At 46.3% G+C, this 461,373-nt stretch carries 398 protein-coding genes, 2 tRNA genes, 5 pseudogenes, 1 riboswitch and 1 other annotated feature (2 of these 407 only partly in view); of the genes and pseudogenes, 295 read left to right on the forward strand and 110 right to left on the reverse strand.

Going from position 1 to position 461,373, the window contains the following annotated elements; all coding sequences use genetic code 11:
* The 41 genes from RQP50_RS02050 to RQP50_RS02250 all read left to right on the forward strand — a co-directional run.
* On the forward strand, nucleotides 1–1,470 hold the final stretch of the coding sequence (locus RQP50_RS02050) for a phage tail tape measure protein (protein ID WP_315742842.1). 4,446 nt of this gene lie to the left of the window's left edge; the window shows 1,470 of its 5,916 coding nt (coding positions 4,447–5,916); its start codon lies beyond the left edge, outside the window; it ends in the stop codon at nucleotides 1,468–1,470.
* Nucleotides 1,470–2,060: a phage tail domain-containing protein gene (locus RQP50_RS02055; protein WP_315742844.1), complete on the forward strand. Its 591-nt coding sequence runs from the start codon at nucleotides 1,470–1,472 to the stop codon at nucleotides 2,058–2,060. Before RQP50_RS02050 ends, RQP50_RS02055 begins: the two co-directional genes overlap by 1 nt.
* Nucleotides 2,057–3,061, forward strand: a complete 1,005-nt coding sequence (locus RQP50_RS02060) for a hypothetical protein (protein WP_315742846.1) — start codon at nucleotides 2,057–2,059, stop codon at nucleotides 3,059–3,061. The genes RQP50_RS02055 and RQP50_RS02060 overlap by 4 nt, the downstream gene beginning before the upstream one ends.
* 50 nt (nucleotides 3,062–3,111) lie before the next feature.
* Nucleotides 3,112–3,756 (forward strand): phage distal tail protein, encoded by a 645-nt coding sequence (locus RQP50_RS02065; protein WP_315742848.1) that lies wholly within the window; start codon nucleotides 3,112–3,114, stop codon nucleotides 3,754–3,756.
* A gap of 19 nt (nucleotides 3,757–3,775) precedes the next feature.
* Nucleotides 3,776–8,596 (forward strand): phage tail spike protein, encoded by a 4,821-nt coding sequence (locus tag RQP50_RS02070; protein WP_315742850.1) that lies wholly within the window; start codon nucleotides 3,776–3,778, stop codon nucleotides 8,594–8,596.
* Between the two features lie 48 nt (nucleotides 8,597–8,644).
* Nucleotides 8,645–9,088, forward strand: coding sequence for a PAAR domain-containing protein (locus tag RQP50_RS02075; protein ID WP_315742852.1), 444 nt, complete (start codon nucleotides 8,645–8,647; stop codon nucleotides 9,086–9,088).
* Between the two features lie 32 nt (nucleotides 9,089–9,120).
* Nucleotides 9,121–10,272 carry a hypothetical protein gene (locus tag RQP50_RS02080; protein WP_315742854.1) on the forward strand — a complete coding sequence of 384 codons (1,152 nt, stop codon included), beginning with the start codon at nucleotides 9,121–9,123 and terminating at the stop codon, nucleotides 10,270–10,272.
* A 15-nt stretch (nucleotides 10,273–10,287) separates the two neighbouring features.
* Nucleotides 10,288–10,830 (forward strand): hypothetical protein, encoded by a 543-nt coding sequence (locus RQP50_RS02085; RefSeq protein ID WP_072727316.1) that lies wholly within the window; start codon nucleotides 10,288–10,290, stop codon nucleotides 10,828–10,830.
* Nucleotides 10,831–10,908: 78 nt separating this feature from the next.
* Nucleotides 10,909–11,529, forward strand: a complete 621-nt coding sequence (locus RQP50_RS02090; protein WP_315742856.1) for a hypothetical protein — start codon at nucleotides 10,909–10,911, stop codon at nucleotides 11,527–11,529.
* 13 nt (nucleotides 11,530–11,542) lie between these two features.
* A complete protein-coding gene (locus RQP50_RS02095; RefSeq protein WP_315742858.1) occupies nucleotides 11,543–11,872 on the forward strand; it encodes a hypothetical protein in 330 nt (109 codons plus the stop codon).
* Between the two features lie 15 nt (nucleotides 11,873–11,887).
* Nucleotides 11,888–14,002 (forward strand): LamG domain-containing protein, encoded by a 2,115-nt coding sequence (locus tag RQP50_RS02100; protein WP_315742860.1) that lies wholly within the window; start codon nucleotides 11,888–11,890, stop codon nucleotides 14,000–14,002.
* Nucleotides 14,003–14,036: 34 nt separating this feature from the next.
* Entirely contained in the window at nucleotides 14,037–14,747 is a 711-nt protein-coding gene (locus tag RQP50_RS02105) for a hypothetical protein (RefSeq protein ID WP_315742862.1), read from the forward strand.
* A gap of 1 nt (nucleotide 14,748) precedes the next feature.
* The gene (locus tag RQP50_RS02110) at nucleotides 14,749–16,740 is read left to right on the forward strand and encodes a hypothetical protein (RefSeq protein ID WP_315742864.1); all 1,992 of its coding nucleotides are present in this window, start codon (nucleotides 14,749–14,751) and stop codon (nucleotides 16,738–16,740) included.
* A gap of 15 nt (nucleotides 16,741–16,755) precedes the next feature.
* A complete protein-coding gene (locus RQP50_RS02115) occupies nucleotides 16,756–17,946 on the forward strand; it encodes a hypothetical protein (RefSeq protein WP_315742866.1) in 1,191 nt (396 codons plus the stop codon).
* Between the two features lie 28 nt (nucleotides 17,947–17,974).
* Nucleotides 17,975–19,342 (forward strand): hypothetical protein, encoded by a 1,368-nt coding sequence (locus RQP50_RS02120; protein ID WP_315742868.1) that lies wholly within the window; start codon nucleotides 17,975–17,977, stop codon nucleotides 19,340–19,342.
* A gap of 3 nt (nucleotides 19,343–19,345) precedes the next feature.
* Nucleotides 19,346–20,968 carry a discoidin domain-containing protein gene (locus RQP50_RS02125; RefSeq protein ID WP_315742870.1) on the forward strand — a complete coding sequence of 541 codons (1,623 nt, stop codon included), beginning with the start codon at nucleotides 19,346–19,348 and terminating at the stop codon, nucleotides 20,966–20,968.
* 20 nt (nucleotides 20,969–20,988) lie between these two features.
* Nucleotides 20,989–23,520 carry a discoidin domain-containing protein gene (locus RQP50_RS02130; protein ID WP_315742872.1) on the forward strand — a complete coding sequence of 844 codons (2,532 nt, stop codon included), beginning with the start codon at nucleotides 20,989–20,991 and terminating at the stop codon, nucleotides 23,518–23,520.
* 24 nt (nucleotides 23,521–23,544) lie between these two features.
* Complete coding sequence (locus tag RQP50_RS02135) at nucleotides 23,545–25,479, forward strand: CBM96 family carbohydrate-binding protein (protein WP_315742874.1); 1,935 nt, start codon at nucleotides 23,545–23,547, stop codon at nucleotides 25,477–25,479.
* 142 nt (nucleotides 25,480–25,621) lie between these two features.
* Complete coding sequence (locus RQP50_RS02140; protein WP_021257609.1) at nucleotides 25,622–25,969, forward strand: hypothetical protein; 348 nt, start codon at nucleotides 25,622–25,624, stop codon at nucleotides 25,967–25,969.
* On the forward strand, nucleotides 25,956–26,213 hold the full coding sequence (locus RQP50_RS02145; protein ID WP_021257608.1) for a hypothetical protein: 258 nt from the start codon (nucleotides 25,956–25,958) through the stop codon (nucleotides 26,211–26,213). The genes RQP50_RS02140 and RQP50_RS02145 overlap by 14 nt, the downstream gene beginning before the upstream one ends.
* 25 nt (nucleotides 26,214–26,238) lie before the next feature.
* Entirely contained in the window at nucleotides 26,239–27,003 is a 765-nt protein-coding gene (locus RQP50_RS02150) for a peptidoglycan recognition protein family protein (protein WP_315742878.1), read from the forward strand.
* Nucleotides 27,004–27,504: 501 nt separating this feature from the next.
* Nucleotides 27,505–28,683 carry a DUF262 domain-containing protein gene (locus tag RQP50_RS02155; RefSeq protein ID WP_315742880.1) on the forward strand — a complete coding sequence of 393 codons (1,179 nt, stop codon included), beginning with the start codon at nucleotides 27,505–27,507 and terminating at the stop codon, nucleotides 28,681–28,683.
* Nucleotides 28,684–28,884: 201 nt separating this feature from the next.
* Nucleotides 28,885–29,877 carry a phage lytic cycle repressor MrpR family protein gene (locus RQP50_RS02160; protein WP_315742882.1) on the forward strand — a complete coding sequence of 331 codons (993 nt, stop codon included), beginning with the start codon at nucleotides 28,885–28,887 and terminating at the stop codon, nucleotides 29,875–29,877.
* Between the two features lie 184 nt (nucleotides 29,878–30,061).
* Nucleotides 30,062–30,544: a hypothetical protein gene (locus tag RQP50_RS02165; RefSeq protein ID WP_315742884.1), complete on the forward strand. Its 483-nt coding sequence runs from the start codon at nucleotides 30,062–30,064 to the stop codon at nucleotides 30,542–30,544.
* Between the two features lie 187 nt (nucleotides 30,545–30,731).
* Nucleotides 30,732–30,896: a hypothetical protein gene (locus RQP50_RS02170; protein ID WP_227774260.1), complete on the forward strand. Its 165-nt coding sequence runs from the start codon at nucleotides 30,732–30,734 to the stop codon at nucleotides 30,894–30,896.
* A 30-nt stretch (nucleotides 30,897–30,926) separates the two neighbouring features.
* Entirely contained in the window at nucleotides 30,927–31,229 is a 303-nt protein-coding gene (locus tag RQP50_RS02175; protein ID WP_315742887.1) for a DUF1653 domain-containing protein, read from the forward strand.
* 36 nt (nucleotides 31,230–31,265) lie between these two features.
* Nucleotides 31,266–31,991, forward strand: a complete 726-nt coding sequence (locus RQP50_RS02180; RefSeq protein ID WP_021257601.1) for a dCTP deaminase/dUTPase family protein — start codon at nucleotides 31,266–31,268, stop codon at nucleotides 31,989–31,991.
* A 35-nt stretch (nucleotides 31,992–32,026) separates the two neighbouring features.
* Nucleotides 32,027–32,248: a hypothetical protein gene (locus RQP50_RS02185; RefSeq protein ID WP_139170625.1), complete on the forward strand. Its 222-nt coding sequence runs from the start codon at nucleotides 32,027–32,029 to the stop codon at nucleotides 32,246–32,248.
* Nucleotides 32,249–32,435: 187 nt separating this feature from the next.
* Nucleotides 32,436–33,392, forward strand: coding sequence for a helix-turn-helix domain-containing protein (locus RQP50_RS02190; protein ID WP_315742891.1), 957 nt, complete (start codon nucleotides 32,436–32,438; stop codon nucleotides 33,390–33,392).
* A 554-nt stretch (nucleotides 33,393–33,946) separates the two neighbouring features.
* Nucleotides 33,947–36,058, forward strand: coding sequence for an endonuclease MutS2 (locus tag RQP50_RS02195; protein WP_315742893.1), 2,112 nt, complete (start codon nucleotides 33,947–33,949; stop codon nucleotides 36,056–36,058).
* A 374-nt stretch (nucleotides 36,059–36,432) separates the two neighbouring features.
* Nucleotides 36,433–37,296, forward strand: a complete 864-nt coding sequence (locus RQP50_RS02200) for a sugar phosphate isomerase/epimerase family protein (protein ID WP_044355069.1) — start codon at nucleotides 36,433–36,435, stop codon at nucleotides 37,294–37,296.
* A gap of 54 nt (nucleotides 37,297–37,350) precedes the next feature.
* Nucleotides 37,351–38,421, forward strand: coding sequence for a Gfo/Idh/MocA family protein (locus RQP50_RS02205; RefSeq protein WP_021257596.1), 1,071 nt, complete (start codon nucleotides 37,351–37,353; stop codon nucleotides 38,419–38,421).
* A 181-nt stretch (nucleotides 38,422–38,602) separates the two neighbouring features.
* A complete protein-coding gene (locus tag RQP50_RS02210) occupies nucleotides 38,603–39,475 on the forward strand; it encodes a sugar phosphate isomerase/epimerase family protein (protein ID WP_142543890.1) in 873 nt (290 codons plus the stop codon).
* A 220-nt stretch (nucleotides 39,476–39,695) separates the two neighbouring features.
* Nucleotides 39,696–39,959, forward strand: coding sequence for an acyl carrier protein (locus RQP50_RS02215; protein WP_142543891.1), 264 nt, complete (start codon nucleotides 39,696–39,698; stop codon nucleotides 39,957–39,959).
* The gene (locus tag RQP50_RS02220) at nucleotides 39,952–41,412 is read left to right on the forward strand and encodes an ATP-grasp domain-containing protein (RefSeq protein ID WP_315742901.1); all 1,461 of its coding nucleotides are present in this window, start codon (nucleotides 39,952–39,954) and stop codon (nucleotides 41,410–41,412) included. Before RQP50_RS02215 ends, RQP50_RS02220 begins: the two co-directional genes overlap by 8 nt.
* Nucleotides 41,413–41,443: 31 nt before the next feature.
* The gene (locus tag RQP50_RS02225; protein WP_315742903.1) at nucleotides 41,444–42,619 is read left to right on the forward strand and encodes a hypothetical protein; all 1,176 of its coding nucleotides are present in this window, start codon (nucleotides 41,444–41,446) and stop codon (nucleotides 42,617–42,619) included.
* Nucleotides 42,616–43,791 carry a radical SAM protein gene (locus RQP50_RS02230; protein WP_142543893.1) on the forward strand — a complete coding sequence of 392 codons (1,176 nt, stop codon included), beginning with the start codon at nucleotides 42,616–42,618 and terminating at the stop codon, nucleotides 43,789–43,791. The genes RQP50_RS02225 and RQP50_RS02230 overlap by 4 nt, the downstream gene beginning before the upstream one ends.
* Before the next feature lie 27 nt (nucleotides 43,792–43,818).
* Nucleotides 43,819–44,874 (forward strand): ABC transporter ATP-binding protein, encoded by a 1,056-nt coding sequence (locus RQP50_RS02235; protein WP_174810942.1) that lies wholly within the window; start codon nucleotides 43,819–43,821, stop codon nucleotides 44,872–44,874.
* Nucleotides 44,831–45,772, forward strand: a complete 942-nt coding sequence (locus RQP50_RS02240; protein ID WP_315742908.1) for an ABC transporter permease — start codon at nucleotides 44,831–44,833, stop codon at nucleotides 45,770–45,772. Before RQP50_RS02235 ends, RQP50_RS02240 begins: the two co-directional genes overlap by 44 nt.
* 7 nt (nucleotides 45,773–45,779) lie before the next feature.
* On the forward strand, nucleotides 45,780–46,619 hold the full coding sequence (locus RQP50_RS02245) for an ABC transporter permease (RefSeq protein ID WP_315742910.1): 840 nt from the start codon (nucleotides 45,780–45,782) through the stop codon (nucleotides 46,617–46,619).
* A 71-nt stretch (nucleotides 46,620–46,690) separates the two neighbouring features.
* Nucleotides 46,691–47,743: a hypothetical protein gene (locus RQP50_RS02250; RefSeq protein ID WP_315742912.1), complete on the forward strand. Its 1,053-nt coding sequence runs from the start codon at nucleotides 46,691–46,693 to the stop codon at nucleotides 47,741–47,743.
* 171 nt (nucleotides 47,744–47,914) lie between these two features.
* Here the strand turns inward: RQP50_RS02250 and RQP50_RS02255 are convergent, their stop codons facing one another.
* Nucleotides 47,915–49,540 carry a gluzincin family metallopeptidase gene (locus tag RQP50_RS02255; RefSeq protein ID WP_315742914.1) on the reverse strand — a complete coding sequence of 542 codons (1,626 nt, stop codon included), beginning with the start codon at nucleotides 49,538–49,540 and terminating at the stop codon, nucleotides 47,915–47,917.
* Between the two features lie 235 nt (nucleotides 49,541–49,775).
* Between RQP50_RS02255 and RQP50_RS02260 the strand changes: the two genes are divergently transcribed.
* The gene (locus tag RQP50_RS02260) at nucleotides 49,776–51,497 is read left to right on the forward strand and encodes a protoglobin domain-containing protein (RefSeq protein WP_315744537.1); all 1,722 of its coding nucleotides are present in this window, start codon (nucleotides 49,776–49,778) and stop codon (nucleotides 51,495–51,497) included.
* Between the two features lie 382 nt (nucleotides 51,498–51,879).
* On the opposite strand, the gene RQP50_RS02265 is transcribed toward RQP50_RS02260, so the two are convergent.
* The 3 genes from RQP50_RS02265 to RQP50_RS02275 form a co-directional block, all read right to left on the reverse strand.
* Complete coding sequence (locus RQP50_RS02265; protein WP_315742915.1) at nucleotides 51,880–52,734, reverse strand: hypothetical protein; 855 nt, start codon at nucleotides 52,732–52,734, stop codon at nucleotides 51,880–51,882.
* A gap of 219 nt (nucleotides 52,735–52,953) precedes the next feature.
* A complete protein-coding gene (locus RQP50_RS02270) occupies nucleotides 52,954–53,364 on the reverse strand; it encodes a YjdF family protein (RefSeq protein ID WP_065293955.1) in 411 nt (136 codons plus the stop codon).
* 489 nt (nucleotides 53,365–53,853) lie between these two features.
* On the reverse strand, nucleotides 53,854–54,447 hold the full coding sequence (locus RQP50_RS02275; RefSeq protein ID WP_044355891.1) for an LOG family protein: 594 nt from the start codon (nucleotides 54,445–54,447) through the stop codon (nucleotides 53,854–53,856).
* A 73-nt stretch (nucleotides 54,448–54,520) separates the two neighbouring features.
* On the opposite strand from RQP50_RS02275, the gene RQP50_RS02280 reads away from it, so the two are divergent.
* A complete protein-coding gene (locus RQP50_RS02280; RefSeq protein ID WP_315742921.1) occupies nucleotides 54,521–54,838 on the forward strand; it encodes a MazG-like family protein in 318 nt (105 codons plus the stop codon).
* A gap of 120 nt (nucleotides 54,839–54,958) precedes the next feature.
* Here the strand turns inward: RQP50_RS02280 and RQP50_RS02285 are convergent, their stop codons facing one another.
* Nucleotides 54,959–56,245 carry an MFS transporter gene (locus tag RQP50_RS02285; protein WP_315742923.1) on the reverse strand — a complete coding sequence of 429 codons (1,287 nt, stop codon included), beginning with the start codon at nucleotides 56,243–56,245 and terminating at the stop codon, nucleotides 54,959–54,961.
* A 22-nt stretch (nucleotides 56,246–56,267) separates the two neighbouring features.
* Complete coding sequence (locus tag RQP50_RS02290; protein ID WP_315742925.1) at nucleotides 56,268–57,182, reverse strand: polysaccharide deacetylase family protein; 915 nt, start codon at nucleotides 57,180–57,182, stop codon at nucleotides 56,268–56,270.
* Nucleotides 57,183–57,467: 285 nt separating this feature from the next.
* On the opposite strand from RQP50_RS02290, the gene RQP50_RS02295 reads away from it, so the two are divergent.
* The 3 genes from RQP50_RS02295 to RQP50_RS02305 all read left to right on the forward strand — a co-directional run bounded on the left by RQP50_RS02295 (nucleotide 57,468) and on the right by RQP50_RS02305 (nucleotide 61,007).
* Complete coding sequence (locus RQP50_RS02295) at nucleotides 57,468–58,013, forward strand: hypothetical protein (RefSeq protein WP_072727284.1); 546 nt, start codon at nucleotides 57,468–57,470, stop codon at nucleotides 58,011–58,013.
* A gap of 264 nt (nucleotides 58,014–58,277) precedes the next feature.
* The gene (locus tag RQP50_RS02300) at nucleotides 58,278–59,876 is read left to right on the forward strand and encodes a hypothetical protein (protein ID WP_315742928.1); all 1,599 of its coding nucleotides are present in this window, start codon (nucleotides 58,278–58,280) and stop codon (nucleotides 59,874–59,876) included.
* Between the two features lie 150 nt (nucleotides 59,877–60,026).
* Entirely contained in the window at nucleotides 60,027–61,007 is a 981-nt protein-coding gene (locus RQP50_RS02305; RefSeq protein WP_315744539.1) for an FG-GAP repeat domain-containing protein, read from the forward strand.
* A gap of 60 nt (nucleotides 61,008–61,067) precedes the next feature.
* On the opposite strand, the gene RQP50_RS02310 is transcribed toward RQP50_RS02305, so the two are convergent.
* Nucleotides 61,068–62,726, reverse strand: a complete 1,659-nt coding sequence (locus RQP50_RS02310; protein WP_315742930.1) for a hypothetical protein — start codon at nucleotides 62,724–62,726, stop codon at nucleotides 61,068–61,070.
* A 204-nt stretch (nucleotides 62,727–62,930) separates the two neighbouring features.
* Here RQP50_RS02310 and RQP50_RS02315 point away from each other — a divergent pair, with 204 nt between their 5' ends.
* The 7 genes from RQP50_RS02315 to RQP50_RS02345 all read left to right on the forward strand — a co-directional run bounded on the left by RQP50_RS02315 (nucleotide 62,931) and on the right by RQP50_RS02345 (nucleotide 76,938).
* Complete coding sequence (locus tag RQP50_RS02315; RefSeq protein ID WP_315742933.1) at nucleotides 62,931–64,361, forward strand: GBS Bsp-like repeat-containing protein; 1,431 nt, start codon at nucleotides 62,931–62,933, stop codon at nucleotides 64,359–64,361.
* Between the two features lie 92 nt (nucleotides 64,362–64,453).
* Nucleotides 64,454–65,128 carry a LamG domain-containing protein gene (locus tag RQP50_RS02320; RefSeq protein WP_315742935.1) on the forward strand — a complete coding sequence of 225 codons (675 nt, stop codon included), beginning with the start codon at nucleotides 64,454–64,456 and terminating at the stop codon, nucleotides 65,126–65,128.
* 198 nt (nucleotides 65,129–65,326) lie between these two features.
* Complete coding sequence (locus RQP50_RS02325) at nucleotides 65,327–70,315, forward strand: RHS repeat-associated core domain-containing protein (RefSeq protein WP_315742936.1); 4,989 nt, start codon at nucleotides 65,327–65,329, stop codon at nucleotides 70,313–70,315.
* A gap of 84 nt (nucleotides 70,316–70,399) precedes the next feature.
* Nucleotides 70,400–70,762, forward strand: a complete 363-nt coding sequence (locus tag RQP50_RS02330) for a hypothetical protein (protein WP_315742938.1) — start codon at nucleotides 70,400–70,402, stop codon at nucleotides 70,760–70,762.
* Between the two features lie 647 nt (nucleotides 70,763–71,409).
* Nucleotides 71,410–72,414 carry a LamG domain-containing protein gene (locus tag RQP50_RS02335; RefSeq protein WP_315742940.1) on the forward strand — a complete coding sequence of 335 codons (1,005 nt, stop codon included), beginning with the start codon at nucleotides 71,410–71,412 and terminating at the stop codon, nucleotides 72,412–72,414.
* 533 nt (nucleotides 72,415–72,947) lie between these two features.
* Complete coding sequence (locus tag RQP50_RS02340; RefSeq protein WP_315742942.1) at nucleotides 72,948–74,879, forward strand: RHS repeat domain-containing protein; 1,932 nt, start codon at nucleotides 72,948–72,950, stop codon at nucleotides 74,877–74,879.
* 373 nt (nucleotides 74,880–75,252) lie between these two features.
* Nucleotides 75,253–76,938 carry a hypothetical protein gene (locus RQP50_RS02345; protein WP_315742944.1) on the forward strand — a complete coding sequence of 562 codons (1,686 nt, stop codon included), beginning with the start codon at nucleotides 75,253–75,255 and terminating at the stop codon, nucleotides 76,936–76,938.
* Between the two features lie 104 nt (nucleotides 76,939–77,042).
* Here the strand turns inward: RQP50_RS02345 and RQP50_RS02350 are convergent, their stop codons facing one another.
* Nucleotides 77,043–78,593 carry an NBR1-Ig-like domain-containing protein gene (locus RQP50_RS02350; protein ID WP_315742946.1) on the reverse strand — a complete coding sequence of 517 codons (1,551 nt, stop codon included), beginning with the start codon at nucleotides 78,591–78,593 and terminating at the stop codon, nucleotides 77,043–77,045.
* 182 nt (nucleotides 78,594–78,775) lie between these two features.
* On the opposite strand from RQP50_RS02350, the gene RQP50_RS02355 reads away from it, so the two are divergent.
* The 7 genes from RQP50_RS02355 (at nucleotide 78,776) to RQP50_RS02385 (ending at nucleotide 89,438) form a co-directional block, all read left to right on the forward strand.
* A complete protein-coding gene (locus RQP50_RS02355; protein ID WP_315742948.1) occupies nucleotides 78,776–79,441 on the forward strand; it encodes a hypothetical protein in 666 nt (221 codons plus the stop codon).
* Nucleotides 79,422–80,084 (forward strand): hypothetical protein, encoded by a 663-nt coding sequence (locus RQP50_RS02360; RefSeq protein ID WP_315742950.1) that lies wholly within the window; start codon nucleotides 79,422–79,424, stop codon nucleotides 80,082–80,084. The genes RQP50_RS02355 and RQP50_RS02360 overlap by 20 nt, the downstream gene beginning before the upstream one ends.
* 226 nt (nucleotides 80,085–80,310) lie before the next feature.
* Nucleotides 80,311–81,948, forward strand: coding sequence for a hypothetical protein (locus tag RQP50_RS02365; RefSeq protein WP_315742952.1), 1,638 nt, complete (start codon nucleotides 80,311–80,313; stop codon nucleotides 81,946–81,948).
* A gap of 80 nt (nucleotides 81,949–82,028) precedes the next feature.
* Complete coding sequence (locus RQP50_RS02370) at nucleotides 82,029–87,050, forward strand: RHS repeat-associated core domain-containing protein (protein ID WP_315742954.1); 5,022 nt, start codon at nucleotides 82,029–82,031, stop codon at nucleotides 87,048–87,050.
* Between the two features lies 1 nt (nucleotide 87,051).
* Nucleotides 87,052–87,699, forward strand: a complete 648-nt coding sequence (locus RQP50_RS02375) for a hypothetical protein (RefSeq protein ID WP_315742956.1) — start codon at nucleotides 87,052–87,054, stop codon at nucleotides 87,697–87,699.
* A gap of 137 nt (nucleotides 87,700–87,836) precedes the next feature.
* Nucleotides 87,837–88,457, forward strand: coding sequence for a helix-turn-helix domain-containing protein (locus RQP50_RS02380; RefSeq protein WP_315742958.1), 621 nt, complete (start codon nucleotides 87,837–87,839; stop codon nucleotides 88,455–88,457).
* Nucleotides 88,458–88,532: 75 nt separating this feature from the next.
* On the forward strand, nucleotides 88,533–89,438 hold the full coding sequence (locus RQP50_RS02385) for a hypothetical protein (RefSeq protein ID WP_315742960.1): 906 nt from the start codon (nucleotides 88,533–88,535) through the stop codon (nucleotides 89,436–89,438).
* Nucleotides 89,439–89,690: 252 nt separating this feature from the next.
* Here RQP50_RS02385 and RQP50_RS02390 read toward each other — a convergent pair whose 3' ends face one another.
* Nucleotides 89,691–89,900: a helix-turn-helix domain-containing protein gene (locus tag RQP50_RS02390; RefSeq protein ID WP_021259370.1), complete on the reverse strand. Its 210-nt coding sequence runs from the start codon at nucleotides 89,898–89,900 to the stop codon at nucleotides 89,691–89,693.
* 184 nt (nucleotides 89,901–90,084) lie between these two features.
* Here RQP50_RS02390 and RQP50_RS02395 point away from each other — a divergent pair, with 184 nt between their 5' ends.
* The 12 genes and pseudogenes from RQP50_RS02395 to RQP50_RS02445 all read left to right on the forward strand — a co-directional run bounded on the left by RQP50_RS02395 (nucleotide 90,085) and on the right by RQP50_RS02445 (nucleotide 99,421).
* The gene (locus RQP50_RS02395) at nucleotides 90,085–90,861 is read left to right on the forward strand and encodes a recombinase family protein (RefSeq protein ID WP_072731456.1); all 777 of its coding nucleotides are present in this window, start codon (nucleotides 90,085–90,087) and stop codon (nucleotides 90,859–90,861) included.
* A gap of 229 nt (nucleotides 90,862–91,090) precedes the next feature.
* Complete coding sequence (locus tag RQP50_RS02400; protein ID WP_315742965.1) at nucleotides 91,091–92,326, forward strand: IS110 family RNA-guided transposase; 1,236 nt, start codon at nucleotides 91,091–91,093, stop codon at nucleotides 92,324–92,326.
* Between the two features lie 72 nt (nucleotides 92,327–92,398).
* Nucleotides 92,399–93,175, forward strand: a pseudogene (locus tag RQP50_RS02405) (polymorphic toxin-type HINT domain-containing protein); the annotation flags it as partial.
* 359 nt (nucleotides 93,176–93,534) lie between these two features.
* Nucleotides 93,535–93,861, forward strand: a complete 327-nt coding sequence (locus tag RQP50_RS02410; RefSeq protein WP_315742969.1) for a hypothetical protein — start codon at nucleotides 93,535–93,537, stop codon at nucleotides 93,859–93,861.
* A gap of 137 nt (nucleotides 93,862–93,998) precedes the next feature.
* Nucleotides 93,999–95,118: pseudogene (locus tag RQP50_RS02415) on the forward strand (IS3 family transposase).
* A 76-nt stretch (nucleotides 95,119–95,194) separates the two neighbouring features.
* Nucleotides 95,195–95,536, forward strand: a complete 342-nt coding sequence (locus tag RQP50_RS02420) for a hypothetical protein (protein WP_315742970.1) — start codon at nucleotides 95,195–95,197, stop codon at nucleotides 95,534–95,536.
* Between the two features lie 329 nt (nucleotides 95,537–95,865).
* Nucleotides 95,866–96,069 carry a hypothetical protein gene (locus RQP50_RS02425; protein ID WP_315742972.1) on the forward strand — a complete coding sequence of 68 codons (204 nt, stop codon included), beginning with the start codon at nucleotides 95,866–95,868 and terminating at the stop codon, nucleotides 96,067–96,069.
* Complete coding sequence (locus tag RQP50_RS29240; protein ID WP_394358359.1) at nucleotides 96,053–96,271, forward strand: DUF3990 domain-containing protein; 219 nt, start codon at nucleotides 96,053–96,055, stop codon at nucleotides 96,269–96,271. Before RQP50_RS02425 ends, RQP50_RS29240 begins: the two co-directional genes overlap by 17 nt.
* 517 nt (nucleotides 96,272–96,788) lie before the next feature.
* Nucleotides 96,789–96,926 carry a hypothetical protein gene (locus RQP50_RS02430; protein WP_315742973.1) on the forward strand — a complete coding sequence of 46 codons (138 nt, stop codon included), beginning with the start codon at nucleotides 96,789–96,791 and terminating at the stop codon, nucleotides 96,924–96,926.
* Between the two features lie 252 nt (nucleotides 96,927–97,178).
* Nucleotides 97,179–97,532, forward strand: coding sequence for a hypothetical protein (locus RQP50_RS02435; RefSeq protein WP_315742975.1), 354 nt, complete (start codon nucleotides 97,179–97,181; stop codon nucleotides 97,530–97,532).
* A gap of 24 nt (nucleotides 97,533–97,556) precedes the next feature.
* Nucleotides 97,557–97,793 carry an RHS repeat domain-containing protein gene (locus RQP50_RS02440; protein ID WP_315742977.1) on the forward strand — a complete coding sequence of 79 codons (237 nt, stop codon included), beginning with the start codon at nucleotides 97,557–97,559 and terminating at the stop codon, nucleotides 97,791–97,793.
* A 5-nt stretch (nucleotides 97,794–97,798) separates the two neighbouring features.
* Nucleotides 97,799–99,421, forward strand: a complete 1,623-nt coding sequence (locus RQP50_RS02445) for a hypothetical protein (RefSeq protein ID WP_315742979.1) — start codon at nucleotides 97,799–97,801, stop codon at nucleotides 99,419–99,421.
* Nucleotides 99,422–99,564: 143 nt separating this feature from the next.
* On the opposite strand, the gene RQP50_RS02450 is transcribed toward RQP50_RS02445, so the two are convergent.
* Nucleotides 99,565–101,274, reverse strand: coding sequence for a hypothetical protein (locus tag RQP50_RS02450; RefSeq protein WP_315742981.1), 1,710 nt, complete (start codon nucleotides 101,272–101,274; stop codon nucleotides 99,565–99,567).
* A 296-nt stretch (nucleotides 101,275–101,570) separates the two neighbouring features.
* Between RQP50_RS02450 and RQP50_RS02455 the strand changes: the two genes are divergently transcribed.
* The 4 genes from RQP50_RS02455 to RQP50_RS02470 all read left to right on the forward strand — a co-directional run bounded on the left by RQP50_RS02455 (nucleotide 101,571) and on the right by RQP50_RS02470 (nucleotide 106,549).
* The gene (locus RQP50_RS02455) at nucleotides 101,571–102,194 is read left to right on the forward strand and encodes a hypothetical protein (protein WP_315742983.1); all 624 of its coding nucleotides are present in this window, start codon (nucleotides 101,571–101,573) and stop codon (nucleotides 102,192–102,194) included.
* A gap of 53 nt (nucleotides 102,195–102,247) precedes the next feature.
* Complete coding sequence (locus RQP50_RS02460) at nucleotides 102,248–102,835, forward strand: TetR/AcrR family transcriptional regulator (protein ID WP_315742984.1); 588 nt, start codon at nucleotides 102,248–102,250, stop codon at nucleotides 102,833–102,835.
* A 705-nt stretch (nucleotides 102,836–103,540) separates the two neighbouring features.
* Nucleotides 103,541–104,815, forward strand: a complete 1,275-nt coding sequence (gene hflX, locus RQP50_RS02465; protein ID WP_315742986.1) for a GTPase HflX — start codon at nucleotides 103,541–103,543, stop codon at nucleotides 104,813–104,815.
* A 252-nt stretch (nucleotides 104,816–105,067) separates the two neighbouring features.
* A complete protein-coding gene (locus RQP50_RS02470; RefSeq protein ID WP_315742988.1) occupies nucleotides 105,068–106,549 on the forward strand; it encodes an erythromycin esterase family protein in 1,482 nt (493 codons plus the stop codon).
* 92 nt (nucleotides 106,550–106,641) lie between these two features.
* Here RQP50_RS02470 and RQP50_RS02475 read toward each other — a convergent pair whose 3' ends face one another.
* The 5 genes from RQP50_RS02475 to RQP50_RS02495 form a co-directional block, all read right to left on the reverse strand.
* Complete coding sequence (locus RQP50_RS02475; RefSeq protein WP_315742990.1) at nucleotides 106,642–107,121, reverse strand: DinB family protein; 480 nt, start codon at nucleotides 107,119–107,121, stop codon at nucleotides 106,642–106,644.
* 132 nt (nucleotides 107,122–107,253) lie between these two features.
* Nucleotides 107,254–108,018: an effector binding domain-containing protein gene (locus RQP50_RS02480; RefSeq protein ID WP_315742992.1), complete on the reverse strand. Its 765-nt coding sequence runs from the start codon at nucleotides 108,016–108,018 to the stop codon at nucleotides 107,254–107,256.
* Nucleotides 108,019–108,093: 75 nt separating this feature from the next.
* Nucleotides 108,094–109,032: a helix-turn-helix transcriptional regulator gene (locus RQP50_RS02485; protein ID WP_315742994.1), complete on the reverse strand. Its 939-nt coding sequence runs from the start codon at nucleotides 109,030–109,032 to the stop codon at nucleotides 108,094–108,096.
* Complete coding sequence (locus tag RQP50_RS02490) at nucleotides 109,029–109,658, reverse strand: DJ-1/PfpI family protein (RefSeq protein ID WP_315742996.1); 630 nt, start codon at nucleotides 109,656–109,658, stop codon at nucleotides 109,029–109,031. The genes RQP50_RS02485 and RQP50_RS02490 overlap by 4 nt, the downstream gene beginning before the upstream one ends.
* A gap of 99 nt (nucleotides 109,659–109,757) precedes the next feature.
* Nucleotides 109,758–110,027 (reverse strand): YciI family protein, encoded by a 270-nt coding sequence (locus tag RQP50_RS02495; RefSeq protein ID WP_021257568.1) that lies wholly within the window; start codon nucleotides 110,025–110,027, stop codon nucleotides 109,758–109,760.
* A 345-nt stretch (nucleotides 110,028–110,372) separates the two neighbouring features.
* Between RQP50_RS02495 and RQP50_RS02500 the strand changes: the two genes are divergently transcribed.
* Nucleotides 110,373–112,664, forward strand: coding sequence for a hypothetical protein (locus RQP50_RS02500; RefSeq protein WP_315743000.1), 2,292 nt, complete (start codon nucleotides 110,373–110,375; stop codon nucleotides 112,662–112,664).
* Nucleotides 112,665–112,861: 197 nt separating this feature from the next.
* Nucleotides 112,862–114,109, forward strand: coding sequence for an MFS transporter (locus RQP50_RS02505; protein ID WP_315743001.1), 1,248 nt, complete (start codon nucleotides 112,862–112,864; stop codon nucleotides 114,107–114,109).
* Here the strand turns inward: RQP50_RS02505 and RQP50_RS02510 are convergent.
* Entirely contained in the window at nucleotides 114,050–114,871 is an 822-nt protein-coding gene (locus RQP50_RS02510; protein WP_315743003.1) for an AraC family transcriptional regulator, read from the reverse strand. The two genes, RQP50_RS02505 and RQP50_RS02510, sit on opposite strands and share 60 nt — an antisense overlap.
* A 292-nt stretch (nucleotides 114,872–115,163) precedes the next feature.
* On the opposite strand from RQP50_RS02510, the gene RQP50_RS02515 reads away from it, so the two are divergent.
* The 4 genes from RQP50_RS02515 to RQP50_RS02530 are packed head-to-tail and all read left to right on the forward strand — an operon-like array spanning nucleotide 115,164 to nucleotide 119,402.
* Complete coding sequence (locus tag RQP50_RS02515; protein WP_315743005.1) at nucleotides 115,164–115,748, forward strand: helix-turn-helix domain-containing protein; 585 nt, start codon at nucleotides 115,164–115,166, stop codon at nucleotides 115,746–115,748.
* Nucleotides 115,749–115,800: 52 nt separating this feature from the next.
* Nucleotides 115,801–116,541, forward strand: a complete 741-nt coding sequence (locus tag RQP50_RS02520; protein WP_315743007.1) for a hypothetical protein — start codon at nucleotides 115,801–115,803, stop codon at nucleotides 116,539–116,541.
* Nucleotides 116,542–116,553: 12 nt separating this feature from the next.
* Nucleotides 116,554–118,239 (forward strand): vWA domain-containing protein, encoded by a 1,686-nt coding sequence (locus RQP50_RS02525; protein WP_315743009.1) that lies wholly within the window; start codon nucleotides 116,554–116,556, stop codon nucleotides 118,237–118,239.
* Nucleotides 118,240–118,262: 23 nt separating this feature from the next.
* A complete protein-coding gene (locus tag RQP50_RS02530; protein ID WP_315743011.1) occupies nucleotides 118,263–119,402 on the forward strand; it encodes a toxic anion resistance protein in 1,140 nt (379 codons plus the stop codon).
* A 169-nt stretch (nucleotides 119,403–119,571) separates the two neighbouring features.
* Here RQP50_RS02530 and RQP50_RS02535 read toward each other — a convergent pair whose 3' ends face one another.
* Complete coding sequence (locus RQP50_RS02535) at nucleotides 119,572–120,750, reverse strand: MFS transporter (protein ID WP_315743013.1); 1,179 nt, start codon at nucleotides 120,748–120,750, stop codon at nucleotides 119,572–119,574.
* A 53-nt stretch (nucleotides 120,751–120,803) separates the two neighbouring features.
* Between RQP50_RS02535 and RQP50_RS02540 the strand changes: the two genes are divergently transcribed.
* Nucleotides 120,804–120,971 carry a hypothetical protein gene (locus RQP50_RS02540; protein WP_315743015.1) on the forward strand — a complete coding sequence of 56 codons (168 nt, stop codon included), beginning with the start codon at nucleotides 120,804–120,806 and terminating at the stop codon, nucleotides 120,969–120,971.
* Nucleotides 120,972–120,979: 8 nt separating this feature from the next.
* On the opposite strand, the gene RQP50_RS02545 is transcribed toward RQP50_RS02540, so the two are convergent.
* From RQP50_RS02545 to RQP50_RS02565, 5 genes are all read right to left on the reverse strand, one after another.
* Entirely contained in the window at nucleotides 120,980–122,212 is a 1,233-nt protein-coding gene (locus RQP50_RS02545) for an aminopeptidase (RefSeq protein WP_315743016.1), read from the reverse strand.
* Between the two features lie 178 nt (nucleotides 122,213–122,390).
* Nucleotides 122,391–122,603 carry a hypothetical protein gene (locus tag RQP50_RS02550; protein ID WP_021254431.1) on the reverse strand — a complete coding sequence of 71 codons (213 nt, stop codon included), beginning with the start codon at nucleotides 122,601–122,603 and terminating at the stop codon, nucleotides 122,391–122,393.
* A 130-nt stretch (nucleotides 122,604–122,733) separates the two neighbouring features.
* Complete coding sequence (locus RQP50_RS02555) at nucleotides 122,734–124,143, reverse strand: DUF4179 domain-containing protein (protein ID WP_315743019.1); 1,410 nt, start codon at nucleotides 124,141–124,143, stop codon at nucleotides 122,734–122,736.
* On the reverse strand, nucleotides 124,143–124,676 hold the full coding sequence (locus tag RQP50_RS02560; protein ID WP_315743021.1) for an RNA polymerase sigma factor: 534 nt from the start codon (nucleotides 124,674–124,676) through the stop codon (nucleotides 124,143–124,145). Before RQP50_RS02560 ends, RQP50_RS02555 begins: the two co-directional genes overlap by 1 nt.
* A 98-nt stretch (nucleotides 124,677–124,774) precedes the next feature.
* Nucleotides 124,775–125,824 (reverse strand): hypothetical protein, encoded by a 1,050-nt coding sequence (locus RQP50_RS02565; protein ID WP_315743023.1) that lies wholly within the window; start codon nucleotides 125,822–125,824, stop codon nucleotides 124,775–124,777.
* Between the two features lie 166 nt (nucleotides 125,825–125,990).
* Between RQP50_RS02565 and RQP50_RS02570 the strand changes: the two genes are divergently transcribed.
* On the forward strand, nucleotides 125,991–126,461 hold the full coding sequence (locus RQP50_RS02570; protein WP_315743025.1) for a GNAT family N-acetyltransferase: 471 nt from the start codon (nucleotides 125,991–125,993) through the stop codon (nucleotides 126,459–126,461).
* Nucleotides 126,462–126,715: 254 nt separating this feature from the next.
* Here the strand turns inward: RQP50_RS02570 and RQP50_RS02575 are convergent, their stop codons facing one another.
* Nucleotides 126,716–127,744 carry an RluA family pseudouridine synthase gene (locus RQP50_RS02575; RefSeq protein ID WP_315743027.1) on the reverse strand — a complete coding sequence of 343 codons (1,029 nt, stop codon included), beginning with the start codon at nucleotides 127,742–127,744 and terminating at the stop codon, nucleotides 126,716–126,718.
* 270 nt (nucleotides 127,745–128,014) lie between these two features.
* Between RQP50_RS02575 and recQ the strand changes: the two genes are divergently transcribed.
* The 5 genes from recQ to RQP50_RS02600 all read left to right on the forward strand — a co-directional run bounded on the left by recQ (nucleotide 128,015) and on the right by RQP50_RS02600 (nucleotide 134,129).
* Nucleotides 128,015–129,832 carry a DNA helicase RecQ gene (gene recQ / locus RQP50_RS02580; protein ID WP_315743029.1) on the forward strand — a complete coding sequence of 606 codons (1,818 nt, stop codon included), beginning with the start codon at nucleotides 128,015–128,017 and terminating at the stop codon, nucleotides 129,830–129,832.
* Between the two features lie 173 nt (nucleotides 129,833–130,005).
* Nucleotides 130,006–130,368, forward strand: coding sequence for a chaperone CsaA (csaA, locus tag RQP50_RS02585; protein WP_315744541.1), 363 nt, complete (start codon nucleotides 130,006–130,008; stop codon nucleotides 130,366–130,368).
* A 100-nt stretch (nucleotides 130,369–130,468) separates the two neighbouring features.
* Nucleotides 130,469–130,945 carry a DUF5680 domain-containing protein gene (locus RQP50_RS02590; protein WP_315743031.1) on the forward strand — a complete coding sequence of 159 codons (477 nt, stop codon included), beginning with the start codon at nucleotides 130,469–130,471 and terminating at the stop codon, nucleotides 130,943–130,945.
* A gap of 174 nt (nucleotides 130,946–131,119) precedes the next feature.
* Nucleotides 131,120–132,928, forward strand: coding sequence for a B12-binding domain-containing radical SAM protein (locus RQP50_RS02595; protein WP_315743033.1), 1,809 nt, complete (start codon nucleotides 131,120–131,122; stop codon nucleotides 132,926–132,928).
* A 256-nt stretch (nucleotides 132,929–133,184) separates the two neighbouring features.
* A complete protein-coding gene (locus tag RQP50_RS02600; protein ID WP_315744542.1) occupies nucleotides 133,185–134,129 on the forward strand; it encodes a DUF2167 domain-containing protein in 945 nt (314 codons plus the stop codon).
* A 110-nt stretch (nucleotides 134,130–134,239) separates the two neighbouring features.
* Here RQP50_RS02600 and RQP50_RS02605 read toward each other — a convergent pair whose 3' ends face one another.
* The 6 genes from RQP50_RS02605 to RQP50_RS02630 all read right to left on the reverse strand — a co-directional run bounded on the left by RQP50_RS02605 (nucleotide 134,240) and on the right by RQP50_RS02630 (nucleotide 140,291).
* Nucleotides 134,240–134,971 carry an ABC transporter permease gene (locus RQP50_RS02605; protein WP_185929432.1) on the reverse strand — a complete coding sequence of 244 codons (732 nt, stop codon included), beginning with the start codon at nucleotides 134,969–134,971 and terminating at the stop codon, nucleotides 134,240–134,242.
* Between the two features lies 1 nt (nucleotide 134,972).
* Nucleotides 134,973–135,686 (reverse strand): ABC transporter permease, encoded by a 714-nt coding sequence (locus RQP50_RS02610; RefSeq protein WP_072727254.1) that lies wholly within the window; start codon nucleotides 135,684–135,686, stop codon nucleotides 134,973–134,975.
* The gene (locus RQP50_RS02615; protein WP_315743039.1) at nucleotides 135,683–136,597 is read right to left on the reverse strand and encodes an ABC transporter ATP-binding protein; all 915 of its coding nucleotides are present in this window, start codon (nucleotides 136,595–136,597) and stop codon (nucleotides 135,683–135,685) included. Before RQP50_RS02615 ends, RQP50_RS02610 begins: the two co-directional genes overlap by 4 nt.
* Nucleotides 136,598–136,846: 249 nt before the next feature.
* The gene (locus RQP50_RS02620; RefSeq protein WP_315743041.1) at nucleotides 136,847–138,232 is read right to left on the reverse strand and encodes a sensor histidine kinase; all 1,386 of its coding nucleotides are present in this window, start codon (nucleotides 138,230–138,232) and stop codon (nucleotides 136,847–136,849) included.
* Nucleotides 138,229–138,903 (reverse strand): response regulator transcription factor, encoded by a 675-nt coding sequence (locus RQP50_RS02625; RefSeq protein WP_268623739.1) that lies wholly within the window; start codon nucleotides 138,901–138,903, stop codon nucleotides 138,229–138,231. The genes RQP50_RS02620 and RQP50_RS02625 overlap by 4 nt, the downstream gene beginning before the upstream one ends.
* Before the next feature lie 161 nt (nucleotides 138,904–139,064).
* Nucleotides 139,065–140,291, reverse strand: a complete 1,227-nt coding sequence (locus RQP50_RS02630) for an MFS transporter (RefSeq protein WP_315743042.1) — start codon at nucleotides 140,289–140,291, stop codon at nucleotides 139,065–139,067.
* 205 nt (nucleotides 140,292–140,496) lie between these two features.
* On the opposite strand from RQP50_RS02630, the gene RQP50_RS02635 reads away from it, so the two are divergent.
* Complete coding sequence (locus tag RQP50_RS02635) at nucleotides 140,497–140,811, forward strand: ArsR/SmtB family transcription factor (RefSeq protein ID WP_072727250.1); 315 nt, start codon at nucleotides 140,497–140,499, stop codon at nucleotides 140,809–140,811.
* 184 nt (nucleotides 140,812–140,995) lie between these two features.
* On the opposite strand, the gene RQP50_RS02640 is transcribed toward RQP50_RS02635, so the two are convergent.
* The gene (locus tag RQP50_RS02640; protein ID WP_315743043.1) at nucleotides 140,996–141,826 is read right to left on the reverse strand and encodes a type II CAAX endopeptidase family protein; all 831 of its coding nucleotides are present in this window, start codon (nucleotides 141,824–141,826) and stop codon (nucleotides 140,996–140,998) included.
* 184 nt (nucleotides 141,827–142,010) lie between these two features.
* Between RQP50_RS02640 and RQP50_RS02645 the strand changes: the two genes are divergently transcribed.
* On the forward strand, nucleotides 142,011–143,864 hold the full coding sequence (locus RQP50_RS02645; RefSeq protein ID WP_315743045.1) for a hybrid sensor histidine kinase/response regulator transcription factor: 1,854 nt from the start codon (nucleotides 142,011–142,013) through the stop codon (nucleotides 143,862–143,864).
* 55 nt (nucleotides 143,865–143,919) lie between these two features.
* On the opposite strand, the gene RQP50_RS02650 is transcribed toward RQP50_RS02645, so the two are convergent.
* From RQP50_RS02650 to RQP50_RS02670, 5 genes are all read right to left on the reverse strand, one after another.
* Nucleotides 143,920–144,432: an aminoacyl-tRNA deacylase gene (locus RQP50_RS02650; protein ID WP_083544751.1), complete on the reverse strand. Its 513-nt coding sequence runs from the start codon at nucleotides 144,430–144,432 to the stop codon at nucleotides 143,920–143,922.
* A 149-nt stretch (nucleotides 144,433–144,581) separates the two neighbouring features.
* A complete protein-coding gene (locus RQP50_RS02655; protein ID WP_072727247.1) occupies nucleotides 144,582–145,550 on the reverse strand; it encodes a type I phosphomannose isomerase catalytic subunit in 969 nt (322 codons plus the stop codon).
* Nucleotides 145,551–145,571: 21 nt separating this feature from the next.
* Entirely contained in the window at nucleotides 145,572–145,967 is a 396-nt protein-coding gene (locus RQP50_RS02660; protein WP_072727246.1) for a VOC family protein, read from the reverse strand.
* A 106-nt stretch (nucleotides 145,968–146,073) separates the two neighbouring features.
* Nucleotides 146,074–146,661, reverse strand: a complete 588-nt coding sequence (locus RQP50_RS02665) for a class I SAM-dependent methyltransferase (protein ID WP_315743049.1) — start codon at nucleotides 146,659–146,661, stop codon at nucleotides 146,074–146,076.
* A gap of 1 nt (nucleotide 146,662) precedes the next feature.
* Entirely contained in the window at nucleotides 146,663–147,631 is a 969-nt protein-coding gene (locus tag RQP50_RS02670) for a TIGR01212 family radical SAM protein (protein ID WP_315743051.1), read from the reverse strand.
* Between the two features lie 233 nt (nucleotides 147,632–147,864).
* Between RQP50_RS02670 and trmB the strand changes: the two genes are divergently transcribed.
* Nucleotides 147,865–148,587 (forward strand): tRNA (guanosine(46)-N7)-methyltransferase TrmB, encoded by a 723-nt coding sequence (gene trmB / locus RQP50_RS02675; RefSeq protein WP_021254456.1) that lies wholly within the window; start codon nucleotides 147,865–147,867, stop codon nucleotides 148,585–148,587.
* Nucleotides 148,588–148,690: 103 nt separating this feature from the next.
* Here trmB and RQP50_RS02680 read toward each other — a convergent pair whose 3' ends face one another.
* Nucleotides 148,691–149,884 carry an MGDG synthase family glycosyltransferase gene (locus RQP50_RS02680; protein ID WP_072727707.1) on the reverse strand — a complete coding sequence of 398 codons (1,194 nt, stop codon included), beginning with the start codon at nucleotides 149,882–149,884 and terminating at the stop codon, nucleotides 148,691–148,693.
* A 94-nt stretch (nucleotides 149,885–149,978) separates the two neighbouring features.
* Entirely contained in the window at nucleotides 149,979–150,512 is a 534-nt protein-coding gene (locus tag RQP50_RS02685) for a phosphatase PAP2 family protein (RefSeq protein WP_021254458.1), read from the reverse strand.
* A gap of 853 nt (nucleotides 150,513–151,365) precedes the next feature.
* Between RQP50_RS02685 and RQP50_RS02690 the strand changes: the two genes are divergently transcribed.
* The 4 genes from RQP50_RS02690 (at nucleotide 151,366) to rplT (ending at nucleotide 154,058) form a co-directional block, all read left to right on the forward strand.
* On the forward strand, nucleotides 151,366–152,604 hold the full coding sequence (locus tag RQP50_RS02690) for a glycosyltransferase family 2 protein (RefSeq protein WP_021254459.1): 1,239 nt from the start codon (nucleotides 151,366–151,368) through the stop codon (nucleotides 152,602–152,604).
* Nucleotides 152,605–152,890: 286 nt separating this feature from the next.
* The gene (infC, locus tag RQP50_RS02695) at nucleotides 152,891–153,391 is read left to right on the forward strand and encodes a translation initiation factor IF-3 (protein ID WP_065290379.1); all 501 of its coding nucleotides are present in this window, start codon (nucleotides 152,891–152,893) and stop codon (nucleotides 153,389–153,391) included.
* A 62-nt stretch (nucleotides 153,392–153,453) separates the two neighbouring features.
* Complete coding sequence (gene rpmI, locus RQP50_RS02700) at nucleotides 153,454–153,654, forward strand: 50S ribosomal protein L35 (protein WP_005548700.1); 201 nt, start codon at nucleotides 153,454–153,456, stop codon at nucleotides 153,652–153,654.
* A gap of 44 nt (nucleotides 153,655–153,698) precedes the next feature.
* A complete protein-coding gene (gene rplT, locus RQP50_RS02705; protein ID WP_021254461.1) occupies nucleotides 153,699–154,058 on the forward strand; it encodes a 50S ribosomal protein L20 in 360 nt (119 codons plus the stop codon).
* A gap of 140 nt (nucleotides 154,059–154,198) precedes the next feature.
* Here rplT and RQP50_RS02710 read toward each other — a convergent pair whose 3' ends face one another.
* The 3 genes from RQP50_RS02710 to RQP50_RS02720 form a co-directional block, all read right to left on the reverse strand.
* Complete coding sequence (locus RQP50_RS02710) at nucleotides 154,199–154,753, reverse strand: acyl-CoA thioesterase (RefSeq protein WP_021254462.1); 555 nt, start codon at nucleotides 154,751–154,753, stop codon at nucleotides 154,199–154,201.
* 246 nt (nucleotides 154,754–154,999) lie between these two features.
* A complete protein-coding gene (locus RQP50_RS02715) occupies nucleotides 155,000–156,160 on the reverse strand; it encodes a DUF3298 and DUF4163 domain-containing protein (protein WP_315743060.1) in 1,161 nt (386 codons plus the stop codon).
* A gap of 289 nt (nucleotides 156,161–156,449) precedes the next feature.
* On the reverse strand, nucleotides 156,450–156,605 hold the full coding sequence (locus RQP50_RS02720; RefSeq protein WP_005548696.1) for a DUF1540 domain-containing protein: 156 nt from the start codon (nucleotides 156,603–156,605) through the stop codon (nucleotides 156,450–156,452).
* Nucleotides 156,606–156,755: 150 nt separating this feature from the next.
* Between RQP50_RS02720 and RQP50_RS02725 the strand changes: the two genes are divergently transcribed.
* The 3 genes from RQP50_RS02725 (at nucleotide 156,756) to RQP50_RS02735 (ending at nucleotide 159,901) form a co-directional block, all read left to right on the forward strand.
* Complete coding sequence (locus RQP50_RS02725; protein WP_021254464.1) at nucleotides 156,756–157,820, forward strand: nucleoid-associated protein; 1,065 nt, start codon at nucleotides 156,756–156,758, stop codon at nucleotides 157,818–157,820.
* 280 nt (nucleotides 157,821–158,100) lie between these two features.
* On the forward strand, nucleotides 158,101–159,474 hold the full coding sequence (locus RQP50_RS02730) for an ABC transporter substrate-binding protein (RefSeq protein ID WP_315743064.1): 1,374 nt from the start codon (nucleotides 158,101–158,103) through the stop codon (nucleotides 159,472–159,474).
* 94 nt (nucleotides 159,475–159,568) lie between these two features.
* Nucleotides 159,569–159,901, forward strand: a complete 333-nt coding sequence (locus tag RQP50_RS02735; RefSeq protein ID WP_021254466.1) for a hypothetical protein — start codon at nucleotides 159,569–159,571, stop codon at nucleotides 159,899–159,901.
* Between the two features lie 101 nt (nucleotides 159,902–160,002).
* On the opposite strand, the gene RQP50_RS02740 is transcribed toward RQP50_RS02735, so the two are convergent.
* Complete coding sequence (locus RQP50_RS02740) at nucleotides 160,003–160,440, reverse strand: GNAT family N-acetyltransferase (RefSeq protein ID WP_315743067.1); 438 nt, start codon at nucleotides 160,438–160,440, stop codon at nucleotides 160,003–160,005.
* A gap of 306 nt (nucleotides 160,441–160,746) precedes the next feature.
* Between RQP50_RS02740 and RQP50_RS02745 the strand changes: the two genes are divergently transcribed.
* The 15 genes from RQP50_RS02745 to RQP50_RS02815 all read left to right on the forward strand — a co-directional run bounded on the left by RQP50_RS02745 (nucleotide 160,747) and on the right by RQP50_RS02815 (nucleotide 182,307).
* Entirely contained in the window at nucleotides 160,747–162,156 is a 1,410-nt protein-coding gene (locus tag RQP50_RS02745; protein ID WP_315743069.1) for an ABC transporter substrate-binding protein, read from the forward strand.
* Nucleotides 162,157–162,244: 88 nt separating this feature from the next.
* Complete coding sequence (locus tag RQP50_RS02750) at nucleotides 162,245–165,163, forward strand: extracellular solute-binding protein (RefSeq protein WP_315743071.1); 2,919 nt, start codon at nucleotides 162,245–162,247, stop codon at nucleotides 165,161–165,163.
* A gap of 66 nt (nucleotides 165,164–165,229) precedes the next feature.
* Complete coding sequence (locus RQP50_RS02755) at nucleotides 165,230–166,129, forward strand: carbohydrate ABC transporter permease (RefSeq protein WP_315744546.1); 900 nt, start codon at nucleotides 165,230–165,232, stop codon at nucleotides 166,127–166,129.
* 1 nt (nucleotide 166,130) lies between these two features.
* Nucleotides 166,131–167,021 carry a carbohydrate ABC transporter permease gene (locus RQP50_RS02760; protein WP_021254471.1) on the forward strand — a complete coding sequence of 297 codons (891 nt, stop codon included), beginning with the start codon at nucleotides 166,131–166,133 and terminating at the stop codon, nucleotides 167,019–167,021.
* Nucleotides 167,022–167,037: 16 nt separating this feature from the next.
* Nucleotides 167,038–169,149 (forward strand): YIP1 family protein, encoded by a 2,112-nt coding sequence (locus RQP50_RS02765; RefSeq protein ID WP_315743074.1) that lies wholly within the window; start codon nucleotides 167,038–167,040, stop codon nucleotides 169,147–169,149.
* Nucleotides 169,150–169,156: 7 nt separating this feature from the next.
* The gene (locus RQP50_RS02770; protein ID WP_315743076.1) at nucleotides 169,157–171,796 is read left to right on the forward strand and encodes a DUF5696 domain-containing protein; all 2,640 of its coding nucleotides are present in this window, start codon (nucleotides 169,157–169,159) and stop codon (nucleotides 171,794–171,796) included.
* On the forward strand, nucleotides 171,793–172,707 hold the full coding sequence (locus RQP50_RS02775) for a carbohydrate ABC transporter permease (RefSeq protein ID WP_315743078.1): 915 nt from the start codon (nucleotides 171,793–171,795) through the stop codon (nucleotides 172,705–172,707). The genes RQP50_RS02770 and RQP50_RS02775 overlap by 4 nt, the downstream gene beginning before the upstream one ends.
* Before the next feature lie 16 nt (nucleotides 172,708–172,723).
* Entirely contained in the window at nucleotides 172,724–173,704 is a 981-nt protein-coding gene (locus RQP50_RS02780) for a carbohydrate ABC transporter permease (protein ID WP_315743080.1), read from the forward strand.
* A gap of 110 nt (nucleotides 173,705–173,814) precedes the next feature.
* On the forward strand, nucleotides 173,815–175,311 hold the full coding sequence (locus RQP50_RS02785; RefSeq protein ID WP_315743082.1) for an ADP-ribosylglycohydrolase family protein: 1,497 nt from the start codon (nucleotides 173,815–173,817) through the stop codon (nucleotides 175,309–175,311).
* Nucleotides 175,312–175,987: 676 nt separating this feature from the next.
* Nucleotides 175,988–177,733 (forward strand): biosynthetic-type acetolactate synthase large subunit, encoded by a 1,746-nt coding sequence (gene ilvB, locus RQP50_RS02790; protein ID WP_021254477.1) that lies wholly within the window; start codon nucleotides 175,988–175,990, stop codon nucleotides 177,731–177,733.
* Complete coding sequence (gene ilvN / locus RQP50_RS02795) at nucleotides 177,730–178,230, forward strand: acetolactate synthase small subunit (RefSeq protein ID WP_021262092.1); 501 nt, start codon at nucleotides 177,730–177,732, stop codon at nucleotides 178,228–178,230. Before ilvB ends, ilvN begins: the two co-directional genes overlap by 4 nt.
* Before the next feature lie 185 nt (nucleotides 178,231–178,415).
* Nucleotides 178,416–179,408, forward strand: coding sequence for a ketol-acid reductoisomerase (gene ilvC, locus RQP50_RS02800; protein ID WP_072727236.1), 993 nt, complete (start codon nucleotides 178,416–178,418; stop codon nucleotides 179,406–179,408).
* Nucleotides 179,409–179,546: 138 nt separating this feature from the next.
* Complete coding sequence (locus RQP50_RS02805) at nucleotides 179,547–181,097, forward strand: 2-isopropylmalate synthase (RefSeq protein WP_021254480.1); 1,551 nt, start codon at nucleotides 179,547–179,549, stop codon at nucleotides 181,095–181,097.
* A gap of 272 nt (nucleotides 181,098–181,369) precedes the next feature.
* Nucleotides 181,370–182,062: a hypothetical protein gene (locus RQP50_RS02810; RefSeq protein WP_021254481.1), complete on the forward strand. Its 693-nt coding sequence runs from the start codon at nucleotides 181,370–181,372 to the stop codon at nucleotides 182,060–182,062.
* Nucleotides 182,063–182,172: 110 nt separating this feature from the next.
* A complete protein-coding gene (locus tag RQP50_RS02815; protein ID WP_021254482.1) occupies nucleotides 182,173–182,307 on the forward strand; it encodes a hypothetical protein in 135 nt (44 codons plus the stop codon).
* Between the two features lie 86 nt (nucleotides 182,308–182,393).
* On the opposite strand, the gene RQP50_RS02820 is transcribed toward RQP50_RS02815, so the two are convergent.
* A complete protein-coding gene (locus RQP50_RS02820; protein ID WP_072727235.1) occupies nucleotides 182,394–182,648 on the reverse strand; it encodes a helix-turn-helix domain-containing protein in 255 nt (84 codons plus the stop codon).
* A gap of 180 nt (nucleotides 182,649–182,828) precedes the next feature.
* On the opposite strand from RQP50_RS02820, the gene selD reads away from it, so the two are divergent.
* Nucleotides 182,829–183,899 carry a selenide, water dikinase SelD gene (gene selD, locus RQP50_RS02825; RefSeq protein ID WP_315743090.1) on the forward strand — a complete coding sequence of 357 codons (1,071 nt, stop codon included), beginning with the start codon at nucleotides 182,829–182,831 and terminating at the stop codon, nucleotides 183,897–183,899.
* A 136-nt stretch (nucleotides 183,900–184,035) separates the two neighbouring features.
* Here the strand turns inward: selD and ytxJ are convergent, their stop codons facing one another.
* Nucleotides 184,036–184,410 carry a bacillithiol system redox-active protein YtxJ gene (ytxJ, locus tag RQP50_RS02830; RefSeq protein WP_072727233.1) on the reverse strand — a complete coding sequence of 125 codons (375 nt, stop codon included), beginning with the start codon at nucleotides 184,408–184,410 and terminating at the stop codon, nucleotides 184,036–184,038.
* Between the two features lie 157 nt (nucleotides 184,411–184,567).
* On the opposite strand from ytxJ, the gene RQP50_RS02835 reads away from it, so the two are divergent.
* On the forward strand, nucleotides 184,568–184,915 hold the full coding sequence (locus tag RQP50_RS02835; protein ID WP_072727232.1) for a DUF1360 domain-containing protein: 348 nt from the start codon (nucleotides 184,568–184,570) through the stop codon (nucleotides 184,913–184,915).
* A gap of 161 nt (nucleotides 184,916–185,076) precedes the next feature.
* Here RQP50_RS02835 and RQP50_RS02840 read toward each other — a convergent pair whose 3' ends face one another.
* Nucleotides 185,077–186,060, reverse strand: coding sequence for a CgeB family protein (locus RQP50_RS02840; protein WP_315743091.1), 984 nt, complete (start codon nucleotides 186,058–186,060; stop codon nucleotides 185,077–185,079).
* An 81-nt stretch (nucleotides 186,061–186,141) separates the two neighbouring features.
* A complete protein-coding gene (locus RQP50_RS02845) occupies nucleotides 186,142–186,804 on the reverse strand; it encodes a BMQ_0737 family morphogenetic spore coat protein (RefSeq protein ID WP_072727230.1) in 663 nt (220 codons plus the stop codon).
* Nucleotides 186,805–186,911: 107 nt separating this feature from the next.
* On the opposite strand from RQP50_RS02845, the gene RQP50_RS02850 reads away from it, so the two are divergent.
* The 3 genes from RQP50_RS02850 to RQP50_RS02860 are packed head-to-tail and all read left to right on the forward strand — an operon-like array spanning nucleotide 186,912 to nucleotide 190,295.
* Nucleotides 186,912–188,207, forward strand: coding sequence for a hypothetical protein (locus RQP50_RS02850; protein WP_315743093.1), 1,296 nt, complete (start codon nucleotides 186,912–186,914; stop codon nucleotides 188,205–188,207).
* A gap of 35 nt (nucleotides 188,208–188,242) precedes the next feature.
* A complete protein-coding gene (locus RQP50_RS02855) occupies nucleotides 188,243–189,868 on the forward strand; it encodes a hypothetical protein (protein ID WP_315743094.1) in 1,626 nt (541 codons plus the stop codon).
* Nucleotides 189,840–190,295, forward strand: coding sequence for a M67 family metallopeptidase (locus RQP50_RS02860; RefSeq protein ID WP_315743096.1), 456 nt, complete (start codon nucleotides 189,840–189,842; stop codon nucleotides 190,293–190,295). Before RQP50_RS02855 ends, RQP50_RS02860 begins: the two co-directional genes overlap by 29 nt.
* Nucleotides 190,296–190,370: 75 nt before the next feature.
* Here the strand turns inward: RQP50_RS02860 and RQP50_RS02865 are convergent, their stop codons facing one another.
* The 3 genes from RQP50_RS02865 to RQP50_RS02875 form a co-directional block, all read right to left on the reverse strand.
* Nucleotides 190,371–191,006, reverse strand: coding sequence for a hypothetical protein (locus RQP50_RS02865; RefSeq protein ID WP_072727226.1), 636 nt, complete (start codon nucleotides 191,004–191,006; stop codon nucleotides 190,371–190,373).
* A gap of 166 nt (nucleotides 191,007–191,172) precedes the next feature.
* Complete coding sequence (locus RQP50_RS02870) at nucleotides 191,173–191,667, reverse strand: hypothetical protein (RefSeq protein WP_072727225.1); 495 nt, start codon at nucleotides 191,665–191,667, stop codon at nucleotides 191,173–191,175.
* A 13-nt stretch (nucleotides 191,668–191,680) separates the two neighbouring features.
* A complete protein-coding gene (locus RQP50_RS02875; RefSeq protein ID WP_315743098.1) occupies nucleotides 191,681–193,003 on the reverse strand; it encodes a hypothetical protein in 1,323 nt (440 codons plus the stop codon).
* A gap of 174 nt (nucleotides 193,004–193,177) precedes the next feature.
* On the opposite strand from RQP50_RS02875, the gene RQP50_RS02880 reads away from it, so the two are divergent.
* Nucleotides 193,178–193,876, forward strand: coding sequence for a class I SAM-dependent methyltransferase (locus RQP50_RS02880; RefSeq protein ID WP_021254493.1), 699 nt, complete (start codon nucleotides 193,178–193,180; stop codon nucleotides 193,874–193,876).
* Between the two features lie 69 nt (nucleotides 193,877–193,945).
* Here the strand turns inward: RQP50_RS02880 and RQP50_RS02885 are convergent, their stop codons facing one another.
* Genes RQP50_RS02885 through RQP50_RS02895 form a run of 3 tightly spaced genes read right to left on the reverse strand, consistent with a single transcriptional unit; the run spans nucleotide 193,946 to nucleotide 195,804 of the window.
* Nucleotides 193,946–194,644, reverse strand: coding sequence for a class I SAM-dependent methyltransferase (locus tag RQP50_RS02885; protein ID WP_174809177.1), 699 nt, complete (start codon nucleotides 194,642–194,644; stop codon nucleotides 193,946–193,948).
* Between the two features lie 18 nt (nucleotides 194,645–194,662).
* Nucleotides 194,663–195,211, reverse strand: coding sequence for a CatB-related O-acetyltransferase (locus RQP50_RS02890; protein WP_021254495.1), 549 nt, complete (start codon nucleotides 195,209–195,211; stop codon nucleotides 194,663–194,665).
* A 23-nt stretch (nucleotides 195,212–195,234) separates the two neighbouring features.
* Nucleotides 195,235–195,804 carry a class I SAM-dependent methyltransferase gene (locus tag RQP50_RS02895; RefSeq protein ID WP_315743105.1) on the reverse strand — a complete coding sequence of 190 codons (570 nt, stop codon included), beginning with the start codon at nucleotides 195,802–195,804 and terminating at the stop codon, nucleotides 195,235–195,237.
* Between the two features lie 197 nt (nucleotides 195,805–196,001).
* Here RQP50_RS02895 and RQP50_RS02900 point away from each other — a divergent pair, with 197 nt between their 5' ends.
* Genes RQP50_RS02900 through RQP50_RS02910 form a run of 3 tightly spaced genes read left to right on the forward strand, consistent with a single transcriptional unit; the run spans nucleotide 196,002 to nucleotide 199,728 of the window.
* Complete coding sequence (locus tag RQP50_RS02900) at nucleotides 196,002–198,377, forward strand: DUF4214 domain-containing protein (RefSeq protein WP_315743107.1); 2,376 nt, start codon at nucleotides 196,002–196,004, stop codon at nucleotides 198,375–198,377.
* A gap of 47 nt (nucleotides 198,378–198,424) precedes the next feature.
* Nucleotides 198,425–199,075, forward strand: a complete 651-nt coding sequence (locus tag RQP50_RS02905) for a glycosyltransferase family 2 protein (RefSeq protein WP_072727220.1) — start codon at nucleotides 198,425–198,427, stop codon at nucleotides 199,073–199,075.
* 14 nt (nucleotides 199,076–199,089) lie between these two features.
* Nucleotides 199,090–199,728 (forward strand): DUF1796 family putative cysteine peptidase, encoded by a 639-nt coding sequence (locus tag RQP50_RS02910; protein WP_315743109.1) that lies wholly within the window; start codon nucleotides 199,090–199,092, stop codon nucleotides 199,726–199,728.
* A 62-nt stretch (nucleotides 199,729–199,790) separates the two neighbouring features.
* Here the strand turns inward: RQP50_RS02910 and RQP50_RS02915 are convergent, their stop codons facing one another.
* Genes RQP50_RS02915 through RQP50_RS02930 form a run of 4 tightly spaced genes read right to left on the reverse strand, consistent with a single transcriptional unit; the run spans nucleotide 199,791 to nucleotide 203,861 of the window.
* A complete protein-coding gene (locus RQP50_RS02915; protein ID WP_072727218.1) occupies nucleotides 199,791–200,831 on the reverse strand; it encodes a glycosyltransferase family 4 protein in 1,041 nt (346 codons plus the stop codon).
* Entirely contained in the window at nucleotides 200,828–201,586 is a 759-nt protein-coding gene (locus tag RQP50_RS02920) for a glycosyltransferase family 2 protein (protein ID WP_072727217.1), read from the reverse strand. Before RQP50_RS02920 ends, RQP50_RS02915 begins: the two co-directional genes overlap by 4 nt.
* A 19-nt stretch (nucleotides 201,587–201,605) precedes the next feature.
* Entirely contained in the window at nucleotides 201,606–202,706 is a 1,101-nt protein-coding gene (locus RQP50_RS02925) for a glycosyltransferase (RefSeq protein WP_315743112.1), read from the reverse strand.
* A gap of 18 nt (nucleotides 202,707–202,724) precedes the next feature.
* Nucleotides 202,725–203,861: a mannose-1-phosphate guanylyltransferase gene (locus RQP50_RS02930; protein ID WP_315743114.1), complete on the reverse strand. Its 1,137-nt coding sequence runs from the start codon at nucleotides 203,859–203,861 to the stop codon at nucleotides 202,725–202,727.
* A gap of 148 nt (nucleotides 203,862–204,009) precedes the next feature.
* Here RQP50_RS02930 and mnmH point away from each other — a divergent pair, with 148 nt between their 5' ends.
* On the forward strand, nucleotides 204,010–205,041 hold the full coding sequence (mnmH, locus tag RQP50_RS02935) for a tRNA 2-selenouridine(34) synthase MnmH (RefSeq protein ID WP_072727215.1): 1,032 nt from the start codon (nucleotides 204,010–204,012) through the stop codon (nucleotides 205,039–205,041).
* Nucleotides 205,042–205,069: 28 nt separating this feature from the next.
* Here mnmH and RQP50_RS02940 read toward each other — a convergent pair whose 3' ends face one another.
* A complete protein-coding gene (locus RQP50_RS02940; RefSeq protein WP_315743117.1) occupies nucleotides 205,070–206,179 on the reverse strand; it encodes a glycosyltransferase family 4 protein in 1,110 nt (369 codons plus the stop codon).
* A gap of 153 nt (nucleotides 206,180–206,332) precedes the next feature.
* Between RQP50_RS02940 and RQP50_RS02945 the strand changes: the two genes are divergently transcribed.
* Nucleotides 206,333–207,508, forward strand: coding sequence for a glycosyltransferase (locus tag RQP50_RS02945; RefSeq protein ID WP_072727213.1), 1,176 nt, complete (start codon nucleotides 206,333–206,335; stop codon nucleotides 207,506–207,508).
* Here the strand turns inward: RQP50_RS02945 and RQP50_RS02950 are convergent.
* From RQP50_RS02950 to RQP50_RS02965, 4 genes are all read right to left on the reverse strand, one after another.
* Nucleotides 207,505–209,196: a DUF4214 domain-containing protein gene (locus RQP50_RS02950; RefSeq protein ID WP_315743121.1), complete on the reverse strand. Its 1,692-nt coding sequence runs from the start codon at nucleotides 209,194–209,196 to the stop codon at nucleotides 207,505–207,507. The genes RQP50_RS02945 and RQP50_RS02950 overlap by 4 nt on opposite strands.
* 31 nt (nucleotides 209,197–209,227) lie before the next feature.
* Complete coding sequence (locus RQP50_RS02955) at nucleotides 209,228–210,334, reverse strand: DegT/DnrJ/EryC1/StrS family aminotransferase (protein ID WP_142543971.1); 1,107 nt, start codon at nucleotides 210,332–210,334, stop codon at nucleotides 209,228–209,230.
* A 40-nt stretch (nucleotides 210,335–210,374) separates the two neighbouring features.
* Complete coding sequence (locus RQP50_RS02960) at nucleotides 210,375–211,016, reverse strand: acetyltransferase (RefSeq protein ID WP_072727211.1); 642 nt, start codon at nucleotides 211,014–211,016, stop codon at nucleotides 210,375–210,377.
* A 242-nt stretch (nucleotides 211,017–211,258) separates the two neighbouring features.
* Nucleotides 211,259–212,350, reverse strand: coding sequence for a glycosyltransferase family 61 protein (locus RQP50_RS02965; RefSeq protein ID WP_072727210.1), 1,092 nt, complete (start codon nucleotides 212,348–212,350; stop codon nucleotides 211,259–211,261).
* 274 nt (nucleotides 212,351–212,624) lie between these two features.
* On the opposite strand from RQP50_RS02965, the gene RQP50_RS02970 reads away from it, so the two are divergent.
* The 3 genes from RQP50_RS02970 (at nucleotide 212,625) to RQP50_RS02980 (ending at nucleotide 215,166) form a co-directional block, all read left to right on the forward strand.
* On the forward strand, nucleotides 212,625–213,188 hold the full coding sequence (locus tag RQP50_RS02970) for a CmcI family methyltransferase (protein ID WP_083544851.1): 564 nt from the start codon (nucleotides 212,625–212,627) through the stop codon (nucleotides 213,186–213,188).
* Nucleotides 213,189–213,316: 128 nt separating this feature from the next.
* Entirely contained in the window at nucleotides 213,317–214,396 is a 1,080-nt protein-coding gene (leuB, locus tag RQP50_RS02975) for a 3-isopropylmalate dehydrogenase (protein WP_315743127.1), read from the forward strand.
* Between the two features lie 224 nt (nucleotides 214,397–214,620).
* Nucleotides 214,621–215,166, forward strand: a complete 546-nt coding sequence (locus RQP50_RS02980) for a peroxiredoxin (RefSeq protein ID WP_021254513.1) — start codon at nucleotides 214,621–214,623, stop codon at nucleotides 215,164–215,166.
* Nucleotides 215,167–215,240: 74 nt separating this feature from the next.
* Here RQP50_RS02980 and RQP50_RS02985 read toward each other — a convergent pair whose 3' ends face one another.
* From RQP50_RS02985 to RQP50_RS03005, 5 genes are all read right to left on the reverse strand, one after another.
* Complete coding sequence (locus RQP50_RS02985; RefSeq protein ID WP_315743130.1) at nucleotides 215,241–217,229, reverse strand: glycoside hydrolase family 15 protein; 1,989 nt, start codon at nucleotides 217,227–217,229, stop codon at nucleotides 215,241–215,243.
* A gap of 4 nt (nucleotides 217,230–217,233) precedes the next feature.
* Nucleotides 217,234–219,663: a sugar phosphate nucleotidyltransferase gene (locus tag RQP50_RS02990; RefSeq protein ID WP_315743132.1), complete on the reverse strand. Its 2,430-nt coding sequence runs from the start codon at nucleotides 219,661–219,663 to the stop codon at nucleotides 217,234–217,236.
* Nucleotides 219,660–222,623, reverse strand: a complete 2,964-nt coding sequence (locus RQP50_RS02995; RefSeq protein WP_315743134.1) for a 1,4-alpha-glucan branching protein domain-containing protein — start codon at nucleotides 222,621–222,623, stop codon at nucleotides 219,660–219,662. Before RQP50_RS02995 ends, RQP50_RS02990 begins: the two co-directional genes overlap by 4 nt.
* Entirely contained in the window at nucleotides 222,620–223,165 is a 546-nt protein-coding gene (locus tag RQP50_RS03000; protein ID WP_315743136.1) for a DUF4912 domain-containing protein, read from the reverse strand. The genes RQP50_RS02995 and RQP50_RS03000 overlap by 4 nt, the downstream gene beginning before the upstream one ends.
* Nucleotides 223,166–223,301: 136 nt before the next feature.
* A complete protein-coding gene (locus RQP50_RS03005) occupies nucleotides 223,302–223,535 on the reverse strand; it encodes a KTSC domain-containing protein (RefSeq protein WP_021254518.1) in 234 nt (77 codons plus the stop codon).
* A gap of 180 nt (nucleotides 223,536–223,715) precedes the next feature.
* Between RQP50_RS03005 and RQP50_RS03010 the strand changes: the two genes are divergently transcribed.
* The 3 genes from RQP50_RS03010 to RQP50_RS03020 all read left to right on the forward strand — a co-directional run bounded on the left by RQP50_RS03010 (nucleotide 223,716) and on the right by RQP50_RS03020 (nucleotide 227,450).
* Entirely contained in the window at nucleotides 223,716–224,123 is a 408-nt protein-coding gene (locus RQP50_RS03010; protein WP_021254519.1) for a hypothetical protein, read from the forward strand.
* Between the two features lie 266 nt (nucleotides 224,124–224,389).
* A complete protein-coding gene (locus RQP50_RS03015) occupies nucleotides 224,390–225,811 on the forward strand; it encodes an ATP-binding protein (RefSeq protein WP_315743142.1) in 1,422 nt (473 codons plus the stop codon).
* Nucleotides 225,812–225,944: 133 nt separating this feature from the next.
* Entirely contained in the window at nucleotides 225,945–227,450 is a 1,506-nt protein-coding gene (locus RQP50_RS03020; RefSeq protein ID WP_072727203.1) for a leucyl aminopeptidase, read from the forward strand.
* A gap of 91 nt (nucleotides 227,451–227,541) precedes the next feature.
* Here RQP50_RS03020 and RQP50_RS03025 read toward each other — a convergent pair whose 3' ends face one another.
* The gene (locus tag RQP50_RS03025) at nucleotides 227,542–228,546 is read right to left on the reverse strand and encodes a DMT family transporter (RefSeq protein ID WP_315743144.1); all 1,005 of its coding nucleotides are present in this window, start codon (nucleotides 228,544–228,546) and stop codon (nucleotides 227,542–227,544) included.
* 203 nt (nucleotides 228,547–228,749) lie between these two features.
* On the opposite strand from RQP50_RS03025, the gene RQP50_RS03030 reads away from it, so the two are divergent.
* A complete protein-coding gene (locus RQP50_RS03030) occupies nucleotides 228,750–229,655 on the forward strand; it encodes a LysR family transcriptional regulator (RefSeq protein ID WP_142543980.1) in 906 nt (301 codons plus the stop codon).
* 492 nt (nucleotides 229,656–230,147) lie between these two features.
* On the opposite strand, the gene RQP50_RS03035 is transcribed toward RQP50_RS03030, so the two are convergent.
* The 3 genes from RQP50_RS03035 to RQP50_RS03045 form a co-directional block, all read right to left on the reverse strand.
* A complete protein-coding gene (locus tag RQP50_RS03035) occupies nucleotides 230,148–230,891 on the reverse strand; it encodes a YwaF family protein (protein WP_090509356.1) in 744 nt (247 codons plus the stop codon).
* Between the two features lie 122 nt (nucleotides 230,892–231,013).
* Nucleotides 231,014–232,807, reverse strand: coding sequence for an ABC transporter ATP-binding protein (locus tag RQP50_RS03040; protein WP_315743149.1), 1,794 nt, complete (start codon nucleotides 232,805–232,807; stop codon nucleotides 231,014–231,016).
* Nucleotides 232,804–234,549, reverse strand: a complete 1,746-nt coding sequence (locus tag RQP50_RS03045) for an ABC transporter ATP-binding protein (protein WP_315743151.1) — start codon at nucleotides 234,547–234,549, stop codon at nucleotides 232,804–232,806. Before RQP50_RS03045 ends, RQP50_RS03040 begins: the two co-directional genes overlap by 4 nt.
* Before the next feature lie 390 nt (nucleotides 234,550–234,939).
* On the opposite strand from RQP50_RS03045, the gene RQP50_RS03050 reads away from it, so the two are divergent.
* Both RQP50_RS03050 and pepF read left to right on the forward strand, forming a co-directional pair.
* Complete coding sequence (locus tag RQP50_RS03050) at nucleotides 234,940–239,598, forward strand: S-layer homology domain-containing protein (protein WP_315743153.1); 4,659 nt, start codon at nucleotides 234,940–234,942, stop codon at nucleotides 239,596–239,598.
* Between the two features lie 234 nt (nucleotides 239,599–239,832).
* Nucleotides 239,833–241,647, forward strand: a complete 1,815-nt coding sequence (gene pepF / locus RQP50_RS03055) for an oligoendopeptidase F (protein WP_315743155.1) — start codon at nucleotides 239,833–239,835, stop codon at nucleotides 241,645–241,647.
* A gap of 176 nt (nucleotides 241,648–241,823) precedes the next feature.
* Here the strand turns inward: pepF and RQP50_RS03060 are convergent, their stop codons facing one another.
* From RQP50_RS03060 to RQP50_RS03070, 3 genes are read right to left on the reverse strand one after another with little or no spacing between them, the layout of a single operon-like run.
* On the reverse strand, nucleotides 241,824–241,997 hold the full coding sequence (locus RQP50_RS03060) for a FeoB-associated Cys-rich membrane protein (protein ID WP_021254529.1): 174 nt from the start codon (nucleotides 241,995–241,997) through the stop codon (nucleotides 241,824–241,826).
* A 17-nt stretch (nucleotides 241,998–242,014) separates the two neighbouring features.
* A complete protein-coding gene (gene feoB / locus RQP50_RS03065; RefSeq protein WP_072727195.1) occupies nucleotides 242,015–244,051 on the reverse strand; it encodes a ferrous iron transport protein B in 2,037 nt (678 codons plus the stop codon).
* On the reverse strand, nucleotides 244,048–244,311 hold the full coding sequence (locus RQP50_RS03070; RefSeq protein WP_083544738.1) for a FeoA family protein: 264 nt from the start codon (nucleotides 244,309–244,311) through the stop codon (nucleotides 244,048–244,050). The genes feoB and RQP50_RS03070 overlap by 4 nt, the downstream gene beginning before the upstream one ends.
* Nucleotides 244,312–244,584: 273 nt before the next feature.
* Here RQP50_RS03070 and RQP50_RS03075 point away from each other — a divergent pair, with 273 nt between their 5' ends.
* The gene (locus tag RQP50_RS03075; protein ID WP_072727194.1) at nucleotides 244,585–245,550 is read left to right on the forward strand and encodes an aldolase catalytic domain-containing protein; all 966 of its coding nucleotides are present in this window, start codon (nucleotides 244,585–244,587) and stop codon (nucleotides 245,548–245,550) included.
* 99 nt (nucleotides 245,551–245,649) lie between these two features.
* On the opposite strand, the gene RQP50_RS03080 is transcribed toward RQP50_RS03075, so the two are convergent.
* A complete protein-coding gene (locus RQP50_RS03080; protein WP_072727193.1) occupies nucleotides 245,650–245,910 on the reverse strand; it encodes an HD family phosphohydrolase in 261 nt (86 codons plus the stop codon).
* Nucleotides 245,910–246,236 carry a YbjQ family protein gene (locus RQP50_RS03085; protein WP_021254534.1) on the reverse strand — a complete coding sequence of 109 codons (327 nt, stop codon included), beginning with the start codon at nucleotides 246,234–246,236 and terminating at the stop codon, nucleotides 245,910–245,912. Before RQP50_RS03085 ends, RQP50_RS03080 begins: the two co-directional genes overlap by 1 nt.
* A 274-nt stretch (nucleotides 246,237–246,510) precedes the next feature.
* On the opposite strand from RQP50_RS03085, the gene RQP50_RS03090 reads away from it, so the two are divergent.
* The 7 genes from RQP50_RS03090 to RQP50_RS03120 all read left to right on the forward strand — a co-directional run bounded on the left by RQP50_RS03090 (nucleotide 246,511) and on the right by RQP50_RS03120 (nucleotide 250,374).
* On the forward strand, nucleotides 246,511–247,518 hold the full coding sequence (locus tag RQP50_RS03090) for a LacI family DNA-binding transcriptional regulator (protein ID WP_315743164.1): 1,008 nt from the start codon (nucleotides 246,511–246,513) through the stop codon (nucleotides 247,516–247,518).
* A gap of 122 nt (nucleotides 247,519–247,640) precedes the next feature.
* Nucleotides 247,641–248,459 carry a sensor histidine kinase gene (locus RQP50_RS03095; protein WP_315743166.1) on the forward strand — a complete coding sequence of 273 codons (819 nt, stop codon included), beginning with the start codon at nucleotides 247,641–247,643 and terminating at the stop codon, nucleotides 248,457–248,459.
* A gap of 47 nt (nucleotides 248,460–248,506) precedes the next feature.
* The gene (locus RQP50_RS03100; RefSeq protein WP_315744549.1) at nucleotides 248,507–249,163 is read left to right on the forward strand and encodes a response regulator transcription factor; all 657 of its coding nucleotides are present in this window, start codon (nucleotides 248,507–248,509) and stop codon (nucleotides 249,161–249,163) included.
* Between the two features lie 124 nt (nucleotides 249,164–249,287).
* A tRNA-Pro gene (locus RQP50_RS03105) sits at nucleotides 249,288–249,364 on the forward strand.
* A 47-nt stretch (nucleotides 249,365–249,411) separates the two neighbouring features.
* A tRNA-Gly gene (locus RQP50_RS03110) sits at nucleotides 249,412–249,485 on the forward strand.
* A gap of 315 nt (nucleotides 249,486–249,800) precedes the next feature.
* Nucleotides 249,801–249,974: a hypothetical protein gene (locus tag RQP50_RS03115; protein ID WP_315743168.1), complete on the forward strand. Its 174-nt coding sequence runs from the start codon at nucleotides 249,801–249,803 to the stop codon at nucleotides 249,972–249,974.
* 292 nt (nucleotides 249,975–250,266) lie between these two features.
* Nucleotides 250,267–250,374: a putative holin-like toxin gene (locus tag RQP50_RS03120; protein ID WP_036666840.1), complete on the forward strand. Its 108-nt coding sequence runs from the start codon at nucleotides 250,267–250,269 to the stop codon at nucleotides 250,372–250,374.
* A 156-nt stretch (nucleotides 250,375–250,530) separates the two neighbouring features.
* Here RQP50_RS03120 and RQP50_RS03125 read toward each other — a convergent pair whose 3' ends face one another.
* Nucleotides 250,531–250,752 (reverse strand): helix-turn-helix domain-containing protein, encoded by a 222-nt coding sequence (locus RQP50_RS03125; protein ID WP_315743173.1) that lies wholly within the window; start codon nucleotides 250,750–250,752, stop codon nucleotides 250,531–250,533.
* Nucleotides 250,753–251,560: 808 nt separating this feature from the next.
* Between RQP50_RS03125 and RQP50_RS03130 the strand changes: the two genes are divergently transcribed.
* On the forward strand, nucleotides 251,561–251,893 hold the full coding sequence (locus RQP50_RS03130) for a hypothetical protein (protein WP_315743175.1): 333 nt from the start codon (nucleotides 251,561–251,563) through the stop codon (nucleotides 251,891–251,893).
* 200 nt (nucleotides 251,894–252,093) lie between these two features.
* Here RQP50_RS03130 and RQP50_RS29245 read toward each other — a convergent pair whose 3' ends face one another.
* The 5 genes from RQP50_RS29245 to RQP50_RS03150 all read right to left on the reverse strand — a co-directional run bounded on the left by RQP50_RS29245 (nucleotide 252,094) and on the right by RQP50_RS03150 (nucleotide 254,777).
* Nucleotides 252,094–252,177 (reverse strand): putative holin-like toxin, encoded by an 84-nt coding sequence (locus RQP50_RS29245; RefSeq protein ID WP_366151334.1) that lies wholly within the window; start codon nucleotides 252,175–252,177, stop codon nucleotides 252,094–252,096.
* 234 nt (nucleotides 252,178–252,411) lie between these two features.
* A complete protein-coding gene (locus RQP50_RS03135; RefSeq protein WP_315743177.1) occupies nucleotides 252,412–252,651 on the reverse strand; it encodes a DUF4318 domain-containing protein in 240 nt (79 codons plus the stop codon).
* A 164-nt stretch (nucleotides 252,652–252,815) separates the two neighbouring features.
* A complete protein-coding gene (locus tag RQP50_RS03140) occupies nucleotides 252,816–253,766 on the reverse strand; it encodes a GDP-mannose 4,6-dehydratase (RefSeq protein WP_315743179.1) in 951 nt (316 codons plus the stop codon).
* 102 nt (nucleotides 253,767–253,868) lie between these two features.
* Complete coding sequence (locus RQP50_RS03145; RefSeq protein WP_021254540.1) at nucleotides 253,869–254,303, reverse strand: ImmA/IrrE family metallo-endopeptidase; 435 nt, start codon at nucleotides 254,301–254,303, stop codon at nucleotides 253,869–253,871.
* A gap of 39 nt (nucleotides 254,304–254,342) precedes the next feature.
* Nucleotides 254,343–254,777 (reverse strand): helix-turn-helix domain-containing protein, encoded by a 435-nt coding sequence (locus RQP50_RS03150; protein WP_315743183.1) that lies wholly within the window; start codon nucleotides 254,775–254,777, stop codon nucleotides 254,343–254,345.
* Between the two features lie 272 nt (nucleotides 254,778–255,049).
* On the opposite strand from RQP50_RS03150, the gene RQP50_RS03155 reads away from it, so the two are divergent.
* From RQP50_RS03155 to RQP50_RS03180, 6 genes are all read left to right on the forward strand, one after another.
* Complete coding sequence (locus RQP50_RS03155; protein ID WP_021254542.1) at nucleotides 255,050–255,472, forward strand: ArpU family phage packaging/lysis transcriptional regulator; 423 nt, start codon at nucleotides 255,050–255,052, stop codon at nucleotides 255,470–255,472.
* A 314-nt stretch (nucleotides 255,473–255,786) separates the two neighbouring features.
* Nucleotides 255,787–256,209 (forward strand): phage tail terminator family protein, encoded by a 423-nt coding sequence (locus tag RQP50_RS03160; RefSeq protein ID WP_315743187.1) that lies wholly within the window; start codon nucleotides 255,787–255,789, stop codon nucleotides 256,207–256,209.
* The gene (locus RQP50_RS03165; RefSeq protein WP_315743188.1) at nucleotides 256,202–256,414 is read left to right on the forward strand and encodes a hypothetical protein; all 213 of its coding nucleotides are present in this window, start codon (nucleotides 256,202–256,204) and stop codon (nucleotides 256,412–256,414) included. Before RQP50_RS03160 ends, RQP50_RS03165 begins: the two co-directional genes overlap by 8 nt.
* Entirely contained in the window at nucleotides 256,414–257,730 is a 1,317-nt protein-coding gene (locus RQP50_RS03170; protein ID WP_315743190.1) for a phage tail sheath family protein, read from the forward strand. The genes RQP50_RS03165 and RQP50_RS03170 overlap by 1 nt, the downstream gene beginning before the upstream one ends.
* 1 nt (nucleotide 257,731) lies before the next feature.
* Nucleotides 257,732–258,193, forward strand: a complete 462-nt coding sequence (locus RQP50_RS03175; RefSeq protein ID WP_315743193.1) for a phage tail tube protein — start codon at nucleotides 257,732–257,734, stop codon at nucleotides 258,191–258,193.
* A gap of 46 nt (nucleotides 258,194–258,239) precedes the next feature.
* Nucleotides 258,240–258,662 carry a phage tail assembly chaperone gene (locus tag RQP50_RS03180; protein ID WP_021262028.1) on the forward strand — a complete coding sequence of 141 codons (423 nt, stop codon included), beginning with the start codon at nucleotides 258,240–258,242 and terminating at the stop codon, nucleotides 258,660–258,662.
* Here RQP50_RS03180 and RQP50_RS03185 read toward each other — a convergent pair.
* A complete protein-coding gene (locus RQP50_RS03185) occupies nucleotides 258,659–258,865 on the reverse strand; it encodes a hypothetical protein (protein ID WP_072727182.1) in 207 nt (68 codons plus the stop codon). The two genes, RQP50_RS03180 and RQP50_RS03185, sit on opposite strands and share 4 nt — an antisense overlap.
* A gap of 110 nt (nucleotides 258,866–258,975) precedes the next feature.
* Between RQP50_RS03185 and RQP50_RS03190 the strand changes: the two genes are divergently transcribed.
* The 11 genes from RQP50_RS03190 to RQP50_RS03240 are packed head-to-tail and all read left to right on the forward strand — an operon-like array spanning nucleotide 258,976 to nucleotide 268,970.
* Nucleotides 258,976–261,306 carry a hypothetical protein gene (locus RQP50_RS03190; RefSeq protein ID WP_315743196.1) on the forward strand — a complete coding sequence of 777 codons (2,331 nt, stop codon included), beginning with the start codon at nucleotides 258,976–258,978 and terminating at the stop codon, nucleotides 261,304–261,306.
* A complete protein-coding gene (locus tag RQP50_RS03195; protein ID WP_072727180.1) occupies nucleotides 261,303–261,986 on the forward strand; it encodes a peptidoglycan-binding protein in 684 nt (227 codons plus the stop codon). Before RQP50_RS03190 ends, RQP50_RS03195 begins: the two co-directional genes overlap by 4 nt.
* Nucleotides 261,987–262,017: 31 nt before the next feature.
* Nucleotides 262,018–262,995, forward strand: a complete 978-nt coding sequence (locus RQP50_RS03200) for an XkdQ/YqbQ family protein (RefSeq protein WP_072727179.1) — start codon at nucleotides 262,018–262,020, stop codon at nucleotides 262,993–262,995.
* Between the two features lie 2 nt (nucleotides 262,996–262,997).
* Nucleotides 262,998–263,300, forward strand: coding sequence for a DUF2577 domain-containing protein (locus tag RQP50_RS03205; RefSeq protein ID WP_175460694.1), 303 nt, complete (start codon nucleotides 262,998–263,000; stop codon nucleotides 263,298–263,300).
* Nucleotides 263,297–263,719, forward strand: coding sequence for a DUF2634 domain-containing protein (locus RQP50_RS03210; protein WP_315743201.1), 423 nt, complete (start codon nucleotides 263,297–263,299; stop codon nucleotides 263,717–263,719). The genes RQP50_RS03205 and RQP50_RS03210 overlap by 4 nt, the downstream gene beginning before the upstream one ends.
* Nucleotides 263,712–264,812 carry a baseplate J/gp47 family protein gene (locus RQP50_RS03215; protein ID WP_315743202.1) on the forward strand — a complete coding sequence of 367 codons (1,101 nt, stop codon included), beginning with the start codon at nucleotides 263,712–263,714 and terminating at the stop codon, nucleotides 264,810–264,812. Before RQP50_RS03210 ends, RQP50_RS03215 begins: the two co-directional genes overlap by 8 nt.
* Nucleotides 264,805–265,392, forward strand: a complete 588-nt coding sequence (locus tag RQP50_RS03220; RefSeq protein WP_315743204.1) for a putative phage tail protein — start codon at nucleotides 264,805–264,807, stop codon at nucleotides 265,390–265,392. The genes RQP50_RS03215 and RQP50_RS03220 overlap by 8 nt, the downstream gene beginning before the upstream one ends.
* Nucleotides 265,389–265,673, forward strand: a complete 285-nt coding sequence (locus RQP50_RS03225) for a ketopantoate hydroxymethyltransferase (RefSeq protein WP_315743206.1) — start codon at nucleotides 265,389–265,391, stop codon at nucleotides 265,671–265,673. Before RQP50_RS03220 ends, RQP50_RS03225 begins: the two co-directional genes overlap by 4 nt.
* The gene (locus RQP50_RS03230) at nucleotides 265,673–268,198 is read left to right on the forward strand and encodes a hypothetical protein (protein ID WP_315743208.1); all 2,526 of its coding nucleotides are present in this window, start codon (nucleotides 265,673–265,675) and stop codon (nucleotides 268,196–268,198) included. Before RQP50_RS03225 ends, RQP50_RS03230 begins: the two co-directional genes overlap by 1 nt.
* Nucleotides 268,199–268,210: 12 nt before the next feature.
* Nucleotides 268,211–268,816: a hypothetical protein gene (locus tag RQP50_RS03235; RefSeq protein ID WP_315743210.1), complete on the forward strand. Its 606-nt coding sequence runs from the start codon at nucleotides 268,211–268,213 to the stop codon at nucleotides 268,814–268,816.
* Nucleotide 268,817: 1 nt separating this feature from the next.
* Complete coding sequence (locus RQP50_RS03240; RefSeq protein WP_268599011.1) at nucleotides 268,818–268,970, forward strand: XkdX family protein; 153 nt, start codon at nucleotides 268,818–268,820, stop codon at nucleotides 268,968–268,970.
* 220 nt (nucleotides 268,971–269,190) lie between these two features.
* Here the strand turns inward: RQP50_RS03240 and RQP50_RS03245 are convergent, their stop codons facing one another.
* Nucleotides 269,191–270,519 (reverse strand): NCS2 family permease, encoded by a 1,329-nt coding sequence (locus RQP50_RS03245; protein ID WP_315743213.1) that lies wholly within the window; start codon nucleotides 270,517–270,519, stop codon nucleotides 269,191–269,193.
* Nucleotides 270,520–270,764: 245 nt separating this feature from the next.
* Nucleotides 270,765–271,043 (forward strand) — a binding site (T-box leader).
* 50 nt (nucleotides 271,044–271,093) lie between these two features.
* On the opposite strand from RQP50_RS03245, the gene pheS reads away from it, so the two are divergent.
* The 4 genes from pheS (at nucleotide 271,094) to RQP50_RS03265 (ending at nucleotide 279,484) form a co-directional block, all read left to right on the forward strand.
* The gene (pheS, locus tag RQP50_RS03250) at nucleotides 271,094–272,128 is read left to right on the forward strand and encodes a phenylalanine--tRNA ligase subunit alpha (RefSeq protein ID WP_315743215.1); all 1,035 of its coding nucleotides are present in this window, start codon (nucleotides 271,094–271,096) and stop codon (nucleotides 272,126–272,128) included.
* A gap of 287 nt (nucleotides 272,129–272,415) precedes the next feature.
* Nucleotides 272,416–274,860, forward strand: coding sequence for a phenylalanine--tRNA ligase subunit beta (gene pheT / locus RQP50_RS03255; protein ID WP_315743217.1), 2,445 nt, complete (start codon nucleotides 272,416–272,418; stop codon nucleotides 274,858–274,860).
* A 415-nt stretch (nucleotides 274,861–275,275) separates the two neighbouring features.
* Entirely contained in the window at nucleotides 275,276–278,833 is a 3,558-nt protein-coding gene (gene zapA, locus RQP50_RS03260; protein WP_315743219.1) for a cell division protein ZapA, read from the forward strand.
* Between the two features lie 36 nt (nucleotides 278,834–278,869).
* Nucleotides 278,870–279,484 carry a CvpA family protein gene (locus tag RQP50_RS03265; RefSeq protein WP_315743221.1) on the forward strand — a complete coding sequence of 205 codons (615 nt, stop codon included), beginning with the start codon at nucleotides 278,870–278,872 and terminating at the stop codon, nucleotides 279,482–279,484.
* A 99-nt stretch (nucleotides 279,485–279,583) separates the two neighbouring features.
* Here the strand turns inward: RQP50_RS03265 and RQP50_RS03270 are convergent, their stop codons facing one another.
* Entirely contained in the window at nucleotides 279,584–279,961 is a 378-nt protein-coding gene (locus RQP50_RS03270) for a cupredoxin domain-containing protein (RefSeq protein ID WP_072727167.1), read from the reverse strand.
* Nucleotides 279,962–280,105: 144 nt separating this feature from the next.
* A complete protein-coding gene (locus tag RQP50_RS03275; RefSeq protein WP_021254566.1) occupies nucleotides 280,106–280,462 on the reverse strand; it encodes a phage holin family protein in 357 nt (118 codons plus the stop codon).
* Between the two features lie 154 nt (nucleotides 280,463–280,616).
* Here RQP50_RS03275 and RQP50_RS03280 point away from each other — a divergent pair, with 154 nt between their 5' ends.
* The 4 genes from RQP50_RS03280 (at nucleotide 280,617) to RQP50_RS03295 (ending at nucleotide 285,496) form a co-directional block, all read left to right on the forward strand.
* Nucleotides 280,617–282,980, forward strand: coding sequence for an endonuclease MutS2 (locus RQP50_RS03280; RefSeq protein WP_315743225.1), 2,364 nt, complete (start codon nucleotides 280,617–280,619; stop codon nucleotides 282,978–282,980).
* 26 nt (nucleotides 282,981–283,006) lie between these two features.
* Nucleotides 283,007–283,426 carry a DUF350 domain-containing protein gene (locus RQP50_RS03285; protein WP_021254568.1) on the forward strand — a complete coding sequence of 140 codons (420 nt, stop codon included), beginning with the start codon at nucleotides 283,007–283,009 and terminating at the stop codon, nucleotides 283,424–283,426.
* 258 nt (nucleotides 283,427–283,684) lie between these two features.
* Nucleotides 283,685–284,203 carry a hypothetical protein gene (locus RQP50_RS03290; RefSeq protein ID WP_021254569.1) on the forward strand — a complete coding sequence of 173 codons (519 nt, stop codon included), beginning with the start codon at nucleotides 283,685–283,687 and terminating at the stop codon, nucleotides 284,201–284,203.
* 87 nt (nucleotides 284,204–284,290) lie between these two features.
* The gene (locus RQP50_RS03295; RefSeq protein ID WP_072727165.1) at nucleotides 284,291–285,496 is read left to right on the forward strand and encodes an MFS transporter; all 1,206 of its coding nucleotides are present in this window, start codon (nucleotides 284,291–284,293) and stop codon (nucleotides 285,494–285,496) included.
* Between the two features lie 98 nt (nucleotides 285,497–285,594).
* Here the strand turns inward: RQP50_RS03295 and RQP50_RS03300 are convergent, their stop codons facing one another.
* Nucleotides 285,595–286,809 (reverse strand): NAD(P)/FAD-dependent oxidoreductase, encoded by a 1,215-nt coding sequence (locus tag RQP50_RS03300; RefSeq protein ID WP_315743227.1) that lies wholly within the window; start codon nucleotides 286,807–286,809, stop codon nucleotides 285,595–285,597.
* Nucleotides 286,810–286,916: 107 nt separating this feature from the next.
* Between RQP50_RS03300 and RQP50_RS03305 the strand changes: the two genes are divergently transcribed.
* From RQP50_RS03305 to RQP50_RS03365, 13 genes are all read left to right on the forward strand, one after another.
* Nucleotides 286,917–287,186, forward strand: a complete 270-nt coding sequence (locus tag RQP50_RS03305) for a hypothetical protein (protein WP_021254572.1) — start codon at nucleotides 286,917–286,919, stop codon at nucleotides 287,184–287,186.
* Nucleotides 287,187–287,213: 27 nt separating this feature from the next.
* Complete coding sequence (locus tag RQP50_RS03310) at nucleotides 287,214–287,606, forward strand: spore coat protein (RefSeq protein ID WP_021254573.1); 393 nt, start codon at nucleotides 287,214–287,216, stop codon at nucleotides 287,604–287,606.
* A gap of 274 nt (nucleotides 287,607–287,880) precedes the next feature.
* Nucleotides 287,881–288,381, forward strand: a complete 501-nt coding sequence (locus RQP50_RS03315) for an Lrp/AsnC family transcriptional regulator (protein WP_021254574.1) — start codon at nucleotides 287,881–287,883, stop codon at nucleotides 288,379–288,381.
* Nucleotides 288,382–288,394: 13 nt separating this feature from the next.
* On the forward strand, nucleotides 288,395–289,603 hold the full coding sequence (locus RQP50_RS03320; protein ID WP_315743233.1) for an aminotransferase class I/II-fold pyridoxal phosphate-dependent enzyme: 1,209 nt from the start codon (nucleotides 288,395–288,397) through the stop codon (nucleotides 289,601–289,603).
* 147 nt (nucleotides 289,604–289,750) lie between these two features.
* Nucleotides 289,751–290,011 carry an aspartyl-phosphate phosphatase Spo0E family protein gene (locus RQP50_RS03325; RefSeq protein WP_021254576.1) on the forward strand — a complete coding sequence of 87 codons (261 nt, stop codon included), beginning with the start codon at nucleotides 289,751–289,753 and terminating at the stop codon, nucleotides 290,009–290,011.
* A 131-nt stretch (nucleotides 290,012–290,142) separates the two neighbouring features.
* Nucleotides 290,143–290,682, forward strand: coding sequence for a hypothetical protein (locus tag RQP50_RS03330; protein WP_021254577.1), 540 nt, complete (start codon nucleotides 290,143–290,145; stop codon nucleotides 290,680–290,682).
* Between the two features lie 89 nt (nucleotides 290,683–290,771).
* Nucleotides 290,772–291,338 (forward strand): P-loop NTPase family protein, encoded by a 567-nt coding sequence (locus tag RQP50_RS03335; protein WP_174810324.1) that lies wholly within the window; start codon nucleotides 290,772–290,774, stop codon nucleotides 291,336–291,338.
* A 66-nt stretch (nucleotides 291,339–291,404) separates the two neighbouring features.
* Nucleotides 291,405–291,989: a cob(I)yrinic acid a,c-diamide adenosyltransferase gene (locus RQP50_RS03340; RefSeq protein ID WP_072731422.1), complete on the forward strand. Its 585-nt coding sequence runs from the start codon at nucleotides 291,405–291,407 to the stop codon at nucleotides 291,987–291,989.
* On the forward strand, nucleotides 291,982–292,998 hold the full coding sequence (locus tag RQP50_RS03345; RefSeq protein WP_072731420.1) for an RluA family pseudouridine synthase: 1,017 nt from the start codon (nucleotides 291,982–291,984) through the stop codon (nucleotides 292,996–292,998). Before RQP50_RS03340 ends, RQP50_RS03345 begins: the two co-directional genes overlap by 8 nt.
* Before the next feature lie 25 nt (nucleotides 292,999–293,023).
* Nucleotides 293,024–293,395 (forward strand): arsenate reductase family protein, encoded by a 372-nt coding sequence (locus tag RQP50_RS03350; RefSeq protein ID WP_021254581.1) that lies wholly within the window; start codon nucleotides 293,024–293,026, stop codon nucleotides 293,393–293,395.
* Between the two features lie 451 nt (nucleotides 293,396–293,846).
* Nucleotides 293,847–294,551, forward strand: a complete 705-nt coding sequence (locus tag RQP50_RS03355) for an MgtC/SapB family protein (protein WP_021254582.1) — start codon at nucleotides 293,847–293,849, stop codon at nucleotides 294,549–294,551.
* Between the two features lie 53 nt (nucleotides 294,552–294,604).
* Complete coding sequence (locus RQP50_RS03360; protein WP_315743240.1) at nucleotides 294,605–295,378, forward strand: magnesium transporter; 774 nt, start codon at nucleotides 294,605–294,607, stop codon at nucleotides 295,376–295,378.
* Nucleotides 295,379–295,495: 117 nt separating this feature from the next.
* Complete coding sequence (locus RQP50_RS03365) at nucleotides 295,496–296,386, forward strand: 5'-3' exonuclease (RefSeq protein ID WP_315743242.1); 891 nt, start codon at nucleotides 295,496–295,498, stop codon at nucleotides 296,384–296,386.
* Between the two features lie 100 nt (nucleotides 296,387–296,486).
* Here the strand turns inward: RQP50_RS03365 and RQP50_RS03370 are convergent, their stop codons facing one another.
* The gene (locus tag RQP50_RS03370) at nucleotides 296,487–296,783 is read right to left on the reverse strand and encodes a DUF3055 domain-containing protein (protein ID WP_021254585.1); all 297 of its coding nucleotides are present in this window, start codon (nucleotides 296,781–296,783) and stop codon (nucleotides 296,487–296,489) included.
* Between the two features lie 275 nt (nucleotides 296,784–297,058).
* Between RQP50_RS03370 and RQP50_RS03375 the strand changes: the two genes are divergently transcribed.
* Nucleotides 297,059–298,120, forward strand: coding sequence for an HRDC domain-containing protein (locus tag RQP50_RS03375; RefSeq protein WP_315743245.1), 1,062 nt, complete (start codon nucleotides 297,059–297,061; stop codon nucleotides 298,118–298,120).
* Between the two features lie 253 nt (nucleotides 298,121–298,373).
* On the opposite strand, the gene corA is transcribed toward RQP50_RS03375, so the two are convergent.
* Nucleotides 298,374–299,309 carry a magnesium/cobalt transporter CorA gene (gene corA / locus RQP50_RS03380; protein WP_021254587.1) on the reverse strand — a complete coding sequence of 312 codons (936 nt, stop codon included), beginning with the start codon at nucleotides 299,307–299,309 and terminating at the stop codon, nucleotides 298,374–298,376.
* A 547-nt stretch (nucleotides 299,310–299,856) separates the two neighbouring features.
* A riboswitch (SAM riboswitch) is annotated at nucleotides 299,857–299,983 on the forward strand.
* Nucleotides 299,984–300,149: 166 nt separating this feature from the next.
* Between corA and metA the strand changes: the two genes are divergently transcribed.
* The 8 genes from metA to RQP50_RS03420 all read left to right on the forward strand — a co-directional run bounded on the left by metA (nucleotide 300,150) and on the right by RQP50_RS03420 (nucleotide 312,703).
* On the forward strand, nucleotides 300,150–301,094 hold the full coding sequence (gene metA, locus RQP50_RS03385; protein ID WP_315743248.1) for a homoserine O-acetyltransferase MetA: 945 nt from the start codon (nucleotides 300,150–300,152) through the stop codon (nucleotides 301,092–301,094).
* A complete protein-coding gene (locus RQP50_RS03390; RefSeq protein WP_315743250.1) occupies nucleotides 301,091–302,272 on the forward strand; it encodes an aminotransferase class I/II-fold pyridoxal phosphate-dependent enzyme in 1,182 nt (393 codons plus the stop codon). The genes metA and RQP50_RS03390 overlap by 4 nt, the downstream gene beginning before the upstream one ends.
* Nucleotides 302,273–302,277: 5 nt before the next feature.
* Complete coding sequence (locus RQP50_RS03395) at nucleotides 302,278–303,468, forward strand: trans-sulfuration enzyme family protein (RefSeq protein WP_315743251.1); 1,191 nt, start codon at nucleotides 302,278–302,280, stop codon at nucleotides 303,466–303,468.
* 224 nt (nucleotides 303,469–303,692) lie between these two features.
* Nucleotides 303,693–304,832 (forward strand): cyclic dehypoxanthinyl futalosine synthase, encoded by a 1,140-nt coding sequence (gene mqnC / locus RQP50_RS03400; RefSeq protein WP_028531863.1) that lies wholly within the window; start codon nucleotides 303,693–303,695, stop codon nucleotides 304,830–304,832.
* A gap of 183 nt (nucleotides 304,833–305,015) precedes the next feature.
* Complete coding sequence (gene ytxC, locus RQP50_RS03405) at nucleotides 305,016–305,972, forward strand: putative sporulation protein YtxC (RefSeq protein WP_021254019.1); 957 nt, start codon at nucleotides 305,016–305,018, stop codon at nucleotides 305,970–305,972.
* Nucleotides 305,973–306,516: 544 nt separating this feature from the next.
* Nucleotides 306,517–308,490, forward strand: coding sequence for a threonine--tRNA ligase (gene thrS / locus RQP50_RS03410; RefSeq protein WP_072731406.1), 1,974 nt, complete (start codon nucleotides 306,517–306,519; stop codon nucleotides 308,488–308,490).
* A gap of 232 nt (nucleotides 308,491–308,722) precedes the next feature.
* Nucleotides 308,723–310,948, forward strand: a complete 2,226-nt coding sequence (locus RQP50_RS03415) for a M1 family metallopeptidase (RefSeq protein ID WP_315743255.1) — start codon at nucleotides 308,723–308,725, stop codon at nucleotides 310,946–310,948.
* Nucleotides 310,949–311,230: 282 nt separating this feature from the next.
* Nucleotides 311,231–312,703, forward strand: a complete 1,473-nt coding sequence (locus RQP50_RS03420) for an ammonium transporter (protein ID WP_315743257.1) — start codon at nucleotides 311,231–311,233, stop codon at nucleotides 312,701–312,703.
* A gap of 173 nt (nucleotides 312,704–312,876) precedes the next feature.
* Here the strand turns inward: RQP50_RS03420 and RQP50_RS03425 are convergent, their stop codons facing one another.
* Nucleotides 312,877–313,551, reverse strand: a complete 675-nt coding sequence (locus tag RQP50_RS03425) for a helix-turn-helix transcriptional regulator (RefSeq protein ID WP_315743259.1) — start codon at nucleotides 313,549–313,551, stop codon at nucleotides 312,877–312,879.
* Nucleotides 313,552–314,165: 614 nt separating this feature from the next.
* Here RQP50_RS03425 and RQP50_RS03430 point away from each other — a divergent pair.
* The 50 genes and pseudogenes from RQP50_RS03430 (at nucleotide 314,166) to RQP50_RS03675 (ending at nucleotide 372,680) form a co-directional block, all read left to right on the forward strand.
* Nucleotides 314,166–315,227 carry a PTS sugar transporter subunit IIC gene (locus tag RQP50_RS03430; RefSeq protein ID WP_028531868.1) on the forward strand — a complete coding sequence of 354 codons (1,062 nt, stop codon included), beginning with the start codon at nucleotides 314,166–314,168 and terminating at the stop codon, nucleotides 315,225–315,227.
* Between the two features lie 69 nt (nucleotides 315,228–315,296).
* Nucleotides 315,297–316,004 carry an L-serine ammonia-lyase, iron-sulfur-dependent subunit beta gene (gene sdaAB, locus RQP50_RS03435; protein WP_315743261.1) on the forward strand — a complete coding sequence of 236 codons (708 nt, stop codon included), beginning with the start codon at nucleotides 315,297–315,299 and terminating at the stop codon, nucleotides 316,002–316,004.
* A complete protein-coding gene (locus tag RQP50_RS03440) occupies nucleotides 315,989–316,126 on the forward strand; it encodes a hypothetical protein (RefSeq protein ID WP_315743263.1) in 138 nt (45 codons plus the stop codon). Before sdaAB ends, RQP50_RS03440 begins: the two co-directional genes overlap by 16 nt.
* Nucleotides 316,069–316,599: pseudogene (sdaAA, locus tag RQP50_RS03445) on the forward strand (L-serine ammonia-lyase, iron-sulfur-dependent, subunit alpha); the annotation flags it as partial. The gene RQP50_RS03440 and the pseudogene sdaAA, both read left to right, overlap by 58 nt.
* Nucleotides 316,600–316,878: 279 nt before the next feature.
* Nucleotides 316,879–320,817, forward strand: coding sequence for an SdrD B-like domain-containing protein (locus RQP50_RS03450; protein ID WP_315743265.1), 3,939 nt, complete (start codon nucleotides 316,879–316,881; stop codon nucleotides 320,815–320,817).
* A gap of 172 nt (nucleotides 320,818–320,989) precedes the next feature.
* Nucleotides 320,990–322,522, forward strand: a complete 1,533-nt coding sequence (locus tag RQP50_RS03455) for an MDR family MFS transporter (RefSeq protein ID WP_315743267.1) — start codon at nucleotides 320,990–320,992, stop codon at nucleotides 322,520–322,522.
* Nucleotides 322,519–323,136 carry a PadR family transcriptional regulator gene (locus RQP50_RS03460; RefSeq protein ID WP_227775077.1) on the forward strand — a complete coding sequence of 206 codons (618 nt, stop codon included), beginning with the start codon at nucleotides 322,519–322,521 and terminating at the stop codon, nucleotides 323,134–323,136. Before RQP50_RS03455 ends, RQP50_RS03460 begins: the two co-directional genes overlap by 4 nt.
* Before the next feature lie 111 nt (nucleotides 323,137–323,247).
* Nucleotides 323,248–324,072, forward strand: a complete 825-nt coding sequence (locus tag RQP50_RS03465; protein WP_072731395.1) for a 3D domain-containing protein — start codon at nucleotides 323,248–323,250, stop codon at nucleotides 324,070–324,072.
* A gap of 139 nt (nucleotides 324,073–324,211) precedes the next feature.
* Nucleotides 324,212–324,400 carry a hypothetical protein gene (locus RQP50_RS03470; protein WP_021254005.1) on the forward strand — a complete coding sequence of 63 codons (189 nt, stop codon included), beginning with the start codon at nucleotides 324,212–324,214 and terminating at the stop codon, nucleotides 324,398–324,400.
* A gap of 242 nt (nucleotides 324,401–324,642) precedes the next feature.
* Entirely contained in the window at nucleotides 324,643–325,689 is a 1,047-nt protein-coding gene (gene liaF / locus RQP50_RS03475) for a cell wall-active antibiotics response protein LiaF (RefSeq protein ID WP_072731394.1), read from the forward strand.
* Nucleotides 325,690–325,696: 7 nt separating this feature from the next.
* A complete protein-coding gene (locus RQP50_RS03480; RefSeq protein ID WP_315743274.1) occupies nucleotides 325,697–326,782 on the forward strand; it encodes a HAMP domain-containing sensor histidine kinase in 1,086 nt (361 codons plus the stop codon).
* A 26-nt stretch (nucleotides 326,783–326,808) separates the two neighbouring features.
* Nucleotides 326,809–327,474 carry a response regulator transcription factor gene (locus RQP50_RS03485; protein ID WP_315743276.1) on the forward strand — a complete coding sequence of 222 codons (666 nt, stop codon included), beginning with the start codon at nucleotides 326,809–326,811 and terminating at the stop codon, nucleotides 327,472–327,474.
* A 290-nt stretch (nucleotides 327,475–327,764) separates the two neighbouring features.
* Complete coding sequence (locus RQP50_RS03490) at nucleotides 327,765–329,414, forward strand: S1C family serine protease (protein ID WP_315743278.1); 1,650 nt, start codon at nucleotides 327,765–327,767, stop codon at nucleotides 329,412–329,414.
* 175 nt (nucleotides 329,415–329,589) lie between these two features.
* Entirely contained in the window at nucleotides 329,590–330,276 is a 687-nt protein-coding gene (locus RQP50_RS03495) for a response regulator transcription factor (RefSeq protein ID WP_021261002.1), read from the forward strand.
* A gap of 4 nt (nucleotides 330,277–330,280) precedes the next feature.
* Complete coding sequence (locus tag RQP50_RS03500) at nucleotides 330,281–331,750, forward strand: sensor histidine kinase (protein ID WP_315743279.1); 1,470 nt, start codon at nucleotides 330,281–330,283, stop codon at nucleotides 331,748–331,750.
* Between the two features lie 81 nt (nucleotides 331,751–331,831).
* Nucleotides 331,832–332,782: a 4-hydroxy-3-methylbut-2-enyl diphosphate reductase gene (locus RQP50_RS03505; protein WP_315744554.1), complete on the forward strand. Its 951-nt coding sequence runs from the start codon at nucleotides 331,832–331,834 to the stop codon at nucleotides 332,780–332,782.
* A gap of 235 nt (nucleotides 332,783–333,017) precedes the next feature.
* Complete coding sequence (locus tag RQP50_RS03510; RefSeq protein ID WP_072731386.1) at nucleotides 333,018–333,761, forward strand: hypothetical protein; 744 nt, start codon at nucleotides 333,018–333,020, stop codon at nucleotides 333,759–333,761.
* Between the two features lie 206 nt (nucleotides 333,762–333,967).
* Complete coding sequence (locus tag RQP50_RS03515; RefSeq protein WP_072731384.1) at nucleotides 333,968–334,750, forward strand: hypothetical protein; 783 nt, start codon at nucleotides 333,968–333,970, stop codon at nucleotides 334,748–334,750.
* Nucleotides 334,751–334,941: 191 nt separating this feature from the next.
* The gene (locus RQP50_RS03520) at nucleotides 334,942–335,730 is read left to right on the forward strand and encodes a hypothetical protein (protein WP_315743284.1); all 789 of its coding nucleotides are present in this window, start codon (nucleotides 334,942–334,944) and stop codon (nucleotides 335,728–335,730) included.
* Nucleotides 335,731–335,922: 192 nt separating this feature from the next.
* Complete coding sequence (locus RQP50_RS03525) at nucleotides 335,923–336,687, forward strand: hypothetical protein (RefSeq protein WP_072731383.1); 765 nt, start codon at nucleotides 335,923–335,925, stop codon at nucleotides 336,685–336,687.
* 28 nt (nucleotides 336,688–336,715) lie between these two features.
* Nucleotides 336,716–337,561 carry a hypothetical protein gene (locus RQP50_RS03530; RefSeq protein WP_315743287.1) on the forward strand — a complete coding sequence of 282 codons (846 nt, stop codon included), beginning with the start codon at nucleotides 336,716–336,718 and terminating at the stop codon, nucleotides 337,559–337,561.
* A 213-nt stretch (nucleotides 337,562–337,774) separates the two neighbouring features.
* Nucleotides 337,775–338,185: a BlaI/MecI/CopY family transcriptional regulator gene (locus RQP50_RS03535; RefSeq protein WP_072731380.1), complete on the forward strand. Its 411-nt coding sequence runs from the start codon at nucleotides 337,775–337,777 to the stop codon at nucleotides 338,183–338,185.
* A complete protein-coding gene (locus RQP50_RS03540; protein ID WP_315743288.1) occupies nucleotides 338,182–340,053 on the forward strand; it encodes a M56 family metallopeptidase in 1,872 nt (623 codons plus the stop codon). The genes RQP50_RS03535 and RQP50_RS03540 overlap by 4 nt, the downstream gene beginning before the upstream one ends.
* A 240-nt stretch (nucleotides 340,054–340,293) precedes the next feature.
* On the forward strand, nucleotides 340,294–341,067 hold the full coding sequence (locus RQP50_RS03545) for a hypothetical protein (protein ID WP_315743289.1): 774 nt from the start codon (nucleotides 340,294–340,296) through the stop codon (nucleotides 341,065–341,067).
* 391 nt (nucleotides 341,068–341,458) lie between these two features.
* Nucleotides 341,459–341,869 (forward strand): BlaI/MecI/CopY family transcriptional regulator, encoded by a 411-nt coding sequence (locus tag RQP50_RS03550; protein WP_315743290.1) that lies wholly within the window; start codon nucleotides 341,459–341,461, stop codon nucleotides 341,867–341,869.
* Nucleotides 341,870–342,049: 180 nt separating this feature from the next.
* Nucleotides 342,050–342,808, forward strand: coding sequence for a hypothetical protein (locus tag RQP50_RS03555; RefSeq protein ID WP_315743291.1), 759 nt, complete (start codon nucleotides 342,050–342,052; stop codon nucleotides 342,806–342,808).
* A 70-nt stretch (nucleotides 342,809–342,878) separates the two neighbouring features.
* Nucleotides 342,879–343,847 carry a DUF5643 domain-containing protein gene (locus RQP50_RS03560; RefSeq protein WP_315743293.1) on the forward strand — a complete coding sequence of 323 codons (969 nt, stop codon included), beginning with the start codon at nucleotides 342,879–342,881 and terminating at the stop codon, nucleotides 343,845–343,847.
* A 203-nt stretch (nucleotides 343,848–344,050) separates the two neighbouring features.
* Nucleotides 344,051–346,648: a PEP/pyruvate-binding domain-containing protein gene (locus tag RQP50_RS03565; protein ID WP_315743294.1), complete on the forward strand. Its 2,598-nt coding sequence runs from the start codon at nucleotides 344,051–344,053 to the stop codon at nucleotides 346,646–346,648.
* Nucleotides 346,645–347,856 carry an MFS transporter gene (locus RQP50_RS03570; RefSeq protein WP_072731366.1) on the forward strand — a complete coding sequence of 404 codons (1,212 nt, stop codon included), beginning with the start codon at nucleotides 346,645–346,647 and terminating at the stop codon, nucleotides 347,854–347,856. The genes RQP50_RS03565 and RQP50_RS03570 overlap by 4 nt, the downstream gene beginning before the upstream one ends.
* Before the next feature lie 106 nt (nucleotides 347,857–347,962).
* Entirely contained in the window at nucleotides 347,963–348,559 is a 597-nt protein-coding gene (locus RQP50_RS03575; protein WP_315743296.1) for a TetR/AcrR family transcriptional regulator, read from the forward strand.
* A gap of 338 nt (nucleotides 348,560–348,897) precedes the next feature.
* Nucleotides 348,898–349,959, forward strand: a complete 1,062-nt coding sequence (gene aroF / locus RQP50_RS03580) for a 3-deoxy-7-phosphoheptulonate synthase (protein WP_065294100.1) — start codon at nucleotides 348,898–348,900, stop codon at nucleotides 349,957–349,959.
* Nucleotides 349,960–350,102: 143 nt separating this feature from the next.
* The gene (locus RQP50_RS03585) at nucleotides 350,103–351,164 is read left to right on the forward strand and encodes an oxidoreductase (RefSeq protein WP_315743299.1); all 1,062 of its coding nucleotides are present in this window, start codon (nucleotides 350,103–350,105) and stop codon (nucleotides 351,162–351,164) included.
* A gap of 42 nt (nucleotides 351,165–351,206) precedes the next feature.
* A complete protein-coding gene (locus RQP50_RS03590) occupies nucleotides 351,207–351,944 on the forward strand; it encodes a GntR family transcriptional regulator (RefSeq protein ID WP_315743301.1) in 738 nt (245 codons plus the stop codon).
* 566 nt (nucleotides 351,945–352,510) lie between these two features.
* Nucleotides 352,511–353,935 carry a type I glutamate--ammonia ligase gene (glnA, locus tag RQP50_RS03595; protein ID WP_028531881.1) on the forward strand — a complete coding sequence of 475 codons (1,425 nt, stop codon included), beginning with the start codon at nucleotides 352,511–352,513 and terminating at the stop codon, nucleotides 353,933–353,935.
* 257 nt (nucleotides 353,936–354,192) lie between these two features.
* A complete protein-coding gene (locus tag RQP50_RS03600) occupies nucleotides 354,193–355,488 on the forward strand; it encodes a sugar ABC transporter substrate-binding protein (RefSeq protein ID WP_315743304.1) in 1,296 nt (431 codons plus the stop codon).
* Between the two features lie 78 nt (nucleotides 355,489–355,566).
* Complete coding sequence (locus tag RQP50_RS03605) at nucleotides 355,567–356,883, forward strand: carbohydrate ABC transporter permease (protein WP_315743306.1); 1,317 nt, start codon at nucleotides 355,567–355,569, stop codon at nucleotides 356,881–356,883.
* On the forward strand, nucleotides 356,884–357,717 hold the full coding sequence (locus tag RQP50_RS03610; protein WP_021253980.1) for a sugar ABC transporter permease: 834 nt from the start codon (nucleotides 356,884–356,886) through the stop codon (nucleotides 357,715–357,717).
* A gap of 222 nt (nucleotides 357,718–357,939) precedes the next feature.
* The gene (locus RQP50_RS03615) at nucleotides 357,940–359,691 is read left to right on the forward strand and encodes a glycoside hydrolase family 13 protein (protein WP_315743308.1); all 1,752 of its coding nucleotides are present in this window, start codon (nucleotides 357,940–357,942) and stop codon (nucleotides 359,689–359,691) included.
* Nucleotides 359,692–359,816: 125 nt separating this feature from the next.
* Nucleotides 359,817–360,731 carry a LacI family DNA-binding transcriptional regulator gene (locus RQP50_RS03620; protein WP_315743310.1) on the forward strand — a complete coding sequence of 305 codons (915 nt, stop codon included), beginning with the start codon at nucleotides 359,817–359,819 and terminating at the stop codon, nucleotides 360,729–360,731.
* 205 nt (nucleotides 360,732–360,936) lie between these two features.
* Nucleotides 360,937–362,283, forward strand: coding sequence for an alpha/beta hydrolase (locus tag RQP50_RS03625; protein WP_315743312.1), 1,347 nt, complete (start codon nucleotides 360,937–360,939; stop codon nucleotides 362,281–362,283).
* Nucleotides 362,280–363,626, forward strand: a complete 1,347-nt coding sequence (locus RQP50_RS03630) for an alpha/beta hydrolase (protein WP_315743314.1) — start codon at nucleotides 362,280–362,282, stop codon at nucleotides 363,624–363,626. The genes RQP50_RS03625 and RQP50_RS03630 overlap by 4 nt, the downstream gene beginning before the upstream one ends.
* A gap of 99 nt (nucleotides 363,627–363,725) precedes the next feature.
* Nucleotides 363,726–364,436 (forward strand): hypothetical protein, encoded by a 711-nt coding sequence (locus RQP50_RS03635; protein WP_315743316.1) that lies wholly within the window; start codon nucleotides 363,726–363,728, stop codon nucleotides 364,434–364,436.
* 416 nt (nucleotides 364,437–364,852) lie between these two features.
* On the forward strand, nucleotides 364,853–365,428 hold the full coding sequence (locus tag RQP50_RS03640) for a sigma-70 family RNA polymerase sigma factor (protein WP_072731348.1): 576 nt from the start codon (nucleotides 364,853–364,855) through the stop codon (nucleotides 365,426–365,428).
* Nucleotides 365,418–366,248, forward strand: coding sequence for a hypothetical protein (locus tag RQP50_RS03645; RefSeq protein ID WP_072731347.1), 831 nt, complete (start codon nucleotides 365,418–365,420; stop codon nucleotides 366,246–366,248). Before RQP50_RS03640 ends, RQP50_RS03645 begins: the two co-directional genes overlap by 11 nt.
* Entirely contained in the window at nucleotides 366,245–367,117 is an 873-nt protein-coding gene (locus RQP50_RS03650) for a carbohydrate ABC transporter permease (RefSeq protein WP_315743319.1), read from the forward strand. Before RQP50_RS03645 ends, RQP50_RS03650 begins: the two co-directional genes overlap by 4 nt.
* Before the next feature lie 13 nt (nucleotides 367,118–367,130).
* Nucleotides 367,131–368,009 (forward strand): carbohydrate ABC transporter permease, encoded by an 879-nt coding sequence (locus RQP50_RS03655; protein WP_315743321.1) that lies wholly within the window; start codon nucleotides 367,131–367,133, stop codon nucleotides 368,007–368,009.
* A gap of 20 nt (nucleotides 368,010–368,029) precedes the next feature.
* Complete coding sequence (locus tag RQP50_RS03660; protein WP_315743323.1) at nucleotides 368,030–369,187, forward strand: efflux RND transporter periplasmic adaptor subunit; 1,158 nt, start codon at nucleotides 368,030–368,032, stop codon at nucleotides 369,185–369,187.
* A gap of 51 nt (nucleotides 369,188–369,238) precedes the next feature.
* Nucleotides 369,239–370,567, forward strand: coding sequence for an ABC transporter substrate-binding protein (locus RQP50_RS03665; protein ID WP_315743325.1), 1,329 nt, complete (start codon nucleotides 369,239–369,241; stop codon nucleotides 370,565–370,567).
* Between the two features lie 21 nt (nucleotides 370,568–370,588).
* Complete coding sequence (locus tag RQP50_RS03670) at nucleotides 370,589–371,245, forward strand: hypothetical protein (RefSeq protein WP_315743327.1); 657 nt, start codon at nucleotides 370,589–370,591, stop codon at nucleotides 371,243–371,245.
* 154 nt (nucleotides 371,246–371,399) lie between these two features.
* Nucleotides 371,400–372,680, forward strand: coding sequence for an MFS transporter (locus RQP50_RS03675; protein WP_315743329.1), 1,281 nt, complete (start codon nucleotides 371,400–371,402; stop codon nucleotides 372,678–372,680).
* A gap of 341 nt (nucleotides 372,681–373,021) precedes the next feature.
* On the opposite strand, the gene RQP50_RS03680 is transcribed toward RQP50_RS03675, so the two are convergent.
* A complete protein-coding gene (locus RQP50_RS03680; RefSeq protein WP_072731339.1) occupies nucleotides 373,022–373,852 on the reverse strand; it encodes a hypothetical protein in 831 nt (276 codons plus the stop codon).
* Between the two features lie 170 nt (nucleotides 373,853–374,022).
* On the opposite strand from RQP50_RS03680, the gene RQP50_RS03685 reads away from it, so the two are divergent.
* Nucleotides 374,023–374,352 (forward strand): hypothetical protein, encoded by a 330-nt coding sequence (locus RQP50_RS03685; protein WP_028531894.1) that lies wholly within the window; start codon nucleotides 374,023–374,025, stop codon nucleotides 374,350–374,352.
* A gap of 868 nt (nucleotides 374,353–375,220) precedes the next feature.
* Complete coding sequence (locus RQP50_RS03690; RefSeq protein WP_083545326.1) at nucleotides 375,221–376,090, forward strand: lipoate--protein ligase family protein; 870 nt, start codon at nucleotides 375,221–375,223, stop codon at nucleotides 376,088–376,090.
* A gap of 6 nt (nucleotides 376,091–376,096) precedes the next feature.
* Here RQP50_RS03690 and RQP50_RS03695 read toward each other — a convergent pair.
* From RQP50_RS03695 to RQP50_RS03705, 3 genes and pseudogenes are all read right to left on the reverse strand, one after another.
* Nucleotides 376,097–376,286, reverse strand: a pseudogene (locus RQP50_RS03695) (aldo/keto reductase); the annotation flags it as partial.
* Between the two features lie 96 nt (nucleotides 376,287–376,382).
* Complete coding sequence (gene cydB / locus RQP50_RS03700) at nucleotides 376,383–377,399, reverse strand: cytochrome d ubiquinol oxidase subunit II (protein ID WP_072731337.1); 1,017 nt, start codon at nucleotides 377,397–377,399, stop codon at nucleotides 376,383–376,385.
* Entirely contained in the window at nucleotides 377,383–378,792 is a 1,410-nt protein-coding gene (locus RQP50_RS03705; RefSeq protein WP_315743336.1) for a cytochrome ubiquinol oxidase subunit I, read from the reverse strand. Before RQP50_RS03705 ends, cydB begins: the two co-directional genes overlap by 17 nt.
* A 446-nt stretch (nucleotides 378,793–379,238) precedes the next feature.
* Here RQP50_RS03705 and pdxR point away from each other — a divergent pair, with 446 nt between their 5' ends.
* The 14 genes from pdxR (at nucleotide 379,239) to RQP50_RS03775 (ending at nucleotide 397,298) form a co-directional block, all read left to right on the forward strand.
* The gene (gene pdxR, locus RQP50_RS03710; RefSeq protein ID WP_315743338.1) at nucleotides 379,239–380,687 is read left to right on the forward strand and encodes a MocR-like pyridoxine biosynthesis transcription factor PdxR; all 1,449 of its coding nucleotides are present in this window, start codon (nucleotides 379,239–379,241) and stop codon (nucleotides 380,685–380,687) included.
* Nucleotides 380,688–380,877: 190 nt separating this feature from the next.
* Nucleotides 380,878–384,405, forward strand: coding sequence for a discoidin domain-containing protein (locus RQP50_RS03715; protein ID WP_315743340.1), 3,528 nt, complete (start codon nucleotides 380,878–380,880; stop codon nucleotides 384,403–384,405).
* Nucleotides 384,406–384,580: 175 nt separating this feature from the next.
* The gene (locus RQP50_RS03720) at nucleotides 384,581–386,584 is read left to right on the forward strand and encodes a polymorphic toxin-type HINT domain-containing protein (RefSeq protein ID WP_315743343.1); all 2,004 of its coding nucleotides are present in this window, start codon (nucleotides 384,581–384,583) and stop codon (nucleotides 386,582–386,584) included.
* 1 nt (nucleotide 386,585) lies between these two features.
* Nucleotides 386,586–387,104 (forward strand): hypothetical protein, encoded by a 519-nt coding sequence (locus RQP50_RS03725; protein ID WP_315743345.1) that lies wholly within the window; start codon nucleotides 386,586–386,588, stop codon nucleotides 387,102–387,104.
* Nucleotides 387,105–387,613: 509 nt separating this feature from the next.
* The gene (locus RQP50_RS03730) at nucleotides 387,614–387,802 is read left to right on the forward strand and encodes a hypothetical protein (protein WP_315743347.1); all 189 of its coding nucleotides are present in this window, start codon (nucleotides 387,614–387,616) and stop codon (nucleotides 387,800–387,802) included.
* 16 nt (nucleotides 387,803–387,818) lie between these two features.
* Nucleotides 387,819–388,229: a hypothetical protein gene (locus tag RQP50_RS03735; RefSeq protein ID WP_315743349.1), complete on the forward strand. Its 411-nt coding sequence runs from the start codon at nucleotides 387,819–387,821 to the stop codon at nucleotides 388,227–388,229.
* Between the two features lie 406 nt (nucleotides 388,230–388,635).
* Entirely contained in the window at nucleotides 388,636–389,163 is a 528-nt protein-coding gene (locus RQP50_RS03740; protein WP_315743351.1) for a polymorphic toxin-type HINT domain-containing protein, read from the forward strand.
* 38 nt (nucleotides 389,164–389,201) lie between these two features.
* Nucleotides 389,202–389,582: a hypothetical protein gene (locus tag RQP50_RS03745; protein ID WP_315743353.1), complete on the forward strand. Its 381-nt coding sequence runs from the start codon at nucleotides 389,202–389,204 to the stop codon at nucleotides 389,580–389,582.
* A 338-nt stretch (nucleotides 389,583–389,920) separates the two neighbouring features.
* Nucleotides 389,921–390,124, forward strand: coding sequence for a colicin E3/pyocin S6 family cytotoxin (locus RQP50_RS03750; protein WP_315743355.1), 204 nt, complete (start codon nucleotides 389,921–389,923; stop codon nucleotides 390,122–390,124).
* A gap of 12 nt (nucleotides 390,125–390,136) precedes the next feature.
* Nucleotides 390,137–390,694: a hypothetical protein gene (locus RQP50_RS03755; protein WP_315743357.1), complete on the forward strand. Its 558-nt coding sequence runs from the start codon at nucleotides 390,137–390,139 to the stop codon at nucleotides 390,692–390,694.
* A gap of 321 nt (nucleotides 390,695–391,015) precedes the next feature.
* The gene (locus RQP50_RS03760; protein WP_315743359.1) at nucleotides 391,016–391,543 is read left to right on the forward strand and encodes a hypothetical protein; all 528 of its coding nucleotides are present in this window, start codon (nucleotides 391,016–391,018) and stop codon (nucleotides 391,541–391,543) included.
* Nucleotides 391,544–391,953: 410 nt separating this feature from the next.
* Nucleotides 391,954–392,994, forward strand: coding sequence for an efflux RND transporter periplasmic adaptor subunit (locus RQP50_RS03765; protein ID WP_315743361.1), 1,041 nt, complete (start codon nucleotides 391,954–391,956; stop codon nucleotides 392,992–392,994).
* Nucleotide 392,995: 1 nt separating this feature from the next.
* Nucleotides 392,996–396,097 carry an efflux RND transporter permease subunit gene (locus tag RQP50_RS03770; protein ID WP_315743363.1) on the forward strand — a complete coding sequence of 1,034 codons (3,102 nt, stop codon included), beginning with the start codon at nucleotides 392,996–392,998 and terminating at the stop codon, nucleotides 396,095–396,097.
* Nucleotides 396,098–396,383: 286 nt separating this feature from the next.
* The gene (locus tag RQP50_RS03775) at nucleotides 396,384–397,298 is read left to right on the forward strand and encodes a type II CAAX endopeptidase family protein (protein ID WP_315743365.1); all 915 of its coding nucleotides are present in this window, start codon (nucleotides 396,384–396,386) and stop codon (nucleotides 397,296–397,298) included.
* Nucleotides 397,299–397,323: 25 nt separating this feature from the next.
* Here the strand turns inward: RQP50_RS03775 and RQP50_RS03780 are convergent, their stop codons facing one another.
* Nucleotides 397,324–398,241, reverse strand: a complete 918-nt coding sequence (locus tag RQP50_RS03780) for a serine hydrolase domain-containing protein (RefSeq protein ID WP_315743367.1) — start codon at nucleotides 398,239–398,241, stop codon at nucleotides 397,324–397,326.
* 580 nt (nucleotides 398,242–398,821) lie between these two features.
* Here RQP50_RS03780 and RQP50_RS03785 point away from each other — a divergent pair.
* From RQP50_RS03785 to serC, 9 genes are all read left to right on the forward strand, one after another.
* Nucleotides 398,822–399,586 carry an alpha/beta hydrolase gene (locus RQP50_RS03785; RefSeq protein ID WP_315743368.1) on the forward strand — a complete coding sequence of 255 codons (765 nt, stop codon included), beginning with the start codon at nucleotides 398,822–398,824 and terminating at the stop codon, nucleotides 399,584–399,586.
* A 23-nt stretch (nucleotides 399,587–399,609) separates the two neighbouring features.
* Nucleotides 399,610–400,572: an ABC transporter permease gene (locus tag RQP50_RS03790; RefSeq protein WP_315743370.1), complete on the forward strand. Its 963-nt coding sequence runs from the start codon at nucleotides 399,610–399,612 to the stop codon at nucleotides 400,570–400,572.
* 14 nt (nucleotides 400,573–400,586) lie between these two features.
* Entirely contained in the window at nucleotides 400,587–401,489 is a 903-nt protein-coding gene (locus RQP50_RS03795) for a carbohydrate ABC transporter permease (RefSeq protein WP_072731322.1), read from the forward strand.
* A 106-nt stretch (nucleotides 401,490–401,595) separates the two neighbouring features.
* Nucleotides 401,596–403,191, forward strand: coding sequence for an extracellular solute-binding protein (locus RQP50_RS03800; protein WP_315743372.1), 1,596 nt, complete (start codon nucleotides 401,596–401,598; stop codon nucleotides 403,189–403,191).
* 271 nt (nucleotides 403,192–403,462) lie between these two features.
* A complete protein-coding gene (locus tag RQP50_RS03805; RefSeq protein WP_315743374.1) occupies nucleotides 403,463–405,628 on the forward strand; it encodes a glycoside hydrolase family 3 N-terminal domain-containing protein in 2,166 nt (721 codons plus the stop codon).
* A 122-nt stretch (nucleotides 405,629–405,750) separates the two neighbouring features.
* The gene (locus tag RQP50_RS03810; RefSeq protein ID WP_315743376.1) at nucleotides 405,751–409,146 is read left to right on the forward strand and encodes a GH36-type glycosyl hydrolase domain-containing protein; all 3,396 of its coding nucleotides are present in this window, start codon (nucleotides 405,751–405,753) and stop codon (nucleotides 409,144–409,146) included.
* A 177-nt stretch (nucleotides 409,147–409,323) separates the two neighbouring features.
* Nucleotides 409,324–410,289, forward strand: coding sequence for a LacI family DNA-binding transcriptional regulator (locus RQP50_RS03815; protein ID WP_315743378.1), 966 nt, complete (start codon nucleotides 409,324–409,326; stop codon nucleotides 410,287–410,289).
* Nucleotides 410,290–410,377: 88 nt separating this feature from the next.
* Nucleotides 410,378–410,524 (forward strand): hypothetical protein, encoded by a 147-nt coding sequence (locus RQP50_RS03820; RefSeq protein ID WP_174810067.1) that lies wholly within the window; start codon nucleotides 410,378–410,380, stop codon nucleotides 410,522–410,524.
* Entirely contained in the window at nucleotides 410,496–411,587 is a 1,092-nt protein-coding gene (serC, locus tag RQP50_RS03825) for a 3-phosphoserine/phosphohydroxythreonine transaminase (protein ID WP_072731313.1), read from the forward strand. The genes RQP50_RS03820 and serC overlap by 29 nt, the downstream gene beginning before the upstream one ends.
* A gap of 104 nt (nucleotides 411,588–411,691) precedes the next feature.
* Here serC and RQP50_RS03830 read toward each other — a convergent pair whose 3' ends face one another.
* The 4 genes from RQP50_RS03830 to RQP50_RS03845 all read right to left on the reverse strand — a co-directional run bounded on the left by RQP50_RS03830 (nucleotide 411,692) and on the right by RQP50_RS03845 (nucleotide 416,989).
* Nucleotides 411,692–412,276: a DUF3238 domain-containing protein gene (locus tag RQP50_RS03830; protein WP_072731312.1), complete on the reverse strand. Its 585-nt coding sequence runs from the start codon at nucleotides 412,274–412,276 to the stop codon at nucleotides 411,692–411,694.
* Nucleotides 412,277–412,409: 133 nt separating this feature from the next.
* Complete coding sequence (locus RQP50_RS03835) at nucleotides 412,410–413,120, reverse strand: response regulator transcription factor (protein WP_021252585.1); 711 nt, start codon at nucleotides 413,118–413,120, stop codon at nucleotides 412,410–412,412.
* Between the two features lie 261 nt (nucleotides 413,121–413,381).
* The gene (locus tag RQP50_RS03840; RefSeq protein ID WP_315743384.1) at nucleotides 413,382–416,543 is read right to left on the reverse strand and encodes an MMPL/RND family transporter; all 3,162 of its coding nucleotides are present in this window, start codon (nucleotides 416,541–416,543) and stop codon (nucleotides 413,382–413,384) included.
* Nucleotides 416,540–416,989 (reverse strand): MarR family winged helix-turn-helix transcriptional regulator, encoded by a 450-nt coding sequence (locus tag RQP50_RS03845; RefSeq protein ID WP_072731309.1) that lies wholly within the window; start codon nucleotides 416,987–416,989, stop codon nucleotides 416,540–416,542. The genes RQP50_RS03840 and RQP50_RS03845 overlap by 4 nt, the downstream gene beginning before the upstream one ends.
* 219 nt (nucleotides 416,990–417,208) lie before the next feature.
* Here RQP50_RS03845 and trmL point away from each other — a divergent pair, with 219 nt between their 5' ends.
* Together trmL and RQP50_RS03855 are read left to right on the forward strand one after the other, a co-directional pair.
* A complete protein-coding gene (gene trmL / locus RQP50_RS03850) occupies nucleotides 417,209–417,673 on the forward strand; it encodes a tRNA (uridine(34)/cytosine(34)/5-carboxymethylaminomethyluridine(34)-2'-O)-methyltransferase TrmL (RefSeq protein WP_021261527.1) in 465 nt (154 codons plus the stop codon).
* A gap of 143 nt (nucleotides 417,674–417,816) precedes the next feature.
* Complete coding sequence (locus RQP50_RS03855; RefSeq protein WP_021261526.1) at nucleotides 417,817–418,065, forward strand: AbrB/MazE/SpoVT family DNA-binding domain-containing protein; 249 nt, start codon at nucleotides 417,817–417,819, stop codon at nucleotides 418,063–418,065.
* Nucleotides 418,066–418,212: 147 nt separating this feature from the next.
* Here RQP50_RS03855 and RQP50_RS03860 read toward each other — a convergent pair whose 3' ends face one another.
* The 4 genes from RQP50_RS03860 to RQP50_RS03875 all read right to left on the reverse strand — a co-directional run bounded on the left by RQP50_RS03860 (nucleotide 418,213) and on the right by RQP50_RS03875 (nucleotide 420,626).
* Entirely contained in the window at nucleotides 418,213–418,494 is a 282-nt protein-coding gene (locus RQP50_RS03860; protein ID WP_072731307.1) for a 50S ribosomal protein L25, read from the reverse strand.
* A 38-nt stretch (nucleotides 418,495–418,532) separates the two neighbouring features.
* Nucleotides 418,533–418,742, reverse strand: coding sequence for a sporulation protein Cse60 (locus RQP50_RS03865; protein ID WP_021252579.1), 210 nt, complete (start codon nucleotides 418,740–418,742; stop codon nucleotides 418,533–418,535).
* A gap of 388 nt (nucleotides 418,743–419,130) precedes the next feature.
* The gene (locus RQP50_RS03870; RefSeq protein WP_072731306.1) at nucleotides 419,131–420,198 is read right to left on the reverse strand and encodes a phosphodiester glycosidase family protein; all 1,068 of its coding nucleotides are present in this window, start codon (nucleotides 420,196–420,198) and stop codon (nucleotides 419,131–419,133) included.
* A 17-nt stretch (nucleotides 420,199–420,215) separates the two neighbouring features.
* Nucleotides 420,216–420,626 carry a hypothetical protein gene (locus RQP50_RS03875; RefSeq protein ID WP_021252577.1) on the reverse strand — a complete coding sequence of 137 codons (411 nt, stop codon included), beginning with the start codon at nucleotides 420,624–420,626 and terminating at the stop codon, nucleotides 420,216–420,218.
* A 200-nt stretch (nucleotides 420,627–420,826) separates the two neighbouring features.
* On the opposite strand from RQP50_RS03875, the gene RQP50_RS03880 reads away from it, so the two are divergent.
* Nucleotides 420,827–423,199 carry a sensor histidine kinase gene (locus RQP50_RS03880; protein ID WP_072731305.1) on the forward strand — a complete coding sequence of 791 codons (2,373 nt, stop codon included), beginning with the start codon at nucleotides 420,827–420,829 and terminating at the stop codon, nucleotides 423,197–423,199.
* Between the two features lie 353 nt (nucleotides 423,200–423,552).
* Nucleotides 423,553–424,764: an aminotransferase-like domain-containing protein gene (locus RQP50_RS03885; protein WP_072731303.1), complete on the forward strand. Its 1,212-nt coding sequence runs from the start codon at nucleotides 423,553–423,555 to the stop codon at nucleotides 424,762–424,764.
* Nucleotides 424,765–424,929: 165 nt separating this feature from the next.
* Here RQP50_RS03885 and RQP50_RS03890 read toward each other — a convergent pair whose 3' ends face one another.
* The gene (locus RQP50_RS03890; protein WP_083545325.1) at nucleotides 424,930–425,832 is read right to left on the reverse strand and encodes a DUF2161 family putative PD-(D/E)XK-type phosphodiesterase; all 903 of its coding nucleotides are present in this window, start codon (nucleotides 425,830–425,832) and stop codon (nucleotides 424,930–424,932) included.
* 266 nt (nucleotides 425,833–426,098) lie between these two features.
* On the opposite strand from RQP50_RS03890, the gene RQP50_RS03895 reads away from it, so the two are divergent.
* Both RQP50_RS03895 and RQP50_RS03900 read left to right on the forward strand, forming a co-directional pair.
* The gene (locus RQP50_RS03895; RefSeq protein WP_065293384.1) at nucleotides 426,099–427,994 is read left to right on the forward strand and encodes a PrkA family serine protein kinase; all 1,896 of its coding nucleotides are present in this window, start codon (nucleotides 426,099–426,101) and stop codon (nucleotides 427,992–427,994) included.
* Between the two features lie 323 nt (nucleotides 427,995–428,317).
* Nucleotides 428,318–428,860 carry a DUF2199 domain-containing protein gene (locus RQP50_RS03900; RefSeq protein ID WP_028531910.1) on the forward strand — a complete coding sequence of 181 codons (543 nt, stop codon included), beginning with the start codon at nucleotides 428,318–428,320 and terminating at the stop codon, nucleotides 428,858–428,860.
* Between the two features lie 145 nt (nucleotides 428,861–429,005).
* On the opposite strand, the gene RQP50_RS03905 is transcribed toward RQP50_RS03900, so the two are convergent.
* Nucleotides 429,006–429,866 (reverse strand): DUF368 domain-containing protein, encoded by an 861-nt coding sequence (locus RQP50_RS03905; protein ID WP_315743399.1) that lies wholly within the window; start codon nucleotides 429,864–429,866, stop codon nucleotides 429,006–429,008.
* 121 nt (nucleotides 429,867–429,987) lie between these two features.
* On the opposite strand from RQP50_RS03905, the gene RQP50_RS03910 reads away from it, so the two are divergent.
* From RQP50_RS03910 to RQP50_RS03955, 10 genes and pseudogenes are all read left to right on the forward strand, one after another.
* Complete coding sequence (locus RQP50_RS03910; protein ID WP_083545324.1) at nucleotides 429,988–430,626, forward strand: TetR/AcrR family transcriptional regulator; 639 nt, start codon at nucleotides 429,988–429,990, stop codon at nucleotides 430,624–430,626.
* Between the two features lie 12 nt (nucleotides 430,627–430,638).
* Nucleotides 430,639–431,115, forward strand: a complete 477-nt coding sequence (locus tag RQP50_RS03915) for a DUF4188 domain-containing protein (protein WP_174811188.1) — start codon at nucleotides 430,639–430,641, stop codon at nucleotides 431,113–431,115.
* A 136-nt stretch (nucleotides 431,116–431,251) separates the two neighbouring features.
* Nucleotides 431,252–432,556: a hypothetical protein gene (locus RQP50_RS03920; protein ID WP_315743403.1), complete on the forward strand. Its 1,305-nt coding sequence runs from the start codon at nucleotides 431,252–431,254 to the stop codon at nucleotides 432,554–432,556.
* A 179-nt stretch (nucleotides 432,557–432,735) separates the two neighbouring features.
* Nucleotides 432,736–433,215 (forward strand): MarR family winged helix-turn-helix transcriptional regulator, encoded by a 480-nt coding sequence (locus RQP50_RS03925; protein WP_072731542.1) that lies wholly within the window; start codon nucleotides 432,736–432,738, stop codon nucleotides 433,213–433,215.
* On the forward strand, nucleotides 433,212–434,477 hold the full coding sequence (locus RQP50_RS03930) for an MFS transporter (RefSeq protein WP_315743405.1): 1,266 nt from the start codon (nucleotides 433,212–433,214) through the stop codon (nucleotides 434,475–434,477). The genes RQP50_RS03925 and RQP50_RS03930 overlap by 4 nt, the downstream gene beginning before the upstream one ends.
* Before the next feature lie 260 nt (nucleotides 434,478–434,737).
* Nucleotides 434,738–435,376 (forward strand): FMN-dependent NADH-azoreductase, encoded by a 639-nt coding sequence (locus tag RQP50_RS03935; RefSeq protein WP_021254206.1) that lies wholly within the window; start codon nucleotides 434,738–434,740, stop codon nucleotides 435,374–435,376.
* Between the two features lie 147 nt (nucleotides 435,377–435,523).
* Nucleotides 435,524–435,745: pseudogene (locus tag RQP50_RS03940) on the forward strand (cell wall hydrolase); the annotation flags it as partial.
* Between the two features lie 143 nt (nucleotides 435,746–435,888).
* A complete protein-coding gene (locus tag RQP50_RS03945) occupies nucleotides 435,889–436,221 on the forward strand; it encodes a hypothetical protein (RefSeq protein ID WP_315743407.1) in 333 nt (110 codons plus the stop codon).
* Nucleotides 436,142–436,531 (forward strand): spore coat protein GerQ, encoded by a 390-nt coding sequence (gerQ, locus tag RQP50_RS03950; protein ID WP_227775103.1) that lies wholly within the window; start codon nucleotides 436,142–436,144, stop codon nucleotides 436,529–436,531. Before RQP50_RS03945 ends, gerQ begins: the two co-directional genes overlap by 80 nt.
* 173 nt (nucleotides 436,532–436,704) lie before the next feature.
* On the forward strand, nucleotides 436,705–437,976 hold the full coding sequence (locus RQP50_RS03955; protein WP_072731541.1) for an MGDG synthase family glycosyltransferase: 1,272 nt from the start codon (nucleotides 436,705–436,707) through the stop codon (nucleotides 437,974–437,976).
* Here RQP50_RS03955 and cysW read toward each other — a convergent pair.
* From cysW to RQP50_RS03975, 4 genes are all read right to left on the reverse strand, one after another.
* Nucleotides 437,880–438,725, reverse strand: coding sequence for a sulfate ABC transporter permease subunit CysW (cysW, locus tag RQP50_RS03960; protein WP_072731562.1), 846 nt, complete (start codon nucleotides 438,723–438,725; stop codon nucleotides 437,880–437,882). The genes RQP50_RS03955 and cysW overlap by 97 nt on opposite strands.
* Before the next feature lie 142 nt (nucleotides 438,726–438,867).
* Nucleotides 438,868–439,740 carry a sulfate ABC transporter permease subunit CysT gene (cysT, locus tag RQP50_RS03965; protein ID WP_072731539.1) on the reverse strand — a complete coding sequence of 291 codons (873 nt, stop codon included), beginning with the start codon at nucleotides 439,738–439,740 and terminating at the stop codon, nucleotides 438,868–438,870.
* Nucleotides 439,741–439,758: 18 nt separating this feature from the next.
* A complete protein-coding gene (locus RQP50_RS03970; protein ID WP_315743411.1) occupies nucleotides 439,759–440,838 on the reverse strand; it encodes a sulfate ABC transporter substrate-binding protein in 1,080 nt (359 codons plus the stop codon).
* Nucleotides 440,835–441,032 carry a YezD family protein gene (locus RQP50_RS03975; protein WP_021254199.1) on the reverse strand — a complete coding sequence of 66 codons (198 nt, stop codon included), beginning with the start codon at nucleotides 441,030–441,032 and terminating at the stop codon, nucleotides 440,835–440,837. Before RQP50_RS03975 ends, RQP50_RS03970 begins: the two co-directional genes overlap by 4 nt.
* Before the next feature lie 372 nt (nucleotides 441,033–441,404).
* Here RQP50_RS03975 and RQP50_RS03980 point away from each other — a divergent pair, with 372 nt between their 5' ends.
* Entirely contained in the window at nucleotides 441,405–442,229 is an 825-nt protein-coding gene (locus RQP50_RS03980) for an aldo/keto reductase (RefSeq protein WP_065293744.1), read from the forward strand.
* 86 nt (nucleotides 442,230–442,315) lie between these two features.
* Here the strand turns inward: RQP50_RS03980 and RQP50_RS03985 are convergent, their stop codons facing one another.
* Entirely contained in the window at nucleotides 442,316–442,987 is a 672-nt protein-coding gene (locus tag RQP50_RS03985; RefSeq protein WP_072731535.1) for a 3'-5' exonuclease, read from the reverse strand.
* Nucleotides 442,988–443,343: 356 nt separating this feature from the next.
* On the opposite strand from RQP50_RS03985, the gene RQP50_RS03990 reads away from it, so the two are divergent.
* The 3 genes from RQP50_RS03990 to RQP50_RS04000 all read left to right on the forward strand — a co-directional run bounded on the left by RQP50_RS03990 (nucleotide 443,344) and on the right by RQP50_RS04000 (nucleotide 445,207).
* Complete coding sequence (locus RQP50_RS03990) at nucleotides 443,344–444,258, forward strand: EamA family transporter (RefSeq protein ID WP_268623996.1); 915 nt, start codon at nucleotides 443,344–443,346, stop codon at nucleotides 444,256–444,258.
* Nucleotides 444,259–444,368: 110 nt separating this feature from the next.
* Complete coding sequence (locus RQP50_RS03995; RefSeq protein WP_315743419.1) at nucleotides 444,369–444,896, forward strand: hypothetical protein; 528 nt, start codon at nucleotides 444,369–444,371, stop codon at nucleotides 444,894–444,896.
* Nucleotides 444,897–445,018: 122 nt separating this feature from the next.
* Nucleotides 445,019–445,207: a hypothetical protein gene (locus RQP50_RS04000; RefSeq protein WP_315743420.1), complete on the forward strand. Its 189-nt coding sequence runs from the start codon at nucleotides 445,019–445,021 to the stop codon at nucleotides 445,205–445,207.
* A gap of 178 nt (nucleotides 445,208–445,385) precedes the next feature.
* Here RQP50_RS04000 and RQP50_RS04005 read toward each other — a convergent pair whose 3' ends face one another.
* Together RQP50_RS04005 and RQP50_RS04010 are read right to left on the reverse strand one after the other, a co-directional pair.
* A complete protein-coding gene (locus tag RQP50_RS04005) occupies nucleotides 445,386–446,474 on the reverse strand; it encodes a Gfo/Idh/MocA family protein (RefSeq protein WP_142544109.1) in 1,089 nt (362 codons plus the stop codon).
* A gap of 5 nt (nucleotides 446,475–446,479) precedes the next feature.
* On the reverse strand, nucleotides 446,480–447,724 hold the full coding sequence (locus RQP50_RS04010; RefSeq protein WP_315743423.1) for an MFS transporter: 1,245 nt from the start codon (nucleotides 447,722–447,724) through the stop codon (nucleotides 446,480–446,482).
* Between the two features lie 278 nt (nucleotides 447,725–448,002).
* Here RQP50_RS04010 and RQP50_RS04015 point away from each other — a divergent pair, with 278 nt between their 5' ends.
* The 10 genes from RQP50_RS04015 to RQP50_RS04060 all read left to right on the forward strand — a co-directional run.
* Nucleotides 448,003–449,034, forward strand: coding sequence for a V-type ATP synthase subunit I domain-containing protein (locus tag RQP50_RS04015; protein WP_072731527.1), 1,032 nt, complete (start codon nucleotides 448,003–448,005; stop codon nucleotides 449,032–449,034).
* Nucleotides 449,035–449,255: 221 nt separating this feature from the next.
* Nucleotides 449,256–450,434: an ROK family transcriptional regulator gene (locus RQP50_RS04020; protein WP_072731526.1), complete on the forward strand. Its 1,179-nt coding sequence runs from the start codon at nucleotides 449,256–449,258 to the stop codon at nucleotides 450,432–450,434.
* A 698-nt stretch (nucleotides 450,435–451,132) separates the two neighbouring features.
* Nucleotides 451,133–452,230 carry an extracellular solute-binding protein gene (locus RQP50_RS04025; RefSeq protein ID WP_315743427.1) on the forward strand — a complete coding sequence of 366 codons (1,098 nt, stop codon included), beginning with the start codon at nucleotides 451,133–451,135 and terminating at the stop codon, nucleotides 452,228–452,230.
* Between the two features lie 70 nt (nucleotides 452,231–452,300).
* On the forward strand, nucleotides 452,301–453,380 hold the full coding sequence (locus tag RQP50_RS04030; RefSeq protein ID WP_072731524.1) for an ABC transporter ATP-binding protein: 1,080 nt from the start codon (nucleotides 452,301–452,303) through the stop codon (nucleotides 453,378–453,380).
* Nucleotides 453,381–453,439: 59 nt separating this feature from the next.
* Nucleotides 453,440–455,140 carry an ABC transporter permease gene (locus RQP50_RS04035; protein WP_315744559.1) on the forward strand — a complete coding sequence of 567 codons (1,701 nt, stop codon included), beginning with the start codon at nucleotides 453,440–453,442 and terminating at the stop codon, nucleotides 455,138–455,140.
* Between the two features lie 115 nt (nucleotides 455,141–455,255).
* Nucleotides 455,256–457,796, forward strand: coding sequence for an NEW3 domain-containing protein (locus RQP50_RS04040; protein ID WP_315743429.1), 2,541 nt, complete (start codon nucleotides 455,256–455,258; stop codon nucleotides 457,794–457,796).
* A gap of 137 nt (nucleotides 457,797–457,933) precedes the next feature.
* Nucleotides 457,934–458,698, forward strand: a complete 765-nt coding sequence (locus tag RQP50_RS04045) for a creatininase family protein (RefSeq protein WP_315743431.1) — start codon at nucleotides 457,934–457,936, stop codon at nucleotides 458,696–458,698.
* A 3-nt stretch (nucleotides 458,699–458,701) separates the two neighbouring features.
* A complete protein-coding gene (gene argH / locus RQP50_RS04050) occupies nucleotides 458,702–460,210 on the forward strand; it encodes an argininosuccinate lyase (protein ID WP_315743433.1) in 1,509 nt (502 codons plus the stop codon).
* On the forward strand, nucleotides 460,210–461,202 hold the full coding sequence (locus RQP50_RS04055) for an N-acetylglucosamine kinase (RefSeq protein ID WP_315743435.1): 993 nt from the start codon (nucleotides 460,210–460,212) through the stop codon (nucleotides 461,200–461,202). The genes argH and RQP50_RS04055 overlap by 1 nt, the downstream gene beginning before the upstream one ends.
* A 31-nt stretch (nucleotides 461,203–461,233) precedes the next feature.
* Nucleotides 461,234–461,373, forward strand: partial view of a PIG-L deacetylase family protein gene (locus tag RQP50_RS04060; protein ID WP_315743437.1) — the start only. Its footprint extends 613 nt past the window's final position; only the first 140 of its 753 coding nucleotides appear in the window; its start codon is at nucleotides 461,234–461,236; its stop codon lies off the right edge, out of view.

Raw genomic sequence — 461,373 nt, forward strand, 5'->3', positions numbered from 1 at the left:
CTTAAGTCGCAGTTGGAGTTAAATAAAAACAACAAAGATATCGTGGAACGTTTGACCGATGAAATCGAGAAACAAGAGGATAAGCTGCAGGATACAGAACGGTCGGTTAAGGATCTGAATGTCAGCGTAAAAGAAATTTATGAAAAGGCAGCCGATCGATATGTCGAGCTGTACAAAGAAAAACTCGAACTCTTAAAAAAAGCGGACGAGGAACATTATCGGTTAAAGCTCGAACAAGAAAAACAAGTTCATGAGAATCGGATGAAGCAAATCGATAAAGAGCTCAAGGCTTTGCAGGATGCCTACGATCAACAAATGAAGATGCTTGATCGCACGGAATCCACGCGGACCTATGAAAATGATTTGTCCAAAAAACAAGACGAAATAACGGATCTCAAAAAACAAATCGACTTGTTATCCATGGATGATTCCTATGAAGCGAAAAGTCAAAAAGCCGACTTAATCAAGCAATTGACCGAGAAAGAACAGGAGTTGTCCGAATATCAGCATAATCGGGAAATCGAGCTCCGCAAGAATAACCTGGAGGACGAACTGGACTCGGAGCAAGAAAAGCTGGACAGCAAAAAAGAAAAGATGGAAGAGGAATACAACAACACGGTCAAATTGTTGGAACAGAAGGCGGAGGAACGGCAAAAGTTCTGGGAAAATGAACTGAACAACGAACAAAAATTTGCCGATATGCGCAAGCAAGTATATGAAGGCAACTTCAATGAAATGCTTGAAACCGTCAACACTTGGTCTGGAGAAGTCGATTCCAAATTCAATGAACTTGGACAAACGGTTACGGAGAATTTCACCGATAAAGTAAAGGAAGCAATTCGTGAACTCAACAAATTAAATGACTCAAAGCTTGGTTCCATGGGTTCAATCGTCAACGATGCGAATCCCCATAACCTCGACGGAAGTAATAAACCTACCGCAGGCCTCCCAGACAACAGCTTACTATCCACGAAAGACAAAATCACTGAAATGATATCCAACAGTAAGAAGTGGAAACTGACCACTGATGAAAAGGAAAGAAAAAGATTAGAGGAAGAGAACAGAAAGCTAGGAAAAGAAATAGGTGCAGTATACAAGTATGGGACATGGTATAAGGACGGAAAGCCTCTGCACCAATTCGATACAGGCGGCTATACGGGGGATTGGAACGGGAATTCAGGTAAATTAGCGCTGTTGGATAAAAAAGAACTCGTATTAAACGCCGAGCAGACAAAGCACATTTTGGACACGGCTCGCATCGTGGAACAAATTCGATCGGCTGTGCCTAGTTTCCCTGTTGCTAATTTCATGCAGGCATCAATTCCGACTGTCATTCCTGCTCCAGCCAATGAGCAGCATGAATATAACATTGAGGTCAATGTGAATGGAAATGCAGATCGAAATACGGCAGATATCGTGGCAACGGAAATCGTAAACAAACTGAAGCGAACTAGAGGGGGGAGATTTTAATGCTGGAAGGCGTTCATTTTTATTATGACAGCATATATTCCGTCGATATGGGATTATTGAATTGCAAACTAGACGGAGGCATGTTCGAGGAGAGCTTGTTGCCGTCAAGAAGCATTGTTGAGAAAAAAGTAAGCGGCAGACATAAACCGTATTTTCAGGCAATCGAATTAAGCCCGCTCGAATTTAATCTCACATTTGCCTTTGAATTTCATTATGACGAACGGCGTATCCGAGAAGTTGCCCGTTGGCTGTCACAGCCTTACTATAAACCTTTCTATACCGTCGATAATCCAAACCGGGTATTTTATTGCATGCCGGATGGAGACGTGAATCTCATTCATAATGGATTGAAGCAAGGCTACATTACCTTGAAGATGAGATGCGATGGTCCATACTCCTATACGCCCAAGACTTTGAAGGAAAAGATGATGTTCGACGGCACAAAACTGACAAAAACGATTCAGGAAAACACTTTTACTAATGGGATGGGTACACAGCAAAATATCGAAATCGTCAACGGAGCTTTGCAGGTAAAGAGCGGAAGCACGACATGGCTACAATATACAGGAATGAAATGGAGTGATCTATGATGATACAGACAAAGAAGATGGGGTTAAAAAAGCCGCAAGTATCGGATCAGGTCGATCAAACTATCGCATGGTTGGCCGATAATTTCCAAGTGATCGATAATCATTTTGAAGAGCTAATATCCGACGCAGCAACTCACCCCGAGATGGGTGAGTTTTTTCATGCAGGGAAGAAGTTTTGGAATAAGAATGCATCGCGCGGCGATTTCGCAGGTTGGGTAAATGTGCGGGAAGGCGTATTTGCGCCCTCATGGCAGAAGCAGTATTCCTATGCGGCAGGCAACAAGGTGAAAGCCTCTCCGGATAATGGCCATTATTATGAATGCATCATTGGCGGTACAAGCGGAATGAAGCAGCCAACATTCCCGACTACATCAGGAAGTCTGGTATATGATCTGTACGGACATACGGCATGGAAGCCATCTTACCATTATAAGCTAGATGAAATTGTCGTTGCTACGAATGGTGATATGAGCTATTACTATAAATGCATTATTGAAGGCGCTTCGGATTCCGTAGAACCTGCCTGGGGCAATATTAGCGGTTCGACCATTGTCGACGGCAGCGTGCACTGGTATGTGTATAAGACCGTTCAATGGAAAGAGATGGGCGCCAGCTGCGAATTCGTGCCGTTCGGTACGATTGGTAATTATAAGGGAGAAGCCACGATTGAGACAGTAGGCACCCTTAAAAAGGGGAAATGGGAAGCAGACACTGTCGAGCTGGCTCATGGAGGAACCGGAGCTACAGACGCTGACGGAGCAAGACGAAACCTCGGGGCAACCGGGAAATATTCCAAAACACTCGGAGATGGTCTTTCCACGACCTATACAATCAAGCATCAACTGAATACGCAAGATGTAGTTGTCATGGTACGGGAGGCGGAATCTCCGTTTGCGGCAGTAGATGGTGCCCAGATTAATATGATGGATGAGAACAACGTCATTCTGACATTCCCGTCCGTACCTGCCGTCAACCAATACCGAGTTACCGTCATTGGCTAAATAAGCTGCCTTCGGGCAGCTTATTTTTTTATATCAAAGGAGGTTAGAGCATGCCCAGCTGGCTTGATTTATATATACCGAAGGGGGTTTATGTTTCGCGAGTGTTCGATGTCGGCGCTCATTTCGAAACGTATATTCAAGATTTGAAGGTTCAATATGAACGTCATGACGGAACGGTCGATGTATTCATAAGGCTGTCCTATGATTCAACGAACTGGACAGAGTGGATCAAAGTGAACGAAGCCGCTTTCGATGCGAAGGATTTGTTCAGAGACAGTTACTATGATATGGAACAATGTTCCCTGCAATATAAAGTTGTGCTGCGGAACGAAGGTGTGAAGAGCCCCGAATTTCGCGGCATTTCGTTCTCCCTGCTTGGGTCATATCTGTTGAATAATACGGGAGACGTCTCCTGCAAACCGGAGTTGTGGATTACGAAGCGGAATGGCGCCGGCACGATTAAGCTTACGAACGAAACGAACGGCCAGACATTACTATTGGCGGATTTGAACGACAATGAGCAGGTGTACATCGATTGCGAGAATGAAGATATTGTGTCAGACTTGCCGCTCGTATACCGCTACGATAAGCATAATAACGTATTTCTCGAGCTGGAGGTCGGGGAAAATCTACTGACCGGCGAAGGCGGATTTGAACTGACGATCAGACATGAATATAAAACCATGCAAGGATAATTTGGGAGGTGAACGACGGATGTTACGTTTAGGAGATATCGATTTTGCCAAAAAGCCTGTTGCGCCCCAACTGTTTCTATGCAAGCCGAATAAAGAGACCATATCCAAATTGGCGGAAGCGCATAATATCGTGTTTAATTTGAAGCTCGGCGCGCTTAATGAGCTTACATTCGATTTCCCTGCTTATTTGGACAAGCACCATATCGTAGCGCGCAACAAGAACTTTGAGCTGATTAAAGGAAGATATCTGATAAAGCTCGTTCTGGGCTCCTACGAAGAATATTTTATTGTGAACCAGATCGGGAAGCGGGCCGGCGACGACGGAGAGAGCGTGTCGGTATCGACCTTATCATTGGGATATGAGTTGAACGATAAAATCATTCGGGATTATAAGGCCGTGTCGAAGACCGCCACGGAGCTGATGAAGGATGTGCTGATCGAATCCATATGGCAAGTTGGTTACGTCGATTCCGAATTCGAGCTGAAGCGAAGAGGGCTTGAAGTATCGTCCAATGCCGTGCTGGAGGTCATATTTGATATTGCCAAGACCTTTAACGCTGTAGTCGTATGGGATACGCTGCATAGAACCGTAAGCTTGAAAAAGCCGGATCTTATTGGGCTTGATAAAGGATTCTCGATTAAATACGGCAAATACTTGGAGTCCATCAACCATGAGGATAATGCCGAAGAGATTGTAACGCGGTTGAAGATGTACGGCAAAGAAGACATGACGATTCGCGAAATCAATCCAACGGGCACGTCCTTTGTGGAAGACTTTCATTATTTTATTTATCCGTATAAGGAAGACAGAAACTACAGCCAACAGTATTATTACGGCCCTGACATGAAAGCGAACTGGAATCATCATGATGCGGAATGGAGCGTCCTTAATGGCAAGCTTGTTTCCGTCTCTAATCTCCAGCAGCTTTCTACGATCGTGAATTCCAGCGCATTCGGAAGCCAAAATTACAAACTATCTGCTACGTTGAAAGCGACCGGCGGTGACAATATCATGGGCTTCGTTGTCAGATACCAGGATGATCGCAATTATTACTGGATCGGTTGGGAGTCCGGTAAAATTAAAGGCGGTGTTGGCTGGGGCAAGGAAAAGCTGCGACTCTATAAACGGGAGAACGGGAATGATATTCTGCTTGCCTTAACGGATGCGATTGATGGCTGGAGCACGGATGTTCACTATCATATGGCAGTAGAGGTCTATAACGAAGCGATTAAAGTTTGGATCGATGACAGACTTGTCCTATCGGGCCATGATTCGGCATATTCGCAAGGTGCCTATGGCTTGATCAGCATGAATCAGCCCTTCGAAGTAGAGTACGTAGAGTTCAAGTCCAAAGAGCATACGGTGTTGTCCCATAGTGATTATATGACGGACGCGCTTTGTCATGGCCTGTTGGAATATGAGGATTTGCTACAGGGGAACCGGGATGCTTTTACCGAACTGGTCGCCAAGCGCGAAGCGAACAATTCCATTCTACACATTAAAAATGAGGAATTGCACCAACTGAACACGCAATTGAAAATGCTGTTAGACGAGCGGGATACATTGAACACGCGGATCGCGAAACTGAGTGATGAAATCGATCATGCGGATAATACGTTCCAAGATTACACCTTGCTGCTGAGCGATCTGGATTCTCTCCAAAATGAATTGGATGCGAAGCTTATTGAAATCAAGGCCAAGGAATCCGAAATCAGCCGCAAAGAAGCGGAAGTAATCCAAATCGAACAACAGCATCAAGAAATCATGAACCATATTAATGCTTTGAAGCTGCGGCTCGATATTCGCAACAACTTTACGAAAGAGCTACTGAACGAACGAAATCAGTATGTCATTGAAAAAGAGTGGCAAAATTCCAATATCGAGGATCCGAACGATTTATTAAAAGAAGGAATGAAGGCTTTTGACGAGCTGAAGCAGCAAAAGATTACGCTAAAGGTTGATCTGGTCAATTTCCTGTCGATGGTGACGGAGCAACGGAATTGGGACAAATTAGGGCTCGGAGATACGATCGGTATCGAGCATGAGCGGATCAGCCTTCGCTACAAAGCGAAGATTACCGAGATTGAATACAATTTCGAAGATAAAGGCATCAATCTTACGATCAGCAACATGAAGGACATGTATGCCAACAAAGATAAATTTATTGAAATGCTGTACAAGTCCTATAATACGTCTACCCAAGTATCGATCGACTCGTGGAAATGGGATTTGTCCATGCAAAATAACGGCGCAATCAACGAGATTATTAACAACAGTTGGGATGCGAACAAAAACGCGATTATCGGGGCCAAAGACCAGGTGGTAGAGCTGTCGGACAGGGGCTTGATTATTCGGGATCCGAAGAACCCGCTTCATTATTTGGTTGGATTGAATTCGATGATCGCTATTACGAATGATGGCGGCAACACGTGGAAGCATGCTCTGACGGCTGATGGTATCGTTGGCGAGCGGATCTACGGGAAAGTGATCATGGGCGTTAACTTGGCCATTGAAGATGAGAGCGGGGTTCTGAAGTTCCAGGGCTCCAAGGGAGAAATATTCGATAGGCATGGCAAGCTGGTCATGAAGCTGGGACTTGTCGAAGAAAATCCGGATGCATTCGGCCTCATGTCTTTCAACGATATTACGCGCGTCAAGGTAACGGACAAGGAAGGCTTCGTCATCGATAAAGCGAACAGCAAGCGGCCTGATGGATGGGAAAAAGTAATGTGGGCTGATCAACGTGACGGCACACTGTACACACATGGTCTGGTCGCCAAGAACATTAAAGTGTTCAATGACATTGGGAAGAAGATCATAGATGCGGAGTCGAACTATTTCAATATCGGTGATTTTAAGACAATCGTCATGGATAATAAGCTGACTTCTCTTGAAAAGATGCAGATCATTACGGAATTGTACAAGCTGGAAGCGGGATATCATCGCATGCTGGAGCAAGCAGAAGAGTATAAGCGCTCTCAGCGTGATGATGATTTTAATATGAATGCCCAATTCTTCACGAAGGTGCCAAGCACTAAGGATCGGTACTCTACGGAGCCGCTGACGCAAGCTTATCGGAAGCTTATAGAATATATGTCCCAGTATATCAAGATTACTTCCGCAGAACCGTTAAACATCGCTATTCACGATCCATTGACCGAAAAGACAAGCGAAATCGCGGATCGTTCGGAATTTATTCTTGCTTTCAAGACGTATTATGACGAGGAAAAAAATCTGAGAAATAAAATTGAAGATGCGCAGTTCTACTCCGGATTGAATATGGGTAAATTCTACAACAATGTTGTGATTGGAGAATATGGATTCATTGCGCTCCGGAATGACGGCAAGTACCGGGCCGTCCTGAATGCGACCAATGGATTGGCCCTGCAAAAATGGGAGAAGAACAAATGGACCAATAAAGTATACGCGGCGGTAGGCAGCTCGGAGTATACGGATGGTACCTTGATCGCGGAGGATTTAGTGGCGAAGCGGCTGCGGATCGAGACGAAGGTCGGCAATGTGCTGCTGGATGCCGATGCCTTGAATCTTGATTTTACCGTACTGGATTCTATTATATTGGATGATGTTATTGTATCGCCCGAGAAAATTACGCTTGCCAACCAGTTCAAAATTGTGACGAAGCAATACAATGAACTAAAATCGCAAATTAATCGGTATGCAATGACTATATATAATGAGAGGGAATCTACCTATGCAGGATTAGATGATGCGCAAAGTAAGCTCGTAACGGCCGGCAACGAGTTGGAGGACAGCTATAATCGATTAAAAAATTATATGCAGCCGATTTTTGCAAACATGAACACGACGACGCATCTCATCCATGATCTCGGTTCAACGCGCACGGAGTTTCATGAAAAGTGGGAGAACTTTTATAAAGAATATGAATATGGCAGAGTCGTGCTGGCCGATTTCTTGGAGAAGAGCTCTTTGCAGTTGGGTAAAAAATACAACACCACGCTCATTGATGCGGAAAACGGTATCGTTGTAACTCGCGGCGATAATATGTATCGAACCGTCTTGAACGCCACGGACGGCATCAAGATTGAGAAGAATATCGGCACGGGATGGGAAAGACGATTCTATGTGGATAAAGAAGGAGAACTTTATGCCGAAGAACTGAATACCAAAGCATTGCATATTTTGGATGGTGATCTCGGCGAAAAGATTAGCTTAAGTGCTACAGAGGGGATCAAGATTATAGGTGCCCACGGGGAAGTGATACGCTTAAATGCTACCGAAGGCATTGCCATTGATGTGAACGATAAGAAGCGATTCTGGGTTAATCCCGATGGCACCTTGCGGGCAAGAAAGCTGATTATCGAACCGGATATGGACAAAGAACTTGTGTTTGATGAGGAGACTAATGGATACATATCTGATCTATTAGTGAATAATTTGAAAACATTAGAGACTCCAGGAACACAGGAAGACTATGTTTATGTAAGACATAATTTCGTGAAACTGCTCACGGGGAACTCAGCAAGGAATGATATAGAGAAATTTGTGCTACAGCTAAATAAAGGAAATGATGGCCATAGTTATCCTGAAATGATCTGGGGACAAGGAACAGGACGAGGCAATCAAGGTATTATTAAGAAAACCTCAGAGGGATTTTACTTTGAAGGCTCTACCGACATCGGGAATAAGAGAATGATTCAACTATTAAATAAGCAGGACGATGCAATCGTCATTGAGGCTCAACAAGGAAGTATTAAGGTAAAGTCGGATACTCGAATTGTGCTGGAGTGTGGCGGAAGCAAGATTACGATGACGCCAAATAAGATTGCATTGAAAGCCGACAGAATAGATTTGAACTAATTACTGCGGAAAAGGAATTTATTCGTATTTTAGTTTGGGGTGAATCAAATGGCAGGAATGGCTTATAAAGGCGCAAGGACGAACCCTTCTGTTGCAAGTAATCACGTAAGAAAATATCGTTATGTGGAAGGTAATACTTGTCTGCGCGAAAGAGAAGATGGCTCATGTGCTAAATACAATGAGGTAAGAGAGACAGATTATACAGACGCACATATAAGCGGAGTGATTAATAATGATGGTGTCTCTAATGTATTTGTAAATGGAAGACCAGTCGCATGTACTGGTGATTCCGTTACAGAAACAGAGTCATATTCACTTGGTGGTTGGGAGTTGGATTACTCCGACCGTGGTGGAACAGGTCATATCACTGGTGGCTCAAGCACCGTTTATGTCAACGGGAGACAAGCAGCTAAAGCAGGATCCTCTGTGACCACGCATGCCCGTACTACAACGGCCATTGCAGAAGGGAGCAGTAATGTGCATATCAACTAAATGTGCATATCAATTAAAGGAGGTGAAAATACATGCCGTATAATCACTATGGATACCTGGATCCGATACATATCGTATGGCGCCAAGGGACGAATGAGGATCCTTATATCGACAGAGCCGAATATTTGAAAGTACTGAATCATAAGGTAATTCTTGCGGAAATACCGGATCGTTTCACGCGAGTGAAAATAGCCGGATTGATGGAAATCAACTACGAAGGAACTCCGAAAAAGGCGATTAAGCCAAATGAATTCAGTGTCAATTATTCAACGGGTGTCGTCGAATTCCATGAATCCCAAGAATCGAATGCCGTCAACGTATCCTATAAGGGAAGAGGATTCATTCAATACCCATCGAGTCGAATTTATCATCAGGATGAGATGAATGATGTTGTCGAGTCCCTTGCGACGATTATTGATCGTGCAAATGTGAAAATTAAAGATGTAAATGCCAAAACAGAGGACTATGAGAAGCTCAGAGACGAATTGCTGCAGACGATCATTAAATCCGATGTCGCCACTACAAATGCTAAAAAAAGTACCGAAGAATCAAAAATAGCGACAGACATGGCTTATGATGCTTATGAAACGACGCGACTCGTCTTCTTGCCATATGTAAAAACGTATCAACAAATTTTTAGTAATTATCCGTATCCGAAAATTGGTTGGACGGTTCAAGTGTACGACTCCGGGATTCGATACCGCTGGGATGGAAAGTCTTGGGTACCTATCGATTTGCTTGGGGGCAACATTCCGTTAGCCAATAAAGGGGTTAATGGTCTCATGTCCAAGGAGGATTGGGCGAAGCTACATTCCTATGACGATCGACTTAAAGAGAGAGTCATTACTTTCGTGATTCCTCAGTTCCCGGATATCGGCGTCCAGCATATTCATGCTAGATTTCCCTTCAAAGGGGAGATTGTCAATGTTCGAGGAATGATAGGCAGTGCAGATTCGAAGGTAAGCACCGAGATTACGCTACAGAAGAGCAGAGACATGCTCAATTGGTCGGATGTACTCTCCAGAAATATTGTATTTCGCAAGGGAGAACACTTCGACGATGGATTGAGGAAAGTTGACGTCGCAAACGTGGCGAAAGACGATATTTTTCGCTTGGAAATTCTCCAGCTAGGCGGAGATGTCCAAGACATTACAATTGAGGTTATTGTAAAAATTACACAATAAGGGAGTTTGATTCAAATGGCAACAGCACCGATTATTAAATGGTATGACGTTAATCATGCAAGTGAAATTGTGGCACCCTTCGACTTTGGAGTGGTTGATGCAGGGGATTGGGGTCCAGCATTTACGTTTAATATTTGGAATAACCGAGGCGGGGCTACAGATGTATCCAAGATGGAAGACTGCCATATCACGACACGGGATATGGATGGCGGTACAGGTGACAAACAAGGGAAAATAGTAGAGGTTGTAAGAGATGATTGGTTCCATGCACAAGTTGATACATTGGCAGAGTCGGATCTCCAAGCAGACACATCCAAAATTGGCCGCTCAGGAAACAAGCCGATCGGTACTACGGAGCCTACCGTTAAGAATAACGCAGGTGCGACAATTACGCCAGTAATACCTAGTGCCAAAGAGATTCTCGGAATAAATAATAACGGCAATCAAGTTGATTCAGGCGGTAACTTTGTAACTGTAACTTTGAGGGCACAGGTTCCGCTGGCTGCAAGTGCAGGCAAACAGAACTTTAAAATCCGCGTTTCCTATCGATTCGTATAAAGATTATTTAGGACGGGCTCGTAAGAGCCTGTCCTTTTTTCTTTATCTGGCAGGCAAATTATTGTGGAGGTATATGTAATGATTTTTACAACTAGTAATGGCACGCATCCGATTTTAAGTCAGGATTTTATCTGGGTGGCGGACTACTATGATGGGACACATTTATGTGAATACGATCTAGAAACGAAAGAATCGGATCCGTATCGCTTCTATAGTATTGATAGAATGAAACTTCTTCGTTTCGGCTTGATTGGCCATAGCTCCAAATTATTCTTCGAAGCGGCAAACGGAGTTTTTAATATTAACGGCGAAGAATTTAGAATTTCCTATGTGGAGAATGACAAAGAGTTTCTCTTGAATGGAAGATCACTGTTCTATAATGACATTATTTCTTATAAGGATGCGGTTAGTGAGGCGAATCCATTTCAAAAACAAACGGATTGTGGAATGTTTACGAACCGGATTACGCAATATAACTTCGGATATAAGAAGAAGTTGGATTTGGATGGGATTATATTTAACTTTCAAGCGATTGTATCCATTCCTTATCAGGATAAAGCGTATATGTCTCTTAAAATTGCTTCTGATCAGGAACTTGACGGCAAGATTGTAATTCAACGCAGAGGCATAGTTGTGGACGAGATTGAATCACCTTTGCAAAAGGGACATAGCACGAATATTACTTGGACATTGAAATAAGGAGATGAAAGGTATGGCAGAGCTCTTATGGGGAACGAAGGACATTAGAGGTGATGTAAAAATCACGAAAGGCGCAAACGACACATTGACCTTCGATGTAGACGGCAACTCTTATTCTGTTACTTTGGACGAGGGGGTATATCATACGCTTCGCGAAAAACATTCTTCGGCGCTTATTCAAGCCTTGAGCGAGAAGGTTGCGCAACAAACCATTCCTATTGATGTGATGCTAGGAGGAGCGTTAAATGACGATGGGAAAGTAAATTATGTGGTGTTTGAACATCAGAGCGGTGGAGTAATTGACAACTTTGGAGGGACGATGAAGAGCTTGATTTTTAATTAATTGAGGTGAATATACATGGCTACTCAAAATGATGGCGCAATCCATTTTAGTGGATTGTCCGGTGAATATGTTGAAATGGGCCCTTCTGGATTACAGGCAGGCGATAAGCCAAGATCGATTGATTTTTGGATGAAACCAGAGGATAGCGGTTCTAAATTGATGATTCCTGTTCGGTATGGTGATGACAGCCCGAACATGAAGAAGGTAGAGATCATTATCAATCCGCTTAATAACGATCCGACTACGAGAGGTAAGATGGCAGTTGGTGTTGGCGGTGAGATGATTGCAACCAAAAATGAAGTCATTCAATCATGGAACGATTGGTATCATATCGCAGTTACGTATAGTGGTGATGGCTTGATGAAAGGAATTACGATTTATGTAAACGGCATCAAACAAGAGCTTGAACCAGTCGCTGGCTATGGAAACACTACTCCCCTTGAAACAACATCTACTCAGTTTAGATTTGGTGTTGACTTCAAAGGGAAAATCGACGAAGTAAGACTATGGAATTTCGCGAGATTAGAGGCCCAAATTCGTGCAGATCGTTTTCAAGTGTTGACAGGTTCTGAAACAGGATTAGTCGGTTACTGGAGATTTGAAAAGAGCAGCATTCAAAATGACGAAGTTAAGGACTACTCAAAATTTAAAAACAATGGGAAGTCAATAGGCAACGTTCGGTTTGTAGATGGTGAGTTTGCTTTGCAATCAGGGCAGAAGGTCGAAGAGATCGGCATGCCTATTGATTTTGACAAAGGTGTGTTTAGGAACACTTTTATTGATGATGGTAAATTACAGCTAAAAAAGCTCTATGAAATTAAAGAGTCAGATGCAGGAGATCATAAGGGGCAAGGAACGGAAGCTGATCCTTTTCTGATCCGAGATGCATATGACTTTTTTAGAATGCGGAAGAATCCGTACGCCTATTATAAGTTAGTAAAAAATATCGACTTTAATGTCGGAGCCTTCAAAGAAGGAAGATATTATGGTTTCGATTTTTATGGTTCTCTAGATGGAAATGGATACAAGTTATTGAATTTCACACAAAAGATAGGTGGAGTACCTACAGGATTATTCATTACTCTTGATGGTAATAGCATTGTGAAGAACTTATACATTGAGAGTGTAGATATTGAAGCTGCTATTGGGGGGCAGGGAGTAATCGCTGCATATTTCAAGAAGGGTACAGTAGATGGAGTAGGAGTAACAGGGAAATTGAAGTCAAAGCAAGTAACTGGTTCTAGTTCGAACTCTTATTGTGGTGTGTTTGGGCAAGTATCAGGAGGAACAGCAACCAACATGTATATAAATGTAGATTTAGATTTTACTGAGACTAATGATACGAGACAAATTGGTATTCTCACTGGTTTTTATCAATCTGGTCATTTCAACAACATCATTATCGAAGGAACGCTAATAGGAAGCAGAAAAGGCGACACAATAGCAGCGGTAGCTGGATACACTTATAAGGGTAAAACAAATGTCTATTACAATACTGATTACAATACATATAATCATCCACTATTTAATGGTTCTAATTTTATTGACGCTGCAAAAACCGGAGAAGAATTAAAAGATGCAAACTTATATAAGAGTTGGGATGAAAACAACTGGATCATTACAAACGGCTCTATTCCAAAGTTGAATGGTTTTGAAAAGCTAACTCATGCACTAGCTCGTTCTGGTGAGTGGGAATCGGAAGTTATTGATTTAGTTGATAACTATACCGCATTTAGAAAGCTAGTAAGTGTTCAAGAGATTGTTGGTGGGGCTAAGGTTACAATTCTCACAAAGACTTCGAGTGACAATCGGATGTGGAGTCCGTATGCAAAGCTCAGTGGGAATAGTACCATTGCTAGTCCAAAGGCTCGATATGTCAGAGTTAAAATCATCATCGAAGCAGACAGCAGTACTCGAAAAGTTACAGAGGTTGAAGGATTTAATGGCATGATTGATTACGACAAATCGGAGTATATCGGAATAGACAAGGGATTTCTAAAAGTAAACTACACAAAAGAACATGACTTAACTTTAGATGATAGTTATAAGGAGCGAGGATATGTAACATCAACAAAGATTTATTCTAAAAATTTGAAAAGGCTAAATCGAATCAGAGTGAATCCAAGGTAAATAAAATTACGATTCAATTGAGAGGTGAAGGTTGATGGCGAAGCCGAATACGGATGGTATAGAACGAGACTTTATTCTAGAGATGGAGGTAGGGGATTACATTCCTATGCTAGTATATGAGAACTCGCAATCTGCATTCGAGTTTGTTGGTGGGGTAAGTCCGTGGGTAGGTGCAGGAAGTAAGTATGTGACGATGCCTGAGATTGATTATAGTGGTGCAGAGATAAATTCTGCGCGAGGGGTTTTCTACTTCATAAAGGTAGATGAAGGGCTTCTCATAGCAGATAGAGTAATTAAATCAATTGTTTCCTACAACGAATTAAAGATGAGTCACTGTAATTATATTCAGGGTAAAGCCATGACTATAAGCGGAGTGTATGGATATATGAGGTGTTTGTCAGGTGGGGTTGGGTATATCAACGAACAAGGAAAGCCAGAATCAGATGCTTCAAAAGCTATTTTGGGTGCGTACCCGCATGATAATGAGTACGACAAGTATATTGTTAATTCCAATTTAAATGGGAAAATCGAGGCTTGTGATGATGGTGTATGGCATCACCTTAAATATAAAACCATTACACAATGTACAGATTATTTAGATCCGGCACTATGTATAACAAGAGGTGGAAATTATAATGGCTTAGGTTTAGAAAAATATGATGTTGCAAGACGGTCTTCATATGGAATTGACAGAATTGGATTCAGACCAGTGTTTGACTTTAGACATCATTACGAGGTGAATTAATATGTCTCTATCGTTAAATAACAATTTGCAGACACTTAAAGTAGGCGACTACTTTTGGAGTAGTTCTTACACAATAGATACAATGCTTGATATCGTTGATGAGATCGATTATACAAACAAAGAAAAATATAGATGGACAATGAACGATCTTGCAACAAAAACAGATCACGAGGTAGAAACACAGCAGATTAATAAAGAGTGGACTGCTAAAGGCGAAGGATATTTTAGATTTATCGTTGTTGATATAAAGAATAATGGAGACATCATCTGTGTAGCAGATAGAAACATTGCATATCGGATACCTTGGAGTTTGTATGATGCAAAAGATGGATTAATGCAAGTTGGTACTTCATTTTACAATCTTAAGTCTGTTTCCTACAAGAATAGATGTGTTGGTGGGACTCCTATTTGGTCATCTTGTCTTAATAATGATGTTAATCAGTATGGTGGTCAAAAAGCTTTTGGCGAAACGGCCGTGAAAGGTACATATTGGGCTACTGGAGTAAATTTAGGGACTGCAAACTTTGATAAAGAGTGGATAGGATATCAATTTAAAGATCCCGTTTCCATTCAAAGAGTAAATATAATCTTTGAAAATAGATACTGGACTGAAATTCATAATATGAAAAAATTATATTTAGAATACTCGGATGATGGTAACGGCTGGATGTTAGCGAAGGAGTTAGATATAAAAATCGGGGCTAATGCCGCTAATATTTGGCATGTGCTGAACTTTAATCACGAACATCCATATAAGCATCTATTTTGGAGAATGAGATTCGGATCTACTAGCGCATCTTCAACAATAGAACCACTCCGATTAAATTACATGGAAATGTGCGAAATTGTAACAGATAAAACAAATGACACACTCAAAGAATTTAATCCTATTATAACTTCAATTACTTCTAATGCAAAAATTGATGAAGGGTTTCTAGAATATAATGAGTGGGACAAATATATAAACTCAGATTTGAATGGTGTGGTGGATAGGATAGGAGACAATTCAGTTTGGAATGTGAACTATCCATCCTTCACGAATACGCCTGCATATGGAACATCGCAAGGTGTGGTTGTGAGAGGTGGAGCTAACGGAGATGCAAGCGCTTTTGGAGTTGTAGACGCAAAAAAAAAATATGATAAGGATATCACAACGGGTGTTGGGTTTAGACCAAAGCTCATTCTCAAACCGAAGAAGAAAATAGCTGGGAAAAGCTATTTCTTCAATATGAATGGACAGTACAAAGCATATAACATGGGGAGTGAACAGGTTCTTGAGTCTACACCACTGATTGATGAGTTCATTGACGATGGCTCTGCGCTTACAAGTACACAGCACCATATAAAAGTCACTGCCAGTAATGGAACAAATGTCTGGAAGCTCTTTAACAGCAGCTCTGATTCTTGGGTATCTTCCGATGGTGAGACAGGAGTAGAAATTACAATTGATTTTGGAGATGGAGTTGAGAAAACTGTTGGCGGGTATGCTATGAAATACAATTTTGGGGCAAACACACTTCCAGCAGCCAATGCAACTGTGAAACAAGACATTTATTCATCTCCAAGGGATTGGAATGTCTACGGCTCGCTAAAGGGGGATGATTGGACATTAATAGAAACACGTAAAGGAGTTTATTGGCAACAAAATGAAGAGAAAGTATTTACATTGGGTAAAGATGTGAAATACAGATTTTATAAATTCGTATTCACTTCAAATAATAGTGATATTAAAAATATCGCCATACAATACGTAAACCTCTATCCAACAAAGTACAAGAAAATTAGTCCATTTTGGAAGCCATTATCTACAACAATGCCTTCGCAAAAGACTATTAAAACTGAGGGCTTATCAGATTTGTCGAAATTAGATAGAAAAAATAAAATCGAAAGAGTTGATACCACTTTTAGCAATAATCTCGGATCTGGAAGTATATATAAATGCGATTTAGATCCTTCGGTATTACAAAGAATGTATAAACTTAAATTGCAATAAGGTAGGTGTTTGTGATTGCTTATAAAAAGAGTTAAATTTAGTGATCTTTATGATTTTAATCAGAGTGTAGTAGTCATAGGCAGGATAAGATTTTATGATGAAAATGGGTCTAAAATTAATATTGGAAAAATGATTTCAAATGTTAGCAACATGCAGTTTGAGGCTGAAAATGCTTATATATTCTCAAACTTAGAACGCTATAGCGAGTTATCTTATGATGCATTCAATGATGGGTATTATAGTATGAAAGGCTCAAATGACGCTAGAAAAAACATTCAAATCATTTTTAAAGAACCTGTGACCATCAGTAAATTCGAATTTGATACAGGAACAAAATACCCTACAAATTCCAACATAAATGTTGAATTTTATAATGTAAACAATGAATTAATAAATACCTACATCGTAAAACAGAATGAATATGAATTCTTCAATAAGAACTCTCTTCGATTAATAACTATACCTACACCAGAACTGGCTGATATCAAAAAACACTTCACTTTCAGCGAAAAGAAAGCGAACGGAGCCACTAAAAATTATACTCTAGAAAAGAAAGAAGTAAGTGCCATTCCATTATTCTTTAATAGTGAATTTGATAGTGAAATAAGTAAGGTTGATGCAAGTAAGGAAAAAGCAATTGATAAAAAGATCGAACATGTATTTAAAAACAATCCAGTAGAGGACTACAAGTTTGCTTATCAATCGGTTGATACGAGTAACATGCAGCTTGTACACCCAAGTATAAAAATTGAATTTAAGAAACCTCGGTTGATTAATGCTGTAGAAATACAGTCGATGATGAGGAAAAATGTGAATATCATATTTGAGGGATATGATGAAATAAATAAAGAGTGGAATCTTTTATCTGAATACAAAGCATCAGTCATTAATCAATTTGGAAAGATTAGAATGCAATTCGACAATTCTCGACGTTATTTTTTATACAAAATAACGTTTATGAATTTAGATGATGTGGTGCTGATCAATGATATCAAGTTTTATGAATATCAATCTTTCCTAAAAGAGATATCCATTTCTTCACCAGAAGACTATAAGGAATATGGCATGAGGAGTGGCGAATACTACTGGACAAGCAATGTACTAAGGAAAGTTGTCCAAAATATTAAAACGAAATATAGTACTGGAAATGTATTTTCGAAGTTGTTTGACAATAAAAATAAAGAAATAAAGAGCATCACAATTTGATTGTGATGCTCTTAAGTGAGGTGTAAATATGTTTGTACCAATACTTCCGTTATTTAATGAAAATTATTCATATAAAAATGGATTCGAGATAAATGCTAGTGACTATTTTACTAAACCAACATATGAATACTATCCTGATAAAATGTGTGATGGTAATTATAATACTGCATGGGCAAATACTACTTTTAAAAAAGCATATGCAAAATTTCAATTCCCAAACGAATATATTCCTCAAAAGATAACGATTACTTCCTCTGTTGATGCATCAAAAGCTCCAAAAAGTTTTAGGCTTTATGGAGTTTCTAACGATACAATAGATCTGCTGAACACTTTCGGATTAAAGCAAAAGGATGAGGAGCCAGCATGGATAGGTTGTTCATTGTTGCTCGATGTAAAAAATGAAGGATGGAAAGAGCTTGAAAAGAAAGAGTGGACATTTAAAAATAATAAGAAATTCAAAGCTCTCATCCTTTATATGTATGAAAAACAAGGCGCTTGGAATGGAAGTTCAGAATATTCAATCTCTGAATTTCAGTGCTATGAACATGTAGAAAAGACATATAGTCTAATCAAAAGGAAATCAGATGGCAAAGCTGTATCTATTACAAAAAGAGTGAAAGAGTTTGGAGGTTTTAGTTTCAACGATATCAATGAGAAGCGAAACCGATTCAAGCTTACATCTTCTAATGGCATTGTGGAAATATATGATATTTTTCGAGCAATCCCACGAAATAATGGCTATCTATTGTTTGGCGACGATTATTATAATGGAAAATTGTATATGGAGTTCACTGTAAATTGGTATAATGAGTTGGCTATTGGATTAGTGTCAAAATACACAGATGGTTTTGGATCAGTGGGAGTAAATAATTTGCTACTCCATTTTAGTAATAATTATTATATATCTTTTCAAGGTGCAGAGGCGATTGGGGAAAGAACGATTATTTCATCAAGTCCATTAGCTAGTTTTCAAAGAGTAGGGATGGCAATGGATCTAGATAATAGAATTTTTGAGTTTTTTGTAGATGGTAAGAGTTATGGGAAAATCAAAGTGAGAGAATTACCAAAACCAGTAATACCAATTATCTATAGTCCTGCTACATCGGCATCAGATATAGGATTACACACAGAAACTAAATTTATGCCTAAAGGTTACAAGAATATCGTATCTAAAAAAGAATATGAGTATATTGTAGCTGAGCTAACTGAAAATGTGTCAATGAACGATTACACGAAATATGGAATGCATAAAGGACAAAAGATAGAATTTGATAAACCTTACAACAAAGAGTTTATTTGGAGTAACAAAGAAGAAGTATTGTCAGAAGGTAAGGTTTTTAGTTATAAGTTTGAAGCAAAAGAGAATGTACAAAAAATAAAGCTAGACGAGGTGTAGTAAATGAAGCAAGAAGTTTATTCGCATGGATTTGATCATCCAGTAAAGGTATACACAACCCTAGCTGAACCAGAGCTGTATTTCCTCCAAACTCCGATAAATAAGTTGTCTTTGTGTAGATTAAAATCAATAAAGTTGAGAGGGATTCAGAATGTTGTGACAAAAGTAAAAATCGCTGTAATGACAGAAACGCATAGATACAGAGAGTATAAGACACTCCTAGTTAGGGAGCTAATTAATGATGGGAAATATGGAGATGATATTTATTATACAGATGGCATTGATGTAACTTGCCCTAAAGATACGTTTTTGGCTCTCATTTTCGATGGAAAAGTTCCACTTCCTGCTGAGTCTGGGCTTTATAAAACATATGTTCCTTGGGTCTATTTAAGACGTAAGAAAGTAAATTATGAAGCCATAAGTGATGGTAGTGTAATAGATATTTACAATTATGTACCTGACAGTGTTACTTGGGATTTGCATTTTCCAATGGAGTTTGAAATCGAAACATATGAGTCAGAAAAGATTTTGTTTATGGATGAATCAGGGGAATATAAAAGGTATTTATCTTCCAGATACATTGATTTAGCAAAGGCGAACGAAAGTAGCAAAAATATATACAGTAGTAATACACATGCCAATCACCCTAATTCATTGTGGAAAGCTTTTAATAACGAAATTGATTCTGGATGGGTGAGCGCTAATGGAAAGGGTCAAAAACGATTCATTACATATGGTTTTGGAGTACCTACAACAATAGATAGGCTTGAACTTGAAGCGTTAAGAATTGCAGGCAGCAACAATTTTGGTATACAGTACTGGACGTTTTTAGGATCAAACGATAACAGTAATTGGACTCAGCTCTATAATATTGATTCTTCCTCAAAAGATGTGAATCGAGATAGCTATAATTCATCAAATGGCAATCATATTAGGTATGTGGATTTTAAAAAAGAAAAGCCAACTTATCAATATTATAAAATTGAATTTGGAGATGGGCATCATACAGGTGCGCCTTATGATTATTCAGTTGGCGTTAAGAGAATAGGGCTAATGAAGTTTTTCGAAGAAGGTTGGGAGATAATTGGCAGAGATGTAACAGATAAAGATTTCGTGAAGTACGGAATGTGTCCAAGCGAATTAGAGGCTTTATCATCGGTAGAGTTAAGTAAGTTAGCAGGTGACTTCGAAGTTAAAATTTTCACTGAGGTTCCTAAAAGTAAGCCAGTCTTAATCAAAGAGATGGAGAAAGGGAAATATCTTTCCAGCCTCGTAGGTGATGAATTTGAAATCATGAAGTATACAGATAGTCCACAAATAGAGGAAGTTGAATATATTATCGAAGATAGAAACAAGAGATCATTATCAGATTATTTTGAAAATAAAGTGGAGGTAAATGTTTATTCTGAGGACGGAAAGCCAGAAATAGAGATGGGAACCGAGTACTCTCCGCTAGATGAACATCAAGGGAACGATATTGAAATACTTGAGTATAGGGATGATGAACCAGTTGCAGAGAAGATAGTAAAAGAGAATTTTGCAAACGAGAGTTCAGAAAAAGTTGAGGGCTTATATGTGGATGCCGTAAGCATAAATCTGAAAGATGTACGAGAATTGTTTAAATAATCGGAAAACAGGATGTGGAAATGATGGGGAATGGGTTATATCAGAGCATTTTTGATGGGGTGAAGGGCAATATTAGTATAGTTATGCCAGAAAAATGTTCTGGTGTTACGAGAATAAATGATGAAGTGTTTATATCCACCAGCAACAAAAAAAATATTGTTTATGTATTGGACTTTCAATCTTTGACCATCAAGAGAACACTCCAACTGGCAAATACAATGTGGTGTTATTGTCTCGGTACAGATGGGAAGAGGCTGTTCGCAAGGTTGTCAGATTACACAATAAAAGAAATTGATATACAAACAGGGGCAACACTAAATGCGATAGTTAAGCCAGAAGTCAATATTCCTGCTACAGCATTAGCTTCATTTTACATTGATGCAAAACGCAATCTATTATACATGCCTGATCATAAAAATAGTGTCTATTGCATTGATGTAACTACAGGAAAGACTTTAGCTGTTGTTGATAATTTTAAAAATGGGATTACTGGTAATCCAACAAGCATTGCAATTACAAATGGGTATTTCCTTATAACTCTAATTAATACTCCAACATCATACGTTTACTATGCTAAAATACCAGACTATGAGAATTTCGGGGCAGATGAGTTTTCTAAATTGAAATTTAATGTTTATAACTATGGATCACCAATTGTAGGATGTTGTTCATTCGGTTCCTATATGTTATTTACAAAAGATGATATTAATATATCGTGGTTAGATCTAGAAAAAGTAATTGGAAAAGATGTAAGTAACGAGAGATTCCTAGTACAGTATGACAATAAATATATAACATTTAATTTGTTCGAAAAAACGAAAAGCCTTACAAGTTTGGTACCTGTCATGACGACAAACAATTCAAATGGTATTGCCGCTTCAAGTCACCATGAGGGTGCATATGAAGCATTTCGCGTATTTGACGGATTAGACAATACAGCATGGGTTACGGCAAAAACTCAGGTAAGGTCATGGTTGTCTTATGAATTTATTAGCCCAACTTTATTTAATACCTACGCATTGAAATCCAGAGAAGAGAACGCAGGCGAGTCACCAAGAGCATGGGATCTGGAGGCTTGGAATGGTTCGAGATGGATAACGCTGGATAAACGCAGAAACGAAGTGAATTGGAATAAAGACGAAGTTCGAACCTATCATTTTCCAAATTCGAACCAATATAAAAAAATCAGATGGAGATTTTATGAGAACAATGGGTCTGTACTGGGAGTCGCTTTAAGGAAAATTGACCTCTTCCATTTAAGTGATAGTGGGTGGCTTGAACTTTCAAAACCAAACAATATTGATTATGTATATAAACATGGGATAAGTGATCTAAACCAAATTAAGAAGGAAGATTGGAGTTTGCTCTCTGCCATTAACCCAAAGGTTAAACTGCTGAGATATACGCACGATTTACTTTCCGATATGTCCGAAGACAACAACAAGCTTTATGTTGCAAAGAATGCGTCAAGAAGTGTTGTGAGATCTCAATTCACACCACTGAGTCAAATTTCTATTCCTTTAGGTAACATATCAATAAACGAAGATGTTGAAAAGTTCTCAATAGAGCTAACTAAAGATTACAAAGACAATATTCGGCTATTTGTTTCTTTTGACAACGGCATGAAGTGGGAATCCTTTAGTCAAGGGAAATGGAAAAATCTAGATATTACAGACGAGGATGATATAAAGAAAAATGGTATGCGAGTATGGGATTTTGAATCTCTAAGAACTGAGGATTTCAAAGCTAAGGCTATTTATGGGTTTATTAAAATTGGGTTCATGTTCGATACTAAGCTTAACGAAAAAGGATCTGTGGATATAGATAGCATTAAAGCCAGCATAAACACTTACATGAAAGGTGCGCGTGTTAGCGACTTAGCCCTGTATATCTTAAATACAACTTCAACCATTAACCTTTCATTTATCGGAAACAAGCTATCAGGCACATTGAGCGACTACGATTTGGGACTTGTTCAATATCGTGTATTCCTCAATGATAAACCCTATTATCCGCTCTCAGGCGAGTTTACGAATCTACATGGTTCTCCAGAGGGAATTGCCCTGAATATTAAAAACACGGAAGTCAAAATTGGTGAAAAGAACACGCTTATTGTAGAGTTTAAGGATTATTGGGGCAGTGTAGACTCATGGACGACTCACTTTATCGGAACCTATGCAGGATTGATGTTTAGCGACAACTTAGGAAAGTACTACACAACAGATATCGGAGAAATCCTGAAATACTGGAATGCGGGCACTCTTGTTGCAGGACAGATCTCGAAAGAGAATAAAATTACGTTAACGAACATGTATGGTCACAAGGTTACGAATATTGAAGTGAAGGGAATTAATGCTGATTTACCTAACGGAGTTAGAATCGAATTATCGAAGGAGCAATTCCCATTCACGCCAGAAGAAGTGCTGAATTGGAATACAATACTAGACTACAATCAATCCGTGGAGTTCTTTGCCAGATTGGCCACTGAGCTGACAGCTAATTCGGTTCCGAGCGGAAAATTTGAAATTAGAGCGCGGGCTCAAAAAATCTAGTCCAATACAATGGAGTGATGGTAGGTGCAGGAGGAAGTTTATGATTTTAATGCGAACCTTTGGGTAGGTTATGCGCATGATGATGTAGAATCAAGCATGTATGTTAGACATTACGATGAACCAATCAATACAATGGCCGGCAAATATGTACTGTATACAGGCAAGAGCTCAGATATAGATTCCTATATGTTTGTATATAAGAAAGCCTATAGTGATTTGAACTCTTCTCTCATAGTCCGCGTACAAAACAAGTCAGAGTTAGATTCATTTGCGATGATCATGTATAAGGGGATCAGTGATAAGGAATCCACAATTGAGGCGATTGCCGGAAGTTTCGTGGAAAGTGTCATCGAAGTAGCGCCCAACAATCGAATGTATGGAGATTATGAACTGTTCGAGGCGCCTAGAATTATTCAAGAGCTTGTACCCGTAAAAGATGCCTTTACGAGAGATAGCGTCAGATATCAATCGCAAAACTGGGGCACTGAAAAACAAATGTTTGTTGGTAGGGACACGAGGGACTATGTAAATATTGAAAACTTCGAGTCCTTTGTCGAATTTGATTTACATGCTTTAGGTAAAGAAAAACTTATTGAAAAGGCTACGTTAAGACTATATTGTGCTGATGATAAGGTTGAAGGCACGGATCTTGAATTTACGACAAATAAAGAGTTCTGGAATGAAATCGGTATCACAGCAGCAAATGCTCCAATGCCCCTAGGTCTGATAACAAATAAGTTCCTTTACAATAAACAAGAGCGATACATTGAAGTAGACATGACTGATATTGTACTAAAATGGTATCGCGACGAACAACCGAATTATGGTATAGGCATCAGATCGCAAGCGAACTCGTATGTAACGTTTTTCACTAGGGAGTTAGGGTATAAGCAGCCAAAACTATTTGTCCAATATATTGATTTATCTAAATCTTATACGGCAACTAGATACCTGCTTGATGCTGAGATGTTTGTCATTGGACGTGGTTTTGCCGACCTGGATGCTAGGATCAACGTAAATAGCAATATCGGTTTTAGTTGGATGGATTCTTCCCTATATGTACACCGGGCGGATGTACCAATGCTTATGGACTATGACGCTGATATCTATGTATCTAGACCGGAGCTCCATTCTTCTATGTTTGTATATAAAACGGCTAAAAGCTATCGAGATGCAAGCTTGACGGTAAGATCGTTACTGCAATCTTCTGACGTAAAGACTCAAATCGATGCGACTAGACCGGAGCTCCATTCTGAAATGATTGTCGATAAAAATGCATTTCTCCAAGCATCATTACAGACTAGGGCTTTTGTCGAGGATGATCCACGGGCAAATATAGAATCGCAAATGGAGTCCAACAAACCTGAACTCGGTGCAGTAATGGAAGTGTTTAGTTACAACGACTCATTTGAAGGAATCATTCAGGCAAAACCTTTAGTATATGATGATGTTTCAGCATTTATAAGTGTACCGACGCCGGAACAATATGACGATAAATCTTCCGTAATGTGGAGCAACAGACCAGAGCTTCATTCAGAGATGCTTATCTATATTAAGGGCGATAGTGATTTAGAGAGCTATATGGAAGTCTATGAGCATGAGGATATCGAGACAAGCATAGCTTCAAGCAGCCCTGAATTGGTTGCAACCGTATTAGCTCAAATCGTGACCAATCTTAATTCCAGCATTGATGTTAGAGGTCATTCCATAATCGATTCAGTTCTTACGGTCAATGTGTGCAAGGATATAAATGCCACAATTGATATCAAAGCAATCCATGAAGTTGAGGCTGAGATGACGAGCAACAGACCAGAGCTGTTCGGGTACCTATTTAGAAGATATCAAGCGGACGAAGATCTTGTGTCTCAGACTACTTGTCGTCAAAGGGATGTTAATGATTTGCATGCAAGGTTTGGCATTAGATCTCAAACAGGTGGGGCCTATTATTTCATTATCTAGAATGAAGAAGTAGTAACTTAAAACGAAAAAGAGGAGGTTTCGTACCTCCTCTTTTTTATGTTCTCTTGATGAATTTCTAGGGTTCTTATCACTTTATAAATTAGAAAGATAAACGATGCATTAAGCAAGAGGGTGGTTATGTGTGGAGGCATTGCAAATACTGATTCCGGTTATTACAGCGTTAGTAACAGCTATATTTACATTCGTTGCAACAAGGAGTACCAATCGCAAGGATGTTACGATTAGCGACCGAAAGGCACTAAGCGAAGATGAGAAAGCATTTAGATTAGAGCTGAAAGAGATTATAAATAGCTATAAAACCGATCTGGAGGAAGCAAGGGAAGAGATTCGAGTACTTAGCGAGGAAGTCGCTCAGCTTCACAAAACAAATCTCGAACTGACTTTAGAAAATAAAAGACTGCAAGTAAAAGTCGATGATTTGCGTGTAGAGCTACAATCTTTTCGAGGTGGTCAACATGAAATGGATTAAAGATGGATTATCGTTGGATGAAACCAAAGTTTCAGCACTTATTATCGGATTTTTTTGCACACTAAGTATGGCTTTGTACCAAGCGTGGCAAATCGGGGACATATCGGACAATATGCTGATGCTGCTCGCTTATGAGCTGGGGGCGTTTACAGGCATTAAATGTGTGGAATCGTTTGCGTTCGCGCCCGGCAAAAAAAAATCAAAAAGTAGCTTCTCTGAAACGGAGACAGAAAACTTGCCATAAGAAGTAGATAGTATTGGGGGAAAGAATGATGTTCAAAATGAAATACGAAATTGTTAAGCAATACCTTACACCTAAGACACAAAGACGGCCAGGATTATCGATGCCCTATGTTGGATTTATCGTAAGCCATGATACCGGAAATGATGGCAGCTCTGCTTCAGCCAATGTAAGATATTATGAAAACTCACATAATGAAATGTCCGCATCGGCCCATACATTCATCGACGATAAACAAATTATCGAATGTATTCCAGCTACAACGGCTAAGCCTGAAAAAGCTTGGCATGTAAGATATAACGTAAAGAAGGACAACGAATTATACGGGGGTGACGCGAACGATATTGCGATAGGAGTTGAATTATGCTATTCGCATAAGCGAGGCGCCGTTAATAATCTAGAAGCTTACAAACGGTATGTATGGTATCACGCCTATTTGTGCCATACATTCAAACTCGATCCTAGTAAACATATAGCAGGACATGATGAACTGGATCCAGAACGCAAAATGGATCCTTTTAAAAATGCTTTAAAGCTCATGGGAATTAGTAAAGAACATTTCATTCAAGATGTTCAAAATGAACTGAAGTCATGCACTCAAATGAATAAATCAGATGAAGAATCGAAAGGTGTGAAGAAATTGGACAAACTTGCAGTAGCAGAAGCACATAAAGCTATTGACCGACTAGCAAAGGAAGGAATTCTTTCTAGTCCTGACTATTGGAAAGCTCGTGTGGAAGAAAGTCTCCCTGTATGGGCGTATATGATTATGGAATATCGCAAAATCAAATAATAGTATAAAGAGGGTGATAAAATGGAGTATATTATAGTTGCATTCTTACTCACAATTGCGTTTATTACAATCATTCTTATAAAACCAAATAAGCTATACAATAGAATCATCGAATTCATTATCATATCAATTGTTAAAACAATTCAAAATAATGAGCCAGAGATTGTATGCACGATATATAATCGGCTCCCGCCATTTTTCAAAGAAAGAACAAATTCCAAAATTGTAGCTGAAATTGTAAGCCTTACGATTCAGTTGTCTGGTGAGCTATATGTGAGCAAAAGGAAATAATACTATCATACTCAATATGAAGTTGTTATCAGTTTGATTTACAAAGTAAGAAGTAATACATGAAAGAGGTTTATGATGATATAATGTTCCTCTAGAAAATGTGATTAGTACAAAGTAATACAGTAGATTTATACTCTATTTTGTATGGTCATCATGCTTCTTATTACTTTGAGCATGTCTAACTCTGAATAGAAGGAGTATAGTTAGGTTATGAATCAAGCTGTTAACAACAATAATAAATTAGGTAAACAACCTCATCAGAATACAGAGCGGTTCTTTAGAAAAACGCGAATTGAAAAATCAACGAGGAATTATACGATCAGAAGTCTCTACAAAGAATGGAGAAGAGATCGGACATGGATCAGTCAGAATCAACAGGATGAGATTGTTCTTCGGTTTGATCTGGCAATCCAAAGGAATGCAACCTGGAATGATCATCAGCGGAGCGACTTAATCCATTCGTTGATTTATGGGTATTATATTCCACCCGTGCTTATTCAGGATTCAGATGACGGGAAAAAGTGGTTTTTGGATGGGAAACAACGGATAACAACGATAATGAGTTTTATTGACGGCGCATGGAAATTGCATAAAAATACAGAGGATGTATATGGACATCAAATTGCAGGATGTAAATTCAAAGATCTGCCTCAAGAGATGCAAGATGAAATATTAGATGAATCCATCACTATCGTCAAAATAGAAAATATGACGGATGAAGAACGCGATAAGATGTTCGTAAAGCAAAATAGTGGCACGCCACTGTCTAGAATAGAATTAACAAGAGCGAAGCATAGCGATTTAATCAAGTCTATTAATGATTTGTCAAACCTACACTTCTTCAAAGAAGATGTGGGCTTATCCAAACGTGCTAGAGTACGGTTTGTAGATCAAGAAATGATACTTCAAATCCTGATGTTGTTTGAAGATGGGATAGATAAAATAAAGGGCTTTGGTGCAAAAAATATTGAAGAATATGTTCTTGACTTAAAGAAAACAGAGAAGGTTTTGGATCAAAACATTGTTGAGAAAATACAGAAAATCTCAATGTATCTTACGGATGCTTTTGCTTCGTTCGATTCAAATGAAAGAAAAAAAGCACTGAAAAAGACTCACATACCGATTATTTTTTGGTGTGCAGAGGCAGCAATGAATCAGCTATTGCAGCCGGAGTTATACGGTGAGTTTATTCGGAGTTTTTTGGTTACATGTTATCGCGTAGAGAGTGAATATGGGAAGTCGTGTCAAGCAGGGGCACCTAAAAAGGAAAACGTACTGAAGAGAATTACGGAAATGTCAGTAGCTTTAGAAAGATTTATATCTATTGTTCAATCTAATTTGGAAGTAGAGGAAGCAATCGTACAATTGGACAGGTCACTTCGCATATGATTATTGACAAAATGTAGAAATGAATTAGAATGTGAGAGATAGATTTAGTTTGATATTTACTGTATAAAAAAGTTGACATGGGAGGGTATTGGGGTGGTGCTCAGTACCCTTTCTTTTTATTGAAGTGTCATATATAATAAAAACATGTAGTACTTTATTTAGTTAAAGCCCATTGCATAAAATGTATAAAGGAGGTTAGAGATGGATTTTTATAACGCAGAAACTAAAATGAAATATCTTGAGCAATTCGATAATTTAGATACAAGAGAAGTTTACTCAAGATTATTTAAAAAAGCAGTGGATACAGAAATAGAGCTCCAACGGGATATATATGATTTTCGTGATGATGAAATTGAAAATTTTATCGCAAATATGCTTAAACCAAAAACAAAAGAGAGTGCTCGGACGTATTGTAATGTTCTATCTTCCTACATACAATGGGCGATGGATCACAGTTACTCAAGAAATTTTACGAATCCATTAAAACGAAGACAAGAATATTTTTATTCCTTCGTAAAGGAATATAAACAATATATAAGTTATGATGAAAAACAGGCAATTATCCACTCTTTAGTGAATAAACAAGATAGTTTTATCATTGAAGCATTATGGAACGGTATTCAAGGCACTCAGGTTAAGGAATTAACAAATTTACAAATTTCAGACTTTGACTTTGATAAGAATAAAATTTATATAAGAGATGAGAAGGGAAATATAGCTCGAATCATTTCTCCAATTGATCCATTTATTTTTAGAATGGCGATACTGACGAATCAGGAGCAGTTATATTATAAATCGAATGGGGGAATTGATTTTTCAAGTAAAGTCAGAGACTCTATCCCACTTCCGAGCTCAACCTATATACTAAAAGGTGCAATAAATAATAATGATGAGAATCGTGATAAAGTCAAGTTCTATACGATTTACAATAGACTGGAAACGATTAAAAAAGTAGATGGATTAGAGGAATACAGTGAGGCTCTTACTACTAAAAATATTGTACGGAGCGGTATGATATACTTGGCATTACAAGTTTTAAAAAGAGATGGAAGACTGGAAAGGAAGCAGCTCGAAGAAATATGCGATTTTTATAATATGAAGTATAAATGGTCTCTTCGAGATTTTTTGAATATAGAAATGATTAGGTCGTTATATCCTCACGAAATAGACGAGATAAAGAACGCAATGGAGTAAGTTATCCCATTGCGTTTTTTAGTGCGTCTATTTCTTAAACATAGATGAAAAACCTGCTAAATGAGAAGCTATAATTTCCTACAAAAATTTGACGGTAAGTATTGAATGGGATATAATTGGAATATAAAAATACAAACATATGTTCTTATTTTGCTGTAAACATCATTGTAATGGGGGAGAAATAGTGGATAACTATGACAGCATTATTTTGCGTGAGTTAGAATTCGGTATGGGATTTAAAGGAAAAATGTTAGACGACCTAAAGTTAGTCATTGTCGATGAAGCAACATTACAGCAATTTTATAATTTTATATTCCTATCCGGTAGTGATATGACAAAACCAATGATTGTTCATAAATTCATTATATATATAAAAGAAAAATTATCCTATAAAGAATATCACGAATTTGAAAAACTATATAAAGAATGTAAGTTAAAAATAGAAAAAATTACATTGATAAACAGATTATTTGCTAATATAGAAAATAATAAGGAAATAGAACAGGTTCTTCACTGGATTGATAACCAGAAAATAAATTTAAAACAACTGTACGATGCAGTTGTTACATATAGAAATGACTTTAATGTAAAAGAGATTGTGACTCTAATTGAGCAATTACATATAAATAAGGATTATAAAGATCAAATGAAAAGAGCGATTATATAAGACTAAAAAAAATTAAATGAGAGGCAAATCGATGATGGATAAAAATACGACGTAAATGTATCGGATCAAAACCGATACAAAAAGCTATTGACGGAAAATCTAGTAGGGAATATAATCTATTTACAATCAAAAACAAAATAAAGTACTAGATTATCTGTGTGTAATTTGAAGGATGGAGGTGACGAACATGATCAAATATGAATTGGAAGAAGGTATAAATAGTTTTAACTTATTCTTGAAGGATGATGATCACAACGTAAAGGTTCTAATTGCGGTCATTTTTAATGATGTACATGCACGAATTATTAAACGACGAATGAATGAGTATGTTACGTCTTCAGCAAAGGCATAAACACTTATTAGGAAAAGGGAGGGCTATGTTATGTTTTATCGACATTATGAAGGTTATGAATGTTATTTGCTCGGTATTGTGAAATCGGGTATTAGCCACAAGCAAGCGGAAAAATACTTTGAGGCCATACATACTGAATCAGGGAAACATGTAAATGTATTTCTTTATAAAGGCGCCTTTCATGTGGATTCGAATGAATTACTTGCCCTTTATGTTGATGCTCAAGGCAGACATTGGGTACAACCTAAAGAGTTATTTTTGGGTTCAGTAATGATAGATGGACAAGAAGAACGACGCTTCTCTCCGTTTAATCAAATAAGAAATGATTACTAATCATCAAAAACCATAAAAAGTACAGAGGTGAATGTTGTGGAGTATGATAAAAAGCGCTATTACAAAATTGGTGAGACTGTGTGGATGAAAAAAGAAAAAAGATTCGGGGTTGTGAAAGAACTTAATATTAATCCTTCTGCAAAGAAATATGAGCTAGTGATTGAAGAAAAAATAAACAATGAATACAAAACAATGTACGTAAACGTATGGGATGTTGATAAGGATAAGCGGACAACTCGTAATAAGAAGCCATGTGATACAGTATTGTTTGCCAAAGTGAGAGAAACGGCAGTCTTGCCCAGTTCCATGAATGCCGATGCGAGCTATGATATTTATGTAGATATTAAAAATGCAGTGTTGAATCCAAAAGGAAAATCAGTTGAAGATCCTGTAAGCATTCAGCCGAACGAAGTCGTATTTTTGCCTACAGGAATCGCATCTTCTTTATTAAATAAGTATAGACTTGTATTGAAAGAAAATAATAATGCCTCGAGTTGTTCCTTATCAGTCCTATCAGGAATCATTGACGCTAATTACCGTGATGAATGGTTTATTGCCATTCTTAATTCGGGATCCAAAAACGTTGTTCTGACATCGAGTGTTAATGAAATTATTGAAACCAATGATAAAATTTATTACCCTGCAACAAAAGCCATTGCTAAGGCGGTTATAGAAATATGTCCTAAAGTAAGAACTAAGGAGATTACATATGAACAACTCCGCAAAATACCTGCTATTGAGATGAATCTAAGCTCAAATTAATAAAGATATTTAATAAGGGATGTTGAATGGTCAAAATGACAAAACGAGAAGTAATGGACTTAATGGCTTATTTATCATTGATTTCGGCTTCTAAGATGGGGAAGAGTGCGATACATCTAGTGAATGAAAATCAAGTTGATAAAATTATTAAAAAAGCTGTGGATTTGTTTGATAATGACAGTAATAAAGCAGAAGCATTTATTGAGGAAAAGACAAAAAAATTAATTCAAAAACTCAATAAACATATCAAAATGTAATAACATACAAAAGCAAAAAACCTTATCTAAGAGAAGAGGTTTTTTGCTTTTGACTGACGAAACTATTTAAGACCAGATGATAGAGAATATCATGCTTTTTATTGAAATACATATTGCGAAAATGCTCCATCGATATGAATTGGGAATGTACATGTCAGCACATTTTATGATGTGATAGGTGATGAACATGGGGGATAAGAACAAGAAGCTGGCGGGTGTCGGCGTTGACTTGCCGAGTGATGTCATTGTCTTTCATTCCGAGCAGCAGATGAAAGCTCATTTGCCCTGCAAAATGTATAAGCTTGATCATACATCGGGGAGTATCTGGGATCATACCCACGACTATATACAGATTTGGTATGTTGTTCGAGGGGAGTTCAAGCATTCCATTAATCATCGGACTTATAACATGGTGAAGGGAAATATATTCGTCATTCCGCCCTATGCCGTACATCGGGTCGATATGATTCCTGATCAAGGAATGGAAGTGATCGGATGTGAGTTCCTGCCTCATTTTATCAACGAACGATTTGAGCAATCGGAATGGAGCGGGGAGTGCTTCGATTTTTCTTATTTGGAGCAGTTTCTGATCGATGAGAAGCACGTGACGCCAAAGGTAGCCTTAACCGGAGAGACTGATATGGAAGTTGGCCGATTGCTTGCGGAAATGTTGGAAGAGTACCGAGGGGCAAAGCGATTTTACGAGTTGGTGCTCAAAGCAAATTTACTGAAGCTTCTCTCTGTCATCATTCGTGAATATTCCAAGCTGGCAGATAAGCCGAGTGAAGAGGACGAGCGTGTTGAGAAGTACCGAGAGTTGATGAAGGCTGTGATGGACTATATTCATGAGCATTTTGCCGAGGAGCTTAGGCTGGAGCGTCTGTGCAGGCAATTCAACATTTCCAAAACATATTTCTGTTACTTGTTCAAACGATTTACAGGCAAAACATTTAACGACTATCTGATCGACTTGCGTGTGAGCAAGGCAGCGCACTGGCTCATCGAGACGGATAAGTCTGTCACTGAAATCTGCTTCGGCACTGGATTCAATGATTTGGCCTATTTCTCACGCATGTTCAAGCGCCATACAGGCATGTCGCCCTCGAAATATAAGAAGCAGGCGCTTGCGAATCCATTGTCGTAAGCCTGCTGCTTGACGATGCATTTGAAGATTTTGTATACTAAGAGATATTATGAAGCAAGGGGAGATTTTAATGTTGGTGAGCGTTCTTAACTAGTCAATTCCATAGTGAGGCAACGGTTTTGCTGCAGGTGTATGTTCGAATTTCGTCATAGGAACATCCCTGAGAACAAACGTCCAGCGAGACGTTTATTTGAGCATGCTGTTATTAGTCCTCCGGAAACGAGTTAAGAACAGCGGATAAGCAAATCTACGCCAGCATTCCATTCTCTTGCTGCCCGGATCCGTGCTGTATGCAGCACGTTTTTTTGTAATTATCGTGAATTGTGTGCACTCCACCACAGGGGCACTCAAACATGGCCTGGGACAGTTACTGATGAGAACAAGGAATATATAGGCAGAGCATGCACATACGCATGCTCTGCCTTTTTTGCGTTATACAGACGATACCCGGCATGAAAGATACATGCTGCTGTTTTCCGTGAACAGAATCCCTCTTTCCGTGAGGTATAATATGCGGCTGCTCTCCTACAACAATCAAAGGAGAATCAAGAGGCATGAACGAAACAATGCTGCGAAGACTGGATTATCATAAGGTTAAAGAAAAAGTATCGGAATATGCGGTTTCTTATGCGGGAAAAAGCCACGTCGAGAAGATGTGTCCGCTCACGAATATCGATGAGGTACGAAGAGCGATGGCAGAAGTGACAGAGGCAAGTGATATGCTGAAGCAGGGGGCGAGTGTACCGCTGCCGACCTTACAAGGGATTGAGCATATTATCTCGCTCGTGAATACAGGTTACGTATTCTCGGAAGATGATTTCACGAATGTGGCTGTCTTTCTGCGCAGCTGCGCCCAATTGAAGAAGTATATGCGCGCGAAGTATGCGGTTGCCCCTACAGTAAGTCAATATGCTGCGTCGATGTATGAACTGGAGAGCATAAGGGAAGAGATTGAGCGCTGCATTCGACATGGTCGAATTACAGATGAGGCGAGCAGGGAGCTAAGCAGAGTCCGGCGGAAGGTTATGCAGGTGGAGAGTCGCATTAAGCAAAGACTTGACAGTCTGATGAATAAGCATAGAACACTAATGCAGGAGCATCTGGTAGGGATGCGCGGGGGCAGATATGTGCTGCCCATTAAGAAGGAGCTGCGCAAGCAGTTCCACGGCACCGTGTTGGATGAATCAGCAAGCGGTCAAACCGTGTATATGGAGCCGACAGAAATTGCCCATCTTCAGCATGATCTCGCCCAGTGGCGGATTGCAGAGTCGCAAGAGGAAATGAAGGTGTTGAGCCATTTAACCGAATTGCTGGAAAGATCGACTCCTGAGATTGAGATAAATGTGGATACCGTCGGGGTATATGACTACCTATTCGCGCGAGCGAAATACAGCCGTGCGATAGATGGTCGACCGGTACAGTTGAATGATTGCGGCATCATTGACATTCGTAATGCGAAGCATCCACTGCTAGGCGCGCATACGGTGCCTCTTACATTTCGAATCGGGCGTGGCTACTCTTGCCTGATTATTACGGGGCCGAATACGGGCGGCAAGACGGTTGCCTTGAAAACAGTGGGACTGCTTACGCTTATGGCGCAATCTGGATTGCTGGTGCCGGCCCAAGAGAACAGTCTGTTCTCCGTATTTCGCAACGTATGTGTAGATATCGGAGACGGCCAGAGCATGGAACAGTCGCTAAGTACATTCTCGGCCCATGTTACGAATGTGATTCATATTCTTGAGGAAGCCGATGCGTCCACGCTTGTATTATTTGACGAAATGGCGTCCGGTACCGATCCTGGTGAAGGGGTTGGTCTGTCGATCGCCATATTGGAGGAACTGCGGAGAAGAGGAGCAATTGTACTTGCCACAACGCACTTCAATGAAATCAAGCATTTCGCAACTGCTACGGCGGGCTTTGAAAATGCAAGGATGGAATTCGATGCAGACACTCTGCAGCCGCGATATCAGCTGCGCATTGGGGAAGCTGGAAGCAGCTATGCCTTCCTCATTGCTTCAAAGCTGGGTCTGTCAGCCGATATTATTAGCCGTTCACAGCATGTTACACAATCACTTAGTGCAGGAACCTTCCGAGCTGAGAATGCTGCTGCTGCATCAGATGGGAAGTCTGCAATTTCTGAGGCTGAAGCTCCCAACGGAGATATCTCCATTTCCAGAGGAGAACAGGGTTCAGACCGAGATGATGCTGGAGATGAGGATGAAGCTAGGGCTGTTGAGACAGCAAACCTCGTCAAGAGGGATGGCTGTGCAAATCTTCCTGTGGGCAGGGAAGAGGAAAGACATGTAACACCCACAAAGTGTGCTAAGGAGTCTATGAGATCTAAGGAATCTAAGGATTTCGATAACAGCAAGAACCCTCCCGCTAAGCTGCAAAAAGGGGACTGCGTCCACATTGCATATTTGAAGCGTACGGGCATCGTGTATGAAGAAGAAGACTCATGCGGCAATGTAGGGGTACTTATTCAGCGCCAGAAGGTGAAAATCAACAAGAAACGCCTAACGCTGTACATTGAGAAGCAGGATTTGTACCCGGAGGACTATGACATGGACATTGTGTTCGAGTCGAAGGAGAATCGCAAGAAAAAGAAGATCATGTCCCGCAAGCATGTCGAGGGCATCTCGATTGAGTATCCATCTGAATAATGTGATAACGCCATGTGAATAGGCCTTCTATTTTATTAGAGGGCCTCTGTTCGTGGTGGATCCGACATAAACAAAAATATTCTGTAAAATGAGACAAACGTCCTGGGCAGAAGCAATTGCTAGCCAAAGCGGATTCCGCATCTTTGTCTCCTTTTCCCTGTATATTCCTGTATTAGAGAAACAAATGGGAGTATCTCACATCCTCAACTGCATCTGTGAAAGAAAGTCCAATATTTGTGGACTATAGTGCAATGTGCGGCGTACAAACTTTTTTATAATGTAGTGGAGACAGTTAGTATTCGTTGTAACCGCTTGCAAATAAGTGGAGAATTGAAAATTTAACCGAACACAACGACGAAATGGAGTGGGCTGCTGTGAAATTAGGAGTTAGCATTTATAGTTTGTATGCTGCATTGCAGGACAAACGTCTAAGTATATCCGGAGCATTGGAATGGATGAAGGAGAATGGCGCAGATCACGCAGAAATCGTGGATTTGGATTTGGATCTGGTCAACCATCCAGAGCGTGTAGAAGAGATTCGTACAACAGCAGAACGGATTGGGCTTGAATTGTCCAATTATTGCATTGGCGCGAACTTTGCAGGTCATGACGAAGAGGGATTGAAGCGTGAAATCGAGCGTGTAAAGTCGCATGTTGATGTTGCGAATCGCCTTGGTGTGAAGTTCATGCGTCATGATGTGGCATCGCGTCCGCTTGAACAGACAGGTGCTGCTTATTTCGAGCAGGATTTCCCTCAGCTTGTCGAAGCATGCCGGGAAATTGCAGATTATGCCGCCCAGTATGACATTGTCACAAGCGTGGAGAATCACGGATTCTATACGCAAGCTAGCGAGCGTGTGAAGCGTCTCGTGCTTGCCGTAGATCGCGACAACTACAGAACGACCATTGATGTAGGCAACTTTGTATGTGTAGACGAGAATCCACTCATTGCCGTGAAGAACAACCTTGAATTGGCGTCGATGGTGCACTTCAAGGACTTCTATATACGTCCAGCCGATCGCAATCCTGGCCAAGGCTGGTTCCGCTCTCTGCATGGCAATTATTTGCGCGGTGCAATCGTGGGTCAAGGAGACTTGCCAATCTACGATATCGTTCGCGCGGTGAAGGCATCTGGATTTGACGGCTATGTCAGCATTGAATTCGAAGGGATGGAAGACTGCCTCAAAGGCACGAAAATTGCGATGGACAATGCCCGCCGCATTTGGGAAGAAGTATAATTTCCACAGATCATTCAGCTTTGAACATATCGATCACAATTAGGAGGACTAACGATGAGCAAAGTAAAAGTTGCGGTTATTGGTACAGGTTCGATCTCGGAAATGCACTTTAACGGATACAAGAACAATAGCGAAGCAGAAATTATTGCTGTGTGCGATTTGAATGCGGAACGTGCGAAGGAGAAGGCAGTCAAGTACGAAGCTCCAGATGCGATCGTATATACGGATTATCATGAATTGCTTCAAAATCCTGATATTGATGCAGTAAGCATCTGTACATGGAATAATTCCCACGCACCAATTGCGATTGCAGCGCTCGAAGCAGGCAAGCATGTACTTGTAGAGAAGCCGCTTTGCATGACAGTTGAGGAAGCGCTTGCGGTACAAGAAGCACAGAAGAAGAGCGGCAAGACGCTGCAAATCGGTTATGTGCGCCGTTATGGCACGAATACACGTGTATTGAAAAAATTCATTGACGAAGGCGAGCTTGGCGAGATTTATTATGCGAAGGCATCCTGCATTCGCCGTCTTGGCAACCCAGGCGGCTGGTTCAGCGATAAGGAACGTTCCGGCGGCGGCCCATTGATCGATATCGGCGTTCACGTAATCGACCTGTGCTGGTACTTGATGGGCAAGCCGAAGGTGAAATCAGTTAGCGGCAATGCGTATTATAAGCTTGGCAATCGCAACCACATCGAGCACTTGGACTTCTATAAGGCAGCGGATTATGATGGTGGCAAAGTGAATACGGTTGAGGATATGGCGAATGCGCTTATCCGCTTCGAGAACGGCGCATCGCTCGCGGTTGATTGCAGCTTCTCGCTTCATGTGCAGAAGGATGATATGTATGTGAAATTATTTGGCGACAAGGGTGGCGCTGAAGTAGAGCCTGAGCTGAAGATCATTGGCGAGAAGCATAACACGATCTTGAACATGACGCCGCAAATTGATCATCTGACTTTTGATTTCAACAATGGATTCCAAGGCGAAGTCGATCATTTCATCGACTGCGTGCAAGGTCGCACAGAGACGATCTGCCCTGCAGAAGATGGCGTAGAAATGATGAAGATTTTGTGCGGCATTTACGAGTCTAGCACAAAAGGGACAGAAGTTGTTTATTCCTAATTGAAGCTTCTATCGATGCATGAATGGATCCAGAGCTTGGTGTTGCGTTAGTTCTCAGTTGAGGCTATCCGTGTTAGGCAATACATGATCTATGTCTGAACCAAGCTCAAGTATGAACCTGAATCATAGATGTCACGGAAAGACAATATCACTACCACTATAATTGAAGGAGTGAAATTTCATGACGATAATTACGAACCCTATCGGAGTCATTACAGACAGCTTCCGCATTCCTGTGCGGGAAGCGTTGGTGAAAGCTAAGGAAGTGGGCGCAGACGGTGTCCAAATCTATGCGGTTAGCGGAGAAATGGATCCGGCAAACCTATCGCCTCAAGCGCGCAAAGAAATGCGCAGTTATATCGAATCACTCGGTCTGCACGTATCTGCACTGTGTGGTGACTTGGGTGGACACGGATTCCAAGATAAAGAGGCGAATCCGGCTAAGGTGGAGAAGTCCAAGCGCATTCTGGACTTGGCACTTGATCTGGGGACGAATGTGGTAACGACGCATATCGGTATCGTGCCGCATGAGCAGAATTATATTTTCGAAGCGATGCAGCAGTCTTGCGAGGAGTTGAGCCAATACGCGAACAGCCTTGGCGCGCACTTCGCTATTGAGACGGGGCCAGAGCCTGCGGCACATTTGAAGTCTTTCCTCGATACATTGTCCGGCAAAGGAGTAGCTGTCAACTTCGACCCTGCGAATATGGTCATGGTTACAGGGGATGATCCGGTTCAAGGCGTACATACGCTGAAGGATTACATCGTCCACACACACGTGAAGGATGGCGTGAGATTGCGTGAGGTTGACCCGCGTACCGTATACGGCATGCTGGGTTTCGAGCCAATGTCGCATGAGAAGATTGCGGAAATGGCAACGAGCGGTCCATTTGAAGAGCTGCCGCTTGGCGAAGGCAAGGTTGACTTCGACGCTTACTTCCAAGCACTCGTTGATATCGGCTACAAAGGCTATTTGACGATTGAGCGTGAAGCAGGCGAAACACCTGAAGTAGACATCCGCAAGGCTGTGGATTTCATTAAGCGTTATAGATAATAGTTTGAGTTTCAGAAGGGACAGATGTCGCAAGTTATGCGGCTTCTGTCTCTTTTTCTTCTGTCTATCATGGGTCGATCTTTCGTTTATAGGGAAGGTAGTCTGTAAAAATATGAAATGAAAGCGATGTCATAAAAATAGACTGACATATTTCATGTGTGCTTTTACATAAGGTAAGAAGGGTAGTTCGATATTTTGTACAGAGAATAGGAGTGGTAATGTGCACGCGATCGACAAGTTGGCACGCATGGTGGGCGAAGTGAAGGAAGATGCTTCTTGGGAGATAAAGCTTACTCCTGAGACGAACCTGATCGATGAGGTTGGCCTTGATTCACTGCAACTGATTCAGCTTATGTTGAAGGTGGAGGAGCAGTTCAACGTGCAAATGGATTTTGAGAGGTTCGATTACGAGCATTTGCAGACGACTCGAGCGTTCTTAGGGTTTCTCGAATCACTCGGCGCCGAGGTGCAGCTGCATGCGTAGTCCTCTGCCGGAGGAACTGCTGCTAAGATCTATGCCACTCTATGATGGGCCGCGTCTTGTCATGGGCATGTTCGATGCGGAAGCCTATTGGCGCCCTTCCGAGCTGGCGAACCTGCCATCGCTTCGGCCAGTACAAGAGCACGCTGCTGCCGATTATATGGACGAGCTGCTGTTCCCATTGTGCGGAGAGGATGGCCTCGCCGTGACCCGTCATCCACGGAATGCGGCGCAAGCTGCCTATTTGCATGATGCAGGATTCCACTTCCGTTCGTTGACATGCAATAGCGATCAGCCGAACGGGAACGAGCAGAGGAATAAGGATGTATTCCAACTCGTATCGGAGCAATGCACAGAGCCGAAATGGAAGCGATTGATGCGGGAACTCCCGCTTGCTGCTTACGCGGTTATTCCCTCTGCGGAGGCGTTTGTACAAAAGTATGGCCTGGACGGCGCAATTCCTGATGCGGAAGCCGTTAAACAGGTGAATTCGAAGGCATATTCGCTTCGTCTTGCACAGCAGTTAGATTTGAACCCTCCAGGCAGACTTGCAGAGGGAGCGGATACCGTGCAGCAAATCGGCGCTGAATTGCTTAACCGTCACGGCAAGCTCATCTTGAAGGATCCCTACGGGGTATCAGGCAGCGGGAATCTAGTCGTCGACGCTTCGGCACTTCTTACTCGCCTTACTGATTATCTACGTGTTCAAGAGCGGGCAGGCAAGCAGGTACAGTTGATCGTTGAGCCTTGGCTGAATAAGCAGGCGGACTTCTCCTGCCAATTGTATATCGCATCGAACGGATGGGCGGAACTGCTCGGGGTACAGCGAATGGTGAATAGACAGCTGAATTATGGCGGTTCATATGCAGCGGATACTCATCTAATGAATCGATTGGCAGAGGCGGGTTACTTCGAACATATGGAACGTTTGGCCGCTCAGATGTATATTGACGGCTATTACGGGCCCGTATGCATTGACTCTATGCTGCTGGAAAACGGTGAAGTGTATCCAGTAGTGGAGATTAACGCTCGACATTCCATGGGAATGCTGAACCATTGCCTAGACGCCCACTTGGAACGCTGGGGGAAGCGCAGCTTCTTGACATGTCTCCAGCTTGGGCTCCCTGAACGGGAGCAGCAATCGACAATGCGGCCTGCAAGCATGGTAGAAGAAACCGCAAGAACCGCAGGAACCGCCGATCAAGATTTGTCTAGCTCCAGCACTCAATTCGAGCAATTGTTGATGCAATTGGATGAAATTGAACTGTTATACACACCGGAACGTCGCGCGGGCGTGATGCCGTTGTCTGCGAACACTCTCTTCTCACCAACTGTTCATAACCGCTCAGGACGCTGGTATGTGTCACTTGTTGCGGTTAACGCTGCCAGGAGTGAGGCGTTAGGCAATCAGCTTCATCAAGCGCTTTTGGCATTCGGCTACCGGATTTATTCATAGATAAGATGGAACAGCATCGATCACAAAGTAGGTGTTCACACTGCTAAATGCTTCACCCATTACCATTCTTACCTCGGGAAATTCACTCGGTGCTTATGTACCGGGGATTCGACTTGTAGAGCAACTTAGACGGCGCGGGATTCCAGCAGAAGCTGAAGTGCTGGAGCGCCTCTTCCCTGAGGAGACACGCCGCAATATGATTCGCACGAAGCAGCTTTTTCACAATAGCTTCGAGGCAGCTAAGATGGGAACCCGAATGGCGCGAGATATTGGTCTGACGCTGGATGAAGCGGTCGTAGCCAATCTGCTTCAGCGATGGAGAGATGAAGGAAGGTCGGTCTTCCTTGCTGTTACAGGGTTCTGGATACCTGTTCTGCAGCGATATGAGAAGATGATGCATCCTGAGCCAATACGCGCAGAGTTCTTACGACTGGATGCAGTCGATACGCCGTCCTACCGTCCATATGAAGATGTATACCCCCGCTATCGCCATCATTGGCTGTACAGACTGGGGAGAGAGGGTACAAGCGAACTTTATGCCAAGTTGACCATGTCGGATGCAGATTTCGTTCCCTATCCAGAGCGCGAGAGACGGATTGTCGTTCACGGAGGTGGCTGGGGGATCGGTACTTATCGGAGCAAGATTGCGAATATCCAGCGCCATTACTCACTTGCCATCGTGGCATACCATTCAGAGGAAGTGCTAGATGCGCTGCCGTGCGACCGAATCTATATGACCGATCCGAATTGGCACCCGTGGCTGGAGGAATCACTGTCGTATGATCGGACTATGCAGGCTGCTCGAGCCACTCAAACTGCTCAAACCACTCTAACCAATCTATCCAATCAAATTGATACAGCTTATCCGCCAATGGCTGAATGGAAACGGAATGAACCGCTCACCTACGAACGGGGCACGAACGGGCCGCTGCTGTATGAGGTGATTCGAAACAGCTTGGCCATCGTCAGCAAGCCTGGTGGCGGAACACTCATTGATTCGCTGTCATCCGCCACCCCGCTGATTTACCTTGAGCCATTTGGCGAACACGAACGGGCAAATGCAGAGCTATGGGAACAGCTCGGCTTCGGCATTTCCTATGACCGCTGGCTAGAGGCGGATTGTTCTTGGGAAATGCTGTATGAGCTGCACTGTAATTTAAAAAGCCAAACGCTTTCACTATCTGATTTCGGAGGGATGTATACATGACGCAACCGAAGACAAGTGCGACGTTAACGCGGACAGAGTTCCGTTCCTTGAAGCAGACGCTTCATAATATGAGCACGGGAAGCCGAGGTCTGAAGGAGGATCCATCCTTTGCCTTCGATCTGCCAAGGGATATCGGCATTAAATTGAACAATGGCTGCAACTTGCGCTGCAAGCACTGCTTCGAGTGGAATCCCGACGGTTACCATCATGAATTCGAGCGTCAGGAAGCACGGAGAGAAATCGAATTCTCGTTAGTCGAGAAAATATTTGAAGAAACGAGACCTTACCGCTCGCGCATGTTCCTGTGGGGCGGCGAGCCGCTCATGTACTCGAAGCTGGATGAACTGTGCGAGCTGCTGGCGGCAGATCCTCGAATTGCGACGATCTGCACGAATGCGGTGCTGGTCGAGCAGAAGTTGGATTCGCTGCTCAAGCTGCCGGAGGGTGTCACACTGCTGGCTAGTCTGGAAGGATTCGAGGAGGAGAATGATGCGATTCGCGGACGAGGGATCTTCCAGAAGGTAACGGCGGCTATACAGCTGTTGCTGGATAAGAAGCGCTCGGGTGAGTTCAAGGGGGATGTATCGATCAGCCTGACGATCAATGACGCGATGGTAACTCGACTATATGAGTTCATGGAATATTTCGAAGAAGTGGGGGTCAATTCTGTCTATTTTGTTTTCCCATGGTATATTCCAGAGGCTGTTGCAGAGCGAATGGATACGTACTTTGCCGAGCATTTCGGTTGGCTGGAAGCGGCCCACGATCCGATGAAGAAGAGCTGGCATTCGTTCACGTATCATTTGTCGCCGGAGAACTTAGAGCCGCTGCTTGCGGAGATGGAGAAATTGCGTTCACGCGTCTGGAATAATCGCATTCGTTTTCAACCTGCATTAGAAGCGGACGAGGTGCGAGAGTTCATTCTCGGCACCGAGCGTCCGGGCATGCGCCGGAAGGAATGTCTGGCTTTATCTACGCGCATGGATGTGCTGCCTAACGGCAAGGTGAATCCATGCAAGTTCTTCCCGGAATTCACAATTGCGGACTTGCGGGATTCCAGTTTGAAAGAAGTCTTCCACGGAGAAAGCTACAACAAGCAGCGCGAAGTATTGTCCTGTGGATTAACGCCGGTATGTTCGAAGTGCGTGCTCTTGTATAATAATGGCGCTTAAACGCTGACGGGAAGGGGAAGGACTCCCATGAGTGCGATTACGGTCAGAGGACTAAGCAAGACATTCGCCTATTACCGCAAGCAGAGTGGCCTAACACATTCCATTCGGAATTTATTTCATCGGGAACAGTTGTACCGTCATGCCGTTTCTTCTATCTCGTTTGAGATTGAGCAAGGGGAAGCGGTCGGATTCATTGGTCCGAATGGGGCGGGCAAGACCACTACGTTGAAGATGTTGTCTGGTATCTTGCACCCAACGGATGGGGAAGCACGTGTACTCGGCTACGTGCCGTGGGAGCGCCAGCAAGCGTTTAAGCGCCGCTTCGCGATTGTCATGGGGCAGAAGAGTCAGCTATGGTGGGATTTGCCGGCGAATGAATCGATTTATTTGAACAAATGCATCTATGGCGTGGACGATCTGGAGTACCGCAAAACGCTGGATGAGCTTGCTGAAATGCTAGACGTTGCGCATTTGCTGGGTGTGCAGGTGCGGCGATTATCGCTAGGTGAACGGATGAAAATGGAGATGATTGCAGCGCTAATTCATCGCCCCCAATTGCTGTTTCTTGACGAACCTACGCTCGGCCTCGATTTTGCCGCACAACAAAATGTTCGCCAGTTCCTAAAGGCCTACAAGGAGGAGAAGAAAGCGACAATCCTTTTAACAAGTCATTACATGCGTGACATCGAGCATGTATGCAGCAGGGCGCTCGTGATTCATAGCGGAGAAATTGCCTATGACGGGGCGCTTGCGCGGATGAGCGGATCATTCGGACGGCGCAAGCGAATGAAAGTACGATTTACTGCATTCGTTCCGCCTGAGCAGCTGCAAGACCTTGTTCGTCTTCTTGCCGAGGTGCGGGAGCATCAAGGAATGTCGGCTGAATTGGAAGTGGCAGCGGATGAGGTGAAGCCGCTGGCAAGATTGCTGCTGGATCATGATCTCGTTGAGGATTGGACGGTCGAGGATGTTCCAATCGAGGAAGTCATCGAACAACTATATGAAGCAAAATGTGCAGAACGAGAAGGGGAAGAGACAGATGGGGAAGCTTCCGGAGCAGAACGACATGCAGCAGAAGGATAGCCGTAATCAGGATGAACATAGGCAGGATACACCTAATGAGGGTGGCCCTAATCAACGGGGAGACGATAGAACGGAATCAACATCCAATCGGCGAAAAGGCGGCAAGTATGCTGCCGCCTTCGGGATCGGGTTTCAATCATCGCTCGAATATAGGTTCCAATTCGTCATTGGACTTATCAGTCTCTTCTTTCCGATCGGCATTCAATCCCTGATATGGAGCGCGGTGTACCGCAATTCAGAGCAGCACACACTTTACGGATATGACTACGGACAAATGATCATGTACACGATTCTATCCGGTCTTATTTCGAAGTTCGTCATGACACAGCTGGAGCACACGATCGCTGAAGACATTAAGAGCGGCGGGCTGAACGCTTATTTAATTCGCCCCATTAGTTACTTCTGGTATCGGGTATCAGCTTATGCCGGGAGCCGCGTCGTGACGGACAGTATCCTGCTCGGCTTAGTTGCAGCCGTACTGTTCGCCGCTTCCCGTTATGGTCATGCTGTGCTGTCTTCAAGCCGCATCGCCTTATTTGCTGCTGCGCTTTTGCTTGCGGCAGCTGTACAGTTTCTACTCTCCTACGCCATATGCGCCTTAGCGTTTCGTCTTGCAGAGATCTCGTACTTCTTCGTGATCACAGGTCTACTTGTACAAATTCTAAGCGGCGGCATCGTACCGCTTGAGGTATTCGGCGATACGCTCAATGGATGGTTCAATTTGCTCCCGTTCAAGTACACCATTTACTTCCCGGTCAATGTGCTGAACGGTCGATTGAGCGAGGGAGAAGCGTTAACGGGACTGCTTATCCAGTGCGGCTGGATCGCTTTGCTTGCAGGAGCAGCACATGTCGCTTGGCGAGCCGGGCTTAAGCGGTACATCGGGCTGGGAGGTTGAAGATGGGATGAGAACAAGCTGGTACTCGTTATCTTGGTGTCGTTCTTGGACTGACGGTGTGAGAAGTTACTTGCGTTTATACGGCGTGTTCGTGAAAAATTGCCTCGCTGCAAGCATGGAATATCGGTTCAACTTCTGGATGGGCATCGCTGTGGAGATTGCCTTCCTCTGTGCCAAGGCGTTATATATCCTAATTGTGTATCAGACCGATCTGCATATCGGAAGCTTGACGCCAGATCATATTCTGCTGTTCATTGGCACTTATACGATGATGACAGGGCTCTACATGGGACTGTTCTATGTGAATTTCATTCGACTGCAGCAATATGTGCGCGACGGGACGCTTGATCTGATGTTGACGAAGCCGATATCGCTGCAATTTCTTGTGTCGCTGCGCTATGTCGATATTGGTCTGCCTATCCCGAATGTCATCGCCGGTGCGGTTATGATCGGCATCGGCTGGCATCGAGCGAATCTGCCGCTGGATGGCAATATCTTCGGCTTCTTCGCCTTGTTGTTATCTGCGCTGCTTGTCACGTATGGCATCATGCTGCTGCCTGCGCTGCTTGCGTTTCGTTTCGTTCAGACTGGTGCAGTGACCGAGATTGCCCATTCGATTTGGGACGCGAACAATATGCCTTTAGATATTTTCCCACGTTGGCTGCAGCGTATCGGCGTGTACGTGATTCCGATTTTTCTAATTAGCAACTATGCTCCGAAGTTTGTGCTTCATGAGCTGGCCGCATGGGATATTGTGTGGGCTATTGCAGCACCGCTCCTGCTGCTTCTCATAACGAGATGGTGCTGGAAGCGGGCTGTAGTTGGATATAGCAGCGCTGGAAGCTAGATGAGGAAAGGAATTATATGGAGGGTAGGGAGGACATAAGGGACGGAAGTACTGAAGGATGGTGAATTCGAATGGCTGAACAAGAACAAGAACAAGAACGGGCACAGGCACAGATGCAAGTGAAAGAAAGACAGCGCTATGAACAAGGCTTTCTCGATTGTCGGAATGTTCAAGTATCGATTGCGCTTCAGGAGTGGGGAGTTCCTGTTGAGCTGTTGTATTACAATGCGTGGGAGAGCACGTGCTCGGTTTATGAGCACTTATATGTAAATAAGAAGCTTCCATGGCTGTATGAATCCCCGTGCCTTGTTCCGTCCGAACTGGGGCTAATCGGAGTCGCCTATGATGAAGTGCAGTATGCGACATATGAAGATGCTGATACCATTTTGCAAGACGTCGACTATTCAGAACAAGCGGCCTTTCTCTGGATCGTATGCGGTGAGTCGCCATATGTGAAGCCAGGATTCTACGGGCATCCAGAATCGGTGCATTCGGTGTGGGTTCAGGGTCTATCCAGCACGTCTAGCCTAGACTCTGAGCTGGCCGATTGCACAGCCGGGGCAGGTTACTGGGTGCGTGATACTTATCCCGAATTCGAAGGATTCGTATCTGAGACTGATTTCCGTCGAATGGTAGATAGTCCGTATGTACATCTAGAAGATAGACAGGTATTCCTTGTACGTCGGCCCGAGCGGAATGACCCAGCGGGTAAGGGGCAGATCATGGAGCGTTTCCTAGAGCGGCAGCGAGGGCTTCATGACGATGCAACGTTCTATGACATGATCTGCCGGACGGTGAATCAGCCGGAGCCGGAATTCTTCCCAGAATGGACGGAGCTGTACGACTGTCATTCTCATGCGTTCAAATTTCTAGCAGGTTCCCGTTATGCTTACTCCTGCTTCGCAGAGACCTTGGTGTCAAGTGAACATTCTTGGGTACGACAGCTCCGAGACATTGCTCGCAGGGCGGATAAGTTGAAGAATGTGTTCTTAATGGCTGCTCAAAGCGGACGTGTGGATGGTCAGGTCATTCATCGGATGTGCACGGAATTGTACAGACTTGAGCAAGAGTGGCTCGCAAGCGGTCATGTAGAGCTTGGACGAGAGGCCCAGCTTCGGAGATAGAACAAAATATCCGCTTATGAATGCAGGATGACGGAGGGGCAATCCAAGCAGTTGAGTCCAAATCCCAGACGACCAATAAGCATGCAAAAGGGGCAGCAAATGCTGCCCCTTAATTCATTGATAGGATAAGGATGATTTCAGAGTGTTCTACCATCATTCTTCGATAAACACTTACGCAAGCGGCTTCGGATTTGTCATCGACAGCAGTTCCTGCATGTTTGACTTTCTTGCATCTCCAAGTGTGCTGCCAATCAGATTCGTAAATCCGTCTATGGTAGCCATCCGTCCGTTGTAGCGTTGGAAATATTTGTGCCAGACGATGTCCAGCGCCTCGGTGCCTGCCTTCTGTACCCATTGCACCATCAGGGCAGCGCCCTTGACGCGGTAGAGCAGCTCAGAATATTGGCCAACATGGAATGCGGGAGTCGTTACCTGCTTCTGGAACAGTACGGCTGGCCATTGCTCGGATGGGATGACAAGGGCTCCAGCATCTGGATCCTTCCATGTATCCAGCGATAAATTTGGATACTGTCCGTTCCATATCGACATCGCCCAAGGTGCTCCCTCCTGTTCGTGACGATAGTATTGAGCTGCGAATTCAGATAATCCTTCTTCCAAAAATCCTTCAGTAAGCGCATTATGTCCGATCGCAAGTGAGAACCATTGCTTGGCAATCGATCGCAGCACATCCTGTGACAGCACACCTTGCTCATTACCCGCTGCGCCGAGACGATTGAACAAGATTACTTCGTTCAAGCTGTCCGTCATTTCGGGGAATGGGGCTTCGGCGAATTTCCAATGCTTAATTGGCAGCATTCCAATCTTATCGGAATAGAATCCAATTGCATCCTGCAGCGCTGCTGTATATTTCTTCATCTGTTCCTCGTCCGGCTGCTCGAAGGTGAATACAGACAGTTGTCCGCCACTAGGCAGATCGACCTTCGTCTCTATATATTTCGGGCTTGCATAGAAGCCGAAATGACGGACATTCTGCACGTTTGAATGAACAATCTTCCTCTCATTCTCCACACGCTGGTCAATCAAGCTGCCCGTCATCGCCACATTCCATGAGGCAGGCATATTCAAGCTTACATCGTAATCCGCAGCATAGAAGAAATCACTCTTATATTTCGGATTGTTCGGAACCCGGTTCCAACCTCCTTGAATCGAATCGAAGACGGCTAGCTGCGGCGTCCAGTAAGTACCGCCAACATAATCATCTGTATAGGATAACCGCTGTGCGCCATACGGGACTTGGACTTCATATTGAATGCGAATCGATACGGTCTCATTAGGAGCAAGCCCCTTGTTAAGCGTGACCGTCATCGATTGGTTTGCATGCTTAAATTGCAGTGCTTTGCCCTCTAGAGTCGTTACTTTCTTCGTCGTTATTCCCCCGAAGAACCGATCATCGATGCTATGGCTGTTCTGGGCATCATCCTGAGGGGATTGATTGCGAATTTGTTCGTTGCGCTGCTTGAACTGAACAGGCATCGTCTCTGGCTTGCGGTAGCTGTCGGCGAACCAATGGAAGACTAGCTCTTTAAGGTTGCGATTGAATACGTTGCGAATCGTAACGACGGCCTGCGATTGTATCGTTCGAGTCTGCTCATTCCAATTGGCATTTATCTGATACTGAATCGGTGAAGTGGAGGCATTCTCCTTCTTCGCCTTGCCCTCACTCTTGCCGCCCAACGCACACCCAGCTAGCAGCTGCGCCATCAGGCAGATGACAAGCAAGGTAACAGCTAGTTTCCATCGTGTTGGACGCGGTTGGAATCGCGATGTGTTGCTCATAGGTGGCCCTCCTTCCGCCGATAAATAGGTAAGGTTGTTCATAATTGTATGTTAACTCCATTGTAGTAGATTTATAGGGAGCATATCTATTGATTTGACTTACGTTAGCTTACAGTTTTGTCATGATCAATGATATGGTACTATTACTTAGGGGGATATGCATTCTATTAATTATGGAAACATCAACAACCACTAGAGAGAGAAAGGGATGAATTCGGTGATTCTCCGAAAACCGATGTTACCTCACTCGATAACCGAATCCGATAATGTTGTATTGGATTCCCTACGAACAAAGATGAATTTCTTACAAATTACATCGAAAGATGCCGAATGTCTGCGTCGTTTGGCTCCCTACATGGAAAAGTACGCAGAAGCGATCACAGACCGCCACTATGATTTACTGTTCGGATTGCCAGAAATGAAGCGAATGATTGATCAGCACAGTACTAGGGCAAGGCTCAAGGGAACGTTTATCGCCTATTTGCAATCGATCCCTCAGGTTGCATTCGATGCAGAATACGTGCGAATGAGAGAGCGAATTGGGCAGGTGCACAGCCGCATACAATTAGAGCCGGAATGGTTCATTGCCTCGTTCTTGCGCGTATATGAGTACTTGGTTCCCATCATCGTGAATGATTTCCGTTCAAATGATGCATCTGCGATCTTAATGGCGCTTCACCGGATTGTGATGCTGGATGCCCAAATTGTATTGGAATCCTATCAGTCTGCAACGGAATATCGCCTGATGGACAACAATAGCGACATTATGGAAATGTTAATTCAGTCTGATGGACTGCACACACTGTTGATCGCTGCTGAGCGATCCCTTCAAGATGTTTTGGACATTCAGGCTGCTACCGAGCAATTGACAGCTTCCATCGAAGAGGTGTCCGTGCAGACGGCAGATTCTGCTACGAATACGGTGAATATGATAGCGGCGCTTCAGGAGAATCGGAAGATTGTTGAAGAGACGATCGAAGGCTTCGAGAAGATGAATGATTTGTTCTTAGATACACGCACTCGCTTTGACCAATTACAGCGTTCCATGCATAAGTTAACGGACGTCGTGCAGTTAATCGACACGGTCGCTGGAGAGACACAACTGCTCGCGTTGAACGCTTCGATCGAAGCAGCACGTGCTGGGGAAGAAGGACGCGGCTTCGCTGTCGTGGCTGGGGAAGTTCGCAAACTATCTGATCAAACGAAGCAGGCCGTTCATGATGTGTATGATGTCATTGAGAGCATTCAAGGCATGGCTACAGCGGTGCAAGCGCGGACTCGGGATATGTCGGAGCAAATGGATATCCAGCATCATAAAAATAAAAGCGCTTTCGAGCAGTTGGATCGTATGATGCAGTCGGTCGAAGAGGTAGGTTCTTCGGAGGATGCAATCGCTTCCATTGTCGAACAACAAGCGGATGCTACACAAGAAATTACCGCCAGCATGACTGGCATTGTGAAGAATACAGAAGAAATGATGTCTATGGCCAAGGCTACCGGTCAGCATCTCTATACAACAAGTCAATCGGTTGAGACATTGCGCAAGCAATCGCTTGGATGGTTCCGTCATATCGATGATGCACAATGGATTCGAATTATGAAGACCGATCATCTACTATGGAAATGGTGCACGTATAATCGGCTTCTCGGCTTCGATGAGAGTGATCCTGCTGTCATGGAGGACTTCCATCAATGCCGGCTTGGCAAATGGATTGCAACAGAGCAGCAGCGAAGCGATTCGCCGGTGGCCCATCTTCCGCTGTTCAAGGATATGGTGGGGCAGCATGAGATGCTTCATCGCTTGGCAGGTGAAGCTGCTCGTCAGATGGATAATGGCAACCGCGATGCAGCGACAGTATCCTATCGGCGAATGAATGAGATCTCGCAGCAGCTGTTGGCACAGTTGGATGAGCTGAGAACTCAGCTGGAGCGTCGCCCTGCAAAACAGCATGCCTAATCGCAAGGGTGAGATGTAAGCGGATTTCGGTTTGGATTGTCTCGTAAGTATAAGATGAAGAGGTACTGAACGGGGATGCGGCTGGATTCTCGCTGTTGCATTACGTTGTATATAATTAATGAATAAATGAACATATATTGTAATTGTAAATGTAAAATCGGGTTAGGCAACACCATGCGTTACTGCCTGACCCGATTTTTTTATGCTTGAAGATATTGAATGAAAAAGTAGATTGGATTGGAAAATTATATAATTTGTTCGACCCTCTAGAGATTACGGCTTAAATTTGGCAGCTTCATCGACCAATTGATGTTTTGGTACCTCATATCTGTCGCCGTACGGGTAATTGTCAATTTCTTAGGAATATGATTCAGCCCGCCAACTACCACTTCGCCAGAATATTTTCGGTAAGATCTTCCGATTCTCCAAAGCCTCCATGCAGGGATACTGAATATTCATGACTATGTTCATCACGAGCAGTCCACTGATCACCAGATGTTTCATTGGAGTACCGTCCCGCTGCCTTCAGCCATAGTGAGGGCTTTATTCCTTCTGCCTTACTGACAAATGCATCACGAATTCCATTTACACCGCCTATGCGAATTTCATCCCCCCTTGCTGTAAAGACCGCTGGGGTAGATTGCAAATCCTTGACTTCGAACGATATCGTATCATTCGTATAAGTAGGGTAATGATAATTGTCGATTACGAGTTCAGCTTGCTCGGGCAGCTCCGAGAGCTGACCAAATGTGTAGATACAGGTTACGACTTTTTTACTTTCCTCGATATTGCAGCTGGTACGCAGCGGGAATGCTGCTGGCTTGCTTGAAGATTTGTCTCTATAGTAATCACTACTCGCAATTTTCCGACCACTAGGTTCTCGCAAATAGAATCCTATTTCATGATAATAATTTCCGCCTAATCCTTCATTAGGTGGAGCAGCATTAGAAGGTAGTTGGCTCCTAAATTCAATTTGGAAGGCACTCGCATGATGAATCATTCGCGTAGGCTTAATTCGAGTACCATCTGGCGCAACGTACTCCCCTTCTAACGGAATCATTTTCATTTGTTCTCTTGCCGACCTCATATCCATGCCTGCATCTTCATGAGTCGCTCCCATCCCTCGTAGCAGGCCGTACATTCGCTGTTTGTACTTGTTGACTAGAATCGCGTATAAGTCCTGCCTGCCTGCAAGAATTTGCTCGATGATGTCTTTGTCTGACTCGGTGCAGCCCATGGCTCTCCTCCTTCGTCGTTGTCTGTTCATAGATATAGACGAGCCTATCACTTGCAACTTCTCATCGTAGCAAGAAAGATTTTTTGCGAATTTCACGAAAAAAAGGAGAACCGGAGTCCTCCCTCATCAATTTTATTTTCTTCTGACACGTTGCGTTCATGAACAACAATCGCCCCGGCACAGTAGTGCTGCGCGGGGCGATTGCGTCATAGCAGCAGATTATCTGCCTCTATGCTTTTCTTTCCGCTTGTGAATGCGAATGCTCCGTTTTTTCTCCTGCAAGGCTTCGCGTTCTTCCCGAGAGCGGCATACGCGCTCCTTCTTCCTGCTCTCGTAGTCAAGACGCAGTGCTTCCTGGGATTGCGTCGATATGCCACGCTGCTTCATTTCCATTGCGGCACGTCTTGCCAGGCGCTTCGGATTGATACGGCGCAGCGGCTCTTGGGCGCTCACAGCAGTTTGCGTGATCCGTTCCATTAGTGGCATCATGAATACTTCCACGAATTCAAGCACTTCTGCATCCTTTGGCTCTGCTCCAAATACATGGCGGCAAGCCTTCAGACGCCCATGGACAGTGTCCTCGACGACGCCGATCCAGAACGGACCTTCAAAAAATACGGTTAACTTCACACTCGATTCCCCCTTTGTCATAAAGAGTGAGGGACATCCCAAGGGGGGAAGGTTACTGATCCCGAACATTTTCATGCCGGAACGTTCGGACTACCAACCGAAAACCGTGTTTTTACACTCTTACCTGAGTATAACGCAAATGAATGGAGTTCCCAAGATGAAGATGTCATTGAAATAAGCAGGTAGGAATGAAATTTAGATGGGAAAGGAGGAAGTTAGAAAGTTAGAAAGTTAGAAGTTAGAAGAAATGAGTAAAAATAGAGAAATAAAAATAATGAAAGTTAGGTTGGAGTGATTGGGCGGATAGGCGGATACAGTAATTAGTTGACTTCGAGCATGCATCAGGAAGAAAACGGGGGAACCACATCCGATCTGTGGAGGAGCTCGCGTTGGAGCTTCCACAGATGAACATGGATGATGAGTTGTACGAGTTGATGCGTTACCTATTTTTCGCGTATATCATGTTAGACAAGGTTGAAAAGTCAGAAGCTATTTATCGGATTCAGAATCTAGCTGGCTCCATTTGTTGCCGAATACCGGCGGTGTATATTGAAGCAGCTTCTCAACGAGCTCTGCAGGGTCAGCAGAAGCAAGGATGAGCAATTCATGCTCTTGCTTCACAAATCCTGCTTGGATGGAGTGCCGAACCATTTCCAGCATAGGTGTGAAATAGCCTTCCACATTCAGTACGCCAATTGGCTTCTGATGAATGCCGATTTGCGCCCAGCTAATGACCTCGAACAGCTCTTCAAATGTTCCGAATCCGCCTGGCAGCGAGATAAATCCGTCAGACAGATCGATCATCGTTTTTTTGCGTTCATGCATATCTTTTACTTCAATGAGCTCAGTCAAGTTGGTATGTACAACTTCACCTCGGAACAATCCGCGCGGCATAACGCCTGTTACCTTGCCGCCAAGGCGCAGCACTTCATTGGCTACTTCGCCCATGAGACCGACTTTGGAGCCGCCGTATACAAGTTCAATGTTCTTCTCAGCAAGTACACGGCCTAGAGCTTGCGCGCTAGAGGCGAAGTTGGGGTGCGTCCCCAAGTTGGATCCGGAATACACACATAATCTTTTCACGAGTAATGCCTCCTCATCTGGTATACTTCATTAAGTATAGACATCATTGGTTAGGAAAGGAAGTTAATTTACAATGGAGATGAAACCATTTCAACAGTGGGTGCAGCAATTTTATCAGAAGCGGGAATGGTCGCAATATAATTCCTTTATACGCGTCGGCTTCCTCATGGAGGAAGTGGGAGAGGTTGCACGTGTTGTTCGGGCGCTGGAAATTGGCCGTGACCGTCCAGATGAAGGGGAGCGCAGCCGCGAAGAACTGCGTCAAGAACTGGTGGAAGAGCTTGGTGATGTGCTGGCGAATGTCATTGTGCTGTCGGAGAAGTATGACATCGACTTGAGTGAGATTGCACAAGCCCATATGGACAAGCTAACGAAGCGATTCGGCGGTTGATTCGGTAAGGAAACACCAGGGAGAACTATCGGCAAGGTAAGAGCAAGAACGAGCAAGAGCAGAGCAAAGTGCTAAGTGCTGAGTGCGAAAAGCAAAGCTAAGAGTCTAAAGTGTAAATTGCTAAGATCCATCCCGTTGCGGCGAGCTGCGAATCGGATAGATAACAAAGCAAATGATGGCGAATACGAGTGCAACGATTGGGATGCCTGCCAGCATCAGTCTAATCCCCAATATGGCTGCGTCAGGCTGCTGCGCGCTATTGGCAACATAGCCGCTGGATTCGAGTACGGTGCTCATAATAATGGCTTGCAGGGAGACGCCGAACCGAATAATAAATCCATTCATGCCGAAATACATACCTTCGCGTCGTGCCCCTGTCGTGCGCTCGTCCTCGTCAATGACCTCAGAGAGGAGAATATCGAGTAGGATGATAAGTCCAGCAAGGCTGAATCCGATGAATGCGCCTGCTATATAGGCACCGAGTTCCGATGAGACGAACAGAAGTGGAGCTAAGGCAAACATATAGCATACGATGGCAGCAATCATCGTTTTGCGCGGTCCGTAGCGTTTCGTCCAATGCGCCCATACGTACACGAACGGGATCGCAGTTACGAAGACCAGCCCAAGCATAATTGTGTTGGCGCTTTCATTTGCGTGCAGTGCATATTTGGTGAAGAACGGAATCGCCGCGGTCAGAAGAGCAAAGGTCAATTGCACGAAGAAACCGCCCAGTACATAGGCGACAAAAGAACGGTTAGAGAACGTATAAACAATAGCCTTCCATAACCCGATTGAGCGAGCAGATGCCTGCTCATTCTCCTTCGAGCCCCAGATCATCACAGCCAGAAAAATAGCGGATATGATTCCGAAGGTAAGCCCCATTGCCCCCCACCCGTATTTGGTAAAGACTAGCGGCGGTGCTGCTACTCCTCCAATCATCCCCAGTATGCCGAACATTTGCTTCCACGAAGAGGCAGATGCTCGCTCCTTCATCGTAACGAACATTTCCGGGAACAACGCTGAATAATTGAGAATGACGAGTACATACAGAATATCGTACAGCAGCACGAGCACAAGGAAGTACCAGAACAGCCCGTTACCGGAAGCGAGCGGGAACCAGATGAGTGTAAATACAGCCGCAAGCGGTATCGTTCCAAATGCCATGTAGGGAATGCGCCGGCCCCACCTTGTACGAAACCGATCGGACATATAGCCGAATAATGGATTGAGAAAGGCGCCGACGAGTCCGTGGATCACCATCGCAATGCCGATGAGTCCTGGACGGACGCCAAGGATGTCAACGTAATAATAGACAATATAGGCTGCGAACATTTGGGCCAATAAGTTGGCAGATATATTTCCTGAAGCGAAGGCAGCTTTGCGTGCAGGGGATATCGCAATGCTCATCGTAAGGGCTCCTCCTTTACTCCTATATAAGTGGTGGGAGCTGGCCTCGTTGCACATCCCGCAAGTCTCGCCAGCGAATGAGCTGAATCCCTTCTTCTGCTATGATACGCTTGATGTCAGGATCGCGGAATAATCTCCATTCCATGCCGCGCTTCTCCCAATGCGGAGTAATGGCCTTTAATTCATCAGATACGATGGAGGGGTGGAGGTACATCTCGGTAATACCGGGAAGAAGACCGCGTAGGAGTGCTTCCGCCTTGGCTTTGACCTGAGCATATGTCTCTCCTGGAATCCGTTCATAAGGGAGCCCGAGCAGTGTATCCAGAATGACAACCCCTTTGGCATCTGCCAGATCGATCCGCCTCTTCGCCATCTTCTCGAGTTCTGGATTCAGCTTCATGCCGCCAATACGTCTTGGCATGCGGAACGGCAGTCCATACGCTGCACATACATCAAATACTACGTCAAGGAAATCCCGTCCCGACGCGAGTCCGTACAAGCTGCCCATGTGGTTATCCGCATGCGTAATATTGATGCCAATACGTCTTGCCGCTTCAATTTGACTAATCATCTCACAGCGAATTTGCTCAGGATCGGCGAGATGCTCGACGGTCAGACAATCCTCAGGGAAGTAGCCCTCCTCGGTGAGCAGGGTGGAGATGTCTCGTGATCGGTTCATCGCCGACCATTTATACCCTTCCCACTCGCTCGTGAAGGTGAGGTGTACTCCGATGTCCAGCTCCGGATGAGCTGCACTCCACTTCGCTGCTTCCTTGGCCCAGCCGCATGGCATCATGATGGAGGTAGAACAAATCGATCCCTCCTCAAGCAGCTGCATAATCCCCATGTTCGTTGCATGACACATACCGAAGTCGTCGGCATTAATGATGAGCAGACGATCGGTTTCCTCATACCCTAATGCTCTCATGACGTTCATGGCCTTCGCCTCCATGTGTGATTGATCGATCCGCATGAATCGATTCGTGTTTATGCAACTAAATATATTCGAGAGTCGGCGGCAACTTGCACTTGCGCTCAGATATAATGATGGTTTACTCACGGGAGTATCGAATTCTCATGCGCGATGGAAAGTGGGAAGTACAATAGGGTATCTGTTATCGCTTAGGGGCATCCTTCGATTACGCAGATATGCTTCTGATTCGGAGGCATCTCTAATATGTTAATCATAGAAGAGATGGCATCCTAGAAGGAGGGCTGAACGATGACATGGGATATCATTCGCATACCTTGGACGACATATCGGGGGGCAGAAGCAGCGGAACGGCTGCCTGAGGCTCTCCTTCAGTTGAAGGATGCTTCGACAACAGCAGAAGCGGAGCTGGCCAGTGAATCAATAGAAGCAATTGTGGTTGTGCAGGGCGCCTTGTATGAAGTGGCTGTACCGACATCCATTTGCTTGCTAAGCATGATTCAGAATACGACGGATACGGCGCGTCCTTACATGCTGGAGCTGCTTGTTCTCATTGCGTCCGGCGAGCCGGCAGATCTTGAGTTGGAGTACGGAAATCCGCGTCTGGCAGATGCTTGCAAGCGGGAAGTTGCCCGAGGAACTGCTGTATATGCCCACCTGCTTGAGAATGGGCGCGCGGCCGAGCGGCTGCATTGTATTGATCTTCTAGGATTGTGTGCGAAGCGGGATAGGACGGTAAGAGAGCGGGTACGCTGGATGTTCCGTCGAGTGCTGCAGTCTGAGAGGGATGAACGTATTCGGGAGTTCTTGTCTTATTGGCTGAGGGAGCTGGTGTAGTTATCGACAGGTTTACTTATAAAAAAAGCAATGGTACTTACGTTAAGGAAAAATGTAATCTATAATGAACATGAAAATAATGGCTATAACACAAACGCGTTCAACTGAACGTTAAGGCATGCATTGTACCTGATGTTATGCCTTTTTTTTCTTGTTTGAAAGGGGGACTTATTACTGAACCCAAATAGATTAGGATTATTACTAATCGAGTCGTAATAACACATCTACTAGGAAATAAACAATTGTATTTGAGGAGAGATATCAATGGGGAAAAAATGTATCGTAATCATTATGGGGATAATGTTACTTTCACAATTATTGAGTGTTGACGGGATAGCCGTATTTGCAATGGATTCTACAAGAACTGTTCCAGAGCTGCGCCAGAAGAATGGACAAGCAAATTACATTTATGATTCAAATAACCGAATTATTGAAATGCCTTTTCGAAAATGGGGCATGGATCTCATACAAAGATTTTTTTACGATGCAAATGGAAATATGGTAAACAAGCATATCGAACTTAATGATATTGAAAGATTTGAACACGGCTCCTATCAGAACACAGATTACACAGGACAGAAGCTTACCAACAATTCAAATTATGTTATTGAAGGAGCGTACTCTGCATACGGAACCGCGGAGGGCTCTGTGGATTGGAATGAATTCCTGCATTCTGATCGAAGTAAAATTAAATTTGAACCTAATACAACGTACTCTATTACTTTTAAATATAAAATATTGTCCAAGCCTGAGAAGGATGGATATTTTTATTTTCTAGTGAGAAGCGCCAATATGGACTATATCAATGATAAGGCTTTCACTAAGTTGCAAGATTATGATGACGGAACCATCAATACGACAACCATTACGTTTACTACTGCCTCTGTTGATAATTATTATTTAATATGGGGTCAAAGATATGGTGGGGCAATAACGATAGATAATATAAGAATTAAAAAAGAAACAGAATCATTTGAAGGCGATAAACTAGAAGATACAGCTTATAAAACTGGAGGACCTCTAGGAGCAACAGTAACAACAGATCCTAATCAAGTGATATCAGGTGGTAAATCGATTCTCGGCAGAGCCCCTAGAAGCGAAGAGTGGAATGAATTCTTGCATTCAGATTTTAAAAAAGCATATTTTGAGCCGAATACGACCTATTCCGTTACATTCAAATATAAAATTATTGATTTGCCGGATAAGGAAGGATATTTTTATTTTTTAGCTCGAGCCTTCGGTCAAGATTATGCGAATGATAAATCTTTTACCACATGGAAAGGACAAGTAGGAGATGTGGAAGAAACAACAATCACCTTTACTACAGGGCCTTTCGAACAATATTATCTGATATGGGGACAACGCTTCGGTGGAGCCATTGCGATTGATGATATCACAATAACTAAGCTTAACAACTCTTTTGAAAGCGGGACTTTTTTAGCTTCTGATTTTGTTGCTGGATATAGAAATATTGGGAGAATAACCAACGATCCATCTAAAGTAATAACAGGAAAATATTCAGCGCTAGGCATTTCCTCACCAAATGAAGAGTGGAACGAGTACTTACATACAGATTTAAACAAAATAGCGTTTCAACCTAATACGACCTACTCAATTTCATTCTCATACAAGATAATAAATAAGATTGACAATAAGGATGGGTATTTTTATTTTCTGGCGAGGGCTGCGTACAAGTCTTTTACAGATGACAAGGCATTTACGACATGGAACGAAGAATCTGGTAATGTCAGAACCAAGACCATTACGTTTACTACAGGCTCCCATAGTGATTATTATTTAATTTGGGGGATTCGACATGGTGGAGAGATTTCAATAGATGATATAAAAATATCCAAAAAATAATCTGGTTGTTCGAGAACATAAAGGAGATCAGTTAAAATGCGAGTGACACGGTTACCTGAATTATTTATTTTTATAAGTATTTTGTATAACAGTGCATTTTATCCCGTAGCATACGGAATGCCCATAGGGAGTAGAGATGCATCTCTCGGTATGTCTTTTTTTGCTGATGTGAATGGGGACAAAAAGGAGGACTCTATCGTTTATAATGGCAACGGGGAGTGGATAGTGTCGCTGTCAACCGGGAATAAGTTCGAAGCTTATTCGAACTGGAAAGAAGGCCATGGAATTGGTTCTACTAAACAGCTGGTAGGAGATGTGAACGGAGATGGCAAAGCCGATTCCATTGTGTACTTCGACAACGGGGAATGGTGGGTGGCACTCTCAAATGGGAGTGGATTTGGAGCCTACACAAGATGGATAGAAGGCCATGGAGTAGGATCAAGCGAACAGTTGGTAGGAGATGTGAACGGAGATGGCAAAGCCGATTCCATTGTGTACTTCGACAACGGAGAATGGTGGGTGTCACTCTCAAACGGAAGTGGATTTGAAGCCTACACAAGATGGATAGAAGGCCATGGAGTAGGATCAAGCGAACAGTTGGTAGGAGATGTGAACGGAGATGGAAAAGCCGATACTATTGTGTACTTTGACAACGGAGAATGGTGGGTGGCACTCTCAAACGGAAGTGGTTTTGGAGCCTATACAAGATGGATAGAAAGCCATGGGGTAGGATCAAGCCAGCAATTTGTAGGAGATGTGAATGGAGATGGCAAAGCCGATTCTATTGTGTACTTCGACAACGGAGAATGGTGGGTGTCGCTGTCAAACAGAAGTGGATTTGAAGCTTATACTAGATGGATAGCAGGTCATGGAGTAGGATCAAGCCAGCAATTTGTAGGAGATGTGAACGGAGACGGGAAGGCTGATTCTATCGTATACTTCGACAACGGAGAATGTTGGGTGTCACTCTCAAGGGGCGACCGGTTTGGTGCTTTTCAAAAGTGGAGAGGCAATGTTCAATATCAGTATGGTTCTTCTGGTAAATTGCAACGATTAACACTTGTGGATGGTAAGCAATTGCATTTTCAGTATGATGGGAATGGGAATCTAATTAGGAAGTGGATGGAGTAAAATCAAAAGAGAAGTCCGACCATTTAGGCTAGACTTCTCTTATTTAAATAAAGAATATCGCTAGTTGTATTTGAATACTAGCTTTTTAATGTCTATACTGCTAGAAGCCTGATTATCGGTTCCTCTTATAATTACGTATACAAGAGCACGTACAGCCCCTTGAGGGACTTGCCCGTTATTTCTCAACGTTACAAAATCTGTAGTTGGTTGAGATTGTTCGGTAATGTTTGCCCTGATAAATTGGTTATTAACATCCATAAAATCGATATATAATTGAACTTTAGCGCGTTCCAATTGTTTTATATGAATAGCTCCGCTTACTTCAAAACTCCTCGCTGGATCAACCTTTACATTTTGAATAATACTCAGTATACCGGTCGCTTGAATCCCGGAACCTACAATACTTTGAACATGTTGTTGATTCATACGCTTAATTTGAAAATTGTTATTCTCAACTAGCCATGATCCTCTATTCCAAGCATCGCCGACTTCATCTTGATCGGGAAAGATCAAAAATTCAGGATTTGATAATAAATTTCGTTCACTTGAATATTGGAAGTGAATGGAGTCGACATACATGCTGCCTGATGACTGATTTGTCAAACTTCGTATGATTGCATAAACGACTACCTTCTCTGCATTTGCAGGGGTTGTCCCTGAATTGGAAAGAACGATAAATTGTCCATGTGTTGGGTATTCATACTCAGTAATATTGGCGCCTATAAATTGGTCTTTATCATCTTTAAAGTCCAAATATAATTGAACCTTGCTGCCTTTTAATTGCTCAACTTGAAATAATCCGCTAATCGTAAAGTCACGGTTTTTCTCCACTTTTATCGTTTGACTAACAGCAACCATGTCATTGACTCCCATTTCTGATGCAGAAATCTTTTGGACAGGGTTGTTCTCAAATCGAGCGGTTTCGAAAAGTGATTTGCCTGTACTCCATACCGTCTTTCTCCAATCATCTGCTATCTCAGGGCCAAGATTAGAATGGAATGAAGGATTAGATACTTGATTGTGATCAGAGCTGTATGCAAATCGGATGGAATCTACATTGATGATTCCTGAACCTTGGTCATTGGTTGCACGAAGAATGGTGTATACGACTGCTTTTTTTGCTGAAGCTGGAACTCGACCATGATTCGTCAGAGTGATGAATCCACCATTTGTAAGCTGATCCCACTCCGTAACGTTGGCCCCAACATAGGATCCATCCGCTCCAATGAAGTCTATGTACAATTGAACCTTCGCTTGATTTAACTGTTCTACTGTTAACGTAGCGTTCGTGACGAAATCTCTGTCTGCGGTGACGTTGATGATTTGGCTAATGGCAACAATACCGTTGTTTACTATACCTTCACCGGTTATTTTTTGTAAATTTTTATTTTCGAACTTTACAATAGAGAAGCTGCTGCTTGCTGCACCCCAAGTTTCTGTTCTCCAATCTTTCGCCTCGCCGGTTTCCAGCGTTTCCTTGAAATAAGGGTTGCGTACTAGATTCTTAGGAATCGTTACTGCATTTTTCATTATTTTCTTGCCAATCATATTTCCATTCTTATCGTATTCGTACTTTGTTTGAGTTTCGTTAGCAGTCGTTTTCACTAAGTTGTTATTAGCATCATATTCATAATCTGTCATTCCTACAGAAAAAGCTGAAGTGATTGTCACAGGAGCCAATCCAAACAGTAAAAGAAATAAGCAAAACAGTTTTTTCATTCACTATGAACCTCCACCAATGAGTATATGAGCATAGTATACATATAAATACTTCGGAATAGTGATAAAAAGAAACACGATGTTATAAAATACTCCAAAATAATACCCCCTATTTGATAATTGTGTAAATTAATGTCTGTAATACTGTGTAGGTCAGCAGATATAGTAAATACAGAATATATCAAAGATAAGGTAGGGGTATAAGTGAAGGATGCCAAGAAAATACTCTTCTGCATCACCGTAATGTTTGTTCTTATGGTTGGGGCAAATATTATTAGAGGTGAGAAAGCGCTTGCGCAAGAAGGGAAACAGGAATCACAGCAGGTGTTTATTAATTTGCCTACGGATACGAAGAAGAACGATTACATATATGATACTGACGGGAAATTGATCGCTGCTTTTCTATCAGACGGAACTTATATGTCTTACATTTATGATTCTAACGGAAACCAAACGAATCGGGAAAAAGTGAACCAGTCGATACAACCGACAATCAATTTATCGTCTCATTCCTATGAGATCTATATAAGAGGGATACGAAGTAACGCTGAACAGATCTATTTCCCTACTTGGACAGAGCATAATGGCCAGGATGATACGGAGTGGATCAAGGGAACGAAAGTGTCAGATGGAGTATGGAAGGCGACTGTATTTTTCAAAAATCACGGTATGGAAACAGGCTCTTATATTACTCATATTTATGATGGGGATCGTATGGTTGCATCGACAATTGCTAATGTGGGCATTAACGTGAAAGTGCGCAGTCCACAAAAAGCATCACTGAAGGACGAGTCCTACGATATTTACATAGATGGCGTAGGTGAAAATGTGAATGAAGTTAGGTTTCCAACTTGGACAGAGGCAAATGGCCAAGACGATCTGGAGCAACCTTGGATTAGAGGAATCAATCAAGGCAACGGCACATGGAAAATAACGATACCATTCAAGAAGCATAATTATGAGACAGGAAAGTATATCACACATATTTATAGCTTTGACAAATACAGAAACAACATGATGCTTGGCGGAGCAGAGGTGAATGTGACGGGCGGAACTCAGTATCCGACCGAGACGAATCTATCAAGTGTGTCCTACGATATCACCATCTATGGTTTGGATCATAATACTCAGAAGGTTCAGTTCCCAACGTGGACAGATCACAACGGTCAGGATGATTTGAAGTGGATTGAGGGAAGTAAAGTAGCGAATGGAGTATGGAAAGCAACTGTACTTTATAGTGAGCATAATCAGGAGGCTGGAAGCTATATTACCCATGTCTATGCGGATGGGAAGTTTGTAGATGGTTTTATCGTTACGGTTCGCGGTAACAACGTTCAACTTAGAGCTCCGCAAGAGGTGAAGAAAAGCGATGGTTCATATGAAATTTTTGTAGAAGGAGTTCCTAATAGCATCAATGAAGTCAGATTTCCAACATGGACGGATCACAATGGACAAGATGATCTTGAAAGTCCGTGGGTGAAAGGAGAAAAAGTAAAGCCGGGTGTATGGAAAATCCGAATTCCCTTCGGCAAGCATAATAATGAATCAGGTACATACATAACGCATGTCTACACGGTTGATCAATACGGGAATATGATGGCTGTGGCATGGGTGCATGTTCAGGTAATAGATTGAGTACTCATAAGTATTTTTATATATGATTTCGATCAAAACGGTAATCGTATACGCAGTACTAAACAATGAGATTCGGATGAGGAAGGAATCATATGAAAAAGATACTATCATCACTACTAATATTTCTTGTAACAATGCTGTCAGCGGGTACGAGTTATGCAGGGAACAATGTCATTTATGAATATGACGCAAATGGGAACTTGATTCGAAAATCTGCTGTAAATGTTGCAGAAAGTGGCTATATTCCCACCGAGAAAAAGACGTTTACAGGAAAAGAAAAAGTTGCAATCAATGCCAAGGGAGTTAGCAGTGCTAATAATGCGAAGACAACCGTTCAATTTTGGATGAAGTGGAACGGGAACCAAATCGAGATGCCCTTTAGCTGGGCAAACAGCATGTACGATTTGTACTTTAATGATCGATTATTTGGCTTCAATACAGGCAATGGAGATTTGTATGGAACCTCATCGGATTCAGTAGTTAATAAGTGGGTTCACGTATCTGCAATATTCACGAATGGAGATACATACAAAAACGAGTTGTATATCAATGGCGTTCGACAAACTCTTGTGAAGATAGGGACTGCCTCTAATAGAAATGTTGCAGATAGTGCTTACTTCTCTGGTTGGAATAATGATACCCAATATCAATTTCACGGAAATATAGCAGAGTTGAAAGTCTGGAATCGGGCATTAAATCCAATCGAAATTGAAAGTGAAATGTACAAAACGCCAGCCATCGGCTCCAATTTAATCTATGTGTATTAACGATATGAGATAGGGAGGTGAATTTATGAGGAGTAAAATCATATTCTCGCTTTTTTATGTGCTAGGCGTTTGTATACTGATGTCTCCATGTAGTGCATTTTCACTTAATGGAACAAGGAGGCAATGGAAGCGGAGAGGTATATGTTGCTAATACTCGATTGAAACGAATGAATTAGAATTGATAAGGAGAGATACATTTTGAAAAAATGGTTGTCAATTATTCTCGCATTTGCTTTATTGTTCACCAGCATACCATTGATATCGGCAGAAGATAGGTTATCGATTGATATTCCAAACAAGGAAAATCATCCATCGGTAACTACAAGTGTGTATGATAGCGTATATGGTCCGCACGCAACATTCACGGATTTAAACCCAAACGAGCTTATTACGATTACCTCCTTAACTGAAACCTTTGGCGTGACTAGGGATTGGGTGACAGAGGAACTGTTCAAGGGCTATGAGCTTCATCAAATCTATCAAGGGTTAAAAGCAAAGCAGCAGGGAAAAGACTACGAGCAATTCATGACCAGCACCTATCCGAAGCCTGCTCCAGATCCGATAATCGAGCATCAAGAACAAATGAAGAGTGTATCAGAGGCTGTATACCAAGCCAGCGTAACGGAACAGGTCTATGGGAAAGGGAGTCCGTCGGTGACGGATCAAGTGTATGGATTACGGGAGAAGCGATCGTTAGCCTTCCTTAGCAATAATCTATACGATGAGAAAGCGCTCCGCAATCGACCAATCCGGCTGGATCAAGCACCTTACTCCGTCGGATCCGTTAGCGACCATATCTCGCCTGTAGACGGCTCTTTGCGTGTGGAAGTAACGGATATGGTTATGCCTGGACCGAACGGCATGGATTTTGCGCTGCGGAGAATTTACGACAGTTCCTTGGCGAAAGACGATATCTATGTGAATGAAAACGGTAGAAACAGAACGCGGGAGACCAAGGAGGAAGAAATTTTTCATCTCGGTAAGGGGTGGATTTGGGATATCTCGTATCTAAAGTGGGTTAACAATTATGGCTACATTTATATTTCGGGCGTCGGTACATATGGGCTGGAAGGTGACCGTTTGGTAGGGTATCCGCTCGGCGATTTGGTCTTTATGGAGTCAAATAAGTTATTGCAGTCCGATGAGCGAGCCTCTTATGAGCTCCTCAATAAGACGACGGGAGTCAGCCAATATTTTAATCATATAGGCAATCTCATCTTCATCGAAGACACAGATGGAAACTACATTCAATTCTCATATAAGTATCAGCCGGACATAGGGTGGGTTCTGCATCAGATCAAAAGCTCGACCAGAGACTATCAAGGCAAGAATGAAATGAATATTTCCTACAACGGAAATCATACGGTTACTATTCAAAGCGGAGATCGAAGGGTGATCTATAAGAAAGAAAGAGTCAAAAAAATAAAGAACGATTATCTGTACCGGGAGCAGGATATTTTAACAGAAGTGATCGATCCAATGGGCCGCTCGACCAAGTATGATTATGGCGTATGGAAGCCCTTATTTTTTAATTTAGTCAGCTCGTATTCAGAAATACCTGAAGGATCTGAAGCATACAGGGTAAATTGGGGAGAGAACGAGGTTATCGCACTTGGCGTAATAGAGCATCCGACCAAAGCCATTACGGAATACGGATTTGATGGCGCGATTAAACGGAAAATCGGAGATTTCGCGGAGGAACGTGTGGTGCGATATAAATCTCGCCGCAGTTACTATAGTTCATCCCAATATACACAAAAGAATGAATTGACCCTTAAATATACAATGGATCATAGTAACGTGAAAGATAGAGCGGGGATTGGTGATGGAGGAAAGTACATCGAGCAGGATTTTAGGTTTTCTGTGGATGTGTACGATAAATACAAAACGACGACCTATACGTACGAGAAGCAGTTTGTTGCGTACGATAAACCTTCGGCAATCTATAACACGAAAACGGAAGTTAAGGATCTACAGACAAATGATAGACAGGTGTTCAATTATGCATATGACAGATTCCGAAGGAATCCGAATCCGACCCGGATTGAAGAGACGCATTATCAAGAGGGATATGCATCTGCGCCTCGTATTACTACGCGTGAGTATGATTATTGGGGACAACTGACTTCGGAAACGAATCCGATCGGCATAACAAGCCGTTATGAGTACAGAGACGTAGTAGAGAATAAGCTGTTCCGCATGAAGAGTAGTAGTGTGCCGATGGATCAGGGAATGACGCTGAGCTCTGAATATGAATACGATCGATATCGCGGGGGATTGAAGCAGGCCATTTCCAAAAATGATCGAGGCGAAATTGTCCAACAATTGAACTATGAGTATGACTATGCCGGCAACCCGATTAAGATTCGGATTAAGGGAGATGTCGGGGAAACAACCATTTATCAAGACTTCAGCCCTAAATTCAAGAGCATGTATCTGAGCGGACAAGCCGTAGAGGTAAAGAACGTAGAGGGCAAGAATGAACTCGTCAAAAGTCAGATGGAATATATTCCGGAGAGTGGGCTGCCAACGAAATATACAGACGGTAACGGAAACCAGACCTCCTATACGTATGACAAGCTGGGACGAATTACCGCCGAAATTCATCCCGACGGAACGAAGACGACCGTCGTATATGATGATCAGAACAATAAGATGTTCATTACCAATCCGAACGGGCTGCAAATCGAGAAACATTTCGATCCGCTCGGCAACCTGATTGCTGAAACGAATGGGCGAGGCATGGCTCAGCACACGTATGATGAGAACGGCCGGTTGATTCGCAAAGGGGACTTTAACGGATCCGTGATTCAATACGAGTATGACGCCTGGGATCGGATTATTAAGGAGAAATTTGGTTCCAGATCGAACCGCGTTGTCTATAACGATGCGGCAAACACCAAGACAACCTTCGACGGGGAAAATAATGGAATGCGTGAAACGTACGACATTATGGGCAGAGTCATCAAGAAGGAAGAAATCAAGTCGTCGGGTCAAGAAGTTTTGTTAGCTCGTTATGAATATGACTATGCGGGGAACGTTAAGGTAGCTTACGACGGAAACCATAATGTGACGAAATACGAGTATGATGTACTCGGGCGCCTGATCGCCGTTACAGATGCTGAAGGGAAGACGACGCGGTATCGGTATAATCTGTCGGGCGATATGGTCGAAGTCAAGTATGCGGACGGAAATACCGTGCAGAAGCGGTATGACGGCATCGGCCGTCTGCTGGAGCAAACTGATCCGAACAAGCAAGGCAAACGCTTCTATTATGACGGCAACGGCAGCGTGATCAAGAGCATTGATCGGAAGGGACAGATTCAACAGTTCGATTACAATAGCCGGGGCTTCCTGACGGCCGTCGTTGCGCCGGACGAAAGAGTTTCGTATAGCTATGACGCGACAGGCAAACGGACGACAATGACGGATCAGACAGGGACAACAAGCTATACGTATTATCCGTCGGGTGAACTCGCATCCATTACGTATCCGGACAAGACGGTGTTGTCATTGAATTACGAGAAGCGGGGATTGCGCGAAGAGCAAGCTATAGCGTCGGGCGCCTACCGTCTGGCAAGTCAAACGGAGCGACTCTTCTCGATTTCAGTGCCAAGGAGCATGAGAGTAATGGATGGCACCGTAGGAGAGCTGGCTCGATTTGAATATTCGTATGATGACTCCTATCGGATTGCTGATTTGAAGTCTTCGAGCGGACTGAATGAAGTCTATTCCTATGATGGAATGAACAGGACGGGCATCCAGCAGAAGCAAGGAGATGCGTTGTTTGGAAACTACAGCTATACCTATGATAACAATCGCAACATCATAGCGAAGAATGATAACGGAGCGTTCTTCCAGTTCAGCTACGATCAACTGAATCGAATCAAGACCTCAAGCCAATTCAATGAGGCCTATACGTACGATCAACGAGATAACCGCAGCACTTTGCAAAGCGATCAGGCACCGAACATCAAGGGAGCAAGCTACGCATACGACAGCCGTAACCGCCTGACCCAAGTAACGACGGAGGACGGCAAAGCCGTCAGCTACCGCTATAATGGGGATAACCTTATGGTAGAACGAACCGAAGGGGGCGTAACGACCCGCTATTACTATGATGATCGGGCAAAGATTGTAGCAGAAGGTAAGGTAGAAGCGAATGGCAGCGTCACGATTACCGCATCCTATGTCCATGACGACTACGGCAAGCTGCTGGCTCGTCAGATTCCGGGACAAGGCATGCAATACTACGTATCCAACGGACACGGCGACATTACCGAAATTCGGGATGCGCAAGGAAATGTACTAAACCGCTATACGTACGATATCTGGGGCAATCCAGTGGTACAGGAGGAACAGGTTCCAAACATTTTCCGCTACTCGGGCGAATATTGGGACGCAGCAACGAATCTGCAATATTTGCGCGCAAGATGGTATGATCCAAGTGTAGGGCGGTTTATTAATGAGGATACGTATGAAGGGGATATCAAGAACCCGCTGAGTTTGAATTTGTATGCGTATGTGGCAAATAATCCTCTTATCTATAGTGATCCAACAGGTCATGAGTATGGTAAAGTTGCTGATTTTGTTAATGATTTTGGGGGAACTATTGTTCATGGAAAGGAAACCATAGGATATAATGTGACCTTTAAATTTGCCAATGGTATTTCGAAAAATGAAACAGTCATCGGTAATACAATGCCACAATATCTTGTATCAAAAGATACTCAAGTTATTTATAAACCTATATTAAGAAAATATGCTGATATAAGTATTACTGGAAGCACGCAAAGATTTTACTATGATGAAAATAAAATAGTAAATGGAAACATGTATGCCGAGCGTGCTGATTTTTATGAGAAGATGGGGGCTTCATTTAGAGCGGTTAGGTACTCATTTGAGAAGTCAGAATCACAAGCTACGGTTGAAAACTTTATTTCAGGATTTTATGTTAACTATGTTTTAGGTATCACTACGGGTGGGGTAAAAGCGGGTATTTGGGTGGCTACTACTCTGGCTGCAACAGAACATTCGGGGCTAACTGGATTCACACCAAAGACAGAGTCGGGCACATTTAATAGAGAAGTATACTGGCTTTACAATAAAAAGGGAGGTGTATTCTCTATGTTCCAGATTGATATTGCCCCGTCAGGTAAAGTAGAGCACAAGCACTACTTCAAGTAAACATCAATAACATCATAAAACTAAATGTCACTACAATTGAATCTAAATTACAAAAGGATAAATGAGAGGAGGATAGATTATCTATTGCGAAAATTAAGATGCTCTCAATGTAATAATCCGATTCCATTGAAATGGCTAATTTTTGGTGGACAATGGAAGGCGTATAAATGTAAATGTTCACAGTTGTATGTATGGCCTTGGAAAAGAGAAGTTTATTTTTATACTAGTTTTATTACTGGTATATTGTTGAGTTATTATCTGGATGCTTTCTACGGTGATAAACTAAAAAAATACATTATGGATGAAGTAAAAAATATCGTTGTTACTAGATTTCTATTGTTCATAATCACAGTAATGTTTATTTTGTTATTTGTATTTTTATCTTATTTTGTTACCCCAAAGGTATATAAATTAAAAGAAGGTACAGATGGCGATAAACAGTTATAGTGATGAATAAGGCTGTTAATAAATCTTTAACTTAGTCTCCAATAGTAATAATTATGTAAAACCACAATGCGACTAACCATCGTATTGTGGTTCTTTTCTTTGGTAGATGCCCCCACCCAGTGCCGAATGAATCGGTCGGCATGTCCCGAAAGAACCTAACCCTTATCAACCCCGTATGATATTTTTCTTATACGGTTGTGCGCACATATAAGTGTTGAATAATATCCCCCTTCATCACAAACCTCTTTCATTGTCATAACTCCGTAATTATCAGATACCACCGTGTTTTGATGCAACTACCTTACCTTCGCTTTCTCATGGTTTTTCCGAAATAAAATGAGATTGTAAATAAAATCGAAACGAACAGTCCTTCCAAGTGGATAGGAGGGCGAGAAAGAGAATATCGCAACTTAAGGGGTACATAGTCCGACTACTATAGTGAACAGACAATCTGGTAATGGTTGTTGCCCGGAATCAATCCATTACTAATTAAACTCCAAAGAGAGAGCGCGAATTCGATTGTTGAAAGTTCAGGAGGCTTTGTATATACGTTTGAAATAACATATATTAACTGGTGCAATATAGGAATACGTAATAGAGTAGCAATAAATATCTTGCGAGGTTGAATTAGAAAGGTGAGAAAAAGAATGAATTGGCTAGCACGCCAGAAAAAACGCATCATTTTGTTGATGTGTGTAAACTTATGTACCTGCTATATGGTATTACAGAGTGGAGTCATCCAAGCCTCTGCTGCAAATGTTGAAAGTAAGTATTCCTATGATGAGGCTGGACGGTTAAATGATGCTCAATCCACTGCTGGTCAAAGTATAGACTACGTATACGATAACAACGGGAACATAACGCATAAGCTTTCTACTCTCCATTTTAGTGGGGGTGATCAGAGCTTGATGCAAAATTTGGCGGTAAATCAAACATCGGAGGCTAAAAATACGGTAGAGTTCTGGATGAAATGGGATGGTACTAATTCCGTCATGCCGTTCTCATGGAATACCCATTATGCACTTTGGTTTGCGGACGGATATTTTGGATTTAATACGGGCGAAAGCAATATTACTGGTATACCATCGGATCAGTTAAAAGACAAGTGGGTGCATGTTGCAGCAATCTTCTATAACGGTGTACCTAATACGACAGATAATGAATTATATATTAATGGCGTAAAGCAGAACATAGCAGCTGTTAAGGGAATGACAACGTATCCAGTTTCGGCAACCCCGAAAGCCTTTATATCAGGTAACAGCGATAAGAACCTATACCGATTTGGCGGTAAAATAGGTGAGGTACGAATATGGAATTATCCATTGTCTCAAGAGGAAGTACAGGCAAATAGAGATCAAGTATTGCTGTTGAGAGAGCCTGGATTGGTGGAGTATAGGAAGCTAGGACGTGTTCCTGCTAGTAAAGATTTCAAGAGAAAAGAACAATTAATGTTGAATAATATTTCAGCTAATAACAAAGCTGGTGCTAAGAATACTGTTGAATTTTGGATGTATTGGGACGGAACTAATTCTGTCATGCCGTTTTCATGGAATACCCATTATGCACTTTGGTTTGCAGACGGATATTTTGGATTTAACACTGGTGAAAGCAACATTATAGGCATATCTTCGGCCACATTACGTAATCGTTAGGTGCACGTAGCTGCAACTTTCTATAACGGTTTACCTATCGCGGTTGATAATGAATTATACATTAACGGTGTAAAGCAAAATTTAGCCGCAGTTAAAGGAAATACGTCCTATTCTGTTGCAGCGACGACGTCAGCGTTCATATCAGGAAACAGCGATAGAGCCTATACCGATTTGCGGGTAAGCTTGGTGAGATGAGAATTTGGAATTACAGGCTTTCACCATCTGAAGTGCAGGCTAACATATATAAGGTGATTTCAGGCAAGGAATCTGGGTTGGTTGAGCATTGGAAAGCTCATTCTTAATCCTAAAATACATGACAGCATCTTCAGGGAATAGCGCGCCCCAAAACTTGATTACATATTAATGGTTGGGGCATGTATTCTTTGTATGCTGTTTTTACGAATTCTTCCGCTTCTTACGTAGACAGCTATTCCGATAATCTAGCAGGAAGATGGCTCTTTTACTTTCTTGGCTGTCCTGTAGAGTTGAGAGTAGAAGTTTAATTAAATCACAAATAAGGATGGTTGCTATTAATGCTGCGTCATATTCATATGATCGTAAAATGTATTGTTTGTACTTGTTTGTTGGTCGCGCTGGCTTCGCTAATACAGCATTCAGCAGATGCTAAAGAGTCTTCTAAACTAAATATTGAGTTAGGTTCAACGAGTGATAAAGTTAGAAAATGGGGAATGCTTTCTCCGAATATCGGACATCGTACTGGTAAAGTACAAGGAGATGATTGGATAGCTATAGCTCCAGAAGATAAGCAAGAATTTTTAGTTTTTGGACCTTATGTAGATGATCTAGATATAGGAGAATGGACTGCAACGTGGTCTATGAAGGTGTCCAGTAGTATAAATGCTTCCTCTAAAATTGCTCGGTTGGAAGTTTATGATCCTGATTCTAATGAGGTATTGGCTTTTCAAGAGCTTACAGGCTATCAATTATCTAAATCTCAGAGCTATCAGGATTTTTACTTGAAGTTTATGAAAACAAAACCAAAACAACGATTGGAATTTAGGGTTTTCTGGTATGGAGAAACCACACTTCAAGTGAATCATGTGGCTGTCCATCAAGCAGCAAAATTGGATTTTATAAAATCATGGAAGATGTCCGATCCTGCACTCGGTCACAGAATTGGCAGAGCAGATGGAGAGGGTTGGTCAGCCAATATGCAGCAGGATAAGGAAGGTTTTTTAAGCTTTGGACCTTATGTGAAGAATCTCCCGCTAGGAGCATGGAAGGTAAGCTTCCCATTGATAATCGATAACAACTCTGCGGATAATGCGAAAATAGTTCGCTTGGAAGTCTATGATCCCGATGCAGATGAGATTTTATCGTCACGGGAAGTGACGAGGCAGCAATTCCTCTATTCTAATGTAACGCAGTATTTCGAGCTTCCATTTGACAATATATCAACGGATTGCCGATTAGAGTTCCGGATTTACTGGTACGGGGTAGCCAAGGTTACGGCCAAAGATATATCCATAGGCAAATCTACAAATATAGTCTATAAGAAAACATGGAGTTTATCAGAGCCTGTGATTGGGCACGGAACTGGTAGATTAGATGAAGAGGGCTGGTCAGCGAATACGCAGCAAGATAGCGAAGGATTTCTGACTTTTGGACCCTACGTAAAGGATGTACCTGTAGGAACATGGGAAATCAATTGGCCATTAATGATCGACAATCATTCGGCAGATAACGCAATAGTAGTTCGTTTAGAGGTGTTTGATGTTGATGCCGATGAGATCCTATCCTTCCGTGAGATCGGACGGCAAGAATTTGAGCGTCCGTATGAATATAAAAGTTTTAATTTGAGATTCGTCCAAGTAAACCCGAGTCACCGATTGGAGTTCCGGACCTATTGGTATGGCAATGCATTTATCAAAATGAGGAACCTTCAAATGAAGGGAACGTATCCAAGTTCATTCGGGAAAGCGTGGAATATGTCTGATCCGGCAATGGGGCATAGAACAGGAAAGCTTATTGAGAATGCATGGGTTGTGGAGCCTCAACAGGATCAATCAGGATATATGAGTTTCGGGCCATATGAAAAAGGTATGGAAATCGGGACATGGATAAGCACTTGGTCGATGAAATTAAAGAATAGCAGTGATAGCAAAGATCCTGTCGTAAGGCTTGACATATACGATACTGATACAGGAGAGATTATTCAGCAGAAGGATGTATATCAAGAGCAGTTTATTATCAATCATTTTCAAGATTTAAATGTTCAATTCAGAAATGAACATCCGGGGCACGCACTGGAATTCAGAGTTTACTGGTATGGAAAACATCCTGTTGAATTGAAAAGCATTAAAGTAAACAAAACAAGGGTTTTGGATGAATACGTGTATGATAAAAATGGTCGCTTGATGCAGTGGATCGGGGCTGATGGCAGGAACAAATACTATCGTTACGATAAGAACGGAAATATATTAAGGGTTATAGATATGGAATAATGGGATATGGACTCCAGTGTACTTGATGAACAGAACAACTAACTTATAGAAACAAAGAAGGCTCATGGACTCGTGGGCCTCTTTGCTATAGGTAACTTTTAAATTGGTTGTTTCTACTTCTTGAATCTTTAATAACTGAGAGAGAGACTACCGAAACAGCCAAGTCATACAAGGGGAAATTAACAAAGGCTTGCCCGGTAATACCATTGGAACATAATTATTTCAATTGAACACTAAACATAATATGGTTCTCAGCTATACAAATAGAGGATATAATGAAAGCCATTGAAATTGACAATTTTTTTAGGTGTATTGTAATTAAACAGTGAGAAGAGTTTGGGTTTTACAAATAGGGAAAAGGGGAATGTAGAATATGATTCGTTTTAGACCATCGAAATTCATGCTCGTGCTAGTTCTAATAAGTCTTACATTGCTAACATTCAGTCAAACTAAAGGATTTGCCGCAGAGAAAATGGCGGTAAATGTTTATGATAGTTCCGGGCGGCTAGTAAATTCGAAGCTAGCGGATGGAACCGTTGTAGAATATCAATATGACGTGAATGGAAATCTACTACAGAAAAACTTCAATATGTTAATGAACTCCGGATTTGAAATCTATACGGGAAAGAATGGAGTCGCAGATAACTGGGGAGATTGGAAATCTGCAGGAGTAAAAGCCAATTACCAAGTTGTTACTGCTCCCGTATCTAGTGGTAAGCATGCTCAACAAATGAAAATTTCCAACATGCAGAAAGATGGAGGGGCTAATTTTTTTCAAGACATATCAGTAAGCGATGGTCAACTCTATACATTAAGCAGTCAAATCGCAATAACCAATCTAAACAAAGCAAAATTAATAGTAAACATGCATTATTTTGATAATAATAATAGTTTTATCGGAAGCGAGACGGTGTTTGAATATGGAGGAAACGTAAGTTGGCTGAGTATAAATGAGAAGGTACAACCCGTAGCCAAGACAGTGCGAGCCAGACTTCATTTTACTATTATAGCCTTAGACAGCGATGCCTCTGGAATCGTAACGGTAGACTCTGTGGCATTCCAAAAAGGGGAGCGGAGCAATTTACTCATCAATCCCGGATTTGAGACAAATACAAGAACGAGTGGGGTTGCAGATGGCTGGGGCAATTGGGAATCTGCAGGGGTACCAGCCAATTACCGAGTAGTTACCTCCCCGGTGTCCAGTGGTAAGCATGCACAGCAAATGGCTATATCTAATATACCTAAAGATGGAATGCATACGTTTTTCCAAGACGTAGCCGTAACAGGTGGTCAGCCTTATACATTAAGTGGTCAAATTGCGACAGAAAATCTAAGCAAAGCCAAAGTTCAGGTCATTATGCATTATTTTGACGTTAACAATAATTTTATCGGATATGAAACACCTTTTGAATATAGCGGGAACACGGTGTGGTTAAGCATTAATGAACAAGTGCGTCCCGTAGCCAAGGCAGTACGAGCCAGAGTTCATTTTAATGTTCTAGCGGTTGACAACAATGCATCAGGAATCGTAAAGGTGGACTCCGTGACATTCCAAAAAGGGGAGCAGAGCAATTTGCTCATCAATCCCGGATTTGAGACAAATACAAGAACGAGTGGGGTTGCAGATGGCTGGGGCAATTGGGAATCTGCAGGGGTACCAGCCAATTACCGAGTAGTTACCTCCCCGGTGTCCAGTGGTAAGCATGCACAGCAAATGGCTATATCTAATATACCTAAAGATGGAATGCACACGTTTTTCCAAGACGTAGCCGTAACAGGTGGTCAGCCTTATACATTAGGCAGTCAAATTGCAATTACAAATCTAAGTAAGGCTAAGTTTCAGGTCATCATGCACTATTTTGACGTTAATAATAATTTTTTAGGAAATGAAACGCCATTCGAGTACAGTGGTAACACGAGCTGGAAGAGTGTTCAGGTACAAGTAAAGCCACCAGCTCATACGGTGCGAGCTAGAGTCCATTTTAATCTCTTAGCACTAGAAGACAAGGCCTCCGGGACAGTAACCGTAGATTCCGTCATCTTTCAACGGAAAAAGTAAAACATGAGACATATTGAAAATAAGCCTCGCAATAAATCAAGAAAAAGAAGGATGGTCGCGAACCATCCTTCTTCAAGTTTCTGTAACCAGACTGTTGTTTGGCATTACTTCTTTACAAGTGAAATTGCATCGGCATAAGCCTCTCCGACAGCATCCGAATCGGCTACTACCCTTACAATAATCTTCGTCGTATTCGGCTTTGTGCGTATCTTAACAGAAGCTTGTCCCCACTGTCCTTTCTGAGAAACCAATACTGCATCCCCATCAAATACACCGATATTTTGATTGTCGAATTCATAGGTGTCCACGTAGAAGCTTCCTTGCTTCAAGTTGTTGTAAATGTTAGCTCGCAGCTCATACTCAGTATTTGGTTTAACCGGTATGAAGTAGCTGTCACTGGAAGTACCAAGTATGGGAATATCCGAATAAAAGCGAATGCTATGTGAGCCTTCATGCGACAAATGTGCTGAGATGGCCATAGTCGGGCTGAAATTCCAGAAATAAGTTCCCTGCTCGAAGCTTGCGTTCGGAAGCAAGTTATTTGTTTTCATTTTTTTAAGCAGGTTCCCATTGGTGTCATAGGCGTATTCGATTCGGTAATCTGTATGCAGTACATCAAACAACTGATTTGCCGAGTTATATGTATAATAATGATTTGCAATAGAGGGCTTAGGGATATGAGCTACTTTGACTTCCTTTTTAATCATATCGCCAAACCATGCAACACCATCCTGAACCATTCGCCAGTCGGTAACCATTACTCCTTCATGGGCGGGAGCAACCATGTTGAAAGTAAATGTCACGGTATCGCCGTATTTTACAGTGCCACCGTTAGAAATGACGTGTCTGCCAATGGCAAATGGATCACTATCGTCAACGGCTCCGAGGCGAACGGCGGTTGCTTCCGACCATTCTCTTTTCCCTGTATTTTTGACCGTAACCGATACCTCATGCGTAGAGCCTGGTAGCATCGAATCTGGAATGGTATTCGAGACGATCTGGGCGCTTAAATCTTGGGAAGGTGCGATGCTGAGATCGTCAAAGTAGCTTCTGAAATACCCGGTCTCCGAAGCCTCGTGGTCGTCATAGGCGACAAGTACTTCCTTAATTGTTTTTCCTGTGTGTGGAGATAAATCGACCTCGACTTGAACCCACTGATTTAATGGATCATTCCGATATGCAGGGTGCATTCGCTGCCCTCTTGTATCTGTAATGCCGCTATCTCGCAAAGTAGAACCATCCTCGAACACGAGATCAATCGCCATTCTTTTACTTTGTGTATACTGGTAGTGATAGACCCAATAGGATAATTTCATTCCTTCGTGGATACTTAAGTTCAAATTCGTATATAGCTTGAAGTAAATGAAGCTGTTCTCCGAATTGCTCTTGTCTTGACCAGCGACGCGGTAATATCCAACTCCACTATGAGGCTGGATCCCCAGTTCGCCATTCACAGTAGAGGCCTCAGGAGGAATTGTTGAATAATAACCTCCGACATTGGCACTATATGCTGTTACCATTCCAAGGCTATCATTATCGTGGCTTTCGAACGTATTACTCAACAAACGCCTCTGTCCATTGTCCGCCATCGCATTTGGAATAAGACAAGCAAATAATAAGAGAAAAGCGATAGCCATTTTAGACACTTTAATCATCAGAACATTAGAACCCCCTATATAGTTAGTAAGTAAATTCATTGTAAATTTTAATATGATTATTGGAAAGAGTCGAGTCGAATGCGTTCCATTTTCTTTTTCTATTGTGGGAAATAATAACTGTTAAATAAGTCTTATGGGAAATATACTAAATACTTAGGCCAGATAAGGGGATGGATGTTGTGAAGCTACCTTTCAAAAGTTATTTAATGGGTATAGTGACGATAATGTTAAGTTTCTTTCTGATTTCAAGCGCCGCTAATGCTAGTCCCACAGAAAAAGTGTTCTTGAATCAAGAAAGCTTTAAACGAGGTGCGTATGGAAATACAAAAGTTGCAACGGCTTTGGGGACTGTTGCTAATCAGGTAAACAGTAGCTCATATTCCAATATGGTTGACATAAATGGTGGTTTCGAGAAGGACTCCAACCATAATCAGTTACCTGATTTTTGGGAAGTTGTTTGGAGAAATGGGGTGAGTTCGAATTCGTACGCAATCTTAGCTCCATACGAACCAGTAGAGGGGAAACTTCATTATCGATTATACAATGGTGACAACGATGCACAATCTTATCAGTATGTGCTATCTGATCAGATTCCTGTTACGGGTGGATCAGCTTATACAACTAAAGCATTTCTAAGATATTATTTGCCTGTGGGACGAGCTGAGATGAGCATTATCCAAGCAGACGCTCAAGGGAATAACAATGGGGAAATTCATTACACCTACAATAACGGCGGATGGAAATGGAATGAAAAAAACAATAGTTTTGTTCTAAATCCAGACACCAAGTTTATCCGCATCCGATTTGGAGTTGGTGGCGAAGTCGGTGCTTATTTTGGATGTTGATAAGGTGGAGTTAACTCAGATTGATATGAACGAGGGATTTGAGAAAGACGAGAATTCTAACAATTTACCTGATTTTTGGGAGACAGTATGGAGGAACGGTACCAGCACAAACCCATTTGCTACAATTGCCCCATATGAACCTGTAGATGGGAAATATCATTATCGATTATTCAATGGATTAGATGATAAGGACTCTTTTATGTATGCTTTATCAGATCCTATTCCCGTCCTTGGGGGAGCTGCGTATGAATTTAGTTCCTACTTGAGATATTATTTGCCTGAAGGACAAGCTGTAGTCAGTATTATACAAATAGATGACAAGGGGAATAACGTAGGAGAAATTCATAACGGATATAGAAATGGAGCTTGGAGCTGGAAAGCACATTATACTCGGTTTGTTGTTCAGCCGAATGTTGCATCCATTCGCATCCGGTTTGCGGTGGGTGGGGAAGTTGGGGCTTATTTGGACATGGATCAAGTAAGGCTACGACTACTTAACACTCAAGGAAATCTTAATATAGTTCATTACGAATATAATCAAAGTAATGAAGTAAAGCGAATCATCTATCCAAATGGAAAGATTGTTGAAATAGAGTATGATGCCAATGGCAATCAGGTACAGAGAAAGATAGTTAAAGAATAGTTACATCATAATACTGCTAAAATATATCGTGAGTTGTTGATATAAGATTATAGAGTCATCAAACCTCCATTATTTACAAATAAATGCTAACAAATAATAAGTGTGCAGTAGGGAAAATAATGCTACTATATGAATCCATGAGCATATGAAAATTAGTATTATAGTTCTTTTAGATTCCTTTAGAATCAAGTATTAATTATATAAAAAAGGAGGGTTCAGGATTATTTTGCGATCAAAAGGAGCATTTATCAAAATTACGGTAATACTTGCATTCTTCATTCTTATTTTTATTTATAGCGAGAATAGCATATTTGCTCAACAAGACAAAAATACATATGTATCTAGTAAAGACTACAGTTCCATTCAAGGGGAGAATCAATGGTTTTATCAGGAATGGAATGGGAAACAGTATGTTGATTTGAAGTGGAATGAATCTGAACGACTATGGAGGGGGAGTCATCCTTTTACGATGATTGCAGCAAATGTTAATCATCCAGATGAAACAGATGTTGTAAGGAAATGGGTAGCGCCCAAAAGTGGGTTGATACGCATAAATGGACGCGTTGCTAAGAGTAATCCCGGATGTGGGGACGGCGTAAGAGTAGAGATTCGGAAAAATACGAGATTACTTTGGACGACCCATATCGAGTATAACGACATCGACGGGGTAACGTCGAACTACGAGACGCACATTAACTCTGGTGAAGCACTTTACTTTATCATAAACAAGGGAGAACAGAACAATTATTGTGACAGTACATATTGGGATCCAAGCATCACGTATCTAGACGCGAACACTTCATTAGCCTATTCTGCCTCTGAAGGATTTAGTGGCGTTCAAGGACAGAACAATTGGTATTATGAAGAAGGCAAGGATGGGGCTTTTTCCTTTCTAAATTGGGATGAGAAGGAAGAGGTGTGGAAGGGGGGGAATCAATATTCGCTCATAGGTCGTTCTTTTCAACATCCAACCGATCTAAGCTCTGTACGAACTTGGATCGCACCGGAATCCGGACTGATCCGAATTTCGGGAAGGGTGGCCAAAGCGAACACGAAGTGCGGAAATGGAATCATTGCATCCATCCAGAAAAACAACAAAGTCGTATGGTCGGCGCCTGTTCGATTTGATGATGCAGAAGGCCTCCAAGTCCAACATGATATGACCGTTCATGTAGATGATAAGTTGCGTTTTCTAGTAGCTTCGAATGACAATGCGGATTGTGACGGTACATCATGGGATCCGCATATCACTTATATGGCACCAATAGCTGATCTAACTTACTCATCCGTTTCTGGATTTAGTCCGGCACAAGGGCAGTCTAATTGGTATTATCAAGAATTGGAAGGCTCCAAATATGAGGATATGGAATGGGACTCTAGCGAAAAACTGTGGAGAGGAAAATATCCGTTTTCGATCATTACACATAATATGCAGCATCCCGATAAGTCTGATTCCGTCCGAAAATGGGTGGCTCCAAAGTCAGGCTCGGTGCGTGTGAGCGGACATGCAGCCAAAAGTAATACAGCATGTGGGGATGGTGTCAAAGCAACCATTTTAAACGGCTTCACTCCCATTTGGCAGGCGAAGCTGGATTATAACAATGATGCTGGAGTGGATCATGATATCGTACTGCCGATAAGCGAAGGCGGGGTTTTATATTTTGTAATTAATACGAACGGTACTAATCAATGCGATAGTACGAATTGGACGATATCCATCCATTATGATACTGAAGCACGTGCGACGATATATTCATACGATGCCGGCAACAAGATGGAAACGATAACATATCCAGACGGTAGAATCATTTATCATTACTATGATGCAAATGGCAACTTAATTAGGCGTGAAAAGAGAAAGTGAATGATGTAATCTCTATTCATCTAATTGAGGTGTTTTTTGATACATATAAGCAAAATACTTAATTGAACAGGAGAAAAAGCGTGAAAAAGTACATATCACTGATTTTAACATTTATTTTAGCGTTTACGAGCGTACCAATTACTTCTGCACAAGAAGTGATGTCATCCGATGCTGAGCTGTCTAATCTTTCAGTTACGGATGCAGTGTACAGCCAACAGCCTAAGGATCTAGATCCGCAAGATATTATTACAATTTCCTCAGTAGCTGAGAAATTTCAAGTTGATGGTGACTGGGTTTACGGTGAAATGTCCAAAGGATACCTGCTGCACCATATCTATGAGGGGCTGCTGGAGAAGCAGCGCGGAGGATCGTACGAGCAGTATATGAACCGCTTGTATCCTGGTGTTGCGCAACAGATTGCAGTAACGACAAGCGTGTATAATACGGCTACGGTAACGACAAGTGTGTATGATCATTTGTCGAAAGTGGAGAGTGACGGGAATGTTAAGAAACCAAGCGTTACAGACTCTGTGTATGAGATTCCCAAATTTCGTCGCTCCAAGCGATCCCTGTCTTCTTCTTCGAACTATGATAGCTTTGCATTGAAGCAAAAAGAGCTGAAGTTCGATCACGCACCGTATTCAGTCGGGAGCGTTGGCGAGAACATTTCGACAGTCGACGGTTCTCTGCATGTAGAGCAAACTGATCTTATTCTTCCAGGACCGAATGGTTTGAACTTCGAATTGCGTCGTGTGTACGATAGTTCGCGCGGTAAAGATGATATTTATTATAATGAGAGAGAAAATAAACAAATGTCCCGCAAGTCGGAAGAAGATTATCGTTCTTCGCTGGGGAAGGGGTGGATGTGGGATATTCCTTATCTTAAAGTAGCTGAGGATCAAAAATTCCTTTATCTGCCCCAGCGTGGAACATTTGCGATAGACGGATATGATCTGGTGGGGTATCCCTTTAGAGATTTGAGTTTTGGCCCGCATTACGGCGAATCGAAAGGGTCTGACGAGCCGAAAGATGCTAGATATGTTCTTACCGATTACAAGCAGGGATTGGATTACTATTTTGACGAAGGCGGCCTGCTTCTGCAGATAAAAGACGAATATGATAACATTCTCGACTTTTACCATAGAGGCATGAAACTAATTATGGTTGTTGCTTCTACCAAAGAGGGGAAGAAAAGTTCAAAATACAATGTTCTCTCCATTCGAGACAACGGTAATGATGTAGAAGCAAGGGTATATTATACAGATCCTGCGACGAATCAAACAAAGGATCAAGTTGTTAAATATATCAAAGAAAAGATATCTTTTAATTTTAATGACGAATATGTATTAAAAAAGGTTATCGATCCGGTTGGGCGAGAAACAACTTATTATTACGATATTCGTCAATATATGCCATCCAACATTGATCCGACATACAGTGTGTATAATAAAGAGGAAAATTTCAACGAACAAATGTTCTATTGGGGAAAAACCGATTGGGTAACGCTGGGGATGATTGAGCATCCGACCAAAGCACAGTCTAAGTTCACTAGTTCAACCGTACTCCGTAAACTAGGTTTTTACGCGATAGAATACCAGGTCATATATAATGAACGCAAACTACTGTATAGCACGAATAACGCTACCGTCGTCTCTGATCGGCAAACCGTTACTTTTCCAAAAGATTTTGGAAAGATATTCGGAAATGTTACCTATGATGTTAGCGTGGATGATGGCCGTACCGTAACGAAGCATAACTATTCTGTTAGTTACAGAGAAGAATATGAAAAAATGAATGAGGGGGATCGCCATACGTTTCCGCTAGATCCGCCGATTCTTTATCATAATAGAAGCGAAACGACAGCAAAAGGAAGCAACGAACGCAAGACTGTTACCTACGAATATAATAAAAATTCGAAAAGGGAATTGATGCATTCCAAGCCCCTTAGCATTTCGGAAACCAATTACGGAGCTTCGGGATCTTCTACGAGAACGACAAGTTATAAATATGATGAATACGGAAATGTCATTGAGGAGACTAAACCGCTTCAAGGAACCAGTTACTATGAATATGAGTATATCCCTCAAGCCGAGGCTCGAAAATTAACGAAAATGACTACGCCTGTTGGGCCTCAGTCCAACCTGATCGCTAAGTATGAATATGAAACCGAGCATGGTGGTCTTCAGCAGGCTACGCTGCAAGACGGTCAGGGACGGTTATTGAATCAAGTTCGCTATGAGCGCGACGTGCATGGCAATCCGACGACAATTCGAATCAAAGGCGATAACGCGAAGGATACCGTCATTCGGCAGGAATTCAATGAAACCCATAACTATATGTTCCCGAATAAGCAATCGGTAACGGTGACGGATGCGGATGGCGCGTCCGGAGAGCTGACGAGTCAGGCCATATATATTCCCGAGACTGGCATGCTGTATCAATATGTGGATGGAAAAGAGGATATAACCTATACGTATGATGATTTGAATCGTGTAACTGCGGTAACTTATGCTGACAAGTCGCAAACTAAGATTAAATATGACGACGAGAACAACCATATTGTTGTCACGGATGCGGCCGGACAACAAACGGAGCGATTCTTTGATCCTTTCGGGCGATTGATCAAGGAAACGAATGGGCGAGGGACGGCAGAGCATCGTTACAACGAATATGGCGATTTGATTTCCAAGGGAGACTTCAACGGTTCTGCTACGCAATATGAGTATGATGCTTGGGGACGTGTCATAGCCGAACAACCGGGGTATTTTGCTGCTACGCGTTATCAGTATGATGATGGCGCCAATACCAAGATTACGATGGATGGCACAAATAACCCGATTAAAGAAACGTATGATATTCTAGGCAGAGTGACAGTGAAGGAAGAGATCAAGCCATCTGGAAATGTGGTGTTGGCGCGTTACGTTTATGATTATGCAGGAAATGTAACGAGCTCAACGGACGCGAATCAGAATGATGAGACCAAGTATGAGTATGATGTCCTAGGAAGATTGCTTGCTGTAACGGATAGCGAAGGCATGACAACCCGTTATCAATATGATCTGTCCGGAAATATGGTCGAAGTCAAATATCCAGACGGCAACACGGTGCAAAAACGATATGACGAGATCGGCCGATTAATTAAACAAACGGATCCGAACAAGCAAAGCAAGAAAGTGTACTATGATGCGAATAGTAACATCTCCCGCATCATCGATAAGAAAGGCCAGTCTCAAGCCTTTGTATATAATCATCTTGATTTGCTGACAGAAGCCAAAGCTGCTGACGAAACGATATCGTACAGCTACGATGCCTCAGGCAAACGATTGTCGATGACCGATGGAACAGGGACGACAACGTATGATTATTATCCAACAGGTGAACTAGCAGGGATTCGATACCCGGATCAAACGGGGCTGAGTTTTGATTACGACACTCGCCAGTTGAGAACGAAGCAAACCATTAGCGCATCGAGCGGTACCATGACATCGAATATAGATTACCTCTATGAGGCAGGGGTTCCGACAAATCTGCAAACACTTGATGGGAATGGCGCTACTCTATTCAAGTTTACGTATGATTATGACCAACAATCCAAGAAGCTTGCTAAATTGAGTTCGTCAAATGGACTCAATGAAGTATACAATTACGATGGTTATAATCTGGCAAGTATCCAACAGAAGCAAGGAGAAGCGCTGTTTGGAAACTACAGCTATACCTATGATAACAACCGAAATATCACGGCTAAAAACGATAATGGAGCAGCTTATCAATTTAGCTACGATAAACTGAACCGAATCAAGACCTCAAGCCAGTTCAATGAGGCATATACGTACGACCAACGAGATAACCGCAGCACCTTGCAAAGCGATCAGGTACCGGATATCAAGGGAGCCAGCTACGCGTACGACAGCCGCAATCGTCTGACCCAAGTGACGACGGAGGACGGTAAGGCTGTCAGCTACCGTTATAATGGGGATAACCTGATGGTAGAACGCACCGAAGGCGGTGTAACGACCCGATATTACTATGACGACAGAGCAAAGATTGTAGCAGAAGGTAAGGTAGAAGCGAACGGCAGCGTCACAATTACAGCTGCGTACGTTCATGACTCGAACGGCAAGCTGCTGGCTCGTCAAGTTCCGGGACAGAATGGTCTTCAGTATTATGTATCCAACGGACACGGCGATATAACGGAAATCCGAGATGCGCAAGGAAATGTATTGAATCGCTATACGTACGATATCTGGGGCAATCCGTTGGTTCAAGAGGAGACGGTTCCAAACATTTTCCGCTACTCGGGAGAGTACTGGGATGCATCAACGAATCTGCAATATTTGCGCGCAAGATGGTATGATCCAAGTGTAGGTCGGTTTATTAATGAGGATACGTATGAAGGGGATATTAAAAGTCCACTTAGTTTGAATTTGTATGCGTATGTGGAAAATAATCCACTCATCTACACCGATCCCAGTGGTTATTGCAAAGCAGGTAAAGATACAGGTTGTTACGTTGATTCTTTTAGTGGCGTTGACCAGTTTATAAATGAAATATGGTACGATAATCTTGAAATGCTAAAGAGTGCGTGGAAAAATTATCAATCTGATAAATCGAACTGTAACTCGCAAAAATGCATCAATAATATCTCTGCTAATCAAAAAAGGGTCGAATCATTGGCTGATGAGATTAGGAATAATCCATGTAACTACTCCATTGCAGGAGGTTGTATTGATGGTCAAGCCTCTTTTGCAATTCAAAAGGGTAAAGCTATTGGTATAGTTGTTAAACCTATTGAACAACCAAGTTTATCTGATCTATTATTTGGCACGAAAGCTAGTGCTAGTGGGTTGCCTGATAGTACAATAGGTGAAAATAGCTACGGAAAGATAGTGCATTATTATCATGGAATTGAACATGCCCCCCCACATGTACATGTATATGATAAGAATGGTAAGATGACAAGGGTTGGCCAAAATGGAAAGCCATTAGCTGGAAATCCAGAGTTAAATAGAATGCAACAAAAATTAGTTGATCAGTTTAGACCGCAAATTAGAAGTTCTGTCAGCCAGATAATGAAGTGGTATAGGACTAACAATAGAAGGTGATATGGTGAATTATCAAAATGCAATATCGAAAATTAATGGGATATTTGAGAGGAGGGAGGAAGAAAGTCTAACGCCTCAAACGGTAGATTCTATTCTAGCAACATTATCAACTTTTGAATTGGCGCAATTGCATGGGGATTTGAACAATCAGGCCCTCAACGGTATTTATAATATGATAAACTGCTTAGAGATTCCTACAGAAGCGAAGGAGCATGTAACATATAGATATTTTCTAGTACTAACTGAACAACATGAACAACTGAACAATGCATTGTTCCTTCAAATTATTAATGAATATAAAAAGACAAAATACTTGGCACTTGAAAGTCTCATAGTATATTTACTTAAGGAAGATAAGGTCAATGAAAATGATCTAATTCTTTTAAAGGATATTGGTACCCCAGTAATTATCAAAGAAATATATGCAAAAATGATGAGAAGCAAAATCGAAAAAAATCAGATGTTAACCGATGAGGATGTTAAACAATTGTTGAGGTATGAGAAATACAAAATTTTAGAATGTGCATTAGATAAGAATTTAGTGGAGTATCTTGCGTTACGCTTATTTCATTTCCCTGAAGAAGGTGAGCGTAATAAAAAACATAAGAAAGTCTTGTTTTTAAAGGCAACACAATTGCTTAATAATTGATATTTTATCTACATGATTGTTTTTCACTAGACCACATGCGAGTGTAACAGCTCCATGTGGTTTTTTTTGTTGTTGACATACTTGGTATGCAATAATATAATATTCCTGTAAGACATACTTAGTATGGCGGTGATGAGATGGTTGGACTACAATTTATATCAGATACATGGCAAATGGAGTATAAGACAGTTGCCGAGAAAGTTGGAGTATCTAAGCAGACGTTTCAAGATTGGATTAAGGGCAGAAGGAAGATACCGCAGCAGCGTTTAGCGCGGTTATCTGATCTCTTTGGAATCAAGGAGTTTGATCTGTTTCAGAAGGAGCTTACTGAATCCGAAAAGATCGATATTCAGATTCAATACTTCCGAAGAATGGATGTATTTGATGAGGTTAAGGTATCTCGCATTGATGAAAATGGTGAAGAGTTCACCACATCAGAGGTTGTATCTCAGAACAAGGGAATTATTGACTATCTTGAGGAAAGCAAAGAAACCAAGTTAATAGACAGCATTCGAAAAGCTATTAATGAAGAGTATGGTGAAAATTCTGAAGTCTTCCAAGATGTCGTTAAGCTTCTGTGTCAAGGAAAGCAAGAAGCAGAGATGATGAAAGCCTTGGTGTATCACTTAGCTCAACGAAACAGTATGTTTGGAGGTTACAAGCCTAAGTACAAGCAATTGAGCGAGAATGGCTTCTTGGACGATGTAGAATTGTTCTATCAGAAGCATAAAAACAAGTTTCAGCCGAAAGAGGACTAATGTCGCCCATTCTTATAACATATCTAATTACATCCAAGATTCTAGATTATCTTAAAAATAGAAAGAAGGTTACATATGTTTGACACCGTAAGATTGAAAGTAAGACCCGTTGCCATTGATTCAGGCACATTGAATCAGCTCACTGGTAAGGCTGTTACATTTTTAAGCAAGGAAACAGGTGCGTTAAATACAAGTTATACGATTTATGATGAACAAATTCCATATATGAAATATATCGAGAGTAGTCAAACCCTACATATCCAAGTCTCTATTCCCAAGTTCTTATATGGAGACAATGTAACAATATTAGAAGAAGAAGATATACCACTATTCTTCGATAGGTTGCAAGAAAGAATACAGCAGTTATTTTATATTCATATTCCACATTCCGAATGGACGGTCAGTCGATGTGATGTTTGCTGGAATTTTCAAGTTGGTAAGAATGTTGGTGATTACGTGAGGTTACTAAGCAAACAACAGTTAGCCTATAAGAACACGACTATGTACAACCAAGATCAGACTGTAAAATATTGGAATAAAAGTAGTGGAATCATGTTCTATGACAAGCATAAGCAAGTCACGAAAGCTAAGGAGTCAAGTGACATTATCGAGCGTGCCAAAGGAATATTGCGACTTGAAGTCAATCCGAGCGATAGCGATATGAAAAAGTATGCACCTACAAGGAAAGCCATTGAATTAATTGCCAAGCCATTCTTTAACTACATGACAGACAAGGTGCTTGGTCAGATCGAATATCCAGCAGAAGCTAGTAACATAGGTTTATCTTGGTTGATGGAAAACAAAGAGAACATATCCAAGATCGAAACCATGCTTGGCTTCCAAATGCTGCAACACATGTTTGATGAATCAACGCTAAGGCAGATATATAAACCGTCAACCTATGCCATCCGCAAGAGCACGGCAAAAAAAATGACAATTCCCAAAGGGAACTGCCTAAGTCCATTAGCTATAAACAGCTAGGAAACACATCCTCTCAGACAGGGACACGTTATTTTGCCGATAACGATAAAAAGTCCATGATGATGGATGAAATAAAAATAACATAATTATAATTGTACGTGAAAACTAAGAGAAATCAATCCACTACATAAAAAATGTTTACCATCACGATAACTGTTATCGGGGGGATGGTTTATACCCAAAGGCTTGAAATGAATTGGAGTAAAGGGCATAGCACATCCAGCGACCGACTATGGTTGCTTTTTCAAATGTCTATGCTTCCTGATCTTCAACAATTAGTTCATGAATCGAAATGTCTAAAGCTTCACAAACGGCTTCTAACGTTCGGATATAAACCCGATCAACAGAGTCGGAACATAGATGGTTAATCGTTGCATGTCGAATATTCATCTGTAAAGAGAGTTGCCGCTGGGAAATCCCTTTTTCGGCTAGTATTTCTTTCAATCTAATTTTTAATTTCATGGGAAAGTAATCCTCCACTAAATACATCATACTGTTAACCGTACTATATCATATTCTATCCATCCTAGCATTGATATATACGCTTAAAGGTAATACAATAGTTATATACTTTTAAGAGTATAACTCTTTAGCGTAACATTAATTCTAATTCGTGTAACGCTAGGGTTAACAGGGAGGTAATCCAATGAATGTCATAGGTTATGTTCGGGTTAGTACACAAGGACAAGCGAAGGATGGCTACAGCCTGTCTTACCAGCAAGATGAGATCAAAGCCTATTGTGAGCGGCAAGGATGGCATCTGGTTCATGTCTTTACCGATGAAGGCATAAGCGGTGCGAAGGTGGATGAAGAAGCCTTAGAAGTCGAACGTGAGGGTTTTCAAGATATGATGTCGTTCATAGCTAGCAATAAGGTTGATTACGTGGTTGTTCTAAACACTAGCCGATTGTGGCGAAGTGATCTAGTTAAAGTGCTTGTTCATCGTGAATTGAAAAGGCACAACATTGACATCCAAAGCATCGAGCAGCCAACATACAGCATATTTAAGAAAGACCCATCAGACTTTTTGATTAACGGTCTTATGGAGTTGTTGGATGCATACCAGCGATTAGAAATCTCAATGAAATTAGGTAGAGGGCGAAATAAGAAAGCATCTGAAGGCAAGTTTGCAGGTGGCGGCATTCCTTTTGGTTATAAGGGGAAACGAGGTTCAAAGAAAATCGTTATTGACGAGAAGCAAGCAGCCATTGTTCAACGATTATTCTGTCTTAAAGAGCAGTATCCTACATGGTCATTATCGGCATTAGCTGAGAAATTGAATGAAGAAGGGTTCTCTACGGAGCAAGGAAGGATGTTCACCAAGGTACAGGTGAAGCGAATCCTAGACCGTAAAGCATTCTATCAGGGCAAGTATCGTTACGGACAGATCGAAGCAGATGGAGTGCATCAAGCAATTATTTAGTCAAGGAACGCATTGAAGATAAATGAGATATTGCTAACGTGTCTTTGCGGCATTGACCGCTCGAACTGAGGATGCAAACTTATTTAACCATTGTTGTTCTAGCCACTCGTTTGAGTGGTTACTAATGGGCTGATACATACGGAGCAAGTGTCTGAGTAGCAACGATTCTTATTTGAAATGGAAATCAAACTCATTAGTAACAATTCAAATACAGAGGGAGCGGAGAAAAGTGATTGAACAGCAGAATCTTGTTTATGTAGGAGTTGACCTACATAAACAGCATCATACAGCCGTCATTATTGACTGTTGGAGCAAAAAGTTAGGGGAAATTAAATTCGATAATAAGCCGTCTGCATTTCCCTTGCTCGTTAAGGAAGTTAGGAAGTATGCCAAAAAAGGATTGTCGGTTGTCTATGGGCTTGAGGATGTAGGAGGTTACGGCAGAGGGTTGGCTGTCTATCTTAAAGAAAATCAATGCTGGGTGAAAGAGGTCAATGCCAAACTAGCAAATGCTAGAAGACAGAGCCATGTGACGGTTCAGAAGTCTGACAGTTGGGACGCTGAATGTGTTGCAAAGGTATTGAGAGATGAACTGGAGCGATTACCTGATGCTAAGCCGATCGATTTGTACTGGGCGATTAGTCAACTTGTCACGCAGCGGAAATGGCTTGCCAAAAGCCTAACTGCAACGGTAAAGAAACTACATCAACAGATTAGTTACCCATATCCAAGCTATAAGAAGTTCTTCTCTGAAGTTGATGGTAAAACGGCGTTAGCCTTCTGGGAAGCATATCCTTCACCGCACAAATTGAAAGACTTGCCAGAGGAAAAATTAGCTGAGTTTCTGCGAAGCCATAGCAATAATGGGCTTTCCCATAAGAAGGCTGGTCAAATATTATCCCTTGTTTCCGTTGATGGTGATACGTATCGTGACTTTCAAGATTCACGTGATTCGGTTGTGGTCAGTCAGGTAAGGTCGGCTGGCTTTTTCAAGAAAGAGATTGCTAGGGTTGAAGTTGATATCGAGCAGTTGATGGGACATCTTGGCTTCCAACTTGAATCCATGACAGGGATAGATATTGTGACAGCAGCGGAACTTGTGGCAGAGATAGGTGATATTCATCGTTTTCCAACAGCGGATAAGCTGGCTCGTTTTGCTGGTATTGCTCCAGTAATGGTTGGTTCAGGAAATAAGTCACGCAACCACAAAAGTAAGCAGGGAAACCGAGAGTTGCATGACATCATCAAAAGCCTTGCTATCCGTCAGATCGCCGTTACTCGTACTAAAAGAGTGCCGAGGAATCCCTATTTTCATGCTTACTATTTACAGCGGGTGTCCGAGGGGAAAACAAAGCAGCAAGCCATTATATGTATCATGAGGAAGTTGATTAATATCATCTACGCAATGATGAAGAAGAAATCAGCTTATGAGATGCCAACGATTCGGAGAGTGCAAGTAGGATGATATAATTGGTGGTAATTGGTTGAGAGAGCCAGTTGCCACCTTCTTTATTCTAAGTTCCGTTTTATAAACTAGGATACGTATGAAGGGGACATCAAGAATCCGCTGAGCTTGAATTTGTATACGTATGTTTACAATAATCCGTTAATTCACTTAGACCCTACAGGTAATGTTGTTTACCCAATTTCTCCGTCTTTAACTTGTGCGGTTGATATGGGAAATTGTAAATCAAATTTGGATGCACAAGTTAAGGCAGGTAAGGCGATAGCAGTTGAAGGGGCTAATTTCTTAATACTTGATGATGTAAATACGCTTATGAATCCTGATGGCTCTTTGAATGAAAAAGCCTTGACTCTAGCTTCTTTTCTGCCTTGGGGAAAACTATTAAAAGCAGAAAAAGTTGTATCTAAGGGTAGTAAAGCTGCGAAATCACTTGCAAAGTGTAATTGTTTTACAGCAGGGACAAAGGTATTAACAGACGAAGGGGAAAAGGATATCGAAGACATTGAAGTCGGAGATAAGGTTCTTTCCAAGAATGAAGAAACTGGCGAACAGGCTTACAAGGAAGTTACTGCCCTCCATCGCAACGAGAAAGATACTACTTATAAGTTGACGGTGGGTAACCAAGTTATTGAAACCACCGATAATCATCCATTCTGGGTTGAAAGTAAAGGATGGGTACTCGCTGTTGATCTTAAGGCGGGCGATGAACTAGTACAAAGCAACGGAAATTATCTAGAAATTGACAATATCGAAATTGTACATCACGATACAAAAGTAAAGGTTTATAATTTTACTGTAGCTGACTTCCACACATACTTTGTAAGCAGTTTAGGCATTTGGGTGCATAACATTGGTGGTTGCTTAGACTGGAGTAAGGCAGAAGCCCATGTTAGAAAACATGAAATTAACGACTTAACAAAACCATCGCATGGAATTTTTTCTGGTGATGCTGTAGAGATTGTTGAAGGCGCATGGGCAAAAATAAAAGACAAAAAAATTCGTGCCCAATATGACTCTAATCAAAAGAATTGGTATTATGAAGTTGTTTATAATAATTCAGGAATTGCGGGCGGGAAATTTGGCGATGGAAGTACTTTGAACAAAGTCAGAATTGTTGTAAATAATGCTTCTGAGAATCGAATAATTACTGCGTTTCCAAAATGAAATATTGTCACATTTAATTATTTTAAGGAGTTGCATGTTAGCTAGTGGATAATTATAAACATAAGGTTGACTGGTGTGATACATGTAATCAAGGATGGATTGAGGTTAAAAGAAATAGTGTTAGCAATAATATTCATTTTAGATGTTCAGAGTGCCTCAATGAGTACGAAAAGTACGAGGATATTAATACCGAAAAAGTCTTAAAAATTGAAGTGGATAGGCATGCGATAGATTTATCTGTAGAGGAAATTCTTCAACATAATCTTTGGAAGTATATTATCAAAGAATGGGAGAACTATCAGTTAGTTAGGAATGATGGGGTTATTATTAAAGTCTGGTCTAAAGAAAAGATGAGATTCATCAAACCCTAGTAATGTTGACCTTGAGGGTGGCAATCCTCAAGGTCTTTCTTTTACCCACCCACCCAGTGTGGATCGGCTACACTTAGTTGGACAGAAAAATTAAGGGCTAGTAGAATTAACACATCATAACAAGGAGCGGATCTACTATGCCAAGAATAAGACGAACATTTACAGATGATTTCAAGAAACAGATGGTTCAGCTATACGAGAATGGGAAATCAAGAGCAGACATTGTAAGTGAGAATGAGTTGAGTGCATCTGCATTGGATCGCTGGATTAAACAAGCCCACCAAACAGGTTCCTTCTCAGAGGAGGACAACCGCTCTCCAGAAGAAAATGAACTTATTGCATTACGGAAAGAAAACCAACGACTCAAAATGGAGAATGACATCCTAAAGCAAGCAGCGCTGATCATGGGACGAAAGTAAGTGTCATCCATCAAAATCGCGACAAATACTCGGTATCAGCAATGTGCGACGTCCTGCAAATAACTAGAAGTACGTACTATTATGAAGCAAAAAACTCCAGCAATGAAGATGGTATTACGAAGCTTATCGTTGAAATCTTCCAGAAGAACCGAAATGCATATGGTACAAGAAAGATTAAAGCAAAGCTTCACGAACGTGGACTTATCGTATCAAGACGTCGAATTGGCCGCATTATGAAGAAACAAGGCCTTGTTTCTTCATACACCGTGGCTCAATACAAACATCACAAAGCAACATGCAACGAATTGCAACAGGTAAATGAACTGAACCGCAAGTTCCAGCAATCCGAAGCTGAGCGCGTCGTTGTAAGCGATCTAACGTATGTCAAAATCAAAAACAGATGGCACTACATCTGTGTGTATTAGTTGACATCTTTAATCGAGAGATCATTGGCTCAAGTGCAGGGTCGAAAAAGGACGCAGCTTTAGTCACACGAGCCTTTGCTTCTGTGCAAGGAAATCTAAGTCAAATTCAATTATTCCATACCGATCGCGGTAGTGAATTTAAGAACAAGTTGATTGATGAGACACTTGCTACGTTCAAGATCGGTCGTTCCTTAAGCATGAAAGGGTGCCCTTATGATAACGCAGTTGCAGAAGCTACGTTTAAAATTATGAAGACGGAATTCATTAATCAGATGAACTTCCACAGTTTACATCACCTAGAATTGGAGCTATATGATTACGTAAATTGGTTCAACAAACATCGCATCCATGGAACCTTAGGCTATATGAGTCCAGTAGATTACAGAAGATTATCCCTTAAAAAAGCTGTCTGATTTAGTGTTGACAATCCAGAATTATATTAACGTAGCTCTAGATGGAACTATTTCGCATTAAATTAAGGAGGTACACATGTTTCAACTTAGCTTGTTTATAGAATGCAAATCTAATACTGAGGCATTAAACGTTCTAAATGTAGTGATACGTAGATTGAGTGATGAAGTAACATCATTTGATCTGATTGAAAATGAACCTTATTGGAAGGTGGATGGTTGGTTCAAAACTACGTGTAATTTTGAAACGATAGGCCCGCTCGATTATCAAAGAGCAGAAAAAATATTGAGAGTGATTTCGGATAAGTGGTCGTGGGATAAGGGGAAAACATCCGCCCATTCTAGCGTTAAAGAAATGCTAGCTGTTTTTTGTGATCCTATGATACAATTTTCAACTTGTTGGTTTGAGGATTTCGAGTAATCCTTTCACCTTTTTCGTCCTAATTGGCTATATGCCATTCAGAGCTTCTCTTTTGGAAGGGGGACGAATAACTCATTATTTAACCAACAACACATAACTTAAACAAAATATAAACCGGGTTTTACAACATAACGACAGGATCGTTCAATAGAACCAACAAACCAAACACTTGATCAACTTTCAAAAGCCCTTTCCCACTTGAACCATTAGTTAGGAAAGGGCTTTTTTACGTGCTCACAATCAAAGGAGGACGAAATGAATAGCAGAAGAAGTACAGGCAGCAGTTTAATGAGGATACGTATGAAGGGGACATCAAGAATCCACTGAGCTTGAATTTATATACGTATGTGAAAAACAATACGGATCGTACTGGGCACAATCCTGTAGCACTGACATTAATATTATTACAGCTATTGACTAATGGTGGTAAGGCTGCAACTGCAACTGTAGGAGCAGGAATTGCATTTGGAGATACGGCCATTTCTAAAGAAAAAGCTAAGTCTATTCCTTATACGGATGCAACAACAAAATAGGAATAATGATAGAATATTGTTGTATCATGGAACCACGACTAAAGATGCACAATCTATTATTAAAAACGGTGTTGATGTAACTTATGGTAGGGATAATTTGGACTTTGGGGCCGGATTCTACGTAACAAGAGATCCAAAACAAGCTTTGGAATGGGTAATGGATAGAAAAAAAGGTGTGGGACAGTATTGGTCTACTCTGTAAGTGAGAAAGAGTTCAATAATTTTTATGGCCTCAAACTTAATGGAGCAAGTAATGGATGGGAGAAGTTTGTTATTGCAAATCGCAAAGGGAGAACACATCCATATGATTTTGTTGAGGGGCCACACTGGGCCAATCCCAGTGCTAAAGGCAAGATAATTGGGAAAGTAATCAAATTTATTTATTATGGTAGTTAATCCCATTAATGGAAAAGGCTTGATGACCCGACGTTAAAGCCGTTATCTCTTAATGAGTAGTCATTTGTTTCCTATTCCTAACTTAATAGTTAAATAAATTTTCTGCCACATGTGAGTTCATACTTCATATGGCTTCTTTTCTTGGAAAACTCTCGAAAATTGATGTCTTACCACATCATATATTGAACTAAAATAACCTTATTATCTCGATTATATGAAAGTGTGGGTAACAAGCTCAGCAAATGATAGGCCCCAGCATACCCAAGGGAGGAAGGCATACATTCTTACAAGATGTATCGGCAAAAGGAGAAACGCTCTATACATTGAGCAGTCAAATTGCAATCTGGAACCTAAACAATGCCAAGGTGCAAGTCATTCTGCATTATTTTGATGTGAACAATAAGTTAATCGGAAGTGATACGCCATTCGGAAATGGTGGAAAACGGATTGGCTACGTGTAAATGTAAAAGCACAACCTCCGGTAAATACGGTACGGGCAAGGGTTTCATTTTATTATCCTGGCGATAGAAGATAAAGCGTCAGGGAGAGTAACCGTAGATTCCGTAACGATTCAAAGTAAAAAGTAGCACGAAATAACGATTGTAATGTCATAAAGAAAAGAAAGGGAATCGCAAAATGAATGCATAAAAAGAGTGGCTTATCTTTTTCTTATAAGCATGTTCTGCTTCACGATTTCATGTGATAGTTATGTGATGGCTGACATGTTTCGTGAATTAAACGATTTTAGCTACGTTATAGAGTCGTTCGAAAGAGGAGACCTGAGCCAAACAAATTACGTAGCAAGAGCTGGCAGAATAACAAGCGACCCACAGCAAATCATCACGGGAAAGTATTCTGTGTATGTGGAATCCTCACCAAAAGAAGAGTGGAAAGATGCAATTTATACTAACGCGAATAAAGTATATTTTGAAAAAAATACAACCTATGCGGTGACGTTTTCTTATAAAAGCATTGTAGATCCTGTACAAGGAAATAATGGTTACTTATATTTTACGGCCAGGGGAGTAGGTTCGGATTATAGAAGCGATAAAGGGTGGACGGAATAGACAGGACAAGCAGGCAAGACGGGCATGAGAACGATCACCTCTAAAACAGGCGAAGAAGAGGACTATTTTCTAATATGGGGAATCCATAACGGAGGGGCGTTATCCCTAGATGATATTATAATAAAAAAAGATGAGTATCAGTATGATGCAAATGGACGATTAAGCCGATTCTATTTACCGGGTAATGTTGAAATTAAATATTTTTATGATGCCAATGGAAATTTGATGCGGCGTGAGCGTGATTTTAGAAAGGATGCGTAATTATTATGAAGACGAATAAGGCAATAGTCTCCTTTTTGATTGTAATTATATTAACCATGGTTCAGTCAGGACTCGTATATGCAGAAAATAGAGATTATACATATGATGAATCAAACCGATTGACGCAAACTGACAAGATTCAATTTATATATGATAACAACGGTAATTTAGTAGAAAAGAAGAAAATCTCTCATGATAATGAGATACACTATGTTTCATCCAATGATTTCTCGCCGAATCAGGGGGAGAATTGCTGGTACTATCAAGAATGGGATGGAAAAGAGTACAAAAGTTTAGAATGGGACGATGCATTAAAACAATGGAAAGGAAGTCAGTATTGGCTAAGGGTGGCTCGTGAGTTTCAACATCCGGATGGTAATGATTCGGTTCGAAAATGGGTAGCCCCGAAACGTGGAGAAATAAAAATAACGGGGAAGGTAGCAAAAATGGTAGGGCAAATACTTGGAGATGGCGTTCAAGTAAAAGTAATGAAAAATGAAGTCCAAATATGGCCTTCTTCCAGTTGGCAAGAGATAGCATTTGATGATACTCGGGGTATAGATGTTAATATAACGACAGAGGTAGATAAAGGGGATTCTATCTATTTCATAGTAAATCAAAAGCAAACAATTAATTATGATGGAACATATTGGGATCCGAAAATAACTTATATTACGCCGAAATCTTCTGCAATAAAGGAATTCTCTCCAAAACAAGGAAGTGGTAACTGGTATTATCAGGAGTGGGATGGAAAAGAGTACATAGACCTAACTTGGAATGCTGATTTGAAGCAATGGTTAGGTAGTACTTTCTGGCTCAGAATAGCTAGAGAGTTTCAACATCCGGATGGTAATGATTCGGTACGAAAATGGGTGGCCTCGAAGGATGGGAAAATTAATATCACTGGGAAAGTTGCGAAATTAGAAGGACAAATATATGGGGATGGGGTACGTGTAAAAATAATAAAAAACCATACTCAGATATGGCCTTTATCAGGGTGGAAACATATAGAACACAATGATACAACAGGCGTGAATATTTCTTTAGTGACGGAGGTAGAAAAAGGGGACTCCATTTATTTCATTGTCAATCAGAATGGAACAATTGACTATGATACTACTTATTGGGATCCTACGATTATGTATATCCCTTCTGTTTATAATGGTTCAAAGGAATTCTCGACGATTCAAGGCAAAGATAACTGGTACTATCAAGAATGGAATGGGAAAGAATATAAAAACTTAACGTGGAATGATGAGCTTAAACAGTGGCAGGGGAGTACTTATTGGTTAAGAATTGCTCAAGATTTCATGCATCCAGATGGAAACGATGTTGTACGGACCTGGGTTTCCCCGAGAAATGGGAGTCTTCAAATTACGGGGGACGTAGCAAAATTAAAAGGGCAAGTTCTTGGTGATGGGGTTCATGTAAAAATTATGAAAAATAATAGTCAAATTTGGCCTGTTACCGGATGGCAGACAATTTCAAGTGATGATATCAAAGGGAGCAATATAAATACCTTAGTAGAAGTGGAAAAAGGTGATTCTATTCATTTTATTGTTAATCAAAATCAGACAATGAATTTTGATGGGACTTCATGGAATATTGCGTTGTCCTTATTCCCATAAATTGATTTAACATCTGCAGTCTATGCTTTCATAAGGTAGCAGTATCACATCCATGTGAGTATGAGTATTGTTTGAATACAGAGAAGGCTGATCTCTTAGAAAGAGGATTCTCCTTCTCTGTGTTCTTGTCTCGAAGAGAATTGTTAATTCTTTGGTAATGTTCCCTTTGCATAATTTAGGTTCATATCATCTATAATTACTGAAGCGGTACCCTTGCCATTCGAGCCAATGATGTTGACTTGAACGGCAGCTCTAACGGCTCCCTGAGGAACGACACCGTTCGTAGATAGAACGAAGAACTCGCCTTTCGTATCATGGGTAATACTGCCGCTAGCGGGCCACCCAACGACTTTACCATTGGCATCGTAAAACCCAAGAGTTAGATTCACTTTAGCATTGGAAATCTTTTCAACTTTAATATGGCTATGGAGAACGTAATTTTTGCCTTGCTCGACAGCTACCGTCTGCATGAGGCTCATGCTTTTGCCGTTTAAAGAGGAGGCACCCATCCTTTGAGCACGCTTACCAGCCATTACTTTGTTCTCATCAATCCCGTAGGTTCCGATAACACCGTCTTCCGCAAAATTCCACCAGCCATCTGCCAATCCAGTTGAACCTGTGTAGCTCTCAAATCCGCTATTGGCCAAGAGATTAGGTTCAGTTGAATATGTAAAATGCATGCCGTCGACAACGACCGAAGCTGAGCCTGTGCCATTCGAGCCAATGATGTTGACTTGAACGGCAGCCCTAACGGCTCCCAGGGGAACGACTCCGTTCGTAGACAGAACGAAGAACTCGCCTTTCGTATCATCGCTAATACTGCCGCTAGCGGGCCATCCAACGACTTTACCATTGGCATCGTAAAACCCAAGAGTTAGATTCACTTTAGCATTAGAAATCTTTTCGACTTTAATATGGCTATGGAGAACGTAATTTTTACCTTGCTCGACAGCTACTGTCTGCATGAGGCTCATGCTTTTGCCGTTTAAAGAGGAGGCATCCATCCTTTGAGCGCGCATGCCAGCCATTACGTTGATCTCCTCAATCCCGTAGGTTCCGATAACACCGTCTTCCGCAAAATTCCACCAGCCATCTGCCAAACCAGTTGAACCTGTGTAGCTCTCAAATCCGCTATTGGCCAAGAGATTAGGTTCGGTTGAATATGTAAAATGCATGCCGTCGACAACGACCGAAGCTGAGCCTGTGCCATTCGAGCCAATGATGTTGACTTGAACGGCAGCTCTAACGGCTCGCTGAGGAACGACACCGTTCGTAGATAGAACGAAGAACTCGCCTTTCGTATCATCGCTAATACTGCCGCTAGCGGGCCACCCAACGACTTTACCATTGGCATCGTAAAACCCAAGAGTTAGATTCACTTTAGCATTAGAAATCTTTTCGACTTTAATATGGCTATGAAGAACGTAATTTTTACCTTGCTCGACAGCTACCGTCTGCATGAGGCTCATGCTTTTGCCGTTTAAAGAGGAGGCATCCATCCTTTGAGCACGCTTGCCAGCCATTACTTTGTTCTCCTCAATCCCGTAGGTTCCGATAACTCCGTCTTGCTCATAATTTCCCCAACTATCCGCTAGCCCCAAGCTACCTGAGTAATATTCAAAATCTCCATTTTCCAACAAATTAACTGCTGTTTGCTTTGTTTTTTTTAACAAATTTCCGTTGCCGTCGTAATGATACTCATACTGGTGATCTCCTTGTTTAACCAGTTTTACTTTCCCCGTTGAATCATATTTGTATTTTACTTCTCCAGCCAATGCTAGTTGATGGCTACAGAAAACGAACATAAGTAAAAGTGATAGAAAAGCACTTCCATATTTTAAAGTATGTTTCATGTGCGACTCCTTTTAGTTGAAATAGTTGTTATTATTCTATGAATAGCTCCATTGTAGATAAAATCTAAAGCATTAAACAGAAAAGATTTGTATTAATTTCTATTGTGTTACAACCTGCAATCCATCGTCCCAATATTGTAGATACAAAACCTCATTAATTTAGGCGTTATTGTCTAGGGCAAAAATCCTGCTGTATTACACTGGTAAGATACAATTGACAGCTCATTTTCTGTGGTCTAAAATGACAATATGAAACTAAATTTGTATCAAAAGTTTCAAAACAGGGAGGGATTTGCATGGTTTGGATTCAGAAAAAAGACTTCGTAGTCGCTACATTTCTGTCTGCTATCCTGTTTGTGCTCTTCTGCTATCTAAGTTCAGGGTATGAGCTAATCGTCACATTTGCCCTGGGGATCGTATTTGCATACTCGATTTTTATTACGTTATACAAGAGGAAGATTATAGCCATTGAACCCTTGCAAATACTGCCGCTCTACTTCGGCGTATTGGCTTGGCAGTTCATCCATTTTTCCGAAGAATTCTCTACCGGATTTTCAACCCGCTTTCCTCTTATTTATGGTGGAGAGCCCTATACCGCACAATTTTTTGTTCTGTTGAACATGATCTCCTATTCCTGCTTCGCTCTTGCCGCTATCTTTGCCTTTGTCCGGCGTAAGCCCGTTCTTCTTATTCCCGTTTTGTTCTTTACAGCTTATGGAGCGCTCGGCAATGCCATCGCACACACCACTTGGAGCCTTTATTTCGGCGAATATTTTCCGGGCTTGTACACAGCTCAGTTGTATTGGTTACTTGCACCACTCCTGCTGCGAAGATTGACAGGGAGCTGGAAGGTAACTCTGCTCCTTATCATTCCTTATGTCGTCCTGCTTCCGATTGCGTTAATTGCTGCCCTTGTTTAGAATGAAATTAATTCATATCATTTGATCATAATTTTTCAGAAGAGGAACCTGACATGAGCAAGAAGACGGAAGCGAGACTATTAACGCATGCTTCATCCCAGTTCTTTCGGCACGGATACTCCAATCTATCCGTGGACGATCTCGTGCAGGGGATTGGGATGAGCAAGGCTACGCTGTACCGCTACTTCGATTCGAAATACGATTTGCTGGAAATCGTGATCGAGAAGCTATTTCAAGAAATTGAGGCAGACATTCATGAGTTGCTTGCGAGCAAGCAGGAACCCGAAGAGAAGCTGCGTACCTTTATGACCTTGATGGTTGAACGATTGAACGGTATTGAGCGAACCGCGATCGAGGATATAAAGCACAGCGTGCCCGTTTTATATGAGAAATTTCAGAATTTGCGCAAGCACGTCATCATTAATCATTTGGTGAAGGTATTAGAGGACGGTGCTGAGCAAGGCTATTTTCGAAAGAATATCGATCAAGGGGTTGTGGCACATATCATCTTTGCAGCAATCGAATCGCTGACCGATACAGATTACCTGGCAGAAAGCCGCTACCGGTTTTCCGAAGTTTTCGATATGGTGCTGACCATTGTGATGTACGGAAATGTAGTAGATAAGGCAGAGCGCACATAATCTTTCTGCACCGATAACTACTTGCTTCAACGCTGTGGTTGTGTTAGGATGAGGATAACTTTGACAGAACGGAGGGTTCACAGTGGTAAATAAGGCAGCTAACTTCCGCTTCGGAAGAATCCGATTGAACGCATGTGTCACTAACTGAATAGTGCTCATTAGCTCTGCCTGTGTGCAGAGTAATCGGGATTGGTCTGCCTTGTTGCTACGGAACCTAATATGATGGTTAGCGACAGAAGAGGGAGGGATCGTGCCTACCCTCTTTTGTTGTGCCTATTGTACGTGTCTGCCGCTATTTAAGGAGAGAAGTAAGTCTCTTTGAGCATTGTCATCGCATGTATTTGCTTGTTCCTGCTCGTGTCATCAGGTTCGGGGCAATTGGGGTACATGTGTCTGATAATGCGTATACAGCTGTGCGCACCAGTGTATGCTGGCAGTGTTAACTGCGAACAGCGGTAATAGCTTCAGACTGTACAGTTGGCCATTGGGTTGTTCCAATTGGATTGAATCGCCCCTATCTAAGAGGGAGTTCGATCTAATTAGCCGCAGGGATCCTATGTAATAGGATGAAGAAGGTTGCGATCCAATATTAAGACGATTACTCCAAGCACAGGCGGGATGCCTGTGCTTTTTTTTGTGCATCAAGTTTTATGAGAACCAAGCATGATAGGAACAAAATAAACAGAAACATGGAGGAATAACTTTATGGAACAACTAACAATCGAAGCGCAAAAGGCCGTACTGGTCGGCGTGAATATGAATCATCAGCCAGACTTTGCATATTCGATGGAGGAACTGGCGAACTTGGCGAGCGCATGTGATGTGGACGTAGTCGGGACAGTGACGCAGAATCTGAGCCGCATCAATACGTCGCATTACATCGGCACAGGCAAGATACAGGAAATTACGATCATGCTGAAGCAGCAAGAAGCCAATCTTGTTATTTTCAATGATGAGCTGTCGCCTTCGCAGCTTCGCAATCTCGAAGCGGATCTGGATTGCAAGGTCGTGGATCGGACGCTGCTCATTCTGGACATCTTCGGACAGCGCGCGAAGACGCGCGAAGCGCAGCTTCAGGTCGAGGTGGCAGAGCTGCAGTATATGCTACCGCGTCTTGTTGGCTTGCGTGAATCACTTGGCCGTCAAAGCGGCGGTATCGGCACGAAGAACAAGGGCGTGGGTGAAACAAAGCTTGAGCTGGATCGCCGTCGGATTGAAGAGAAAATTACAGCCATGAGCAGGGAACTGGAGACGCTCGTAGCGCATCGCCAAATTCAACGCAAGAAGCGGAAGAAGACTGAGATCCCTGTCGTATCGCTAGTCGGCTACACGAATGCGGGCAAGTCCACAGTCATGAATGCACTGGTAGAGAAGTTTACGGGATCGAAGGACAAATTCGTATTTGAAAAGGATATGCTGTTCGCAACGTTGGAAACGTCTGTCCGCAACATTGAGCTGGAGGATAAGAAAGAGTTTCTGCTTACGGACACGGTTGGCTTCGTCAGCAGACTGCCGCATCATCTTGTGAAGGCATTCCGTTCTACGCTGGAGGAAGTGAGAGAAGCCGACCTGCTCGTGCATGTTGTGGACTTCTCCAATCCGGAGTATGAGCAGCACATTCACATTACGAATGAGACGCTGAAGGCAATTGGGATCGAGGAGATTCCGATGATTTATGCTTATAACAAGATCGACATGAAGGAAGGAGAAATACCGGAATCGCAGGACAATTCCTTGTATATTTCGGCCAAGGGCAAGCAGGGGCTAGATGAGCTTGTCACGGCGATTCGCGGCAAGGTGTTCCGCAATTACGTGAAGTGTGAAATGCTTATTCCCTACCACGAAGGACAGTATGTCTCTTACTTGAATGAGCATGCGCATGTACTTGCTACTGAATATGAGGAGCAGGGCACGAAGCTTGTTCTGGAATGCAAGCAGAGCGATTATCAGAAGTTCGCTCAATATGTGCAGCAGTCTTAACAAGTTCATATAAGCACACAGTGAGCCGTCTTGCAGACATCTGTCTGGAGGCGGCTCTTCTTGTTGCATTTCTTCTTATGGCACTTTTGCTGCGTCTGCTGTTTTACCGTCGTTGGTTGCTAATGGATAATTGTTATCCCATTAAAATATTGGAAAGAGAGCACAAATTGTCAAGAAGACAGGGGACGGATTCAGTATGATTAGCACAAGATGAGAATTGAATTCATGGGGATAGGAAGGAGCTGAAGACTCTTGAAAAGACACGAATATAACTTGGGGCGGCGACGCTTCTTCGGTTTGCTGATCATCTTGACGGTGCTTTCGTCTGCATATGCTCCGGTAGTGATGGCAGAGGAGCCTGTAAATGGAGAAGCGGAGATACATACTTCCCTATCGATAAAAGGGACTGCGGTGGAGACGGTGCATAAACAGCAAGAAGAGACGGCAAGAACTTATCAAGCCGCACTATCTGAATGGAAGCGCTGGGCAGCAGATCATGCTTATGCTTGGAACCACATACAACCTGAACAATGGTCTCCGAACGGTGGAGCGATTGTACAAGACAACATGAGTGATCTTGATATGCTAATTCCACTGCTGGCTGACAAGCGCATCGTATACTTGGGCGAAAATTCGCATGGGGTTGCTGAGTTCAGTTTGGCCAAAACGCGCATGATTCAATATTTGCATCAGACGCTTGGATATAACGTCGTTGCCTTTGAGAGTGGATTGGGCGATGCTGCGATTGCTCAGGGACAAGTGAACAAGAATGCGGCACAGCAGACGATGAAGCGATCTATATTTGGCGTATGGTGGACGGAAGAGACGAAGCCGCTGTTCGACTATATGAAGGCAACACACGCGAGCGATGCTCCGCTGCGCCTTGCGGGCTTCGATATTCAGGTGCAGTCTTCGTTATTCCAGGATGCAGATTGGATATCGAACAAATCGTTGAAGAATAGAGCGATACAAGCGGAGCAAGAGGTTCAGAAATGGAGAAAGAGTACGGATCTGAACGGGTATCGCAAGGCGAAGCCGGTGTTAATGAAGGTGTACGAAGAACTGCTGCAAGCTGTAGCGAACAATGCTGACGCCTTGAAGCGGGAGTATCCCAATGAGCCGCATATCGTCAAGCTGATGCAGCGCGCACTGCAGGATCGCATCCGGGTGATTCAGGAGTTCAATGAACTGAGCATCGAGTCTAATCGATTAACGGAACAAGGCGATTATAGCGGAACACAGGCCATTATGGAATGGCGGGATCGGGCCATGGCCAGCAATTTGGCATGGTTGGCTACTGACATATATCCGGAAGAAAAAATCATCGTATGGGGACATAACGGTCATATCAGCAAAGCCCAGTCTCTTATCTATTCGATGCCGAAGAGTATGGGTGAGCTTATGCCTGAAGCACTGCGGCGGGAAAGCTACGTCATCGCTCTCTTCATGGGTGAAGGTCAAGCGGCAGAGAATACGAGGGAGCCTATTCACTTGGCACCGATTATTCCTGGATCGATGGAGGATATTCTTACAGCTGCCGAACAGCCCTATGTGTTCATGGATTTGCGATATCGGGAAAATGAGCGGGGAAATTCATGGATGTTCGAGAGGTCGATTGCATCTTATCAGGTGATGATGCCGATGCCATTGGAACTTAGACGGCATTTCGATGGCGTGCTGATGATCAAGCAAGTGAAGATGCCCACCTATTTGCCGAGCACAGCTCAACCCTAGAACGGTTATGTAATCAAATGAAAACGCCCATTGAACGGGCGTTTTGTCATCGTACCGCATTGTTACAATCCGGAAGTGTCATGCTGTATTTGTCATAATACCGCTTCAATTTGTTTCTTATGATGGTTGTCGTGATCGTTGAATTCATGAATGACATACAGCAAAGAGTAAGGGATGCCTGTATATGGGCAGGTTGCTGCGCCGTTCGCGGCAACCTGCTTGGCAGTCAGGTCAGGATCAGCTAATAGAGCTTCAACAAGCTGATGGCGAGTTTGCTTGAATTCGTCGAGAAGCTGCTCTTGGGAAACTCCCGAATTGGCATAATCATAAGCAATCTTATTAAATGGGTCAAAATCAGGAAATTCCATTCCTTCTCCATTCTGGATCGCAGGGATGACGGTAAAGAGCAAGTGCTTATCCCAATTTATGAGATGCGAAATGATTTCTGCAACGGATGCTTTCCCCTCTGCAATTGGTTGTGACCAGATGTGCTCGTTGATGTGATGTAGGGTATCTGTCCAATCTGTAAATTGCTTATATCGTAGAAGTGTTTGTTCATTTAACGTGATCATAATCAAAGCCTCCAGTTATTGAATTGATAGGTAAACAGTCGAAGTATGTAGTGACACTTTTGAGTAAAGTAACCAATTACGAGCAGGGGCCCGTAAGAGGTCGCCCTGCTGCGAACTGAATTTTGCCGAACTTTAACGAATCGCAATATAGATATCAACCTGTGCATCCTCTGGATTAGCGCTTCGCTCATCGTAGCGCTCGAAATCTCCAGTAAAGGTGCGCTCCTCGCCAGAGGTAAGTGACCATTTCCAGATAGACTGCCATGCACGGGCAACAACCTCAGTAACAGGGCCGCGTTCTGTCGTGAATACGGCATATTTGGCTGCTGGTACTTCAACAACTTCCAATCCGCTAGGAGCCTCTGCATCCCGATCGATTGCAGCACCGATCAGCGTCGTATACTCGCCCATAGCCCCATTCTCATAGTCACTGTAACAGCCGTATATTGTTCCAGGATCTGTAGAATTCGGAATTCGTGCAGCAATCTGCTCTGACCAGAACTGTCCCCACAGTGGGCCCAGCTTGCCATTACCGCTCATTTCATTGGCATTCGTCGTGCGCGTTGCAATGCCAGCAAGCTTCATCGCATCCAGCTCTACGATTCGGATCGGCTGGTAAGAAGCTGCTTCATCCCCGTTCGCGATGCTCCAGCGCTTCAAGTTCGGCAGGAATTGCTGCATCATATTGCGGGCAGCGGCTTCTTCCATTCCATCCTGTACCATAAATGGTACGCAGATGTCGATCATCTCTTCGAGGGTGAGATCTGGATTCGTGAACGCCCCGTCCTTATAGCAATGAATACAATACTCCTGTACAAGCTTATTATCCTTCTCTGTTCCGAACTGGTTCTCTTGCGCCAGCAGCATCCCGCAGCTTTGGCATATCAATTGACTCATAATCGATCACTCCTGTATCGTTGATAGCCTCATTATAAAGAGGAGAACCTGACAACTCTCTGTCAGGTTCCCAGTTTACTTTTTATATTTTTCAACAATACGAGATGCAATCTGTTCAATCTGGTTACGAATGTGAAGCGGTTCAAGCACTTCGACATGCTGCCCAAAGCTTAAAATAAAGCCATTCAACCAATTATCTACGGGAAATGGAACGGATGCGACAAGCGCCCCTGCTTCATCCTCTTGCAGATCCTCTACGCCAAACCATTCTTCTGCCAAATGGCGTACCTCTGGATCGAAGCGCAGGACGATTCTCTCGGTTCGTTCCGGCGCATGCCATTCCTGCTCCCATGGGAGATCGTGAATCGAGACCTCTTGGCGGACGAAAAACTTGTCTTCAACCAGCAAATCCTTCATTCGGAACAGCTTGAACAAGCGAAATTGGGCACGCAGCGTACAGTACGCATACAGGTACCAACGCTTGTGCTTCAGCACCAGCGTATAGGGCTCTACCGTTCGGCAGGATACCTTCCCGCCTGCATTGCAATACGTGAAGGTAACCGCCTGCTGCTGCTCAATAGCATCCTTCAGCACCATCAGCTTCTGCTCCTGAACACCGTTGCTGCCCCAATTGGAGAAGTCGACGATGAATTGCTGCGTCCTCAATTGGAACTGTGCCGAATCGGCAGGCGGTACGATACTGCTCAGCTTCTCCACCAGCAGCTCATTGTCGCTGCTTGGATGGGTGGAGGAGATGCTCTGGAGCGCAGTAACAATGGCGACAAGCTCATCGTTGGTCAACAGGTTCCGATCGAGGCGGTAGCCTTCTGCTAGACCGATGCCTCCTCCTGCTCCCTGATAGGTGACGACTGGAATGCCGGCCTGATTGATGGTATCGATGTCTCGATAGATCGTCCTCACCGATACCTCGAAGCGGTCAGCCAAATCCTTGGCCTGTACCATCTTGCGGTTGATGAGGAGAATGACAATAGATAGTAAGCGGTCGATCTTCATGTTGCGCTGCTTGGCTCGAACTGAATGTCGTATTCCATAACTTTTGCAGTTGTTCGGGCGACTTCTACTCCAAGAAGCTGCTGGACAAGGTAGAACGCCATATGGATGCCAGCGGAAATCCCGCCGGATGACACGATGGAGCCATCTGCAACATACTTCACGTCTCGCACGACTTCAACCGCTGGATACTGATCCGCTAACCAATCATAACTGGCCCAGTGCGTCGTAGCTCGCTTGCCATCCAGAAGACCTGCCTCTGCAAGCAGCAGCGCTCCTGTGCATACCGAGGTCATAAAATCGACAGCCTGCATTCGATCCTGAATCCATTTGATCATATGGGGATTATGGAGTTCCCGTTTTCTTGCTCCCAACCCTCCGGGGACGATGACAATATCAAAATGCGGCGCATTGGAGAAGCTGAAGTCAGGAATGACCTTCAGTCCGTTGCGTGCGGTAATCATAGTGCCATCCTCCGATACCGTGCGTACTTGAAATGGCTTCAACGCAGTCGTATCAGGATCTTGATCAGGATAGGTTGTAACTGACAGCACCTCGAAAGGGCCTGCGAAGTCCAGCACCTCAACATCATCAAATAACACAATTCCTACATTCCAATGCTGCTTCATTTGGGTTCATCTCCTTCTTCTATAGAAGAACATGCCCGCACCGGGACAACCCAGTGGGGCATGATTGCGATTCGTACAGCAAGCGAATCCTGAAGCGGTTTATGCCTGAACGAGCTGCAGCTTCCATTCACGCAAATCCAGCTTGCGTACGCCTTCTTGCACATAGGGATCATTTTCAGCCAATTGCTTAGCTTCTTCCACATTGTCAGCAATATAAATGACCATACCTCCTGAGCCATCTCCGAACGGTCCCTTGGCGAATACCTTTCCCTCTTTGCCGAGTTGTTCCAAGTACTCCAAGTGATGTGGACGATACGTCAAGTTTTTACTCTCATCCTGCATTTCCAAGATTGCTGCAAAATAAGCCATATTGGATACTCCTCTCCTATTCCCTTAGTCGTTCTTGAATTCATTATATCAAATGGACGAGCATGCGGAAGGGGTTCTATATTTCGACGAAAAAATCATTCAACTGACGTCATTGAATACAAATCGACAGCATGTGATGAAAAAGGCGGTTGCAGTGCGGAAAAGGGCGATTACTTTTCTTGTGAGAGCAGTTGAAATCTATGTTCTCTATGATATAAATTATAGTAATAGTACCTGTATTCTAAGAGATCCTAATTTAAATGACAACTCTTCTTAGGGACTGCATCGAGTTCAATGAACGGCAGATGATAGACATCTTGATTTTTATCCATGGGAGGGTTTTCAATGCGAACTGAAATAGCAGAAGAAGTACAAAAGTACAAAGACTTTATAGAAGAAGAGCTGACACAGACTATATCAATGGATAAGTTAGTAGCTCTGTTTAAGGAAATGTCGGGTGCGGCAAGGCGAGAAATGGCGGTAGATTTGCATTTACCCTCCGTTCGCACCTCAAAAAGCATGCCCACTATTTTATTTATTAAAGAGATACGCAAATACGTAAAATCCAGACAAGATCATTTTAATCGTAAATATACACTGATTACCTCGTTGATAAAGCAGCTTATGATCGTTCTAGAAGAGGAAGATGAGAATACTCTTGAATCGTTCCTTGCACGTCGTGAAGCAATTATTGCTGAACATGGATTTTGGCATTATTATTGGTCGCTTTATTTCCATCCAGGCCGAACCGAGCAGGAAGCATTGTGGAAGCAGTCCATGGAGGAACTGGAGAGTGAGGGTGGAAGCTCGGAAGGCTCCAGCAATACCGTCCTGCATTTGACGGATGAGTCCTCCTCGTTGCCTGCGGAAGCGGAGCCGTCTATGGAATCCACAGAACCCTCACTTGAATTGGAGCAGCGAATCATTGAATTGAAGAAGAAATTGAACCACGAGACGCATTTGCGCAAGCAGGCTGAACTGTCGCTAGGGAAGACGGAGAAGCAGATTCATCGGCTGAATCGCCAATTGACTGATATCGATGCTCAGCTTCAGCTTGTTCAGCAGGAGAGCGGACAAGTGCAGCAGGATAAGGACTTACATATTCAAGAGCTGGAATCACAGCTTGCGCAGCGCAACGAAGAGCTGCGAGTGATTCGTCAGGAGCGCAGCAAGCTGCAGAAGGAATCCGAGCTGATGCAGCAGGAGCTAGCCGCGAGAGAAGAACAGACGCAGTCCGTACGCAGTGAGCTGCTTGGACATGAGGAGAAGCTGAACCAACTGCGTAGACAGGTGAACGCGCTAAGGGCGGACAACGACGAATTGAACAGGCAGGTTGTACAAGCCAAGAAATCCGCTGCTGCTGCGACAGTTGAGGTACTTCGTCCCAAGTCGTTAACTTCCTCTATTCAGGATATTATTCAATTGCTGTATACCGATGTGGAAGACACCGTTCATGCGGCTCGCAATACGGTCGTCCAATCCGGTAAGGATGGAAGACAGAAGATACGAGAGTCTCTTGCGCTCATTGATGAGCTTGAGCAATTCATCGAGAGACGGAATGAGCATCCTGCTGAACGAAGCGGTTCCATTCGTGAACATTCGGAATTGGCTCAACAGGAAGAATGCGAGGAGCGTTCTGCAAGTGTACATGCACGGCAGCGCCATGATTCAATGCCGTACGCAGAATCGGCTTGCGCATTAGAAAGCAGCGGCACTGCGGTTCTGGAGCGAAGTGAAGGCAGCGGGTATGCAGAACCCTTTGCGGCATTGGAAGGAGGCTCCTACCCTGATGGCTTGTCTGTAACTGACGAGAGCGGGCTGAATGGGACGTTCTTCCGCCGTGATCATGGCGGGTATATTGTATTGGAGACGGGACAGACGTTTAATATTACCGAAAGTCTTGTCCTGCAGCATCAATTGCAGCACGAAGCAGGAGTATTGTGCCGTCCGAAGCAGCATGATCCAACGCAATACGAGATTGAACTGCTGCTTCAAGGGGATGACAGTAACAGCTCCATTGTTCAATATGATGGCTATGTGCACCTTGGAGAGCATTTTACCTGGTATTGCGTCGATCTGAATGACCCGCAGCACCGCTTCCCGCTGCATGAACGGGATGTGGCCATTCGTACACCGAAGGATGGGGATCCTTGCTCATTTAACGTAGAGATTGGGAAGCAAGTAGCGCGCCTGTCCCGCTTATATCGGGCGCAGCCCATCTCCGAACTGGAAGCGAAGCGTACAGCGAGCAGCGGCGCAGCAGTTCAGAGTGTCGCACGTGCTGCGAAGGCACAAGCGAAGAAGGAATATGAGAAGCCAGAGCCATTCCTAGAAGGCCACCAAATTACGATTGTCGGTGGATTGAAGAAATGGTTTGAAGAGGTAGTGGCGGAGACGGGGGCTACTCTCGTACATGAGAATGGGAAAAATCCAAAGCGGATATTCCATGATCTGAAGCGTTCGTCCGCACTGTTCTTATTGCTTACGGCAACATCGCATCAAGCATACTGGGACTGTGTGGAGATCGCGAAGCAGAACCAGATTCCGTTCTATTTCATCGAGGGATCCAAATCCAATTTGCGTCATCTCTTGTGGAATAATCAAGATCAAATCATTGCACATGCCAAGGCGAATTGATTTATGTAGCTTATAATAAGGTCAGCCAGATATTTCTGGTTGACCTTTTTTATCTGTTTTTTTATATCTAGCATCCGGGGTAGAACGTATCTGCTCGGACTATATTTTATTGCTGAGGTAAGTAAATATTGAAAGAAAACGCAGCAAGATGAAGATAGAAGAAGAGAAGGATACACTGTAACTTTTTAAATGAGGTGATGACAGTGTATAGCAGTGTACTGAAGAATCGAATGATTTTGTTTTATTTGGCGGGAGCAGGGATTTCCCAATTAGGCAATGTGATTACAGGACTTGCTTTCCTTTTTTTATCTTATGAACGAACACAATCCAGCATTCTGACCACAGTTATGGCTATTACACAAGCTGCTCCATACCTTTTATTCGGACTAGCTGGCGGAGTAATTGCTGACTCCGTAAACAAAAAACGTTTATTACTGTGGATAGACATTATACGAGTACCTATTATTCTTTCATTGGTCTTTATTTATCAAATGAATCTCTTAGGTTTTTGGCATTTAATCGTTGTGAGTTTCCTAATTCAAAGTCTAGGATGCTTTTATAATCCAGCTTACAGAGCTGTGTTGCCTCTCATTACTTCTGTAGAAGATCAAACAGCTACAAATAGCTTATTTGATATTGTGACAAGAGGTGTACAAATGCTTGGACCAATATTTAGTATTGGTCTGTTACATTCAGGACAAATCATTCATTTCTTCACAATTGATGCCTTAACGTATTTAATCAGTGCATTTTTCATCTTAAAACTTCATTGGAAAGAAAATAACGATGCTACGGATAACCTGTTGAAAACAACTGACAGTATTTTTAACTCTATAAAAGATTTCTTTAACTGGGTAAAAGGTGAATATACGATCAGAACATTGTTGTTTGTAACTTTTTTGATTGTGTTTTTTAACACTTGGGTATGGCAAGTCGGATTATTGTTACAACTACTGGAAACCCAAAATAATGGTGAGCAGCTTTACAGTCTTCTAATGGGGTGGCATGGTGCTGGTGTGATTACAGTCAATATCGTCATCCCTTTTCTTTGGAAAAAGCTGACCCTCACGACTTATCTAATCGGTTCTATTGTATGGGGTGTTGGTATACTTGTATTAGGATTTGCAACTCATCTGTCAACCTATTTTATTGGTATACTAATCGCAGCTATTGGGCTTCCTATTTCTGGTTTAGCACGGGTTTATCTTATTCAAACATGGATACCAGTCAATAAATTAGGCAGAGCGTTTAGTTTCAATGCAGTTCTCTTATATGGTTCTAATGTGCTCTCGTTGAGCTTGTTTGGCGCACTATCCTCTCTTGTGGAAATTCGGTATATTTTTGTTTTTTGTGGAAGTATGATGGTTATTGGCTCGTTTGTCTATTTATTTCGCATATTTCTTTCGAAAAACACTAGGCGTGATTCCGTAGAGACGTTTAAATAGCTGATTATAAACAGAGATGGAAGAAAATCCACAACTATATGAAATATCTACGATCGATTTCTTGGTATGGATAAGCATGTCTTGACTTCTGATCATGCGATATAGTTGAAGCCACGAAAAGGGCGAAATTCCAATGTACTCCTTAAAAAGATGGGCAAACTGAAATTTGCTTATATTTAAAACCCCTGCCATTTCATCTAGGCTCCAGGCATGTTGGAAGTCTTCTTTTATAACGTTCATTGTTTTGTATAGTGCAGGGTGAATTTCTTTAAATGGCTGTATGTTAATGTCAGACGAATGTGTACCAACCATAACTTTACATATCATTAATGCTAACTGAGTGAAGCTATGGTCTAAAAATAACTCTACTGAATGACTTTCGTTACCTTCTTCTATTTGTACATAATCATTTATAAAATGGACCCATTGCTGGATTAATGGATGTTTTTGAACAGTAAGAGCAAAAGAAATATTATCTTTAATACATGAAATATCAGCCGTCAGTTGATTTAAAAATGTTGGATCAAGTTCTATTAAAAATTTATGATTATCCACTGAAATTTGTCTATGCAACTCATTCGGGTTAAAAAGAATAAATTCATTGTTAGATAAGAAAATGTCGCTTCTCTCGGTCTGGTAATACATAGATCCTTTTATAGAATAGATAAGCTTATAAGAACAGTCATTTCGCCATTTGCTTTCGCATTTTTTTTGATTTGTGGACAGTAACAAACCCTGTGTAGCTTGTAAAATGATAGACAATTACATCACCATCACTATACTGAAATTTACATTATAGTTTACCATGTCAAATACGATTATTGTTTCAAATAGCGAACCTTCTACGATTATTATTCGTAGAGGGTTTTGTTCTTTCTTGAGTAAGATATGCTGACTTTAGTCTTAGATTCATTTATTAAATTAGGTAAGCACTTCCTATTCTCTTCTTCCTTATAGGCCAATGCCATCCAATATTTGCATTGTCACGACTTCGTGACGATGGTATTATTTTCTTAATATTGAACCATAACTTGGAACATTCGTGGAGGAATGTATGGGGCAACTAACATGTTTTCAGGTCATTTTGCCGAATGGAGAAAGACTGTGGCCTGCATCCATATTTCCTGCTGGAGATCAGCACACAGCATTAACGGAATTGCACATGGTTCGCAGATGCTTAGAACATGATGGGGAAGTAGTCATTTCCGTAACGGCATATGATGATCATGGGGAATGCCTGCATAGGCATAAGCAGCGTTTTGATGCAGCCGGACTTGCGATGATTCAAGGGCCTCTTTCTTCTTACTCGCCGAATGGGATCAGTGTCAATGAAGTATTCGGATTATCGGAAGCAGCTCGGCTGTGGGGCATTGATGGCGGGGGAGCGACCATTCGCAAAGCCTTGGAGCGCGGCGAGTTCTATCCACACGAGATTCGCAAATCGGATGGCATTTTGCTTGTTACTTTTTCTGGAATGCAACGTAGATACAATGCAGTGATGAAAAACCAGTGGATGGAAATCCATACGTATTTCGTTCAAGAAGGAATCATTCTAGAACAATCTGATGACATTCATGACACACATCACAACTCCTTATCGACTATTGCACGGCGCCATCGTAAGGCATTTGAAATCTAATACACCAGCGTACACGTAACTTGTTCCTATACGATTTGCAGAGGAGGATGGAATGTTGTCCAACACAAATGTGATCAAGCTACTAGGTCTAATGCTAGTGGTAGCTGCTGTAAATATCCTCGTACTCTCACCAGGCTTTTTAGGCGTGCAGATCGGAGCGAGCGCTCTCTCCACAGCAACGGGGATTACCTTGCTTGTAGCCAGTGCATGGATTCTCATTAATGGAATCTATCAGTTCTTGTTCAAGAAGCCTGTTGTCATACCTGTGAAAGAAATTAGAACGCATGAAGAGTATGTAGAACGCCTGTCCCAATATCGAGAAACCAAGGGTATTGAAGAAGAGATCCGCATTGGGCTGGAACAGATGGAACGGATGCAGAAGCGGAAGAGTACGTTTTTCCAAGTACTGAAGCAGAGATTTAACGAGTCAGAAATAAGCTTCTCTAAGTTCGCGTCCGTTGCACTTGATGTGGAGAACTTATTCTACCAAAATATTCGAAATATCCTGAACATCCTTAGTGTATTTGACGAGACTGAATTCGATCGGGTCGCCAATCACAAGATGTCAGGCCTATCTATTGAACTATCCCAGAAGAAAGCAAAAGTATATAACGATTACCTCACATCTATGAAAAACGCTCTTACGAACAATGAAGAAATCTTAGTCAAGTTGGATCGCCTTCTGCTTGAGATATCCAGCTTGGACAATGTGGAGCCTGAGGATATTGAACAATTAGCATGCATGCAGGAATTGGACGCATTAATCAAGCAAACCAAATACTATAAAGCGTGAGAGGTGCAGCGAATGGCGGGAAAGAAGAAGTTAGTGATATCTGTCTTTGCTTTAATTTTTGTATTTATTCTCATTTATGTAGGGGTGACATTGACCTCCAATCTAGGGAAGAGCAAATCACAGGTTACAACAGAAGATGCGGCCAAGCAGTTGAATAAACTCTATGCGAACGTATCGGTGTCGACCGAAGCTCCGGTAAAAGGTCAGATCGATATTAGTCCAGCCGATGTGGGCGATACCCTGCCGGATATATCGAAGTTCCCGATTACGGTAAAGAATACGACGAATCAATTTGTTGAGATCTTCACGTCAACGGAAAAAGGCGGCACAGGCATGGACAGCTGGCTCGCGGATGTGGCAACCGAGTTCAATAATGCGAAGATCCAAGTGAACGGGAAGCCTGTCTCTGTGAAGATTCGCAATATTGCTTCCGGTACAGCTGCGGACTATATCCGTTCCGGCAAATATATGCCTGATGCCTATACACCTTCGAATGAGCTGTTTGGCGAGATGATCAAAGCAAGCGGCGTAAAGACGGAGCTTATCAGCAAGCGACTCGCGGGCAATGTTCCAGGCATTGTGATCTCAAAATCCAAGCATGATGCACTCATCTCTTCATATGGAGCGGTAAATGTCAAAACGGTGACGGAAGCCATCTCGAACAATGAGTTCAGTATGGGATATACGGATCCATTCTCCAGTTCTACAGGAATTAATTTTCTAGTAACGGCACTCAGTACATTCGACAAGTCGAATTTGTTGAGTGATAAAGCAGTTCAAGGATTTGAGAAATTCCAAGAAAATATCCCGTTTCTCGCTTCGACAACGACGCAAATGCGTGATGCAGCGAAGTCGGGTGTGCTGGATGGGTTTGTATTGGAGTATCAAACGTACATCAATACAGATGAACTGAAAAATGAGTATGTGTTCACACCTTTCGGAATTAGACATGACAACCCGTTGTATGCAATTGGGAACCTGCCGAAAGGGAAATTGGACATCGTCAAGAAGTTCGCAGAATTCGCGTTGCAGGAGAAATATCAGAAAAAGGCGCAAGCAAAAGGTTTCAATGAGCTCGATAATTATAAATCGGAAATGCCCGTTGTGAAAGGCAGCTTGCTGGCCTCCGCACAGAAATTGTGGAAAGACAAGAAAAATGGCGGCAAGCCAATCGCGGCTGTCTTTGTTACTGACGTATCGGGAAGCATGGCGGGAGAACCGTTGAATCGACTGAAGGAATCGCTGCTTAAAGGACAAAAGAATTTAGGGAAAGACAACAGTATCGGTCTCGTATCCTATTCGAATGATGTCACGATTAATTTGCCTATCAAGAAGTATGACACCACACAGCGCTCCTTGTTCGTTGGTGCGGTCAACAGCCTTCAAGCAGATGGCGGCACGGCTACCTTCGATGGAATTATTGTTGCCTTGAAGATGCTGCAAGAAGAGAAGGCCGTCAATCCGAACATCAAGCCGATGATCTTCGTGCTGAGTGATGGCGAGACGAATCGCGGCCACTCGCTTAAGGACATTAAGGAGCTTATCGAAACGTTTAAAGTTCCGATTTACACTATCGGCTATAATGCGGATATTCAAGCACTGCAGAGCATCTCCAGCATTAACGAGGCAGCGAGCATTAATGCAGATACCGATGATGTAGTCTATAAAATCGCAAACCTGTTCAACGTGCAAATGTAGCATGAGTCTAAAGGGGGATTCCGATGTCATTTACGATGGAAGTTGCAAGTCCGGAAGAAATTCAAAAGGAAATTGAGCAAGAGGTAAAACCAGTTCCTGAGGAAGTTGCGAAGCTTCAAGCGCAAGCGGATTCGAATGTGGCAGCAATTATGAATTTAGATCTGGATTCCTTAGAGAGTCGAAAGGATATTCTGCAATCGATAGACAGCTTCGGCATGAACACTATGCGTTCCTCTTCGACGAAGAACAATGCCTTGCAGGTTTCCGTAGGCGATTTATCGAAAAAAGGGGACGAAGGAGGCCCTGTTGCGAAGGGATTGGTCGAGCTGCATCAGCAGCTGAAGGATCTCGATCCGAGCGTCATTGACTTTACGAAAACTGGGTTTCTAGGGAAGCTGTTCAATCCGCTTCGTACGTATTTCTTGAAGTACCAGAAGGCAGATACCATGATTGCGGAAATCGTAACTTCATTGGATAAAGGGAAAGTTACCTTGAAAAATGACAACACGACCCTCGAAATTGAACAGCTTGCCTTGCGTGACTTGACTAAGAAGCTGAAGAAAGAAATCGAGCTGGGCTCCTTGATGGATGACTCGATTCAATCACAGATTGAAGCAGCGCAATCCCGCAATGAAGATCCGGAGAAAATTCGGTTCATTACGGAAGAAGTGCTGTTCCCGCTTCGTCAGCGTGTCATGGATATGCAGCAGATGATGGTCGTCAACCAACAGGGGATTATGGCGATGGAGGTTGTCATTCGCAACAATAAAGAGCTGATTCGCGGTGTCGACCGTGCGAAGAACGTTACGATCTCTGCCCTGAAGATTGCGGTAACCGTAGCCAGTGCCTTATATAATCAGAAGATTGTGCTTCAAAAAATTGAAATGCTAAATCAAACGACGAATGAGCTGATTGCGGGTACTTCGCGGATGCTTAAAGACCAAGGTGTTCAAATTCATAAGCAGTCCCTGCAAACGAATGTTTCTGCGGAAACCTTGAAGCAGGCGTTTACGGATGTCCTATCTGCTTTGGATTCGATTAGCTCCTACAAGCAGGAAGCCCTGCCTAAGATGCGGGATACAATCGACCAGTTCCGGGAGCTTGCGGACAACGGCGAGAAGCAGATTCAGCGCTGGGAACGCGGACAGAAGCTCGGCCTGTAATGATAAATAATTCATATATATTGAGTTGGGAAGGAACAAAGTGAAGACTGCCTGCGGGCAGTCTTTTTCTCGTCCATATACAACATAGTCCGTGCAATATCGATCCAGGGGCGTATGAAATCGAAATGGCAGGAATGCCGCAACGAAGAACATCAACTGACATAATGCCTTACGCAGACAGCTGTTGCTGCCTCCCCACGTATAGCGCTCTTGTCATCAACCCCATGGAAGCAACGATAAGCGCAGCCGGAATCCAGAAGATTTGCGGCGTGACACCATCTATGAAGAGCGGCAGAAAGTAGCCAATTAAGGATGCTGTTTGCGAAATGAACACGTACAAACTAGCGCCGAAGCCTGCTTTATGTATAAACATGCGCTGTACGTAGCCCATTGCTACGCCGTATAGAACCGAAACGAAGAAAGAGTATAAAGGCTGCATGAGGAAAAACACCGTCAAGGAATCGCTCGTGCTGTAAGCAATATAGGTAATGAGTGCAAATAAGCCCCCGAGCATGATAATGGGTTTGCTGCCATACTTGGCTGCCCAATAGCCTGCCATGGTCATGAACAGGAGCTCGAATACAGCTTGTATGCTCCAAATAAAGGACATTAACCGCGGATCGCCGAATTGCTCGTTCACCACAAGCGGCAAGTACAAACCACGTATCGCATCCGCGCACGATAAGAGCAGAATGGCAAAGAGCATGATGAGGGAGAAGGGCTCGCCTGCTTTGGCGGATGCAATTGACGAATCGAGCGTAATCTCCTTATAGAACAAGAGCAGCAGGAACAAGGAGGCGTATCCTGCAAGATTGCCCCACAGTACGCCGTGGAAGGTCGCCAGCAAGTACAGGTTGGCTCCGACGAGCAGCCCGGTAAAGAATCCGACGCTGTACGTGGCGCGCATCCAGATTTGCGCCATTTCTACAATATCAGGAGCAAGCCGTGTGACATGATTCCGCGCCATCGCGAACAGCTGTCCCATAATCATGCCGGAAGGAGCGGTGGCGAGAGCCATCCCGATCAGCGCCTGTGTATAGCTGTCTGCATTCATATAGATGACGAGGCCGATCATACAGACGACGGACGCGAGCAGTGGAATCGTCTTCTTGCGTTTCATGGAGTCGCTAATAATGCCGACACCAATCGTAAGCACCATGTTCAGAAATAGGGAAATTGCAAAAATAGACGCAATCTCTACCTTGCCAAGCCCTAATGATTCCCGCAAATAAATCGCGTTCATGGGGGCTAGAATCCCCATGCCGATGCCGTACAGGAACAAGGTAAGGACGAGATGCAGAGCGCCTTTTATTCGCAGGAATAGCTTAAAATCGTGCCATATGCGCATGGAGGAGGACACCTCGGATTCTGAAATTGATTCAGAGCGAGAGAGGAGGAGTCTTGCGAGATTCCGCTCTTGCTTCTGTCTTATTCTACCATTATGCGGCAGTAGAACGGGGAGAGCAATACGTTATTGCTATAAAAAAAGCAGTAGAAGCGGGATGCTTCTACTGCTCTGTGTATATTGGATATACATTTTGTTTCACGTATCGTTGCACGGCTGCCTAAGCAGACATTTAGATTGCCCAGTTGCCCTTGCGGAAGATTGGCTCTGTTGTGCCATCCTTAAGAATGCCGTCGATGTCCATGTCCGCAGAGCCGATCATGAAGTCCACGTGCGTAATACTGCGGTTCACGCCGCTCTCTTCCAGCTCTTCCTGAGACATCTTCGTACCGCCTTCTACGTTGAATGCATAGCCGCTTCCAATTGCCAAGTGGTTGGATGCATTCTCATCGAACAACGTGTTGTAGAACAAGATGTTCGATTCCGAGATTGGGGATTGATGAGGCACAAGTGCCACTTCACCCAAGAAGTGCGAGCCTTCGTCTGTGTCGACGAGCTGCTGCAGGATCTCTTGGCCTTGTTCAGCTTCTACCTTCACGATACGGCCATTTTCGAACGTGATCTTGAAGTTGTCGATCAGGTTGCCGCCATAGCTAAGCGGCTTCGTGCTTGATACATAGCCGTTTACACCCAGCTTATGAGGCACCGTGAATACTTCTTCTGTTGGCATGTTCGCCATGAATGGCACGTCTTTCTCGTTGACGCTGCCTGCGCCTACCCACAGATGCTTCTCAGGCAATTCGATCGTCAAGTCCGTTCCAGGAGCTGTATAGTGCAGCTTGTGGAAGTGCTTACTGTTCAATACTTCAACTTTTTTATGCAATGTTTCGTTATGTTCCGTCCAAGCTTGGACCGGGTTGTCGGAATTAAGGCGAATGGATTGGAAGATCGCTTCCCACAGCTTCTCAACCGCTTCTTCTACAGCTACGCCAGGGAATACTTTGGCTGCCCAATCGCGGGAAGAAGCTGCAACAACTGTCCAGCTTACTTTGTTCGCTTGAACGCAGCGGCGGAAGTGCTCCAGTGCTTGTCCAGATGCCTTTTGGTTATTGCCGATCCGCTGTGGATCCACACCCTTAAGCAAGTCTGGGCTGGAGGAGACGATAGAGATGAATGCAGCACCTTTATCCACGAAGGTATTGCGCTTCAATGCTTCCCATTCCGGGAATTGAGTGAACACGTCGTCTGATGCTTTCTCGAATTTCAAGCGAGTTGTAGCCTCATCCGACCAATCGATATGTACGTTGCGTGCGCCTGCTTCATATGCCTTGCTGGCAACGAGGCGGGCAAGTGGAGCGACTTCGATAGAACTGTTAACGAATACATCTTGATCCTTCTGTACGTTGACGCCGACCTTTACGATAAGTTCAGCATACTTTTCTAATTGTTGCTCGAAATTTACCATGGGTAGCCACCTCTGTTCCTTGAATTCATAAATCTGAAGTCATTTCTCAGTATGTTCTCAATATACCATTATTGGAGGGGTTGCAGCAAAGTTTCTGATGCAATAGTCTGTAGGCTGTAACATGAAAAAGGGGCTGAACCTCAGAACATGAATTCTGAGATCCCACCCCTCTACAGGCTTACACACCCATACGCTTGCGTTGATTGTTAATCTTCTTCGTATTCTGGCTCTTCATTGTTGGTTGGCCAGATTCCTGATGCTTGTGCACGCCTTGCGATTTCCCTTGGGCCTGCTTCTTCTGCTGCAGCATGCGCTTCGCGGCATCCGCCAAGCTTACTTTCTTGCTCTCCGTTGCTTCAGCATTACCCTGGTTCTCCATGTGCTCAGTCATCGTATCACCCCCGTGCGGCAAATAGATCGGTAAGATGTTGACTCCATCTCATCCCCATTATGAATGATTCTAACTGAAATGAATAGTAGGAGTTGTCGAAACTTACTTCTCAATTGTACTTTATCGGATTTTACCGTAACGGGACTTGGAATTCAAGCTCCTTATAAAAGGTCGCTTTGCGCAGCTTGCTTGAATACAGCTTAATGGGCATGTCTTTTTGGAACGGATATTCGCCAACGTACGAATATACGCCGTTGTTCACACGCAGCAGCTTGGAATTGTCGCTAAATACTCGTTTTCCGTCTTGGATGAACTCCATGGCAAGTTTCTGGCCTACAGGGTCGTTGCCGTTCACATCATATTGAATAATGACTCTGTCCTCTTCGAATGCCATGCTGTTCACTGTAACGGAGCCAACCTCTCCCTGCTGCAGCGTCAGTGGAAGCGCATTTGGATTCAGTGTGATCGCTGCATCGCCATACCGGCTTCCGGACTTATAGGGCTTGAAAATGAGCGTCTTGGAGCGCTCGGGTATTGGATCATACTTTTTCGTATGTATCATCTCTGCAATATTCGATTGCATTTGATTGCCTTGCCCGCCTTGACCGCCTGCAGATGAAATAATATATCCGTTCTCATCCACAACCATATAGTCGCTGTTGAATCCGCTCCAGCTAGAAGAAGTCGATGGGTAGGCTTCTGCGGTCGTGAATCGAATCTCGGTTCCTAGCAGCGAAGTAACGACGGACTGAAGCGTGATAGAGCCAATGCCGTCAGGCGCCTTATTGGTCTTATTAATAGGAATTTTTTTCGTCAGGGACGCATTCCATTTGACGGGAACTTGGAACTTCCAGTTTCCTTCCACATTTCCGACCTTCTTAATCGTGATCGGCAGCGGGAATTCTTTCGATATTTTGGCGTCTCGATCCGGTTCCGTGCCGAGCATCGATTCGAACGATAATATTCCGATGTTTTGCGTAGAGGTTTCCGAGCGCACATTTGTCCAAGCATGGTGCCAAATATCCATCGTATGTGCTGGATCCTCCTGAGTCTGGCTCTTCACAATTTCATATCTGTCCGACCGATCCAAAATAATAGGAAGTTTGTTCGTCGAGCTTTCCTGTATGCCAAGCTTAATTTCCATGCCGTCATACAACACCTCGGTAATGGTCAGCGTAATGCCTTGATCCGTTGCGCTCAGATTGACGGGAAGGGACAATCCTTTCCGATTCGCATTCTGTAAGGCGTTATCGCCGAGTGCCTCAAAGATTTGCCCGATGAACGGCACCTTTCTGAGCGTTTCAGCCATAGCGGGTGAAATGAATCCGGAAGCTAATGTTCCCCCGATTGCGAGCACGACTGCGGCCGTAATGAACCAAGCTTTCCGATGGCGGGAATGAGTCCGATGCTGCATCGGCATGGATTCTGTCTCAAGCAATTGCAGCGTTTGCTCCAAACGTGATTTTACGAGCTCTGGGATTTCGGAGCCGAGATTTCCGGTTAGGTGCGTACGGATTTGTTCGTCGATATTCGAATTCATTAAATCATTAGCTCCTTTCCATTCTCACGTGAGATATGAAGCATGTCCGCGAGCTTGTTTCTGGCGCGGAACAGGCGAGACTTCACGGTGCCGACAGGCTGATCCAGCATATCGGCTACCTCCTTAAGCGGCAAATCCTCAATATAGAACAGTGTTACAACGATTCGAAGGTCTTCTTCTAGCGCATTGACGATTTCCAGTGTTTCGATATGTTCATACTCGCTAGCTTCGGCTTTCGAATGCTGGAGCTCAACGAAGGGTATGGTTTGTTTTTTCTTTCGCAGCAATGTTCGGCATTCATTCACAAGGATGCGAACGAGCCAGGTTTTAAAATATTTCGGCTCGCGCAGCGAATGGATGGATCGATATGCTTTGAGCACGGCTTCTTGTATGGCATCTGCACAATCTTCATCGGAATGTACAATTGACTTGGCCACTCTGTATAGGGGGGCTTCATAGGCGCGAATGAGTGTGCCAAATGCTTCCTTGTCCCCCTTGCAAGCTCGTGCTGCGAGTTGTTCTGTCTGCTGCACAGTGGTGATCTCCTTTATTTATAATGAGCGCCAAGGCCCGTATCATGGTGTGCGATAGAGGCCCGAGACGCAATCCCTATATGCTTTATTCAATGGGTTCAGGATGTCGCTGGAGCAGTAAGGGACATGCTCCAGAACTTTCCTTTCTCATTGATCTTACCATAGACGCTCGGCTTTCCTTGTTTCGTGAAGGTATACTGCTCTTGCTTAACGTGAACCTGGTAGCCTTTCAAGTCTAGGCCGAAATATTGCTTGACCGTTGGAGCAGCCGCAGCAATGGCTTTGTCACTCGTATAAAAAGGCTTGGCGAATGCCTTCTTGCGTGCTTCTTCTGATGCATAATGGGTAAATTCCTCATAGTTGACAAAGGACGTCAGCTTGCCTGTAGCAGCATTGACTTTGACCAGATAACGGCCGCTTTCATCGGAGAATGAGGCTGTTTTTTGGTTTTCTGCTTGCATGTCTATGTACATTTGGACGAAATTGCGAAGCTGCTTGTTTTTGTCTGCTGACAGGGATTGAATTGTTTTCTTGGCTAGCGCGCTCCACTTTGAATCGATTTTCGCCAAGGCGTAATCTGTTGACACGTATGTTGCTTTGCCTGTGACTGCATCAACCATGCCTGAAATATTGCTGCCGTCGTTGAAGGTCCAATGGTTCATGCCTTTATCGGCTTTGACACGAGTAATTTGCCTAATCTTGAAATTCTGTTGTGCATCCAAACTTTTCATTGCTTTTTGGATCACGGACTGAAGCGAAGTATCGAGCTCTTGCCATGTGAAGTTGATTTCGCATGCTAAAATATCGCCCTTTGCCTTGCCGATCATGACGCGCGCCCGATTGTCTTTGTCTTCGATTAACAGCCGATCCTCTCCGAGATATTCATAGCCTGCCTCGGCACCACTGTGCACAGCAGTTAGTTCCATCGTTCTTTTAGGAGCTAGCTCCTGCAGGGCCTTCTTTGCTTTTTCGATCATTGCGGGATCAAGGCTGTCCAATGCCGTTGCTTCGGTAGCAGCTTTTTTTGCAGCTTCGTTTGTCGGCTGTTCCGCAGCATATGCGGTATGAAGCGTGAAGTTAGCTGGCAGGCTTGTGGTGAGCAAGCTTACAGTGATAGCAGCAGCAAGCATGAATTTATAAGATTTCATATTGAATCCTCCTGAATCGATTGGTTTTGGTTGATGTACCCATTAGATGGCTTGAAGTGGAGAGGAGGTTCACGAGAAAATAAAAAAATGATTTTATAATAGAATAGGTGAATGATTGGTTTCGTTTATTTTTGGTAGACTTGTAATGGAAGGAGTCTGGAATATCATGCATATACGATCATTTGAAAGAGAAGATATCGCGCAGATTGTCGCCTTATTCTTTGATACGGTACATACCGTGAACGCAAAAGATTATACCGTTGCACAGTTACAAGCCTGGGCGCCTGATGATGAACAGGAAGAGAAGCTGGCTCGCTGGGCAGAGTCGTTAAGCCAGCATATGACGTATGTAGCGATTCGGGGCGGTGAATTGGTCGGATTTAGCGATTTGGATACTGATGGGTATTTGGATCGGCTCTATGTTCATAAGGATGTACAGAAGCAAGGTGTTGCAACGGCATTGTTGTCCAAGCTGGAGCAGGAAGCGAGGAAGCTGGGGCTGTCTGAAATGAGAACAGATGCAAGTATTACGGCCGTTCCCTTCTTCGAGCGGCACGGGTTCTGCATCCTTCAAGCTCAGACGGTGCAGCGCAGAGGAGTAGACTTGGTGAATTACAAGATGAGCAAGCGGTTGTAAATCAGGTCAACAGAAGAGAAGGAGGCCCGATACCCAATCTTCTGACTGGTCTTATGTCGCTCATAAGTGTTATGGAAGAGGCAGCTAAGGGCAGGCAAAAGGCATGGTGAGGTATGAGACGCGCTGCTGATGGGTTAGAGATTGGGGGCTCCAACTAAATAGGTGAAAAAATAGCCGATCCCTTATATGTAAGGAGATCGGCTATTTGTATTTGTTTCGTCTACGATATCGTTTCGTAAACTAATTTGAGAAAATTAGCGGCGATCTTTTCTGATTGGAGCAGATCCGTCTTGCTGCAATAAGCGGGTAAATGGCTTCGGAATGCCTGTATCGAATCGCATTGGCTTGCCTGAAGTTGGATGAGTGAATGCCAGGATGCGCGCATGCAGACCTAGTCGTCCCAATCCTCTTGATTTGGCGCCGTACTTCTTGTCACCTACGATCGGATGACCGAGATCCTCCATGTGAACGCGAATCTGATTTTTGCGCCCCGTTTCGAGATGAACCTCCAGCAGGGAGTAAGCGCTGTTGGCTTCCAGTGTTTTATAGTGCGTAACCGCATGCTGGCCATCGTTCTGATACGGACTGGAATACATTTTTAATGTTTTCATTTCCTTCAGCCAGGAGGAAATTGTACCTTCCGGCTGGCGAACCTTGCCTTCAACTAGCGCAACATAGGATCGTTCCTGTACGATTTCTTTCCAATTATTTTGCAGTTGCTGCTTGATGTCTTCCTTCTTAGCGAACATCATGACCCCGGACGTATCCCGATCGAGACGATGCACGACAAATATCCGGTTGCTCGGATGCTGCAAGCGAACATGCGTCGTTAGCTGGTGGTAGGCAGTCAACTCCTTCTCCTGCTCGGAGGCAATAGACAGCAGACCGGCTTCCTTGTTGATGACGATGATATCGTCGTCCTCATGCAGTATCGACAAACCTACAAATGGAGGAGCTTCAATGATTTTCTCCTTCGACAAGCTTACAACTTGTCCAGGCTGGAGTGGATGATTATAGGCAGTTACGGCTTGTCCGTTGACAGAGATTTGACCGCGGGCAAGTGTGGATTTGATGGAGTTTCGCCCCATATTTTCCACCGTATTTAATAAGAAGCTGAGCAATTCGGCCGGTTCCTGAACCGTATATTCGCGAGCCTTCGGCGGTGTATGATGGGTCGGTTTAGTTGGCTTAGTTGGTTTGACTGGTTTGGCGGATTGGTAAGCTTTCGCCGGCTGATTCTTCTGCGGGCCTTTTCTCGGTTTATGGTTCTCTCGCTTACGCATTCGTAAGACCTCCTTGATTGAGTGACAACTCTATACAGAACAGTGCGCTTCATAGATGGCGCTGATGGCGCGCTGTAGGACATGTTCTATGGAATGCTATCACTATAGCAGAAAGTTCGGGCAGATTCTATTCAGAATAGGCGAAACGGCGTACATATGGGCAGGTAACCGTGAAGTGGAAGCTATTACCTCATAGGAAAAGCTCATGTTATAATGAAGGACAGGAACAACGGGTTGCCGCAAGGGAACGGGGAAAAGGAGTCTACGCACATGTTTACAATGGACCAAGCGCGAAGCGCATTGCAGCGAGTATACGGCTACGATGGCTTCCGCGATGGACAACGGAAAATTATTGAACATCTTGCCGAAGGCAAAGACACGGTGGGGATTATGCCTACCGGCGGGGGAAAGTCAATTTGTTATCAGATTCCAGCGATGCTGCTGCCTGGGGTAACGCTGGTGATCTCGCCGCTTATTTCATTAATGAAGGATCAGGTGGATGCGCTGCACAGCTTGGGGGTTAAGGCTGGATTCATCAATAGCACGCTTGAGATGGGGGAAGCGGGCCGTCTCATGTGGCAGGCGCAGGAAGGACGCATTAAGCTGCTTTATGTAGCGCCGGAGCGGTTAGAGACAGAATGGTTCCGGGAACGCGCGAAATCCATTCCGATATCGATGGTAGCAGTAGACGAAGCCCACTGCGTCTCGCAATGGGGACATGATTTTCGTCCAAGCTATCGGACAATAGCGCCTTTCATTCAGGAACTTGTGCAGAGTGGCCGCGAGCGTCCGATTGTGGCGGCATTTACCGCAACCGCGACGCCGGAAGTAACGGAGGATCTTATTCATTCCTTAGAACTGCTGGAACCCGAACTTGTCGTTACGGGATTCAAGCGGGATAACTTGTCGTTTACGGTGCTTCGCGGCGAGGAGCGGAAGGCGTTCACGCTTGATTATGTCCGGCAGCGGTCGAGCGAATCAGGCATTATTTATGCGTCGACGCGGAAGGAAGTCGAGGACATCTATGACATGCTGAGACGTGCAGGAATAGCTGCTGGCCGCTATCATGCTGGACTCGAAGATGAGGAGCGGGCGAAGATGCAGGAAGCCTTCCTCTATGATGATGTGCGTGTCATTGCAGCGACGAACGCGTTCGGCATGGGCATCGACAAGTCCAACGTGCGGTACGTGCTGCATTACAACATGCCGAAGCATATGGAAGCCTACGTGCAGGAGGCAGGACGCGCGGGACGCGATGGGGAGCCGAGCGAATGCGTGCTATTGTTCCATCCGCAGGATATACTGACACAGAAGTTCTTCATCGAACAAAGCGAGGCGGCTCCAGAGCGGAAGGCGCATGAATATAAGAAGCTGCAAGTCATGATCGATTATTGCTACACGACCGGCTGCCTGCAGAATTATATGGTTCGCTATTTTGGAGAAGATGGAGAGCAGCCATGCGGCGTATGCGGAAACTGCAAGGACGAGCGTGAGTCGATTGATATCACGATTGAAGCGCAGAAGATCTTCTCCTGCATTTACCGGATGCGTGAGCGGTTCGGCGTATCTATGGTTGCTTCCGTACTGAAGGGATCGCGCAACAAGAAGGTCATGCAGTACGGATTTGAGAAGTTGTCTACGCATGGCGAAATGCGGCATTTGGCGGAGAAGGAAATTTCGGATCTCATCTATGTTCTTATAGCCGAGGGGTACTTGCAGCTTAGCGAAGGGCAGTATCCAGTCGTGCGGCTGCTGCCGCTGGCAGCGGATGTATTGAAGGGCAAGCGAACCGTTGAACAGCGGGTTGCGAAGTCGTTGAAACCGAAGGCTGGTACTGCCATTGATGAAACGATATTTGAGCAGCTGCGTCTCATTCGGCGCGAATTGGCAAGCCAGGCTGGAGTACCGCCTTACATTGTGTTTAATGACAGCACGCTGCGGGAATTGGCGGAGTTGCAGCCGACGACCGAAGCGGGCATGCTCCGTATTAAAGGGGTCGGGGAAGCGAAGCTGAAGCAGTTCGGCATGCCGTTCCTTGAATTTTTCCAGCAGCGGGAAGAAGAAGCAGGTCGCTACGATATGGAATAGATCTTGGGGCTAATGAAGATGAATGGTAAGAAGCGATGTAACGAGTGGCGTATATGGACATGCGAGGACAAATACAAGAGCAGATATGAAGATAGATTAGGAAGATAGGAAGTCTTGAAGAACGGACACAAACATTGATGCGATGAATAGCGTGTATAAGGAGCTGAGGCATGATGCACGAATTGAATCTGGAACGAATCAAAGATGAAGCAAGCATTCAGGACTTTATGAAACTCGATATACGTGTTGGAACGATTGTGGAGGCAGAACCGTTCGAGAAGGCACGCAAGCCCGCGATTAAGCTGTCAATCGATTTCGGGCCGCTCGGCACGAAGCGATCAAGTGCACAGATCACAGCTCGGTATACGCCGGACAAGCTGGTAGGAAGACAGGTTGTTGCTATCGTGAATTTCCCGCCGCGCCGTATCGCTGGCTTCGACTCTGAAGTGCTTGTATTGGGTGGTGTGCCTGGAGAAGGCGATGTTGTTTTACTAAATACTGACGAAATCATTCCGAACGGTACACCGATTGCATAAATGGATAGATCCGTATCACTACGATAAGGAGTATCTCTTGTAATGTAGCGGAGCCTTAATCTTGCTTAGGTTGATTTGAAAAACAGAGAAGAGGTACACGATGTTGGGTGATGATCAAGAGCTTGCGCACTTTTTAGTAGACGCGAAGCAGCGTACGTATGCTGCAGCGGACAATAACACATCTGTCCAACCGATATTACCTGGCTCCGTGCAGTTGGAATACCGCAGTGGAGACTACGTATATCGGGATATTTACTTTGGCTCTGCCTTTTTCGCAGGGCAAGAGATCGTCGAATACAAGAATCGTCCGATATGGTCGATGGTATATTCAGGTGGTACTGTCGTTTCTGATGCAGATACAGATGATACTCGATCGATTTATGGGTTTCTGCGGGAGGCGTTACGATTGGTGGATGCTGCATCGTTATTCCGTGGCCCTAGTCTATATAAGCGTGAACCTTATCAATACCAGAATGAGTTTGCAGGATCACTGCGTGAGTTTTCTGGCAAGGAGCTTATCTTCAAGGGAGATCATAGAGTTTACGAGTTGCACTATAGTGGCGGCATGATTCGATAATCCATTTTCGATTGCATTGACACAGAATAAAGCAAGCTGCCTGCAGCTTGCTTTTCTGTTCAAGGTGGTTTCTTGGATGCATGTCGAGATCTGCCTTTACTTTGGTTATAATGGTAGAGGCTGATCGAGCAGCTTGGTCACTTTAAGGTAGTGTCTGATGAGAGGAAGGTTTAGATGAAAGTCGTACTTGCAACATTAAATGCTAAATATATTCATACTTCGCTGGCAATACGCTGCTTGAAGGCGCATTGCGAAGGTGAGTTCGATGTCGACATTGCCGAATATACAATTAAGGATCCGGTGATGAATATCGTCTCGGATCTGTATCAGCGAGAGCCGGATGTGATCGGATTCTCCTGTTATATATGGAACATTGAGGAAACGATTAAGGTCGTCAACATGCTGCGCAAGGTGCGGCCGGAGATCCGCATCGTACTTGGCGGCCCCGAGGTGTCCTATGACACGAAGGAATGGATGGAGCGGCTGTCGGATGTTGACTTCATCGTTATGGGTGAGGGAGAAGAGACGCTGCTTCATTTGCTGCGGGAGATCGAAAGCGAAGGGAAGTATCATTTCGTATTCGGGGTGGCGTATCGTAACAAGCAGGGCGAGGTCGTTATCAATCCGCCACGGCCGAAGCTGGACTTGAATGAAATTCCATCCCCCCACCGCTTTGCGGAGGATATTCCGAGCCTCGGCAAGCGTGTTGTCTATTTCGAGACAAGCCGCGGCTGTCCGTTCAGCTGCCAATTTTGCTTATCCAGTATCGAGGTTGGCGTTCGCTATTTCGATATTGAACGCACGAAGGCGGACATCTTGTACTTGATCGACAATGGGGCGAAGCTCATTAAGTTCGTCGATCGGACGTTCAACATCAAGCGTGATTACGCAATGGAGATGTTCCAGTTCCTCATTGAGAACCATCGCGGCTGTGTATTCCAATTTGAGATCACGGCGGACATTATGCGCCCAGAGGTGCTTGATTACTTGGCTGAGCATGCACCACCCGGGGTATTCCGCTTTGAGATCGGCGTCCAATCGACGAACGATCCAACGAATGAGCTTGTGAAGCGGCGCCAGAACTTCACGAAGCTGACCCGAACCGTAATGAAGGTGAAGGACAGCGGCAAGATCGATCAGCACTTGGATCTGATTGCAGGGCTGCCGCTTGAGGATTACGATACATTCCGCAAGACATTCAACGATGTATTTGCACTGCGTCCGGAGGAATTGCAGCTCGGATTCTTGAAGATGCTGCGTGGTACAGGACTTCGTCTGGATGCTGAGAAGTACGGCTATGTCTTCATGGATCATGCACCATACGAAATGCTGTCGAATGATGCGCTTCCGTTCCGTGATGTCGTGCGATTGAAACGTTTGGAAGACGTACTGGAAAAGTACTGGAACGCACATCGCATGGATCGGACGATGGAGTATTTGATGCATATCGAATTCGACTCACCGTTTGATTTCTTCCAAGCATTCGGCGACTTCTGGGAAGCAAATGGCTGGCAGAAGATTGGACATCAATTAGAGGATTTGTTCGTAAGATTGCATGCCTTTTTAACCGCGCACGGACTCAAAAAGCCGCATGTGGCATTGGGGTTAATGAAGCTCGACTACTTCATGAACCATAAGTATAAGCCGCGCAAAGTATGGTGGAACAGACAGCTTCAGAAAGAGGAGGCTTCGCGCGTTCTGCAATGGGCGGCAGTACAGGCTGAGCTTGTGTCTGAGCAATTCGCAGCTCTAGGTCTTTCGGAGAAGGAGCTGCATAAGCACGCTGTTGTAGAGATGATCCCGCTAGAGGCAGTTGTTCGCAGCCGTTCACTCGGAATGTCCCAACATACGGAACATGGTTTCGAGACAACCGACGAGGGGTTAACAGATGAAGTGTACGGCATTTTCTTGTATCAGCAGACAGATGATGAAAAACCGTTGCTGTTTACGGTGAACCAATCCATGATGGTTATTGTTGAATAGGACTTTAGTAGCAATCTTAGGTATTAGGCCTAAGATTGCTTTTTTTATCTCTTCTCGTCTAGTCCTATCAGCAAAAATAAATAGGATGGGGTAGGATTTGGAAATGAAAAACATACCAAAAGTCTCAAGGAAATTACGGTTTGTCACTTTGTATAATCAAAATGTGGGCATATGTACTTATTTTCATACATTCCTTCTTCCGGTATAGTTTGTCGAGAGAAAAATAGAGAGATATTCTAGGAGGTAAAAGATTGTGATGAAATGGTTCAAAAAAACAGCCGTCATAATGGGGTGTGCTGCACTTCTTATGACAGGATCGATGCCTGCACATGCTGAGGGTACTGCGAACTACACTGTCGGGGCGGGACAGGCGGTAGAGCTTGATCAAGGCATTGCGACAGTGACCTTGAAAAAAGGAATGGAATACATAAATGGTACACAAACAAAAGTCTTGATTACGAAAAATGGAGGCAAGCCTTCCGGCTCCGAAATCGGTACGGTCATGCCAGAAGACGGCCGCTGGGTTTTGTATTTTAAGTATTCCGATTCGGGACATATCAAAGATAGCGATAAAAATGAGATCGATGCAGATGAACTGCTGCAGAGTTACAAAGACGGACAAGAAGAAGCAAATAAAGAAATGACCCCTGAAAATCATCTATTCGTGGATGGTTGGGACGTAGCACCTAAATATGATGAAACAGCACGTAGAGTTGTATGGTCGCTATTATTGCATGACAAAGACAATGCCTCAATGGTCAATTATAACGAGCGTATATTGACGCGAGAGGGTTATGTGTCGGCGATCTTGGTTTGTGATCCCAAAAAAGTAGAAGCATCGCGCAAGGAAATGAATGATCTGGTCTTGTCTACACTGAAAATCAAAGAAGGCAAGCGCTATGAGGATTTCAATGAATCGACGGATAAGGTCGCGGAGTATGGCTTGGCTGGACTTATCCTTGGCGGAGCGGGTGTTGCCGTTGCCAAAAAAGTTGGATTAATCGCATTGGCGCTCGGCTTGTTCAAAAAGTTCTGGATCGTTATCGTGGCTGTCATTGCTGGCTTGTGGAAGCTCTTAACAGGCAAGAAGCGCAACAAGGAGCAGGAAGAAGAGGACGTGCAATCTGCTGCAGGTGATGAACAATCAGCTTCTCAGCAATCCTCGCAGCAGCCTCCATCTCAACAGCCGCCAATGTCATAAATTCAAAATGAACAGGATCGTATCCTATATGGAAAGAGGCAGACTAGACAATGATGTCTATCTGCCTCTTTTTTCTACGTCTTTACAAGAAGCAGGATATCCTCATAAAGCTACATGTCTCTGCGGTTGAAATAAATAAGACCACTAAGTAGAAAGAGCAGGAATCCACCGACAATGACGAACAAAAGAGTGCCGAGCGAGACATTGAATGCCCCGTATTTCTCCACGCCGTTCATCGCGAGTGCAGGCTGTGCCCAAGGATACCAGGGGCCGTACTTTTCCGAATTGACGATGAGCATATTCGGCAGTGTCAGCATCACGTTAATAGCAAGCGGAGCCGCGAAGCTTGACCATGATACGGACACGAACAGCTGAAGCGCGGCAACAGGCAATGTAGCCAGCCAGCCATTGGAGAAGGCTCTCAGAAGTTCAGTCCAAGGGATAGGTGCTGTATATCCTTTTAATAAGCCGACAGCAATTGCACCTAGCAGGAACAGTACTTGTGTTAGTCCCAGCAGCAGTGTAACATGGGCGAATTTCGCCAAGTATAGGCTGGAGCGGGACACAGGCAAGGAAAGCATTTGTTTCCAACCGCCTCCCGCGTGCTCGTACCGGCATATAAATGCAGAGAACACGCCAGCCAACAGCGGTAAGAACAACATCGCGTGCGCGATTGACATCGTCGACCATAAATAGAGCCACTGGATTTCGGGCGGCTGCTGCTCAGAAATGAATAGGCCGACGAGCATGGCCAGCAGAGGACTGATCAGAGTAAGCAGTCCAATATGGGACTTGCCCAACTTTAAACGTTCAGATTGAAATAATCGCAGCCATGTTGCCACATCAATCCACATCCCTTCTAATGAAGTGAACAAGGCTGAACAGAAAGACGACGAAGCCGATCAAGATACCTGCGATGACGGAGTACTCTGGAATATTGGCTTCATTTACAAGCAGCGGCCACTTGTACGGCATCCAATCCGGCATTCTAATCGAATACACGGATACGATCGTGCCTAGAATTCCGCAAGTAAGTGGAATGGCTTGGTTGCTGATAACGGTAGATAACCATAGCTGCAGTGCGAGTATGGGCATAGCCGCTAAGAATGGATAGAAGCTGTTCTTGAGCAGCAGAGACCAAGGGATGTCCGCACCGAAGCCGAGAAGCAGACCGAGCAGAACTGATCCGACAGCAAGCAGCAGCGATGCAGTGAACATCATGAACAAGCTCAGAATATATTTGGATGAGAATACACTGAATCGAGACACGGGAAGGGCAAGCAGCTGCTTCCATGATCGCTGGCGATGCTCGATACTTGCGATCAAGGATGTCACGAGTGTAATGCCAAATAATAGGGCGAGAACCGCCAGTATTTTAATGTCGCTGAGTAGGCCGATCCATACTTGATCCTTCAGCTTCGATACGAGGTAGTCGTAGCGCAAGCTGTAATTGATCGCTTGAAGGCTGATGACGCCGACAGGACCTAGGACAATGAGCAGCCATATCCATGTATGGCGTATTTTCACAAAGTCAGATGACAGCAGCTTCCCGATCATCGATTGTTCCCCTCTCCAGTCATTGAGAGGAAGATCTCTTCCAGCGACTGCCGCTGTTCTTCTACTCGATACACGGACAGTTGGTTATGGACGAGCAGATCAACGAGGGAGGCGACCTGACTGTCTGGCATGTAGTTCATCAAGACGCATCCTTCCTGCTGCTCTACAGCATATCCAGATGCAGCGAGCAGATTCGCTGCCTTGACAGGATTCGAGACCGCGAATCGAATACGATGCTGCGCCTGATCCTGCAATACGCTGATGGAATCCTGAAAGACCATACGTCCATGCTGAATAATGCCTACGCGCGTAGCCATCTGTTCAATCTCACTCAATAGATGGCTGGATACAAGAACCGTAATGCCGTGCTGATGGGGAAGGCTCTTAATCAGCTCTCTAATTTCCAGAATACCAGAAGGATCAAGGCCATTGGTCGGCTCATCCAAGATGAGCAGCTCTGGACTGCCCAGCATAGCTGCGGCGATGCCAAGCCGCTGCTTCATGCCAAGCGAATACCCCTTAACTGGGCGATTGGCATCGTTTGTGAGACGAACGATGGCAAGCACTTCATCGATCCGCGACTTCGGCACATCGATAATTCTGCGTATGGCCTCTAGGTTGTCCCGTCCAGTCAGATGAGCATAGTACGATGGATATTCAACCAGAGATCCGACCTTGCGCAAGATTTCCAGCCGATGGGAGTGCAAGTTCTTGTTGAATATTTGAATGTTGCCCTTCGTAGGGCGAATGAGTCCAAGCAGCATGCGGATCGTCGTTGTCTTGCCTGCGCCGTTCGGGCCAAGGAAGCCGTATATATCGCCGCGTTTAATCGTAAGCCGAAGCTGATCGACTGCTCGGCGGTCGCTATATGTTTTCGTCAACCCTTCGGTTTGAATGATTGTTTCACTCAATGTATATCACCTCGTCAGTTAACGATACAGGTCGAAGGTTAAAACAAAGGCGGCTGCTTGTTTAAATTCTGTTTAAGAAAGGATCTGTTTAAAAAAGGAGAAGAAGAAGCCCATGAACATGATCGCGTCCATGGGTGTAATGGGGGGCGCTTATTCATACGGATACTTTAGACTTTCGGTAGTTCGGTTTTTCGAGTGGAAGTGATTAATTTCATTGAGTTCCCTTTAGTTTGTCCTTTAGTTTGTCCTTTAGTTTGATACGCTCATTGCCTTCATAGGCGATATGCTCATCCTTGTCCCTTCTGGGCTGCTCGTTACTTGCCATTGCAGCTGCATTTCTGCGGTCATCAACTCGACAATCGTCAGCCCAAGGCCAACGCCTCTACTTGCGGACGCAGCGCTCATACCAGGTCCGTGATCCTCAATCACAATTGCGGTCTTCTCTCCATGCGCATGAATCGCAATTCCAATATACCGGCCTTCTGCGGCATGGCGCACAATATTTTGAAATAAATTATCGAGGATGCGCGTCATCCACTGTGAATCGATCCTCCAAGTAACGGGCTGCTCCGCGAGCTCAATATGAATCTCAAAGCCTTCTTTCTCCCAAATCGGGTACCAGCTCGCCGCAGAAGTTCGGACAAGCCGCAGCATATCCGTTGCTTCCATCTTCAGCGAATACTTGTGAGCAGACAGCAGCGTGTACGCCAATAAATTATCAACAAGCTGTCCCAAATCATTGACTTTCTTATCGATAAGAACAAGCGACTGTTGACCTTGCTCAGACAATGGCTCTCGTTGGAGCGAGTGGGCATGTCCCCGAATCGTAGTTAGCGGTGTTCGAAGATCATGGGACAAATTAGCGATCAGTTCCTTGCGCAGCGTTTCTTCCTCTTGTTCCCGTTGCCGGCTAGAGGTGAGCTGCTTGATCATTTGGTTGAAGGTATGCTCCAATTGACCAATTTCATCCCACTTTGTTATCTCAATTGGCGAAGGCAAGCCATTGGCGTTATCGGGAACCATCGCCTTGCCTAACCGCACAAGCCGGCCCCGAAGTCTATAGAAGAACCACCAAGAGGCAACTGTAAACAGAACAAACACGAGGGCGATGATGATAAGAGCGTGTGTTGTGCTGTATCCCTGTCTATCCGATACCATCAAATTTCGAGCGATTTGCATAACCATGAATCCTTGCTTCGGATCCTGCCCGATAAAAGCTACGACGGTGAACGGATCTCCATCGTAGCTCTTCTTCATAAAGGTGATGGCGTCCCCAGCATTCCATTGTGCTGGCAGGCTGGGCTGTACAGGAAGCTGAAGGCGAGTAGTACCGCTGTTATCTACCCAGAATAATTTGGCCTCCGGGTACTCCTTCTTCAGCTCATGCAGTCTCTGATCAATCGCAGCCCGATCGGCTTGCTTGAATTGAACAGCTTCTTGGTGCCACCTCTCTTCCAACTTAGCCGCTACCGCATAACGATTCTCGACGGGTTCCTCTCCATTCTGCAAGAGAGATACATAATAGAGAATCGTAGAGGTTAATGGAAAAATAATCGGCCATATCATGAGCGCGACAAATACAAGCGTCAAATACCGGATCAGCAGTGATTTGCGCAGTGGAATACGGGAATTCATAGCTTCACCCGATATCCGATGCCGCGAATCGTTTCAATAATTTCCGGCTGGCCTGGATCGTTCTCGATTTTCTCCCGCAGATGCCGAATATGAACCATGAGTGTCTTGTCGCCCTCCATGTAGGGTTCGCCCCAGACGCTCTCATAAATTTGTTCTTTCGTTAAGATCTGATTGGCATGACGCAGCATGAAGGCAAATATATGGTGCTGTTTGCCGGTAAGTGTGATTTCTTCTCCGGTCAAGGTATGCACAATGTGATTGTCATGCAAGGATATGCGCAGATGCTTCAACTCGATGGAAGCAGGGGACTGCTTCTCGAAGCGCCGCAGCAGTACTTCCACTCTTGCAGCGAGTTCATCCGGATGGAAGGGCTTCGTTACATAGTCATCGGCAAATTGCAGCCCCTGAAGCTTGTCGTCAATAGACGTGCGGGCTGACAGCAGCAAGATGGGCGTGCTCGGATATTCGCGTTTCAGACGCTGTCCCACCGTAAATCCGTCCAATCCGGGAAGCATCACATCAAGTATGATCAGATCGCTATCAGGTGCATGCACCAGTGCATGCTCGCCGGACAGCAGCCACATTACCTGATAGCCTTTATCTTGCAAATAACTGCTGGTCCATGTTCCGATTTCTTTGTCATCTTCTATGTATAATAGCCGTTGACTCATTATGAACGATCTCTCCCTATCGTGTCTTCGTGTCATTGAACATTATAGCTCAAATGAAACCAGAGATAGAGAAAGAATGCAATAGTTGTACGATAGCCGTGTAGTACATCCTAGATTACATCAGCCCTCGCTACTAGTACCGAATAGGAGACAGGCCGAATCTACTTCTGCTGCATGGCCGCTTGACTATTGATCGCTTGCGGGCTGTGAAGCAGGCTGCGGAAGATGAACATTGATGCTGTATAGCACAGCATCGTAACAACTACGATGGAAGCAAACCCCGCGATGCGTGCATAGAGAACACCAGCCAGAACGGATCCAAGCATCGTTGCGAAATACATCGTGCTGTTCGCCAGCGCGGATACGGTTCCACGTGCATTCGGCTGATCCTTCTGAAGAGTTCCCATTAAGAGAGGGAACAGCATGCCGCCGCACAAGGCGATCAGCGCATAAGCGATACTAATGAATGCAATAAGATGGCTGGTCATGACGATCACATACATCGCAATCATGCCAAGGAGTGAATATGTAACAGTTCGCCGAATGCCGAGCGTGCGTTCCACCCTCGAGACGAGAAGACTGCCGAATAAATTTCCGATCCCAAAGCCAAGGATGAATAGTCCCGTTTGCTGTACAGTAAGAGAAAAGTCATCAGCGAGCCAATTCCCCAGATAGGAGAAGGTAGAAAAAGTACCTAGCTGATATAAAAAATATCCGAGAAAAGCAAAGGTGGTGCTGCGGCGCGAGAAAAGAGCGCGATATTGTCGTCCAAGAGAGCTCAGCGAACTTCGTTGTTTCGTCGCTGGTGGGATAGAAGGGAGCTTTAGCGCCAATATGATGGTAATGAGCAGCGCAGTTACTCCGATGGCATAGAAGGGCAGTCTATAACTGCTCGCGGCAAGCAGGCTGCCAAGAGGTACGCCGAGACATTGCGAGACGGCTAAGCCAGCAGTTGCGGCGCCCATCGCTTTGACGATCTTGTGCGGTGCTACTAATTGAGGGATGGATGCCCATATTTGCGGCGAGGCGATTGCCGCGCTTATTCCCGCCAAGGCGCGGTAGGCGAATAAGAGGGTGAAGCTTGTTGTTGAACCGCACAGTGCTGTGAACAGGGAGAATCCCAGCATCCCTCCGAGGAGACAAGACTTGCGATCCAGTCTGTCGGATAGCGGTCCGGCGATTAGGGCGAAAAGGGCGTATCCGAGTGCATAAGCAGAAATAAGCCATCCTGATTGTTCGACAGAGATATGCAGAACTTCTCGTAGTGTTGGCAGCATAGGAGATACGATAAAGGTATCTGTACCGATGATGAACATCGTGGCAAAGAATAAAGACATAATAGGACGGAATGATGATGCGGCATGCGGTTGATTCATCGTGTTGCTCATTGTAACTGGCCTCCTGTAATAAATACACGATCTCATGCGGCAATGATGGACACAAGGGATCGTTCTTAATCGAGATGATTCATAGGTTACAAATGATAGTGAATATAGGTAAGATTCACTGAATATGAAGGTGCGCACCTTTGTTCAATAGTTCGAGTGTAATCGAACTATTGAATGATGTCAATCATTTCGGTACAATAATGACATGAGAACATTATTTCATCCCGATATCGAACATATTGAACTTTCGCAAGTGTTCTATGCGCTCAGCGAGCCGATTCGAATGAGTATCGTGCTGCAATTGATGAGCATTCCGGAGCAAACTTGCGGGGGATTCGATTTATCACTGTCCAAGTCTACCATGTCCCATCATTTCAAAGTACTGCGCGAAGCAGGCATTATTCGAACTAGAATGGAGGGAACACAGCGATTCATCTGTTTGCGCAAGGATGAGCTCGAAGCACGCTTTCCTGGTTTAATGCAAGTAATCCTGACCCAAGCCAAGGATATGACGTCGTAGTTCGGCAGACAGAGGAAAGGTCTCGTAAAGGCCAAAGTTGAAGAACGGAGCTCGTCATGGGTATGAACATGCATGAACAAAGACGCTTCCAACCCACAAGTACAGTGGTTTTGGAGGCGTCTTTATTTATCTGTCAGACGAACTCTCTTGTTACTACTCTCTTGGAACATCAATGTTCAGTTTATTATGTGTTTATGGATCGAACATCGGCATCTTGGTGGCTCAATCGCTTCATGCCCCATACCGTAAGCAGCATATAACAGAGAATGACAACGATGCTGTTGTCACCTGCTACATATAGAGCAATGCCTGAAGTCGGAACTGCCATGCCGCGCAGAACACTCCACATTACGTTATGTGCCGAGTGGAAGATAGAAGCTGTCCATACGCTGGATGAACGTAATCGAATATATCCGATGACAGGGCCTAAGAACAGGCAGGATACGACGATGAATAAGCATGCGAGAAACGGATTTTGATCTTGGTGGTAGATGGGAGATAGCAATATAATTGGGATATGCCATAGTCCGTGAATCAGGCCGGTGGCGAATAACGCCTTTCTCTCTCCCAAGCTGTTTACAAGAAGCGGAAGCAAATAACCTCTCCAGCCAAGTTCTTCACCAAGTGAGCTCGTAAGTACGGCGCTGACAAATTGTATCGCGACAACGATCGGGAAGGCCGTCCAATCATAGCCTGCATAGGTGGGGGGGACATCAATGACTAGGGCACCAACTCCCCAGGCGAATCCATAGCTTAGGGCTACAATAACAGCTGGAACCATGGTGCATAGGAGCCACCATTTGAACCCGCATTTTCGTAATCCAAGCGCGGCCCAACCGGAACGCGATCGCCCATCCCTCGTAACTATTAGGAGCATAATTAAGGCAGCCGCTGTTGGAGTCAGCATATACAGTAAGGAATTGGTGTTCGGAACGATACTGACGCCTATAGCCAGAATGAAGACAATTGCTGTGTAAATCAGTGCTTTTGTTTGGTTGTGTAAATTAGAAAACATGCTGCTTTCCTCCGGTTTCGCTTTTTTTCACGGGCCTATCATATTACAATAAGGATGGTGCTCCCAGTGAGGAACATCTGAAATGCTGTCATATGAATATCCTATTTTGGAAGTTAGGATGTCGTAAATATAACTGGCTGAGTGATATAGAGAAGAATGTACTTACATAGAAAGAGGCAAGTGAATGGAGCAACGACAATGGCATTGGATCGACACAGCACTAATGGGCTTATACATTCTCTGGATTTTATCAGGGGCAGTTTATATTGCCATATCACCGGACTTTAGTACGGTTCATACCGGACGTACAATCGTACCGTTTATATTGTGTTCTGCGCTGCCTTTGTGGGTCTGGAGACCTGGCAGCATTCACCCGTCGAAATTTATTGCCTCGGAAATAATTTTGTCGGGAGGCATTAACATTTCCATGCATTTGTCGATGCCTGTGTATCTCGACAATATGGTGCTGCCCGCACTTCTCATTGGATTTATGACGTCAAGGAAGAATGTATGGTGGGGAGGTTCGATTGTAGGACTTTTTCCTTTCATTGGTTTATGGAGTGGCAAGTTATCTTGGCTTCAGGTTTTGGACTCGTCTGTTAATCATTTCATATTGTTCGGGATCGGTGTTGGCTTTCATGTGTTTCTGCATTCGCAACGAAGAATGAAGCAGCTGCTTCAAGAGAATGAGCATCAATTCAATATTATTCGTCAATATGCGGAGCAAGTGGAGCGGCTTACCGTTCAGGAGGAGCGCAATCGCGTAGCTGGCGAATTGCATGATACATTAGGTCATTCACATGCATCGATTGTTATGGGGTTGGAATCGGTCAAGGTTCTTATGGGGGACGACCCTGAACAAGCAAAAAGTAGGCTTGAGAGTGTGATTGTACACGCACGGAGCAGCTTTGAAAAAATCCGACATCACATTCATGATATCGCTCCTTCTGAAGAAGGGGAGCGAACATTGGATGAGGTATTGAAGCACTTGCTGGACACGCTTGGCAATCAAACTGGTATTGCATGTAATCTCAAAACAGAAGGCATCATCTATTCTATTCCTTATGCACACCGTATGGTATTAGAGCGTTGTGTGCAGGAAGCCGCTACAAATGCAGTGCGTCATGGTAGAGCATCATCGATCGAGGTTAACCTTGTCTATGACGAGACAGAAGTATGCTTATCGATTCGGGACAATGGGCTAGGCAATGAGAAGCTAACCTTTGGCTATGGTCTGTCATCCATGCAGGATCGCCTGCATGCTTATGGTGGGAACTTAATGATGCGTACTTCATTAGGGAACGGCATGGAGATTGTATGCAAGCTTCCGCGCAAGTTGCATATAGAGGGCGATCAGCCGATCCGCTTGCTCATTGCTGATGATGAGCAGCTCTTTTGTGAGAGTTTGTGCTATTTATTCAGCCAAGAAGATGATGTCTATGTCATAGGTGCAGCGGTGGATGGGAAGGAAGCGATTGAATATATGGAGTGCGAGCATCCTGATGTCGTGCTCATGGATATTCGAATGCCGCGAATGGATGGCTTGGCTGCTGTTCGTGTGATGAAGGAGCGATGGCCGGATGTGAAGATCATTCTGCTGACAACGATTGAGGAATCAGATTATGCCGTACAAGCGATTGATGCGGGAGCGGAAGCGTATCTGCTAAAGTCCATGCATCCGAAGGAGCTGCTTGCCAGCGTCCGTCTTGTACATCAAGGGGGAACGCTCCTATCGCAGCCGATCGCACGATTGATGACCGATCAATTATTGCAAATGGATCACGCTGAGGATCGAAGTGAAGCGGCAGGGAGTGTGGGGCCATGCATAGAAAGCAGTGAAGATCCATTCGGCTTAACTGAACGTGAGAAGCAGGTGCTCTATTATTTGGCGCAAGGAAAGAAATACCGTGAAATTGCTCAGATTCTCTATTTGTCCGAAGGAACGATCCGCAATCATATCTCAAGCCTATATGCCAAGATGGGAGTAAACGATCGGATGTCCGCCGCGAATGCAGCACGGCAAGCACGTCTTGTATAAAATGAGAGAAAGCGCTTAGTGAAGTCACTAGGCGCTTATTTGTATATTTGGACAGTTATTTTCGTACTCGTGCTACAATAGCTTGATTGACACGCACCATTTCTTGAACGGAGATTCGCGTCAGTGAATAGGGGGAGCCCCCGCCTGTATATACGAATTCCTGTTCCAGAACTTTCGGATCGATAAGAAATGTGGCTGTGAAGCCAAAGGAAGGAATCCCGCCGGCAGGATATCCGGCTAGCTGAAGCATTTCTTGCTCGAGCGCCAAGCGTGGAGGGGGAATAAGCAGTGCCTTGCCAACTCTGCTGGTGCTTGCGCGGTCTTCGCCCTTGACGATGGCTACAAGTAAGTGACCTTCACCATCGATCATGCAGACATTTTTAACAAAATCAGCTTTATCGGCTTGCACCGCTTGAGCAGCATCCTCAACGGAATGGCACAGTGTATGTAGACGCAGATGTTCCGCAGCCATTTGATTCGCGCGGAGATAGGAAATAAGCTTGTTATCATATTCATCTGTTGACTGTGGTGGTTCCGGATTTTCTAGATATTCCTTATTCGCATTCATCTATGTTCCTCCATTCAAAAGAAAAAGAGCTCGTGTAAATGCAAGTGAACGTGTAAGTGCAAGTGTAAGTGCAAGTGTAGGCCGCTTGCTAATAAAATGGCACCCGGTCTCCCCGTAAGGAATCGGATGCCGAGTCAATTATGCGTGCATTAAGGAGCAACAGAGCGCAATACAGTGCAGTTGCCATCAAGCGTATATTCACCAAGGTTGGCAGGAAGCAGGAAGCATTCGCCTGCTTTGAAAGCGATTTGCTCGTTAGCAGTTGTAAGTGTGCCTGTTCCTTCGCATACAACAAGAATGACGAAGCTCTCTTCTGTTGTTGCGAGTGCCCATGGCTTCTCAACGATGCCTTTTTCTACACGGAAGTACGGAGACTCCGCAAGCACCAGCCACTCGTTAGCGACAGCGCCATTTGTAGACATGCGAGTTGCGCCAGCGCCTTCGTATGCGATGACATTCAAGGAATCCTCAATATGCAGCTCGCGCGGCTTGCCGTCGAGACCTGGACGATTGTAGTCGTACAGGCGGTAAGTCGTATCGGAGTTCTGTTGGATCTCAGCGACTACGACGCCCGCACATAGTGCGTGAACCGTACCAGCTGGAATGTAGAAGGTATCTCCGGCCTGTACGGATACTTCTTGGAGAACCTCCATAATGCGGCCATCTTCGATCGCCTCTGCCATTGCTGCGCGATCAATGCCTTCCTTCAAGCCGTAAATGATTTTCGCGCCTGGCTTCGCGTCCAGCACATACCACATCTCTGTCTTGCCAAGTTCGCCTTGCGGCAGACCTTCATACGTGTCAGTAGGGTGTACCTGAACTGAGAGATCATCATTGCAGTCCAACAGCTTGATAAGCAGTGGGAATCGGCCGTTCTTCTCAGAGAAGCCCTTGGAGCCGAACCATTCCTTGCCGTATTGTTCACGTACTTCGTCCAAGCCAAGTCCAGCCAGTTCACCGTTAACGACCTTCGTCGTACCATTCGGATGATCGCCGATCATCCAACCTTCACCAATATGTCCTTCTGGCAAATCCAATCCGAATTGCGTCAGAGCACGGCCGCCCCATACGCGTTCTTTAAATTCTGGTTGAAACTTCAATGGATAAGGTCTTGTCATGTTCTCTCACTCCCGAGTTGTCTAGTATCTAGTTGATTGGAAAAACTCAAGTCTCTCGCCGTCCGGACCCTTAAAGAAAAAATAGCGGCTGCCGTTCGGCAAGGTAACCAGTTCTTCATCAATAAGCTCAACATGAGGCAGGCTCTTCATTCGAGCCAACTCAGCCTCTATATCGTCAACAGTGAAGGCGATATGGTGAACCCTGCCTTCTTCCGTTAAGCTTCCAGGATAACCTTCTACAAGTTCAACTTCCGTTTCGTCAGCACCGTCCCATCCGAGAAAGGCGAGGCGAATGACACCATTCGTATGAAGAAGGGTTCCTTTCAGCTTCAAGCCGATGACTTCCTCATAGAATCGAATGGATTGTTCTATATTGCGAACCATGATCCCAACGTGCTCCATTTTGCGAACTGCCATTTGACAACAACTCCTTCAACATGGTGAACAGGATGGTGGGACAGATATCGAAGCGGAAGCTGCAATTGCCAATCCAAGTGGGAAAGGCTCTACACGCGATCAGATGTTATTTTCGTTTCTCTACCGCAATGACATAAGGTGCATCTGGACGCTGCAGCATTCGATAAATAACAGCTTGCCCAAGACGCGCCGGAAGAGACTCCGCCCAAGCTCGCACTTGTTCGGCCTCATCATCGCCGCCACTGTGTCCGGGATAGAGTACAATACTAAGCACTCCGCCAGGACGCAGCATGGATAAACCGTTGTCGAGTGCTGTAAGTGTCGTCTCAGGGACAGTCATAATGCGCTTATCTGCTTCATTCGTAGGCAAATACCCAAGATTGAACATAATGGCAGCGGTCGTACCGAACCATTCTTCGCCCAGCAATTCATTCATGGCATGATGGCTGGCATGAAGCAGGCTGACATTTGCGTATTCGTCTTCGCCTAGCTCACGATGAAGCCGCTTGCGAGTCAACTCAAGCGCTTCATCCTGGACATCGAAGGCGGCTACTGAGCCGCGCGATCCAGTAAGGCGGGCGAGGAATAGGGTATCTACTCCTGTTCCCATCGTTGCATCAATTACGCGTTCACCGGGCTGCACGCGCTCCTTCACCACTTGCTGAGCATAGCCAAGTACAGATAGAAATCCCATCTTATGACTCCCTCCAATACTTGCCCTGCCACGTATTGCGCCGTTTCAGCTCCGCATCGATGCCATTGAGCACTTCCCATTTTCTCATGCTCCACATCGGTCCAATAATTAAGTCCCGCGGTGCGTCACCTGTAACGCGGTGGATGATCATCTCCGGAGGAAGCATTTCAAGCGAATCGACGATAAGCTTGATATACTCATCCATCTCCAGGAAGCGCAGCAATCCAGCTTCATATTGCTTCACCATCGGGGTCTTGCGCATGAGATGAAGCAGATGAAGCTTAATGCCTTGCACATCCATCTGAGCGACAGCTTGGGCCGTCTCGAGCATCATACTATGCGTCTCTTGCGGTAGTCCGTAGATGATGTGAGTGCAGACGCGAATATTATGCTTGCGCAGCTTCTCTACGGCTTCGATGTAGCATGCCGTGTCATGCGCGCGGTTAATAAGCTGAGATGTCGATTCATGAATTGTTTGCAGTCCCATCTCGATCCATAAATACGTGCGCTTATTAAGCTCTGCCAAGTATTCGACAACATCATCCGGCAAACAGTCAGGCCGTGTGGCAATGGACAAGCCGACGACACCAGGCTGCTCAAGAATGACTTCGAAGTAATCTCGCAATACGTCCACTGGTGCATACGTATTCGTATAAGCTTGAAAATAGCCAATATATTTGGCGTTTGGCCATTTCGCATGTTGTCTGTCTCGAATGGTGTTGAATTGAGTGACCAGATCGTCGCGCCGACGACCGGCGAAATCTCCGGAACCACGAGAACTGCAGAACGTACAGCCGCCAATTGCGATGCTTCCGTCCCGATTCGGACAGGTAAACCCAGCGTCGAGCATCACTTTGAATACCTTTTCTCCGAATTGCTCGCGCATCTCATAATTCCATGTATGAAACCGCTTGTCTCCCCACAAGAGGGGGGAAGTCGATTGTGTGTGTATGAAGCCGTCCAATGGCATACAAGCCCTTTCAATTGCAGTGTAAGTTGATTGTTATGCGAAACGTGCGCTGTCAATAAACGAAAGCTTATCGATAACAATCCCATTGTATTATTGTAGCAGATTTAGCCGTAAAAGCGAAGACAGCGGGCAAGCTCTGTTGTTCTTATTTGCCTGCATCGCCGTCTTTACTTTTTATCGCTTGTCATGCACAATAAGGGCTTGGAGCATAATCAGTATGGAGGAAAGCACACATGCGCTTACGTGGCAAAAGAGGAGCAAAAGAGCTGCTTGCAGAGCAAACCGACTTGGTCGTGCTTGAGCCGGAGCAGTTGAAGGGCAAATGGAGTGAGGCGTTCGGAAATGACCGCCCCATATATGTTGAGCTGGGAATGGGAAAAGGGCAGTTCATCAGTAAGATGAGCTTGAAGTACCCAGACATCAACTTCATCGGCGTGGATATGTACGATGAGTTGATCGCTCGCGGATGTGAGAAGGCTCGATTATTTCGAGAAGAAGCAGGAATGCAGGAAGCGTCCAACCTGAGGCTGGTGCGCGCGAATGTCGAATTTTTGGAGCAAATTTTTGCAGAAGGCGAACTTGAGCGCGTATACTTGAACTTCAGTGATCCGTGGCCGAAGAAGAAGCACGCACGCCGTCGCTTGACCCATTCGCGTCTTGTTGAGAAGTATCGTTATGCATTGAGCAATACAGGTGAGATTCATTTCAAAACGGATTCAGAGACCTTGTTCGAGTTTTCCTTGAACTCCTTCGCAGAGATGGGGCTTCAAATGCGGAATATCTCCTTGAACCTGCATCGTGATGGTATCAATGAAGAGCATGTTATGACAGAGTACGAAGAGAAATTTATGGGCAAAGGCATGAATATTCATCGTGTCGAGGTGCTCGTTGGGGATCAGGCGTACAAGCAGTACCGCTCTTCCTTGCCTCACAATGAGCCTTACGCATCCCGTTAATTCCGGGTCGAAATCATATATGGATGATCAAAAAAGCCGCTATTCCGCATGAATGATAGATGACAGTGCTTCATCGTTCGCATGCTTGATAGCGGCTTTACTGTTATTCGATTGAAGTAAATGGCACATTCATCATTTGTAGGATTGCTTCCGCACATACCTTAGGATGATAACGAGATGCCTTCTGCTCATGCTCTAAGCGGCGTGCGGAGACCTCATCATAATGATGTACAAGAAGATTCATCCACTTCGTAATCGTATGTGCAGACTCGATCGACTCGCCATATCCCTTCTCCGTGAAGTAGTGGGCATTCTCTTCCTCTTGGCCGGGAAGCGGCTGATAGAAGAGCATCGGAATTCCCTTGGCCAGCGCCTCGGTACAAGTCATCCCGCCTGGCTTGGTAACGAGCAGGTCGGACACATCCATCAATTGGTCAACTTCCTTGGTGTAACCCATCAGATGAATATTCTCATACTGGAAGCGAGGATTCTCCAGCATACGACGGCGAAGTTTCTCATTATTCCCGATACAAAAAATAAACTGTACATCTTTGCGCCAGCGGGTGAGCAGCTCTGTGGATTGTGTCGAATCCATCATTCCCCAGCCGCCGCCCATGACGAGCACAGTCGGCATGTCTTTCAGCCCGAAGCGGGCGCGGATGGATGATTTGCCCATTCCATCATGCGGCTCCCAGAAATTCGGATGGACAGGAATCCCTGTCACTTGTATGGAATCGCTGCTTACGCCATGCAGTTCTAGCTTCTCCTTCACCTCTGGCGTTGAGACGAAATAGCGATTCACAGCCGGACTCACCCAGGCTGCATGCGCGTCATAATCGGTAATGACCGTACAGAGCGGGACATTAAGTCCAAGCCTGCGCAATCGGGAAATGACAGCGCTTGGGATCGGATGAGTGCATACGATCATATCAGGCTTAAGCTGACGCATAACGGACATAGCATGAGTGTAGAATACCCGGTGCAGCGCCATTGTAGTCAGTCGATTTAGCGATCTATTGTACTGTGTCTTATACATAAAGCCTACCAGCTTCGGCTGTACAAGCACAGTCTTGCGATATGCTTCTATAATGAGCGGAGCTGTCTTTGGGTTAAGGAAGCTCCCAAGCTCCATCACACGAGTTTGCACATGCGGAGACAGCTTGCGAAGGCTGACAGCAAGTGCATGGGCAGCTTGGGTGTGACCAGCTCCGAAACGCTCTGACAGCAGCAGTATACGCTTCTTTCCTTCGTGCTCGGCACCAAGTGTGATGGTACCGGAGGGAAGTGTAAATGTCATTGCTTGATGCACGGTATTTCACCCTTTTATTCGATCTTCTAGGTATATAATGGTTCTCATAATTTCTATACCCTACTATACCTGATGTCCGTAATTACACAATAGGCCATAAAGCGACAGTACTTACGGCAGCGCCTGTACCGATGAATGCGCCAGCAAGACAGTCGGATGGATAGTGAAGTCCTAAGTACATACGGGACAGTGCGACGATACATGCAATCGGCAGAAGTCCCCATGACAGAGTCGGGTTAGCTATTATGAGCGGGACAACGACTGAGAATATGGCTGTCGTATGTCCAGAAGGAAATGAATGGTCAACAAGCGGCTTGCGGAATGTGCGTATATTAGGCAATGCTAAGTGTGGACGCACACGCGGATACCACTTCTTAATTAAGGCGACAGGCAGGTGGCTTACGGCAAGCGCAGCAACACATTGCCAGCCAACGATATTCCATGGATTAGGCGCCAGCCAGGCAAGCAGCAAGGTAAAGGCAATCGTAAAGGTTGCCCCGCCCAGATGGGTCAATGTATACAATATAATATTCATGCTCCGGTGATGCAGCCGGTGATTAATCCAAAAGAATAATTGACGCTCACGATTACCCAGCCACGCGATAACACGGGTCATGTCGGTTCCTCCGTTATCCGGTATTTAATAATATGATCGTAACAGCGTAACATTAACAGAAGATGATGGGTTTGTGAATTTTATCTGAAGTCGCTACAAGTTCAAAGAGCATCTTTAATCATATTTTCAAATGCCGAGCATTTCAACAAGTTATTCCTATTTTACCTTGAAGTGATACTGCCTGCAAAATCGCGAATTACGCACGTAGAATGCCTATTTCTCCGATTATCTTGCTGTAGTGCCCTGTAATGAAAGGTGTAGCATGTACGGTAGGATTATGTGGTGAATCCGCTATGACAGAGGTTATGAATGGTAAGGGTTCTATTCATCAGCATCTTTGGCAATGCTGTATGAAGATAATGCCAGAGACATGTTTTCCATATATTCCAAACGGGTAATAAACATTACCTGAAACTTTCTTCCGTTGTAATACGTCCATAATAAAGAGAGGGCGGCATATCCCTAACACAAAAAAAGTAAATTGTTCCATTCTCATTGTCTTTCGGATCCTGGATCAGCTTTGAAAGAACAGCAAATTTTGACGAAAAGGGGGTCAAAAGCCATAATTTCTTAGCATTTGGATGAAAATATAACATAACCTTGCGGGAAAGCATGATTCGATGCGACTTCGCACAGTAACTTCGGCGATAATGTTCATATTCAAGCGTTGAAAGCCAATAAAAGGTTTTGACAAATGAAAGCAAACATTAGAAAATCGTGATCGACCGTTTTCAGCGGGGTAAACCATATATAGAGTTGATGAGCATGCGTTCATACATAAAAAGAGAGCGCCATGTTCGTTGACGCAACAATGAAATTGAAGTAGGGGTTATTTAAAAGGGGGACACCAAGCATGGTGGATACGTTATTTATCGTCTTGCAGGTTCTGCTGGCCGCGATTGGGGTGTACCAGTTTACCTTGTCGCTGTTCGGTATTTACCGCAAAAAAGAGAAAAAAGTATACGAACCGCAAAAATCCTTCGCTGTGCTCGTAGCAGCGCACAATGAAGAAGCCGTTATTGGAGCATTGGTTGAAAATCTGAAGGCGCTGGATTATCCGAGAGAAATGTACGACGTGTTTGTCATCTGTGACAACTGCACGGACGGTACAGCTGATATCGTAAGAGAACATGGCGTTTACGCTTGCGAGCGTCATAATCCGCATCAACGAGGCAAGGGTCATGCCATCGAATGGATGTTGAAGAATCTGTGGGAAATGCCGCGTCAATACGATGCAGTTGTTATGCTCGACGCTGACAACTTGGTAAGCAAAGACTTTTTGACTGAAATGAACAACGATCTGTGCTCAGGGGCACGCGTTATTCAAGGATACATCGATACGAAGAATCCAGAGGATTCTTGGATTACAGCCGCTTATGGCGTAACATACTGGTACTGCAACCGTCTATGGCAGTTGTCCCGTAAGAACTTGAACATGGCTAACTTCCTCGGCGGTACAGGAATGTGCTTCGAGAGCAAGCTGCTGAAGGAAATGGGCTGGGGTGCAACGAGCTTGGTTGAGGACCTGGAGTTCACTGCCCGCTGTGTTAAAAACGGCATCAACCCAGTGCTGAACTACAATGCACGCGTGTTTGATGAAAAGCCGCTTACGTTCAAGGCATCGGCTCGTCAGCGTCTGCGCTGGATGCAAGGTCACTTTACCGTAGCGCGTCGTTATTTCTTCCCGCTGCTGTGGCAGAGCATCAAGGAGCGCAACTTGGCGAAGTTCGATATGGCGCTATACACAATTACGGTGTATACAGTCTTGGTTACTTTCCTCATGACGGCGTTCATGTGGGTAGATGCAGCATTCTTCAATGGGCCGAACGTGGCAACGTTCTTCCAGTACCTGCCTGAGTGGGTTCCGGTTGTGTCACTTGTGCTGTCCTGTGCTGTATTCGTACTGGCGTTGATTTTGGAAGGTGTCAAGTCTTGGCGCATCTATGCATCTCTGATTACATTCCCAGTATTCTTGCTGTCCTGGTGGCCGATTACGTTCTACGCATTCTTCACTCAGAACAACAAGGTATGGAGCCACACTGAGCATACACGAGTTGTGCGCTTGGAAGAGATGCAAGGCAAGCAAGTGTAAGGCGTAAAAAAATAATAATAGTGGCTTGACTTGATCCAGTTCACTGTGATATATTATTCAAGTATTTGAAACACATATTGCAATTGGAAAGAAGAAGCCCACGCTTCTCACCTGACCGACATGTTGTTGGCTGGTTATGACTCGCACTGCCTAGGCAGTGCTCACTAGATTAGAATGTCTATGTGAGGGATGTGGGCTCGATGAGCTTGCATCCCTTTTTTATGCGATAACCAGTTAGATGCATGAAATTCGATTATGGAGGTGGCACACCATTAGCAAGGATCATTTGATTAACGAGGACATTCGTGCAAGAGAGGTTCGCTTAGTTGGTGCAGCTGGGGAGCAGATTGGCATTACGCCGTTCCGCGAAGCACTGCAAATGGCTTACGACGCTAACTTGGACTTGGTAAACGTGGCTCCGCAGGCAAAACCGCCTGTATGTCGTATTATGGACTACGGTAAGTTCCGTTATGAGCAACAGAAGAAAGAGAAGGAAGCGCGCAAGAACCAGAAGATCGTCGATGTAAAAGAAGTATGGTTCCGCGCCAATATCGAGGAGCACGACTTCAATACGAAGCTCCGCAATGTCTTGAAGTTTTTGCGTGACGGAGATAAAGTAAAATGCTCTGTTCGTTTCCGCGGACGTGAAATCACGCATGCTGATATCGGGAAGAAAGTGTTGGAGCGCGTTCTGAAAGAAGCAACTGAGCTTTGCATCGTTGAACGTACACCGAAGCTGGAAGGCCGCAGCATGATTATGATTTTGGCGCCGAAGACGAACAGCTAATTCGGCCCGCCGCGCAGAAGAAGGCGGCGGATAAGAATACCGAACTTGAGGAGGAAACGATAATGCCTAAAATGAAAACGCACAGCAGCTTGAAAGGCCGCTTCAAAATTACGGGAACAGGTAAAGTGCGCCGCTACAAAGCGTACCGCAATCACTTGCTTTCCCACAAATCGAACCGCACGAAGCGCGTTCTTGCTACTAGCCCAGTAATGGCAGCAGGCGACGTTCGTCGTATGAAGCAACAATTGGCTAACTTGAAATAAGCAATTATACGGAAACATCGAATCGATTGGGAGGTTAATACGAAATGGCTCGAGTAAAAGGCGGATTTACGACACGTCGTCGTCATAAAAAAGTATTAAAATTGGCAAAAGGGTACTTCGGTTCCAAACACAGATTGTTCAAAACAGCTAACGAGCAAGTGATGAAATCCTTGCTGTACGCTTACCGCGATCGTCGCGTTAAGAAGCGTGACTTCCGCAAATTGTGGATCGCTCGTATCAACGCAGCGGCTCGCATGAACGGCTTGTCCTACAGCAAATTCATGCACGGCCTGAAATTGGCTGGTGTTGAAGTGAACCGCAAAATGTTGGCTGACTTGGCAGTGAACGATATCAACGCGTTCAACTCCTTGGCTACAGTTGCAAAAGAAAAAGTTAACGCGTAAGAGTGCGTTGATATAAGAAAAGCAGCGATTTCGAAACTAATTCGAAACGCTGCTTTTTTTCATATAGGGATAAGAAAGCATCATTTGCAGATCGTATGCTTCCTTTTCTCGTTATTGAAAGGAGTAAAGTGTTGTGTTGTTTACTCCCAGTACTTGCTCGTTGTTAGCTTATCCGCTAACTGTTTACTCGCTATGCGTCTTACTTTGCGAAGCTCTGCTCGCTCTGTGGCCGATTCATGAAGCAGCTTCTCTTCCTCTGTATCAGGGATAACAGGGGGCACAAACGCAGCTGAGCCATCCTCATGACGTGCTACGAAGGTCAGGAAGGAGGTAGCGGCAACAACACGCTCGCCGGTATATAGTTGCTCTGCAATGACCTTGACGAATACTTCAATGCTAGTCTTGCCTGTCCAAGTGACGAAGGACTCTAGGCAGACGGAATCTGTGGGACGAATCGGCCGTAGAAAATCTACGGAATCCGTGGATGCAGTCACGACATTATGACGGCAGTGACGCATCGCGGAGATGGATGCTGTCTCGTCAATCAGACTCATCAGTTTACCGCCGAACAGCGTCTGATGGTTGTTGACATCGTTAGGGAATACACGACCGGTCTTGAAGACGCGGGATTCCTTGCAGTGTTTGGGTGCAGGAAGTGAAGAAGTTGTTGATTGTTGTTCTGACATAGCCTTCATTACGCCCTTTCTAAGAAGTCATAGGTATATTATAAAGGGTTCAGTCTCATTCATGCGGAAGAAAAAAATGACATTCGAGGTCGAGAATAGACAATAGCCTGTAAGCAATCAGGTACGTATGCCGTATACAAAGAAAAGGACTGACACAATGAATGCCAGTCCAACAAAATTTGCGGTTAGAGTATGCTTATTGCTGCTTGTTCGTGTGCTCGATTGGTTGCGGCGTTATGCCTTCTTAAACTCTCATTAAGCCTTCAGTGCCTGCTTGAAAGAGTCAGAAAGCTTCGATTGAATCGCAGCAAGCTGGATTTTGAAGCTTTGCGATCCATCTGCTCCAGGAGCAATTTCATAACGGTCAAACGTCAGCACGAGGTACCCGTTCGATACATAGAAGTTTTGTGTTTCTTTAATTTGATCGAAATTAAAATCGTCTTTGTTTTTCTTCAGAGCAATTTGATTGCGAACGACATTGCCAAGCAGGGCTTTATAATCGGTATCCTTGTTGAACAGATCGCCAAGCTGCAGGGCGTGCGCATTCTCTTCATTCAGGAAGGTATATGTGTCCGTACGGCTGGTGCCGTTAGCCTCTGCGCTCGTGATTTTGTACGTGTCGGCAATCAGGGACATGACATTGCCGCTCTTTACGAAGCGGAAATCAGAATTCAACACAGCCGGTTCGAAGGAAGCCTTTTGTTTTTTCGCAGTTTCAGCGGCTTTTTTGGAAGCTTCATAGACTTCAGCTTTTTCCTTCATCGCATGACGCATCAAAATATCATTTAGCTGCTCCTCGTATTTGCTGTCTTTCAAGCCCGATAGAACAGGTACACTCATATTGACATGCACAAATTTATTTGTGGCTTTAATCGGTTGCTTCGCTGCCTTTGGTGTTGGAATTGCGGATATGTACATTTCGGACAATTTGCCAAAGCCTTGCAGATCAAAGAGTACGCTGTTCGTTTTCCAATTTGCCGCATAATCGGAAGGTGCCGATTTATCCAAAACTGGCTCAGATGCTTTGCCCAGCTCTTTGGAAATTTGCGGAGTCAATTGTTTTGCCATCTCATTGTCAAATACGAGCGTAACTTGGAACACTTTTTGGTTATCGTCCAGCATGTACTGAGCAGTAATCGGCTGTTTCAAGTTGAACCATTTTTCTTTGTACTCGATCATCGTAGCTTTTTTGCCTGTATATTCGATTTTCCCTTTGCCTTTGCTTTGCTGCAATTGTTTCAAGGTAAGACCAAGACCAACTTTGTTTGTTGTATATGTATTGTTCAATGGAGTCGCTGTTGTTTGAGTAGGAGTGACTGCTTTGCTTGCAACGGGGGCCGCGTAAGCTGCTGTGCCCATGTTTGCGATCATTGTGCAGGAGAGTGCAAGTGTAACAACTGTCTTTTTTGTGTTCATTGATGTTTCAATCCCTTCGTGTGTACGATCTTCTGTGATGACTGCTCTATTAGTATAGACCTTTGTGAGATCGAAGACTTTACAGCAGAATAACAATTACGTGGGAAAAAGAAACAAACTATTCATTGAAAGCGCCTTATGTATGACGATGTATTCATGATTGATGAACAACGTAGGGAATAGGGGGATTGTGTATAGATGTGTATAAACGCATCCATAGTTGAGAATAATTATCACTGTGAGTGATTCGTGCGTAAGCAAGGGCGGCGTGTCGGCCGCCCCATTCTCCTTACAGCTTTGGTTCGAATGTTTTGCAGTCCGTGTCACCGGAATCGCCAGCTTGCTTGCCACGATTGTTCACCACATAAATAGAAGTTGCAGCGCATTTGTTGCCTGCTGCCCAGTACTTGCAGGAGTTTACTTCACATAGTACGTCCTTAGCCATCGTTATTCACCTCCTCTCCTTACTAACTTCGCCAGCGGGCACCTCTTTTTATACATCTAGGAGAAGTTTCTATCATTTTGTAGTTTCCGAATCCTATCCTTTTTCGTTACAATAGAGGAATGTGACTTCGAGAAGAGGAGTGGGAATTACATGATCGATCTATCCAAGGTAGACATTCACCAGATGGTGATTCATAAGGTGGGCAACCAATCCAAAGATGAAGGAGTTCGTGTATCGAACGAACTGTACCATATACCGAATGACGACGTACGCGAGACGTTGCTTAAATATTTTATCTCCAGCTTTAAGTTTGACATGCATTATACGTTCCATCATGAAGCTGAGTTACCTTTAAATGAAATGTATACCTATGCGAGCCGCACATTCCAGCAGGCGGGCTCGTTCCATGAACAGTCGGTTCATATGCTGAATCATTTGTATGAGCAATCCTCGCATCCGCAAATTAAGGCTGGCGAGCTGTACGTTGTGCACCTGAACAATATTTTGTACAACAATTTCAGTATTGATGCGATCGGGATCTTTAAGTCCGAAAATAAGGATGTATATATGCGAATTGATGAGCTAGCATCCGATGACTTGGGACTCCAGGTGGAGCAGGGCATTAATATTCGCAAACTCGACAAGGGCTGCATTATTTTGAACGTGTATGCGGACTCTGGTTACGTATTGGGCATCGTTGACACGTCAGCGGGCAAAGGCGGAGAGGCAGCACAATATTGGATGGAGGACTTCCTCAATGTGAAGCTGCTTGAGGATGAGCATTATTTAACGGACAAGGCAATCGATATGTGCACGCAATTCTATGAAGATGTCATCGTTCCGGCTGCGGAAGAGCGCCCTGAGAAGAAGGACAAGCTGATGTTCATTAATAGTACGATGGAGTACTTTGCGAAGCATGAGCAATTCGAAGAGGAAGCATTCGCGGAAGAGGTTATCGGGCAACCTGAGCTTGTACCGTTGTTCAAGGCATATAAGGAAACATTTGAGGAGGCCAATGAGCTGCCTCCGATTACGGAAATTCCAATTTCGCAGCCTGCATTGAAGAAGGCCAAGCGCTCTCATAAGAACAATATCCGTACAGACACGGGGATCGATATGAAGCTCAAGCCAGAGAGCTTTCCTTTCATTGAAAAGGGTTATGATGAAGAGCGTGGCATGCACTATTACAAAGTATTCTTTAACGAAGAAGAATAGAGTGAGTATGATTCATTCCACTACATCCATACCAGAATTGGTATGGATTTTTGTTTGATTGCATGGATATTTGTAGTTTTAGAACAAAAAGCCGAATTTATTGCAATATATTTAAAATGTTAATTTCACAGATTGAATATAATGTAACTCTAGGAAGCAGCAGAAATCGCAATTCAAAACAATAGGTACGAATGTAGTATCAAGTCATGTCATCGATGATTTTTTTCGTGAAGTGGAGCAGACAGGAAGAGAATCAGAATGAGAAGGAGGGCTTGAGATTATGAGAAAATTGAAAACGCTGTCAATAATGCTGATCACGCTATCGATGCTGCTCTTATCTGCGTGCGGCGGAGCGGGAGGAACAACAGAAGGAGCGAAGCAGCCGGAGAAGCAGGAAGCGCAGAGCCAAGGGAATGAGGAGAAGAAAGAGCTCCCTGCATTTGATATGGGCGGTGAACCCGTCAAGTTTATGGCTTGGGGAGGATTGCCGAAGGAAGGCGAATCCAATGCGGGCGATGAGCGTCTGAAGCGAATGAAGGAGATTGAGCAGAAATACAACACGAAGATTGAGTGGATCGTTGTCCCTTGGGGCGAGGGTCAGAGCAAAATTGCTGCTGGCGCATTGTCTGGTGAGGCTCCGGCAGACTTCGTGCTGATGAACATGTACTTGGCCTTCCCAAGCTTAGCGGAAAAAGGGTACTTGCGTACAGTCGATGATGTATTCAACTTCGATGATCCGAAGTGGCCGTCCTCGCTGCGCAGCTCTGGCGCTTATAAGGATAAAGTATATGGAGTTGTCGAGAACATTGATTCCGGTGCCGGGATGTATTATAACCGAACGATGCTGAAAAAGCTTGGTCTGACCGATCCTCATGAACTCGTGAAGAAGGATGAATGGAACTGGGATCATTTTAAGGAAATGGCCAAAAAGGCGACACAGGATTTAAATGGCGACGGAAAAATCGATCAATGGGGAATCGTATCATATGCACCAATTTTCGCCCGTCAGGCCATCTATTCGAATAACGGCAGCATCGTGGAGACGAAGGACGACAAGCTTACTTTTACAATGGGTGAGCCAAATGCGATGGAAGCGCTGCGTTTCGTTTATGATTTATTTGCAACAGACAAGGTTATTATGCCCAACAAAAACGGCAGCATGGCAGACTATGAGGATACCCAAGCGATGTTCAATACAGGCAAGGCGCTATTCGTGACCGGAGAAATTTGGGAGGCATGGGGCCGCAAAGAAATGGCCGATGAATTTGGCTATGTATATTTCCCGAAAGGTCCAAAAGGAACTGATTACACAAGTCCAAACCCGGGCATGGCGATGTGGTTCATGCCGGCGAATGTGAAGAAGGCGAAGGAGAAAGCGCAAATTTATGAGGATTGGATTTTGTGGGATAAATTGAAGGACAACCAAAGAGAAAGTAACGAGTCGGTGTTCCAGACACCTGAGGATGTGGATGTTGCTATGGATATCCCTACGAAAAATATTACACTCTATCATGATGGCATTGGTGATGTAGGGAAAATGTACAATGAAGCCATCGTGTCATTTACGAAAGGGAAGGATACGCCTGAATCGGCAGTGGAGAAAATGAAAAAGCCCGCGCAAAATATTATTGATTCCGTGGTAAATACGAAGTGAAGTGACACAGATTCATAGATTCAAGGCCAACATCCAATCCGTATGTTCGTAACGGACATACCATGTAGGGTACACCGGTGAAGGAGGGAGTATTATGCGTGGTGTGACGAAAGAACAGGCTAGAAGCTTAATCGGCCAGAAAATCTATGTGAAGCATAAAGACGGGAGCGTCGTAAGCGGCAAGCTGCTTGAGGTGAAGGGCAACCGGCTTGTGCTGGAACAAGGCAAAGGGAAAAAAGTAAAGACGAAAGCGATTATCCCGCTTGTTTTATTTGACTTGCTGGCAATCGGCACGGCGCCTTTTGCATTTGGCGGCTATGGTGGCTATGGAGGCGGATATCCGTATAGTGGCGGCTACGGATATTCCGGGTACGGAGGACCAGGGTCATATGGCGGATTTTATGGAGGATATGGATACTATAGATAACATGCGGACATAAGGAAGATCTGCAAATAGAAGAGCGTAGTTACCTGCTAAGCAGAGAAGAGTCGACAGTGAGCCCGGGCAAATGCCCGGGCTACTCGCTCTTACAATTTCTTTCCCATCTCATGGCACACCACGGCGGGAACAAAGCGAATGAACCGATACCCTCTGCGTTCATAGAATCGTTCTGCCTGCACATTACCGTAATCGACCATCATGCGTGCTTGGGCACAGCGCTTGTATTTCCCGTATTGCTCAGCCTTTCTCATTAGTTGCCTTCCGATGCCTCGATGCTGCGAATCTTGAGCAACGGCCAGCATATCGATAATGAGCGTACCTTCTCTTACATATACATGAACAAATCCTATCGCTCGATTGTGACGATCAACGGCGACATACGTTGGCCCTACCTTCAACCGTTCAGGAATTTCCTTCAATAATTGCTCATGGCTCGCAACCAGATGGGAGTGTGGGAGCAGCTCCCGCTTCACTAGCTGTATAATTGCTTCATCGTCCAGTGCAGGCCGTCGAAGTCGGATCATAGGCATTCCCTCTGTTCCGTTTGTTTTTCTTAGTTTATGACTTTCATGATCGAGCGGTGATCATCGATTATTTTTTCATGAGATTTCGGAAAAAAAGCCGACTACTGTGAACTATAGTCAAAATGCTTCCAGAGATAAAAGCATATAATGTGAATAACCTTAAGGGGGATACATCCAAAATTTATAGACATTATGGATGATCATTCTAAATAGAGAGAAGCTGTTGGGGATGAATCGAGGCTAGCGGTTATTGTCTATCGCTATCTAGCAGATGAATAGGGTTCATAATAAGCAGGGGGGATACCAATGAAACCTAAAATGAAAGCGTTCGCAATTATGCTTGTTGCACTAACGATGCTACTCGTCACCGCTTGCTCGGGCTCTGGGGGGAATACAGCTCAGTCGCTGCAGGAACAGCCCAAAACAGAGGCTCCGAAGGAAGAACCAAAAAAAGAGGAACCTAAGGAAGAACCCAAGTTAGAGAAAAAGGAGCTGCCCGCGTTTGATATGGGTGGAGAGCCAGTACGATTCCTGACATGGGGCAAAGGGCTAGAGGAAGGCAAATCAAATGCTGAAGATATTCGCTATAAGCGGATGAAAGAAATAGAGAAGAAATACAATACGAAAATTGAATGGATTACCGTGCCGTGGGGCGAAGGAGCAGAGAAGATTGCACAAGGCGCACTATCGGGAGAAGCGCCGGCGGACTTTGTTATCCTCGATTTATATTTGGCATTTCCTAACTTGCCGAACAAAGGCTATTTGCTGCCGGTAGACGATTTATTCGACTATAACGATCCGAAATGGCCGAAGCGAATTAAGGAGTTCTCTTCGTTTGCAGGAAAATCCTACGGGATCTTAGAAGATTCGGGAGCAGGAGCAGGCATATTCTTCAATCGCTCCATGCTGAAGCGCGAAGGTCTGGAAGATCCGCAAGAGCTTGCGAAGAAGGGCGAGTGGACATGGGATAAATATTTGGAAATGGCCAAGAAAGCAACGAAGGATACGAATGGAGACGGTGCAACCGATCAATGGGGAATTGTATCCTACGCGCCGGTGCAAGCTCGTCAAGCGGTGTACTCGAATGCGGGAAGCATTATTGATTACAAGGACGGCAAGCTGCAATTTACACTTGGTGAGCCGAATGCAATGGAAGCGCTCCGATTCCTAGGTGATTTATACACGACACACAAGGTGGCAATGCCGAACCGCAATGGCAACTTCGAGGATTACAACGAATCGCAGAAAGTGTTCAACAGCGGGAAAGCGCTATTCGTGCCGGGAGAGATCTGGGAAGGTTCTACACGCCAAGATATGACGGATGAATATGGATTTGTATATTATCCGAAAGGGCCGAAGGCAACCGATTATGCAAACCCGATTACAAACTTCACGATGTGGTTCATGCCGGCTAACGTGAAGAAGGCCAAAGAGAAGGCGCAAATCTTTGAAGACATGGTGCCATGGGATCAATTAGAAGAATTCCGGATGGAGGGCTTTGAGAGTTCGCTGCAAAGCCCAGAGGATGTGGAGATTGCTCAGGCGCTGGCAGAGAAGGTTCAACCACTCTATTACGACAATATCGGCGACCTTGGCAAGAAATACACCGAAGCGGTTCTAGCTTTTGTCAAAGGAAAGGATACACCGGAATCCGCTATTGAGAAGATAAAGAAATCGTCCCAAGAGCAGATTGATACCATAATGAACAAAAAATAGTTGTGCGGTTATTCATCCCCCGCTGCCTCACAGCGGGGGTTTTATGTTGGTAGCGTTAGAAGATTGGAGAGAGAAAGGAGAGACCGTCGTGGGCAAACACATGGACTCAACATGGAAGCGGCGAATCAGCATGATGTTGGGAGTCGCAGTTGCCGCAGGGGCCATTTGGACAGGAGCAGCCCTGTTCTCGAATGACTCGCGGAGCTCAACAATTGAACCAGCGTTAGCAAGCGGTGCAGTAAAGCGGCTAAGTGCTTCTTCGGACTCCAATCCGAAAGGGCTGCTTCGTTATGAGTCGTACCAGAAGAAAGTGGGGAATCCATCTGCAATCGCATCGCAGCCGATTCAACTCTTAGCGAGCGAATTGGATCATTCGCTAAGCGAGGGAAGTCCAATAGAGTCGTCGTACGAGGGCTCAACAGGACAAGTGATTCGTAGTGGGGAGATGGGGACGTTCGGCTGGACGTTTCATGTGGAGGAAGAAGGATGGTACGATGTGAAGCTTCGTTATTTTCCTGAGAGTGGAACAGGTTCCCCAATCGAGAGAGAGCTGCGGGTGGACGGAAATATTCCATTTGCAGAAGCGGAACGGATGCTGTATCCGCGAATTTGGGGCAATGAGAGAGAGGACGTCGAACGTGACAGCAACGATAACGATATAAGACCGCGTCAAGTCGAACAGCCTGGTTGGACGGAACGAAGCTTGAATGATGCAGAGGGATACTATGCCGACACACTTGCCATTTATTTGGCGAAGGGGGAGCATTCGCTCCAATTTATTGGGATAAGAGAACCGATGATGGTAGAGCGCGTGACATTGGAACCGCGTGTAACCAAGTCTTATGCAGACATAGAGAAGGAGTATGCAGAGAAAGGATATCAACCGGCAGACGATGCACTGATTAAAATACAAGCAGAGTCGGCTTACCATAAGTCAAGCCCATCGCTATATCCGATTAACGATCGCTCTGGCCCGGATGTGGAGCCCTATGATGCATCCCGCATTCGCATGAATGCCATTGGAGGCGACCATTGGAAGGCACCTGGGCAATGGATCGAATGGAAGGTAGAGGTGCCTACGGATGGACTATATGAGATTGGATTCAAATACAAGCAGGATTTAGCTCGCGGCCTTAAGGTGACACGCAAGCTGATGGTTGATGGCGAGCTTCCATTTGCCGAAGCGGCTAAGATTACGTTTCCACCGAGCACTTCATGGGATGTGAAGGCAGCTGCTGATGAGCGCACAGGGAAGCCCTATTTGTTCTATCTGACGAAGGGTAAGCATGAGCTGCGGCTGGAAGTAACGATGGGCGATCTCGCAGATATGGTTCGCATCGTGAAGGACAGCATTCAAGAGCTGAACGGATTGTATCGCAAAATTATTATGATTACGGGCACTGCTCCAGATCAATTCCGCGATTACCCGCTTGAGGATTTGATCCCGACGATGGCGGACACGTTCCTAGCGCAGAGCAAGCAATTGTCGCTTGTTGCAGATGAGATGGATCGTCTAGCAGGGGGAGCTAGTGTAAATGCAACAGTACTTCGAACGACAAGCTATCGCTTGCAGGATCTCGGTGAGCATCCAGATACGATTACATCCCGGCTGACCAGCTTCAAAGATGGCATCATGTCGCTAGGAACGTGGATGCTTAGTGTGAACACGCAGCCGCTAACGCTTGATTATCTGTTTGTAAGCTCGCCGAAGGCGGCATTGCCTGAAGCGGGAGCTGGATTGTGGGCATCCGTGAAGCATGAATTATCGTCGTTCTGGTATTCCTTCACCGATGATTACAATCTGGGAGGCGGCGGGAAGAAGACGGACATTACGGTATGGGTAGCTGGCGGACGCGATCAGGCACAGTTGATCCGGACCTTAATTGACAGTTATTTCACGCCGGAGACCGGCATTCAAGTTGACCTGCAGCTTGTCGGGGAGAATGTGCTGCTTCCTGCAACACTTGCAGGCAAAGGGCCGGACGTGGCGATTGCAACGGCCAACGTGATTGACTTTGCGATGCGAAATGCGCTAGAGGATTTGAGCCAATATCCGAATTTCCAAGAGGTATATGGACGATTCCATGACAGTGCATTTGCGAGCTTCAAGTTCAAGGACGGTGTATTTGCCATTCCTGAAACGCAGTTGTTCCCGATGCTGTTCTATCGCAAGGATGTACTTAGCGAGCTGGGCATGAAGGTGCCGGATACTTGGGAAGAAATGATGTCGCTCGTGCCGGAGTTGCAGAAGCGAAATATGCAAATCGGACTAATGCCGAATCCGACCTTCGATACACTCCTCTATCAATTGGGCGGCAGCTATTACGAAGGTGATGGCATTGCAACTGCGATTGGCAAGCCGGAAGGAATGGAGGCATTCCGTCATTGGACAGAGCTGTATACCCATTACAAGCTGCCGCGCGAATTCGAGTTTGTGAATCGCTTCCGAACGGGGGAAATACCGCTTGGTATTGCAGACTACACGACATTCAATACCTTAGCTGTATTTGCTCCCGAGATTCGTGGGGAATGGGGGTTCGCTCCAATTCCGGGTGTTAAGGGAACAGACGGTGTTGTACATCGGGAAAGTCTGTCGTCAGCAACGGGCTCTGTCATGTTCAAGAAGGCCAAGAATAAAGAAGCGGCTTGGAAGTTCATGAGCTGGTGGACGAATGCGGATACGCAATCATCCTTCGGAAGAGAGATGGAGTCTATACTCGGCGAATCTGGCAGATATACGGCAGCTAATGTTGAGGCGTTGAAGCGGCTGCCATGGTCTGCGAAGGAAGTGGCGACACTGAATGAACAGTGGAAATGGATTGTTGGGAAGCCTGCGGTTCCGGGTTCTTACTCCTTCGATCGCCACTTGCAGAATGCATTCTTCGAGGTATTCAATAACGGAACGGATGTACGGGAAACGCTAGAAGAATATGTACGCATTATTAATCAGGAATTGACCATTAAGCGCAAAGAATTCAATTTGCCAATCCGAGAGGGGGAGCAATAGCCGATGGAAGTGAATCGACCTGTTCCAGCATCTGCGAAGTCGGTGCAGCCTGCCTCTAAGCTGCGAATGCGCCTGAATCAGAAATTGGCAGAGGTGCGGCGCAATCGAACATTATATGCAATGATCGCGCCGTATTTCCTCATTTTCTTTACTTTTACGGTCTTGCCGGTAGTGTTGTCGCTCATTATTAGCTTTACAAATTTCAACATGCTGGAACTTCCGAAATGGGTAGGCTGGCAAAACTATGCTCGGTTGTTCGTACAGGATGATGTGTTCCTCATTGCCCTGAAAAATACGCTGATGTTCGCAGTAATCACTGGCCCAGTCAGTTATATTGCCTGCTTTGTACTGGCTTGGATTATCAATGAATTGTCGCCGAAGGTGCGAACATTCGCGACCCTCGTGTTCTATGCTCCAGCGCTATCCGGCAATGCGTTCATCGTCTGGACACTGTTGTTCAGCGGCGATGCTTACGGGTATATCAACGCTTTCCTCATGAAGTGGCGCATCATTCTGGAGCCGATTCTCTGGCTGAAGGATACGAAGTATATTATGCCGATCATTATTATCGTACAGCTATGGTTAAGCTTAGGCACCAGCTTCCTAGCCTTCATTGCAGGCTTGCAGGGTATGGATAAGAGCTTATATGAAGCGGGAGCTATCGATGGGGTGAAGAATCGATGGCAGGAGCTATGGTACATTACACTGCCTTCCATGAGACCTCAGCTGCTGTTCGGTGCAGTCATCCAGATTACTTCATCATTCGCTGTGGCAGAAGTGGCGACGACGCTCGCCGGATTCCCAAGCGTGCAGTATGCAGGGCATACGATTGTAACTCACTTAATGGACTTCGGATCGCTGCGCTATGAGATGGGCTATGCCTCCTCCATTGCCACGGTGCTGTTCGGGATTATGCTTGGCTCGAACTTGATTGTGCAGAAGCTGCTGCGGAAGGTGGGGGATTAAGATGGGACGTATATTTCGATGGAGACTGCGTATCGGACGCAAGGTGAATCGTTCTCGTACCGGTGATGTGTTTCTGTTCTTATTCTTGAGCTGCATCGGTGTTTTTATGGCGATGCCGCTTGTGTTCGTCATCAATAATGCGTTCAAGCCAATCAATGAAATTTTGCAATTTCCACCTAACTTCTTTGTTCGCAACCCTACGTTCAATAACTTCGCGGATTTATTTCATCTCATGTCGGGCACATGGGTGCCCTTTTCCAGATACATTTTCAATACGCTGTTCATCGCATTTGTCGGTACTGCGCTTCATGTCATTATTGCCTCACTGGCGGCATACCCGCTTGCGAAGAAGAAGTTCCCCGGAAAGGGGATTCTGTTCACGGTTGTCGTCTTGTCCTTGATGTTCTCTGCGACCGTAACGCAAATTACGAACTACATGACGATGTCATGGCTTGGTTTGGTTGATACGTATTGGGCCATTATTTTGCCGGCGGTTGGCTCCTCGCTCGGCTTGTACTTAATGAAGCAGTTCATGGAGCAGGTGCCGGATGCGCTGCTGGAAGCAGCTCAGCTGGACGGATGCTCGGAGTGGAGAATCTTCTGGAGCATTGTCATGCCAATCGTGAAGCCGGCATGGCTGACTTTGATTATTTTCTCATTCCAAGGATTGTGGAATGTAGGGGGAGCCGGCGGGGCCGGTTCACTGTTCCTGTACAGTGAGACGCTCAAGACATTGGATTATGCATTCAGCCAAATCTTAGCGGGAGGCATTATCCGTACAGGGCCATCAATGGCAGCAACGCTCATTCTCATCTCTGTTCCAATCTCGATCTTCATCATTACACAGAGCAATGTACTGCAGACGATGTCGACGTCCGGCATGAAAGAGTAAGCCAAGGAGGGAGCGTATGTTATTATATCAACCCAACCAAACATTGCCGTTCCGCCTTGCTCAGGCGGGATATCGAATCGTGCTTGCCTTCGTCATCTGCGCCATGCTGGGAATTTCTCTGTTCGATGCCATAGCATCTGCGGCTCCCTATGAAGGCTATAACTATGGATATGACGGCAAGCCGATCAAGGCGCCGCTTCCATATGAACCGTCGCGGAGCTGGACGGGTGAAGCGCTTGGCGTTGGCGCATTGAATTCGCCGGAGGATATGACTATTGGCCCTGATGGGACGATGTATGTTCTCGATACAGGGAATAACCGATTGATCGCGTTGAGCGATAAGCTGAAGCCCAAGTGGGTTGTAAGCAAGTTTACAAACCAGGGGACAACGGATACGTTCGAACGCCCGCAAGGCCTATTCGTGACGGAAGACAATCGCATCTATGTGGCGGATACCGGCAAGGCGAGAATCGTGGAGCTGACACCAGAGGGGAATTTCGTACGTGCGCTGGGAACGCCGAAGTCGGACATGATACGGGCGGATCTGCAATATGTTCCGATTAAGCTGGTCGTTGACCGAACGAAACGATTTTATGTCGTGAGCAAGGGCGTATTTGACGGCATTATGGAGTTGTCGCCTGAAGGGGAATTCAATGGATTTATTGGCGTGAACCCTGTTCTGTATAACCCGATTGAGCTGTTCTGGAAGCAGTTTGCGACGAAGGAGCAGCGCAAGCAGATGGCACTGTTCATCCCAGTCGAGTTCAATAATATATCACTGGATGATGAAGGCTTCATGTACGTAACCACTGCCGATGAGATGTCTACCGAGCCCGTTCGCCGCCTGAACCCTTCTGGGGTGGATGTATTGAAGCGCAAGGGCTACGAAAAGCCGATGGGGGATCTGTACTTCAGCAACAGCGCCACAATGGGCGGATTCTCCACTTTAATTGCGGTTACTGCTGATAAGTTTGGCATGTATAGTGTGCTCGATAATAAGCGCGGCCGCATTTTTACGTATGACAAGGAAGGCAAGCTGCTGTACATCTTCGGGCAGAATGGCGATAAGTTTGGCCAGTTCAAGGCTCCAATTGACTTGGAGATGTCGGGGGATAAGGTGCTTATTCTTGATAAAGGATCGAATCAGATTATTGTGTTCGAGCCAACTCGTTATGGACGCGTACTGCGCAAGGCGGTTGAATTGACGGAGGTTGGCAATGAGGCAGAAGCCGAGGCCGCGTGGGAAGAAGCATTGAAGCTGAACAATAACTTGGATATGGCGCATGTTGGCCTTGGCAAGGCGAAGCTGCGGGCTGGCGAATCTGAGGAGGCCATCCATGAATTTCGCCAGGGGATGCGCCCAGACTATTACTCGCGTGCATTCAAGAGTTATCGCAAGCAGTTGATCTGGGATCAATTCGGACTCATCGCCACCTTGTGCATTGTGCTCGTTGTTGGCCTGATTATCGGAAATCGGATGTTGAAGGGTAGACTTGCTTCTGAACCAGGTAAGATTCGATTTGCTTGGAAGCTGATGTTCAGGCCATTCAAGTCCTTCTGGGAATTGAAATATGAACAGGCAGGTCATTGGGGCTTTTCCCTGCCCTTGCTTCTCATCTTCATCATTTTATCGGTTATTAAGCGGCAATTTACCGGGTTTATTATTTTTCAGAGCTTGGAGACACAGTTCAGTATATGGATGGAAGTCCAGGTTGCCGTTATTCCATTCTTCCTCTGGTGTATTGCGAATTGGTCATTGACTACGTTAATGGATGGGGAGGGCAAGTTTAAGGAGATTGTAACTGCAACGGGTTACGCGCTTATGCCGTTAATTGTCATGCAAATTCCACTATTGATTCTATCCAACATCATGACGCAAGAGGAAACCTCGTTCTACTACTTGCTGGAATCGATCAGCTATATATGGTGCGCCCTGCTCTTGTTCGTCGGTATGTTGACAGTGCATCAATATACGGCATCAAAGACGGTTGTTACGATGGGGCTGACCTTCGTCGTTATCGGGATCATCCTGTTCCTCGGTCTGTTAGCATTTAGCTTGGGGCAGCAAATGATAATGTTCGTATCCACCGTATATCAAGAAATCTCATTCCGGATCGGGGAGGGGTGACGACGACATGAAAATCTCATTACGCAAGTCTCGTGATTCTGGAACTGTCGCACCCACACGGCGACGGAAGTGGAAATGGAGAACCATAGGCATAGCTGGGGCGATTATGGCTGTGCTGCTGCTCCTGTTCGTTCTGTTCCAACCAAGAAGCCTGCCGCGCACGGGAGATGCAGCGATGCCGGACTTCAGTGTATCCACATCGCCAGGAGCGATCAAGGGAACGGTTGCGCTGGCATCGAATGCCCAGTTGTCTGCAGCCCGGCAACAGGTAGCTGGCCTGGAACGAGTGGCAGCAACAGATGTCCTGGAATTGTACGTAAACAAAAGCACGGCAGAAGCTGCCGTCGTCGATCTGCGAAGCGCTGCGGTGTGGTGGACGAATCCACAGGATCGAGACTTGGACGGTATGGCCAGCCCGTTAATCAAGGGCAAGCTTGGCGCCCAACTGTCGCTTACCTACTTAATGCCGAATGGACAGACGAAGGATTATGACAGCTTCAATGACAGTGTTGTCCATAAGACCTTCACCATCCAATCGGAGTCGGACGGCATGACCGTCGTCTATGAATTTGGTAATCCGGAACGCGGCGCAGAAGCGATTCCACTCAAGATTAGCAAGCAGCGGCTGGAAGAGAAAATATTGAATAAGCTCGACCAGAAGGATCGGAATCAGATGTTGACCCGCTTCCGTCTAAATGAGGATACGGGGATCTATGAACGTAGAGAGATTCCGAAGTCAGCGCTCAAGAAAGTGCTTGATCTGATTGAGAAGGCTGGATATACCGAAGAGGATCTGAAGTCCGACAATGAGCAGAACGGTGTTATTGAAGGAGAGGGCGGCGGCAGTGCATCCTTTACGGTGCCGCTTCGCTACAAGCTTGATGGGGAGCACCTGCTGGTGAGTGTGGATGCCTCGGCAATCAAGGCGCAGCCCCCATACCGGCTGCATACCCTCGATGTTCTATCCTTCTTCGGTGCGGCAGGTAAGAAGGAGAATGGCTATTTGTTCGTGCCGGATGGTTCGGGCTCACTTATTCATTTCAATAATGGCAAGAACTACGCGCAAGGATTAGTCCTTCCTGTATATGGCGAGGATCCAAGCTTCTTCAAGACAGAGCAGTTGAATACGTATGAGACGGTTCGTATGCCTATTTACGGCATGAAGCGGGACATGAGCTCTTTTCTAGCGGTCATCGAGGACGGAGATGCGATGTCGACCCTTTATGCAGATGTCAGTGGAAGGCAGCATGAATATAACTGGATTGGCCCCCAGTTCACCGTATTGCCGAAGGACAAAGTGATGCTGAATGCCAGGGAGGAGCTTATTAAGACGCCTGCAGAGCCATACGCAGGACAGCTGCAAATTCGCTACATGTTCCAGAATCGCGAAGAGGCAGGATATTCGGGGATGGCGAATGCATACCGGGATTATTTAATGCTCAAATACCAGCTGAAGCCGCTGCGCGAACAGGCTGATAAGCCAGCGGATGCGCCATTTTACGTAGAGGCGATCGGTTCAATTTCTAAAGTAAAGACCTTCTTGGGCGTTTCTTATGATTCGCCAGTGCCGCTCACCACATTCGATGAAGCCGGTCAGATGGTGGAGGAGCTTGCAGCTAGGGGAGTCTCCAATATTCAGATGAATTATGCCGGATGGATGAACGGAGGCATTCAGCATAAGCTGCCGAACAACGTGAAGGCGGTTCGTGAGCTGGGTGGAAGAGATGGACTGAACCGGCTACGAGAACAGCTGCAGGCCCGAGGGGGAACCCTGTATCCGGAGTTCTCGCTTGGACGCGTATACAATGATGATGGGTGGAACGCAACCAAGGACAGCGTACAATCGCTTGGTCGAATCTCGCTGAAGTTTTTCCGATTCAATGCAGCTAATTTCAAGAAAAATTACGAAGCATTCTCCCATTCATTATTGTCGCCAGCGTTGTATCCAACCGTCATGAGCCGTTACTTGGAGCATGCAGAGCTGCCAGCGGATGATGGTGTCTCTATTCAGGATTCAGGAAGCGAGATCTATTCCAACTTCAATCTGAATGAACCCATATTGCGTCAGAAGTCGATTGCCTTCGTCAGCAAGGCGCTGAAGCAAGCGGCGGATCGGGGCAAGGTCATGCTGCAAGGCGGCAATGCGTATGTGCTTCCTTATGCGAGCCAGATTATCCGCGCACCGATGCAGAGCAACAGGTTTCAAATAACGGACGAGATGATTCCTTTCTTTTCGATGGTTATGCATGGCTTGATTCCTTATGCAGGTGAAGCATTTAACGGGGTGGAGAATCAGGATGTGAACAGGCGGATGCTGCAAGCGGTAGAGACAGGTTCTAACGTATTCTTCAGCTGGCTTGCGGCGAGTACAGAACAGCTCCGCGATACGATGTGGGATGACTTCTTCGCCGCAGAGTATTCGCAATGGCTCGACGAAGCAGCTTCTGCGTACCAGCAGCTGAATGAGCTGCACCATAAGGTTGGAGATGCATTCATGATCAAGCATGAGCGCCTGGCGGATGAGGTAGTGCAGACAACTTACAGCAATGGTGTGCGCGTCATCGTCAACTACGGCAATGCGCCTGTTCAGGTAGGCGGAGTGGTGGTGGAAGCGGCCAACTATCGCATAGAGGAGGGGAGCAAGTGAAGCTGTCGATTGGAAAACGAAGGAGACCCTCGCTTGAACGAAAGAAGGCGATGTTTGGCTGGCTTTTTATCGCACCATGGTTGATCGGATTTTTGCTTCTCATGGCTGTCCCGCTCGTACGATCGCTGCTCTTCAGCATAAGCCATTTGAGTCTGACAGAGACGGGCTACAAGCTGTCATCTGTTGGATTTGAAAATTATACAAAAGCATTCACCGTTGATCCCAACTTCAATCGGCTCTTGATTGAAGCGACAATGAACATGCTTGCGAATGTGCCGCTTATTATCTTTTTCAGCTTATTTTCAGCAGTACTGCTCTCTCAGAAGTTCCGTGGGAGAATGCTTGCCCGTGCAATTTTCTTCCTGCCGGTAGTGCTTGCATCCGGTGTTATTCAGGGCATAGACAGCTCGAACTATCTTGCCCAGATGCTAGGGGATGTTGCATCAAGCGTAGAGGGGAATTTCTCAGGACTTCGCAGCATGGGACTGCGTTCTTTGCTGATAGAGATGGGGATGAGCGGCGATATCATATTTTATCTGACTAGCGCTGTTGATCGCATCTATTACATTGTAGCGGCGTCGGGTGTGCAGATATTGATATTTTTAGCTGGGCTGCAGTCCATATCGCCTTCCTTGTATGAGGCTTCCAAGATTGAAGGAGCAACGGGCTATGAAGCATTTTGGAAGATTACATTCCCGATGATGTCGCCGCTTATTTTGACAAATACGGTCTATACGGTCGTAGATTCGTTCACGAATAATGGAGTTACAGGTTATATTCATCGGATGGCGTTTAGGGAGAATAACTTTGGCTTAAGCTCAGCGATGTCTTGGGCATATTTCCTTATCGTATCCATTATGCTCGGAGCGTGTGTCTACTTTATTTCCAAACGGGTCTTCTATTATGACTGAGAAAGGGGAGAGAAGCATGTCATCTACCGCAAGACAAAAGGCAGACGCAATAGGTCGACGTATGGAACGATGGAATGCGGAAGTTCGTCCCCTTGACCAGCTGAAGAAGTGGCTGTGGATTTGTGCGCGAACCTTGCTTATCGTTGGGATCTGCTACATCATCCTGTACCCGCTCATTACGAAGCTGTCCATGGCGATACGGGATCGGATGGATTTGTTTGATACGACGATCGTATGGATTCCGCGTCATTTTACATGGGACAATTTCAAGACGGCATTTGATATGCTGGAATATCCCGCCGCGTTCTGGAATTCTGCGATGCTGAGTTTAGGGACTTCCGTTCTGCAAATGGTCTCCTGCGCTTTAGCCGGGTACGGCTTCGCGCGGCTGAAATTTAGGGGAAGGGGCATTCTGTTCACGTTAGTAGTGTTCACGATTGTCATCCCGCCGCAGACCATTATGATCCCGACGTATTTGAATTATCGATTCTTCGATATATTTGGTCTCTATGAGCTGTTCACAGGCAAGCAAGGGGTTAATTTGCTGGAAAGCTATTGGCCGTTCTTTATTTCCTCTACATTAGCAATGGGGATGAAAAACGGGTTGTTCATTTTTATTTTCCGTCAATTTTTCCGAGGCCTGCCGAAGGAGTTAGAGGAAGCCGCTTATGTGGATGGAACAGGGGTTCTCGGTACGTTCTGGAGAGTCATTATTCCGAATACCGTGCCGGCAATCGTAACGGTGCTGCTGTTCTCTATCGTCTGGCAGTGGAATGACAACTACTATGTCTCTCTATATATGAATTATACGCAGGTGCTGTCTTCGACGCTTGCCAGCATGCCAGGGGCATTAGGACGGATTACGACGGATCCTTCTTATATTTCACAGCTTATGAATACAGGAGCACTGCTTGTCATGATGCCGATGATCATTTTGTATTTGTTCGCTCAGAAGTATTTTGTTGAGAGTGTTGAGCGTACTGGACTTGTCGGATAGTATCACAAACCATACCTTTTCCGCAGCACGAGTAATGTGCATGCACGAGAAATGATGGGGTGTTTACTATATAATGGGATTACTGCCTTAGAAGAAGAGGAGATGGAGTTATGTGCAAAGGGAATATGCATATGCAGGCTGAGGAAATCCAGCACAATTGGGCGCATGGAAGCTGGAGCGAGCTGCTGCAGGCGGAATGGAAGCAGATGATCGAAGAAGGCAAGGAGACACAGGGCATTGCGGAAGCCTTAGAGGACTGGATCCATCATCATTCGCATGATGAGGAGGCTGCCGCAAAGCTGTATTGCGACATGTCCAATCGCCGCATTCGCAGCGATTTCCCCTTTACTGAGCCATCTGACTTGGAGAGCATCCAGGAGCTGAGACCTACGAACGCTCCATTTCGCTCAGAAGAGGAGCTCAAACGGGAATCGGCACTGCGGGATGACGAGTTCTGGCATGATCGTTTCCATGGGGCATGGGTTGGGCGCGCAATCGGCTGTGCGCTCGGCAAACCGTTAGAGGTGCCTCCATTTGTCGACGGAGCGGGTGGAATTCCGGGTTGGAAGTGGATTCGAACATGGCTTCAAGATGCCGATGCTTGGCCATTTCGGAATTACGTGCCGGGACATTCGCGCGCATCATCTATTGAGTTTCGTCCAGGTGAGAAACTGAGGATTTTCTTTCCAGACAGCCAGCTCGAGCAGATTCGCTTCATGGAGACGGATGACGATATGCGTTACGCGGTTCTTAGTCAGCTCTTAATGGAACGCCATGGATTGAAACTGAAGACGGAGCATGTCGCAGCGGTATGGCTGGAACGGCTCAGTCTAAAGCAGGTATTCACTGCTGAATGCATGACCTTCGTGAATTTAGAGCAGGAGCTGGCCGCCGTGCAGGACTGCAAGATGTCAGCTTCCAATAATAAGCGGGAAGTAGACTGGGAACGAGTGCGTATGCACCTGAATCCCTACCGGGAATGGATTGGCGCCCAGATACGCGCGGATGTATACGGCTATTCTGCTCCTGGGCGACCGGAGTTAGCAGCAGAGCTGGCTTGGCACGATGCCTCCCTATCTCATGTGAAGAATGGTATTTATGGTTCCATGTTCGTAGCAGCAATGATCGCTGCGGCTTTCTATGAACCGGATCCTGAACGCATCGTTCAGGCGGGACTTGCTCAGATTCCAGACACGTCACGCCTGGCTGCTGATATCGCCCAAGCCATTGAGATTGGCAAGACGTCGAGGAGTGAAGAGGAAGTAGCAGAGCGAGTTTGGAATTCGTTCGGTCATTACTCGTGGGTACACACCAATAATAATGCTGCGCTCGTTGCCGCTTCGTTGATTTTTTCTAAAGGGGATTTCGCGCGCGGTGTAACAACGTCCGTGCTGGGTGGATTCGATACGGATTGCAATGGAGCGACAGTAGGTTCCATTTTAGGAGCTTCTATGGGACATCAGCAACTTCCCGCACATTTCGTGCAGCCATTGAACGATACTTTATATGCGGATGTCGAAGGGTTCCATCCTATTGATTTTACTGCGTTAGCGCATCGTTCCGTTGTATTGTTCCGGGGTATTGAAAACGCTTTAGCAGGTAAGTGAAAAGGCGTATATTACTATTGTTTTGTAAGTATAAGGTTCGGATATTAATTGTCCACTGAGCGAAAACAGGAACATTCATGCAAAAATAAGCAGTAATCCATAATGATTCACAAAACAAAAAAATAAAGAATGCCCTATTGACTCCTGGTAGGTGGAGGCATATAATGTTTCTAAACATTTGAAACATGTCACATAATACCAACGGCAATGAAGAGGACGAAGTAGTAAGGGCTCTTATGAACAGAGAGCGGTCGGAGGTTCTGCTGAAACCGACGCCTTAACCCCTTATATGCGAGCTCACCTCGGAGCTGTTCTCCTGAACAGATGATTAGGACGCTATATCGTTCTATCATGTGAGTAGGGAGAATCGTAGGGCGCGCGTTAGACGCTATAAGTATTCGTATATCTTATTTGCATGCGGATACTTGCTGAGATTTCATATCGCGAGATATGAAATGAATGCGGGTGGTACCACGGAAGCACAACCTTTCGTCCCTAATGCAGCAGTTTGCTGCGTGGGGATGGAAGGTTTTTTTGTATTTGCCGACTCTCTCATTTCTCATCTGCATGTGATGAGTTGGCATAGTATGTGCCTGGCCAGGCAAGACATATCTTCACAAATGTAACCTAGAGCCCGAGTATGGAAATGAGTAAATATGCGTAAGGAGGATGTCGAATGAGCTCACATCGTACGGCAATGAGGTCAAAAGAAGAATTAAGACAGAAATGGATGCAGCCTGAAGTCATTACAGGCTCGGATATTTTGCTTCGCAGCTTGTTGTTGGAAGGTGTGGAGTGTGTGTTCGGATATCCAGGCGGCGCGGTGCTCTATATTTATGACGCCATGCACGGCTGTGAGGATTTCCACCACGTTCTGACCCGGCACGAGCAAGGAGCGATTCATGCAGCGGACGGATATGCCCGTGCAAGCGGCAAGGTCGGTGTATGTATCGCAACATCGGGACCAGGCGCGACAAACCTGGTTACAGGAATTGCTACTGCCTATATGGATTCGGTTCCGCTCGTTGTTATTACAGGCAACGTAGCGACGACCTTGATTGGCACCGATGCATTCCAGGAAGCAGACATTACAGGCATCACCATGCCGATTACGAAGCATAGCTATCTGGTACGCGATGTGAAGGATCTGCCGCGTGTCATTCACGAGGCATTCCACATTGCGAACACAGGACGCAAGGGGCCGGTTCTCATCGATATTCCGAAGGATGTATCGGCGGCGAAGACGCTGTTCGAACCGGTATCAACTGTAAATATTCGCGGCTATAACCCTAACGTTCAGCCGAACAAATATCAAGTCGATAAAATGCTGAAAGCGATCGAAGAGTCGAAGTCACCTGTGATTCTCGCGGGAGCTGGAGTTATCCATTCTGGAGCGCATGAAGAACTGTATGAATTCGTGAGCAAGACACAAATTCCAGTAACGACAACGCTGCTCGGACTTGGCGGATTCCCAAGCGGTCATGATCTGTGGATGGGCATGCCTGGCATGCATGGAACCTATACAGCGAACAATGCGATTCAGCAGGCGGATTTGCTCATTAACATCGGGGCTCGCTTCGATGACCGAGTGACGATGAAGCTTGAAGGTTTCGCGCCACATGCGAAAATCGTCCATATCGATATCGATCCGGCAGAAATCGGCAAAAATGTCCCAACGGACATTCCGATTGTAGGCGATATTCGTACTACATTGGAACTAGCCAATAAGACAGCAGCACGTGCAAACCATGCGGATGAATGGCGCGCTCGCATCATGCAGATGAAGGCGGATAAACCGCTTCAATTCATCGATTCGGATGAGGAACTGAAGCCGCAATGGGTCATCCAGCTGATCAATGATACGACCAAAGGGGAAGCCATCGTTACGACAGATGTCGGACAACACCAGATGTGGTCAGCGCAATATTATCGCTTCAATCATCCGCGCTCCTGGATTACTTCTGGCGGCCTTGGAACGATGGGATTCGGATTCCCATCCGCAATCGGAGCACAAATGGCCTTCCCGGATCGTACCGTTGTATCGATCAATGGCGATGGCGGCATGCAAATGTGTGCGCAGGAACTTGCAATCTGTGCGATTAACAATATACCGGTCAAGGTAGCGATCATCAATAACCGCGTGCTGGGGATGGTTCGCCAGTGGCAAGAAATTATTTATGACAATCGCTACAGCCATATTGACCTTGCTGGAAGCCCAGACTTCGTGAAGCTCGCGGAAGCTTACGGGGTAAGAGGATTCCGCGCGACGAACAAAGAGGAAGCAGAACAGGCATGGCAGGAAGCACTGAATACACCGGGGCCAGCGGTTGTGGAATTCGTTGTTCGCAAGCACGAGAATGTGTACCCGATGGTAACGCAGGGCTGCACGATTGACCAAATGATAATGGGGGATTGTGAATGATGAACATAACCAAACATACCATTGCCGTCATCGTGAACGATCAGCCAGGTGTTCTGCAGCGTGTCTCCGGTCTATTTGGCCGCAGAGGATTCAACATTGAGAGTATTACTGTAGGTGCTTCTGAGGAGCAAGGTCTCTCCCGCATGGTCATTGTGACCACGGGAGATGACCATATGCTGGAGCAGATCGAGAAGCAGCTGTACAAGATCGTTGACGTGATCAAGGTACTCAACTTAAGCTCCCAGCCAATGGTTGCTCGTGAACTTGCACTCATTAAGGTGAAGGCTGAGCCACACGTACGTCCAGAGATTCTTGGCGTCGTGGAGACGTTCCGCGCTTCCATCGTCGACATTGGGCCAAGCACGCTTATGGTGCAGGTTGTCGGCGAATCGCAGAAGATCGAAGCGATGGTTCAATTGCTGGAGCCATACGGAATTCGTGAGGTTAGCCGCACAGGTGTTACAGCCTTGATTCGCGGTCAAGTAACAGATAAGTAAGGAATCGTTTGGAATTTTTGCTACACGTATGGATTGAATCGAATAACGGCCTTCGAATGAGGGGGTATCTCAGGGGACAAGCGGAAGCTGTAAGAGGCCCATGATTGTCACTTGATATACCCGCCTCATTCGGGGGAGATTACTACACACTATTTATATAGGAAGAAAGAGGAGGACTCATACTTATGCCAGTTACAATGTACTATGAAAATGACGCTGAATTTAACGTACTGCAAGGAAAAACGATCGCCGTTATCGGTTATGGAAGCCAAGGACATGCTCAAGCGCAAAACCTGCGTGACAGCGGTCTTCAAGTGGTAATCGGTCTTCGTGAAGGCAAATCTGCAGACAAAGCTCGTCAAGACGGCTTCGAAGTGTTGTCCGTTGGCGAAGCTACTTCCCGTGCTGATGTGGTTCAAATCTTGATGCCGGACGAAACGCAAGCATCTGTATACAAAAATGAAATCGAGCCGAACTTGAAAAAAGGCGCAGCCTTGATGTTCTCTCACGGCTTCAACGTACATTTCGGTCAAATCGTAGCACCGAAAGACAACGATGTATTGCTCGTAGCTCCTAAATCTCCAGGACATCTTGTACGCCGTACGTATGCAGAAGGCTTCGGCGTTCCAGGTCTTATCGCAATCGAGCAAGATGCAACTGGCAATGCAAAGGCAATCGGTCTTGCATACGCGAAGGGCATCGGCTGTACACGTGCAGGCGTTATCGAGACTTCCTTCAAGGAAGAAACAGAGACAGACTTGTTCGGTGAGCAGGCAGTATTGTGCGGCGGTGTAAGCGCACTGATCAAAGCAGGCTTCGAAACATTGGTAGAAGCAGGCTACGCTCCTGAAATGGCTTACTTCGAGTGCTTGCATGAGCTGAAGCTGATCGTTGACCTCATCTATGAAGGAGGCCTGGCTACAATGCGCGACTCCATCAGCAACACGGCTGAATACGGCGACTATGTTACAGGTCCTCGCATCGTAACCGAAGAGACGAAGAAGGCGATGAAGGAAGTATTGTCCGACATCCAACAAGGCAAGTTCGCACGCGACTTCATCTTGGAGAACCAAGCGAACCGTGCGTTCCTGACAGCAACTCGCCGCAACGAAGCAAACCATCCGATCGAAGTGGTTGGCGGTCAATTGCGTGAATTGATGCACTGGATCAAAAAATAAGAAGTAAAAAGTAAGCTTTAATCTCATATATATAGTTCAAAAAGTCCATACTGCAGCCTTTTCGGTGCTATTCATGGGCTTTTTGAACATAAACTGATACTTGTAAAGCTCCACAGACTACAGAAGGAGGTGCAGCCGGTGCGCAAAATTTATATTTTTGACACGACGCTTCGGGATGGAGAGCAGTCCCCTGGCGTGAACCTGAATACGAAGGAGAAGCTTGAAATCGCGCTTCAATTGGAGCGCCTAGGCGTCGACCGCATCGAAGCGGGATTCCCTGCGGCATCTCCTGGTGACTTGGCGGCCGTGAATGCAGTGGCGAAAGCGGTGAAGCAATCTACGATTGTCGGCCTGTCCCGTTCCCGTATTCCGGATATTGATGCAGCTTATGAAGCGCTGAAGGGTGCAGAGGATGCTTGCTTGCATCTCTTCCTTGCTTCTTCGCCAATTCATCGCAAGCATAAGCTCCGCATGGAGAAGGAGCAGGTACTTGAGACAGCTGAAGCAGCTATTCGCTATGCGAAGAAGTACTTCAGCAAAGTTGAGTTCTCTCCAGAGGACGCGGGCCGTACGGAGATCGACTTCTTATGCCAAATGACAGAGATGGCGATTAAAGCAGGCGCTACCGTTGTGAACATTCCGGATACGGTTGGATACTTGTCGCCGTATGAGTACGGAAATATATTCAAGACGCTGAAGGAGAATGTACCGGGAATTGAGACGATTCAGCTTAGTGCACATTGCCATGACGATTTGGGAATGGCGACTGCCAATGCGCTCGCTGCAATCTTGAACGGTGCAGATCAGATCGAAGGGACGATCAACGGTATTGGGGAGCGTGCAGGCAATACTGCAATTGAAGAGGTTGCGATGGCGCTTGATACGAGATCGAGCTTCTATGAGGCTAAGACTTCGCTCGTCTTGTCTGAGATTGCGCGTACGAGCCGACTCGTCAGCAAGCTGACAGGCATGCCGATCCCAGGCAACAAGGCGATCGTGGGCGCCAATGCCTTCGCGCATGAATCCGGCATTCATCAAGACGGCATGCTGAAGGAACGGTCAACGTATGAGATTATTACGCCAGAGACGATCGGACTTAAGGAAAGCAAACTCGTGCTTGGCAAGCATTCCGGCCGTCATGCCTTCCGTGAGAAGTTGATTGATCTTGGCTATGACTTGGATGAAGAACAGCTGAACGGAGCTTTCGCCAAGTTCAAGGAATTGGCAGATAAGAAGAAAGAAGTATCGGATGAGGACATCCGGGCCATTCTCGAGGAGAAACTGATCGATACGCCTGAGGTGTACTCGCTCGAGACGATATACGTCGCTTACGGGAACCAAGCAATTCCGGCTGCGAAAGTGCGTATCGTAACATGGGAAGGCAGTGTGCTTGAGGAAGAGTCGGAAGGCAATGGCTCTGTTGATGCGATTTATAAGGCAATCGACAAGGCTACGCAGGAAGATGTTGAGCTCGTTGACTATTCCATTAAGTCGGTCACGCACGGCAAGGATGCACTCGGTGAAGTGCATGTCGTTCTCGCACAAAATGAAATATCTGTGCTTGGCCGTGGTGTAAGTACAGATATACTCGAAGCGAGCGCACGTGCTTATGTCGATGCGCTCAATCGACTGATTGAGAAGCGCAAGCAAGGTACAGCCAGTCGTCGCGACAAGATCGGCCTCGTATAATGGACGACAGCTAATAAGCAAAGCTTCCACGACGGTTAAAACAAGTGGTATAAAGTATGCGATTAGTTAGCTATACTTTCCCGTGAAGCGACAAAAGACAAAAGTGTTTTTGTTATTGTAGAACAGAGAGAGTGCCTGATTGAAGGGCGCTCTCTTTTATTTTCGTAAAAATAGATTTTATCGTAGATTACTTGATGTAAATATGTTACATTAATAACAACATCATGTATATTACATAAGAATAATCCAAATATGAAGGGAGTTTCTAAAACATGAAACAAATTCGTACATGGAAAATTGTTCTTGCTTGTGCTATGGTATTTAATGTATTTGCACTTTCGGCAGGTGCAGAAGCAGCTCCTAATGCTGCCATTTCTTTGTCGTCACAAGTGTCTGTGCATGATGTTGTGCCGTCTGAGTATTTTGCTAAATACGCTGGAAAGTACAAGTCTTACGAAGAAGCAGCAAACGCAGCAGGATTTGCGGTAAGCCAGGTATCGCAGACAAGGCAAGGAGTGCTTTCTGACACAGTCGCAAATTATGTCAAAATCAATACGGTCGATGAATATGCTGCTCTGTTAAATTATTACAATGAATTCTCTTCTGCAAAAAATACTGCCACAACAAGTATTTCAAGCGAATTTGCTACCATGGCTGACGGCGATTACACAATTAAACATGAGAAAACGTGGAATGACAACAAGATTTCATGGATGAAAGCATATGTTATTGCAACATATAATAAAGACAGAAAAATTATTGGCACTCCAACTACTGATAGTGGTTTGTACGGATTCCATCCTGGAAATTCATGGGAGCATAAAAGTTCGAGATCAAGTGTTAACGTCAACAGTCAGCGAACTGGTGGAAGTGCTACAATTGTCGGAGAGTTATCTTTGTACATCATTATTGACGGCATTGGAAGAGTGGCAACCAAAGAGCTTGAGTGCTACATGAGCTTCTAAATCTAAAATATCTTGAATATCTGGTTATTACTGTAAATTAAATAACGGGCAACTCATAATGTTGTCCGTTATTTAATATATTTAATATATTTAATGTAGGAGGTGTCCTTATGAATGAGCAGAACGATAACAAAAAAAAATCAAGGAAGAAAGTTATCATCGGTGCCATAATAGCTATTGTTGTCATTTCGGTTGTTATTGGTATAGTTACATATGTCAACAGTACAAGTTCATTTTCTTCGTAAGCAGTCGATAGATAACACAAGGTAATTTAAATGACCATGGAATTATAGCTTTGGCGCTTAACAGGCCAAAGTTATTTTTATTATAATCAAGCCAATATTTTATAGGTGATATCCAATGCTGTTGCCAATGGTTCTAAAGTTGAGAACTCGGGTCGTTTTATTTCACTGCTTACTATTCTCGATATCGTACTTTTGTTAATGTCTGATAATTTCGAGAATGACGTAATTATTATAATCGATGCACATCTAGTGTCTTGGATGAGTTCTCCGATTATTTTTATGATCGCTGCTGCCTGTAATATCAGCGCTCCTCCCAACAAATTAATATATTTTGGTTGCACATCTCATTCATCATTGGCCAAATGGACAGCTTTTGCTTTGCTAGCGAATGGACGAATTTACAGAACCAGCTTTTGCGTCCGTATGGACGATCGCATTGTGCGGATATGTTACAATAAAAGAGTTATGTATGATACGCACGAATGGAAGAAATTCGCCTTATGCGATGGGAGGATAAAGTGATGGATCAACAACAACCAACGGTTCGATTGACAACCTTGTCAAGCAAAGGAGGATGCGGCTGCAAAATAGGGCCGTCCGATCTGTCTCAAGTATTGCGCATGTTACCGCAGACAGAGAAGCATCCGGATTTACTCGTAGGATTGGATACAAGCGATGATGCGGGTGTGTATCGGTTGAATGACGACATGGCATTAGTGCAAACGGTTGATTTCTTTACGCCGATTGTCGATGATGCTTATTCGTTCGGTCAAGTTGCCGCTGCGAATGCACTTAGCGATATTTACGCAATGGGAGGCAAGCCGCTCACGGCATTGAATATTGTGGCCTTCCCAATTTCGAAGCTGGACAAGTCCATCTTGGCAGACATTTTGCGCGGAGCGGGAGATAAAGTGAAGGAAGCGGGAGCAACACTCGTTGGCGGTCATTCCATTGATGACGCGGAACCGAAGTTCGGCATGGCCGTAACGGGCATCATTCATCCGGACAAGGTTCTGACGAATGCGGGGGCTAAACCTGGCGACAAGCTGGTGTTGACGAAGCCGATTGGTGTCGGCATCATGACAACTTCCTTGAAGCGTGAGCTGCTTCAGCCAGAAGAAATTGAGCTGGTAACACGGACGATGACGACACTCAATAAGACGGCAGCTGAAGTAATGGCCGGATACGAGATCCACGCATGTACCGATGTTACGGGATTCGGCTTGCTCGGCCATAGTACAGAGATGGCAGCAGGCAGCGAGGCAGGACTTGTTATTCACGCGGAGAACGTACCATTCTTGCCACGCGTTCGTGAACTGGCTGAGAACGGTGCTGTACCGGGCGGAACGAAGAATAACTATAATCATGTGAAGGATCAAGTTGTATTCGACGAGCGACTTGATGAGATTGCACAGTGGATGCTGTGTGATGCAGTCACATCAGGTGGACTGCTCTTGTCTGTTGCAGCTAGCGATGCGGAAGCGATGATTCATGAGATGCAAGCTCGTGGTGTAGAAGCGGTGTGCATCGGTGAAGTGGTGGCCGAGCATCCAGGTAAGATTCATGTAGTGGGCAGCTTCGTCGGTAGATAACAACAATCAGAGTTAAATAGAGAATACGTGTACCAAATACCGCCAGGAGAAGAGGAGAGGTTATCCTCCATTCCTGGCGGTATTTTGATGTAAGCAAGTGAATTCGGCAAGGCGCCAACGGAAATGGCAACTTACTTTAGAGCGAAGGATTCTGCTGTAGAAAGTGCTGTGCAAGCTGTGACAGCTGTACAGAGTTAATCTGCTGATGAGACGAATTCCATACGACTTTCTGCTTGTAAACAAGCAGAATTTGCGGGGATTTATGAGGAGTCTGCAATAATTCGGCTACTTTGCCTGAGAGAGCCTTCTCTTCGAGGACACGAACGACAGCATAGGAGAAGCGGGAAGATAAATGCGGATAACGGTTCATAAATTGGTTCAGCGCGAGGTGAGCTACTCTGCTCGAGCCGCAGTTTGTATTGTGTTTATAGAGCCACAACGGTCGTTCATCTGTCTGTTGAATCAAGCTGATAAGATGATCCTCGGTAGCGATGATGGGGAGTGCCTGCATATATCTTCTTCCTCCTTCTGATTTTTGTTCCCGCTGCAAGGAAGGGTGGCGCTATGTAATGTCCAAGGCAGTAGTAGGGAACAGTTCTATCCTTGTCAAGAAGTCCATACAATGAAACTGATCGAATGAGTGATACGAGCTGCTAAGGGGGACTGCTATGCATAACATAACCTGGTTGTCATTGACGTTGCTTATTTTGGCGAGCTATCGCCTAACTAGACTCATCGTATTCGATGAAATTACTTCTTTCATTCGCAAACCTTTTGTAGAGGAGCGGTATCATACGGATGAGAATGGAGCTATATTTGCAGTGATCGAAGAAAAAGGCGGCCGTTTTCATGCCTTTATGCGCAAACTGCTCACCTGTTATTGGTGCACGGGAGTATGGTCTGCCGCATTTATCACGGCTTGTTACCTTCTCATCCCCACCTATGCATTTCCGGTTATCCTTCTGCTTGCTATTGCAGGTGCGGCCGGGATTATGGAGTCATTTGTCAAAGGGTAATCGCACCCTCTTCTATATGCTAGGTTTCTATCCACGGGCTTGTTGCACATTTCCTCGTCTATCAGGCTGTTGTCTCTCAAGATTTCGGAAGACGCATCATAAGATATAGCAGAGCTGATAGGAAGTTCAGAACTTGCGAATCGAAGTGGAGAACTAGTTATCTATAGCTCCCGCACTCTACTCAACAAATGCTCTAGACGCTTCGCAAACGTATGCTCTGCCCGAGTTCGTTCATAGCCTTGAGAGGCGATGGAGCTCCGCTTGGCATCTTCGTAGAGGTACGTGTGAATAAGCTCAGCACATTCCTTCGGCGACTCGAAGCATAGCAATTCCTCGCCTGGTTCATAGAACATATGAAGATCTGGGCGATAATCAATGATCTGTGCACGCCGGCATGCCGCAATATCGAAGGTGCGATTGTTAATGGTGTGACCGGGAGCACCTGTCTTATTTTTATCAATTAACGTATCATCCTCACTGCGGTGAATATTCAGCACAAGCTTGGCACCGTTGTAATAACGAGGCGTCTCAGAGAAGTTGACCCACTTGGTTCGCAGGTGAGGGATACAACCACCCGACCAATTGACGGTGTCCCAGAAATGTCCGACAAGCTTCACATGTAAGCCAGGATCAAGCTCCTTCAGCATTTGCTGCATCATACGCAGTCGGTTATCGTACCCAGTGCCGATGAAACAGACGTCGCTCTCATAAGAAGGATGAGCGTTGAAGGGACGGAAGATATCAATGTCTGTTCCGAGCGGCAAGTGGTGAACTCGCTTGCAGCCGTGGCGCTCATAGTAAGGGACACAACCAGAATCAATGGTAAAGATGATATCGTATTCGGCCGCTACTTGCAGCGCATTGTCGATGGCATAGGGATCATCAACGAACCATACGCCAATCGGAATGCCCATCCTCCGTATGCTGCGAACCAGATCAACAGGCAGAAAAGAGCGCGGACCGCAAATGGTCAAGACGAAATCAGGCCTGAATTCGCGGATATCGGGAAGAAGCTGCTGAATTGGTGCACGATTCAACAGAAATATTTTGCTCTCATGACACTGGCCGTACAGAGCCTTCATGAGCGCATTATCGAGGATATCAATTGGCCTCCGATAACCGGAAGCGATATAGTATAGCCGCATTAGCCCCTCCTCGTTCCTGTCATCGAGAGAATAAAAAAGGGGATGGTTTTAGCCACCACCCCAAGCCGATCAGCATTTTGATTATGATGGGAACGGATAAGGTGCACCAGGGAAGATAGTAGGACATTGTTTCGGGAATGTGACAACACAAGCGTTTTCAGGGACTGGAATCACTGCACGCGGTTGGCACAGCTCAGCTTCAACAACTAACTTGACATTCGCTTTTACCTGAATGCTTTGGCAAATCACGATGTCCACGTTGACACAAGAGTTGTCGACAATATCGAGAACTTCAATCGTTGATGTGTTCGGAACGATTTCGCAATCAATTGTAGTTCCCGGAGGCGCACACAACAGAACTTTCTCGAAGCGTACAAAGGTTTTTGTAAATGTGCAATGTACTACGTTAGGGACGACTGTAGTATCAATGATCGTGACTTCAAACGTTCCTGTTTTCTTAATGACAACACGTTGTAGAGTAACTGGTGTGCCACCAACAGTAACCACTACATTTTCTCTAATAGAACCGACTTTCTCTCCGCAGCTTACTGTCAGTAACGTTGCTTGAGCGCTGAATGTAGCCGGCAATGGCAAGCACAGAGCTGGATCAATGCATGCTTCATCAACAATTTGCGTCGTTAACAACACCCAATCGAATACTTTAGGAACCTCTATACATTCCAAAGAGGGTAGTGGCAAATATTCGGGGGGCGTTGTTTGCCCTTGAACTAACTTGCTCTCCATGAATGTTTCCTGCCTCCTTTATAGAATCTGAATTCAAATTCAATACAGTCTATGGGGGCGATCTAGAAAAGGTGACACCCCCATAAAATAATTTGGAGGGGATCGCAGTGAGGCAAGAAGTTTGCTTATATTCCTCAGAAGGCGTGCATTGGGTAGAACTTCAATCCGATGGGTCGCTGCTTCATTCCTTATACCGCGGAGTTGAACAGGTGAAGCAGCACCTATGGAGGTTCAGCAGTACCGTGAAGCAGTTCAGCGCCATTCTGCTTCATGGCCATTTACATATGTTGATGGCCTATGAATCGGGTATCTATTATGCACGTTGCAGCGTGAATGCGCGTGTAGATGAAAAGCAAGAATTGCGAATAAGCAGGCATCCCAGCTCATCGAATCCGTATCTCTTTAACCTTGGCAGAACCCTCTATTTCGGCTTCACTACAATACTGAACAAGAAGTTTACGTATGTGCTTCGACAGGTTGAGCAGGGGAGGTGGCGAGAGAGGGCTTTTTCCTATGTTCACGAAGATTATGGCGTCAATGTACATATTGAACAAGCAAGCTGCGATATAAGTGAATCAGGGACTCTTTATGGGCTGTTCCTGATTCGACATGGAGATACGAATCGACAGCAGCTGATGCTGCTCGAGCTCGATATGGAATCAGAGGAGGCAAAATGGCAACACGTCTTCTCTTCTGCGCAAGCAGGGCAGAATTGGAGCATTACAATATCCGCGGCGAGGGAAGGAGATCCATATCTCGCGTGGGTCGTACACAACGGAGTCACAGCTACGGTATATTGTGCGCGAGGCATACAAGTTACGAATTCCTGTATCCCATTGAAAGTTTTTTTTCAGAATCAATTCTCCGTTCCTCGACTTACGATTGCAGGAGAACATGGTCTGTTTCTCTCGATTACAGGTTCCTCATGGTTAGCCTGTGCATATTCAAGCAACGGAGGCAGGGACTGGGGATCCTTTATGGAAGTACCGTTCGTCCGTGAATCGAGGCTTCGCATCATCCAAGGGGTTCGTTGTTCTGAACAGGCTCATGTGCCTGTCCCGCTTCTTGGCATCGGGTACCCATGTTTCCGTCCGATCGAACTCATTGATTTGTTCCATCCATTCTTGACCATGAATACAATGGGTCCTTCTATACAGGATGATGTATTGCTGCATTATGCCAAGTTGCAGTTAGGCGTACTGCATGAATTTGCATCTGGGCGAATTGCTGCATGGCAAGAAGAGATGATGCTGCTTGAAGAACGTCTGCTGCAAGAGGAGCATGAGATGCAGCGATTGGAATCATTTATCGAAGAGATGGAGCGGGAGCAGGTTCGCGTATTGGAGCAGTTGCATGCCGTTGGTTCCAATTTGGCACCATTCGGAATTCGCCTCATACAATGACGTTAGTCAGTACATACAGGAGGGAGGGGCATGGAATGCACATTCGATTGAATGGCAAGCCATTATGCAAGATTGCGGAGACGCGGTTAGTTGATGTATACCAGCTGCTGGGCAAGTACTCGTTCACATTTCATCTGGACAAACGACAAGGCATGCTCGATATTATGAACCCGCTTGAAGGGTGCCGAGTTGTACTAGAGAGCAAGATGACGGAGATTGTGGATCGGTTGTGGTACCCGATACAGTCCACGCTGTCCCAAGCCGGATTGAGAGTCACGATTGTGGATTCAGAGGATACGCGCAAGCAGCTGTTAAGCGAATCGAATCATCAGCGGCAGGGGATATGGATATCAGCAGTACCGGATGATGCAATGGAGGTAAGTGTTCATTATTATTTCCATCATCGCAAACAGAGCAAACAGTTGGCCCAATTACTTATTATGAATATGTTGAAGCACGGTGAGCTGCCTATCCGTGGAGCGAGCTTGAATTGGAAGGATCGGTCGAATTATCAGTTATCGCTGACAGGGCAATCTTGGACTTCAGTGGCGCTCACATACGGCGGATTCCTGCGATTGTCTACGGAACAGCTCGTGCAGCTCGGCAATGGAATCACTCGTGCAGCTGCCTCCTACTTCTCGTATCTTCCGATTCTAGATGTCATTGAGAAGCTTCGAGCGATGGATAATGGCGAAGGAGCTGAATTGGATAGGAAGAAGGAAATAAGTCCCGTTACTACTGAGGTGCGGCACGCTGAAGACGTTGCATCGCGGGAGGAAGAGGCGACGGCTCCGCATGTGCAGACTTCATTCATGGATGCCTCCAATTTGCATCAGTCTGTAGAAACTTCACGCAGGGATGAACTGGAACCGCACGAACATTCGCAGCAGCGGGGGGATAAAGAGTCGCGGCTTGCTCAAGAAGTGCGTTCCGCTTATGAGGGTTCAGGGACAGATACCATTGAGCACAGTGAAGAACGAGTAAGTGTGCATGAGCTTGAGCATGGGGATGAGTTGAATGAGCAAGTGTATTGGCAAAAGTATAAGGATAATGAGGAACCCGCAGGAGACGATTGGCAGGAAGAGGATGTTGAAGAAGCTGTAGATATCGTTGAGGAGAGCCTTAATGACACCGGTTATGATGACGATATGTTCGTGAACAGAAGCGTGTTGGTCGCGGAATATGAATGGGAGGATAAAGAGAAAAGTCACGACTCTCCTACGGTGGATGAAGCCGATGAACTGCATAAGGGAGAGCAATCAGATAGCAGGTCGATCGGGGGTAAGGAGCAAGGGTCAGGGATATCACTAGGTGGCAGATGGAGACACAATCAGAAGGCTGGCGAGATGTCCAATCCTCTCCATGAGAAAGGGGCAAACCGTGAACTGCAAACTGAGTCGGAGGAGTTGAATGTCGGAGAGCAGGAACAGGTGGAGGACAGGAAGCGGCAAGCTCCCGCATATTCGATGTTTACATGGCTTCATGCCAATACGGTTAAACGTGCAGACGGAGCAAGCAAGCAGTCTGGCTCACTGCTTAGTTATTTGAATCAACAATCATTAACGAGCCAGCCTCGCATACCGAAAGATCCAGCTCAAGATCTATTGCTCATGCAGAGGGAGCGGGCAAAACGTGAACAATCATCTACCGACAAATCATAATGCTGTGGGACTACAGCTAACGGAGAACACGTATCGAGAGATGGTAGGGCATTGTCTGCGTGAGAAGCCATTGGAAGCTTGTGGACTGTTATCAGGAAACGACGGGCTCGCCAATCGCTGCTGGATTATCGATAATATTGACCGAAGTCCGGTATCATTTACGATGGATATGGAGCAACTGGATCATGCATTGAAGCAAATGGGGCGTAGTGGAGAACAGCTCATCGCCGTATTTCACTCTCATCCGGCCTCTGTTCCATATCCGTCTATCTTCGACATTGAGCATGCTGTATATCCGTGTTCGTACATCATTGTATCTTTGTCACGGCTTCGTCCCCGCGTACGCAGTTATCGGATTGAGGGGCGTCAAGCACAGCCAGAATCAATAAGAATCGTAACACAAGGCACGAAGCATGATGCGCTCTAAGGAATCGCATCATGCTTCATGTTGTTTCATTCGTTTCAGCTATTCAACTAGTTTGCGGGAGACAAGAACCAGCAATTACAGCAAGGACTGATAAATGTCAGCAATGAAAGATAAGCCAGCTGTGTTGACAGCGCCAGTTGTGAAGTAGTTTGTCACTTGGAATTGGAATACAAACCGTACGCTAAGCGCAAGTGAGATGAGTCCAAGTGATGCTGGAATCGTATAGAAGCGCACATTTTGCCAGTTATATGGATTCGCAACATCTGTAGTTAAGCCAGTAGTTGGATCCAAGGAGCCTCCAATCAATGGTACATTCAGTCCAGGAACTGGGAACAAGCTGATTTGCAATGGGCTGAAAGCTTGAATCGTTGCAACCACAGCATTGTCGGCAAATACAGCCATCGCAATGACAAAGTCAGCGGCAACTCCAATAGTAAGTGGAATTGCTACTGAAGCAGTAGCAAAACCGTGCGTTTCACCCGGAACGAATGTGGGTTGTGACCAGATGAATTCCGGATTCGGAACTGCTGCAAATGGACCGTTATCATTGTCGAATTTTGTTATCTGAGGCCAAATACGCGGTGCATTCCCTACGTTCACTACATTCGGTGCTGCACCTGCGAGTGCTAGAGTCGCAGCAGTTGCGCTTGTAGGAGCAGTAACTACGTTAGTTGTGCTGCTTACGATCCGTTGAATGGGAATAAGAACCATATTAGTAAACCTCCCCTTCATCATATGAGCGAAAGAACCTGCTAGAATTCTTTCTACACTGTTAATGTATGAAAGGGACTCGTCATAAGATTGGATGAATTACTAGATTCATTCGTACAAACTTATGTCAAGATACTCGTCATTCATGTAGTTTAGAATAGACCAATTATGGATGAACAGCAGCTCGGAAGCTGATACTGCTTGGATTCGCGGCAGGGAACTGCTTGCCTCCTGCACATACATAAGCGTGTATGTGGAGCGGGGTGATGAGGTGATCGATATCGCATTCTATATGAATATCTCTTATGTCTGACCAGATTCGTGGGGGGAGCAGAAGAGGCTGGACAGGCTCAATCCGGTACTCCCCGTTTTTGCGTCCGTTCGAGAACCAATCATCCCGATCGAATTTCCAGCCCGTTTGCTGATTGCCTTTCTTATGGAGACCAAACACCAGAGCATGCTGCGGGGGTACAATTTTCCCGCTCACCACTGAGAATCGGCTTGGAGATAGCGTTAGCAAAATATGAGACAACGACACAGGCTGAGCTGAAATATTGCGAAATTTGATATGGGTAATCAAGCAGATTCTGCGCGTCTCCAGATCAACATCGGCTGCAGTTTGCAGGATCACATCAATGGAAGTTTCCGGATTATTCATCATCACAAGCTCCTCCTTAGCGGGGGTTCGATAGTTTGAATACAATGCGTGATAATTGTTCTTTCATGCCGCTTCGAGCGACTATCTTATCTTCTTTCTTCATTAATAATGTATTCTTCTCACTAAGCTCTTGAATGGCAAGGCGCACTTGAACTTCCTCCTGCAAGGCAGCGATTCGTTCTGTCAGTCGGTCCGCTGTGGCTTGACGCTCCTTCTGGATTTGCTTCAATTGGACAAGTTGCCTCTTTCTTGTTCTGCAACCTTCTCTCATGTGTGCGATAGAAGCGATGACTGCTTCGGCTGAATCGATACTGTGAGTGAGGTCGCATGTTGCTCGGTATCCCTGCATGACTGCGGGTGCTGCAAATCCGGTGAAGTCGGACGTTGTTTGCTGGTCAGAAGCAATCCATACGGTAGGGCCATCGCGACCTGGCTGCTTGTCATAGATACATGTCCAGATTGCAGGACACGGAATTGCTGTTGTATATAAGTCGCTCCATTCTTCTTGATGGATGCTGTAATGAATGCGGAACAGCAAGTCTTCTGTTACCCAGCTTAAGCGGTACAAACCATGATCGTATGCACATATGACTTGTGCTGCTAGAGTGGGAGGGATGATTGTTTGGCTATGAGCCGTCATTGTCCATTCCTTTTGCTTATTCCATTCATATGCTGCAAATAAGAGCTTGTTCCCAATGCGCTGAAACTGGAACATTCCAAGTCGCCCTTGTACAGAGTAGAGATCATAGGCTAAGAAATCTTCCCTCGATTCCAGTGGGACAACAGGCAATGAAGTCGAAGGCAGCCATCGACTGGATGCTGTATGGAACGATTGCAAGAGCAGACGTAGTTGCTGATGGGGAGGCGCCGCCGTTATTAATGCAGTGCACAGCCAGATATGATCTTGATGTGCGAAAAGACGGAGGGAATGGATCTCTTCGCCATCATATAGGACGTCTGCGGTTGACCAATGAATGCCAGATAACGATACATACTCAATACGGGAACGGTATTGAATCACAGCATGAAGCTGATTGTGGCAATTCGTCAGTTGAATATGCAGGACGTGCTTGAACAGGCCTGCTATTTCGCGCTTGTGCGTCTGAAGTGAATAGGGATTGATTGAGACATGAATGAGCTGGTCATCCCTATTCACATACACGAGATGAACATAATGTGCGTCATCCTGACACACGCCAAACGGACCGGCCGCATCGTGGTATATCACCGGCTTAGGGCATTCAAGGAGACAATGCTCCTGTGGTTCGAATAATAAGCTGCCGTCTCTCATCTGCAACGAGGAGAAATGATATCGGTTCGATAACAACATACGCGTCATCGGATTACACCCCCTAGGTTCGCACAAGCTCTTCATTTCAATGTATTCAATCATCTTCACATCTAGGATTGAAATTCTCGCTCGAACATAGCGAGTCCCATTTTGATCGTGTAGGGAAGAATGTTTATACCAAGTTCGTTGAATCGCATATAGTGATATACGGAGGTGAGTAAGGTGCTTGCATTTTGGGAAAAAATTATACTTCCACTTTTGCAATCATTTGGTGTGAAGAGAATCGTAGAGATTGGTGCGGAGCATGGTTTGAATACGAGCAACTTATTGCAGTATTGTCGTGCGGTGAATGGTGAATTATTTGTTATAGATCCAGCACCGAGATTTGATATTCAGCAGTTTAAGATGCATTTCCACAAGGAATTTCATATGCTGCTGGACTATAGTTTAGAAATTCTTCCGCACCTGAAGCAATTTGATTGTATCCTGATCGATGGGGATCATAATTGGTATACCGTATATCATGAACTGAAGTTAGTTGAGATAATGGCTCAGCAGCAGGAACGGTTCCCGCTAGTTTTTCTGCATGACACACAATGGCCGTATGGTAGAAGAGATATGTATTATTTCCCGGAATCGATTCCCGCAGGTTTTGTGCACCCTTATGCGAAGATGGGGATGGTATCAGGTCAATCGCAGCTCGTTCATGGCGCAGGGGCAAACAATTTACTGAATAATGCACTCTATGAAGGAGGAGCTCGCAATGGCGTGTTGACTGCTGTTGAGGACTTCCTGCAGCAGACGCCTTGGTACGTCAGCTATCATCAAGCCTTGTCCAATAGCGGGCTAGGTATTATTGCACCGAAGCACCCATCGATCGATATACATGTCCAAACGATTCTGGCAGCTTCGGGATTATAATAGCATAGGGTGTATTCTAGCCGCAGATAAAAGGAGAATCTGTGGCTAGAGATACATAGAACGGTTGCATTACAGACCGGATTGTTCAATTATTCGGCGTATTTCGCGATTGAAGTAATGATGTGTTTCTGTAATGTCTGGCACAATGATGCCTAGTCCGAACTGGCTGCGTACGCGATGCAGCTGGAGCGGGATTTGGGCTTCCTTCATAAAATCTTCTACTGCAGTCAATACTCCGTTACGATCTCCATTTTCATATGCCGCGTTGTGGACAGAATCATTATGTCCATTGTCTACAAGCTCATTGATTCCTGGCAAGATCCCCTTCTTAGCGCTCGGCTTGCGGAACTCCGCCGGAATTGATTCAGGGAAATAATACATATCTCGCCTGCCATAAGGCCATTCCAGATCATGAAGGAAGATGATCGGGAACTTCTTGATGCGCTCGAATTGCTTCAGTTCGTTGTACACGGTATACCAATTATGATCCCCGTCAATAAACGCGGCATCGCATGTGTGAATGTGCGGTAGGACTTTCAGGCTGTAATCTTGCACGAGAAGGAATTTATGGCCATATAACTGCTTCATTCGTTCAATATCGAACAGGGGAGAGGGATCGATTGCCACTAGCTGACCGTTCTCCATCGGCTTTACATATTCGAGCAAATTAACGGTGTTATATCCTTGGGCACATCCTATTTCTACGATCACTTTCGGCCTTGTCAGCTGAAGAATAGGATGTACGACCTGATTCCAGAAATAAATCACTTCTGTTGCCTCCCATGATCACCACGTTTTGTACGTGCGAATGAAATCCTCGATTCTATTGGAGAGAAGGAGGGGCCAAGCGACTGTGATGTACTCTAGTGGCCAATCCCACCATGCGATACGCTGCAAATCGTCAATGATGGAAGGTGGGAAGCGATAACGAATCACACGAGCCGGGTTGCCGCCGGCAATCGCATAAGCAGGAATGTTCTTCGTAACGATGCTCCTTGCTGCAATGACTGCACCATTTCCAATCGATACTCCAGAAAGAATTAGCGAGTCGAAGCCAATCCATACATCGTGGCCAATCGTAACATCACCCTTTGTTTTGGGATGTCCAAGGAAGCCTGCTGCATTGGGGAATATTGGGTTGAAAGGGTAGGTAGTAACCCAGTCCACGTTATGTTCTCCGCCCAGCATGATCGTCGTATTCGAAGCGAATGAACAGAATTTTCCGATCGTTAATGTTGCTTTCTCACCCCATGTGAGTACGTTAGGGTAGCCGTAGGACCAATCACCGATTTGGTATTGTTGATAAGCTGGATTTTGGTTCAAAAAGTAGCTCATTGAACTTCCCCTCCCCCGAGCTGTTAATGCTGGTGATAGCTTGCAGCTCTCCACATGTCCAAGTATTGCTGGAGCGAGTTAATCGTCTCGGCAGGTACGGCATTGCCCTTAATGCCGATACCGATGACAGTGTGAGGGAATAGTTCTTCCCCGGCATAGTCGGTTACTACCGTATCGAATGGCTTCAAGATGCTGGCGAATGCTTGGGGTGTGAAGCGCCAATAATCGGCTGGATAATCATGGATTGGGAAATTCATGACCGAGGTAATAATGGCAATGCCATTTGGTTTTAAGATGCGATGAACCTCTTGCATGGCAAGACGGGGATCTTCCACATGCTCAAGCGTATCCAAGGAGATTACAAGCCCTGCCGTCTCCGCAGGGAGGTCGATATGATGAAGATCCAAAATCGCATCTACACCCACACCTGGCCGCATATCACAGCCGACATAAGGTTTGTCAGGGAAGAAGGGGCGCAAATCAGCGAATCCTTCCTGACCTTGCACTTGATACGCTCCAAATTCATATACTGGCACTTCATATGGAAGAATGTCCGAACATATTTTCACCAAATTTTTAACGATTTGTCTCATTTCTTCACTCCTTATTCATGTACCATCACCTAAATCTAGTACTCACTGTATTCAGCGATGATGGAGATGTTGATTAGGCGTACATCCAATTGTTATTTCGCGCCCGTTTCTGTCAAATACACAGGCAAATTGGAACCTGTGCTAATACACTAATGTAAATGACCGTATCATCCGTAATGTGTATGGAGGGATCGAGTTTGAATATCATCCAGACGTTACACCAGATGTTCCGCTTGGAAGAGGAAGCATTTGTGTCGGAGCTATATAGACAGGTGTTAAATAGAGAGCCGGATTATCCAGGGTTAAGCCATTTTACTGCACTGCTTCGCGCAGGGCACACGAAGATGACCATTGTTACCCATTTCCTGAAAAGCAAAGAGCTGAAACAGACATTCGCTGGTGAAGTTGCCGTCGATATGGTCGGCACTCCATTTCGTATCTTTCATCGGATTTACACCTTATTGACAATCGATCCAAACGAATTTCCGCATGAGCTGTACCGAGAGATGCTGTGTAGAGAGGTGGAGGACGGTGCATTCCGGCACTATTACTTCATGCTGAGACAGGGGAAGCCGCGAATGTCAATCTTAATGGGGATTCTGGTATCGCCGGAATGCCAGATGCTGCTCCATGCCCCACAGGCCCCAAGACATAATGGTCCGGTTGACTTTGAACGATTCGAAATTATGGAATACCCTCCTGCCAAGACGATCGGCAATCGTGCTCCGGCTCCGCCGCTGCGGCGCAAAGTATCAATTGTCATCCTGACATGGAATGGACTAGAACATACGAAGCAATGCATCGCATCGCTTTCCCCATTGGCTGCGCATGAATTGGTAGATGTTGTGGTGCTGGACAATGGAAGCACGGATGGAAGTGTGGACTATCTTCGAGGTTTGAAGTGGGTTACGTTAATTGAGAGTCCACAGAATATAGGGTTTACGGCTGGAAACAATTTGGCAATTGCTCATTGTGATCTAGACAGTGATATTCTGCTGCTGAATAACGACATTCTGATTACACAGGCAGATTGGCTGGAGCGCTTGCAGGAGACGGCCTTTCAAGCTCCCAATATCGGTGTTGTAGGCTGCAGATTGCGTGGTGAAGACGGGAAGCTTCAGCATGCAGGGACATATATTTTCGAGGATACATGTTGGGGACAACAGATTGGTGGACAACAGACAGATATTCGTCAATATGAAGGTGTACGTGATGTGCAAGGGGTTGTATTTGCGTGTGCCTATATAAAGCGTGAGCTGATTAATCTAATTGGTTCATTGGATACCGATTATTTTGCATATTTCGAGGACACCGATTATTGCTTGCGGGCATTAGCCGCTGGTTTCCGGGTTGTCTATGATGGAAGAGTAACGCTCGTTCATGCGCAGAACACCTCTACGAAGGTAAACAACATCGATTTCAACCAATTATTCTTGCAGTCGCAAGGCATCTTCCATGGCAAGTGGGGCCACCAGCTTGCAGGAGAGTATCATACACAGCTGAATTGGCATTCGATTGTGAACCTGCCAAGCGGTTATGCGAATTCTTCCCGCAACCTCATGATTGCTCTCGACGAACAGCGTGTGAAGATGCATTATCGCTATGTATACGGCCCTGGAACACCGTTCCATACGAAGGAACCGAATATGAGCGATGATTATCGTGTGAATCTATTTAGCATGCGAAAGAGGAATGAATCAGCACCTGAAGTAGTGTACGGACAGGGCGATGTGTTCTTCAAAAATGAAGGCAGGTACAAGATCGGCTATACGATGCTGGAAGTGGACGGCCTGCCTGAAGAGTGGGTGCGTCAGTGCAACCGCATGAATGAAGTGTGGGTTCCATCCAGCTTCAATGTAGAAACCTTCCGCAACAGCGGCGTGCATGTTCCGATTCATGTTATCCCATTAGGGGTTGATCCTAACTATTTCAACCCGGATATTCGTGCTTTCCGGTTCTCTGAGAAGTTTACATTCTTAAGTGTATTCGAGTGGGGGGAACGCAAAGCACCGGAAGAAATGCTGCGAACGTTCGCCAATGAATTCGCCTTCGATGATGTGGTGCTTGTCTGCAAAATTACGAACAAAGACCCGGAAGTAAACGTGCGTGCCGAGATTCGCAAGCTGAATCTAAAGCATGCAGAGTCCAAAATCATTATTATCGAAAATCAGACCATTCCTTCTTATTTGCTTGGCAGCTTGTATCGTTCAGCGGATTGCTTCGTGCTGCCTACAAGGGGAGAAGGCTGGGGAATGCCAATACTGGAATCGATGGCTTGCGGCATTCCTGTTATCGCGACGGATTGGAGTGCGCAGCGGGACTTTTTGAACATCCAAACGGGCTTCCCCATTCAAGTGAAGCGATTGATTCCGGCCGTGGCGAAATGTCCGTATTATACAGGATTTCAATGGGCGGAGCCGGATTTTGAGCATCTAGCTCATGTCATGCGTTTTGTGTACGAGAATCAAGAAGTGGTGAAAGAGCGAAGTCTGGCCGTATCCCAGCTTGTGCTGTCGCACTGGACGTGGGAGAACTCGGCGAAGAAAATAGCGGAGCGGATTCGCTATCTATAAAGGTATAAGGAAAGCTTAATGAATTTGTATATGAGGAGTGATCAGCATTGCGTTACGTTGTGGGAATTCCGTACGTGAACCGTAAGGATCTGCTGTATCGGGCTTTGGACAGTATCGAACTGTATTGGAAGCATACTTACGTATTGGATAACTCTCCCGCGCACGATTTGAGATATGATTCTGAATTATCTCGGCGCGTAACCGTATATGAGCCCCCTGTATCGCTGACGTTTACCCAATCTATGAATTGGTTTCAGAGGGTGGCTCTCGATCAGGGGGCCGATTCTGTGTTCTATATGCATAACGATGCGGAGGCTCATTCGGGTACGCCAGAAGCATTTCTAGGAGTGCTTGAGGAGTTGAAGAACAGTGGGCGGAAGTGGGGGCTTGCCTTAACGAACTTCGATGCGCTTGCTGCTTACAATATGGAGGCAGTTAGAGCAGCGGGATCATGGGACACGGTATTCAGCAGTTATTTCGCCGATATAGACTATCATCGCAGGCTTAGGTTGGCAGGATATGATGAAGTGTTCACGGGCTTGCCTGTCGATCATCATGGAAGCTCAACGAGGAAATCGGATGCTCATTACAATTTTATCATTGATACGACTTGGCCCTTGTACGAGCGGTATTATGAGTTGAAGTGGGGCGGCAAAATGGCCGAGGAAACCTATAGGACACCGTTCAACCTTACGTAGTGGAGGAGATTGCCTTGCGATTGTATGATGTAAAAGGCGTATACGATGCCGTGTACAGTTTGGGGTCGAACTGCTATACGGCTCAACGGCTGGAACGCTATGGCTTGCGGCCGTACAGTGGTGTCGTGGATTGGATGTACTCCAATTGGACACCTGGTGTAAGCTTATTGCTTCGAAATCGCTTTGCCAAGTTCATGCATCCGGATCATTTAGTGGTGGAGAGCATCATTTTTAAACGTCATAATTATTGTATATTAGACCGGGTGTATGGTGTACAATCAGTTCATGATTTTTTGTACACAGAACGTCGGAGAGGGATCGCGTTGAAATATCCGAAATTTATTGAGACGATTCAGCGGAGAATTCATCGATTTCTAGATAAGGCGGAGCATAGCAAGCGTATCTTCTACTTCCGATTTAATGCATCATATGACGAGGCAGCGGAACTGGAAGCAGCATTGGCATCTCTTGTGAAGCATCAATTCAGATTGCTGGTTGTCAATCCCGGAAATGAGCATCGGATCATCGACAAGGAATGGCCGCTTGCGAATACATGCGGATTAGAGCTGCCCATCGGATGGGATGCTGCTTGTGATCAAGTATGGAATGAGGTATTTGCCGGCATTCACTATCAAGTGGGAATAAGGAATTAGGATATGCTGCACATAAAGTAAGCCCCGCTCCGAGGTTCGGAGGGGGCTTATTTCATATGCATTCACTGCTGCAATTGAGGTGTCACGGCGTGAAATACCGTAAGCAGATTATGCATCACACGCGGCCAATTATAGTGTTGTACCGTTGTCATGGCATTCGTTGTGAGATGTGCGGCGAATTGTGGATCGGTTAATATGCGCAGGATCCCTTGTGCAACCCCGGCAACATCTCCTTTGTCTACAAGGATGCAATTCCATTCATTATGGCAGAATTCTTCATTTCCTTCCGCCTTCGTGGTCACGACAGGGGCGCCACAAGCCATAGCCTCCAATATTGGAAGCCCGAAGCCTTCGTGATAGGAGGTTTGGACAAATACTCCGCAGTTGGCATATAAGTAGGCAACATGGTGGTCATCCGGATGAGAGAAATGGCCATGAGGAATGCCGTGCAGATGGGGAGGTTCTACGCCAAAGGTGACCATAGATGCTTGTGGCAGTCTGGAGCACACATCCTTCGCAGCTTGAACCGTAATGTCGAATCCCTTCAAGTGTTGGCTGCGGCGGCTGCAGGCAAGAATACGGAATGGATCATAGTCATGAGTGCGATTCGGCTTATACAGGTCGAAATCAACTGCAATGGAAATGTTGTTTGCATGCTTCTGGAACCGCTCCAGCAATTGTCTGGTCGTCCAATCCGCTATCGTCAGCATATGCACGGGCACACGGTACGTATTGCGAACTCGCTCCTGCATATCATTCCAGTTCGGGTAATAACTCTCCTCAATATCTTGCACCAGATATACCGGAACGCCGTTGCCGCCGCGCTTGCGATCGCAGCTATGCCATACGGCAGCAAGCGTCTTCCACCAGGTGGCTACCTTAATACAATTCATTGGCGTCAGCGCACGCATCATGGATGGATAATTGCCGAAGCGCCGTACGGGCACCTTGAGCGGGAACCAAGTAGGCTGCTTATCGAGTGCGAATAATTGTACGTTGACCCCCATATCATGCAGGCGGTTGACCTGCTCGAATACGTTGCGGATGCCGCCAGACAATCCGGTCAGTTCAAGCACATATACGACTTCCAGAGGAGCTGTCATCGGATGATTTTCCCTCCCCATTTCATCCAGAATTTTTTTCGAGCTTCCATTTCTTTTTGTCTCCAATATAGATTCTTGTTCGCTTTTGTCGTACCGCGGGTATACCCTTCCGCATGGATGGCACTAGCCGTTCCGCAATACACGACACGGGAGCCGTGCACCTTAGCGCGATAACAGAGGTCAACATCCTCGAAGGCGATGAAGAATTCCTCGGACAATAGCCCAATCTGGTCGAGGAGCTGCTTGCGTATTAGCATTAATGCACCGGTTACGGCATTCATATCTTCTACGGCTAATGCAGGCTCATAATCAGCTGACTGTCGGCGGTAGCGGTGGTCAAAATGCCCCTTCGCTGTCGGGATAACACCGCCATGCTGTATGGTCATATCAGGATAGAGGAGCCTCGCTCCTACGATGCCGATTGCTGCATCACTGTTCATGGTTGCAACCATATGATGGAGCCACCCGGGCTCGTGGAAGAACACGTCATTGTTGACGAGCAGAATATATTGTCCCTTGGCATGCTGGATGCCAGCGTTGACAGTATGGCTGAATCCATGATTATGAGGCTTTGCAATGAATTGCACCTGGAGCGGAGCAGCCCATCGTGCCAGTTCTTCTTGAATCGCGGCAGGACTGCCATCATCGACAACGATGATCTCGTAGGGCAGCTCATGTACGGTATGGATGAAGCTGTGCACACAATGTTTAACGAGATCGGTGTGATGGATCGTAGGAACAATGACGCTGATCATAGCGTTGCCATCTCCCTTTTTAACGCGCGGCTATTTCCGCCAAGCGATGAAGCATGCGGGCTGCGCTTGCTTGCCATGTGAATTGCTCCTTTACCGTATTTCGGCCGAGGGCAGCCTTAGCTGCTGCTTCTTCCCGGTTCATATATACATGCCTCATCAGCTGTCTTAGATGCATAGCATCTGGAACTGCCCACAGCATTCTGGAATTCGTAGGGTGGGCGGGAGCGAACTTCTGTACGGAGATGAGGTATCCGTTCGCATCGTTGACGAAATCAAGATGAGCTGACCAACGCGTTGTAATGACAGGGAGACCCGAGGCCATTGCCTCCATTACGGTTAAGCTCCATCCTTCTCCACGTGTAGGAAGCACATAGCTGTCTGCACTGTTATAGAGCATAGCTAACTGCTGCTCGCTCCAACTGTGAATCGCTGAGATGAGAATGACCGATGAACGGGACTTTCCGGCTGTCTTGAAGGCGATAGCGTCAATATAGGCTTGCTGTCTGCCGATCTCCTCTTCAGTGGTTGCACGCGTTTTGATAATGAGACATACATCCTCGGACTCCGCGAACTCTTCAAGGAAGGCGGTAAGTAAGATATCAATGCCTTTGCGGTCATCGAAGGAACAGACGGATAAGAAGGTATAGCTTCGTTGGCCCGGAATAGGTAATGGGGGGTGACCGGGAGCAAACAAGTTCGAATCGATTCCGTAAGGCATGACGTGAATCTTGTGCAGCGGGACTCCAGACCGGTGGAAGGTATCTCGATTGAAGGTGGACGGTACCCATACTTCATCCATATTGCTGCATCTTCGAGACCACATGAACGGCAGACGGCTGCATTCGTACATCGTCATTCCGATTGAGTAATGGCGAATGTCCTTCACAAATTGGATCGCAGGGTAATGCGTAAATACGATATGGGGCTCTGGCAATGGAGTGTGCGATATCGCCTGCAAGGCCGCCTCGATATCGGGGGTCATAGGGACCCTGACTGTTTCGGAATGAACTGGTGTATAGTGAAACTGCACCCCCAGCTTCATCAATTCAAGCACGACATGCCGATTGGCCTTTGCATATCCTGTTGGTTCGTAGATGGTACCGATATTATGAAGAAACATCGAGTCGTATCCACCTTTCTATAAGAACGTGTCGTATCCGCGCTGCTTCAAGTGCTTCACCATCTTTTTTATATCCTGTGTTCGTTCTTTCGGACAGACGAGAACCACATCATCCGTGGCAACGATCACGATGTCTTCAATGCCTACCGTCGCGATTAACTGCTTTGTTGCACCGTAGATAATGCTTCGCTCCGTATCGATCCCCTCATGACGCCCATGAACAATATTCAGGAGCTCATCGGTCTGGTGTATGCGCTCAAGTGCATTCCAATTGCCGAGATCGTCCCAGCCGTAATGGACAGGAATCATGTAGATGGATTCACATTTTTCGATAACGCCATAATCAATGGATTGCTTCTTGAGACTACTGTATGCTGCTGCGAGCTGTTGTTGACCGTTATGTGGATCGTTTAAGAGTGTCTTCATATCAAACAAGGAACGATACAGGTCAGGTAGGTGCAGATGGATCAGATGCATGATGGTTGAAGCTTTCCAAATGAACGTCCCTGTATTCCAATAGTGGCAGCCATCAGCAAAAATATTGTTTGCAACAGACAGTTCTGGCTTCTCGATGAATTTCTCAACTGGGGTAAGTGGAGTGGATATATCGGTTGCTTCATTTCCGTTAGTAGGGGTAGGGCTGTTCTGTTGGATACGGATATATCCGTATCCCGTCTCAGGGCGTGTTGGCTTCACCCCCAAAGTAACGACACATCGTTCCTGATCTGCACGATAGACGGCGGTGCGCAGTGCTTCGTGAAAAGCATCAGGATCCGAAATATAATGATCGGAAGGTAAGGTAATCAGAATGGGATCTTCGTCGTCTGCACTTAATTGAAGCGCAGAAAGACCGATGCATGCGGCGGTATCTCTCGCCATAGGCTCCACAATAATGTTCTGCAGCGGGAAGGCAGGAAGCTGCTTTCGGATAATAGGGATGTATTCTTCAAGGGATACGATATATATATGTTCCAGCGGTAAATATTGAAGCATTCGCTGCACCGTGTCAGCAAGCATCGATTGTTGATGAAGAATCGGCAAAAATTGCTTTGGGTAATCTGCGCGGCTGAAAGGCCAGAAACGAGTTCCAGTTCCGCCAGCTAATATAACTGCCTTAACGGTCGTGATGTGAAACACCTCCTGGGAAACAGACAATGATGGCAATCATGGGTTATTACTACATATGTACCTAACGTAAAAAAGGGCACGGCGATTGTCAGAGTGGATTTCTTGGGCGGAATGCTATAGTCTTAACAATAGTTCGATATCACGAGATTGTAAGAGACAACAAGAGGTGAGAGATATGCACGATATTTCATTAGAGCAGTGTATGGCATTGCGGGACAAGGAGGCAACGCTTGTTGATGTGCGTTCGCCAGGAGAATTCGAGGAATTCCGAATACCGGGAAGCATCAATATTCCTTTGTTCACGAATGAAGAACGGGCGGAGATCGGAACGATATACAAGCAAGTAAGTGTAGAAGCGGCCAAGGAACGTGGGTTAGAGATCGCGTCAGCCAAGCTTCCATCATTATATAAGCAGTTCAAGGAGCTTCGAGGGACGACCATCATCTACTGCTGGCGGGGCGGCATGCGAAGCCGTACGATGGCTACTGTGATGTCTCTAATGGGATTGAAGCCATACCGATTGTCAGGGGGAATACGCACCTACCGACAATGGATACAAGAGTCGCTGGTGAACTATGACTGGCGAATACCGTGCATTGTCCTGTCCGGACATACGGGGACAGGGAAGACAGATATGCTTCGGCAGCTTCAAGCGGAAGGGTATCCCGTCCTTGATCTTGAGGAGATGGCAGGACATCGAGGCTCTGTATTTGGGCATATTGGACAAGTCCCGAACAATCAGAAGATGTTTGATGCGATGCTATTTGAGAAGCTGGAGGAGTTAAAGTCAGCAAGAGTACCTTGCCTCCTATTGGAGGCGGAGAGTCGTCGAATCGGGAAGGTCATACTGCCAGAATTTCTGATGGATGCGAAGAAGGCGGGAACGGTGCTTGATATCCAACTGCCGATACAGGTACGGGTTAGAAATATTGTGAAGGAATATGAGCCCTCCAAGCACCCGACTGCAATCCGTGAGGCATTCGCCCGCATTCAGCGGCGCATGCATACCCCGCATGCTAACGCAATTGCAGAAGCACTTCGCCTGGAGAACTATGGAGAAGCGGTGTCGCTCATGCTGGAGCATTACTATGATTCCAGGTATGATCATGCTTCGATGGGCTATGAAGGGCAGATCTACTCCATTAAGGCTGAACATCTGGAAGACGCATTGAAGCAGATTAGGGCACATCTCGGAAGACCGGAGTAATAAAGGCAATAAATACGGGCTTCACCTTCTAGGTAAAGGTGAAGCCCGTTGTACGTGATAGGGCAGTAATGAGATCCTGAGCTGCCTTATCAGGTGAAAAATGAGTGAGCGTATGGTGCATAGCAATTTGGCCCTTGGTAGACGCTTCCGCATAATTGGTAACGACATGCCGCATCTGGCTGCGCAGGGCGTCTACAGAAGCCTCAGCCCACAGCTGATCACTCTGGTATCCTTGGTAATAAGGCTGAGGCCTTACGGGTACGAGGTGGTAGGGGATTAAGTAACTGTTATATTCATTCAAGAAATCAAGATGACCACCCCAGCCGGTTACAATGATAGGCACTCCCCTCATAGCGGCTTCCAATACGGGATAGCCGACACCTTCTCCACGGCTCGGCAGCACAAATGCATGACTGCTTCGATATAAGGCATCCATCTCCATCTCGCTGCGCAGTTCTAAATCGATATAGACCTGAGCAGGATGATGTGTCAGCTGCAGTTCTCTCTTCCAATGCTCCATCATGTGATATACCTCTGCGGTACCTGCTGTCTTAATAATGAGACATACCGGATCAGCCGCCGTAAATTCACTCCAGAAGGCTTTGAGCAAGATGTCTATTCCTTTGCGATCAATCCAAGAACATACGGACAAAAATCGGAATGGCGGTAAATGATTCACGTACTGCGGTGTATGCTCAGGAGAAGGTGGATGATAGGGTTCGGAGAGACAGGGCCGAACGTAATGCAGCGGTACATTAACGCCGGATTGGCGAAAAACATTGATATTATGAATGCTAGGCAGCAGGATGCCGCTCATTTGATTTGCTTGTTTAATCCAATTATCTGGTATCTTCGACGTTTCCCAGTAGGTAAATCCGAATGAAGCCCGAAGCTTTCTCCGCCAGAGATCCGGAATATAATGATATACACTAACGCGGCGACCAGCGCTGCATCGCTTTCTCAGCAAGTGCTCCAGTACAGAACGTTGATCTGGGGGAAGTCCTACTTGCGGTAGTCCTTGATAGGTTTCAAGGCTCACATCTACGCCGGCAGCATGCAATGCGAGTACATATTCTCTGGTTGCCTTAGCATATCCAGTGGAATCGAATACTGTGCCATGCCATATAACTTGCGCCATCCTAATATTCCCTCCAATCTAGCTATCGTTATTGTACTCGGAAGCATGCTTCATGCGTCACGGCTACTCCCACGAATCTTAGTGCAGAATGCAGCATAAGGATTAACTGATTGCTGCGTTCAACAAGATATCGCTTCCGAGGGAGTGTGGATAATGAGAATTATGATATGGTGCGCGAATATGATATCGGCAGGCGGCGGAGCAAGATTGCTATCGAATATGCTGCCTGCGATGGCTCGGCAGGTTGATATTGATCTCGTACGATTAGTCATTGCACCTGACACGAAGTTCAAAGAGAGAACCGATACGGTCAGCTACCCGAATATCGACATTGTGTATTTTAACGGAAGCATTCAATCGCCAGAAGCGAGGGTGCTGTTAGCAGATTGCCATGTTGTGTATTTCTTCTGGCCGCATGGGCCTGCTTATGTGAAGGTAGATCTTCCGACGATATGCACCTTTCATGATGCAACTGTCTTTGACTTTGTACCACCCTATGTGTCAGGCGCCGTTATTGAGCAGGCTTGGCGGGAAGCGAAGGAATGGCTTAGTAACATGACCTCAATTGTCGTATCCTCACGCCATGTACAGACTAGGCTGCTCCATCATTTCGGAGAGGTAGGCAACAGCGCGACCATTATTCCGCACGCCATACTGCCAGCAGATCCGATAAGTCATCTCGTCAGCGATAACGTGAGCCCTGATGTGGCCGTCCGTCTCCCGCCGCAATATGTGGTCTACCCAAGTAATATATCTCCGCACAAAAATCACTATAATCTGCTGTTGGGATATTCCAGGTGCACCGCAGTTAACAAAGTCCCGCTCGTACTGTTTGGACATCATACAGAATTGCTGCGAGTTGTCCCTCCACAATGGCCGGAACAAATGTATGTGCCTACGCTGATTTCTTTATTATCAAGGACAGGGCTTCGCTTGGATGCAGACATCTATCCGCTGGGGTTCATTCATGACTCTAACGTGATTCCTCTAGTTCGCAACGCGCAAGCACTTATTATGCCGAGCATGTCGGAGGGGGGAGGAAGCTACCCCGTAGAAGAAGCGCTGCGTCTTGGTGTACCGGTGCTGTGCTCGGATATTCCTGTGATGAGAGAGCATATGGCAAGACATAGCGCGGAGATCATCTGGTTCGATCCGGAATCCCCTGATTCCATCGCACAAGCACTGAATTTATTTTTTGAACATTCCAGTCATTACAAATCGTCTGCTGTGCAAGGCATGAATGATCCAACAGACACGTGGGATTATATTGCAAGCCAATATATTCATGTCTTCCGTGTTGCCTATTTGAAATATTACGGCATGATTTAGACCGGGTTCGATATAACATGTTGGAGAAGGGCGTAGTATTCGTTCGCAACATCCGACCAGCTTCGCTGCATTGCTCCTTGAATCACTGCCTGTTGTCCTGGCACTAAGGTATGGCGATATACCCATAGAGCGCGAAGACTGGCTTCGATCTCGTCTACGGAGTATGGATTGAAGGCCAGGAAGGCGCTCATATTGGGAATAATTTCGTTCGTCACCTCTAGATTGGCCGCAGCGACAGGTGTTCCTACTGTTAAGGATTCAAGAATAGGGAAAGGACAGCTGCCTTCAAACAAGGTAGGCACGATTGTGCCGATTGCATATTTGTAGAGAGAAGGCATGTCGGAGGTCGGAATTCTGCCGATGAACATGAGACTATTTAAAATTTCAGGATCTTGAACATGATGCAGCATGCGCATGACATCGGCTTCTTTTGGACTGCTGGACAATTGATCAGTGAAGACGAGTCGCAGACGCGAATGGTATCCGTCTATCGTTAAACGGAATTGAATAAATGCAGCAAGAAGCCGCTCGAAATTTTTGTGAAGGCGAAGTACGGTTGGAAAAACGATATATTCATGATGAAGCTGATATTTCACTCTAAAATGCTGCTGATCCATAAATGAAAAGGTTTGATACTCGTCACTAGGTGGAGCAAGTCGGATGACATGCGTTTTGTGTGCAGGCAGCCCAGCAATGCCAATTGCATGGTGAGTTCGTACATAATTCGAGTTCGATACAACCGCCGCGGCTTTATGCAAAATATAATAGCCATTTCGATCCACACGGTGACAAAATTCTGGGTAGGTAGAGAAATAAAGCTCTTTAAACTGATGATGAACGAGATCATGCAGACATAAAATATACGGCTTTTTTAAAAACATGGCCAAATCGAGCGAGATAATGGGGACGATCCATATCTCAGCGGGTACATTCGTATTGAAATGCTCTACATTATTGGAATGGTGGATATGAACTCTGCCCGGAAACATTGGTCTTAACGGTGAGAAAGACTGTTCTGCATCGGCGTAATTATAGCCAGTAGCAGCAATATGAATGTGCACGTGTGGAAAGTTGGACAACATTCCTCTCGTAAGCCGATAGAGGAAGCGGCCAATTCCTTCACCATCCATGGCTAGCGGGTGCGGATAAGCTAAGAAAATCCCAACATGCTGAACAGTTCGCGGGAATGCTGTTAGACTAGAAGAAGCGTTGGGATCCGATTTCAACGGTGGATGCGGATGTGCAAGCAATTGTTGAAATTCTGTGGTATTCAAAAATTGCCGGAGCATTAGTTTCTTACTATGTTTGGCCATTAATCCCTTCAAATGGCCTCGCAAGCCCTGTGAGTCTGGATTGCGGCATAACAGTTCATCATATAAGGAATGGATGAAGAAAAAAGGCTCCGCGGCGTAAAAACGCCGAATGAGACTAGCAGCGGAAGTAGCTTCAGTAGGAATAAAACTTGTAGGGGGCCTAAGGTAGTTCTGCTCTGCCTCCTCACTGCACATGACTTGCTCAATAATACTTAGTTTGGTCTGCCGAGAAGTCAACAGTCTCATATAGTGCTGACTCTCTACCGCTCCTGGTTCGCGGTTAAGGAGCTGTCGAAACAGCTCGGTGATGAAATGTTGACCATCCTGCCTCCAGATTGCTTGTATGAAATGGATGAGTCGAAATTGCAGATCCAATAATGTCTCCTCCTAACAGCTCATTTGTTCGTCACAGTATATCTTGCAAGGATTGGCAGATATACTGAATATCCTGTTTGGTTAATTCGCCGTGGCTGGGAAGATTCATACCTTGCGATGCAATTCGGTTGGCGATCGGATATTCTTCATATAGCTGACCATCGCGATAGGGAGGAAGGATGTGCATCGGATAGAAGAATGGCCGGGTTTCAATTCCTTTGTCCTTCAGTTGCTGCATGACATGATCTCGCTGCTGCTCGGAACGGCCGTTCAACACAATACTGAACATCCAGAATACATTTTTGGCCCATATTCGTTGTACAGGCAGTGTTAGTCTGCTGTCATGCTGCAAGTAATCATAATAATGCATTGCTACCCGAATTCGCTCTCGTATATGCCACTCAACCTTCTCCAGTTGGGCGCATCCGATAGCGGCTTGAATATTCGTCATCCGATAGTTGTAACCGATGACCGGATGCCAATACTTTTTGTTCTTATCTATCCCTTGGCCTCGCAGCAATCTTATTTTCTCCGCAATGGCTTCGTTATCTGTGGTGACAACACCGCCTTCCCCAGTTGTAATGACTTTATTGCCGAATAGGCTGAATGTCGCTGTATGTCCCAGCGCTCCTGCCATTCTCCCTTTGTACTGCGCCCCAATCGCTTCAGCAGCATCTTCAATGACAAACAGATCATATTTGTGAGCAAGCTCCATGATTGGATCCATGTCGGCGGGATGTCCATATAGATGTACCGCGATAATGCCCTTCGTACGGGAAGTGATTTTTTGCTCGATTGCTCGAATGTCCATGTTCCACGTATCGGCTTCAACGTCAACGAATACAGGTAGTGCGCCGCAATACGTCACCGCATTTGCTGTCGCAACGAACGTAAGTGTAGGTACGATGACTTCGTCACCTGGCCCGACATCATGAGCAAGCAGGGCAAGATGCAGTGCTGTTGTTCCATTGCTGCAGGCGATTGCATGCTTCGATTGGCAGAAGGCAGCGAATTGCTGCTCGAATTGATCCAGATATGGGCCGTTGGAAGAGATCCAGGTCGTATTCAAACAATCCAGCACATATTTCGTTTCATTTCCATTCAAGACAGGGGTTGCTATAGGGTAGTATTTGTTCATGTTATTTCCCTCCAACATTCATGTCTGCAATTAGCTCGATTTAAATGTGAATCTGCTTAATGACGCGAGCTGGAACCCCAACAGCAACACAGGATTCTGGAATATTGCGAATGGCAACAGAACCAGCCCCCAAAATAGACCATGCTCCAATGGTAACCCCGTCGATTACTTTGGAGCCTGTGCCGAGAAAGCTTCCTTCTTTAACATGTACATTCCCAGAGAGTGTGGTGCCAGGAGCAATATGACACGCTCGCTCTATCACGGATTCATGATCGATTGTGGCACCTGTGTTAATGACTGCGTAGTGATGGACTTGAGCTTCTGAATTTATGACCGCGTTGTGCATGATCGCAATTCCTGATCCTAACTGTGAAGAGGGGGCAACATAAGCGAACGGGCTGATGGCATTGATCAGGGTAAAGCCCAGCTTCTCTACTTGAACTGCTATTTTGTAACGCAACTTGTTGTCTCCGATTGCTACAAAGGCATGGCGTATGTCATCCGCGAATAAAGTAGGCAAGATAGAATCATCGCCTAATAAGGGAATTCCCATAATCTGCGGCTTCTCCGATTTGTCCGTACATCCAATGATCTCTATCGATGAATCATGCTGCAAAATATCGATAATCACTTTTGCATGTCCGCCTGCACCAATAATTACAGTCTTTTGCTTGCTTGACACGAAGCATTTCCTCCTGACCACAGAGTCTGTACTGATACATTATGATGATTGTGAGGGGGACGACTTAGGCATAACAAATGATTGCGTCTAAAATGGGTGAAATGCAGACGTTCGTGCCAAAAGAGAGGTTGGAGAGTCTGGCCGCATTCGATAGAAGGCTATCCTTGCAAAATAAAGAAAGCCGGGGGTTTATATCCCGGCTAATTCAAGAGTCTGTTTAAGCTGGCTCATATTAACATCTCCTATTCGATTCCAGCCAGATGAAGCACGTGCCGCAGCTTATTCACATCCACATACAAGTTATCGGCACCTCCGACCGGCTTTGCAGGGTACTCAATGTCGCAGATGATTTCATAGTAGTCAAGCCCTGCATGATTGCTTATTTTCCAAAAGTAATCGTCCGTAACAGTATGCGGCGTCAGTTCAATGACCTTCGTTCCGGGATTGCAGAAGGCAAAGTTAATATTCCCGCTCCCGAAGGGGGCGACGACTGCTTGAGCAGAAGAGTATATCGCGATCTTCTCAGCAGTTGTTAGCGGAGTAAGCACAATTTTGGTAAATCCTTTGGAATGCAACAGTTCCAGCACCTCATCTTCATTGATCACGTAGCGAGCGAAAGCATCCTGTCTACTGACGTAAATTCGTTCATACCCGCTGATAGGCTGAACCGGATGGTTGTCTTTCAGTTGTCTCCGTATATACTCATATGCCCAGCGAGGACCTTTGCCTGTCATCCACGGTACTGCAGGGACAAGAAGTCTCTCGGCCATGATATGGAATTCATTTCGATCGGCCTGAATAAGCCGCTCAAGCGGGATACCCAGCATGTCCAACGATTCATATTGGAAGGAATGCGTTAGTTTGCCGATGACATATTTGTCAATTGGTATTCCGCTCTGCTGGAGCAAGTGAAATCGCGGCAATATGTCAAAAAACCAATGTCCGAAAATGGCTTGTGTGAACACCAGCTCAGGAATATTCCACCCCCATACGACAGTGCCCACCGTACCTGATTGGTAGACGGGTGGTGAAAGTGACAACATGTCATAGGGGTAAAAATATTCGACATCGAGCAAGCGTTTGTTATCCGGTGTGATGACATAGCAGTTCCCCGTAGCAAGACGGCCGTACGGCACGGTAGCTACGAAGGCTTCCTCATAGTTGCATGTTATCGGCCATCTCATAGGATCGAATCCCTTTGTTGGTCGTAGTGCGAGCGTCTCTTGCGGGTGAATCACTTTGTAAATCCCTTCGATTGGAATTCGGTGTTCATTCGCATAGGAAATCGCCCACTCTTTGGTTCGGCCATAGTACTGATCGGGGATGGTGTACATCTCATCTTCCCTCCCTATGAAAGACTTGTTTCTTGCTAGTTATTTCATTCTATGGCTCTCTCGAATGAGAAGAGACGGCAGATCATGACATGGAAAAGTACAATTCTGCGGAGTTTATATAAGAATCCTAGATTAGATTCGTATTCCTATCACATTTCCTTTTCCGTATTCATATATTGAAATCGTACATCTACATGGCTGCACATAAGGAGATGATGATTTGAACTCTACCGTTGCTGATTTTACCTCTCATTATTATGATAGTCTTGTATGGATGAACACATATTGGATGGGACAACACATTTATAAATGCCCGTTGGATTTATTTCTATATCAAGAAATATTATTTCGGGTTAAGCCAGATGTTATCGTTGAATGTGGAACCAACCTTGGCGGAAGTGCTCTGTTTTTAGCACATATGTGTGATTTGCTAGGATCGGGAAAGGTAATTACGATTGATATTGTGGAAATAGCACGCCCGCAACATGAGAGAATTACGTATCTATTAGGGGATACGATCTCGCCAGAGATCATCAATCAAGTGAAACAACAAATTTCTCCTGAAGATGTAGTGTTAGTCATACTAGATTCGGAGCATACGGAAGAGCATGTATTTCAAGAACTCTCTTTATATAACCAGTTAGTAACCAAAGGCAGTTATCTAATCGTCGAGGATACTCTGGTTAACGGCCATCCGATAATGCCTGCATTCGGGCCAGGGCCGATGGAGGCGGTTCAAAAATTCCTGTTGGAAAATGATCAATTTATCATTGATAGCAACCAGCATAAATTTTTCCTGACCTTCAATCCGAAGGGCTATTTGCTTAAAGTCAAATAATGCGAAGATTGACATGGAAGATTCTTTAATAGTTTTTACCTATAAAAACAATAGCTTTTATATCTTAGCCAACCTCGTTCATTTGTGATACAACAGGAATAACATTACTTGAACGAGGAGTGGCAGACATGGCAGAAGTGAAGAAGATAGCGATTGTTGCTGGCGATGGAATCGGACCGGAAGTCGTAAGAGAAGCGGAGAAGGTATTGAAGCGTACGGAGGAACTTTTCGGATATTCGTTCGAGACGAGTCATGGACTGTTCGGGGGAGTCGCGATAGACGAGAAGGGAACGCCGCTGCCTGAGGAGACGCTGGCTCTATGCAAGGATGCAGATGCGGTTCTATTAGGAGCAGTTGGAGGACCGAAGTGGGACAACAATCCGAAGGAGCTTCGTCCTGAGACTGGACTGCTTGGCATTCGCAAGGCGCTTGGTTTATTCTCTAATATTCGTCCTGCAGTCGTATTTGACTGTTTGAAGGATGCATCCACATTGAAGCCTGAAGTGCTTGAAGGTACGGATCTAATTGTCGTACGTGAACTGACAGGCGGGATTTACTTCGGAGAGAAGTTCCGCCGCGAGAGCGAACATGGACAGGAAGCCGTTGATACTTGTGTCTACAATGTACAGGAAGTCGAGCGCATTGTACGCCAAGCATTCGAGGTTGCTCAGAAGCGCCGCAAGAAGCTGGCTTCGGTAGATAAGGCGAACGTGCTTGAGACTTCGCGCTTGTGGAGAGAGACGGTGAACCGCGTTGCACCTGAATATCCAGATGTGGAGCTGGAGCATGTATTGGTGGATAACTGCGCGATGCAGCTGCTGCGTCGTCCGGCTAGCTTCGACGTTATCGTCACCGAGAATATGTTCGGTGATATCTTAAGTGATGAAGCAGCCATGCTCACTGGTTCTATTGGCATGCTATCCTCTGCTTCCTTAGGGGAAGGCAGCTTCGGTCTGTATGAGCCCGTACATGGTTCGGCGCCGGATATTGCAGGGCAAGGAATTGCGAATCCAATTGCGACCATTCTATCGGTTGCTCTCATGTTCCGATTGACATTCGGCTATGAAGATGCGGCACAATCCATTGAAGATGCAGTGAAGGAAGTGCTGGATAGCGGACATCGGACAGGCGATATCGCTACAGATAAGTCTAAGGCGATCGGAACGGAAGCAATGGGCGATCTGATTGTGGCAGCTATGACAAAATAATGGGATGATGATAAGGCCAACTCTTAGAAGGATGAGTTGGCCTTTGCTTTGTTGCCAGTCATTTAGGACAGACATTCATGGGAATGATCAGCTCTATATGATGACAATAGCTCCAGTAAGCCGTTGATTGCATGCAGGTTGGTTTGGGGCGTGTCATTTTTGAATCGAACGGGTAGAATGATATAATAAATGACAATTCAGTTAGTACTTAGGAGGAATTTAGCTTGGCAGAACGTTTGGTAGGCAGACCTGCTCCAGAATTCAATATGGAAACTGCAAAAGGTGACGGACAAGGATTTGGAGCAGCATCTTTGTCGGATTACCGGGAGAAATGGCTCGTATTTTTCTTTTACCCGCTCGATTTCACATTTGTATGCCCGACCGAGATAACGGCATTGAGCGAAGCTGCGGAAGAGTTCAAAGCATTGAACACGGAAATCTTAGGGGTATCCGTTGATTCCATCCACAGCCACAAAGCATGGATCAATACACCAAGAGAGCTGAATGGTCTTGGCAAAATCAACTTCCCGCTCGCCTCCGATATTACGAAGAATGTTGCACGCGACTATGGCGTCTTAATAGAAGAGGATGGCATTGCACTGCGTGGCTTGTTCATTATTGACCCAGAGGGCGAACTGAAATATCAAGTCGTGAACCATAACAATGTAGGGCGCAGCGTAGAGGAGACGCTTCGTGTGCTGCAGGCGTTGCAGTCCGGCGGATTGTGCCCAATCAATTGGAAGCCTGGAGATAAGAACTTGAACGCCTAGACGGTCTGCCAATTGGTATATAGCAAGGCAACTGAAAGGAAAGCCCCGCAGAAATCTGCGGGGCTTATTCAATTTCAAGATAAACAGGCTGCCTCCAATTGCTTGTATTTCTCAATATACTTCAGAACGGTATGAATGTATGTTGCATGTGACCAAGTTAAGGGTGCAACGGACAGTGGAGAACCATCAAATGGATCCAACTGCTCAGGAAGCAATCCGCTTGCCAGACTGTGTGCTTCCACCCAGCGCAAGGTATCATGTGCGGCTTGCAGTTCCTTCAGGTTGGAGGCGGTATCGATGTCATGGGCTGCGAACCAGAGGGTACATATGATCCACGGATTGCCGGGAGCAAGGCTCGGATCATTGCTGCGCTGGAAGTAGTAGTCTCGCCAGTAGCGCGCAACCCCCCCAGTCTGGCTGCGAATGGACAGCTTGCTCTTCAATACGCGAACGGTTGACAGTACCCGCACATCGTCAGCAGGAAGTACACCGAACATATAAATGGCTAGAATGCTGCTCTCGGGCGTACAATCCTGAGCCCATTTCCCTTCCTTCCGGTACAGTCCGCGTACGAAGCATCCGGCTTCTTCATTCCATAGATGGGCCAGCATCGCTGCCTTGATTTCCTCTGCGGCGCTGCGGAAGCGGTCAGCTCGTTCCTCATCCCCGAACAGAGATGCGAAGTTGGAAGCAGCCACTAAGCCGCTGTAAACAGCTGAAGCGGTGAAAGTGAATATTCCATACCGCTCCTCCCATAGATCATAGCTGGGCAGAGGGAGCTTCAATTCGGGATCGCGGTAGTGAATCATGAACTTGGCAGCCTTGCGAATTAAGGACTGATAGAGTGATTGAGGGAGCTCAATGTCCCGGTGATGTTCGTAATATCTCCACAGTGCCCACAGCACAAGTCCGGTCTCGTCCTCTTGGATCGGCAGTTGCGATTTGCCGTCGCGCAGATAGGGATGCCAGCTGGAACCGACGGTTCCGTCAGGATTATACTTGTGCAGCAAGTATCCTTCCGCAGTCAGCGCATCCGCACAGAAGCGGAAGAAGGGGGCTGTCATCCCATGGTATCCCGCAGCGGACATCGCTTCCGCGACAAGTGCGCCATCCCGAGGCCACATGTAGCTGTAATGATCCCGATTGAATTGCATAATGTCCGTATCATTTGCTGCAATGATTGCCCCGTTCACGTCTGTCTGCGTGCGAATGATAAGCAGGCTGAGCTTAAATAGGCGTATCAGCTCGGGCTCCAGATCGGCGAAATCAAGCTGGCGCTGATTCGACCAACGCTTCCAGTAGGTGCTGACACGCTGGATCAGTTGTGCAGGGCCGCTGTCTCGTACATATCGATCAAGTTGTTTCACCTCATCAAGTCGATTACCAACACTGAGCCAATAATAGCTCTCCCGGCTGTCTGAGCCGGGGACGATCGTGCGCAAGCAGATCGTGCTGTCAACAGAGCCTTGGGCGATAGGATTTCCCATAAGATGCCCATCCTCTGCGTCCTTCCACGTTCCCTCTGCCTGATGAAATCGCTTGATGCCTGTCGTGTATTGGTGTATGCCTGCTATTTCACCATGATGCTGGGTGATGCAGCCATTGAACATGAAGTAGCGATCTTTTTTGTAATGAAATAACGTGCCATTGTCAGGGTAATATCCTGCTGTATCGCCAACTTCCGTTTCATTGATGGACAGATCCTGGTGGAAAAATAAGCGTACTTCACGTGGGTTTGGATTACCATTCGAGATGACAATCCGCTTCAAGTAGATCGAATCCCGCTGGTGAACGGCATCATTCATATGAAGTACAATACCAAGCCCTTCGTGTTCGGCGGTTACATCGGTAACAAGCGAATCTTCTTGATAAGCCAGGCGAATGTTCCACTCTGGATCGCCTAGCCAGCTGAATTGACCTTCCACCCATACCCCGAGACGGCTGGGATAGCCTGCTGTATGATTCAGTTGACCAACATACGGATAATAGACATCCCTTACATAGGCGTGCTCGTCAAGGTTCACGAGAAATTTGCCATTTCCGACGACTAGATGGCGCGGCACGTCATCACTTCCTTAACGGGGACTGCGTCTGGATTAACCGTCCTGCATATTCATGAGCTAGAATTCGCGCTTTGGTCATACTGTCTGCTTGTGAAATAACGCGGAACAAAGGCTCTTCTTGATCCGGCTGAATAAGAATGGAGCCCTCAGGCGTCTCAATCTTAATTCCATCCAGAAATTCCGCGCGATAGGAGGACTGGCGAACCCACTCGGTCATCTCGCGCATGACACTGCCTTTGTCAGAACGGGGGCAGGTCACTTCTTCAATGGCGGTATGCAGGGTTGGAATATCCGCAACAAGTTCGTGCAGCGGCTGTCCGGTGTCTGCCATGAGCTGCAAAATCAGACTAATCGCATATAAGCGATGTGCCGCAGGTAACAAGGCGATGCCGCTCGTGGCTTCCATCTGGGAGCGAAGCGGCTCCTGCGTCCGTACGATCCTTACCCCGCTGCGACTGACAATCTGCTCTGCTGTAACAGGAGCGCTGATCGGCACCCCGATGCTCGCGTTAACGCCCGTTTGGACAAGCGCCTGCAGCAGCAGCGGAAGCAGATGATTATGATGCATGCTTGTGCCGTCACTCATATAGATGCGGAACCCTTCATCTTCGGTCAGCATGATGCCCATGTCAGCCTGAACATTTCGAATATGCTCAATAACGGCAGCTGGGGACGGCACATCAGATTGGGTATGCAACAGGATGCCTCCGGTCAGGGAAGACCATTGTTGAACGAGTGCTGCTTCTGCACCTGAGCTCTGAACGATGAGCTTGAAGCTTGCAGATTGAATCAGATTGAAGTCAATGGCCTTGGATAGTGTTGTAAAATAGGAGGTTATCGCGTGTTCTTCGCTTCTTCTGCGCCCCATATATTCGATTGGTGTTCGCGCAAAGTCTTCTTGGAAGTAGGCATTTTCGATCTTACGCTCCAAACTTTTCGCGAATGGCATTCCTCTTGCATCCATCCAGCTCATTACCATTTGTTCGAACTTGGCATCCTCGCTAGCGGACAGTACCTTGAAATGAATGCCGCCATCGGCCTTCATTGTGGTAACAGCATGCCGCAAGCATTCCAGCGGAGCGTCTCCGATATCAATGATATGAATGCCCTGTGATTGAAGTCCTGCTGCACAGGCATTCTTCATTATGGTGTCAAAAGGATGCGAAGATGCAGCCAGAACAATAGATGATTCCCGATTGAGGATCGATCCATAAGCACAGGCCAGCTTGCCGATAAATTCTGGGGTCAGCTCGCTATTCGGACTTCCGCATATTTTGCTGCCCTTGAACAGCGAGGCAGCTGCATTGCCCCAGATGAGCGTAGCATTTACGATGCTATGCGCTTCTACCTCTTTGTTCGGCCACAGTTTAACTTGAGAACGGATATGGGATTTATCGCCGATCGTACAGCCGCTTCCAATAACAGCGCCTTCTTGAATGTGTACATCACTGCCGATGTTCGTGCGGTGGAGCAGGATCGCATCTTCAATGTCGCAGTGCTTGGCAACGCGGTTTCCGTTCCACAAGATGGAGCGTGTAAGTGAGCTGTGCGGGAACACAATATTGCCGGAGCCGAGAATGGTATATGGTCCGATCGAGCAGGATGGGTGGAGGATCGAATCTGATCCGATATAGGCAGGTCCGCTTAGCCTAATACGGGAAGGGAGCCTCACGCCTGACTCTACGAATAGACCTGGCATCGGTTCTGCTGCTTGAATGTGCACATCTACGCGGCGATCGAGCATATCGAATTGAGTCTGCCGATATTGCTGTAAGTTTCCAATATCTGACCAGTATCCGGAAGCAGTATATCCGTATAGTCGCTGCTGTTCTTGAAGCAGTCTTGGGAAGAGATGCAGACTGAAGTCATAGCTTTCCCGCTCCGGAATCCAATCTAATATTTCTGGCTCCAATATATAGATGCCAGTATTGACGGTGTCGCTGAATATTTCTCCGTAACTAGGCTTCTCAAGGAAGCGGGAGACCCGGCCCTCTTCATCGGTCATGACCACCCCATATTCGAGAGGCAAGCTTACTTGCGTCAGTACCATCGTAGCGATTGCATGCTTCTCCTTATGATAGTGGATGGCCTGGCGCAGATTGAAGTCGGTCAAGGCATCGCCGCTGATGACGATGAACGATTCGTTAAGGAAGGACTCAGCATTCTTAATGCTGCCTGCCGTACCGAGAGGAGCGTCCTCCTCGAAATAATGCAGCTGCACGCCATATTTGGAGCCGTCACCGAAATGGTTGCGAATCACATCGGGCAAATATTGTACGGTAACGGCGATTTGATGAATGTCGTACCTCTTCAACAATTCAATAATGTATTCCATGCACGGACGATTCAATAGGGGAACCATTGGCTTTGGTGTGCCTAGTGTCAACGGTCGAAGCCGTGTACCTTTGCCGCCTGCCATAATCACTGCCTTCATCGAGCGATCACTCCTTCATATACTTGTCTCGTTGACACAGCTATCGTATTCCAGTCGTAGTGCGCTCGAACCTTCTGTTGTGCTTTTACAGCCATTTGAGCAGCTCGCTCAGGATGGAGGAGGAGATCCGTTACATGCCATGCTAATGATTCAATATGACCTGGGAGTGCTTTGTATCCATCTACAGCATGATCAATGATTTCAGCGAGTCCACCCGTGTCTGATACGACAACAGGTGTTCCGAACCGCATTGCTTCAAGCGCAACGATTCCGAAGGGTTCATATAGACTGGGGAATACACATACCGATGAGGCTGCAATCCACGCATCCCGTGCCTCATCCTGTACAAATCCAGCGAAAAGGATATGTTCTTGCAGTCCTAACTGTGCGGCCTGAGCCTCTAATTGCTGTCTCATGGGTCCAGTACCGGCGATAATCAGCTTCGCTTGTGGAATAGACTGTATAATAAGTGGCATTGCCTCAATGAGAATATGGATGCCCTTCTCATAGACAAGGCGGCCAACATAGAAGAGAAGTTGGGAATCTACTAGATCAGTGCGATGTTCTAGGTTGTTGATCGAACCAGCTGGTATAGCTGTGTCAATCGCGTCAACCCCATTTGGTATCATGGTAACGCGCTGCCGTGTAAGATCGAACAGAGATGCGACCTCCTGAATCATGGCATGGCTGCACACAATGGTATGGTCGGCCTCTGCTGTCAAGCTTGCTTCCATGTCATGGATTCGCTGCTGAAGCTCGCCGTGCAGCCGGCCATGATTGCGTCCATGCTCGGTGGCATGAATGGTAGCAACCAGCGGCCAATGGTAAGTCTGCTTCAAGTCTGCTGCGGCAGGGTAGACAAGCCAATCATGGGCGTGCATGAGGTCGAAGGTCAGACCGGCATCTACGAGATCATCAACGAGTGATGAAATGGCATCATTCATATGGAACACCCAATCCATGAACTCTAGTGGAGCGGCTGTCTGTATAAGTGGGACACGATAGACGTGAACCCCATCCATTAGCTCATAGTCAGGTGCGCCTGGCACTTCGCGAGTGACCACATGAATTTCGCATTGCTTCTTGCTTAAATGGCGGGAGAGATCATATACGGCTCGTGACAGCCCGCCTACAACGAGCGGCGGGAACTCCCAAGCTATCATTAAGATGCGTTTGCTGGAATGATATTGTGGATGATGTGCCAAGATAGGTTGGGGACAGCTGAATGGTATAGTTCGTTTGGTAGGGGGATAGGCTGCATTGAAATGGTACATTCGCTCGTTTGAATGCCTAGCTCTGCTGGATAAAAGCCGATAATCAACTGTAGGGAAGCAAGGGTATTCTCCCTCCATTCGCTCAACAAGTACTTGGTCGTATACGCCCCGCTCAATCATGTCCAGCAGGTTGTGGCATCGCTCCAGATGCTGGGTCGTTCGCTTCCCAGCATACTCGGTCACCGTCCCTGCATCTACGATGAAAGCCCAATCGCTGCTCGCTGCGAGCATCCATTCGGTGATAGCTTGATTGATAATGCGCTCTTGCATGTCATGGAAGCTTGAAGCTGCCTCCTTATCGATATGGGATACAGTGTGCAGGATTCGATCTTCTGTCTCATGAAGACGTGGATACATCCAGTCATTTCCCTGCTGCAGCCAGACATCCGCATATCCGCCGCGTCCCCAACTACAGAACGATAATTGAGCCTTTTCCTGCTTGGGGTATCGCGATAGGTAATCACTTGGTGATACGAATTCAATGCGCTGTATATGATGGCGGGTTCGTTCCGACTGCTCTCGGAATAATGCTTCTATCCATAGCGGGCCTTCGAACCACCAATGTCCGAATAGTTCCGCATCATAGGGGCTGATGGCGATCGGAAGGCGATCCCCATCTACCTGAGCCGCTTCAAGTTGAAGTTCTCTGTTGTTCAAGAAGTGACGTGCGTGTTCCCTAGCTTTGTGCAGGGCCCATTCTGGTCGGTATGGTTCTTTAGGAACGTCATGTACTCCGGTAATTCGATAATATTTGAGTCCTGTATTGATTCGTGCTTCATTATCCAGCAGGTGAGGACGAATATAATCCCATTCATCTGCACTGTTCCAGCCAAGATCGTAGCCGATGTCGCGATAGTATTCTCGATAATCATGGTCACCCGGATACCCTTCGTGCGTGCTCCATACTTGTCTTGAGGAATCTGGATCGCGTGCGAAGGCGAATACCCCTCCTCCTGTATCGATAGGAGCATAATGCATGGCTGTTGGCTGCGGCATTGCATTGACGAATCCATGGTGATCAACAATAAAATATTGAATCCCGCATTCCTGAAGAAGCGGGCTAAGTTCTGGTGCGTAGGCGCACTCTGGCAGCCAGATTCCGTTAGGCCGTCTGCCGAGCAGCCGCTCGTGTTCCCGCATCCCCACCTCAATTTGCAGGTAAGCTAGGGATGGCTGCTTAATTAGAGGGAGGAAGGCATGAGTTGCAGCACATGTCATGCATTCCAAGTTCCCTTTTTGGACATAATGCCGATATCCATTAATGACATTGCCTTCGAGCCGAGCGTAGATGGACTTCAACTGATGCCACCGCTCCACATACATTGCAGCGACGTCCTGCAGGCCATTGTGGCCTGCCAATCTCTTTACTTCGGATTCAGCCAAGTCAATCGAACGCTGCAAGTGGGATTCAAACCGCACTTTCATCTCCGCATCGTCCATCATGGACAGCAAAGTCGGGGTTAACGTCATCGTCAGGCGAAACGGGATGTTGTCTCGCTCAAGCTGGCCGAAGGTATGAAGCAGTGGGAGGTACGTCTCCAACATGGCTTCGAAAAACCAGCGTTCTTCCAATGTGCGCTGTACATGCGGGTGGCGCACATAAGGCAAATGTGCATGCAGAACGAGGGATACTAATCCTTGCGTGTGCATGCTGGGATGAGAGCTTACTGGGACAAATGCGTTCATTCACAAACTCCTTCTCGATTTTCATATAACGTATAAGATGAGAATGATGGAAATGGCGATCCAGCTTCTGTTTGCTCCAAATGTATGGCTTGTAAGGCACCCATCTGCTCAGGGAATTCGCCATATGATTGCAAGTAGGGGGTATGAACGAATGTTGAACGTGCAAGTGGTACAAAGGATTGCGATGCCGGAATGATCCCATAATCAGCTATGTATGAACGATTCGGCTTAACAGGATGCAGATATACGGAGCTCTCATGCGATTCCACGGGATGCAGTAATACTTGGTTAGATGCGCCTAGCTTGCAGTGAGGAAAATCGGCACGCGGTACTTCATACAGCTGTATCGCTTTGGTCATTTCGTTCCAGCCCATTCGATAGTGTCGCTCTACGGCTACTTGTGTGCGTGCTGTGATGAACCAATAGGCGAATAGGGTAAAGGGGTCTTTAAGTAACAATTGCAAGGCAGAATGTTGACGATAGGATGATGGCGTCCGTGCATCGGCAGCAGGAATAAGCGCTCCTCCTTTCCTGGAAATCACTTCATGCTTCAACCTATACTATCCATGCAATCGGTGTTTCATGTCTGTTCCTTTTATGAATATTTGAAAAAAGGATTGGAACCTTTGAAAATGAAAATGCTTTTACATTTGATTTCAAACTTGGCAATATTGACGCTCACACATGTTCATGACGCTTCTTCAAGCTTGAATGTAACAGACCTTCCGAAAGTTTCATGACATCGTCGTATTGATTGTCAGAATGCATTAACTGCTCGAACCAGCTTGACGATATGGATGAAAATGCGTCTTGCTTCCCATCTGCATAGTGCACAACTAATTTGAGATTTGATTCGTCATAATGTACGTATTGAATTTGCTTCGAGGCGATGAACAGTACATTTGATTTCATAAGTATGCCTCCCGCTTCTTTGTATTATTTACATCTATATGCCCATGGGCACACAGTTATACGCGGGGAGCTTAAGGTAGGACGTTTGAAGGAAGTTTTATCAGAATTAAAGGAATTATTAGAGGGGCTATCGAATACACTACAATAATCTTAGCTTACCGCAGAGCGAGGAGGGAGAACATGAGCTTTTGTTGTGGAGCAAGCATGATCGGGACAACGGGTACCCTGCAGCATTATCGAACACGCATTCATAATGTTCCCCTGCTGCTGTGTCCGGTCTGTCATCGCATTGAAGTCCATTACTTAGTTGAAAGCGAATACGAAATACTGGCGGAATATTCATCAGATGACGGTGCGGAAGAAATTGACTTCCGTGACTATGTACACACAGATGATGAAGGTATGTTCGAGAACTGTATTAATCAAGAGCATGATGATCCGCTAGAGCTAGTGAAGACACAAATCGATAATGCGCTTGATTTACTTGCATTGGCCAAGCAGTGGAAAGATACACAATGGGAAGCGGAGCTGAAGCGTCGATTGGCCCTAATGAGTCGTCGCAGAGCGAAGCTGCTGAAGCAAAAATAGAAGCTGTCTGTCATATAGGATAAGAGGAAGAGGCGGCAGCCGATCGTCAAACAGCGTGCTCCGAGGCGCGTTCATCGTAGGGCGATAGGCGCATGGCGCCTCTTTGTCGTGCAATGAGATGGGCTTTTAGCTTACTTTTAAGGGAAATGAGCTTATTTGTCCATTTTCGACATTATCTAGTGTTGACGATTTTGCCAAAAGTTTACTATGATGAAGCTGTTGGGACGAACCTGGATACGGTTACCGTACAAATGAGGTGAGCCACATTGACCACGGACTGCAAGCATCAAGTGCGAAGTGAGAATGAGTGGATTCAAAGATATTGTAGAGGGCTGTGGAATTATATCATGAACGGGGACGAGAAGGAACTGCATGTGGCGAGGGAATTAGCCATGGAGCTACATTCACTGGAGCTGCAGCAGGATCTCCTTAGCTTGCACGAGGATGCAATGTTTACTGTTCTGGCCCATGTTGACTGGAATGATGGGGTTAAGGCATTTCATCGTTCGTTCCTATATTTCTTAGAGTGGATGATAGCTATAAAGACAGAAGAGAGAGGCAAGGAGGGGATTGCAGTGGCGCTGAACCCGATACGTGAGCCTTGGATTCAGTCCGCACAAGCTTTATTTTCCACCAAGAGCGTTCGTGACAAATACGAGAACGTGCTTCAGCATATGGATAGCGGAATCGTATTATTTGACTGCAGCGGCGTACTGTCTTTCATTAATGTGGAGACCGCCAAGCTGTTGGATGTACCACGCAAAGCACTTGTAGGTTGTTCCTTGCGTGAAATGCTTTTTCATCCTTTACTCAAAAGGGACAAGCGCAAAATGCTCCTCCGTCTCTATAAAGATACTATCCTCCAAAGAAAGCGCTATCACGAATTCTCCGATCGTCTGGACCGACATTATCTTGTCACCGTCACCTACGGGGATCAGATGGATGGCGATTATTTATTTAGCATTAAAGATGTATCTGACTTCAAGCGCATCGAACAAACGGCATATCAAAATGACAAGCTCGCTATTCTTGGTAAAATCGCCGCAGCTATTGCGCATGAAATACGCAACCCATTAACCTCGATTCGCGGCTTCATTCAATTGCTCAGGCCGCATCTGATGCAGCTTGGCAAGGAAGAGTACGCGAAGATTATTCTCGCAGAAATTGATCGTGCCAATGATATCATCTTTGAATTTCTGAATTCCTCCAAACCATCAGCTCCTATGACCTCAGAAGTTCCTGTCTCATCCCTTCTACGAGAGGTTGTTCTCCTGACCGAAAGCGATGCTGTTATGAAAGGCTGCGAGATTGAATTAGTCGACAACTCCGCTTCGGGCTCATTATTTGTATCCATTGATGTGAAGCAGATTAAGCAGGTTATATTGAATATGATACGCAATGCGATTGACGCGATTGATGATGTGGCCGCTGTACGGAAAGGGCATATCCGCATCGTGACGGAGCGGGACGATCGGTTCGCGAAGATACATATTCGGGACAACGGAAGAGGGATGTCCCTGAAGACGATGGAGCGCTTATTCGATCCATTCTTCACAACGAAGGCCGATGGTACTGGACTCGGGTTGTCTGTCAGTTATCGAATTATTAAAAATCACGGCGGGTTAATTGAGGTAGACAGCCAAGAGGGAGAATGGACGCTGTTTACGATTCAATTGCCGCTCGCATAAATACTTGTAAGGGCAAGAAGCCTCACCAACGCAGCCGATGTCTGCCGTTATGAAGCCACAACGATCAGGGTTGTGGTACAATAAGGGAGACATTGGCATTCATCATTTTTTAATACAAAGGAATGATCACATTATGAAACTAGCAAATGCAACATGGATGAATGATGTACAAATTCAAGCTCAAGCACTTGCATCTGCTCAGATTGAGGCAGACGCTGTTGTAGTCATTGGTACAAAAGCTGAATTCGAGAATGCATCTGGATTCCCAGGGGCCGAAGCCTGTGCGGCAGCGGTTCGTAGCGGATTGTTCGAGGCAGATTGCTGCAAGACTTATGTAGTAGCTACAGGAGAAGAGAAGACTCCTGTTCTGATTGCAGTAGGACGCAAGGAAGAAGCGCTGACAGAGAAGCAAGTACGTCTTAGCCTTGCTGAGGCTGCTCGTGTAGCGGTGAAGCATCGCCTGAGCCGTGTAGCGGTTATCGTACCGGAACAGCTTGTACAGGCTGATGCGGCAGCAGCGCAATCGTTCGCACATATGATGGTGGAAGGCTTCCTCTTGGGAGCTTATCAGCGCGTTACCTATAAGAAAGATGCGAAGCCAGCTCATACCTTTGCATCCCTGAACCTGTACGCAGCGGAACTGGCGACAGAAGCATGGAACGAAGGCATTAAGACGGGACAAGCTTATGCGCTCGGTACAACGTATGCGCGTGACCTGACGAACTTGCCAGGGAACGTGCTTGTTCCTAGCACACTCGCAGAACAAGCGTTAGAACTGGCTGAACAGTTCGGCTTCGAAGCACACGTGCTCGATGAGAAGCAGATCGAAGAGAAGGGCATGGGAGGTCTGCTCGGCGTTGGCAAGGGCAGCGTGAATCCTCCACGCATGATTGTTCTGAAATACCAAGGCACGGACGAGTGGACAGATGTATATGGCATCGTCGGCAAGGGAATTACGTTCGATACAGGCGGTATTTCCTTGAAGCCTTCTGCGAAAATGGATGAAATGATCTGTGATATGGGCGGCGCAGCTGCAATGCTCGGCACGATGTCCGTAATTGGACGCCTTCGTCCACAGAAGAACGTGATCTGCGTGATTGCTTCGGCAGAAAATATGCCTGCTGGCAATGCGTTGAAGCCAGGTGATGTGATTACATCCTACAGCGGACGTACCATTGAAGTGCTCAACACAGATGCGGAAGGACGCCTTGTATTGGCTGACGGCATGACGTATGCGAAGGAGCTTGGCGCAAGCAGGCTGATCGATGCAGCAACGTTGACTGGTGCTGTCGGGGTCGCGCTCGGTTCGATTACAACAGGTGTTGTAACGAATGATGATGCCTTCTACGATACGTTCAAAGCGGCTGCATCCCGTACAAATGAACTCGTATGGCAGCTTCCTTCCAATCAAGAGTATTGGGATATGCTGAAGAGCGACGTTGCGGATCTGCGCAATGCTATTCCAGGTGGAGCAGGAACGATTACAGCTGGCTTGTTCGTCGGAACATTCGCTGACGAATTGCCTTGGATTCACTTGGATATTGCAGGGACTGCATTCCTCGCATCCAGCCGTGGCGTTGATCCGAAGGGCGGAACTGGAGTTATGGTTCGGACAATTGCAGAGACAATTCTGTCGTAATTTACAATTACTGTTATTTGAAGGTGTACCGCTTGCGCGGTACACCTTTTTATTCGTTCGGGGCCTACGTTAGTTCGTGCAAATGAATGGATTAACCAGTTGGTGCATGGGAACGCTTCTTCGGAAGACGGCTTCGCACTTCGGCTGTTGATTTGGCTGTCTTAGTCTCCGCCTCTTCCGATGCACGGCGGCTCAACAGATTATTCACGATTAGAGCGCTGACGATAAGCAGTGTGCCGAACCACTCTGCAGAAGATACCTCATAACCCTGTATGACGGAGATAATGAACGTCGTTGCAGGCACGAAGTTAATGAACAGCATGCCATTAATCGGCTTCAACAATTGAACCCCTTGAATCCAGCTCAGCAAGGCGAGCAGTCCGGCTACGAGAATCATGAAGCTCATCTCCGGAGCAATCGATACAACCGTGCTCACAGATGGAGCATCGACGATGCCTAGAGCAGTCATGATGAGAACGATGGCCAGTGTTGTAAATCCGCCGTACAGCGAGCTCAAGGTAGAGAAACGAAGTGCAGACCATCCAGCGAACTGTCCGCTGCTAACGGTGTAAATAACCCACCCTGTAATCCCTGCAAATACAGACAAGAGTGGAAGCAGCTTCAGTCCTCCATTTGCAAGGGAGTGAAGATCGCCTTTCGTCACGACGAAGACAACTCCAATAAATGCGGTGATCACACAAGCAAGTGTTGACATCTTTGGCATTTTGCGCGTTACGAGCCATACGAACAGTACAGCCAGCATCGGCATGAACGATTCCATGATGGAGGCGAGCAGAACTCCTGATTTGCCGAGCTGCTGTTGTCCCCAGAATACGCCGAAGTTATAAATAGTGAACCCGAACAGACCAAGCAGCCATATTTTGAAGGTTTGTCCCTTTGTATTGAATGCTGCCTTGCCTTCCTTGAACAATAACAGTGCAGCTAGTAATAGGCCGACGATACAGTATCGAGTTCCGGAGAACCAGAACGGATCGATATGATGCAGCGCGCTCTCGGCAATCGGGAACATTGCTCCCCATGCTACTGCTGCAAAGAGGCAAAACATAGCTCCCTGCCAAAAATGTTTCTTACTCATGATGCCACTCACTCCCACTCCACACGATGCCAAGCGTTATCTGTATCTGTAATAGAGATTGCTTAACAATTCCGTTTATAGTAACGTTCGATAACAACTGAAATTCATATTATGACTTTTCTGATATCTTGTAAAATAATTGAAAGTGATTTAAGATATCACTAATAATGATATCTAACATAGAGTGTGAAGGAGTAATTAGGATGGACTTGAGTGACATTCATATTTTCATGTCCGTCGTTGAGCATGGAAGTGTCAGCCGTGCGGCTGAAGAGATGGGGTATGTGCAGTCGAACGTAACGGCTCGCATCCGTGCATTGGAGCAGGAGGTTGGGCATCCGCTGTTTCATCGCCATCGAAGGGGTATGACCTTGAATGCGGAAGGCCGCAAGCTGCTCTATTATGCAGAGCGGATGTCAATGCTCATGAGTGAAATGAGGAAGGCGTTCCAGGACAGTGAAGATCCTGTTGGCAGCCTGCTGATCGGTTCAGTAGAGACGGTCGTCGGACTGCCTGATATATTAAGTCTGTTCTATCAGAAATATTCGAAGGTTGACCTGTCGCTTATGGCGGGGGTAACGGACAAGCTGACGGAAGAAGTGCTGGAATACAAGCTGGATGGGGCATTCGTATCCGGTCCGGTAACGGTATCGAACGTAGAACAGTACCCAGTGTTCGATGAGGAATTGGTGCTCGTATGCGGCAAATGTGCCGTAGACGGGAAGCAGCCGTTATTCCATGTGCGGGAATTGCTGCACCGCCCGCTGCTTGTCTTCCGCAAAGGCTGCGGATATCGAGCGAAGCTGGAGCAGTGGATGCAGCTCGAGGGAATTTCGCCAACGAAGGTGATGGAATTCGGGACACTAGAGACGATTATCGGAACGGTTGTAGCTGGGCTCGGCATAACAGTTGTCCCTCGGGCCGCAGTAAGACGTCTAGAGAAAGAAGGCGAGCTGCAAGTATTCACCATACCGAAACCGTTCAATATGGTATCCGTTGTCTATATTCGCCGCAGTGATACGTATATGGGGGAAGCGGAGCGCCGCTTTATGGAGACGATGGAGGAAGTACGCGAGAAGCGTCGGATACAGGAGCATATGCCTGTATAAGAGTAGCTGGAAACTTGAAATTAGTAGTTTATTTCATTGATTAGTGGCGGCAATCAGGTATAATATGTAATAAGAGCGATACAATAAATAAGGAACGGACTGCCATCCGTTCCCAGTACAAACATCTTGAGTGGATTTTCCCCTCCATGAATTTCATAAAGCTATAGAGAAGTAACCCACGGCGGCTAACCATGAGTGGTTACTTCTTTTTTCTATCCATGTACGTCAGTAGCGCGACGAGAAACGTAGCGAACATGATAACATCGGAGAAGGAGAAGTTCATAGACTCACCTCCTTTCCGGAGGGAGCCAACCACTCAAGGTGTGTTGTACATTTCTATTATACAAGCTAGAGGAATAAATTGTAATCTATGATAGCGATGAATATGATGATTACGATGAAAATAAGAGAAAGGATTGTGCGGAGGCACAATCCTTTTTTTGATATGCATGATCATTTCGCAACGGCTGCTGCTCCAATCGTCACTCTGAATTAGCCTCGCAGATTTTTATCGGTACTGCTGCTTGTACGCAGTCGTCCTGCGATAAGAAATGGAAGATACAAGACAATGAACATTCCCAGCGCAACGCCCTCGAGTGATAGAAGATACCACGGGTAAGGCCCCAGCACATCCATTAAGGAAGCAGTTTCCGGCTTGTGAGCCAAGAACATGTAGTTCCCGCCTGTTATATAGTTGACACCCCCAACTACAACGAGCAGAACGTTAAGGAACAGCATCGCATAACCGATTGATTTCCACGTAGGCCGCACATTTTCTACCCAGACCATATACAGCACCGCAAGGATGATTGCGATATGGGCGATGAAGAACTGGACGAATCGGAAATGCGGGAACGGATAGTCCAGAGCTGGTGTTAGCAGAGCCTGGAGTGCTCCCCCGATACCGGTAAAATAAACAATATGGAATATCTTCTTGCTTCGGAACAGGAGCATGAGCACACACATGTATAAGGAGATGCTGCATAGCTCGAACGGGAGTGTATCCGCCGCACGGAATATCCCTGTTGCCACATACCATATATTCAAGGTTACTTCAGATAGGACGAGCAAACTTATTAGGATGCATCTGCCGTATCGGTTATGTTTCTCCTGTCGAAACCAATGACGCCATCGATATAAGAGGAGCACTGTCACGATAAATAGAAACAGTGCCCCCATATGTGCTGAAGAGAATGCCTTGAACGTGTCTGCTGCCTGTGGAGAGAACCAAGACATGGAGATGCCATCCTCCTTTTCACATGGGATTCTTGCTAGGTTTCTTTATGCAGATGAAGCATGAGTTGTGGTAGAGCCATTAGTAAGCACTACGTAGTAAGTTGTAACTAATGATCAATCCACTAGGAACTGATCAGTTCCTCCTTCGGCACTTCCTCCTTAGAGGACTGCTCGCCTTGCCAGAGCAGCTGCATTTCTGCACATGTTGCGAGCAACTCATGCAGTGTCCCTTCTGCCTCGATGCGGCCATCCTTCATTACGATAATATGATCAGCCCTGCTTAAGGCAGCGCGGCGGTGCGACACGGCAATGCAGGTGACGTCACGCTCGGTGAATAATCGCTCCCAGAGCAGCTGCTCGGTCTCCACATCAAGGGCGCTGGACAGATCGTCGAACAAATACAGATCAGATTGTGTCATCATCATCCTTGCAGTTGCCGCCCGTTGAATTTGTCCGCCGGAGAGCATTACCCCGCGAGGCCCTACATACGTATCAAGACCATTTTCAAGCTGTTCCATATCCCGCTCCATGACTGCTAGACGAATGGCGTGCTCCAATGCATCTTTCTCTCGATCATGACTGCCCATAATGATATTTTCCCGCAGCGGGTCGCTGAATAAGCGAGGCACCTGCGGCGTATAGGCTGCTTTGGGCGGGGTGAGAAATGATGCAGGATCAATCTCCTTCCCGTTCCAGCGTATCGTTCCTTCTGATTTTTTCAGCAGACCAAGCAATGTACGCATCAGCGTGGATTTCCCCGAACCGATCCTACCGGTAATGACGAGGAACTCGCCTCGATTCACGCGAAATTGAATATCGTGAATGCCATGTTCAGAATCCGGATAGGTGAATGATACCTGATCAACCTCCAAGGATTGCAGCCGTTCTGAATCATTAAGGGTGCGAACGGGTGGTGCCGGAGGATCTTCATCCAGATAAATCTGGCTGTGCTCCGCGACACGATCCTCTTCTCCCGGCTGGAACAAGATGCGCATTCGATCGAGAGATACTTGCAGGCGCTTATGTTGAAAAACCATAAAGCCGAACAAGGATATGCTAAAGGCAAAGTTCGTCAGGTAGGAGGTAAATAGGGCGAAGTCTCCTACAGAGAACCGTCCTGCCTGCATTTCTGTTGCGCACATCAACAGAATTCCGCCCGTGCTGATGGTAAGTACATGCTGATTCAACGACTTCATCCATTGCGTGAATAGCGTATCCTTAAGGGCAGCTTGACGACGATCCTCGTTCAACTTGACGAAGCGCTGGTGCACATGACGTTCAGCCTGCCCAAGCTTCAGTGCTTGCACTGCCCCGAATATCTCCGCGATGAAGCCCGTAATCTTCGATGTTGCTTCTCGATTCTGCTGACTATAGCGCCGTGCACGATTGCCCGACAGGTTGTTCAGCACGGTAACAGCAAGCAGTGGCAGGATTGCCACTACGGTAATTTGCCAATTGATGTTGGCCATAATGATGATGGATACGATGGTGAAGGCCAATCGCCCCCAGAAGTCGACCCATGATTCCACGTAATCCACGACTTCATTCACATCGTCGCGGAAGCGGCTGGCAGCATCTCCGGGGGAAGCCGGAAGATGGCGTCCCGGCCAACGCATAATACCTGCCAGCATGTTGGTGCGCAGTACTGCTTGGATATGGTAGATATAAGTGACCCACTGGTAGAATGCTGCAAAAAACACGCCAACCCGCAGTATGCGTACAAGTGCGATAACAATTAACGGAACCGCAAGCCACATATAATCATGAGATTGTGAAGTGGCGCGATCAAAAAACCACTGCATGCCGAGCCCGACGAGCAGGGGGATTGCGTGAAACATGCCCCACATGATTCCGTTTACAAGAAAGAGCATCGGTCGGAACTGGAACAAGCGAGTGATAAAGCGCGTTACGGTCATGCCAATTCCTCCTCCATTCCCGTTCGAAGCAGTCTCGCATAGTGCGAGGATGGAGTGCTCGCAAGCTCCTCGCGTGAGCCGAACTCGACAATTCGTCCATGCTGTAACACCATGATTGTATCGACCTGTTCGAGCGTTGCCAAGCGATGGGCGATTACAATGCCCGTACACTGTTCCATCAGCTGATCGACTGCAACTTGCAGCATTGCTTCTGTTGCGGCATCCAGCCGTGATGAAGGCTCATCAAGCACAATAATACTTGGATTCGTCAGAAATACACGGGTCAAGGCGAACAATTGAGCCTCACCTGCGGATAGCGAAGTACCCCCCGAGGACAAATGGGTATCGAGTCCATTAGACAGTCCATCAATCCATTGCCGCAGACTGAGCCTCGCGGTTGTCTCCAAGATGCTCTCGTCCGATACATTCGGATCGAATAAGGTTAGATTGTCGCGCAGCGTTCCGTCAAAGAGCTGCACGTCTTGCGTCACCATTCCTACGCGGCGGTACAGCGTCTCCAGCTTCAAGCTGCGAATATCCTCGCCGCCAATTCGAATGGTTCCGCTGTTGATGTTGTATAGACGAAGCAGCAGACGGCTAATGCTGGACTTGCCGCTTCCCGTACGGCCAATGATGCCCAGTCGCTGGCCTGGCTGAACGTTGAAAGTGATGTCGTGAAGCACGACCTTATCTTCGTTATAGCCGAAGGTAACCTGCTTGAATTCCAGACCGAGAGCTCCATCTGGCAGCTGCGTCTTCGTTCCATCTTCAATCTCACTGCGAAGGGAGAGGAGCTCGCGAGCGCGAAGCATGCCGGATTTGGCTTTTTGGAATTCCTGAATTTGATCTCCCAGCTGCTCAATAGGCGTATTCAACATTTGCGTATATTGGAATATGAGAAACAGCATTCCGAGCGATATTTGACCGATCAAATAGTAATGGACGCCCAATAACAGTACAACCGTCACAGCGATCGAAAAGAGTACGACTGTGCTATTCCATGGAATAACCCGCAGCATCCAAGCTTTGCGGCCGGATAAGAACACCTTCCGCATCGCACCATGGAATCGATTCATGACATAGGGCACAGCCCCATTCGCTTGCACATCCTCAATACCCGCGATTCGTTCCTCAATCAAGCCGAATAAGGCGGCGCTTGCAGAACGTTCGTCCTTGGAGCTATTCACGCCCATGTTGCGAATAAATACCATAGAGCCGATGGAGAGAAGCGTAAATACAGTCATGACAGCTGCAATCGGCCAATTAACGGTGAACATGTACCCAAGAATACCGATGAGCAGGATGAAGCTGCCGATGACTTGCGCAATGAACATGGCAAAGAAGTTGGACATGCCGGTTACATCGCCGTCTATTCGCTCGATCATCTCGCCAGGCGTCTTGCGGTTATGGAAATGCATATCCAATCCGAGGCAATGCCGCAAGAGATCACCGCGCAATGTATTGGTTGCGCGCCATGAGATATCATTGCCAACATAGCTTATCGCAACCGTAATAAACTGGGTGAAAACAGCAATGAGCAGATAAATGCCTGCAAGTGTGAGAAGGGTGGATATTGCACCTTGAGCTGCGGCTGTATCGATGAATTGCTGCACAAGCTGAGGATTAATGAGCTGACATGCAGTGGATACGAGCAGCATAATCAGCAGCAGCAGCAGCCGGCCCCTTACCGGATATAGATACCGAAGCAGCCAAGTCATTGATATGGATGTGTTCTGTGACATAAGATGACCTCCAATCTGTGAACGACATGAGGCTTCTACGTCATGCGAAGGAAGAAGCGTCGAATGAAATAATTTCTATCATACACTAAATAATGGCAGCTGCAAGATAAAAAATGAATTAAGAAGTTTATTCTCTGACTATTCCGTAGGGGCGTTCGGGATTCGCATCGAGTAGAAGGTTTCAAATATAGGAAGACTACAAAAATGAACATGATTTTACCAGAAAAGGTAATGCGAAACCGCTTATGATGTAAGCGTTTTACCACTACAATGTGGAGGCAATCATTACTGTAACGAGAAGGTCAAAAGGGGGTGAACATACACACGTGATTGCTATGCGTGTATCAGCGCATAGATCCTAAATTGTTCTCCTGAAAGGTGGTAATCGTAATGAGATACATCTTGCTGAGACCGTTGTCCATCTGGCTTGTTGCCATTCTCCTTTTCTCCACGCTGCTGCAGGCCGTGCCTAATTATGCGCAGGCTGAGGCGGATCTGCCCCCAATCGAACAACTGCTTCTTCCATCGGGTGAGGCAGACCCTGTCACCATCGTCTCGCAGGATGCAACGCAGTCGCTTGTAATTAGCGATATTAATTCCCCCGGGGATTCATTAGCGAACAAAACCGATTACTTGGCCTTATATACGAGTGGAGCCGGTGTGACGAATACGGTGTACGGCAATGAAGTGTTCGTCAAAAAATATGATGTGGCCCTCGTGGTCAATCGTCACAGTGTTGTAGAAGCTGTATATGGCCCTGATGCTGATCCTCCGGTGTCATGGGATGACGACATAAGTATTGCTATTCCAGAGGAGGGCTATATCGTGCTCTCTGGTGGAACCACTTGGGACTCTTCGATTTATCAAAAACCACTATTCCATCATTACGGCGTTGGAGATCACATTCGATTAATGAGAGGCGGCAAGGAATTGACGGCAGCTGATTTCCGCAATCAGAAGCCTGAGCCTGAACTGAAGCCTGAACTGCATCTCGTTACCCCTTCGGATTCAACGGTAACGGTACCCATGATTGCGGTCAAAGGCTATGTTGCGAATTATCGAGAGAACCAGAATATTCAGGTTGTCATCGGTGGGAAGCAGGCGAGTATTACCGCGAACGGTAGCTTTCTGCAGCAAGTGTATCTGACCTTAGGTGCTAACCTTATCACGGTGCGCTTGTTGCAAGGCGATACAGAGCTGGCAGTGTCCAACATCACCGCAACCTATGAACGCTCCGGGCAGGGCTCAGACTATATCGAGGTTGAGGCTGCTCCAATCGATGTCACAATCGAAATTCAAGGGCCTCGGCATAAAATTGATGCTGTAGACGAAGACATCGCCGCACACGGAAATGTAGTTGCCTTATTTACACGTGATTATGGCTCCTCGCTTGTCGTTCCTCAATACAATGTTGCTGTTCAAGTAGACGAACATAATCGTGTGCTTCGTGTCGTCAATCCTTCTATTAATGGCAAGCCTCCTGTCTGGACGGGGCCAACTACTCTGGAAATCCCAGATGGCGGTTATGTATTAATGGCACAGGACGACAGCTATACGACGAACTTCATCAAACGGTATCTAGCGGTTCATTTCAAGGCGGGGGATCAGATTAAGCTTCGCAAAAACGGAGAGGTAGTCTCTGTTAAGGATGTGAGAAGCGGCAATGGAGCGATTGCAAGACTGATGCTGGATAATGAGCTGATGTATACCGTAACAGACAACCAGACGGTGGTTACTGGGCGGATTGTAAATATCGATCATCCGGAGTCAACGGCATTATTGATCCATGGGAAGCAGGAGACTTTCGCTGCGGATGGTACCTTCTCAGTTCCCGTTACGCTGGGCAGGGGTACGAACTATGTGGATATTGTGGTTATGAAAAACGGAAAGGAACAGGATAAGCGAAATATGGTCGTGTTCAGCAGACCGGGATTTGCACCTGAGAAGGACATCATTCTATGGGTCGATCAGGCAGCGAATGCTCGGAAGTTCCAATCCAGCGAGCAAGTGCTGGCCTTCCTGAAGAAGGCAAAGGACTTAGGCGTGACGACAGTCGTCTTCGATGTGAAAGGGGTAGAGGGGTTCGTATCCTATAAGAAGAACGATCTGACCGGAAGACCGTACGTAAGCGAGATACAAGCGCCGGAGAAGGCAGGCTCGAATCCGAATCTCGACCTGCTGCAGGAATTTATTACGCATGGCCATGCGCTTGGCTTAAAGGTGCACGCATCTCTAAATGTATTTGCAGAAGGTTCGATCGCCCATAACGAATACGCAGTGCTCGATCAGCACTTGAATTGGGAGGAGCGTATCTACGTTCCAGAAAACAACGGGGAGATCAAACGTCTTCGGGAAAGCGCAAAAAAAGGGCTCGTTGCATTCGTTAATCCTTCGGATGATGAGGTAAGAGCGTATCAATTAAAAACGTTCGAAGAAGTGATCAAAAACTACGATGTCGATGGAGTCGTCCATGATCGAGGGAGATATGATAACGAAACGGCTGATTTCAGTGACGTCACTCGGATCAAATTCGAGCAGTTCCTGCAAGCAAGGGGCAAGCAGTTGCAGAACTGGCCGGCCGATATTTACCGATATGAGCAGAACGTCCGGGTATACGGGTCATTGATTCAAGACTGGTGGGAATTCCGTTCCGGGACGATCAAGAGCTTCTTTGCCGAAGTGAAGGCACTCGTTGATTCCTATGAAGTCTCAACGGGACGGACGATCCAAGTGTCCTCCTATGTAGGCTCTTGGTATGAAACGTATTATTTGAACGGTGTCAATTGGGGGAGCCGTAATTTCCGCTATGACGCACGCTTAGGGCTGCCTGATCAATCCGTCTATACACCGGAATATTATGATACGGGCTATATTGAATACTTAGACTTCTTAATGATCGGCGCCTACCAGACGACCAGTAAGGAAGTGAAGAAATACATCACGCTTGGCAATATCGTGACCAATGGAGAGATTCCGCTGTATGCGGGGATATCCCTTGTCAATGTGCAGACTCCGTCTGTGCAGCGGGAGGTATTTCAGGCAGGATTGGCTACAACGAATGGCCTAATGTTGTTCGATGCCTCCCAGATCAACTGGCCCATTGCTTCGGCGGCCCTCCGGGATGAGGAATATGTGAAGAATTATCAGCTCGGCATCAGCTTGCCAGGCAGCCCGGATTCATTCATGGAAGGGAGCTATTATAATGTGAACCGAGTCGAGGGCAATGTGAATGTGCTGACTGACGCGTTCGGTTATTCAACGGGCACGAATCAATTCGGGGTCGAGGTTGTTGTAGATGCCGGCGGTAAAGTGACGAATGTAGTTAATCGTAAACAAGCGATCCAATGGAACTGGGCTGTACCGGAGCAGAACAACAGTGTCATTCCGCAGGGAGGATTCGTCATTACAACCGTCGATCCTTCTGGGACGCGAACGCTGCGCCAGCTTGTGGCGAACGCGTACGACGTGGGTAACTCGATACGGGCAGCTGTACTTAGTGGATGGCAAGACGATGAAGGGCGGCAGACTTCGAACCGCGAGATAGTGGTGGAGGGTCAGGTTGAGGTGCTGGGCACAGGGAAGGCTGAGGTGTTTTTGAATGGTAAGCCCGCGATTATTGACGCAAGCGGCGGCTTCAAATCCAACATCCCGCTATCAGTTGGCCGGAACAGCGTAACGATTACTGTGTTTGTAGATAAATATAAGACGAACAGTCGGACGATTGACATCATCCGCACCGATTCAGGCGGCACGGGTTCGAATCCATCTAGCGGTTCGGGAGCTGTCTCGCAGCAGCCTGCGACACCGAACAAACTAGAGAGGCTGTCCATTGCTTATCGACAAGATCGGGATGGTCGTCAAGTGACCGCAGCGAAGGTAAATCTTGCTCCGATGCAGGAAGAGATCGAACAGTTCAAGAAACAAGCTTCTTCATTGTCTGACCCTATTCTGAAATATTCGATTGCGAATGTGCAGGATGTGCTTGAAATTAGCATTCCCGTGCTAGGCGTGGTGCAAGCGGCGGAGGAGCTTCCACAATCCAGCTTGCTCATCGAATCGCCGCGAGGTGTCCTGAAGCTGCCGCTTCCCGCGATGAAGTCCGCGCTGACAGGCATCAGTAATCAGAAATCTGGGGAGATTCAGATTCGTATCGGGACGTTATTGCAAGAACAGGATAGAGCACTCCAGCAACGATTAATGCAGGATGGTTCCAAGAAGATAGGGACTGCGATCGAAATTGGATTAGTCTTGAAGGAAGGGGAAGAAGTGCAGGCGATTGCGTTCAAGGGGGAACGGGCGGAATATCGATTCAAGCTTCCAGCGACTGCAGTTGATCGAAATCGAATGACGGCAATTGATTATGATGGGAAATCACGAAGTTACGCGTTCGTCCCTTCCTTATTTGAATCTCGTGAAGGGGATTTGGAAGTGCTGCTTAAGCTATCGGGGACGGGGATATACGGCACTGCAGAAGTGCAGCCGCCAATGTTCACGGACATACAGGGACACTGGGCTGAGCAAGATATCTTATTGCTGGCATCCAAGCTGGTCGTGAAGGGAACGAGTGATACCCGCTTCTCGCCGGGAGAGCCGTTGACGCGTGCCCAATTTACAGCGATGCTTGTGCGAGCGCTCGGCATGAAGGAGAAGGCAGGTGTGATGCCATTCGTTGATGTCCAGTCGCAAGATTGGTATGCAGGTGCAATAGGAGCAGCGGTAGAGCAGGGACTGATTCAAGGCACGGACAGCAACCACTTCAGCCCGAATGCGCTGCTCACGCGTGAGCAGATGAGTGTGCTCATACTACGAGCTGCTGAGATTGCTGGGGTAAAGGATACCGATGTGAATACGGAGGCAATTCTCCAATCCTTTAAGGATCAGAATGAGATTGCCGCATGGTCTAAGGATGCTGTAGCTGCGGTCGTGAGCAAAGGATTTATGGAAGGGCGCAATACAAACTTTTTTGTCCCGAATGAAACTGCTACGCGCGCGGAAGGCATCGTAGTGCTGAAGAGACTGCTGCAGCAATCCGCATATATCAATCGTTAGTAATAGGGAATGAGTTAGGATCGATTCCTTCCCGAACCGTTTCATGATGTGGAATTGAAAAGGAGCCCTTCACCCTAGGGTGCAAATTAGCTGGTGTGGAGGGCTTTCAATGGAGGGAATTCGAACCTCCAACAGGCGGCCTTTATAATCAATCTCGATTCGCAAGGAGGGAGGAATCGTAGTAGAATACCAATATGCACAACTACCACTTTTGGGAAAAGGAGCGATGGACGAATGGCGACGCAAGCAACGCGTATGAAACGATCAGAAGTCCCTCTGGAAGCGACATGGAGATTGGAGGATTTATTCGAATCCGAAGCAAAATGGCTTGAGGAATTGCAAGCGATTACAGCTGATTTGAGTTCAGTCACCCGCTTCACAGGCAAATTGCATGAGGGTGCTGGTACATTGCTGGCTTGTCTGGAAGCAATGGATGTCATTTGGAGCCGTGCACAGTTATGCGGCAGTTATGCACATTTGCGGTTGACGGAAGACAGCACGAATCCAGTGAATCAGGGAAATAACAGCCGTGCGCAGGATATGATGGCTGAAGTGTCCGTTGCTCTATCCTTCTTCGAGTCTGAATTTAGTGACATGAGCGACGATGCATTGCCTGCATATTATGAAGAAGAGCCTAAGCTTCTGGAATTCAAGCCCTATTTGGATCAGATTGCAAGCAAGAAGCCATATCGGCTGAGCAGCGAGACGGAATTGACGCTCGCAGCGCTTGACAACGTCTTAGGAGCTCCGTACAAAATTTATAATCAGATCAAGCTTTCGGACATGTCGTTCGAATCAATTACCGATCAGGAGGGTACGACGTACCCGCTATCTTTTGCATTATTTGAGAATCGATATGTGGAGTCTCCGAATACATACTTGCGCAGAGAAGCATTCCGGTCATTTTCCGAAACGCTGCATTCATATCGCAACGGGGTTGCAGCTTCATATGCAACAGAAGTGAAGAAGCAAGTCGTGCTGGCGAAGCTTCGCGGCTATGATCATGTAACCGATATGCTGTTGCATAAACAACAAGTGACACAGCAGATGTATCACGCTATTTTAGATACGATTCAAGCCGAGCTGGCTCCGCACATGCGGAAATGGGCAAAGCTCAAGAAACGTGTTCTCGGTCTTGAGGAACTCCGCTTTAGTGATCTGAAGGCGCCATTCGACCCTGAATACGATCCGGAAGTTTCGTTCGAGACAGCAGCGCAGCAGGTAGTAGAGGCGCTGCAGGTCATGGGGCCGGAGTACATGGCAATTATGCAGGATGCCATCCAAAATCGCTGGATTGACTATGCGGATAATGTAGGCAAGTCAACAGGGGCATTCTGCTCATCAATTTATGATTCCCATTCCTACATATTGATGACATGGACAGGAAGCATGCGAGGAGCATTCACTCTGGCTCATGAGTTGGGCCATGCGGGGCACTTCATGCTGGCACATAAACATCAGCGGATATCCAATACACGTCCATCGCTTTATTTTATCGAGGCTCCGTCCACCATGAACGAGATGCTGCTGGCTGACTACTTGTTCCGTCAGTCGTCGAATGATCCTCGGATGAGACGCTGGATTATTACGCAGCTGCTGAATACGTATTATCATAATTTTGTAACGCATTTGCTCGAAGGTGAGATGCAGCGCAGGGTATATGAGCTTGCTTCACAGGGAGAGCCGCTTACGGCTGATCTGCTGTCGCAGCTGAAGGGGCAGGTCCAGAGCGATTTCTGGGGCGATGCCGTTATGATGGATCCAGGTTCGGAACTGACTTGGATGCGTCAGCCGCATTATTACATGTCTTTATATCCATATACGTATTCAGCAGGTTTAACAGCATCGACGGCAGCAGCCAAGCGCATCCGCGAGGAAGGACAGCCGGCAGTAGAACGTTGGCTGACGGCGCTGAAGGCAGGCGGTTCCTTGCCTCCATTGGAGCTGATGAAGCTGGCCGGTGTGGATATGTCCGATACGAATACGATCCGAGAAGCTGTATCGTATGTAGGCGAGCTTGTTGATGAATTGATAAGCTTGTACGAGTAATGGAGTTTTTGTTGTGGTAGAGAGTAAGGAATGGTAACAGCTATCTTCGCATGAGGTGTATGCTGCCTAATTAGGGACTGGGCATGGAGCGAGGAGCATGCAGCAATTATAGAGGTAAACAACAAAGAACAGTAGCACGAGGTTCATCTCGGCTACTGTTCTTGTCATTACAGCTATTAGTCAGCGTCAGCTGCATTTGGATGTGGTTGTGTGGAGCATCCGGATGAGCAGGAGCGGTTCAATGCGCATGAAGCACAAGCTCCTTGCTTCGATTTACGCACGTGGCGTACAACCATCCACAGTGCATACGCAAATATGATCATCACAATGCCAATTTCCGGCCACGACATGCGATTCACCACCTGTTCTATGAAAATCCGAGAAGTCTACCGACTCCCGTAATGATGAGTGCGACAACATAGGCGATAAGTAGGGCATAGCCGATGGAGAACCATGTCCAGCGCCATGATGCGGTTTCTTTCTTAATAATGCCCACTGTTGCAAGACAAGGAACATACAGCAGCACGAAGGCACAAAAGGCATACGCGGACAACGGGGTGAATGCCCCTGCGATCTGGGATTCAAGCATAGCCGTGTCTGGTGCGTGATAAATGATATTCATCGTGGACACAACGACTTCCTTGGCAAGAAACCCGGTAATTAAAGAAGCCCCCGCTTGCCATGTGGCGAAGCCGAGCGGAGCGAACAATGGGGCAAGCACGCCGCCAATCATCGCCAGGAAGGAGTCGTCCATCTCAACTCCGAATCCGCCTGGTCCTGCATATGTCATGAGCCAGATGAGCACGGAGCCTCCAAGAATGAAGGTACCTGCTTTGCGTACGAATCCTTTCCCTTTCTCCCATGTGCTGCGGAACAAAGTCTGCCATTGTGGCAGCCGATAAGGTGGCAGCTCAATAACGAAAATGCTCTGCTCCTCCTTCATCATCCGCTTGGTGAACAGCTTGGCCAGCAGCAGGGAGAGTGCAATTCCCATCACATAGAGGGACAGCACGACAAGTGCTTGATGACTCTTAAAAAAGACACCGGCAAACAAGGCATAAACGGACAAGCGGGCAGAGCATGACATCAGTGGAACGAGCAAAGTAGTGACAAGCCGTTCGCGCGGCTGCTCAATCGTACGAGCGGCCATGATGCCAGGAACGTTGCACCCGAAGCCGATGACAAATGGAATGAATGCCTTGCCGTTCAGACCAACGGCTTCCATAAGCCGGTCCATGACGATGGTCACACGAGCCATATATCCCGAATCCTCAATAAAGGAAATGAATAAGAACAGGATGAAGATTTGCGGGACGAATACGAGTACGCCGCCAACACCAGCAATAATCCCTTCTTCGATCAGCGCATGGGTAAATGGTGACACGCCAATCGCATTCAATATGGATGCTGCGCTGTCCGTTACGGGTCCGGAGAAGAAGGCATCCAATGCATCCGACGTTGGAGTTCCAATCCATTCGAATGTCGCCTTGAACATGAGGAACATAATGCCGAGAAAGATCGGAATGCCTAGCCAGCGATTTGTAACAATGGCATCGATGCGCTCCGTCAAGGTTACGGATTTCTCCTTCGTACTGTCAATCGCTTCTGCACAGACCTCACGAATAAAGGCAGTGCGCACCGCACGAATATGCTGTGCCATGTGCAGCGCGATGCCCTGCTGTTGTAGCTGCTGTTCTGCTGCATTGCATATATGCAGGAGCTTATCATTCATCTCCTGATTTAATCCGCTGTGAACCCATTCACGAACGGTATTGTTCTGTTCCAGATACTGCAGCGCAATCCATCTTGAAGGTACCCCATCTTTAGGTGGTAAGTACTCCGACATACGCTGAATAGCGAGTTCCGTAATTTCCCCATAGTCGAGTTGGAACGGATCTCCGTCTTCCCTCGCTGTATCTTGGGCGGGGTGATTGATATGCTGCAAAATATCGTGAATTCCTTGCTTTCGTCTAGCGTTGACGGGAATCAAGGGGGCATGAAGTGCCTTGGACAGCTTCTGCGTATGAATGTGAATGCCGCGGCCCTGTGCCACGTCGTTCATATTCAGCGCAATGTGCACGGGAAGTCCATATTCCAGTAGTTGTATGGTTAAATATAAGTTGCGTTCGAGCTGTGAAGCATCGACAACATTCAAGATCGTATCTGGCCGTTCGTGGAGCAGGTAGCTTACAGCGACGCTCTCGTCACGCGACATCGGCTGCAGCGAGTAGATGCCGGGAAGGTCGATGAGCGTGCCTGAATTGCGATGCAGGTGGCCGACCTTCTTCTCTACCGTTACGCCAGTCCAGTTGCCTACATATTCGTAAGAGCGGGTGAGAGCATTGAATAAGGAAGTCTTACCTGTATTCGGATTGCCTACGAGTGCGGTGGTACAAGTACTCATGCGCCATTCACCCCGATAGAGCGAGCCTCGTTTTGGCGAATGCCGAACAATTGGCCGTTAGCTTCTAGGGTAAGCGGGCCGCCGAACAAGCTGGTACGCTTCAGCTCTACATGGGTTCCTTCTGTAATGCCCAGATCACGCAGGCGATGGCAGACCGATGCATGGACTTTGGACAAATCACAAATACATGCACGCTGGCCAGGCTTCAATTCGCATAAGGAGGCATTTTGTCCGAGCATCTCACAATTAGTTGGGCGCATGTTAATCCTTCTTTCTTCAACATATCAATATCAATCTATGATTAACTCGTTATGTTCTTATTTATAATGATAATCGGTATCAATTGGATTTACATTGAATGTAGCACAATGGAAGAAAAATTACATGTGATTTTTTTCATAGAAAAAGGATTAAATTGTAGATAATTTATCGAAATCTATGAAAACGACACGAAAATGAAGCTTTTTTGCTTTGCTTTATGAGTTTGTTTCCATTAGAATGGAGAGAAAACATTTGGCAAAGGAGATAGCGGAATGAAAACGAATCACTGCAAAATTGTCGACTGCACAATTCGCGATGGTGGTCTAGTAAACAATTGGGACTTCAGCGTCGAGTTCGTGCAAAGCTTATACGCATCATTGAATGATGCTGGCGTCGACTATATGGAAATCGGCTACAAAAATTCGCCTAAACTGCTCAAAGGCGCTGACGAAGCAGGCCCTTGGCGATTTTTGAATGACGATTTTTTACGTACTGTCATTCCGCAGAAGGGTACTACGAAGCTATCCGCACTTGTAGATATCGGCCGTGTGGATGAGAACGACATTCTACCGCGCAATGAGAGTATGTTGGACTTGATCCGGGTTGCTTGCTACATCAAGGATGTGGACAAGGCGCTGGATTTGGTACGTACGTTCCATGATCGCGGATATGAAACAACGATCAATATTATGGCGCTGTCAAATGTGATGGAGAATGATCTTATCGAAGCATTTTCGATGATCAAAGAGAGTGTCGTTGATGTGGTATACGTCGTAGATTCCTACGGCAGCCTTGATCATAATGATATTCATTTCCTCGTGAATAAATTTAAAGAGCATTTGCCGAACAAGCGAATCGGTGTTCATACCCATAATAATATGCAGCTTGCTTTCTCGAATACGCTTGTTGCTGCAGAGCTTGGGGTTGAAATGCTGGATGCTTCCATATACGGGATGGGGCGTGGAGCGGGCAACTGTCCGACAGAAGCTCTACTGACTCATTTGAAGAACAGCAAATACCAGCTTCGATCTGTGCTTGGCTTCCTTGAGAAATACATGATTCCGATGCGTGATAAGTGGGAATGGGGTTACCTGATTCCATACTTGATTACAGGTACGCTTGATGAACATCCTCGTTCCGCCATGGCGCTGCTTGCTTCTGATGATCGGGACAAATACTTGGACTTCTATGATCAAATGACGACACCTGAAGTATCGATTCATAAGAAAAATTCGTAAAGGAATGTGAAAGCTCCTTCACGATAAGAACATACAAAGACCGCTCCAGCTATGGCTGAGCGGTCTTTCTTAGGTTAGAAATAAAATATGAATAGGCTACTACTGCATGCGAACGTACTTGCGTTCGCCTGTCTTCGGGTTGTAATACACTTGATATTTTAAGCCATCCCTCGGATCGATAAAGATCTCTTTCGTCGGCGTAAAATCGCCTGAGACCCCAATGGCATCCAATGGATTATCGTACTGCTTATAGCGTTTGTCGAAATATTTCTTGCCGATCACGATCAGGATGACAAGGCCGATCAAGGGCAGGCCGTACACCACAAGAGCGATTTTGAAGAAATGTACAACCTCATCCATTAGGAATGCACCGCTCTCAACTTAACAACCGTTCCGTAAGCTACAATTTCACTCATATTCTGGCCGACATCGCCGCTATCGAAGCGCATCATGATGATTCCGTCTCCACCCATTGCGTGCGCATTCTCGATCATGCGATCCATTGCTTGTCGGCGAGCATCCTCGATCATTTGAGTGTACTGCTTGACTTCACCGCCCACGAGACCTTTCAAAGATGCCATAATGTCCCCGCCGATACCGCGTGCTCGAACAACAACGCCAAATGCCGTTCCCAGTACTTCGGATACCTCATAATTTGCAATGCGTTCGGTCGTTACTACGATCATGAATGCCAGCTCCTTTTGAACACTTATCTAGAGTTGAAGGGGATTATCAATCCCTTTTAGTATTATTCATACGGGGATTTTCTTTATTCGTTTCATAAAGAAGTTCAATCCGTAAGAAGAAGGGCCGTTCCTAGCTAAAGATTTACTAAAAAAGGCGTGAAATGGCGGATATCACAGGAGTTTTAATGGAATAACGCTTTAAAGTTAGTTATGATGGTTACATAGAGATTTGTGCCTTTCCATATCTAATGATCGATCATGAGGGGAGAAGGATATGAAGGTCAGTATATTTGATGTGGCTAAGAAATCAGGTTTATCTGTAGTGACGGTATCCCGTGTCCTAAATAACGCGAAGACGGTTCGAGAGAAGAATCGGGTCAAGGTTCTTCAAGCGATGAAGGAGCTGGATTACCACCCGAACGCAGCAGCTCGAAGCCTTGCGAAGGGGAAAACAGGTGTCATAGGGATGATTGTCACTACCTTGCAGGATTCATTTCTGGATAGTATCGTGCAATCGGTGTACTCACTGTTAAAGGATCATGGTTATTACTTAGCACTATCGGTTGCATCAGAGCCGATGGAACAAGGGGTGGGTACGGACTTAATCCAAGAGGATCGCGTGGATGGAATGCTGATTCTATCTGCGGTACATGAGGAACCTTACGTGGTAGAACTAAAAAAACGTAAAATCCCGTTCGTACTTATTGACAATCAGACAATCCAGCCTTCTGTGACCAACGTGAATGTGGATAATTATAAAGGTGGATATGATGCAACGAAGCATCTTATTAATTTGGGCCATCGATCAATCGCTCATATTCGTGGGCCGCGGTTCTTCTTAAGTGCACTTGAACGTGAAAGGGGTTTCAGGGATGCAATGAGTGACGCAGGCCTCGAACCTTTTGCAATTGAGGATGGCAAGTTCTGCATTCAATCCGGCTATGATGCTGTACAGCGATGGCTGCATGCAGGTTGTATGCCGACGGCGCTGTTCGCGGCTGATGATTTCACGGCGATTGGCGCCATCAATGCACTCTGGCAGGCTGGTTACAAGGTGCCAGATGATATGTCTGTAATCGGCTATGATGATCAAGTCATCGCCTCCCAACTGCGTCCGCAGTTGACAACGATGCGACAGCCAGCTCACCAAATCGGCAAAGTTGCTGTTGATTTGCTTATAAAGCAGATTAATGGAACGAATAAGCGCAGTATCAGTGCTCGTCTAGAGTCGGAGATCGTGATTCGAGAATCAACGAGCGCACCGAAATTATTGCAATCGTAATATGATGAATAGGTAAGACAGATAGGCGTGCGGTTATGAACTGGTGACCGCATGCTTTTTTCATTACAATAGGAATAGATGCGCATGGATGATACCGAACATAGAATGGAGCGAAAACTATCTTGAAGGACCGTACGATTAAACATCTGATTCTATGGATTCCTACGATTACAATTGGACTATGGGAATATATGCGCCACTCGTTCCTGCTCCCTTACGTTTCCATGGAGGTTGGGAATTGGCTCGCCCCTGCCATTGTTTTTATCGTGTCGGCCACACTGCTGACTCGCTTATTCAAGCTGCTGGATGATACGAATAAGAAGCTGCAGCGTGAGCAGCAGACGAAGGCGGCCTTGGAGGAGCGGAGCAAATTGGCACAAGAGCTGCATGATGGAATTTCACAATCATTGTTCATGCTATCGGTAAAGATTGATCGGCTGGAGACAGCTTCGACTGAACAGCAGCCAGAGCAGCTGGACAAGCTCCGACAGACGGTTCGTCATGTATATGATGATGTGCGCCTGTCCATCGCTAATTTGCAAACTGTCCCTGAAGAGATGAATGTATGCTGGTCGGATCAACTCGTTACGATGATCGAGGATATTCGAAAGGATACGGATTGGACACTGGACGTGAAGTGGGAGCTGCCTGAAGATCAATTGTCATTGAAAGAGAAAATCGCGCTGTTGTCGGCTGTACGCGAGGCGCTGCTGAATGTGCGCAAGCATGCAGAGGCGAAACGAGTATGGATCATAGCGCAGCCTGTGGCTGAAGGATTCGTCTGCGACATTCGGGACGATGGGATCGGATTCGCAGGAGAGCCTTTTGCACAGAAGGGGAAGTATGGATTGAAGATGGTACGCGACCGCACGACCAATATGGGATGGAGCTTGTCTTTGGAACGAGATGGCGACGAGACGGTAGTGCGTATTGCAAGTTAATGAAGTTGGCGGAAGGAGAGGAAACTAGCGTGAATGCGGAACAGAGGATGGAGAAGCAGCATTGTTTTCGGGTGTTAATCGCCGACGATAATGCCCATGCGCGTGAGGGAATGCGGGATATTTTAGCCATTGATCCTGCATTCGTCGTTGTAGGTGAGGCTGTGAATGGAGAAGATGCACTTCGTATGACGGATCAAGTCATGCCGGACTTGATCTTGATGGATATTTCCATGCCTGTTATGGACGGATTGGAAGCTACCAAGCGGATCAAAGAGCAGTTCCCCTATGTGAAAATCGTGATGGTGACGGTGTCGGATGATATTACTCACTTGTTTGAGGCATTGAAAAAAGGGGCACAGGGCTATTTGCTCAAAAATTTGCAGCCTTCCGCATGGCATGAGTATTTGCGTGCGATTGCCATTGATGAGGCGCCGATGTCGAAGGAACTGGCGTTTCGCTTATTGCAGGAGTTTTCCGTGAAGGGCGAGAGCAAGATTCCACCGTCAACTCCGTTGACGACTCGTGAACGTGAAATTTTGGAGCGTGTAGCGAAGGGGGAATCGAACCGGGCCATTGCGGGACAGTTGTCCCTATCTGAGCATACCGTGAAGAATCATCTAAAAAACATTATGCAGAAGCTGCATTTGGAGAATCGTGTGCAGCTTACGCGATATGCATTAAAGCACGGCATTGTAGATAACTAGAACCCTATGATGGTGGATCATTGATCGAAAATAATTATGATTCCGAAGGTGAAAAACGTATTGCGCAACAGAGTGGGCTGTGCTATATTAATTCTTGTCACTTGATGTGACGTGCAATATATGTCGGGACGTAGCTCAGCTTGGTAGAGCACCTGGTTTGGGACCAGGAGGTCGCATGTTCAAATCGTGTCGTCCCGACCATCTTATTACACTCCTATCAGGTATTCTGGAACGAGTGTTTTTTATATGCGGGTGTAGTTCAATGGTAGAACAGCGGCTTCCCAAGCCGCCGGCGTGGGTTCGATTCCCATCACCCGCTCCAAATGAAAAAAGTGCGCCGCAAGGCGCTTTTTTTATTTGGAACGGAAAGTTGGATGGGGAGCGAACCCAAGGGTTCGACCGTCCGTAAAGACATCGAGGAAATACAGGAGTAGGACGAGCGTCCGGCATAACGAGAGCCACCACAGAAGTGTGGCAGAAGTGGCCGGAGTATTCCCATCACCCGCTCCATAACAAATGAAATGCGCCGAAGGGCGCTTTTTTTGTTATGGAGCGTAGAAAGGCTGGGAAGAGAACCCCAAGGGTTCGACCGTCCGTAAAGACATCGAGGAAATACAGGAGTAGGACGAGCGTCAACATGAACAATAAACCACTGGAGCCGGAAGGCTCCACTTTTCAATCAGACATGTTGAGTACCGCGCTGCAATGCTACTGTGAAATACGAATCAGCGCGAGCGTCCGGCATAACGAGAGCCACCACGGAAGTGTGGCAGAAGTAGCCGGAGTATTCCCATCACCCGCTCCAAATTAAAAAAAGTGCGCCGAGAGACGCTTTTTTATTTGGAACAGAAAGTTGGATGGGAAGAGAACCCCAGGGTTCGATCGTCCGTGAAGACATCGAGGAAATGCATGAGTAGGACGCGCGTCAACATGAACAATAAACCATTGGAGCCGGAAGGCTCCACTTTTCAATCAGACATGTTGAGTACCGCGCTGCAATGTTTTTAATAGTTTACGAAAGTGAGAAAAATAGGATATACTTGCCATACAATAGAATGGCTTTATGGGCGGTCGGCTAATCTCCCTGAAGGGAGGTGAAGCCTGTGAGTGTATATGAAGCACTATCCGTTATGTTTCAGTTCGGACTGTGGATATTGGCGTTGCTAACATTGATTGTAACGCTGCTAATATACTTGCACCAAAAGAAATAGACCGCCCTCAGCAAAAGGTATGCGGTCTATTTTAACGTAAACCTATAGCCACCGCCTTTGAAGCGGCTATTGTACAGAGTCGTGTTCCAGCACGACTCTTATTATTTATATGATATCATAGCGTTTTTTAAACGTCTATTTTAAGTTTAAAGGCGTTTATTCTTCAGCTTCTTCTTCGAATTGCAATATTAGGGATATATCTTTGATGTCCAAAGCATAAGCGATCTTTTCTAACATCTCCAAATTTACCTCTTGTCTTTTTGTACTACATAGCTTTGAAATTCTAGCTTGCGCAACACCTGATAGTTGAGCTAGTTCTGTCTGCGTGATTCCCTTTTCTTTCATAACTTCTTTGAGTTTGATTTTAATTCGTAACATTTTCTAAATCCCCCTTGACATATTATGACCATAAGCGTATATTAAATATGACTACAAGAGTATAATTGTCTAAAAGTAAATGATTCGATTCCCAAAAAGTATAACTTTTTACTCGTTTCTCTTCGACAAAAAGAGGTGGATTATATATGCTATGCATGGAGTAATGGTTGGTCAATTAACTTTATAGTTATAATGAAGCGAATCAGCAACCTTACACAGGTTTAAACCGAATGCATTCAGTATTATTGAGTATTATTGATATGACTAAGGGAGACCTATCTAAAGCAAAATTTAAGTGATGTCACTCGTACTCAATCGTCAATAGATACCGTGAATCAACGATACCAAACAAGTACGTGAATTATCAACCGTATAAGTAGCCTGATTGTGAAAATGGCCATTGCTGATGTTATAGGCAAAAGCCCTAAGAACAATGGAATTTCTGTACGAGATTTTCATAAGTAAACATCAAGAATCGTAAATGTGGATACTCGCAAGCTCTGATTTCTAGCATGAACACCATGTATGTTATCACACATTGCCTGAAACGTTGGGAAGCATCATGAAATTGTGCTAGTTCTCTATGTTGACCGTATTTAGTGACAGCGGATCATGAGTGTATGATATCAGCTATTATTGCAACTCCCATAGAGTAATAACTAAGGTATCGTGAAAAATGTTTCTTCTGTTCCAGGTCTTACACCTTTCATCATGCCAAAGACAATATTGACTTATTAGGTTTCGAAGTTATTACGGTTACACACAAGCAAATGGTGCTCAGATTCATGATAGAGAAGGTGAGTTTGGTATGAAACAGGCAGTTATTGAACTCGTACTCGATCTCGGATACGAAATCGTTTATCTGAATGGATATCTTATCGCGGAAGATTATCTAGTTGTTATCGAGCACGGCATTATGTGGCTATACCATGTGCGCCAGAAGGACGACGGAGGATTTTATGTAAGCAATAAGGCTGGAATTTGGCTCGGGCAGTTGAAAGGAAAAGAAGCAGCCGATGAGCCAGAACTCATAACGCGGGTCATTGACTTCATGCGAGATATGTCCTTTTACGACTTTTTGATTAAGCATCACGATTGGACAATGGACTATGATTTTCATTTCGTCGAAGCCGTGAGTTAATCTTATAAAAGAATTGTGACAAAAGGCACTTTATTTGCTCTGGAGTGAAAGGAGCATCATAAGAGCGCTTGAGGAATAAATTGTAATATGCTAATATAACAGGGGATCGTGCTGGAACACGATCCCCGTGACAACTACCGCTATAAGAGCGGGGGCGTTTAGGTAGGAAGTAACCTGCGGCTTGGAAAGAGGCGGACGGGTTACTTCTTTTTATGGAAGGACAGCATCAGGATAACAAATGTTCCGAATGACAGCATTAATGTCAATGCTTCATACATTGTCATGGCACTCACCTCCTCGAAAGAAAATGATGGACCTTCTTTCTCTGAAGATGGCGCCTCCTGCCCTTAAACCGTTTTCGTTGTCCTAGTGATTATACCATATTTTACTATATGAAAAGAGTCTGTTAGAGGCTCTTTTTCTTTTTTTACTAATTGTAATTGCTACCCAAAAGCGGCGATCTCGGCAAAAAAGAGGCTCGCCGCAATTTCAACGCTCTATGTACGTATTTCTTGCATTTATATTTCTTTGAAATGAAGGACGAAACCGGGTCTTCCGGCATTCTCGACCTGGCATTTATACACGACATCATCAATGGAAACAACGGCTGGTCGATCATATTCAATAAACTTGTAGTTTACCTTCTCTTGAACGCAATAACGCTCAATTTCATCTAAAAACTGCTGCTTGCTTTGTGGAAGTTGATCGAGCTCAACCGAAAAGCCTTTCTTCATCAGCTTCTTCCAAACATTCTTCATGATGCTTGTCCTCCTCTGCATAAATAAATAGATGATTCCTTTCCTTATCATCCATTCTACCATATTCATCCGTTCCATATGGATCGAAGAGAAAGAATATGCGACCGGCCTCAGTGGACGGAAGAAGCGGTCGCATCGGCTTATGGCGGGGGATTGCAACTAGTCTATACGCGCTCGCGCCAGTAGTTCAGCAAGTCTTTGAGGGTATGATCGAGAGGAATTTCTGGCTTCCAGCCTGTATGTTCTGTAAATTTCGAATGATCGCCAAGCAGAATTTCGACGTCGGATGGACGCATGCGGCTCGGATCTGGCACTATGTCGATCGTAATATCCGATTTAGCCAGCAGCATATCGAGCATTTCTCGAATCGTGACGCAAGAGCCGGATGCAATATTATAGCAGTCTCCAGCTTCTGCACGCTCCAGCGCGAGCCAATAAGCGCGGACAATATCGCGTACGTCGGTAAAATCGCGCTTCGCTTCCAAATTGCCCACATGGACAGTAGGTGGGCGAACGCCCTTCTCAATTTCGGCAATCTGCTTCGCGAAGTTGGACGTAACGAACTGTTCACCACGGCGAGGCCCCGTATGGTTGAAGGTTCTCGTCCGGATGACATGGAGACCGTAGCTCTTATGATATTGATAGCCAAGGTAGTCTTGAGCTGCTTTGCTCACCGCATATGGACTTAACGGACGGAGGGGGTTTTCTTCACGTATCGGAGTTTCGTGTGGTTCTACATGACCATATTCCTCACTGGAGCAGGCAATTTGAATTTTACAATCGAGATTAATGCGTCTTACCGCTTCGAAAATGTTCAATTGACCCGCAACGTTGTTGTAGATTGTATCTGCTGGCGAGTTCCAGGAGGTAGGGACGAAGCTCTGAGCGGCCAAATGAAAAATAAGATCCGGCTTCTCATTTGTAATGAGCGTTTCTACAGAGAATGCATCGCGGAGCTCACATTCTGCCAGATGAATATCGGGCAGAATGTGGCGAATGTGTTCTAGGCGGCTGCGATTGCGAATCGTGCCGATTACCTCTACATTTTTGTCCAGCAAAAATTCCGCCATATGACTTCCTACGAATCCGGAGATCCCGGTAACAAGTGCCTTCATATAACTGATCTCACCTCTCAGGTTGATAACATACACCCATAGTTCGGCATTACCCTATACTATGTGGAGTAGGCTGAAATTGGTGACGGCATTCGTACCGATTTATTCTTGCTCCGAATCTGTAGGAAGGAACCTAGCTAGTTCAGCTGGAATATCATTGCGCGCACAGTACATTTCCCGGGTTTCCCCAAGTAAGCACTCTTGATCGTGCAGCAGCAGAAGCAGAGCGAACTGATTGGCTTGGCGCTCGAACTTGCCAACATGGAACAACGTATGCTGTTCGGTAAAGAAATGCCCGATGCCTTTATGTAGTCTGTCATGGGCGAGCTCGTGAGCGCACACGAATCGCTGCCATTCGAACGGCAATTCCGAATTAATGACAATATAGCGGCGTCGGAGCTTATGGAAATAGAGGCCGCGCGTTGATTTCCCGAGATCAGCTGTTCGTACTTGAATGTTCAAATATTGTGCAAGCTGAAAAGGACAGTTCGTTTTATATTTTCGAATTAATGATCGTACAATCTTCTCTACATCCATGAGATGCACCTCGCGGATAGGTTAGTCATTGAGCCATGTTCAGCTCCGGGGCTTGCGCTTATTGCGCTTTTTCGCATCCCAGAACAAGGCCTCCAACACTTGAAGCACCCGTTCACGGTCTTCCTCCTCGATGGGAACGCCATCGAACATAATTTCTGAATCTTCCTCCAGCAACTGCCGGAAATCCTTCTTGTCTTTCCATGTGGCCCACTCAGGAATAGAATCAGATGAAGAAGTTAAGGCCAGCGGCATCGGATTGTCGATACGACCTAGCAAGTAATCGCTTGATGTATGCAGCAGATCGGCTAGTCTGCCAATGATATCGCTCGGCGGCGTCGTGCGTCCCGCTTCATAATTGGCTACATTGGCACGCTTCATATCGAGCGCGTAGGCAACATCGTCTTGCGATAAGCCTTGCTTGAGCCGCAGCTCCTTAATACGGGAACCTACAAGTTCTTTGTTCGTTACGGACATGGCTACCACCCTTATTTTACATATGTTCATAAATTCAAGATTGACGTTCATTTTATGAGCATGGTATGCTTGCAGTGTATCACACAGGAACAGGTGTTCGCAATAATTATCGGTGAGTTGTTTAGAATGAACAGCATCATTCTATAATGTTGTTTTACACAACACAAGGCCAAGTTTATCAGGACATTTCTTTTTTTATTTTACGTTATTTTAAACAACTATATTTCATAATTGTGTTATTACTAATAACTTTCACATGAGGAGCGATGAGGATGTTGGCAACGGTGAATCGGTCGGCTACGCGAAAAATGGTGGAGCAGTATTTATCTATGGCTCGTTTATACAAAAGAACAGGCATCGTACGAAGAGAGATGAAAATGACGACTTCCTATGAACCAAGATTCCACGGTGCGACGAATCAGGTAGGCAAGCCAGTAGAAGAGATTGCCCTGCACAATGTGGATAAGGAAGCATATATGAAAATGGTTCACGACAATGTCATGAAGGCGGTCGCACATCTAGGCGACATGGAGCGCGAACTAATAGAGAACTGTTATCTCAATCCACATGTACAGAAGCCAGATTATCTGCTCTGCTTTGACTTGAATGTAAGTGAGCGTACATTCCGCAGAATCAAAGCACGGGCAATTACCGAGCTGGCCTTTATGCTAGGGATAGAAGTATTCGAGGATTGATGCATGATGACGTGGAGCGTGCCTCTATCCTCTACACATCAATCAACAATTACTGAACAAGTCAGAATCAGAATGTCGTGTCTAGCAAGGCAAAGACATAGACAATGACAAGGCTAGGATGTATTGCAATTACAGGAAAGCAGTGACCGCCCGCTGGCCGGATGCTGGCACACAGGTGGACGGGACAAGGTGCTAAGATGATAGTGTGAGGTTGTGGGCATGGGGGCAGGACAACCTTGCAGGGAGGAAGGGAGAACCGTTTGCGGCGAAGCTGTATAACGGTTCTTTTGTACCGCAGGACAGGAGGTGAAGGCTTGCGAAGCAGCGAGATTCGGCAGGGGGTGCTGAGTCGGGTGCGGGAACGTTACCCAGACATCCCGGTGTTGGAGTCAGAAGAACGAATGAATGAGTTAGCGCCCTGCTTGGTCGTGAAGCTCGTTCGAGGGGAACGGACTCGTGCAGGTGAAGGCCGCTATCAAGCGCGAGCAGCCATCGAGGTCGAGTATTATCCCGAGGCAAAGGCTGCTTCCGTTCATGATGTTGCGGATGCGCTGTATGATGCGCTGGAACTGATTGAAGCAGGCGGCAGCTTATGCAGGGGGACAGGCTGGAAGCATGAGATCGTGGAACGCAAGCTGCGGTTCCAAGTGCAGTATGAGTACATGCTGACACGTTCTCGAGAGGAAATGAGCAAGATGAATGCCATGAAGCAGGAGGGACGCATTCGAGATGTCTAATGCAAACAAGCAGGACAAGCGTAATGTGGAACATGCCGAGGCTGCGGGCGAATTCGCGTTTGCGAAGGAGCAGTGGCTGGAAGCGAAATGCTGGAGTGCAGGCGAGCGAGATATGCTGCATGCGCTTCTGACAAGCAATGAGCAGTACACGAAGGCGCAGATCGATGCGATGCTACACCAATTTCAAATTCAGGAGGTAAAGTAATGGCTGGAGGAACATGGACGACGCAGAACAAGGTAAGACCAGGCGTATATGTACGCTTTCAAGGAGAGGCTGCTCCATCGGGAGCGGTTGGCGAGCGTGGGATTGTGGCACTGCCGCTGAAGCTGAGCTGGGGGCCAGCAAAAAAGGTGCTGGAATTGAACGCAGGGGAGCCGGTATTCGAGCAGCTAGGCTACGAGTTGACGGATGAGGCTCTGCTGCTGGTACGCGAGGCGTTCAAGCGCGCGAAGAAGGTGCTGTTGTATCGATTGAACGAAGGTGCTAAGGCGGCTGCAACTCACAAACAATTAAAGGTGAAAGCACGTTTTGGTGGTGTTCGCGGAAATGATATTCAGCTCGTCGTACAGGCGAATGTGAATGACAATACGAAGGTAGATGTAATCACGAAGGTTGGCGGACGTACCGTGGACAACCAAACGGTGAACCTGGCTGAACAGTTGATTGCAAATGCGTGGGTTGAATTTGAAGGTACAGGTGCGATTGAAGCAAATGCAGGTCTGCCGCTCACAGGTGGAGATGACGGCAATGTGGTGAATGCGGATCATGTATCTTTCCACGAAGCAATTGCCGTTCATGATTTTCATACGGTTGCGCTTCCTTCCTCTGATGCTGCGCTATGCTCTGTCTATGCGGTATTTGTAAAGCGTATGCGCGAAGAAGAAGGCAAGAAGATTCAGGCTGTTATGGCTCAATATCCAACTGCGAATAACGAAGGCATCATTAGTGTCAAAAATGGCGTGAAGCTGGCAGACGGCACAGTGTTGAATGCTGCTCAAGCAACAGTATGGGTGGCTGCGGCAACAGCATCGGCAGCGATGAATGAGTCATTGACGTACTCCGCTTATGAAGATGCGGTCGATGCTGATATTCGCATGACAAATTCGCAGGTGGAAGAAGCTCTGCGCAAGGGTGAATTCGTATTTGTTCATCATCTTGGTCATGCTGTGGTGGAGCAGGATATCAATACATTGACGGCCTATACGCCGGACAAAGGGCAGCCGTTCTCCAAAAACCGCGTTATTCGAGTGCTGGACGGCATCGCCAACGATATGAAGCGTATTTTCGAAACGACGTATGTCGGCAAAACGAACAACAATGAGGAAGGACGTCAACTGTTCCGTGCAGAGTGCATCGCGTATTTGGATCAGCTTGAGCGCTTGAATGCAATTCAGCCGTTTGACGCCCAGACGGATGTGCTTGTTGTGAAGGGTGAGGCTTCCGACAGTATCGTCATTCAATTGAACGTGCAGCCGGTTGACGCAGTAGAGAAAATTTACATGAAAGTGAAGGTGAAGTAAGATGGGTTTCTTACAAGCGAAGGATACGATTTCGGGACGTGAAGGCACGGCTTTTGCACAAATTAATGGTCAAAATGAAGAGATGTTCTATATTAAAACGCTGGAAGCGAAAATAGAAAAACAAAAAGCAGAAATTAAAACACTCGGCAGCCGCGCCACACAGCATAAAACCTCCGGCTGGTCGGGAACTGGCAGCATGACGATTTACTATATGACGCCATTATTCCGCAAGATGATGCTTGATTATATTAAGACCGGCAAGGATACGAACTTTACGATTAATGTGACTAACGCGGATCCTACTTCTTCGGTGGGCACGCAGACGATCATGTTGAAGAACGTGAACCTGAACAGTGTCGTTATGGCGAAGCTGGATACAGAGAGCGACGTTTTGGAGGAAGAATTGGAGTTTACGTTTGACGATGTTGATATTTTAAGCAACTTTAATGCGCCTATAGTGTAATTTAAAATAACCTAACTACCATTCAAGATGAGGAGAGCGATTGAAGATGACTACATTAAGCTATTTCTTTGCCCAAAATGCGGAACCAAATACGGAGATGCCATTCATTGTGTCCCCACGCTTCAAAGATGACAAGGGGGAGCCGGTTGCTTGGACGCTTCGCAGTATGAGCGAAGTGGAAAACGAACAGTGCCGCAAGTCTGCAACGAAGCAGGTGAAGGGCAAGGGCGGAGTTGTTACGCCGGAAATCGACTTCAATGAATATACGGCAAAGCTGATTGTGGCAAGCGTTGTGTATCCAGACTTGAAAAATGCAGAGCTTCAGCAATCTTATGGCGTTATGGGGGCGGAGGCGCTCTTGCGGAAGATGCTCCTGCCTGGCGAATATACCGGGCTGCTGCAGCAGGTGCAGACGCTGAACGGCTTCAATCAGGATATGAACGAGCTTGTCAATGACGTAAAAAACTAATTCGCGAGGGCGATGGCGAAGCGAACTATGCCTATTACGCCCTCCATAAGCTTCGCATCCTGCCGCATGAGCTGCTTGCGCTCCCGGTTCGCGAACGCGCAGCCGTCTACGCGATGATCGACATTCGTGTGGAGGAGGAGCGCAAGGCACAGCGCAGTATGCGCAAGAAGCGGTAATGTAGGCTTTGGAACAACCGCGGACATTAGAGCAGCGATTTCACAGTCGGCATGGCAATGGCAGCTCCGCTGGGGCAGCTTGGGTGCAGATGGGGAATCGCTCTCTTCATCTTGCGGACAGGGGGAGGGAAGAGTCGATGGATGAAAAGTCGTTGCAGGCTTTAAAGATAGCGGCAAAGTCAGTTCAGACTTTTGCTAGTGCTTTTGCCAAAGTGAGTACAACGATGAATCAAGCTATGAAGAAATCGGTGGAAGCCATCACTAAGACGTGGCAGAAAACTGCAACTGCGATTAATCAGTCTTGGCAAAAAGCGATGAATGCCATAAATCAGTCTTTAAAAAAGGCATCAAATACGATTGTACAGGCATGGCAAAAAGCAGCTAATGGGATATCTCAAGCATGGCAAAAGACGGCGAATCAAATCTCACAATCATGGCAGCGAACCAGTAACGGCATCAATAAGTCATGGCAGAAAACGGGTTCCAGCATGAATCAGATATGGCAGCGTGCAAATTCAGGTATAAACCGCGGATGGAAGCAGGCAGGGAACAACATCAATAGAGCGTGGCAGCAAGCTAACAATGGCATCCATAAAGGATGGAATCGTGCTACCTCTGGATACAATCGAATTCAGCAGCAGAAAACAAGGCAAGGATCTTCTAATGGAGCATCTCCAACTGAATCATCTACGGAAGATGCTCGTGAGGATAATAAACCCACAAAAGAAAGTAAAAAGGCTGACAGAATTAAAAAGGGAGCGGCCGTTCACGCTGCTGTCCGTGAGAATATTGGGAAATGGTTTGGTGGCCTAGGTTCCAAGATGCTGGGCTTCGGTCAGAATATGGGCGTGGATGCGATTAAGGGGGCAACTGAATCAGAAGATATCAGATCCCGATATAATGCTAAGTACGGAAACCGCCAGGAAGGAACGCAAGTATACGAGGCTCTCAGAGCTCAGGCACTGTTGAGTGGCAAGGATGTATCAAAATCTTTAGAGTCGGGTCTTACACTAACTTCTGTTTCCAAAAACACACAGGACTTAACTCGTATGAATGAAATGGTACAGCGTTTATCAGCTTTTCAAGCAAATGGTGACCCTACAGAAACAGCCAAGTTAATGCAAGAGGCATATTTTGGAAAGAGTGAAGGTTTGATAGAACAATTGAAAATTCCTGTGAGCGAAACAGAACAAGAAAAATTACAGTCTTTTTCAAAAAGCGGGGATTTAAATGGATTTCTGCAAACCTTTGATGCGCTAATGGCAAAAGCCAACATGAGCAAGGCTTCTCTTGAAATGTTGATGGATAGTCCTGCTCGTAAGTGGGAAGAAACAGTTAATCGGTTCAATGGATTGTTGGGCGCAGCTGGAGAGAATGCTGTGCAAATGTTTACCCCAATGCTGGATCTGTTGAATCAAGCATTCCAGACAGGGCAATTTGATAACTTCTTTGCCGTACTGAGCGGAGGGTTAGCTATTATTGCACAATTGGCCTCTTGGGTAGTTGAGGGATTCTTATGGTTGGTCGATGTATTTAATAATAATTTGCCGTTAATCTTACCGATACTGGGTGCCATTATTGGCGCTTTGATGATGTACTATACGATAATGACGATTATTGTAGTGGTGACACAAATATCTGCAGCAATGCAGACTCTGTGGAACGCCATTATGGCACTAAATCCGGTTACGATCGTTATCTTGGCTTTAGTTGCTTTGATCGGAGCTTTTCTAGCATTAATTGCTGTTATGGAACCAGTACGCGAAGGGTTTGCTAATGCACTTCGGTCTATGGGCCAAATGGTAGCTGGATTTGTTGCTGGAGCAATACAAGCCTTTACTTGGCTTGTAAATAAGGCATTTGACATGATTAATTTCCTCTTAGAAGGCGTTAACAGGGTCGCTAATGCCATCGGCAGCATTCTTGGAATTAAAGAAAAGCTGGATATAAAGCTGGAGCACATTAAAACTGATGAGTTTCAATCAGACATTAGTGCCACGATTGAAGGGGGCTTTAATGCTGCTGCTGATGGTGTTGAAAATTTCTCTGTCGATAACTTCAAAAAGAAATTCGGAATTGACAACTTAACTAAACTTACGAAGTCGAATAACTCTTACAAACCTGAAAAACTGCCTGAATTGCCGAAGGCACCGGAAACAATGCCTGGCACCACCGGAGGAGTCATGCCGGGATTAAATCCTGGCGCTACAATGAACATCCCGAAAGTAGGCGAAGTCGGCAAAGTAGGCGCTATCGATAATAAAGTCGAAATTACGGACGAAAGCATTGAAATGATGCGCGACTTGGCGGAAATGGATGCCATCCAGAACTTCGTATCTTTGACCCCGACGGTTCAGGTGAACACTGGTGACATCCATCAAGGCTTCGATATGGACACATTAATCAATCGCATCGAGAAAAAGTTGGAGGAAGAATTCGTGTCGACGGCGGAAGGGGTGTACGGATGAGCGGATACCATATCTATTTGAGTTTTAACAATCAAGAGAAGGTTATCGAGCTGCCTGTAAATCCGTCTCAGCTGGAAATCAGCGAAGCGGGGAACTTGCAGTCCTTCGATATTGTCGGTATCGGGGAAGTTGTGAGCATCCATACGCCGAAGCTGGCTGATATTCAATTCAGCAGCATTTTTCCGCTTCATCATGGGCCCTACGTCCATATTTCGCCAGAGAAGCTGCTGCCGCCTAGTGATTATATCATTCAACTGCGTGAATGGATGGAGACGAAGCGTCCGATTCGTTTCGTGCTTACGACGCCGACCTTCCATATGAATCTAGCTATGGCCATTGATAAATTCACTTGGCGTGAAGTTGCTGGCAGTGTTGGGGATTTGGAGTACGACATTTCCTTGAAGCTGTATAAATTTTATGCAGCCAAAAAGGTGAAGCTGGATGGGAAGCTGACAAGTGCGACTAATGTGCCAAAAACGTCGCAGCCGCGTCCGGATGAGCGTAAAGGAACAAGCGAGTATATGACGCAGCCGGGGGATAAGCTGAGTTTGCTTGCCCAAAAGTTTTTCAACGATACCAGAAAGGCAATCGACATTCAAAGACTGAACGGCATCTCAGCAGATGAGGCTCTGCATGAACTGGAACCGAATCGTATTCTGCGACTTCCTCGAAAGCAATGAGACACAGCGACGTAGGAGGTGAATATTTGAAATGAACAGGTTGGAAGTGTTGGTCGATAATCGTAATGGCAATGCGTGGGACATGTCACAGCTTATCTCGAGCATGACGTGGTCGACCTCCCGTGTTGGCAAGCCTGCCAGCATATCGATTTCCTTTAGTAAGGGAGCCATATTTCAGGATCGCAGCTTTACCATCAATAATGGTGATATTATCCGAGTGCAAGAAGATGGGGTGCCTGTATTTTACGGCTATGTGTTCAGCATAGAAACGGATGAGAGCAATACTGTAAAGCTGACTGCTTATGATCAGATGCGCTATTTGATGGTGAACGACTGGTGCATGCTTAAAAACGTGACCGCTACTGAAATCATTCGATATATTGCCAAAAAATTCGATATCAAGCTTGGAGAGTTAGCAGATACGAAGTATAAGATCCCAACTTTTATGGAGGACAACAAGAAGCTCTTGGATATGATGTTCCGTGCGCTTGATTTCACCCTAAACTCTACCAAAATCATCTATGTGCTGTATGACGACTTCGGCAAACTTACGCTGCGGGAAGCGAAAAGTTGGATGCCGGATTACGGGATTGGCGAAGAGAGTCAGATGACGAGCATATCCTATAAGGCCAGCATAGATGATGGGACGTATAACTATATCAAAATGTATCGGGACAATCCGGAAAAAGGTGTACGTGAAACTTTTATATCAAAAGATAGTAACAATATGGCGAAATGGGGACATCTGCAGCTGTACAAAAAGATAGATGACAAGATGAATCAGGCTCAAATCCAACAGCTTGGAGATAACTTGCTGAAGCTCCATAACCATGAGAAGAAAACATTAAAAGTGAACGCTGTAGGGGATGTGCGCATTCGAGCCGGAATGAACATCCCTATTTTTGCGCCTGAACAGAATGTGGATCTGCGAAACAAGCTCATTGAAGAGTGCTCCCAGGAGTGGAGCGGTTCAGGGCATACGATGTCATTAACGTTGAAGGAGATTTAGCAATGAGGATGATGCTGGACATTATTAAAAAAGCGGGTGTCGGAGCGGTAGAGGCATCTAGTCCGGTTGCACTGTTGTATGGTGTGGTGCTCAGTGTGTCACCCTTGGAGGTGCAGGTAGAACAGCGCTTCACCTTGCCGGAGTCCGCTCTCGTCATTACGGAACAGCTTACCGAGCACAAGGTGCGTGTCGGTGGGGAAGAGATTACGATTCGTGAGGGATTGTACGTAGGAGACAAACTGCTGTTAGTCCGTATGCAGGGAGGACAAAGCTATGTTGCCCTTGATAGGGTGGTGGGGGCATGATCCCGAAGTCAAGGTTCGAGTTGGAGAATGAAGATATACCCGTAATGTTGGAGTATACGGAACAGCCTACGCGCACCTATCGGCTGGATATGGAAGCAGGGCGCATTTTGGGAATGACAGATGGCTTGGAAGCGATGCGTCAAGCCGTGCTTAAGATATTGTTGACCGAACGATTTGAATATTTGATATATAGCCCAGATTATGGCTCTGAGCTTCGCGCGCAGATTGGTTACAGTTTGGGCTTCATAAAGTCGGAGCTGGAGCGCACGATATCCGAAGCACTGCTTCAGGATGATCGAATTTTGCGCGTAGGCGAGTTTGCCTTTGAACAAACGGGAGACGCTTTACAAGTTCATTTTAAGGTAGAGACGGTTCTAGGGCAGTTAGCAATGACGAAGGAGGTGAAGTTGGATGGCTGAATGGGAACAAGGTGCTTGGAACGTGCCTCGATTGGAGGACATTATGGAGCGGATGCTGGAACGCGTTCCGTATGACGTGGACAAGCGGGAAGGCAGTATCATTTACGATGCGCTTGCCCCGATTGCTCTGGAATTGGTACAGGCTTATACGGACTTGCATTTTCAAAATGAGCTGTCGTATGCAGATACATCAAGCGGCGAATATTTGGAGCGGCGCACGGCTGAATATGGCGTGAAGCGCAAGCCGGCTACAACAGCCAAACGCAAGGGGCTGTTTTATGATGCGGCAGGCAAGCCATTCGATGTGCCATTGCGGTCTCGTTTTGCAACGATTGAGCTTCATTATGTAGTCATCGAACGATTATCGGCAGGTGTGTTCGTGCTCAAATGTGAAGAGAAGGGCGCCAAAGGTAATGAATACTACGGCTCCTTGATGCCGGTGGATTACGTGGATGGTCTTGCCCGAGCCGAATTAGCGGAGGTGATTGCGCCAGGCGCGGATTCGGAGTCGGATGAATCACTGCGCCGTCGTTTCTTCGAGGCCGTGAATGAACAGCCATTCGGGGGCAATGCAGCCGACTACAAGAAGAAGGTGACCTCTCTTTTAGGCGTTGGCGGCGTGAAAATATTCCCGGTATGGAAAGGCGGGGGCACGGTAAAGTGCACCATCATTTCGAGCAGCTTCGAATCTCCATCTGCTGAGCTGGTGAAGGATGTGCAGACGATCATCGACCCAGAGGTGAATCAAGGGAAGGGGATGGGCTTCGCGCCTATCGGCCATACCGTCACCATTAAGGGCGCAGAGTCCGTAAGCATTCATGTATCGACGACGCTTACACTTGAAGCGGGAATATCCGTGTCACAGGTGAAGGAGGATGTTGAAAAAGTGATCGCCGATTACCTGCGGACGTTGCGCATGAGTTGGAAAGAGGAAGACCGAACCGTCGTGCGTGTAAGTCAGCTGGAAGCGCGTATTCTGAATGTAAAGGGTATCGCGGATATTGCGGATACGAAGCTGAACGGCAAGGGAGCCAATGTGGAGCTGGACACGGAAGAGCTTCCGGTCATGGGGACGGTGACCTTGAATGGCTGAACCGTTACTGAAGCGTTTGCCAGACTTTTACCATGACGTGAAGGAAATGGTTCTGCTTATGGAGACGCAGGATGGAGAGAAGGAGAAGCTGCTGGCCGCCATGCAAAGGCTGTTTGACGATCAATTCGTCATGACAGCTAGTGAGGATGCGATTGCAAGGCGGGAGAGGATGCTGAATATTCTCCCGGATCGCGATGCGGAATCGATCGATTTCCGGCGCAGACGGATCATTAACCGCTACACGACGAAGCCGCCGTTTACGATTCGATATTTGCAGGAGAAGCTGGACTTTTTGCTTGGCAAGGACAAGGCTCGGGCTGTTATAGATGCGGACGCCTTCCTGCTGCGCATCGTTGCCAACATTACAGATGCCGCTGTATTCAAGGAGGTCGGGTACACGGTATACGCAGTGAAGCCTGCCAACTTGGTCTATCAACAGGAGACGGCACTGCTATCCAATGTAGGAGTGAATGAGAACATATACCGCTTGGATTTGAAGCGGACGACAAGGCTTTCAACCACGTGGAAGCTGGGGCGTTCGCCATTTGCCGAGCGCGGGCCGGAGGTGCAGATCAAATGATTGAATCAACGTTGCTGGCAGAACTGGCGACCCATGTCAACACGCGAATTGCCAAGGTTGTGCTGAATAAAAAGTATGAGATTACAGAGTTTACGGTGAAGCAAGTATCGAAGAGCGTCGTCAATCTGGAATATATGATTCCGTTTGGATCTGTGGACAGCGTAGCGCTGATCGAGCTTCGGGCTGCGGACGGCACGGTGCTGACGTCGAATGACGTCTACATCCCGCTTACGTCCGATACAATCATTAAGCAGCCGATTACAGTGAAGGAGGTGGCCTAATGCCATACGAGGCGAAGACAAACTGGAAGTACGATGACACTGTCACGGAAAAGGATCTAAACCGCATCGAGCAAGGTCTGAAGGACGCCCATGTGGCGGAGTATAAGGATATTACGCTGAAGCCAGGCGTGCAGATCGTGGATGTCCCTGAGGATACGCCTTTCCGTATGGGGGAGATTCGCGGGCGGACGCTGATCAATTTGCTTGGACGAGCTGGTAGATGTGACGATAAGAAACTATGGGGTATGTGGCAGGCGTCACTTGACAAAGGTAGTGCATTCAAAGGGATATGCGTTGACGTAATGGATGGTTTCAACGACGGCGCGGCATTTTTTCTAATTAACAACGTAAAGCATGGACGATCCTTCATTATTGTTGGAAATGCCGAACATAACGTAAATGCACAAGGCGCAAGATTTGGAGCTACGTTTTACACGGGAGATAAGGTAGTTGACAACACAGTCGTGTCAAAAAAAACGTCTGAAACATCTGTCCGCCAGCCGATTCATCTCGTATTTTCTATTCCTTCAGGAGTAGATAGTTTCACCGTAAACATGGGTGTAGTTGCGAATGAAGCCAAAGCACGAGGGTGTTTTGATTCTGTTCGAGTTTACGAAATTCCTTCGTCAGAAGTGGTGAGACTGACCAGCATGAAATCCGAAGATGTCGCAGAACTGTATCCATATACGGAGTCGATCACAAACGTCACGAATCCGTATGCTATTGCGACGAGCGGCAATCTACTACCACCGTTTACGGAATGGGAACATGGGATAGCTCCTGGTGACAATTATGCCATTTCGGAGCCTTACGCTGTGACGATAGATGCGTTAAAGGTCGGGGGATCATTCATGAGATATTATGTTCCGGTGTCTAAATCGTCCGTTTATACCTTTACAGTTGAATCTCAAGGCACTAACTCCCTTGCATATGTGTACCTATGTAAGTCGGACAAATCCCGTATAGATAACGTGAAACTAAAGGGAACAGTTACAACGACGGATGGATCCGCTTGGCTTGAAGTAGTGTTAAATACTCTCGATAGTACGGGCACATCTCCCGTTATTGGTACAGCTAAATACCGAAATCCGATGCTCGTACCCGGTGATAAACCGCAGCCATTCGCGCCACAATCACGTAGCATGTGGGCAGCCGAATGCCAACTCGCCGCTAATCCGGTTGATGGAACGAATGCGGACGTGTTGTACGTGGGTGACGATGGGCTTCCATATGTAATGGAAAAGTGGAAGAAGGTAACGCTGGATGGCTCACAAGGATGGAATGCAGATAAAGATTTCGACGGATTCAAACGTACTCGTATTCCGGATTTTACGGGTGCGAACAACGCCACGTACTCGCAATACCTAACCAAGTATGACGGAAGTGTATTGTTGAAAGACGGAAGAGTCGATACTGTCGATACTTTTGAATTACAACCAGGCACAGGTTATTTATATCTAACCATCTCAAACAAAGATAGCGGATGGGGGGACAAATACACGCCGACAGCCGACGAAATCAAAGCGTATTTCTTAGGCTGGCGAATGTATGATAAATCACAGGGTGCTACTAGTGTGTACAATCGTACAGACGGTTTAAATAAGAGTTGGGCTTATCGTCATCCACTCGGAGCAGACGGACTCACCGGGGGAACAGAAACGCTACCAACGACACAAGCGCCAATTACAGCAACATGGCAGCCATACCGTCTCCAATTTCTAAAAGCGAAGCCAACGATTGAACCCGTTTGCAATTACGAAACTGGTCTGACGCTAGGAAAAGGCTGGAACATGGTTGAAGTCGGCAGCGGCGTTGTGATTCGAGAGAAGGCGAATCCTAAAGGCGACGACACGAACATGTATTTACATTCTAGGGGGCACGGTAACAGGTTAAAATACTTAGTTGGGGGTATCAATGGTATTTACCGAAATGGACGTATAGACACAGCATGGGCTTATTATGACAGCTCAATGTCTATCGATTACGGAGTAAAAAATGCGCAGTGTCCATTAAATAGCTACGACCCTACCGCAGTCTACCACGTAACATACACGATGCTAGACCCTACGCTATCAGCGTCATTCAGTGGTAGCATAGCGACGAATTTATGCGGCGCGGTAACGGACGTAGTACAGTGGGCGAACGATGTAGAACGTAGGCTCAGCGTGGTGGAGACGAAAAAGGACGAGAAGGACACACCACCTCAGTGGATTAAGGCAACACTTATCAATGGAGCTATATCTTATTCGCCAGAGTTTACACCTTACTACTGCAAAGACAGTTTCGGCGTAGTCCGATTCAAAGGAGCCATAAAATCAATAGCCGCACTTACTGTATTTTTAAAGCTCCCAAGTACGTTTCGCCCTAATTACTTTAGAAACATCCCGTCTGACTCATGGAACAACAACGGAACCCGTGGCAATTGTTCTTTTAATGTAAATCCAGATGGAGATTGTGTACTTACAGGAACTCCCGGCGAAAGTGGAGTATCACTGGACGGTATTTCATTTTTAGCCGAACACTAAGGAGGACACAAAATGAAAGAGGCAATCATAACCGACCTGAACGGTCGATACATTGAACCAACGCTCGTTGCGGACTCCGTGACGGGCGTTTTTGATAGAATGGAGCCGGTTCAGGCTGGCGCCAATGATGTAGAATTACTAGCTTCACAGAAAAATGACGACAATCTACCAAATGAACCAAAAACGAAACTAGTTGGCTACACAGTAGCCATTCCACTGCCTGACGGACTCTACGAACCGACCTTTGACGTACATGGCTATCGCAAAGCGAAATCCAACTACGATCTCGCATACGTCGAATATCTCGGGGCTCTTGCGAAGCATAATCCGGCAAGCGGAAAGCCTGCGCCGAAGCGTCCTACACCAGTAGACTCTTCATCCTATTGGAGTAACGGCCTGACGGAGGAAGAAATCGAAGCCTTGCAGCCGAAGCCAGTTCCTACTGAACTGGATCAGCTCCGGATTGAAAATGCGAAGCTATTGCTTCATGTAGCCGAATTGGAAGCGAAGAGCGATAAGCACATAGAATCTACAAATGAGCTGCAATCTCATAACGCAGCGCTTACGCAGGATCATGCAACACTACTATTACAATTAGCCGAAAAAGGAGTGATCTAAGATGGATTGGTATACTACGGTGAAGCGTTACTACGATATGGGGATATATAAGAAAGATTCAAATGATCCGTTATACGTGGGTAAGTTTTGTGAGTTTGGCAAAATTACGCCTGAACAGTTCAAAGAAATTACGGGTGAGACTTATTCCGCGTAATATCCTCTGCGCAACCTATTCCTCGCACTCAATTGAAAAGGGCCAACATTTTGTCGGCCCTTTCACACACTTCTTGTTTTTTCTATTTCATCGTAAAGGATAACGGGATAACTATTTACAGAGTTATTATTCTGCTCCGACTAACTTCAAAGGTTGAAGGATGTCGAGTAATCCTTGAACTCAGGCTACTACTTAATTCCCCTTAGTTACCTTATTAACTCTACAACGTCTGCAGCACAAAGTGCAGAACGAACAACAGTGAGATCCCATAGAACAACGGCTTCACTTCGCGTCCCTTGCCCACGGCAAGATGGAACAACGCATAGCTGATGAACCCAACTGCAATCCCGTCGACGATGCTGTGCATGAGCGGGATGAACGCGATAATGAAGAACGCGGGAAGCCCCTTGTGCATTGCATCGAATTCGATCTTCTTCACGCTTGGCATCATCAAGCCGCCGATAAAGATCAATATCGGAGCTACGGCCTGATCAGGAACCAATGTCAGTACCGGTAATGCAACCAATGTACATGCAAACAGGATTCCTGTCACGATAGACGTGAGTCCCGTGCGACCACCAGCAGAAATGCCCGCAGCCGTTTCAACCGTCGCGACATTCGGGCTTGTGCCGAACAATCCGCATGTAATTACGGAAAGTGCATTGGCCTGCAAGGATCGGTTGAACCGTTCCGGATTTCCGCTCATTTGCAGGTGCGCATTTACAAGTCCTACATTTTCGAACACAATGACGAGCGTCAGCGAGAACGTTGCTACAGCAAGCGTAGCAGCCGACACGCCTTGAAACGTGAAATGACCGAATACATCACCGTATGCAGCCCATGAAAAAGTCCCGCCAGTTGCTGCGCCAGCGTTAGGCACTGCGCCAACTACATAAGCGAGAGCCGTTCCTGCAATAATGGCGATAAGCAAGTTGCCGGGAACGTTGCGCATGAACAGAATGCATGTAATCGCCAATGTAGCGAGCGTAACAAGTACTCCCGGATCAGCAAATGACTGCAGTGCAATCATCGTAGATTGATCGGGAACGATTACGCCGCCCTTTTGCAGGCCAATCAAGACGAGCATAAGCCCGATCCCTACAGAAATGGCTTCCTGCAATGATTCTGGGATTGCTGCCCGTAGCTGCCCCGCGAGTGATGTGAAGCTAATTACCGTAAAGCAAACGCCGGACAACACAACAACTCCCAGCGCCTGCTGCCACGTCATGCCCATGCCGTGAACGAGCGTGTAGGTAAACATCGCATTGATGCCCATACCGGGCACAAGAATAATGGGGGATTTGCCCCATATCCCCATTAACAAGCAGCCAACAGACGAAGCAAGCACGGTTGCGATAATGCCAGCTTCTTGCGGTATGCCTGCATCTGCGAGTATCGAAGAATTAACGATTACAATATAGACGATAGCGAAGAAGGACACGACTCCGGCCAGCAGTTCTTGCCGCCACTGAATTCGTGCAGTTGCTGAAGCGTCATCTAAGGACGGTGCTTCTGTCTTCGATTGTATATGTTTCTTTTGGCGGACCAATCGTATACCTGCTTTCCATCGTAGCCCCTCACCCATCCCTTTGCATAAATAGAGGAAATTCAACCCCTAATAAAATTATGTCCGGAACCAAATCCGAGCATAAGTAGCAGTTATTATATCACATGATCTATTTAAATAATCAAGTGATGTTCATCCATCCTGTATTTTGTACCCTGATCTACCTTGCATGAACCCGCAAAATTACATATAATAAATAACTAATTGATTGTTCATAACTATGGTCAACACATGCTTAGATGGAGACAAGTACACAGTACCACTTGCCAGGGAGGCGGCGCCGCGGATTGAGAGCGCTGCTGAAGAAAGGGCTGTCGAAATTCACTCCGGAGCAGGTACCTTGAACAAGCACTTCACGCACAGTGAGGCTGCACAGTAGAGGTTCCCGGATTTGCGGCACGTTATCGCTGCAACAAGTGAGATACGGTCTGGTTCGCGGCCTCCTAGCAGGAGAGTGTTCCGATCGGATCTAATTAGGGTGGTACCACGGTCTTCTCGTCCCTTGTGACGAGAGGGCCTTTTTTTATTTCGAGTGGAAATGAAGGGGGCTTACACAATGAAGGAGCGTTTACAGGCACTGCGCGCCGAAGCGCTGGAGAAGCTGCAGCAAGTAAAGGATGCAGGTCATCTAAATGATCTGCGTGTTAAATTCCTCGGTAAAAAAGGTGAGCTGACAGAGGTGCTGCGCGGCATGGGCGGCTTGTCGGCAGAGGAGCGTCCGCTCATTGGTCAAGTGGCGAATGAAGTACGCGGAGCCATTGAGACATTCATCGAGGAGAAGCAGGCGGCATTTCTCCGTGAAGAGACGGAGCGTCGTCTTCAGGAAGAGACAATTGACGTGACACTGCCAGGGCGTCCAATGACAGTCGGTGCGGTTCACCCGTTGAACAAGGTGATTCAACAAATCGAAGATATTTTCATCGGCATGGGATATACGGTAGCAGAAGGTCCAGAAGTGGAGCAGGACTACTATAACTTCGAAGCACTGAATCTGCCGAAGGATCACCCTGCGCGCGATATGCAGGATTCGTTCTACATTACAGAAGATATCCTGATGCGTACGCAAACATCGCCAGTACAAGTTCGTACCATGGAAGCGATGAAAGGGAAAGGCCCTGTTAAGGTAATCTGCCCAGGCCGCGTATATCGCCGCGATGATGATGACGCAACACATTCCTTCATGTTCCATCAGATTGAAGGACTTGTTATTGACAAGAACATCCGCATGAGTGACTTGAAGGGAACGCTTCTTCAATTCGCACAGGAAATGTTCGGTTCGAAAACACAAATTCGCTTGCGTCCAAGCTTCTTCCCATTCACAGAGCCAAGCGTTGAGGTTGACTTGACTTGCATGAAGTGCGGCGGCACCGGCTGCCGGATCTGTAAGCAAACAGGCTGGATCGAGATTCTTGGAGCAGGTATGGTTCATCCGCGCGTGCTTGAAATGGGCGGCTATGATCCGAAGGAGTACTCTGGATTCGCATTCGGTATGGGTGTAGAGCGTATTGCGATGTTGAAATATGGCGTGGACGACATTCGCCATTTCTATACGAACGATATGAAATTCGTGCAGCAGTTCGCACGGATGTAATGCAATAAATGAATGCTTAAAAAGTCTCTTTTCAGCATCAAGAAGGTTGCGGGAACTCGAAGCATATGCTTCCGATGCGAGTTTTGCTGCGCAAAACTTGTAAGGAGCAGCGGAGTGTAGGCAAACTACATGAGCAACTAAAATGTTTCCATAGGAAACATACTTCGAAAGCATTCGCTGTCCGAGGCTAAATGCAAGATTCGACGCCGATTTACATCTTGGAATGCTGCGTGATCAAAAGAGAATTTTTAAGCTACCTCTAAAAGAAGAAAGGAAGAGAGCGAGAAATGAACGTATCCTACCAATGGCTATCGCAATACATCGACTTGACCGGCGTATCCGCTGAAGAAATCGCGGAACGCATGACGCGTGCTGGTATCGAGATCGACTCGGTGGAGAACCGCAATCAAGGACTTGACCACATCGTAGTGGGCTATGTCGTATCGAAGGAGAAGCATCCGGATGCGGATAAGCTGAATGTCTGCCAAGTAGACGTAGGCGCAGAAGAGAAGCTTCAAATCGTATGCGGCGCGAAAAACGTAGATGCAGGACAAAAGGTTCCTGTCGCAACGATCGGAGCAGTTATGCCAGGCGGCATGAAGATTAAGCGTGCGAAGCTGCGCGGCGTAGAATCGCAAGGCATGATCTGCTCAGCGAAGGAACTTGGCATGAATGACAAGCTGCTTCCGAAGGAAATGCAGGAAGGGATTCTTGTACTGCCAGCAGAGACAGAACTCGGAACTCCGATTGCAGACGTGCTCGGCCTGAACGATCATGTGCTGGAATTGGATCTTACACCGAACCGCTCAGACTGCCTGAGCATGTTAGGCGTTGCGCATGAAGTGAGTGCATTGCTGGAGCGTCCTGCACACTTGCCTGAGCAGGAAGTGAAGGAAAGTGCGGAAGCTGCTTCAGGCAAAGTGAAGATTAGCATTAGCGCGGCAGAAGGCTGCACGCACTATGCAGCGCGTTATATCGCTGGTGTAACGATTAAGCCATCTCCATTGTGGCTGCAAAATCGCTTGCTTGCAGCAGGCGTTCGCCCCATTAACAACATCGTGGACGTAACGAACTTCGTCATGTTGGAATACGGACAGCCGCTGCACGCGTTTGACGCGGATAAGCTGAATGGCGGCGGAACGATCGACGTTCGCTTTGCGAATGAAGGCGAAGAACTGGTTTATCTTGACGGCCAAGAACGCAAGCTGGAGCCGCATATGCTGCTCATTACAGACGGCGTGAAGCCAGTTGCACTTGCAGGGGTTATGGGCGGAGAGAATTCGGAAGTATCTTCGGATACGGTGAACATTCTTCTTGAATCCGCGCACTTTGCAGGCAGTGTCGTACGCAAGACATCCCGTCAATTGGGACTGCGTTCGGAAGCATCACTTCGCTTCGAGAAGGAAGTGAACCCAGAATCGGTTATCCCAGCATTGAACCGTGCGGCTGAATTGATTCGCACGCTTGCGGACGGCGAAGTATATGCAGGTATCGTGGAACAACAAACTGCATCAACGGAGCGCAAAGTTATCGAACTGACTTTAAATAGAACGAACCGCCTGCTCGGCACGTCGTTGACAGCTGAAGAAGTTTGCAAGATTATGAGCCGTCTTGGTTTCGAGCTTGTTGAGAAATCCGAAGGAATCTTCGACATCACCGTGCCTACTCGTCGTGGCGACATTACGCGCGATGTAGACTTGATCGAGGAAGTTGCACGTATTTTCGGATATGACAACATCCCAGTAACTGCTATTGAAGGAGCAACAACGCCAGGCCATCTGACGAAGGGGCAGCACATTCGCCGTGCGATTCGCCGCGTCCTGACAGACAACGGTGTGAATGAGGTTGTGACATATTCCTTTACGAATCCGGCCGACACTTCGGTATTCCCTTCCTTCATGGAAGGTGCAGTACCTGTACGTCTGGCTATGCCAATGAGTGAAGAGCGCAGCGTGCTCCGTACGAACCTGGTTCCTGGTCTTATTGATGTAGCGGTGTACAATCGCAACCGCAAGCATGAGGATGTAAGCATCTTCGAACTGGGTACACTCCATCTGACGAAGGAAGAGCAGCTTTCAGCACAACCTGAAGAGGTTCTTGTTGCTTCCCTATTGATGACTGGCAAGCGAAGTGCTGCACAATGGAATGTGAAGGCAGAACCGGTTGATTTCTATGATTTGAAAGGGGTGCTCGACAGCCTCGTAGCGCACTTCGGCTTGGATGGACGTGTACGCTATGCAGCAGATCGTCCGCAAGGCTTGCACCCGGGACGTTCCGCTTCGCTTTATTTAACAGGCGAGAACGGAGAGCAGTACATCGGCTTCATCGGTCAATTGCACCCTGAGGTACAGCATGCGAAGGATGTAGCTGACACGTATGTTGCTGAGTTCTTGGTGCAGCCGTTGATCGATGCAGCAGACTTCGATATTGAGTATCGCAGCCTTCCGCGCTACCCAGCTGTAGACCGCGATATTGCGGTTGTATTGGATCGCGGTACAGAAGTAGGGCAAGTGGTTGCTCTTGCTAAAGAAACGGCAGGCGAGCTTCTTGAATCGGTAAATGTATTCGACGTATACACAGGAGATCATGTTGCGGCAGATAAGAAGAGCGTCGCGATCTCGCTCGTATACCGTCATCCAGAGCATACATTCACGGATGAAGAAATTACAGAGCTGCATGGCAAGGTTGTGACGGCAATCGAAACGAGCTTCAACGCAGAGCTGCGGAAGTAAGGTTGCTCCAGAGCAGACACTCTTATTACGGAGACTGCTTCTATAATAGAAGTTCATTGAAGTTGGGACGGATATTTCCGCTCCCAACTTTTTTTATGGGTTGGAACGAAGTGAACATCCTTATATATGGAAATAAATGTGATAGATAGAATTCTTGCAAGACCTATATTTGCAATTGCTTTACTACTACCCCTATAATAGGGAAACCCTGTAATAGAAGGGTATATCAGATCTTTTTCCCCTAAATATTCTATGAAATGAAACTTGACTTTCCTCTATGCGTAGGAGGAGAAGGGCACTAATATATCGAATTACTAATAGAGTTTGCGTATGACATGCAAACATGGATTAATTTGTTGCTACATGTAGGCTGCAAGCCCAAGCATGCGGCACGTTAAGTAAGGAGGACCAAAGAATGACTAGTCCGGATAACAAGCATCGTGTAGCGGTTGAAATATACGGAACACAATATAAATTGGTAGGATCAACAAGCAAGGATTATATGCGCAACGTAGCTGCAATGGTCGATGAGCATATGCGGAGTATTGCAACTGCGAACTCGCGGCTGGATACAACGCGAATTGCGGTGTTGTCGGCTGTACATATTGCTGAGCAAGTGCAGAAGGTGAAGGATGAGCAGTTGCAATTAAGCTCATCGTTGAAGGAAATAGAAGCGACGAATCATAGCTTGTCGAGACAGCTTACTCAGGTACAGACGGAGTCGGAGCAGTCACTAGAGAAGCTGCGCAATGAGTCTGCACAGAAGCTGGAGCAGCTTCAGAAGGAACTCAGCAACGAGAAGTCGAAGGCCGAGAAGCAAGCGGCTGATCTTCGTGCTGAGACGGCTAAGTTGAAGGAAGCGAATCAGCAATTGGCCGATAAGCATAAGGCATCGGAAGAGCGTGTGCATAAGCTGACTGAGCAGGTGAAGGAGACAGAGCGACGGATTCAATCGTTGACAGCTCGTGAGAATGAACAGAAGAAGAAGCTGCAGCAAGTAGAAGAACGATTGAAGGCAGTTTTGGAAGAAAAGCAGAAGGCAGAGCAGCTTCATGCCCGCACCCTTAAGCAGAAGCTGGAGGAAACAGAGCGTCTGTGGAGCACGAAGCTGAATGAGCAGAATCAAACCTGGGAGGCGCAGCTACAAGAATCCGAGCAGAGCTGGCAAAAGCGTCTAACGGAATCCGAGCAAAGCTTGCAGGAGCAGTTGACGGAATCCGAGCAAGGGTGGCAGACGAAGTATTCGGAGAACGAACAATTGTGGCAGAGCAAGCTAAGTGATACAGAGCAAAGCTGGCAGAAGCAGTTCGATGAAGCAGAGCAGAGCTGGTCCAGCAAGCTCGCGAACAAGGAACAGACCTGGGAAGAAGAGCGGGCTCTCCAGGAGCTGGAATGGACAGAGAAGCTGGACGCCAAGGAACAGCAGTGGAGAGAGCAGCTCGCTGCTGAGAAACAGAGGGCTGAGCAGTTATCTGTAGAATGGGAAGAACAACTTGCTGAACAGACGGCTGCATGGGAAGGGCAATTGACAGCTCAGGCTATAGAATGGGAAGCGCGCTTGTCGAAGAGAGAAGCAGAGCTCGTTCAAGATCGAGACAAGCAGTTGACGCTGCTCAAGCAGCAGCATGAGGCGAATACCAAGCAGTTGCAGCAGAAGCATGAGCAGGCTGCCGAGCAGATGAAGTCTGCCCAGGACAATCAGCGCAAGCAGGCTGAAGAACGTCATGCTGCCAAAGTCAAAGAGCTGTCCGACCAGCATGCGAAGGAGATCGAGCAAGTTAAGGCGGAGCAACGCTCGATTTTGGCGAAGTCGCAAGCGGAGCAGAAGCAGGCGCTGAATGAAGCACAGGCACTGCATCAGAAGGCATTGAATGATGTGAAAGCGAAGTGTGAGAGCGACATAGCTCAACTGCTAGCTGATCAGAAACAAGCGATGGACAACATGCAGGTGCTTCATCAAGAGGCCTTAAATGAAGCGAAGACGAAGTATGAAGAAGAACTCGCTCAACTGGTTGCGAATCAAGAGTTTGCGCTAGGTGAAGCGCAAGCGCAGAACCAGAAAGCATTGCACGAAGCTAAGACCAAATATGAGAGCGACATTGCCCAATTGCGTACAGAGCTGGCAGATGCCAAGTCTCGACATGATCAAGAGCTGGATCAACTGATCATCGAGCATCTGGAGCAGTTGGAGCAAGCAGAAGCAGATAAGCAATCTTCGATGGCTGCACTTGAGGATAAATGGAAGCAGGAGTTAGCCCAAGCTGAATCTGAACGGAGCAAGGCTGTTCAACAGGTTGAGGCTGTCTACCAAGAGCAACTCCAGCAATCTGAGCAAGAGCGTGAACTTGCACTGAAGCAAGCGACGGAGCTGTATGAGGAGCAGCTGCTAGAACTGCTTACTCAGCATGAGCAACAGCAGCAGGAATTGATTGTTCGGTATGAGCGGCAGCTGGATGAGCTGCGTGCACAATCCGAGCTGCAGCAGCTAGAGCAGGGATCTCTGCATGAGGAGAAGTTGCAGGCAGAACGCGCTCTGTATGAAGAACAGTTGCAAGCGGAGCGTGCTCAGCGTGAAGAGCAGTTGAAAGCAGAACGTGCTAAGCATGAAGAGCGGCTGGAAGCTGAACGTGCTCAGTATGAAGAGCAATTGGAAGTAGAACGTGCACAGTATGAGGAGCAGTTAGAAGCAGAACGTGCTGAGCATGGGCAGCAGTTGGAGGCAGAACGTGCTCAACATGTAGAGCAGCTGCAAGATGAGCTTGCCCAGTATGAAGAGCAGCTGCAAGAAGAACGTGTTCAGCGCGAGAAGCAACTGCAAGAAGAACGCGCTCAGTATGAGAAGCGGCATGAAGAGCAGCAAGTCCAGCATGAACGGCAATTGCAGGAATTGCGCACCCAATATGAGGGGGATGTGGATGCTTGGACTGCACTGCAGGAGGAAGCATCGGCTGTACATGCCAAGGAACTGACGGATCTTGAGCAGTCTCTGCGTGCAGAAGCTGAGCAGAACGTGCAGAAGAAGGATGCGCGCATCCATCAGCTCGAAGGACATCTGGGACGCGCAGAGGAGCTTGATCGAGCGCGTCAGGTGGAGATGGAGCGGCTCATACGCGTGCGAGATCATGTGCAGGCTGAGGCTGCTGAGCTGCAGCAGCAGCTTGAAGCGATCGAACAGAGCAAGGAAGAAGAGCTCGAAGCGCTTCGTGCTCAATTCGAGCGTCAGCTGAATGAGCGACTTGACCAAGAACGAGCGGCTTGGATGCGTGAAGCCGAACAAGCACGAAACGCACTGCAAGAACAATGGGAAGCAGAACGCCATGCTTGGAAAGAACAGGGTGAACAAGAGCAGGATGCCTTGTACGATCAGCTCGCGGAATATGAAGATAAATGCCGTCAGCTTGAATCTGAGAAGGAAGAGCTGCAAGCAGCTTTCACAAGCATCCAGCAGGCGCAGCATGAAGCTGCTGCCACTATTGCAGAGGCGAGACAGCAGGCGGAGGAAGTTCAGTCCCGTTATGACCAGTTGGAGGAAGAACAGCAGCTATACATCACGGAGCTTGAACAATATGAAGAAGCCAAGTCTCTCTTGAAGCAGCGTGAGCAAGAATGGGTACAGCAAGAGCAGCAATGGACAGAGACAGCGGCTACGTGGAGTGAAGAGCGTGAGCAGCTGCAGCAACAGCTCGAGAGATTGAAGGCTGAAGTTGAGGAAGCGAAGAAGCATACAGAAGAGCAGGTTCGGTCTCATGCTGAGATGGAGGTTATTCAGGAGCAATTCGAGGTTCTCTCCCATCAATTCCGCTTATCCCAACTGGAGCGGGAGAAAGAACGCAGACAAGCGGATGAGACACAAGGGGCTTATTCGAAGCTTACTGATGAATATACCAAGCTTACTGATGAGCTCACGAAGCTCAAGGATGAGTACGCGAAGCTCCAAAGTGAATTCAACGAATGGCTGGAAATGATCGAGTAGATATACATGAGGAGCGAACAAAGGAATAGCAAATAAATGATGCAAGATATAGGGAAGTTTATTAATAACGTATGGATGGAAATCGCGGCGGTATTCGCGTCATGGAACGGCTTGGATTATGCCATAGTGGGAGCAGCAATCGCATGTATTGTTCTGGGAGCAGTGCGGGGATTCAAGTCTATCGCACTCTCCCTCTTTGGCTATATTGTCGCCTTTATCGTCGCGGCTCGGTTTTATGCAGATTTTGTACCATGGGTAAGGAAGAGAGTATTTACAACAACAGTTAGCAGCGGATCAGGGGCGAAAGCCAGCGGCGGTACGCCCTTAGCGGGAACATTTATGGATACCGTACACGCTGTGGTGGCCTTTTTGCTTCTGTTCACTTTTATACTGGCAGGCCTCTGGCTAATCCGGTTCGCCTTGAAGAAATTCACGGATGTACCGCCGGTACGAACCGTAGATCGGGTAATAGGGGCAGTTCTCGGATTGGTGCAATTTGTCTTTTTGTGGTGTATGATTTACGTACTATTGCGGGCATGGCCGGCTGGTGTATTTCGCGACTGGGTTGATGCTTCGATATGGGTAGATAGAACGGGGAAGTGGATGCCAGATGTTATGGTTGAAGCTGTAAAATGGGCTCAGTGGCTGTAATGGAATCACTGATAAATGCGTGGCATGCATGAATCATCATATACATGAATGAGCAGACCGCCGTCCTCCCAGCAATAGGCAGGGATCAACGGCGGCCGCTCATTTTTCGACAATAAATTTGGCTGTCATTTCATTGTGTCCCGGACCGCACAGAATTGTGCATGACATGTCATATGTACCGGGTTGTTCTGGAGTGATAACTTGCTTCGGATGAGTTGGATCAAGGGACAAATTCAATGCCTTAATAGCAACCCCGTGATTGCCGACGGCATCTAATACGATGCGGATGGGTTCACCGGATTTGACACGGTATTCAGACTGATCGAATTTGAAATTCGTGGCCTTGATGATAAGCTCTTTGTCTGTTTTTACATCGTCATCTTGCTTTTGTCCAGATTGTCCCCCGCATCCGGATACTATGACCGCTGCGAGCAATAGGGATGAGATGAGCGACCTTAGGCTACCCCGAGTCAACATTCGTATTTCCTCCTCTCCTCGTCCATATAGTGTAACGGAAATTTTATCCTTTTTCCATTACTTATATGGAGCGAAGAGAAGGAAGCTATACAAGGGGCTCACTCATGGAAATGAGCACAGCAGCCCTGGATGATGATCACGCCGTTATCTGGACTCGTGGCCAGCTTCGAACGGCGTTGCGACTGGAATGAACAAGTCGATCAATCCAATGACAAGCGCTGCAAGAATAGCGCCGAGTACAGTGACGGATACACCGCCAACAAAGAACTGGGCGATGTAGATGACAACCGCACTGGCGATGAAGCCGACGATCCCGCGTCCGAACGGCGTAACTCGTTTTCCAAATATGCCTTCGACAATCCAGCCGAATAAGGCTATGACTAAGGCGAGGATTAAGGCACTCCAGAAACCGCCTACGGTGAACATCGGCACAATCCAGCCCGTAACCATCAATACGATGGCTGCCACAATGAATCGAACCACATGACCGAGAAAACTCATGGACTTTTCCTCCTTACTCGTTTGAAGGGTATAGGTTTGTGCAACAATTATTGTAACCTTATCCGCGATATTCATGAGTGGCATGTTCAGACATTGGATAGCCATTATTTCGGTATACCGCTATAATGAACAGCGAGAGGAGTCGTGACTTGTTTTGGACTCGAAAATTTTAAAAACAATGGATTACCATAAAATACTGCAATCGCTCGCGCGACATGCGGCTACCCCGTTAGGGGAACATGCTTCCTTGTCTCTGCTGCCAAGCACGGATCTAGAGGAAGTGAAACGACGCCTACAGGCGACGGATGAGGCGATGACGATAGATCGGTTGAAGGGTGGAGCTCCATTCTCCGGTGTTACCGATATACGTCCTGCCGTGAAGCGTGCACGTATTAATGCAATGCTGAGTGCCAATGAATTGTGGGATATTTCAGCGCTTATCTTCGCAGGTCGTCGCGTGAGACGTCATATTGAGAGTGTACATGAAGATAATCCTGTACCGCTTCTGATGGCGCTGGCGGATTCGCTGAGCTGGCAGAAAGAATTGGAAGAAGAGATTAGACGCTGCATCGATGAGCAGGGTGAGGTGCTGGATCAGGCAAGTGCTGAACTGGCAACGGCACGTCGTGAACTGCGCATCGGGGAGACACGCATCCGTGAGAAGCTGGAGTCCATGATTCGTTCATCCAGCGCGTCCAAGATGCTGCAGGAGCAGCTGATCACAATTCGCAATGATCGATACGTAATCCCGGTGAAGGCAGAGTACCGCGGCCATTACGGCGGGATTGTTCATGATCAATCCAGTTCAGGGGCAACGCTCTTCATTGAGCCTGAGGCGATTGTGACACTTAATAATAAGCTGCGGGAAATTAAGCTCAAGGAAGAGCGTGAGATTGAGCGTATTTTGTCCCGCTTGACCGAGCACGTTGGCTTGCAAGTTGATCTGCTATTAAGCGATACGGATTGCATGGAACAGTTGGACTTCATCTTCGCGAAGGCTCGTCTAGCGCATGAGATGAAGGCAACGCTGCCGCGCATGAATGATCGCGGGTATATGAAGCTCATTAAGGGCCGCCATCCGCTTATTGATCGGGAACAAGTGGTGCCGATCGATGTGGAGCTTGGCAATGATTATACGACTATTATCGTTACCGGTCCGAACACAGGCGGTAAGACGGTATCCTTGAAAACGATGGGACTGCTAAGTCTCATGTCCATGTCTGGTTTGTTCATACCGGCTCAGGATGGCAGCCAACTATGTGTATACGATGCCATTTATGCTGATATCGGCGATGAGCAGAGCATTGAACAGAGTTTGAGTACGTTCTCCAGCCATCTGACGAACATTATTCGCATATTGGGAGAAATGACTCCGAAGAGCCTCGTGCTGTTAGATGAGCTTGGGGCAGGAACGGATCCTGCAGAAGGATCTGCACTCGCGATCGCGATTCTGGAGCATATTCATCGTCTTGGCTGCAGACTCGTTGCGACGACGCACTATAGTGAACTGAAGGCATATGCATATGAACGCAAGGGCGTCATTAATGCAAGCATGGAATTTGACGTGCAGACATTGCGCCCAACGTATAGACTTCTTGTTGGTGTTCCTGGCCGAAGCAACGCATTTGCGATTGCAGAACGTCTTGGCCTTCCGACTTCAATCATTGAGCACGCTCGTGGCGAAGTAACAGAAGAAGACATGCGTATCGAGACGATGATCGCATCGCTCGAGGAGAACCGTCTTCGCGCAGAAGCAGAGCGTGTGGAAGCAGAGAAGATTCGCAAGGAAACAGAGCTCCTTCGTGCTTCGATTGTTGAAGAAGAAGCGAAGCTTCAGGCGGAGCGGGACAAGCGAATTGAGCGTGCTTCTGAGGAAGCGCGTGAAATTGTTCGGAAGGCGCGTTATGAAGCAGATGATATCATTACAGAACTGAAGCTGCTCGCTCAGGAAGGCGTGAGTGTGAAGGAGCATTTGTTGACCGAGGCTCGCAAGAAGCTCGATGAAGCTGCTCCGGCTAGCAAACTAGCCTCCAAGTCGAAGACTGTGAAGAAGCAAGCACGCAAGATTGAAGCTGGGGATGACGTTATGGTATACAGCTTGAATCAGAAGGGCAGCGTGGTTGAACTGGCGGGCAACGAAGCTGTTGTTCAGCTGGGTATTATGAAGATGAAGGTTCGAATGGATGATTTGGAGCTTGTCACTTCATCCGCTTCGAAGCAGAGCAGTAAGTCCGTGAAGACAGGCACAAATGTGAAGCGAACACGAGCAGACAATGTACGTTCCGAGCTTGACTTGCGTGGAGCGAATTTAGAAGAGGCAATTATTGAGGTCGATCGCTTCCTTGATGAAGCTCTGCTCGCGAACTTGGGTCAAGTATATATCATTCACGGCAAAGGGACTGGGATTCTGAGAACGGGAATTCAGGAGTTCTTGCGAAGACACAGACATGTGAAGACGTTCCGTCTCGGCAACTACGGTGAAGGCGGTACAGGGATTACGGTTGCTGAACTTTCGTAACAGCGAACGAACCGGGGAGGATGAATGTGGAACGATTTATTGAGCAATGGCTTAGTAACCCATACGTATCCATGTGTGCTTACTTTTCTGTAACCGTACTGGCGCTTGTCGTGTTCTTGTCCATCTTTGAATTAGTGACAAGATACAGATGCTGGGAGGAGATCCGCAAAGGCAATATTAGTGTCGCGATGGCTACCTCTGGCAAAATCTTCGGAATTTGCAACATATTCCGCTTCGGGATCGAAGCACGGGATACGTTGTATGCGTCATTGACATGGGCAGCACTAGGATATGTACTGCTATTAATGGCATATTTTTTGTTTGGATTTCTGATGCCCTATTTCAAATTGGACGATGAAATTCAGAAGGATAACCGTGCAGTTGGTTTGCTGTCTATGGTTATCTCCGTATCCATGTCCTACATTATCGGAGCTAGCATTAAGTAGCTTTACGTAGGAACAGCAGGTTCGTTACTATGGCAGCGGAGGTCTTGCATGAAGTATTTATGGGGAACACTGTTTGCATTGGCAGCGATATTTATTATTATTGGAATCGTGTATTGGGCGAATCTGTAATGGAAGCTCTATAATAGAGATACCAGCACGAACAAGTGCAGATCATTATGAATTGACATTAGATAGGGGAGAATGTGCTCTGTAATCGACTTGCAGAGCCTTCTGATAAGAAAGGCAGGTTGAACGGACATGAGTCAGATTTGTCCTTGGTGTGATACGGAAATTGTGTGGGATGAGGTGCTAGGTCCAGAAGAAGAGTGTCCGCATTGCCACAATGAGCTGAATGCTTATCGGACATTGAATGTGGATATTGAGCACGATCCTGATAAGCAGCATGATGATCATGATCATGAGGAAGAATCCGAGGAGAAGGGCTGGTCCAACTTCGGCTGGACAGAAGATGCTGCCTTGTTCGGCGATGAGAGTTCATTGCAGTACCAAGAAGGCGTGGATAAGGTGCTTCATGGGCAATCCGAAGTGCCAGAATGTCCTCAGTGCAGAGAATATATGTTACTAGCTGGCACAGAGACGATAGGTTCCAATCACTTCGAGCCACATGTATCGGAAGCCTTGAAGGCGCCGGTTGTAACAGCGCCATTCCGCTTGGATGTATATGTATGCACTTCTTGCTTCCAAGTATCCAAAGTACTGGCTGAGCCGCACCGCGAGCCACTTATGGAAGTCGTCCGCCGTGCGCAGTCTGAATAAATTATCATAAGACGGCTGCTTTAGGGCAACTTATAAGCTGTAACGAAGAGGGCTATATGCCCGATTAAGCAGGGAGGGGTTCCCTTCGTGACAGCGCGTCTTGACGCTCAATCGCTATTGCTGTTGATCGTTTTTGGTCTCTTTTCGTTGGCGAATGCTCTTTCGGGAGCATTCGTCAATGTTTTTCTATGGAAGGCTGCATCAGATTACAGCTTGATTGGCTGGTTTGCCTTCAGTCAGCAAATATCCAGCGGGTTGACCTTCTACTGTGCAGGCAAATGGGTGAAGGAAGGTAACAAAATGAATTGCCTGCGGCTCGGCATTGGATTGGCGGGGGCATTTTATGCAGTAGTACTCTGGCTTGGTAAAGGTGCGGTCGATTACATATGGCTGCTCGGATTTATATTGGGTGCTGCGTTCGGTGCCTTTTGGCTCGCCTTTAATGTGGTGTATTTCGAAGTGACTGATCCGGACAATCGTGATTTATTTAATGGCTGGGTTGGGCTTATCGGCTCATGCTGCGGGATGGCCGCGCCGTGGGCATCCGGATATTTGATCACCAAGCTTGGCGATGGAACGGGCTACCGCATCATCTTTACCGTATCATTTTGCGTGTTTATTGGGGCAATCGTATTCAGCTTTTGGCTGCACAAGCGTCCCCCTGAGGGTCACTATAATTGGGCATTGCCATTTACCGCATGGAAGAAGGCGGGCAGTCCTTGGCGGCATGCTTTGCCAGCGCTTGCTGCACAAGGCGCCAAGGATGGGGTCTTTACCTTCCTGATCGGACTTGTGGTCTACATTGCAACGACCAATGAGATGAAGCTGGGCAATTACACCCTAATCACATCTGCTGTAGCATTAGGCAGCTTCTATGTGATAGGCAGGATTATGCGTCCTTCCTTCCGGGCACCGGGCTTGTTCATCGGGACGATTGCAATGGCGCTTGCAGTCATTCCTCTATTTTTCGGTGTTGACTATGGAAGTCTGCTTCTTTTCGGGATTATCACCTCGCTATTCTCGCCACTGTTTGTGATCCCGATGACAACCGCTACTTTCGACATTATGGGGGTAGATGAGCGTTCAGCAGCCCAACGCGTGGAGCTGACGGTTCTGCGCGAATTTGGTTTGTTGATCGGGCGAATGGCAGGGGTTGCAGCGTATTTGCTAGTTGTGCAATGGAGAACGACAGAGCCGGTTGTCGTTGCTTTCTTGGCTGTTTTGGGGGCTCTTCCTATTATCAGTGCAGTAAGTATCCGGACGTTAGTATCGAATCAGCGAATAGGAAAATAAGAAAGGCCCTGCTGCTCGGATGAGTCATCAGGGCCTTTTATATTCCTGTCTTTTTACGAATAGAACGTATAGGTTTAACTAAACGTCCGGGTTCACCGTTATCTCCTCGTGTAGCTGAACAGTTCAGCATCCGGATGGAAGCCGAATTCAATTAAATCTCCAACAATTTGAGACGCAATGGTGCTGTATACAGTGCCATTTCCGCCAAAGGCCTCAATGAAGAAGCATCCTGGACGGTGAGGAGCCTCGCCAAAATAGGGATATCCATCCTGCGTGACACCGAATGCGCCCGCCCAAGCATTTTCAGCTATGAGCGGAGCCAACTGTGGGAATAGGGCCTCCACTTCCTTGATAAGCTGTGCGGTTTTGCTTGGGAGCAGCTTATTCCGCTCTTCAGTACTTATATCTCCTTCATCAAATCCGCCCGCCAAGATCCGATTATCTGTCGAGGTACGCAAATATAAATAAGGACGCCTTGTCTCCCAAATGAGGAAGCGTTCATGCCATACATCAAGCAGATTAGGGATAGTTTGCGTTTTAATCGCGAAGGAGCTAGTAATTCTTGTGTTTGGATTCGACTTCATTTCATTCGTTTCATACCCGAGTGCGAATACGGCATGCTTGGCTGTTGCTACAAATCCGCCATCCGTTTGTATCTGAATGAAACCACCCTCGTGCCTCACTTGGGTGCCCTTGGTATGCTCGAATACTCGCAGTTTATATTTGTTTTTCGCAGTATGTAATAGTGCATGTGTGAACCGGTATGGATTCACCTCAGCATCACCATGAGTAACAATCGCCGCCGGCTTATCGAATCCAAACCGATGACGAATTTGTTCGCTGTCCCACCATTCTGTATGGAAGCCATAGCGATGCAAGGTATCGTATTCGACTCGCAGACTTCTTACGTCTTCTTCGCTGCTGGCATAATAGAGGCTGCTGCGAGGGAACATCTCAGAATCCTTATCGAGCTCGGAAGCGATCGTAAGCAGACGTTCTGCTGCCTGCTTGCACAATGTATAGAAACGAAGTCCCCTTCGCTCACCAAATAATCCGATGCATGAGGTCAATGAACGATCATTCATGTATTGAAGCAATCCTGTATTGGAGCTTGTACTGCCGCCCCCGACATGCCTCTTTTCCAGCACAACGACATCGAATCCGCGCTTGCACAGCTCATAGGCGCAAAGTGCACCACTAATGCCTGATCCGACTACTAGCACGTCGCAGCGAATGGATTCAGATAATGGGGGATGCACATGCCTAGATGGCAGCGTACTTTTCCATGGAAGCGACCCAAATTGTAGATCCACGCGACATCTCCTTTCGTCCAGATTTCCGGTTACATATTTCCCTAATGTTGGGTTCATAATACATAGAGAACGACAACTTCCAGACAGGATGAAAGGAGTATGCTCAGATGCAATATGCTCAGCATAACCAACAGTCACATCAAGGCAATATGAAGCCGTTATCGGCGAAGGAATTGGAGTACATCGTGGATTCGATCTCCAATGAGGATTTGCTTATTAAGCAGTGTGCGGCAACCGCAGCAATGGCGACAACTCCAGGTGTTCAGCAAGCGCTGACGCACATGATCGGTGTTCATCAGCAGCACATGAATGTATTGCTACATACTCTGCAGCAGCACACACATATGGCACCAACTAGTCCACAACAATCTCAATAATCGAAGTAATGAAGGAGGAACGACAACATGAATGGTTCACAACAAAATCAATTCATGCAAGAGGAAGACTTGTTGTACACGATCTTGGCTGATTTGAAGCGAACTTCTCGCGAGTATACAACAGGTGTAACAGAAGCGGCTTGTCCGGTAGTTCGGCAGATGTTTACGGACTTGACACACAGTACGTTAACGATGCAAGGACAGCTGTTCACGCTCATGGAGAAGAACAATATGTATTCCGTCGCATCACCAGCATTGCGCCAGGAGTTGGACAAGCAACTGAAGGACAATCAACAGCTTCAAATGAAATCCAACCAGTTCGTGCAGCAGAAGCTGGGCCAAGCGGGATATGGTCACTATCAGCAGCATGCGCATCAACAACAAGAGCATCATCAAGGCAACTATAATCAGTACATGTAATACAGGGAAAGGCTGCTGAGTACTTCAGCAGCCTTTTTACTTGCGGCTGTAGTACGGAGATGACCTACCAACCAGCAAAGCTGCAATTTCGCATGGTCGTGGACCTTCAATTCCATTACGGCAACAGGTATCATAGCAGTAGGAAATGCACTAGGAAATTATGAAATGCGCAGTAAAGCCTGTTGATATTGGCGTGCTCATATGAAAAGGTGTATCATATGTAGCATATTTACACTAAGTCGGCTTGCCACTGCAGGTCGAGGGAGGATCGAATATGAAGGATTTGAGCGATTTTAATATTAGCATACTTAAATTGTTAAAAGAGGACGCGCGTCGTTCCCCGGCGCTCATCGCCACGATGCTTGGTGTTGACGAAGAGAAAGTTCGCACCGCGATTGCCGAGATGGAAGAAGAGCACGTCATTGTTAAATATGCAACGGTAGTGAATTGGAGCAAAGTTGATGATGAGACTGTAACCGCCCTTATTGAAGTGCAAATAACTCCAGAGCGTGGTCGTGGCTTTGAGGGTATTGCAGAGCGAATATACTTATTCCCACAGGTGAAGTCCGTATACTTGATGTCTGGCGCCTATGATTTGCTAGTTGAGGTAGAAGGAAAGAACTTGCGTGAAGTAGCTTCCTTCGTATCCGACAAGCTGTCTCCGATTGAATCGGTATTGTCGACGAAGACACACTTCATCCTGAAGAAGTATAAGCAGGACGGCATTATTTATGAAGAGCGCGAGGATGATCATCGTCTCGTAATTACCCCGTGAAAGGTGAAGTGCTATGATTAAGGAAGAAGAGAAGCAAGCTGGCGTACGCTCCATGAGCGACTATATTAACCCATTGGTACGTGACATTGCGCCATCCGGTATTCGTAAGTTTTTCGACTTGGCTAACGCCAGCAAGGACATCATCACACTCGGTGTCGGGGAACCGGATTTCTGCACGCCTTGGCATGTTCGTGAAGCGTGTGTATATTCGTTAGAGCGTGGTCGTACGAAGTACACTTCCAATGCAGGGATGCTGGAACTGCGCGAAGCGATTGCAGAATATTTGAACAATTCATTCCAAGTAAAATATGAACCGTCAGATGAAGTGCTTGTTACCGTTGGCGGATCGGAAGCCATTGATCTGGCACTGCGGACGCTGGTTGCCCCAGGCGATGAAATCCTTATTCCGGAACCGTGTTATATCTCATATTCGCCGATCGTGTCGATTGGTGGTGGGGTAGCGGTAGGAGTTGAGACGGATGCTGCTAATCAGTTCAAGCTGACTGCGGAGGCGTTGAAGGCTAAGCTTACACCGAAATCCAAGGTACTGATTTTATGCTATCCGAGTAATCCAACAGGCGGTATTATGACCTATGAGGATTGGCTCCCGATCGCGAAGATTGTTGAAGAACACGATTTGATCGTCATTTCAGACGAGATTTATGCTGAATTGACATATGATCAGAAGCATGTCAGCTTCGCATCCATTCCAGGCATGAAGGACAGAACGGTGCTTGTCAGCGGATTCTCCAAGGCATTTGCCATGACTGGCTGGCGGATGGGGTATGCATGCGGTCATCCGGAGATCATTGCCGCGATGATGAAGATTCATCAATATACGGTCATGTGTGCACCGATAATGGGACAGATTGCCGCCCTTGAAGCATTGCGCAATGGGATGAGCGAGAAGGATCATATGATGGAGTCGTACAATCAGCGCAGACGTCTTGTTGTGAACGGATTCCGCGAAATTGGTCTGGAATGCCATGAGCCGCAAGGGGCTTTTTATGCATTCCCATCCATTAAGTCAACTGGACTTACTTCAGAGCAATTTGCCCATCAGTTGTTGTTCGAAGCGAAGGTTGCGGCTGTTCCGGGTGATGTGTTCGGCCTAGGAGGAGAAGGTCATATTCGCTGCTCTTATGCGACATCCGTTGCGCAATTGAATGAAGCTCTTGATCGAATGGGTCGTTTCCTCGACAAGATGAAGCAAGAAATGTGATAATTATTCATAATCAACGAAAATGAACTAGTTTTCTTTCTTCCCCTCTGGTATAATATAACATGTCTCGCAGAACTGTCCCATGTTATGGAACATCTGGAGAAACCTAGGATATTCTAGAATCGCCATGAAGGGAGGAAAGGTCGATTGTTTTGTTCGAACTATACCTTGACGTCGTATCCGCATAGTTCAGTGAGAGAAGATAGATCTCATGTAAGATGGTCGGGCAGAACAAGAAACATTTCGTCCAAGCTATTGGCGCTTGAGTATGAAATCCTTGTCCTTCGCAAGCAAATGGAGCAGATGTTCCAAGAGGAGCAGTCCTTTACTGCAGAGACAGTAATCGAGATTAGCAGCATGTTGGACTTGAAGATTAATGAATATATGAAGTCACAATCGATGAAATAGATGGTGCGTGAGGAAGACTCCTATGAGGAGTCTTCTTTTTTTGCCTATGTTGTTTATGATATAGTGAAGGTTGGGATTTATTAAACGGACAATACATTTATATGGGCAACGTGGAGAGGGGACAGGCTATCATGCGCAATTGGAGATGGATCGGTGTTCTAGCGGTATTGCTTGTGCTTGTAAGTGGTTGTGGAGGGCCTAAAGCCGATGCTACAGTATTCATCATGACATCATCGTCATTACCTCCCGAAATGACAAGTGCACTGCAGGATGATCTGAATAAGACGTTTGAAAATAAATTCACAGTCCAAGTCGTCGCTTCACCGTTGTACAGCATCGAGAAGTTGTTTGTGGAATATGCGGCTGGAGAGAATAGTGTAATGGTCATTCCAGAGGAGGACGCGAAGAGAATGGCTCCTCAGGGTGGACACGTAGCTCTCGATAAGTATTTTGATGCCAAAAAATATAACGAAGGCGTGTACGACGGTGCTGTATATGAAGGCAAGGAAGAGCATAAAGGAACTTTCTTATTCTCGTTGTCTGCAGAGAAGCTGCCTGTCTTGAAGAAACATGGTATTCAGGAAAAGGGGCTGTCTGTTACGATTCCTTCGCGCACACCTGACGAAGCCAGATCCGTTGAGATACTCAAGGCTCTTGCTGAAGAGAAGTAATGTGGCTTGATTCAGACAGATCGTACAGATCGATAAGCAATCAATGGACATCACGGTAAGACATCATAAGTGAAAGGGGGGGAGCGCTCGTGATCATTGGTGTAACAGGAAGCACCGGGAGCGGGAAAACATCATTTGCAATGCATTATGCTGCAACGTTCGGGCGTGAAGGGTTCTACATGACTACCCGTCTTACGCCGCTTCCGGATGAATTGCCTGCGCCACCCCATTTCACATGGCAGACGATTGATACGGAGTGTGCTTTGCCAGAAGTTCTGCATCGAATCAATGAGCAATCCAATATGTACCGGGCCGACCGGCGTGTACTTGTCATTGATAGCGTTACCTCGTATTTGCATGGCGCACACGAACGAATTATGGAGGAAATGGACAATAAGCAGGATCTTGCTGAATACGCTGGGCGCTTGACAGCTGCGCGGATGGAGTTGCAAGAGGCATTGTTCATCTTTCAAGGCAAGCTGTTCATTATTACGAACGAGCCTCCAGGCTACACACCTTTCACGAATCCGCTTGAAGTTGAGTATATTGTGCAGCACGCCGCTCTGAATCGCGAGCTTGTAAAGCGGAGTACACAATGGTTCCGGATGACTTCAGGAATTCCAGAGGACATTAGCGCGAAGCGGAAACGAAAGTAAACTAGCAATGTGCACGTGGAGAGGACATTAAGCCCAGGATAGAACGGTAATGAGGGGGCATAGCAAATGAAGTTATATACGCGTACAGGTGATGAAGGAACGACATCGTTGATAGGTGGTCGGGTACCGAAGGATCATTTGCGGGTAGCAGCTTATGGGGAGCTTGATGAGCTGAATTCATTCGTCGGCTGGGCGATTACTTGCTGCCATGGAGATGAAATGAAAGCACTTCGGGAGCAGTTATCCGTGATTCAGCATGAATTGTTCGATTGCGGAGCCGATACCGCTTATGCGGAGCAGAAGCAGGGGAAATTCATTTATAAAATTCGTCCAGAACAGGTGGAGCAGCTTGAGAAATGGATGGACGAGCATGAGACAGCGAATGAGCCGATCACAAAGTTCATTTTGCCAGGAGGATCCGAGGCGGCAGCAGCCCTGCATATATGTCGAACTGTGTGTCGAAGAGCGGAGCGTCAGCTCGTTACGCTCTCGCATCAGGAGACCGTACATGTCGAAGTAATGAAATATGTGAATCGATTGTCAGACTATTTCTTTGCAGTGGCGCGCCGGGCAAATGGTCTTGTTGGCGTTCAGGATCAGGAATATGTGAGAAGTGCTGACGTGTTCAGGAAGAAGGAGCAGCATGATTGAAGAAGAAGGGAAGCAAGAAGCGGACGGCTTGTCTGGGGAGATTGCGGCTGAGCTGTCCTATGTAGTGCCTGAGAGTGAAGAAGGGATTCAACTCCGAACCGTTCTCCGTTCCAGATTGAATTTGTCGAGGCGTTTATTGAAGCGGCTGAAGACGTTGGAACAAGCGATAACGGTGAATGGAGGTACAGAATACAATGGAAGAATTCTTACGGTGCGCGACAAGCTTCGTGCGGGTGATCTGATTCGGGTGGAGATTGCAGAGGATCATGTGGATACAATCGAACCAGAGCCAATCCCGATTCAGATTGTGTACGAGGATGAGGATATTCTCGTGCTCAATAAGCAGGCAGGCATAGTGGTTCATCCAACCAAGGGATATCCGAATGGGACATTGGCTAATGGAGTTGTCCATCATTGGCGGATGCGTGGCGAGCGAACCCGATTTCGACCAGCGAATCGACTCGACCAAGAGACCTCTGGGCTGCTTATTGTTGCGAAGCACGGCCACGCTCATCATCAATTATCGGATCAGATGCAGAAGAATGAGGTGTGGAAGCAGTATGAGGCATTTGTATTTGGGATTCCTCGTGAGGAGGAAGGGACGGTACATGCTCCAATCGATAGAGACAAGGAGCAGCCTCATCTTCGTGTCGTGACACCGGATGGATACGATTCTATCACGCATTATCGTGTGCTGGAGTCCTACCATGGACAAGCTGCAAGAGTAAGCTGCCGACTGGAGACAGGACGTACTCATCAAATCCGGGTGCATATGAAGCATATCGGAAGTCCGCTGCTGGGCGATAAGTTCTATGCTGATCCTGATCTGGTGAATACTCCGCTGCTTCAGGCTGCAGTGGAGCCATTAACGCGGCATGCGCTTCATGCCTCTGAGCTGCGATTTACACACCCGATGAGTGGGGTTAAGCTTCACTTTAAGGCCGAGCTTCCTCAGGAACTAGTAGAACTGCGTGACCGGCTTGTTGGCTGGAGGAGCAATAATGAATGATGTTATGAGAGGAGTTACATGACATATGAACGTTACTGTATATCAATATGCCAAATGCGGCACTTGCCGTAAAGCAGTGCAGTGGCTCAAGGGACAAGGCTATGATGTTGCACTGATCCCGATCGTAGAGGAGCCGCCAAGCAGCGAGGAATTGCGCGCACTAGTTGCCCAAAGCGGATTGGAGTTGAAGAAATTCTTCAATACGTCTGGCGAAGTATACAAGGCGATGCAGCTTAAGGACAAGCTGCCAACGATGAGCGAGCAGGAACAGTTGAATCTGCTGGCATCGAATGGCAAGCTGATCAAGCGTCCTATTGTTACAGATGGGTATCGAGCAACAGTCGGCTTCAAGGAAGAGATGTTTGCAGAAGCGTGGGGCACGGCCTCCAAGCATTAAGAAGGAATTGCAACTGTTGATGACAAGCAGCACATTGGTACGATGTTGTTCAGGTTAACAGGAACCGTGTTAATAGATCATGCAAGATGAGGAAGATGATGGTTGACATCACGTGAACGAACAAGTAAGATTCCTCATGGAAGTATTTAACTAGCGATGAAAGGGGAGGGTAATGGTGGAAGGCAGTCCGAGTCATTTGCGACAACTGATGTACACTCGTAGAGAGGATGTGTCCTATACAAGCGGCCCTCCCATGTCTTGCTGTGCCCTGAATCGTCTTGCATCCTGTATGCACGAAAAGAATCAGTAGGCTTATTTGACGTGTGAGGAATCGACTTGCTGGATGAAATCAAGCTCTCTCTTTGCGAGGGGGCTTTTTTGCGTGTAGATGTTTTTTTTGTAGTAGATGTTGAATTTGAGTAAGTTGAATTTGGGTAAGAAGGTGATCGACATGATATTTTTGACATTGGAAATGATGATGAAGCTCGGTTTGGCGCTATTATTCGGTTTGCTGATTGGGCTTGACAGACAAATTAAGCAAAAACAGCTTGGTTTGAGACCGAGTATGGTCATATGTATTGCCAGCTGCCTGGTTACGATTGTGTCAATTGAGGCATTCGGGAAGTTCGGCGGCACTAACCATCCGAATATGGATCCAATGCGCTTGGCAGCTCAGATCATAAGCGGGGTCGGTTTTATTGGAGCGGGTGTTATCTTGCGAAGAAGCAATGAGGTTATTTCCGGTCTCACTTCTGCAGCATTAATCTGGTCGGCGTCTGCTCTCGGTGTAGCGATTGGGGCTGGATTCTATTTAGAAGCAACTTGCGGTGCGGCGCTGCTGATTACGGCTGTCAACCTCATTCCGGGTTTAATTAAGATGATTGCCCCTGCCAAGTTGAACCGGCATGATGTGGCGTTGAAGATCGTCGTAGAATCGAACCACCGGATGACGGATCTCATAAAGAAGATTCAGCGCAAGGATCGAACGGATGCAGATGAGTTCCATATCCGCCACTTTAAACTCAAGGATCTGGATAAGGATCGCCAGCGAATTGACCTAGTGCTATCTGTGCCAAGTAATCAATACTTGACGGAAATCTATTATTCCATCAAGAAGATTGAGCATGTTGTGAGCGTAGAGATCGAGCAATTGTAAGTAGAGCTCAAGAAGATGGATTGAAGTCGGCTGCATGAGAGGAGAGGAAGACCGTGATTACATTAAACCATTATCAATTCAGAGAAGAATACACCTACTGTATGCTGCAAGCATTGAAAGGCTCAAAAAAAGATACGTTTCGGACTGATTTTCTGGAACTGCACCCCACCGATCAGGCAGAAATTTTTACGGAGATGGATCGTACCTGCCGAATGCGTATCTATGAGTACTTGAACCCTGCCGAATTTGGCGCAATCTTCTGTGAACTGGCTCCGAGGAAGCAGAAGGAGTGTATGCTGGAGCTGGCCAGACCGTATGCGATTCAGATGCTAAACGGACTTCCTTCCGATGATGCAGCTGATTTTATTGGATTGCTGTCTTATCAAGAAGCGGACTTCTATCTTGATCATATGGAGAAGGAAGAGGCGGAGGACATTAAGCAATTACTCGCTTACCCAGAAGGTACAGCAGGATCACTTATGACAACGGAGGTCATCCGAATCCGTACGACAGATACAATTGCTGAGGTTCTTGATTGGATGCGCCGTTGCTTGACGAATGTGGAGACTATTTATTATCTTTATGTGACCGATGAGCAGGATACGCTGCTAGGCGTTGTGTCGCTACGTGATTTCCTTATCTCTTCGCCCGAGCGGTCTGTGCATGAAATGATGAATCCGCATCTCGTTACGATCGAACCAGATGCACCGCAAGCGGATGTCTTGGACATTATTAAGAAGTATGGCCTTCTGGCTGTTCCGGTAGTAACGGAGGACAGTCGGTTAGTCGGGATCGTGACTTTTGATGATGTAATGTCTCATTTGTAGCATAAATAGAAAGAATGAGTATGGGTTCCTTGCTTGGCAGAAACCGTTATCTAGTGATTGTAGGAATTATGATATACTTGACGATAGGCATTGAAGCGAAAGGGGTAATCCATACCGATGGAAGTACAATTGAATGATAATAAGGAGCAGCGCTTACTGCTCGTTGATGGAATGGCGCTCTTATTTCGCGCCTATTTCGCTACTGCGTACGGCGGTTCTATTCGTCGAATGAAGGATGGAACACCAACGAATGCGGTGTATGGCTTTATGAGATATTTCTGGGATGCGGTAGAACGGTTCGAGCCGACGCATATTGCATGCTGCTGGGATCTCGGGAGCAAGACATTTCGCTCAGAACAGTTCACAGCGTACAAAGCAAATCGTCCCGATTGTCCAGAGGATCTGGTACCACAATTTCAACTCATTCGGGATGTAATGGATGGATTCGGCATCCCTAATATATCGGCTGAAGGATTCGAGGCAGATGACTGTATCGGAACCTTGTCGCGCTTATTCCGTGATGATATGCATGTCTTTGTCCTGACAGGCGACCACGATATGCTGCAGCTTGTTCATGATCGGACGACTGTGATCATTATGAAGAAGGGGCATGGCAATTATGCAGTCTATTCTCCATTGTCACTTATGGAGGAGCGTCAGCTGACTCCAGAGCAGGTGGTTGATGTGAAGGGGCTTATGGGAGATACTGCGGACAACTATCCAGGCGTGAAAGGGATAGGTGAGAAAACAGCACATAAGCTGATCCATCAATATCAGAGCATTGAGGGAATATTGGAGAATTTGCCGGAGCTTGCGAAGGGTGTACGGACGAAGATTGAGTCCGACCTTGAGATGCTCCATTTGTCACGACAGCTTGCGCGCATCAACTGCGATGTGCCGGTAGAATGCCAGATGGATGTCTGTGTATTTGCGCCAGAGCGCGAGTCCGTCAGTGCAATATTTGAGCGTCTGGAAATGAAAAGTATGATATCGTACGTCGGAATGTAACGAACATGAGCGGTAGAATGAAGGGGGGGAGCAGAAGCTCCTCCCTTTTTTGATCATAAGTGCTGTATGAAGGTTGGGTTCGTGCATCCGAGTCATCAGCTTAATCGGTGAAATGCGCCTCGCCTATGACCATGTACAGGAAGCCGCGAAGCTCTTCTCCCTCTTCCTCCGACAAGCGATAAAAGGATTCTAAATAACCTTCTTCCTTGAGATCGTCCTGTCCGAGAATGGCGGTCAGCCCGCTCTGCAAGTCGGTAACGAGCTTCTTACCGTAAAAACGGCCTGTAGATGTAATCGCCAAATCAAAGCGCCGATAGCTGTGCCCTACAAAGGTGACGAAGCGTGTTGTTGTTGTCTCTGTGCTGTCCGATAGAAAATCAAGATCATGATTGCTCATTGTTAGCCTCCCTTATCTGCTGCTCCAATAAGATGATATTATTATATAGTAGCGTCCAACATTTAGAAATAGAAATACAGGAATTGACACTGGAGAAGAGCATGTTATAATGGTAATAAATTCATAACTAGGACGAGGAAGCACCTCATTGCGATGCGTATATACGTACCGTGATGAGGTGCTTTCTTTTTTGTCCGATAGAAGTGAATAGAAGGTCGCAGCAATCGGAGAGGTTGTATCATTATCAAGTCTATCGAATAGGGAGGGCATAGTTGATGCAAATTGTATGGATGGCCAGATTAGAGCGAATGGTGCTGGACGATGGGGAGATGGTGTCTTCTCGTAAGCGGAAGAGGGGAGTAGATTCTTCTCGTGAAACCGCATATGGATTAGTTACGGCTGGAGTAGATGAGGGGAAGTGGATCTTACTCTGGGAACCAGATGGACAGCCTGCCGAAGTATGGTTCGAGGGGGCGGTATGGGCCGAGATGCGGGCGGCTATGCGGCGTGGCATGGCGCGTTTGCTGCACGCTGGGTACCGTCTGACTATTGGGTTTGTGCCGGAGGCCGATATACACGAGCGCAGAATGAAGGAACGCAATGAATGGGTTGCCTGCTATGCGGATTTATATGCCCGATCCGAGGTATATGAACAGCTTGCGAAGTGGCGTAGGGAGACGGCGAGCAAGCTGCGCCGGGCCCCTTATTGGATTGCAACGAATCGTATGCTTCGTATGGTCAGTGCCTTGCTTCCGCACACCTTGGAAGAGCTGAAGCAGCTTCCTGGATTCGGAGAAGCAAAGCTGGCATCCTATGGAGCAGATATCATTGCAATTGCGAAGGGGTTTGAAAGGACATCAACTTTCCCGCTGGATTGGATATCCTCCGTTGTATCCGAAGAGGAGTTCGCGAAGTGGGTCTATTCCGAATGGGAATCGAAGCAGAATCAAGAGCTCTCCAAGCTGACAGACCACCGTGTATTGCTGGAAGGCTTGCAGCAGCAGTTATCGATTGCGCAATTGATAGAGCTTCTTCAGGTAGATCGGCGTGAACTCATTATGCGCATTGAGACGGTAGAACGTGAAGGCTATAATGTGTGCATGCTGGTTGAATCGGAGCTTCAATCTATGCCGGAAGAGCAGCGGGCAACGATAGAGCTGGCATTCGATGAACTGGGCGATGAATACTTGAAGCCAATCTATGTGAAGGCATTTGGAGAATCGGCATTGGACGAATCTTATGCCGAGGTACAAGCGAACTATGAGCGGATTCGATTGCTGCGGCTTCTGCATCGAAGCAGAGCGAGAAGCAGCAGCGTTGCACAGGCGGCTAGCTGACGGATGCCATATTCGAAGGACGTATGCCCGAGCTCGTTAATGAATTTATTCTGCTGTTTAGGCTAGTTTAGGGGCGTCTTGCTATTTTGTTTGGAAAGCAGCGAAAAACAATTCGCAGTGGTTGGCTTCGTTTTTCGTCATCGGCGAACAAGGTGAGCAAATGGGGATAATCGGGAATATGGTAATGCAAAGAAAACAAAGCGGGGGTGTCCAAGGTCATTATCAAATGACTTTAGAACACCCCCGCTGATTATTAAATCCAATCTTTCTTGCGGAATAAGTAGAACATAAAGATACCAAGCGCAAGCATGAATCCGATCATATACAAGGAGCCGTACTCCCAGTCCATAATTGGAATATATCCGAAGTTCATGCCGTAGATCCCTGTTATTAAGGTTAGCGGCATGAATATAGTTGTAATGGCTGTGAACACTCTCATAATATCGTTTGCGCGATTCGCGATGCTAAGCTGATAAGATTCACGTAAGTTGCCCATAAGGTCGCGGAACGTTTCGAATGTCTCCGATACTTTGACGGCATTCTCGTAAATATCCTGGAAGTACTTCTGCAGGTCATCGCCGATCAGCCGCAATTCCTTACGATAGAGGACAAGCAGTACCTCTTTTTGAGGGCCAAGACCCTTCTTGAGCCATAGAATCTCACTTCGCAAGCTGATGATTTCATTGAGATGTTCTTTCTTCGTGCTCATAATGAGCTCTTCCTCAAGCTTGTCGATCTTCGCTTCAATTCGATCTCCTACTGTGAAGTAGTTGTCGACAACCAAGTCAATGAGCAGGTAGAGCATAAGGTCAGGCGTACTCGCTTGCTGCTCCCACAATACAGGCTTCACCATACGCAGTTCGTTAATCTTCTGCTTTGTTACGGTAATAATGAAGTGCTTGCCGAGGAAAATGTTCAATGAGCGTAAAAAGATCTCTTCATCGTCAAAGCGAATGCTGTTGAACACGATAAAATAATGACCTTCATAAATTTCGATTTTGGGACGCTGCTCTTCTTCACTCATACAGTCCTCAACTGCCAAATCATGCATGTTGAATAATGGCTGCAGAACGACCAAATCCTCAATGTCAGCATCGATCCAGTAGAAGCCATTCTCTGGCGGTGTTAATGTGACATTGATATCTTCCTCAGTCGTGAAGACGCCCTCGTTGACCAGACGGATTTTCATTGCACTCACTCCTTGACGCTGTCGCCATTGCGACATGCGCATCGTCTAAATGTTACCAGACGACTCGAAACAAGGCTGGGCATGCGCAGTCCGTCGTTCGCGCACGTGATATAAGCCTAGGCACAATTAGTGAACTAGGTTCTCTGCAGAGGCACGAATCCCGACATTGGACTGCGAACTTGCCGCTGCCTGTCGAATCGTAATATTCGGTTGTACGTACGTACTACGGAACGACCTCGGGTCGCCATCCATCCGAACTCACCTCAGCTTGAATAATTGTACGTGACTTTATATATCATGCGTCCAGTGAAGGAACGATTGTTGCCTTCGATTTTAATAATTAAGTAAGGCTTCGACGCACCTTGTTAAGTATAACGCTCGTACTTCAACCTTTCAAGACAAAATCCATTGCCGGAATTCGTCAATAATGTATCGTATGCGAAGGGGGTGGAATCGTGATTTTTTGTTGTGTTCCCCTCTTGACGAACAGCTTCTCTTTGCCGTACATTATTACCAAGGCCAAATCAAATGAATATTCATATAAGCAATCTTATCAAGAGTAGGTGGAGGGACAAGCCCGATGAAGCCCGGCAACCGGCGATGCGCAGTATGAAGCGCGACGCACGGTGCTAATTCTTGCAGGGACGATGGAAGTCGTTACTGACAGATGAGAGAGGCTCATGAGCATGTATAACATGACCTTTCTCGTAGTCGAGGAAGGTCTTTTTTGTATGTCTCTAGCCATTTGTGCCGTTTCAAGTCAGGCTTGTTTGCGGTTGCGCCAAATTGATTTCATGTGCCGACACCATCCAATTACCATTTTCGAGGGGGAGAGCGTCAATGCCGATTAAAATTCCGGATCATTTGCCGGCCAAAGAAATTTTGACCCAGGAGAATATCTTCGTCATGGACGAAACGAGAGCCTATCATCAAGATATTCGTCCGCTGCGAATCATCATTCTCAACTTGATGCCGACGAAAGAGACTACGGAAACCCAGCTCCTGCGCTTAGTGGGCAACACGCCGCTGCAAGTTGAGGTGACGCTCCTTCATCCAGCAAGCCATACATCAAAAAATACGTCCGCACAGCACTTATCTTCGTTCTACAAAACATTTGAAGATATTGAAGGAGAGCAGTTTGATGGCATGATCATTACGGGTGCTCCTGTCGAACAGATGAAGTTTGAAAATGTAGACTATTGGGATGAGTTGTGCCGCATTATGGAATGGTCTAAGGAGAATGTAACTTCCACGTTCCATATTTGCTGGGCATCACAAGCGGGCCTCTATCATCACTATGGAATTGCGAAATATGCACTGGATCAGAAAATTTTCGGTGTATACGAGCATGTACTAACTAAGGAAAATGTGAATCTGACACGCGGCTTCGACGAGATGTTTCTTGTACCGCAATCCCGTCATACGGAATTTCGGAGAGAGGATGTCGCGAAGATTGCCGAGTTAGAAATATTAGCGGAGTCGGAAGAAGCAGGAGTGTATTTGGTAGCGACACATGATGGGAAGCAAATATTCGTGACCGGTCATTCGGAATACGATCCCTGTACACTGAAGTGGGAGTATGACCGCGATATTGCAAAGGGGATGGAGATGGACATTCCGATAAATTATTTCCCGAATAACGATCCTTCCCGCAAGCCTTACTCCACTTGGCGTGCGCATGCCAGCCTCCTCTTCTCAAATTGGCTGAACTACTACGTATATCAAGAAACACCTTACGAATTGGGCAAAGCCGTACCGCGCAAGGAAGGGGCTCATCAACTATGATCGAACGCAACGAAGAGAACTACCGCATCGAAAGTCGATTAGCTCAAATTGGATCGGTTCATGAACCAAAAACGGGAGCTATTAATTATCCGATTTACCAAGCAACTGCATTCAGGCATCCGAAGCTTGGACAGAGCACGGGGTTTGATTATATTCGGACGAAGAGCCCGACTCGTACTGTTCTAGAGGAAGCGGCGGCTGCTTTGGAATGTGGGGATGCCGGATTTGCCTGTAGTTCGGGGATGGCTGCATTACAGACATTGTTCGCGATGTTCAGTTCAGGCGATCATCTGATTGTTTCCCTCGATTTGTACGGCGGCACTTATCGTCTGCTGGAACGGATTATGTCTCGTTTCGGCGTGACGGCCTCTTATGTAGATACGAATGATTTTGATGCGCTTGAGTCTGTAAGAACACCGCAGACGAAGGCTGTCTTTATAGAGACGCCTACGAACCCCTTGATGATGATTACGGATATCGAGAAGGTAGCGGCGTGGGCGAAGGTGCATGGAATTCTCACTATCGTTGATAATACGCTGCTAACGCCATTTTTCCAACGCCCGATTGAACTTGGGGCAGATATGGTAGTCCACAGCGCAACGAAGTACTTGGGCGGACATAATGATGTGCTTGCTGGTCTGATCGTAACGAAAGGGAAGCAATTATCGGAAGAAATCGCCTTCCTGCATAATTCGATCGGTGCTGTCCTGAGCCCATCAGACTCCTATCAATTGATGCGCGGCATGAAGACACTTGCCCTTCGTATGGAGCGGCATCAGTACAACGCAACCCGCATTGCCGAATGGCTGCTAGAGCATCCCGCCATCGACAATGTGTATTATCCTGCACTCGAGCAGCATCCGGGATATGAGATTCAACAGCGCCAATCGTCGGGCAACACAGGCATCTTCTCCTTCCGCTTGAAGAATGCAGCTTATGTAGAGCCGATCCTGCGCCACTTGAAATTGATCGCGTTCGCGGAGAGCTTGGGTGGGGTAGAGTCGCTGATGACTTATCCGGCGGTTCAGACCCATGCGGATATTCCGCAGGAGATTCGGGATCAGATTGGTGTAGACGATCGCTTGCTAAGATTCTCGGTTGGAATTGAACATGTTGATGACCTAATCGCTGACTTGGAGCAAGCGATAGAAGCGGCTAGAGTAGAAGTGGAGGGATAACGGAGATGAGAGAGCAGAATTCGAATCAAGCATCAGACGGTCAGTTAGGCAAGCAATCACGTCGGTTTGCGACGAAGCTGATCCATTTTGGCGGTGAGATCGATGCCGGTACGGGAGCTTCCAGTGTCCCGATTTACCAAGCTACGACATTCCATCATGAGGACATTTACAATCCGCCTCAGTACGATTACTCTCGCTCTGGCAATCCAACACGTGAGGCATTGGAGCAATATATTGCACTGCTCGAGGGCGGAACGAATGGATTTGCCTTCGCATCAGGGATGGCAGCGATCTCTTCGACATTCTTGCTGTTATCGGCAGGGGATCATGTTATCGTAACGGAAGATGTGTATGGTGGAACGTACCGTCTCTTGACTTCCATTTTAAACCGGTTGAACATTGAGTCTACTTTAGTGGATATGACCGACATTGAGCAGGTGAAGGCTGCGCTTCGTCCAAATACGAAGGCTGTCTATATGGAGACACCGTCCAACCCGACGCTCAAAATTACGGATATTGCAGAAGTGACCGCATGGGCCAAGGAAAAGGGTCTGCTCACCATGCTGGATAATACGTTCATGACCCCTTATCATCAGCGTCCAATTGAGCTTGGTGTTGATCTAGTCTTACATAGTGCCACCAAGTTCTTGGGCGGACACAGTGATGTGCTCGCAGGTCTGGCAGTTACAGCCAACGAGAGTCTTGGACGCCGTGTGAAGCAATTGCAGAATGGCCTTGGCACTGTGCTTGGGGTTCAGGACAGCTGGCTGCTGATGAGAGGCATGAAGACATTGGAAGCTCGGATGAATCAGAGTGAGCAGAGCGCCCGCCGCCTTGCACTGTGGCTGAGTGAACGGTCGGACATTGCTGACGTCTATTACCCTGGTCTAGCCGATCATCCTGGCCGTGAGGTGCATGAGAAGCAATCACTGGGATATGGAGCAGTGGTATCATTCGATGTGGGTTCTGGCGAACGGGCGAAGCAAGTGCTGAACAACGTGACAATCCCGCTTGTGGCAGTCAGCCTTGGCGCTGTTGAGAGCATCTTGTCTTATCCTGCCATGATGTCTCACGCAGCAATGCCGCATGAAGTTCGTCTGCAGCGTGGAATTACGGATGGATTGCTCCGCTTCTCTGTTGGGCTTGAACATGTCGAGGATTTGATTGCGGATTTGGATCAGGCGTTATCCAAATAACCGATTCTATCCAGCATCCTTCTCATGGAAGGGTGCTGTTTTTTATGGGCGATGTATGTTACGATTATTTAGTGAAGCTGCTTCTTGAGCGATACAATGCACAACTAGATGATGAAGCAGCATGTGCAATAATCCGTACAATTTAACCCCGCCGTGAGCGGGGTCTACTTCGCTTTATATACGAGAGTGTAAGGCAACATATGAGAGGGGAAGTGACTGTGACGATGTCACCGATAGACCGCATTTTGGACAAAGCGCTTCGTGGTGAACGATTGAATACAGACGATTGCGTGACCTTGTTCGAATCTGATCAGATCGAGAAAATGGGGGCAGCTGCCGACCAAATTATGAAGAAATGGCATCCAGATCCGATTGCTACATTTGTAATTGGGCGCAATGTCAACTATACAAATATTTGTGATACGTACTGCAGATTCTGTGCCTTCTACCGTGCTCCGGGTTCGAAGGAAGGTTACGTGCTTCCTGATGAAGTCATCTTCCAGAAGATTCAGGAAACGATCGATGTAGACGGAACTGAGATTCTGATGCAGGGCGGAACAAACCCAGAGCTTCCATTCAGCTATTATACGAACCTGCTTCGCGAAATTAAGAAACGGTTCCCAAGTATTACAATGCACTCCTTCTCTCCTGCGGAGATTATGAAGATGAAGGAAGTCTCGAATGGACTATCTCTAGAAGAGGTAATCCGTCAAATTCATGAAGCGGGTCTTGACTCGCTGCCGGGCGGCGGCGCTGAAATTTTGGACGACCGTACTCGCCGGAAGATCAGTCGCTTGAAGGGTTCATGGCGTGATTGGATGGACGTCATGCAAACTGCCCATAAGGTCGGCATGAATACAACGGGCACGATGGTTATCGGCTTCGGCGAGCTGCTGGAAGAGCGTGCACTTCACTTGGAGCGCATTCGTACAGCACAAGATGAATGCATGCAGAACGGCCATCCTTCCAAGGGCTTCCTTGCGTTCATTCCATGGACATTCCAACCGGACAACACGAACATGAAGGCAGAGCGCGTATCGCCTGAAGAGTATTTGAAGACACTCGCGATCAGCCGCTTGTTCCTGGATAATATTCCGAACTTCCAAGCTTCATGGGTAACGATGGGGCCGGAAATTGGCAAGAAGACGCTCAGCTTCGGCTGCAATGACTTCGGCAGTACGATGATTGAGGAGAATGTCGTATCGGCAGCTGGTGCTACACATAAAGTAAACATCGGGAGCACGCTGCAGCTTATCCGCGAAGCGGGCAAGATTCCTGCGCAGCGTGATACGAAATATAATATTTTGCGTGTGTTCGACGATGAACATGCAACGGTTGCCAAAGATTTTGTTATGCAGAATTAGGCGTCAATTGAAAATGAAGCAGTACACCTGCTGGACTTTCCGTGTGGATAGCCAGCAGGTGTTTTTTTATTTTTGGCAATAATGCCAGAAGGAATGCGAGCGTCCTCTGTTTTCCAGATTCGTCTTCGTATATCTCCATTCATGACCCCATATACTTAAGAAGGAACAGAAAGGAGTGGGCTCATGGAGTTGTTCACGATCTCGTTGCCGCTGCGATCCGAATGTGACGCAGTAACGCTGACTGATTTGCTGCAGCAGGAGCTGAGCGATTTACATAAACAGCCGAATGGCGTGGAATTCCAGCAATGGTCTGAAGGGCAGACGGCTTGGATTACATGCCGGGGCATCTTGCCAGGTTTTCAACTGTCTACACAAGGACAAGATGTATGGAATAGAGCGGCCAAGGCAGTTGCTGAATTTATTCTGTCCCAAAAAGAAAGGCTGCTTCTTGCTTCCTTAATTGCAAAGGATTCGAAATACAGTGAAGAGGAACGCCGTAAAATTGAGGAATACTGCCAGCAGCTGCTCAACGGTGGAGATGAAACCGGTTCTAGTGAGTCCAGACGCAGACGCAAAGGGAAGCTTACACGTGCACTGCGGCGATATTTAGAAGATCATACAGCCCTTAATGTTGAAGGGTTCATTCAGTTCCGCTTGCGGCACTATTTAACAGAGCTTCGTGAAGTGGTTGACTATGCGATTGATGAATATGTACTTGAACGGCAGTATCAAGAGTTCATCGGTCTATTGAAATACTTCGTGTTCATTCAGGAGACGAAGATCCCTCTTGCGCACTTAATGCACAAGGGCGGTCATGAATTTACGCTCCTAGATGAGGATCTTCAGCCGCTTGAGCCGAAGCATGTGATGAATGGCATGGTTGTGGAGATGATTGATTATGATATGGAGATGGAGGATATGATTGTGAGCACACTCATCAACGTATCCCCGCAAAATATTATCATTCACACGCGCGAGCCAGAATCTCAGGTGATTAAGACGATTCAGCAAATCTTCGAATCGAGGGTGCATGTATGTGTACTGTGTAGTTCCTGTCATGCTGTGCTTGGTGGAGATGGCTGGCCTCACGAGACTCTTGTACGTAACAACGTGCAGGACGGTTCGATGCTGCGGCCATAGCATTCCACGATTCATGAATAGGAGCTTGACCACCCTGCGAAGATCGCATATAATATGCGGTATTGAGTAATCAATAGCATACGATATGCGATGACAAAGACATGAATAACGGACGGAACCGTTCAGAGAGAGGGATCGAGGCTGCAAGTCCCTTCGGCAACGCTGTTTATTTACCACTTTAGAGCTTTGGATGGGAACAACGAGCTAATCTCGGTTAGTATCATCCAACGAATCATTCCCGTTACCGAATGCTCAAGGACTGATCTGAGGAAAGTGAGCGACAGAGCATTGCGGCATATGTTGCTGTAATTGTGATCGCGTAAGCATCATCAGCAGTTGAATGAGGGTGGAACCACGGGTTACTAATTGTCTATAACACTCGTCCCTTTTACAGGGCGGGTGTTTTTTATTTTTTCAGACAAGTTCAATAGGCTGTGTTGTGTACGGAGAAATTGGGAAGAACACGTAGTTGTTCGTTTCCTAGCCGGCATAAGCAGATTGACAGCAGATTGAATGATGCCATATAAATTGGGAGGAATCGCAAATGTCTAACGTAAAAGTAACATTTCCAGACGGTGCTGTTCGTGAATATGAGCAAGGCACTACTATCGAAGATGTAGCGGGTTCGATTAGCAGCGGATTGAAGAAGGCTGCACTAGCGGGGAAGCTGGATGGCAAGGTTGTTGACCTGTATACGCCGATTCAAGAAGACGCCAAGATTGAAATTGTAACGGCAGACTCAGAAGACGGGCTTGAAGTGCTTCGCCATAGTTCAGCTCACTTGACAGCGCAAGCAATCAAGCGCTTGTACAAGGACGCAAACGTGAAACTTGGTATCGGTCCCGTTATCGAAGATGGCTACTACTATGATATTGACCTTGATATCTCCTTGACGCCTGAGGATCTGCCGAAGATCGAGAAGGAAATGCAGCGTATCGTGAACGAGAACCTGCCAATTCAACGCCGTGAAGTATCTCGTGAAGAAGCTCTACGCATCTTCACAGAAATCGGTGATGAATTGAAGCTGGAGCTTATCAACGACTTGCCAGAGGATTCTGTGATCACTATTTATGACCAAGGTGAATTTTTCGACTTGTGCCGTGGACCTCACGTCCCATCTACAGGCAAGTTGAAGGTATTCAAGCTCTTGAACTTGGCGGGTGCTTACTGGCGCGGCAACTCGGACAACAAAATGCTGCAGCGTATTTATGGAACAGCATTCTCGAAGAAAGCACAGCTTGATGAGTACTTGCACTTCTTGGAAGAAGCGAAGAAGCGCGATCACCGTAAATTAGGCAAAGAGCTGAAGATCTTCTCCTTCTCCCAAAAAGTTGGACAAGGCTTGCCGCTCTGGCTGCCAAATGGTGCGACATTGCGCCGTACGATGGAGCGCTACATCGTGGATATCGAAGAGCGCTTGGGATACAGCCACGTGTATACACCGGTACTTGCGAATGTGGAATTGTACAAGACATCCGGCCATTGGGAACACTACCAAGAGGATATGTTCCCAACAATGGTTATGGACAACGAAGAGCTTGTTCTGCGTCCAATGAACTGCCCGCACCATATGATGGTGTACAAGTCTGACATGCGCAGCTATCGTGAATTGCCAATTCGTATCGCGGAGCTTGGTACAATGCACCGCTATGAAATGTCCGGGGCGCTCACTGGTTTGCACCGTGTTCGTGCTATGACATTGAACGATGCGCATATCTTCTGCCGTCCGGATCAGATCAAGGAAGAATTCGCGCGTGTTATTAATTTGATTCGCCGCGTATATGACGATTTCGGAATTAAGGATTATCGTTTCCGCTTGTCTTATCGCGATCCGCAGGATACAGAGAAGTACTTCCCAGACGACCATATGTGGGAAATGTCTCAACGCATGCTGCGTGAGGTTGTTGAAGAATTGGGTCTTCCATTCTACGAAGCAGAAGGCGAAGCTGCATTCTACGGACCGAAGCTGGATGTACAAATTAAAACAGCGCTTGGCAAGGAAGAGACACTGTCGACTGCACAGCTGGACTTCTTGCTTCCTGAACGCTTCGAGCTGGAATATGTCGGCGATGACGGACAGAAGCATCGTCCTGTCGTTATCCACCGTGGTATCATCAGTACGATGGAGCGCATGACTGCATTCTTGCTGGAGAACTTCGCAGGAGCGCTTCCGCTCTGGCTCTCTCCGGTTCAAGCGAAGGTCATTCCAGTATCACCGAACTACGAAGAGTATGCGAAGGAAGTAACGGAATCTCTGCGTGATGCAGGTATCCGTGCTGAAGCAGATGTGCGCAACGAGAAGCTTGGCTACAAGATTCGCGAGGCACAGCTGGAGAAAACACCTTACATGCTCGTCGTCGGTGAAAATGAGAAGAACAATGGTGCTGTATCCGTGCGTAAGCGTGGAGAAGGCGACCTTGGCATGAAGCCGGTAGCAGAAGTGGTTGCACTGCTGCAAGAGGAAATCCGTACGCGCCATATTGCGCAGGCTGCTCCACAAGAAGATTCACAGAAATAAAGGGCGAGCTAAGAGCACCCTTGTCATAGAGAAGCTCTCGTCTTAGACGGGTGCTTCTTTTTTTTTTTTTTTTTTTGATTCGCGGCATTCATTACTAAAGTTCCTTAAAATCTTACGTGACAATATTGTAAGCTCCGCATAAGGTTAATCGCACGATATCATTTGTATCTTGCTCTATAATTGAATATATCATCATGAGATGAAACACAAACGGAAAGAAGTGATTGGACGAATGAAACTCACAGGAAGACAATTGCTACATACGACAATAGCATGTGCAATGGCATTTACCCTGCTTGCAGCTCCGCTAACATCTGGTGGCACAGCTTATGCACAGGAGGCCGCGGCGGATCAAGTCAAGACGATTAGCACAGCAGGAATGCAGTCTCAACAACAAGCAACTTCACATATCCAATACAATATCCAAGCGAAGCTGAATACGGACGACATGACCATTACAGGCAAGCAGACGGTGAAATACCGCAATACGTCTGAGGATAAGCTGAATGATGTTGTATTCCGTCTGTTCGCAGATGCCAATCGTTCGAAGGATACGCAATCGAGCATGTTCGTGCGAGCAAATGGGGAGATTGCGAAGGAATACCCAGATAAGAAACCAGAGGATTTCCTTGGCGGTATTGATATCATTCGTGTGAAGGATGCTTCGACCGGTGCGACCCTAGCTACCACAAATGAGAAGCAGGCGCTTACGGTTCAGTTGGCAAAAGCGTTGGGCAAGGATGAAGAAGTAACGTTAGAGCTTGAATATAAAACGAAAATTCCATTTGGTTCACAGCGCTTGTCCTACTATAAGGACATCATTAATGGGGCGCATTGGTTCCCGGTTATGTCTGTGTACGATGAAGCAGCACATAAGTGGAATAAGACCCCATATAGTAAGACATTCGAAACGGATTACTATGAGGTTGCCGACTATACGGTTGCAATGGATGTTCCAGACAAGCTGCAAATCGCGATGCCTGGACAAATGTCGGAGAAGTCTGGTGAAGCTGGCCGCAAAATCGTAACGACGAAATCGGACAAGACGCGCGAGCTCGTGTTCTTCTCCAGTGAGAAGTTCCATAAAGCCAGCAAAACCAAGAATGGCTTAACGATTGAATATGTATATTACAACGACAACAATGATCCGGCGAAGACAGCGGTTATCAATAAATATATTGATGAGGCATTTAAAGCGATTGAATTTTTTGGCGATAAATTCGGCAAGTACGAGTACCCCGATTTTCGGATCGTGGAATCCCATGTAGAAAATGTTGCTGTTGAATTTGCTCGCCTTATTCAAATGGGGCGGGTAAGTCCAAATGCTGTTCCTGAAAAGGATTCCGTCTTTGTTCATGAGATTGCGCACCAGTGGTTCCATTCCATCATCGGCAACGATTCTGAAACCGAGTCGTTCTTGGATGAAGGGTTTGCTGATTTTTCCAGGGTGTATTACTATGATGCCCAGGGCGACAAAATGAATGGATTTGATAGTGCCCGCATCGAAACGTTCTCATTGGATCGGGCTATCAATTCTCCGAATGACAAGGCTGGAGATTCCCCGGATGCGCTGTACTATAAAAAAGGTCGCCTTGCGATCTATGAATTGTATCGTACTGTTGGGCAAGAGAAGTTCGATGCCTTTATGAAGGAATATTTCAATCGCTATGCGTATCGAAACGCAACCGTAGCGGGACTGCTTCAAACGATTGAGGATCAGTTTGGCAAGGCTGTTCGTGATCGAATGGATGATAACTTAAACAAGCCTAATTATGAGCTCAAGCCGGAATACCAGATGACGGAAGCTGAAATGGCGGAGTATATGCGATTGTCGCTTGTGGGGATATATGATGGGATCGATCAGTCCTATCCTAAGTTGCCGAAAGAGACAATGTACAAGGTGCTTAACAAGGCGATGCATGGAGAACCGCTAGCGATCATATACAGTAGTCCTGTGAGCGCAGAAGCGAAAAAGCAGCAAGAGCAATTTTTCGAGAATATTTCCAATGTGTTGGACATGGGCGGCGTTAAGCCTGTGATCTTGAGTGAGAAGCAGGCTGTGAAAAAACAGTTGGAGACTTCTCTGGCAAAGAGCAATGTCATTGTAATCGGTAATCCGAAGTCCAATTCATTTATCCAAGCATTGAAGCCAGCGATTATTGCAAAGGCTGAACAAGCGGGCTTCCCTTGGAAGGAAGTAATGAACACAAAAGGGCTGCTGGGTGGCTACGGAATTATGCATCCGTACAATAAAGATCGTCTAGTGGTGCATTATTTCTGGACAGATGATCATTTGACGCAGAAGTCAGCAGAGCAGTTGTTAGCGGGAATTGGCATGCAGAGCTTGTCGGTTATGAGCAATTTCCAACAGCATATTGTGAAAAAGGCCGACGGCTCTATTTATAAAGATAAGCATGTTGAAAATCCGATTGCCAAGTTTTTTGAACAAGCCGAGTAATCAACAGTAAGGAATAGCATATTGGATTAATCAATCCAAGACAAATGAAGCAAGAATGTAAGACTTGGGCTGCAGAATAATTCTGCAGTCTTTTTTTATTTATCACTATCTTCATGAATATTATGTTAGGTTATATTACATGTAATTTGTATAACTTGACGCATTTCATGCATTTTATAACATAACCCATTGATTTTCACAATTTACCTTTATATAATTCCTCTAACAACAAGATTTTGTGTAATAAAATATAACATATAAATAGCGAGGAGTGTAGAGAAAATGAGGATGAACAGAGACAAGAGCCTTAATCGGAGTAGGAGCAGACGTTTTGCTTCGGCGACTGGTGTGCTTGGTGCTGGATTTGCATGTTTTAGCCTATTTCCGGATGCTGTCAGTGCCGCGGGGGAGGCTTCTGTGCAATCACTGGAATCTGGTCTGAACGCACTGTGGGTAATGCTGTCGGCTATACTGGTGCTGCTTATGCAAGCGGGATTCATCCTGCTGGAAGCAGGGTCTGCACGAATGAAGAACGCAGGTCATATTGCCGCAAAAACGGTCATTACGGTTGGGCTTGGCTCTCTTGTATTTTGGGCAGTCGGCTATGGCTTGATTTTTGGTATGAATGGCAATTCGTTTATTGGTTGGGGTGATTTCTTCTTTACTCCAGCTTCCTCTACAGGGTTACCACCTTCCGTATTTTTTACCTTCCAATTAGCCTTTGCTGCTGTGTCACTCTCGATTGTGTGGGGTGGATTTGCCGAGCGCGCGCGATTGTCCGCTTACATTTGGTTTGCGATTCTGTTCACGGCATTGATTTACCCAGTGGTTGCTCACTGGATATGGGGAGGTGGCTGGCTTGCGATGCATGGGAAGCAGGATTTTGCCGGTTCTACGGTTGTGCATTTAACAGGGGCTATGGCTGCGCTGGCTGCGACATTGCTTTTGAAGCCGCGCATGAACAAATACGATTCAGACGGTTCGTCCAAGAAAATAAAAGGTCATAACCAAGTATATATAACGCTCGGTGTGCTTCTGCTGTGGGTGGGGTGGTTCGGTTTTAATGCAGGAAGTACGTTGTCGATCGGTGATGGATTTTTTGGATATGTCGCCATGAACACACAGCTTGGAGCTGCAGCGGGGGCTGTTGCGGCGCTTGCTATTAGTTGGCTGCGCAGTGGCAAGGCAGATGTGCCTACCCTCTTGAATGGAATGCTGGCGGGCTTGGTTGCGATCACAGCTTCGTGTGCATTCGTGGAGCCTTGGGCGGCCATCGTAATTGGTTTGGCGGCTGGTATTCTAGTGTACTACAGTGCGCTCTGGTTCGATCGTCTGCGAGTTGATGACCCAGTCTCAGCCTTGTCGGTACATGGGGTAGCAGGGGTATGGGGCACGCTGTCCAATGGGATATTCGCCACTTCAGCATTGGCGGAGAAGGTTGGTGTAGGCCAGGGAGGCTGGCTGGATACAGGCAGTCTGCATCAGTTATGGGTGCAAGCCTATGGGATTCTAGCGGCGGGCGGATTTGCATTTGTCTCTTCTTACGTGCTGTTGTATGCAGGGAAACGGTTGTTTGGCTTGCGTGTCAATGCGGAGCAAGAGCGTATCGGCTTGGATGTAAGTGAACATGGCGAGTATGGCTATCCTGAACATTTTGAACATGTTGATCAAGACATGCAAGAATCGCTCAGAACGGAGTCAGAAGAGGAAAGCGGGAAGCAGTATTCCGAAGGGTTGAATGAAAGAATCTCTTGATCTAAAGGGGACTTAGTGCGAATAAAACTCTGTTGAACGTGGGGAGAAAGCTTAAAGAATCTCCCCTGAAGGGGGCTATCCTTACGACAGGTGTTTGCCCACAAAAAACAGCGACCAGGCTCATTTTGAGAACCCGGTCGCTAATCCTGCTGTGTTCAGCGTTCTTTCTGCTTCTATTTCGTTGCTTTTTCACCTTTGGAAGCATTATTGCGCAAATGTAGATAAACCGTATGTTTTGTGATTTTCAGCGCATTTGCCACAAGGGTGACCGCATCCCTTAGGTTGAATACGCCCCGTTCATGCAGCAGTCCGATAATATGCTTGTTCCGGTTCGCATAAGAGATGTTCGGAGAAGCATCAACCTCTTCGATCGTTCGCTCAATCGTTTCTTGAATCATATCCTCCACGGATGAAGCAAAATGCTCGGACTGCTCCCTTGCTTCCATATCCGGTTGCGGCAGGAAGGTTTGCAGCACATCAGCAAAAGATTCGTCAATATTCATGTTGATGCAAAGCAAGCCGATAATCTTGCCGCTATCACCCCGAATCGCGATCGTGCTGGACTTCATCTGACGATTATTCTTGCTTCTCGTAAAATAGCTGAGTGACTGCTTCCCATGGGATTGTTCAATTTCTTGCAGCATTTGCAAAGCAATATTGGTAATAGGCGCTCCCAGTTCCCTGCCTGTATGATGCCCATTTGCGATTTTGACAACCGAATGCTGATAATCTTCCAAACTATGAAGAACAATTTCAGAAGCAGGCCCCAAATAGTCGGCTAATCCCTCTACTACTGCATCGTATGATTCCAAAATTAAATGATCTCGCTCTGTAAATCTTGTATTCATTGCATCAAGTCCTTCCCTAGACAACCCGAATTTGACTAGAAGATTTCTTTGTCATTCGAGAAATATTATATTGCTTGATACAACACAATAATGAAGCTCTGACAATCTTACAATCAAAAATAGTTGATGGAATAAAATGAAGTTGATTATATCAACAATTAGTAATGATAAATTACTATTATCATAACGCGAACTTCAACCGCAATCAATCCCTGATTCATCTCTATTTTCCAAAATCATCCGTTAGACATTCGCTATGAGTTGTATCTAAGTTACGATATTAAATAGGGAGACGACCGCACTTATAAAGATAGTAAAGCGTTTTTCTGTTCCATTCTGTTTCCGTATTTCTTGAATTATTAGTCATAGCAAACTGCTTAACAAAGGTAAATTGCGGCAATTCCAGAAAGTATGTATAAAAGAATTGTGTAAATATAGAAAAGTTGATACAATCAAATTGAAGTTGATAGACTCAATTATTTTTGAGTTTATTAACTAATAATCATTCATTCATTTAATATGTATTTCAATCAATCTTGTCGCAGTATAAATGTACTTTTAATGTTTTGTAAGCGGTTACTACACTTTGTACCCATGAAGGAGGAGCGTCACGTATGGACATCGTAATCGGTACAGCCCTACTATTGCTTGTATTGTCCCTTTTCTCCCTTTTCAGCTTCAAAGCACCTAACGGCATGAAGGCAATGGGAGCCCTAGCAAATGCGGCAGTTGCCAGTTTTTTGGTAGAAGCATTTCAAAGTTATGTAGGTGGCGATTTGTTCGGCTTCAGTCTTGCCAAGGAGGTTGGGCTCGCTTCCGGCAGTATGGGCGGTGTGGCCGCAGCTGCATTGGTAGCGCTTGCAATGGGCGTGTCCCCTGTCTATGCTCTGCTGCTTGGGGCAGCTTGTGCGGGAACAGGATTGCTGCCTGGTTTCATTGCTGGTTATCTCGTATCATTCCTTGTCAAACTGATTGAAAAGAAAGTCCCGGATGGACTTGATCTCATCGTCTGCATCATTGTTGCTGCACCGCTCGTTAGATTTGTAGCAAACATAGCAACACCAGTAGTCAATGCGACACTGCTTAATATTGGCGGCATCATTACGACGGCGGCTAATGATAATCCAATCGTGATGGGTATCGTGCTTGGTGGAGTCATAACCGTCGTGGCAACCGCACCGCTCAGCTCGATGGCGCTTACTGCCATGCTGGGACTTACGGGCTTGCCGATGGCCATCGGAGCCTTGTCCGTCATGGGATCATCCTTTATGAACTTCGTCTTTTTCCATCGTATGAAGTTCGGTGACCGCAAAGACACAATTGCGGTGGCGATTGAACCATTAACGCAAGCAGACATCATATCAGCCAATCCGATTCCGGTGTATGTAACCAACTTTCTAGGAGGGGCGATGGCTGGGGTCGTCGTGGCATTGTTCAATCTGACGAATAATGCGACAGGTACGGCAACCCCAATTGCGGGACTCATGGTCATGTACGGCTTCAACGACCCGCTTACGGTAACGATTGCGGCAGCCCTTTGTGCCCTTTGCGGCATCACGGCTGGTCTCATCGGGTCGCGAATCTTCAAAAACTACAAGATCCGCACAGTCGCTGAGATTCGCGGCACCGCGCCGGCTCCTAAGCCTGCAGCCACGGCGGGCGCTGAAGTAGCGTAAACCAGATCAAGATATAACGAAGTTAGTAGCATCAATCATTCATCAATTCTGTGTAAGAGGAGGATTGTTATGCCGTTCACATCTGTATTTGATATTATCGGCCCTATCATGATCGGTCCATCCAGTTCGCATACGGCAGGAGCCAACCGAATTGGACGTGCAGCCCGCAATCTGTTCGGACGGCTGCCAGAATCCGTCACGGTTACCTTATACGGTTCATTTGCGAAAACATACAAAGGGCATGGGACAGATATGGCAATCGTAAGCGGAATCCTGGACTTTGACACGTCAGACGAGCGAATTCCGAATGCCCTCAGCATCGCAGAAGAGCAGGGTGTTCGCATTACTTTCGTGACATCAGAGGAGGAGAGTGAGCATCCGAATACGGCACGTCTCACGTTGCGGGACAAGCGCGGTGCGATCGAAGTCGTCGGTGTGTCAATCGGTGGAGGCAGCATGGAAATCCGCGAAGTCAAGCAATTGGATCCGAACCCAGTCGGCAGAATCCCGGCCATGCTTGTCCTGCATGAGGACAAGCATGGTGCCGTGGCGAATGTAACCTCGCTGCTTGCACAGCATCATATTAACATCGGATATATGGAAGTGTCCCGTTCAGGTAAAGGCGAGAGCGCCTTGATGGCCATCGAGCTTGACCAAGCGGTTGATGTGACTGTAATCAATCGTATGCATTCGCTCCCTCATATTAAAGAAATATGGCAAGTGCAAACCTACCAGCGCACGAGCGCGGAAGGAGGACAATCATGTTCCATAGCGTAGCCGAGCTTGTCCGGTTGGCCGAAGAAAAGCAGTGTAAAATATCCCGCGTCATGCTGGAGAGAGAAGTAGCGCTTCGGCAGATGTTGTTCCAGGGGTTTTGTTCGCCGTCAAGGAGAAGCTGAACCCTACGCGGGAGCAAATGCTTGAATTTCTATTTACGGCAGGCGCATTTGGATTTGTTATTGCGAACAATGCCTTCATCGCGGGCGCGGCGGGCGGCTGCCAAGCGGAGGTTGGATCCGCAACGGGAATGGCTGCTGCGGCAGTCGTGGAAATGGCAGGCGGAACACCACAGCAATCGGCAGAAGCGATGGCGATTGCACTCAAGAATATGCTGGGATTAGTATGCGACCCGGTAGCAGGACTTGTAGAAGTCCCTTGCGTGAAGCGGAACGGAGTCGGTGCTTCGTCGGCGGTCGTTGCCGCGGATATGGCTTTAGCCGGCATCAAAAGCAGAATACCGGCCGATGAGGTGATTATGGCCATGTATGAAGTTGGACGTTCCATGCCAAGCTCCTTCCGCGAAACTGCCGAAGGCGGTCTGGCCAACACGCCGACAGGCCGCAAGCTGGAACAGCTCGTGCTGGACCAATAACGCGAACGCCAAAGTTCCCTTGATGCTTGTTTGGCTTATATGCCATGAGATGGAGTTCAACGTTACGTCAATTTAGGCAAAGGCAGGCAATCGCCTGCCTTTTTTCTGTCTTCGCATTTTAGTTCAGTTCCCCTATCTTTGCATATCGCTTAAGATTGCTTCCAACTTTCATTCAGAATTTGTTCAGTGCCATTGATTAGGATAGAAGGAAGTCGTTCGTGTGGGTAAACTTCCCAAACAGACGGCTCAAATTTATTTACGGAAAGGAGAGGGAACGATTTGAGGAGGACACTAAGAAGGGCGCAGGCATCAATATGGGCGCTGCTGCTCATCTTGAACATAGTGCTCCTGCCTGTTACGGCGCATGCGAACGCAGATGGTAACGACTCACAAGGAATTCAATTGCGATTAAGCAGCAGTAAGGACACTGTGCTCACAGGAGCAACCTTTACCTACACAATTGATTACAGTCTATCCAGCACGACAGAGGACTATTCTAATGCGGAAATTGTGCTTCCCTTGCCTGAGGGCATCGTATTCGAGGAAGTGCAGGGTTCTGAACATGTCGTAAGCAAACATGAGAATGTGGGCGGCGTGGATAAGGTGACGTTTACATTCAAAAATCCTACCCCATCCGGCGCGACGGGAAAACTGCAGGTGAAGGCTCATTTCCCTAACCACACAACGCCTGACGGGACTGCCGGAACGACAACGGCAACATTCCTCCACCATCCCGGAAGCTTGCAGGTTGAATCGAACCCTGTAACAGTTACAGGGAAGGCATCTGCGGACTGGGTACTTACTAAGGAGCGAATCGTACCTGTTGAAGGTGTGAAGCCGCAGCCAGGAACGGAAGTCGTCTACGAAATTACGCTGAAGGACAACAAGAATCCGGCAGACAAAGACGGCAATCTCAACATTGACCATGTAGTAATTACTGACGTTCTGCCGCCTGAAGCCGAATTCTCCAAGGCAGCCCCCGCGCCTGATTCCATACAGGGTCAGACCCTGACATGGAAGATTGATGCGAAGGAGCTCAATAAGGAGAAAATAACGGATCGTTCCAAAAGCATACTCGTTACGGTTTTGTATCCTAAAGATAAGGTGATTGATCCGAGCACCGGCAACACGAAAACGGTGGTGAATACGGCCAAAGCATCTTATCAGCCTTTGGGAGATGCAGCCAAGGAACTGACTGCGAAGACTGAACACGACTTTATCAAGCAGCCTGGCGGAGGAATATGGATTTACAAGCAAATCTGGAGCGGTCAGGAGAAGGAATTGTCGGAAGGCCAGGAAGTCAGCTTTTTTATTGGCGGAGTAGGGAATGCAGCCAATGTCCCTCTGGATAAAGCCGTCATGACAGATATGACGCCGAAGGGCATGAAATTGCAATATATCCGCATACCAGCCTTTGACGGTACAGATAAAGATGAGTACGAAATTCAGTACACGTCGAAAAGCACGCCTGTTGAGGGCGATTGGAAACTCTGGAAGGAATTAAATTTTAAGACACAACACAAGCTGTTGGCAGCAGATCTGAACGCTGACATTCAAGGCATTCGCCTTGTTTTGGGAGACGTACCCGTTGCGTTCCGTCCGCAAGATGTTATAGAACTTCGTTACCAATTAACCTCTTATGATAGTGTCAAACATGATGATTATAAGTATGGCGATTTCCCTCGACTGACAGAAAAGTACCCGAACGATGACTTTACCTATCTGGACAAAAATAACGGCCTTCCTACGAACGAAGAAGCCAAGCAGCACCCGAAGCAGTGGAAACAAACGATTAACTATGCAAGCATGGAATACAGCTTCAATGGTGAGAAGACCGAGTATTTGACGGGTGTTAAGGTATTGGCGGTGGATAAGCGTCCGCTGCTGGAAGTGGATAAATCGGTTGTGAGTGGAAAAAGTACTTCCCCAGGAGGTACGGTAACTTATAGGATCGTTGTAACCAATGCCAGTCCGATTGATGTTCCGTTTCGCGATCCGGTTGTAACGGATCTGCTGCCGAAAGAATTGGAATATGTGCCGGACAGCTTGAAGCTGGAGCAGCTTAATGGCAAGCAGGTGCCTGCCCCTGCGTTCTCAGAAGCCAAGAAGGATCAGCAAGGGAGCGCGCCGATTACATGGGCGTGGGGTACAGAAGGCAGCAACTACTTGACGCTGCAGAAGGGCGAAGCGCTCACCTTTACCTTCGAAGCGAGAGTGAAGCCGGATACCCCGACGGGCGAAGTTTACAATGAAGTTGAGGTCACATCAGAACGGCACAACTATATTAACGGGCTGACCAACTTCAAGAACCAGCGCTATAAGCAAGAAAACGGCAAGTGGTATGTATACAACGGAGATAAAATTGATGTGAACGGCATCGATAGCTTGGTCTCCGAAAAATGGGTTCAAGGGGATTTGGATAACGGGCAATGGTCTAAGTATCCAGATACCGGAAATGTTGCGCCAGGCGGAGAACTTAAGTATAAGATCTCTGTAACGAACCGGGGATCAATTGGCGTCAAAAACCTTTTGATCGTAGATGCCCTTCCGCATATCGGTGATCACGGGGTCATCGACAAATCGCCGCGAGTGAGCAAGTGGACCCCGATTCTGAAAGAGCCGATATCGCCTCCGAACGGTGTAACGGTATATTACAGCGTCGATGAAGAGATATCGATGACAGGCGGCAACTGGGATAAAGAGCCTCCGCAAGATATATCGAAGGTGCGAGCCTTAAAGTTCGAATTCGCTGGTGATGTCATACTGGCTCCTGGCCAATCCAAGGAATTGACATGGACAATGCGTGCGCCTGTTGACACGCCTGCAAGCGATGATCAGATCGCATGGAATTCCTTCGGATACACCGCGACTCCGGTCATTAGCGATAAGGCTATGCTCCCGGCAGAGCCGCTCAAGGTCGGCATTAAGATAAAGGGCGATCCAAAGGGAGAGATTGGGGATTACGTCTGGTACGATGAAAATGGCAATGGGATTCAGGATGAAGCACCGGATCATGGTGTTAACGGCGTTCGCGTCGACCTGCATCGCGAGAGTGACGGCAAGGTAATACAAAGCACTGTAACCGGCAATAATCACGAAGGTCAGCCTGGATACTATTTGTTTACTGGCTTGGATGCGGGCAAATACTACGTTACGTTCCACTTGCCGGAAGGCTATGATGCATTTACGGTGAAAGATGCGATAACGAATCCAGGGAAGAACTCCAAGGCGAATGTGGAAGGCAGAACAGATATCATTACACTGGAGCAGGGCGGCAAAAACCATAACATTGACGCAGGCCTAATTAAGAAGGATATTCCATCTATTCCGGGCAAGGGAGCCATCGGCAAATATGTATGGATCGACACGAACGGCAATGGGATTCAAGATGAGAATGGTACTGGATTAAATGGGGTTGTGGTCGAATTATATAACCACAATAATGAGAAGCTGACTACGACTGTCACTCATTCCGTGTATTACAGCTCGGTGACAAATTCGGTCTATGATCCGACTGTCACGGGATCGGTCTACGATCCTGCCGTGACCGATTACGTGTATCAGTCTGGTTACTACTTATTTAATGATTTGGATCTCAGTACTTATAAGATTCGATTCATTGCCCCAGAGGGGTATTCGTTCACGAAACGGTATCAGGGAGATGATCGCGTACTCGATTCTGATGCGGATCCGAATGGCTGGTCAGACAACATCGTACTTACGGCGGAACGACCACGGGATCTTACGATTGATGCGGGACTTATTATAAGAACGGTCAATCCAGATCCGGAACCGGGAACGGGGGGGCCTACTAATCCTGGAGGTGGAGGTTCTACCAATCCTGGAACGCCTGTAGAGCCAGGTAAACCGGGCAATCACGAACGGCCGACGATTCCAGGTACAATCGTAGAAACCAAACCTGGGAATCCAGATGGCGATACGAATCCCGAACCAGGCGAAGCGACAGAGCCGGATAGCGATACGAAGCCAGATAAGGGTCAAGGTACTGATAAAGAGCCAGTTGAAGGAACGAATGAGGATGAAGCGGACGGTACCGATTTGGGTGGGAAGCAGGACGTTGATCGGCAGCCGAACCGCCCGAACGTCTTGCCTCAGACTGGTGAGCAAGCGCCGATTGAACCAATCATCGGTTTGTTCTTGTGCGTCGCTGCTATCATAATGTGGAGATTAAGCAAAAGAGGGGCAGCAGATCGTTAACGAATCAGCCGTCGAGGAGTAAAGCTCCTTGACGGCTTTTGTTTGTGCATTGACGGACAAGCATTCGTACGAACTTTCAAAATCATGCGATAAAAAAGTTGCTTTGTATTCAAATTTGAATATAATGAGTTTATGATCGTGTTATTCAAATTTGAATATAGAGGTGGTAAGGATGGGTTCTTCTTCTCGTGCTCGCATAACGGTTATTGGTCTTCTGCTCGGGCTGTTGATTGTGTCGCTGGATCAGACGATACTATCGACAGCCGTGCCGACGATTGTTGCCAAGCTTGGCGGCTTCGAACAGTATGTATGGTTGTTCTCGGCTTATCTGATTGCAAGCGTGGCGTGTATGCCGTTGTTCGGCAAGTTATCTGATATGTACGGACGCAAGCGATTCTTTATGCTCGGGATCATCGTATTCATGGTAGGCTCGGTGCTATGTGGAATGGCAGGTTCGATGCAGGAATTAATTTGGTATCGTGCGATTCAGGGTATTGGCGGCGGTGCGCTTATGCCCGTTGTATTTACGATTCTGTTCGATATATTCCCAGAGGGAAAACGAGCTAAGATGACAGGAATGTTCGGGGCGGTATTTGGCCTTTCGAGTGTGTTTGGGCCCGTGGCTGGAGCTTTTTTCTCCGACCACCTGCACTGGCGCTGGATCTTCTACGTGAATCTTCCGTTAGGATTGATTGCGCTTCTACTTGTTATGCTTGGCTATCAGGAGACAATCCGCTTCAAGAAGCAGCGGATTGATTGGCTGGGAACATTCACGCTGGTTGCTGCAATCTTGTGCTTCATGTTCGGGTTGGAGATGGGGGGCAAGGATTATGCCTGGTCTTCCCTAACGATCATCTCGCTATTTGCAGGGGCATTCCTTATGCTTGTTCTATTTATCATTGTCGAGATGAAGGTGGCAGAGCCAGTCGTCCCGCTTGGTTTGTTCAAGAGTAAGCTGTTTACCGCGAGCATGGGGGCAGGGCTGCTAATTGGAATGCTGTTGATGGCAGGTGCGACTTTCATTCCGTTATTCATTCAAGGAGTTGTGGGCGGATCCGCAACGAATGCCAGTACAGTACTGACGCCAATGATGCTGGCACTCGTATGCAGCACCGTTACAGCAGGATTTCTGCTTAGAAAGATCTCGTTTCGCAATATTATGCTCATCTCGGGAACATTGCTGCTGCTGTCTGTTGTGCTTTTATCACAGGTAACGCCTGACACCTCCATGTCTACGATGGTTGTATATATGATCATGATGGGCTTGGGGATAGGTGCTTCCTTTCCTGTTACCTCGATCGCGGCACAGCATAAGGTGGATTATCAGCAGCGAGGCACGGTCAATTCGTTAGTTCGTTTCTTCCAAACGCTTGGCAATACGCTGGGGATAAGTATTCTCGGGAGTATTCAGACCTCCTATTTACGGGATCGTTTCAGCGGTGTTCTGACTGATCCAAAGCTTGTGGAGCAGCTTGGCAATCCGCAGGTACTGCTGCAGGATCAAGTACGTTCATCCATTCCAGAGCCGATTTTGAAGCAGCTAACTAGCGCGTTGTCTGATTCCATTGCCCATGTTTATGTGTGGTCCATTCCGATCGCGGTGCTTTCCCTTTTGTTCATTTTGCTTATGGGACGTGTTACAATGGTGTCTAAACACTCTCATGGGAGTGCGGCAGCCGCAGAGCAAGGTGGAGAACCTGTGTGATTGCGAATGGCTGTCGTTTCATGAAGGAAGAGGTGGAACGCATGTCGATGAAGCTGGCCATACTTGGTTTGCTTATGGAGCAAGATCGCCATCCTTATGAGATGAGTCAGGCTATGAAAGAACGCGAAATGCATAATTATATGAAAATTCAATACGGGTCGCTGTATTATGCCATTGACCAGTTAAACAAAGGCGAATTTATAGAAAAGGCTGAATTCGTTAGCGGTGGCTCTCGCCCGGATAAGACGATTTATCGCATTACGGAAAAAGGAAAGCGTGAGCTTGAAGAACTGCTCATTGAAGAAATGAAAAAGCTGCCTCATTTGAATCATCCCTTTTATGCGGCGCTATCCTTTGTGAAGTATGCGGATCAGTCAATAGTTATGGAGATTATTCAGAATCGCATTTCATATTATGAGCAGGAAGCAGAACGAATGTGGGCCCTGTATGAAGAGCATATCTCATACGCTCCCCGTTCTGTTCTTTATATGTTGTATGGAGGCTATAAATATACAGTAACGGAACTGAATTGGCTGAAAAGCCTTCACGAGGATGCGCTGGCTGGCAAATTAGGCAGTAAAGGCGAACCCTTGCCAGTACAGAAGCTGCATTAATGGAAGTTGTCGAAAGAACGTCTCGGAATGTCGGGGATGTTCTTTTTTTGTTGAATATGAATAAAAGCGAAATGAGCAGGACATCCTTCCCACTAAGGGAGGGGTAACCATATGTTTACAATATCGACTACAAGTTCTGAACGGAAGGGAAACATGACATCGAGATCGGATAAGCGCGCTATCGTATTCACAAGGTTGTCGTTAGGTATTGCAGGAGCGATGCTATGTGTAGCAGCGGGTATGCTTATAGCTCCAATGTCTGTCCAAGCGTGGACGACAGAGACGGGTGCATATCAACAAGGGGCGTTAACACAAGCATCGTTGTCCACCCATGCTTCCTCACAGGTGCAGCAAACGCAGAAATTGACCTGGACCTCGAACGCCACAACTGAAGCACTGCCGCTCGTGTATGTGCAGCCTTTGCCGACAGTAAAGCAGAAGGTGAAGGAAGAGCAGGAACGTCCACATGTTGCGGTTGCAGCGGCCAAACTGACATTCACGGCTGCTGAGCTTGCTCCTCAACAAGAGCGCATCATTCGCTCGGTAAAGGTAGTTGCTACTGGCTATACGGCAGGAGCTGAATCAACTGGCAAGGAGCCGGGGCATCCAGAGTACGGGATTACCTATTCCGGTGTTAAAGTGCGTCGAGACTATGTGTCAACGATCGCAGCGGATTTATCCGTATTTCCATTAGGAAGCATCCTCTATATTCCGGGATATGGATATGGGATTGTAACGGATATTGGTGGCAAAATTAAGGGCAAGAAGCTTGATCTATTCTTCCATACAAAGAAGCAGGTATACGGGCAGTGGGGCAAGAAAGAAGTGGAAGTCAAGCTAATTAAACGCGGCAATGGAAAAGTATCGGAACAAATGCTGGATGAATTGAATGCAGCTGTCTTTAAAAATAAAGGGATTCCGGAGTCCATGCTCTAATTGGGGCTTTGTTTCATGATGAGCGCTACGGGTGTGCATTCGAATAATCGAGTGCTGCGCTAAGCATAATATCTCCTGTAGGAACGCAAGTTTCTGAATTTGACCCGCCGAAACGCGGAGATGCAGGAGGTGAATGGAAATGCCGAAGAACAACAAAGCGAACCGCATGCAACCTGCTAACGCGAAGTACACTTCTGGTGAGTTTGCAGCCCAAAGCAACGCTGCTGACATTGAGTTTGGCCAAGAGGTTGCTCCTACAGCAGGTGCTGTAAAAGGAACAGAAAAAGGCATCGTGCAAAAAGTGCAGGAAGCTGATCAACAACAATAATACACCAAGATGCAGTGGCGAGTTATAGACTCAGCCAAGCATCGTAACGAATGGCTGCCCTTGCTTGGGCAGTCATTTTCATTTCATTTGGGATTTATAAATAGCATTAGTAATTGATTTCCAGCTCCTCGGTCTCGAGACTGAGACAAACTTCCTTCCTCCGTCGCTGGTAGATGGACATGATTTCTCTTACAATTACTACATCATGAATGAAATGACTGTAGAGAAATGGAGGGAACCGTATGAATAATCAGCGTGGCAGATGGTCGGGAGGGTTGTTTCTAATTGCGATCGGCGCTTTCTTCATGCTTAACCAACTCGGTTATATTGATATGGATTTTGGGGAATTGATACGCACATTTTGGCCGGTGATCCTCATCTTAACGGGATTCAATGCGCTTATACAGGGGGCGTTCTGGGGGCTTATCCTTCTAGCCATCGGTGGCTACTTTCAGTTATCGAATTTAGGAGTTCTGACGGTGGATATTGGTTCAGCTATGAGGATGCTCGTTCCATTTATCCTCATTATGGTCGGTGTAGGGATGTTGATTCGTCCGCGAAAAAATCGGCATAGAGACAAGTATCGTGATCGTAAGCGTTGGGATGAAGGGTACTGGCATGAACATGGTGGACAACATGATCGACCGTATAGTGAACCACGTCCGCTTGATGATGACTTTGATCAGACCTTTAATAAGCATTTTAATAAAGACGGTGTATCCGATGTTCCTCCGCCTCCGGGATATGATGAGACTGGTTCGGCAGTAGGCGGGGATAGCGACAGACGCTATAAAGAACCGTTTGGACGCAATCAAAGCCAATCATCTGATTATGATCCGTTTTCGTATAAGGGATCAGTACCACCGCCACCACCGCCGCCTCCGCCAATGGGCTCGGGATCGAAGTTCGACACGGTGAACAAGTCAGGCTTTATCGGTGATATTCATTTAGGCTCTGATTATTGGGAATTGAAGCCGATGAACATCTCGCATTTCATTGGTGACACGGTAATCGACTTGACGAAGGCGCAAGTGTCGTACGGCGAGACGAAGATCAATGTTTCTTCTTTTATAGGAGATGTGAAAGTATATGTTCCGAATGATATGGATCTTGGTGTAGTGGTGAGTTCAAGCTCCTTCCTTGGCGATGTGAGAGTATTCAATCAGGAGAAGGAAGGGTTCATGAATAATCTGCAAGTGGAGACTCCCTATTATTATGAAGCAGGCAAGAAAGTGAAAATCTCCGTCAGTACCTTCATAGGAGATGTAAAGGTCATGAAAGTGGGGTAGTGCAATCATGGTGTCACGCTGGTTTCGCAGCACGAAGAGTGTCAAGTGGGAGCTGCTTCTCACCTTTGTGATTTCAGGCTGTATTATCATGAGTGTGTTCTGGATTGGCTTCGTCTATGGAGGTTCCTGGTATAGTGGGATGAACTGGTGGCTGTTCGGTATTGTGACGGTCATCATCGTATCGGTCATTATGGGTTATGTCGCAGGCGTGCGCCTTCAGCGCCGCCTGGACGTGCTTCACGATAGTATGATGCAGGTGATGAAGGGCAATTGGTCAGAGCGGATTCCGCTTGGCGATGAAGAGTCATTTGCTCGCTTGTATGAAGACTTCAATACGATGGTAAGCGGGATGGAACAGAAGCTTCGCATCTTGCAGAAGATGTCCGAGCAGCAAGTGATGGATCGGGAGCGGGAATGCGAAGCTGTTGTATTGGAGGAACGAAGACGTCTAGCAAGAGATTTGCATGATACGGTTAGTCAGCAGTTATTTGCACTTCATATGGCTTCCTCTTCCTTGACGAAGGTTATGGACATGGATATGGATCGGGCGAAGAAGGTGGTTGGCCATCTTGTTGAGATGTCCCATACCGCACAGCGCCAAATGCGCGGCTTGATTGCGCAGCTGCGGCCGCTTGAGCTTGACGGCAAGACATTGCAAGAAGCGTTGGGCCGCTGGTTCCCTGACTATTGCCGGCAGAATGGCTTGCAAGGTAAGATTGACATTGAACTAAATTGTGAATTGTCGGAAGCCAAAGAGCATCAGTGCTTCTTAATGATTCAGGAAGCCATGGCCAATGTAGTCAAGCACGCGAAGGCAACGAAGGTTACTTTGACTCTGCAGGAGACACCGAATCAGATTATTCTTGCTGTGGCAGATGATGGCCAAGGGTTCGATCTTCAGAGTGCGTCATTCAAGGCAGGGAGCTATGGACTGACGACGATGCGAGAACGGGTGGATAAGCTTGGCGGTCACATGGATCTCATAAGCCGTCCGGGAGCGGGAACGACAATACGCGTACATATCCCTCGATTTGAAGAAATAGAAGAGCAGTCAAATGACGGAGGTCATTCCAATACAGAAATGTGTAAGTAACGGAGAACGGACGGGAGGCGAATCAATTGGGGGATAGGACATCGGTTTTTCTTGTGGACGATCATGAAATGGTGCGGCTAGGTCTTCAAACTTACTTAATGCTCGATCCGGAGATTGAAGTTATTGGTGAGGCTAGTGGTGGTAGAGAAGCGATTGCTGCCATACAAGCGAGGGCTAGTCGGCATGAGCCATTGCCTGATTTAATCCTTATGGACTTGATGATGCCTGACTTGAACGGGGTAGAGACAACAAGAGAGCTTATCGCACAGTTTCCGAATTTGCGAATTGTCATGCTGACCAGCTTCATGGAAGATGAGCAGGTTGTCGAAGCGATTCAGGCGGGGGCAGTCAGTTATGTGCTGAAGACGGTGTCGGCTGAAGAACTGGTATACGCGATTCGTGGCGCGCTGCAGGGCAGGCCGGTCATGAGCGGAGAAGTATCGCAGGCATTGACCCGTGGACTGCGCAAGCGTGCAGCTCAGCCGGATGATGAGGGACTGACGGAGCGGGAGAAGGAAGTGCTGCTGCTTATTGCTGATGGCAAGACGAACAAGGATATTGCAGATGAGCTCCATATCAGCATCAAGACGGTTAAGACACATGTATCGAACCTACTTATGAAGTGTGAGCTGCAGGATCGTACACAGCTTGCGGTGTTCGCTCATCGTAAAGGGTGGGTTAAAAGCGAATAATTTCGTCTATCCTGTAAATAGACGTAGTAGTTGTGAACGTGATGGTCCCAGTTGTCTAGATATATGATATTCTAGGTCTAGACACTAACAGATTTGAACTGTGCTGTTTATTGACGTCGACAGGAATTGCAGAACAGGCCGAAGGGCCTGTTTTTTTGTCGAACTTTTGTATTATCATCTTTTATGGTGTTTTATATTGTTTTTAAGCTAGGATTAAGGTTTATCGTCCATTATATAAACATATCATTACGATACTTCATTTGATACGAGTACATTAGGAGGTAGGCAAAATGGACGAACAAAAACGCAATTTATTTGGTGCATCCGACAAGGATTCTCATACATCAGCATCAGACGACAGCGCTGCTCGACAAGAGCGCGATGACAGCCTGAGTGAAGAACAGGAACTGGGCAAGCAAAATGAACGTTACTACTACGCCTACGGCCCTTATCAATCCGTAAAACAAGAAGAACCTTCGAGAACCACAACTTCGACAGATCCGACTGGACGTATGAATGATGTGCAGGTAACGCCGCCAAATCCGGTTAAGCCGCTTCCGTTCTCCAGCGCTACGCAGCAGGGAGGGGCTCAAGCGAGTGGATATGTGGCTCCGAATATGCGTGGTGACGGAGGAGGCCAATCTGCTCCACCACAAGGTGATTGGAACTTCAAGGATTCGAAGCGCAAGAGAGGGACTTCCTTCAAGGCAATATTTGCTTCCTTCATGGCAGGAGCACTCGTCATTACGGCGCTTATGATTACGGCTGACAAGACGAACCTGTTTACAGGAGGAACGGCGCTTGCTGGCGAGGGGGCTGGAAGCAGTGCGGCAGGTGCGAATGCGGTGCAGACCAATGGGCCTGGAACTACGCTGCCGAACGGCTCGAACAGTGTTGCGGATGTATTTAAAAAAGCTAGTCCTGCTGTCGTGAAGATCGAGACATTCGGAACGACAAGAGGGCAAAGCGGTGGTGGCAGCAATCCGTGGATGGATGACCCGTTCTTCCGCCAATTCTTCGGAGACGGCTATGGGAATGACAATTCCCGCCAGGATGTGAAGCCGAAGCTGCAGCCTCTTGGAATCGGTACAGGGTTCATTTTTGATAAAGACGGTTATATATTGACGAATCAGCACGTGATTGAAGGTGCGGAGGCGATTCAGGTACAGGTGGAAGGAAACAAGGAGCCGATTAAGGCAGAACTGCTTGGACATAGCAAAGACTTGGATTTGGCTGTACTGAAGATTGAAAGCAAGGGCGATCTTCCTACTGTTAGCCTTGGCAATTCTGATGCAACTCAAATCGGAGACTGGCTTGTTGCAATCGGCAACCCGTCTGGATTCGATCATACGGTTACTGTTGGTGTACTTAGTGCACGCGAACGCAAAATCAATGTTGACGATAACGGCAGCGCTCGTGAATACCAACACTTGCTTCAGACAGATGCATCGATCAACCCTGGTAACTCTGGCGGTCCGTTGTTGAACATGCAGGGCGAAGTTATCGGCATGAATGTAGCGGTAAGTCGCCAGGCGCAAGGAATTGGATTCGCTATTCCATCGAATGTGATGAGTAAGGTTGTTGAGGATTTGAAGAACAAACGCGAGATTGCGAAGGAGCCTCTGCCATTTATCGGTGCAACACTCATTACGATGACAGATGATATTGCAGACCGATTAGGTATGAATCTAATTAAGGGGTCTCTCGTAAGCGAAGTGTTGTTCGGCACCCCTTCTTATGAGGCAGATTTGCGCGCATATGATATCATTACCGGTATGGATGGGACTAAATATACAACCAAGGAAGAGCTAATTGAACAGATTAGCAAGAAGAAGGTTGGCGATACCGTTAAGCTTCAAGTCGTACGCAATGGCAAGTCGATTGATGTAAGTGTGAAGATTGGCGATAAGAACAAATTCACGAAACAATTGCAGCAATAAGGGGAGGGGAGTGCGTCACGACATGAGCAACGGCACTTGAAGGACGCATCCCCCTAAGTATAAAGATAGGAAGCACAGAATGGCTTATGCGATTTCTGGCTTCCTTTTCGCTTTAATGGCAGAATAACAAATGATTTGCATATTTGATGGAAATCGGAAAAAGGGGATGAGTATGATGCGATCAACGATACTGGTAATTGACGATGATGAGAAAATTACTTCCATGCTTCGAAGGGGGTTGGTGTTCGAAGGGTACGAGGTACGTACGGCTTCGAATGGATCGGAAGGGCTGCGGGACATGATGCTGCATGAACCAGATATGGTCATATTAGACGTCATGATGCCCGAAGTTGATGGATGGGAAGTATGCCGCCGTATGCGTGAAGGGGGCAGCAGTGTGCCTGTGCTCATGCTGACGGCTAAGGATGAGGTGCAGGATCGCGTGAAGGGGCTTGATAACGGGGCGGATGATTACTTGGTCAAGCCGTTTGCACTTGAAGAGCTGCTTGCACGTGTCCGTGCCCTGTTGCGGCGTCGCAGTGATAGTGAAGGGGGTTCGCATCGCCTAACATTCGAGGATATTGTGCTGGACTTACATACACGTGAAGTACAGCGGGACGGCAAGGCGATCGAGCTTACAGCGAAGGAATTTGAGCTGCTCCATCTATTCATGCAGAACCCGAAGCGGGTACTGCCGCGCGATATGATTATGGAGAAGATATGGGGATATGATTACAGCGGTGAATCTAATGTGTTGGAAGTATATATTGCCATGCTTCGTCAGAAGACAGAGGAGCATGGAGGCAAACGCATCATACTAACGATCCGTGGGACGGGCTATGTACTGAGAGGGGACAGTTAGATCGATGTCAATTCGCTTGCGGCTTACAGTCTGGTATTCGGCTTTGCTTGCCTTTACCTTATTTTTGTTCGGGATTGCGATTTATACATTTGTCGACTACAACATCTATAAAGATATTAAGACCCGCATTTCCAACCAGATGGATCAATTGTATATCCTCCCCTCTATCGATTGGGAACGTTCCCAGCTGAATTGGGATGTTCAGCAGTCTAATCGGTTAAATAATGAGGAAGTGTTTTTTCAGACGATTAACTTCAGTTCAGGCAAGCTAATTCGTTCTGATAACTTGAAGTCCCTCAATCTGAAGCTGCCTGTTCCGTCGAATCCAAGCCAAATTAAAGCAGGCATACGAAAGGTTGAGGTGCAATCGTTTCAATTTCTCGTGTATGAGAAGCTGCTGAAGCTGGAGAACAATGATACGATCATCGGAGCTGTACAGGTCGCTGCCTTTACCGGACATGAGGCTCGATTTATGCGTGAACTGAGGAGTATTCTCGTTGTTGCGTCCATGGTTACCGTTGTACTGGCGTTCTCACTAGGGCTCTTCTTGGCGCAGAAATCATTACGTCCGATTGAGAACATTATTAAAGCGACAGACCGGGTTCAGAAGGGTGCGGATCTCAGTGTAAGAATTCCGCGTGTCGGGCCGCCGGATGATGAGGTTGGTCAATTGACTGACCGTATTAACAGCATGCTTGGGCGAATGGAAGCCTTCTATAATGAGCTTGACGAGGCATACCGGGCACAGCGCAGATTCGTATCTGATGCATCGCATGAACTGCGCACTCCGCTGACTACGATTCGGGGAAATGTTGATCTGCTTGAGAAGATGTGGCTGCAAGAAAGCGGGACACTGGCGTTAACAGAAGTAGACAAGCAGCAAATGTCTATGGAGGCGTTAAGCGACATAGCAGATGAATCGCGTCGAATGAGCAGGCTCATCAATGATATGCTGTCACTGGCTCGGGCGGATGCCGGTTATGTGATGGAGAAGTCGATGATTGAATTGAAGTCGCTCGTTGAGGAAGTTGTGCGCAGAGCGCAATTCTTGCCGCGCAAGGCCGAATGGATTCTAGGAGATATAGCAGCAATCGAACAGAAAGTGGTATACGGCAACAAAGATTATTTGCAGCAGATGCTGTTCATCTTCATCGAGAATGCATTCAAATACACGGATGGCGGGTTTGTGCGTCTGGATGCGATTATTCAGGACGAGCAAATTGGCTTGAAGGTGCAAGATACGGGAATGGGCATGAATCAGAAGGAAGTTCCGTATATCTTTGAGCGATTCTATCGTGCTGACGTATCTCGCGGCGTTACTTCCGGAACGGGACTCGGTCTGTCGATCGCGAAATGGATCATTGATGAGCACCGCGGTTCTGTGGAAGTAGTCACGAAGCCAAATGAGGGGACGACGTTCATCGTTTGGCTGCCGCTTGCTTCGGTCGACGAATGCGAGGGAGTTCCGGTATAATGAAGATGCCGGATGCTAGTGGTGCAGTTTATTGCAGCTCTTATAGCGGACGAAGCGATTGGAAGGGAAGCAGGTGTACTTGTGGAAGTAATGAAAATAACACCGCGCGGTTATTGCTATGGTGTTGTTGATGCAATGGTCATTGCACAGCAAACCGCACGCAATCTGGATTTGCCGCGGCCTATCTATATATTGGGCATGATTGTGCACAACAGTCATGTGACGAACGCATTCGAGGATGAGGGCATCATTACGCTTGATGGCCCGAACCGGATGGAAATCCTGGATCAAGTAGAGTCGGGGACGATTATCTTCACGGCGCATGGTGTATCGCCAGAGGTTCGCCGCAAGGCGCGTGAGAAGGGGCTTACGACTGTCGATGCTACTTGCCCGGATGTAACGCGTACGCATGATCTCATTCGCGAGAAGACGGCGGAAGGTTACGAGGTTATTTACATCGGGAAGAAAGGGCATCCAGAGCCCGAAGGGGCAATCGGTGTCGCACCGGACAGCGTTCATTTGATTGAGAGGGAAGAGGAAGTTCAGTCGCTTCAACTGGCGACAGACAAGATTATTATTACGAACCAGACGACGATGAGCCAATGGGACATTAAGCATATTATGAACCGATTGGTTGAGAAATTCCCATCAGCCGAAATCCATAACGAAATTTGCATGGCGACACAGGTTCGTCAGGCGGCAGTGGCGGAGCAAGCGGGAGAATGCGATCTCGTTATCGTTGTCGGCGACCCGCGCAGCAATAACTCGAACCGTCTTGCTCAGGTGTCAGAGGAGATTGCCGGTACGAAGGCGTACCGCATTGGAGACTTGTCTGAGCTGGATGTGGAATGGCTGCAAGGCGTTAAGAAGGTTGGGGTAACCTCCGGCGCTTCGACGCCGACGCCAATTACAAAGGAAGTCATTGCGTTCTTGGAACAGTTTGACGAGGCGGATCCAGAGACATGGGAGAAGACGCGGACGGTAAATATGAAGAAGCTGCTTCCTCCTGTTCGAACGAAGTCGAAATCGTGAAGAAGCGGGCTTCGGTCCAAAGTAATGTAACTTCATTTCATGAAGTGCTGTATGTGTAAATATATAGGAAAATGTGAATTGGCTCCCTCAAAGGAACTTAAATGCTAAGTTCTTTTGGGGGAGTTTTTTATTTTTTTACATGAAATTATTGGAAGTCTGTCACAATTGAATCATGGAGATTGTTATATACATGATAAAATGTTTCATAAATTGTACAAAAAAGGGGAATCATCCAATGAAAACAACGATGAAATTAGTAATTGCTACACTAAGCGGTATCCTGATGTTCGGTTCTATGAGCTTCGCAGTTCAGGCGGATCCATCCCAGACAGCGAGTGACACTGCGGCTGCCACATCGACTGATCAGGAGCTAACATTAGAAGAACAGAATAAGATATATGAAAAGGAAGTAAGAAGAATAGGGCAAGAGGCTAAAAATCCGGGTGACGTGTATGTTGCTTTTATTAGCAATAAAAAATTGATGTCCGGAATGGAATTCCTCTATATAGTCAATCCGCTTACGTTCAAAACATACGAAGAATATATAAAAAAGGCTGCTACGTATCAAGGGCCAGTATTGCAGAAGCCAACCAACCTGCCGAAGGGATATAAGTTAGTCAAAGCGGAAATCGAGTATCTGAAAAGTAAGGAATTCGAAGAAGAAGTAAAAAAAGAAGCCGCCATTGAGGGACAAGGCAAATTGCTTTATGCGAAGAAGTATGATTGGAAGGTACCGGGCGAAATCAAGCTTGAGTTTGTGAATGGGAAGAACACGTTTCTGTTTGATATGTACACCATCGACCCGAAAACAGCGAAAAAGCAAACAGGCTATGTCTATGAACCTGCTAGCGAAAAGGCAAAATACAATTTCCTGTCTTGGAGGGTGAAAGACAAAGCAATTACTATTCAAACGAACACGGATATGTCCAAGGAAGATCTAATCAAGCTTTCGAAAACGATGGTGCTTGAGAAAAAATAATAAGAGAAGCAGGGTTTCGTAATCGGACGAAGTATATCGAGTAACTCCCGGAGAAGCTGTGAAGGATTAGCAGTTTTTCTGGGGGTTATTTTTTCTTGTTTTTCAGGGATGATTTGAAAATGATGTCACGAAAGGCATGGTGAGAATTGTTATATAAGATGAGGCGATAAAACGTTAAAAGACTAGCGAGAGAGGGGCACTTGAATATGAAAATGACGATGAAAATAGCAATCGCAACGATAAGCGGTATCCTATTATTTGGTTCGATAAATCTCGCGGCAGAGGCAGCGTCTTCTCGTTCGATAAGCGATATTACGTTGAAGACGGCAGCTGCTAAACCAAAGACTATGACTGAGGGCGAGAAGTTGGAAAAAGCAGAGAGGGAGAGAATCAAAAAGTTGCTCGAAAAAAATCCGGATGATACCTATATCTTATATGTCAGTAATGAATTGACTAAAGTTAAAGGCAAAGCAGAGGTCGACATGTTGGGCAACAGCATGCCGAAATTTAGCAAGTATGAGGACTATCTAAAGAAGGCAGCCAGTTTGAAGGAAGCAACGCTGCAACAACCTGCTAACTTGCCCAAGGGATATGTCTTCTCCGCGGCAGAGATTATAGGTCCATATACCGCTGATTTTGCTGCAGAATTGAAAGCAGAAGCAAAAAAATTAAACAAACAGATTTACTCTAAAAAACTGAATTGGACGACTACAAACGAAACCAAATTAGAATTTAAAAATGGAGACAATTTTATCAAAATAAGCAGCCGTAAGCCTGATGCGGTGGATAAGAAAAATTTTAGTCAAGAGTATACCTATACAACCGCGGAAAAAATGAAAAAAGATAATCCATATGTAGGCGAGAAATATCTAGTAAATTCGTTGGTTTGGATCCAACACGGCAAGCTGCTTTCCATTCATGCGAATCCAAAGAATCCAATGACGAAGGAAGATATGATCAAGTTGGCGAAAACGATGGTCAAAAAGTAAGAATCGCCATGTTATTGATGCGAAATGTAAGATAGTCCGATATTGAAACCCTCGGGAAAGACGTAGATCAGCATGTCTAACCTGGGGGTATTTGCGTTTCTTTAATTAAAAGTTATGTCACAAACCAGATGGTTGAAATTGTTGTATAAGATGAGATGTTAAAAAGAATAACTAGAGAGGGGCAATTAGAAATGAAAATGACGATGAAACTAGCAGTTGCAACGATAAGCGGCGTTTTATTATTCTGTTCGATGAATCTCGCGGCAGAGGCAGCGTCTTCTCGTGTGGTAAGAGATGTAACGTTGAAGACGGCAGCAGCTGAACCAAAGGCTATGAGTGAAGGCGAGAAGCTAGAGAAGGCAGAACAGGAGAGAATCGACAAATTACTTGAGAAAAATCCAGATGATACATATATCATATATGTCAGCAAAGAATTAAAGAAAAATAAAAACGAACAAGAAGTTTATTTTATGGGAAATTTTAATCCAAGATTCGATACTTATGAAGCATACTACAAATTTGCATCAAAGTTGAAGGAGGCAGTACCACAGCGTCCTGCTGATTTACCAAAAGGCTATACCTTAGCTGAAGCGATAATTATTTCGCCGCTCGGACCTAAGGATTTAGTAGCAATGAAAGCCGAGGCCAAAAAGCTGGGTAAACAGATACATTCCAAAAAGATCAATTGGACAAAAAGTGACTTCATTGTGTTAACGTACACAAATGGTAAAAATGAAATCAAATTAAGTAGTGGGGCTCTTAAAGAGAAAGATAAGAAAGAAAAAAATTATGTATATAAATCCGCAAAGGACATCGAAAAGGAAAATCCCAATCTTGCTCCAGCAATAAAAAAAATAACTTACAAAAATCAGATTTCCTGGAATGAGAGTGGGAAGGGCTTTTGGATTTCAACGAATCCCGAAAATCCGTTGACGAAGGAAGACATGATCAAGTTGGCGAAAACGATGGTCAAAAAGTAAGAATCGCCATGTTATTGCTGCGAAACGTAAGATAGTTCGATATTGTACACCCTCGGGAAAGACGTAGATCAGCATGTCTAACCTGGGGGTATTTGCGTTTCTTCGATTGAAAGTCATGTCACAAACCAGACGGTTGAAATTGTTATATGAATGGTAGATATTACATGTCAAACAGGAAAGGTGCGATTTTATATGAATACGAAGATGAAAATAGCAATTGCTTCACAATGCAGCATTCTATTGTTCGGATCCATGCACCTCATGTCAGGCACAGCGTCAGATCATGCTATAAGCGGCATCAGCTTGAAGGCAGCAGCAACGAAACCAATGACTGCAAATGAAGGCGAGAAGTTGGAGCAAGCCGAGAAGGCTAAACTTGACAAACTGTTGGAAAAAAATCCGTGTGATATGTATCTGATATACAGCAGTTATCAGCCAAAGGGATTTGAGGTTTTTGGTTATGGCAATTTTAATCCGCGCTATGAGAAATACGAGGACTATGAGAAGTTGTTGCGTGTTATGAAAGAGCCGGCTCCGCAGAAGCCTGATGATCTGTCGAAGAGCTATACGTTCGACGGGGTTATTGTTGCTGCGCCATATACAAATGAGTATGCGGCGGCCATGCAGGCTGAGGCGAAAAAGCTCGGCAAAAAGGTGTATTCAAAGAAGCTTGAATGGAAGGATACGAATATGATCCAGTTGCGTTTTGTGAACGGCAAAGATTATATTCAGTTCTCTAGTTATCGGATTGAAGAGATGGATAAGAAACAACAAGGATATGTCTATATCGCTGCTGCGGATGTGAAAAAGAAAAATCCAAAACTTGATCCTAAATTTATTACGACCACATTAAATTGGTATGAACAGGGTAAGGGGTTCTCGATTTCAACCAATGCTGAAAATCCGTTGACGAAGGAAGACCTGATTAAGCTAACGAAAACGATGGTCAAAAAGTAGAACTACTGAGAATCATGTCACGGAAGGCATGATGAAATTTGTTATATATGATGAGACGATCAGAAGAATAACTAGAGAGGGGCAATTAGAAATGAAAATGACGATGAAACTAGCAATCGCAACGATAGGCGGCATCTTATTAATTGGTTCGATGAATCTCGCAGCAGAGGCAGCGTCTTCTCGTTCCACAAGCGATATAGCGTTGAAGACAGCAGCAGCTGAACCAAAGGCTATGAGTGAAGGCGACAAGCTGGAAAAAGCAGAGCAGGAGAGAATCAGAAAATTGATTGAAAAAAATCCGGATGATACCTATATCGTGTATGTCAGCAATGAATTGATTAAAGTCAAAGGCAGAATAGAAGTTTACATGATGGGCAACAGTATGCCGAAATTTGACAAATATGAGGACTATCTGAAGAAAGCAGACACTTTGAAGGAAGCAACACTACAGCAACCTGCTGACTTGCCGGAAGGTTATACCCTCCTTAGGGCAGAAATTAACGGGCCATTTACCGTTGATTATTCTGCTCAATTAAAAGCGGAAGCAAAAAAATTAAACAAACAGATTTATTCCAAGAAAATCAACTGGACAACTTCGAACGGGATACGACTAGAGTACAAAAATGGAGACGATTATATTACATTAGGAAGCAGAAATCTTGATTCGGTGGATTTGAAGCAAAATAAACAAGGATATACCTATGTAAGTGCAGCAGAAACAAAAAAGAAAAATCCTAAACTCGAAACTAAGAATTTATGGAACGAGCTGAACTGGAGAGAAAATGGGAAGTTGTACTATATCCTAACCAATGCTGAAAATCCGTTGACGAAGGAAGATTTGATTAAGCTGGCGAAAACGATGGTGAAAAAATAGCTTGTGTCCAAGCCCATGCAGTCCGAATAGGATGTGTGGGCTATTTTTTGAGTGTGATCAACGTAATCCTTAGATTAATAGGCGTCAAATTTTTGCGTGTATGATTAAGGAGATTCAGAAGAGAAACTTGTTGACATTAATTAACTACAGACGTAGTATGGAATATAACTACATATGTAGTATAAAGAATAAATTTTTTTGGGGGTTTCATGCATGAATCACATACCACCAATTACAGATGCGGAATTGGAAGTCATGCGCGTCTTGTGGGAAAAACCAAATTGTCCTTCCAGCGAGATCGTAAAACGGATGACGGAGCGCATGGAATGGAGTCCGAATACGAGCCGTACGCTTCTGAATCGATTAGTGCAGAAGAAAGCGGCGGGAGTGAAGCTGGAAGAGGGTTCAAAGCGCAGTCAGCTATTTTTTTCAATCATTAGCGAGCAGGAATACTTGCGATCTGAGACGACCTCCTTTATGAAAAAGCTGTATGGCGGGGCATTGAAGCCGATGCTGGCCCATTTTCTAGAGGACAAGAAGCTGAACGCGCAGGAAATCGAGGATCTCAAGGCTTTATTTGATGATAAACGCGGTGACGAACTGGAAAAGAGAGATAACGAATGAGTCCAACCTTGCATGAATGTTTATTATCGTTTTTCGGCTGGGTGCTCCGCGGATCTTTTATGGCCAGTATTCTTATCGTGCTGGTTCTTATCCTGCAATTTTTATTTAAGAACAAGCTTGAAGTGAGGTGGAAGTATCTGCTCTGGGTACCTGTAGCGATTCGTCTGCTGCTGCCTTGGGCGCCGGAATCTTCACTCAGCCTATACAATGTTTTTTCGTTGGAGGCCATCGTTCCCGTTAGTCAAGAACAATCACAAGCTCAACTTCCATCGGCTTGGAACAGCTTGTGGGAAGGTGCAGGGGCAAGGAGCGAAGCAAAGGCTCAAGCAGAGAATGCTGCTGATTCGGATAAAAGCGTCCTCTTAGAAAGAAAAATAGAGGTATCCAACTCGTCTCTTGAATCAGATACCACATGGGACATGGGCTTTTGGTGGAGTGGGTTCAAGCAAATGGGCTTCACCAATATGCTGATGTCAGTTTGGTTCTTGGGTGTCCTGCTTTTTGCTGCGAAAACCGTTGTTGACCAGTTTCAATTGAAGCGAGCCCTTCGTGAGGGCAGAACAATTGAGACACCTTATTTATCGACCGTGTTCCGCGAAACAAAATTGCTAATGGGCGTACAAAGTGCTGTGCGGTTTGTAGCCAGTGAGCGCATTCCTGGGCCTGCGGTAGTCGGTTTTCACAAGCCGGCGATTGTAATTTCGCCGAGTCTGCTCGTCACGCTGCGAGGGGAACAGCTTCAGTGTATTTTAGCGCACGAGTTTGGGCACATCCAGCGGCGGGATGTGGCGGTGAACTGGATGATGCACATTCTGCTCATTATCCATTGGTTTAATCCGTTGTTGTGGCTTGCTGTACATAAAGCAAGGCAGGATCAGGAGATGGCCTGCGATGCATGCGTGCTGGATCGTTTGAGTTTACAGCCAAATCCACAACATAACCATACATACGGGCAAACCATTATCCATGTGCTAGAGCATTTTCATTTGTCAGGAAAACAACATCACCCAGGGATTGCCGGATTATCCGCAACGCATAAACAAATGAAGAGAAGATTGCTAATGATCAAGCGATTTCATAAAAAATCCTACCATTTGTCCATTTTAGGGGTGGCACTTATTGTTGCGCTTGGCAGTGTGTCGCTGGTAAATGCGAAGGGTAACGATGTTGATGCTGCCGACTCATCCTCTGCTGTCAACGAGATCGCCTTGAAAACGGCGGCGGGAAATTCAAAAGCTGAAGGTGAAGTGGAGAAACTACAAGAAGAAGAGATAGCTAGAATTACTGCATTATTGGAAAAAAATCCGGATGATACGTATGTGTCATATAGCAATCTTCACCCAAAGGGCGATACAGTCTGGGGATATAGCGACTACTGGATGGGGAAGGGATATGATAAATATGAGGACTATTTGAAGAAAGCAGCCAGTTTGAAAGAGTCGACGCCTCAGCAACCTGATAGCTTGCCAGAGGGCTACGCCTTCGCCAAAGCATACATCGAAGGGCCATACGGCTCTGAGTATAAAGCGGAGATGAAGGCCGAAGCTGAAAAATTAGGAAAAAAGGTATATTCCAAGAAGGTTAATTGGACATATACGAACCTTATTCAGTTAACATATACGAATGGAGAAAATTATATCGAATTGTATAGCGGACGAATTCGTGAGAAAAACATGAAAGAAAAAGAATATACTTATAAATCATATAAGGACATGAAAAAGGAATACCCCAAACTGGATGATAAGATTATGGTGAATCGGCTTTCGTGGAACGAAAATGGAAAATCGTTCAGTATCCAAACCAATCCGGGCAATCCATTGACGAAGGAGGACTTGATTAAGCTGGCAAAAACCGCAGTTAAAAACTAAACTCGAACATAGTATTACAATCGGTTTTGACGTGAGCTCATGCAATCTGAAGTAAGGTTGCACGGGTTCTTCTTTTTGAATGCGATTTTCAGTCGATTCGGGGAATAGATGTTTGTATGTAAGATAAGTGAGAAAACAGGATAAGAGCAATTGACATTATTGAACTACAATTGTAGTATATAATTAACTACACACGTAGTTAAGGTGTTATATATCAAGAAACGAGAGGAGTTTCACAAAATGAACGCAGTATCAAAAATTGCAATCACAGCATTAAGCAGTATTTTATTACTGGGATCTTCAATGAACCTAATGGCAGAGGCAGCTCCATCCAGTTCCTTAAGTGACATCGGACTAAAGACGTCGGCAACTAAAACACAATCTGAAGGTGAAAAAGAAAGGCTTGAAAAAGAAGAGATAGCTAGAATCACTGCATTATTGGAAAAAAATCCAGATGATACGTATGTGACATACAGTAGCTTTCAACCGAAGGGCCAGGAAGTGTGGGGGTACAGCGATTACTGGATGGGGAAGGGATATGATAAATATGAGGACTATTTGAAGAAAGCAGCCAGTTTGAAAGAGTCGACGCCTCAGCAACCTGATAGCTTGCCAGAGGGCTACGCCTTCGCCAAAGCATACATCGAAGGGCCATACGGCTCTGAGTATAAAGCGGAGATGAAGGCCGAAGCTGAAAAATTAGGAAAAAAGGTATATTCCAAGAAGGTTAATTGGACATGTACGAACCTTATTCAGTTAACATATACGAATGGAGAAAATTATATCGAATTGTATAGCGGACGTATTCAAGAAAAAAACATGAAAGAAAAAGAATATACTTATAAATCATATAAGGACATGAAACAGCAATATCCTCAACTGGATGATAAGATTATGGTGAATCGGCTTTCGTGGAACGAAAACGGCAAATCGTTCAGTATCCAAACCAATCCGGGCAATCCATTGATGAAGGAAGACCTAATCAAGCTGGCGAAAACGATGGTCAAAAAATAAAGAAGAATAGTATACAATATGAAAACTTATATATGAAAAGTAAGAGGATTATAGTTCAAACCTGTTGATATAAATTGAATACATTTGTGGTATGTTTAATAACTACGAATGTAGTTTTTCAATATAGGCTGCGGGGGGTGCATGAATGAATCATTATTCGTCTTCGTTCATGCGTACAAGCCCATGCAATCTAAATAGAACGCATGGGCTATCTTATTGGGCGTTGCTCGGAAAGAGGCGGCAGACAACCATCCAGCGAATACGAAAGGGAGCGCGCGTGGGCTTTTATAAGGTTAAAAACACAAAACAGGTTGACATTATAAAAGTACAATTATAGCATGAGTATAACTACATGCGTGGTCTTGAACGATTGAGTTTGGAGGTTTCATGAATGAATAAAGTACCGCCTATTACGGATGCTGAACTGGAGGTTATGCGCGTATTGTGGGCGCATCCCGATTGTCCTTCCATTGAGGTAGTCAATCAAATGTCGGATTTGATGGAGTGGAGCCCGAATACGACTCGGACGCTCCTGAGCCGATTGGTTCAGAAGGAAGCAGCCGGTGCAAAGCTGGAGAAGGGGTCGAAACGAAACTATTTGTACTACCCGCTTATCAGCGAGCAGGAGTACCTGCGATCCGAAACCAAATCCTTCATGAAAAAGCTGTATGGCGGAGCTTTGAAGCCGATGCTGGCCAACTTTTTGCAGGATAAAAAGCTAAATGCACAGGAAATCGAGGATTTAAAATCGTTATTTGACGAGAACCGTGATGACGGTGGATCAAAAAAGAGCGATGCGTAAATTCGAATTCATGCGCTACTACAACCCTTGGAGAAGACGGCGATACAGCCAGTCTTATTCCAAGGGATTTTTTTATTTATTTGATAAAAAGTCGATCCGTGTCACAATTCTCGTTTTTAAGTTGTTCATATAGATGAGAAGAAAATTTCCATAATAGAGGTACAGGGGAGAATTGTCTTTATGAAAATGACGTCAAAACTAGTAATTGCAGCAATATGCGGGTTGCTAATGTTCAGCCATATGAACAATGGCGCGGAGGCGGCGCCAGCCAAGAGTACAATTGACTATACCGTGAAAGGCCCTTCGGGAGAGCCGAAGGTCTTTGAAGATGAGTTGGCAAGACTGCACAAGCTCGTTGAGCAAAATCCAGGTGATGCTTATGCTGTATTTATCGACAATGAAAAGACGAAAAGCAAGGGGCAGGAAATTATCTTCACCGGATATGTCTCCCCTTCATTTGAAACCTATGAGGATTATGTAAAGAAGGCCACTGATTTGAAAGGAACCGTATTGGTAGAGCCTACAAATCTGCCAGAAGGGTATTCCTTTACGAAAGCAGAAGTACGGTGTCCCTATAGTCTGCAATTTAAGAACGATTTGCGAGCAGAAGCCAAAAAGAAAGGTTTAGCGGTGTTGTCGAAGAAATATGAATGGACGGAAGCGGGGCAAATTGTACTGAAATATATGAACGGTGAGGATACGCTGCTTTTGGAATATATTGCACTTGGATCGAAAGCATCCCCTGCCCAAAAAGGGTATCATTATCAAACTGCTGAAGAGGCAAGACAAAAGTTGCAGCCAGAATATCGGGATAGCCCGAAGCAAAACACACTTTTATGGACGGAACAAGGCAAGCAATTTCGAATTATGACCAACGAAGGAAATGTAATGACGAAGGAAGACTTAATCAAACTTGCGGAAACGATGGTCAGAAAATAATGTCACAAATGAAGAGATTGAAGTTGTTATATATAATAGGTGATTCAAGAATGAAGGAGGAAATGTGGAAGTGAGCACATATAAACAATCATTATTGAAGAAGATGATAGCAGTAACTTGTATGGCAGCTATATTGGGTACAGGAGCAGGAATGGCTGTCGTTGATTTGCCTACCGCAAGTGCAGCGGCATCCGGATCAAGTGTGTTACAGGAATGGGGGGACTCAGGGGCAAAGGCAGCCAGCAAGAAAGGCTTGACCACAGTGAAAAATGCGAAGGCAACAAAAGATGGAGTTACATTGATCGTGCCTGAGCTTATGTACGACGGTGCTCGCTTTGTGATGGTGTTGAAGTCCGAAGGCGGAGAGAATCCGCTATATGCTAGTAAGAGCTATCTGCTGAATGGACAGCCGCTTCAGGTGGACAAGCTGGCGATGATGGCAAGTTCAGTTCCTGTGGAAAATGGAAAAGAGAATAATATGAGCATGGTTGAGTTTACAAATGCCATCGATCCGAAAACGGGAGAGCCTATTCTTCCGAATGAGTTCGAGTTGACAATTAATGCGAAGTTTGAGGCAGCGGAGGTGTCCCTTGTCATTCCGGTGAAAAACATCTCCAACCGTGATATAAACATACAGCCGAATGCCAAGAAGAGTACACAGAAATTCAGTTACGAAGTAATGAATCTGCGAATGACCGACGCGACGACAATGCTGCAGATTCACAGCAAGGGAGAAATTCCAAGCAGCAGCACGAAGCGGCCGAATAAGTATCATCAATCCAAAATGTATTACGAAATCGTAGACGATAAAGGCAACGAGTTAGTTCAGTTCAGACTGGGCACGTATGCGAAAAAGCCGGATAAAGAGTATAATGAGAAAATCATGTATGCTCCATCTGTTTCTGGGACTAAATTTATTACTGTAAAACCATTTACTCTTTTTGTCGATAAGAACGGGCTGCCTCTTGAGGATAAAAAACGAAACATGATAAAGGACTACCACAAAGCACTGGAAATGAAAATTCCGGTTACTTCATAAAAAGTCATAAAAAATAATAGGAAGGAACTTATCACGAAAAGCCCGAGAAAAAACCGCGTACATCGCGGTTTTTTTATTTTTTTACACGCACTTATTGACAACATGAAAGCTGAGGGTTATATTTCACTTATTAAGTACTTAGTAAATTAAATGATAAGCTAATGTCTATTACATCTTAAAAGGGTCAAGGAGGTTCGAAATTTATGGATGTCCGATTGGAAAATGACTTGGTGCTTTGGATTCATCATGTGGGAAAAGGAGACATCTCTCTGGTTGGAGGAAAGGGGGCGAATCTCGGGGAAATGATCCGGGCAGGATTTCCGATTCCGCGAGCTTTTAGTATATCGGCTTTGGCATATAAGCGTCAGATTGAGCAAACGATTATCGCAAGTAAGCTGGAGGAATTGGAAAGAGAACATAGCCATGATCCGGAATATCAAAGCCATTCTTCCAGAAAATTGTTTTTGGAAACACCAATGCTTCCAGAGATTGAGGAGCGCATTCGCGAATATTATCGCCAATTGGGCAACGAAGTCAGGGTGGCAGTGCGATCCTCGGCTACCGCTGAAGATTTACCTGAGGCGTCTTTTGCCGGACAACAAGAGACCTTTCTGGGCGTTCATGGAGAAGAGGCTTTGCTCCACTCCGTTCGGGAATGTTGGGCTTCCTTGTGGGGAGAGAGAGCTGTACATTACCGCAATCAACAGGGATTTACCCACAGCTCCGTTGCATTGAGTGTCGTTGTGCAAGAAATGGTGGACTCCGATGCTGCGGGCGTTCTGTTCACAGTCAATCCCTTGAATAGTTGCCACGATCAGATGTTAATCACGGCGAGCTTAGGTCTCGGTGAAGCTGTAGTGTCTGGAATTGTTACCCCAGATACCTATCGGATTGCGAAGGAAACCCTTGAAATCATTGATTGCGAAATTGGAAAAAAGGAAGAGATGGTAGTCCAACAGGAGCAGGGAAGTGTCGTCGTGCCGGTTCCACCCCAGTTACAGACGAGACCTTGTTTGTCGGATTCGATGGTTATAGATCTTTGTCGCATAGCCAAAAAAGTGGAGGAGCATTATGGTTCGCCGCAGGATATCGAGTGGGCCGTGAAACATGACCGAATTTACTTGCTTCAGTCCCGTCCTATAACAACATTGCACAGCTTGCAGCATGCAACAGATGGAGCGATCCGTCTTCCCGATGAAGACGAGCAGGTGTACGCTGGTTGGATTTATCTCGGACGAATTCCTCGTTTTGCTCGTAAGCGGTTTTTACCCGTACTCGTTGACCATTTTCCTGAGCCGCTGCGTCCGCTAGATTTTGATAGTAGTCTTACTCCAGCACTTGCCGGAGTAAGGAGGGCAGCAAAAGAATTAGGTATAGAAATGCCTGAAGATATTTCCTATCAGCATCCGACTGGACTAATTTTATTCAATCCGCCGGTTCCAGCCAACTTGCGAACGATAGCTGCTCTTCCGGTTGCCTGGTTGAAGCTGAAAGGCTGGATCAAGTATGACCCGCTGCAAGAGTGGCTGCAGGTAGACCAACCGTATTTGCGTTCCCTGCTTCCTGTTGAATCCGTCCATCTGGATTCCTCACCGCAAGATTTGGTTAGGGAGATTAAGAAATTGGAAGGGGTGATAAGTGAGCTTATGTATCGCCGTTTCCGAAAATATATGGCCGCTGGCGTCGCGGCCCAGAGCAAGCTGGACAAGATGCTTCATCGTGCGAATGTAAAGCAAGTCTATTTAATGAAGCAAAAATTGCTGCAGGCTCTGGATTATAAAACGGCTGTTGCAAACCGGGACATGAAGGAGTTAGCTAGAGTTGCGGTTGCCAGTCCTGTTGTTTTGGACATATTGGAGAAGCAGCCGTTTGGCAGAATGTACGAGACTATTATGAATAGTGATGGCTGTAGGGCATTCAAGGAAGCGATTGGACGCTTCTTGAGCAAACACGGATGCCGATGTGCATCAGGAATGGAACCGCAGCCGAGCTATCCGTCATGGAGAGATGAGCCTGACAACGTCTTAAGCATGGTCCAAGCTCTGATTCAACATCCAGAGGGGCTGATTGATGATGAGAAGGAACGAACAGAAGAATATCATAATGCCCGTGCGGAAATCGTACGACGATTGAAAAAGCCGCAATGGATTGAAACGTTCGAAAATGCGCTGGATATGACTAGGGGATTTTGGGTCGCTCGCGAGGCTACGTTGGATATGTACGAAGAGATTGTTGCGATTCTACGCGACCGTATCAAGCGAGTTGCTGCGTGGCTTATAGCAGAAGAGAAAATACGGGATGAACGGGATCTGTATTTTGTTACGTTCAATGAATTGGAGAGGATGATTGCTGACAAACATGAAGCGGGAATGGCGGAACTCGCACTTCAGCGCCGAGAAGTATGGAACCGAATGAATAATTACAGAAGTTCCGATGTCATCAATAAGTCAGAAATTGAAGAAAAAGTACTCACTGGAGCCGGGGCAAGCCAAGGGGAAGCTCAAGGTGTCGTTAAGGTGATTCGAGGGCCTCAAGAGTTCCATAAACTGAAGCGGGGAGATATTCTCGTATGCGTGAATACGAATCCAGCTTGGACACCACTTTTCTCTGTAGCTGCAGCTGTTGTAACGGATACAGGTGGCGTATTGTCACACTCGGCAATTGTAGCCAGAGAATATGGCATTCCTGCGGTCATGGCATGCGAAAATGCTACGAAATTCCTTTCTGATGGTGATCGGGGTTATCGTGAACGGAACAACAGGCATGGTACAACTGTTGCGATGAAGGCGGGGGCGACATGAGGCATAACTTTACTATCATTTGTATGATTATTGGAACATTTGTGGTTCCGCTCAATTCATCCATGGTTGCATTAGCTCTGGAACCAATAGCGAACGAGTTCCAAGTGCCGCTTTCCCAAGGGGCATGGGTAGTCACGATATATCTAATAGGGATGGCTGTCTTTCAAATCTTCGCAGGACGATTCGTGGATCGATTCGGCAGCAGGCCAATTCTTTTTAGCGGTACAGTCATGTTTGCGTTAGGAACAATAATATGTTGGCTTGCCCCGACCTTTATGGGCTTGTTAATAGGCAGACTCATCCAAGCGAGTGGGGGCGCTGCACTCGTGCCAGCTAGTTCTGTACGATTGCGTGAGATGACGCCGACTGAAAGACAAGGGAGAATGTTTGGATTGTTAGGGGCTGCAGCTGGGATAGGAGCTGCACTAGGACCGCCGCTAGGTGGCTTATTTATTCATTATTATCATTGGCGTTTCCAATTTATAGTTACATTAATACTGATGCTTTTTCCTATTACGTTATTAGCGAACAAGAACCTAATATGCCGAGCTAGAAAGACGCAAAAGAAAATAAGGCAAACGAATGATTTTGTACTTCTTCGATTAGTAAGAGAGCTGTTTAAAATTCGCTCCTTTCGAGCTGCTGCTGCATCGGTATTCTTAAACAATTTCATGGTGTATCTGTTGCTGATGTGCGTGCCTTTGCTTGTAAAAGAAAAGTGGTATTTTAATTATGCAGGAAGTGGAACGGTAATGCTTGTCTTCTCCGTCGCTATGATCGCAGCTACAGCAGCAGGAGGTGCAATGAGCGATCGATTTGGAAAGCGCCCAGCTGTTCTCGCCGGATGTATACTCGCTGCCATTGCGGGTGGACTACTCTTGATAGCAAGCTCAAGCCAACTATTAGCACTGTTTATTGTTGGTGTCGGTTTGGCTGGGCTTAGCCTCGGAAGTGGAAATGCAGCAATACAGGCAACGGCATTGGAAGCTGGAGAAGCACAAGGAGCAGGAATAGCGGCTGGAATTTATTATGTCATACGATACCTAGGTTCGATTGCATCTACGTTATGGCTATCCATAGCATCTATCGATGGGTTAGCAGTAAACTTCTCCTTGCTGTTGGCGGGATTTATGGTCAGCGCTATCGCGGCAATACCTTGTACTATTGGTATACCTATGAAAACGAGCACTGCTTCGGAGAAAAATTGACATGTATAGATTGATTTGTTAGTTTGATAGTAAATCAGTCTAAAGGTTGTTCTAAAAGCCCAGCCAGACTTTTTGAACATGAAATATTCGTTAAATGGAGCCGCAAATGACAAAAATCACTCTTCGTCAACAAAAAGCACTTGAAACCAAGAACAAATTAATCGATTCTGCGTTAAGAGTTTTTTCTGAAAAGGGATATGACTCAAGCACGACCAAAGATATCGCTCGTGAAGCAGAGGTCACGGACGGATTAATCTATCATTATTTCAATTCCAAGGAAGAATTGCTCTGGGCAATTTTAGAGAAGCACACCCTTAATCATGAATTGAAGAATACAGCAACTATGGATCCCTTGCAAAATCAACCATTAGATGTGATGCTAAATATGTATTTTGCAAATTTGATGGATATGCTGCATGACAAAAAAGAGCTAATTGTCATGTTTTTCGGAGAAGCGCAACGAAATCAAGAAGTACGGAATCGGCTTGTTGTGACGATAGAAGAGGGAATACAGCCTTTGTATCAATTATTGAAACAGCATGTGAGTAAGGATGATGAATACCTCTTCTCTGCAATACGCAATGTCCAGATGACATTGGTCATGTACTTCTTATTATATGATAGATTTCAAACCGAACCCATGGAGAGAACTCGTTATATTCATATAACTGTTCAGCAGTTCATGCAAGTGATTTCGCAATGAGAAGAGCCATATATGGTTGTGCGAAAGTTTTAATAGCTGCCTCAATGAGAATGAGGATGCGAAGGAATCGTGCCTATTCAGCACGATTCTTTTTTTATATATGACGAATTGTCAAAACTCCGATTGTGACAACTTACTCGGAAAATAGTTGCAACAAAGGGTTGACGATCCGGTAGTTGTTCTGTATAGTTTCTTTAATAGTTAAAAGCATAAAAGCTTATACGCATTAAAGTATTAAAGTGAATATAAAAGTAAAACTACAATAAGAAGTGTCATCGATGAACGCATTTCTGCTTTAAGGGGTTAACTGGCACTGCGCATAGAAAGGGTGTACAATCATGATTGTTATTGTAAATAATGAGACATCTGAAGAACAGATCGCGAATATAGCCAGCATCATTGAAGGGCAAGGCAATCAAGTTCATATATCCCGTGGCACGGCTCATACGGTAATTGGGATAATTGGACATGCGGAGCCGAAGTTGGCAGAACATCTTAGACAAATGAAGGGCGTAGAGAACGTGGTTAAAATTACGAAATCATACAAACTGGCAAGTCGTGACTTCCATCCGGAAGATACGGTAATTGAAATACGCGGCGTGAAAATCGGCGGCGGCAATTTGGTAGTTATGGGAGGGCCGTGTGCGGTTGAATCACCTGCTCAAATCAATGAGATTGCACGGTTGGTGAAGGCAGCAGGCGGACAAGTTCTGCGCGGAGGAGCATTCAAGCCGCGTACGGGACCGTACAGCTTCCAAGGCATAGGCGTGGAAGGACTAGAGATGATGAAGGAAGCGGGCGAGAAGCACGGACTTCTTACCATTACAGAAGTGATGACGCCTGAATATGTAGATATTTGTGCGGAGCATGCGGATATTTTGCAGGTAGGCACACGGAATATGCAGAACTTCGATCTGCTGCGCAAACTTGGAGAATGCGGCAAACCGGTATTGCTCAAGCGCGGCTTCAGCGCAACTTATGACGAGTGGCTTAATGCTGCGGAATATATATTGGCAGGAGGCAATCCAAATGTCATGCTGTGTGAGCGCGGTATTCGCACATTCGAGACGTATACACGGAATACGTTTGATTTGACTGCAATTCCGGTTATGAAGCAGCTTAGCCACTTGCCGGTCATTGCCGATCCAAGCCATGCGACAGGACGCCGCGAGCTTGTTGAGACGATGTCGAAGGCTTCTGTAGCTGCTGGTGCGGACGGTCTTATTATTGAAATGCATACCGATCCAGACAATTCGATGACAGGCGATGGGGTGCAGTCTCTCTTCCCGGATCAATTCGCTGGCCTGCTGCGCGAGCTGGAGCAGCTTGCTCCACTGTGTGGCAAGTCGTTTGATACGAAGAAGATGGAGCCAGCCTTTTTTGATACGTGGGAAAAATAAAAATGGCGCAAAAAAAGAGGTAAGCCTAAACAATTAGGTTTACCTCTTTTTCTATATACTTTCAAAACAAAAACTATATACTTTTTAATTTAAACATATATAATAAACAAAGAAATAATTTCTGAAAAAGGAAGTTGAAGAACATGACATTAACAATGGGCTTTATCGGGTTTGGGAAGTCAGCCAACCGTTATCATTTGCCTTACGTGAATACGCGTAAGCATATAAAAGTAAAAACAATTTATGTCCGGCACGTTAACGAACAATTAGCGGCTCCATATCGCGAAAAGGGTGTTGCCTTCACCACTGATTTGGATGAACTATTGAACGACAAAGAAATTCAATTGGTGACGATCTGTACGCCAGCACACACGCACTACGAATTGGCGAAACGAGTTATACTTGCAGGGAAATCAGTTATCGTTGAAAAACCATTCTGCGATACCGTTGAACACGCGAAAGAATTATTAGCTTTAGGCCGCGAAAAGGGTGTAGTCGTGATGCCTTACCAAAACCGTCGCTTCGATGGTGATTTCTTAGCTGTGAAGCAGGTCGTTGAACAAGGCTTCCTTGGTGACATTGTTGAAGTTGAATCGCATATTGATTACTTCCGTCCTGGTTCAATCAGCCGCGAAGGTGCGAAAGAAGAAGGTTCATTCTACGGTTTAGGTATTCACATGATGGATCGCATGGTTTCGCTATTCGGACGTCCAGATGTGGTGACCTACGATATTCGCAATAATGAAGTGGCAGGTGCGATTGATAACTATTTCGATGTGGATCTTCATTACGGACACCAACTGAAAGTTAAACTGAAAACCAACCATGTCGTAGCAAAAGATTATCCGCGCTTTATCGTTCACGGAACAAATGGCTCATTCATCAAGTACGGTGAAGATCAGCAGGAAAATGATCTGAAAGCAGGCATTATGCCTGAGAGTGCAGGCTTTGGTGAAGATTCACCGATGTACTATGGCATTGCAAAATACCGGAACGCGAACGGTGATTGGATTGAAAAACAAATCAAAACTCCGCTTGGCGATTACGGTCGTTTCTATGATGCAGCGTATGAAACCATCGTACATGGCGCAGCAAAGCTTGTAAAAGACGAAGAGGCGATAACAAGCATGGAAATCTTGGAGAACGGATTTGCAGCACCATCCCCTTCCGTTTATAAGCTTGAGGCATTGCATTTGAATGAATAGAAGGTGTCTAAGCAGAACATCCAGCACATAGGAGGCGAGGAAATGGCAAGCGGGTCTACGCAAGTAAAATACCTCGCCATTTACCAAAAAATCAAACAGCAGATTTTAGACGGTGAGTATAAAGTCAATGAGAAAATCCCAAGCAGCCCGATCCTTGCTGAAGAATTCGGTGTGTCGGTTCTCACCATCAAAAAGGCGTTGGATCTGTTAGTTCGTGACGGCTACATCATCCGCCGACGGGGCAGTGGAACGGTGGTACAGGATTGGCATCAGCAGGAGAAGGCGCGAATGATTCAGACCTTAACCGGTACGAAAGCTGTATACGGCAGTGAGGTTGAAAGCAAGATCATCGAGTTTGTGATTGTCGGCGCAGATGAAACCATTGCCGGAAAATTGGGGATTGCAGCCGGCGATTTTGTCTATAAAATCATCCGTCTCCGCATCATTCACGGTATTCCAACGATTATGGAGCATACATGGATGCCGATTTCGGTCATACCAGGTGTTGAAGCATCGGTTCTAGAGCAATCAATATACTCGCACATACAAAACAAGCTTGGTCTTGAAGTGGGGACATCGATTGTCCGGGTCAAAGGGATTCGCCCAGATGAAAGGGAAAAGCAGTTTATGGACGTGCAGGATCAGGATTTCCTGATGCGGGTCGAACAGGTAGCCTACCTGACTGACGGACGCACCTTTGAGTACTCTTACGCCGACCATCTGCCAGAAACCTTTGAATTTGAAACTGTCATTACCGCGAAGAATTATAAAGAATCATAGACGTAACAGGATGGAGCGATTTTTTTGCCCATCCTGTTTTTATTTATCCTCAATTAAGCGTTAACCTCAGAATCACTTTTGTAGCCCGGTTTCCTTTGGAAATCTCGAATGCGTTCAGGAATGAAGATTGACCGATGAACCTCCAGGTGTAAAAGTTGATGCTGGTGTAAGCATGAAAAATACGGATATAAAAGATGATTTCTTAGACGAGTAAGGAATTGAAGCAGCTGAAATTTTTAATGATAAAACTTATCTATATGTGTGATTGTGCAAATAAAATGAATGATAGGTTATGTACCGAAACGTAGTGTGTTGATAAAAATTAGTTCAAACGATCAGGTATTGATGAAGTTAGTCTAAAATATACCAGAATGATCATGAGTATTTAAGGTGTGTAGGGAATGGAATCAATTTTAATGTTAGATAACCTTACATACAATAAAAAAATACCTTACATGAGTATTGACGAAAGAGCATCCTGCTACATATAATAATTTCAACAAATAATACAAAGTGAACATTCGGGTGAAAAGAATATGAAATGTTCGGATTGGGGAGGAATCGAGATGTCAGTCAATACCGTGTTGGAGTTAATGAAAGAGAAACAAATTGAGTATGTGGATTTTCGTTTTATTGATCTGTTAGGTCGTGCGCATCATATCAGCTTGCCTGCATCCGAAGTGGATGAGAGCACGTTCGAGAACGGCGTTGCGTTTGACGGTTCCTCGATTACTGGTTTCCGTGGAATTGAAGAATCCGATATGGTCATGATGCCAGATACGGAGAGCAGTTATGTCGATCCATTTACGGCACGTCCGACGCTCATTATTATGTGCAACATCTTCACGCCTGACGGCGAGCGTTATGAGCGTGATCCTCGCAGCATTGCACAGAAGGCGGAAGAGTATTTGGCAACCACAGGAGTAGGCACGGATGCTTACTTTGCGCCAGAATCTGAATTTTTCATCTTCGATGATGTTCGTTATGAGAATACAATGAACAGTTCTTCCTTCTTCGTCGATTCCGAAGAGGCTTCTTGGAACACGAACCGTAAGGAAGAGGGAGGGAACCTGGGCTTCAAGATTCATACAAAAGGCGGATATGTACCCGTAGCGCCGATCGATACACAACAAGACTTGCGCAGTGAGATGTGCAGCCTGCTGCAAGAAGCAGGACTTCGCATTGAACGTCACCACCATGAGGTTGCAACGGCAGGGCAAGGCGAGATCAACTTCCGCTTTGATTCACTGACGCGTACTGCAGATAACCTGATGAAGTATAAATATATTGTGCACAACACGGCACGCCGCTTCGGGAAAGTAGCGACCTTCATGCCGAAGCCGCTGTTCGGGGATAACGGAAGCGGGATGCACGTGCATCAATCGATCTTTAACGGCGATACACCGTTGTTCTATGAAAAGGGCGGCTATGCGAACTTGAGCGAGATGGCACTGCATTATATCGGCGGAATTTTGCACCACGCGCCAGCGCTTATCGCATTGACGAATCCGAGCACGAACTCCTTTAAGCGACTTGTGCCGGGATATGAAGCGCCTGTAAATCTTGTGTTCTCGAAAGGCAATCGTTCTGCGGCTGTACGTATTCCGGTAGCGGCTGTTACACCGAAGGGATGCCGGATTGAGTTCCGTACACCGGATTCTACGGCGAATCCATACCTGGCCTTCGCTGCAATGTTGATGGCAGGTCTCGACGGAATCAAGCGCAAGCTGGATCCTACAGAGCTTGGTTATGGTCCATATGACCGCAATATTTATGAACTGTCGGATGCGGAGAAGCGTGAGATTCGCAGCGTTCCAGCGACGATGGAAGAATCACTTGATGCACTTGAAGCTGACTATGAATTCTTGCTTGAAGGCGGCGTATTTACCAAAGCATTTATCGAAAATTATTTGCATATCAAACGCAAGGAAGCCAAATCCGTAGCGATCCGCATCCATCCGCAAGAATATAGCTTGTATTTTGATTGCTAATACCCACATTCATATCGTCATAGCCCTCGTGTCCCTAGCGGATATGGGGGTTTTTGTTTTTGGAACTTACTACGAACAGCAGCTTATTTTCTTCATGTTGTCCCTGGTTCCACAATTTTTATTTGACGGCATCGGGCATTAGAAGTTATCATGTTACTGAAATTACTTAAACGTTTAAGTTCAGTTAACCTGTCATGATGTGAAAGATGTTTCTGCTTGAATTCAACAACTAATAGATGGGATGGGAGGGGAAGAAAGTGTCTAAACGCTTCTTCATTTCAATGTTGATGGTCTCATTGTGCATCATGATGCTGCTCTCGGCTTGCGGCGTACAGCATGCGACCTCAACATCTCCGGAAGCTGAAGGGAAGAATGCACATCAGGGAGAAGGGGAAACCGGATCGCAGCCGGAGAAGGGAGCCCATTTGCTCGTATGGGAATCGAAGGGGCCTGAACTGGATTTTTTGAAAGCGGTCGCAGAAGATTTCGAACAGGAATATGGGATTGGTGTAAAAGTAGTGGCGGTTCCGTCAATCGACGCTGTCACGAAACTGACGACGGATGGACCTGCCGGAATCGGGGCCGATGTGTTTTCCGCGCCGCATGATCATTTGGGGAATGCCGTCATGGCAGGGCTCGTGCTGCAAAATGATGTATACGACGAACAAATGAAACATCAAATTATGGATTCCGCCCTAGAAGGTGTCACCTATGATGGGGTGTTCTACGGTTTTCCAACTGCGATCGATACGTATGCGCTGTACTACAATAAAAAACTGCTGAGTAAAGCTCCTGCCACTTACCAAGAGCTCATTCGGTTCGCTGAAACGTATAACGATCCAAAAAACAAACAGTACGCCTTTATGTGGAATGTAGGTCAGTTATATCAATCTTACTCGTTTCTAGCAGGCTATGGAGGATACATATTTGGAAGCGGAGGGAAGGATGCTGGCGATATCGGGTTGAGCAATGCGGAATCGATTGCAGGAGCCGAGTTCTTTCAATCTTTGAAAAAAATACTGCCTGTCAACAGCAACGATATGAACGACAATATCATTACCGGATTTTTCATGGAAGGGAAAACAGCTGCTATCATAGGAGGGCCTTGGCTCATGACGGACGTGAAGAGCGCGGGCATCGATTTCGGAGTGGCGCCGCTTCCTCTGCTGCCTAATGGAGAACATCCGCGAAGCATGTCCGGCATCCGGGCGCTGTATGTGAGTTCCTATACCGAATATCCGGTTGCTGCGAAGCTGTTCGCGAGCTATGCGACCTCTCGCAAAAATCTCGTCAAGCGATATGAAATGACAACACAACTGCCGCCGAGACAAGACATGATGGAGGAGCCGAGCATCAAGGGGAATGCGAACGCACTTGCCTTTCTGGAACAAACGAAGCATTCTGCTCCAATGCCGTCCATCCCAGAAATGGGCAACGTATGGGTGCCGGCGGGGGCTGCCCTTGCTGCAATATGGAATGACAATCAACAACCAGGCGAAGTTTTAAAGAAGGCAGTCGAGCAGATCAATACAGCGATTCAGACAAAAAAATAGCTACATCCTGAATTACATCGTGCTCAAAATCGGACTTTTTGAACTACATCTAAAAAATCGACGAAGGCGGTCTTCCGAATGGAACTGACAACAGGTGCCCGTCGGCATCGGACGAAAGCGGCTGTATTCTCCGCTGTGTGTATCGGATCAGGCCAGCTGTACAACAAGCAGTATATGAAGGGCTTGCTGTGGATGATCGCGGCACAGTTATTCTTTTGGATCTACTATCCGATTGCTTATCGAGGAATAAGAGGGCTGATAACGTTAGGCGACGCGCCTACGAAGGTGGTTGCCGGACAAGTGTTCGAAGGCGATCATTCTATTTTCATGATGATTGAAGGACTTATTACGTTGGTGCTCATTCTCTTGTTCGCCGGGTGCTATGTCCTGAATATTTATGACGCAAAGAGAAACGGAGCATTGCGGGATGAAGGACACCCTGCTCCGGGGTTCATCGAATCCATCAAGCAGACGAAGCTTCGGCATTTCCCATATCTGCTGTTGCTGCCTTCTATCTGCTTCGTGCTGTTCGTAACGGTAGTGCCGCTCATCTTCAATGTGCTGATTGCCTTCACGAACTATTCGGCTCCGAACCATATTCCCGACCGCAACCTAGTAGATTGGACGGGGCTAAGCTCGTTTTATGATTTATTTGCACAAGAAGCGTGGCGCAACACCTTCTTCGGCATTTCGGTGTGGAACATCATCTGGGCTGCGGCCTCTACGGTGTCCGTCTTTTTTAGTGGGCTTCTGCTAGCATTGATGGTGAACCATCCCAAAGTGAAATTCAAAAAGTTTTGGCGTACGATGTTCATTTTGCCGTGGGCGGTTCCGCAATTTATATCGATTCTGGTATTCAGGGTTCTGCTGAACGGTTCATTCGGGCCTGTGAACGATATGATCACCAAGCTCGGCTTCGCGCCAGTACCTTGGTTGTCTGATCCGACAATGGCCAAGTTTACGATTCTGCTCGTGAACTTGTGGTTCTCCACTCCGTTCCTGATGGCATTGATGTCAGGGGTATTAACGACAATGCCGAAGGACTTGTACGAAGCTGCCGCTGTGGATGGAGCTACTGGAACGCAGAGATTCGTCAAGCTGACGCTTCCGCTCGTGTTAGCGGCGACGGCACCGATTTTAATCATGCAATTTGCTTTTAACTTCAATAACTTCAATTTGATCTACATGCTAACGGACGGCAATCCGACCCAGCCTGATTATTATTACGCGGGCAGCACGGATATTTTAATCTCTTGGATATTCAAGATGACGTTGAATCAAAGCCAGTTCAATATGGCCTCTGCTGTCTCGATCATTATGTTCGTCTTTATCACCGTATTCTCCTTATGGAACTATCGGCGGATGAAGATAACTCAAGAAGAGGATATGGTCTAAATGTCTAAATTTTTGAACAACTTGGTCGTGGCGGGCATTTACGCGGTGTTTGCCGTGCTGCTCCTGACAACGGTATATCCGCTGATTTGGGTGATCGGAACTTCGCTTAACCCGGGCAATTCCTTAATGGTAAGCCGAATGTTTCCTGATCAGCCCACGCTCGCTCATTATACGGAACTGATTCGAAATACGGATTTCGTGCTATGGTTTTCGAACACAGTCACGATCGCTCTTGCGAATGCGGCATTGTCAACGACATTGGTGGCAGCGACGGCCTATGCATTTTCCCGTTTTCGATTCAAAGGGAGAAAGCAAGGGTTAATGACATTGCTCATTCTTCAAATGTTTCCGGGCTTTCTGTCCATCATGGCAATCTTCGTGCTGCTGATGCAGACGAAGCTGCTTGATACGCATTTGGGTCTCATTCTCATCTATGCGGGCGGTTCTATTTCGATGGGAACTTGGGTCATGAAGGGCCATTTCGACACGATTCCGAAAAGCTTGGAGGAAGCGGCCTATATTGATGGCGCGGGCCACCTTGAGACGATGTTCAAAATCATATTGCCACTGTCTTTGCCTGCAATTACGTTTGTTGCATTGAACAGCTTCATTACGCCATTCATGGATTTTATCCTGCCGCAAATCGTGCTCAGATCATCTGAGAAGATGACGCTAGCCCAAGGCTTGTACAACATGGTGGCGAACGAGACGAATTCAAGCTTTACGACCTTCGCTGCTGGCGCCGTTCTTGTAGCGCTGCCGATTACGTTTCTGTATATGTATTTCCAGAAGTATCTCATTCATGGGATGACGGCAGGTGCAGACAAAGGCTGACGACAGGGTACATCCTGAGCAATCTTCGTGATCAAAAGCGACCATAAATTAGTGTCTAAAAGTCGGTTTTCAGCACCGAGAAGGTTGCAAGAACTCGAAGAAAGAGCAGCGGAATGTAGGAGACTACATGAGCAGCGGAATTCGAGAGTGAATGCAAGATTCGACGTCGAGTTTACATCCTGAATAATCTTCGTGATCAAAAGCGACAAAAAGGAGTTTGTTATGTTACTGGAAGCGATTTACCACAGACCTGGAAATTCATATTGCTATTCTTACGATAACGACACGATCCATATCCGGCTGCGCGCGAAGAAAGGTGATCTTCGGTCAGTCACAGCTCTGTATGGTGATAAATACGATTGGGACAAGACCGTAAGGGAAGCTGCCATGTTCATCATGGGCAGTGACGAACTGTTCGATTATTGGCATGTGGAGGTAGCTCCTCCGCACAAGCGGCTTCGTTATGCCTTTGAATTAGCTGCGGGCGAGCAGACGATATGGTATACGGAAAAGGGATTCGTTGCCGAAAAGCCAGCAGATCCACTGACGTTTTTTGACTATCCGTTCTTATGGTCAAGCGAGGTGCTACAGCCGCCGGCGTGGGTGAAGGATGCGGTGTTCTATCAGATTTTCCCTGATCGGTTTGCCAACGGGAACCCTGACAATGATCCTGAACAGGTGCGGCCTTGGACAGCCGACGATCCGGGGCAGGATGATTTCTACGGCGGTGATCTCCAAGGGGTGTTGGATCGTCTGGATTACATCAGCGAGCTTGGCGTTAATGCCATTTACTTTACCCCGTTGTTCGAGGCAAAGACGAATCATAAATATGACACGACGGATTATTTGAAGGTGGATCCGCAGTTTGGCGACGTGGCCCTGTTGAAGAAACTGGTGAAGGCCTGCCACGACCGGGGGATTCGCGTTATCTTGGATGCGGTATTCAATCATTGCGGCTATTGGTTTGCTCCGTTCCAGGACGTCGTGAAGCATGGGGAAGCATCACGCTATCGGGACTGGTTCCATATCGAGCAATTTCCGCTCGTGCGGGAGCCGAGAGCATCTTACCGCTGCTTCGCCTTCGAATCTCACATGCCGAAGCTGAATACGGTCAATCCTGAGGTCAAAGCTTACTTGCTTGAAGTCGCACAATATTGGATTCGGGAATGCGATATCGATGGCTGGAGATTGGATGTTGCGAATGAGATCGACCATGATTTCTGGCGCGAGTTCCGCAGAACATGCAAAGGATTGAAGCCTGACTTTTATATTTTGGGTGAGATATGGCATGATGCGATGCCTTGGCTGCGCGGCGATCAGTTTGACGCGGTTATGAATTATCCGGCTACGGAGGCTATTCTTGATTTCTTTGCAAAAGGGACAATCGATGCGGAACAGTTCTCTCATCAAGTGAACAGGCTGTTGGCTGACTATCCGAAGCAAGTGGGTGAAGCTACCTTCACGATATTGGGCAGCCATGATACCCCGCGTTTGTTAACCATGGCTCAAGATGAACGCAAAATGAAGCTTGCAGCGCTGTTCCAGTTCACATTCCTCGGTGCCCCATGCATTTATTACGGGGACGAGGTGGGCATGACAGGCGGGCCGGATCCGGATTGCCGGAAGCCCATGGTATGGGAAGAGGAGAAGCAGAATGGCGGACTGCTGCGTTTTTATCGGGAACTGATCGCTTTGCGTACCGCCTATCCAGCACTGCGGCAAGGCTCATTCCGATTCGTTTATGCATCCGGAGATCACTTGGTCATCCGAAGACAGCATGCTGACGAGCAAATGTATATTTGCTTCAATAATAGCGAGCAGGCAGGAGCGTTCTCCTTTGCGTTGGAGCTGGATGATTCGTTGTTGTTATCACCTTCGATGCTCGGAGATGGATCATTTGCGTTGGAAAATAACAACGTTACAATTAACTTGCCTGAGTATGGTTGGGTGGTATTGATGGCTGAATCAAGCTAAATGAAGATAAATGAAGCTGCGACTAGATATGGTCTGCGGGAGACAAGGGCTAAATTGACACCCTATGGGCGGTATGCTTTAATTGGCTTAAACGTTTAAGTCTAAGCCAAGCGAGGTCGAATAAGATGAAGAAGACAACGATAAAAGATATCGCCCAAGCAGCGGGTGTGTCCATTGCTACTGTGTCCTATATATTGAATGACGTTAAGAATCAATCCATTTCGAATGAGACGCGCGTCAAGGTGTTAAAAATCGCGCAGCAGCTCAAATACGTGCCGAACCGAACAGCCCGCTCTTTAAAAGTAAAGAAGTCGGGCTTGATTGGAATTCTGGTATTCAAGGACGATCAACAAAGCTTTGGCTCAGATTTGAAGTATGCCAAAACGATAAGCAAGATCGAACAGCAATGCAGTGCGCTTGGCTATCATGTTATTTATATGCAAATCGACAATACGGAACCGTCATACAAGGTTATTATGGAACGGAATTTGGACGGCGTATTTTTAATCAATGTGGATCAGGAGCGATTTGCGACGATTACGCCTTACTTTGGCTTCGGGATTCCCGTGTTTGTCGTGGACAGTTATATTGAAGACTCGCTGTTTCATAAAATTATGCCTGATGTGGAAGCGGGCTTTCAACGATCCTGCGATTTGCTGAATGAAGCTCCGCAGTTTCTCATCATGGATCGCTATAACAACAACCAATGGTCGGATGTCATCAGGCAGGCATCGGGCTTGCCGGAAGAACGGATTCATGTATATGAACACAGCCAGGGGATGGAGTCCTTTTTGACCATGTTCGATGGCCAGCCGGGCATCGTACTGAACGAATTTATTGCCAATGAAGCCGCCAAAGTCCATCCCAACTTGATTGCATGGTGCACGTGCCACTGTCCCGAAATTCTCGGTCAAGATACGGAGAGGGTCACTTTCGACTTGAGTAGATACGATTCATTTGTAGGCGTTATGAACAGCTTTATTGATGATGTGGAGTATGTGCACGAGGAGAAGTTTTTGAAATTACCAGTCTCCTCGTAGATCAATATATGTGCGAGTTCAAAAGGAGCGCTTTTCAGCACCGAGAAGGTTGCAAGAACTCGAAGAAGGAAGGGCGGAGTGTAGGCAAACTACATGAGCACTGGACTTCGAGAGTGAAAGCAAGATTCGATGCCGAATGGCTTCTCGTGTTGCTTCGTGATCAAAAGCGGGCTTTTTGAACAACCTCTATAAGGAGAAATGCGTAGTGGATTCATCACGTCTTATTCAGATTGACGAATTTTATTCGAGCATCTTATCTAATAGAAGGAAAGTATTTATTTACTTGCCTCCGAGCTATCGGACGAACGAACAGAAGCGGTATCCCGTGCTCTATATGCACGATGGGCAGCATGCCTTTTTCGCGGATCACAAGGGAGACTCCTGGGATGTCCATCTTACGGTTGATCGTCTTGTAGCCGAAGGCAGGATGAAGGAAATCATCGTGGTGGCCATTTCCCATATCGAAGATGCACGGATTGCGGAGTACATGCATGCGAATCCGGATGGGCACAACCTATTCAACACAGCGAACCAAGGTGAGCGGTATGAGCAGTTTCTCGTAGAGGAAGTGAAGCCTTATATCGATCGAGAATACCGTACACTTCCAGGCAAGGAGCACACTGCCTTAATGGGGTCATCCGCTGGCGGCTTGGTGTCCTACAATATCGGATTTCGCCAATCGGATACGTTCGGCATGATCGGGGCATTATGTCCGTTCGTCGTTAGCGTAAATCCGGATACGATGGAAGATCGCTGGCTAAGTCATATCTATACGGAAAAGAAGGATCTCAAGATCTGGATGGATGTCGGTGATGCGGAAGGCTTTACCGTTATGGAGAAGCATGTGCGGCAGGTCGTAGACACGCTCGTTCGGATCGGATATGAGCCGGGGAATGATCTGATGTATTACTATGCCGTCGGTTCCGGACACGCGCAGAAGGATTGGGCCGCAAGGGTTCATGCGCCGCTCCTTTATTTCTTCGGAGATATCGGTATGCCTGTACATGCTGAACTGCACGGTTCCCATGTAGTCGGAATTCTGGGGCCGACGCTAAGGTTCAATGCGGTCGTTCATTACGACAGCGGCTTTGTCATGACGGATTTGAACGCTCGGTATGAAGTGGCCGATCCCCGCATCCTAGAAGTAACCGTGGATGGAACGCTCATTCCGAAGCGGTCGGGCAAGACGCGCGTCATCTATCATCATGATCAGCTCACAGCACATGCAGAAATTACAGTTATTCCGTATCTTTCGGAGACGGCTGCAGTTACGTTGGTCGTAAAGGTGCCCGAAAATACGCCGCCTACCGAAAGGCTGTATGCAGGGATCGAGCTGCCAATAATCGATGAAGGGCAATATGGAGGCACGTTCGAGGTGCCGCGGGATATGGCGTTCGAGTTCCGGATTTCCCGTGGCTTGGGCAAACATGAGACGGATCGTTACGGTCAAGAAGTGCCATATCGCAAATTCACGGTTATCGATGGTTTGGAGCTGTATTACGAAGTCGAGAATTGGATTGATCTAGCGTCGGAAAGGGTGGAGGAGCGATGAACACGAAGTACGGATCAAGCATACTGCGGGTTGAAACATTTCACTCGGAATATCTGAACAACGATAGAGAACTGTTCATTTATCTTCCTCCGAGCTACCAACAAGATTCGAACAAGCGGTATCCAGTCTTATACATGCATGACGGTCAAAATATTTTTTATCCGGCCTTCAACGGCTATTCATGGAACGTGCACGCTGCCGCCGATAAGCTGATTGCCGAACAGCGTATGGAGGAGATCATCATTGTCGGCATTCCGAATATGGGGATGGAGCGGGCAGATGAGTTCACGCATGACTTGGAGGGCGTTCGTTATCAGGACGATAAGTTTTCAGTCCAACCGCGAGGCCATCAGTATGAGCGCTTCCTGATTGAAGAGGTCAAGCCTTATGTGGATGCCTTATTCCGCACGCGACCAGAACCGGAGCATACGGCCTTAATGGGCTCTTCAAGGGGCGGACAGGTGACGTATCATATTGGGCTGCGGCGTCCTGACGTATTCAGTATGCTGGGGATTATCTCGCCTTACTTGTATTGCGTGTATCCTGAAACCTTGGAAGAAGTGCCGTTGTATCATACCTTCACCACGAAGCAGTCCATCAAGAAGATATGGATCGATGTCGGCAGCCGCGAAGGGCTGCTGGTCATGGAAAAGCATGTGCGCGAAGCAGCGGAAAGTTTGCTTAGCATTGGCTACAAAGCAGATGACGAGCTTGTCTATCTCTATGAACCTGGAGCGGCTCACGTGGAGAAGGATTGGGCGGCGAGGGTGTCTGCACCGCTCATTCACTTCTTCGGCAAGCGTGGCAAGGCTTGCTCTCTTACGCTGCATGGCGATCAAGAGGTCGGGATCGCAGGGCCTCTGTGCCGGCTGAATCCGATTATCGAGTTCGATTCCGGCTTCAAGATGTCAGCGCTTCGTGCGGCGTACCGTGTGGAGGATGAGCAAATCGCGCAGGTTCGGGATGATGGTACGGTTATTCCGCTTCGCCCGGGCGTTACGGAAGTAACGGTGCAATTTGAGGGTTGTTGTGAAGCCTCGATGCCACTGCGAATCGTGGAGGAACTCAGTACGCATGTTGACTTGGAGATCATTGTCCATGTGCCGCCTGGTACGCCGCAGGATCTCAAGCTGTACGCTTGGTTCCCATTGACGTACGATCCGAACACGGATGCATATGCGACACGCCTGCGCATCCCGCTGCATACAGATTGGCTCTTCCAAGTGAGTCGAGTAGACGGAATCGTGGAGGTAGATGGAGCGGGGGCTCGTGTCGAACGCAGCTATAAGGCAGAGCAGGATGAAACCTTAGTGATACATGTTGAGAGATGGAGCGGGCAATAAGGATAAACGGATGGAAGCACGATGTGAATGGTCGAATAAAAGAGTGATATGCGAATCGGCATCGGGAGAAGAAGAAAGAGACGAGGGGAACGATACAGCATGAAGACATGGAAAATAGGCTTCTTATGCGGTGCTATCTTGTTTACGGGAATCGCATTCGGTACTTCAGCGATAATAGCCAATGCTGAGGAGTACGGACTTGACGAGGAAGGAAAGAAGCTGTCTGTATCGATAGATAATCAACTTCCAGTGCGAGAACTGTCGGGGGCAATGGGTAATCGAACGATGTCGCCGATGGGTAAAGATATTCCGAAGAATGCCGGTACAGACGTTATCGATCATGGCGGCATGTCAAAGGGCGAGACTCACAATCGTAAGAAGCCGGGAGCGAATTCTGGCAGCAGCGACAAGAAGCTGGACGAGCTGCCAGTAACCTATACGGTGAACGATATAGAGGTTACGGTTCATTCGATTCGGGTTACGGAAAAGGCTACAGACTTCGAAGTAACGATTACAAACAATTCGGATAAAGACAAGGTTACACTTGATTTGCAAAAAGTAGCAACTAAAGCGAACATCGGCGTGAAAGGGAGAACGGCAGAAGCGGTCGAGATTGCATCGGATAATCCGGACTTTGTGAACAAGACGATTCGTCCGAAGAAGGAACTGCATGGCTGGATCCGCAATCAAGGCTTGCAGGATCGAGATATTGTCAATTTGTCGCTTGCATTATCCGTAAAAGGAGCCAAGGAGACAAGAACGTATTCGTTCCTTATCGATTGCACCAAGCTTAAGTTTCGTACTCTATAATCCAGCACTTGATTAATCCAGCACTTGATTAATCCAGCATCTGATAGAGAAATGAACAAAGATGAAAAAGGCGTGTATGAGAAGAATTTTTTCTCTTGCACGCCTTTTGGTTTCTGTTCTTGCCATGCTCCGTCCGTGTATGCACGAAGCACGAGATGAAAACCTTCAATATGTTGCTTTCTTAATGCGCTGCTGCTTTTGAACTGTGTGAATCCGACGACGACGCAGGGCTTCATTAGCGATATAATCGAATACAAATGACATTTTCAATTCGTCCGATTCGTCCCAACTCCCCTCAGCAGCCGATACTTTAGTAAAAACCCTGACCTACATCCAAAAAAATAGAAAAGTACCGAACCTTTTCAGATGATCGAGGCAATATAGGTTGTAAGCTTACCAAGGAGGGCCCTTTTTTCATGAAAGATATCAATATCGAGCACTGGATTGAACGGATGAAGGAAGGGGATTCGTCTGCTTTTCAGGTGATCTATGAATGGTCATTCCCCGAAGTCTACCGCTCCGTTGTCTTTTTGATGACGGAAAAAAATGAAATCGAAGATGTTATGAACGAGATATATTTTCAGCTCTGGCGATCCATCGACAATTACGATACGAACCGTCCCTTCCGATTCTGGATGCATGGAATCGTGCTGAAGCAAATGCAGAAGTGGCGAACCAAAAGATGGAGGAGACTCCGAATCTTCGAGAAGAAGCAGCTTTTGGAGGTGGAGGAGCCAATTTTCTCTGATCGTCAGATCCTTGAGGCCGAGACCCATCAGGAGCTGCTCACCATCGTTCATCAGTTATCCTATAAGCTTCGCGCAGTAATTATTCTGCGATATTATCATGATTATACATTCGATGAAATCGCTGAATTGCTGGACATCCCCGTAGGAACGGTCAAGTCCAGACATCACGCAGCACTGGGAAAACTTCGTAAACTTAGCCCATACTGTAAACCTGAAAAGGAGAAAGAACTTTATGTCCATTGAACAACAACTGCGCGATAAGCTTCAGGGTTGTGCGGAAGCAATGGAAAATCCATCTGACATGAAGAAGCGCATTCAAGAAGCTTCTTATGAGCGATATCGCAATGAAAAAAATAAAGAAACATCAAAATCAAATCTGAACATTCGTATGGTAGCATGCGTTCTTGCGGTTGTACTCCTCGCGCCAATTATCATTTATACCGGTCCTACCGTAGCGGCACAAATTCGCACCTTGCTCAATCTATCCGGGACAGAAGATGCGCGCAACTTCGTCACGAAGGATGGGGATTCAGATTATGTCATTACGAACTTATATGCGGATGAGATTAGCGGCAATAAAACGGCACAAGAAGTGCTTGCGCGCATTTACAGTGGGTTCCCTGAGACGAAGAACTTCGACATCGCAAACGCGCAAATCACCAAGGGAATCAGGGCCGGAGAAAAGATCCATATCTTTAATATCATTTTAATGGAAAAAGGAAAGACATTTGCGGAGCCGCATCAAGAGATTGTAGTCAATGCTGATGTGGATACAGGGCAGATTCATTTTGTGCAAACGACTGGTTTAGAGCCATACGCTCCGCATGTTGCGAAATTGCAGGAATCAGAAGCGATTGCGATAGCCAATGCATTCTTGAAGCAATTGGATGTGCCTATTGATGGATATGAGCCTGAAATGGCAGGAGCCCATTCGGGTGAAGCACAAGTAATAGGTAAACCCGTCATCATCTACAAGCGTGTAGAGGATGGCAAGGAAATGTTCCAAGTGAACCTCCAAGATGGAAGTACAATTGTTACATTCTTCCCTTCTGAGAAGTCATGAAGCGGAATCGTCTAAGCTGTAGAGAAGGGCTGGTAGCAGCAACATTCTTGCTGCCGAGCGCCATTGGCTTTGCATTATTCTATCTCATCCCGTTTGGGATGGGGCTGGTCTACTCGGTATTGGATCGAACGGTTGGCGGTTCATTTGTTGGGCTCTCGAATTACGAGGAACTGTTGAACAGTGATTCTTTTCGCAAGGCTGCCTTGAATTCGTTCTGGTTCACGGCAGTGAATGTCCCGCTGATGCTAGTGCTGTCACTTGGAATCGCGCTCGTGCTGAACCGGAATCTCTATTTGCGTCAATTTCTTCGAATGGCTTATGTCCTGCCGTTAGTTGTGCCCGTTGCCTCCGTCGTAATGGTGTGGCAAGTGCTGTTTGATTGGAATGGATCACTTAACGCCTGGATGCACACTGCCGGGCTTGAACAAATAGATTGGATGAAATCGGACTGGGCGAGAGGCGTTATTTCCGTGTTCTACCTGTGGAAGCATATCGGCTACAACATTATCTTATTCCTTGCAGGACTGCAGAGCATCCCGCGAGATTACTATGAGACGGCTGAATTGGAGGGGGCGGGCAAGTGGTTTCAATGTTATGGGATTACACTTGTCTACTTGACCCCAACGATGGTCTTCGTCGTTCTGATGTCGATTATGAATACATTCAAGATATTCCGTGAAACGTACCTGATCGCAGGAGATTATCCACATGACAGCATCTATACACTTCAGCACTACATGAACAACATGTTTCTCGGACTGGATGTACAGAAGCTGTCTGCGGCTGCGACGCTTATGGTGATCGTTATCTTTATCATCGTGACGATTCTGCTTCGGATAGAGAAACGATACACCCAATTTATGGAATGATACAGGAGGAAGAATGAAGAACAGGGGGTTCATTCGGAACCTGTCGTTCACGCTGGTGATGGCGTGCATCGGGCTTATCATGCTATTTCCAATTGTGATAATTTTCACAAATTCACTGATGACGGAGCATGAAATTCGCGGCAATTACGGTCTAGTGGGTCAAATGCCAGTCGTTACGCAAGGAGAGCCTGCTGTATTCGTGAATCTGAAGCTTATCCCGGATTGGCTGTCCTTCGAGCAGTATGGGAGCGTTTTGCTAGATACGCCGACGTATTTGTTCATGCTATGGAATTCCGTCGCGATGGTCGTGGGAATTATTGCGGGACAGACCGTTGTCAGTGCGCTGGCAGCGTACGCTTTTGCCAAACTCCGGTTCAGAGGGAGAGAGGGATGGTTTCAGGTGTACTTGCTGACGATGCTGATGCCTTTCCAAGTGACCTTGGTTCCGAATTATATTATTGCTGACAAGTTGGGACTAATGAATACAGCTAGCGCGATTATATTGCCAGGGATATTCGCGGCATTCGGTGTGTTCATGCTGAGACAATTTATGCTCTCGATTCCTTATGCGCTGGTTGAAGCGGCTCAGATGGATGGCGCGGGTCATTATCGCATTTTCTATCAAATTATGCTGCCTCTGATGAAGCCGGGGATTGCGGCGCTGATCGTATTGCTGTTCGTCGATTACTGGAATATGGTCGAGCAGCCCCTGATTTTCCTGGAGGAAGCATTCAAGCAGCCATTATCGCTCTATTTATCCAGAATTCATAAGGAAGCACAAGGCATCGGCTTTGCCGCGTCGATGATCTATATGACGCCCATGGTTCTCCTGTTTTTGTATGCGGAATCTTATTTTATCGAAGGGATTCAAATGTCGGGGATCAAAGGGTAGCTCATGAAAGGAGGGATAGGATGGCTATAGGGTTCACAGCAGCGCTGGATGCAAGAAAAAAACGGAAAATCGTGTGGCTCTCCGGCCTTTTCTTTAGCTTGCTCCTTTTCCTTACCCTGGCGAGCAATACATTGCTGACGTTACATTTGCCAAAGGTGCGAACCGAGGAAGGAAGGGTTGGTGAGCTGGTAACCACGTGGCGTGGTACGGCCCGGCTGATGCCACGGCAGCATATCGATTTATCGAACAAGGCGGAATGGTTTATTAAGGATGTTCATGTAAAAGAGGGGGATCGCGTAGCGAAGGGGCAGACGTTAATCACCTATGAAAATCCTGCTGCTGCTCAGGAAATTCTGGATGTACAGGCGGGCCTTGCAGGGCAGCGGCTATCGTTAGCTGACTTGCAGGAGGCTTATATTGAAGCCGTACAAAATAACGACGAGTTGCAGGCGCGCCGCACGAAGCGGGAATTGGAACGTGCGCGATTAGCGATTGGTGTTCAAGAGCGAAAATTGAGCACGTTGAAGTCGGAGGAGATTGAACGCAGACGCCTTATCGCGCCTTTTGACGGTGTTGTGACACAAGTACTAGCGACGCCGAAGCTGCCTTCAGGAAGCGGAGGGGCAGATATCAGCTTGGCGAATAGGCAGCAAGGATATCAATTCGAAATTGTCATCCCGGATGCCTTCGGCCGGGAATTGCGTACCGGGGAAAAGATGCGCGTGCAAATCGAGCATGAGGAGGCAAATGTTCCGGTTGAAGGAAGCATTACCGACATTCGGCCGATGCCAGGCGTTAATGGAGGGGCTTCCCTCCAAGGGGAAGCGGAAGGGAATGCATCTCAGGCAAATGCGAGTCAACGGGTCATTGTGAAGGTTCAACATCCGAATGTTCAGGCGAATGAGCTCGTAAGTGTGGAATTAACACAAACGAAGAAGAGCGATGGAGGCATGCTCGTATCGAACCAAGCGATTCGTCAGGCAGGGAAGGACATCTATGTGCTTGTTATCAAAGAGCAATCCGGCCCGCTGGGCAATATTTTTATTGCTAGCAAGCTTACCGTTCAATTAGGGGGGACGAATGGCCAAGAAACGCTGGTGCAAGGGGTATACCCGAAAACCCAGATTATTGTCGAGAGCAGTGAGCCATTAACAGATGGTCAACGTGTAAGGATCTAATGCGTCTGAGCGCGCAACGATCCTATGAAGAATGGAGAGGAGCGATTCAGGGTGAGAAAAAGGAGTGTACGTAGTCTGTTCGCAGCAATAACAATAGCGATGACATTGGCAGCATGTGCCGGCAAGCAGGCTGATGAGGCGAAGCAAGAAGGGCAGCAGGGACAGGACGGGAAGAAAGTCGTTGTCGTATCCGTATCCGGAGCTGATCCTGTGTATGCTCAGGCTGAGAAGATGTATGAAGCGAAGCATCCCAATGTGGATATTCAAATCAAGGAATACAGCCAAGGGGGAGGCTCTAATCAAGAAGGAAGTGCGGAGAAGTATGTGAATACCACTACTACAGAGCTATTGTCCGGTAAAGGGGCTGATTTGATTGACTTGAATGTGAGCGGGTTGCCGATTGGGAAATACGTAGACAAGCAAGCGCTGGTGAACTTGAGTGAACTTATGAAGCAGGATCCTGTCTTTGATTCTAATTCGTACGAGATGAACATTCTGGACGGAGGCAAGATTAGAGGAGGTCTCTATGCGCTGCCTCTGCGGTTTTCCTTGGACAGTCTTATGGGCGATGCGAAGGCAATTCAGCAATCCGGCGTAACATTCGATGACAGCACATGGACATGGGGAGAGTTTACGGAAGTAGGCAAACGTTTGGCAGCGTCCGGCGGGCACACGTATTCGCTGGGGAATACGCCGCCTGAGAGGATGTTGAACATTCTGTTCGCTGATAACTATGCTCGCGTTGTCAATGAGGAGCAGCGCCCCGCCAGCTTCGATGCCAGTGCATTTGTCGGATTGATGGAGCAAGTGAAGACGATGTACGCAGATAAGGTAGCGACGGATGCGACAGTGAGCGCAGGAGATTATTTTTTTGCACCTAATTTGATTACTTCGCCGGAAGATTATTTCAGTGGGCCAGCGATGTTCTATGAGCAAGGGAAGATTTATCGCAAGCCGCTTGCGGCTGGACAGAAGGCCGGAGGCACCTTCGCGACATCGAATAAATTAGGGATGAATCGGAGTTCGAAGGTGCAGGCGGAAGCATGGGATTTCATGAAATTCTTATTGTCTAAGGAAATACAGACCATGCCTGGACTGCGGGGGTTCTCTATCAATAAAGAGGTTAACGAGCAGATGTTCAAGGATCTTGAAGACAAAGGCACTGTCGAATCGCCAACGGGATCCTCGATCCCGATTCATAAGGAAGACATTGACATGGTCATGCAGATGCTGTCCGATGCAAACACCGCAATAATGGATAATTCGAAAGTTCAATCGATCATCGAGGAGGAAGCGAAGGCTTACTATAACGGTCAAAAATCGGCCCAAGCGGTTGCGGATTTGATCGCAAACCGTGTAACGACCTTTTTAAATGAATAGACACGGAAGGGGGAGGCACAAATGCGAAGAGATAGGGATGGAAGCAGGTTAAAAAAGTGGATGGTTCTATTGGTGCTGTCTGCAGCAGTCATCATTTCTGCTTGCAGCTTCTCAGGAAGCAAGGAGAGGAATGCTGGTGAGGCCAAGAACGTCTCTTTGACTCCGCAGCAGGAGGGGCAGGAGCAAGGGCGAGCAGAACAAGAGAATAAGATTGCGGAAACGAAGGCTCCTGAGGAAGAAAGAATTCACGTATTCTCGAATTTGATGTCATTGAAGCTTCCGCAGGGATTAGAGGCGCAAACGAGTGAGACATCGAACTCGAAGCTTGTTTACATGGATAGCAGCCAGAAAGTTAAGCTTGAGATACAGCATGATCCAGAACAGCTCATGACCGATGCTGGAATCGATGGGTCACGATTAAAGATGAAGGCGATTTTGGAACAAGACAGTGAAGGAGAAAAGCTAGAGTGGTTGAAAGATGAAACGTTGCTCGTTCATGGGAAACACATTGCAGTCAATGAAGTTATCATGTCTTCCCAGAAAGGGAACACTTATCGTCTCGTCGGTTGGGCGGAACTAAATGGAGCTCTACTTGAAATTCAATTTAGCGCTCCAGCTAATGAGCAAGTGGAATGGCAGAAGGCCGTTCATGAAATGATTGAATCGATTCAGATGTAGGAATAAGAACCGTTTAGCGGCATAGCTAAGCGGTTCTTTTTTTGCTTATTTATTTGCGATAATGAAAGCGCATGATCTTGAAACGTAAGTTCCCCTATACTACAAATGCAAATTTGAATGGCAATTCGTTGTGTCGAAGAATGGGGGAACGAGTATGAGTAACAAGGTGGAAGGATTGTTAACGAACGCAGAGTTTCGCAGGCTCTGGATCGGGCAAACTGCATCACAGTTTGGGACTCAGGTTGCATTATTAGGAGTGCCATTAGTGGCAGCTCTCTATTTAGGCGCCAGTCCCATGCAAATGGGGTTGCTTGGTTTTGCCGAGTATGCTCCATTTATCATTTTCGGTTTGCTAGCTGGTGTATGGATAGACAGATTTCCCCGGCGACCAATTCTTGTTGCCGCTAACTGTTTCAGGGGTGCATTACTGCTCATTGTGCCGCTGACAGCCTCAACCGGATTCCTGAATATTACAGTTCTATATTTGGTAGCCTTCATAGTTGGTATCTGTACTGTCTTCTTTGATGTTGCCTATACATCCTTTTTGCCTTCCATTGTGAGCAAGGAGCAGCTTGTTGATGGGAATAGCAAACTAGAGACAAGTAAATCTACCGCACAAATTGCTGGGCCGGGTTTATCAGGCGGACTGGAACAGTTAATCACCGCTCCTTTTGCAATATTGTTCACGTCGGTATCCTTTTTTGTATCCGCTGTGTACATAGCCCGGATTCGCAAGTTGGAGACAGTTGTGACAGGTGCGAAAAAACAAAAAAACATGTGGCTGGAAATGAAAGAAGGGCTGCATACGGTTTACACCAAACCGTTGCTGTGGGGAGTGGTACGCTGCTCAACAGTCTTTAACCTTTCCTGGAATGTTATTTTTAGTGTTTATGTTCTATATGCATCGCAAGAACTTAAAATCAGTGCGAGCATTCTTGGCATCATTTATGGGACGCTAGGAGTCGGGTACCTTTTTGGTTCTCTGCTTGCCCAAAGGGCCGTACGTCGTTTTGGAGTAGGTCCAACAATTGTGGGTTCCGCTACGCTGGCAGCAAGTGGCGGTTTGCTTGCTCCATTAGCAGTAGGATCAGAATTAAGCATTGCGTTGATTATGATGCTCGGACAGCTTCTTTTCGGAATGGGTGTCTCCATGTTTAGCATTAGTACCATCAGTTTACGTCAAGTCATTGTTCCCGATGCCCTGCAAGGTCGCGTGAATGCTACATTTCGATTTATCTCGTGGGGTTCTTTACCGCTTGGTTCGTTAATTGGGGGGATGATAGGAGGGGCAATGGGTTTGCGGTTCGCTTTATTTGCGGGTGGCATTGGATTGTTAGCTTCGGCTTGTACATTATTGTTCACCCCATTTTTACAACTACGCGTGAAATCATTTCATGAATTAACACTGGACAAAGATATGTCTTTAAAGAGCTAAGGAGTGCCATAAGAAGTATTAAACGAACAGGCTCGTTTGTTCAATGAAACAGCGACAGTCTAGGACTTCATTTTCTTGCCCCAGTCTAATACCATATTTTCTGCTGACCGATGGGATAATGGTGTTATACCCGAAACCGATTTTTTCACAATGTAGTGTATGAGGGTATGCACTCTTTTGGTTTCGATATGAAGTAATACAAATGTACTGCAGATCGCAAAGAAGCCCGGGGATCTCCATCCTTGGGCTTCCTGTAATTACGGCTCCGAATCGTCAGTAGCCGTAATTCTGTCTTTGCCGATAACATAGCGTAGCCGTATCAAGAAATGAACTTGGCCTAATCACCAAGTAAGGTCGATTTGTTGGTAGCTATTAGAACCGGAATTTGGACTGAAAGAAACAGATGCTGGACCAAATGCTATAGTGACGCTATAACTTCCAAAAATATTACTCTTTGCTTCATTATATGCTCCTACGACACGGTTTATCGCTGTACTATTCTTCTTTTTCATTGTAAGTTTGGAAGTACCTTTGAATTTAAAACCAGGTACTGCAACTTTTGTGCTATTAAATTCCCAGGCTGCCCCATACATGTGATACTGAACTGGTTGTCCATTATTACATGTTGAACTATCCGGAGCTGTCCATTGCCATCCATTGGCAATTGTGTAATCATATGTTTGAGTTGCACACGCATATTTTCCAGACTGAACTTCCCAGCCGTCTGGAACAGCAATCGCGATATTATCCTTGTATATTCCATCAGGAGAAATGGAAGGATTTTTCTTCCATTCAAAACTATTGTAGACATCATCCATGTTAGTTCCGTTATAATTAATTACAAAATGAAGTAATGTCAGAGACAAATCACTAGTAGGAATGTTGTCCAGTGTTTTCATTTGATCGGAACTCACTAATGAATTTGTTTTTTGATCTCTGATGTACTCTTGTGTTGTTGAGTCGGCAAATTTAAGGTCTTCACCTGAATTTGTAACAATGAAGTTTTTGAGATCATAATCCATTGCTTCAAGGATTGTCTGTGGAACTTCCGCTTTAGTTAAGATTGTGTCCAATTCGGTTTCGGTATATGTTGTTTTCTCGGCGAATGTTGTACCCATGTTAATAGTGAATGTAAGAGCCAATACCGTGAGCAGAGAGATCATTTTTTTCACTTGTTATCCTCCTTAAATTACAGATGTAATTTTATTTTAAACTTCAAAAAAATAAATTTTTATATTAGCCCCCCTCAAAATTTTATTTGAATCAATTACACAACCTAATTCAAAACAATTATGAAGTTGATTCATTTGTATAAAATAACTGAAAGGAGAGAACAAACTTGATGAATAAGAAAAAGTCCTTACAGTTGATTTTAACTGGAGCATTAATAGTTGCCGTTTTATTTTTCCTGTTTAGAAATTACAGTTCACCAGCTCACACTACATCTTTTATTGAAATTATTGAAAAAGGAACTAAAACTAACAGTAATGAGCCATGGGCTATTGTGAAAAACCCATTAGATGCTAAAGCAGAATCATTTAAATTAATTCTTGATACTTTTAATACTCAAAATCTTTTAGTTGTAGGTAAAACTTATCTTGTAACTTATGAACACTTCAAAAATGATAACACTTACAAATTAGTGATAATTGATGAAGTTGATACAAAATAAACCAAGTAATATATTACCAATATACCATTTTTATCTAAATCTCGCAATATTCGAAAGTTTCATAACTTCTTCGAGGGGAATTATAAAAAAAGTACAATCCCCGTTGTTGTGCAGACCAACGGAGATGCTATGAATGTATCTATTATCATAGTAACAAGCAATATAAGGGCGCACAGACGGCCGCAGCGCGTATCTACGATAGCAATAACAAGCATGTAACGACTGTTACACTGGAGAAGACGGGCGGCAACTGAAAACAAGATACATTCGAGCTCTCGGTTACCTCCCATAAAAACTCAGTTACAGGCAAAACCTTTAAGTACCGTAAATTCTCTTTGGACTATACAGCGCCAGACGGCAAGTCTCGGGTTGAGATTGAATCTGACCCTGCAAGGGCAACCGGCATATCGGTTTGTAAGACTGTATTCGTATGGATTTACGGAAGTATGTATGATGACGTACAGAATCTCCAGATAAGAAACTAAACAAGGAAAAGTCCCATTTGGGGCTTTTTCTATGAAATTTACGAGATTCCTAGGCAATGCTAGAGAAACGAAAAAACGTCCATTGCTTTGGCGGGCATGGCGCTCTTCGTTCAAATACCATACGGGCGTCACCCATCCTTTGAGGAATTTTTTACGAGTCTAGCAAAGGCACAAAAGTCAGGGGCATTAGCGATGAATCTCTTATTTTCCGTAACGAACTCATCCGTGTTAAGATACCTATAGATTGGATAGATTCAGAATTAGCCCGGTAATTCCGAATGGACGGTCAAGATGACGCATAGTGTTGTTGATCCGTATCTCTAGGAAATCCGATAAGTATAAAGGTTCGGTTGGTTTTTATGATCGATAAGGGGGATGCAGAAATGACGGAATGTACGGCTTCATTTCATATGGGAGAAGGATTAGACAATATCCTCGTGCTTGATCGCACGCAGTATCTGGAGGAGCCCGACATTCTGTATCCTTTTGCATTGGACGAGCTGCTGTGCAGACATACAGGCAAGGGAGGGCCCGCTGTATGTCACCTGTGGCGTCATCCGCGGGGCTTCGTGATGGGACTGCGTGACAGCAGATTGCCGCATGCGGCAGAGGCGCAGCAATGGCTGGAGTCGCTTGGCTACTCGACGGCTGTCCGCAGCACGGGCGGGGCGGCCGTACCACTCGATTTGGGCGTTGTGAACATTTCCCTGATCTTGCCGAAGGAAGGGAGGGGCGACAAATGCTTCCGCTCGGACTATGAGCGCATGTATCAGTTGATCAAGCTTGCTCTGCAGAACACGGGCTACACGATCGACAAGGGTGAAATCGATGGCGCATACTGCCCTGGCGATTTTGATCTCAGCATTGGCGGCATCAAGTTTTGCGGCATTGCACAGCGGCGTCAAGCTCATGCCTTTGTCGTGCAGGCATTCGTCATCTGCGAGGGTTCGGGCAAGGAGAGCGCCGAGCTCGTCCGCTCCTTCTATGAGCGTGCTGCGTTGGGTGAGGTGCAACCGGATCATCCTGTTGTGACCGAAGATAAGACAGGCAGTCTGGAAGAACTGGCTTCGCTCGGCAGCACTGTTGGCGGCGGGGCGGCACACGTATTTATTGAATCTGTCAAGCAAGTGATCCGAGAACGCCAGTCCGAGCGTTGTCTCGAACAAGCGTCCTCAGGATTGTGGCTCCCAGAGCCAGAGCAAGTGCACGAGGTTATCCATACATTGCGTGAACGTTATGGAATCAAAGCGTGAGAGTCTAAGCACTGCTTCTGCCCGTGTATCTGAGTACACATCTGTGGTGTCGAATGTAGTGATCCCAGCTTCCAGCGCAGCATGTACACAAGCTTTGGGCTGCATGAACGTCCACTTGGGCGCCGTGAGTTATCCAATTCCCAAAAGCAATCTCGCTCATAGATAATCCGCTTGTACCAAGCTTTCGCGAGTTCACTCTAACCCTTCCTTTTTCAGGTAACGGTTCGAGCATAGCAAGCTTATATTAATTGGTGAAATACTCATTATTTTGCGTATTGATTCGAGAATCCTATTAATACTCCAGATGTTCCTTATCATCGATCCGGTTGCGGAAGACGTAGTAGCTCCAAATTTGATATCCGAGCACGAACGGCAGAATCGTCAGCGAGATATACGTCATCACCTTCAGCGAGTAAGCGCCGGAAGCCGCATTCATAATCGTCAGATTGAACTCAGGGCTGATCGAGCTGACCATCACTCGTGGGAACAAGCCGATGAACATGCTCACGGCCGACAGAATGATAACGGACCCTGTCATGGCGAACGCCAGTCCATCTCGCTCACGCTTAATGAATGACATGGCCAAGAGCAATGCGCCCCCAGCTAACAGCGGCAGGATAAGCCAACCTCTGCCATGAACCGTATAAATATCAGTGCTGACATATGTCAGCATGGCGAACAGCAGCAGGACGACGACAACTGCCGGGCTGACATCGCGAGCTGCCTTCCGTGCCCGCTCCCGCAGGCCGCCGGTGGTTCGCAGCGTAATGAAGACGAGTCCGTGCAGAATGCATATCATGACAACGGCCACACCGCCAGCAAGGGAGTAGCCGTTCAGCAGGTCAAACACACTCCCGACCATTTCTTTGTTCCCGTCAATCGGCACACCGCGAATGATATTGGCGAATACGACACCGAATAGGAAAGGAGGCAGCAGACTACCAATGAAAATCGCGGCATCCCACGCTTTCCTCCAAGCGCCATAATCCATCTTGCCCCTGAACTCGAACGCGACACCGCGCGCGATAAGCGCCAGCAGCAGCACGACGAACGGGATATAGAAACCGCTGAACATCGTCGCATACCATTCCGGAAAGGCAGCGAACATAGCCCCCCCGGCCGTAATTAACCATACCTCGTTCGCATCCCAATAAGGACCGATTGTGTTGATAATGATGCGGCGCTCATGATCCGTCTTCCCGAGGAACCTGGCGACCATGCCTACGCCGAAGTCAAATCCTTCGAGGAAGAAGAAGCCGACGAACAGCACGGCGACGAGTATGAACCATAACTCATTTAGCGATAGCATGCGTTACCTCCTTATCAAATGGATCGTAATTCTTCATATCTTCTTCCTCCGGTTCTTCCATCTGCTCATCTTTACGTATCACCTTGACGAAGAGAACAGCGTCAATAATGGCGAGTACCGCATAAATGGTCGTGAACGCAATGAGCGAGAAGAGAAGTTCTTCCGCCGTAACTGTCGGCGATATGGCGTCCTCTGTACGCATAACTCCGAACACAACCCACGGCTGACGACCCATCTCGGCCATAAGCCATCCCGCCGAATTGGCGAGGAACGGAAAGGCGATCATGCCAACCATCAGCTTCAAGAACCATGGGCGCTGCTCCAGCTTCTTCTTGCGGGATAATATCAGGCCGTAAATGCCGACAAGGCACATGAGCCCACCTGCGGCAACCATCATGCGGAAGCTCCAGAACGTCATTTTAACCGATGGAATATAATTTCCTGGTCCGTACTTCTGTTCATAACGCGCTTGAATCTGATTCATCCCTTCTACACTGCCGCTAAGCTTGTTGTACGATAGCAGACTGAGCATATATGGAACTTGGATTTTGAACGAGTTTTCTTTCTTTTCCGTATCGATTGTAGCAAATAACGTGAACGGTGCCGGATCCTCACTCGTATCCCAGAGCGCCTCGGCCGCTGCCATCTTCATCGGCTGAGAAGTGAGCAGATGCTGCGCCTGTGCATGCCCAATGTAGGCAACGATGACGGACGAAATCAAGGCAACGGTAATCGAGACGCGGAACGAACGGCGGAACATGTCCGGATTGTGTCCACGGAGCAGCTTCCATGCGCTGACGCCTGCCATGAAGAAGGCGCCGGTTGCGAATGCCGCGAACAGCGTATGCGGAAATTGCAGCCACAATTGCGGATTCGTAATAAGTGCGAAGAAGTCGCTCATCTCTGCCCGTCCGTTGTTGAATTCATATCCGACAGGCGCATGCATGAACGAGTTGGCGGTCAAGATCCAGAACGCTGACAATACGGTGCCGACCGAGACGATCCAGATGCAAGCGAGATGAACGCGCTTCGATAAGCGCTCCCAGCCGAATACCCATAAGCCGATGAAGGTGGATTCCATAAAGAACGCGAGCAGCCCTTCAATGGCAAGCGATGGCCCGAACACATCACCGACGAAGCGGGAATAATTGGACCAGTTCATCCCGAACTGGAACTCCTGCAATATGCCGGTGACGACGCCAACTGCGAAGTTAATCAGAAATAATTTGCTCCAGAACAAGGCTGCTTGCTTGTAAATCTCCTTGCCCTTGACGACATAGAGCGTCTCCAAAATGGCGATTAAAAACGCCAGTCCAATCGTCATGGGGACGAAAATGTAGTGGAATAATGTTGTTGATGCGAATTGGATTCGCGCGAGAATGACTTGATCCATAGAGGCCTCCTTGTGATGAAAATGTGATCGTCGTGCAACAAGAAAAAGGTCTGTGAGATTCGAATAATGTGAATGTCTTCACGTTATGTGGTGCTGTTAGTGTGACACTCGTTAAGATTCAGTCGTTAAGAAAAGCGTTAGGTTATGAGCTTGACGAGGCTGTACGTACATCGCAGCACACATCATTGCACACATTTGTACATACTCTTGTCATATGGCACTGGCAGCCAGTCGAGTGAAGTTCTCACGTTCAGCATTATCTTAGAGCAGACTGGAGGGGATGTCGCCATCCATTTCAACAGGGCGGGGTCATCCATGTTCAAGAGACTGACACAGAGTTGACAACGTTTCGATGAAAAGGGTCAGTACGGGATCACGAAGAGCAATGATATACTTATTTATATGTGATAAAAATCACAGACTAAGAAAGCAAGAGGTGTATTTCCATGTGGCAACCAGATCGTTCCAGCAATCAACCACTATATCAGCAGATTGCCGCATATATCGAGCGCAGCATTTATAACGGTGAATTTCCTCCGGGAAGCGTCCTTCCATCGGAACGCAAATTTGCCGAGCAAATACATGTAAATCGAAGCACTATCGTTCAAGCCTATGAAGAGCTGCGTGCTGCAGGAATTATCGAGAGTATGGTCGGTAGTGGTACTCGGGTAAGCAAGTCGAAGTGGGGGGCAGACTCTCAACAAACGCCAGATTGGCATCAATATTTAGATAGCTGCAAGCTAGTGCAGCCTGATCCGGTATACGCCGAACTGATTCGTTCCGCACTGGATTCGGGCAGCAACTGTATAGACTTTTCCAGCGGAGAACTGTCACCCGATTTGTCGCCAAATGAAGAGATGCGGATGCTTTTGAGCGAGCATCTGCTGCATGAAGACATGAGCTATGACGATCCTCAGGGCTATGTGCCGCTGCGTGAGGTTCTGTCCACCACTTTACATCAATATCGCGGTTTTCGAACGACAGAATCATCGATTCTCGTTACATCAGGGTCTCATCAATCGCTCTATTTAATAACTCGTCGATTGCTTCAGCCGGGGGATGCGATCGCGATCGAGGATCCTTCCTACTATTATTCTCTGCCTATGTTTCACTCGGCGGGCTTGCGCTTGTTTCGGCTGCCTGTAGACGAGAAGGGGATATGTCCGGAAGGGATATTGTCCTTGTATCGGGAGCACAACATACGGATGATATTCGTGAATCCGAATTATCATAATCCAACGGGCCGTGTGCTTGACCCTTCTAGACGGGAACAATTGCTTGAGATTTGCGGCAACCTAGGCATTCCCATTGTAGAGGATGATCCGTTCAGCCTGACGTCCTTCACAGGCAATCCGCCGCCGACACTGAAATCGATTGATACAAACAATACCGTCATTTATATTGGCTCATTATCCAAAGTTGTAGCGTCAGGCCTGCGGATCGGATGGATGGTTGCCCCACAGTCTGTTATCACGCGGCTTGCTGCTGAACGACAGCAAATCGACTTCGGAATGAGTGTGCTGCCGCAGCGAATCGCCGCACGTTTGCTATCGGAAACTTATTTTGACAGCCATTTGGTACGGCTGCGGCAGGAACTCCTCAAGAAACGGAACTTGCTTATCGATGCGCTGCAGCGCGAACTTCCGGGGGAGGTGGCGTACTCCCTTCCACAGGGAGGGCTGCACTTATGGTGCAAAGTGAGAACCCCCGTTCATGATGCAAAATTGCTAGAGGAAAGCATAAAGCGAGGGGTTCTCTATAATCCTGGTACGGTCTACGGTTCAGAACCTGGGTATGTCCGGTTTACGTATGCAAGGCCGCATGAGGATGAAATTGGGTTAGGAATAGCGCGATTTGCTCAAGCGATTCATGCATCACAGCAGCGAGCAAAATGATTCATACCGGAGTAGAAATTCAAAAAAAGAAATGCAATTGGAAAGTTACTCCTTTCTAGTTGCATTTTTTTGTAATATGATAGAGAGGAAAGAAAAAGAAAGCGTTTGCGAAATTGGGCGCAGATGAGATTGGAGGGAGGAAGAAGGAGGGACTATGCTATCCGATAACTAGATGAGATGGAGGGAAATAATGAAGAGATCTATGTATTTGAAAGCGGTTTCGATGCTGCTCAGTTTGATGGTTGTTATGACCTCGACGCTTACAGTAATGCAGCCTAAGGCGTACGCTCAACCAAACGGGCAGGAGAATGTAAAGGTGGAGCATCAAGATGAAGGCCCAGTCCTATCTAAACGAGATAAGGGTGATGGGACTCCGCCGAGCGTTACAGATGTCGTGTATGACAAGGATGGCAATATCCTTCCGAATCCGATTGGAGACTCCAATGAGGAAGCTGCTCGCCTCCTCGCGGATGCTACATTTAGCGGAACGAATCTAGCGCTGCATAAGCCAGCCTTTTCCTCTGGTAATGAAGTGGATTATTTGGGGCCTGAGCTGGCTGTAGACGGAAAAGGGAACACAAGATGGTCTTCGGCGAAGGAAGATGATCAATGGTTCTATGTAGATCTCGGAGAGAAAAAAGCTTTCGATCGTGTCGTAATCCGCTGGCAAACACCGGCCGAAACATACAAGATCCTCGTATCGGATGACGCTCAGAACTGGACGAATGTGAAGGACAACGATGGTCTCATCCAATGTAAGGGTGGTGTGGAGACGGTTGATTTCCCTTCCCTCGAAGCTCGTTATGTGAAGTTTCAAGGTGTGAAGCGTGCTCCTGTCGATGGAGTACTGTATGGCTATTCCTTTTTTGAATTTGAGGTGTATCAATTGAATGACTTGCAATCTGTCATTGACAAGGTGACGGCAGCGCTCACGGTGCAAGCCGGACAGACGAAGCTCGATTGGTCCACTGCAGGAGTGCCGGAAGGCTACAGTGTCAGTGTTTTTGGCAGCGACAGAATTCCTGTCATCGACCGTGATGGCAACATCCGTACACCGCTAGTAGACGCCAAGGTGAATCTGATGATTCAGGTGGAGGATCAGAATAGTCCAGACCGGAAGCTGCTGTCAGGAAGTATCCCCGTAATCGTTCCAGGCTTGCATAAGCAGACATCGGATCGCAATCCTGAGCCGGAAGTGATCCCTTCTCTGCGCGAATGGTATGGGGATTCGGGCAATTTCAAGTTGAAGAAGTCTTCGCGAATTGTAGTCAATCCGAAGGATGAGTCCTTGCTCCGCAAGGCAGCAGAGCTGACTAGCGAAGATGTATTGGATCTGACGGGTTACCAGCTTACAGTAGTCTCTGGAACGCCGAAATCTGGGGATTTATATCTGTCGATTGATCCGTCATTATCATGGCTTGGCAATGAAGGAAATGTATTCAAGGTAGGGGATTACGTAGCTATTACCTCTTCATCAGCTAAGGGGGCTTTCTTCGGAACGAGAACAGCGCTCCAAATCATTAAGCAGAATAAGGACTTGACGATTCCGCGAGGTGAAGCAAGGGATTACCCGAAGTATGAGAAGCGTGGACTCATGATCGACGTAGCCCGCAAATTCTTCACGATTGATTTCCTTCGCGATTATGTGAAGCTGTTGTCATGGTACAAGATGAACATGTTCCAAATTCACTTGAATGATGACGTCGGGGAGCCATTCGCAGATGGCACCCGTGCAGCTTATCGCTTGGAAAGCACGACCTATCCTGGACTTGCAAGCGCCAGTGGGCATTATACGAAGCAAGAATTCAAGGATTTGCAGCTCATGGGCATGGACTATGGCATTAATATCATCCCGGAAATCGACACACCCGGACATTCTCGCGCATTCACGACCTACAACCCGGCGCTTGGGGACGATTCCCATTTGGATATTTCTAAGCCAGAAACCGTGGAATTCATCAAGAACTTATTCAATGAGTATATAGACGGAAGTGATCCAACATTCGTCGGGCCAGAAGTGCATATTGGCACGGATGAATATTGGGGTCCGGATATCGAGCGCTACCGTTGGTACATGGATACACTCGTGAAGCATATTAACAGCAAAGGCAAGCACCCGCACATGTGGGGAGGCTTGACCCAATATACCGGAACGACGCCGATTAGCAATGACGCAACGATGGACATCTGGTATGAGCCATATGGTGCGCCACAGCAGGCGGTAGATCTCGGCTATGACGTCATCAACTCGCAGAATGTATACATGTACATCGTGCCTACCTTATACGGAAACTACTTGAATTCGCAATTCCTGTACGATGAGTGGGAGCCGAATAAGTGGGAGAACACATCGCTGCCACTTGGCCATCCGCGTGTGAAGGGCGGCATGTTCTCGATGTGGAATGACGTATCTGAAGCGAATCGCTTGTCGATGGACGATGCGCATATCCGATTGCTGCCTGGCATACAGGTCGTGGCAGAGAAGCTGTGGACGGGAACACGTGATGATAAATCTTTCACGCAATTTAACAATCGTACAAAGGTGATCGGTGATGCACCGAATGCCGATCGTTCTCACAAAATTACGGTTAACAATCCAGACAATCTTGTTATGCAGTACATGTTCGAGAAGAAATTCAAGGATAGCTCAGGCAATGGCTTTGATGGCAAGGCAGTCAATGTGGATATTACAGAAGGAAAATATGAACAGGGCGCGCATTTCAACGGCGGCAAGAGCTACATCGAGACGCCAGTTGATGCGATTGGGTTCGGTTGGACCGCTTCCATGTGGATCAAGCCGGACAAGGATAATCCAGATGACGCTGTCTTGATGGAATCGCCTGTTGGTACGCTGAAATTAAAGCAGGGCAACACAGGCAAGCTCGGATTTAGCAAGGAGCATTATAACAGCACGTTCAATTACGTCGTTCCAGAAGACAAATGGACCCATATCTTGCTGAAGGGCGATGACAAGGGTGTATCCCTGTTCGTCAATATTGATGAGTATGTGGAGCGTCTGGAAATGGAGTATCCGAAAATGAACACACTCGTCTTGCCGACGCTTCGCATTGGCAGCGAGACCAACGCCTTCAAGGGCACCTTGGATAATGTAGTCATCTACAACAAAGCGATTGAACTGCTCAGCACGGAAAATCTGGCTCTGCACAAGGCTACGGAATCCTCGGAACCAGAGTTCCCATACTATTCCTCTGACAAGGCCGTAGATGGCAATCCTTCGACTCGCTGGGCCAGCAAGTATGTGGATGATGCGTGGTTCCTTGTAGACTTGGGAGAGGTCAAGGATATCAATAAAGTAATTATTAAGTGGGAAGGCGCCTATGCGGAGAAGTATCAGCTTCTTGTGTCTGATGACAAGACGAACTGGAGAAATATTTCCGGTGAAGGCGGAATCATCGAGTCAAAGGGTAAAATGGACATTCTCGAATTTGATACGACACCAGCACGCTATGTAAAGTTCCAAGGCATCCAGCGGGCAACCGTCTTCGGCAACTCGTTCTACGAGTTTGAGGTATATTCACCAGGGCAAATTCCTGAATACAAGCAGTTGATCGCTACCATGGATGATATGCTGGAGAAGATCGGCAACAAGGGAAAATGGTACAAATTATTGCTCGAAGTGCTGAACCGATACCCTTACGATGCCAATCGTCCGATTGATGAGATGAAAATGCTCATGTCGCAGCTTGAACCGAAATAGTAACAGACAAGTTAAAAACCTCGCTTCCTTTCTGGAGGCGAGGTTTTTTTGTACAGATGAAAGAAGATACATCGGTCTTTCGATCTAAAAATAGTAAATGCCATTCCTAATTTTAGAAAATTAAAAAGGGGACTTTTTTCCTCAGGTATACGGAGGAAATGCGAACAGTAAAGGGTTGAATGCTGCGGCTAGTACACCACTGGATCGATTCACTTTCGAGTACAATCCGAACCAGCTAATGAAGCGCCAAGCTAATGGCAAAGGGTTAAGCACTGATTATTCATTCAATGGATATGACCTAACAGGATTATCGAATAATGGCGCACCCAGTGACCAGAAATTTAATTACCAGTATGATGTGAACAAAAATATTACGGGCATAACATCAGGAAATCAATTCAGTGAGTTCACTTATGATGCTTTGAACCGGATACTAAGCTTCAAGGATCAGAATACAGATGATACGTATACGTATGACGTAATTGGTAACCGGACTGGATTAGTCAATAAGACTGTGTCAGGCATGAAGAATGCATCCTATTCCTTTGACTTGCTTAACCGTCTTACTCAAGTAAAAGGGGGCAACGGAAAGGAAGTTAATTACGCTTATAGTGGGGATGGGCTGCTGTATGAGCGGGCTACAAAAGAGAAGCGGACTCGCTATTACTATGATGCCTCTGCAAATCTAGTTGCAGAAGCGGAAGTAGGAACAGATGGCAAGCCGAGCATCGCATATGCATACATCTATGATGTGCAAGGCAAGCTGTGGGCACGTCAAGATATGAAGTCCAAGGAGCTCCAATACTATCGTTTTAATGGACATGGAGACGTCGTATCACTGTTGGATAGTGCAGGCAAGGAATTGAACACGTATACGTACGACATCTGGGGCAATCCAGACACGGAGAAGGAGCAAGTACCGAACATATTCCGCTATTCCGGAGAGTATTGGGACTCAGAGACAGGCTTGCAATATTTAAGAGCGCGCTGGTATGATCCGAGCCAAGGCCGCTTCATGTCGGAAGACACATATGCTGGGAATCTTACGAATCCGTTAAGCATGAATCGGTATACGTATGTTGAGAACAATCCATTAATCTATTCTGATCCATCTGGGAACTATTGTGTGTCAGTTGACGGGAAATATGCTCATACAGGTCAATGTGCTGATCAAAGTAATGCTGATTATTATATGGATGATAGAATCGTCATGGCCTATATATTGCCTTATATGTCAGCCGGGGTAGTAAAAGGTTTTTATAATAACAAGGCGCAAATTGAATATTTATCACCAAAGGAACAAAACAGACAGACTTTTTGGGAGACTTACAGCAAAGCGGAATTTAATCAAATGAAGCTTGAGCTCCCTTTAACAGATACAGAATATATGTTTGCTACGATATCCAATAATTCGCTATCAACAAAAGGCCTTCCAAAATTCAGTGCTAAAAATAAGCCGAGTGTGAAAGTTGGAAAAAACAGTGGTTGCAATTGTTTTACCGCTGGAACCAAGGTTCAAACAGACGAAGGGGAGAAGAATATCGAAGACATTGAAGTCGGAGATTTGGTTCTCGCCAAGGATGAGAATAACCCTGATGGAGAATTGGCTTACAAAGAAGTAACGGGTTTATACCGCAACCAACGAGATGATATAATTAAGCTGAACGTTGGAGAGCAAATCATCGAGACGACTGACAACCATCCGTTCTGGGTGGCAGGAAAAGGTTGGGTCTTTGCTGATGAACTCCAAGTGGGCGACAAGCTTCAAAAGGCTGACGGAAGTAATCTAACGATTGATAGAGTAGAGTTTGTTAAACTGGATAAACCAATAACGGTATATAACTTTACGGTTGCTGACTACCATACGTATTATGTAACGGATTTAGGGATATGGGTTCATAATACAAAATGTGGATGGGTAAGGATGACAACGAAGCAGGCCACAAATGCTGCCAAGAAATTAGGATTCGAACCAACTAAGTTTACTGCAAAGACCAAAGAAAAAATTTTTTATAACAAAAAAACTAAAACATATATTAGTCAAGATATTGGCAGTGGTAACGGTTTGGGGCCGCATAATGGTGGTGTTTGGAAGCAGGCAACGACACCAGAACGGCTTAATAGCAGAGATACGAGAATGGGAACGTATGATGCTAATTTGAATCGAGTAGGTGATTAAATTGTACAAATACGAGATAACAAAATATAATCCTGATTTTCGTGATGAAAAAAGGCGATATTTGAAGGAAGATTGGATTGGAATTGGTGATATTGGCAAGTCTTTTGAAGGAGAAATGCTGACAGTCGACAAATACAAGGAGGTTGAAGATTGCTATATTAATGCAATACATTTAATTATGGATTACATGAGGATTCCTTATTTAACGATTAATGATGTTAGACGCAGTTTTTCATATGATACATTTCAAGGTATTAGAAAAAAAATCCAAGAACTTTATTCAAAAGATGTTTTAGAAACCTATTTGCATGTTAAGGATAGGGATAAGTTAGATAATAAGAAAATAGATTTGTTTTGCAGATTACTTTTACGTGAAGATATTGGTGCAGAGGTTTATTATCCCAGAAGGATGAAGGTGTTTATAGGATATGATTATTTGATGGGGATTCACACTTCAAAATCAATTGATTCAATAATACCGTCGATTGAGCAGATGGGGTTGTTTGTGGAAAAGCACTGAACTTATTAAGACCATGGGGAAACGTTCCTTCATGGTCTTTATTTTCCCCTACCCAGTGTCGAATGAATCGGGAGGCATGCCCAATTAGAAATTAACCCTCATAATCCGCGTATGATATTGCTTCAACAAGTCCGTGCAAAGATTGTCGTCGAAGGTAAGGTTGAAGCGAATAGGGCCGTCACGATTATGATTATGGCACGACCGACGACCGACAACCATCCTTTCTGGGGTGAAGGAAAAGGTTGGGTCTTCGCAGACGAACTCCAAGCGGGCGATAGCTCCAAAAAGCTAATGGAAGCAACCTGACGATTGATAAGGTAGAGTTCGTTAAACTGGATGAGTTAGTCACGGTTTATAACTTTACGGTTGCGGACTTCCATACGTATTATGTAACGGATATTGGGATTTGGGAGCATAATACGAATTGTGCAGGGCCTTCTGGTTTTAAGCCTGAAGGTAAGGGCTCAACAGGAAGAACTATTCCTGCAAATGAGACGGAGTTAAAGGCTATGCAAAAAGCAATGTCTGATCCTAAAAAGGGAGAAATACTCAAAATGCCTTCATTAATGCAAGATCCGAGATGGAATCATGCAGATGGTTGGGTCAAAATGAGCAGAAAGATAAATGGAGTTGAGATTCACTGGGTATATAACTTTAAAACAGGAAAGTACGACGATTTCAAATTTAAGGATAGATAAACTGTGAGGTAAAAGTATGATAGTAAAGTGTATTTCAAACTTGAGTGCTTCGTTATCAGAAAAAGCAGGGTATCCAGTAGACTATCAATACGAGTCATTAATAATTGGAAGTATGTATTATGTTTATGCTATTGGACATTTTGATAACTATATGTGTTATTTATTAAAAGTTGATCATGAAGAACCTGATCTTAGTCTTGACCCAGTCTGGTTTCCATTTGAATGGTTTAAAATTGTTGATCATCAAATTCCAGATTCGTGGTATTTCAATTTTATTGGTGAGAAAAATGCTCAAATTATTTCAACTATTTTAGGTTACAAAGAAATAGTGCTTAATACTGAACATCATCATGGATTAATGGAACGCGAGAAATATCATCTAGACGTATTTAATAAAATTCATTCTAGTATAAAGAATAAAGGGTAATCAGAAAAGAAAGCCTTGAAGGGAATTTTCCTTCAAGGCTTTCTGATGCTCCCCCGTGTCAAATTGATCTATCATTTAACAAAGTAGGTAAGTCGAGCTAAACACCTGCACAGGATTTTAGACATAAACAATGTCAAGGTAATAGTAAACAAGATTCTGTGCGGCAGTCGTTGACAGGTGCATACAGCACGCACATCCGATAAGCAACTTGATTCCGTATTCTGTCCATACTACTGAAGTGTTTTCTCACCTTTTTTTCTTCATTAAATTAAGATTATAACTAACGAAGTAGAGAAAAATATCGAAGACATTGAAGTCGGAGATTTGGTTCTCGCCAAGGATGAGAATAACCCTGATGGAGAATTGGCTTACAAAGAAGTAACGGGTTTATACCGCAACCAACGAGATGAAGCTGAACGTTGGGGAGCTGATCATCGAGACGACCGACAATCATCCGTTTTGGGTGGAAGGAAAAGGTTGGGTCTTTGCTGATGAGCTCCAAGTGGGCGGCAAGCTTCAAAAGGCTTACGGAAGTAATCTGACGATTGATAAAGTAGAGTTTGTTAAGCTGGATGAGCCAGTTACGGTTTACAACTTTACGGTTGCTGACTACCATACATATTATGTAACCGATTTGGGTATTTGGGTGCATAATACGAATTGTAACACTCTTCGTTCTAAAGGTAACCCATATGAAGATCATACAACTGTTAAGAAGTCCGAAACTTTGAGAACTTTGCCGACGACTGGTAAACCTAATTCCTCTGTAGATCTTTATGATGGAAGCGTACTGATGCAGAGAAGATATTACGACGAAAAAGGGCGAGCGGTAGAAGACATTGATTATGAACACTCAAATGGAGATAATAGCCATAAATTCCCTCATAGACATACTTGGGACTGGAGTAGTGGAAAACCAAAAAGAAGCAAATAATACATTAATTATTTTTTGTACAAGGAGACTAAATAAAAATGCTCAGTATTCATGACAATGAGATATTATCCTATGAAGTTGATTTACAAAACTCCAAAATAAAATTACACACAATTGGTGGTCACAATGATTCAGTTAATATCACTATCGAATTTACTGATGTTTTGGCTCATATGTTTGAGACACAGTTACAGGGGAGTATTATTTTTGATATCAGCACATTAGAAATAAGCAGATTTCTTAAACATAACAAGGAACTGTTGGAGAAACAGAAGAATTACGGATGGCCGATGGTTTATGAGTCACTAGATGAATTGCTTGAACATCTACAACATGAAAAGTATAACTTTTATGTAATTTCAGCTTCATATGGTCTTAATGGGTGGGTAGTGGCTAAAGATTATAAAACTTATTATTAAATGAAAATACTTTATTGGCCTTGGGGGCGGCAATCCTCAAGGTCTTTCTTTTTATCCCCACCCAGTGCCGAATGAATCGGGCGGCATGTCTCGAAAGAATCTGACGCTTATAAACGCCGTATGATATTTATCTTATACGGCTGTGCACACATAAGTGTTGAATAATATCCCCCTGTATTACAGATCTCCTCCATTGTCATAATACCGAAATCATAGATACCACTTATGTAACGGATATTGGGATTTGGGTGCATAATACGAATTGTTATAATGATTATAATAAAATACTAATAGGTGATAATTCGACATATAAGATATTAAAAGAAGAAACAAATTGGATGAAAGACCAAGGTGTGGTTTCTAAGGGTACGATAAACGGCAGAAAAACTTGGTATGACGGAAAGTATTATTATCAGTGGGATAGTAAGAAAGATCCTTTAGAAAAGTGGGATAACAAGAAGAAAAACCACTTAGGTGAATTTAATGCTGTGACTGGAGAACAATCAGGTAAAGCGGTAAAGAGAAGAGAATGGGGAAAATAAGGAGGTATTAAATTGTCCCATGGAATGAGGTTTGTCGAAGAACATCGTCAAATTAATAAAGTTTTAGAAAAATTATATTCTAAGAGGGAACTAGACCAATGGTATGTAGACACAAGCCGAAAAAACCTTGAGCTCCCTAGAGATTTATATAATATCGTCCAGGTTTGCGAAGTGAAAGTGCAAGATGGATTTTCTCCTTCTGCACATGTGTACTTGAAACTAAAAGATAGGCTCGGAGAAGGAGGGTTTGTTTTACTGCAAGAAATTCAGTTAACAATTTCTAAAATAGTGCCTGTATACGAGTGCTTGTTTTTCCATGAGGTGAAGCATAATGCTCTAACTGGTAATCTAGGGTTAGTTGGTCCTGCAAATACGTTCGAGCTAATCGAAGCAGAAGTGCAAGTTAATAAAATACTTCAACAACATGGTTATATTCAATTAAGTCATGAATATGATTTGTATGATACTGTCTACGAGTGGGGGCAATTAGAAGGAATTGACCCTGTAAACAGGAGATTGACTCTAAAGGATGCAGTATTTGTTGATATGTTGGAATTATGTAATGATTAGTGTAGAGGCCTTGGGGTTAGAAAACCTCAAGGTCTTTCTTTTATCCCATCCAGTGCCGAATGAATCGGGCGGCTGAATTCAAAATAACTTAACGCTCACTATCCCCGTATGAGATATCTTCAACGGATATTGGGATTTGGGTGCATAATACGAATTGCAGTAATAGTAAACTCTCTAGTCCAAATCCTCTGCCAAAAACAATTCGGGGACAATACGAAGAAATTATTTCAGGTAGGGGAACGCCAAGGATTGACCCTGCTACTGGAAGTAATGGTACTGGTGCTTTCCACGGATATCCGGCCCCATAAAGGAGGTTTCGAAATGTCATTTATTATACAAGCAAGTTGTCCAAGGTTTACTGGAGTATTTGATAGTGAAGCAGAATCTCTATCAGATGCGATAGAGAGTTCATTTCCGCTTTTGACTGAAAATGCGGTGATTGTATGGAATTATGTTCCGATTTTACTGGGTTATAAATATGATATTAGTATTATGATTGATGATATCTTAGAAATTTTAGAAGTATTAAGAAAAGAAGACTCAGGTACAAAGACTATCCATTGGGTCTCAAATACGTTTGCACATGTATGGCACTTGTCATGGGATTCAAGACAGTTAGTGATTAATGCCGATTGGGGTAGTGTGTCAGGAGGAGCAGAGCATCTATTACAGAATAGTGGAAGTGTTACTTTAACAAAGCAATCATTTAGTTCTGAATGGAAAAAAGTTCTGCAAAACTTAATAACTGCATTGAGTAAATCGGGATATTTTGAAGACAGGCTTCCAGGCATGGAACGCTTGGTTCATGAGTATGAAGCAATAGAAAATGAAGGGAACATCTATCGATAACTGTACCCTAAAGTAAGAAATCATACTGTTTTTATTTGGGCTTGAAGGATACTCTCTTCAAGGTCTTTTTTTCACCCCACCTAGTGCCGAATGAATAGTGCTGTTAATCCTAAACACTTTCTAACTCATTTCTTTCTATATAACTCTAGCTTTGTTGAGTTCGTATAACAATTACCGAGATGGTAGGGAAATTTCATGCTTTAAAAAGATATTTCAATCTATTTTATCAACATCACGCAATCTTCACATCTTCATCCGCTCTACGGAATGACCCGTGGTTCATTCTCGTGTTATCATAAGGGGAGCAGCTGATATTTTACGTCTAAACCATATAACTAGAACTTTAGTAAGTAGGCTGCGCTGAAATGCTAGGGGGATTATTTGATAGACAAAAGGGGAGTGGGACAATTATGGCAGTGAGAAGACGTTGGCTGATTATGGGGAGCATTCTGCTTATGCTCGGAGCCGCAACAGGATGCGGAAGTCCGGAGGCAGAACAGCCAATGCAGGGAGCACAGGAGAAGGAGACGCCTGTTCAGGTGGCGGCCGTGCAGAAGGGGGCGCTGAATCAGACCAATGAGATGATTGGGACAGCGAGTGCAAGCCGATCTGTCGAGGTGATTCCGAAACTGAGCGGTGAATTGAGAAGTGTGAATGTGAAGAAGGGTGACACCGTCAGCAAAGGTGAGACTCTGGCAAGCGTGAAGGCAGACGATCTGGACATCCAGCTGCGCTTGGAGCAATTAGGATTGGAACAAGCGCAGGACCAATACAAAACGCTGCATAATGCTCAGGCATCTGAGCTTGAGTTGGATCAGGCGAAGCGCAGTATCGAGCAAGCCGAGCTGCGTATTCAGCAAGCGACCAATCGCAAAGCAGACGCATCTATCAAGGCGCCAATCAGTGGTCAGGTGGTGCGTGTAGCGGCGGAGCAAGGCGAGCTTGCGGCAGGCACTTCGCCGTTGTTCACAATCGTGTCAACCAATCCAATTAAGTTCACGGCGAATGTGAGCGCCAATCAGATGCTGCTTCTGCAGAATCGGAAGGAAGTCAAGGTGGAGCTGCCGGATCTCGGCAAAACCATGAATGCGAGCATTACCTTTTTATCACCTGTTGCGAACGAATCTGGATTTTACGCACTGGAAACACAGGCAGAGAACAAGAAGGACGAGATTAAGCCGGGCATGACGGCCAAATTCTTAGTTGATCAGCAAGTGCTGAAGGATGCCTTGCTCGTGCCGACAGAAGCAATCGTCGAGAAGAATGGTACTTCACACGTATTCGTTATTCGCGATGGACAAGCTGTCGAGGAAGCGGTAGAGGTGCTTGAGGCGCAATCCAAGCTGACGGCGGTGAAGGGCAATCTTCAGCCGAATGATCAGGTTGTTGTCAAAGGACAGCTGACTCTGACAAGCGGCAATAAAGTCAAAATTGTCGAGGGGGCACGCTAACGTGAAAGTAATCGACGTCTCCGTTAAGCGTCCTATCGGCGTAATGATGCTCGTGCTGGCGATTCTGGCACTGGGCTTGTTCAGTCTGCGCAGTCTTGCTATCGACCTTTTCCCGAAAATCGATGTGCCGATTGCTGTGGTCGCGACCTCCTATCAAGGGGCGGCTCCAGAGGAAATTGAGAAGCTGATCTCCAGACCGCTGGAGTCTTCTCTGAGCACGATTCAAGGGATTGACACCCTGTCGTCTCAGTCACAGGCGAATTCCTCGCTGGTTATGCTGCAATTCAAGACCGGCACGAATATGGACAACGCCCTGATCGATGTCCGGGAGAAGGTCGATCAAGTGAAGGGGATGCTTCCTGATGATGCCAATGATCCGACCGTGCTTCGGTTCGACCCGAACCAGATGCCGATCATTACGCTTGGCTTGACGGGCGCATCTCCAGAGAAGCTTCAAGAATATGCAGACAAGACCATAATCCCAACCTTGGAACGGGAACGCGGGGTTGCATCTGTCTCAGTTGCTGGGGGCAAAACACGCGAAATTCTCGTTGAGCTGAATCGTGCAAGCCTGTCGCGGTACGGCATTACGCCATCTCAAGTGGTACAGGCGATCAACGCAGAAAATAAATCTCAGGCAGCGGGCTCTGTACCGAAAGGTGTGCAGGATCTGCAAATCCGCGTGAAGGGCGAATACGGTTCTGTAGATGACATCAAGCAGACTATCATTCATTTGCCGCGTGGGGGTCAAATACAAGTTAGTGATGTAGCTGTCGTCAAGGATACGTTCAAAAAGCAAACCTCGCTGACGTTAGTAGATGGTAGCCCTGCCCTCGTTCTGTCGGTACAGAAGCAATCGGATGCGAATACCGTGGCGGTTGCGGATAATATCGACAAGGGACTCGCGAAGATGAAGGATGCATTGCCGCAAGGCATTGAATTGAAAAAAGTGTCAGATACGTCGACCTTCATTCGTCAATCCATCGACAGCGTCATCGGCAATATGATGAGCGGCGGTGCATTAGCAGTCGTGATCCTGCTGCTCTTCTTGCGCAGTGTACGCTCGACCTTCGTTATCGCACTGTCCATGCCGATTGCGATTATTTCGACGTTTACGCTCATGTATTTCACGGGGCAGACGCTCAATATCATTTCGATGGGCGGGCTTGCGCTCGGCATCGGGATGATGGTCGATAACTCTATCGTTATATTGGAAAATATCTTTACCTACAGGCAGCAGGGCATGTCCATGAAGGAGGCGGCCGTGAAGGGGGCATCTGAGCTCGCTTCTGCAGTTATCGCCTCAACAATGACAACACTCGTCGTGTTCCTGCCGATCGTGTTCATTCAAGGCTTGACTGCCGATATCTTCCGTCCGCTTGCACTGACGGTCTGCTTCTCGCTTATTGCATCGCTCGTTGTGGCGATTACGCTCATCCCGATGCTGGCGTCGAAGATCGTATCCGAGAAGAAGATCATGCAGCAGGAGAAGAGGGGCTGGTATATGCGCTTCTTCGGCGGGTTTGTTACAGGGTATAAAAAGATATTGAAATGGGCGCTCGGACATCGTAAAACGACGGTGTTTGCTACCATTGCTTTACTTGTAGGGAGCTTCTTCCTTGTACCGTTCATCGGCATGGAGTTCATGCCTGGCGGGGATCAAGGGCAAATTCAGATCAAGGTTCAGACGCCTAGCGGCACTAGTTTGGATGAGACGAAGAAGACCGCTGACGAAGTTGCAGCCCTGCTCAAGCCTTATGAGGGGATCATTGAGACGGCTTCGCAATCGATTGGCGGAGGAGGAGGATTCGGCGGAGGCGGAACGAATTCTGCTACGTTCACCGTTCAATTGGTTCGCGCTTCGGAGCGGGATATCAAGACCAAGGAACTGATGCAGAAATTAACCGATGCGACAGGCAATATTGCAGGCGCAGACATTACTGTATCTGCACAGGAGTCAGGTTTAAGTGCAGGAGCTCCGATTCACATCAAGCTGAATGGTCAGGATCAACAGGTATTAGAGGAAGTTGCGAATCAAGTGGTGTGGATGATCTCTGACGTACAAGGGGTATACAATGCAGAGTCTTCCGCTGCGGAAGGTAATGCGGAGTTGAACATTACTGTCGATCGCAGCTTGGCCGCTTCCTATGGCATCTCGTACCAGCAAATATTAAGCGAGATTTCGCTTGCCATGAATGGGCAGATGGCTACCCAATATCGGGAAGACGGCAATGAATATAATGTGAGAGTCATTATGCCGGAGGAAGAACGCAACAGTATCGCTGCATTGAATGCCTTAACGATTCAATCGCAGAATGGCCAGTTAATTCCACTGTCTGCTGTTGCGAAATTCAATCAGCTCCAAGGGCCTGTCATGATTCAGCGCGAGAATCAGCAGCGTCAAATTAACGTTACGGCTGATATTGCGGGCAGAGACTTAGGCAGCATCTCGAAGGACATTGAACAATCGCTGAAGAAAATGAATTTCCCAGATGGGTATTCATACTCCATGGGCGGAGCGAGTGAAGATATGGTGGAAGCATTCGGAGATCTTGGAATTGCACTCGTATTCTCCATCTTCCTCGTCTATGTCGTGATGGCTGTTCAATTCGAATCGCTGCTGTATCCGTTTATTATTATGTTCGCGATGCCGACGACGTTCATTGGGGTCATTGGCGGATTGTTCATTACGGGCACACCGCTGAGCGTAACGGCGATTATCGGTGTCATTATGCTCGCGGGTATCGTTGTCAACAACGCGATCATCTTGGTGGATTACATCAATATCCAACGCCGCAGCGGATTGGATCGCCATGAGGCAATTATGCAAGGTGCGCCGAGCCGGATTCGCCCGATTTTTATGACGACATTAACGACAGTGCTCGGCTTGCTGCCGCTTGCGCTCGGCATCGGGGAAGGCGCGGAAATGCAAGCGCCGTTGGCGGTTGTCGTAATATTCGGTCTATCCTGTTCGACGATCTTTACGTTGCTGCTGGTGCCAGTCATGTACACGTATTTGGATGATTTCTCGAACTGGATGAAGCGCTTGTTCACACGCAAAAATAAAGTAGAGAACGTGAGCGAAGCAACAGTATCTAATTAATTGGAACCACCTACAGTAACATCAAAAAAATCTTGGTATATAGCAAAGCTCCCACTAACGAATACAATCGTTTGTGGGAGCTTTTTCATTGTGATATACAGCCAACTCCAACCGGTACATAAAAGAATTGACATGTTGAATCGGGCAGCTTACGCTTGAATTGCCTATTATTCTCATTTTTGGGTTGATTGGCATAGCTGTTCATCTACTAGAATGCAGAAGTAGATAGGGATAATGGGATGAATGTATAGATGGGAAATGATATCTTGAAAAGGAAAAGGTGCCGATGCCTAAACGAATACATGCATTACATGCAACCTGGTTATTCCTTATCTCTTATGTATTAAGCAATATGCTGTCCACTTTTATTTTTCCTGACAAGCAGCCGTTGTACGCAAATTTGGGCCTGTTCTTGCTCTATGTCATGTTTGCACAGATTGGCCTGCATGTACTTCCTTCTATTTTATTTATAAGCAGTAAGCGGATGTCTTGGAAGGCTGTATTCAAATTCCGCCACGTATCATTAAGCACTATGCTGCTGAGCCTGCTTATTTACGGAATCAGTCAGGTTCCAATGCTGTTCATCCATCAAGTCACAGAGCTTATTTCGAATGTTCTTGGTCGCTCGTATCAGATGTCCTATTATCCACTAGCTGCTGACTTCACATCGCTGCTCATGCTCATCATGGCTATCGGAGTATTTCCTCCGATATGCGAAGAGTTGCTGTTTAGAGGTGTGCTATTGTCCGGATATGAGGAAAAGGGCAAATGGTTTGCAGCGGCGATGAGTGCTCTCCTGTTTGCTCTATTTCACGACAATCCGTATCGGCTGCTGGAGCTGTTCTTTTCCGCATGGGTTTCAGCCATAATCGTGCTTCATGCCCGGTCAATCTGGCCGGGAATAGTCATTCACTTGGCCACAAATACAACCTATGTCATTGGTTCCTATTTGAAGGGTGGAGACCTCGTTATGGGCGTCACTTCAACCGAAGCATCCCCGAATTATTGGATAATAGGAGGATGGGGAGCCTTGTCTGTTCCGGCTGTTTATATAGGGTATATGCTGCTGCGAATCATTGCCAAGAAAGAACAGAGCAAGGAGAGTCACAACAGCACCAGTCAAATGGATCGTAGAAAAGGGTATAGCTGGCTAATCCCGATTTTCCTGTCACTTCTCATCTTTGTACTTCAGGTCATGTAACTAAGGCTTTTTAACATTTCCACACCTATAGCATCGGCCAAATCTTTGACCACACCGCATCCAAAATATCCTGCAGCCGATCTTCCTGACTATTGATGGCGATCACGGCATCCTTATCGGGCATGACAATACAGAACTGTCCATGCGCGCCATCCGCCCGATAGGCATTGTGGGAGCACATCCAGAATTGATAGCCGTAGCCTTGACACCAGTCACGGCTGCCTTCATTGCCGATCTGCTTGCTCGTTGCAAGCTGAATCCAATCGGCAGGGATCAATTGTACCCCGTTCCACATTCCATGCTGCAGAAGCAGCTGGCCGAAGCGGCTCAGTTCTTCGTTCGTAAGTGCCAGCCCGGCACAGCCCAGCGTTACGCCAAGCGGCGAGGAATCCCACGTTTCTTCTGTAATTCCAAGCGGCACGAACAGCCTTGGACGCAAGTAGTCGTGCACCGTTAATCCGACGGCTGCCTGTACCATTGCCGAGATCATGAAGGTATCTCCGCTGCTGTATGTGAACCGCTCGCCTGGCACTCTATCCAGAGACAGAGACATGTAATAGCGGACCCAATCCGTTTCCTGCAGCGAAGCTCGTTCCTCTGCCCAGAGAGGGGGAGAGTCATGACCGGAAGACATGCGAAGCAGCTCACGCAGCTTGATGCTTGCGGGGTGAAGCAGGGGATTGGGCTCCGTATGCATATGAGCGTACTGCGGAAAAACATCTCCCAGCGTTGTGTCCAAAGTTAGCTTGCCTTCCTCAATGGCAAGTCCAACGGCCATGCACGTGAACGATTTGCTGATTGAGTGCTGCAACCGCCGACTGTCTTCGTTCTGATCCCACTTTCCGATCAATTTCCCGCCCTGACGAACCCGCACAGAGGTGACCTGCAATTGTTCAGCCTTAATCCGATTCACGAATTCGGTCAGGCTTGAGGGTTCTATCATCTCCATTACTCCTTTCTCAATGTGAGTGGTATGTTCTATATCCGTCCAAACCATTTCGCGCGCATTACAATTCGAGCACATTCCGTTTCGCCAAAACGCTTGTTGTATATGTCAGGGATGATCGAAGTAGAAACGTGATCCAAATTACTTCATGAGAACCGTAAAACCCGTGTCATTATTGAATAGAAACGTTTCTATTAATCGTGGCGTAATCTATACTTCAAGTATGTCATTGGTTCTAGTGCGTTGTCAATGAGTCTATAGTAATCGCTTTCTTTTTATTTTATATCTCAAAAACTGGGTAATTGCCAATTATGAGTATTCAAATTTTCCCCCTTTGATCGAATGTACCAAAAAAAGCATTGACAGATTCAGGAACATAGATCTATGATTGTGTCGAAACGATTCGAAAGAGTTGCTTACATTACGCAATCATGTGTTTTCAGCGAGTGATTTTCACTTAGTTGCAGACGAAAAGCTGGATTACAGTAGCGAATGAACATGTAAAACGGTCGATGTTTGATGATCTATTAGCAGTCAGAACTATATTTCAAAAATCCAAAAATGAAAGGGATTACATATGGCGCATGTAACGATAGAAACTGGGTCGAACGTTTTGCGAATGAACACGAGCATTCACGTGATTTATCCCTTGGAATCGCAAACTCCGCCAAGCAGTACGCTCTATTTGCTGCATGGTGCTGGTGATAATGCGAGCACATGGCAGCGGCTGACGACGATTGAGCAATATGCGCAGCGTCACAATTGCACGGTAATTATGCCAGAGGCTAATCGCAGTTATTACACAGACATGGCGTATGGACTCGACTACTTTACATTCATTACCGAAGAGCTTCCCGATTTGTGCAGCAAGCTGCTCCAGTTGAATGTCGAGCCAGAGCATACATACGTTGCGGGCTTGTCGATGGGGGGATATGGCGCATTGAAATGTGCACTTACCTATCCCGAGCGATACGCCAAGGCAGTATCGTTGTCCGGAGTGACCGATATGCAGCGCCGACTTCGCGATCCCGATATGCCCCAAGGAATGGTGAGAGAGATGCAGGCGGTGTTTGGCATGGATTTACTCGTGAAGCCCGAGCAGGATCTATATGCGCTGGCTGCCAAGAGGATAGAAGCGGGAAGTGCGATACCGTCCATTCTGTGCTGCTGCGGTTCGGAAGATCCTTTCATCGAAATGAATCGAGCATTTGCTGCGTGCATGAATGCCGCTTCCTCATCCGGGTTCCATTTCCGCTATGTTGAAGATTCAGGCACCCATGACTGGGTATTTTGGGAGAAGCATTTGAGGACAGCGTTTGACTTTCTTTTTGACAACAAGTAGCTATCTGAGAGGGGAAATGCAATGTGAAATCTGCAGCCTTGCAGGGGCCAGACGGCAAGCTGAAGAGTCGTTCGAAGCTGGGAGCGCTGTTCAGTGAAATATGGAAGCATCGAATGGTATATACGCTGCTCCTTCCTGGGCTGATCTGGCTACTATTATTTGCGTATTTGCCAATGGGCGGCTTATCGCTTGCCTTCAAGGATTATAAGGCGAACTTGGGCATTTGGGGCAGTCCATGGGTCGGGTTCGAAAATTTCAAGTACGTGTTCCGTGATCCTGCCTTCCTCGATGCGCTGTGGCGGACGCTGTACATCAACATCATTAAGCTGGTCATACAATTTCCATTTCCGATCCTGCTGGCGCTCATGCTGAACGAGCTTCGAATGAAGCGTGCGAAAAAGGTATTTCAAACCATACTGACGTTTCCCCATTTCTTGTCGTGGATTATCGTCTCAGGGATCGTGATTAACGTATTAGCCTACGATGGACTCTTGAACAGCACGCTGACGCTGCTTGGCTTGCCAACGATTAATTTTCTTGGGTCAGAGAGCACATTCGTTCCGATGCTGCTGCTTACGGATATCTGGAAATCCGCCGGTTGGGGAGCCATTATCTACTTGGCCGCTATTTCGGGTATCGATCAGGATCAATTCGAATCTGCCCAAATTGATGGGGCATCACGGATGCAGCAGGTGTTCCGCATTACGTTGCCCAACATTATGCCAACCGTCACGGTCATGTTCATTCTGTCCGTAGGCGGACTGATGTCATCGGGCTTTGATCAAATTTTCAACTTGGCAAATGCAGCTACGAAGAATGTGTCTGAGGTACTGGATGTGTACATTTACCGGATCACCTTCCAATCTTCGACTGACTTCTCGTTCTCAACGGCGGTCAGCTTGTTCCGATCTCTGGTGAATATGATCCTGCTGCTTGCTGCCGATCGAGTAGCGAAAATGCTGGGCGGAGACGGGCTATTCCGATAAGGGGGGATGCAACAATGAGCAAGAAAACTGCACGGCGGTCATCGTTCCGCAGAGAGAAGATGACTGCTCTCGACTATATCTTATTTGTCATTCTACTTGGTATTGCACTGTTGATTCTCATTCCGTTCTGGAACGTCATTATGATTTCATTCTCGACGCCGAAGGAGTACGCCGACAATCCGTTCCTGCTGTTCCCGAAAAATCCAACGCTGGCCTCTTACAAGGCGCTTTTCACGGACGGAAGCATTCTTATGGGATACTGGAACACCTTCAAGCTGCTAATTGTCGGTTTGCCTCTAAGCCTGTTCCTGACTAGCAGCATGGCCTACGGACTTAGCAGAAGCAAGTTTCCGGGCAAGCGGATCATCTTTTTCCTTGTGTTGTTCACGATGATCTTCAACGGCGGTATTGTTCCGCTGTACCTGATCATGAAATCCCTGCATCTGACAGGGACATTATGGTCTGTCATTTTTGCTGGCAGCTTCAGCGCCTTCAACATGATATTAATGATGAACTATTTCTACAGCCTTCCGGAATCGCTGATGGAGTCCGCACGCTTGGATGGTGCGGGCGAATGGAGAATTATGTTCTCCGTCGTGCTGCCGCTGGCTGCTCCCATTATGGCAACCATTACGCTGTTCTATGGTGTCGCGTATTGGAACAGCTGGTATGATGCGATGATCTTCCTGCGCAAGGCAGATCAGCTTCCGCTGCAGAATGTGCTTCGCACCATTATTGTAGAATCGTCGACGAACGCATCCAATGCGTCAAGTGTAGATGCTGTCGGCAAGCAAGCTTTTTCAACGGGGATGAAGATGGCTGCGGTGTTCGTCACGATGGTGCCTATCATGTGCTTCTTCCCTCTGCTTCAGAAGCATTTCGCTAAAGGGGTGTTGACAGGGGCTATTAAGACCTGATGATACACATAGATTTTTGTTTTTTTGCATGACGGTATGACGGCAATATGGCATGACGGAAATATGCATCAAAAATCTATTATCCAAAAACAAGGGGCGACAAAACATGAAAGCAGACAAAAAGCTGTCGGTAAGATCCATTCTTCTCCTCTCGCTATGTCTGGTAATGCTGCTGGCTACGGCATGCTCGAAGGAGGGAGCGCAAGGAGGCAACGAGAAGGATGCAGACGGAAGTTACAAGGACAAACTCAAAATTTCCGTGGCAAGCACCATTAATCTGAAGGACGGACAATTAAACAATGAGTTCCATAAGTTCTGGATGGATAAGTTCAATCTAGAGTGGGACTACAATTTCATCGAATGGGATTCATGGGCGGAGAAGCTGCGGTTGTGGGTCAGCTCCGGCGATCTGCCTGACGTAGCTACATGGAACTACATTCACGGCGACGCGATGAACTATATTGACCAAGGACTTCTGTACAAGTTCCCGGATGATTGGAAGGAGCGCTGGCCGAACGTAGCTGCTGCCTACAAGCTGACTGGGCTTGGCGAGAAGCTGGAAGAGCTGAAGGGCGGCACGTATATTCTGCCGCGTCCAGTGTACTACGAGAACAAGCCTGCTGATCCACTCGTCAACCAAATCGGCGTTATTGCCCTGCGCAAGGACTGGGCACAGGCTGTTGGCTTCGAATTGAAGGATGTGTATACAACAACTGAATTAATGACGTATGCCAAGCTGGTGAAGGAGAAGGATCCGGGCAAGGTCGGTGCGAATCTGGTGCCTCTTTCCTACAACGCAGGAGATGCATTGACGAACATCATTATGCCGAACAGCGAGCATTCCCGTGTGGAGTCTGCCTTCTATAAAGGAGAGGACGGAAAATATCACTGGGGAGCAGCGGATCCAGAAACGCTTGCCGGTTTGAAGCTGATGCAGCAGGCGTACAAGGAAGGACTGTTGAATCCTGAGTTCTATACATGGAAAAACAGCGAGGGCAGCGACAACTTCCGCGTTAAAGGAGTTGCGGCAGTTACCAGCCTTGGCGGTCTGGCTTCCTACAGACAAGACGTGGATAAGGCTATGAAGAAAAACCTAGGCGTGAACAGCGATGATCTTGTTCATACCGCAATCGTGCTCGGCGACGACGGCAAGTATCGCAATTTGGAGCAGGTGAATTTCTGGTCGGCGCTTATTTTCTCGCCGAACATCAGCAAAGAGAAGTTTGAACGGGTTATGGACTTATTGGATTATTCGACTAGCAAAGAAGGACAAATGCTCTTGAACATGGGCTTTGAGGGCAAGGACTGGAAATACGGCAACAACAAGGAGCTGGCAAGCCTGCTGCCGGAAGGGACATCGCTTGAGGATAAGTATCCAAGCCGCTTTGAAGGATTGTATTTGTTGGGAGATGACTTCAGCATCATTAACCCGGCGATTAAGAAGGAATATCGCGAACGCGCCGTTCTTCATTATCAGAACAAGGCGAAGCTGGGCAAAGAGGGCGGCAAGCTGGCCTCCTACGACTGGACGGTTCAATTGCACGATTCCAAGGTGAAGAACCAGGCAACCTTCGATTATGAGACGGAGTATACAAATCTCATTTTGCAGAGCGGTGATCTGGAATCGAACTGGAAGAAGTGGGTGGAGAGCAAAATGTCGCTCGTTCAGCCGGTGTTGGATGAGCTGAACAATTTGAAATAGGTACGATTTGTTTAAAAAGAACCCGGTATGCCAACTGTTGCAAACGGCTTGCTGCTGCCGGGTTCCTGTTTCACAACATTATTCTTCTCAATGAGGAATTTGCACAACCGATGATTCGCTGCACCTTGGTGTATGTATAACGGAGTCAAGTATTTGCGCAAGTCCCTGAGGAAGGAGAATCACTACTTTAGGAAATGAAAATGAAATCCCTTCGAATGATGACAAGTCAATGATCGTTCAAACGAGAAATTCGAACCGTGGAGGAACTATTATGGATAATCAACAACTTCAAGCGCTTGTACTACAGATGACATTGGAAGAGAAAATTGCTCAGCTGCTGCAGCTTACGGGACATTTTCATGAAGGCTCGGACAGCGACGGGCAGGTAACGGGGCCAATGGAGGAAATGGGCATAACGGAGCAGATGGTTGCGGCGAGCGGCTCTGTGCTTGGCTTGTCCGGGGCGCAGGCGGTAATCGATGTGCAGCAGAATTATATGAAGAAAAGCCGCCTCGCCATTCCGCTTCTGTTCATGGCAGATGTCGTTCACGGCTTCAAGACCATTTTCCCGATTCCGCTCGCGATCGGCTGCTCGTGGAATACGGAGCTCGCAGAACAGAGTGCGGCAATCGCGGCGCGAGAGTCGGCTGTCTCGGGCATTCATGTGACGTTCGCACCAATGGTCGATCTGGTGCGTGATCCGCGCTGGGGAAGAGTGATGGAAACGACGGGCGAGGATCCGCATCTGAACAGCTTATTCGCGCGGGCGTTCGTGCGCGGTTATCAAGGCAGCGATATAAAGGGAGATTTGGAGCGGCTGGCCGCATGTGTGAAGCATTTTGCCGCTTATGGGGCACCGGAAGGAGGCCGCGAGTACAACACGGTTGATATGTCGGAGAGAGCCTTGCGCGAATATTACTTGCCTGCGTACAAGGCAGCACTGGACGAAGGCTGCGAGATGGTCATGTCCTCCTTCAATACCGTCGACGGTATACCAGCGACAGGCAATGAGAAGCTGCTGCGCGGCATTCTGCGTGAGGAATGGGACTTCGGCGGCATTGTGATATCGGACTGGGCTTCCATACGGGAAATGATTGCTCACGGTGCGGCTGAGGATGATCGCGAAGCAGCTCTTCGTGCTATACGAGCGGGCGTGGACATCGAGATGATGACGCCGTGCTACGTACATCATTTGCCGGGGCTTATCCACGAAGGCAAGGTAGATGTGGCGCTTGTTGATGAAGCGGTGCTGCGCATTCTGCGCCTTAAGGACAAGCTGGGCCTATTCGAGAATCCGCTGCGCGGCGCGAATCCGGAACGGGAGCGTGAGATTCTTTACTGCGAGGAGCATCGCAAGGCATCCTACGAGCTGGCAGCTAAATCCTGCGTTCTGCTGAAAAATAACGGCATACTGCCGCTGCAGCCTGATACTAAGGTGGCGCTGATTGGGCCATTCGCCCAGAGCGAGGACATATTAGGCTGGTGGTCCTGCGTCGGTGCGAAGGAGGATGCGGTGAAGCTGGGCGATGCCTTGTTGGAGCGGCTGCCAAGCGGGCAGTTGAGCATCGCGGCTGGATGCGGCATCGAGTGTATGACAGCAGCTCAGTTGAAGGAAGCGCTCAATACGGCTGCTGCCGCGGATGTCATCGTGCTTGCGCTGGGCGAGGAATCCGCGATGAGCGGCGAAGGCGCCTCCCGTACAGATCTTCGTCTGCCGGAAGTGCAGCTTGATCTAGTGAAGCAGTTGAAGACGCTTGGCAAGCCGATGGCTGCTGTCTTGTTCAATGGCCGGCCGCTCGATCTGCATGGCGTCATCGAATCAGCAGATGCTGTATTGGAAGCATGGTTCCCTGGCAGTGAAGGAGGAGCAGCAGTTGCGGACATCTTGCTCGGCAAGGTGAATCCGTCAGGGCGGCTTGCGATGTCGTTCCCACAATCGGTCGGACAGGTTCCGGTTTATTACAATCATTTCAATACGGGAAGGCCGCTGAATCCGAGCAAGACGGATGAACGCTATGTCTCGAAATATATTGACTGCTCGAACGCTCCGCTGCTTCCGTTCGGCTACGGACTGTCCTATACATCGTTCGCCTACAGCAATCTGGAGCTTTCCAGCAGCGAGATATCAGATGAGGAGAAGCTTGAAATCCGGATAACGGTTACGAATACAGGAGCGAGAGCAGGTGTGGAAACGGTACAGCTGTATATCCGCGACATATCGGGCGAGGTTGTTCGTCCGCTGCGCGAACTGAAGGACTATGTGCAGATTGAGTTGGAATCAGGAGAAAGTAAGGAAATCTTATTCCACGTAACCGAGGAGCAGCTGAGATATCACCATTCCGATCTTCGCTTGGCAAGTGACGAAGGGATGTTCCAAGTACATGTTGGATCGAATAGTCGCGATACATTACAAGATTCTTTCCGACTCGTTCGCTGATGCTGATTTAAGAATAAGAGATGAGCTAATCAAAAAAGCATAGCCTTACTAGAACAACTAGAACTAGATTGATAGATACAATAGATGCCTTGCTATGAGCTGGGATAGGAGGAAGGGCAGACATGACGACAATAGAGAGATCAACGGAGTCGAAGTTTACGATACAAGCCGGCGAATTGCGCTTTACATTTTGGCCGAGCGGTGATTTGCATCAAGCAGTTAGCGGGCAGATCATGCTCAATCAGTTGGTGACGAGTCCGCTTGATGGCTCGCTCAATAACTTATATCTGCGGATTCACGACGATTCGGGTATCCGCTTCTATCCGCTGCTCGGGATTCGCTCACGCAGCGCCGTGCGGGTGGAAGGGAACCAGGCCGTATGGGAAGGAGCCGTCGAGGGAGTAGCGTATACGGTTACCTTTGCACTTCTGAAAGAGGGCATTTGGTTCTGGGATATTGCGGTACGCGGGGAAGGTGTAACCGTCGATATCCTGTATGGCCAAGATCTTGGCGTTGCTTCAGTAGGTGCGGTACGCAGCAACGAGGCGTATCTGTCGCAATATATCGATCATGCTGTCTTCGAGGATGAAGAGATCGGCTGTGTTGTATGCTCACGCCAGAATCAACCGCAAGGTGGATCATTCCCTTATCTACAGCAGGGAGCGCTCAGCCGTGCGATTGGCTACTCGACTGACGGGTTTCAATTTTTCGGATTGTCCTATAAGGAATCCAACATACCGGTGAGTGTGATCAAGCCTTGTCTTTCCAATGAAGTGTATCAGTACGAGTTTGCCTATACTGCGCTGCAATCAGAGCGTGTTATGCTTCATGGAGAAGAGCGGTTTGTATTTTATGGCCTGTACAAAACAGACCATGCGGCTGCAATAACGGAGCTGGAGTATCGGGGCGAGGTTCGGCAGGCATGGGAAGCCTACTTGTCCGAGTCAAGTCATATAGCTGCGAACGAAAAAAATGCAGCATCGAATCCGTTAAATCCTGCCCAATTCAATGCCGATATTGCTGAACCCCTGCGGACGCTTTCGATGACAGAAGCAGAAGTACAGGCGCTTTTCCCGGAACGAAATCAGGAAGAGCGCATGGATGGCAAGCTGTTGTCCTTCTTCACAGATTCCTACGAGCATGTCGTGCTGAAGGAGAAGGAACTGCTCGTTGAACGTCCGCATGGTCATATCGTAATGAGCGGAAACAGCGTGAAGCTTGGCGCGCAGGTCATAACGTCGACTGCTTATATGTACGGCATTTTCAACTCGCATGTGGTGGTCGGCAACACAAATTTCAATAAAATGATGAGCAATGCCCGCAACCCGCTGAACGTGCCAAAGACGTCTGGGCAACGCGTCTATATACACCTGAACGGAAAGTATCGCCTGCTCGCGATGCCGTCCATGTTCGAGATGGGCTTCAATTACGCGCGCTGGTATTACAAGACTGACGACGACATGCTAATTGTGACGAATTACACGGCATCGGACGCGCCTGAGATCCGCTTGAACGTCCGCTCTGTGAATGGAACGGCCTATAAGTATGTGGTCACCAATCAAGTAACGATGAATGTCAACGAGTACGAGCTTCCGGTTCACATGAAGCAGGAGGGCGGAATGCTGATCTTCCATGCGAATCAGAAATCACTGAGCGCTAAGGTATGCCCGAATCTAGAATATCGCATGTGGGTGGAAGGGGCGTCAGTGACGATCGGTGATGAGACGATGCTGGCAAGCTGCATCCAATCTGGTGACGCTTCACTTGTTGTCATGCAGCTTGATATGAATCAAGAATGGACGTTAACAATTCAGGGATTGCTGGAGGGACGAGAGAACGCAGCGAATTCGGAACACTCCCCGGGGACACGTGATATCCAAACCGAAATGGACGCATACCGTGCATTTTTGAAAGGCTTGATGAACGAATTCCATCTATCGTATGGAGCGGGACAATCCGATGAGCTATTCAAGATGAATGCCTTGTCGTGGTGGTACACACATAACATGCTCGTTCATTATGCAGTGCCGCACGGACTAGAACAGTATGGCGGAGCGGCTTGGGGGACGCGTGACGTATGCCAAGGGCCGGTTGAATATTTCATGGCTACTCACAAGTACGAGCAGGTGCGGGATATTGTGAAGATGGTCTATTCCCACCAATATGAGGACGATGGAAACTGGCCGCAATGGTTTATGTTCGATGAGTACTTTACGGTACAGCAGGAGGAGAGCCACGGGGATATTATCGTATGGCCGCTCAAGGTGCTGGGCGATTATTTGACGGCAACCGGGGATTACAGTATTTTGAAGGAAAAGGTTCCTTATACCATGAAGCAGCGTTTTGACTTTACGGCGGATAAGGCGACCATACTGGAGCATGCCATCAAGGAAATCTCGTATATTCGCAATCATTTCCTACATGATACGCATTTATCATCTTATGGCGATGGAGATTGGGATGATACGCTGCAGCCGGCGAATGCGCAGTTGAAGAAATATATGATCAGCAGTTGGACCGTGGCACTTACGTATCAAGCAATGAAGCAATTCGCTGATGTGCTGCTGGCAGTGGACAAGAAGCTGGCTGAGGAATTGCAAGAGATCGCATCCGGCATTGAACAGGACTATAAGCGCTGCATGCTGCACACGGAGGTTATTCCCGGCTTCATCTATATGGAAGATCCGGCGCATGCCAAGTTGATGCTGCATCCGACAGACACGGATACTGGCATTCAATATCGGCTTCTGCCGATGACGCGCAGCATAATTGCCGAACTGGTCGATGAGAAGCAGGCTCACATTAATTATCGCTTGATTCAGGATAATCTGTCGTTCCCGGATGGTGTGCGGCTTATGAATCGACCGGCTCAATATGCGGGCGGCGTCAGCACTCACTTTAAGCGGGCTGAGCAGGCGTCGAACTTCGGACGCGAGGTAGGACTGCAATATGTGCATGCGCATATTCGTTATGTTGAAGCGATGGCGAAGCTTGGGTGTGCGAACGATGCTTGGCGGGGCTTGGAGACGATTAATCCCGTTGGTATTCGGGAAGTCGTCCCTAACGCAGAGCTGCGCCAAAGCAATGCCTACTTCAGCAGCTCTGACGGGAAGTTTCATTCCCGGTATGAGGCGCAGGCGAATATGGATGCGCTTCGCAGTGGATCGGTGCAGGTGAAGGGTGGATGGAGAATCTACTCCAGTGGTCCGGGAATCTATATGAATCAACTAATTGCAAATGTGCTTGGTATTCGGCAGGCTGGAGGCGATTTGGTCATTGATCCTGTGCTTCCGAACACGATGGATGGGCTGCATTTTGACTATCAATTTGCCGGAAGACAGGTTACCTTCATCTATCATATTGCAGGCGGTGGCGTGAGCCGCGCGGCGATAAATGGGACGCAGGTGAATGCGGAGCGGCTGAATAACCCGTATCGGCAGGCTGGCATACAAATCGCCAGTGCGGATATGGAACGCGAATGGAGAAGCGGTGGAAATCGGATAGAAATATGGATGTAAGGAAGGCAAAGGCGATCTTTTCCGGGTCGCCCTTTTCCCTATAATGCTACAATAGGGAAAGGACATCTGAAGAGTATGAACGGACATCGGCACATCTCAGTAAGACAAAGCGGCATCCGAACAGATGCAACATCATAAGGAAGAAGGATTGGTTATCAAACGGAGGATTGAGGACACGTGGTCAGTATAAAGGATATCGCTAAAAAAGCAGGAGTTTCAATTTCAACGGTATCTTATGCCCTGAATGGCAGCAGCAAGGTGACGGATGAGACAAGCTCAAAAATATTGGCTATTGCCAGAGAATTGAACTATGTACCGAACGCCGCTGCCCGCAATTTGAAAAAAAGAGAAACGAAGATCATCGGCGCCTTTTTAACAGACTTCAAGGGCGAAGTATATGGCGAATTGCTGGACGGCATGAAGAAGGTATGCAATGCGCAGGGCTATGATCTGATCGTATGCAGTGGGAAGCAGTCTCACCGCATGCTGCCGGAACGAATGATCGACGGCGCCGTCATTCTCGATCAGACGTTCACGAGCGAGGAACTGCTTATGTACGCTGATCGCAATCATAAGATTGTGGTGATGGATCGGGAATTGGATCATCCGAACATTAATCAGGTGCTGTTGGACAACAAGGCGGGTGCGACCTTGGCGACGGAATATTTGGTGGAGCAGGGGCACCAGAAGATTTATATTGTGACAGGCCCGCCTGGATCGTATGATTCTGAGCAGCGGATGAAGGCAGTGAAGCTCGTATCGGATCGGGCAGCGAATGTGGAGTGGGTTGAAATCGTCGGCGACTTCAACAAAAGCGGCGGTGAGAAGGCTGCCGAGCAAATCTTGCAGGAGTACACTAGGCCAGCAGCTGTATTCTGCTTGAACGATGAAATGGCGGTTGGGTTGTACAATCGCATATCAGATACAGAGCTCCGTGTTGGCGAGGATATTCATCTGATCGGGTTTGACAATATTGAGCTGACTCGCTATATGCAGCCGCGACTCGCAACCATCGATTATTCCAAGCACAAGTGGGGCTCGCTCGCATGCGAGCAGCTGCTTAAGATGATTGCGGAGGAGAAGGTTGAGCATGAGCGCGTCTACGTTACCCTCGTTAAGGGGGAATCCGTAGGTAAAGGTTAACAATTATGGGTTCAACTATACCTTATAAGTAATGAGTATCGCTCGATGACTAAGTCAATCTATTGCAAAACATATGGATTGCTCCTTGATGGCGAACCCAAATACTGCTATCATTATCGATAAAATATCGCTAGCAGAAGACGTTCGGATCATTTTATGGGCGCCTACGAACATGCTAGTCATGGAGACAAAGGTGGGAGAAACCGATGGGACAACATCGCGCGTACAATTTTAATGCAGGGCCGGCAGCGCTGCCGCTGGCTGTATTGGAGCGAGCACAAGCCGAATTCGTAGATTTTCAAGAGCAAGGCATGTCCATTATGGAAATGTCGCACCGCGGAGCGGTATATGAACAGGTTCATAATGAAGCGAAACAATTGCTGAAGGAATTGCTGAACATTCCTTCCGGGTACGATGTATTGTTCCTGCAAGGCGGAGCTAGCACACAATTCGCGATGGTGCCGATGAATTTGCTCACTGAAGGCAAAGTAGGCGCATATGTACATACCGGAAGCTGGGCGGAGAAAGCAATTAAAGAAGCCGAGCTGATTGGTGCAACGCGCGTTATTGCTTCGACAGAAGCGGATCGCTTTATGCGCGTTCCGATGCCAGAAGAGGTAGTCGCACCAGAGGATGCGGCCTATGTGCACATCACTTCCAATGAGACAATTGGCGGAACGCAGTACCATGCTTATCCAGACAGCGGTTCTGTACCCCTTATTGGGGATTTGTCCAGTGACATTTTGTGCCGTCCAGTAGATGTATCCAAGTTCGGCATGATCTACGCAGGCGCTCAGAAGAATCTGGGGCCATCTGGAGTAACCGTCGTCATTGCGAAGGAAGAACTAATTGCGAGCAGCCCGAAGACGATTCCGACGATGCTTCGCTACAGTACTCATTATAAAAATAATTCCTTGTACAATACACCACCTTCCTTCTCCATCTACATGGTCAATCTGGTGCTGCAATGGCTGAAGGAGCGCGGCGGGCTTGAGCAGGTTGAACGCGATAACCAAGCTAAGGCAGAACTCTTGTACAGCACGATTGATGCTAGCGGAGAGTTCTATCGCGGCTGTGCGGAGCGCGGAAGCCGCTCCCTCATGAACGTGACCTTCCGCTTGGCGGACGAAGAGCTTGAGAAGGCCTTCATTAAGCAAGCTGGCGAAGCAGGATTCGTAGGTCTGAAAGGACACCGCAGCGTTGGCGGGCTCCGTGCTTCCATCTATAACGCAGTTCCATATGAGAGCTGTGAGGCTCTTGCGCAGTTCATGAAGCAGTTCCAACAGCGCAACGGTTAAAGGGAAAAGTGAAATCATTGTTCTTATAAATAAAAACGAGTTAGTGGGAAGTTGCTCCCGCTAGCTCGTTTTTTTGTTTGCCTGTATAGAGCGCCAATTTTCCGTTATAACACTTTTTTGAAATGGTACTCCATTTCCCCGGCCAGAGCTTGAGCGGTATCTCCGGTTTCTCTGAAATCATGAATATAGATTTGTTCAAATGCTCCAAAGTCTACTTGCTTATAAAATTCAAAACACGGGAATCCATCATGGCTGCCCTCAACTTCAACGGCACCATTTTCTGTAACTCGTATGTGTAATAAATAATCAACAGGAGGCGCAAGTGCTAGTAATGGATTACTGGCACTTGCACGCATTTGGAACATGACTTCATTAGAGCCCCAACGAATATGGGAACACAAAATGCCCTCTGTACTGGCTTTGCCGGTTCTTTTATGCTCAGAGCCATCTGGGTGAGTCACTTTTTCGGTTGTGATGCCAGTATTCGAATAGGAGAACACTTCCTTTTTATAAAAATCAACAACAACTTCTTGCTCCACTCTGGAACGCATCGCGTTTACGGCATAGGGTGTAAATTCGCGAGTGTCGCCTTCGTATTGAATGATATTTCCCGTATCCAACTCTTGCTTCGGCTCCGTCCAAGACATAGGTATAAAAACACTTGCTCGAATTTTAACAATGTTCGCCATAGCACCCTCCATGGTCATGAAATTGTGTTCGTTCATTCATAATAGCCCAGTGAGTTGATTATGCAGGAAAAACAAATAAAAACCCCGCCTGCTCGGGGAAACAGGCGGGGCTATATCGGAAATGAGGAATAAGTTAGGCCAAGTGACGCTTTGTCGGTTCTGTAAGCTTGTAGCCTACATTGCGAATCGTCATGATATATTCAGGGCTGCGCGCGTTTTTTTCCAGCTTGTCGCGCAGATGGCTAATATGGACATCGACGATGCGTGTATCGCCGAGGAAGTGATAATCCCATACGCCGTGCAGCAGCTGCTGTCGGCTCAATACCTTGCCGCGATGACGGCATAGGAAGACGAGCAGTTCGAACTCCTTCGGAGTTAGCTCCACATCCCGGCCTTCCAGCTTCACTTCTCGCTGATCTGCCATGACGTGCAGACTGCCGATTTGGTACACCTGTCCTTCATCTACAAGAGGAAGGGAACGGATGCGGCGCATAACAGCCTGAATGCGGGATATAAGCTCCTGCGGGGAGAAAGGCTTCGTCATATAATCGTCAGCCCCATTATCTAATCCATCAATCTTATCGCCTATTTCATGCATCGCTGTCAGCATAATGACAGGCACCATATTGTTCGCCACGCGCAGCTTGCGGCATACTTCCAATCCATCGCTCTTCGGCAGCATGCGGTCAAGTATGATCAGATCTGGACGGAAAGTGGATAGAACATCAAATACAGCCTCCCCATCATAAACACACAGAACGTCATAGCCGGCCAGCTTCAAATTATATTCAATGAGGGTAGAGATTGAAGGTTCGTCATCAACAACTAAAATTTTGGATTTCAAAATAGTCCCTCCCACAATTCTTTTAGTAAGTAATCGGTTGAACGATTTATTGCATTCGATATCGTGCACCAAATTGTTTACCGATCGAATGCCATATACCAACATTATGAAGGATATTCGTCAGCGGCATATTAAGCAAACGTAAACTGGGTGTAAAAAATAGAGGAACCGATGCTCGGTTCCTCTTCAACATTGCGGATGTATTTCATGTGATCAATGGATATTCAATAGATTAATACTCACATGACGCAGAAAAGCAGTTTAGGCACTAACTTGCCGCTTCGCTTTCTCGTCCTGCTGCTTATGGAAGAACGGCCACCAGTTGGCAGAACCGAACGTCTTGACCATGACGGGTACGAAGAACGGCAGGATGAGGAATGTATACAGAGTAAGTCCGGATAATACGACGGTTGCAATTTGCATCATGGACAGTACGCCTGATGGATAGAAGGAAGCAAATGTTCCTCCTAAGATGATTACGGCGGAAATTATAACCGTCCCCATATTTTTCATCGCATATAGGATTGCATCCTTCACATCCAGATGCTTATTCTCATTGAAGCGCTCCATCAAGAAGATGCTGTAATCGACGCCAAGTGCCATCAGCATAACGAAGCCGAAGAATGGAGCTGCCCATGTAACGCCGGAGTAATCCAGCATCTTCGTAAAGATCACTTCCGTAATTCCCATCGAAGTGAAGAAGGTAAGCAGCAAGGATGCTACGATATACAGCGGCATAATGATGGATCGGAACAGGACAATCAGGATGAGCAATATGCCGATGATCATGTACGTTACGGTTCTCATATAATCTTCACCAGACATTTGCTTCAAGTCGGCAAACGTGCTTGATACACCGCCAACTGCGAGCGTCGCCTTTTCCAAGGAAGTTCCCTTCACACTGCGATCCACAGCTGCCTTCACAGCGTCGATCCGATCGATAGCCGGGGTTCCATATGGATTATCAGCAAAGATGACGTCCAAGGTCATTATACTGCGATCCTCGGATAAGTACATATCGAGCGCCTTGCGGAAGGCGTCATTCGTTAATACTTCATCAGGAACGAACCAGCCGCCAAGCTCTTTATCCGGCGCTGTACTTACATTTTGCAAATATCCCTGAGCAGAGTTGAGCCCATCCGATACTTGCGTCAATCCATCGGCTCCATCCTTCAAGCCGGTCTTCAGCTTGCCAATCTGATCAGATAATTGCGAGAAGCCGTCTCCGATCTGTTTTTGGCCAGCTTGAAGTTTATCAAGTCCTGTTATAATGCCAGGGACTTTACTAATGATTTGGCCTTGGCCATTGGCTGCCTGCTTCAGACCCGACTCTAGCTGCGAGATGCCTGCAATGAGCTGATCGAACCCTGATGCCAGCGCCTTCTGGCCGGTAATGGCTTGCTCGTAGCCTTGGTTCGCCTGAGCCATGCCTCCGTTTACTTTCGCTAATGTAGATTGCATCTGTCCAAGAGCGCCGGATAATTGGGCTGCCCCTTGCCCAGCAGCGGTTACGGTACCGCGAATTGTCATATAATCAGCGTCTTTCAACAAATCTGGGAAGCGTTCCTCCAAGCTTGCGAATCGGCCCGTTAACGATTGCAGCGACTTGGTCAATTCGCTGAACTGTGTATTCATTTGGCCAACGCCGCTTGTTATTTCAGTAAGACCTTGCCCAATCTGCTTATAGGTATCGAGCAGCTTCTGATGAGCTTGGGCCAGCTTTTGCGCACTCTCCTTGGCCTGCTTCAGACCTTGCTGCAGTTGGCCGGCACCGGCAGAACCATCGCGAATGCCGGATTCAATGCGGCCAAGTCCGTCATTCAGCTGCTTGATTCCGGATTTCAGTTCTTCGGTTCCCGCGGTGAGCTGTGCTGCTCCGCTAGCTGCCTCTTTGAGCTTAGGCTCGTTTTTGCTTAATTCGTTGCTTGCCTCGGACAATCCATCTTTAATTTTGGATAATCCGTCATTTCCCTTGGATAGGCCGCTGTCAAGTGTCTTGACCTGTTCGGTAATTTGGAAGTCCTTGATTTCATCGCCAGCAGGTCGGCTAAGGCTGCGAACGCCCGCTACGCCATCTACCTTAATCAGCTCACGGCTCATTTTCTCGGCTACGGCCATATATTCGCCCACCTGAAGCGGGGAAGAGCTCTTGATGACGACCTGGGTCGGCATGGATTCGCCAGGCTCGAAGCTGTCTGCAATAATGTTGAAGGCTTTGACGGAATCGTATTTATCTCCGATTTCCTCCAAGCTGTTAAACGATACTTCACCCTTATAGGAAAATAGGAACGGAACAGTGACAGCTGCAACCACGAGCATTGCTGCCAGCGGTCGGCGCAGTGAGAATGAGCCAATGGCGCCCCACGAGCGGCTCTCTTTATGGTCGATCGATTTCTTCGCCGGCCAGAACAGCTTCTTGCCGAGCACGGCCATGAAGAACGGCACGACCGTTACTAATGCGAGCAGCATAATCGCAATTCCAATGGCAACTGCAACAGCAGAACGATACAAATTGAATTCGGAAAATCCAATCACGGAAAAACCGACAAGAACGGCGATTCCAGAGAAGAGGACTGTTTTGCCGGCAGTACGGTACGTAGCGGCAATCGCATCCCATAGGTCGTCGTGCTTAGCGAGCTCTTCCTTGTACCGACTGAGGAGCAGGATGCAGTAATCCGTTCCAATTCCGAATAAGACAGCCACCATAAAGATTTGCGTGAACGTCGATAACGGGAATTGGGTGCTTTCGACAAGAAATGCGACAATGGATTGTGAAATGATATAGCTCAGACCGACTGTTAACAGCGGAATGAAGGCTGCGACGATCGAGCGGAAGACGAAAAATAGGATGGCTAGAATGAATACAACGGTAATCAGTTCCGATTTCTTCAAACCTTCTTGTGAGCTGATGAGTTGGTCATTTTCAATCAGCTTGCGACCGGTAATGTAGTGTTCAACAGAAGTAGAAGCAAGTTCTTTATTGATTTGATCACGAATCTCTACCGGATTCGCTGTCTCGGTACTAACTGACAGGGAGGTGAGTACGGTTTTGTTGTCTTTGGAAATTAATTTATCCTTCAATTCAGACTGTCCGTAGGGTTCGAGCATGGAGACGATATGAAGGCTGTTTTTGTTCTGATTGAGCTGCTGAATAGCACGCTGAATATCTTTGGTATCCTTATCCGTCAATCCATTTGGATTATGGAAGACCAGTGCCAGACTCGTTTCATGTGCATTGCCTTTCGCATTGGACACTTCATCCATGATGCGGATCGCTTCTGCAGAGGAGTAGCCGTCAGGTACACCAATCGTACCATGCTCCTTCACAAGCTCAGATAGCGACGGTGCTGCTATGGCAAGAATAACAGCAACTGCCATCCAGGCCGTCATGACGGCCCATCTTGCTTTTAGTATCGTTCTCATGTTTGATTCTTCCCTTCTGTCATCAAGCGGGCGAGCTTCTCGTACGTCCCGATGAAGGTTTCGACTTCCGCTTCATTGAAATGAATCAGATAAGAGGAGACAATATCCTGTACCTGCTTATCCACTTGCTCATAGACCTTGTGCCCTTCCTCGGTTAAGGACAGCTCGATAACGCGCCGATCCTCCTCAGCAGGCGTGCGTTCTACGTAACCGTGATCGACAAGTCTATTAATAATGGCGGTAATGGAGCTCTTGACGACCTTGAATACGACGGCCAGATCGGTGGAAGTGCACTGCCCTCGCTGCTGAAGTACGCACATAATCTGGTATTGATCGATGGTTAGATGATTGGGGATTGCTTCTCCGATCTCGTTAAATAAATGCTTCATAACAGTAAATTCTGCGGTGATATACCGTTCGATGAGGGTTTTGGCATCTCGATTCACAACAATAGCTCCCTTATGATTTTAAATGGTTTTATAATCGAATCGTTCAATAGTCGAATCGTTCAATTGTAGAACTATAATAATTCATGCAAAATCCAATGTCAAACTTACTTTTATGAACATTGCGTAAAAAGTTCGATTTACTTGCTGCGCACGGAAATCAATAGGCTTGCTTAATTGGTGTATAATATAACAATGAAATATGTGAGGTGAACACAGATGGCTTTCAACATCGTTCTAGTTGAACCAGAAATACCAGCTAATACAGGAAATATTGCGCGCACTTGCGCAGCGACAGGGACTCATCTTCACTTGGTTCGTCCACTCGGGTTCCGAACGGACGATGCGACCTTGAAGCGTGCAGGTCTCGATTATTGGTATGCAGTAACGATTCATTACTATGATTCGTTCCAGGAACTTCAAGAGAAATACAAGGATGGCCGCTTCTTCTACTCGACGAAGAAAGCAGACAACTGCTACAGTGACTTCTCGTTCCAGGATGGGGACTTCTTCGTATTCGGCAAGGAGACAAAAGGTCTCCCTGAGGAGATCATTCATGCGAATCCAGAGACTTGCATGCGCATGCCAATGACGGATAAGGTTCGGTCACTCAACTTGTCTAATGCGGCGGCAATTGTCGTATATGAAGCGCTGCGTCAAGTAGACTTCTTTAATTTGCGGTAATTGCACCTTATTACAAGATTTGAATAAAAACGAATTGAATTGACAAATTTCAGCAGGATTTTGGATCGAGACATCGAAGTAGTAGGGGCAGTAGTTTCGAGGGTAAACATGAGAGAAGAGAATATTCAAGAGAGGTGGAACTGATGAAACCTGCCGGTGTTGTCCGTAAAGTCGATCAGCTGGGACGTATCGTACTTCCCAAATCACTGAGGAAGCGCTACCAGATGAACGAGGGGGATCCTGTTGAAATTTTGGTTCAAGGAGATCATATTATTCTAGAGCGCTACCGTCCGAAATGTGTATTTTGTGGCTCAATGGATGGGGTAGCAGATTTCAAGGATCGATACATATGCGCACAATGTATGCATGAAATGACTCATTTGGCTCGATAAAGAGAAACAAGAGGCGAAGCATCACACTCGGTGATGCTTCTTTTTAATTTGTGGAGCTATAAATAAATTAGCCAAGGGGAGAAGAGATTCTCCGACCTTGGCTGTATGATTATACTTGTAGTAGTGCTTGAAGGAAATGCAGGGGAATTACACACGCAGTAAGTCAGCATGCACAATGTCATTCGTAACAGGATGACGCTGAATCTCCTTGACGGTAGCCGTAATCGAATCTGCCCCGTCTAAGCTGAGTTCCAATTGGCTGCAAGTCGTATCTCTGACCCACATGGAGAACTTCTTCACATCCAAGTGAAGATTCACGCTCGTTCCCTTGTGCAGCAGGACACAAGGCAGCCGTCCATCCTTGCGAAGCTGCCGCAGTGTTCCTCGATCCTCGCTGTTTCTTGTTACTGCCTGAAAATGCTGCATCATGACAAACCTCTCCTTTTCAAATGTTCGGTGTATCGCAGCTATGGCTCATGCTTCCCAGCAGGAACACTAGCTGTCCGATAGATGACCAATATACAGCTTCTTTGCTCGGAGATTTCGCGATTTGGGCGATAACCTGCCGAGTATTTAATCTCAATAACTTGCTCTTCCTGCAGCGTTGCCAAAAACTCATTTGCCTTCTGCTCCGCTGTCACTGAGCCTACGTCTACAAACTCTCTTACCTGGATCATTGCATCAGTCCTTTCCTCACAGTAGACCATTAAATGTAAAATCCTATAAATATGCACGAAGGCATCTCGCCCCAGTGGGGCGAAATGCCTCGTTATTCTTATCGTATCAAGTTAGGTAACGGGTGTCAATCCAACCGGATGTATCCATATTTAGAAATGGAAGCATAAAAAAGAAGCCTTCCGCAATCGGAAAGCTCCTTCTTCTTACAAGCCGCTCGTCTTATCCTCATTGTAGCCAGCTGTTAACATAGCTACGATGAACATTGCGAATACGAGCATAATGATCCCAAAAGTTACGGACATGATATGCACACCCCCAATGGATGCCTTTATTATACCCAAAACATACCAAAATGAAAATATGAAATGCAGGTTGTTCCGTAAGTTGTCATTTGAAGAACAAGAAATGAGTAGGAAGAGATCGCATCTCGCCATCAGATGGTGTGTTGACAACTCGTCCATTGAATACAAGCGTCGATGAGCCTCCACCATCCAGGTTGTATGCATCTCTTACGCCGAGATTCGCCAGCTTGCGCTGCAGTTCCTCCAACGTAGCACCGGAGCTGCCGCCTTCGTTATAGCCGTCTACAACTAAGATGAGCAGCTGATCATCCTTGTAATTGCCGATAACGGTACGGGGCGCCCTCGCGGGTGACGTCTTCCATTTATCAGGGATCGTAAGACTCGCACCATTCTTTAATAGAACAGGGACGAAGGTTGCTCCATATTCAGGCTTAAGCTTGTCCAGCTCTTCCTTCTGATAGAACTGTCCGCCGATCAAGCGGGAATTGATGTCCATGCCGACGAAGGACAGATTCTTGAAGCTTGGCTCGAATGAAGGGACGTATTTGCCATTCACCACGGTCGTTCCAAGTGGATAGCGTTTGCCTCTGTTCTCTGCATAGCCGCCAGCGTTAATGCCAGCAACGGCATTATGCCGCTTCACAGCTTGCATTGTCGTCTCTGATCCGCCGTACTCGTCGCGGCCAAGTGTCATTCGCATTGCCTGCGGATCCTTCAATTTGACCTTCATCGCATATCCACGATAAGTGGGCTGATTGATTGTGTATAATTCCGCGCGCAGCTTCTCGCTGTCGATGCGCTCCTTCGGTGTGCCGAGCCGCGATGATATCCGGCGATCATAGATACGCTCTGGCCGCTTCGCTTGGCTGTTCGCCGATTGAACGATGTCATTCATCGTTGTGGTCGTCCGATTATACAAGGTAGAGATACGTCGTACGGATTCGATTGTATAGACGGCCGTCTCCTTTGCTTTATCCAATTGAGTGGATACTTGAGCCTGCGTCTTATTGAATGCTGCTGGCTCAGCAAGCGGCTTGTTATCGAATTGAAGCGACACGCTCTGCGAAGAGATCAGCATCCAGATCATCATGCCAAGAAAAGGTGCAGTGATCATCATGAATAGCCGATTGACCACTTTTACTTGCAATTTCATAAAAACCGCCTCGCTTGTTATTTCAACAAATCCATCTTCTTCTGCAGCTCCGCAAGCTGCTTCTTCACTTCGTTCAATTGTGTATACAGCTTGTTGCTGTTGTCTGTTTTGTTCGAAGTATTATCCTTTGTAAACGTAAGTAGTTCATTGAACGATTGAACTTTGCTTTGCATGGCATCCATCTTCTTATTTAACTCGCCGAGCTGCTTTTCGTAGTCTAATTTGACTTGCTGCAGTTGGGCCTCGGTTTGCACTTGAATTTCCTGAAGCATTGTTTTCTTCATATGGGTGCTGTAGAAGTAGGTAGCCGTTACTCCAATACCGATCATAATGACCCAGAAGAGGAGAAACCATTTGGCGCTAGCTCCGCTCGTCTTCGTTCGGGAGCGACGTGCCGTGTCGCGTTCCGTCTGTGCTGTTGGTTGCAATTGAATCACCTCGAAAGAAGTCGAATGGTAACGTAAAAACATTACCCATTCTAGCATGAATTCTATCATTATTGGGGGAAGAGATGCAAAATTCATACAAATCTTGCATTGAAGTTACAGGAAGCGTTCGTTAGAATAAAGAAAGGTTTGTGATGAAATTTGTCGATAAATGATTCTTCTGTCAGGGGTAAAGAAGAGAGATGGAGAAAAAAGGAATAAAATCGAAAAATTTGAAAACGATTACAAAAATAGGGTTATTAGTATTACTCGTATTGCAGTGTTGGTTCGTATTTGTAACGGTTCGGTATCCTTATTTAGGGATTCGTGTGCAGGTAGAGCAAGGGGTATGGACAATCGCCGAATTCTCAAAAGAGGCATTCGCGACAAGACACCACCTGCAGGTTGGTGACCGGATCATTAGCATTAACGGCAACCCGCCAAATGAACATCCAACCGTCCGACGATGGCACACGATTGAACAAGCGGAATATATCGTTATTGATCACTCTGGACATAGCAGGCTTATCGATATAGCGTACGAACCTCGTCATCCGTTTTCTGGAGTGCTGCCGTTTGCGAGTGAGTTTATCTTCATTGTACTTGCAGGATACATATGGTGGAAGGAACGTTCCAGCTTGTCCATGAGAATGCTGTCATGCTTGCTGCTTATAATGGTCATTATCTATATGAGCATGGGAGCTACATTCCGGGGAGATATACTTGGTCAGATTATTATTTGGTGCGCCGTAGCCTTAATACCGATCGTTCTGCTGCATTTCATCGCACAATTTTTCTATGAGAAAGCGGGTATCGCATATTCACGGCGCGGCATTCACGTGTTCTATGGAATCGTTGGCTTATACTTTGTGTTAAAAACAACGCTTCTAATGACCGATTATGTGTACGATGTGTACCAAATTGACAATATCGTAGCCGATTGGCTCTTTGTGAGCGGGGTGGCCTACAATTTCTATTGGATCGCATCCACTTATTATCGCAATCGGTTAAGCTCCCCTCATATCGCATCTGTCATTCGTTATGTGTGGATATGGATGGGGATTGCATTTACACCAATCCTGTTATTGACCTATGTTCCAATGATATTCCGTCAGGATCCGCTTGTACCGCCGCTATTGACGGGGTGGTTCACATTGCTGCTGCCATTAAGCTTTGTGTATTTGAATCGCTTCCATAAATTGTCTGACTTTGAAATTGTCATTAAGCGGGTCGTGTCGCTTGTTCTTATCGCCATGGTTCCGGGGGCGCTCCTTGTTGGATTGAATGCGATCATCTTCGTTGAATCTCATACGATCGTGCAGCATATATTCAGCTTTGGCTTTATCGTTATCTTATTGTCCGTTCTGCTGTACAGCTTCCCATACTTCAATCGGAAGCTTTCAACAGCAATTTATCCGAGCAATCAGCGGCTGAAGGAGTCGCTGCAGCTGATTACGGCTCAATTAACTGCACTAGATACGATGCAGGAATGGAGCAAGGCGATCCTCTACTCCCTCATTAAGACCTTGAAGGTTCGGGGGGCAGCACTTGTGATCAAAAACCCGCATAATGATATCGAGCTCTATATTGATGGTGGACTCGATGCAACAGATGTGGAGCGGCGAGTTCGTTCGGGTCAATTCTATTCCGAGTCGGCTTATTGGTTCGAGGTTGAACGGCATGATGTGTACATTGCGTATTTGGTAGTCGCACATCGTGAAGATGGAACTGAGCTGAACATGGAGGAACAAGAATGGATACGTCAGTTAATCCGCTATATGAATATCGGCATGAAGAAAGTGATGATGATTCATTTGCTGAATACGCAAGTAGAGCAGCTGAAACGGGAAACCGAACGGAAGCCTGTAACCTTGCAATCCTTAACAACAGGGCCGTGGGTGATTGAGAAAATGTTCGGCTCTATGGAGAAGGACAAAGGAAAACTGTCCAACATGCTGCAGCATACGGTTATGCGGCGCTTGCATGATGTTGGCATGCAGCTTGATGCCATTCACGCTAACACGGAAGCGACCGCTGTTCGGGAGCAGCTAGCTCAAGTAGAGAAGCAGTTGACAGACGTGAATATGGAACTGCGGCATACCTGTCTGGGGCTTGATCCGCAGCTTATGCACACGGCGGGCTTCGCTAATGCGGTTCGGCAATATATTGAAGGGGAATGCGGAGAGTGGAGTGAGCGCGTTCATTTCCAAGTGGATCAGGAAGCTGGGATTGATGCACTGTATCCGGCTATGAAGCTGCATGTATTCCGTATGGTGCAGGAGCTTCTGCATAATTCTGCCCAGCATGCTTATGCCAAAAATATTGACCTTCAAGTACGTAAGGATGAAGGGCAAATTGTCATTCTATATGAAGATGATGGAGTTGGTTTTGAAGCAGCAGCTGTGTTCAATGAACGTGCGAAGGTGAAGGGACTGAAGCTCCTCCGTGCCCGTGTTCTTCTGTTGAATGGCAGTATGACGTGGGATGCTTCACCAGGAGAAGGCGTCTGCATTATTATTTCGATTCCATTCCGCATGATGAATGGACTGATTCGCGGAGGAGAGCCACGCGCATAGCGGGTAGTTAAGGTTAATTTCATAATGATTGATATGAAAAAGGAGCGTCTCATCACCAGCTTCGGTGACAGGGTGCTCCTTTTTTGGACGATAACGAGAGCTAGTTGTACCTTGATCGATTATTAATATGTATTGGGTATAGTAGTTACCTTCGATAAGACATAAAATAGTAGTAGTATTGCACCCAACAATGAAGGGGCTTTAAACTTTGCGCACAATTTCTATATCATGTATTTATGATGCCGGATGCGCTTACATGTGACAAGATTGTGATGACTGCAAATCATACTCACCATTGCATTAATAAAGCGTTGGGTGTATCATTTTTGGAAATAGGAAGGGATGATACCGTTATGCAATATAATTTTTCTGCTCGCGTTCGCTCTGTAGAGAGCTCGGTAGTGCGCGATATTTTGAAATTAACACAGGGCAAGTCGATAATCTCTTTCGCTGGAGGATTACCGGCAGACGAACTGTTCCCAATTGATGCGATTCGTGAAGCTTCTGAGCGTGTATTCCGTCAAGGCCCGCAAGCCTTGCAATACGGATTGACAGAAGGTGCCGTTGTGCTGCGTGAGAGACTGGCTGCTCGTATGCAAACCAATCGCGGCATTGAATCGGAAGCAGATGAGATTCTAGTTACATCAGGCTCTCAGCAAGCGATTGACTTGTACGCAAGAGCATTGCTGGATCCAGGTGATGTTGTCCTCGTGGAGAATCCAACTTATCTTGCTTGCCTGCAAGTGCTTGGTTCCTACAGCGCCCGCATCATTCCGGTGGAGAGCGACAGCAACGGTATGGTTCCGGAAGATTTGGCCGCTAAGCTGAAAGAACATAATCCGAAATTTGTGTATGTAGTACCAACGTTCAGCAATCCGACAGGGCGAGTATGGAGCCTGGAGCGCAGACAAGCGTTGCTGGATCTATGCCGCGAGCATGAAGTTCTTATATTTGAGGATGATCCATACGGAGATTTGAAGTTTACAGATAACAAGGTACCGAATATCGCTTCCTTGGAAGGGAAAACAGAGGAGCGAATTGTAGCCTATACGAGCACGTTCAGTAAGACAGTTGCTCCGGGACTGCGCACAGGCTGGATCGTTGCGGATAAGCAGGTTATTCGCATGATGGCTCGCGCGAAGCAATCTGCGGATCTCCATTCCAGTGTTCTGGATCAGTTGATCCTTAGTGAGATGCTCTTGCCAGAAGTATTTGATCTGGATGGACATATTCGCAAGCTGTCATCCGTGTACAAAGAACGAATGGAGACGATGGCCTCCGAATTGCAGCAGGAGATGTGGAAGGACGCGAAGTGGAATACGCCTCAAGGCGGCATGTTCTTCTGGGTAGAGCTTCCTGAAGGCTTGGATGCCCAAGCATTGCTCAAGGTTGCTGTAGAGAAGGGTGTAGCATTCGTTCCGGGCATGTCCTTCTATGCAGGTGAACCAAATCGCAACACAATGCGTCTTAACTATTCGTTTGCGCAGCCGAGTGTCATCCGTACCGGAATGGAGCGCCTGACAGAGGCAGCCTCCGAATTCTTGGGCCGTTACTCTGGTGTGTAAGCAATCGTACGCAAAACGTTCGTAAATGTAGAGATCATGAGAAGCAAGCAGTCCTGTCTGGGCTGCTTGCTTTTTTTTTTGAAACTGGATGGGGTTAGAAGTGGATTGCATTGGACAGGTCTCAGATAGAAGGCTAACGATCTGGGTAATAAATCCGAAAATGGACTAAGGCGATAATCCTGGCAGCTGCGCAAGAATATTCGCATACTGTGCAATAGCCGCTTTCCCTTCGGAGGTCAGTGCATAAATCCCCCGGCTCTGGCGCTCGAACCACCCGTAGTAATTTTTCTGCAAAATGCTGGCCGCATCACCAACTCCAGCTCTGCTGCGAACAACTGCAGCTCGAAGCGGGCCCTCCTCCAGAACATTAGCCACTCGAAGCGCTTTCTCACGATAGGCTGTAACGAGCGGCTGCTTCGTCGTGCCGCCTACGTTATAGTCGCCGCTGCGCGCATGGAATTCACGGACAAGCCTTGCAGCTCTAGTCTTGGACGGTCTGACTGGCTTCGGCTTATATACGGCTTGATCTGCTTGCTCTACCCATCCAGGAGGATGACAGATTGCCTCTACAAATGGCGCCTTTCGTTTATAGAAGGTGACGAGCAGAAATCCTAATCCGAGCCGTTCGCATAATTGTCGAAGTCCGGATACCGGATGGCTGCTGCGGGTTGCTTTTTTTTTGGCTACAGCAACGTATACGGTCGACGACAGCTTTAACCGATCAAGCGCCTGAAGCAGCAGCGTTACGTTGAAGGAAGACTTCAATTCGATAATAATCGGCTCTGCTTCCGGCGCATCTGGGCGGATAGCAACCATATCACAATGGCGAACCTCACCCCGAACATGATATCCAATCGCTTCAAAGTACGTCTTAATTGGGGCGTACAGCTCTGATTCTTTAAGAATGACTCTAGACGAGTCCACTTGCTTCTCTCTCGTCTCCTTCGTCTCCTGTTGTTGCTCCCGCTCTGCTGCGATTGAATCCGAGCGGACAGGCGATGCACTCTGTGAGCGTGCAGATTGTTTCGTTTTTTTGGCTCGAGTAGAAGGGGATGTTGATTTGCCCATACGAACGGTTACTCCTTTCCCGATGAAAAAGGGGGACAAATCTTGTGATGATTTCTCCGGGCCTCTTTCCTATAACTCTTCGTCCCATTATACCATGCTCATGATCGAACCAAAGGTTGGGCTTGTATATGCAGAAAATTTCGTGATATTCACAGGCTTGTTCCGCATAGTTATGTAGTACACTAATTTTTTCTCTAAAGTGAGACAGACGCAAAGCGGCGATGGAGGGCTGTGTTGCAAATCGGGAGCAATGGAGGTTTAAAGGGATGGACATATTCAAACGGATTTCAGAACATCGTGCCGAAAGTGAACAATTGGCCTGGACCGGAACATTTAAACAATATGTCGAGTTGCTGCGTCGTGACCCCGCTCCGGCGATGACGGCACATGCGCGCGTGTATGAGATGATTGCGTCGTATGGTGTGGAAGAGGTTAACGGGCAGACCAGATATAAGTTTTTCGATAAGGAAATATTCGGTCTTGACCGTGCCATTGAGAAGCTGGTGGAAGAATATTTCCACTCTGCTGCGAAGCGGCTTGATGTGCGGAAGCGGATATTGCTATTGATGGGGCCTGTGAGCGGAGGGAAATCAACCCTGGTCACGATGCTGAAGCGGGGCATGGAGCAGTTCTCCCGAACCGAGCGGGGAGCTATATATGCAATCAAGGGCTGTCCTATGCATGAAGAACCGCTGCACCTGATACCGAATGAACTTCGGCCTGAGGTTGAGCGCGAGCTGGGTGTTCGCATTGAGGGAAATCTCTGCCCGTCATGCCAACTGCGATTGAAGACGGAATATGACAACGACATCGAGCAGGTGTTGGTGGAACGAGTGCTTGTATCGGAGGAAAATCGAATTGGGATCGGGACATTCAGTCCATCGGACCCGAAGTCGCAGGATATTGCGGACTTAACGGGAAGCATTGACTTCTCTACGATAACGGAGTTTGGTTCGGAGTCTGATCCGCGCGCGTATCGGTTCGATGGGGAACTGAACAAGGCGAACCGCGGCTTGATGGAATTCCAGGAGATGCTGAAGTGCGATGAGAAGTTCCTGTGGAATCTGCTGTCGCTCACACAGGAGGGGAATTTCAAGGCTGGACGATTTGCGCTGATCTCGGCCGATGAGCTCATCATCGCTCACACCAATGAGGCGGAGTACAAAGGCTTCATCGCGAACAAGAAGAATGAGGCGCTTCAATCCCGTATGATTGTCATGCCGATCCCGTATAACTTGAAGGTGTCGCAGGAAGAGCGTATCTATTCGAAGCTGATCAGTCAGAGCGATATGGGTCATGTTCATATTGCACCGCATGCGCTCAAGGCAGCTGCTATATTCTCCATCTTGACCCGATTGAAGGAGAGCAAGAAGCAGGGCATGGATTTAGTGAAGAAGATGCGGATGTACGACGGTGAAGAGGTGGAAGGCTATAAGGACAATGATCTGAAGGAAATGCAAAGTGAATTTTCTGAGGAAGGGATGTCAGGCGTAGATCCTCGATATGTTATTAACCGGATATCAAGTGCGCTTATAAAGCAGAATCTTCAATGCATTAACGCATTAGATGTACTGCGTGCCTTGAAGGACGGCTTGGATCAGCATGCTTCGATTACGAAGGAGGAACGGGAACGATATCTCAACTATATCTCGATTGCTCGCAAAGAGTATGACAGCCTTGCGAAGAAGGAAGTGCAGAAGGCATTTGTCTATTCGTTCGAAGAATCTGCGAAGACCTTGTTCGAGAATTATCTAGACAATATTGAGGCATTCTGCAATTGGAAGAAGATACGCGACCCGCTTACGGATGAGGAGCTGGATCCAGATGAGCGGCTTATGCGCTCAATTGAGGAACAAATCGGCGTGTCGGAAAATGCGAAGAAGGCGTTCCGGGAAGAGATCCTCATTCGGCTGTCTTCGTATTCTCGCAAGGGACGCAAATTCGATTACAACAGCCATGACCGATTGCGTGAGGCGGTAGAGAAGAAGCTGTTCTCTGACTTGAAGGATATCGTCAAGATTACGACGTCCACGAAAACGCCAGATGAAACGCAGTTGAAACGCATTAATGAGGTCTCAGCTAGACTGATGGAGGAACATGGGTATTGCCCAGTTTGCGCCAATGAATTGCTTCGCTATGTAGGGAGCTTGCTTAATCGTTAATCTATAAAGATGGAACGACGGATCATATTTTACATTTCCACCTGCAGCTGCCGCATGCAGGTTTTTTTATGGGAAGATTCATGACCACGAGCTGTCATTAGGATGCGAATGACTTTCACGTAGGTTCTATCTGCAACTTCTATCTGATTTACCGCTGAAACAGAGAGGAGAAATATCGAATAAAGGCGCATTTTTTTATCATTCGACACGAACAGACAACATTTTTGTTGTACTTTGTAGAATTTTGTTGAGAAATGTTCACAATTCCCCTCTTTCATTTTCCCTATTTTTGCGTAAAAAATAAGTAGAGGGAGTGGAGAGATATGGAAGAGAGAGAAAGTAGAGCAGAATTGCTAGGAAAACGCCGGAGGCATCGCACACGATTAAGGAAGCCGAGCGATGCTCCTGTGGCGAGTGTGTACACGGATTGTACAGCACCATTCTATGTAACGGAGATTGAGCCGTGGGAACGGGAAGAACGGTGTCAATTGACGCCGGATGAATGCATCATGGACGATGAATATTACTATATACACAGCAGATTGACAGTTCCGTTCCGCAATGGCAGAGGGCAAGTGAGTTGGGATGTATGGGTTCAAATTAATCCTGAACATGTGCGACATTCGGCATCCAGCAAGGTGCGCCACGTGAAGGGACGCCTATCATCTGCAATTCCAGGCTACCCGGATACATTGACATTGCCTGTGCAATTGACATTCCAGGGCTCATCGAAGCTGCCAGAGGCGCATCTTGGCGAGGCGGAGCATCCGCTCTATGAGGAGCAGCAGGAAGGTCTATCCTTCCAACGCTGGCTTGAGCTGCGTCCGCTGCATAATCAATATCACCAGCTGTCAGATGCCCGTTAGAGGCACAGCACGTATAATTTTGGCACCTTACCTACAACATTTGAACATCATATCGTGCATTCATACAGCAAGGCACCTTATCTTCTGATAATAAGATGAGGTGCCTTGCTGTCGTATAAGCAATCATGTTGTAGTCGAAGCTTTATCATTGCGGCTGCTGCTTCCCTAATCCATAGGCGGCAGCAAATCCGAGAATCATCATTAGGATGCTAATGGCAAGTGTACCGATTGAGCCGTTCAGTCCTGGATAAACAACGGCCAGGGAGCCAACGACCATGCCGATAATAATGGCATACATGATTGATGGGAACTTGGCAAGCAAGAAGCGGATGAACTTTGTGCTAACAATGAATCCGACGATTACCCCGGCGCCAATAATGGCAATGAGCGGCAAGTTCAGTGTTGACAAGGCGTGAATTGCCGTCGGATAAGCGCCGAGCAGGAGTAATACGAATGAACCGCTTACGCCAGGCAGAATCATTGCCATGCTTCCCAGCCATCCAGCGAAAAATAAAAATACCCCTGAGGATGCTGTAAGCTCAATAATCGAGTTATGATCGTCTGGTTTGAAAAACGCTGTGCACGCTACGGCTGCGGCTCCAATCAGCAGCAGAATATAGTGGATAGGCTTGAAGTTGCGCGATCCATCTGCTTCTCTCCACAAAAATGGCAATATACCAACAATAAGTCCAAGGAAAAAGAAAAAGGTTGGCTGCGGATGCTCGGCCAATAGCCACTTCATTACTTTACTAAGCAGCAAAATCGCTGAACCGACACCGATGCCTAACGGAATGAGGAAGCCTAGATGCTTCTTCCACTCCCGACTGAAGAACCCGCTGATTGAAGCGATCAGTTTCTCATAGAATCCGAGTACAACAGCAATTGTACCCCCACTTACTCCGGGAATCAGGTCACTTGCACCAATCAGAATCCCGCGAATAATATTTTTCCATTCAAACACGTATCTATCTCCTTTTCTATAGTTACTTTCCACTTCATTGTACATAAAAAAGGCACAGAGTCCAAACGGAGGGGAATTTACACTCGGCAACAAAGGTTTACTTGAGTTAATTTAATTACTCAAGTATATTTAATGTATTGCCAGCAAGAAAGGATTGGAAATAAAAATGGGGATGTTGAATATCCCGCTGAGAGAGCGGAAGAAGGCAAAGACAAAAATAGCACTTTATGAAGCTTGCTTGGACATGAGTGTGAAGCAATCCTTTCGTGAGATGAAAGTGGAAGATCTATGTGCGCAAGTGGAAGTGTCGAAGGTGACCTTTTTTAAGTGCTTCCCGAAAAAGGAAGATGTGCTTGTCTATTACATGTGCGTGTGGTTGACGAAGCGCTGGCTAGAAATCGACGAACTGGGGCTGCGGGGCTGGGATGCTGCCAAGCATTTATTCGCCTGCATTGTTGAGGATGACCATGCTCGGCCGGGCATCATGCTGCGTCTTGTGGGACTGCTTGCAGAAGAGAAGATGCATCCACCTATGCCGATGTTGACGGATGCTGAGATTCATCTGCTTTTCCCTGGGAAAGAGGAGCAGGCTCGCGCAATTGATCCAAATCTTTATGTACTCATGCAGCGAATTGCTGAAGAGGCGATCGCCAAAGGAGAAGCCGCAGAACGTTATAGTGTCGGGCAAATAACGGAGATGTTGTTTACCATTTTTTATGGAGCCTATTTAACGGCCCATCTTATGATGCGCGGAGATGATATTATGGCCTGTTATATGGAGCATTTAGAAGTGCTAGCAAAATAGGGAGGGATAGAGATGGGGATCCATATGGGGCGCTTTGCGGCCAAGATGGAAGGCTCATTCGTTGTCTTTATTATCGGGATGAGAGTGAATCGTTGGCTTGCGGTACGCAAATGGCTGCCAGTCGCACGAGCCATGCCGCGTATGATGAAGGAACTGTATCAAGACAAGGAGCATGGCTTTCTGCATGCCGAATATTTTATTGGGCGAAATGGTCCGATGTTGGTACAGTACTGGCGTTCCTACGATGACTTGGAGCGGTATGCCAGAAACGGGTTCCATAAGGAAACATGGCGCAAGTTCCATCAGACCGGCAAGGCCGGGGAGGTTGGCGTTTACCATGAGACGTATCAGATTGAACCTGGCCAGTATGAAGCGGTCTATAACTACATGCCTGCATTCGGACTTGGCAAGGCCGGTCAGCTCATTCCTGTAGAGGCTTCCAATCACAGTTCCCGTCAGCGTATGAACCAGTCTAAAGTAGGAGGTTGATGTTTGTTTCATCAGCTGTTTGAATTTTTCTGTAAAATGCATAATTGTTCCTCTTGTTCATCCATACTAACATCGTGCGCCGTGAATATAAATGCGGCATACGGATAAGATGCGATCGCATAGGAGGAATAGGCATATGTCGAATGAGTACTTGCGCCAGCCAGGTCAACAACAATTTCGGGATTTGGTGCAGCAGTTGAACGAAGGAACGTCCAATCCGGTATCTTATACAAGCAATAGTGCCAGCTATGGAACGGGAATCTCTTCTGGCTATGGTATGAGCAGCAACTTGGGTTCTGGAAGCTATGGAGCGTTAAACGTTGATGTGACAAGAGGTGCATATCCTCAACCGTCAGGATACCTACATAGCTATACTTCACAACAGTCTGAACAAAATGTAGTACCGAACAACTTTCAATCGAGCGGGTATGTAGGCAGCATCACTTCACAGACACATGGTGCACAACAGAACGTCGTACCGAACAGCTTCCAGCCGACAGGCCAAGTGCAAAGCATTACAGCGCAAACGCATGGAGCGAATCAAAATGTAGTGCCGAACAGCTTCCAGCCGACAGGCCAAGTGCAGAGCATTACAGCGCAAACGCATGGAGCGCACCAAAATGTAGTACCGAACAGCTTCCAGCCAACAGGCCAAGTGCAAAGCATTACAGCGCAAACGCATGGAGCGCACCAAAATGTAGTGCCGAACAGCTTCCAGCCGACAGGCCAAGTGCAAAGCATTACAGCGCAAACGCATGGAGCGCACCAAAATGTAGTGCCGAACAGCTTCCAGCCGACAGGCCAAGTGCAAAGCATTACAGCGCAAACGCATGGAGCGCATCAAAATGTAGTGCCGAATAGCTTCCAGCCGACAGGTCAAGTACAAAGCATTACGGCACAAACGCATGGAGCGCATCAAAATGTAGTGCCGAATAGCTTCCAGCCGACAGGCCAAGTGCAAAGCATTACAGCGCAAACGCATGGAGCGCATCAAAATGTAGTACCGAACAGCTTCCAGCCGACAGGTCAAGTGCAAAGCATTACAGCACAAACGCATGGAGCGCATCAGAATGTAGTACCGAACAGCTTCCAGCCGACAGGCCAAGTGCAAAGCATTACGGCACAAACGCATGGAGCGCATCAGAATGTAGTACCGAACAGCTTCCAGCCGACAGGCCAAGTGCAAAGCATCACGGCACAAACGCATGGAGCACATCAAAATGTAGTGCCGAACAGCTTCCAGCCGACAGGTCAAGTGCAAAGCATTACAGCGCAAACGCATGGAGCGCATCAAAATGTAGTGCCGAACAGCTTCCAGCCAACAGGCCAAGTGAATAGCATTACAGCTTTCACTCAACAGGCCGAAGGCTATGCATCAACAGGTGGTATGGGGTCGTCAAGCATTGTACAAAGCGTGTCAGACCAGTCCTACACCTCATAATATAAGAACAAAGACGGTTCGGATTACAGAACCGTCTTTTTTGATCTGATCTGCCAACTAATATATAACTATTTACATTAGAGTGCTTATTGTTATAATAGTTGTTATGACAAGTTAATAGTTGTTACAACAACTATTTCCGATTTGTGCAGATGAAATATTAGGAGGTATTACACAAAATGGTGCTGCATTTGGAACGAAGGGTAGGTTACATGCTCGGTCAGACACACCGTAAGGTAGCTGCGGAGTTAGGGGCGAGATTCCGGCCTTATGATATGACGATTGAGCAGTGGGGAGTGCTGTTCCGTCTTGTTGAAGAGGAAGGCATTAATCAAAAGGGATTGGCTGAGCGATGCGGGAAAGATCAGCCAACCTTGACACGGATTGTGCAGCACTTGCTGCGCAAGGGGTGGGTAGAGCGAAGAACCTGCGAACAGGATCGGCGCGCATATCGGTTGGCGGTAACTGCTGCCGGGCGCTCTATTGTGGATCAGTTGATTCCCATTGAGCAGGAATATATCGCTCAAGTTATGGCGGGATTCTCAAGCGACGAGGAGCAGCATCTGCTGCAACAACTGCAGCGGATTCAAGATAATTCTGCTGCAGCTGAGAAGGAACGGTTGGCAGCGGCGAGTCAGGGAAGCGGTACGAAGAAATGAAAGAAATGAAAGAAATGAAAGAAATGAAAGATATGAATGCGGAATATAGAAATAACAATGCGAATCTTGAAGAGAAGCAGCCATTGTGGACAAAGCCATTTGTGGTGCTAGCTGGCTCGAACTTTCTCGTATCATTGAATCTGTTGATGATAACGCCTGCGCTGCCAGCGTATGTGAAGGATGCTTATCAAGCAGACAACATGACCGTGAGCTTTGTGGTCAGTTTGTTCGCTTTGTCGGCTATTGTGACCCGACTTTTTGCGGGGAGATTTTTTGATCGGTTCCGAGCGATGAGCATTTTGATTGCTGGTTTGCTCATTTATGCCTTGTCGACGGGCGCTTATGCATTTGTACCATCCTTGGCCTTGTTCATGCTTGTGCGCATGATTTATGGGGCGGGATTTGGCATTACGAGCACAGCCCTAGGGACATTGGCAACGCGAATTATTCCTCCTCGACGCATGGGGGAAGGAATGGGTTATTACGGCTTATCCAATAGCTTATCCATGGCAATCGCTCCGATTATTGGTTTGTGGCTGCTGCAAAGCTACGGATATGAGTACTTAATTGGAACGACGTTTGTCCTTATCATTATTATTTTTCCAATGCTGCCACTATTGCGCAGTGCCAAAGCTCCTGCGAGTCAAGCAACTATCCGCCCGCAAGGCTCATGGATTGATCGGCGGGCATTGCTGCCGTGTACGCTTAATTTTCTTGTCACCATCACGTACGGAGGTATCCTGTCCTTCATTACCATGTTCGGTCAGGAGAGAGGGATCGCGAATGTGAGCCTATTCTTCTTATGTAATGCGATATCCATATTGGTTGTCCGTACATTCGCTGGCAAGCTGTATGACAGCAAGGGACATCTCGCGGTTGTCCCTGCAGGTGGAATAATGTTGGCAGCTTCGCTGGTGGTTCTGGCCTACAGTGCATCGACAGGGATGCTGTGTCTTGCCGCTGCTATGTACGGGCTTGGATATGGCAGTCTGCAGCCTGCATTCCAAGCATGGGCTGTGCAGCGTGTACCTGCTGATCAGCATGCTGCGGCAACAGGCATGTTCTACAATTCAATTGACTTGGGCGTGGCTCTCGGTTCGTTGTTGCTTGGTGCAGTAGCATCAATCACAACTTATAGCAATACGTACCTCGTATCCGCTTTGTCTGCGGTATTGCTGCTGTTCATCTATGCATTTGCTCTCCTTCGAGCGAGAGCTTCTCGGATGAGTGGGAGTGATGAAGCAACTGCTTCTGTCACTTAGGTTGCTGGACTAGAAAGAACAGAACGATAGGCTGTCTTTGATATGTATACAAAATATAAGTTGAAAAATAAATTTAACTCATTTACTTGACAAAAGTAAGTTATAACATTTATTATACTTACATAAAGTAAGTCAATGACATTAAATAAGCGGACAATTTTGAGTCAACATCAATAATTTGCCGCAGGCTATGAGCTATCTTGTCAGAACTGAATGTAAGGCAATAACGTTATACAAAATTTATTTATGAGGTGAACATGATGAAAAAAGTACTTGTTATTAATTCGAATCCTAAACCAACTGAAATGTCCTTCAGCCTTCGTCTTGGTGAGCACTACTTGACTGCGCTTCAAGCTGATGCGGATGTACAAATCGAGCGTGTGAATCTGTATGAAGAGAACATTCCATTGATCGATGGCACAGTACTGGATGCTTGGGGCAAAGCTGCCGCTGGTGAAGCGTTGTCTGCAGAGCAAACAAGCACACTTGGCCGCATGAACGAAATTTTGGAGCAATTTATTGCAGCAGATGTAGTGGTATTCATTACACCAATGTGGAACCTAAGCTTCCCAACTCTTCTTAAGGCTTATATCGATAACGTGGTTATCGCTGGCCGTACATTCAAATACACAGCTGAAGGTCCAAAAGGCTTGCTCGGAGGCAAGAAAGTTGTTCATATCGAAGCGCGCGGTGGCGTTTACTCCGAAGGACCAACAACAGGTCTTCGCTTCACTGACTCTTACTTGCAAACGATCATGGGCTTTATCGGCATTACCGATTACGAGAATGTCGTAGTAGAAGGCATGGCTGCAACACCTGATCGTGCAGAAGAAATCCTTGCTTCTGCGAAGCAACGTGCTGAGCAAAGCGCTAAAAACTTGCTTGCAGCTGTAAAATAAGCAATCCCAATACCAATTAAACAAAAGTGTTCGCACCTGACCATGAGCCGGTTCCTATTGGAGCCGGCTTATTTTCGTTTGTCACCAATTAGGCACTCGCACATATGATGGTAACGAATGAAAGGGGGAGGGAGGTAACAGGCACTGAAGGGCTACTTCTATCGATGGGCTCGTGACGCTGATATTCGTCTAGCTCAACGCGCAATCAATGGCGAGCGCACCTGGCCTGCTTCCTATGCACAGTGGTCCTTTAGGCCGGCGGGAGAGTGCCCAGATACGTGGTTCAATCAACAAAATTCTGGTCGGTATCGAGCGCATTATTTCTTTTCCCCAACTGGGGACGACTGTCCAGCAGTGTACTCGGGGTAACGAGGCTTCATTAAAAAATCAGTCCAGATGAGACTGTAAAGGAGAGAGTGTAGCATGAATTACATGAGTTATGGTTATCCAACTCCGAACCAATCCGGTAATAGTTCGATTTCTCCAATGAGCACGTCAAAAGGCGGATCTTGTTGCGGATCAAAAGCCCCAATCAGTCCAACTCCGACGCCATATCCGGCGCAGCAATCGATGCAGAGCATGCCAATGCAGAGCATGCCAATGCAGAGCTTGCCGATGCAGAGCATGCCGATGCAGAGCATGCCGATGCAGAACATGTCGATGCAGAGCATGCCAATGCAGAACATGTCGATGCAGAGCATGCCAATGCAACAAGCTGTACAGCCTTTCGCCAATCAGCCAATGCCAATGCAGCAGCCTATGTCAATGCAACAGCCATTAGCTATACAGCAGCCGGTTGCAACGCAGCAGGCAGCTACAATGCCTCCTTCGGTCGCCAGCGGTAATGTGATTACGCCTTCCGGCACGGTTCTGACGGGGCTCCCGCAAGAACAATCCTTTATCGAGAACATTTTGCGCTTGAATCTTGGCAAGATCGGTACGTTCTATATGACATATGAGAACAACTCGGAATGGAATGCGAAGATATTCCGCGGTAAAATTGAGGCTGCTGGTCGTGATCATATCATTATCAGCGATCCGAGAACGGGTCAACGCATCATGCTGTTAATGGTTAACTTCGACTATGCGACATTCGATGAGCCGCTTAATTATGAATATCCATACCGTCAGCCTGAATCTTCTGAAGAACAGTAATTAGGCACTATCCGCCAGCAAGCCGCCGCCTCTCCGAGAGGGTAGGGCGGCTCTTTGCTTATATTCACAAAACAACCAACTTCCGTTAAACCTCTGATGAGGAACCAACGTTATAATCCGTGGGAAGGGAGAGAAAGATAAAATAATCTGAGAGAAAGGAGGGAAAATAAAGAATGCATAAAGCTGCTTACAAGATTATGATCTTAACGTCCCGTTTCGGGGAAGGGCATTGGATGGTAACGCAGGCGCTCAAAGGACACATGGAGCGGCTTGGCATGCAGGTTATTGTTGTGGATTTGATGGCTGAGGCGCATCCGATGATGGATGCGATGTTTCGGTTTATATTTATGCAAAGTCAGACGATGTCGCAATACGGGATTCACTATTATGGTTGGAGCTACTATTCAACGCGCCGAATTGAACGTACACATCCACTTGTGCGAACAGGGTTCACACTAGGCAAGCGCAAGCTGAAGCAGCTGCTGCTGGAGCATCGGCCTGATGGCATTATCAGTACATTTCCCTACTTCGACGTCTCATCAGTTGTCCGGCAGATGAACAAAGCGATTCCCACATTTACGGTCATCACCGATTACGATCTCCATCACCGCTGGATATTGTCCACCACAGATCACTACTATGTTGCAACTGTCGAATTAGCCGAACAGATGATGAGAGCCGGTATCGCTCCAGATCTAGTGCATGTAAGCGGCATTCCAATTCGTGATCAATTTGACTTGTACTCTCAGCAGTACACGATGCAGTCCTCCATGCAGAATGAAGAGCAAGTGGAAGCACTATTCCATAAATATGGATTACATTCGGGGCTTCGAACTACGTTAGTAATGTCGGGTGGGCTTGGTGCACAGGCAATATCCAATCGATTTCTTCGCCTATTAGAACGAATCCCGAATCACCAGGTTGTTATTGTATGCGGCAGAAATGAACGCTGGGAGACAGAACTCACGGAGAAATTCCGTTCGTTGAGCAATGTACATGTCTTCGGCTATGTGTCCTCTATTCATGAACTGATGTTATGCGCTAATGCAATGGTTACGAAGGCGGGAGGTGTAACCCTAACGGAAGCGCTCGCTATGCAGGTGCCTCTATTTATCGCGCGCCCGCAGCCTGGTCAAGAGCGGGAAAATGCTCGGTATTTCGCAAGGCATGGTGCAGCTGTTGTCGTGCGGCAGGACGTTGAGCTGGCGATGAGACTCTGCGAGGCGTACAATCAGCCGGCCCTGCTTGAATCCATGAAGCGAAGCATGGTGAGTCTGGCGCGTCCGTATGCTGCGAAACGGATCGCAATAGATATTTTGGACGCGATGACAAGCGAAACCTATTCAGCTCAATCCTCCTTGCGCGTCAGCCAGTGCTTGGCTGCAATGGTTAACAATGCTACACATACGAGCAGTGAAGACACAGCGAATGCTGCCGAGAATTGATATTCATTGTATAAAATCTCAATATGGAGCGGCATTGTATTCGTCTCGCCTCGTATATGCCCCGATACGACGGATACCGCCCCGAATTCCCCCATTGCCCTCGCATTACAAATGACTATGCCGTATAACAGTCCCCACTTGATATTGGGCAGCGTCACACGCCAGAACATTCGCCACCCGCTTGCTCCTAAGGTGGCCGCTGCCTCCTCCTCCTGTATTCCTTGCGTCTGCATGAGCGGAATGAGCTCCCTGGCAACGAAGGGGAAGGTGACAAATAACGTGGCTAATACAATACCTGGAAGGGCAAAGACGATTCGAATATTTTGATTGTCCAGCCATTCTCCAAACCATCCATTTGAGCCAAAAATTAAAATAAATAAAAAGCCTGCAATGACAGGCGAAATTGAGAAGGGTAGATCCATCATAGTAATGAGCCATTGCTTGCCGCGAAATGAAAATTTGGTGATACACCAAGCTGCTGCAATGCCGAAAATTGCATTTAAAGGCACGGCGATTGATGCAGTGACAAACGTGAGCCGGATCGCTGCTAAGGCATCTGGGTCAACAAGTGCTGCCAGATAGACATCAGCTCCGCGCTTGAATGCTTGCACGAACACGGCCGCAAGTGGGAGCAGAATGACGAGCGCAATAAAGCCAAGAGCAACGGCAATGAGCAGGTATCGGACATAGGGGGATTCCGTTGTACATGCGCGAGATTGCGGCGCTGATGGCGGAAGTCCGCCTCCCATTGACTTGCGCCTAGTATGAGGGGGGAATTTAGGTTGTTCCGTAAGCAATGAGGTATCGGTCATACGGGTAATCTCCTTGTTTTCGCGTTTTCAAGTATTGTTGATGGGGTGAATCAGAGTGCAGTTTCATCCTTCATTCGCTCTAATGGGGCATAACGCGTCTGCCCATTCTCCATTGAATGAAATTGATGATAAACAGCAGGACAAAAGATATAACAAGCAATACAAGTGCAATAGCCGTGGCTGCGGCATATTCATATTGCTCCAGCTTCGTCATAATAAGCAACGGTGCAATCTCAGTCTTATAAGGCATGTTGCCGGAAATAAATACAACGGAACCATATTCGCCAATTCCGCGTGCAAAGGCAAGCGCAAAGCCTGTCAGTAGCGGCGGTATGAGTTCGGGAAAGATGATTCTGGAGAATACCGCCCAACGCTTGGCACCCAAGGTTGCCGCTGCTTCCTCAACTTCCGTGCTCCATTGCTCTAAGATTGGCTGAACGGTTCGCACCACGAAGGGGAAGCCAATAAAGGTCAGCGCGATCATGATGCCAACCTGTGAATAGGCGCTCTGTATGCCAAGCGGATACAACAGCTGTCCAATCCAGCCGTTCTCTGCATAGATGGAGGTCAGAGCAATGCCTGCGACAGCAGTAGGGAGTGCGAATGGCAGATCAATCAAGCCGTCTATCCATCGCTTTCCTGGAAATGAATAACGGACAAGCACCCAAGCGACAATCAGTCCAAAACAGACATTGAGGAGTCCCGCGGCACAGGAGACGATAAAGCTGATCCGATACGCTGCGATGACACGGTCATCCAGCACCGTGCTCCAAAACTCGCCCCAGGTTAATTCGGATGATTTCAAGACGATGGCTGACAGTGGAATGAGTACGAGGAGAGACATATAAATCAGCGTATAGCCTAGTGTGAAGCGGAAGCCGGGAAGCACCGAATACGATGCCTTCCTCGGCTTGATGGGAGAACGGCCAAGATGAGCGGATTGTGTGGTCATGATATCCCGTGCTCCCTTCTACTTTTTATAAATTTGATCAAATAATGCTCCATCAGCGAAGTGCTTCTGATGCGCGGCTTCCCATCCGCCGAAGTCATCCTGAATGGTGAGCAGCTTAAGTTCGGGGAATTGTGCCTTGTGCTTGGCCGCAACGGCTTCTAAGCTTGGGCGGTAATAGTGCTTTGCTGCAATCTCTTGTCCTTCCTCTGAATACAGATAGGATAAGTAAGCTTCGGCGACTTTGCGGGTTCCTCGCTTATCCACCGTTTTGTCGACGACCGAGACAGGCGGTTCCGCTAATATGCTTAGCTTAGGAACGACAATTTCGAATTTATCCTGCCCAAGCTCGTTTGTGGCAAGGAAAGCTTCATTTTCCCAAGAGATGAGTACATCACCGATTCCTCGCTCCACGAAGGTTGTCGTTGCTCCGCGCGCGCCTGAATCGAGTACGGGGACATTGGCATAGAGGGCGGAGAGGAATTGCTTTGCCTTCTCTTCATCTTGTTTGTTCTCAGAGAGGGCGTACCCCCAAGCGGCGAGATAATTCCAGCGGGCGCCTCCGGAAGTTTTGGGGTTCGGTGTAATGACTTGAATACCGGGCTTGATGAGATCGTTCCAATCATGGATTCCCTTGGGGTTGCCCTTGCGCACAAGAAACACGATCGTGGAGTAGTAAGGGGCGCTATTATGCTCAAAGCGTGTCTGCCAGTCCTCTTGAATCAAGCCAGCCTTGCGAATCGCATCAATATCGTATGCAAGGGCGAGGGTAACGACATCGGCCTTCAAGCCGTCGATGACAGCGCGTGCTTGCTTGCCGCTGCCGCCATGTGATTGCTTCACAGTGACATTCTGTCCGGCCGTTTCTTTCCAGTGTGCGGCGAATGCCTTGTTGTAATCAGCGTACAGCTCACGGGTTGGGTCATAGGACACGTTCTGCAGTTCCACAGTCTCTTCAGAAGCAGTATTTGGCTTAGCTCCTTCTGCTTCTCCCTGCTTGCCTGAACCTGAATCGCTGCGTCCGCAGGAGGCCATCAAGGCGAGCGTCAACACAGAAAGCAGGATGATGATACGTACAGGTAAACGACGTTGTACTTTCATCGGGATTGTCTCCTTTCTTTTGCGCCTTCCAGCTCGAAGCGGGTGCGTTCTGTCCGCTCCAGCTGTACAATGTGGCCGTCATGGATCGTGATGGTCAGTGATCCATAGTTGAGTCCTTTCAATTGTTCTGCGATTCGCTCCAGCCACTTCGGATGGATGGTATCTAACCCGATTTGCGTTGGTTGACTGCTCATATACGTTCCTCCCTTGAACATGAATGCAAAAAAACCGAAGACACCCCTAAACATGCAGTTAGGTATGCGTCTCCGGTGATCCGGTCGACAGAAGTCATGAGTCGTTGTTCATAGTTGATTAATCATTATATTTCCTATAAGATAACTAAGGTATTGGTGTTATGGCAGTATGTTATCAGCAACCGGATAGGAAGTCAATGCAGCTGCCCACTTATTTCCAAAGTTATATTAAGTTCTGGGAAATCGTGAAATGTGCTTGCCCGAAACGCGTTTACAATAGCTTTGTTATGAGGTAGGACAGATGGTTTGCACCAGACTGCCGTTTACGACTATACTGAAATTGTTGCTACATTTATGAAGGAGGCAATGAACATGCAAATTACGTTGAACAATGGCTTGAGCATGCCGCAGCTAGGTCTTGGGGTATGGCGCGTTGAAGAGGGACAGCAGGTGAAGGATGCAGTGAAGACTGCATTGGAGACGGGCTATCGCTTAATCGATACAGCAGCTATTTATCAGAATGAAGCAGGCGTTGGCGAAGCCATTAAAGAGTCAGGCGTGAAGCGTGAAGATATATTCTTGACGACGAAAGTATGGAATTCCGAGCAAGGATATGATGCTACCCTGAAGGCGTTCGATGAGAGCTTACATAAGTTGGGGACCGACTATCTCGATTTGTATTTGATTCATTGGCCAGTTCCTTCCCGGGATTTGTATGTGGACACATACAAAGCATTGGAGAAGCTCTACGCAGACGGACGCGTGCGTTCGATTGGCGTATCCAACTTCCATATTCCTCACTTGGAGCGTTTGGCGCAGGAATGCAGCGTGAAGCCGGTTGTGAATCAGGTGGAATGCCATCCGCGCTTGGCTCAGAACGAGCTGCGTGAATATTGCCAGCGCCATGATATTTATTTGGAAGCTTGGAGCCCGCTGATGCAGGGTGGGGATATTTTGCAGAATGAAGAGATCGCTGCGATCGCGGCCGCACACGGCAAGACATCAGCTCAAGTGGTTATTCGCTGGCACTTGCAGCATGGCCATGTCGTCATTCCGAAGTCGATTACACCATCGCGCATACGCGAGAACTTCAATGTATTTGATTTCGAGTTGAGCAGTACTGAGCTGAGCAGCATCGATGCACTTAATGAAGATAAGCGAGTTGGTCCGAACCCGGATGAATTCGCAGTTACGTAACCGCAATTATTCGTTCGTTGCAACCCTGATATAGAATGTGAAAGTAAATAGAACACGGTTTGCCCCATCTCGGGACAAACCGTGTTCTATTTGTCTTCGTCCATATTCCAATTGGCAAGCGCTGCGAATGGATTGTCTCGATCCTCATTGCTTGTATCATCTCGATATACAACATTGCTCTCATAGCTCGGATGTTCTTGAACCTCATTGCGAGTCAACTGAATGTGCTCCTGCATCTGTATATATACGAGTGCTGTGTTGTAGGCATCATCCAGTGCCCGGTGCTGATTCCCGACGAACGGGACGTCCAGTGCTTCCAGCGCTGCCTTAAGTCCAATCTGCTGATTATGCTCACGTTTCAGGGCAGTAGATACTTGCTTTTGCAAATTGTTATGATTGCGAAGCCAGTACAGTGGAATCTTCTTCTGGCGGCATTCCTTTAGGAATTGGGATTTATCATCCGGCCCCCAGGAACATAGTGCATAGTCATCCGTATCAATCCACGCGATGAATTGATCAAGGACATCCTGCAGGGTGGAGGCATGTGTAATATCCTCTTGTGTAATACCGGTAAAATTAACAGTATCATCTGTTAACTTGGGGGAAAGAGTCGGTTTGACGAACGCTTGAAACGTGTCAGCAACGGCGAATGTTCCCTCGTTCTCCGTCACTTTCACCGCCCCAATTTCAATGATTTCGGCAAACGCCCCTTTTTTGCGCTTTACGGTCATTTCCAAATCATAAATAATTGCTAACATGGTGCCGCTCCTATCTTTATTGACAGCGTATGATGCTTATATTGTAACACAAGTTGCGCCGGTCGTTGGAGGAACTACTTGGATTCTGCTGCTGCCCGAATGAATCTATTCATTGACAGCGTGAAGGAAGCTTACTACAATGGAAGGGCATAAATAGAACGGCATGCACCAAACTCTATTCACAGTGTCTGAAGGTGTGAATAGAGAGGCGAAATTTTGCAAAGGCGTGTGAGTGGCCGCGTTCGGTAGCAGAACGCACAGCTTTGTATTGCCACAGCGCTTGGTTTCGTTCGCCCCCTGCTATAGAACGCAGGGGGCTTTTTTGCGTGTATAAGCGAGAGGAGCTTGACATCAATATGAAATTACTTCAGTATGCTTTGCTTGTATTCCTTGGGGCTTGCAGCTATGGAACTCTGTCTTCCATAATGAAGCTCGGGATCGGAGAAGGCTTTACCGTTCCAGAGATTGTAGGCGGACAATATTTCTTTGGATGGCTGATGCTTGTGGTTATGACACTACTCTTCTCACGACATAAGCTGCGCTGGAAGCAAGCCGCGGTTCTGCTCGCTTGCGGATTGTCTGTGAGCTGCACTTCGATTACGTACGGCCTTGCCGTAGGAGAATTGCCAGCCTCCATAGCCGTTGTATTTCTATTCCAATTTACGTGGATTGGTGTATTGCTGGAAGCGGTTGTTACGCGCACGCGCCCTGAACCGATGAAGATCATTTCGGTAATCATCCTGCTCGTAGGTACTGTCTTCGCGGGCGGTCTCGCTGATCATGGATTGTCCGGATTGAGCTGGAAAGGGGCGGTGTTCGGAATGATTTCCGCAATATCGTTTGCTGTATATATTTTCGTAAGTGGGCGTGTTGCAACCGATGTGCCTATTTTGACGAAGAGCTTATCCATGATTACGGGAGCTATGGTAGTTGTATTCCTCATGTTCCCGCCAGCATTCATTATGGATGGTACCTTGGTAGATGGACTGTGGAAGTTCGGATTACCTATGGGGCTGCTGGGCATTATTATCCCGGTCATTTTCTTCGGAATAGGTGTCCCGAAGATTGGTTCTGGACTAGGCACGATTCTAGGAGCGGCTGAGCTGCCAGCAGCGGTAGTAATGTCCGTACTCGTTCTCCGGGAAGAAGTTACGATGTTGCAGTGGGCAGGAATCGTGCTGATTTTAGGAGGCATTTGTTTGCCGCAGTTGGCTCTGGTGAATCAGAAGAAGACGAACACAAGAGAGAAGATAGAGCGTGCGGGTGCATAATTAGAATAATAATGGCATATTGTCGAATGGAGTAGGAAGGGGAATCGGTACAGCTCGTCGAAGTGGGAATAAAGCTACTGAACAACCTGTGGGAAAGGGAGAAATGCGCTATGCATCATGTCGTGTATCAGAAACAGAAAGCAGCAGCCCGATTGTTCATTGCATTCATTTGTATTCTATTCTCGGCGGGCCTTATCGTTCTGGCCGTGCTCGATTTCAAATTGCCGCTCAGCTTGCGAATTGCCCTGGCAGCGGCTGCATGCATTGGATTCGCTTATTGTGGGAGCAATCTCGTCGTATCCGTGCGTGCCTTAACAGCAGGAACCAATATCCTACTGACCTATGATCAGGAGACAATTTGGAATGAATATGGACTCCGCGCAGCATGGGCAGATGTAGTCGATATTCGTGTCGAGCAAGGTCGAGTGGGCATCTTGTTCGTACCGGTATTCCCCAAGTTCGTCGTCGTTCTTAAGGATGGAACGAGCAGGAAGGTTGAGACGTTCCATGTATTGACGGATCAGGAGATGAATGATTGGAGGATCCGATTGAAGCGGCATCAGAAGGCTGTTCAAGGCAAGGCAGAGGCCGCGGAGCAATCGATGCCACTCGAAATGAAAGAAATTACACTTACCTAAGATGTACTTGTATTTGGGTATCTGGATTGGAACACATATTCATTGATCTTTTAATATAGGAAGAACAAGCTAACACTATTTTGAATGCTATATTTTCATTTATAGGATGTGGGGGATGATTAGTGGCGAAATTAAGTGTAAAACAGCAATTATTGGCTTCCTTTATTGTTTTTGTAGTATCAAACGTTGTTGCTATCGCAACACCTTGGAATCAATATAAAATGCTATTTATGACCCCTGTTATAGTTTTTTCTGCTTTTGTTGGTATCTTAATTTCAAAAAAAATCTTGAAAAATGACGATAAAAGTTAGGGGAAAGTATGGGGATTTTATACATTGATGTGGCCGGTCTTAAAGATCTAAAGGATCAACCTAATTTAGCTTACGGTGGGCCATTTATTGAGTCAACTAATAGGCTAGTACATCCCTAATCGGGAGGTACTAGCCTTCTTCTCGTTGCCACAAGGGAATTCATGATTTACGATCTGACCTAGTTCTCCGTACCCAGCCATAAATCAATCGGTCGCTGTACGGCTGCGTGGAATGGCAGCTCAATCTTGCGCCCTAATCGGGCGGAGGCATATGCTGCGTAGATGATTTCGAGTACGGCACGCCCGTCCTCGCCTGTTACGCAAGGCTCTAGATTTTGCCGGACACAGGTAATGAAGTGCTTCAATTCCTGTGGATATCCTTGATTGAATGCTTCTTCATAGATGGTGAACGACCACCCTTGGGTGGAGCCTGCCTTCTCCATCGCATAATCATAGCCATGTTCGCTATAGGTCAGAGCAGCGTTGCCTTGAAAGAGGTCCGCATAGCTTACTCCCTTCGTACCGTATACTTCTATGTTGTCTGTCATCCCGCCAGGCTTCGCCCAGCTGTCCTCCGCGATTGCCGTTACACCATTCTCGAACTCTACGATCGTAACCGCATTATCTTCGCCCTTCGTTATCTCGCCATGCAGTACAGTAGACATTGTCGCATATACGCTTTTCACTTTGGCGCCGCCCATCATCCAGCGGAACCATTGCAGCGCATGGCAGCCCAGATCCATGAGCACGCCACCGCCAGCCTGCTTGATGTCATAGAACCAATCACTGTGCGGACCAGAATGCTTCTCTGCCTGCTTCAGCATATACACATCGCCGACGGCTCCCAGCTCGATCAGCTTGCGTACCCGCTCGAACTTCGGTGCGAAGCAGAGCTCTTCCGCATACATGAGCTTCACTTCTGCGCTGCGGCATGTCTCGATCATCTCGTCGGCCTCTTCCAAGGTAACGCATAGCGGCTTCTCTACGATAACGTGCTTGCCCGCTTGCGCAGCCGCAATACATACGCGGTGATGGAGGAAGTTCGGCAGGCAGATGTCCACAACCTCACAACCGGAATGCGCCAACAGCTCATCCATGTCTGTATACACTTGCGGTATTCCATGCCGTGCAGCGAATGCTTCTCCTTTCTCACGATTGCGGGCATAGACAGCGACTACCTCTGCCTCTGGAACGAATCGGGTAAAGGACTCCATATGAATGTCGGCCACGAAGCCAGCGCCGCAAATGGCTACTTTCGTACGATTCATTACGCTTATCTCCTTTCAAATGCCGCATCATGCTGGTGAACAGCATGTGTGGATGGTTTCGATTTGAACAGCAGCAGGAACAACAGTGCCACGACAAGCGCAGCGCCTGCCGGGTACAGCCAGAAGCTCTTCCATTGTGCAAGCGCAGCAGTTCCGCTAGCTGTCACGGTATCGTTGAACAGACTGCCGGCGATAAGTGAGCCGAAGTAGATGCCGATTCCCTGCGTGAACAGGAGCAGCAAGCTTTGTGCCTGCCCCTTTACTTGGCTGTCTGCTTGCTGCTCGGCATAGATGAATCCGGTTACAAAGAAAAAATCATAACAGATGCCATGGAGAGCGATGCCTACGATCATGAGTGATCCAATCTGATCAGGCGCACCGAAGGCGAATAGGACATAACGAAGTGTCCAAGCAAGCATGCCGATCAGGAGCATGATTTTGATGCCTAAGCGGCGGAAGAAGAACGGGATAAGCAGCATAAAAGCGATTTCCGACATCTGGCCGATCGTCATCACGCTGCCTACATTGGCGAACCCAGCAGCCTCTAAGAAGGGAGACGCAAACGAATAATAGGCTGCAAGTGGGATGCAAATAAGCATCGAGCAGATGATGAAAACACAATAGCTTCGCTCCTTAAGCATCTGCAGCGCGTCAAGACAGAGCAGGTCGCGAACAGAGAGAGGCTTTCCTCTGGCGGGAGCGGGCGTATTGGGCAGAGTGAAGCTGAATATACCGAGCAAGAGGGATGCAATAGCAGAGATGTAGAAGATGACGGAACTGTCGGAGTAGCCCAGTTGGCCGATAAGGACGCCTGCCACGATCCATCCGATTGTGCCGAACACACGAATCATCGGGAATGTCTTTGCAGCATCCGCAATATGGTGAAAAGCTACATTGTTGCTTAGTGCCAGTGTAGGCATATAACACAGCATATACAGAAAAAGCGTCCACAACAGCGTTGTTCCGCTGCCTGCCTCGACTTGCCTGCCGACCATCCATAGAAGTGCACTGCCTGCAACATGAAGGAGGCCCATCACTTTCTCAGAGGCGAAGAAGCGGTCAACTACCATGCCGAGGAAGAAAGGAGCAATAATGGATGCAATCGCTCCAACGGAGTAAGCGGTTCCAATAATGGATGACAAGCCATATTTGCTGAGTGTAAGCCCCGCAGTGGCGTACCAAGCCCCCCATACGAAAAACTGCATGAACATCATGAATGATAATCGTGGAATAACGAGTCTTCGCTGCATCTGCCTCCTCCTCACTTTATTTGACAAGGATGAATGTCTGTGCTGTAACGCTATTATCATTCATATTCAACTGTGTTGTCTACTACGCATACAAGTTGCTGGCGGGGAAACTGGGGGATTTTAATTAAAAGCATATACTCCAGTACTCCGCTCTATTTACCTAATGGATTATCAAAATGTTTTTATTTGGGTTGTCGTCTCAAGAGATAAGTAAAAGGAAGCTAGAGCTATATAATGAAATATAGGAAATAAAAAAAGATATCAATCAGATAATAAAGTTGCACAAATTTTCAAACATCGATGATTTAAATGAAAGAATAAGAATAGTGCGTTCTTCTGTTGTTGAATTAGAAAATAAAGTAAGTTCTATGATTAATATTGGGGACTACGAGAAAAATATTCAAGAAATATCACGAGTAAAGAATGAAATAAATAGGTACAATGATGCTATTGAGACGGCTTTATTTAAAAAAAATAAAATAGAAGAAATACTTTCAAAAGAATCAGATGATCAAGATACATTGGACGAATCAATACTTTATGAGTTTTATAAAGATGTAGAACATTATTTAGGAAATATAGATAAGGAATTTCAAGAGCTAATTGAGTTTAACAATAGTATAAAGAAAAACAAGCTTACTTATTATAGGAATAGATTAAATGAAATTAATCTTGATATTAGTAACATGAATTATTCGCGTGAATCAATAATAAATGAGAATAAAAAAATTATTAGTATTATTGATCAAGATAACTTCAAAAATTTTGAGAAAATACACAAAGAACTAATATCACAGAGTGAGCAACTTGGACAGTTAACAAAGATTTTAGATATTTACAATGAGTTAACTGAAGATCTAAACAAGAAGACTAATGAATATGGAACAATTAATGATGGATCCATAGTTATGGACAATTTATCTAAATTCAATGAATATTTAACAAAAATAAGCTATGAGACTTTTGGTCAACGTTTGTACTTAACCCGCGCAGATACTTTCCCATTAAAACTTTCGAATGTTGATGATGGATTGGGTACTGGTCATAGAAAGTCTATAACATTATTATTGGATATCGCTTATGTTTCTTTTATTAAGGAATTGAAATTGGATTTTCCAAGGTTTTTTGTACATGATGTATTAGAAACAGTAGCTAAACATAACCTTGAAAAAATAGTTTCTTTCATTAATGAAAATGAAAGTCAATTTATTTTTGCAATATTAAATGAGAAAATACAAAAATATCAATTTATTAATGAGAATGATAAAATTTTGAGATTATCTAAAGAGGATAAATTATTCAAAATATAACGCTCGTTATGTAATTTTTAAATATGTGATTATTTTAAAAAGTCTAGCCTCCCAAAGAGATAGACTTTTTCTTATTATTTTTGAAGCCAAATTAAAAACAAGGAGGAGTGCTGAATAGAAAAAATTCATATTGACAATTTGTAAGCGCATACAATAAACTATCTCCAACAAGACTTTGTTAATAATTTTAACTAACTTAGATTGCGGGGGAGGATGATGGGTTGATTGGCAGAGGCCAGACGGGAAACGCAAAATTGGTGAAGCATATTAACCGCGAAGGGATCCTCCATCAATTGCGCGATAACCCTCGGGTTTCGAGAGCTGATTTGGCGAAGTTAACAGAGTTAAGCCGGCCATGCGTCTCAGCGCTCGTCGATGAGATGATTATGGAAGGCTTGATCAGCGAGGTCGGATACGGTGAATCGAAGGGCGGCAGGAAGCCGATTCTTCTGGAATATAACTTTGATGCGTATGGTGTCATTGGCGCAGTATTCGAAGGAAGCACTTTGCAATTGGCGATTGCGAACCTGAAGGGGGAGCTGCTCGTCTCGCGCACGACGAATTTGCCGCATCCTATGGATGGCGAGATGGCAATTCGCAGCATTGAACAGGGATTGGACACCCTTCTCACCGCTAGCGGGTTTCCGAAGGAACGGCTGCTTGGAATGGGTCTGGGACTTCCCGGAATTACGCAGCGCAGTGCAGGAACGGTCAGCTACGCTCCCAGCACAGGTTGGATGGGGCTGCCGGTACAGAAGGAAATTGAAGAAGCACTGGGATTGCCTGTCGTTATCGAGAACGACGTGAATCTGATGACGCTGGGCGAATTTCATAAAGGCATCGGTGTCGGCCACTCCAATCTCGTCTATATGTACGCGGGAACAGGAATCGGCGCAGGCATGATTATTGACGGACAGCTGTATCGGGGAGCCAATGAGGCAAGCGGTGAGATCGGCTATATGATGATTGGCCCAATCGGCAATCAGGTCAAAGGCGAGTATGGGGTGTTCGAGCGCAACTACTCGGTGAGAGCCATCTACGAGAAAGCCATTCGCATTCTCCCATCCATTGGCCCAGACAGAAGCATTATTCAGCAGATTGTTGAGCTGGCCAACCTCGGCAGCGACGAGGCTCAAAGGCTATTCGACGATATATGCCGGCACTGGACTTATGGGATCGCCAATGTCACGAGCGTCATGGATCCGGCGCTGCTCATCCTTAGCGGTGAAATGCTGCATATCGGGGACGAAGGCATTCGCAAAATACAATATTGGCTGAATGAATGGGTTCCATCTGTACCCATCATTAAGATGGCCACACTTGGCGATCAGGCGGGCTTGATAGGAGCCATTCACTGTACATTGGAGGCTTTCCCCTCCACGGCTAAATTTCAAAGGTAAACAATGATTTCTTCTCCAGCATGAATTGCTTCTCAGACAATGACAATTACGGATGTGCCTATATTCGCAACCAGCACAATACCGTCAGGTCAATTCTTCTACAGCGCAGAATCCAACAAGATAGATGCAGCTGCTCACACACACGACAACAATTATGGAGTTCTACTACTCACGATTGATACTCACACGACAAATTCAACCTACACATCTTTCACATCAAATACAACGAATATACTCAAAATCGTATGACAATCACAATCACACTTACACTCATACCACACTCATCAGATAGTAAAATGTTAATCATTTCACTATAGCAGCACAGAACGATCACAGCTAATCATTTCACAATATAACCTCAGAACTATCATAGCTAATCATTTCACAATATCATTTCAGAACGATATAGAACTGTATGCATTCCATAGTGGCAAACCGTACATAGCATAACGATTTCCTGCAACACAATGACCAAGTATATACGGATGTTTAGTTGGTCTAAGTAAGGGCTATTGTTCTGAACGTCAGCATAGCTTTGATCCATATAACCAACGAACGGGCAGTTGTTGAAGGACTACTACGTTTTTGCGGGAGGCTGCATAGGAACATATCAACTCAGATTCATTTCGTCTATTGAAGATGAATTCATCCGATACAGCGCGAAACACGAATCAAAAATTTATAGTAGGGGGAACGTCATGAAACAGGTAAAGAGGAAAGCAAAAACATGGTTGATGAGCTCTATGCTTGTCCTTGCGATGCTGGCAGTGACTGCTTGTGGAGGCGGCGGTGGGAATGCATCTGAGGGCGGACAGCAATCTGGGGAGAAGTCATCATCGGGTAAAGAAAAGCTGGTTATCTACACAGCGAGAGACAAGAACGTCGTCGATGAGATTATCCCAAAATTCGAGGCGAAATACCCGAACATGGAAGTCGAAGTGCTCACGATGGGCGCACAGCAAATCTTGGAGCGCGTACGTGGGGAGAAGGCGAATCCACAAGCGGACTTCTGGTGGGGCGGCACACAGTCGTCACTGATGACTGCGGCAGATGAAGACCTGCTGGAAAGCGTGAAGCCAAGCTTCGCGGACAGCATTCCGGCATTGTACAAAGACAGTCAAGACCGCTGGTATGGGGAAATGCTGCTGCCTGAGGTCATTATGTACAATTCTCACGCGCTGAAACAAGAAGATGCACCGAAAGATTGGGACGATCTCCTTGATCCGAAATACAAGGACAAAATCATCATTCGTGGGGTGCTTGCTTCCGGAACGATGAGAACGATCTATTCTTCCATGATTTATAAGCAGGATGCGAGTGATCCAACGAAGGGCTTCGACTGGCTGAAGAAGCTGGATGCCAACACGAAGGAATACGCACAGGATCCGACTAACCTGTATTTGAAGCTGGCTCGTGAGGAAGGCACATTGTCCCTGTGGAACTTGCAGGACATTATGATTCAGAAGGAATTGCAGAAGCAGCCGTTCGACTTTATCTACCCGGCTAGCGGTGCGCCAATCCTAGTTGATGGCGTCGGTGTCGTGAAGGGTGCGAAAAATAAGGAGTCGGCAATGAAGTTCTATGAATTCCTCTTCGATTCTAATTTGCGGGTAGAGCTCGCGGATAAGCTGTTCCAGATTCCAACACGGACAGACATCAGCAAGGATACGCTTCCTGCTTGGCTGAAGGGATTGGAGCTGAAGCCGCTTGACATTGATTGGACGGTAATGGCGCAGAAGGAAAAAGAGTGGATGCAGCATTGGGATGAGAACATCAAGGGGAAAGGCGCAAAATAATAGGTTCTTTCAGGCGGAGGCTATGCCCTTCGCCTGATTATGATCATTTCAGAGGCAGGAGGGAGCCAGCTTGATAGAGGTAGCACTAGATCATGTTAGCAAGCAATTCGGGAACGTCAAGGGAGTTACCGACGTAAACATCCGGATTCAACCGGGTGAATTCTTTACCTTCCTCGGCCCTAGCGGCTGTGGCAAAACGACGACACTGCGGATGATTGCAGGATTTTATTTTCCAAGCGAAGGCCGAATCGTGTTCGGTGATCAAGATGTCACGACACTCCCACCGAATAAACGCAATACCGGCATGGTTTTTCAGAATTATGCTTTATTTCCGCACATGACCGTATTTGAAAATGTCGCATTTGGTTTGCAGGTGCGCAAGGTTCCGAAGTCAGAAATGATAGAGCGCGCCCATCTCGCGCTGAAGCAGGTTCACTTGGATGGGTATGGAAGCCGTAGAATTGACCAATTGTCCGGCGGACAGCAGCAGCGGGTTGCCTTGGCTCGTGCACTCGTGATAGAGCCGAAAATACTGCTTCTCGATGAGCCGTTGTCCAATCTGGATGCGAAGCTCCGCGAGGAGACAAGGATCGAAATTAAGAGACTTCAATTAGAGCTGGGAATTACAACGATATACGTCACCCATGATCAGGCGGAGGCGATGGCGATGTCTGACCGCATTATGGTCATGCAGGGCGGGGTTGTACAGCAGATTGGAAGTCCTGAAGAAATATATAATCGACCCGTTAATCGATTTGTCGCCTCCTTCATTGGCGAGTCGAACCTGTGGGAAGGAACGGTGGAACGAATCGAAGACGGCGAAGCCGTCATTCGCGTAGCGCCAGATCTCCGTCTAAGAGGGCTGACAGCGAATGCTTCTGCCGACTGTTCACTGGAAGCAGGCAAGAAGGTATCACTGTCGATACGTCCTGAATCGATTCGGGAGGCTGGCGGAGAAGAGACGGGGGACAATATCGTTACAGGCAGTGTAGTCATTTCTGAATTTACAGGAGTTAGCGTGAACTATGTGTCGCAGGTGGCAGATCAGCAGTTGAAGGCGATGTTCGTCAATCAAGGGCATCGGGTTCGCGGACGAGGGGAAGCAATCTCCCTGTTCATTCCGAAAGAAAGCATTTACTTCTTAGGATAGAGAGGGGATGAATGATGATAACGAACACACCTAACGCGCCACGGCCATCGAAGCCACGCATGGGCTTGCCCCGCCGCTCGGGGCCCATTACGCAATCGCCTTACTTCGTCTATGTGCTCGTAGCGCCGCTTTTTCTCATACTGTTGGCATATGTCGTTTATCCGCTATTTCAAACATTCGTACAAAGTATTCAAGTCGAGGATCAATTCTCACTTACGAACTACGCGCGATTTTTCAGCCTAGAGCATACATCCAATCTGGAAGCACTGTGGACCAGCATTTATATTTCCGTCTTAAGTGTGATTACGTGTGCAATCGTGGGTGTAGCCATGGCATTTCTGTTGGAGCGCTACGAATTTCCCGGCAGGAAGGTGCTGGCTGTCCTCGTTCTCGTTCCAATGGCACTGCCTCCGCTTGTCGGCGTACTGTCGTTCACGTTCTTGTATGGCGAGAGCGGTATCATTCCACGGGCGCTTAAGGAACTGCTTCATCTCGAACAAGTACCATTTTATTTAAAAGGGATATGGGGCGTCCTGGTCGTACATACGTTTACGATGTATACCTATTTCTATATGACGGCGTCGTCTGCGATTCGGGGTCTCGATCCTTCGCTTGAAGAAGCCGCTGCAAGTTTAGGTGCAGGCAGATTGTACATCTGGCGGCGAGTGATTCTGCCGATGCTGACTCCAGCGCTTGTGGCCTCGTCACTGCTTGTATTCATGATTGCGATGGCATCATATACGGCTCCGCTTATCTTCGGCATCGAACGGACGATGACGATGCAGATTTATTTGTCGCGTACGAATGGCAATTTGGATATGGCTGCTGCCCAGTCGACGATCCTATCCGTTGTGTCGATTGTATTCTTGCTCGTGATGCGCTGGTATCAAGGGCTGCGCAACTACCAGAACATGAGCAAGGGCATCAGTGTCCATCGCACAGAGGTCAAGAGTGCAGTCGGCAAATATGTTGCAATGATTTTGTCTATTATCGGCGTCATTATTTTGCTGCTTCCCATCTTCGTGCTGGTGTTGATTTCATTGTCTACGAACGGCACTTGGACGACGCAAGTATTGCCGCCTGAATATACATTGGAGCATTATATCAAGCTGTTCACGGACAGCAAAACATGGCGGCCTATTGCAAACAGCTTCCAGATGAGCTTCGTCGCAACAATCGGGAATGTCATCTTCGGCGTGGCAGCTGCTTATGCGATGGTTCGCTTGAAGTTTAAAGGGAAGACGCTGCTTGATGTCTTAATTATGCTCCCATGGGCGCTGCCGGGTACTGTCGTTGCGGTCAACTTGATTGCGGCCTTCAGCGAGCCCAATGTCTTCAGCTTCAATCAAGTGCTGATCGGCAGTTTTTGGATTTTGCCGCTAGCTTACTTCGTGCGCCACCTGCCGCTTGTGTTCCGTTCTACTTCGGCAACCTTGGTGCAGATGGATGCATCTGTGGAGGAGGCGGCACGCAATCTAGGCGCATCGTGGTGGTACAGCTTCCGCAGAGTTGTGTTCCCGATGGCATTAAGCGGGATATTGGCGGGTACGCTGCTCGCCTTTGTGCAGGGGATTGGGGAATTCGTATCCTCCATTCTGCTCTTTACTGCCAAGAGCACACCGCTCTCGGTCGAAATTTTCCAACGGATGTATTCATTCGAATTCGGCACGGCTTGTGCATATGGTGTTCTGCAAATTACATTGATCATCATCGTACTGTTCGTATCCCGCAAAATAACGGGCGACAACACGGCTAGATAATCGTTGGTCATTGCGTGGGAACTGCCTAGGGGTTCATCAACCACGTTATGATATACAGCTGGAAAATGGCCATTTCCAGCTGATTTAACTATTCCACCATTCGAGGAGGGATTTGATGATCAAAGGTAAGTCGGCCTCAAAGTTCTGTTCCATCGTATTAAGCGTTGTATTGGCAAGCAGTGTACTGCTGTCCACGCAAGCCGAGACCGTATCAGCGGATCGGGGAATTGTTGATTTATGGAAGTCGATCAAGCCGCTGACGACGATCGCAAGTGCGATGAACACGGGAGCTCACCCTGATGATGAGCACAGCGCGACCTTGGCGTACCTTTCCCTGGGAAGAGGAGTCAATACATCAAGCGTGATCGCTGTCAGAGGAGAAGGCGGACAGAACGAGATTGGAAGCGAGCTCGGACAGAGCCTTGGGGTCATACGAACCCGGGAACTGCAGGAAGCATCCAAGATCACGAATGTGACATTGGGAATGCTCGGCGAGCAGCTGAATGATCCAATCTTCGACTTCGGGTTCTCGAAGAGTGTAGAGGAAACGCTGGAGAAATGGGGAGAATCTGTTGCGTACGAGCGCTTAATTCGCAAAATACGCGAGCTTCGCCCAGATGTCATCATTCCTGCATTCTTGAATGAAAACTCTACACATGGTCATCATCGGACGATTAACGTACTTACGGTGCGTGCGTTCAAGGACGCAGCGAATCCTGAAGTATATCCTGAGCACCTGAAGCAGGGGCTTCAGCCATGGCAGATCAAGAAGTTGTATTTGCCGGCGAATAACAAGGATTACACCGTGAGAGCGCCAATTGGGGAGTACAACTCCATCTATGGGGCCTCTTACCTGCAGCTTGGGGAAGAGTCGCGCTTCATGCACAAGAGCCAAGGGATGGGAAGAGTGTATGACGAAGGGCCTGCTCAGGGGGACAGCTACTATAAGCTTGACCTGAGCACGGTAAAGACGAAGGAGAAGGAGCAAGACCTCTTCGACGGCATCGCATTCACCTTTGCAGATTTGGCGAAGGAAATTAGTGTGAAGGGAAAGGACAATAAGATTGAGAAGGATTTGCAAGCTCTGCAGCAGGATGCAGACAGGATTGTGGCGGCTTACCCAAGCTTCGCCAATGTCTTGAAGGAAGTCCACGGCATGAAGGCAGATGTTCAGACTGCACTCGATAATGTCAAGAAGTCCAGCTTGGATGCAGCAACGAAGGAGGATTTGCTCCATCGCCTGCACGTGAAGGAAGAGCAGTTGAACAAGGCGAGTATGGAAGCGGCATCTGTTGTGGTGAAGGTTAAGCCAGATGCCAACGAACTTGTGGCTGGACAATCGACGAAGGTAACCGTAACGGCATTTAATGGCAGTTCTACGAAATTAGACAACGTGAAGCTTAGCCTGAGCGTGCCTGCTGGCTGGACAGCGGCACCTGTGGGTACGACAAGCTTTGGGCAGCTTGACTATAACGAGACAGCTTCAGCTGTATTCGAGGTCAAGGTTCCGGCAGATGCACCGTCATTCAAGCCATACGAAGCTTCGGTATTCAGCGCGAAGGTAGTATATGAAGCATTCCGTACCGTGACGTCCTTGCAGGAGACACCGCAAAATGCAGTGGCGGTACTGCCTCCGTACTCGATGACGCTCAGTCCGAGCGCTACGATTCTGAATACGCTCAAGCCAGGCGAGCCAATTCCGGTGAAAGTAACGGTGAAGAATTATACGCCAGGAGCATCCAAGGCGTCGATTGCATTGCAAGTTCCACAGGGCTGGACAGCCGAGCCTGCAGCAGAGGAGATTAGCTTTGCAGCGAAGGGGGAGACAAAGTCTGTTGCTTTCTCTGTTAAGGCAGCGTCTAACGTAAGCCCAGGCAAGTTCACGGTGACAGCGGTTGCGAAGAACGGCGATGTACAGAGCACGCACGGGACGCAGGTTATTCAATACCCGCACATCGGGAAAACATACATCGTGCAGCCGGCAGAGCTCCAGATTCAAGCCTTCGACTTGAAGACACCGGAGAAGTGGAAGGTCGGCTATGTGTCTAGCGGCTTTGACAACATCGATCAATATTTGCGTCAAGTAGGCGTCAACGTGGTCAATTTGGATGCGAAGGAAATTGAGTCGGGAGATCTCTCTCAGTACAACGCAATTGTGCTTGGCATTCGTGCCTATGCGTTCCGTCCAGAATTGATCCCGAGCAACCAGCGTTTATTGAGTTATGTGAAGAACGGCGGCAATCTGGTCGTTCAGTATCATAAGCCAGAGGATAAATGGTCGCCAGATCTCGCGCCGTATCCAATTAAGATTGGCTCGCCGCTCATTCAATGGCGGGTAACGGACGAGAATTCCAAAGTCACAACACTTGCACCGGAGCATCCAATGTTCAACGCTCCGAATAAGATTACAGATCAGGACTGGAACAATTGGATTCAAGATCGCTCGGCTTATAACCCGTCGGAGTGGGGCAAGGAGTATACGGAGCTCATTTCCAACGGCGATCCGGGCGAGAAGGAGTTCACAGGCACCTTCCTGACGGCGAACTACGGCAAGGGTGTATATACGTACAGTTCACTCGTGTGGTATCGCGAGATTCCGGCACTGGTTCCGGGATCGATCCGCATGTTCGTGAACATGATCAGCCAGCATCAATAATGGCATTACTTAGTCGCAATTGTTCAGTTGGATAGATTCATCTAGATTCATCAAGTGCCTTGCACATCAGAACATCGGTGGGGGGCTCCTTCGGGACGTCTCCCCAATCGATGGAGAAGCGGAGGTATAAGGAGTATATGAATGTAATCGGAGTTCACGGACGGGAGCTAGATCAAGTGATCGGGGATACGCAGTTCGCCGTTGTTCCTCTCGGATCGGTCGAATACCATGGCCCACACTCTCCACTCGGGACAGATATCATATTGGCGGAAGGCTTCGCTTGGAGGATTGAATCCTCCCTTCAACCGCTCGTGTATCCGGCAGTTCCGTTCTCGGCATGCCCGGGGAAGACACAGCATTATCCTGGAACGATCTCGGTTCGCCCCTCCATTTATATCGATTATCTTACCGATATTGTTCTGGGGATATGTAGGCTTGGGATCCGCAACATTGTCCTGCTGAACGCTCATGATGCCAATATGGGCCCTTCCCGAACTGTTGCTGAATCCGTGACTGGAGCCTACACCGACGCCAGCTTCCTTCTTATTAATTGGTGGCAGATGGCGAGTGTTGAGTTCACGCAGCGGCACGGCTTATTCGGGGGGCAGGCTGGAAGAGGGCATGGCGGTCCTTATGAGATGTCAGCCGTGAAGGCGCTGCGTCCAGACATGGTATCGGTGCAGGATACGGACTTGGAATTAGATTCGTGCCCTCCTTTATCTTCGCTGCCATATGTACTTGTGGAAGGGTCCCCTCAGGGATGGGATGGATATACCGGACATATTCGTCAGACCTCCATGGAAGCGGGGCAGTTGATCGTTGAGGAAGCAAGCCGGAATATGAACCAGCTCATTCAAGAATGGCTGGATATGAGAATGAAGTCGAACAAGGAGGCTTACTAAGCTATGGGATATCGTGAGAAATGGATGGAAACGGAAGGAACTACTTTCCCCGGCAAGACCTATACGGAGGTTGTGCTTGAGCCTGCATTTAATGAAGCGAAGGCGCATCTGCTTAGCCCGATGATGGCAATCAATAAGGCACATCTAATCATGCTGGAGAGGCAGGAACTTATTACACATGAGCAAGCGGAGACCATTGCGCAAGCCATCCGTGCTCTTGACCTTGAAGCGCTTAAGCAAGCAAGCTATACTGGTCAGTTTGAAGATTTGTTCTTTCAGGTGGAGCATCAGCTGCTAGAGCATGCCGGCGATATCGCTGGCAACCTGCACTTGGCCCGCAGCCGTAATGATATGGGGATTGCAATCTATCGAATGGTGCTGCGGGAGAAGCTGATCGTCACGTTATCTTCGGCACTCCAGCTCAATGAACAGCTGCTGCTGTTCGCGAAGGAGCATCAGGATACGCTCATGATCGGCTATACACATACGCAGCAGGCGCAGCCAACGACACTCGCACATTACTTCATGGCCGTCGTCGATTCGCTTAACCGCGATATTCGGCGAATGATTGCGGCCTACAAGAACTGCAATCGGAGCAGCATGGGGGCTGCGGCGCTTACGACATCGGGCTTCGCTGTTAGCAGGGAGCAGATGATGGAGCTGCTCGCATTCGACGAGCTTATCGATAACTCCTATGATGCAATCGGTGGAGCTGATTACTTGGGCGAAGTGGCGACAGCTATCCAGCTTGCGGCGATCAATCTGGGTCGTGTCGTTCAGGATATGCTGCTGTGGTGTACACAAGAGTTCGGCGCGCTTAAGGTAGCTGCACCTTATGTACAGATTAGCTCTATCATGCCGCAGAAGCGCAATCCCGTGTCGTTCGAGCATATGCGGGCACTATTGTCGAGCTGCGTAGGCAATACGAATACGGTGCTGTCGATGATACATAATACACCGTTCGGAGACATTGTCGATACGGAAGATGATATGCAGCCTTATGCGTGGAGAAGTCTTGCGATTATGGATAAAATGTACCGTTTGTTCGCTGCGGTCATCGGTACAATGGACGTCAACAAGGAGATGCTGCGTGAACGGACGCAGGGCAGCTTCGCAACCGTAACTGAGCTTGCGGATACACTTGTTCGAGTCGATGGCTTATCATTCCGCAAGGCTCATCATATTGTCAGCGATGTCGTGAAGCATTCCTTGGCGCAAGGGTTGGCGGCCAATGAGATCACACTGTCTATTGTCAATGAGAGCGCCCGTCAACATATTGGTAGGGTTACATCGCTCACAGAGCAGACGCTGCGTGAAGCGCTAGACCCGGTGCATTTCGTCGAGATTCGTTCCTTGCCGGGCGGGCCGAGTCCGAAGGAGATCAGCCGCATGATCGAAGTGCGAATGAAGGATCACAGCGGATTTGCGAGCTGGCTGGGACAAGCGGAAGGCAGCATACAGGCAGCAATGAAGCATCTGGATCAAGTCATAACAGAGTGGAGCGGGTGTTGATGGGAACCTACAGCATTCCTCTGCTTGCGGTAGACGGTGGAGGTACGAAATGTCTCGTTAGGCTGCTCGATAGTGAAGGAACTACGCTTGGGGAGGGAAAGGGAGGATCTTCGAACTATCAGGGAGTCGGTGTGGATGAAGTTGTACGAGCACTGTCTCAAGGGATTGAAGCGGCACTGCGTGACTATTGCCGCAAGCAGGAGTGTAGTGCGACTTATGAGGCAATTGCAATCGAATGTGCCGTATTTGCACTTGCTGGATTAGATACGGAGCATGACCGTCATATCATCACGGGCCTTGTACACGAGGTATTGAAGCATCTTCACATCGAGGCAGAACATGTAATTGTGGAAAATGATGGCTATGCCGCCTTGCTCGGAGCGACAGGAGGGCAGCCAGGGTTGTTGGTGATTGCCGGGACAGGCTCCATAATATTCGGAATGAATGCTTACGGACTGACCGCAAGAGCTGGGGGCTGGGGCCATCGGATCGGAGACGAGGGGAGCGGGTACTGGATCGGCAAGGAAGCATTGCGAGCAATCATGAAGGGGTATGATGGCAGAGAAGAACGAACGAGACTCGGGGAATGGATTCTGCTTCATCTTGGATTGAGCAATGAAGAAGAACTGTATAATTGGACGTACGGCGAAGAGTATTCCGTTGATAGGGTAAGTGGACTGGCTGAAGTTGTAACCCGTGCTGCCATTGCCGGCAATCGGGAAGCGTCACGAATTCTCGTAGCGGCAGGTGATGAATTATTTCATGGTGCAGCAGCAGTCATGAACCACTTGTCCTTGGTGGATACTCCGTTTACAATGATTCTACAGGGTGGTGTTCTGCGACATGAGGGACACGTTCGCAATCGCCTTATGCATAAGATAGAAGCATATGCACCGAAGGTATCCTTTCATGAAGCATGCAAGGAGCCTATTGACGGCGTAGCGTCTATGGGTGTTGCCTATTTGCAGAAGAAGATGCTTGCCCGAACATAGGAAGATTTGAACAGCAAGGGGCTGAAGGAACATGAAGAAAAGATGGCTATTCGTTTTCGCCCATCCCGACGATGAGACCTTCGCAGCGGGTGGGACGATTGCCAAGCTTAGCAGTACAGGTCATGAGGTATATTTGGCATGCGCCACATCGGGATGTAAGGGGAAATCCGG

This window comes from Paenibacillus suaedae (assembly GCF_032337355.1).
Classification (GTDB): Bacteria; Bacillota; Bacilli; order Paenibacillales; family Paenibacillaceae; genus Paenibacillus_B; species Paenibacillus_B suaedae.

Excerpts from the sequence above, each read along its gene's own strand:
- RQP50_RS03365 (WP_315743242.1), top strand. The coding sequence starts at position 295,496 with ATGGAAGTACAATTGAATGATAATAAGGAGCAGCGCTTACTGCTCGTT.
- RQP50_RS03500 (WP_315743279.1), top strand. The coding sequence starts at position 330,281 with ATGTCAATTCGCTTGCGGCTTACAGTCTGGTATTCGGCTTTGCTTGCC.
- pdxR (WP_315743338.1), top strand. The coding sequence starts at position 379,239 with ATGTGGCAACCAGATCGTTCCAGCAATCAACCACTATATCAGCAGATT.
- RQP50_RS02645 (WP_315743045.1), top strand. The coding sequence starts at position 142,011 with ATGGAGCAACGACAATGGCATTGGATCGACACAGCACTAATGGGCTTA.
- RQP50_RS02945 (WP_072727213.1), top strand. The coding sequence starts at position 206,333 with ATGAGAATTATGATATGGTGCGCGAATATGATATCGGCAGGCGGCGGA.
- liaF (WP_072731394.1), top strand. The coding sequence starts at position 324,643 with ATGAATAATCAGCGTGGCAGATGGTCGGGAGGGTTGTTTCTAATTGCG.
- RQP50_RS02230 (WP_142543893.1), top strand. The coding sequence starts at position 42,616 with ATGACGCAACCGAAGACAAGTGCGACGTTAACGCGGACAGAGTTCCGT.
- RQP50_RS02870 (WP_072727225.1), bottom strand. The coding sequence starts at position 191,667 with ATGATGAATAATCCGGAAACTTCCATTGATGTGATCCTGCAAACTGCA.
- RQP50_RS03715 (WP_315743340.1), top strand. The coding sequence starts at position 380,878 with ATGAAGAGATCTATGTATTTGAAAGCGGTTTCGATGCTGCTCAGTTTG.
- RQP50_RS02160 (WP_315742882.1), top strand. The coding sequence starts at position 28,885 with ATGGATTTTTATAACGCAGAAACTAAAATGAAATATCTTGAGCAATTC.
- RQP50_RS03180 (WP_021262028.1), top strand. The coding sequence starts at position 258,240 with ATGACTACATTAAGCTATTTCTTTGCCCAAAATGCGGAACCAAATACG.
- RQP50_RS02920 (WP_072727217.1), bottom strand. The coding sequence starts at position 201,586 with ATGATCAGCGTCATTGTTCCTACGATCCATCACACCGATCTCGTTAAA.
- RQP50_RS03185 (WP_072727182.1), bottom strand. The coding sequence starts at position 258,865 with ATGTCCGCGGTTGTTCCAAAGCCTACATTACCGCTTCTTGCGCATACT.
- RQP50_RS03905 (WP_315743399.1), bottom strand. The coding sequence starts at position 429,866 with ATGTACAATGAAGTGGAAAGTAACTATAGAAAAGGAGATAGATACGTG.
- RQP50_RS02195 (WP_315742893.1), top strand. The coding sequence starts at position 33,947 with ATGAACGAAACAATGCTGCGAAGACTGGATTATCATAAGGTTAAAGAA.
- RQP50_RS03995 (WP_315743419.1), top strand. The coding sequence starts at position 444,369 with ATGCATCATGTCGTGTATCAGAAACAGAAAGCAGCAGCCCGATTGTTC.
- RQP50_RS03205 (WP_175460694.1), top strand. The coding sequence starts at position 262,998 with ATGAGGATGATGCTGGACATTATTAAAAAAGCGGGTGTCGGAGCGGTA.
- ilvN (WP_021262092.1), top strand. The coding sequence starts at position 177,730 with ATGATGAACATAACCAAACATACCATTGCCGTCATCGTGAACGATCAG.
- RQP50_RS02515 (WP_315743005.1), top strand. The coding sequence starts at position 115,164 with ATGGGGCAACTAACATGTTTTCAGGTCATTTTGCCGAATGGAGAAAGA.
- RQP50_RS02375 (WP_315742956.1), top strand. The coding sequence starts at position 87,052 with ATGGTGAATTATCAAAATGCAATATCGAAAATTAATGGGATATTTGAG.
- RQP50_RS02740 (WP_315743067.1), bottom strand. The coding sequence starts at position 160,440 with ATGATCCGACTTCGACGGCCTGCACTGGACGATGAAGCAATTATACAG.
- RQP50_RS03175 (WP_315743193.1), top strand. The coding sequence starts at position 257,732 with ATGGGTTTCTTACAAGCGAAGGATACGATTTCGGGACGTGAAGGCACG.
- RQP50_RS03870 (WP_072731306.1), bottom strand. The coding sequence starts at position 420,198 with ATGAAATTGCAAGTAAAAGTGGTCAATCGGCTATTCATGATGATCACT.
- RQP50_RS03605 (WP_315743306.1), top strand. The coding sequence starts at position 355,567 with ATGGAACTGACAACAGGTGCCCGTCGGCATCGGACGAAAGCGGCTGTA.
- RQP50_RS03045 (WP_315743151.1), bottom strand. The coding sequence starts at position 234,549 with ATGTCACAGAACACATCCATATCAATGACTTGGCTGCTTCGGTATCTA.
- RQP50_RS02235 (WP_174810942.1), top strand. The coding sequence starts at position 43,819 with ATGAGTGCGATTACGGTCAGAGGACTAAGCAAGACATTCGCCTATTAC.
- RQP50_RS03040 (WP_315743149.1), bottom strand. The coding sequence starts at position 232,807 with ATGACCGTAACGCGCTTTATCACTCGCTTGTTCCAGTTCCGACCGATG.
- pheT (WP_315743217.1), top strand. The coding sequence starts at position 272,416 with ATGAACGTATCCTACCAATGGCTATCGCAATACATCGACTTGACCGGC.
- sdaAB (WP_315743261.1), top strand. The coding sequence starts at position 315,297 with ATGCCGTTCACATCTGTATTTGATATTATCGGCCCTATCATGATCGGT.
- RQP50_RS02530 (WP_315743011.1), top strand. The coding sequence starts at position 118,263 with ATGTCATTTACGATGGAAGTTGCAAGTCCGGAAGAAATTCAAAAGGAA.
- RQP50_RS03440 (WP_315743263.1), top strand. The coding sequence starts at position 315,989 with ATGTTCCATAGCGTAGCCGAGCTTGTCCGGTTGGCCGAAGAAAAGCAG.
- RQP50_RS02710 (WP_021254462.1), bottom strand. The coding sequence starts at position 154,753 with ATGAAGGCTATGTCAGAACAACAATCAACAACTTCTTCACTTCCTGCA.
- RQP50_RS02210 (WP_142543890.1), top strand. The coding sequence starts at position 38,603 with ATGACGATAATTACGAACCCTATCGGAGTCATTACAGACAGCTTCCGC.
- RQP50_RS02845 (WP_072727230.1), bottom strand. The coding sequence starts at position 186,804 with ATGGAGAGCAAGTTAGTTCAAGGGCAAACAACGCCCCCCGAATATTTG.
- cysW (WP_072731562.1), bottom strand. The coding sequence starts at position 438,725 with ATGGGAGGCGGACTTCCGCCATCAGCGCCGCAATCTCGCGCATGTACA.
- RQP50_RS03310 (WP_021254573.1), top strand. The coding sequence starts at position 287,214 with ATGAATGGTTCACAACAAAATCAATTCATGCAAGAGGAAGACTTGTTG.
- RQP50_RS02500 (WP_315743000.1), top strand. The coding sequence starts at position 110,373 with ATGCGAACTGAAATAGCAGAAGAAGTACAAAAGTACAAAGACTTTATA.
- RQP50_RS03855 (WP_021261526.1), top strand. The coding sequence starts at position 417,817 with ATGAAACCTGCCGGTGTTGTCCGTAAAGTCGATCAGCTGGGACGTATC.
- RQP50_RS04025 (WP_315743427.1), top strand. The coding sequence starts at position 451,133 with ATGAAACAGGTAAAGAGGAAAGCAAAAACATGGTTGATGAGCTCTATG.
- RQP50_RS03050 (WP_315743153.1), top strand. The coding sequence starts at position 234,940 with ATGAGATACATCTTGCTGAGACCGTTGTCCATCTGGCTTGTTGCCATT.
- RQP50_RS02715 (WP_315743060.1), bottom strand. The coding sequence starts at position 156,160 with ATGAACACAAAAAAGACAGTTGTTACACTTGCACTCTCCTGCACAATG.
- RQP50_RS02765 (WP_315743074.1), top strand. The coding sequence starts at position 167,038 with ATGTTATTATATCAACCCAACCAAACATTGCCGTTCCGCCTTGCTCAG.
- RQP50_RS04045 (WP_315743431.1), top strand. The coding sequence starts at position 457,934 with ATGAATGTAATCGGAGTTCACGGACGGGAGCTAGATCAAGTGATCGGG.
- RQP50_RS03495 (WP_021261002.1), top strand. The coding sequence starts at position 329,590 with ATGCGATCAACGATACTGGTAATTGACGATGATGAGAAAATTACTTCC.
- RQP50_RS03140 (WP_315743179.1), bottom strand. The coding sequence starts at position 253,766 with ATGAAGGCACTTGTTACCGGGATCTCCGGATTCGTAGGAAGTCATATG.
- mqnC (WP_028531863.1), top strand. The coding sequence starts at position 303,693 with ATGTCACCGATAGACCGCATTTTGGACAAAGCGCTTCGTGGTGAACGA.
- RQP50_RS03135 (WP_315743177.1), bottom strand. The coding sequence starts at position 252,651 with ATGAAGAATGTTTGGAAGAAGCTGATGAAGAAAGGCTTTTCGGTTGAG.
- RQP50_RS03750 (WP_315743355.1), top strand. The coding sequence starts at position 389,921 with ATGAAAGACCAAGGTGTGGTTTCTAAGGGTACGATAAACGGCAGAAAA.
- RQP50_RS03210 (WP_315743201.1), top strand. The coding sequence starts at position 263,297 with ATGATCCCGAAGTCAAGGTTCGAGTTGGAGAATGAAGATATACCCGTA.
- RQP50_RS02650 (WP_083544751.1), bottom strand. The coding sequence starts at position 144,432 with ATGAATGCGAATAAGGAATATCTAGAAAATCCGGAACCACCACAGTCA.
- RQP50_RS03200 (WP_072727179.1), top strand. The coding sequence starts at position 262,018 with ATGAACAGGTTGGAAGTGTTGGTCGATAATCGTAATGGCAATGCGTGG.
- RQP50_RS03390 (WP_315743250.1), top strand. The coding sequence starts at position 301,091 with ATGATCGAACGCAACGAAGAGAACTACCGCATCGAAAGTCGATTAGCT.
- RQP50_RS03220 (WP_315743204.1), top strand. The coding sequence starts at position 264,805 with ATGGCTGAACCGTTACTGAAGCGTTTGCCAGACTTTTACCATGACGTG.
- RQP50_RS03795 (WP_072731322.1), top strand. The coding sequence starts at position 400,587 with ATGAGCAAGAAAACTGCACGGCGGTCATCGTTCCGCAGAGAGAAGATG.
- trmL (WP_021261527.1), top strand. The coding sequence starts at position 417,209 with ATGGCTTTCAACATCGTTCTAGTTGAACCAGAAATACCAGCTAATACA.
- RQP50_RS03650 (WP_315743319.1), top strand. The coding sequence starts at position 366,245 with ATGAAGCGGAATCGTCTAAGCTGTAGAGAAGGGCTGGTAGCAGCAACA.
- RQP50_RS02865 (WP_072727226.1), bottom strand. The coding sequence starts at position 191,006 with ATGGTTCTTATTCCCATTCAACGGATCGTAAGCAGCACAACTAACGTA.
- RQP50_RS03540 (WP_315743288.1), top strand. The coding sequence starts at position 338,182 with ATGAGTCCAACCTTGCATGAATGTTTATTATCGTTTTTCGGCTGGGTG.
- RQP50_RS03635 (WP_315743316.1), top strand. The coding sequence starts at position 363,726 with ATGAAGACATGGAAAATAGGCTTCTTATGCGGTGCTATCTTGTTTACG.
- RQP50_RS29240 (WP_394358359.1), top strand. The coding sequence starts at position 96,053 with ATGCAACAACAAAATAGGAATAATGATAGAATATTGTTGTATCATGGA.
- RQP50_RS03195 (WP_072727180.1), top strand. The coding sequence starts at position 261,303 with ATGAGCGGATACCATATCTATTTGAGTTTTAACAATCAAGAGAAGGTT.
- RQP50_RS03060 (WP_021254529.1), bottom strand. The coding sequence starts at position 241,997 with ATGTCGTGGCCGGAAATTGGCATTGTGATGATCATATTTGCGTATGCA.
- RQP50_RS03350 (WP_021254581.1), top strand. The coding sequence starts at position 293,024 with ATGAACGTTACTGTATATCAATATGCCAAATGCGGCACTTGCCGTAAA.
- RQP50_RS02685 (WP_021254458.1), bottom strand. The coding sequence starts at position 150,512 with ATGACCCGTGTTATCGCGTGGCTGGGTAATCGTGAGCGTCAATTATTC.
- RQP50_RS03930 (WP_315743405.1), top strand. The coding sequence starts at position 433,212 with ATGAAAGAAATGAAAGAAATGAAAGAAATGAAAGATATGAATGCGGAA.
- RQP50_RS02895 (WP_315743105.1), bottom strand. The coding sequence starts at position 195,804 with ATGAGACAAATCGTTAAAAATTTGGTGAAAATATGTTCGGACATTCTT.
- RQP50_RS02545 (WP_315743016.1), bottom strand. The coding sequence starts at position 122,212 with ATGGTAAATTTCGAGCAACAATTAGAAAAGTATGCTGAACTTATCGTA.
- RQP50_RS02055 (WP_315742844.1), top strand. The coding sequence starts at position 1,470 with ATGCTGGAAGGCGTTCATTTTTATTATGACAGCATATATTCCGTCGAT.
- RQP50_RS02990 (WP_315743132.1), bottom strand. The coding sequence starts at position 219,663 with ATGAAGGCAGTGATTATGGCAGGCGGCAAAGGTACACGGCTTCGACCG.
- RQP50_RS02665 (WP_315743049.1), bottom strand. The coding sequence starts at position 146,661 with ATGGGATTTCTATCTGTACTTGGCTATGCTCAGCAAGTGGTGAAGGAG.
- thrS (WP_072731406.1), top strand. The coding sequence starts at position 306,517 with ATGTCTAACGTAAAAGTAACATTTCCAGACGGTGCTGTTCGTGAATAT.
- RQP50_RS02320 (WP_315742935.1), top strand. The coding sequence starts at position 64,454 with ATGAAAAAGATACTATCATCACTACTAATATTTCTTGTAACAATGCTG.
- RQP50_RS02095 (WP_315742858.1), top strand. The coding sequence starts at position 11,543 with ATGGCAGAGCTCTTATGGGGAACGAAGGACATTAGAGGTGATGTAAAA.
- RQP50_RS03525 (WP_072731383.1), top strand. The coding sequence starts at position 335,923 with ATGAATACGAAGATGAAAATAGCAATTGCTTCACAATGCAGCATTCTA.
- RQP50_RS04055 (WP_315743435.1), top strand. The coding sequence starts at position 460,210 with ATGGGAACCTACAGCATTCCTCTGCTTGCGGTAGACGGTGGAGGTACG.
- RQP50_RS02940 (WP_315743117.1), bottom strand. The coding sequence starts at position 206,179 with ATGGCGCAAGTTATATGGCATGGCACAGTATTCGATTCCACTGGATAT.
- RQP50_RS03005 (WP_021254518.1), bottom strand. The coding sequence starts at position 223,535 with ATGAAATCAAATGTACTGTTCATCGCCTCGAAGCAAATTCAATACGTA.
- RQP50_RS02785 (WP_315743082.1), top strand. The coding sequence starts at position 173,815 with ATGTGCAAAGGGAATATGCATATGCAGGCTGAGGAAATCCAGCACAAT.
- RQP50_RS03225 (WP_315743206.1), top strand. The coding sequence starts at position 265,389 with ATGATTGAATCAACGTTGCTGGCAGAACTGGCGACCCATGTCAACACG.
- RQP50_RS02670 (WP_315743051.1), bottom strand. The coding sequence starts at position 147,631 with ATGCCATTGGACGGCTTCATACACACACAATCGACTTCCCCCCTCTTG.
- RQP50_RS03075 (WP_072727194.1), top strand. The coding sequence starts at position 244,585 with ATGAAAACGAATCACTGCAAAATTGTCGACTGCACAATTCGCGATGGT.
- RQP50_RS03685 (WP_028531894.1), top strand. The coding sequence starts at position 374,023 with ATGAATAAGAAAAAGTCCTTACAGTTGATTTTAACTGGAGCATTAATA.
- RQP50_RS02420 (WP_315742970.1), top strand. The coding sequence starts at position 95,195 with ATGTTTCAACTTAGCTTGTTTATAGAATGCAAATCTAATACTGAGGCA.
- RQP50_RS03895 (WP_065293384.1), top strand. The coding sequence starts at position 426,099 with ATGGACATATTCAAACGGATTTCAGAACATCGTGCCGAAAGTGAACAA.
- RQP50_RS03690 (WP_083545326.1), top strand. The coding sequence starts at position 375,221 with ATGACGGAATGTACGGCTTCATTTCATATGGGAGAAGGATTAGACAAT.
- RQP50_RS03910 (WP_083545324.1), top strand. The coding sequence starts at position 429,988 with ATGGGGATGTTGAATATCCCGCTGAGAGAGCGGAAGAAGGCAAAGACA.
- RQP50_RS03620 (WP_315743310.1), top strand. The coding sequence starts at position 359,817 with ATGAAGAAGACAACGATAAAAGATATCGCCCAAGCAGCGGGTGTGTCC.
- csaA (WP_315744541.1), top strand. The coding sequence starts at position 130,006 with ATGCACGAATTGAATCTGGAACGAATCAAAGATGAAGCAAGCATTCAG.
- RQP50_RS03840 (WP_315743384.1), bottom strand. The coding sequence starts at position 416,543 with ATGAGAACGATACTAAAAGCAAGATGGGCCGTCATGACGGCCTGGATG.
- RQP50_RS03800 (WP_315743372.1), top strand. The coding sequence starts at position 401,596 with ATGAAAGCAGACAAAAAGCTGTCGGTAAGATCCATTCTTCTCCTCTCG.
- RQP50_RS03490 (WP_315743278.1), top strand. The coding sequence starts at position 327,765 with ATGGACGAACAAAAACGCAATTTATTTGGTGCATCCGACAAGGATTCT.
- RQP50_RS03880 (WP_072731305.1), top strand. The coding sequence starts at position 420,827 with ATGGAGAAAAAAGGAATAAAATCGAAAAATTTGAAAACGATTACAAAA.
- RQP50_RS02640 (WP_315743043.1), bottom strand. The coding sequence starts at position 141,826 with ATGTTTTCTAATTTACACAACCAAACAAAAGCACTGATTTACACAGCA.
- RQP50_RS04010 (WP_315743423.1), bottom strand. The coding sequence starts at position 447,724 with ATGCAGCGAAGACTCGTTATTCCACGATTATCATTCATGATGTTCATG.
- RQP50_RS02550 (WP_021254431.1), bottom strand. The coding sequence starts at position 122,603 with ATGACTGAGCACATGGAGAACCAGGGTAATGCTGAAGCAACGGAGAGC.
- RQP50_RS03830 (WP_072731312.1), bottom strand. The coding sequence starts at position 412,276 with ATGGCGAACATTGTTAAAATTCGAGCAAGTGTTTTTATACCTATGTCT.
- RQP50_RS03165 (WP_315743188.1), top strand. The coding sequence starts at position 256,202 with ATGTCTAATGCAAACAAGCAGGACAAGCGTAATGTGGAACATGCCGAG.
- zapA (WP_315743219.1), top strand. The coding sequence starts at position 275,276 with ATGACTAGTCCGGATAACAAGCATCGTGTAGCGGTTGAAATATACGGA.
- RQP50_RS02440 (WP_315742977.1), top strand. The coding sequence starts at position 97,557 with ATGAGAACGATCACCTCTAAAACAGGCGAAGAAGAGGACTATTTTCTA.
- RQP50_RS03080 (WP_072727193.1), bottom strand. The coding sequence starts at position 245,910 with ATGGATGAGGTTGTACATTTCTTCAAAATCGCTCTTGTGGTGTACGGC.
- RQP50_RS02305 (WP_315744539.1), top strand. The coding sequence starts at position 60,027 with ATGTCTTTTTTTGCTGATGTGAATGGGGACAAAAAGGAGGACTCTATC.
- RQP50_RS03290 (WP_021254569.1), top strand. The coding sequence starts at position 283,685 with ATGAGTCAGATTTGTCCTTGGTGTGATACGGAAATTGTGTGGGATGAG.
- RQP50_RS03740 (WP_315743351.1), top strand. The coding sequence starts at position 388,636 with ATGAAGCTGAACGTTGGGGAGCTGATCATCGAGACGACCGACAATCAT.
- RQP50_RS02185 (WP_139170625.1), top strand. The coding sequence starts at position 32,027 with ATGACAAAACGAGAAGTAATGGACTTAATGGCTTATTTATCATTGATT.
- RQP50_RS02170 (WP_227774260.1), top strand. The coding sequence starts at position 30,732 with ATGATCAAATATGAATTGGAAGAAGGTATAAATAGTTTTAACTTATTC.
- RQP50_RS02965 (WP_072727210.1), bottom strand. The coding sequence starts at position 212,350 with ATGTACACCATCCCCGATCAGTACTATGGCCGAACCAAAGAGTGGGCG.
- rpmI (WP_005548700.1), top strand. The coding sequence starts at position 153,454 with ATGCCTAAAATGAAAACGCACAGCAGCTTGAAAGGCCGCTTCAAAATT.
- RQP50_RS03275 (WP_021254566.1), bottom strand. The coding sequence starts at position 280,462 with ATGAGTTTTCTCGGTCATGTGGTTCGATTCATTGTGGCAGCCATCGTA.
- RQP50_RS03570 (WP_072731366.1), top strand. The coding sequence starts at position 346,645 with ATGAGGCATAACTTTACTATCATTTGTATGATTATTGGAACATTTGTG.
- RQP50_RS03130 (WP_315743175.1), top strand. The coding sequence starts at position 251,561 with ATGAAACAGGCAGTTATTGAACTCGTACTCGATCTCGGATACGAAATC.
- RQP50_RS03270 (WP_072727167.1), bottom strand. The coding sequence starts at position 279,961 with ATGTTGACTCGGGGTAGCCTAAGGTCGCTCATCTCATCCCTATTGCTC.
- RQP50_RS03090 (WP_315743164.1), top strand. The coding sequence starts at position 246,511 with ATGAAGGTCAGTATATTTGATGTGGCTAAGAAATCAGGTTTATCTGTA.
- RQP50_RS02925 (WP_315743112.1), bottom strand. The coding sequence starts at position 202,706 with ATGTTTCTTCATAATATCGGTACCATCTACGAACCAACAGGATATGCA.
- ytxJ (WP_072727233.1), bottom strand. The coding sequence starts at position 184,410 with ATGCAGGCACTCCCCATCATCGCTACCGAGGATCATCTTATCAGCTTG.
- RQP50_RS02995 (WP_315743134.1), bottom strand. The coding sequence starts at position 222,623 with ATGAACGCATTTGTCCCAGTAAGCTCTCATCCCAGCATGCACACGCAA.
- RQP50_RS02855 (WP_315743094.1), top strand. The coding sequence starts at position 188,243 with ATGCACATTCGATTGAATGGCAAGCCATTATGCAAGATTGCGGAGACG.
- hflX (WP_315742986.1), top strand. The coding sequence starts at position 103,541 with ATGGAACAACTAACAATCGAAGCGCAAAAGGCCGTACTGGTCGGCGTG.
- aroF (WP_065294100.1), top strand. The coding sequence starts at position 348,898 with ATGATTGTTATTGTAAATAATGAGACATCTGAAGAACAGATCGCGAAT.
- RQP50_RS03630 (WP_315743314.1), top strand. The coding sequence starts at position 362,280 with ATGAACACGAAGTACGGATCAAGCATACTGCGGGTTGAAACATTTCAC.
- RQP50_RS02435 (WP_315742975.1), top strand. The coding sequence starts at position 97,179 with ATGGCTGACATGTTTCGTGAATTAAACGATTTTAGCTACGTTATAGAG.
- RQP50_RS02955 (WP_142543971.1), bottom strand. The coding sequence starts at position 210,334 with ATGAACAAATACTACCCTATAGCAACCCCTGTCTTGAATGGAAATGAA.
- RQP50_RS02390 (WP_021259370.1), bottom strand. The coding sequence starts at position 89,900 with ATGAAATTAAAAATTAGATTGAAAGAAATACTAGCCGAAAAAGGGATT.
- RQP50_RS04040 (WP_315743429.1), top strand. The coding sequence starts at position 455,256 with ATGATCAAAGGTAAGTCGGCCTCAAAGTTCTGTTCCATCGTATTAAGC.
- RQP50_RS03735 (WP_315743349.1), top strand. The coding sequence starts at position 387,819 with ATGATAGTAAAGTGTATTTCAAACTTGAGTGCTTCGTTATCAGAAAAA.
- RQP50_RS02260 (WP_315744537.1), top strand. The coding sequence starts at position 49,776 with ATGTTACCTCACTCGATAACCGAATCCGATAATGTTGTATTGGATTCC.
- pheS (WP_315743215.1), top strand. The coding sequence starts at position 271,094 with ATGAAGGAGCGTTTACAGGCACTGCGCGCCGAAGCGCTGGAGAAGCTG.
- RQP50_RS03370 (WP_021254585.1), bottom strand. The coding sequence starts at position 296,783 with ATGAGCAATCATGATCTTGATTTTCTATCGGACAGCACAGAGACAACA.
- RQP50_RS02240 (WP_315742908.1), top strand. The coding sequence starts at position 44,831 with ATGGGGAAGCTTCCGGAGCAGAACGACATGCAGCAGAAGGATAGCCGT.
- RQP50_RS02120 (WP_315742868.1), top strand. The coding sequence starts at position 17,975 with ATGTTTGTACCAATACTTCCGTTATTTAATGAAAATTATTCATATAAA.
- RQP50_RS02150 (WP_315742878.1), top strand. The coding sequence starts at position 26,239 with ATGATGTTCAAAATGAAATACGAAATTGTTAAGCAATACCTTACACCT.
- argH (WP_315743433.1), top strand. The coding sequence starts at position 458,702 with ATGGGATATCGTGAGAAATGGATGGAAACGGAAGGAACTACTTTCCCC.
- RQP50_RS02525 (WP_315743009.1), top strand. The coding sequence starts at position 116,554 with ATGGCGGGAAAGAAGAAGTTAGTGATATCTGTCTTTGCTTTAATTTTT.
- RQP50_RS02220 (WP_315742901.1), top strand. The coding sequence starts at position 39,952 with ATGCGTAGTCCTCTGCCGGAGGAACTGCTGCTAAGATCTATGCCACTC.
- RQP50_RS02620 (WP_315743041.1), bottom strand. The coding sequence starts at position 138,232 with ATGAATTCCCGTATTCCACTGCGCAAATCACTGCTGATCCGGTATTTG.
- RQP50_RS03230 (WP_315743208.1), top strand. The coding sequence starts at position 265,673 with ATGCCATACGAGGCGAAGACAAACTGGAAGTACGATGACACTGTCACG.
- RQP50_RS02460 (WP_315742984.1), top strand. The coding sequence starts at position 102,248 with ATGAGCAAGAAGACGGAAGCGAGACTATTAACGCATGCTTCATCCCAG.
- RQP50_RS02060 (WP_315742846.1), top strand. The coding sequence starts at position 2,057 with ATGATGATACAGACAAAGAAGATGGGGTTAAAAAAGCCGCAAGTATCG.
- RQP50_RS02635 (WP_072727250.1), top strand. The coding sequence starts at position 140,497 with ATGAGAACATTATTTCATCCCGATATCGAACATATTGAACTTTCGCAA.
- RQP50_RS02385 (WP_315742960.1), top strand. The coding sequence starts at position 88,533 with ATGTTTGACACCGTAAGATTGAAAGTAAGACCCGTTGCCATTGATTCA.
- RQP50_RS02450 (WP_315742981.1), bottom strand. The coding sequence starts at position 101,274 with ATGAAACATACTTTAAAATATGGAAGTGCTTTTCTATCACTTTTACTT.
- RQP50_RS02630 (WP_315743042.1), bottom strand. The coding sequence starts at position 140,291 with ATGAGCAACACGATGAATCAACCGCATGCCGCATCATCATTCCGTCCT.
- RQP50_RS02490 (WP_315742996.1), bottom strand. The coding sequence starts at position 109,658 with ATGAAGCAGCATTGGAATGTAGGAATTGTGTTATTTGATGATGTTGAG.
- RQP50_RS03780 (WP_315743367.1), bottom strand. The coding sequence starts at position 398,241 with ATGATAGAACCCTCAAGCCTGACCGAATTCGTGAATCGGATTAAGGCT.
- RQP50_RS03100 (WP_315744549.1), top strand. The coding sequence starts at position 248,507 with ATGGAGAAGCAGCATTGTTTTCGGGTGTTAATCGCCGACGATAATGCC.
- RQP50_RS02080 (WP_315742854.1), top strand. The coding sequence starts at position 9,121 with ATGCCGTATAATCACTATGGATACCTGGATCCGATACATATCGTATGG.
- RQP50_RS03970 (WP_315743411.1), bottom strand. The coding sequence starts at position 440,838 with ATGAAAGTACAACGTCGTTTACCTGTACGTATCATCATCCTGCTTTCT.
- RQP50_RS03320 (WP_315743233.1), top strand. The coding sequence starts at position 288,395 with ATGATTAAGGAAGAAGAGAAGCAAGCTGGCGTACGCTCCATGAGCGAC.
- RQP50_RS02070 (WP_315742850.1), top strand. The coding sequence starts at position 3,776 with ATGTTACGTTTAGGAGATATCGATTTTGCCAAAAAGCCTGTTGCGCCC.
- cysT (WP_072731539.1), bottom strand. The coding sequence starts at position 439,740 with ATGACCACACAATCCGCTCATCTTGGCCGTTCTCCCATCAAGCCGAGG.
- RQP50_RS02720 (WP_005548696.1), bottom strand. The coding sequence starts at position 156,605 with ATGGCTAAGGACGTACTATGTGAAGTAAACTCCTGCAAGTACTGGGCA.
- RQP50_RS02075 (WP_315742852.1), top strand. The coding sequence starts at position 8,645 with ATGGCAGGAATGGCTTATAAAGGCGCAAGGACGAACCCTTCTGTTGCA.
- RQP50_RS02245 (WP_315742910.1), top strand. The coding sequence starts at position 45,780 with ATGAGAACAAGCTGGTACTCGTTATCTTGGTGTCGTTCTTGGACTGAC.
- RQP50_RS03990 (WP_268623996.1), top strand. The coding sequence starts at position 443,344 with ATGAAATTACTTCAGTATGCTTTGCTTGTATTCCTTGGGGCTTGCAGC.
- gerQ (WP_227775103.1), top strand. The coding sequence starts at position 436,142 with ATGCAACAGCCATTAGCTATACAGCAGCCGGTTGCAACGCAGCAGGCA.
- RQP50_RS02660 (WP_072727246.1), bottom strand. The coding sequence starts at position 145,967 with ATGGCAGTTCGCAAAATGGAGCACGTTGGGATCATGGTTCGCAATATA.
- RQP50_RS03610 (WP_021253980.1), top strand. The coding sequence starts at position 356,884 with ATGTCTAAATTTTTGAACAACTTGGTCGTGGCGGGCATTTACGCGGTG.
- RQP50_RS03810 (WP_315743376.1), top strand. The coding sequence starts at position 405,751 with ATGACGACAATAGAGAGATCAACGGAGTCGAAGTTTACGATACAAGCC.
- RQP50_RS02145 (WP_021257608.1), top strand. The coding sequence starts at position 25,956 with ATGAAATGGATTAAAGATGGATTATCGTTGGATGAAACCAAAGTTTCA.
- metA (WP_315743248.1), top strand. The coding sequence starts at position 300,150 with ATGCCGATTAAAATTCCGGATCATTTGCCGGCCAAAGAAATTTTGACC.
- RQP50_RS03240 (WP_268599011.1), top strand. The coding sequence starts at position 268,818 with ATGGATTGGTATACTACGGTGAAGCGTTACTACGATATGGGGATATAT.
- ytxC (WP_021254019.1), top strand. The coding sequence starts at position 305,016 with ATGGAGTTGTTCACGATCTCGTTGCCGCTGCGATCCGAATGTGACGCA.
- RQP50_RS03920 (WP_315743403.1), top strand. The coding sequence starts at position 431,252 with ATGTCGAATGAGTACTTGCGCCAGCCAGGTCAACAACAATTTCGGGAT.
- RQP50_RS02760 (WP_021254471.1), top strand. The coding sequence starts at position 166,131 with ATGGGACGTATATTTCGATGGAGACTGCGTATCGGACGCAAGGTGAAT.
- RQP50_RS03145 (WP_021254540.1), bottom strand. The coding sequence starts at position 254,303 with ATGGATGTAGAGAAGATTGTACGATCATTAATTCGAAAATATAAAACG.
- RQP50_RS03085 (WP_021254534.1), bottom strand. The coding sequence starts at position 246,236 with ATGATCGTAGTAACGACCGAACGCATTGCAAATTATGAGGTATCCGAA.
- ilvC (WP_072727236.1), top strand. The coding sequence starts at position 178,416 with ATGCCAGTTACAATGTACTATGAAAATGACGCTGAATTTAACGTACTG.
- RQP50_RS03975 (WP_021254199.1), bottom strand. The coding sequence starts at position 441,032 with ATGAGCAGTCAACCAACGCAAATCGGGTTAGATACCATCCATCCGAAG.
- RQP50_RS02280 (WP_315742921.1), top strand. The coding sequence starts at position 54,521 with ATGGAGATGAAACCATTTCAACAGTGGGTGCAGCAATTTTATCAGAAG.
- RQP50_RS02780 (WP_315743080.1), top strand. The coding sequence starts at position 172,724 with ATGTCATCTACCGCAAGACAAAAGGCAGACGCAATAGGTCGACGTATG.
- RQP50_RS02130 (WP_315742872.1), top strand. The coding sequence starts at position 20,989 with ATGATGGGGAATGGGTTATATCAGAGCATTTTTGATGGGGTGAAGGGC.
- RQP50_RS02770 (WP_315743076.1), top strand. The coding sequence starts at position 169,157 with ATGAAAATCTCATTACGCAAGTCTCGTGATTCTGGAACTGTCGCACCC.
- corA (WP_021254587.1), bottom strand. The coding sequence starts at position 299,309 with ATGAAAATCCGTCTGGTCAACGAGGGCGTCTTCACGACTGAGGAAGAT.
- RQP50_RS02350 (WP_315742946.1), bottom strand. The coding sequence starts at position 78,593 with ATGATTAAAGTGTCTAAAATGGCTATCGCTTTTCTCTTATTATTTGCT.
- RQP50_RS02105 (WP_315742862.1), top strand. The coding sequence starts at position 14,037 with ATGGCGAAGCCGAATACGGATGGTATAGAACGAGACTTTATTCTAGAG.
- RQP50_RS02745 (WP_315743069.1), top strand. The coding sequence starts at position 160,747 with ATGAAACCTAAAATGAAAGCGTTCGCAATTATGCTTGTTGCACTAACG.
- RQP50_RS03375 (WP_315743245.1), top strand. The coding sequence starts at position 297,059 with ATGCAAATTGTATGGATGGCCAGATTAGAGCGAATGGTGCTGGACGAT.
- RQP50_RS02815 (WP_021254482.1), top strand. The coding sequence starts at position 182,173 with ATGAATGAGCAGAACGATAACAAAAAAAAATCAAGGAAGAAAGTTATC.
- RQP50_RS03030 (WP_142543980.1), top strand. The coding sequence starts at position 228,750 with ATGGACTTGAGTGACATTCATATTTTCATGTCCGTCGTTGAGCATGGA.
- RQP50_RS02065 (WP_315742848.1), top strand. The coding sequence starts at position 3,112 with ATGCCCAGCTGGCTTGATTTATATATACCGAAGGGGGTTTATGTTTCG.
- RQP50_RS03890 (WP_083545325.1), bottom strand. The coding sequence starts at position 425,832 with ATGGGCAAATCAACATCCCCTTCTACTCGAGCCAAAAAAACGAAACAA.
- RQP50_RS02110 (WP_315742864.1), top strand. The coding sequence starts at position 14,749 with ATGTCTCTATCGTTAAATAACAATTTGCAGACACTTAAAGTAGGCGAC.
- RQP50_RS03430 (WP_028531868.1), top strand. The coding sequence starts at position 314,166 with ATGGACATCGTAATCGGTACAGCCCTACTATTGCTTGTATTGTCCCTT.
- serC (WP_072731313.1), top strand. The coding sequence starts at position 410,496 with ATGGGACAACATCGCGCGTACAATTTTAATGCAGGGCCGGCAGCGCTG.
- selD (WP_315743090.1), top strand. The coding sequence starts at position 182,829 with ATGGATCAACAACAACCAACGGTTCGATTGACAACCTTGTCAAGCAAA.
- cydB (WP_072731337.1), bottom strand. The coding sequence starts at position 377,399 with ATGCTATCGCTAAATGAGTTATGGTTCATACTCGTCGCCGTGCTGTTC.
- RQP50_RS03125 (WP_315743173.1), bottom strand. The coding sequence starts at position 250,752 with ATGTTACGAATTAAAATCAAACTCAAAGAAGTTATGAAAGAAAAGGGA.
- RQP50_RS03585 (WP_315743299.1), top strand. The coding sequence starts at position 350,103 with ATGACATTAACAATGGGCTTTATCGGGTTTGGGAAGTCAGCCAACCGT.
- RQP50_RS03150 (WP_315743183.1), bottom strand. The coding sequence starts at position 254,777 with ATGTCCGTAACGAACAAAGAACTTGTAGGTTCCCGTATTAAGGAGCTG.
- RQP50_RS02725 (WP_021254464.1), top strand. The coding sequence starts at position 156,756 with ATGATCGATCTATCCAAGGTAGACATTCACCAGATGGTGATTCATAAG.
- RQP50_RS02285 (WP_315742923.1), bottom strand. The coding sequence starts at position 56,245 with ATGAGCATTGCGATATCCCCTGCACGCAAAGCTGCCTTCGCTTCAGGA.
- RQP50_RS02250 (WP_315742912.1), top strand. The coding sequence starts at position 46,691 with ATGGCTGAACAAGAACAAGAACAAGAACGGGCACAGGCACAGATGCAA.
- RQP50_RS02175 (WP_315742887.1), top strand. The coding sequence starts at position 30,927 with ATGTTTTATCGACATTATGAAGGTTATGAATGTTATTTGCTCGGTATT.
- RQP50_RS02840 (WP_315743091.1), bottom strand. The coding sequence starts at position 186,060 with ATGCGGCTATACTATATCGCTTCCGGTTATCGGAGGCCAATTGATATC.
- RQP50_RS02335 (WP_315742940.1), top strand. The coding sequence starts at position 71,410 with ATGAATTGGCTAGCACGCCAGAAAAAACGCATCATTTTGTTGATGTGT.
- RQP50_RS02970 (WP_083544851.1), top strand. The coding sequence starts at position 212,625 with ATGAACACATATTGGATGGGACAACACATTTATAAATGCCCGTTGGAT.
- RQP50_RS02625 (WP_268623739.1), bottom strand. The coding sequence starts at position 138,903 with ATGAGTCAACGGCTATTATACATAGAAGATGACAAAGAAATCGGAACA.
- RQP50_RS02505 (WP_315743001.1), top strand. The coding sequence starts at position 112,862 with ATGACAGTGTATAGCAGTGTACTGAAGAATCGAATGATTTTGTTTTAT.
- RQP50_RS03900 (WP_028531910.1), top strand. The coding sequence starts at position 428,318 with ATGGAAGAGAGAGAAAGTAGAGCAGAATTGCTAGGAAAACGCCGGAGG.
- RQP50_RS03020 (WP_072727203.1), top strand. The coding sequence starts at position 225,945 with ATGAAACTAGCAAATGCAACATGGATGAATGATGTACAAATTCAAGCT.
- RQP50_RS03170 (WP_315743190.1), top strand. The coding sequence starts at position 256,414 with ATGGCTGGAGGAACATGGACGACGCAGAACAAGGTAAGACCAGGCGTA.
- RQP50_RS03655 (WP_315743321.1), top strand. The coding sequence starts at position 367,131 with ATGAAGAACAGGGGGTTCATTCGGAACCTGTCGTTCACGCTGGTGATG.
- RQP50_RS02480 (WP_315742992.1), bottom strand. The coding sequence starts at position 108,018 with ATGAGTCAATTGATATGCCAAAGCTGCGGGATGCTGCTGGCGCAAGAG.
- RQP50_RS02445 (WP_315742979.1), top strand. The coding sequence starts at position 97,799 with ATGAAGACGAATAAGGCAATAGTCTCCTTTTTGATTGTAATTATATTA.
- RQP50_RS03355 (WP_021254582.1), top strand. The coding sequence starts at position 293,847 with ATGATATTTTTGACATTGGAAATGATGATGAAGCTCGGTTTGGCGCTA.
- RQP50_RS02595 (WP_315743033.1), top strand. The coding sequence starts at position 131,120 with ATGAAAGTCGTACTTGCAACATTAAATGCTAAATATATTCATACTTCG.
- rplT (WP_021254461.1), top strand. The coding sequence starts at position 153,699 with ATGGCTCGAGTAAAAGGCGGATTTACGACACGTCGTCGTCATAAAAAA.
- RQP50_RS03955 (WP_072731541.1), top strand. The coding sequence starts at position 436,705 with ATGCATAAAGCTGCTTACAAGATTATGATCTTAACGTCCCGTTTCGGG.
- RQP50_RS02475 (WP_315742990.1), bottom strand. The coding sequence starts at position 107,121 with ATGATCACGTTAAATGAACAAACACTTCTACGATATAAGCAATTTACA.
- RQP50_RS02100 (WP_315742860.1), top strand. The coding sequence starts at position 11,888 with ATGGCTACTCAAAATGATGGCGCAATCCATTTTAGTGGATTGTCCGGT.
- RQP50_RS02085 (WP_072727316.1), top strand. The coding sequence starts at position 10,288 with ATGGCAACAGCACCGATTATTAAATGGTATGACGTTAATCATGCAAGT.
- RQP50_RS03980 (WP_065293744.1), top strand. The coding sequence starts at position 441,405 with ATGCAAATTACGTTGAACAATGGCTTGAGCATGCCGCAGCTAGGTCTT.
- RQP50_RS03035 (WP_090509356.1), bottom strand. The coding sequence starts at position 230,891 with ATGTCTTGGTTCTCTCCACAGGCAGCAGACACGTTCAAGGCATTCTCT.
- RQP50_RS03555 (WP_315743291.1), top strand. The coding sequence starts at position 342,050 with ATGAAAATGACGTCAAAACTAGTAATTGCAGCAATATGCGGGTTGCTA.
- RQP50_RS03935 (WP_021254206.1), top strand. The coding sequence starts at position 434,738 with ATGAAAAAAGTACTTGTTATTAATTCGAATCCTAAACCAACTGAAATG.
- RQP50_RS02090 (WP_315742856.1), top strand. The coding sequence starts at position 10,909 with ATGATTTTTACAACTAGTAATGGCACGCATCCGATTTTAAGTCAGGAT.
- RQP50_RS02655 (WP_072727247.1), bottom strand. The coding sequence starts at position 145,550 with ATGACAAGACCTTATCCATTGAAGTTTCAACCAGAATTTAAAGAACGC.
- RQP50_RS02575 (WP_315743027.1), bottom strand. The coding sequence starts at position 127,744 with ATGCGTAAGCGAGAGAACCATAAACCGAGAAAAGGCCCGCAGAAGAAT.
- RQP50_RS02340 (WP_315742942.1), top strand. The coding sequence starts at position 72,948 with ATGCTGCGTCATATTCATATGATCGTAAAATGTATTGTTTGTACTTGT.
- RQP50_RS02345 (WP_315742944.1), top strand. The coding sequence starts at position 75,253 with ATGATTCGTTTTAGACCATCGAAATTCATGCTCGTGCTAGTTCTAATA.
- ilvB (WP_021254477.1), top strand. The coding sequence starts at position 175,988 with ATGAGCTCACATCGTACGGCAATGAGGTCAAAAGAAGAATTAAGACAG.
- RQP50_RS03115 (WP_315743168.1), top strand. The coding sequence starts at position 249,801 with ATGAACAATAAACCACTGGAGCCGGAAGGCTCCACTTTTCAATCAGAC.
- RQP50_RS03305 (WP_021254572.1), top strand. The coding sequence starts at position 286,917 with ATGCAATATGCTCAGCATAACCAACAGTCACATCAAGGCAATATGAAG.
- RQP50_RS03515 (WP_072731384.1), top strand. The coding sequence starts at position 333,968 with ATGAAAATGACGATGAAAATAGCAATCGCAACGATAAGCGGTATCCTA.
- RQP50_RS02690 (WP_021254459.1), top strand. The coding sequence starts at position 151,366 with ATGGTGGATACGTTATTTATCGTCTTGCAGGTTCTGCTGGCCGCGATT.
- RQP50_RS03860 (WP_072731307.1), bottom strand. The coding sequence starts at position 418,494 with ATGATGCAGCATTTTCAGGCAGTAACAAGAAACAGCGAGGATCGAGGA.
- RQP50_RS03465 (WP_072731395.1), top strand. The coding sequence starts at position 323,248 with ATGTTTACAATATCGACTACAAGTTCTGAACGGAAGGGAAACATGACA.
- RQP50_RS03340 (WP_072731422.1), top strand. The coding sequence starts at position 291,405 with ATGAAGTTATATACGCGTACAGGTGATGAAGGAACGACATCGTTGATA.
- RQP50_RS03785 (WP_315743368.1), top strand. The coding sequence starts at position 398,822 with ATGGCGCATGTAACGATAGAAACTGGGTCGAACGTTTTGCGAATGAAC.
- RQP50_RS03480 (WP_315743274.1), top strand. The coding sequence starts at position 325,697 with ATGGTGTCACGCTGGTTTCGCAGCACGAAGAGTGTCAAGTGGGAGCTG.
- RQP50_RS03530 (WP_315743287.1), top strand. The coding sequence starts at position 336,716 with ATGATGAAATTTGTTATATATGATGAGACGATCAGAAGAATAACTAGA.
- glnA (WP_028531881.1), top strand. The coding sequence starts at position 352,511 with ATGTCAGTCAATACCGTGTTGGAGTTAATGAAAGAGAAACAAATTGAG.
- RQP50_RS02300 (WP_315742928.1), top strand. The coding sequence starts at position 58,278 with ATGGGGAAAAAATGTATCGTAATCATTATGGGGATAATGTTACTTTCA.
- RQP50_RS02295 (WP_072727284.1), top strand. The coding sequence starts at position 57,468 with ATGACATGGGATATCATTCGCATACCTTGGACGACATATCGGGGGGCA.
- RQP50_RS03315 (WP_021254574.1), top strand. The coding sequence starts at position 287,881 with ATGAAGGATTTGAGCGATTTTAATATTAGCATACTTAAATTGTTAAAA.
- RQP50_RS03985 (WP_072731535.1), bottom strand. The coding sequence starts at position 442,987 with ATGTTAGCAATTATTTATGATTTGGAAATGACCGTAAAGCGCAAAAAA.
- RQP50_RS03470 (WP_021254005.1), top strand. The coding sequence starts at position 324,212 with ATGCCGAAGAACAACAAAGCGAACCGCATGCAACCTGCTAACGCGAAG.
- RQP50_RS03345 (WP_072731420.1), top strand. The coding sequence starts at position 291,982 with ATGATTGAAGAAGAAGGGAAGCAAGAAGCGGACGGCTTGTCTGGGGAG.
- RQP50_RS03675 (WP_315743329.1), top strand. The coding sequence starts at position 371,400 with ATGAGTAACAAGGTGGAAGGATTGTTAACGAACGCAGAGTTTCGCAGG.
- RQP50_RS02600 (WP_315744542.1), top strand. The coding sequence starts at position 133,185 with ATGAAATGGTTCAAAAAAACAGCCGTCATAATGGGGTGTGCTGCACTT.
- RQP50_RS02590 (WP_315743031.1), top strand. The coding sequence starts at position 130,469 with ATGTTGGGTGATGATCAAGAGCTTGCGCACTTTTTAGTAGACGCGAAG.
- RQP50_RS02255 (WP_315742914.1), bottom strand. The coding sequence starts at position 49,540 with ATGAGCAACACATCGCGATTCCAACCGCGTCCAACACGATGGAAACTA.
- RQP50_RS03425 (WP_315743259.1), bottom strand. The coding sequence starts at position 313,551 with ATGAATACAAGATTTACAGAGCGAGATCATTTAATTTTGGAATCATAC.
- RQP50_RS03760 (WP_315743359.1), top strand. The coding sequence starts at position 391,016 with ATGTCATTTATTATACAAGCAAGTTGTCCAAGGTTTACTGGAGTATTT.
- RQP50_RS02485 (WP_315742994.1), bottom strand. The coding sequence starts at position 109,032 with ATGAAGATCGACCGCTTACTATCTATTGTCATTCTCCTCATCAACCGC.
- RQP50_RS03565 (WP_315743294.1), top strand. The coding sequence starts at position 344,051 with ATGGATGTCCGATTGGAAAATGACTTGGTGCTTTGGATTCATCATGTG.
- RQP50_RS02520 (WP_315743007.1), top strand. The coding sequence starts at position 115,801 with ATGTTGTCCAACACAAATGTGATCAAGCTACTAGGTCTAATGCTAGTG.
- recQ (WP_315743029.1), top strand. The coding sequence starts at position 128,015 with ATGTTTACAATGGACCAAGCGCGAAGCGCATTGCAGCGAGTATACGGC.
- RQP50_RS03775 (WP_315743365.1), top strand. The coding sequence starts at position 396,384 with ATGCCTAAACGAATACATGCATTACATGCAACCTGGTTATTCCTTATC.
- RQP50_RS02915 (WP_072727218.1), bottom strand. The coding sequence starts at position 200,831 with ATGACAGCTCCTCTGGAAGTCGTATATGTGCTTGAACTGACCGGATTG.
- RQP50_RS03615 (WP_315743308.1), top strand. The coding sequence starts at position 357,940 with ATGTTACTGGAAGCGATTTACCACAGACCTGGAAATTCATATTGCTAT.
- RQP50_RS02380 (WP_315742958.1), top strand. The coding sequence starts at position 87,837 with ATGGTTGGACTACAATTTATATCAGATACATGGCAAATGGAGTATAAG.
- trmB (WP_021254456.1), top strand. The coding sequence starts at position 147,865 with ATGCGCTTACGTGGCAAAAGAGGAGCAAAAGAGCTGCTTGCAGAGCAA.
- RQP50_RS02535 (WP_315743013.1), bottom strand. The coding sequence starts at position 120,750 with ATGCGCATATGGCACGATTTTAAGCTATTCCTGCGAATAAAAGGCGCT.
- RQP50_RS02205 (WP_021257596.1), top strand. The coding sequence starts at position 37,351 with ATGAGCAAAGTAAAAGTTGCGGTTATTGGTACAGGTTCGATCTCGGAA.
- RQP50_RS03455 (WP_315743267.1), top strand. The coding sequence starts at position 320,990 with ATGGGTTCTTCTTCTCGTGCTCGCATAACGGTTATTGGTCTTCTGCTC.
- RQP50_RS02395 (WP_072731456.1), top strand. The coding sequence starts at position 90,085 with ATGAATGTCATAGGTTATGTTCGGGTTAGTACACAAGGACAAGCGAAG.
- RQP50_RS03885 (WP_072731303.1), top strand. The coding sequence starts at position 423,553 with ATGCAATATAATTTTTCTGCTCGCGTTCGCTCTGTAGAGAGCTCGGTA.
- RQP50_RS02735 (WP_021254466.1), top strand. The coding sequence starts at position 159,569 with ATGCGTGGTGTGACGAAAGAACAGGCTAGAAGCTTAATCGGCCAGAAA.
- RQP50_RS03215 (WP_315743202.1), top strand. The coding sequence starts at position 263,712 with ATGGCTGAATGGGAACAAGGTGCTTGGAACGTGCCTCGATTGGAGGAC.
- RQP50_RS03805 (WP_315743374.1), top strand. The coding sequence starts at position 403,463 with ATGGATAATCAACAACTTCAAGCGCTTGTACTACAGATGACATTGGAA.
- RQP50_RS03765 (WP_315743361.1), top strand. The coding sequence starts at position 391,954 with ATGGCAGTGAGAAGACGTTGGCTGATTATGGGGAGCATTCTGCTTATG.
- RQP50_RS03640 (WP_072731348.1), top strand. The coding sequence starts at position 364,853 with ATGAAAGATATCAATATCGAGCACTGGATTGAACGGATGAAGGAAGGG.
- RQP50_RS03575 (WP_315743296.1), top strand. The coding sequence starts at position 347,963 with ATGACAAAAATCACTCTTCGTCAACAAAAAGCACTTGAAACCAAGAAC.
- RQP50_RS02155 (WP_315742880.1), top strand. The coding sequence starts at position 27,505 with ATGAATCAAGCTGTTAACAACAATAATAAATTAGGTAAACAACCTCAT.
- RQP50_RS02875 (WP_315743098.1), bottom strand. The coding sequence starts at position 193,003 with ATGACGCGTATGTTGTTATCGAACCGATATCATTTCTCCTCGTTGCAG.
- RQP50_RS03730 (WP_315743347.1), top strand. The coding sequence starts at position 387,614 with ATGCAAAAAGCAATGTCTGATCCTAAAAAGGGAGAAATACTCAAAATG.
- RQP50_RS03535 (WP_072731380.1), top strand. The coding sequence starts at position 337,775 with ATGAATCACATACCACCAATTACAGATGCGGAATTGGAAGTCATGCGC.
- RQP50_RS04035 (WP_315744559.1), top strand. The coding sequence starts at position 453,440 with ATGGGCTTGCCCCGCCGCTCGGGGCCCATTACGCAATCGCCTTACTTC.
- RQP50_RS02265 (WP_315742915.1), bottom strand. The coding sequence starts at position 52,734 with ATGGGCTGCACCGAGTCAGACAAAGACATCATCGAGCAAATTCTTGCA.
- RQP50_RS03155 (WP_021254542.1), top strand. The coding sequence starts at position 255,050 with ATGTTGGCAACGGTGAATCGGTCGGCTACGCGAAAAATGGTGGAGCAG.
- RQP50_RS02680 (WP_072727707.1), bottom strand. The coding sequence starts at position 149,884 with ATGACATTTACACTTCCCTCCGGTACCATCACACTTGGTGCCGAGCAC.
- RQP50_RS03070 (WP_083544738.1), bottom strand. The coding sequence starts at position 244,311 with ATGCGCCCAACTAATTGTGAGATGCTCGGACAAAATGCCTCCTTATGC.
- feoB (WP_072727195.1), bottom strand. The coding sequence starts at position 244,051 with ATGAGTACTTGTACCACCGCACTCGTAGGCAATCCGAATACAGGTAAG.
- RQP50_RS03645 (WP_072731347.1), top strand. The coding sequence starts at position 365,418 with ATGTCCATTGAACAACAACTGCGCGATAAGCTTCAGGGTTGTGCGGAA.
- RQP50_RS03925 (WP_072731542.1), top strand. The coding sequence starts at position 432,736 with ATGGTGCTGCATTTGGAACGAAGGGTAGGTTACATGCTCGGTCAGACA.
- RQP50_RS03415 (WP_315743255.1), top strand. The coding sequence starts at position 308,723 with ATGAAACTCACAGGAAGACAATTGCTACATACGACAATAGCATGTGCA.
- RQP50_RS02835 (WP_072727232.1), top strand. The coding sequence starts at position 184,568 with ATGCATAACATAACCTGGTTGTCATTGACGTTGCTTATTTTGGCGAGC.
- RQP50_RS02555 (WP_315743019.1), bottom strand. The coding sequence starts at position 124,143 with ATGAATTCGAATATCGACGAACAAATCCGTACGCACCTAACCGGAAAT.
- RQP50_RS03190 (WP_315743196.1), top strand. The coding sequence starts at position 258,976 with ATGGATGAAAAGTCGTTGCAGGCTTTAAAGATAGCGGCAAAGTCAGTT.
- RQP50_RS03420 (WP_315743257.1), top strand. The coding sequence starts at position 311,231 with ATGAGGATGAACAGAGACAAGAGCCTTAATCGGAGTAGGAGCAGACGT.
- RQP50_RS03705 (WP_315743336.1), bottom strand. The coding sequence starts at position 378,792 with ATGGATCAAGTCATTCTCGCGCGAATCCAATTCGCATCAACAACATTA.
- mnmH (WP_072727215.1), top strand. The coding sequence starts at position 204,010 with ATGCACGATATTTCATTAGAGCAGTGTATGGCATTGCGGGACAAGGAG.
- RQP50_RS03915 (WP_174811188.1), top strand. The coding sequence starts at position 430,639 with ATGGGGATCCATATGGGGCGCTTTGCGGCCAAGATGGAAGGCTCATTC.
- RQP50_RS29245 (WP_366151334.1), bottom strand. The coding sequence starts at position 252,177 with ATGACAATGTATGAAGCATTGACATTAATGCTGTCATTCGGAACATTT.
- RQP50_RS02455 (WP_315742983.1), top strand. The coding sequence starts at position 101,571 with ATGGTTTGGATTCAGAAAAAAGACTTCGTAGTCGCTACATTTCTGTCT.
- RQP50_RS03865 (WP_021252579.1), bottom strand. The coding sequence starts at position 418,742 with ATGATCCAGGTAAGAGAGTTTGTAGACGTAGGCTCAGTGACAGCGGAG.
- RQP50_RS03520 (WP_315743284.1), top strand. The coding sequence starts at position 334,942 with ATGAAAATGACGATGAAACTAGCAGTTGCAACGATAAGCGGCGTTTTA.
- RQP50_RS04005 (WP_142544109.1), bottom strand. The coding sequence starts at position 446,474 with ATGAATCGTACGAAAGTAGCCATTTGCGGCGCTGGCTTCGTGGCCGAC.
- RQP50_RS03265 (WP_315743221.1), top strand. The coding sequence starts at position 278,870 with ATGATGCAAGATATAGGGAAGTTTATTAATAACGTATGGATGGAAATC.
- RQP50_RS02495 (WP_021257568.1), bottom strand. The coding sequence starts at position 110,027 with ATGGCTTATTTTGCAGCAATCTTGGAAATGCAGGATGAGAGTAAAAAC.
- RQP50_RS02290 (WP_315742925.1), bottom strand. The coding sequence starts at position 57,182 with ATGAACGTCATGAGAGCATTAGGGTATGAGGAAACCGATCGTCTGCTC.
- RQP50_RS03590 (WP_315743301.1), top strand. The coding sequence starts at position 351,207 with ATGGCAAGCGGGTCTACGCAAGTAAAATACCTCGCCATTTACCAAAAA.
- RQP50_RS02570 (WP_315743025.1), top strand. The coding sequence starts at position 125,991 with ATGCATATACGATCATTTGAAAGAGAAGATATCGCGCAGATTGTCGCC.
- leuB (WP_315743127.1), top strand. The coding sequence starts at position 213,317 with ATGGCAGAAGTGAAGAAGATAGCGATTGTTGCTGGCGATGGAATCGGA.
- pepF (WP_315743155.1), top strand. The coding sequence starts at position 239,833 with ATGGCGACGCAAGCAACGCGTATGAAACGATCAGAAGTCCCTCTGGAA.
- RQP50_RS02310 (WP_315742930.1), bottom strand. The coding sequence starts at position 62,726 with ATGAAAAAACTGTTTTGCTTATTTCTTTTACTGTTTGGATTGGCTCCT.
- RQP50_RS02610 (WP_072727254.1), bottom strand. The coding sequence starts at position 135,686 with ATGATCGGGAAGCTGCTGTCATCTGACTTTGTGAAAATACGCCATACA.
- RQP50_RS02190 (WP_315742891.1), top strand. The coding sequence starts at position 32,436 with ATGGGGGATAAGAACAAGAAGCTGGCGGGTGTCGGCGTTGACTTGCCG.
- RQP50_RS02730 (WP_315743064.1), top strand. The coding sequence starts at position 158,101 with ATGAGAAAATTGAAAACGCTGTCAATAATGCTGATCACGCTATCGATG.
- RQP50_RS03820 (WP_174810067.1), top strand. The coding sequence starts at position 410,378 with ATGGCGAACCCAAATACTGCTATCATTATCGATAAAATATCGCTAGCA.
- RQP50_RS03025 (WP_315743144.1), bottom strand. The coding sequence starts at position 228,546 with ATGAGTAAGAAACATTTTTGGCAGGGAGCTATGTTTTGCCTCTTTGCA.
- RQP50_RS03670 (WP_315743327.1), top strand. The coding sequence starts at position 370,589 with ATGCGAAGAGATAGGGATGGAAGCAGGTTAAAAAAGTGGATGGTTCTA.
- RQP50_RS03745 (WP_315743353.1), top strand. The coding sequence starts at position 389,202 with ATGCTCAGTATTCATGACAATGAGATATTATCCTATGAAGTTGATTTA.
- RQP50_RS03235 (WP_315743210.1), top strand. The coding sequence starts at position 268,211 with ATGAAAGAGGCAATCATAACCGACCTGAACGGTCGATACATTGAACCA.
- RQP50_RS03010 (WP_021254519.1), top strand. The coding sequence starts at position 223,716 with ATGAGCTTTTGTTGTGGAGCAAGCATGATCGGGACAACGGGTACCCTG.
- RQP50_RS02125 (WP_315742870.1), top strand. The coding sequence starts at position 19,346 with ATGAAGCAAGAAGTTTATTCGCATGGATTTGATCATCCAGTAAAGGTA.
- RQP50_RS03660 (WP_315743323.1), top strand. The coding sequence starts at position 368,030 with ATGGCTATAGGGTTCACAGCAGCGCTGGATGCAAGAAAAAAACGGAAA.
- RQP50_RS03510 (WP_072731386.1), top strand. The coding sequence starts at position 333,018 with ATGAAAACAACGATGAAATTAGTAATTGCTACACTAAGCGGTATCCTG.
- RQP50_RS02810 (WP_021254481.1), top strand. The coding sequence starts at position 181,370 with ATGAAACAAATTCGTACATGGAAAATTGTTCTTGCTTGTGCTATGGTA.
- RQP50_RS03330 (WP_021254577.1), top strand. The coding sequence starts at position 290,143 with ATGCGCAATTGGAGATGGATCGGTGTTCTAGCGGTATTGCTTGTGCTT.
- RQP50_RS03395 (WP_315743251.1), top strand. The coding sequence starts at position 302,278 with ATGAGAGAGCAGAATTCGAATCAAGCATCAGACGGTCAGTTAGGCAAG.
- RQP50_RS02755 (WP_315744546.1), top strand. The coding sequence starts at position 165,230 with ATGCGCCTGAATCAGAAATTGGCAGAGGTGCGGCGCAATCGAACATTA.
- RQP50_RS02890 (WP_021254495.1), bottom strand. The coding sequence starts at position 195,211 with ATGAGCTACTTTTTGAACCAAAATCCAGCTTATCAACAATACCAAATC.
- RQP50_RS03545 (WP_315743289.1), top strand. The coding sequence starts at position 340,294 with ATGAACGCAGTATCAAAAATTGCAATCACAGCATTAAGCAGTATTTTA.
- RQP50_RS02565 (WP_315743023.1), bottom strand. The coding sequence starts at position 125,824 with ATGAAATCTTATAAATTCATGCTTGCTGCTGCTATCACTGTAAGCTTG.
- RQP50_RS03550 (WP_315743290.1), top strand. The coding sequence starts at position 341,459 with ATGAATAAAGTACCGCCTATTACGGATGCTGAACTGGAGGTTATGCGC.